We start from the raw sequence: 461,373 nt of genomic DNA, 5'->3' as shown, positions 1-461,373 counted from the left end.
CAGGAGATACAATCGCAGTCGGAGCTCCAACTGAATTTAATGCGATAAGTCAAATAGTGAATGGAGGAACAATTCCATCCGTATTAGGTAGTGATCCATATGGAGCAGTTTACGTGTTCACTCGTTCCGGATCAAATTGGTCCTTCCAATCTTATATTAAGCCGTCAAACATGGATCCGGGAGATTTCTTTGGAGATACGGTTTCCATTTCGGGAGACACAATTGTGGTTGGGAGCCCAGCCGAAGACTCAAATCAAGCAAGTATTACAAATGGAACGACTGCAAGTTCTAATAATAGTTACTCTGACTCCGGAGCCGCATATGTATTTGTACGCTCAGGAACGAATTGGACTCAGCAAGCATATCTAAAATCTCCGAATATAGAAACCTTAGATAGATTTGGAGAATCCGTTTCTGTCTCCGGAGACACAATTGTTATTGGGGCTGTCTTCGAGGATTCGAATCTAAACACAGTTACGAATGGAACTGGGGCAAGTTCGGATAATAGTACTTCAGCAAGTGGTGCGGCTTTTGTTATTCGCAGACAGTAATTGAGTAAAATTGGGATTTAGAAATTCCTAAATTTTTTAGGAATTTCGACCCCGTTTTTTCAGAATAGTTTTTATGGTCGGACTTTTCTTCTGGAAGTTTTCCACCCCCATTTCAACCTAGCTTTGTGAGCCAATCCTCTTCTTTACCACATTGCGACAGTTGCGGAACGGACAGAAAATCCCCTCTTTCCAGAGAGGTGAAAACTTACGGTAATTGGGCCTGGTTTTTGATCCTTTTCGGGATTTCTTCCAAACCTACCACAGTTTCATTTCAATGTTCCCAATGCGGCCAGATTTTCGACAGACTTTCTCCGGAGGAGCTAGAGCACTACGTTTGACGGATTACTTCTAGTAGGCGGTCGGTTTTTCCAAGGAAACGGGATTGACTGTCTTCGAGAGGGAAGGTCTTTTGTGCTAAATAAGGCAGATGTCTGACGAATTCAAAATAAACGTGGATCTTGAACCTAATGTCCCGGTAATCCATATCTCTGGAGAAATTACCTCCGAGGCGGATGACGAAATTTTAGGAAAATACCAATCTATCCCCGAACAACGTAGGACCAGGGTAATTTTGAATTTCCACGGAACGTCTTACATCAATTCGGCAGGACTTGCTACCTTGATCAGTTTGATCACCAAAGCAAGTGAATCTTCTTCCAAAATCGAATTTGCAGGTCTAAACGATCATTTCAGAAAAGTAATGGATATAGTTGGTCTAACGGATTTCGTTTTAATCCACAACACCCTGCAAGAAGCTCTCAGTTAAGGGATCAGTCCCTTCTTCTTAAAATCTTCCACTACTAGTTCCAGATCTTCAGGAGTGTCTACGCTCAATGCTGCGCGACTTGCTATATACACTCCTATAGAATGTCCAGCTTCCATTGCTCTCAATTGCTCTAGTGATTCAGATTCTTCTAAAGCGCTTGGAGGAAGATCAGGATATCCGAGTAAGAAGTCTCTATCGTATCCGTAGATCCCCAGATGTCTATAGGCAGGTACTGTCTTTTTAAATTGGCTCGGGATGGCAGAACGGGAGAAGTATAACGCTCTTCCATTTTTGTCTAAGACCACCTTAACCCTATTCGGATCTTGGATCTCGTTTTCTTCTAATTGAACCGCTGCGGTGCTCATCGCCCAATCCGGTCTTTCCAGTTTAAGCTTTGCTACTCCGTCAATAAGTTCAGATTCTATTCCGGGTTCGTCACCTTGGATATTGATTATAATTCCGGAGTCGGGATATTTGAGTGTAACTTCTCTGATCCTATCCGTTCCCGAAGGATGATCGGCAGAAGTCATTACTGCCTTACCACCATTCTCGGAAACGATTTGCAAGATCCTTTCGTCGTCAGTAGCAACTACAACATCATGTAAAAGAGAAGACTTTAAAGAATTCTTATATGTCCAAGCGATCATAGGAAGATCCCCGATCTTGGCTAATGGTTTACCAGGAAATCGGGAACTTCCATATCTTGCGGGTATGACCCCGAGGATTTTCGGTTTTGTCATTAGTTGACGATAAATTCTGTGAAGTAAACTTCTTGGATCTTTCCGTCGGAGAGAATATGATTGATCTGAGCTTTTATTTCTTCTCTCAGATCCAACTGATCTTCTACATCGATGAGATCGTCCTTGGTTTTTCTTCCTATAATTAGGTTTACCAAGTCTCTCATCTGAGCGATCCTTTCCGCAAGTTCCGCAGTGATCTTAGCATCGTCCCTTGCAACTCCGAAAGACAATTTCATCTTAACAAAGTGAGTCTCACCTTTATCCGCAGTATTGATCCTGAACTCTTCCTGGAACTGGAAGGTCATGAGTGGCGGAGGAGGTTTTACTAAGGCTACGTTTTTCATTTCACGGAAGGTACTAGTCGCAGCCTGTTTCGCAACAAACATGGAAACAAGTACAACTATAATAATTCCGAATACAGCACCGGCAATATAGATCAGCCATTTGATGAGCGGAGACGAGCCGGCGCCGGCATCCGCCGCGGGTAAACCGCCTTCTTCCTCGTCTATTTCGGGATCGCCCATGGGTATTCTCCTTTTACTCTACTATAATCCACTTTCGGTGGAAGTTTCTGAACCTGGAACGCGGCTTTTTGGTAAGCCGAAATTGGATTCGTAGTCGCTTCGTTTGGTGGATTTTTCCGTTAAAATTACGATATCGATTCTTCTATTGAATGCTTTTGCTTCAGGTGTTCCCTGGTTCTCCACAACCAAAGGTCTATAAGATCCGAAACTCACAGCTTGGAACCAACTCGGATCCAACTTTCCTACTCCGACGATATAATCCGTGGAGTTGATCGCTCTTGCTCCTGCAAGATCCCAGTTGTTTAAGTATGTTCTTTCTTCCCTGCTCGGGTTGGCGCCGGGCAACACTGCATCAGCGTCGCAGTGACCTTCTACCCTTACGAATCTTTCGAGTCCCTTAATGAGTCCGCTGGCTTTTTTTAATGTGCCCTTGATCGGTTCCTGTAAAATTGCAGAACCTGGGTTAAAATAATCGGCTCCTACTAAACTGATCACAAGACCTCTTTCGTCTTCAGTGACTCTCACTTTCCCTGCTTCTATCTCAGGTTTGAATAATTCTGTGGCAGTTTTCTTGGACTTAGAAAGAGCCTTTCCAGTAGTCATGGATGGAAGACTTTCTATATTCATCCCCATCTCTTCCAATTTTCCTTTGGAAAGAGTTTGTCCACCGTCAAAAAAACCAGTAGTGGTCTTGAACGCGGATAGAATGATCTGCATCTCTATCGCATTCGTCTTACCTGTACGGTATAACATAATGAAGAAGCAAAGAAGAAGTGTAACCATGTCTCCATAAGTAAGCATGTACTCTGGAATATTCTGGATACATTCTGGACATTTCTGTTTTGCCATATTCTTCTTCCGAAATAAATCTTAATCGTTTTCGTCTTTTAGAACGCCGCGTTCGCCAGGTGGCAGATAACTTGCGAGTTTGTCTTTTACGATACGAGGGTTATCTCCTGATTGTATGGAGAGTGTTCCTTCTATCATGATCTGTCTTACTAATAGTTCGTCTTCGGATTTACGCATGAGTTTTTTCATGATCGGGATCGCAATCATGTTTGCTCCCATGGATCCATACAATGTTGTGATCAAGGCCGCCGCCATCCCTGTTCCGATCGCACTCGCGTCTCCGGATCCAAGGTTCTTTAACATCTGAACGAGTCCGATCAGAGTTCCGATCATCCCGAATGCTGGAGCAAGTGCCCCCCAGTTTTCCCACCAGGCCTTTCCCGCGCCATGTCTGGAGGCAATATTACTCATTTCAGTTTCCATAATATTGCGAACGAGTTCAGGGTCTGTTCCGTCCACGACCAGGGTAATTCCCTTTCTTAAAAATTCTTCAGGAAGTTCGTTCACGTCATCTTCTAACGCGAGTAGACCTTCTCTCCTTGCTTTCTCGGAGAAAGAAACTAATGTTTTAATAAGTCCGATTAGATCGCTTTTTTCTTCTCTAAAAGCTTTACGAGTTACCTTGCCCAATTCCAAAGTATTTTGCCAAGGTACAGCCATCACCGTACAAGCGGTAGCTCCTCCGAATGTGATCAATACGGAAGGTACGTCCACGATATCGATCGGGTTCAATCCGGCGGAAAGAATCCCGAAAGCGAATACTACGACTGCAGAGCCGAAACCTATGATTGTAGCTATATCCATTGTAGTTTAATCTGCCCTCTTAAATTGATCCGGCGCGGAACCCAAAGGAAACACCAGCACTCGTTTTTTGAACTCCAAAATTTTTTCGATCACTTCGGGTATACTTTCCTGGACCACATATTTTCTATCATTAGACAAAGTGATCGTAGTATCCGGATTGGCCTCGATACATTCTATATGAGAGGCGTTTAGAACGAATTCATTTCCTTTTAATCTATGCAAAGTAATCAAACGCCCCTCCTTTTTCCAGAGTTCTTGTTTATAGTCTCGACCGTCTTTTGGATTTGGATGATGAATTTTTCCTCCGTAAAACGGTTTACCGAGGCCTGAAAGTCCTTAGATTTCCATTCTTTTCGGTCGGATTCGGCCAAGGCAGAGTTCAATGCCTCTACAGTTTGCTCTTTGAAGAATAGCCCGGTCTTTCCAGAAACTACCGTTTCTAGAGCCCCACCCTTTGCGTATGCCAGAACAGGTGTACAATACCCCTGGGCCTCAACAGGTGCGATCCCGAAATCTTCCATTCCAGGAAAAATGAATGTCTTTGCCTTGGCCATATACTCTTGCACTTCATTCCTTGGCCTATGAGGCAGGATTTCCACATTGGGTGGAAGGTCCTTTATGAGTTTCTTATATTCTTGGCCGCTCCCTAAAATTTTAAGAGGCCTTCCGTTCTTTCGATATGCCTCTATCGCTAAGTCGATCCGTTTATAAGGAGCAAATGCGGAAACGATTAGGTCGAAGTTTTCCTTCTTCCCCGCCTTTACCTGAAACCCTTTAGGCAAACACGGAGGATAAACAACTTTGGAATCCCTTCTATAAAACTTTTGGATCCTTCTCGCAACAAACTCAGAGTTGCATAAAAATGAATCCACTCTGTTAGAAGAAACGGAGTCCCAGGTGCGAAGATAATTGGAAACAAACTCGAATGCTAAAAACTTCAAACCGCTTCTCGCAGGGAAATAATCATAATAAAGATCCCAAACGTATCTCATGGGAGAATGTACATAGCTAATATGGATCGCATCCGGATCCGGAATCACACCTTTTGCAACACAATGAGAAGAAGATACTATCAGATCATATCCTCTTAGATCCAAGGACTCTATCGCAGTAGGAAATAAAGGAAGATACCAACGGTATTTGGATTTGAAAGGAAGCCTATCAGTGAATGCCGTTACGATCTTTCTATTTTCTATTCTTTCGTTTAACTTTCCTTTTTCATAAAAAAGGGTAAATAGATCTGCATCCGGAAATACTTTTAGGATAGAATCGAGAACGATCTCTCCTCCTCTCATCCCATTCAGCCAATCATGGATCACTGCGACTTTCATAGATACTAGGATCGGCAGGGTAGCCTAGTTTGTCCCCGCCTTTTCGAAGTGGTTACAACCGGAGTTATAGCCTATTCAAATAGAAATCGCTGGAAATCCCACCGATGATGGTGGTCCTACGATATAAATTGATGGAGAAAGGAATAGGAGCACTTCTTTCTAACTTGCGGTATCCTTCTACATACCTTCTGGCATCGTCCCCTAAAATTCTCATATCTGTCAATGTCTCGGCCAGATTATCATAGGTGTCCGGATCGTTTATGAATCTTGGAACGGAACCGTTACTACTTTTGAGTTTGTAAGAGATCTCTTCCATGTTTGCGAACATCAAAGTTATATCTTGTTTATTTTCTCGGATCACACCAGTGGATGCTGCAAAAAAGTCATCATAGTATCTAGCAGAAGGAGCAAAATCAGGACGGAAATCTTCCTCTTCCTTGTACGTTGGCTTGAAGAAGGCCTGTTTGGAATCTTCTTCCGCATTTCCAGGATTAATATCTATAGTCCTTCCGGATAGAACAGTAGCTGTCCTAAAACTAATATCATAGTTTGAATACAATGTGATCGGTTCAGCAAGACGGATAGTAATCTCTACCGCCTTGGTCCTATTCTTATCCAAAAATCTTTTGTCGGGAACTTCTTCTATCCCAACCACATCTACATCTCGAACAATTCCCCTCTCCAATCCTAAAATGCTGACCGGAGTTCCAGGGCGAATACCTTGGGACTTTGGATAATAAATTTTTAAAGTATAAGGATAATCTTCTTCCGAACCGGATCTTTCGATCACTGATTGGTACAAGAGTACGAAAAAAGCACAAAAGAAAACGAAACCTAGATGAATGGGAGAAGGGATCGGAAATTTCATACTTTCTACTATTAGAAACTTCGGCTTTGGATTCGGATCAACTAAATCCTACTAAATCAAAAATAGATGGGCGAAATTTTGGAGAATTTCCCGATAATTCTAAGGGAAAGGAAGAAAAAACCCGCTCCAAACGCCTATGAGACATAATATAATTGACTTTTTGAAAGAATCCGTTCAAAAAAGAACGAGTTGGTGGCTTCTGGCCTTCCTCTTTCTATTGGCGAGCACTCTAGGCTGGGGATTTAGGAGGGGGACCCTTCCCCAGGAGTTGAATAAACTCATACTGACAGGACACGAAACTCTTAGAACGGAAGAAATAGTTCAGATCATGGGTATCCAACCGGGAACCTCTTTCGAAAATTACGACCTCGGCCAAATGGAACACCGACTTACCTCACACCCCAGAATCAAATCCGCTCATTTGGAAAAAAAAACGGACGACCAATTACTGGTGGAGATCACCGAAAGAAAGCCAAGTTATCTCGTGAACTCGGACGGTCATCTTTTCGAGATCGATTCAGATCTAAAAATACTTTCCATGGATGATGTTCGAAGCCAAGGACTCACAGTACTTTCCGGAACATTCCCGAGAGAAAAAGGAGAAGTAGTCGGTGCTGCATTCAAAGACCTTCATACTTCCGTGGAAAATGCATTTCGTTCTTATCCGGCACTGAAGACCCGTATCTCAGAAGTATCCTTGCATGAGGATGGAGAAATTTTTGTCTACTCTGACACTCCTCTTTCGGTCCGCGTACAAGTTGGGACCTTATTCCAAACCGAGCAGGTCAGAAAGTTATACGCTGTATTAGCATATCTTGAAAAAGAAAAAGTCCGCCCTAAACTCGTGGACATACGAGGAGAAGACGCGGTCTACCATTAAGAATATGGAATCTTCTGAAAGAATCATAGTCTCTCTGGATCTCGGATCAGCACTTACAAAAGTGGTGGTAGGACGTCCTATCTCCGAATACGAAACTGAAATTATCGGAACGGGAATGTTTCCTTCTTCCGGAATTAAAAACGGATCCATTATCAATATAGAAGCAACCACTCGTTCCATCATAGAAGCCGTGAGTGAAGCGGAACTCATGTGTGGACAAGAGATCGGTTATGTTGTTGTGAATGTGACTGGCAAATCTGTTCGTGCGGACAATTCCAAGGGAGTGGTTGCAATCACCAATAGAGATAGAGTGGTGACCGAACCGGATATAGTCAGAGTGATAGAAGCTGCACAAGCAGTTCGAGTTCCGGCTGACCAAGAAATTTTACACGTTCTTTCTAAAGAATTCTCAGTGGACGACCAAACTTCTATCAAAGATCCGATCGGAATGACTGGAGTTCGTTTAGAAGCGGAAGTCCATATAGTGACAGCCGGTCTAACAGCACTTCATAATTTAGAAAAATGTATCGAAGCGGCAGGTTTGGCAGAAGAGACAAGAGTTCTTTCAAGTCTTGCTTCTTCCGATGCAGTTTTAACTTCCGGGGAAAAAGATCTTGGCACCGCAGTATTAGATATAGGCGCAGGAATCTGTGATCTGATCGTTTACGTGGACGGAGGGATAGCTTATTCTTCCGTAATCCCATTTGGTGGATATAATGTTACTTCTGATCTTTCCATCGGTTTAAAAACCACAATCGAAACTGCCGAGCTTGTAAAAAAGAGATTCGGTCATTGTTCATTAGAAGAAATTGATCCGACTGAAACAGTAGAGATCCCACCGATCAGCGGAAGACCGGCCAGAACAGTTTTGAGAGAAGAACTAGTTCATGTAATCGAACCTCGTATGCGAGAAATTTTCGAAATGGTGGATGCAGAACTTATTAAGTCCGGGAAAAAATCATTTCTCGCCGGAGGAGTCATCCTCACGGGAGGAGGAAGCCTCTTAGAAGGAATAGAAAGTCTGGCAGAGGACGTGTTTCGCCTAACGGTAACTCGTGCAAGGCCTGCAGGACTTTCCGGTCTTTCGGACAGAGTATCTTCTCCTGAATTTGCTACAGCGGTCGGACTTATCAAATACGCCTCCAGATTAGGGGACATGGAAAGAAAATCCCAGGATAGAAGCGAAACCTGGGGCAAAAAAATTCGGAGATGGATAGAGGAAAACCTCTAAGGGAGTGATCATGTTACGTTTCGAAGAAGAAGAAAAATCAAACCCTGCTATTATTAAAGTTTTAGGAATCGGCGGCGGCGGAATGAACGCAGTCGCAAGAATGGCGAACTCCAGCCTAAGAGGTGTGGAATACGTCATCATGAATACCGATGAACAGGTATTAAAACGTTCCGAGATAGAAGGTAAAATTGCATTAGGTTCCAAGACCACAAGAGGAATGGGCGCAGGAGGAGATCCTGAGTTAGGCGCAAGAGCAGCAGAAGAAGACAAAGAAAAAATCGTATCTGTAATCCAAGGTGCGGACATGGTCTTCGTAACTGCTGGGATGGGAGGCGGAACCGGAACTGGTGCAGCACCTATCGTTGCAAAGATCGCAAAAGAACAAAAATGTTTAGTAGTCGGAGTGGTCACCATTCCTTTTTCATTCGAAGGAAAAAGAAGAATGGAACTCGCCAAAAGAGGAGTGGAACAACTACGCTCTTATGTTGATACTTTAATTTTAGTAAATAATGAATCCATCTTTCAAGTAGTAGAAAGAGATACTCCTATCGACCAAGCATTCAGAGTGATAGATGATATTCTTCTAAATGCAGTTAGAGGAATCAGTGATATCGTAAACAATCCTGGAATCATCAACGTAGATTTTGCGGATGTAAAAGCCATCATGAGAGATACCGGTGACGCAGTCATGGGAGTGGGAGAAGGTTACGGAGAAAACAAAGTCTCCGAAGCTGTGAACTTTGCGATCGATAATGCTCTATTGGATTCTCGCTCTATCGCAGGTGCAACGTCTCTTTTAATCAATGTCACAGGCGGAACCGATCTTACTATTTCCGATTGGAATGAAGTATCTCAGATCATCACTTCCCAAGTGGATCCTAACGCAAATATCATCATAGGCTTAACGGAAGATGCTGATCTGGAAAAAAGAATTCGTATCACTGTGATCGCTACAGGTTTTAATAAAAGGGCGGCAAGTATCGGATCCGTTCCAAAATTACAATCTCAACCTCAAAGAAAAGTGGTAGGACTTCCTGAAATGGAAGAGCCTCGCCCAAGCTTCAAAACAGAACCGGAAAGGATTAGCAATGACCCGGAAGCATATAGAGCTCTCAAATCCAAAAATCCTTCCGGAAATATGAAAGAAGATTATGATATTCCTGCTTTTTTAAGAAGAGGTGAAAAAGGGAGAGGTTAATTTTCTCCCTTTTAATACGCCATCTTTATCGCGATTTAGTCGGCTTATTACAAAAAGAGTTGTTCGTAATCGAAACGTGATTCGCTCATTCGTCTTTCATTTCATAAATTTGTAATATATATTCTCCTTCAAACTTTCCCTTTTTGACAAAACGGATTTTAGATCTGATCTAAATTTTCCCGTTTTGTAATCCCTTAGAAACGATTCCGGTTCACATTAACTTTCCATTAGGCGAGAAGTTAGAATTAGAAAATTCCTTCAGCCGAACAGGAGGTTTTCGAAAATGAAAAATTTAATTCACGAAAAGAAAAAATTTTCAAAGATACACCATTCGATTCTTTTAGTTAGTCTTATCCTTCCTATCTTATTTGCGGAAAATTGTGTCGCAGATAAGGGAGAAGGCAACGCAGCGTTGGCGCTTTTAGGAGCAGGAGCAAATTCCTTTCGGGATGTCTCTTTCGAAGAGGCGGACTTTCCGTCCACAGCCGCTCAAAAGTCCACACATCAAGTTTCCGCAACGATTACGGTTAACGATATAGAGCAGTCAATATCCTATGTCAATCTGATCCGCTCTGGAGAAACAAAGGGAACCGGAACCTTCGGCATTCCCATGGACATGACTGGCACCGCTATACCAAACGGAACCGCAATAGGATATACATTTAGGAATGGAGGAACAGGCCAAAACGGCCCGAGTATGTCTTCCGATTTCAGTTCCTTGATCCAAGTAGACGGTTCCATCTTTATGATCACTCATTTCGAAGATGTGGTCGGAAGTATGTATATCAGTAAACTAAGCCAGGATCTGGTGACCGGAACGTTAAGTGTAGATTCGACCAAACATGTGGATATGTCCGGAGTAAAAGGGATCTATATTCCTTGCGCGGGAAGCGTTTCTCCTTGGAACACTCATTTAGGCTCGGAAGAATACGAACCTAATGCTGCTAAAGCAAATTCTGCGACCAATATGAATTATTATCCTGCCTATCTAGGTGCAGAGGCAGCGAATCCTTATCGTTACGGCTGGATCCCGGAAGTTAAGATTCTAAATTCAAACGGGGATACTTCCGTGGCAAAACATTTCGCAATGGGAAGATTCGCTCACGAATTAGCGAAAGTACTACCTGACGAAAGATCAGTATATCTTGCCGATGATGGAGCTAACGTAGGCTTGTTCTTCTTCGTTGCAGACCATAAAAAGGACCTAACTTCAGGAACTCTTTATGCCGCAAAATGGACACAGAAGTCGGCAACTAACGGAGGTTCTGCGGATATCAGCTGGATCAATTTGGGACATTCTACCGACACCGAGATCGTAACAGCTATTAATTCCGGGATCACATTCTCGAATATGTTCGAAGCAGATGGCGCTTTCGACGGTTCTACTCCGGGTTCTTGCACAGTTGCAAGCGGATACAAATATATCGAAGTGGAAGGCAGCGGAAAAGAATGCCTCAAGTTAAAAACAGGTAATTTCACCACTGGCGCAAGCATAGAAATACTCGCATCCAGATTGGAAACCAGAAGATACGCTGCCTTAAAAGGTGCCAGCATAGAATTCAATAAGGAAGAAGGTATAACGTATAATACCAACGCATCCAAACTTTATGTTGCGATGAGCAGCTTGAAAGCGGGAATGATTGATTCTTCCGGAGATATCCAGTTACCTTCAAATCCTTGCGGCGGAGTTTACTCCCTGGATCTAGGCGGCGGAAGACAGGATACATTGGGGGATCATATCGATAGTTCCTTTGTGGCATTCAATATGGCGGGTGAAGTTATGGGACAGGCCGCGTCTGTCTCCGACTTCGGATATTTAGCTTACGGTGCTGATGTAAGTAATACCTGCAAAGCGAGTTCTATTGCAAACCCGGATAACGTAGCATTCATGGAGAACTCAAATATCCTGATCATAGGGGAAGATACAAATACCGGCGAACATCAGAACGATGCAACTTTCGCATATAATGTTAGCACAAAAACCCTGACCCGCATCTGGACAACTCCTTACGGCTCGGAGACCACTTCTCCTTATTTTTATAAGAACTTGAACGGTTGGAGTTATCTCACAGTTGTCACCCAACACCCTTACGGTGAAAACGACATGACCAATTCCAAAAAATCCTGGTCCGCGCATAATGTGGATGAAGGATCTCCTACTATCCCTGCTTACGGGGATAATTTGTACCCTTCTTACGTCGGTTATATCGGCCCATTTAGATATTAAAGACGTATCCTCTTCGACCGGAGAAACATTTGTTTCTCCGGTCTTTTTTTATCCCAGGAGAATCAAATGCCAAATCATATCATAAAAACATTATTTATCTTTTTATCATTCTTTCTATTTTGTTGCTCAAAAGGTCCGGTTTACCAAGGAGAGAAAGCGAAACCATGTGATATACACGCGAAACCTTCTTCCTTTTGCATTTTGGAAGCATACGGTTCCGTTACTCTTTGTTCCAAATGTCATCCAGGAGACGGGCCTTTCGATATTCTAAGTTATAAGGAAGTTCATGCCAGAGTAGTTCCGGGAAGTCCAGAAAGCAGCGTGCTCTATAGATATTTGACCAAAGGAGGAAAGATGCATGCCTTTGGAACCGATCATTTCGAAAAGGCCGCTTATCGTTGGATACAAGACGGAGCCCTACCTTAATCGATCTTTATTTTTCGGTTGCCTCTTCTTCTATCTGAGGAGGCGCCATCAATTCTTTCAACTCCTTCAGATAATCATCTTCAGGACCACCCAAGCGGATTGCCTCATCATAAAATTGGATCGCTTTTTGGTAATCCCCTTCCGAGAAATAATACGTAGCTAAATTCGCTTTAGCTGCCCAGGATTTTCCTTTCGCTTTTTGATCGGCTTTCTCCCAAGAAATTTTAGCTCTCTGGAAATTCGGATTATCTCCGGTGATCTCTTCATACCCTTCTAAAAGAAGCGCTTCTACTTCAGGATTTTCATCTTCTGTAAATATAGAAATATCTTCAGACTCTACTTTAGGAGAAAGCCTTCTTTGTATTTCGGAGATGGATTCATCTAAAGCAGTAGAAAGAGATGGAAGCATACTAGGACAACTAACGTCACCTACCCCATTGTATATGATAGAAGGTTTGCTGAGAGTAGTCTTCATCATTTCTCCGGAATCTACCCGGATTAAATTTGCTTCTATCGGGATATAAACTTTTCGGACACCTGTGGGTTTTACAATCGGATCATTTACTAGAGAAGCAGCTGCTCTACTTAATTGCCTATCTCTATCTTTTCCTGCAGCAGCGACCCTAAGAACCGCCATCCCAAGAGCAAGATAGTCCATTTTTCTTTCCACGTAACATTGGGACTCAGGTTGTTTGACGGAAACGAATAAAATTGCATCCGCATCTAATACTTCTCCGATCCTCTTTCTGTTCTTATGTATTCCTTCCAAAGTAAGATCTTTTCCTTCCTGAACATCAGGTCTGTCTTTCAGGTCCAAAATTTTAAAATATGAATCTTGAGATAAACTTTCATAAATTTTTCCTGGGACCATCAATACGAAGGAACGATTACTTTCATGGGTCCAAATTTCGGAATTCATTGGCTCTAAAGCAAAAGCGACCGTTCTTACACCGTTTAAGAATTGTTTTAAGTCCCTCCCCTCTTTTGTTGGAGGGTACATAGGATATTCTACAGTTACGGACTGACAGGTTATAAAAACAGCCAACAAACAGAATAGAAAGACTAACGTGAGCCGCATATTGGATCGGACCCTTTCTAAGTAAATTTTAGATCCCGTTTTTAACGGTTTCTTTTGCGGAATTTGCAGGTAGAAGCTCCAACAAAATTAAATGTGGTCTCGCACCGAATCGAATTCTGGGAGCCACATGACCTTCTGCCCCTAAACCCCTACTTACTATAATATCAGTATTTTCATAGGCATTCAATCCCCCGGCCGCGATATGTCGAGGAACCCTGGAAAGAGTTAGGATTGGACCGAAAAACGGAACTTGGACTTGTCCGCCATGAGTATGTCCGGCTAGGATCAAATCCACTTTTTCATTCGGTTGATGAAGAACAGAATCTGGATAATGACTGATGAGAATCGAATAAATATCCTCAGGGATCTCCCTTTTCAGGCTCCAAATCAAAGTTTTATTTCTATAATCAGGTAAACCTAATCCAATCAAGCCGATCTTATTTCCTCCGATCTGGATTACCTTTGATTTACGATCCCAAAGAACTGATCCAGTCTTAGAAGAAAAATCAGTATAACGTAAAATGTGATCCACATCACCAGTAACAAAAAAGAATCCATTCTTATATTTAAATTCTTTCAGATAAGAAGTAACGATCGGATAGAGAGATACATGATTCATCACGTCCCCGGTAAACAAGATCAGATCCGGCTGAAAACGATTCGCTTCATCTCTAACTTTTAAATGTAGGTTCCTAATATCATCTGTTTGCAGATCAGAGATGTGTACAATTTTTATAGGAGAAACAATCTTATCAGACCGGATTTGGATATGTTCGACATCCAGATGATTCGGTTCCCAAACTTCGGAATAGAATTTAATACAAACTAAGAAGAGAGAAATAAATAAGAAAATAATTCTTTTAGAAAACGCAAAATGAAGAAAACCAAGCAGAGGGAAGGCGATCGTCAAAATTGTCCAAGCAACCCTAACTCGGATAAAAGAACTTACATCCAAAAAGAAAGGAATAGTGGACGCAAGGATCAGATAGATCAGGGATAGGATTAGAATTCTTTTATAAAAGGAAAGATCCCATTCTTTTGTGAAGATAAACTTTCTCTTATTTCCCAAGAATACAAAAAGAAATAGAGTAAAAGTAATAATTACTAAAACATCTATTATAAAATTAGATTTAGAATACGCATTCAAATAAAAATTCATGTTTGGATCTTCTTCTTTCCATTCCAAAATTCTGCAGCTATCGCACTAATTAAATACATCACTGTTCCATACATAAGAACAGTAAGTAATGTTTCGCTTTGTTTGAGATGAAGTTCCGCAAGAAGAAGTGCCAATGACAAACTTCTGATCCCAGAAACCATGGATAAGGAGGCTCTAATATCTTGTGTCGAATTAAATAAAAAGATCCCAGGAAGAAGTGAAAGTCCTACCGCTACCGCAGCACCAATCCAAGCAATCCAGCCTAGACTCAACGCATATTCTCCGTATTGAAAGATCAAAAGTAAGATAGATAATACCAAACAAAATGTACTAAATTTCTCTACCCAAGGAGCGATAGGGTCGAAAAATTTAGGGAAGAAGTATTTGCTTAATAAGCCAAGAAGCAAAGGTAAACCTTGTAAAAATGTTCCGATCAAAAAAAGTTTTAGGAAAAGATCGAAGTTAAAGCCAGAACCACCTTGGTAGATAGAAAATATCAAAGGAGTAAGAACTGTATTCGCACCATTCAATAACGCAATCAACATTCCGCCTAATGCAGGATTTCCTTTTGCCCTTAATACAAACAATCCCCCAGACGCTCCTCCCGGAGAAGCAGCACAAAGAAAAATTGCTGCAAACGCAAGTTCAGATACTCCTAAAAGATTTTCTGCAAAAAATACAGATAAAGGAAGTATCCCAAAATTCCAAAAGAATGCGAACACTAGGATTGGAACAAATTTGGACCAGGAACCCAGTTCCTTTTTTTCGATCCTCAATCCCAAACCATACATAGAGGAAAGGGAAAGAAGAATAAGTACGATCCGTATTAACATTTTCTAATTTTAAGAAAGATTTTTCTTAAGGAAACTTCTCTCTTTGATTGTTTGAGAAATAAAACTAGCAATGGCAAAGAAAAATGCAAATCCAAGGAAAAAGTAAGGCGCAATCGAAACTTGCTCTTTCGGGATATTATTCTGCACCAACATTCCATAAAATGCCACTACAAATAATGCAGCAGGCACAGTGAGCACAGAACCTAAATTAATAAATAATTTGTATTGAACAGATCCATTCCCCGTCTTCTTGGCATAACCAAAAGACCATAACCAGTTTCTATGTTTCGCCAATTGAGAAGCGTTTTGGAAAAGAAGTTTATCTCCTTCTTTCTGAACGGCATATCCTGCTTTTTCAAATTGAGCAGACGCTGAGTTAATATCAGATCTCAATTCTCCAGATAAAATAGCAGGGAAGAAGGAGCCAAAATATCTTATAGAAAAAGTTTCCTTTTGTTTCCTATCCCATAGGGCAATAGTAAATACCAGAACGAATATCAGAATAGGAAGTATGTTTAAAATTATAGTGATCATTTTTGTTTTTATGCCGCTGTTAAAATAATCGGTCCATTTTCAGTAACGATTACTGAATGCTCGAACTGAGCAGTAAAAGAACCATCAGGAGTTTTTAGAGTCCATCCATCTGATTGTTCTATGAAGTCTTCTGCTCCAGTTGAAACAAAAGTTTCCACCGCAATGACCTGTCCCGATTTTAAAATTCGTTTATCTCTAGGTTCGTAATAATTACAAATATCGAATGGTTCTTCATGGAGAGATTTTCCTACCCCATGTCCGCATAGGGTACGAATCACTTTATATCCGTTCTTCTTAGCCGTATTCTCAATCGTTCTTCCGATTGAATTCAGTTTTTCTCCAGTCTTTACACCTGAAAGAGCAAGCTTTAATGCTTCGGAAGAAACGTCTAAAAGTCTGCTTAAACCTTTTTCATCCTTTCCAACAATCAGAGTAAAACCGGTATCTGCAAAATATCCATTTAGTTCCAAGGACACATCTAGATTCAGAAGGTCCCCTTCTTTCAAGATACGGTCGCTTGGAATTCCATGAGCGATCTCAGTGTTTAAACTAATACACGTATAACCTGGAAATTTATACATGAGCTGAGGAGCGCTTCTCGCCCCAAACTTAGAAAAATAAGAATACGCAATACGATCCAATTCTTTGGTGCTAATTCCTGGTTTAGCAGCTTCTCTCATCTTGATCAAGGTCTCTGCAGTGATCTTGCCAATCCTTTGTAATGCTTCCAGATCTTCCTTATTACGAACCGTCATAAATATTAATTCTACAGAAAGAAATTAGGTGGCAAACGATAAATGTAGGAATTCCAACAAGAATAGAAAGAATCTCAAAGTTTCTGTTTTACTTCCCGGAAAGTGTAAAGAAGTTCCGAAGCGATTTGATCGCAGGTTTGCAAATATTTCTCCAAAGGATTTTCGGAATCGTCTGCTGATTTAGGATCTTCGAAAGGAAGTGAGATCCTTGCTTCTGCTCCTGGAACGTAGGGACAGGACTCATCCGCTTGAGAACATACTAAAACCGCAATGAATTCAGATGCTGGATTCGAAACATCTTGGAATTTTTTAGAATATGCGATCAAAGGAGGAGTTCCATCTGCCCACCAAATTGAATATTTAGGATTGCGAGGAGGTCCCTGGTTCTCAATACGAAATCCACAATTCTCTAAAGCCTTCTCCGCATTTGGATGTAACTCAGTGATACTTGTTCCGCCTGAAAAAGATTTAACTCCAGGAAAATCAAAATAGTGAGGAATACATGCTGCGAATGCCTGAGCGATCTGGCTCCTTCTCGAATTATGAGTGCATATAAAAACTAAATTCGCTTTTTGTTTGGTCTCGAAAAATTGTAGAATAAAATCCGCTAAAGAGGAAAGAACCGCCTTTCTTTCCTTAGAAATCTTATCGATCAAAGAAAGTTTAGTATCCAAATATGTTTTTAAAGGTTGGAATAAAGGAGACATCCCGGGAATATTAAATTCCTTTTTCCAAGGAGCAAGCTAGATTTTTCAGGTTTTGAAAGGCTTTGACAGATTTCAAATCATCATGGATCTATTGCGAAATCGAAAAGGGACTCACAATGCGGCTAAAAGAGAAAAAAATAGATTTAGAAATGAATGTTCGAAAGGCAAGCGAACTACACAAATATATTAGCCAAAAAATTAAAGAACATAGAACTCTTTATTCCAAGAACACTTATCAAAGAGATTTGCGGATTCTAGATAAAATGGAACATGGGTTTCTATATAAAGACGTTAGTTCTTTAATATGGCTGCGAGATGAATCGAAGGGCATTGCAGATACTTTGGGCTCTCCTATTGAAGAACCGAATTTCTTAAATAAGATTTATGATTTGTTAACCATACTCAACCAGATTTTAGTAGAAATCAGAAAGACAGTTTTAGTCACCGGAGGATCTTCCGGAATAGGAAAAGAACTTTCTATTTTATTATATAAACAAGGGTATCAAGTACTAGTAGTCAGCATTTCCAAAGAAGAATTAAAACTTCTCCATACGGAATGCAAAAAAATAGATCCTTCAGGAAAATTAGAAACCTTAGAAGTAGATCTCACTCAATCCGAAAGTATTCCTAAAATTTTAAAATGGGTCTCCAAACTAAATTTGGACATAGATGTCCTAGTCAATAATGCAGGATTCGGGCTGTGGGGAAAATCCTGGGAACTTTCACCGGAAAAAGTAGATTCGATGCTTCTACTAAATATGAACGCAGTTACCAGACTTTCTAATGAATTTTCAAAAAGAATGATAGAACGTAAGAACGGTTTTATATTAAACGTTGCATCTACTGCTTCTTTGCAGCCTCTTTCTTATATGGCAGCTTATGCAGCCAGTAAAGCTTATGTAGTTAGTTTTTCAGAAGCATTAGCAGCAGAACTTGCTCCTTATGGAGTCAAACTTGGAATTTTATATCCAGGAACTACCAAAACAAATTTTCTTTCAGTCGCGGGAATCCATAAGGAAAGCAAAAAAGGAGGTTTAGGAAATCTTGCCTATTCTATCGCAATGGATCCGAAAGATGTGGCTAAGGTCGCATTCAAAACAATCCAAAACGAAACTAAAAGATCAATTCCTGGAGTTATGAATAAGGCACATTATTATTCTACGAAAATATTTCCTTCTTGGATCGTTAAAAGGATAGCAGATCGGGTCTTTAAAAAGGAATAAATTATACTTTTACGTTTACTCCATAAAATTCCATAGCATTCGAATATAATACTTTTTGCAATAACTCACCTTCGAGTGTATCAGTAACTAAATGGAGATCCTCTTCAGTAAAAGGAGCGGGAGAACGTGTAGAAGGAAGATCCGTCCCGAACATCAGCGCATCCGGATTAATTTCAGCAATATCCACCAAAGCAGATCGTATATCCATATTGGTTCTGCCGAACCCGGTCGCTTTCACTCTTACTCCTTTTTCTACTAATCTCAGAATGGTAGAAAATCCTTCTTTAGACAATCCCAAATGATCAATCGATACTTTAGGCAGGGATAACAGCACTTCTTCTAAAAATTCGTCTATCTCTTTTGCATCTATATATAATTCGATATGCCAACCTGCGAGATCATAAACTCTGGCTCCCATTTCCTTAATCTTAGAAATTTCCTCAGAGCCTCCCCTTCTAACGTTAAATCGAATAGCTCTCACCCCTGCTTTATGAAGGGATAAAATTTCGGAATCCTTGGTATTTGCGGGAAGTTGGGTTACACCTACATAATTTTTTCCTAATACGGAAAGTGTATCCAACAAATATGTCTGATCAAAGGCTTGAAAAGAACCGGAAACAACAGCCCCCCCTTTGATCCTAAGCCAATCCGCCTGCTTATTATAGTCTGAAACCGTAAACGGCTCCGGCAAAAAGCCGTGATTGGGCACCAAAGGAAATCTTGGATCTATGATATGAAAATGAGAGTCGAAGATCCGCATGCTTGTAGTATAACATTTACGGAATATGAGTCAAGAGATTGTAGATAGGAAATTTATTTCCCGAAAAGCTCCAAGAACCTTATTCTGCTTTAAAACGAAGCACTCTGGTCCCTGCAAAAAGATCGTGTAATGCGGTCCTTTTGTGAGAAAAGAGGATATAAAGCACCGAAATCCCATAGTATATTATCGAATCCCAAAAGGTAAAATTATCCAAAGGATTCCATTTATTTAAGATTCTATAAACACCAGCCAAAGGTAAACCTTCCATTTCCGCTTGGTGTTCCATAAATATCCTGGAATCATATACTGCACTCATGATAGTGACTAAAGACAAAGCGAGCTCCGGTAGGGTCCTAATAAAAGACCTGATCCATCCTAAACGCCCTTTACAAGAATCGGTAACAATTATCCCTGCAAACGCCTTTCCAATGGTTCTGCCGTATAATGCATGCATAACGAATCTATATCCGATATAAAGTAAGGAATGTAAAGCAGTGTAGAAGGGAAATAGCTCATAGACCATCTTATTATGATGATAAAAAACCATAACTTGAGGGACCAAAACAGGACATAGGATCAAAAAATCCAAAAATTGAGCATAAACTCTTCTGCTTAAACTTGCGTATGCCAAATGTTTTTCTTCAGTATTAATTTTTTCGAATATACTCTTCATTAGTAAGCAATTATAGGATATTTCTAAAATGAAAAACGAACCATCTGAGTTCTTTGCCGCCCTCGCAGAGATAGAATCCGTCTTTATGAGCTACAACACGGGGGTTCTCGGAAATTTCCGCCCAAAAACCTTTAGGACAAGGCTCCCACCAATCGGGCCTACAATTTCCTTGATCAAAATTTTTAGGCCAGTCACTCGGATAAGAATCGAATCTGAGATCCAAACCGGGATGGTTTTTAAATCCTTCCAGAATTGATTTCCTCAACTCGGAACCTTCTACCTTATATTTTGAAAAAACTACCCAAGATTCTTTAAACCCACAACGTTTGATAAAGTAATCAGATACACCGTTCGGAATGCCGAGGATCCCCAACTTCTCCGCCTGTGCTCTTGTTAGGCCCTTAAATTCAAAACGATCCGTAAAGACTGGATCAACTGAGCTATTTCGGAAAAAAGAAAATAGAGAAATCCCCAAAACGATAAGAATAGCAGCGATGCTATACGTTAGTAAGATCTTGGAAGTTAAATATTTCGCCATTTTTTCGCCGGGATCGGATCGGCCGAATCTTAACGGTAGAATATGGAAACCAAAAGTGAGGAATCAAGGAGAATTTAGAAAAGCGCACATGCACCTTTGCTCCAATCCGGAAATGTATTTCTTCTGATATACACTCTCTTAGTATATCGGAACAAAATCCGGGATCTCTCTTATCCTTTCTACCCAGGAACTCAAGTTTGGAAAACCAGAAAGTGGGAAATGACCTTCTTCCGCCACATGTGTATATGCGAAGAGAGAGATATCAGAAATACTCGGCCTTTGGGAGCCGAAGAATTTATTTGCGGAAAGATGATCATTCATGATCCTGAGAGCATCCAGTCCCTTGGCATGATTACCTTGAATTTTAGGATCATCCTTTTTATTCTGGAATTGAATTAACCAACGATTCACAGCAATATAAGGCTCATGGCTATATTGTTCAAAGAACATCCATTGTAATATCCTTGATTGAATTAAAAGATCATTCGGAAAGAATTCAGTGTCCTTTGCTAAGAAGTATAAGATTGCATTTGATTCAGAAAGGAATTCTCCAGAGTCCAATTCCAAAAGAGGAACTTTCCCAACAGGATTTTTAAGAAGAAATTCCTGAGTTTTAGTTTCACCTTTTCTGGTATCGGTCTCGATCCATTCATAAGGAATTTTCAATAGATGTAATAATAATTTGATTTTATAACAATTCCCAGAAACGGAAGTACCGTAAACTTTCATGTTTGGTTGCCTATCATTTAAGATCTAACGAACTTAAACGTTAAGCGAAGATTCGCAATGAAAAAAATTATTTAGAAGTTTCCAATAATTCCAGGGTACGTTTCAAACTTTCTTTTCCACCCCAAGACTGATGACCAGGGACTAAGACAGAAATTTCTGGAAATGACTTTTCTAATTTATGAATTGTTTTAGGCCATTCTTTAAGATCAGCGTCTTTAGTGTTACCTATCTCATTTGCTTCTGCACTTTTAACCAAACAACCACCGAATAAAATTTTAGATCCTGGAAGCCAAACGACTATATTATCCTTAGAATGGCCTTCACCCAGGAAAAAAGTCTCAATTTTAGTTTTACCGAATACCAAAATGTCCTTATCTTTTAATGACTTTTCAGGTAGAGAATTACCTTCTGCTTTCAAGATAGAGATCGTTCTTTTACCTGCATAAGAAGAAACATTCATCTTTTTTAATATTTTGATCCCACCGGCTCTATCTTCATGAAAATGAGTGATAATAACCGCAATCACAGGTTTTTTCAAATTTGCAGAAATCCAATCCAAAAGCTGAGAAGTTTGTTCCTCTCCCCAAGCAGTATCCACAAGAACTATCCCTTCTTCCGTTTCAATCACGAGTCCATTAGAAGGGAAATACCCTTCTTTTAGAAGTTTATAAGAAGTGTGAACATAGACATTTTTCTCAATCTCAGTAATCTGGAGTTTACCTTCTTCTCCATAAACGGAAACAGAAAATAAAATTAATAAAAAACTAATATATTTCATTATAAATTTTTAGCCAAAACCTGAGTATCGTCCTTCCATTGGCCTTCAAAAATAAGATTCCCATCAGAATCCATTAATTTGCCAAAACCATTCCGCTTATTCAATTTCCATTCACCTTCATAAACAGTTCCGTCGGCGTATTTATAAATCCCGCTGCCTTCCTTATTCCCTCGATCCCAGTCACCATCGTAAGATTCCACATCTCCTAACACAAGTTTACCCTTGCCATGAGCTAAACCATTTTGGAAACTGCCTTCATAACGATAAGATCCGGACAGAACTTTAGTCCCAATGCCGTTCTTACAATCGCCGGAAACACAACTTGGAGAAAAAAAGTAATACGCGAAAAATAAGACAATAGGGATAAAAAGGATAGGATAAAAGTTTTTGTTCATGACTCTCGAAAGCTGATAAGAACTTTAAAATCGCATATTATGGAAAAATAAACTAATAAACCTTACGTTCAATCTTCCGATTTGGAAAATTCTTTAAAATTTCTTTTGCGAACGATCGAGTTCAATCTTTTCAATAATCTTTTCAGATCATCCTCCCCCATCGCTTCCGTAACTGCGGCCTGGGCTTCCTCCCAGATCGGATAAGCGATCCTCAATGCTTCCAAACCTTTTTGGGTTAAGATCACTTTCCTAGCTCTTTTATTTTCGGAAGGAACATCTGCAACGTAACCTAATTCTTCCAAAGGATTCAAGTTACGAATCAAAGTAGTTCTATCTAAAACAAGAAGGTCCGCTAACTCGGCAAGACCAAGACCATCGGTAGCACCAAGAGTATGTAATAGACTGAATCTCTGAGAAGTAAGACCGGCCTTCTCTAATTCTCTATCATAAAATTGAGTAACCGCTCTAGAAGCCCTGCGCAGATTAAAGTTCACGCAACTTAAACCTGCGCTAAGCATATCCGCTTTGCTCGGAAATTTTTCAGACTTCCGAGCCGTACTATTTAGAGACTTCTTGGACATAAGATTAAAAAGACTATTGGCCTTAGGAATATTTTCCCTCCGATACTTGTTTTCGCAACTGTTTTACCCTATCTTCGAAAGAACCTTCTTCCAAACCAGGCTCATCAAAAATAAAACTCCCCAAAAAAGCCATCATCTCTTGGTCATGACGAACAGGACGTCCCTTTTGAAGATCAATAAAGGAAAACTGAGCTCTCAAAACTGCCTTTAAACGATTACCTTCCCTATCTAAAAGTAAATATTCGTTATGGATCGTCGCCGGAGTCAGCTTGATCAAACGAGTTACAATTTTCACCACGTCATTCTGTTTGACCGGTTCTAAATATTGAGTTTCCACTTTACTCACCACCCATGATTTACCAGAACTAGATCCATATTCGTAAAAATCGAAATTAGCAGTTTCCCTTAATTGTTCAGAACGAGCCTCCAAAAAATAATCCATATATCTCGCGTTATTCAAATGGCCAAAAGGATCACAATCCTGGAAACGAATCCTAGCAAAACTATGAGGGGAAAGCACCGGTTTATCAATCGTCAATTCCATAACGAATCTCCTAAGAGAAATAATGTGCATTTACATATATGTAATTACACATGTGTAATTACAGGAATTAGACGTCTCCAAATCTCAGTCAAGGCAAAAAACGGAACTTTTCCTGTTGGAATTCCTACAAGAATCTGTAGTTTTAGGCATTGGCCGCGTCCTTCGGACCGAGCTCTCCCCTCCGGTCAAAAAATCGCATCCGCGATTTTTGTGACCCCGGCTCGATCTCTCGCGGGTTGTAAATGAAAATTCCGTTGTTGGAGCTCCAACAAAAGAGCCGTAAAATTCGTTTGTGAAAAATAAAAATTTATGATAAGGGAGTGTCAGCTCTCCCACGAGCCACTCCCCCCAATCCCAACGCAGGGTGGGGGCCGTTTTTTAAAAAATACGTTCGATCAAACTGAGCGAGTACCTAAAGTAGCCGACTCCTACAGAAGAGTAAAAATCTATCTCTAAAACTCAATCCAACTTAGAAGGAAGAAGATCCAATAAGTCGGACCAACGTTTTTTGTCTTCAGCTCCTATCTTACTTCTTCTATCATATCGAATATTATAAATCCCGAATTCTCCTCTATACAACTTAGCAACCTGAGAAGAAGGAGACTGTTTACCACATCCGGAATTTTCCCAAGAATAAGAAATTTTTCCAGACTTCTCTGACTCCAGGTTCCAAAGAATATTTGGACATTCTTTCTTCTTACCGGACTCCAATAAGGAATAAATTTCGGAAGGAGAAGCAGTTCTCACCTTATAAACATGTATAGTAAGCATTTCATTCCAGAATAATAAAGACTCAGACTTAGGAACATATTGCAATAATGCCTGATCCATTCTGTCTATATCTGAGACAAGCCTCCATTCCCTTCCATCCAAACGAATCGATTCTCCTTCTGCATCTAACGAAAGGTCTCGCCTGAATTGTTTTTTATCAGATTCGTGAATGGAGATCTCCGTTTGTAAATGAGTAACCTGCCCATTATCATTCTTTAATGCGATCTGGATCCATTTACGAGTAGTGCCGATTTTTTGGATCCAATTCTTGTTTTCCGAGACCTCCACCTTAAATTTTAAAAGAATAGGTCCGATTGGAAGCGGTTTCTCCTGTTGAAATAACAAAACATCTGAAGAATTTTCATTTAATTCAAATCCTTCAATACCAACCAAAAATGGATTTTTTACTGTTCCTTTTATGTAGATCTCGATTTTTTTAGATTCAGTTTTATAAAAGATCTTCTCTATTTTGAACCAGTCGTTTTCAATTTTCTTTTTGCGGACCATGTCCGGAAAACAAAATGTAAATAGAAATATGCAAAAAATCGAAATTAGCAGTTTAAAATGAAACTTATGGAAAGAAAAACCCAAATTCAACCAGCGACAAATCTTCTCCGAATGGAAACAAGATGAGCAAATAAAACGGAAGGAACTATAAAGGAAGGCAGCCATACGTATGGAAATTGAAGCACCGCAGTATTCGGTCTTTCAAAAGACAATTTTTGAAAAGGTCCAGGCGCGGATAAGATCCCCAAGATCACAATATTCAATAAAAATAAAAGGCCTATTATATTCCAAAACAAAATCCAATTTTTAGAAGATGTAGGCTTATTCAAAATGAAATAAGCCGCAATCGGAGTAGTCAGACCGATCAAAATGTCGAAATTCCAACCTGCAAACGTCATACTGATCGGTACCCAACCATACATTGCTAACCAGTATAAGACAAGCTCCACCGGTATTCTTGCCAGATGTAAGTATGTTAAACTTTCCGCCGGGATCTGGTCTATCCAAGTCCTACTAGAAGGAAGGATGAAAAGTAAAATCAAGAACAAGATAGGTGGGATCACCATGCATAGAAATCTAGGAGGGAAGGAATCAGTGACTAGATAAAATCCAGTCCTACTTAAGATCCCTTGCAGAGCGAGCCAAGCTGCTAAAGCCAAAAGAATTAAAGAAGAGCCGATCCAATTTTTTCTAGAACCCAAAACGAGTGAGAAAAAATATCCTAAAATAGCAAATACCGTAGAACCGAAAATTATTGGAACAAGTGGAGGAAGATGGGCCGACATACTATCTTAAAAAGAGGCCCAAATCATTGGTATTTTAGAAAATAAGGCAATCATTTTCCTCGAAATTCCGGCCAATTCTTTCTCTTCCTTTTTCACCTAAGCGCCGTATTTTGTTGGAATTCCCACAAGATTCTCTTCTAATACTAGGTTAGAACTAGTTTCCAGGATAAATCATGGCTTCTCAGAATTTCCCGTTTTCGATTTCTCGATTTAAATTATTTCAATTTTTTGCAATCCTACTCATTTCCCTATCTTTAATAGGCCTTCTTGCAGAACCCAAAAAAGGAGTCCAAGAAGACGTTTTCGAATACAAGGTAAAAAAGAATGATACTTTATCCAAGATCGCAAAGGAATTCCTGCAAGACCCAAGGAACTGGAAAGAATTATTAAAATATAATGAAATTCCAAACCCTTCTTTGATTAGAGAAGGTACTACTCTTCTTATCCCAGGCTTTTTAAGAAAGGACACAATCTCTGCAACCGGAGAAATTATAAAACCGAATACAGGTCCTGTGGCAGTTGCCGACTTCCAAAGAGGACAGGTTCAATTTTCTAGGGATTTTACTCCGACAGGACTTCCTGCAAGTTGGTCCAAACTTTCCAAAGATCAATTATTGAACATGGATGATTGGATCCAAACAGGACAAGGCTCTTCTTCTAAAATTCTATTCACTAAAAACGGAACGGTTGTAGAGTTAAAAGAAAAAACCTTAACCAAAATCGTAAAAACGACCCTAGAATCAATTTCAGAATTCAAGCTGAATAAAGATGGAGGAATTCTGGAACTGAAATCAGGATATCTGGAAGCCAAGGTCCCTCCTAAAAAACCGGGAGACGATACTCGTAAATTTACTGTCATAACTCCTACTGCAGTGGTAGGAGTAAGAGGAACAGAATTATACGTAAGTGCGCCTGATCCTGAAAATACTATAGTAGGATGTTATAAAGGAGAATTAGAAGTCTCCGCAGAAGGAAAAACAGTGGCGGTCCCTGCAGGATTCGGAACTACTGTGGTAAAAGGACAAGCTCCTTCTAAACCGGAAAAACTTCCCGAAAAGGTTGAGTTAGAGTGAGAATTCTGGATCGGAATATTATAAAATATAAATTTTCATTTTTATTATCTTGCCTACTTCTTCTTTCAGGAGAGGCATTTTCCGAACAACAAAGGGTAAGCCTTCGTTGGAAACCCAGCCAAGGTGCAGAAAGTTATCTGATTGAACTTTCAGAAGACAGGGACTTTTTAAGAGTACATCATTTTTATAAGACCAAAAACTTCCGCTATGAATTCAATTCGCAAGATTCTAAGTTCTATGTTCGCGTAGTCGGGATCAATGCAGATGGAGGAAGAGGAGTTTCTTCTCCTATAATTTCTCTGGCGGACAAATTTGCTGCTGCACCTAAAGTAAAAGTGGAAAGACCTTCTACAGTTGTTGCTTCTTCGGAAGAGTTGCGGATCTCACTGGGTGATCCTAAAACCAGCGGACCTTCTTCCAATACTCCCGGATCCCCGAATTCACAAAAACAAGTCCCAGTCTCCACATATTATAGAGTGAATGGAGGAGAATGGCAAAGATATGACGGTTCCATTTCTCTTTCCCAAGAAGGTTGGAACGAGGTGGAATTTTATTCCGAAGATATATTAGGAAATAAAGAAACTCCTAAAAAGACAAAATATCTCAAAGATACAACGGCTCCTCAAGTCCGTTTGATAGGAGAAAAGAAGGGGCAATCAGGATTAATAGAGATCAAATCCGGAGCAGAACTTACATTACAAGTTACTGAAGAAGGTTCCGGAATGGAAGAGATCACCATCAATCTTGCAGCAAGAGATGGAAGCGGAGCGGAAGTAAATCTAACTCTTTCCGGAGAAGAAGCAAAACAACCGATCAAAATTTCTTCTTCAGGTATAGACGGACTTTCTATTCTTCGTTGGGAAGCAAATGATAAAGCTGGAAATTATATCCAATCAGAGCTCCCATTATTAATAGATGCAAAACATCCTCTATGCGTATTCGCTCCAACAGAAGGTAAACTTAGAGAAGATGGCATTTACTATCTAAAAGAAAACGGACTCATTGCGATTCGATGTGAAGATCCAGGCACAGGATCAGGGCTTTCTAAATTGGAATACAAGATTGGTAATGGTTCTATCCAATCTTATCAAAACCCGATCGGATTCAATACTGGAATCCATACTGTTACGGTTTATACTTCGGACAGAGTTGGAAACAAAGCAGAGCTCAAAATCAAAGTGAACGCAATCAAACCGGATTGGCAAAAGACCGGATCCGAACTCCAAGAAAAATAGTTTATTAGATTATTATAAGAGACCACACTGCGGGCTATAAAAAGAAGAAGGGACCCGTATCTTCAACGGATCCCCTTTCGCGATTTCTAATTTTCAGTGCTTGGTGAAGCAGAAGAACTTGCAGGTTTAGCTGCTGGAGCAGGTGCGCTCGGTTTATTATCCACTTTTTGGATCTTAGTTTCAGGAGGAGTAGTATCTACGATAAAAGCGATCTTCTTAACTTCGCTTTCATTACCTACCGAATCCACTGACTTAGCTTCGATCGTGTGATTTCCTTGTGCTTCTACAGAAACAGGATCTGCGTATGATTTCCATTCTCCAGAATCCAATTTATAAAAGATCTGTTTAATTCCGGACAATGTATCCGAAGCCTTGATTGTAAATGCGTTCCCACTTTTTACGAAAATTTTATCTTTTACAGTCACAAGTGCAGAACCGAAAAGTTCAACCAAAGGTTTCTCTTGGTCCACAGTCACTGCCAAAACGGAATCAGTCGAAGTATTCCCAGACTTATCAGTTGCAGAAAACTTAATAGTATTCACTCCGGCTTTTTCCAATTGGATCGGTCTGCCATCATAAACTTTAGATTCTGAACCATTGATAGAGATCTTAATGTCCTGCACACCCGCAAGGTTATCCTGAGCAGTAATAGAATAAGTTAAAGTTTTTGTAGCATAGTTCGTATTTTCATGAACTATTAATGCAGCACTCGGAGTGATCTTGGTAGAAGGGGGAGTATTATCAACAAGAACATTAAAATGTTTTTCTGGTTCTTTATTTCCCGCTTTATCCACTGCTCTATATGTGATCTTCGTCAAACCTTCTCTTACCAATGTGATAGAAGAAACATATTTTGTATACTCCCCTGACCCGATTTTATATTCGATATAATCCACAGTGGAACCTTCATCCTTGGAGTTGAACTCGAAGGAAGATTGAGAGTTAATGTATAGATCCGGCTTTTCTCCGGAAGATGATTCTCTTTCTGTTCCGGAAGGTTTAGTAGTTTCTGCCTTAGGTGTGGTAGATTTCGGAGGAGCAGTCGTGCCCGGCGAACTCTGAGCGAAAATAGCGCTGGAGACTAGCATACTTGCTAGAAGGACCCATAAGGGATTGCGATTCATTCTTTTCTCCATTGGAAAATTAGTGTTATCACTGTTTGACGACAAAAAATCCACAGAATCTTTCCATTCTATGTAAGAAATTCGAAAAAATTCCGGCTAAATTTCGTCGACTTTCCGGGAGATAGATTCGGCGATTTCTTTTCTTTTTTGAGAAAAGGAGCCAGACTTCCAAAATTTATATACGGGTAAAAAACTGCCTAAAACAGGCAATAGCATCAATATAGCATAGGTTCGAGAAAACAAACTTGCATCCTCACTTTGAACCACATTCTTAGAATCATACAAAGTCAGATCGGAAAGAATCACTACGCATAAATCTTGATTTTGTAATGTAGAATATACGAAATAAACAGGAATATATGCGATATAAAAGTACAAACACATCAAGAATGGAAATGTAACCAGCCCTTGTCCGACCAAACCTCCGGAAGGGATCCCGGACCATATTAGAAAAAGTGATAATACGGAAACAGCAAAAGCAGCCTGGGTAAATAAAAGAAAAATGCCATCATCACCTTGCGTACAGGTCCCGGATTCTGCAAGAATGATGCATAGTGGAATAAGTAAGAATAGAATGTCTCCGAACCAGAATAGGATTTTCTTGAGTATATTCATTTATTTCGACAAAAATTCCTTTAAAGCGATTGTATTGCTATAAAATAAACTCTTTCGGATCCCTTCTAGGACTATAAAAATGATAATCACTTTTGCCCAGACGAGCTAGCATCTGGATCTTCTCCCCGGGTTTTAAAGAAGATTCAAATTCATTCCTAATAGTATCCATTTCTGGATATTCTTGCAATATCTGACTCATTGGATGAAGAGAAAATCCATTTTTAGTCGCGGCCAAATGTAAACGAAGATAATCTCTTCCCGCTTGGACCCAGTCGATGATTTCATTATGATCCGTTTTCAGAAAAATAAATCCCTTAGAACTTTCTACCATTGAAACAAACATATCCATGCCTGCTTTCTTATTCTCAGGTGAATGCCAACTTTCTGGGCCATGTTTTAAGAAAAAATTTCGAGCAATATAATATTTCAAACCGGAAGTCCCATTTGCTCTCAGGGAAATTCCATCCTTAAATTTTCCTATTTCTTCATCATTATAACGAAACCAAATCCTAGATTCTTCGTACGTTTTATAAGTATCCGTTTCCGTTTGCATCGCGGCGATTAATTGTTTTCTTAATTTTTCCGAGCCTGCTTTAGGAACAAATTTCAATTCTGAATACAGAACAGCAGAGTCTTTTCGTATCTTCTCAAAATTTTCCTGAGTCAGATCTTCTCCTTCATAAACACTTCTTTGAGTTACTCTTTCTGAAATAAATTCGGACAAAGGATTCCGAACCAGATCTTCTTGTTTGTTCAATACAATTTTAGCGATCGGTTTTTTACCTATTTCTGCAATCGTATATTTTCCATCGGGGAAAAGAGAAACTTCGGAAGAATATCCTAACACTTGGGTTCCTATACTTAAGTTTTCCAAAAAGGTCCCTTGCCCAATATGGATCTGTCGATACGTCGGATCAGTATCTTTTAATAAACGTTTCTCATCCACATACAAAAGTGCAGAATGATCATTTATAATTTTGAATTTCCAAGGTTGGACATTATGGGGATTCGGAGCAGTGATACCAATACGGATCGCTTTTAGTATTGGAGAAATATTTTCAGAAAGAAATTCAGGATCGAACGGATCCTTTCTTTCATAATCATATCTTTCCTTGGAGGAAGTTTTACAATATTGTAAAATTTGAGAAGTTGAGAGAATAACGCCAAAACTAATGCCGTATTTCAGAAATGTTTTTCGACTGATGGAAGCCATGGCCGAAAAACGTAAGCGAAATTAAGTCCCAGTCAATCTAATTCGAGTAAATTACTCCCAATAATTTATCATCAATTCTTTAGACCAATCCGGTTGAGAGATCCCGGACATTGGTAGGAATTCCCTCATCACTGGTTTAATATCCACGACCGGAGTTCCATCAATCGCATCCAAATATTTCACTAAAAGTTTTTTGCCATCCCTTCTTAAAAGTTCCACTATTGTAGAACCTATATGGTTCGGACGATTTTTCTTTCTTTGGGCAAAGATCCCAACCTTAGGCCATCTCTTATTTTCTCTAGGATGTTCACTCCCAAATACGGGCTCCGATCCGACAGCCTTATGAAAAATATAGATGATCTCCAGATGAGAGAATGTTTCTATCCCATCCAAAGACTCGGCGGGAATATTATCTTCTAACTCGATCTCAGAAACAATTTCAGCCCAGTAATCATCCTGGATCTCTGATCTTGAGTTCGAGACCTTTGCGATCGGCCGGATCGTAAATTCCATAAAAGCCTCTTTTATCCTAAAAGATACTTTAGGAGACGAATTAAAATACTCTTAGGCGAGAAATTAATAAGCGAAGTCGCTTAAAATATTAGAAGAATGCGGGAGCCGACTATAACGTCGGCCCGCGTTAGGTAGGCTTAGTTTCCGGCTTCCGGTTTTGCGTTTAGATATTCCTTAAATTTATCTAAATCATCTTCAGCAATTACTACTGTAATAGGCTCAGCCCCTGAATACAATCTTATAGTAAATCCATTGGATTTGAGAATTTCATCTTCATCTTCTTTTTTCAATAGAAAAGAGCTATTTAACTTAAGATAGGTGCTACTGCTTGTACGAACTCCGTTATTAGATCCGAATGAGCTATTTGAATTGTTCGCTCCTTGCGTATTTGTAGCGTTTGTCGTAGTTACAGTAGTAACCGACTGAGTAGAAGAGTTTCCAAAAGCCAGAGAAATTGTTTTTTCCCCGATTTTAAGAAAGCCACTTCTTTCTATCCCTGCGTTATTGGTAGCGGCAAAAACGGTAACTCTACCGATAGTCGGAACTAATTTATCCGGACTAATCTCCCTAGTAAAATCCATTTCAACACGGTATTTTGTAAACGGCGTATCAATAAGAGTTCCTAATACGGATTCTTCCGCTTTAAGGGCCAATTTCAAATTAACAGTGTGTGAGTTCTTAAAATTATCTTTTGTAATTCTCACAACTCCAAAAGTACATCCGACCGTCGCAATGAATAACAAAGATATTACAAGTATTTTCCTGAACATTCAATTCTCCAATAATAATAGAATCCACTCGCAAGAAGATTTGCGACATGTCAAGAGTGTATTTTTTGTGGTTATAATAATAAATTGAATTAGAGCGTTATCTCATTTTAGATAACGCTCTAATATCCGGAAATGTATTTAGATTTATATTTTATTCTAAACTAATAATATAGAAAATATCACTCTTGTTCCATTCCAGGTTTCGCTCTTAGAAATTTTTTCAAATTCTCCAGATCATTCTCTTCAAACGAGATCGTAATCGGCAGGGCCCCCGAATAAAACCTAACTGCAAAATATTTGGATACCAATATTTCCGCCTCCTGCTCTTTTGTTAGCAAAAATGCACCGGTGAGTTCTTTATGAGTGCTGCTATGAGTACTCATAGAAGTTTTAGTCTCTGTAGATTGATTTTTTCCAAACGAGCTAGTGGAATTGGAAAGTCCTGTAGGATTATTTTTCGTGGTAGTAGTGGTCGTAACATCGGTATTATAAGTTGTCACAGAACGAGCATCTAAATTTCCCAAAACCAAAGCGGAATCCTTTGTTCCGACCCGAATAAAGCCACTTCTTTCCAGAGGATAACTATTTGCAGTCGCCATGACCGTAAACCGCACTACTGTAGAACTCGTTTTTGTCCCACTGACCTCTCTAGAAAAATCAAAAATGGTATGATATCTTGCCCAAGTATCTTCCTCTTTCGATATTTTCCACATTTTCATAGTGACGATATGTGATTTTTTAAAATCGTCTTTTATGATGATCACTTTTCCATAAGTACTGCACCCAATTATAACTGCGAACAAAAGTGATATTGATAATTTTCTAAACAAACTCGCACCCCTATATCTATATTGATACACATATTAAACATATCCCCTGGTCAAGAGAAACCGGCCAGCTTTCTAGAGCGAAACCAAACCTCGCTATTTCATTGACAGGGGATCGGTACCAAGATCCACTCTAATTGTGGACCGAAATCGTATCGCATTAGCAGTCACCTTTGTAGTCACCATTCTCTCCTTATTCGTAGGACTTATTAATTTAGTATCCAATGTATCTTCTTCCAAACTAACGAAAGTAGATGCCGGTTCCGGATTCGGGACCGATAGATTGGGAGCAGCTCTTATCAAGATAGAAGGAGAGATCCACTCCGGACGTTCCAGCTATGATTCTGCCGGAGCTCAAACCATATTGGAACAACTCAGATCGATAGAAGACGATTCTAATATCGTAGGCATCTTAGTGGAGATCAACTCTCCAGGTGGATCCGTCGGTGCCTCTCAAGAGATCTACAAAGAGTTAATGTATCTCAGAAAAGATAAAAACAAAAAGGTCGTAGTGTCCATGAAGGACATCGCCGCTTCCGGGGGGTATTATATAGCCTCTGCTGCGGATAAAATTTTCGCATTAGGCGGAACCTTGACTGGCTCCATCGGAGTGATCGCTATCGCTCCAAATATTAAAGGTCTTCTAGAAAGATACGGAGTCAAAGTTCGCACTTTTAAAGAAGGAAAGTATAAAGATTCACTTTCTCTTTTCAGGGACAATACTCCAGAAGAAGATGCGATGATCCAAAAGATGCTCTCAGATACGTACGAAGAATTTATCGAAGATGTAGCTAAAGGAAGAAATCAAACGGTAAAATTTGTAGAAGCCCTGGCCGAAGGAAGGATCTACTCCGGACAAGATGCATTCAGAAACAAATTGGTAGATGATATCGGTGGCAGAAGAGAAGCATTAGCAGAACTTTCCAAACTTTGTAACTATGATGGCATTCTTCCATTATTCGAAGAAGAAGCAAATCCTTGGGATAGATTCTTCCAATTGATGCAGACAAAGTCGGGAGGATTTTTCAGCGGAGAAAAAGTATTCCTACAAGAACTCAAACGTTCTCCTGTTTTAGTTTTATACCCGCATTCGATGGCATGGTAATCCTGTGTTGAAAGAATTATTCAACAGATTTATAGATCTTTTAGATGCGGTGCTATTCGAGCCGTTTCGAGTAGAGAATGTAATTTCTTCTTGGGGTATTTATCCGCTTAAATTAGTAGGCGGGTTGGTCCTGATACTTGCGGCATTAAGTGCGGGAGCAGGTTACGTGTTCATCACTCCTCCATTTACTGGCAGAAGTTTCGGACAATTTCTGATAGCAGCATTGACTCACTTATTATTCTTCATGCTTCTACCCTACGCGATCGCATTCATTGTGGACGGACTTGCTCAATCCAATGGAAAAAAGGGAAACGCAAATACTACATTTAGATTCGTGAATCTTGCTCTTTCTCTTTTTATCTCCAACGCAGCTTGGGCAATCCTGCTCGCGCAACTAGGAGTAAAAGGTGGGTTCGGAGTGATTACATTATATTCGATCCATTATGGATTGTTTATGACAGTATTGGTTCGTGGGACTTCTTACATCTATGATCTAAAGTTTAAAGATTCCTTTCGGATCAATATTATCACCTTTATTGTGACCTTCTTCCTACCATTAGCTATGTATTCGGCGATGATCACATCGTTCAATCCTTCTCTTCCATAACATATAATATGAATATTCTAATCACCAACGATGACGGGATCTCTTCCAACGGGATCCTTGCTTTGGAAAAAGTTTTAGGGAAAGAACATAATACCTATCTGATAGCTCCTCTAAAAGAACGTTCCGCAACTTCTATGGCATTGAGCATTCATGATTCTTTGAGGGTAGAAAGAGTAAACGAAAATCATTATATCGTAGATGGGTTCCCTGTAGACTGCGTGAACATAGGGCTACATGGAAATATCTTCCCGAAAATCGATTTGGTGCTCTCCGGGATCAACCGAGGAGTGAATATGGGACATGACGTTCACTATTCAGGAACGGTCGGAGCCGCAAGACACGGAGCCATTCATAACAAAAAAAGTGTCGCAGTCAGTTCAGGAAACTGGGACAAAAACTACGACTATATTAAAGAAGCCGAATTGGTTCGCGAGGTCCTAAATTCATGGATAGACGAATTTATTCCTGGGACCGTATATAATATCAATATTCCGGAAAAATTCGAGAACTCACTTTCTTCTATAGAATTAGCGAAGTTAGGCAGAAGAACCTATGTGGACACTTACGAGGCTAAACCGATTATAGGTGGGATCTCAGACTTCTTCTTAGGGGGTTCTGACCTTGGGCATGTTCCTGAAGAAGGTACTGATTTTGATATATTCTTCCGTGGAAAAATCCCGATCACACCTTTGGGTTTAGATCAAACTTCCTTGCTTGAATTAGAAGAATTTAAAAAAAAGATCCGGGTTAAATCGAAGTAAATGGAAAAGAAAACTTCCAGAAAGATCCCAGCCAAAAGAAGAATTTTCACTGAAATTCTAAAAGAGAATTATACGATCGCACTCACTTTGATCGATCGGGAAATGTCCGAGACGGGAAAAGATCCGGAGCTACTTTATAATTTTGCAATATGTTGTTCCAGGACGGGAAACCACAAAAAATGCGTTTCGGTTATCGAAGAGCTCATGGAGGAATTCCCAAAATTCTCGGAGAGAGATAACGCATTTAGGATGATGATCTACTCTTTAATCCGGACTGGAGATTATAAATCCGCTCTGGCAAAAACGGAAGAGCGTCTCAAACTTTCACTGGATGATATCATTCTTCTTTCCTTAAAAGCGTCCGCATTGGAAAAGTCCGGGGACACGAAAGCGGCAATCGAAACTCACTTGAGAATTTTGCGATTGAGGCCGGAACAAAAAAATAGCCTAAATTCGGTAGCATATCTGCTCTTAGAGGGGAAAGAACCAAATCCGGAAGATCTCAAACTGGCGATGGAAAACATCAAACGTGCTCTGCAGTTGGATCCGGATAATCCAGCATATCTGGATTCTTTCGGAGTTCTGCTTTCCAAATTGGGAAAACCGGAAGAAGCCAGAAAAGCCTTCGAAAAAGCAATTACCAAAGCTCCAACCGAAGATATCATTTTAGAACACTTGAAAAAACTATCTCAAACAAATAGACAAGCGACTTGACACCTCGCCCTTCCGCGAAATCATGGACTTCGATCCGGGATGTAGCGCAGTGGTAGCGCATCTGTTTTGGGTACAGAGGGTCGCAGGTTCAAATCCTGTCATCCCGAATTCCTCTTTCTCAAAGAGACTCGGTAGCTCAGTTGGATAGAGCAACTGCCTTCTAAGCAGTGGGTCGGGGGTTCGAATCCCTCTCGGGTCACCAAATATGGTGGACGTAGCTCAGTTGGTAGAGCTCCAGATTGTGGTTCTGGCTGTCGCGGGTTCAAGCCCCGTCGTTCACCCCAGTTTTCTTCCAATCCGTAAGAATCAAATCAGCTCAATATGAAAGACGGCTTGAAGCTTTTGCACGCAAGTGTTTGCAGCGATCCGTAGAGAGCGTCACAAACGCGCCGCGAGCCAGGATGGCGAAGCGAGTGCAAAAGACGCCGTGGAGCCAAGTCGAGCAGGATGCGAGACTGCGTAACGGCAAGCCCCGTCGTTCACCCCAGTTTTCTTCCCAAATCCCATCTCTCTTCCGTTAGGTTTTTCTTCCAAACTTGATTCTGCTTAGATTCAGAAAGAACAAAGCCGAAACGTTTATATAAATTTCTCGCAGCATCCAAATTGTTCAAGGTCCAAAGAAAAATGGAAACATTCTTTGATTTTGCATAATCTACCGCAAGGGTTAGTAGATTTTTTCCAATTCCTAAATTCCTAAATTTAGGTTCAGTGTAAAACCAACGAATTTGGGAAAGATTCTTTTCGGAATGAATGATCGAGATCGCACCTGCAATATTTCCATTCGATTCTGCTATCCATACCCTATCAAATTCAGTTTTGTTTTTTAGATATTCCAACATCCCTTGTATCAAATACTCTTCGAAAGAATCATTGAACTTATATTCGTCTCGGTATAATACAGCCTGTCTATGGATCATATAACCTAGATCTCCAATCCTTGCTTCCCGATAAATCACGGGAGATAGTTCCTTGGAAAGGACCCTTATTATTAAATTCATAGAAGAGACTAATTCATTTTTATCTGGATCGGAACAATCTTTGAGCAAACCTGAAATTTGTGAATTCGAAGCTGAGATTAATTTGGATAAAACATCTTTTCCTTTTTTGGTAAGCTCCAAATGAAGAATACGCGAATCATTTCGACTTGGAGTTCTTTTTAAAATTCCCTTCTTCTCAAATTGTTGGATTGTCCTACTTAGGTAACCTTTATCTAAATTTAATAAACGGACTAATTGGCCGGCAGTAATATCTTTAGAATGCCTGATCTCGTATAATAATCTCGCTTCCGTCAGAGAATATTCACTATTCAAAAAATGATTATTTAAGAGTCCTAAAGCGTTCGTATAGTACCTATTGAATTCACGAATAGAATCTACATGGTCTTTCATAAAGAAATATTAGTGCCTATAGTTGCCAAAAGCAACTAATAAAACCAAAAAACTTTCGAAAATCCAGAGCGACCCGATTCCTAATTCGCAAAAAACAAAACGATCCCTGCAATCGTAATATCCGCAAAAAAATGCACGAGCACCGGATAATAAATTCCCTTACTCAAAATCCGAATAAGTCCCGTCATCAAACCGTAGATTCCAGCAAGACCCACTCCTACCCAGCCACGCGGAAATCCATTTAGATGTAAAATTCCAAAACTGATCGCTTGAAAAATAAGAGCCCAAAAAAGTGAAAACCTTGCTGTAAGCAATGCCTCGAATAAAATCCCTCTGAATAAAAATTCTTCCGCAATTGCATTTATGATCGCAAAACCGATTCCTGCTGCGATTAGTAAATAGACATCTCCTTTTGGAAAATTATCTTTAATATCACTGATATCAGGATCCAAAAGATAAAACCAAAGAAACAAAGCGATACTAGCGGATAGGACAAATAGAATAGAAAGTCCCAAAACTTGTTTGGAAACTTCTCCCTTTGTTAGCCAACGAAATAACCCGGCCTCTCGAATTTTTGAAAAAGCAAAGAAGTAAAAAACTAGCGAAAAAATCAATGTCCCAGGCCAAAGATTTTTGGCATAAGGAAATATATTAATAAAAGTTAATACGAATAAAGGAATATTAAGATATAATAAGGATTTCCATTTGAATTGAAATCCGATCAACAAAAATAGGAGAAGAAGCACCGGAACAACATATAAGATTCGAACTTCTTCAAAAACTGCAATGCTGAATGTCGTGATGGATAAAAAGATAAATAATCTTTCTCGGCCACCGGCTTTGTATTCAGGTAAATCAATTCTGCCGGTTTCCGAAAAATTCATTCAACACCTCAGCTCTTATTCGAAGAGTTGAATATCTTTAATACAAGAGTCAGGGCCGATATTTTGGAATATTCCTTGCACTGCCCAGATCCAAATCCCATTCGGATAGTCTTTTTGAGGAACAGAGCCCGCGTCCTTCTTTAAATAAACGATAGCAGTTTCAGATCCCGAAAAATCCAAAAGAATAGAACTATATTCAGTATCATCTGGGAGTCTGGATTCCTTATCCACATTGATCGCCTCTCTTTCTAAAACTTTGAGAGAAAGAGGGGGAGTATTTTTAGAACAAGCAATTACTTTCAGACCTTTCCAGTTCGTCGGAACATAAGACCCGGATTTCAATCGATGGGAGAGTCTTAACTCCAGATCAAAATCCACTTTCATGGAAGAAGGTCTTAACTTTCTCCACTCAGTATCCAAATTTCCGTCAGCCAAATAAGGTGCCTGAGAAGAACGATCCACTAAATAAGAATCAGTGAAATCGAAACGTAAAAAAGGAGGCTCGGATTTATAGGATTCCAATTTGGAATTCGTGGTAGAATACAAATAATAATTGGAAAAAACCAGTCCGGCAACGAAAACCGCTGCCCAAGTTTTTGAAACGGCGTTCAATTTAAAAAAATCCACTCATTCAAGTATGTCGATTTCCTAACCCGGAATCAAGAAGGATTTCCTTTCTTCTTGTCGAAAGAAAACCAATTTCGAATTATGATCCGGAAAGAAATTTCTCAAAGGCGGTTCGCGAAATGCTTATTGGAATTACCGGCGGCACGGGACTCATAGGATCCATGTTAGCGATCCGCTTGAAGGCAGAAGGACATAGAGTCCGCATTTTTAGCCGAAGTGGAAAATTGCCGCCTAGACTCCAAAGAATTTCAGAATGGGATGTTAGAATAGGCTCTCTCCCAACCAGAGCTGATCTTGAAGGAGTAGACGTTCTAATAAACCTAGCAGGCGAACCAATCGCTGGAGTTCGCTGGACCCCGGAATACAAACAAAGAATCCGCTCTTCTCGTGTAGACTTTACTAGGGACCTTGTTGCTAGACTCATATCCATGGGAGAGTTCGCACCCAAAACATTCTTTAACTCTTCTGCAATCGGGATCTACGGATCTTATGATGCAGGAACTCCACCCTTCGACGAAGATAGTCCTGCAGCAGACGATGAATTAGGCAGTCTATGTAAAGACTGGGAAGAAGAAGCTTTAGAAGCAGAAAAGGCGGGCATCCGAACTATTCTTCTAAGAACAGGAGTTGTTCTAACCACCGAAGGCGGAGCGCTAGCCACAATGCTTCCTGCATTCAAATTATTTGCAGGCGGACCGATCGGGAGCGGAAACCAAATCCTATCTTGGATCCATATCGAAGACCAACTCTCTGCAATCATGTTCCTGATCAGAAAAGAAGAAGCAAAAGGAGCGTTTAACCTTGTATCTCCTGAACCGCTTTCCAATGAGCAGTTTAGCAAGGCACTTGCAAAAACTTTAGGACGCCCTTCCTTCACAAGAGTTCCTTCCTTTGCACTCTCACTAGCATTAGGCGAAGGTGCCATCGTGGCAACTCATGGACAAAGAGTGGTGCCAAAAAGACTCCAGGAGCTGGGTTATAAATTTAGATACCCGAATCTGGAATCTGCTCTTAGAAATTTATTGGGATAGTCGCGTTGCATGCGGACTATAAGTTTTTAAGATCGAGTGTTAAAATTCAATCGGCATATATGCAGAAAATTGAAGGTTTCGAAACTCGTATGTATAGCCTTGTTGCTTAAATATGGGGCCTCCTAATGCAAGCCTAAACTTAACAAAACCTAATTTACCAGTTTCAATAAAGATCATATAGGAAAAGACACTCGTCGCGTGGACATTTACTTGAGATCTGGCAAGGCTATTTAGAGTTACTAATTCCAAATCAGAGTATTTAGTTCTATCTCCGAAAAAAAGAAGAAAAGGATCTACATTCAATAATCCTTTTGAAGCATAATAGAGACCTAATAATTCTAAGTTATTTCCTTGGCTTAAATTCGCTAATAGATAACTAACTACAGGATCTCCTTCGCGAAAATTAATATTTCCGTTGTAAAATTGCATCATACTCAGTTGATTTAAATAATCTGTTCGATTAGCATACATCCCTTCCGTATATGTGAAAATATCGGAAGATTTAAAAAAGTCCGCGGTTCCGGTCAGCCTAACGTTCGCAGGCCCAAAGCCCAAACCAAAACGCCAAGAATCCTCATTATCTCTACCCACATAGATAACAGGCATCGCCATAGAATAGTTCCCATTCATTCTAGTACCGACATCTCGACTAGTTCGCTTATTTGAAGACTTTTTATCTTCCGAAAACGGATCGGAAGCCGCGTATGGATCCTCTTGAACTACCTGCTTATCTAAATAAAAATCTGAATTGTGGACTAAAAGGTGAACACCAATCCATTCCGAAATTTGAAATTCTTTTGATTTCAAATCGAATAACCAACTAGGTTTGTTAGAGGTTACCTGACTCATTATAGCTTCATTCCCTTTTCCGCTAATATCCACCGTTATCTCTTCTACATTAAACCCGGGATAAATAGAAAAATATTTTGGCATTTTTCTTTTAGCAGAGGAACTTCCAAAAAAGAAATCTTGGATCGGAGTTCCATTTTCATCTTTTGCCCCTGCAATCCAAGTTTGCAGTTGCTCTTGAATTTCTTTAGGCTTTTCTTTAGGCTTTTCATTAGGAGGATCCTGGGAAAAGATAGATCTATTAAAAAATAAAAATGAAATAAGAATTTTTGTATATAGCATATTATAATTTAAGAATTGCCGAATGTATTTGCTCTATACACACAAACTTTTGTCATACAATTTACACAAGGAAATTTAGCCTGATCGGCTTATAAATAATTTCAGTCAGGTCCGAACAAATCCCAAAAAATTCTCCAAACTTCCAAAAACGACTTCCCATTCGATTTAGAATGAGTCTAATCTTTGTATGGAAAACACAATGCCTGGTTCATTCAACGAACTTCTCAAAACACATGATAAACCCATCCTAGTAGATTTCTGGGCCGAATGGTGCGGTCCTTGTAAAATGGTAGCCCCTGAGCTGGAAAAATTTGCGCAAGCTCACCCAGGGCAAGTCACCGTAGTAAAAGTCAATATAGACGAAAAACCTGAATTGGCTCAACAATACGGAGTTCAGTCCATTCCGACTCTGATGTTATTCAAAGGCGGAGAAATCGCTGAAAAGGTGGTGGGAGCAATTCCACAGGCACAAATGGAGAAAGTTTTTGCTCCTAAACTGGCTTAACTTTCTAAACGCAATCCGACAAGCGATTGGGGCGACCCTCTCGCTTCGCTCGGACCGCGCTACTCCGGACTACGCTTACGCTCCGATCCGGCCGAATCATATTCAATATCCTGAATATAATTCTTATAGGCCGTGATCGCTTCGCGTCCTGCGTATCGCTGTCGCGATTACCAATTCACGATCTCGTCTACTTCTTCCTGGTCCAAACGGAAAGATTCATAATCTCCGAAAGTTTTAGGAAGAGTCCTAAATAAGAAAGAACCGAAACCTTTCGCAAAGGAATCAAATTTAGATTTTTTAGAACCGGATGTTCTATCAAAAACTGCCTGCTCCAAAAATTCAGAAAGAACAAGCGCACCGTAAGCCTGATCGGAAAGATCCACTCTATAAGTTTCCTTCCATTCTCTAGGCTTTTCTTCTATACTCTTATTCCAATCTAATAGAAGATTTTCTCCAAATTCTGCAGATACTTTTAGCTCAGGGTATTTTTTAGCAGAGTCAAAATTTTTCTTTAATTCTGAAACGAATGAATCTCTGATCTTTGCACGGTTCATAGCACCTAATGCGTGATCCGTTATGATCAAGTGAGTTCCTTCCCAGGTCTCGTTGATAATACAATCATTATGAAGTCTTGGCAAACAAGTGTAATCACCGATAATTCCGGAACCACCTAAGGCCATAATCGCTCTATGAGTGATCTGAGATGAAAGTGAAGAAGATCTATATTTCATCAAAGGAGTGGAGATTTGCTCCGCTAGAATTCCTTTTTGTGTCCAGTCGATTCCACGGAAAATCGGCATAACCATAGCGGCGTAAAGAATCCTCATTTCTGCAAGTTCTCTGGAATATGCAGGAAAATCCTGGATCTTCTTCCCATACGCTGTTCTGTATCTGGAATATTCTCTAGCTTCCATAAATGCCCGTCTGGACATTCCGGAAGCAGCAAGACCCACATGAACCCTGGAAGTTCGGATCACATAACGAATGAGATTTGCGATCCCATGAGCCGGTCTTCCTAAAGCCTCAGCTTCCAGATCTTCATAAACTATCTCTACGGTGAGTTTTCCTTTTGAGCCTATAATATCTTTTTTTCTTAATATATGATGACCATTCAGTTCCCCATTATCCTTGATCCTTGGGACCAGAAACAAACCTACTGTTTCGGTATCTTCTATCTTAGCTGTGGTAACCCAAAGATCTCCCGGATTGGAGCAGAACCATTTTTCTCCGTTTAAGATCCACTTTCCGTTCTCACCTTTACGAGCGATTGTACGGTTAGCACCTACATTACTCCCGCCTACTCTCTCGGTAACATATTGTCCTGCCATAAAATGAGAGAAGGAACCCTTTCCTGCGACCAGAGGAAGGTATTTCTTTTTCTGTTCTTCCGTTCCGATTCCCTGAAGAACTCTAATCATACCCTCAGTCATTGCCAAAGGACAGGTTACTCCTCCTTCTCCATTTTGGTTGGCAAGATAAGTCAAAGCCTGTCTATGAAGGTCGGTAAAAGGAAACTTCCATTCATCATGAAAATCTAAATTAACAATTCCGTAATCGTAGGAAATTTTTCTGGAAAGTTTTTGTTCGTGGGAATAAGCGATATGGTCTATACGATTTCCTGTACGATCATATTTGACTACTTCTCCGTATTTACCTTCTTTATGTGAAGCCTCGGTGAGTTCGTCTAAGATACCTCCGACCAATTCTCCGTAACCTTGGAGATGATCGACCATCGCTTTTTTATGATCCGGTTTGTAGTCTGAAGAGTATCTTTCTATAACTCTTTGGAGGATCTTGTCCTCTTCGTAAAAGTTTTTACCTCTATTTCCTTTATATCCGGTTAAGTCGTAAGAAGATAAACCCGGGTTCTCGGCTAAACGTAATGGATGATTCATAATATTTCCTTTTAAAGAACGGCGACCTGAATACCACTATCATAAGCGAATACAACTCGACTGCCAGAACTTTTTAGTTCGGAATGTTATGGATCGAACATCGTTTGTTTGGAAGAAAAAGTATAGCAATGGTTTTAGAACTAGAAAAACGGGTTTTTCTTAATATTCTAAAACCAAACCTTCATAAGGTGCAATCTCGAATACCACTGGGATCTCCATCTTCTCAGGTTTTCTATGAGTAGAGATAAGTATCTGAGCGGTACGGTTCGCGTTTGCTACGATCTTTTTGGATTCATTCTCAAAGTTTAAAATGATCAGACATTTTTTCTTTTCGAACTCTCTGGTGTATTGTAGAACTCCAGGAGGAGAATCGTAATCCAGGGCAAGAGTCCCTTTTTTTAGGATCTCATTCCCTTTTCTAAGCCATATTAGCTTTTTATAAAAATTTAATAAACTTTCGATGGATCTGGACTGGGTTTCCACATTTACGGATTCGTATCTGGAAAAAACAGGAAGCCAAGGTTCTCCATTGCTGAATCCGCCATTCACATCTCCGGACCAACACATAGGAAGTCTACAATTGTCACGGCTCGGATACACCGGCCAATATCTAATTCCGACTGGATCTTGGATGCGATTTTTAGGAACCCTTTCATCCATCATCCCAAGCTCTTCTCCGTAATATAAGAACGGAGTTCCTCTTAGGGTCAAAAGCATTAGAGCTGCTATTTTTGCTCTGGCTGTCGTCTCTCTCCCTTTGGAATATCTGGTGATATGCCTGCGGAAATCATGATTACTTAATGTATAATTCGGCCAACCCTTGTCTCGGAGATACTTCTCCCATTCTTTAATCACGTCCCTGAATTTTTCCGCCTTCCAAGGAGTGTAGAAGAAAGCAAAGTTGAATGCTAGATGAAGCTCGTCACCTTTTGCACCGTAATAAGAAGCAGGAAGTGCGCTAGTGCCGGGAGGCTCCATCATCACTTCGCCAACGGACATTCTATCTCCGTACGAATCCAAAAGTTTTCTGAGATCTTTTAAAATATCGTGCATCTCAGGACGGTCACGATCATAAATATGATTTTGCTGATCGAAAGGTCTAGCGATCCATCTCTTGCGAGGATTACTTCTTAACTCTGAATCCTTAACGAATAGATTCACAACGTCTAAGCGGAAACCATCTACTCCTAGATCTAGCCAATTTTTGACCATGGAGAAGATCGCTTTTTTAACTTCTGGATTTCTCCAATTTAAGTCCGGTTGTTCCGCTAAGAAAGAATGATAATAATACTGGTCTGTGGTTTTATCTAAGGTCCAGGCTCTTCCACCGAAAGTTCCCATCCAATTATTCGGAGGTTTTCCATCGACTGGATCTCTCCAAATATACCAATCTCTCTTTGGATTGTCTTTGGAAGATTTAGATTCTAAAAACCAAGGATGTTGATGAGAAGTATGATTTGCAACCAGGTCCATGATGATCCTGATCTTACGTTTATGAGCTTCCTTTAATAAACGTTTGAATGTTTCCAAGTTTCCGAATACGGGATCGATACTTTCGTAATCCGAAATATCGTATCCGAAATCATACATAGGAGATGGATAAATAGGAGAAAGCCAGATAGCATCAATACCTAGAGAGTTCGGAGTCCCGTCGTTCAGATAATCCAGTTTTTGGATGATACCTTCTAGGTCGCCGATCCCGTCCCCATTGGTATCTTTAAAACTTCTAGGATAGATTTGATAAACTACCGCGTTCTTCCACCAATCCGCTTCTACTTTTTTGCTGCGGCGAGGAGGACTAGGCTTTTTGATCGGCCTGACAGATGTCGCGATTTCTTTTTTTCTTTTAGAAGTAACTGTGGAACGACTACCCGAATCCATACTGGGGACCATTTTTAAAAAACGAGTTCCCCTGTCATCCTTTCCACTGGCTGGATTCTCAAGATCTTATCTTCCAGGGACTTTAACAATTCTGCATCTTTGACCTGTTCCCCGTCCTTGGTCTGGAGATAGAATGAGTCATAAGCATAATCCGCAGAAGTAGAGACCCTTAAATGAGAAACTTTTAAACCAAAATCAAATACTTTTCTTAAGATCCTATACACTAAACCGACCATATCAGGCATTCGGACTTCCATAATGGTGGTATCTGTAATATCTTCGTTAGAAAAGCGAACGGAACGATTGATTATACTTTCCGGTATCGTCTTACGTGGATTCCATTCGGTTCTTTCAAAAGCAATACTATCTCTTTGCAATTCTCCGGAAGCCATCAACCTAAGTTTTCCTTCCATCCTGGAGAGTTTTTCAGAAGAAATATTTCCACTACCTTGAGGATCCGTAATTTGAAGAATATGGATCTGGAATTCCTCAAAAGTATAACTTTGCATTCCAACTAAACTTAAGCCCTCGGAAGAAACGGAACAACATAAATCTAATAAGATTTCAGGAATATTACGGCTTACCACTTCTACTGTTACGAAAGCGGGATCTTGCTCCGAATCCAATAGTAAAACCGAATTTATATCCTGGCTGAGAGAAGTAATTGATTTAAAATATTTTAATATTTTCCGATTTGAGACTGTTTTTAAAAAACTTTCAGGGATCACTGAATATGCAAAAGAAGCAATCGTTTTAGAAATTTTAGGATCCTGTCCTTCTTTTTCCGTTAGATACGCTACAAGATCCTTAGCGAGGGAAATTCTTTCTTCTTCTCCATGAGGATCTTCCGAATCGGTTCTTTTATTTTTGAAGAAGTCTATAGAATTTTTATAAAGTACGTTTAAGATCGCCTTTTTCCAATTCGTAAGAACGTTCGTGCCCACTGATTTGGTATCTATGATAGTAAGAATATATAAAAGTTTGAGTCGATCCGGATTAGAAACTGTTCTTGCAAAATTGCGTATTAATAACTTATCGGAAATATCCCTTTTGGAAGAAAGTTCCGACATCAGAATATGTTTCTCTACGAGAAAACGGAATAGATCCGTATCCTCTTCAGATAAACCCAAACGAGACCCGACAGAGACTGCAAGTTCTGCGCCGTATTCCGAATGATCTCCTTCTTTTACTTTTCCAGCATCGTGTAGAAGAATTGCCAAAGCCAAAATTTCTGTCTTTTCACATTCTCCGTAAACTTCCAAGATCTCTCTATCTTCGAACTCGCCTTTATCCAAACGATCCAATTCATGAAGGATTAGAAGAGTATGTTCATCCACAGTGAACTCATGGTGATAACTAAACAAAGGAAAATTTGTACATGCACCGAACTCAGGCAGAAGTTCTCCAAGCACCTGGCATTCATGCATTAATTTTAATATTTTTCCTCTGTCTTTTTTATTCTGAAGAATGCTGATAAAACTACCGTTTACTTCCGCGGAATATCTGAAGTCATCATCCAAAAAATGAGAAGCAAATCTGATTTCGCTCAATAATCCGCCGGAAACTTCGAAGCCTGTTTCTTGGATCATTCTAAAAGTAAGTAAAATATCTTTGTATAATGTATGAGGATCCGCAAAAAGATTTCCTTCGCTTGGAGGAAAAATCGTATTCCCTATCTTTAAGAATCGAATACCTTCATAGTCGAAGTTTTCGGCTTCTCCCTTTTTCTGAGTCGCCAATAAAGAATCCAAATATACACGAACGATAAAAAATATATTCTTCTGATGGCTATAAAGAGTGTTCATAAACTTCTCTATAGTTTGCATATCTTCTTTTTTACCAAAGCCAAGATACTCTGCCACTTCGGGCTGAAGGTTCAGATCCAAACGATCATGTTTTCTTCCGGTAAGGATATGAAGTGCGGTCCTAACTCGGATCAGAAAATCATAAGCTTCTTCCAAAGCTTGGACTTCTCCACTTTGGAAAACAGGAAGGACTGCAAGTCCACCAAGAGAACGGATAGGACTTCTGGATTTTTCGGTCCAATACAGATACTGAATATCTCTCAAACCGCATAGATCCGTTTTTAAATTCGGTTCCGAAAGAAGAATAGGCCTTCCTTCTCTTAGGAATCTTTCCGAAAGTTGATCCTCTTTTGCTTGGTTGTATCTGGTTGCAAACTTAGGAGGAAGTTTTGCTAAAAATTCCTCCTGATATTTTTTGAATAATTCCTTTGAGCCGGTCAAGAATCGACTGTCTAAAACCGCGTGAAAGCTGGACATATCATCCAAATAACGAAATGATTCCTTGATAGTTCTGCAGGTGTGCCCTACTTCTTTCCCGGAATCATAAAGATAAGTATTTATAGAAGAAATGATCTCGGAAAGTTTAGAATCCGGAACCCCATTATGTAAATATAATATATCTACATCCGAATGAGGAGCCATTTCCATACGCCCGTAACCGCCCAAAGCGATTACTGCTACTTCTTCCCCTTTTTTTAAAATGCCGGAAGACTTTTCAAATCTGGTCCTTAAAAAGGAATCTATAATAAATGTGAGCTGGCGAGAAATTAAGCGGCCAGAGACCGTCCTACTCTTTTCCAAAAGCCTTTGAAAACTATAGGAGATATCTAATTCTAAAGGCAAGGTCCGTTCCTACTAGCTGTTAGACTGAGTTTATTTCAATTTATCGCCAGGGTTAGCACCTCTATGAGGCACAAAAAGGCTTAGACTCTCGCCTTCTCCCGAAGCCAAAAGCATAGCTTCTGAAACTCCAAACTTCATCTTTCTCGGTTTCAAGTTCGCAACAGCAACGATCGTCAATCCAAGAAGATCCTGAGGTTGATAAGAAGCCTTGATTCCTGCAAAGACGTTCTTAGTTCCAAGAAGGCCCAAATCCAATTTTACTTGGACCAATTTATCAGCGCCTTCTACGGGACCAGCTTCTATAATTTTACCAACTCGAAGATCTACTTTGCTTAGATCTTCGATAGAAATTTCCAAAACTCCTTCTGTTTTAGGAGCAGCTGGAGTAGTTGCAGGTTGAGCGGATTTAGTTTCCAAAGTGTTTTCTTCTAACATGGTTTGAATCGATTTTTCCTCTACACGTTTGGTGATCATTTCATAAGCGGACACTTTTGTTTTTTCCAGATCGGAAGCAAGATCTGAGAACTCAGGCTTTTTGTTTAAACCTAAAATTTTATACACCTTCTCTCCTGATTTAGGAAGAACAGGATATAAATAAATGGAAAGGATCCTTGCTGCATTCAAAGCAACAGTCACTGTTTTACGAGCAGCTTCTGCATCCGATTTGATTTGGATCCAGGGTGCAAGATCGTTCACATACTTGTTTGCAATATCACCCAAGCGGGAACATTCTTTCATAACTCTTGTATAATTTCGAGTCTCGTACCATTCTCTGATCTTAGATTCGGAATTCCTAAGCTCATCCAGGATCTTCTTCCCTTCCGGATCAAGGCTCCCTAAAGTTCTATCTAATTTATCTAATATAGAAGTAGCAACCCTGGAAACCAGGTTTACGAAATTCCCTACAAAGTCCGAATTTACTTTTGCGGTATAATCATCGAAAGAAAGATCCAGATCGTCCATTCCAGGTCCGAGTTTTCCCGCCAAATAAAAGCGAAGATGTTCCGGGTCCAAATGTTTCAGATAGCCTTCCGCTTTGATGAAGGTTCCTCTGGACTTGGACATCTTCTCCCCATTGACGGTAATAAAACCGTGAACATGGACTTGGGTAGGGGAACGATATCCGCCTCCTTCTAATGTAGCGGGCCAGAATAAAGTATGAAAATATAATATATCTTTACCGATAAAATGGGAAATCTCCGTCTTTTCATCTTTCCAGAAAGAATCGAATTTTTTACGATCCCCTTTGAAATAATTCAAACTGGAAGCCATATATCCGATCGGAGCATCCAGCCAAACATAAAAATATTTTTCGGTCTCACCAGGGATCTTAAAACCGAAATAAGGTCCGTCACGAGAAATATCCCAATCTTGGAGCCCGGCTTCGAACCATTCTTTCAGTTTTTTGCGAACACCATCTGCAACATGGGAACCCTTTTCCACCCAATTGGAAAGATAACTTTCAAAATCTCCCAACTTGAAAAAGATATGTTTTGAATTTCGACTAACGGGTGGATTTCCGCATAAGGAACAATGAGAATCTTTTAGATCTTTGGGAGAATAAGTTGCCCCACAATTCTCACAACTATCCCCATACTGATCTTGGGTCCCACAATTAGGACAAGTCCCTTTAATAAAACGATCCGGAAGGAACATCTTATCTGTATCGCAATAAGCTTGTTCAATTTCTCTTTCTGCGATATGGCCTTTACCCTTTAGAGAAAGATAAATTTCTTCGGAAAGGATTCGATTTTCTTCAGAGTTAGTGGTATAATAATTATCGTATTCTACTAAAAAGCCAGAGAGATCCCGGTAATGTTCCGCTCTAACACGGTCGATCAATTCTTCCGGAGTGATCCCTTCTTTTCTTGCTGCAAGCATGATGGGAGTGCCGTGCGTATCGTCCGCACAGAAAAAATAACACTCATTGCCTAAAGATTTTTGATAACGAACATAAACATCAGTCTGGATTGCTTCCAAAACATGGCCCAAATGAATAGGACCATTCGCATAAGGCAAAGCAGAAGTAACGAGGATCTTTCGTTTTGATTCGGAACTCACATAGTCAGGTTGAGAAAAATTCCCCCAAAATCAACATGGATTTTCATTGCAAAACCGTAGGTTGGGTTAAAATACATCGGAAAAACGGGAACACCCTTAAAGGGAAGGCATTGAAAATGGAAAGGGTTTCATCCTTGGCTAGCAAAGTTCTACCAGGTCATGAGTTTTACGAAAAGTTTCAGAAAAGTCTGGATAGAGAAACCGAGATTTTTCAACTCAAGATGAATTACGCCAAGGTACTAGTCAGTCTTTGGTCTTATTCTTGTCATGCAGATGGAGTCTTTCATAGAAAGGAAGGAAATCTAGTCGGACAAATGGTAAAAGCTATGTTCGATAAGGATTGTATCTTTGATCATCATCAAGATCAAAAGGCTGAGATAATTGAAGAATTGTCTGAAGTGTTTGAATCTCCTCTTCCTATTAAAATGATCACTGACTTTGCAGAAGGGAATCCTGTCCTAGCTGTAAACTTCTACGAAGATGCTGTATGTATCGTAACGACTGACGGCAAATTCACAGATAGAGAGAAAGAATTTTTGGTAGATCTAGCAAGAGAGTTAGAGATTTCTTCTATGGATAAGAAGAACATAGATAATAAATATACGGACGGCGACGAAGACTGAACTTATAGTCGCCTTCCTTCTCATGCCCTTTCCGATCCTATTACTATTATTCGGCTACCTAGGTCTGCAATTCCTGCTCAGTGGGCCTTTTATACAACTTCTAGTAAATATAATATCTTTTAGATTATTCAAGTTTCGCTGGTTAACTCCGGGTATTCTACTACCAGGACTTTGGGTTTGGGCCAGACATTTTACTATATTCTTCCCGGGAGAACTCGGAACAGATATAGTTCATGCAAAAGGAAGTTTTGTACATTTTAGGATCTCATTCTCTAATCTATTTAAAGGAAAATTAATATTCAGAGGAGTCAATGTTCGCTCCTTTCACATGGATTACACAAACAGAGTAGAATCCAGGAAGAAGATAGAATATCTTCCCAAAAGAGGAAGGATCCAATTCAAATTGGAGAAAGTTTCGCATTCCAGCATAGACATAGAAGACAAAACATTAACTCCAGTATTCAATATTCAGATCCGTGATATCAAAATAGAGAATGGAGTTTTGGACGCAGGTTCTCCATTAGAAATTCTTTTTAGAAGCAGAATGGGTTCTTGCAGACTCGGGAGAGAAGGTTTACTCAGAACAGGAACACTCAAAGGTGGAGACAGGGGATATCTCACCTTAAGCGGGATCACTTGGGGAGAACTTGCGGGACTGGAAATTATTCCTTTACCTTTATTCAAAAAACAAGTGCATCTTACATTAGAATTTAGACATATAGATGAAAATCATACAGACTTCGAAGGAACCTTATTACATACAGGTTTGGGAGAAGAAGAGGAATCCGAAACTTATCCTTTCCGTTTCGGAGTAGATTGGAATGATTTTAATCTTCCTTTCGATTTAGCTCTTAGGAAATTGATTATGGAATTATTCCTTCAGACCAAGTTAGAAGGTCTGATGGCGAGAACCTTGCAGACGATCGCGAAAGGTATACGATTGTTTTTAGGGAAGGATTGATATTATTTATCCTTTTTAGATTCGCTATCCGAACCTTTTTTTGGACGAGTATCTATAATTTCATTATCAGGACGCAAGTTGCACGTAGAATTAAATGAATACATCACATAAGAATCAAAATCAAATATCGGACCCGAATAGCTTAGTACTTTTGCGCACTCATTTACATCTCGCTTTCTATAATATCTAGATTCATTAAGGCTGATCACCGTTTCGTTGATAAGAGATGCCATAATCACATCAAGAAGTGTGCGAGAGATCAGTTCGTCACCTGTATATCCGTCCGCTTTATTTGTACTATCAGCCAGAAAGTAATCACCTACTCTGGCCGCACCTATGAGTTTCTTTTTAGCCTCGTCTCCTCTGTAAGTTTCGGTAAGTCCGACAGCGTCCCAAATCAGACAATTTGTTATGAAACCAATTGACAATACTGTCAGTATGGTGCCTAACTTTCCCATTTATTTCTCCCAAAATAGCGTAATTTGCGAGTTAATCAATCTAATACGATTGAACAACCATCTATTTTAAAAATTAGAAAATGAGAATTATTTATGATTAATTTCACGAGCCTGGATCAGGCTCGTAATAAATTTATGGGGAGAAGTATCGAGCCGCTTATCTAACTCTTTGGCCCATCCCCTCTACAATCCCGTTCAGTTTAATCAAACCGGAGATCATATCTTTCATAGCAGAACGAAATGCTTTCTTTTGTTCTTCATCCGCTCTTTGAGAAGCGATATCCGCCTTCATAGATTCTAAAGTATCACTAACCAGAGCAAGAATGCCATACATAGGCTCATCTTTGTTCGTGGAATTAATGATAAACTCTATATTGTTCTTATACATCTTTTTTCCCTTTTCGCCTGTTGAGAAGGTTCGAATCATTCCCAACCTAATTCATAGCATAAAATCTATTCCTTTGAGGATAAGGATTCAAGTCGAATTTGTAATATTCGAAAGATTTATCGAATTTTCTAAAAAGTCCGGAGTCATTTCATCTTTTAGATCCACTCCAGAGATACCTCGTTTGAGAGATTCGGAAAGTAAATAAGCGGTTTTTAAGGATGCCTTCTGGAAATCTAAGCCGTCTGGGCGTATATTAGATATACAGTTTCGGCTCTCGTCTGTTTTGCCTAACTTAGGATCAAAGGTCAGATACATTCCTAAACTATCTGCAGAAGTAAGCCCCGGCCTTTCTCCTATGAGTAACACAACTGCCTTGGCTCCTAAAATTTCTCCTATCTCATCTCCAATTGCAACCCTTCCTAATTTCCCCAATACGACTGGTGCGATCTTATATTTTTGTGCGGATAAAATAGGAACCAACACTTGTAAGAATGGAACCAAATTAGAATCGACCGCCTTTGCAGAAAGCCCATCTATTCCGATCAATACAAGATCATACTTTCCCTTTTTGGATTCTAATCTAGATCGAGAGGGTTCCGAGATCCTACGGCCCAAATCAGGTCTCAACAAGTATTCTTCTCTACTTTTTGCTAAACTTTCTACCCTAACTATCTCAGATCCTAATGGTTGGAAAATTTTTTCGATGCCTATACTTATCGTTTCAAAATCAGGTTCTACTAAGACCGCGTCTCTGGCTCTCGCATGATCCAATCTGAATTTTAATAGTTCTGAAGTTGGGATAGAGCCTCCGGACCTTCCTATTCCAATTCTTGCAGAAGTTAAACTTTTCCAAAATTCCTTAGAGTTCATCCGGCCTTATCCTCTAGAATTTCTTCGAGTAAAACTCTGTTCTGGTTTTCTTTAGGCAAAAATTGTTTTGTGGTTTCGAATAAACCTTTCTCCAATAGCCAACTCTCGAATTCAGGCGCAGGTCTTAGTCCAAAAATTTGACGAAGATATAATGCGTCATGGAAAGAAGTACTTTGGTAAGACAACATCACATCATCAGCACCTGGAACTCCCATAATATAATTACATCCTGCGGCCCCTAGTAAGGTTAGTAATGTATCCATATCATCTTGGTCCGCATCCGCATGATTTGTATAACATACATCCACACCCATAGGAAGACCTAAAAGTTTCCCACAAAAATGATCTTCCAATCCTGCTCTTAATATTTGTTTTCCGTTATAAAGATATTCAGGCCCTATAAAACCGACTACAGTGTTCACGAGCAACGGATCGAATTTTTTTGCTACTGCATAAGCTCTCGCTTCCAGAGTTTGTTGGTCCACACCAAAATGAGCGCCCGCAGACAATCCGCTACCTTGTCCCGTTTCAAAATACATTACATTATTTCCGACGGTCCCTCTGTTTAACTCTAAAGCCATCTGTCTGGATTCTTCTAAAATGCTTAAGTTCACTCCGAAACTTTTATTCAAAGCTTCACTTCCTCCGATAGATTGAAATACCAGATCAAGAGGAGCGCCTTCTTCCATCGCTTTCATAGAAGTAGTTACATGACAAAGAACACAGGACTGGGTCGGAATAGAATATTTTTGGATAATGGAATCCAACATCCTAAGAAGTGCAATTACCGTAGGAACATTATCAGTTGCAGGATTAATACCAATTACTGCATCTCCACTTCCTAGTAAAAGTCCGTCCAAGATACTTGCGGCAATTCCTTTAGGATCATCAGTCGGATGATTTGGCTGTAAACGTGCAGACAATCTCCCAGGAAGACCAATTGTGTTTCTAAACTTGGTCACTACAGGAGATTTTTTAGAAACCAAGATTAGATCCTGATTTGACATTAATTTAGAAACGGCAGCGACCATCTCAGGAGTAATCCCATCCCGGATCTCGGAAATCAGTTCTGAGTCAGTATTTTCGTTTAAAAGAAAGTCACGAAATTCACCTACAGTGAAGGAAGAAATTTTAGAAAATGCGGATCGATTATGGGAATCAAAAATTAGTCGGGTGACCTCGTCTTTTTCACCAGGGATCAATTCTATATTCAAAAATTCTGATAGAGGTAGATCCGCCAAGGCCATTTGAGCAGCCACTCTTTCTTCCTGGGTAGAAGCAGCGATGCCTGCTAATTGGTCCCCAGAACGAAGCGGACTCGCTTTCGCCAATAAAGTTTTTAGATCAGGAAATACGTAGGATTTCCTACCAAGGACGGTTTTATAACCCATATTGATTCCCTATCGATCTCATACCAAATCTGAAAAAAGTGCAAGTTTCATTTTGCAAAAATTGAAGTCCTGGCCCATACCAATCCGCTTCCCAAGATCAAAACAAAAATCCCAAATAAGATTGGATGTTGCCATGCAGATACAGCCAATACGATCGCAGACAAAACAAGAGCAATAGAAGGTAGAAGTTTCCCTCCCGGGACCATAAATGGTCTCTCCCTATCAGGTTGTTTTTTTCGGAGCACAAAAAAACTGATCATGGAGCAAAAGTATAATAGCAGAGCTCCGAATGCAGATAATGTGATAAGCTCTGATGTTTTACCTGTGCATAATGCAGCGATCCCGAACGCAGTATTTGCAATCAATGCGTTGGCAGGAGTTTTGAATTTAGGATGGATTTTACCAAAAAATTTAGGAAGAAAGTTTGCTCTTCCGAATTCGAAACTGGCCCTTCCTCCAGCCAAAATAATTCCATGAAAAGAAGCGATCAGACCGAATAACCCGATCGTAATCAAAAGATGAAAAGCCCAACCGGATTCTCCATATAACTTTCGTAATGCGAGAGGCAAAGGATAATCGGAGGCAGCTGCACCAGTTTCCGGATATACGATCATCTCCCATCCTCCTACTCCAATAGAAGAAAAAAATACTAGTCCACAAAGTAGAACTAATGTAGCTAATGCAGATCCGAATCCGATCAGGATATTTTTTTGCGGATCCTTTGTTTCTTCTGCGACATTTGCCACTCCTTCTATCGCCAGAAAAAACCAAACAGCAAAAGGTAAAGAAGATAAGGCTCCAGTCCAACCGTTAGGCAATGGATTTGAGGAAAACTTCTCCCAAGAAAAACTAGGAAGTGTAAGTCCTGAAAATAAAAGTAATTCAAAAACTGCTAATATAGTAATCCCAAACTCGAATGATGCAGCAAATTTTACCCCGAGTATATTCAAACTTGTAAAAAGTAAATAAGCTACTATCGCAATCCAAATGGGATCAATTCCCGGCAAGAATAAGGAGAAGTAAGCTCCGATTGCCGCGGCGATCGCAGGAGGAGCAAATAAAAATTCTATCAACTGAGCGGTACCAACGATATAGGCCCAGGCATTTCCGAGAGCTTCCCTACCGTAGTCGAATGCTCCCCCCGCTTTCGGGATCATACATGCTAACTCTGTGTAGCTGAAAGAAAAACAAACATATAGCAGAATGATCAGTAAGGTGGCAATTCCCAAACCCAAGGTTCCGCCTACCGGTAGACCTAAGTTCCAACCAAAATACATGCCTGAAATTACGTATCCGACTCCTAAACCCCATAATAGCCAAGGGCCCAGAGTTCGACTGAATTCTTCTTTTGATTCCATCTCTGGACTTAATTAGCAAAAACTGTACCTATTCCAAGTTCGTTTCTTCTTTAGGAAAAAACTCGACGTCTAAACTTATACCAGGGAGCATTCAATATGCCTCAGTTAAGATCTCGTACTTCCACCCACGGACGCAATATGGCCGGAGCCAGAGCACTCTGGAGAGCCACCGGTATGAAAGAAGGTGATTTCGGAAAACCGATCATCGCAATTGCAAACTCATTCACCCAATTCGTTCCAGGACATGTTCATTTAAAAGACCTAGGGCAAATGGTCGCGAGAGAAGTGGAGAAGGCAGGGGCCGTCGCAAAAGAATTTAATACCATCGCAGTAGATGACGGTATCGCCATGGGGCATGGCGGAATGTTATACTCTTTGCCAAGCCGTGATCTAATCGCTGACTCAGTTGAATACATGGTCAACGCACATACTGCAGATGCACTTATCTGCATTTCAAACTGTGATAAGATCACACCTGGTATGCTCATGGCAGCTTTACGTTTGAATATACCAACCGTTTTCGTATCCGGCGGACCTATGGAAGCAGGAAAAGTAAACTGGAATGGGGATATCCGAAAATTGGATTTGGTGGACGCAATGGTAGAAGCAGCCAACCAAAATGTTTCAGACGAACTTGTGGAACAAATAGAACGTTCTGCTTGCCCTACTTGCGGATCTTGTTCCGGGATGTTCACTGCAAATTCAATGAACTGTCTTACGGAAGCATTAGGATTGTCTCTTCCTGGTAATGGTTCCACTTTGGCTACTCATGCAGACAGAAAACAATTATTCTTAACCGCAGGAAGATTGATCGTAGATCTCGCAAAAAGATATTATGAACAAGACGATGAGTCTGTTCTTCCTAGAAACATCGCTACTTATGAAGCGTTTCAAAACGCGATGGCGTTGGACGTAGCGATGGGCGGATCCACAAACACTGTACTTCATATTCTTGCGGCAGCACACGAAGCTGGGATCAATTTCAAAATGCATGATATAGATCTTATCTCAAGAAGAGTTCCTTGTGTTTGTAAAGTTGCTCCTGCCACTCAAAAATATCATATGGAAGATGTTCATAGAGCAGGCGGAGTCATTGGAATTCTTTCCGAATTGGACAGAGCCGGTCTAATTCACAGAGACGTACCTACAGTTCATTCAGAAACATTAGGAAAAGCTTTAGAAGAATGGGATATCGTTCGCCAGAACGCAAATTCCAAAGCTTACGCATTATTCTCTGCGGCACCTGGTGGAGTTCCTACAACGGAAGCATTCTCCCAAGACAAACGTTGGCCTGAGCTAGACTTGGACAGAGCGAATGGATGTATCCGTGACGTAGAACATGCTTATTCCCAAGACGGAGGACTTGCAGTTCTTTACGGAAATATCGCGCCTGAAGGTTGTATTGTAAAAACTGCAGGAGTAGACGAATCCATCTGGAAATTCAAAGGCAGAGCCAGAGTGATGGAAAGCCAAGAGGAAGCTGTTGCCAAAATTTTAGGCAACGAAGTGGTAGAGGGTGACGTAGTTGTGATCCGCTACGAAGGTCCAAAAGGCGGACCTGGAATGCAGGAAATGTTATACCCTACTTCTTATCTGAAATCCAAAGGTTTAGGAAAAGCATGTGCGCTTCTAACGGATGGAAGATTTTCCGGAGGAACTTCGGGATTATCTATAGGACATGTTTCTCCAGAAGCGGCAGCTGGCGGAATCATCGGTCTTGTAGAAGAAGGTGATATCATAGAGATCGATATCCCAGACAGATCCATTCATTTAAGAGTGAGTGACGCGGATCTTTCGGATCGCAGAGATAAAATGTTAGATAAAGGAAAGGAAGCTTGGAAACCTAAGTCCAGAAAAAGGACAGTTTCTGCAGCATTGAGAGCCTATGCGGCATTGACAACTTCTGCACATACCGGAGCTGTCAGGGACGTTAGCCAGGTAGAACATCAATAATTTAATGAGACAAAACTATTCCTCGAGTAAGGGAATTGTAAAAGAATAAAACTCCGATGTTTGATAAAAAGACTGGAAACCGATCTTAAAAGAGAGTATCTTCTACTTATGTCGAAAATTGCCCATACTCTCCCTTCTGTACAAACTCCCTCAGAACTGATGGATTTCCTCAAAAAGGAATCTGATAATCCGAACTTTGATCTTTGGTTGGATCAATTATCCGAAAGAGCGAGAGAAGGAGACAAACTAGTTTGGAGTTTTTTATACCAAGCAATCAGAGAAGCAGATTCAGGCAGATTGTCCTGGGGATTTCATAAAAGAGTTCTTTCTGGGATCTTTCATATGCTTTCTCGGATCGGAGATTCTCAGTCTTATAGATTATTCATCAATTATGTTAAGTCCTTGGACAGGACTATTCCGACAGGCGCTCTGGAACTGATCGGAGATCTAATCCCTACATTCAAAGAAATTGATATAGACGAGATCATTTCGATCTCTTCTCTAAATGACCCATTCAAATCTGCATTTGGGATCTATGCTTTGGCTCAGATAGTTTTAGAAGACAGGATCCCGGAAGAAAAAATAGAACAAGTAAAATCGTTCCTAAGAGATTATCATAATCCGAGCTATTATTTGGACCACCTGGTCGAAAGAACTCTCGAGTTTCTGGAAAGGGATAATTCGGATATTCTTGCTTTCGTAGAACAACTCGCTAGCTAAGTAAGCCAAGTGAAGTTTGTTTGATTTCGTTCCTGCGGTCCGCTCATAAAAAAAGGAAGTCTTTCGACTTCCTTTTTTATTCTTCAGAGTTTGAGAAGAAGTTTAAGCAGAGTATTGGTCCATTAGAGATTTTGCAATTACTCTAAGAGCCATTACTTCTTCTGCACCTTCGAAGATGGAGAACACACGAGCATCTACGAAGTAACGAGAAACTGCATACTCTTCTGCATAACCCATTCCACCGTGAATCTGCATTGCTTCTCTTGTCACCCATTCAGCAACTTTAGAAGCGTAGAACTTGATTAAAGTCGCTTCCATCTGCCCTTGATGGTTGTCCAAAAGTTTCGCTACAGTATTAGTAAACTGGCGAGAAGCCTGAACGATCATCGCCATACGAGCGATCTTATACTTGGTTAAGTTATAATCGAAGATTGGTTTTTGGAAAACTTGTCTCTCTTGAGCGTAACGAAGACCAGCTTCTAAAGCTGCTTGCATCACACCATTTGCACGAGCTGCAGTTTGGATCCTTCCACCGGAAAAACCTTCCATTTGGAAATAGAATCCTTTTCCTCTTGCAGGTTCTCCACCGATTAGATTTTCTTCCGGAACGAAATAGTCTTCGAAAGAAACTTCGAATGAGTGCATACCGCGATAACCGATAGTTCCGATCGCTTTACCGGAAATTCTTCCGCCGCCATCTTGTTTATAATCGAATTCATGACCAGTGAAGCTTGGCTTCTCTGCAAGAACGATAGAAAGTCCTTTATGTTTTAATTCAGGATCGGATTCAGTTCTTACAAGAATTAGAAGAAGGTTTGCATATCCTGCAAAAGTACACCAGGTTTTAACTCCGTTGATGGACCAGCCCCCGTCCACTTTTTTAGCGGTTACGGAAACTCCGGCAACATCCGAACCGTAATTAGGTTCAGTTACCATGATACCACCCATCTTCTCTCCGGAAGCGATCAAAGGAAGCCACTTCTCTTTTTGAGCGTCTGTTCCACCTTTTAATAGTGCTTTGGAAAGAATTTCAGGACGAGTGATTAGAGATCCTGCAATCCCCAAAGATCCTCTAGAAAGTTCTTCGGTAACAACAAGCATGGAAATATTATCCGCTTTATCGTTAGGTTGTAATCCGCCGTAATTTTCAGGAATACAAAGACCGAAACATCCCATGTCTCTTAAACCTTGGATGATCTCCTCAGGTACGATATCGTCGTGACGATGAACATGCTCTGCTTTAGGAGCTACAACTTCTTCTGCGAATTGTTTGAAAGTTTGGCGGAACATTTCGTGATCTTCGCTTAGACCATAAGCACCGAAATGCCCTAATGAAACGATAAGATCAGCGATATGATTGTAGTTCTCGATTGCGCTTGCTTCTTCTAAGAACTTGTTCGTAGATTCATCGAATAATTTAGAGATTAGGTCCTGAGTAGAAATACCATATTCGGAAGTTCTGGAGCTAAACTCTGAGCGGATATGAGAAACAACTTCAGCAGCAAAAACCTGAGCCATTAATTTTTCGAGCTCACCTGTTCCGAGAGAATCGTTCCAAGCGTAATCAATAAAGTTTTCTGCGATTTTTTGTTCGGAAGTTAACCAAGCGATTTGGTATTGTACGAATTGGTTCTGGTCCATTTTGGAAACGGAAACTTTTCCATTGGAGCTACATTTAGCCGCTAAGGCCTTGGTTACTTGTTCGATTATTGCTGAAGACTTGCTTAAAGCCTGTTTTGCCGCCGAAGAGTCCGTCGGAGCTTTCGTTGCCATCATTTGTTCCTACCGATTATTGGGAAATATTACTCAAAATACTATAACCTGGGGCCGTTTCGGCCTGTCATTTAAGTTTTTGAACCAAAGTCTCGGGAAGAAATGAGACAGAATCAAGGAAGAAGGTCCTTTCTTCTATCCAATGGAAGCTTGTAGGAGCCCCTAGATCAACCTTCCATATTGCGGACCAGAGAAGATCTGATCTTTAGCAGATTGTTTCGGATCCTTCTCTTTTGATCATCAGTCAGAAGGATCTCTTTTCTTTCCGCCCTATCCAAAACCAAACTCGCTTTTTCCACGAACTCGATGGCTGCGTCACTTGCGGATTCTCTTTTCTGCTGCTTTTCTTTAAAAAGATCCAAAGCCTTTTGGACCTCTTTTAATTGTTCTGTGACAGAAACGATTTCTTCTACAGGGGAACTCATGATTGTAATCCTCTATTCGTAAAGAACGTCGATATACTTCTTCTTAGCTTCGGCATGTTCTTTAAAACTTTTAGAGAAGTAATGGAATCCATCAGGTTTTAATAAGAAGAATAGATACTCTGTCTTAGTTGGCATCAGTGCAGCTTCCAAAGAAGGTTGTCCAGGATTGGAAATAGGACCAGGCGGGTATCCTTTATTCATATAAGTATTATATGGAGAGACGATTTTCAGATCTTTTTCGAAAATACGAGGATGGGGTTTATCAAAAAGATACTGGATAGTAGCACAGGACTCCAAAGGGATATCCTGCTTCAAACGATTTAAAAATACCCCGGCCATTAAAGGTCTTTCCTCATTTTTTTTGGCTTCTCTTTCCACGACCGAGGCAAGCACGACGAGCTCATGAAGTTTTTTAGGATCTAATTCCTTTGCGCCAGGAACCTTCTCCAATCTAACATAAAATCTTTTGATCATCATTCTTGCGATCTTATCCACAGGAAAATTCACAGGAACACTGTAAGTCTCAGGGAATAGATAACCTTCTGCATTATTTGCAGGTATCTTAAACTCTCTTAATAATTCAGTCCTGGAAGCGGCATTTAAAAAATCAGCCCTTGCCTTAATTAAGTTTTTCTTAACTAATAAATCACCTATCTGGCGGTTATTATAACCTTCTGGGACCGTAAATGTGACAAGTTTTACTTTCCCTTCTGTGATCACTTGCAGGATCTTACGAGCATCCATTCCATCATTGATCTCATACAGACCAGCTTTGATCTTTCCTGCGGATCTGGTCGCCTTAATTAGAAAAAGGAAATATTTGGAAGATTTTAATAATCCGTTCTTGGAAAGATTTTCAGTGACTTCTACCGGAGAATCGCCCGGCTCTACGATAATGTCTACCTTGACCTGGCCAGCACCTACAGCCCCTCCTTTTATATCATCCACAACATAAAAGGCAACAGCCCCGGAAAGGGCAAGTATGCCTAATAGAACAACTGATCTTCTCACGAATGTATTTTTAAAAATCATAACCGCATCTGCCTCGTATTTCTATCGGCGAAAATTCCTTTTTACGGAACCTCTACTTCCCCAAAAAAGGGATCTCTGGAACTAAGTTTTTAATCCCAGCTCTATCCTGCTCTCTGAAAAAACAGGAATAATACCCTTCGTGACAAGCTGCACCTTCCTGTTCCACTTCGTACACAATAAAACTTCCGTCCTTGGGTGCTAAGATCCTTTTCAGTTTTTGGATATGTCCGGAAGTATCTCCTTTTCTCCAAAGGTGATTTCTGGATCTGCTAAAATAAATTCCCATGGATTCTTTTTGGCTCAGTTCTAAACTTTCTAAATTGGAGAATGCCTGCATCAAAACCAGGTCCTTCTCATCTTTAGTGATCACGGGAATCAAACCGTCCGAAAATTTAAGGCCATCAAAATTGGAGATTCCGACCAATTCCTTTTCTGCGAAGTCCGGATGAGAGATCAATATGGTGTCTTCGTCGCAGTCTATAAAAGTTTTCACGTTAGTCGGAAGATCATTGCGGAAGATTTCCCATTCTGCTTGGGTCATCCTTCTCAATTCCGAAATTTTTCCGGGTTGCCCCCCGGCCCAAATAATAGTAAGCATTCTTTTCCTACATAAACCAAGGACAGACCAGAACCGTCAAGAAAGGTGAGACCTTGAAAATCCTCCCAAGGCCTCGACCTAGTAGGATGTTATGCCGCTTCTTTTTCTCTTCTATCTCCAAAGCTGTCGAACCGGACCTCGTCCGCTATTACTTTGACCTTGGAACGGGATTGGCCTTCCTGATTTTTCCAGCGATCCTGTTTTAAATGTCCGATTACTGTTACCTTTTTCCCTTTTTTAAGATATTCAGAACAATTTTCAGCGAGCCTTTCCCAAACCTCTACGTCTACGTATGAAACCTCGGGCTCATCTCCTTCTGTTCTTTTGTAGTTATGGTTTACTGCCACCGTAAAATTTGTGACGGATTTTCCGGCTTGGGTTCTCTTTAATTCTGGATCACCGGTTAAAAAACCGTCCAGAACTGTGAGTGATAAATTTTTCATAAACATTCTCCTCCTGGGGAATCTAGGAGCTACGTGTAATAGAATGTTTACTGTGCTTGTGATTTTTTTGGATTTAGCGGACCTTCTCTCGAAATTTTGATTCCGCGAGATTCGTTTCGGACAGAGAGAATGACGGGCCCAAAAACTTGGGCCCGATCTGTTTATTCTTCCAGTGTGGTAAGGTAAGATTCGCCTTCTAAAATAGAAGAAACACCAAGATAATATTCATCTTCTGCGTTGAATTGTCCGGAAAAAGAATACCAGCCGATAGAAATGCCCAAGAGGAGTGCGGCCGCTACCGCTAATACATTTCTGATCGGAAACTGGACTAACTTTTTAGAACTTTCTTCCTTTGTGTATCTGTCGATCACACAAGAAGCTAAATTTTTAGACCAGTTCGGATCTAATTTTCTTTTTTCGATCTCTTCCTTCATTGGCAGACAATCTTTTAATATTTTCCCCATACTTCTCCTCCTTCTCTTTTTTCGGAGTTCTGCATTCTTCGCAACATTTCCTTTCCTCTAGCAGCTCTGGATTTTACTGTTCCAGCTGGAACTCCCAGAACTTCTGCGATCTCTTTTTCAGAATATCCAGAAAGATAATATTGGATCACACTTCTATACGCTTCCGGTAGATTTCCGATCCAAAGTTTTGCTTTTTCCCAAGTAGGAAGATCTTCTCTATCCTCTGGAAGTTCTTTATCAAAAGCGAAACTTCTGGAATCTTCTTCCGATCTTTTTCCGGCCTTCTCTGCCTTGGTTTCTTCTCTCACTAGATTTTCATTCATACGAATGGATTCGTTCCTAGCAATTGTATATAGCCAAGTGGTCAGCTTAGAATCTCCTCTGAACTGACCTTTTTGTAATGCCTTATAAGCGCGAAGATATGTTTCCTGTGCGACATCGTCTATCGCATATGCAAAGCGTTCATACAAGTAACGGGAGATCGCCGCTAAGACGATCTCCCTGGTTTCCTCTACGAAGCGGGAAAATTCTGCCTCTCCCATTTTACCTCCGAAAGACTTTGGAAATTAATCCTCGTCTTCCTTATCGAATTTACTCTGGAACTTAAGGATTAGATCCGCCAGTTTCCCTCTTTGTTCGGGAGTTAATACTGCGTGGAATTCCACTGCCTTTTTGGTGAAAAATACTCTAAGAGCTGCGATCTTTTTCTCTCTTTCTTCGCCCAACTTGTTCCATTTTTCAGGATTCAATTTGTCTGCACGAAGTTCTTCTACTGCTTCCTTAGGGAAGAAGTGTCCGCCCATCTTTAGCTCTTTACGTTTAGCAAGCACGTCTTCTTTAATTTTATCAAGGGTCGCAGCTTGCGCATCAGTTAGATCCAATTCTGATTTAAGTTTTTTGACGATATAATTGGCTCTTTTCTCATGCGACATCCATTTATGATGGCAACCCTGAGTCAGTAGGGCGGTAGTCCCCAACACCAACAAAATCGCGGTTATTTTCGTAATTTTGCGAAACATTCATTTCTCCTCTTTATGCTCCTGGGACCGGAGCCTAAAAAGTCGGTTCCAAAAAAATTAAGAAGAAAGTATGAGAATATCTTCTTCCTTGATCTCATATTTGGAGGCCAGACGGGTCACGAGAGAAGCCAGGAGCTCCTGGGCTTTTTTGTGATAATAAAATTCTTCTCCCACTTCTATGAAGAACTTACGAACTCCTGGTAATTCTTTCAGGATAAACGCAATTTCTTGCGCGATCTTCTCCGCATTTTTTTGGAAAGGGCAACCGACGAGTTTTACCCCGTTTCCATAGGAAACGTTTTGGGTCCTTTCAATAGAGAATGGATATTTCTTTTTATCCACGAGCATGTCTTCGGGAATTTTTAGTACAGAAACAATCTTTTGTAAAAGTTTTTCAGGATCAAAAGGTTTGAGAATATAACCCACAAGTTGTTTGCTATGAGCCGCAGCCATTACATCTTCTTTTTCGTTACTTGCAGTTAAGAAGACAATCGGGGTATTTTTATTCAGATCCGGGACCTTACTTGCTAAGCGGACTCCGGAAAGCACAGGCATCATATTATCCAATAGGATAAAATCGTATTTCGTTTTTCTTAATTTGAGTTCGGCGGCCATTCCATCCACCACATGGTCCACTTCGAAGTTGAACCTTTCCAAAAAATGAATGAGTAATTCTGCAGAAGTCTCATTATCTTCCGCAAATAATATTTTAAAGAAAGGTTGGACCATAAATCTGAAATATTCCCTTAATTAAAGCCCGAGGCCCTCATAAAGGCCGGTTAAAACTTTTATTCTTCGTAAATCATCCGTTTTTATAATGTTTAAGTCGACGATAAAATTAAGGCGAATTTGGCCCAAAAATAAAAAAACGGGACCCCGAATTCTCGAAGATCCCGTTTCGTTTTAAAGCGGAAAGTATATTAAATTATCTTCCGGCTTCCCAGTATCCTTCCGAGTATTGGTCGGTAAGGTTTGCCCATACTTCTGAAACCCCCTTAGCATTTTTTGCCTCTTGGAGTTTTTTGTTCTCGTATGGAGTCACTGGAGAGGAGAAGTTCCAGCCTCTTGCAGAACATGCACTCTTTCCATTTGCCCAATTTCCAGAAGCATCTGTGATCGCCCAGTTTCCGCTTCCATCCTTACAAGCGTAACGATAGCTATTGGAACATTTGTTGTCATTCCAACGTCCGCTTCCTACGATCTGTAAACAATCTTCTGCTCCACCATAATCATTAGGTTCTGCATTATCCCAAGACCAAAGTCCTTGTTTTGCAAAATCAGGACTGAATTGATCGATCCCGAATACGCTAATACCGCAAGCCAACATCTGAGCAATATTATCGTTTGTGAATACTCCACTTTCTTTCACGCCATCATAAATTCCAAAATAGTTGGTGCTATCGTTGAAAACGCGAGTCATAGTGTTATCGTATACACCTCTGGACCAGTTACAGCTAGGGTAACCTTGGAAATCTTTAGGGCTGATCGTATTACTTCCGAAGAAGATCCTTTTTGAGTATTGGTTCCAAGCTCCGTCGTAGCAACCATTGCTCATCATCAAGATCCTTCTGTTAGAAGAAACCATATCCTTGAGTTTAGGCATGTTTGCAGCGCTCGGAATATCTCCACAAGATCCGCTGTATCTGTATAGATAAGGATCTAAATAACTTCTTACAATCCCTAAGAACTCATCCTGTCTTCCGTCCAGATAGTCCTCAAAATAAAGGACCAGAACTTCGTTCCTGTTTTGAGGAGAAGAAATCCAATTACGGATCTCTTCCAATCCTTTGCTCGCAGGACGATCGAATACGTTACATCCTAGATCATCTGATTTAGCGTGACAAAGCAAGAAATCGTTTTTGAAATTCGTGCTTAGATAATAATGAATATCTAATTCTATAAATCGAGCTCCCAATCTCAACTGGTCTGTAATAGATACCTGTTGGTTCGGGAAAGCGTAAGAAAAGAAAGGTCCTGCATACGCCTTGCTATTATAAGAATTGTGTGTGCCATAAAACAAAGCTTTATGCACCGGTAGGTTTGCCGCGACTTGTACTTGTCTTTGCACAGCGAGTGATTTTGCTTCCGTAGACTTTTCGAATATATCGATCGGACTTTCAGTTACCGCTCCCCTACTTGCAAATAAACTAGTCGAAGACAAGCTTATCAACAAAACGGTAAGCATGATTAATTTTCTCTTCATATTTCCATTCACCTTTTTTACTTCTGTGGAAGCATAATATTTCGAAGGCTTAACTTGTAACAAGCTTCTTCTTATAAGTGGCTTATATTGTTTATTTTTATGAAGAACGGTCGTTATTTAAAATATAATAATGAATTAGTGGGACTACAAACAAACAGAGTTAAGTGAGCAGACACTCATATATTATATTTATTTAATGTATTTTCAAAGGAATCCTGACCCATAACTCGTATTCGCTTGCGCAGTTTCGTTTTTCTTGGAATGGAAAGAATGAAAACAACTTGTTTCATTGGAAAAATGCTCCCAAAATGCGAAATATGCCAGCCAAGAAGAAATCCTCAAAAATAAAATCTTCCCCTAAACGAGGGATCAAATATGAAGATAAATCCCCTGGACAACCGGAACTAGTTCCAATTTTTAATGAGATCAAGAAGCTGATGAAACCTTATGTAAAAGGAACTCTTAAAGAATCGGGAGATTCGAAAGGCCAATACGGGTTGATCAGTGAGATGGAAATCGAAGTAAACGGCAAAAAAAAGCCGGAAGTTTATTTCGCGGGAGCGCTCGTCCAGAAAGGATATGTCGGATTTTATTTTATGCCAGTGTATTCGGAACCCGGATTAAAAAACGTTTTACCACAAGAACTCCTGAAGTGTTTAAAAGGCAAAAGTTGTTTTTATATAAAGAAGAAGGACCCAATCCTTCTCTCTCAAATCAAAGATGCCTTAAAATTAGGATACGAAGATTATAAGAAGAAGGGCTGGGTAAAATAAGAACCTTACTTTCCTAGAAAAATCTTTAAGAAATATTCTCTCAACTCGGGAGAAGGCATAATCTGATAATGAGATAATCCTTTTAGGATCTTTACTCTAGTTTCCGGATTGGACTTCTTACGAAATACTGAATCGCTAAAAAGAGTAAGACTTGGTTTTTCTACGATCCCATCTCCGATCCAAGAAGACCAGTCTCCTTCTTCCTCCGAAACAAAACTGTAGATCTGATACGCATCTATCTCGTCTAGTTCTCCGAAATATTTATCTTTTGCGTATCTTCCTAGATGTGTTCCTTCTTTCCAATCTTCTTCCCTTATAATCCCGTGGGAAAGATCCTTCATTGCCTCACTTCTTTGGTTTCCAATATACCCGACTAACTGCACCGGAAACACTGGCAAAGCTTCGGCTCCGAGTCCCAACCAGAATCCTACTTTTTCAATATAGGAACCTCCGTCCGGAGAACTTATAAATAATACTTTTTTAATATTACTAGAAAGTGAATTTCCTTCCTTTTTGGAAGAATAGAGGGCGCTTCTAAAAACGAGTCCTCCTTGGCTATAGGTAACTACATCGAATCTTTTTTGTTTTAATTCCGGATCTTCCAGGACCTTTCTTACCAACTCCAAAAGTTTGGAGCCGTTCTCGGAGATATGAGCCCCGGGATTGAATCGAAGATAAAAAGGATAATAATTTTCTTTTATTAGAATTTCGGAGAAGGAAGGTTCTCCGTTCTTAATCCAAAGTCCTTCGTCACAAAATAAACCTGGTATACAAAGGATCGGATTTTTTGATCCTGATTTTTTCCAATCTGCCAATACTTCTTCCGGGCTTACATCTTTTCCGTCTAAACGAAAAGATGCTTGGATCTCCGAAGTAGTGATCATTCCTGCGAAAGAATCTCCCACTACGCTGGAAACGGAAATATTCTCGAATACCTTTCTTTGTATCAAAGATTCTGTTTCACTCAATGCCTCTAATGCGGTATGCATTGCTTGTGCAGTAGACTCGAATGCTTTGGATAGGCCTTCTTCCGTTTTACTTCCTGCTTCTCCCAAAGATTTTCCCGCATCCTTCAAAAATTCTCCTAGGCGAGTTCCATTTACCGTAGGTGCTTCCGAAATTTGGGATAAACTTTTTGCACACCATTCGAATGAACCTGTGAGTGCGGACTTAACTCCGGATAGAACTCCGAGAGAAGTATCCCTTGCGAATGAAACTGCGAATTTTCCCAACTTCATGCTGGGTTCTGTTGGTTTATATGGCATATTTTGAATTCTTAATTGGTTAGCGCCGCTTCACTATACGTAAAAACCGCGGGCCGTCAAGGGAGAAAGATAGAAGAAATCAGTTATTCAGAAGCCTGAAAGGCTTCTGAATTTTTAAGATTCGATTAACAAGCGAGTTGAACGAAGCTGATTGCGTCCGACTTACTGAACTCTTCCTCTTCTTCTACAAAGCCTAGGAACAAAGCTTGAGCTCGCATTCTTGCAATATTAGCAGAGGGATAGTCCATCACACAAAGTGTTTGTTTTCCCAAAAAGTCTTTCTCTTCTCCGAGAGAAAGTATGGGTTCGCTTGATTTGCGGACTCCGGTATTCTCACCGAAATCCAAGATCAATCTATAAGCCTTTTCCCCATGATCGAGAAGTAATTCGAAACCGATTACTTTACCGACTCTTAAGTCTAGATCGGTAAAAGGTTTTTCCGAAACTAAGTTTGTATATTCAGTCGATTCCATTATCTAGTATAACCATTCGCAGATAATTATTTGACAAAAAAATTACGAAGAAGATCCAAAAATCGTTGTTAGACTGCGGGCAAATCCAGAAAAAATCTAGTGTATTCGTTGGTGGCACTTTCGAAAGAAAGAAATCCTCCATGTTCTTTCACAATCCCAAGACTGACAGAAAGTCCTAGACCGGTGCCCTTATCTGCTCCTTTAGTAGTAAAGAATGTATTGAAGATGGATTTACCGATTTCCTGAGGGATTCCTGAGCCCAGATCCTCTACACTGATCCTGACCCAGGACTTACCACCGATCTCTTCCGGTTTAGCCGAGATGATCATTCGTTTATTCTCATCATATTCCGGATAACGTTGGTTTAACGCATCTATTCCGTTATTGATCAAATTCAAAAGTACCTGAAGTATCTGTCCCTCTTTACACATTACGGATGGAAGATCTGTATGCACATCTATCTCCAATTGGATACGGCTCATCTTTAATCTTTGTTCTGCAATAGAACGAGTCTTGGATATTAATGCAAAAACGCTCACCGCTTCGAAGGCAGCTTTTTCCTGTCTGGCAAATCTAAGTAGATCTTTTACCATTACGGAAATTCTTTCCCCTTCTTGTTTGATCTTAGATGCGATCTTTTGAGCCTTATCTATATCCATTTCTCCTTTAGAGATCAATTGAGCATAATCTATGATAGCCATGATTGGGTTATTGATCTCATGAGCCATTGCCCCCGCCAAAAATCCCATCGCCTCTACCTTCTGGCTTTGTCTGAGTTGTTCTTCTATTTCAAACTTCTCTTGTTCCGCCCGTCTTAAAGCCTTATGCTCTTCTATTTCTCGAATAGCTCTTCTTAATGCGGGGACAAGTTTTACTAATCTGTCTTTCAGAACGTAATCGGTTGCGCCTCTAGTCAGAGTTTGGATGGCCGCATCTTCTCCGTATGTTCCTGAAACGAATATAAAAGGAGTCGTAGGGCATTGTTCCTTTGCGATGGTTAATGCTGATAATCCATCAAAATTAGGAAGTGAGTAGTCCGAAAAAATAAAATCAGGCTTCTCGTCTTCGATTGCCCTTAGGTATTCGTCCCTATCTTGAGCGTGGACAGGAATATACTCTACCCCTCCCCTTTTTAACTCTCTTTGGATAAGCTCTAGATCGGTAGAAGAATCTTCTAAAAAAAGGAACTTTAGCGTCTTCATATCAATGCACCGATTTATTTAATATACACCAATATTGTCCAATTTCAGATACTGTTACGATTAGCTTTTCAAATTCAACAGGTTTGATTATATAACTGTTTACGCCTAGTTTATAACTTTCTACTATATCTTTCTCTTCTGCCGAAGAGGTTAACATTACTACAGGGATCGTTCTCAATTTTTCGTCGGACTTAATCTCTCTTAGCACCTCGAGGCCGTCCACCTTTGGCATTTTTAGATCCAATAATACGAATAATGGTTTTCCACCTGATTCTCTCCCTTCGTATCTTCCTCTACAAAACAAAAACTCTAGAGCTTCCTCTCCATCTTTGACATGAAAGACTTGATTTACTAAATTATTTTTTCTGAAACCTCTTAAAGTAAGTTCCGCATCGTTCGGATTGTCCTCCGCATAAAGTATATCATAGTTTCCCGATTGATTCATTTTTCTCTATTCCTTGCTCGGTATTGTAAAATAAAATGTGGCACCTTGTCCCATCTTTCCTTCTGCCCAAACTTTTCCACCATGTCTTTGGACGATCCTGTCTACGATCGCAAGCCCAATTCCGGTTCCTGTAAATTCCTCGTTTGAATGTAATCTTTGAAATACTTTAAAAAGTTTATGAGAATATTGATCATCGAAACCAACTCCATTATCTTTTACAAAGAATGTGCGATTCCCTTCTCCGCTTAAAAAACCTATCTCCACGAAAGGATTTTGCGATTTAGAAGAATACTTATATGCATTTGAAATTAGATTCAACCAAACCTGCTTTAACATGGAGGCATCACCTCTTACCGGAGGAAGTTCCGAAATTTCCACTATCGGGCTTCTGGATCCGTATTCCTGATTAATGATCTCTATCGAATCGGAAACCATATGTTTCATATTTATTGAATCCGATTTTGGTTCCAATTTGGACACACGATAGAATGCGAGTAGGTCATCTATCAACTGACCCATAAATTTTGAATTAGTTGCAATCACATTCAAAAGCCTTAAAGCTTCCGGCTCTAATACTGTGGAATAATCCTCCAACATTATCTTCGTAAATCCGTCTATTCCACGGATAGGGGCCCGCAAATCATGGGACACAGAGTAACTAAATGCCTCCAATTCCCGATTAGCATATTCTAATTTTCGAATATTATCCTCTAGATCTTGGTTTAATTGGTTTATCTGAAATTCTTTCAAATTCCTTTCGGTCACATCCAACCATTCAACCACACTACCCAGCCTTTCCCCAGAAGAATCGATCACTGGATCTGCACTCAGATTAAACTGTCTCCCACCAATGGAAACAGAACTTTTATAAGTATTGGTAAATGTAGAAAGTATATGCCTTTGTTTTTCGGGAGTAATATGAAAGGAATCTATACATGATCCAATCAATGCCTCAGGAGTGAAATCAGGGTATTGGTTACGAATATTCTCCTGTGCTGCTTGGAACATACTCACAATCGAACGGTTCGTGTAGACAACATTAAGATCGTTGTCCGCTATCATGATATTGCTGGATGCGCAATCCAAGGCGGATTTGATCATTAAAATCTCTTTATAGAAATTTTCTTTTTCAGAAAGTGTATGTTCCAGGAGATTGTTCTTCTCAAAAAGTATATTTTCCGCCTCTATTCTGCGATCGGATTCCTTCTTTAAGAATCTATAAAGTACGGCTAAGATGAGTATATTAAAAGAGGTCGATACGAATAAGACCCAATCCGCGATATTCTCCTTCAATTTAGAGTCGTAGACCCTTTCAGCGAGAAGTGAAATCTCTTTTTCTTTCAGTCCTTCGATGGAACGGTCGATCTCATTCTCGAGTATTGCGTTTGCAGTTTCTTTTTCTTTGTTATTTAATACAGAGGGACCTATCTCCTGGATCAGTTCATCCCTTTTTGTAAGTAATTTTTCTAACTCAAAAAGACCGGTCTGCTGGATAGAATTATCTCTGGTGATATATTTGAGTTCACCAAGTTTGAAGAATAAATTCTGTTTCTCAGTTTTATAATATTCCAGGTCTTCTTTTTTCCCCGAAGCCAAAAAGAGCAAAAATCGGATCTTAGTTTCTTTTACGGTAGAAGCCAAATTCTCTAATCTGGAAAGTACATTGAAAGTATGAGATTCCCAATCTTTTGATTGGGTTAGATTCCTACTGCTGACCCAAGAAGAAACGCCAATCAATAGGCCTAAAAAACCTATTCCAACAATTCCGAATCTCAGTTTAGAATCATATGAGAGCATGATAAAGAAAACATAGATTAAAAGTTTATAATCTTTTAATTCTATTTCATGTTTTATCCGCGTATTTTAATTTTTTTGACCCGATTTTGCAAGATATTTACATAGTTTGGACAAAATTAATTTCCTAAACCAATTTTAGTCTTTTAGTCTCTTGATTAAGTCACATTAGATAGAAAGATTTATATTTTATCTAAAGCTTGTCTGATCTTTATAACCTGAGAATTTTCCGGCTCTAGTCTCTGAGCTTCTCTCAAAAGTTGTTTTGCTCTTTCATAATTTCTTAAAGCGATTGAGATCCTAGTCAAATTGATCAAATTTCTAACATGATCAGGCTCTCTTAAGAGTAATCTTTCGCCGAAATCTTGGGCTTTTTGGAATTGTTTGGCTCTTCTTGCTACGTACGAAGCAATAAATAGTATTTCTTTATCCACCGGGCGAATATTCAAATATTCTTCTGCAAATTGTGCAGCCTTGGCATAATTCTTTAATCGAACATGATACTTAAGTAATCCTTTTTTTACTTCAGGTAGACGATTGTCTAGTGAGTCCGCTTCTTCTAAGAAAGATAATGCTTCTTTGATATTCTTATCTTGAGATCTTTCTTTGGCTTTGCGAAGAAGTTGTCTGATCTTTTCCTTCTCTTGGGTTCTTTCGATCCCTCCTTCTTCTTTGAAAGAGATTCGGACTAAGGATAGGTCATCTGTTAGGGAACCTACTTTTTTTATAGATTCGTATATATTAGAGAGTTCTCCGTTTCCTTCTTCTATCAACTTTAAGAAAAGTTTTTCATTATCGTTGATAATCCTTGCGCCTTCTTCGTCGTTTCCTAAAAGAATATCGTCTCTTCCGTCCGAGCCCGCAATTATCACATCACCAGGTAATAATTGGAATGTTTTCACTGAAATTTTTCCATCCATTCCAGTGGTTCCCAATTTTCTGAACATAAGATCTTGTTCTATAAAATCCGCTTTTCCATCTCGATAGAGTGCTGTCCAAGGATGCTCTGCATTAATATAATATAATGTTCCAGAATCTTCGTCTATTAGCCCGATCACTGAAGATACGAGCATCGAACCCTCAAAACTTTCGAACACTTTATGCAATTCTATAAATGCGTTTTTAAGCCATCTTTCCGGAGATTGCTCTTTCATAGATCCTACGATCCGGGTTCTCTCTATAATGGATTCGCAAACTGCCCCTAAAACTAAGGCTCCTCCTGCTCCTTGCATAGATTTGCCCATAGCATCCGCATTTAAGAATACTATATAACGTTGGCCTCTGAGTGTGATCTGGTTAGAGATATTCATGTCTCCGCCGATCTCATCGTTAAATCTTCGGAAGCTGAATTTTTTCTTTTGTTCTATTAAAAAGTCTACTTTGACGTTTTCAGATGAAGCCTTGTTTGCTCCTAAAGGTTTGATCAGAAGTGAGGTAAGGAAATAGTCCCCGTCCTGTTGTTGTTTGAGTTCTTTCACCTCGTCCAAGGTTTTTTCTAACTCTTTTGTTCTGTCTTTTACCTTCTCTTCCAGCTCGTCAGCGTATTGCTCTAGTCTTTTTCTGGCGGCTTGGATACTTCTAGCCATTTTATTGAATGACCTGGCGATAAATCCGATCTCATCTTCTACTCTAGGAGTCAGCCTATATTCTAAATTCCCTGAATTTACTTCGGTTAATCCTACAACCACCTCATCCATAGGAACTACGATCGCATTTTGGAAAAAGAACCTAAATCCTATCACGATAACAAAGAATGTCAGGACCATAGAAGCCACTAAGATAAAACTTGGATCATGGTGGAATATTCGATAGTCCTTATATTCGAATCCGACCTCATATATTTTCCCATTCAGATTCGGAGCAAAATAATAGGAAAGATACATTACTGGTTTAGGATCGGAAGGAGAATAAATCCTAGTGCCTCGATAGATCCTTTCTCCCACAAAATGAATCGGGGCCAAAGAATTTAGCACTATCTTTGAGACCTGCTCGGCGGGTTTATCCGAATTTACCGCCTGAATTGCGGATTGTTTCACATAAGCCAGGGTCTCGGACAATCCTACATCAGGAGAAACTAGCAATCCTTCGATAGATTTTTGTTTTTTGCGATCAGGAAGCCTAGAGTATTTATTTCGGATAATATTCAGTTTTCCATATATTCCTCGGAAATATCCCTCCATATCGGAGTCTTCTACTGTTTCATCATTTTTTGATTTTAGAAAAGCGCGAATACCGGCAGCATAAGCTTTAAATTCATTCGGAGAAGTTTCCAAAATTTTTTCCGTTCTTTCTAATCTTTCTTTTGCAGGCAAACTTCCTACATTGGAGATCTTTTGTTTTTCCTTGAAAAAACGGACTTCTAACTCATCTTCTTTTTTAAATCTAGGATCTTTATTTCCTCTTTCCGATCGGAACTCATTCTTCTCTGGATCGTAGGAAACTATATAAGCCAAGCCTTGCGGATCTTTCTGTTCCTGAACTGCAATAGAACTATCTCTTCTTTTCATATCATCGTAAGTTCTCTCATATCCATTCAGGATAGAATAGCCTACCAATTGATAACATACAAAGAATGTAGCTAAAGAGACTCCGATGATCCTATTCAAGATCGTGGTTCTTTCTTTCGTAGCGTTCACATACACGATCATGATCAAGAACATCCCAGTAACCATTCCAAGGTTGAAGGATTGTTGGTATGTTGCTCGTGCGACTGTTCCGTTTCGACTAAGCGCGTTTAAAATTCCGGGAACTACTGTGATCACAGCATAGCTAAGAAGAATATAAATTACGGACCTTCTCTCTTTTCCAGTCTCTATGATCGCCTTCCAGATCCCGATCACGAGATAACATACTTCATAGAATAAGATTACATATATGAAATAACTGTAAAATACATGGACCTCATAATCCCAGTAATGACTTCCAGGAACAAAAGATCTAGGAGCGTCCCAACAAATGAAAACATAATATCCAGTGACTACTAACACTCCTAAGTAAAGAAGCCAGTAGAAGATCAAACCTGGTAGGATCCCTTTCTTTCTAGGCTCCGGGAAATAGATGAAAAATCCCACTAATTGGGTAAAACTCATCAGCGGTCCTGCAACTGCGATGACCCTATGAAAAATTGTGCTCTCCTCAAAGGAAATAAAGCCCCAAAAATATCCTATATTATGGAAAACTGTGGTTAAAGCACAGACTCCCAAATGAAAGGCAGCCATACTTCTCTCTTTAATTGTAAGAAAGAAGAAGCCTGAATATAAGAAGTACAGAACGATTAAGATCGAACCGAAAGAGTAGAAGTTAAAAAATAACGGATCCATTGATTGGTATAGAAAGTAAGTCCCGGAAGCTTAGAGTAACGATCCGACTCGGATCAAGCGTAATTTATTTCCAAAATTTTGTATGACTTCTTAGATTTGTCGGAATTCCAACGGAAATTATTTAAGGTTCTTTATAAGCTTTCCTTCTTTGCATAAAGCACGTTCTAAAAAGGAATCTACTTGACCCAGGAAGCGAAAAACAGAAGCTTACTGGAAATATCGGCCAACCATTTTTCTCCGATTCATGCAAACCTCTTCCAACAACAAACTTCCACTTTATCTACTTTTTCCGATCGTATTCTGCGTAGCATATTTGCTAGCAAACCCAGGCTTCTTTAGCCAACCTTATCAAGAGACTGGAGATTATGCCGCCAATGCTCTTCAAATTTGGAAGGCGGGAAAATTAGAAGAAAGTTTAGGAGCATACTCTCGCTTTTTAGTAAATCATCCCGGACCAATAGTATTCTACTATCTGGCAATTGCAGAAAAAGTATTCTTCTTTGTAAGATCTCCTCATGGAGCACATTCAATCGGGATCGTTCTTTATAATCTTTTTTTCCTTCTGATCGGTTTAAGAATTCTTTATTCAAAGTTAGAAGAGAATAGATCTACAGTCCTATTATTTTCGTCTTTGATTTTAGGATTAACTCCTCTTTTACCAAATGCATTTTCAAATATCTGGGGACCGGGGGTAGTTCTTTTACCAACCTTAGTGTTAATCCTATCCTTAACTGATTTTTCAAACGGTTCTATTAGGAATTTTTTCTGGTTTGTAGTTTGTGCGAATATAATTGTTCAAAACCAAATAGTTGGGATTTCCTTTATAGTTCCGATGTTTGCAATAGGATGTTTTTATTTTTATAAGAACAAAGGACTTTCTCAATACAAAACAAAAGAGTTTGGGTTCAGTCTCCTTCTTGCCGTAACATTCACAATCATTTGTTGGATTCCACCGTTAGTTGAACAATTCGCAAACTCTCCAGGAAACTTAAGTAAAATTATAGGATTAGCCGCTAAGAATTCTACCTTTCATAAATTAGGCCCTACGTTACAATATGTTCTCTCTTATTATGTTTCTCCAATAAGTATTCCAAAACAAATCCCTGCACTTTTAATTGTGGGATTATTATTCGGAATTCCTAGTTTCTGGAAGGATAAATTACAAGAATTTGATAAATCTTTGCTACGGATATTGATCTGGGCATTCTTCATTACATTATTCGGCGCATTCAAGATGAAAGGTGGACAGATCTCCCATATCTATTGGTTCACTTATGTTTTAGCGGGACTTCTTTACTATCTGAATCTAAAGATCATTCTATCCAAACTTGAATTCCCGAACACCAGAAACTTCCAAATTTATTTCATTTCTATAATATTCCTAAGCATTGCCATTTACGGCAAAAATACAGAATTCGAATACGATGATAGGCCTGAAAAATTTATAGCGGCCATCTCTCCTCAAAAAGAAACCAAATATAGAATTCGCTGGAAATCCGATCCTAAAGATTTCGGACAAGGAGATCTTAGTTTAGGAATTCTTCTCAGATTAACAAGAGAAGGATATAACTCCTGCCTAAATGAAGAATGGCATTTTTTAGTTCCAAAATCTTTCCGATGTAGCGACTCGGAACCTGCAATTACAATCACATTGGAAACACCGGAAAAAGAAAGTGAAGAGTTTCAAATTCTAAACAAGAATTCATTTCACTATAAATCCACAGTAGTAAGGATCATTGAATGAAAGAATATTTCCTGGGAATTTTCAGACCTGATGAAAGGGAAATCGCACCTTTTAACGGGGCAAGAACCTTGGGTTTCTTTATGTTGATCTACGGGCATATGTATCGCACTGTTTATCCCTTTATTCCGGATATAGACCCTTACGTAAGAAACTTCCTAAATAATGGATCCGTATGTTTAGATCTATTTTTCCCTTTAAGCGGATTTCTGATCGCAAGTCCGTTATTCGCCGAATTAGAATCCAAGGGTACAATTAACTGGAAGTTTTTCTATTTAAAACGTTCCTTAAGGATATTCCCTCCATTTTATATTTTTCTAATTTTACAATACTTCATATTTATCCCGATTATTCTAAAAAGTACTCCTCCTGAATTTGCTGGCCAAATCCAAGCGGCTAAAAGTAAGATCTGGTTCGACTTTTTATATCTTTCCGACTATTTTAAAGGAACCATGTTTCACGGTTGGTCTCTCTCTTTAGAGGAACAATTCTATATTGCTTTCCCAATCTTTCTTTTAGTTATTTTCAGATATGTTCCTAAACGTTTTAGATTAGGCTTCTTGATCGTCCTTACCGCCATTCCTTTGATCTATCGTGCGATTTTTATGTATACGGTGATCTTAAAGACAACCGGCTCCACATCCGTAGATCTATATAATGCAAATATCTATTATCCATTTCATGGGCATATAGACTCAGTCCTCTACGGGATTATATTCGCATATATATTCAATTTCCATAAATCATGGGTTGAGAAGGCACTTCAATTAGGGCCTTGGGCAAATTATTTGCATGCGGGACTTTGGATCGGACTTCTTACTTACACAGCATTAGTGGATGAATTCGAAATGGGATTTCATCAGATCATTCGTTTCCCAAGTTTTGCATTATTATGGATCGGGATTTTTATTCTCTCAATGAGAAAAGGAGATCCTATTGGAAAGTTCCTTTCTTGGAAAGGATTCTCTCCTTTTGCAAAATTATCATACTGTGCTTACATCATCCATATTGTTGTGATGACACCTCTTTCCAGAAGATTACTTTTTGCTGATAAAAAATTAGAACAGCATGAATTCTTGCTCTATACCATTCCGGTGGGACTTGCAGTTTTCTTCTTCGCATATTTCTATCATCTCATCACTGAAAAACCGTTTACGATCCTGAAAGATAAATTGATCGCAAAATACAAAGTTAAGATGACTTCTCAAGTTTTCAGCGAGCAATTGCAGAAGGTTTCTCAATCCTAAATTAGAACAGTGACTTGAGATATCTCAAGTAATAGGGACATAAACGAAGTTTTTTTGGGGGAAATCCCCCAAAAAAGTCTCATTCTCTTCTTTTTCTAAAATTATTCGGGAAGAAGGGTGCAAAGAAGTTCGTGAAAGGACGTTTTTTGCTTGCTATAAAAAAATCGAATATGCACACAAGGTTCGTTACCCACATGGAAATAACGGTTCAAGGCGACATCCACATCATCAAAATTTCCGGATCCATTCTGCAATCCGACAGCGAGGAACTGGACCGCAACCTGAGCGACCATAATTTCGAACCTTCTCCTAAGATCATAATCGATCTTACAGAGGTGAGTCATATTTGCTCAACTGCGTTGGGGATCCTAGTCTCCTACAAAAAAAAGTTCAACTCAGCAGAAGGTGATATCATCATCGTAGTGAACGACGATGATCTTCTCCAATTATTCGAGATCACAATGTTGGACAAAGTGTTCAAAGTTCTTCCTACCATAGAAGATGCTTTTGACGAGTTCAAATTGGGAAATTGAAATCCCTTTCTATAGCTTCCAACAATTCCCATAAAGTTCGCGAAATTCGAGCCATCCTTTCTCCTTTAGGGTTTACATTATCCACCCCGAAGGAGTTAGAGATCGATTTCGGTCCGGAAGAAACCGGTAAAACTTTTACTGAGAACGCTCTTCTCAAAGCCAGGGAATTATTCTCTATTTCTAAACTTCCTTCCTTAGCGGACGATTCAGGCATTTGTGTAGAAGCCCTAGGCGGAGATCCTGGGGTTTATTCTGCTCGTTTTGGTGGAGAAGGTTTAGACGATGAGGGAAGAGCCAGACTTCTACTGGAAAAAATGAAAGGAGAAAAAAACCGGAACGCGAAGTATGTTTGCGTAATCGCGTTAGTCACTTCGGAAGGAGAGTTTACTTTCGAAGGAGAATGCCCTGGATTGATCTCCGATATTTATGATACCAGTGGAAATGGGTTCGGATACGATCCTATTTTTTATTACCCGCCCTTCTCCGCTCATTTTTCCCAAGTCTCAGATGAGAAAAAGAATTCAGTTTCTCATCGAAAGAAGGCTTTAGATGAGTTAGTAAAATATCTTAAAACATATTCAAAAAACTGAATATATATTCCGAATAGATATTCCGCAAAATTTTAGCAAAAAACGTAACCATTCAGCATAACTGACTACCTGAAACTGAAGAACGAGTTGCCAAACAACCATCGGAGGTTAAAATGAAGGTACCAATCTATAAGAAAGTTCCCGCTAGATTAGAGGATATTTTAGGTCCGAAAGGAAGGGATGAATTTTTAGATTTTGTAAATTTCAATTGGAATTTAGGGAGCAAGATACTTTTGGAAGAATCAAGTAACCAATTCGAGAAAAGACTTACTGAAGAAGTCGGAAAGATTAAAACTGAGCTGTCTGAATTTAAAAATAGTACCGACCAAACTTCTACTAGTCTAAAAGGCGAACTTACGAATCTTAAAACGGAATTTGCGATCTTCCGCTCTGAATTCGAAGGATTTAAAACGGAAGTCAGATCTGAATTTGCAGCGGTCAGATCAGAGATCAAATCCGAGATCGCAGTTTGTAAATTCGAGCTCAGAACGGAAATGACGGAAATGAAATTAGAATTAAAAGAAGAAATGCATTCGGGATTTTTAGGAATTTATAAAGAAATCGCTAAAATCCACCAGTTGATATCCATTCAAACAAAATGGATCTTAGCAACTGGAGTTTCTATAACCGTTTTTATGCCGATACTAATGAAACTTCTGGATAGATATCTTACTCAGCTTCCGTAAGAACAGGTCCACCCGCCAGACGTTTGTAGAATTCTTGTCCTTCTCTTTCTAAGAAGTCTTCATAAGTCCCTTTGAAGTCTCTGATACCTTCTGTGGTAACTTCCAGAACTCGGGTGGCAATCGAACTTATGAACTCTCTATCGTGAGAAACGAATAAGATGGTTCCTTCGAACTTAGTCAATGCATAGTTCAAGGATTCGATGGATTCCAAATCCAAGTGGTTTGTAGGTTCGTCCAAGGCCAGGAGATTGTCCTGAGCCATGATCATCTTTCCTAAAATGATCCTCGATTTTTCTCCTCCGGAAAGTACCTGGGTTGGTTTTTTGGCCATGTCCCCGCTGAAGAGCATTCTTCCTAAAATAGCTCGGATCTCTTCCATTTCGGTGCCAGGAGGTGCATATCTATATAACCATTCTATAATGGAGTCAGCGTCTTCGCCGATCCCTTCTCTATGATCTTGGGGAAAGATAGATGGCTCAACGGAATCTCCGAATGCAACCGCTCCCACATCAGGTTCGATCTGTTTCATTAGAGTTTTTAAGAGAGTAGTTTTTCCGACACCGTTAGTTCCGATGATCGCAATCTTCTCTCCTTTGGTAATATTGATCGTAAAATCTTTAAAAATAGTTCTGTCTTCGTAAGCCTTGGTGATATTGTCCGCAAGGATCACATCCTTACCAAGAACTCTTTTCATCTTAAAAACTATATATGGAAATAATCTGGAAGATGGTCTAATCTCCGTCATATTATCTTTGATCTTCTCGATCATCTTTTGGCGAGAGGTAGCCTGTTTAGATTTTGCAGCGTTAGCGCTGAATCTACTTACGAATTCTTGTAATTCAGCAATTTTTTCTTTTGATCTTTTATTATCAGACTGAGCTCTTTCCCTGGCAGCTTGAGAAGCTTCCATATACTCGTCATAGTTCCCAGGATAAACGGTCATCGTTTGGTAATCTAAGTCACAGATATGAGAAGCAACCGAGTTGATGAAGTGACGGTCGTGGGAGATTACAATAACTACTCCCTTATAATTTAATAGGAAGGATTCCAACCAGTGAATCGTCTTGATATCCAAGTGGTTGGTAGGCTCATCCAAAAGTAAAACATCCGGTTTTTGGAATAGGACTTGAGCAAGCAATACTCTAAGTTTAAAACCACCTGTTAAAAACGAAAGTGTCTGGCCATGAATGTTTGTAGGAATTCCTAAACCTTCTAATAATTCTCCAGCGACACTTTCTGCTTCATAACCACCCATTTCTCCGAAAGCTTCCTCTAATTCAGAAACTCGGATCCCGTCCTCATCGGACATTTCAGGTTTGGAATAAATTTCGTCTCTTTCTTTGGCGATTGTCCAAAGTTCTTTATTCCCCATCATCACAGTATTTAATACTGTTTCGTTTTCGTATTCGTAATGGTCCTGTTTTAAGTAACCGACCTTCACTCCTACGTCAATAGCAACGGAACCGGCAGCAGCCTGTTCCATTCCAGCAAGGATTTTCATAAAGGTGGATTTACCGGAACCGTTGGCTCCGATCAGACCGTATCTGCAGCTTTCCTTAAATTTAACAGTAACGTTTTCAAAAAGAATTTTCTTTCCGAAATTCAGAGATAAACCAGAAACGCTGAGCATACAACCTACCTAAACACCGAAGGAATCTTATTAAAAGAGGGGATAGGACCATAGTTTATAAGGTGCTAGAATTCGCCAAGCGAATCCTAGGCTTGGTCTATTCGCTCAATTTACGTAATTCTTCAATTCCAGGTAAATTAGATAAGTCAGGAACAATTACAATTTCTATCCTTCGATTCGCGGTTCTATTCTCCACGCTTGTATTCGGGACAGAAGGACGAGAAGATCCCATAGAAGCTGCACTGATCCTTTCTTCCGGCATTCCGGATTTCACCATCGTGTGCAATACAGTCAAAGCCCTTGCTGATGCAAGTTCCCAGTTAGAAAATCCCTTAATACCGGTAGGTACATCATCCGTATGACCTTCTACTTGGAATCTCCTTCCATGAAGAGAAGACAAGATCCCTGTGACTTCTTTAATTGCATCCGTTCCTTTGGATGATAAGCTTGAAGAGCCAGGAGGGAATAATATATCAGAAGAAAGTATTACTACCATTCTTCCATCTACGATCCGGATCTTAAGTTTTCCGGAATCGATCATTCCTTTAAAACTTTCTAATAAGCTTCTATAGTCAGCGATCCTTCTTTCTGTTTCTTCCTGGATCCTTTTCATATCTTCTACAGATCTTTGGAGAGAAGACTTATCTTTTTCTAAGTTAGAAAGATCCTTTGCTTTCTGATCGTACATTGCTTGTAAGGCGTCATACTTGGATTGGGAAACGCAGTTAGATAGAATGGAAATCGAAACAATAGCTAAGGTAAGAATACCCAGATTCGTTTTCATGATTCCTCCGAGTTTTGTCTTAGAATAGGGGAGCATAATTAATTTATCGTTTTTTTCTGACTTTTCCCGAGAGATTCTCCTCTATTTTCCGAATTATTTTCGAAAAAACCTGGCGAGAAAGTTCGATCCGAGTTAGTCTGTTAGTAATCATGCGATCCTTTCTATTAGAACTTCCCCGAATGGGATTCTTTCCCTTAATTTTGTTTTTATTCTTAATTGTCCAATCGGGTCTATATTCCCAAACTTCTCCTACGAATCCACCTGCTAACTCGAAAGAGTCCATAGCAGGAGGACCTCCTACATTCAAAAAGTTAGTAGAAGAAGTTAAGGTTTCTCTAAAAGACAGAGGATATATTGTAGATCGAAAATCGCATTTTACTGGGTCAGTATTCAAAGGGAACACAGTATCTTTCAAACTTCAATTCCCTGAAGGTAAAGACAGAAAGATCGTCCGCAAGTTAGGAGTGGGCCTCGCTCATGAAAATCCGGATCAATCCGTTATGGTTCATATCTTCCAATCTGACAGCGAAGATAGAAAGTTATCTCCATTGTTTACAGGATTTGTAGAACCTTCTTTTGTATATGAATGGGAAGCAAGATTTGGAGAAAATCATTTCTTAGTAGAGATCAGATTAGATGAATCAGAGTCTAACGTTGCAAACTTCGAACTATTGTTCGGCAGCCAATTATACACTCCCGCAGCTGCATTCGGACGAGAAGAAAAAGATCAAAACCTGAACCAACCCGGTTCTCCCGGTAAAAAACAACCAGGAGCCGAAGGAAGGCTTCCAGGTACAAGTGAGTTGAACAACTACTTCGAAGTTTTTAAAAAAGAGTTCTGATCCTTTGAACTTGATTACAATCAGGTAAGACGATCATTCAGGCAAGTTTGACTTAAATAACTAATGCCATTAAGTTAATGAATTGCGGAATTCTGGCGTTTGTTATATCTTCGCTAATATAGTGAAATTTCTATCCTAAAGGATAGATCATCCGGCGATTTCGAGATCTTCGATCTTCAAACAAAAAAATAATATCGCCGAATGAATCCTCCTAAAAGAGGTCGGATCGGTGAAAAAGAAGGACGGTAGCCCTGTCTACCCCACAAACGGAGTTTTCAGAAATTCTCGAGAGAGAATTTTAGAAGGCGCTGCGATAGCTTTTGCTCGTAAAGGTTTCCATGGAACTTCTCTGAGAGAAATCAGCAGAGAATGCGGGTTGGAGCAGCCTAGCATTTACCATCACTTCCATTCCAAAGAAAACCTTTTCAGAAAAGCGTTGGTCGCCACTCATTTGATGATATTGAACGATATCCGAAGCAGACTAATCAAAGACAAAGGTTTAAGAGAAGAAGTTGTCTCAGTATTCCGTGCAATTTCAGATATCGCGAGACAATTCCCTGATAGAGCCAAACTTCCATTCAGCTTAGTATATTCTGCTCCTGAAAATCTAGTCCAAGAATACACAAATCATTACGGCGCCCAATATAGAAAGTTATTGGATGCGGCTGTGGATCGTAATCCCCCTACCAAAAATGCGGAACTAAAACTTTCCCTTCTTGTGGATCTGCTACATAGTTTGATCCTTTCTATCTCTTCCGAGCGATTCTTTGAGGAAAGGGTCCGAGGTTTGGAAGAAAGGGTTGATCATATCCTTCTTAACTAAGCCCGAAAGCTAAGTTTAGGACTGTTTTTTTTCTCGTAAGCCTCGGTCGGTTAGGTTTTCTGGTCCCCATGAGCGCACCTGAAATCGTACCAATCGGCCAACTCCCTCCATTAGGAGTGGTCCCTAAAAAAATGCATGCACAGGTCATCCGACCAGAGCGTTTTGGAGATCCAATCAAGTCTATCCAACACGAAGAGATCGACGTTCCTGAAATTAAACCTGACGAAGTGCTGGTTGCAGTTATGGCGGCCGGAATCAATTATAATAACGTATGGGCTGGCCTCGGATTCCCGGTCGATGTGATCGGAGCGAGAAACAAAAAAGGCGAACCTGAAAAATTCCACATCGGTGGTTCAGACGCATCCGGGATCGTATATAAAGTAGGTTCCGAAGTTAAGAACGTGAAAGTAGGAGACGAAGTAGTCCTACATTGCGGTATTTGGGACAAAAACGATCCTTGGGTCAAAGATGGGAAAGATCCTATGTTTGCACCTTCCCAATTGATTTGGGCATATGAAACTAACTGGGGTTCCTTTGCACAATTCTGTAAAGTCCAAGACCACCAATGCCTTCCTAAACCAAAACACCTTTCTTGGGAAGAAGCAGCCGCTTATATGCTCGTTGGAGCAACCGCATACAGAATGCTTCATCACTGGAAACCGAATGATGTAAAACCAGGAGACGTAGTTCTTATCTGGGGAGGCGCAGGCGGTTTAGGAGCCATGGCTATTCAGATTGTTAAAGCAGCTGGTGGAATTCCAATCGCAGTAGTTTCTTCCGATGATAAGATCGAGTTCTGTAAAAACTTAGGCGCTGCCGGAGTGATTAACAGAAATAACTTCAAACATTGGGGTGCTCTCACTTCTGATATTAATAAGCCTGAAGTATTCGTAGAATGGACCAAACAAGCCAGAGAATTCGGAAAGGCTATCTGGGACATCGCAGGAAAAGGAAACAATCCTAAGATCGTATTCGAACATCCAGGTGAAACCACTATCCCTACTTCAGTATTCGTTTGTGAAACTGGAGGAATGGTAGTTATCTGCGCTGGAACAACCGGTTACAACGCAACTGTTGATTTAAGATATCTATGGATGCGTCAAAAACGTCTCCAAGGTTCTCACTTCGCAAACGACGAAAATGCTATCGGTCTAAACCAGCTAGTAATCGATAAAAAAGTGGACCCTGCACTCTCTCACACTTACAAGTTTGAAGAGACTGCGCAAGCTCACCAGCTGATGAAAGAAAACAAACACCCTTCAGGAAACATGAGTATCTTAGTCGGAGCGGACAAGCTCGGATTAGGTAAAAAATAACCTGAAACAAAGGGCTTAGGATTAAAACCTGAGCCCTTCTTATTTAACTCCATTCAAAAATCTTAAAATACAATCATGAAAGCCGTACAACTCTCCTCCTTCGGAAAAGAAAATCTTTCGCTAATCGATTTACCTGATCCAGGTAAACCAGGTCCAGGAGAAGTTTTAGTCCGTTTTAGAGCAGCTTCCTTAAATTTCAGGGACTATCTTGTTGTCCAAGGAAAGTACAATCCGAATTTTCCGGTACCAATGGTTCCTTGCAGCGATGGCGCTGGAGAAATTGTAGATATTGGAGAGAATGTCACGGGTATCAAGATCGGAGATAAGATCAACGCAACCTTTGCACCTTATTGGCTGTCTGGACACGCAAACAAAAAAGAACTCAGAACCACATTAGGTGGTCCTTTAGACGGAACCTTAAGACAATACGCAATCCTTCCTGCTACAGGTGTAATTCCAATGCCTTCTCATCTCAGTTTTGAAGAAGCAGCCACACTTCCTTGCGCAGGACTTACCGCTTGGTCTTCTTTTTTTGTGGAGAACCAACTCAAAAAAGGAGAATCCGTAGTTATACAGGGAACCGGGGGAGTCTCATTATTCGCATTACAATTTGCTAAAGCGGTTGGAGCTACCGTTTATCTTACCTCTTCTTCCGACGAAAAACTGGAAAAAGGAAGATCCTTAGGCGCAGATCATCTAATCAATTATAGAACTATTACCTCTTGGGGAGAAAAGATCAGAGAATTAACAGGCGGAGAAGGAGCAGATCATATCGTAGAAGTGGGTGGAGCAGGAACCTTAGAACAATCCATTAAGGCAGTTAAACTTTTCGGCACAATCCATTTGATCGGGATCTTAGCAGGAGCCATCAAGGACTTGAACCTTCTTCCATTAGTTATGAACCAAATCAAAGTCCAAGGGATAGTGGTAGGCCATAGAGAAGGTTTCCTTGCTATGAATAAGGCGATCGCAGAATGGAAATTGAAACCCGTAGTAGATAAAATCTACGAACTTTCCGAATTCAAAGATGCGTTAGAATACCTCAAAGACGGAAAACATTTCGGAAAAATCGTAGTTAGAATTCCTTAATATCTTCCGCCTTTATAATATAGCTAAGCTACAGACGCAGGCACTCGTTTAGGTTCTTTTTTAGAGTTATAAAGATAATCTTTTTCCTTATAAGCCATAAATCTTCCGAATCCATTTTCTTTTCCGATCTCAGGAAGAACGATCCCATTCTCCACTGCAATTTTTCCGTTAATTAACACTGCACGGATTGCTTCTTCGTTTCTGCGAACTAAACGGACCATTCCACCAAATTCGGGCATTGGGGTTTCCTGGATGGTTTCCACTTTTTCGTTCAAACCGTTCGGATTTAAAATAACTAAATCCGCCTGTGCGCCAACTTTCAATTTTCCTGTGTCCAGACCGAACCAATCCGCAATCTCTCCCGTAACTCTCCATACAGCCTTTTCAGCAGAAAGAAAAGGTTTTCCTTCTAATTCTGCATCTCTTACTAATTTCAAAAAACGTAATGGAAAATTATAATGCGCCATTCCTCTCAAGTGAGCACCTGCATCCGAGAATCCGATCAATATATCAGGGTGACTAACTATATATTTTAAAGGACCCTTTCGATCATTTCCAATTACGGTATACCAACGGATATCGTTCCCATACTCCGCACATAGGTCCAAAAATGTTTCTACCACATGTTGTTTTCTTTCTTTCGCTAGGCTTGAGAAAGACCTACCAACCAGTTTTTGGTCGGGACATTCTACAATTTTGGATTCGTTGAAATCTCTATGGAATACCCTAGGTAAGAACCAATTCGTCCATTGCCTACGAAACCATCTTCTATATCCTTTATCGAGTAGAAGTTTCCTTCTTTCCGCAAGGTCTGCTAAATGTATAGCCGCAGTCCCTGCACCGAATTCCTCGAAGACCACAACGTCTACTCCATCCGCGTAAAGATCAAATATTGCGGGAACAGCCTGTAAACGAACATCTCCTTTCAAAATCGTATTCACAATCCGAGTTAAAAATGCCACCAACTTGTAAATAGAACGATTCGATCTCGGATCCATAAGAGAAATGATCGTGGTCTTCAGTTTCTTTCTAAAAATTCCTAAACTTTCCTTAAAGAATAATAGAACATTATATTTGGTAGAAACATTAGGCACACCCTGAAAGATCCTATCTTCTCTACGAACGATCTTATTTAATCTGCTAATCTCGGACCATTTAGCAAATGTAGAAGGAAGCGGCTTACTTCTAAAACGACTACCATCCATCTTATCCCAAGTAAGAGTATTGATAGAAAGCCCCAAGTATCCACAATCGATCGCTTCTTGCAGAAGTTTTTCCATTTGCATCATTTCTTTCTCAGTCGGTTTGACTCCGTAAGAAAGAGATCTTTCTAATCCCATTGAATAAGCTCTGATTGCAGAATGTCCCAAGAATGTAGAAACATTAGGACCCAACGGAAGAGAATTCAAATGTTCTGCATATTCTTTCATCGAATCCCAATTTTTCTTTTTTTGCAATAAAGGAAGCACCTGTTCTCTCGGAATGGCTTCTACCCTACTGAACATGTCGGCAAGATCTTCTGCTGATCCGATGCATAGGCTGAGAGAACAACTTCCCATTGTGATTGTAGTCACTCCATGCATCACAGATTCTTTTAGTCCTGGAGAAGCTTCTACTTCTGCATCATAATGTGTGTGAAAATCTATAAACCCCGGAGTGACCCAAAGTCCCTTAGCATCATAGATTTTTTTTGCATCTCCTGAAATGGATTTAGAAATCTCGACAATCTTCCCATCCGAGACCGCGACATCCCCGATAAATGATTCGTTTCCTTCTCCATCGAATATTCTTCCATTCTTGATCAGAACATCGTACTTCATATGATTCCTCTTCTCTATTATATCTCTCAGAGCTTCATTACAAAAGTTTATAATAATTGATAGTCAATCTTTTTCAAATTTTTTGAATATAGATGAACAATCGTTTACATAAAAAGAAAATCATATAAAATTAGATCGATCTACCAATACTTTACTCTGGCTATTAGTGCATATGTGAACCTTCGCCCATGCACCCAAGTCTTGAAAATCTGGAAAACCAAGCCGAGGTTGATCTCTTGAATCATTACAGCTTACCGAATCTTCTTCCCTAATCCTTCCCCAAAATCTGTCTAATGAAATTAGAACACGATCAAGTTGGCGGTCATATCAGCCAAATAGTTATGCACAGCTCCGGGCCAGTTACTCAAAATATGATAGGTTGGTCAGAAAAAAATTTCCAAATCAGTCCTTCTTCTCCCGGAAAGACGTTAGTCAACCTTGAAAATTCGGATTTTTCAACTTGTGACCTTTTTCACTCGGCTCATCCCTGAAGGAATATTTATAAAAAACCGACCGTTATAAAAAGAAATAAGTTGCATATCAAACGTTATTTTATCATCACTTTTTTCGAACGTTTTATCTTGACAGCTTTGAGTCTGGAATTAATCTTCAACAGCTCGGTTTTGTACCGAGTGATACAGATAAAAAAGCGAACAAGTTAAAACTAAGCGAATCTCAATCTGAGACCATATAGACAGCAAGAGAATAGTGAAGAGGTAAACTCAAATGCGTAAATTAGGATTAGCGGTATTACTCCTATTTTTGTGTAGCGGCACGTTGTTCGCTTCAGGGGGAGGATCTTCCTCCAAACCATTAGCTGGATCGTATCCAATCATTCTTTCCCACGGACTTTTCGGTTGGGGAACTGATTCATCCGGCATCATCAGCATCGTTAACTACTGGGGCGGAATGGATTCCTATCTGACATCCCAAGGTGCAACAGTATATGCTCCTACTAAAACTGCGGCTCAATCTAATGAGACTCGCGGTGTTCAGCTAAAAGACAAGGTTCTTGTTTACATTGCTGCAAACGGCTTTAGCAAAGTGCATATCCTTGGCCACTCTCAAGGTGGATTGGATAGCCGCTATGCTATCTCCAACCTAGGGCTTTCTTCTAAAGTTTCTACTTTAACCACTTTGAACACTCCTCACAGAGGATCCCCAATTGCGGATATCGTAACTACTGTACTTCCTGATTGGATCAAACCTTTCGTGAGCGGTATCTTAGGAGCTGTAGTTCAATTAGTATATGGTGGCGGAAACCAAGACGCTCTTGCAGCACTTGGTTCTTTAACTACCAGTGGAACAGCGGCTTTCAACACTCGCACTCCAAACGTTTCTTCCGTTAAGTATTTCTCTTACGGATCTTACATCACTATTCCTGACCTAATCCAACACCCTTTAATGGGAATCATCCAACCTGCATGTGTTGCTGGTGGATTGTTCAATGGACAAGGCGGAACTTGTGACGGACTTGTTCCTTATACTTCTTTGAAATGGGGAACTTTCAATGGTGGACCTGATTACGGACTTTTCGTTACAGGTGTGGACCATTTACAAGCGTCCAACACTCTGAATTCCGGAAAACCTTGGTACGATGTAGAAGGTTACTTCTTGAAAATGGCTTCCAACGCGAAATCTAACCAGTAATTTCGAACGTTGAGTCTGAAAAAGCCGGGGTTAATCTCCCGGCTTTTTTATGCCCAAATCTAAGTGTAGAATATCGATTTTCTAGTTGGTATTTTTCTAATATTCTTCATTCTTTCCGCTTATGAGTTTTTCCCCCAAATTTGCGATCATAGGTTCCGGAAGTATTGGAACGTACATCGGAGCATATCTGGTAAAAGCAGGATATCCTGTAGTATTCGTAGGTAGAGAAAGATTAAAACAAGAGATCCAATTATTCGGTTTAGGGATCAGCGACTATAGGGGAAATTCTTTCACGCTCGCTCCAAGCCAAGTTCGTTATGTTACGGATATAAAAGAAGCCAAAGACTCTAACGTATTTTTGATCACAGTCAAAAGTAAAGATACGATAGAAGCGGGAAAATCCATTCGTTCTCTTTTTTCGCCGGAAGAATTATCCAAAATTATAGTGGTTAGTTTTCAGAATGGGGTTCGAAACTCAAAAGAGTTAGCCTCCATATTACATGAGTTAAATGATAGGAATTTACCTGGTATGGTTCCATTCAATGTGGTTGCAAAAGGAAAAGGACAGTTTCACCAAGGGACAAGCGGAGAACTTGTAATTAAATCAAATGAATTTGGGAACAAGATCCATACATCCTTGAGAAAAGCAGGTTTACCTTCTATCATACATAAAAACATGGAAGGCGTGCTCTGGGGAAAACTACTGTTCAATTTGAATAATAGTTTAAACGCACTCGCCGGTGTTCCTCTAAGAGAAGAATTATCTCAAAGAACTTACAGAAAAATTTTAGCCTCCATGATCTTGGAAGGTTTAGAAATACTTAAACTTTCCGGCATCCAGCCTGCAAGCGCCGGCAAAATGATTCCTTGGCTTGCACCTATCATTTTAGGTTTGCCTGATTTTCTATTTTTCAGAGTGGCTTCTTCTATGGTCAAAATTGATCCTGAAGCAAGATCCTCGATGTGGGAAGACCTACATCATGGAAGAACGACTGAAATTTCTTATTTGAATGGAGAGATCGTAAGTTTAGCGGATGAGATCAGTCACAAGGCAGCAATCAATCGTAAAATTGTTTCTTTGATCTCAGAAGCAGAAAGCGGTTCCGGCAAATCTCAATACGATGCGGAAACGCTTTCTAAACTTTTAGGAATCGTTTAGGTTTCTTTGTCACCCGGTCCGGAAGCAGTATCTTCCGGTTTTCCTTTTCCGAAAATGAATCTTCTGATTGCATAGAACAGACCGATCGCAGCAGGAATAAGTAATTTTGCTCCTTTGAGTAGGAATCCGCCAATCACCGCAAATAATCCTGCTTTTTTCAGAAGCCCTCCTGCAATCAGACCTCCGATCCCGTAAGCAGCTAAGTTGTCTATTTTAGAATCGTAATCAGCATAACGATTTCCTTCGGAGAATTCCACACTCTTTAAAATTCTGCCCACATCCCCTTCTACTCTTTTCAAAACAGAAATGTCTCCGAGCACATTGAGTAGAAGATAACCGGTCCTTCCTAAAACTCGAATATTATAATTAAGAGTATTTGTTTCAGTTCCTTCGAATTTATATTCTTTCGCCCAATGCAATTTTTTAGCAGCGGAATCATAATAAGGAGCTGAAGCCCAACCTACTAATTCCAATCCAGAGTATCCGTCTTTTTTTCTTTGCTCACTTTCTTCTTTTGCGGATTCTTGCAGCTCAGATAATAGTTCGTCGTATTTGATCTCTTTGGAATCCTCATCATCTACGTGACCTTCTTCCACATAATCGATCGTAATCGCATAAGATCCAAGATCCAATGGTGTTTCGCTGGCGATGAATAGAATTCCGAGTCCCGGATCACTAGGAGGATTTCCCCAAACATCTTCCAATACAATCTTACTATCTTTTGGATTTAGATATTTATAACCTTTCGGGACTTGGATGTTTGCGATCAGTTTTCCATCCTTATTTGAAAGAGGTACTAGATTAGTTTCATACTTTAAGGATTTAATCCATTTAGTTAAATCCTCATCTGTTTCAAATTTTTGAGCAGAAGCAGGAAGGCTCCATAAGATGGCCATAAAAAAGAAAAAGGCCAAGGATCGACGAATCATATATATTCTCCCGGATCGTATTCGAGTAACAAATACTATGCTGATCCAAAAGAAATTCGGACAACTAATTATGTTTAAATTGGAAAAAATATATCGAAAGGAACGAACGACACACGGCAAAACCTAAGGTGTTTTGGCAGCGAACAATCCCACATCCTTTCTAACATGTTTTAGTTCCCATTCCTGGAGGCTGATACCCTCTTCATTTGCTCTTCTTTCTCTATAAGAATTTAGCAAACGGTAGGTGATCGGATAACCGAGTAGAGCCAAAGGGATTCCGAAAGCAAATCCACCTACGAACATAGGAAGTCCCATCTTATCGAATAAGAAAATTGTCCAATGATATAGTCCACTGATCAAATCCATAGATTCTGATTCTTTGGAAATGGCCAATAACGTGTCGAAACTGATCTGTTGGAAAGGGATCCCAAGTAAAAGTAGAACTTGTTTTCCGATCCAATAGAATAGAGAATAGAAAAACGGAAGCGTAACCGGATTAGTAATCCAAATCATTGCAATTGCAATAGGAAGATAAAAACGAATGCGGAATAATCGAAGTATCAACCAGGTCCCTAATCCTAAATACATTTGAACTCCTACGAGAGGAGTCATGGACCATATCAAGCCAATAGTAGTACCTAAACAAACTTCGTGAATAGGGGCATAAGATTCTTGGAAAGGTAAGATGATTTGTTTATGGATGATACGCCAGATCGTTCTGAGAAAATTCATTAGGTCCTGTTTTATTTAGAACTGGAAAGTTTGGAATATTGTTCCCAAGATTTTGAGTATTTCTCCATTGCTGGAAATAATTCGAAGGCTTTTTTTGCTGACTCGCTTGCTGCCTGAGGATTTTTTTCGAAATCATTTTGTAACTTTGCCAGAAGATAATAGGTTTCCGCTTTGATAATTAGATCTCTATATTCAATTCCTAATCCTTTTTTTAGGGATTGGATAGAAGCTACCTTGTCTCGATTCAATAGATGTACAAAACCAAGTCCGTAATACGCAGAACCTTCCGGTTTTACTTGGATGGATTTATTATACCAATCAATAGCTTCTTCTCTTTCATCTTGAGAAAGAGCTAAATTTCCCAGATCAGTAAGCAACATAGAACTGTATTCTAGGTCTTTGGTGGCTTGTGCAATTACTAAGGCTTGTTTGTATCTTGTTTCTGCCTTTTCATAATTCAGTTTATGTTTTTCGATTTGAGCAAGACCTCTAAGGCAATCGATAGAGTTTTTATTTTCCTTTAAACAAAGTTTATATTCCTTCTCTGCAGAAGAATCTTCTTTGCGTAAATAATGGATCCAGCCTCTCAAATAATGAACCTGGTCCATTTTTCCCGTAATAAGCGCCTTATCCTTAGCTTTCTGAACGGATTCCGTTAAATGACCTGAGTCCAATAAATCTCTGATTTCCAGAATGGACGGCTCATCCTTCTCCCCTGAACAAGCGGAATAAGAAGCCAATACAAGTGTAACGCTAGCTAAAATAGAATAGTTTCTAGAAAAATGAAAACGGTTCATATCTATGATTCGTATCGGTCTTTTTCATGCTCTTCCAAAGGATCGATATGGCAACATGAATTTCCAGATTTTAAGTCGATTTGCCAAAATACTTCTTTTTTCCAAAAAACGCCTAATTGGACGTATAATTTTTCGATTTTTTTCCTCTAATAATCTTTGAAGTTCCCTGAATTTACACTTTGGGAGACTTCTTTCGTATTTTCGGAATCTAAGCAAAAAGTAGAAGGTCATACATTCCAGGGTCGAGTTTGGAAATTATTTATTTTCCAAAAATTCCCTCGAATACTCTTGTTAGTCGGAGAAAGATTGACGAGAAAATATAAACCGATGGAGGATGGTCGCAACCTTCCTGCTCAATGCACACGGCAAAATATTTATTCTTTTTATTAGGACCCATCGGTTTCCTCATTTTCCTTTTGTCTCTCACCCCATGGCATAAGGAAGAAAACTTACGCGCTTATAAAGGTGTAATCGATCTTAGAGGCATCCAAAGTGCAAGTTCCGGCCCGGTAGATCTATCCGGAGAGTGGGAATTTTTCTGGAGCCAAGAGCCAGGAAAAATTTTGGAATCCTTTCACGGGAACATGACTGTTCCAGGCTCTTGGAATAGAGAAACCGAATTACATCCATCTTATGAAAGACTAGGTTATGCGACCTACAGACTCAAAGTCCTTTTGCCAGATGTTTGGGTGGGGAAGGTTCTGACTCTGGGTTTAGGCACTGTTTGGAGTTCCTATAGATTATACTTAGACGGAGAGTTCCAGGGAGAATCCGGAGGTCCATCTACTTCTACTCAATCAAGTGTTGCAAGAGTGCAACCCAGATCTTTTTCTTTTGTTCCGAGTTCCAGTCAGATAGAAGTTTCAATTTTTGTTACGAATAATTTCGCAAGACAAGGCGGGATCAGCTCTCCTATTAAGTTAGGCCCTTCTGAAGTGATGTTGTCCACAAGGACCAGGACAATCTTCACAGATATTTTTGCATTCTCCAGTTTAATTATCATGGGGCTCTATCATATCTCTCTTTATTTATATTTAAGATCCAGCAAGGCTCCTTTGTATTTCGGATTTATGAGTATGGCAATCGGCATTAGAACTCTTGTTACCAACACTAGACTTCTAATGGAATTTTTCCCTTCTATCAACCAGAACGGAATACAGATGATAGAACAGATCTCCATGATGTGCGCGACAGGATTATATCTGCTATTCTTCTATGAAACATTTACCGTTTATGCATCTAAACTATATATAAGAATTTCTTTAGCGATCATATCCCTGTTCATTCTAATGACCTTATTCGGCTCTTTGGAATTTAATAGCAGCAAGGTTGCTTATTTCCATTTATTTATAGGTATCACGATCGGTTACGTTATCTATGTAATCTTCGGAATAGACTTCGATAAAGAAAATAACTCTTCTTATATCTTATATGGTTCGGGGATATTATTCTTAGGAGTAGCGATCGATCTATTTTATACTTATATCCTAAAAGTTTCCTCTCATCAGGTTTCACATATTGCACTCGTACTTTTTGTGTTCTTGCAATCTTTGGTAATCGCTTCAGATCGTTCTTCAAAATACAAAGAAGCGAAACTTCTCACAGAAGATCTACAAACCATGAACTTAGAACTTTTCGAAATGAAAGAAAAGTTGGTTCAAAAAGTAGAAGATAGAACCAGAACCCTAAACGATACTCTTCAGCAGATCAATAGAGAGTTGGAGATCGCCCAGAACGTACAAAGGAAAATTCTTACTCCTCCTGAAAGAGAAATCAAAGGAATCCGTTTTGATTACGTTTACAAACCTTTGGAAAAAGTGGGCGGGGACTTCTTAGATATCTCAGAGATCAATCCCGGACAAGTAAGAGTACTTTTAGCAGACGCGGTAGGCCACGGAGTGCAAGCAAGTCTTATGACCATGGCCTTAAAGACAGAATACGAAGAGCTAAAAAAACTTCCCTGCCCTACTCATGTATTGAAAGAATTGAATGGAAGATTTTTAAGAAAGTTCGATACCTTAGAAAGTATCTTCCCTTGTTTTGTAGCGGATATCTATTTAGAAAAGAAAGAAGTTCTATATGCTTCCGCTGGACATCCGGATCAAGTCTTACTTTCTCCAGGTGGAAATTACGAATTACTTCATAAAACAGGGCCCATATTAGGACTATTCGATGATCTAGAGATCGAATTCTCGACCTATAAGTTCCCTACAGGAAGCCGTTTATTACTTTTCTCTGATGGGCTCATTGAGAACAGAAGAAAGGAGAACAGATGGAGCACCGTTGAAACAATTGCCTCTAGGGCCTCCACACTTTCCAAGGTAAGTCTCCAAAAACTATTAGAAGAATTAGTAGTAATGGAGGAAAAATCAAGGGGAGATGAACAAAGATACGATGATATCACCATCATCGCGATCGAATCCAGAGAAACTCCCGAATATCCTGCCTAAAAGAATTAGGCGTTTTCCTTTTTTAAAAGGGAGAAGGTCCAAACCCCGCATAAAAATTCGAATCCGCTCGGCAATAAGATCATAGGATGGATCCAACCGAGTAACACAAATATAACCAAGACTATAAACTGAAACGTTCTAGAATGGGTGGTCAATTTTAAGAATGGACGTATATTATCTTGTCCCATTCTAAAATAAAAATATCCTAATATGATTAGGGTCAGCCCCACAACTCTCACCCAAACATCGCTTGCACTTAATAAGAATAGACTTAAGAAAAAATTCGGAACGGTAATTAGAAGAAATCCTTCGATTAATAAAAAGATCCCGAAATATTGTACACTTTTACCAGAGTTTATCATGGGCAATAGGCATATCTAAATCCAAAGGAAGAACAATCCATTTTTAAGTTAAAATTTTCCTCAGGCATAAAAAAAGCCTCCGAGTTCGGAGGCTTTTTAAAGTTTCAGATAAACGAAAAGATTAGCAGATAACTACTAATTCTCCGGAAGCTTTCACTTCTCCAGACTCATCAGCAGCTTCTACAGCTACTGTAAGTAGTTTTTCTCCGTTTTCTTCCTTCTTACGTTTGATCTTACCGGAACAAGTTAATTTTTGTCCTGGCTTGGTCATCGCTTTGAAAGTAACTCCGAATTCTTTGATCTGTTTTTGGTCTGCCCAAGAAGTACAAAGTCTTCCGATCTGAGCCATTACGAACATACCATGAGCGATGGTTCCGTCCAATCCAGTCTTACGAGCGAAATCCGGATCGTTATGGATCGGGTTAAAATCACCACTTGCTCCAGCGTAACGCACTAGATGTGCATGTGTAATAGTATCCACTTTTATAGGAGGGAGTTCTTGTCCTACTTCGTACTTGTCGAATTCAATCTTACTCATCTTAATCCTCCTATCACTGTTCCGGTTTACGGATGAAAATAGACATCTCTGCTTCGATCACAGTTTCACCTTTCGCATTACGAATTGTAGTGCGGAAAGTCATGGTATCCATTTTACCAACGGTTACGTTAACACATTCTCCCTGAGAGGAAACTCTACCAGGATAAAGAGTTTTAACATAATTATATTTTTCTTTTAGATGTAGGATCCTGGAAGTATCAACTCCCATGTTCTCCATATCTTTCCAAATTTTAGGGTATCCCCAAAACTGGATCACTGTGGGAAATGTAGGAGGAGCTGGAATGTCCTCGTATCCCGCTTTTTTTGCCGCTTCTAAATCGAAGTATATCGGATTGCTTTCGCCGATCGCTAGACAAAACTCTTTTATCTTTCCTCTTTCTACGTCGAATTCGTAGGAGTCGAGTTTTGTGCCGATCAGGTCTTTTGAAATGCCTTTTTCTGCCATAATCCTTTTCCTTGGGATTGGTTTAAAAACCTTCGAAGGATCGAAGATCGTTTATATGGCCCTATTTTTTAGACACCGATCCCGCAGGTCCATTGAATTTTTAGTAACGAACGTTCTGTTCGTTCAAACAACCGTTCACTGAATGGTGTTCATCCGGATGATAGTCGCTCCGCTCCTGAAGCCCGCGTTGCGGACTATAAAGGTTGTAAGCGGACCCCTCAAGTAAAATTCTGTCCTTGTTCTCATGATTTCTTTTGGTCCCAAACTTTCTAGAATATTGATCCCGATCCTGCTTTGTTATCTTTTACAGGATTGTAGGCAAATTTTTCCAGGATCGTTTTCAAAGGAAGAAGAGACCATAATCCCTGTTTGGGACGGACTTCGTTCTTTAAAAAAGTCTGGAACTATATGCAGAGGAAATTCAGAAGAAGCCATTAAAAAGATCTCTTATCATTATAAAAAAAATCCATCTCGTTATTCTGAACTTCCTCTGAATGAAAAGTGGAGAAACACTCAACTTACTATCTTAAAGGATAAACAAACTCTTCTAAACGAATCACGAGATAGTTTGCTCCTATTCCAAAATGGTGGCTGTGATATTTCCTCAGAGTTTATTATCCCGGGAGCAAAACTTTATGATCTACAGAATGTTGTTTTGGATTTTTCCACAACAGCGCTTTCTTCTTCAGGCGAGAATGTTCCAAGTTCAGGAAAATTGATCGTGAAGTTGGGAGATACTATCGTATTCTCCGAGGATATACAAAGTCAGGGAAGAGAATGGGTCGATCATAAGATCAAGATCCAAGAATCCATTTCCAAAACTTTAGAAGAGAACCCCGCTAATATTTGGAATTTTGAATGGATCCCTAAAAACCAAAACGATCTTTTGTTTGTAGGGCAACCCACATTATACGCTTCAGTGGCTGATCCAAAAATCTGGGGACCTAAAGAAAATGTAATATTGATCGTCGTCGATGCGCTTAGGCCAGATCGTTTGGGATTCGGCGGTTCTCCCGTCCCCACCAGTCCTTATCTGGACAAACTAGCTTCCGATTCTATCGTTTTTGAGAATACTTTCTCGAACGGGAATTGGACCAAACCAAGTATGATTTCCTTTTTTACTTCCAAGGTCGCATCTGAATTAGGTCTTGGAAATGCTTGGTTCTATTCTAGCAATCTTCATAGAAAAATATTTTATTCTAAAAAACCGGAAACACTACCGAATCATCTCAGATCCAAGGGTTATCTAACTGCAAGCCTTATGAATAATGTATTCCTCCTGGATTATACAGGAGTGGGAGTTGATCTAGGATTTCACAAATTATTTCAACCTGGAAAAGACAAAGACGATACTGAGCTGATACTTGCAGAATCCATAAAGTTCTTGAAAGAGAACAAAAACAGAAGATTCTTCCTTCATATAAATATCAATACCCCTCACTATCCTTATCTTCCAGAAAAAAAGTATATGGATATTCTGGCCCAAAAGACTGATCCAAAAATCTGGAATAGCTACGATCCTTATGTAAGAAAATACATGGCGGAGATCTTATATACGGATGAGGTCATAGGCAAAATTTTGGAAGAAGCTAAAAAGACGGGAGCCTTCGATAAATCCTGGATTGCAGTAGTCGCAGACCATGGAGAATTACAATCCATGGAACATTATTATCACCATCATTTCGTGGCAGAAAATTTACATGCTCACGGAGAAACACATTACGACGAAGAAATAAAAGTTCCTTGGATCATCCATCCTCCTATCTCAGAAAAATCGAATATTGAAAAAAGGATTTTCTCCGATCAGGTTTCTTTACTTTCTCTTTTTCCCACTTTAGTAGGAGCGTTAGGTTTACCTTGTGATCCTAGTTCTTGTGATGGAAATGATTATTCCAAAGCTATGTATGGAGAAGAAGGTCCGCAATCTGAGGAATTTGTATATACCGAAGGAAGATTTTCAGAATCCATTCGAACGAAAGAATACAAACTGATCCGAAGATATCCAGGTTATGATTTTGTAAGAAGGACCAAGGAAGGAGAACCTCATAAAATGTCTGAGGAATTTTATTCTTTGGTTTCAGATCCTGGAGAATTACAAAATCTTTCTGCGAGCAATTCAACACTTCTCACTAAAGCGAGACAGGAATTGGATTCTCATAGCCTAAAGAAAAATGTTTTTAAACTTAGATTGCCTGCATGCGAAAAGGAATGCACTCGCAAAATAGAGATTGGTATCCAAGCGGGAATTTATAAAATACAATCTGATTCTCCAATTACTGAAAATAGATTAGAAACAAAATCCGCCGCACTTACTGTAAAACAAGCCCCAGGCAAAGAAAGTACCCTTTCCTTTTATACGGTAGAACCTGTTTTCGGATTTCGTTTATCCATTTTTAAGGATGGAAAACCCGAAGATTATAAATCCGGAAAATGGGGAATTCTATCGGAAGCGAGTTCTAAAATTTATAGAGATTCTCCCGAATCAGTGGCGTCTGCAAAACTTCCTTACGAATTCAAAACTTCTAAAATACCTTATTTTTATAACGATGCTGGACTTTCCGGAAATTCAGAATCTTCGGAGCAGGCTGCGTTAGGAAAAGAAGTCCGAAAAGTTTTGGAGAGCTGGGGTTATATCCACGAATAGAATCCGTTTTACGTCAAAGTTTCCACTTTCGTTTTTACCAAAACTCCTTGCTTTTTCCATATCCTTCGTTATGTTATCCGCTTGCCAATCCAAACAGAAATAGGTGAAAAGAATGAAAGTTAGAAATCTTGTATTTTGTCTTATTCTAATATTCGGTTTTATATCCTGCGGGATTGATCCTGTGGAACGTTGCCAAGACAGAAGAAAAGTGATGAGAGATGCGGTTTGCCAAGCAGTAGGCGCTCATCAGCCTGGAACGGAATCCTATAATAATATACTTCTTTCCTGCTTAATGGAAAATAATCATTACAACGAATGTAAAAGTGAAGATTACTTTTAATTCTAAACTTTTTGCAAAGGGCAAAAACCGATATTATTCCAGAACGATAGTGATATCCACTCTTCGGTTTTTAGCTCTGCCGGATTCTGAGGAATTTTCGGCCACAGGCTGAGACTTTCCATAACCTCTATAAGACATTCTAGTTTCTTCTATTCCATGAGAATCTCTTAATTCTTGGAGAACTGATAATGCTCTATCTTGGGAAAGTTTGAGATTATACTCTTGGCTTCCTTTATCGTCCGTATGTCCGCCGATGCGAATTTCTCTGTCAGGATATTTTTTAAGAACGTCCGCAATCCTTTCCAAGACCTTTTTGGCTTCCGGTTTTAATTCGGATTTATTATAATCAAAAAGAAGGTTATCTAAAGAAAGTACAACACCCTCATTCGATTTCCTGATCTCCACCGGTGCACGATCAGCAACTTCTTCTTCCGGATTTCCTTCCCATTCAGGCCATTCTAGTCCGTTGCCCTTTTTACCAGTAGGCTTCTTCTTTGGATAAGCAGTTCCTTCCGGGAAAGGTCCTAGGATTCTTTTGACCTCTTCCGCAATTTTATCTTTATCGTTTTCCGTAACGGAGTTTTGTTTAGAATACACTCCGTGGATCTCGAAAGACATTTCTTGTGCGATCCCATTCGGAAAAACGAACGTATAAGCAAGTTGAACATACTTATATTTAGGAACACCTTGTTCGGAATCGAAAAATACTTTTCCTTTTGCAAAACCGTAAATTTTGTAAGGAATATTCTGAGCAATCGGATCAGATTCCTTCATTAAATTATAGTTATATTCGATCAGGTCTGCGTTCCCCTTTTTACCTGCGTATTCCCAGTCTCCCTTACCTTGGTAAATGTACTTTGCTTGGACCGGGATCTCTATTCTGGCTGTAGGGAACTGAAAACTTTCGGAAGCAGGTTTGGTCCATTCTTCTCCCACACCCACTTCTTTCGCGGAGAAGCTAGGCAATGATCTTAGATTGGGCATACTGTATTCAGGAGGAACAGTATATTGGCCCATTTCCGAAATATAAAATTTACTCTTAAAAGTTTTGTCTTTATAAAAAGCAGGATCTAATTCAGGAAACTTAATATAGGTATCGAATATCGCCGAAAAATCGCAACCTTCCTTTTTACAGGATGTGGCTTTTAACAAAATTCGATTTTTATCTTCCCTATTAATAACTCTCAGGCCTTGTCTGGCCTTTACTCTATGGTATTCGTTTAATTCCAGATCATCTCCGGATTTCATTTTCCATCTGAATAATACTGGGGTTTCGGAAAATATATAAGAGGGTATTAAGAAGAATAGGATGATGAGCCCTCTGAATGCCATACTAATAGTTTCGAAAAATTTCCCCAAAAACTTAGAAAGGAATCCTAAAAAACAGGCCTCTTTTCAGGATATTTTAGACGAAAACGGCCTAAGTTTCCGCCCTGAAAAGTGATTTAAGTGCTTTTATTCCAAATGTAAGAACTTGACAAGTAGGCGATAAAAATTCATCCAATAGTTCGTGGTTCCTCATTTCCATGAGATCGTATTCTTCGGAGTGTTGTTTTGTATGCTTCTATCTGTGGCATGCCTACTCCGACCGGAAAAATCTGCCGGTTTAAGGATCTTATCTTTATTATCTTTTTGTGTTTCTATCCAGTTCTTATATGTTTATTTTCTTTTGAAGGGTATTTATTTCGAACCTTCGTTTTTAAATCAGTTTCATATTCCATTCGCCTGGTTTCTAGGACCAGGAATGTACAGTTTGTATTCAGTTACTGTTAGAGAAGAGAAGTTCACAGCATTCGAAAGGAGTTTCTATCTTCCCGGAATACTTCTTCTGATTTTATTTCCTGTCCTATATTTAGTTTTGCCTCAAATCTTTGGAAGCAGACCCGTCGATTATTTCGAAAAGGGCTCCACAAGTTGGCCGGACGTTCTTTTGTTAGGTGCCTATTCTGCGAATTTAGTATTTTATTCTTCCATTGTTTGGCAAACAAGAGCTGCTTTCAGATTGGAAAGATTGAAAAAAGATGCAGGCGCAAGGATACTTCTATTCGTTATCATCGGAAGCGGAAGTGTGACTTCTATCCTTGTTATCTCCTATTTAATCAGAGATATTAATTTATTATTCATTTCAGTTTTAAGCACTGTAATCTACGCAGTCGCAGGTTATCTGGCGCAAATTTATGCACCTGAAGTTTTCAGCGAGATGGGTCCTTCTATGAGAGATGCGTATCGTAATTCCAGATTAGAAGGTGTAGATACAACTGATCTGGAAAATCGTTTAGAAAGTTTGATGTCAAAAGAAAAAATCTATCTACAAGAAGACCTTTCTCTTTCCGCACTATCCAATCAGTTAGACATCAAACCATATCAACTTTCTGAATTCCTAAATCAAAGAAAAGGAACTAACTTTGCAAAGTTTGTAAACGGTTTCCGTGTCGCAGAAGCAGTTCGTATATTACAAAAAGAAGAAGGAGCTAATATTCTCTCCGTTGCTTACAGATCCGGCTTTAACTCAAAGGCGACTTTCAATCTTGCATTCAAATCCATACAAGGTGTTTCCCCTAGAGAGTATCTGCGAAAATCTAAAGTTTCTTAATTGAACGAACGTTTTCTTCTAAATTTGTTCAAATAAAAAATTAAGACCTTTTAATTTGTCCAAGATTCGAATCCAAGACGACCCTTACTGATAACTGTCTTATAATCCCTATTCATAAATTAGCTAAAAAGTCCAAGACTGAAAAAGCATATGGAGAATAGTGATGAGAAAAATATACCGAACGTTAGTTATGCGATTTTGCATACTAATGATGATCGTAGGAGGATCTTTTTACTCTTGTAAAAGTGATTCTTCTCAAAATGCGGAAGCTGCAGCCCTCTTAGCTTCCTTAGATCCAAGCTTGGCTCAAGCTTCCGGAAACAAAGGTGTTTCCGAGTTAGAAGATTCAAGCGGTCAGATCCAAAATGCATTCGCACAAGAGAGCGACGGAAGTTTCACTTTCGACAATACCATTAAGGTAACTGCAAACGACGGAGTTGTGTTAGAAGCTAGCCTTTTCACACCTTCTACTCCTTCCCCTACCGGAAAATACCCAACAGTAATTTTCGTTAATAGCTGGGCATTGAACAAATATGAGTATCTGGTTCCTGCTGCGAAACTCGCTAAAAAGGGATATATTGTTCTCTCTTATAGCACAAGAGGTTTTGGAGCTTCCGGAGGACTCATTGATACTGCCGGTCCAAAAGACAGAGCTGACTTAAGTAAAATTATCGATTGGTTACTTGCGAACACTCAAACTGATTCTGCAAATATCGGTATTTCAGGTATCTCTTACGGTGCCGGAATCTCTTTAGCCGGTGTGAGCACTGAACCTAGAATTAAAACCGCAGTTGCAATGAGCGGTTGGGGAAATCTAAAACGTTCTCTTTACGGCAACGATACTCCTAGATTGATCTGGGGATTATTACTCGTTGCTTCCAGCTATATCACAGGAAGACCTGATCCGATCATCGCACAGAATTTCGGAAAACTTATCCAACATACGGATATCGATGCTGTGACCACATGGGCGGCAGATCGTTCACCTGAAACTTTTGTAGGACAATTGAATGCTTCTGCAGGTAAGTCGGTAATGATCTCGAATAACTTCGAGGACTTCTTATTTAACCCGAACGCGGTTTTAGATTATTATGCTAAGATCACTGTTCCTAAAAAACTTTTAATGAACGAAGGGATCCATGCTTCCGCAGAAATCGGTGGCATCCTCGGTTTTTCCGGTACAGTTTGGGATAACGCATATGATTGGTTCGATTATTGGTTGAAAGGTGTCAATAATGGGATCATGGACAAACCTCAGGTTACTTTCCAAAAACGTTTTGCTGGCCCGAGAGTGACTCTCCCTTCTTGGCCTTCTCCAACCGTTTCAGATAAAACTTTTTATTTGAAACCTAGAGGACTGTTCACTAACGGAGAAATTGGTACTAGCCAAAACACTACTGTCACTAATACTGGAATTCTTTCAGGAGCGGACACTGCTGCAAGCACCGGATTTCCATTACTTGCGGATATTCTTGCTGCTCATGCAGAAATCCCTGTAACAACCAATTTAGGTTTAGTAAGCAGAGTGAATGGTATCGTTTACCAATCTTCTAATTTAAGTTCTGCATTGAAGATCAGAGGTAAAATGTTCTGGAATGGAAGGATCTCTTCCAGCCTTGGAAAGGCCAACGTGAACGTTTACTTCTACGATGTAGATAAATATGGCACCGCTACTTTGATCACTCATGGTACCGGAACTATTTTCGATGCGGGATGGTATGAAACAAAAGATATGTCTATCGACCTAAATGCGGTAGCTTATGATGTTCCTGCAGGAAATAAGATTGCGATTGCAATCGATACTTTCGATTCCCAATACTCGGTGCCGACTGTGCTGATTTATGGTCTGGATGTGAAACATTCCAAGAGCCCACAATCCACTTTAGTAATCCAATCGGAGAATTAATTTCGGATTTCCATTCACCCTTTTTTAACGGCGGGCTTGCCCGCCTTTTTTTATGCCTCTCTTTCCTTTCGCCACTGGATATAGTCAGGCAATTCAACTAGTTCTATAAATCCTTCTTCTTCTGGATCATCAGGAAGCATTCCAATCTCATAATATCCTATTTCTTTCGTATAAGTATCTTCGCCAAGAAGAGCTTCTAATAATAGGCCGACTGCTTTTTTAAGATGGGGACTCGATTCTACGTTCGGGAAATCAGGGAAACAGATCCGAACTCCGAAACTTTTAGGAAGACTGGTGTTCTCTAAAGGTAGGAACCAGATCTCTTCCGAATCCAATTCCAAACCTTCGTGAAATACGACTGTGCCTTTTTCTTGGTATTGGTCTACGGAAAATACATCCCAGCCTGAAATTTCGGGGGCAAGGTCTACAAATCTTTCCGCCTCAGCGTACAGGTCCTCGTCTCCTGCTGTGACAACTGTGAATTCGTGAGGACTTTCATCTCCCCCGCCGATCTCGAAAAAAAACTCGGAATTCACTTCCTGGAGTCGATCCATCAGATCGTCCAAAAGCCGATCTCTTTCTTTATCTTCCAGGTCATCTAGTTTAGTGTAATACCGGCTGTTTTGGGAAAACCAGGTCCAAAACTTTTCCGCTTTTTCTTCCATTCATCCGCCTCAGTCACGAATCTGTCGGAATTTCCAACCAAGAGACTCGATAAAAATATCCGAATGTATGGAAAGAATGTTTAAAGGGAAAGAATTATTTTCCGATTTCCGAATCTATCCAACGCAAATACTTTTGGTTCGCCTCTTTGATTTCCCAGGAAACAATACAAGGGACCGTGTAACTATGTAGTTCCGAAATTCTTGCTACGACTTTTTCCGCCTCAGAATCTTTAGTTTTTAACAAAAGAACCGTTTCCTGATTATGCTCCAATCTTCCATGCCATCTATAAATAGATTTCATACCGGGGATCAAATTGGCGCAGGCAACCAGTCTTTCGTTCACTAAAGTTTCCGCGATTTTTAAAGCCTCTGTCTCGTTCTTCGTGGTGACGTAAAAAGTTCGATAGCTCATACCATAGTGATACTCCCAGAATTGAATTGTTTCAAGATGATTCTTCCGAATTCGTAAAACGAAAGTCCTAAAAGTTGAGGTAAAATTCTGGACAAAGTTACCCTCCGAATTAAGAAATTCGCAATGGCTTCCAAAAAATCGCCGAATCTTATCTTTAAAAAATCGTATGACGCGCTGGCATTGAACTCAGCATTTTTCGGCTTCTATGCACATTCAGGTTTTTCCCTAGGGTTAAAAGAGATCGGTTTCAAACCTGCAGCAATCGCAGGTTCTAGTTCAGGTGCGTTAATCGGTTCCTTGGTTTCTGCCGGAATTCCCCCGGAAGAGATCACAAGATTCATTCTTACTTTGCAAAAAAGCGATTTTTGGGACGGAAACTTTTTCAGTCAGTTTTTGAAACCGTTTAGAAAAGGACTTAAAAATTATTCAGGCATTCTTTCCGGAAAAAAGATCAGAACCTTATTAGAACCCTACTTAGGAGGTAAGGACATTTCCGAGATGCCGATCAAGATGGGGATCGCAGTTTCCAATCTTTCCAAAGGTATCAGAGAATTAAAAACCGAAGGAAATATCGTAGATATGATCATGGCATCCATGACCTTTCCCATTCTATTCGAAATTCCAAACCTAAAAGGAGAGGAATTTTTAGACGGTGGGGTTGCCGATGCAGAACCGATCAAAGAATTTATATTGGATCCAAGTATCAAAAGGATCGTTATCCATGATATTGAAAACCGCAAACCTGTTTCGGATAAAATACTAATGAGAGCTTTTGATTCTTGCGTGAGTGTAATCGCAAGTGAGACAAGAGATCTTAAAGAGTTATTAGCTAAGAAGTATGGCAAAAAAATTATCAGAGTAGTGACCAATACTCCTTATCTTCATCCGAACAAAATGGAAAACGGAAGATTGGCTTTAGAATTAGGAAGAAGGTCCGCTCATTTTATGAAATCCCAAATATTGGGAGCCTAAACGCAAAAGCCGCCCGATTTCTCGGACGGCCCGGAGAAATGATCTAGAGAATAATCGAAGTTCGGAAATCAAGGTTTCCGTTCTTATATTATTTCTTTGCGTCTTTTTTAGGATCAGCTTTTGGAGCTTCTTTCTTTGCTTCTTCTTTTTTAGGAGCTTCTTTCTTTTCTTCCGCGCTTAAAGCAAAAGCTGCTACAAGAGACAAAGTGGTGATTGCTAATACTAGTTTTTTCATTTGGAATTCTTCCTTTTCCTTAATTCCACCTTCCGTTTTTGCTTCCGGTGTGCAAAAGACCATACCAGATCCGTATCTGTTTTACAAGCAAAAATTATGTTATAACAGATAAAAAATCCGCAATCACACATGATTGGCCAGAAGGCGCAGAAGGGCCTAATCGGGAAAAAATAGCTGACAATGAGGGGATGATCTTATGAATAAGAAACAGGAGTCTTTGGACTCCTATCGTCGCTTCACTCTTATATCCGGTGTGGCTTAAACCTGCCGGATCCTTTTTTGAAGAGCGACTAATACATAGTTCTTTTTGCTGTATTGAAATAAAGAGGGCCTCCTTTGCGGGAGGCCCTTTGTCGCTGCACTCTTATATCCAGTGCTGACGTCAATAAACCCTTTCGGGATTATTTTTTTGCTTCTTTCTTAGCGTCAGCTTTTGGAGCTTCTTTCTTTGCTTCCTCTTTTTTAGGAGCCTCTTTTTTCTCTTCTGCGCTTAGTGCGAAAGCTGCAACGAGAGAAAGAGTGGTAAGCGCTAATACTAGTTTTTTCATGGATTTTATCCTTTTAGTTTTTTGGACCTGGAAAAACTCCCAGGCCCGAGGTAAAAGATAATCCGAAAAAATTCAGACCGCCCACAATCAAAATTCAAAAGTTTATATAAAATTTCGCTAATTTAGCCTTCTTCTTTTTTTATAAAACCGATTTAAAAGAAGGATTTGAAACCTCCGCTATGGAACTAAATCGGGACCCATTTGGGTCTTAGCGGAAGAGAGTTTGTCGCTCTTTGTTTCTTGATAGGAAATTTATTTCCAAAGATAGGGCCCCAAACCAATGCCCTCTTCTCGGCATTTAAACGATTTCTGGATTTTTCTCGTCTCTTCTAATCCAATCGTACGTTCTTGACTCGGTACCCTTCCGCTTAGAACCTGTTCCCAGGGTTCATACATCGCGTCTCCCGCTGATTACCCTCATTCCAATTAAGGTTATAGTTATAATGGATTTCGCTCTTTCAGACGATCAAAAAGCGCTCAGAGGTCTTGCCAGAGATTTTGCAAAAAATGAGATCCGCCCCAAAGCGGAACATCATGATAAAACGGGAGAATACCCTCTTCAGATCTTGAAAAAGGCCTGGGAAATCGGCTTAATGAATATCCATATTCCGGAAAAATATAACGGAGCCGGAATGCACGAATTAGATGACGTTATCGTCGGCGAAGAATTGTTTTGGGGATGTTCCGCGATGGCGACTGCCATCCTTGCAAACAACCTTGCATTAGCACCGGTGCTTATCGGAGCAAGTGACGAAGTCCTTAAAAAATGGGTTCAACCTATGACTGAGCAATTCCAACTCTGTGCTTACGCAGTAACTGAACCAGGCGCAGGTTCTGACGTTGCGGGTATCCGCACTACTGCTAGAAAAGTTGGAGATGAGTATATCATCAACGGTTCTAAGATGTGGATCACTAACGCAGGTTATGCAGATTGGTTTTTCGTTCTTACTAAAACTGATCCTGCTGCTGGTCATAAAGGTATCACAGGATTTATAGTTAGTTCCAAAACTCCTGGTGTGGTCGTTGGCAAAAAAGAATTGAACATGGGACAAAAATGTTCCGACACCAGAGGGATCACTTTCGAAGAAGTGAAAGTCCACAAAAGCCAAATGATCGGCCAAGAAGGAGATGGATTTAAGATCGCAATGGGAGCATTCGATCATACTCGCCCAGGTGTTGCAATCGGAGCAGTTGGTGTTGCAAGAGCCGCTATGGAACATGCATTAGAATATGCTAAAACTAGAACTGCATTTGGTAAACCTATCGTAGAGAACCAGGCTATTTCTTTTATGATTGCTGAGATGGCGAGAGACATCGAAGCAGGAAGACTTCTTTGCCACCAAGCAGCTTGGTTAATTGATAACGGTTTCAGAAATACTTACCAAGCTTCCATCGCTAAAGCATTCTGTGCTGATGCATGTATGAGAATCACGACTGACGCGGTTCAAGTATTAGGCGGTTACGGTTTTAACTCCGAATATCCAGTTGAAAAACTGATGAGAGACGCTAAAATTTTCCAAATTTACGAAGGTACTTCTCAAATCCAAAGATTGATCATCTCTCGCTACCTAACAGAAGGTAAAGGGATAGAAGGACCGAACCTCTGAAGGAATTTTCCTTAACATACGAAGAATTCCTGGAGAAAACAAAATCCGGGAATCTGATCCCGGTTTTCAAACAAGTCTTCTTGGATTTGGAAACCCCGGTGTCTCTTTTTGCAAAATGGGGAGGCACCGAGGCCAAACATTCTTTTCTCTTAGAATCAGTAGAAGGTGGAGAGAATGTCGGTAGGAATTCCTTCTTAGGAAAAGATCCTTATAGATTGCTCTATGGTAAGAATGGTCTATTCTATGTTTCCAAAAGAAAAGAACCCGAAACAGAAATAATCACTTACGATCCTTTATTCCTATTGGAATATTCCATGGGGGACGACAAATACGTTCCGGATCATAGACTTCCCTCTTTTCAAGGTGGAGCAGTAGGTTTTCTTTCCTTTGGAGCAGTCCGTTATTACGAGAATATCCCGGATACTAAGCCGGAAGATGAACCGGCTCCTGACGCATACTTTGCATTATACGACGAGGTTCTTATAGTCGATCATGTAGATCGCCTCTTAAGGATCGTTGTAAATGCGCGTCTTTCTGAATACGAAGATCCTAAAGCTTGTTACGAAGCTACATTAGAAAGAATTGATGCGATTGAAAAAGAGATCAGAGAAGGAGAACTTCCTGGTTGGGTTAAACACCCTCTTGAGTCTAAAGAGAAATTAGAATACACTCCTAATATCCCTGATGAGGATTATAAAAAAGCAGTCCAGAAAGCGAAGGAATACATTTATGCGGGGGATATCTTCCAAGTAGTTCCTTCTAGAAAGTTGGAATTCCGACCAGGTGTTCCTCCTTTCCAAGTATATCGCGGATTAAGAACAGTAAATCCAAGTCCTTATATGTATTTCCTAAAGTTGGATGATATTTCCTTAGTAGGATCTTCTCCTGAGATTATGGTAAAATGTAAGGACAGAAAAACTTATTTAAGACCGATCGCAGGAACAAGACCAAGAGGAGCTAATCCGGAAGCAGATAGACTTTTGGAAGAAAATCTTTTAGCGGATCCTAAAGAGATCGCAGAACATATCATGTTAGTTGACCTAGGGAGAAATGACTTAGGCAGAGTTTGTGAAGCAGGAAGTGTTCGAGTAGAAGACTTCAAAATTATAGAGAAATACTCCCACGTTATGCATATCGTGAGCCAATGTTCCGGCATTTTGGAAGAAGGAAAATCTGTTTATGATCTTCTCCGCGCTACCCTACCTGCAGGAACGGTTTCTGGCGCACCTAAGATCAGGGCTATGGAAATCATAGACGAATTAGAAAGGACCCGAAGAGGAATTTATTCAGGAGCCTTAGGTTATATCTCCTACCAAGGAGATACTGACATGGCAATCGTGATCCGCACCATATCTTTTTACGGAGAGAAGGCATTCGTGCAAGCTGGTGGCGGAGTTGTTTACGATTCTTCTCCTGAAGGCGAATTAGAAGAAACCAAAAACAAAATGGCCGCATTACTCCGCGCTGTGGACTTCGCAAGGAACGGATTGAAAGGAGAGTGGAATAGATGATCCTTCTCGTAGACAATTACGATTCTTTTACATACAATCTGTATCAGTATTTTTCACAGATTGGCAATAAGGTAGAAGTTTTTCGAAATGATAAAATAGATCTGAGCGAGATCAAAAGTTTAGCTCCGAAAGGGATTATCTTAAGTCCAGGTCCGGGACGTCCTGAAGATTCGGGAGTTTGTATTGATATTTTAAAAGAACTGGCGGGACAACTGCCGATCTTAGGTGTATGTTTAGGTCACCAAGCCATTGGTCTTGTTCATGGCGGAAAGATAGTAAACGCTCCAAATATCATGCACGGTAAAGTAAGTTTGATAGAACATGATGGTAAAGATATTTATAAGTCCTTACCTTCTCCATTTTTAGCTACCAGATATCATTCTCTTGTGATCCAACCTGAAAGTCTTCCGGATGTTTTAGAAGTTTCCTCTAAGACGGAAGATGGGATTATCATGGGAGTGCGTCATAAAACAAAACCTCATTTATATGGAGTTCAATTCCATCCGGAGTCTATTATGACCCAAAACGGATTGGAACTGGTGAGAAACTTTTCTCGAATCGTTTCAGAAGCATAAAACAAATGAAAATATTTTTCCGCTTAATGAGTTATTCAGTACGCTATAAGTACAGATTTTCATTAGGTATTGCGTTCGCTCTGCTGACTGCTATCTTAAACGCAGTCTCCTTAACTTCTATCATTCCTCTTTTCGATACTATGGCAGCGGATCCGAACACTCGCTTCCAATTTGAATTCACAGAAGCGGAACAAGAGATCATTGCTAAGGAAGAATCCAATCTTGAGATCCGTTTAAACCCCGTAGAAAGAGCTAAGAAAGTCCTTATCGACGTTAAAAGATGGTCTAACGGACGCACCAAGTATATGGAACCTAAGGAAGTTGTCTGGGCAGTCTGCCTTTTGATCCTTCCTTTATATGGACTTAAACTAATTACATATCTTGCTTCGGTGTATTGTCTTGCGACCGCGGGTTATTGGGCCGTTCGAGATATACGACAGGAATTATTCGAGAAAAATCAAATGCTCCCTCTTACTTTTTTCTTTAAGGAAAAAACGGGACTTTTGATGAGCAGAATCATCAACGACGTAGAAGTTGTGGCAGCAGTGATCTCTTCTAATTTTAGAGATGCTACCATCAACTTTTTCTATGTGATCACTCACCTTTTAGTATTACTTTATTTGAATACGGAACTTCTTCTTATCGCATGTGGAACAGTTCCTTTGATCATTCTGCCTGTGACCTTATTCACAAAAAAAATCACAAGATCTACTGAAAGATTCCAAGAAAAATTAGCTGATCTAAACGCAAATTTGCAAGAGATGATTTCCGGGATCAAGGTAATCCGTGTTTTTAATACGGAGAAGTATGAAAAGGAAAAATTCCAGAAGATTAACCAGAACGTTTATCGTAGGAATTTTAAAGGACAATATTATCTTCAGATCGCACCAAGCTTAGTAGAGTTAACTTCTTCTTTAGTAGCTCTTGGATTTTTTGCTTTGGGCGCAAGATACATTCTCGCAGGAAATGTCGGGTCTCCATTCACAGTAGGACAGTTCATGGTGTTCCTACTCACTCTTCTTTTCCTTTTACGCCCCTTAACACAGTTATCACAAATGGTGGGAAAAATTTCCCAATCAATAATCGCAGGAAGAAGGATCTTCGAGATCATTGATCTGGAAACGGAAGATCATAGCGAAGATGAAAAAGTAAAAGTAGAAAGAGTTACAGAGTCTATCCAATTCAAAGGGATTAACTTCGCGTATCCGGGAACAAATGCAGAAGTCCTGAAAGATATTAATTTGAACGTGAAGGTGGGAGAGACTATCGCGATCGTTGGTGCCAGCGGTTGTGGGAAGTCCACACTGATGGATTTAATTCCTAGATTCTTTGATCCAAGCGTAGGATCAATCGAATTCGATGGGCAGAATATCAAAGATCTTTCCCTTGCAGATCTTCGTAGAAAAATAGGTATCGTAACCCAAGACATTTTTCTATTTCATGGAAAGGTCGCAGATAATATCGCTTACGGGAAACCGGGAGCTACTCGTAAAGATGTGATTCGAGCTGCAAGACTTGCTCACGCTCATGACTTCATTAAACAAATGGACAATGGATACGATAGTATCTTGGGAGTAAGAGGTTTAAACCTTTCAGGCGGACAAAGACAAAGACTTGTGATCGCACGAGCTCTATTAAGAGATCCTGAAATAATGATCTTAGACGAGGCAACTTCCGCTTTAGATGCCGAGTCAGAAAGATTAGTGAGCGATGCATTCCGCAGATTATTCGCAAACCGTACCACGTTCGTGATCGCACATAGACTTTCCACAATCAAAGATATCCCACGCATACTTGTTATGGACAACGGAAGGATTATAGAAGAAGGAAATCATACTTCTCTAATGGAAATGAACGGTCTTTATAGAAAACTTACGGACAACCAATACGCCGGAGTGGGGATGCTGCCTTGAAACCATTAGTTCTTGTAGTAGATGATAATGATCGTTACGCTAATAATCTAAAAACTTATCTGCAGGAAAACGGATGCGAAGTTCTTCGCGCTATTGACGCTTCCCAAGGCTGGGATCTTTATCTTGCGAATAAACAGAAACTTAAAGCAGTCATTACTGATATCACGATGGAAACCCAAACATCCGGGCTTTGGATGATCCGTAAAATCTATCAAGATGGATTCCCAGGAATTAAAGTAATCGCTACGACCGGATTTGATGTTTCCGGAGTAATGGCCGTAAGTAAATATTTTCTCCCCTGGTTTGCAGGAGTGGAATATATGGTACCAAAAGTCCCCTTAAAAAAAGGAGAAGTTATACTTTTACCTACAAGCGGAGTCTCTTCGGATTTTTTAAGCAAACTGAAGTCCTAAAACCAAAGATTAAATATTCTATTTTTATTATGTTCGGAAACCGAAACGGTTTCCGGTTTTCCGTTCCTCAAGATAAAAGCTTGGCCATCCGATTCCAGGTCCCAAAGTTTTCCTTGTAAAAACACATTAATCCCGTTTTTAAATCCGGATCTGGCAGCCCTTGTTTCTAACGCGTATTTTTTCCAGGCCTGCCCTTCGGTGATCTTCCCGATATCTTTTAGATCCACATCGGAAGGATTTTTTTCTCCATTATATCCTGCCCAAGCCTGGTTCCAAACAGAAGTTTCTCCCCGATTTATGTAAGAAGGAACTGCGACAAAATCCGCGCCGGATTCTTTCAGATTAGAATAAGACTCAGGGTACCAAGAGTCCGCACAAACCAAAACTCCCATTTTACCTGCAGGTGTATCTATAACTGTCCCCGGTTTCAAATTAGAATCTAAAAACGGTTTCTCTTCTTCCGTTAAAAACTTTTTACGAATAGGCTCTCCTAAAACGGCTCCATCTTTTCCGAACACAAAACTCGTATTATATAAAGAAGAAGGACCTAAAACTATTTTTCCATTCCGAGCAGAAGGAGAAGGTAAAACAATAGAGCCCGCCAAGATCGTTACTCGATATTTTTGAGCAAGAGCGGAGAAGGTGCTCTCATAGATCTCTTTCATCTCATCCGCTTTGATCTTAAATATAGCCGCTTGCACCTTATCACTCTCCTTAGAAACAAGAAGATGATATAAAAACGAAAAAGGATTTCGAAGAATAAAGTATATCATTCCGGATTTCAAGTCAGGAGAAGTATATAAAGATGATTTTTCCCCTGAAACAACCAACCAAGTTCCATAATATTCAGGAAAAACGAAAATTGTCTCATCAGTGATCCACCCTGACTGTTTAGCATTTATTAAATAAGATTCAGTTTTATCCAAGAACCTATCGTGACTCGAATAATCACCGGGAGTCATAAAAGGTTCGACCCCAATCAAATTTCCTTTGCCGGAATTCTTTCCATATGTGTAAGAACTGATCTCAAAAACCCTCTCTTTCGGTGAATTTCCTAAAAAAGAATAAGCCCAGATCAAATATATGCAAATCAATAATAGAGCGCCGTAAAACGAATATCTTTTCATACAACCCTTCTCCACCTTCATAAATTACATTATATTTTATTAATATAATGTAAACAAACGTTCATTTATTTTAACATTTCATATACAAAAATAAAAAATCTCAGCCAATGATCAAACACAATTAACGAACGATTGTTAACTAACTTGTTTAACTAACAAATGTTCATCAGCACAATAATTATACATTCATATTATAAAATAGGAAAATAGAAATGTATAGCATTTGTTACATCTTATAGAACAGCGTTCGAACATTACGATTTTGATTTTATTAAGCGTAAAAAATTTTTTTCTTGAAATCAAAACGTAAACTCTTCCATTTCAAATGAAATCTTTATAAATGAAAAAATAAAAATGGAAGGGTCAATAAATGAAAACGAATTATTCAAGCGGAGCTTTGTCTTCTGAACAAGTATCAACTATCTTTAAAAATCTTTCCGCTCAATCTGCAAAAATATTCGTAACCTTCGGCGGGCAAGGTATAGATCCTATACCTGAACTACGTTCTTTCTATGAAGAAGGTCATTCCCATTCAGAGTTTTGGCAAACTGTCTTTTCTTCTATCGAAGAAGAATGTAAGGCAACCCATAAAGACAGACTTATAGAAACATTGCCGTTGGGTTTTCAATTAAAAGATTGGTTGGATCAACCTGAATTAACCCCAGATCATTCTATCTTAAAGAATTGTTCCTATAGTATTCCTCTTATCTTCTTAGCCCAAGCTTCCGCCTTATATAGAGTTCTTCAGGACGAATCTAATTGGGAGACACTATTCAACGAGACTTCAGGTATATTTGGCCATTCCCAGGGTGTATATGCGGGATTCTTATTATCTTCTTCTCCTGATAAACCCGCATTCTTAAAAAACCTATCTCTGATACTTAGAAACCTAATTAGCTTAGGAATTCGAGTCCAAGAAGAATTTCCAATTTTAGAATTGGATGTCTCTGCTAAGAAACTTTTGAAATCGGATGAGATCGCCTCTCCTATGGCGGCTTTAAAATCGGAAAACGATCCTTTATTAACGGAAGAATTAGAAAAATTTAATGCACAGAGAAGTTCCGAAGATACGGTATATTTAGGTTTAAAGAATGGTCCGAAGGCACGAGTTCTTTGCGGATCTCCAGAGTCTTTGTTGGAATTCAGAACTTCTCTTGCGAACGATAGTTTTCCCAATCTGGAATCTTGGACGTTTCTTAAAATTTCCGCTCCATTTCATAGTCCCCTATTAAGAAGAGTACCTGTACTTTTGGAAGAGGATGTCAAAAGAATCGGATTCAATCCTAAACAATCCGATCTAAAAATTCCTCTATACGATACAAGAGACGGAAGAGATCTCAGGACCGAATCCGATCTTGCACTCGCATTATCTAGAATGGCTGTGGCAGAAACTTTAGATTGGGAAATCTGCTTAGGAAGTCTAGAAAAGGAAGAAAGTAAAGTATTACTGATTTCTTTCGGACCGGGAGTAGACGCTGAAAAATTATCTTCTCCCATCTTAAAAGGTAAATCCTATCTCGTTCGAAATCTAAGCAAATCGGAATCTTACAGATCTTTTACCAAAGAGACTAATTTAGAATTTCCTAAATCATGGAAAGAGTTCCGACCAGAAACGGTGGAACTTCCGAATGGAAAAGTTTTCTTAAAAAATAATTATTCCGTTTGGACAGGAAGAGCTCCTATCTTCGGAGGAGGTATGACTCCTTCTACCGTTGAACCTGGAATAGTTATCGCCGCTGCAAAGGAAGGATACTTGGTAGAATGGGCAGGCGGTGGACAAGTCACTGAAGAGCTATTCCGAAAAAGGATGGAAGTCTTTCAAAAAGAATTACCTCCTGGAATAGGTATAATAATAAACCTTTTATACTTAGATGCTTATTTATGGAATCTACAAGTTCCATTAGTTAAAAAGCTCAAAAGTGAAGGTGCTCCCATTGAAGGGGTCACCATTTCGGCAGGTATCCCGGAAACAGAAGAAGCAATTCGAATATTAAAAGATTTTGAAGCTCATGGAATTTGGTTGAATTCATTCAAGCCGGGAACCCAAAAACAGATCAGACAAGTTATCTCCATCGCGAAACAAATACCAGATTCAAAAATCCTTATGCAAATTGAAGGTGGAGCTGCAGGAGGACATCATAGCTGGGAAGATTTAGAGGAACTAGTTCGCTCTACCTATAGCGAGATTAGAGATTCTAAGAATATCATCTTGGCAGTTGGTGGAGGAATTGCAGAACCTCAAGATTCCAAGTCTTGGTTATTCGGAACTTGGGCAGGAAAAAATCCGATGCCGGTAGACGCAGTATTCTTAGGAACCAGACTCATGGCTGCCAAAGAATGTGCTACATCAGAAAAAATTAAACAAGCCTTAGTAGAGATTTCAGGGTCTGAAAATTGGAAAACGACTCAAGAAGGAAAGAACGCAGGTGGAGTGATCTCAGGAAGATCCGGACTCGGTGCAGATATTTATTACGCAGAAAATACTTGGACCAAACTTTCCTCTCTTGCAGAAGAACTTACAAAAGGAAAAGAAACAGAAGAAGCTAAAAAAGCAGTTCTAGCTAAAAAGAAAGAATTAATTACCCTGATCAATTCTACTGCTAAACCTTATTTCGGCGATCTGGAAGAAATGAGTTATACTCAAATTCTCTCTAGATATTTAGAATTAACTTGTCCTGGACAAAGATTAATTTCTCCCGAAGAGAATTGGCCGGATCATCCTTTTATAGATAGAAGTTTCAGAAATAGGTTTATAGAATTAGTACAAAGATTTGAAGCTCGAATCTCAGAACCGTCCGACCAAAATTCTATACTGGAAAAAATAAGTTCGGACTTTGATCAGAATGTTTTTCTTAACGAATGGAAAGGCAGATATAAAAATGCAGAAACCATTCTAATTTTACCGGAAGATATAATCTTCTTCTTTGATGTTTGCAAAAGACCAGGTAAACCTGTAAACTTTATACCGGTCATTGATGAAGACTTAGTAAAATGGATCCGCTCAGATTCTCTTTGGTATTCTCATTGCGTAGATATAGAACCTGATTCTTGCGCTTGGATCCCTGGCCCAAAAGCTATCAAAGGAATTTATAAGGCGAACGAACCGGTCTCTTCTATTTTCCAAAACTTCCTGCAAGTAAGTTTAGAGAATTCTACACCTAAAAAAATTTATTGGGAAGAATTGTTCAATTCGGATACTCAAACAAAGAGTCTCCCGAACTTATTTCCGGAAGAGCAAATTCAAAATAACTCGATCTCTATAATCGAAAACCTCGATATAAATTCAAATGATTGGATCATCCGTTTAGCCGAATTAGGAAAAGGGTTCCTGACTGCTGTATTAAAATCGCCTAAAATTGGACAGACTACATCCGATCTAAAACTATTCTTTGAGCCAAGAATCGGCAGAAAATTTATCTGGGAAACGAGTAGCTCGGAAGAATTATTACTGATCCAAGTATGGGAAGAAAACAAACTAAAAGTAGAATTAAAACTTTCAGAAAAGGATTCCGCTGAGTTAAAACTATTCTTCTACGATCCGAAAGATGGGATCGCTATCCCATTTCAAAGAAAGTTTAGTGCAGGAAAAGTTTCAGGAACATTCATTGAAGAAGATCTTGCCTTTAGAGAAAAATCCGGCCTCGACCTCTATTTGAAAACATGGGGGTTAGATCAAAACATAGATCTGAATTCTTCCAGGCATATTTCACAAGAATTAGAATCCGAGATTATAATTGATAAGGAATCTATTTTAAATTTCAGAAAAGCAATCGGAGAATTAAGAAGGGCAGATTTAAAATCCGATCCAAATCCTCCACTCGGAATGAGCACTGCTTTCGCTTGGAAGGTTCTTCTTTCTCCTTTATTTACGTTAGAAAATAAGAATCTATTTAGACTTTTACACTTCTCTCAAAATTTCCAATGGGAGAAAGAAATAAATGATCTAGTTCCAGGAGATAAATTAAGATCTAAAGCCAGGCTTGCCAAAGTTCATAAATTAGGTTCGGGACAAGAAATCCAAATCTTGGGAGAAATTTCTAAAGAAGGAAAGAAGATCTGTTCTTTCCAAACCGGATTTTTGATCCGAGATGTTTATTCCAAATTCGAAGAATTCGACTCTTTACCTTTAGAAAAAAGTATTCTGATCAAATCTGAAGCAGAATCCAATATTTTGAATTCTATTCCGTGGATTTATAAAAATGAAAACAAAGAAACAAGCTCAGTCGGGTCTAAATTAAAATTCACTTCAAGAAATCGTCTCGTTCTTTCTTTGGGCTCGAACAAGGAACTTCATACAATCGAAGGTAAGATTGAAAAAATTTCAGGCTCTCATTCCGAAGAATGGGGAAAATTCAAATTAGAAGAAAAAACCACTGTAGGAACTCCAACGTCCTTTGATCGATTCTTCTCTAATCTAACGGAAGCGGATTCTGAAACTCCACTTACAAAATCTTATAAAGTTATATCGGAAACTTTTTATGCTCCTTCCAATATGAGCGAATATTCTGCTGCTTCCGGTGATACAAATCCAATCCATACAGATATTGATTTTGCAAAATATGCAGGCTGGAGGGACAGAATTGTTCATGGGCTTTGGACTTCTTCTAGAGTAATTAAACAAATCGTAATGGATGTATGCCAAGGAGACCCATCAAGGTTATCCTCCTTCGAAGAAACATTCGAGGCTCCTGTATATTTGGGAGAAGAGCTACTTCTAGAGGCAGTCCATGTTTCCCAAAAGAAAGGATCCCAAATTTTATCGGTCAGCTTGGAAAATAGAAATGGAGAAAGAAAGTTAAGTGCGAAAGCAATTGTTTCCCCTAAAAAAACAGGTTATGTATTCACTGGCCAAGGTTCTCAATCCCAAGCAATGGGAATGAAACTTAGAGATGAGTTCCCGGAAGCTAAAAATGTTTGGCAAAGAGCGGAAAACACTACAAGAGATGAATTAGGCTTCTCTCTTTTAAAAATCGTACAGGACAATCCTACTTCATTAAAAGTTGGAAAAACAGTTTGGAACCATCCTAAAGGTGTTCTTCATCTCACTCAATTTACACAAGTAGCTTTGGTTACCAAGTCTATGGCTGATTGGGAGATCCTAAAAGAAAGAGGGTTTCTAGATTCAGAAGCTCCATTTGCAGGACATTCTCTCGGAGAATTCTCCGCTTTATCTGCCAGGGGATTCCTGGGATTAGAGAATGTAATTCGTATCGTATATGGAAGAGGACTTACTATGCAAAGCCTTGTTCCAAGGGACAAGGAAGGAAGAAGTCCCTTCGGGATGAGCGTAGTATTAGGAAATCGCCATGTAGGTTTGGATGAAGAAACCATTTTAAAAGTTGTAGCACAGATCAAGGAAGAGACCAATCTTCCTTTAGAAGTCGTTAACCTAAATATTCGAGATAAACAATACTCTGTGACGGGAGATCTGAAGGCTCTTACCGAAATGGAGAATCGTTTTAAAGAAATCGTAAGAGGAAAAAAGACTACAATACGTTTAGAAGGAATAGATGTCCCTTTTCACTCCAGAGTTTTGGTAAACGGAGTCGCAGAGTTCAGAAAAACTCTGGAGGCGAATGTTCCTCAAATATCCGGTTTCGAGGAATTAGATGGAAAATATATACCTAATCTAGTAGCAAAACCGTTCTCCATCAATAAGGAATTTATAAAATACGTTTGGGAAGTTTCAGGAAGCCCGATCTTAGAAAAGATCCTGAAAGAAAACCAGGACCTTTCTAATAAAGAACTCAGAAGAATTCTGCTAATCGAGCTACTTGCTTACCAATTTGCAATGCCCGTACAATGGATCAAAACCCAGGATCAATTTTTCCAAGATCTGAAAGTTCGAAGATTGATCGACCTTGGCGCCAGAGGAGATCTTGCGGGAATGGCAAGGCAAACTCTAAGAGAAGTTTCGGATCCTTCTTCTTTCGAAATTCTGCATATAGAAGAAAATCGAAATGTGGTCTTCTCAGAATTAGAAGATTGTGAAACTGCTGAGTTTTCAAAACTTAAAGAAATTCCAGAACCGATTGTGGCAGAAGTCCCAATTACAAAATTGGATACCAAAACGGTGCCTGTACAAATCCAAGAAACCGTTCAAGAATCACAACAATTCGGCGGAGAAGAGGCATCTGTAAATCTTACGAAGAAGGATGCATTATTCGTATTACTATCTCTGAAAGCAGGGATTCGACCGGAAGAGATTTCGGAAGATGAAAATATAGACACTCTATTTGGAGGAAACTCTTCCAAAAGAAATCAGGTGATGGCGGATCTAGGAGCAGAATTCAAAACGACAAGTTTAGACGGAGCTCATGAAAAATCCTTAAAGGATCTGGTAAAATCCTTAGAAGAACAATCCGCATACACACAACCAGGACCTTATTTACGAACTTCTTTTGAAGAAACTTTGAAGAAATTTTTCCCGCCTGATTTCGGGAGAACGGAAATTTTTAAATATCTAAAAGAAGAAAGAGGTTTGAGTGCTTCCGGGATTTTTGCAGTCAGTATCTTTCTTCCTTTATACGTAAGAGAAGGAGATTCATTACGAAAAGGAGCTTTGAGCTCCATCGCGATAAACTCTCGGATCGGAAATTCAAAAGACGCTACTAAATGGTTGGATAAAGCAGTAGATCTATTTGCTCAATCCAAAGGAATACGGATCGGAAAACTTTCCGCGAACAGTTCGGGATCAGGCACCGGAGCAAAAGTAGATGCTGCTGCTTTAGAAGAACTGGAAAGAAAGTATTTCGGAGCGGAAGGGATTTTTGGAAAGGCAATTAAGAATTTCCAATCTAGACTTTTAGGTGAAGATCCATTTGCAGAATTCCTAATAAAAGACCTGCATGCCCTTCAAGAAGCAAGGCAAAAGATCCAAGCAGAATCCGCTCCTTCTTCTTTATTTGAAGAAAAGAAGATCGTTCGTTTTTCCAACTCGGAACAATGGGCAAAGAAAAAACTACTGCAAAGCCTCACAAAGATCAGGTCTGGGGCTTCAACCGTATTCAGTTCAGAAGAAGAAAAATATTTTGCAAATCATGCCAGTCCTTTGCTTTCTCAAGTCTTAAAATATTGGGATCAAATTCTACAGAAAGACCAGACTCAATTCCCGGAAGAAAAGAAAAGTTTAGAAATTAAAAGAGAATATTTAAGATCACTTTCTTCAAACTGGGATCAAAATAAAAAACCGATCTTTCATGCAGAAAACTCCGTATTACGTCCTAAATTAGAGATCTCCGAAGAAGGTAATCTAAACTTTAAAGAAGTTGAATATTCTACTAAATTAAAGGAATTCTTCCAAGGCAAAATATCAATCGGAACAAGCAAGGACCAAGGAGGAAGCTGGACAAAGAATCAAAAAGAGACAGAGGCTATCCTAAACTCCGTTACAAGTTCTTCTAATGAAGGAATTTCTTTTGCGGGTCTGAAAGTTTTAGTAACAGGCGGAGGACCAAACTCAATCGCATTAGAGACAGTGTTTGTTCTACTTGCAGGTGGAGCGGATATCATCTTAACGACAACTTCATATTCTTCCGAAAAAGTTAAGTTTTATAAGAGAATATTCCAAAAGTACGGAGCAAAAGGTGCGTCACTTTCTTTAGTTCCATTTTCTCAGGGATCTTTCGAAGATATACACCTATTATTGGAATGGTTGGTCCAAAAAGATTGGGAACCGGATGTCTTAATTCCTTTCGGCGCAGTCGGAGAAGAAAATACCGGATCACAGTTAGATGATTCTTCTTTAACATCTTTGAGAGTCATGCTGCTTGGAGTGGAAAAGCTGATAGGCACTCTTGGAAGAACGAAAAACACACCTACGGAAACTTCTCCACTTCATGTAATCTTACCTCTTTCACCGAATCACGGTATCTTTGGAAGAGATGGGATGTATGCGGAAACCAAATTGGGTCTCGAAACCTTGTTTCGTAAAAAGTTTTCGGAAGAAGATGATTGGGGGAAACATACAAGAATCCATGGTTGTGTGATCGGTTGGGTTCGAGGAACGGGCCTTATGGAGGCAAACGATCTTGTTGCCCAAGCATTGGAAGAAAAATCAGGAGTGCTCACATTCTCTCGAAGAGAGATGGGACTTCTTTTAGGAAATTTGATCCATACTTGCGTATTCCATTCTTCCGAACAGATCACTAAGGCAAATTTCACAGGCGGTTTGGATTCTCAGAATGATCTAGGAAAAACTTTAGGAAAAATACGTGCGGATATTCTTTTAGAGTCAAAGATTAAAAAGGAAACTTTCACTCTTAAGAGTAAAATTATATTAGAAAAACAGGAAACTATTACAAGAGAATACTTACCGAAGGAAGTGTATAGATATCCTTCTATCCCTTCTCAAGCGAAACTGAATGAGATAGGACATTTAAAAGAATTAGATCTGTCTCAAACTATTTGCGTCGTCGGTTTTGCGGAACTCGGGCCTGCAGGAAGTTCCATGACACGATGGGAATTAGAAAAGTCAGGAACACTCTCCTTAGAGGCCGCACTCGAACTCTCTTGGATGATGGGTTTTATTAAATACCAAGCTGCGGATAAGGGAAGAAGTTGGACTGATTCCGAAACTGGAGAAGCGGTCGCAGAATGGGAAATCAAATCCAAATACGAAGAAAAGATCTTAGCCCATACTGGGATCAGGATCATAGATAAAGAGTCGGTAGGCTTCGATCCGTCCACGTTATTCTCCTTCGTGGATGTAGTATTGGAAGAGGACTTCTTCATTCCTGTTTCTAACTCAAAAGAAGCTGAAGAATTTAAAAATGCTGAGCCGGAAGCAACTGAGATCTACCATGATTCAGAAAAAGACAAATGGTTCGTGAGAAGGAAAAAAGGAAGCACTATCAAAGCCAGAAAAGCTTCCGACTTCAATAGGAAAGTTGCAGGACAGATCCCTAAAGGTTGGGATCCGGCAAAATACGGATTAACAAAAGATCTAACTACTCAAGTAGATCCTATCACAGTTTATAATCTATACTGCACATGCGAAGCATTCTTACGCTCCGGAATGGAGCCGATGGAATTGTATAGATTCCTACATCCAGGATTGGTAGGTTCTACAGTCGGTTCAGGTATGGGAGGAATGGGCAAACTCAAAAGAATGTTCCATGACTTCTTGCTTGGAAAAGAAAGACAGCATGACGCGTTACAAGAGTCATTGATCAACGTTACCACAGCATGGGCACTCACCTCTTATGTAGGCGGTTACGGTCCTGTCCAAACCCCCGTAGCTGCTTGTGCCACTGCGGGAATTTCTTTGGAGATGGCAGCGAGTTTGATCAAAGAAGGAAAAGCAGGCTTTATGTTAGCAGGTGCCTTCGATGATTTTGCAATGGAAAGTTTGGTCGGATTCGGGGACATGCAAGCGACCGCAAGCAGTGTGGAAATGTTGGAACAAGGAATCGACCCTAAAGGAATGTGCCGCCCCAATGATATCCGAAGAGGAGGATTCGTAGAAGCACAAGGTGGAGGAGTTGTTCTACTTGCAAGGGCAGACTTGGCTCTCGAAGCAGGACTTCCTGTTTATGGGATTTTAGCTTATGCGGGTTCCAAAACAGACGGTATCCAAGCTTCTATTCCCGCACCTGGGCTTGGACTTTTATCTTTAGGGGCTGAATCGGAAAAAGAAAAGTCTCCGCTGAGGAACGCGTTATCCGTTTTCGGACTCACTGCAGACGATATAGGTGTCGCCTACAAACACGATACCTCTACAAAAGCAAACGATAAGAATGAAAACAAACTTTTGTATAATTTATTATCTAAGCTCGGAAGAACTCCAGGAAACCTACTGCCAGTAGTTTCTCAAAAATCACTTACCGGGCATTCCAAAGGTGGAGCTGCGGCATGGCAGACCATCGGAATATTACAAACTTTGGAAGAAGGTATCGTAACCGGAAATCGAAACCTAGAAGAAGTCGATCCTGACATGAATGATTATCAGTTCGTCACTTTTACGGACGAAAGTATTCCATTCGGTAAACATAATATTAAGGCTGGAATGTTGACCACTTTAGGTTTCGGACATGTGGGAGCTCTTTGCCTTTTCGTTCATTCCGATTATTTCTTAGCGGCTCTAACTCTAGAACAAAGAGAAACTTATCTCAAGTTGAGAAGAAAAAGAGAGATCAGGAATCGTAACAGATACCATGAGATCAGAATGGGTATCGGAAAACCTTTATACGAAAGGCATACCAAATCCTACTTCCAGGAAGAAGAAATCGGCATTCTGCTGAACGCAAACTACAGATCCAAACAGGAAGAAAAAAGATGAAATTAGGATCTCAACCTCTTCCTATTTCTGAATCGTTAACCAGTCCTTATGCTTCCGTAGGCGTGGATCTTACTTATATTCCTGAGTTTAAGGAAAGTTTGCAGGATAAGGCTACCTTCTTCTTTAAAATTACTTTTACAGATTGGGAAAGGAAGAAGGGACAGACAAAGCCTGAAAATCAAAGAGCAAGTTTTTTTGCGGGAAGATACGCAGCTAAAGAGGCTCTGATCAAGGCATTGGATGGATATCGTTTATTCCAGAAACCAGATCTAAACGTAAACTATTCTGAAATAGAAATACGTAACGACGATTATGGTCGTCCCTATTTTCGTTTTTACGGAAATTTTGAAACTTATCTAAACAATTTAAAGCCGAATACGATTCGGCTGAGCATCAGCCATACGGGGGATTATGCATTTTCCGAAGTCCTCCTGATATTTTAGGAGAAAGCGAATGATACCTACAAGAAAACCAGAGCCAGATTCATTTACCCAAGGAATATTAAGTATTCCTGAAATAGATTCCGTTATAAGAGAACTAAAAGTCCTAAATCCGGGACGTTCAGAAAAACAAGAAGTTTTACCGGAAAGAAAAGGAATCCTAAAAAAAATACTGATCGCAAACCGAGGAGAGATTGCCAAAAGATTCTTTTTAGCCCTAAGAGAAGAAGGAATCCGCTCTGTTGCAGTAGTAACCGATCCGGATAGAGAACAATCTTGGTACGAATCTGCGGATGAGATCCTATATATAGGAAGTTCCGACAAATATACGAATTCTCAGACAATCATAGCGGCTGCTTTACTCTCCGACGCAAATGCAGTTTATCCTGGATATGGATTTTTGTCAGAAGATTTCAAATTTGTAGAATCTTTAGAGGAAGCTTCTCTAATATATAAAAAGAATATAATATTTATGGGCCCCAAAGCTTCAGTGATGAGGAAAGTAGGGAACAAACTGGATGCTAGAAAATTAGCCTCAGAGAATGGGATCCCACTTTTATTAGGAAGCGGACCGATCATAGGAGGAGAAGAGATCGCAATCCAGGAAGCGGAAAGGATCGGCTACCCGATCATGATCAAGTTAGATAGCGGTGGCGGTGGAAAGGGAATGGTCATCGTTCGAAATTCTAAAGAACTTCTTCCTGCCATAGAAAGTGCTGTTCGGATCGGTCTTCAATCTTATGGGAACGGGACCTTCTTCTTCGAAAAATATGTGGAGAGGCCTGCTCACTTCGAAGTACAAATTTTCAACTCCACTGCAGTCGGGATCCGCAAATGTGCAGTACAAAGAAGAAACCAAAAAGTCGTGGAAGAAAGTGGAGAAACTTTTTTAGACGATAGGACCTTATTACAATTATTATCATCCGCAGAAAAGATCGCTCATATCTCAGGCTACTCAGAAGGATGCGCCGCGGGAACCGTGGAATTCTTATTAGATTGTGAAACGGGCAATTTCGGGTTTTTAGAAATGAATACCAGATTACAGGTAGAATATCCGGTAACGGATCAGTCTCTCGGGATCGACCTAGCTAAATGGCAAATTTTATTTTTCGATGGAAGAGAACAAGAGATACCTTATGACTCAGTGATCAAAAGAAGATTCTCCGATCGAAATCATTCCATTCAATGTAGGATCTATGCAGAAGATCCGTTTCAAAACTACTCACCTTCTCCTGGAAAAATAAAAGATCTGGAACTTCCGACTTTCAACGGAGTACGTTGCGATTTCGGCTTCAGAAAGGGTGATAGAGTTTTAGGTGATTACGATCCAATGATCGGAAAATTGATCACTACGGGAACCACAAGAGAAGAAGCTCTACTGAGAATGGAAAGAGCACTTTCCGATCTATACATCCGCGGTATAACCACAAATATCGAACAGCTGATAAAACTTGTAAGACACGATCTCTTCCGTTCAGGAGAATATGATAATTTAATTTTATCTAATAATGAAGAGCTTACAAAAGTGGAGAAGGAATCGGAAGAAGAAGGTGCAATTATCTGTTCTCTCACCGAATCCGTTTTTATAACAGAAAACGATCTGAAAAGATCCTTTAGAGATAGGGACCTTCCCAAATTACTTCACTCACAAGAATCTGAATATTCTCTCTATGAGTTCGAATTAAGGTCGGAATTGAAAACTTATAAAACACGTTTATTCCGAACTTCTATCTCTAGTTATAGAATTTTACTGAATGGAAAAGATTTCGGGACAATCGGAGTTTCCGCCCGTGGTGAATTAGAAGAAGAATTTTTAGTGGAATTTGCAGGTAGAACGATTCCTGTCCGAGTAGATCGCAGACCTTCCTTTCATCTCGTAAGATTTCCGGATAAACAAGGAAAGCTTAGATACCTAAGATTTTCCATTCTATCCAAAGATAAAAAGAGCAACATATCTAACGAAGGAATATTACGTTCTCCTTTCCAAGGAACATTCGTAAAAATCTGCAATAATCCTCGAACGAATGACGTATGGAAAGAAGGTGAAAGCATCCAAGAAGGAGATCCGATATTGGTCATTTCCGCTATGAAAATGGAAACAGTTCTAACTGCTCCAGTAAACGGAAAACTGGGTTATCTGTTAGAACATGGAGATAGAAACAAATTAGTAAGAGGAATGACTGCGTCCGGAATGGTTTTGGGAAAAGGATTGAGCGAAGGAGAAATTCTAGCAAAAATAGAAACAGAGCAGAAATCCGAAGCCGAAAAAGAATTAGAAAACCATAATATCATCGGAGGATCTATTTGGGAGATCTGGCCATCGATTGAGACGGATGCAGAGCTAGAACTCCCGCTTGCCCAAAAAACTTCAGGCTCCGATCTAAGGGCCTTGTTAAAGTCGTGGATATTAGGAACATTTAGAGAACAAGACGCAATAGAAAAGATAGATTCTATACTTTCCAATTTAGAATTCATTAAAGGTTCTGATTCTGAAAATCGTCTCTGGGGAAACTTTTATATAGAACTTTTAAAATTCCACGTATTAGTACGAAGAATCTTTTCCTCCGATCCTGGGACTAAATTTTCCCATTATGGAGAGATACAAAGAGCACTTTCTGAATGGGATACAGAAGGATATAATCCACCTAAGACCACTAAAAAACTTTTATCAAATGCATTTCATTATTATGGGATAAAACCTTGGAACCCTCTCCGCAGGACCAAATGCCAAAAAGATGCATTTATATTTCTAGTAAAAGCTTATGCGAATCTAAGAGAAGGAAAAGAGCTTATAGCAAAACTTTTGGAAAAACTTTCCATTTATGCTCCGCCAACTCCTTCCATAGATCTTGCTTTAAACGGTGTCTTGTATTTAGAAGAAAGAGAGAAAGAAAGTTCACTCGAAAAAACAGTAAGAAGAATATTAAACTCCAGAGGAAATCGCCCGCAAAAATTCAAAGGGGGAGATGCGACCATTTCCAGAAAACACGTATTCGATTATGTGCGCTTTCTAAAATCACCTTGGTCCTCAGTTTCCGAAGAAAGATCTGAAATTTTAGAAGAAAAATTCAAAAAATCTTTTTCTGAAAATTTACCGTTGATCCCGGAAAACTTTGATGAATCTCTCACTTCCCAGATCCGGAAAAAACTGGAATATTGGCAAACCCAAGGAAGTATAAAGAGACTATTCTCCCCTAGTCAGGGACATTTCCTGTATTTTCTGGAGACCGAAAAAGAAAAACAATACATACTCTTCTCCACCTTAAGTGCAAAACCGGAAAAACAAACTTCAAGGTTTGATCTGGAAACTACTGCAAAAGTAGGAGCATGTATCTTACAAGGTGCTCAAATATTCAAAAAACTCGATATTTTCAGATTAGAAGTACTTGTTTCCGGATTCAAAGTAAAATTCGATCCCGGCTCTAACAGAGAAGATGTATTCAATTATAATAATATAATGGAGTCGGCGGGATCCGTTCTTAGATTCTTCCTGCATGGATTATATAGTCAGTTCACAATGGATTTTCTTCCGGAAGATACGGAAAAGACGGTCACACTTTCCTTCTTCTTTAAAGACGGAAAACTCAGAATGGATATCGCTCATCCCAATGATCCTAGATTTCCATATTGTATCGGAACAGATGCAAAAGATCTAGCCGTCTTTCAAAAAGGAAAATGGCCTTTGGAATGTTGGGTCTCCGAAGTATTTGACACAGAGTCTGCAAAAGAGATCACAATCCCAGGAACAGATGGACTTCTTAGAAAAAATCCTAAAACAGGCAAAGAAGAGATCTATATCCCCGGAGCAAAAATATTCGAAGGAAAGATAGGTGGAAAGCCTGCATTATGTTTTTTTAAAGATTCTAGAGTAGCAGGTGGAGCCACAGGTGATTTAGAAGGAAGAAAATATATAGCAGCAGCATACTACGCTTACCGGAAAGATTTGCCTTTGTATATTTGGAATGATGGAGCAGGAGCCAATATAAAGGAAGGAATGGTTTCTTTGAATAGAGCTGCAGAAGGTTTCTTCATGAATTCACTCATAAGTGCGGGAACCAAAGCTTCCGATTTCAGAGCAGCAATTGAATCACATTCAGATCCAGTCTTAAAAGAAGTATGTTCGGAAACCGAAAAAAAATATGGATCGGGGTTCAGAAAATATAACTCAGAAGATAGGCCAAGTCTTTGTTTTACAGTCGCAGTCGGGACAGGCTCTTCTACCGGGTTAGATGTTTACGGTTCTTCTCAAACATCTTTGCAAGTCCTTCTCAATGAAGATGAGTCCTATCGAGTTCTGACCGGATCTTCCGTAATTGAATCCGTAACTGGCGAGAAGTTTACTAATTATGAAATTGGCGGTGCTAAAATTATGGGTCAGGCTACTGGCACAGTCGATTTTGTTGCCAATGATAAAATTCAGCTCATCTGGATACTCAGAAGGATACAAGATTCTTTATTAGGATGTGAACCTCTCTCAAAAGAGAAAAGCCAAAGAGTTATATCAGAAAATTGGAATGTTTTAGATGAAAACGAGCTTATTCATTACTCCGAGAGTGGATTTTTCTTACCGATCAAAGAAAACTATTCAGGTTCTGGATCTTTAGTTTCAGGATTCATTCGATTGGGACAAACTTCCGTGCTTTCCATGGGACCAAGAACGAATGATGGATTTCATTCTCTTCCATGTATTATCAAAGCAAAAGAATCCGTTCGGATCGCAGCGAAAACAGGCGCAAGTTTACTCTTAGTCTATGGAAGCAAATGGTTTAGAAGTTCTCATTTGGATGATTATGATTCCTTAAGACCGAGAAGGGATTTCCAAAAATCGTTACAAAATTTCGAAGGAGCCTGCTTACATTTTGTTAAAAATCCGGAAGGACTTAGGGTTTCAGAACTCACCTCGAGCGCGGACGTGTGGCTTCTTTTAGAACCGAATGAAAAAAGTAAACCTTCCACTCATAAAGAATTCTCAAATAAAAAAAGATGGGCAACATTCACTTCTAAAAACGAATCGGAAGCTTACGAGATCATTAAAAAATTCTTCCATTTATTAAATCAAAGGAAAATTGAAAATTCTCCAACGAGTAAAAGTGAGATCAAACTTCCGAAAGAAATCACAGTTTCTTACGACATGAAAGAAGAGATCGTTCAGAAAATTTTAGATGAGAATACTTTCTTAGAATTCGGAGAATGGGACCCAGGCTCCAGCTTGATCGCGGGACTTGGAAGGATACAGGGAAGGACAGTTGCAATCATCGCAGACCAACCGAAAGGAGGGGGTTCTCCCGATGCACCGGGCACAGAAAAATTCAGAGTGTTCACAGAGTTTGTAAACAAACACTCAATTCCTTTATTAATGATTTCTGATGCTCCAGGTTTTGTTCCAGGCACCAAACAAGAAAGAGCAAGGATACAACAGATCGGCGGAGAATCTTTGGATGTAAATGTTCTCTCTGAGATTCCCGTAGTCTCTATCATTTTAAGACAAAATTACGGAGGAAGACAGATACATGCATTCAGCGGATTTTTAAGACCGGGAATCGCATATTATTCCTTAGCCGAGGCCACTCTTGCGGTAATGGGAGGAAATTCTGCGTTCGATCTATTCCAAGGAGCAAAAGTTTCCGCTCTCAGAAAGGAAGGAAATATTCAAGAAATTGAATCTATTCAAAAGGAATTTTTCGAATCATTCACCAAAAAATCCAGAGCAGATTCTGACGCAAAAAATACTGGAGTTTTAGATGGAACCTTCGGATCCGTTTCCGTACTAAGAGAAGTCCTAAAAACAGGTTTAGAAGAAGCGGATCTCAAATTTTCTCATTGGAGAAAAAATAAAAACAAATACTCCGAAGGTGAAGTATATCTATGTCCGAAAAATCCGGAAGAAGATTGGAAGGACCTAATCCTGCCTTAGCATGAAAAATCCGTTTGTAGGAAATCCTACAAACGGATTCAATAAAACAGTGCAGGTTCTTATCTTTTTCTGATCGCGATCATAGCGATATCATCGGAAAGATTAGAAAACCCTGTTGCACTTAGATCTTGCTGAGTATGGGATTCCACATCCATAACGATTGTCTTGATCAATTCTTCCGGACGTTTTTCTCCGTTTGCATGCAATAGTTTAGCAAGTCTTTCCCTAGTATACATTTCCGAGCTAGGACTTCTTGCTTCGTCTAAACCATCCGTATATTCGAAGAAAATATCTCCTGAATCCAAAGTTAATACCCTTCTCTCTATCGTAGTTTCGAAGAAAGAATTTTCATCCATGCCGATAGGTAAACCACCTGCAGGAAGTTCTTTAATCTTTCCATCAGAAGCGTCAAAGAACAACGGCTTAACGTGGCCTGCGGAAATATATTCTAGTCTGGAAGTATTCGAGTCAAAGATCGCCAAGAAGAATGTAATAAAAATATGATCCGGAGTATCCTCATACTGATAAGCATTCGCTTCTAGTAAGATCTTTTTCAGATCTCTTTCTCCTTTTCGAAGAATTGCTTGGATTTGGGCCCTAAAAAGAGCCATCACAATTGCAGGACCCACACCGTGATTGGAAACATCACCGATACAGATCGCGATCTTTCCTCCACCTAATTCAATAAAATCGTAATAGTCCCCGCCAACTCCGGTCATCGCCTTATAGAACGCGCCGAACTCCACATAGTCATTCAAGCTAGAAGGAAGTTTTTCAGGGAGAAGACGTTTCTGGATCTCTTCTGCTGCCAGAAGTTCTCCTTTCATCTCCTCTCTCTCTTTTAATCCGTGGACCATATCGTTTAAAGATTCACTTAAGATACCGATCTCATCATAGCCTGCAGGAGGGAATTCCACGTTCAGATTACCGTCTCCGATCGTTTCAGCATTTTTACTGATAACCCTGATCCTACGGACCACAAACCAAGCCAAACCGTACGCCAAAAGAATTGCGATTGTCCCAATGATCCCCGTATATCGGATCATTTCTTCTCGGTTGGACTTCATTTGCCGGATGCCTTCGGTCCTATCTATTAAAATAATATTATATCCTAATAAGTCTTTGCGGAGAAGATCGTAAACCAACCCTTTCCCCTCTTCTTCACCTGGGGCCACAAGAGGAGTAGAATCCAGAGCCCACATCACTTCCTCAGCCTCACTTCTGCTTCGGACCAGTATACCCGAATCCCAGGCGATCCCTCTAGGTGTTTTAGGCAGTTCTGTTTCAGAATTTCCAGAAAGTACCCATTCTCTCAAAAGTCTCCATTTGACCCGAGCTGACTTTCTTTCATTTTCATCCTTATAATATCTCCTGATACCTGCCGGGCCAGTTTTAAAAGGAATAAAAGTAAAATCCTCAAGTGCAGCTTCTCTCAAACCAAAAAATGCATCCTCTGCTTTATGCTCGTAGGAATTCCCCCAATCCCCCTTAGTGGCTTCCAAACGAATTAAAGAATCCTTATATTCCTCTTCCTGGGATTCTAATACCCGGATCTTCTCTTGGATTTCTTCTGGAGAAGTTTTATTCTCTCCCTCTTTAGGAGGAAATTTAAGCATCTTCTCCCATTCTAAAATTTCTTTAGAAGTGGCAGCGATCTTGTCTTTTAGAGATTTATGATCATCATTCCATTTTTTCTCATTCTTCTCAAAAACAGAACCGTAGGGATGAAGTTGCTCTAATTTAGTGTCTCTTTTTTTGAGCATCTGCCTATAAGCAAGAGCCAGATTTTTGAATTCCTTATCGGAAGAAGGTTTAGCCTTTCCGTCTTTGCGGAGCTCCGACATTCTGGTTTTTAATCTCTGGGAAATCTCAGCAATCTCTGCAGAAATTTTGCGATCTTCTTCCAAATATTTTGACCAGTCTTTTGGATTTTCCGCAATCTCTTCGGCCATTGATCTGGATCTTTCTGCAGTGCTCGGATTTCTAAAAACAGGACGATAAACTACTTCGTACTGCCTTCCCCCTACTTCATAACTTTCAGGTTCAGATTTGTTCTGGATAACTTCCAAAACATCCGTATCTCCAAAAAGACCTTTACGACTTTCGGTAAAATCGGCCTGGGAAAGTAATTTTTTTCCCGTCTCCGAACTTTGAGAGAAAAGTAAACCCGTATCTAAGGTCTCTTTCCCAACTCTATCATATGCTAAAATTCTAATTTTATCCGGAAGAAGCCCTAAAGAAGAAATTCTATCCTTAAAAGATCCTCTGAAAAAATTCTGAAGAGCTTTTGTTAATGCAGTCTCCCCTGATGCGGCTTTTTTCTCTCCCTCAGGGATCGCTTTTTCAGCCCCTTTTCGTTCCTTCTCCAATTTGTCCTTATCAGATAGATAAGTTTTTTTATTCTTCGGATCCAGATCAGCTTTAGCTAATTCCGTATCTAAGAACTTGATCTCTTCGGTAATTTCTTCTATTCTGGTCTTAGAAGTTTCTGCTCTGATACGAGCAAGCGCTGTTTTTTCCGCTATAGATCTGATCTTTTCATAAACAGGCGCGTCAATCGGAGCTCCATTCTCTTTTCTTAATTCGTTACGTACCTTAGATTCAAATTCCTGAATCTCTTTTTCAGAAAGGTATCTTGTAAAGTAAGTATCTACAGATTTATAAACATTCCCTCTTTTAACGTTTAGACCGATAGATTGACCGAATGCTTTTAATGCTCCGAAAAGTCCACCTTCCTTCTGAACAACTGTCCTCTTAAACTTACTGAGTTGTTTTTTCTTCTCTTTTACTCTAACCTTAAATTCCTCGATCAGGATCATACTTCTGCTCAGGTTTTCAAGATCCAAAACGACCGAGTTCACGTATTCCAAAGGAGCCTTCAACTCAGACTCAAGCTTCTCTTCTAAAGCTTTTGTTTGTTGGGAGTAATGGATTATTGAAGTAAAACCTAATATTGAGATGACCAATGCGGCCGTGAAAAAGGAAAGTTTTGCCCGAATGCCGGGAAGAACCGCTCTTAGGAATTTGTTTTTAATCATCTTATTATCTCGTATGGATCAGAGTCAGTTTATTACGCGGAGGATTTTTGAGACGTTGGTAACGTACGACCATTATTTTTTTAATGGAACGTAATCCGAAACCTCCATCTGCACCGCTTTCGTATAATTCCTTCCAGGTTTCGCTTTTTTCTTTGGTAGGATCAAAAGGAACGCCTTGGTCCAGAATGGAGAACTTCCAGCTTCCTTTATTCTTTTTCATTCTTAATTCAATTTTAGAAGAGTCAGGCTCCGTAAATCCATGTTCTATTACATTAGTCATAGCTTCATCTAGGCAGAATACGATCCTGCCCTTGACTATATCCGAACAGTCTGTCCCCAAAAATTCGCGGACCTCTCCTCGAATTTTGGAAAGTTCGTCTAAATCGACGGAGTAATATAGGATTTTTTCCGGAGAGAAATCCATATGAGGATTTAAACTCCGCCTAATGCGTCATTTAAAGAAGGAAATACTCTCACCTTTTTGGTGAAGTACATCAGCTCCATCGTATCCTTTACTTCCTTTTTTAAGCTGCAGAAAACGATCTCTCCAGATTTTTCTTTCAGGAATTTCTGGATGGAGTTTAAAACACCAATCCCTGCAGATGCAATGTAAGTAAGAGCTGAACAATCGCAGATGATCGTTTTGATCCCGTTCCCTACTGCAGCTTCCAATTTAATTTTCAGATCCGGAGCAGTTTTAGCATCAATCTCTCCTGCGACCGTTAGGATCAATTTACTTCCGTCCACTTTTTCGTTAAATGTGAGGTTCGCCATTTATACACCCTTCCTTAATTCTTTCATTAAATCCTTCGCTTGGATAATTCCATACAATTTTCTTTCCAAGGAGTCTATTTCATAATAATACTTTGTATTCGGATCTCCTTCGAATATATGTGCATATTTCCGAATACCTTGGATAGCCTTCTTAGCATTCCCTTCTAATATACCTTTTGTTATGGAGAAGTAAAGTTCGATCGCAAGAGAGTCTCTCAAGGTTTCCTTAAAGCCCACTTCACGTTTTCCTAATGCGTCTAGAAGATTCTCCACCTCTTGCTCACTGTAAGTTTCCGAGTCACTATAGTTAATTATATATCTAGAAAGTAACTTTTTGCAACGAACTAGATTATTCACCTTTGCCGCAGAGAGAATTTGTTGATATAAAGTATGAACTTCCGTATCTAAATATACTTTTTGTCTGGTCCCATCAAGCTTCACAGGTTCAAAAGCGGATTTTAACTCCTCTTTAGAGAAGTTTTTAATGGAATCTTCAAAAAGTTTTTCGTTATTACTACTTGTTACTTTTTCGAACTCTTTTAAAGGTTTTTCTAATACTGCTGTAAATTCCAAAGCTTCCGGAGAAGTTGCAATACTTCCGGATTCTTGGATCTTCTCCAAAAAGAAAATACAAGAGTCACCCAAAGCGGAAAGACTTTCTATGATTGCCTGAGAGATCAAACGTTTACATTGATGAGGAAGTGTATGCAAATATGAAGGATTATTGGAATCCTCTTGGATCTTATCTATCATCTTACTTGCGGCAAGAGCAGAGTGGGATTTTTCCTTTTCCCAACCGGCATAGATAAACGGATCGTATAGATATTTTTTAAAATTCTTTTTGCCGGACATGGCAAGAAGTCGAATGATTTTTACAAGTTCCTGTGCGAGATCCGAAGGGATCGATGTTCTTTTTTCGGCCATATTCCCAGGTCAGAATCATTTTATAAGCTCTTAAAAAAGCATAGCAAATTCCGAAATCCGAGAAGTTTCCGGAAGAAGTAATAGGACATAAATAGATTTCGAAATTGTAACGAATTCAACTTAAGTCGACTCGATACTGATTTTTATAACATCCGCGAGACTTCTAAATTCATCCACAATCTTTAGAATATCGAAATCTCGAGGCATCGCGATCGTAAGTTTGATCTGAGCACTTTTAGTTTGGTAATCCTGCATAAAGGATTCCGAAACCAATCTTAACTTATTTCTTAATAATAATTCTTTAAACCCTTTCCGATGGAATTTTTTCTGCTTCAGGTCCAGGATCAAAACCTTATATTCATATTTTCCAAAATACCTTTCTTCCACCATATCGAATAAGACGAGAATGATCAAAGTAGCAACAGTAGTTAGAAATCCCGCATAATATAAACCTGCACCTACAAGCAAACCGATCGCAGATACAATCCAGATAGAAGCAGCGGTATTTAATCCTTTCACGGTCAACCCGAACTTCATGATCGCACCTGCGCATAAAAAACCAACTCCGGAAACTACCTGAGCCGCGATCCTGGAAGGATCTCCTCCCACTACGGAATAAAACTCCGGAATAAAAATAGATAATAACATCAGTACTGTAGAAGCAAGGCCGATCAAAATATGGGTCCTGAAACCGGCCCCATGATTTTTGCCCTCTCTGTTCCAGCCAACAGCGCCAGCAAAAATAATGACCAAACCTACCCGGATACTTACCGTGAAGGTATCGATCGTTTTAGAATCCAAAATGGTTAGAAATTCCTGCATAATCCAAGGAATGATCTAAGGTTTCAGCCGGTAAACTTCTTTTAAAAAATCTGAATCTCTACTTAACAATGCAGACATACGAATCTTATTCCAATCCAAAGGATTTCCCGTTTTATCCAAAGCAATCCCGCCTGCTTCTTCTAACGCAAGAACTCCTGCAGCAAAATCCCAGATCTTAGCTCCGCTTAGGTTCATGAATAGATCAGTCTTACCTTCTAATAATTCTAAAAATCCTGCTCCTGTCGCAGCCAAGGCACGAGTCGCTAAAGTTTTTTTACTAACGTTTGCAATCCAACGATAGTCCTCGTCCTGGAAAGTATTATTGATTTCAAGAGAAAGAACGGAACGATCCAGGCTTCCTCCTTTTTTCAGAAGAATTTTTCTATCATCGATAAAAGTTCCTTCTCCTCTCTGACATGTAAGACATGTATCTAAAGCTGGAAAATAAATACACCCTACCTTAGTAGATCCGTTCTCTATATATGCTAAAATTACACTGAATTCCTTAATCCCTCTGGAAAACAAGGTGGTCCCGTCTAACTCATCACATACGATAAAAGTCCCGGGCAGAGGTTCATGATTATTTTGCTCTTCCATCACCAAAGGAATCCCAGGAAATTCCCTTTTGAGGATTTCTTCTAAAACACGATGGGAATCCATGTCTGCTTGGGTTAAAACCTGCATAGGATCTTTCAGATCGAATGTGGACTCTTTGCCGAATAATTTCAGGATCTCTATACCGGCAGACTTAGACGCAAATTTAAAAACGGATAAAATTTTAGAAAGATCGGTCATTCGAGAAATAGAAAACAAATATTAGTATTTTATTATACAAAACCGGAAGCCAAGATCCAGATCCCGAATCCGTGAGCTATGGTAGAAGATAAAAGTCCCCATTTGGAAGCCAAAAATCCGCAGATTGTGCCTTCCCATAAAGTGAATACAAGCAATGGAAATCCGATAGAAGTTACAGTACTCGCTAAGAATATATGGAAGAATGCAAAACTGATCCCTGAGATAAAAGACGCCCTCACCCAGCCGAATTTTTCTTCTGCGATCCCTCTTATATATCCTCTAAATAAAAATTCTTCATACAAATTTCCTGCCAAGGAAAACCAGAGCATGGGAAGAAGAAGGCTCGTATCTACTTCTCCGCCTGAGATCTTCCCCCCGGAAAGACTCCGATTCAGGATCCAAACAGGCAAAACAATCGCAACTGCGCTTAATAAACCGAATAAAACCCCGAGAACTTGGTTTCCTTTAAACCAAAGAACCAATTTTCGGTTTTCTATATCAAATTTCCATAATGTAAAAACTAAAACTAAGGAAGTGAAGCCCAAAGCAACCAGGACCAAAGATGAATTGGACAATCTGATCCAAAATCCTCCGTCCGATCCTAAAGACCAAAGTCCAGTTCCAGTCATAGCATCTCTGAACAAAACAAACAAAAGAATATAGATCAGAATTCTAAGTTTCGGTTCCGGCTTAATAATAAACCAAAATAATCCTGCAAAAACCAATGCAGGGCTTACTCTTAAAAAATATGGAAGAAGAGGATAAAGCTGAGATAGATCCATTGTCTTTTAACTAAAGACTAAACTTTATTAAGGATTCGGGTTTTCGCCTTGAGGATTATTAGGCGCCGGTTCAGAAGTTTCCATATCATCCAGAATAGAAGGTTGTTTAGGTTTCTTCCTCTTATTCTCCTTCTCTTCTTTAGGCATAGAAATGGTTCTTATTTGGATATATTTTCCAAACACCCAACCTTGGACGGTCTCAGTAAACGCATCCTTGTATTTGGTGTTCACTAAAACCTTATAATAAAAGTCCTCTATTCTCTGGCCTTCGATCGGAATGATATAAGCAACTGAATGTTTGCTGACTACTTTCCCAACTTCTCCTGCTTCTAAGTCACGGATCTTAGGAGCCCCTACATAAGGTTCTCTCAAAAGAGGAGTATTATCGGAAACAATGGTCATATATTTTCCGACTGCTTTTAATTTATATAATCTGGCGCTGATCTCATTTACTATATTTTCGGAATCAGCATTAGCATTCAAAATTCTTAATAATGCAAAGATCGCGAATGAATTCTTTTGTTCCGTTAAAGTATCCAGGATTTGGCTTCTTAGATTCGTCTTATCTTTGAAAGAATCTTCTAAAATTTTCATAGAAGTCCTGGTCTTATGCCTTCCAAGAGCTTCCACTGCTGCCTTTTGAAATTCTTCGTCTTCTGAATTCAGATAATCAATAAATATGCGAAGGTCTTCCGGAACCTGATAATACCCGAGACCCAAAAGAGTTGCCTTTACGATTTCCTTATCATCAGACTTAAGACCCTTTTTTAATAGAACTTCTCTTGCTCCCGGATCTAATGTTTTTCCCATTCCTCGGAAAGAAGCTACTCTAATCTCTCTATCGGAAGACTTGGCACCTACATAAAAATAATCTAATGAACTTCTGGAGCCTATATCTGCGAGCCCTTTGTATGCTGCCTGACGTACCCACTCACCATCACGATCTATCATTTGATGAAGTATCTTAACGCCTACAGGACTTTTCAATCTTCCCAAAGCTAAAGCTGCTGCAGCTCTAACTCTTGGAATTGGATGTGTCAGTCCGTATTGTTTCAATCTAGGGTAATTGTATGTGGCTTCCCCTTCGAAAACCTTCAATAAACCGGCTTTTAGAAGATCATTATACCGTTTGGATTCCGGATCCAAGACCGGCTTTTTAGGCTTTTTCTTATTGGTATCTTGCTCATCAGAAGCGGAAGGATCTTCAGTCTCCGAAGAATTATTCCCTACGTCGGAAGTATTGTTAGTATCTTCTGGAGTTTGAGCAAAAATTGGTGAAAACCAGACTCCAAAGAAGGCAATCAGTAATAAGCCTGGAAATAAAAATCTAAAATTCAATCGGGCAAACATTCTTTTAATCGAAAAGCAAGCTTTGGTCCAAGAAACATTTCCTTGTGCCAGCCTCTATTCTTTTTTTCGACCATCCGTTATCGTGCGTTTACCTTTTTTTGAGGTAGAATCCTTGATTGCAAGTAATGTAACCATAAAAATAATAATTTCTTTCCAGAACAGGATACAGATCTGCCATCTATACCTTTATATCTATAGAATTCGATCTTCTCAGGCTTTTTAGGATCGGAACTGCTTGACTCTCTTTTTGGGAAATGGTACCGTCTAATTCTTAGAGAAGAGGCAAATTTATCAGTAAGCTCAGCGGAAACCTTTCCGGACTCAAGTCCAATCAGATCCAAAGACTCAAAAAACTCTCCGAGCGTAGAATTCGGGAAAACGTGATCATCACGCCCGAAGTTTCCAGAACACTCACAGAACTTTCCTTCGAAATCGGCAGACAAATCGGGATCCTAATTGATAGGAACGGATATGTAACTCACGTGATCGTGGGATCGGATAGCTCCATCGATATCCCTTGGTTGGATCGTATTAGGACATCCGAAGCGAGGTTACGAGGTTTACGACTCGTTCATAGCCATCTCAAAGAAGAAAGTCTAAACCAAGAAGATCTTACAGACTTAGCTTTATTACGTTTAGATTATATAACTGCAATCACTATAGATGATAAGGGCCTTCCTAGATCTTATTATTCAGCACATGTAAACCCTGAAGACGAAGAAGGAGAACCTTGGACAGTTCTTCCCAAAAAAGTCCCGGGACAATTGGAAGAAGGTATACTGGACGATATTCTGGAAATCGAAGGAAGAATGACCAGATATCGTAAAAATCTAAAAGGAGCTCAAAAAGAAAACAGAGCCTTTTTAGTGGGAGTGTATCCGGAAAATAATAGAATACGCCCTCCAGCACAATCCATAGACGAGCTAAAAGAACTCTGCAGAACGGCCGGAGTACACGTAGTAGATTCATTTATCCAAAGAAAAAATCGTTTAGATCCTTCTACAGTATTAGGAAAAGGTAAACTAGAAGAGATCGTATTAAAAGCAATCCAGAAACAAGTGGAACTATTAGTATTCGATCTGGAATTATCTCCTTCTCAGGCAAAAAAGATCTCGGATTATGCAGATCTAAAAGTTTTAGACAGAACCCAATTGATCTTGGATATTTTTGCAAGAAATGCAACAAGCAGGGACGGTAAACTCCAAGTAGAACTTGCGCAATTAAAATATCTGAAAGGTAGACTTTCAGAGTTGGATGATAATATGTCCAGGCTCACAGGGGGAATCGGAGGAAGAGGACCTGGAGAAACAAAACTCGAGATCGGAAAACGTAGGGTAGAAGAAAGGATTTCCAGATTAGAACAAGAACTTAAGTCCTTGAAAAAACGAAGAGAGATCGCAAGAAGAAGACGTAAGAAAAACGAGATCCCTGTCTGCGGTATCGTAGGTTACACAAACGCAGGGAAATCTACCTTACTAAATGCTATGACAAATTCTTCCGTATTATCCGAAGACAAGTTATTCGCAACCTTGGATCCTACTTCCAGAAGGATTCGTTTTCCGGAAGAAAGGGAGATCATTGTATCCGACACGGTAGGATTTATTCATGATCTTCCTCCTGAACTATCCAACGCATTCAAAGCAACATTGGAAGAGTTGGGAGATTCGGATCTGCTCGTCCATGTAGTCGATGTTTCTAATCCTGAATTCAGACAACAGATGGAAGCAGTTGAAACTATATTAGAAGATCTAAATCTATCCGATATCCCAAGGATCTTAGTATTCAACAAAGTAGACGGATTACCGGAAGAAGCACGAAACGAACTTCTGAGAGAAGCGGACCTGGATACGATCTATGTATCCGCTATCCAAGGTTTTGGATTAAATACCTTATTGAATCGGATTGAAGAGAGAATTTACTCACAAGCAGAGGCAAAACTCTCTAGTACTAAACTTTGGGAAGAAGATGAAGAATTAGAAGAGGAAACGGAAAAAACCTACGTTTAACGTAGGTTTTGAAGAAGATAGCTTAAACCAAACCTGCTAATTTCTCTTGGTCCAGAGCCAATCGGATCACAGAATTGATATAAGTTTCCCTGTCCGATCTTCCGGTGATATAATCTTGATACACGGATTGCAAGAGCAAATAAAACATATTCTTTCGGCCCCTAAAAGAATGTTCGGACCGACTTACTCTTCTCATAAGCCTTTTTTAGGCCTTAGACTTTTTTCTTGCTCCTAGATCCAAACGGGGAAACTTGAATAAAGTGGCCATTCTTTCCGAAATACAGATCCGAGAACTAAAGAATTCCCTAGGAAATTCCGGTCTTCCCTATCGGGAGAATCAGGATCTGAGTGTTCATTGCTCCTTTAAGATCGGCGGAACTTCTCCTATAATAGTCGAACCTGAAACCCAGGAACAAATCCTAGAAACTCTTTCCGTATTCAAAAAACTAGACCTACCTTGGAAGATCCTAGGCGGTGGCACAAATATCCTTATCTCAGATCATCCGGATGATTTTGTGATCTTAAAACTCTCTGGAGGATTTAAGGAATACAAGGATATGGGAGAAGGTCTTTTCCAAGTAGGAGCTGCAACTAATACTACTCCAATCTTCCGTCAAATCTCTCAGAAAGGATATACAGGGGCAGAGTTTTTAAGCACGATCCCGGGTTGGACAGGTGGAGCAGTTATCCAAAACGCAGGATGTTATGGAGGAGAACTTTTCGATCTTATCCAAGAAGTGGAATTTTTAAGAAACGGAGAAGTTCTCAAAAGAAAACCTTCCGAAATAGAACACGGATACAGATTTACCGAGTTCTTAAAAAGAAAAGACTCCATTATTCTTTCCATTCTAATCAAATTAAAACCTGGAAACTTAGAAGAGATCGAAAGTTCTCTCAAAGAAAAAAGGGACAAACGAAATTCTTCTCAGCCCCAGAACAAAAAAAGTGCAGGTTCCATGTTCAAAAACCCAAAGGTATTCGACGAACAAGGAAAAGAGATCAAAGCTTGGCAATTTATAGACAGGGTAGGCCTAAGAGGTTTACAAATTGGTGGAGCTCAAATCTCTCCGGAACACTGTAATTTTATAGTGAACACCGGAGGGGCAAAAGCCTCCGATGTATATGGACTTGTAAATACTGTCCAAGAAAAAGTGGAAAAAGAGACAGGTGTGCTATTACAAAGAGAAGTGGAATACTTCGGTTCCATTCCCTAATTCCAGGAAAATCAAATGCCAGTAGTTCGAGATCCGGAAGACAAAAAAGAAAGAATACTCACCTCTGCCTTAAGGTTATTCACCGAAAAAGGTTTTGAAGGAACCCCTATACCTGACCTAGCAAAGGACGCAGGTATAGGCGCCGGAACCATATACAGGTATTATAAAAACAAAGAAGAATTGGTAAACGAACTATATCGTTTCTGGAAAAACAAACTGAGAGAGACTCTCGCGGAAAATTATCCTGAAAAAGCAAAATCAAAGGACTTATTTGTTCATTTGTGGAAAGCACTTGCAACCTTCTATCATCGTTACCCGGAAGCGTTTGAATTTTTAGAGTTACACTACCATTCTCCTTATCTGGACCAAGCTAGTAAAAAAGCAACCTCCCAAACCATGGAGTTTATTTGTACATTCTTAGAACAAGCGAAAGCAAAGGGAGATATCCGATCTGACCTTGGTTCCATGGAACTTGTTTCCTTATGTTATGGAAGTTTTGTAGGAATGGTGAAGATGGCCAAAGGTGGTTATATCCAACTTTCTGCAGAAACGTTACACGCTTCCGGTTTAACACTCTGGAAAGCGTTGGCAAAATAAGCGCCTATCCGTTCTGAAATTTATTTCCCAATAATTAAGAATCATTCCAAACCAGGTTCGTATCGAAAGCGGAAACAATATTCCAAATTATACATTCTTAAAATCCCAATTTATCATTTCTCAAATAACATCTCTTTCTAATATGCTTATATATTAGATTCTAATGATTTACGGAATCTGAATTCAGATTCCGGTATTGACGGATAGCAAGTTTATCCAAGTAGATCTAATCGAATTAACTTTGTTTTTACTGATCGAAGTCAAATGCATTGAATAGATTATAAATTATGTTAATTTAGTCTTTCATCCTTGACAATAATGCTCGTTAGTCGAAACTTTCGGCCTTACTTTATAGAAAGAAACTTAAGAAAAATAAAATTTGAAAATGGTTACCCGAATGGAAAATAATCCCCTGATAGAAACCCTAGATATTTCCACGGATCCAGAGCTCACACCCGATCAGGATCCCATATATGAAACAGAAAAGGAGCCTCCAGAAGAAAGACTACATAAGAAACAGGATGAATCCAAAGAAAGGATCATTCGTTCAGCTCTCAAGTTATTTGCAGAAAGAGGATTTTTCGAAACAAGAATCCCGGAAATTTCCGCTCATGCAAAAGTTGGAGTTGGCACAATGTATCGTCATTTCCGGAACAAGGATCACTTATTCAATGAGGCATTTCGGATCTCAGTCCAAGAATTTTCGGAATTCTTAGATAGATCTATCTCCAAGAACTTATCTCCGAAAGAACAGTTTTTTGATTTTTGGAAAGGACTCGGATTATTCTCCCAAGGCAAATTCGACCAGTTGATCATGATAGAAAGAAATCTATCTTCTTATATACTGGATGAAGAAAGTGCAAAGGATGCTGTAGCCTTAAAGCAAAAAATTTCAGAATATTTTGCTCCTGCTCAGAATGATAAAAACCTAAGATTACTTTATCCTTCTCTTATTCTGGGTTCTTTTACTGGGATCTTGCGCTACCACCGGATCCACGAAAATAACATAGATCCTTCCCTATTGGAGCAATCTGCCGAAATGTTATGGGAAGGGTTTTCAAAAGTCCGGCAATCTCCAATAACTAAAAAGAAAGAAAAGCAGATAAAAAAAGTCTGAAATTCCGGATGGGCTGATTTTTTTTGTCGGAGGTTTATCCCCGATAGGATAAATAAAATAAGTGTTAAAAACTTATTTACTGGGTAGAAATAGAATTAAGGATAAAATCGTCCCTTTATTATTAAATACCCTGTTCAGATAGCAATATGCGGGCTCGCTTTATAGTCTTTTTAGTCGGATTTGGAATGTTATGCAAACCAATCGAAGTGCATAACCCGGCCATCCCATTCTCGGATGCTTGGTGGGAAACTACCTTTGTACGCTGTATTTTGGGAGAATTAGATGTTTGTCTTCCAGGACCAGCGATCAGTGGAAGCCTTACTGAAAAATTCATAAGTAATAATTCTGGGGCAATTAACTCTTCCGACCTTACTTGGAGATCGGACACCGACGGATCCTATGACGTCCGGATAGACGCCAACTCTTGTACGAGCGGATCAAGTTTAACTACAGGAACAGCAACAGCTAATATAGACAATTTAGCCTCGGTAAATGCGAGCCTTCTTCCTTTAGGCGCGAGTTATATCAGAGTTTGTGTCACTGATCCGGTAGAAAATATAACGGGATCCGGAATTTTCAGGATCGTTCGGGATGATACTTATCCTACAGTTAGCACAACTCCGAACGGAGGAGCTTATAATTCTTCTCAAAATGTTTCTATTATTTGTTCGGACACCGGAGGAGCAGGTTGCGATAAGATTTCTTATGTTACTGACAGTTCTACTCCGGATATCGATGGGACAACCGGCACTATAAATGTAGGAACTCAATATTCTACTCCTATTAATGTTCCTGCTAACTCCACTACTTCATTTAAGTATGTTGCAAGAGATAAAGCTGGGAATGTTTCGTCAGTTGATAATGCAGATATAACTGTGGATACAGTAAGCCCCACAATTTCTGCTTCTACACCAAACAATTCCAGTACTGGGATTAATCTTTCGCCCGGGTCTCTTGTTTTGAATTTTGCGGAGCCTATGAACACGGGCCTTACCATGAGCATGACATTAGAAATTTATAATGGAACTTCATGGGTAGCAGCCCCTAACACAAACACATTCTTCGATTGGCAGGACTCTCAAACTCTGGTTATCACAGTTAGCTGGACTTATTTCCCGGCAGATTCTCAAATTCGATGGACCATTCCTTCAAGTTCATTAAAGGACGAAGCAGGGAATACAGTCAGTCATCAATCGAGCTTTACTACTACAAGCGGGGCTACCATATCAGGAGGTCAAACCTATACAGGTCCGACTGCTCATGGAACATATACTTCAGATATAACAACTACGGATAATTCCACAGGTTTAGTTTGGAAAACTTGTTGGGAAGGAAGAACGGGACCTAGCTGCACAGGTACTCAGAATGAGATGACTTGGGCAAATGCGTTAGACGGTTGCGCTTATTTGAATACAGTACATGGGGCCGCAATAGGATACGCAGACAGGGAGAACTGGAGGCTACCTACTGTCCAAGAATTATCCTCATTGATAGAAGGAAGTAGCGCTCCTTATATCAATACGACTGCATTTCCAAATCCGGTTACAAGCGCTACCTGGGCAGCAACCAGAGGAGATACAACTACTCCTTTTGAAAAATATGCCAAAACAGTAGTATTTTTGTATGGAATTGCAAACGAGTTCGATAAAAGTCTAATCTACGCAGTTCATTGCGTAAGCGATTGATTTTACTTAGCTATCAAACTAGGATGATACCCTTCCGGTGTCTCATATCCCATAATATCTAAGATCGTAGCTGCAACATTCGCAAGTCCCGGATTTGGTAGATCTGTTCTTAATTTAATCTTGTTTTCAGGGTCCAAAACGCTGAAAGGAACTGGATTTAAGGTATGAGAAGTTTTAGGAACAGGTTTACCTTCCTTGTCCTTTTCTACATTTCCCTTTTTATCCAATTGATACATTTCATCGGCATTTCCGTGATCTGCACTCACCAGTAGAACTACATTATGTTTTTTGCATGCTTCTGCAAGGCGGCCCATACATCCGTCCAAAAACTCCATAGCTTTAACTGTGGCCTGGTAATTTCCGGTATGACCTACCATATCTCCGTTCGGAAAATTGATTCTATAGAAGTCGGAATGATTTTCTCCCAAAACTTTTTCAAGTTCCGCAGTGATTGCCTGCGCCTTCATTTCTGGAGTTTGGTCGAATGGAATTACATCGGAAGGAATTTCCTTATATTCCTCACTTTTAGAATCGAATTTGCCTGAACGATTCCCATTCCAGAAAAAAGTTACATGTCCGTATTTCTGTGTTTCGGATAATGCGTATTGGCTCACTCCGGATTTGGCCATATACTCACCCAAGGTGCGATCAATCGCAGGAGGAGTTACTAAAAAACGCTCAGGCAATTGCAGATCCCCATCGTATTGCATCATTCCCGCATAACATACTTCAGGGAAATCCCCTCTATCGAATGATCCGAATTTTTTCTGAGTAAATGCTTGGGAGATCTCGATCGCTCTGTCTCCTCTGAAATTTGTGAACACCACCGAGTCTCCGCTTAGAATTTTTCCGACAGGTTTGCCGGACTCCTCTACCACAAAACTAGGAAGATATTGATCGATCACTCCCGGATCTTCTTTTCTAAATGTTTCGATTGCGGTTTTTGCATCGGGGAATGTTCTACCTTCTCCGTGAACGTGAATCTTCCAGCCTCTTTCTACCATGGACCAGTCAGCTTCATAACGATCCATAGTGATTGTCATTCTTCCTCCGCCGGAAGCGATCTTAATATCAGCTCCGTTGGATCTTAGAGTGGTAAGCCATTCCTCGAAAGGATTCAAATATTCTAAAGCGGACTTTTCAGGCACATCCCTTCCGTCTAAAAGAATATGTAATCTGATCCTTGGGACCTTCTCCTTTATTGCCGCCTCTATCAAAGATTTTGTATGATCTATATGTGCGTGAACATTTCCGTCGGAAAACAAACCGATTAAATGAAGTGTGGAATTTTTAGTCTTTGTATTTTCTACAATTTCCTTCCAAGCTTTTCCTTCGAATAACAGTCCTTTGGCGATAGAGTTATTGACTAACTTAGCTCCCTGATCGAAAATACGACCGCAACCCAGAACATTATGACCTACTTCCGAGTTTCCCATATCCTCGTCCGAAGGCATACCAACTGCGGTTCCATGTGCTTTCAATAGTATAGTGGGAGATTCTTTCCAAAGTTTATTTAGAAACGGAAGATTGGCGCCTGCAATTGCGTTCCCGAATTCGGGGCCTTTAGGAGTATAACCTACACCGTCTAAAATTACGAATAATAGCTTTTTGGGAGAGAAGGGAGTCTTTTTCTTCAGTTGCATTCTATTCCAGGAAAGCCCTTGCCTATGCTTCGTCAAGAGGATTCACATAAGGTCTTCGGCATACGTCCTTCGGTTTATGCAGGTTTTATCGAAAAAGAATGAGGATTTAGGTTTTTCGGTGGAACCGTTTAGAATGCATTATATGATGGTTTTGAATATCCTTAGGGATACTTATATCTTTAAGCGGATATATCCCCGCTGCTATATGCTAAATTTTTAATATTTAATTATTTATAGACAAAGATGAACGCAAAAGGTCCCAAACCCTTAGATCCAAACACAGGCAATGTAGCCGTTCCTAGCTTCTTAAAAGTTAAGAAGCTGAACGAAGTAGTGAGTTACTACATGAACGACAAAATAACTCACTCCGTCTACAAAGCGATCCAAGCAGCGACATCTTTCAAGAACGTAAAAAAAAGGCAATTATTCGAACCTCATCATAAAGTTCCCGAAGTCGGAGAATTAGGTCCCAAGGATATCGATCTTCACTTAAAACGTCTGCTGGAAGATGGCACAGTTTCTCAGCTTGCGTATTTGATCAGCGACAGCGCTGAAAAACAACCGGAAGCGCTCCCTTGTTACGCCACTTTTCCGGAAGCAGAATCTTTAGATCTGAGTAGGATCTATTTGGAACTTCTGGATTATTCTGTATCTTCTCTCTTAAATTATCTAGATAGAAAACCGGAAACAAGCAAAACCCTGCTTTGGGAAAATTTGGAATCTGATCTTGAATGGGGGGCCAGAAAAGAAGCTCCTTTTCCCCAGTTATTTTTATATTTAAGACAGGCATTCCATAATGAACATTTCAGGATACCTGCTAACCCCGAATTCACTAAAGATTTCTTATTCGAACTAGAGGATGACCTTCACAAAAAAGGAAGAGTCATAGACGTTCCAGGATACGGGCTATTTGGGATCAAAAATTCCAAGGAAGCAGTCCAAATTATGGATCACGTGGATGATTTCATCCAATCCAAAGGAACAAAACAATTACGCCATGTTCTGATGGACGAATTTCAAAAGATAGCTATGGAAGAAAAATTATATTATTCTAATACTTCCAATCCTGAAACCACAAGATTCAAAACAGAAAGAGCAGAAGCTTTTGCAAGAGCTTTGTCTGGCACCCCAAGTCCAGGAACTCCAGGAATGTTGAGTGTAGTCTTAATTCGTAGCCTTTCCGAACTTGCAGAAAAAGAACTTCATAAACAATCTACGGAAAGAGATCGGAACAGATTCCATGATATCAAAAGGAATCTACTTTCTGAATCGGGTTCTTGGGAAAGGAAAGTGCTCTTGGTTCCGGACAAAGAATTCAAATCTTATCCGGAAGAATTAAAAAGAATGCTGATAGACGATCTAGAAATCGGCTACTCCACTTGGGAAACTAAAACTACTACCATCCACGCGTTCTTCCATAAAAATGCGAATAGTGTCAGACAGATCATTCTAAGCTTGGGAGCAGCCACAAACGTAGAAACTTGGAAAATTCTATGTATCAGACAACTTGTGGAATCAAACGAACCTCAGATTAAATCGATATTTAGAGAACCTGATCTTGTCAAAGCTTACGGAAAAGTATTGAGAAAAGGTTATTTAGATTATTTCCCTTGGTATTATACCCTCCTGGATCTGATCGGAATAGGAAGAATATTCCAGGATATGTTCTTTGCCCAAGCAAAAGAAAAGATCAAAGGCCAACAAAACCAACTCAAGGCCAGAAATCACGAAACTTCTAAAAAAGAAGAGCAAGCAAGAATACAAGAGAAGATCAAAGAAGAGGAAAAGATCCGATCGGCGGAACAGAAGACCAAAATTTCTTCCGTAATGGATGAATTCTATTTTAAACGTTCACTTCCGCCTACTGCATCCGAAGTTCAAGGCAATGTGGGAGAATTTCAAGCGGATCTATATTACCAAATTCTGGATCGTGAAAAATTCGTTTTTATTCCTTGGGAAAAAGGAAAGGAAAAAATGGACCAGATCCTTTGTTATCCTGCAAACGAATCCTTCAGGAACAAGGCCAGAGAATTACATCGTATTCTGTCGGAAAAAATGGAAATCCTACAAAACAAAGTCAGAACCGCTGAGGAAGAAGATAGTAGAAATAGGATCTCAAAAGTAATCAAACATGTGGATGAATGGTTTGCTTCTCATAAATCATCTGCTGACAAAACAGTTTCTCAAAATGGAAAAGCTGAATCTGGCGATCCATATGAATCTTTCCGAAAAGAAATTGATAAATTAAGAAAAGTAGAAAAACCTTAATTTCCTAACAAACTTCTATTCATTCCCAGGACCCAAAAGTCTGGAATTCGGACGAATTTCCCTCGAAAATTTATTTTCCCCTAAAAAAGTGAGCAAAAACTCGCAATTTGGTTTGTGATCTCAAAAAGAAATCACCCGACCCGGAACTATGAATTCGAATCCAAAGATCCTTTTCAGACTCATCCCGATCGTATCGCTATTTTCCTTATTCTCTTTTTGCAATCAGGCAAACCCGATCAATTTGGACGGCAGCAGCAGTGCTGCCGGCGTTCTTTTGAATGTTGTTTTACCGAGTATCATCGGAGCTGAGACAATTCCGGAAGGTCTTCCACAACTTTCTTCTAATGTGATGTATGACGCGGGGAATACCTATATAGATCTTACGTTTTCAGAACAAAACCCTGTAGATGAAAACTTTACGATGCAAATCGAAAATTACACTACAGTATCCTCCCCTAGTTTTGTAGGTTATAATACATTTACTCTTACTGCAAATACAGGAACTCATTCTATCGGTTTTGCCTTAAACGCGGACGATGATAACTGTCTGGACCGTCCAGGAGATAAATTCAGTTTCAGAATTACAAAAAATTCAACGGGAAATACTTTCGTATATAATGTAACTGTAAGGGACGGAGATTATTGTGTTTTCGAATCTTCTGCCAAAAGCCTAGCTCAATTGGGCGGACTAAACGCCATGGACAATCACTGTAAAAGTTTAGCTAGCGGAAAAGGTCTTCCGAGAGACCCAGCTCATTATAAAGCGATGGTTGGTGCCCTTTCCATTGCCCGCGGAGATAGGAATCCCGGAGAATCTCTATCTTCTACATCTTTCTTCCGAGCTAATAAAAGATACGTTCGTAAACAAGGGAATGGAACTTGGGTAAAAGTTTTTTCTATAGGCGGGACCTGGCCCCCAAGCTCCGATTTTGATAATCCTTTAATAGATTCGGGACAATATTGGACAGGAATGCATTCAGCCTGGGGAAGAATGGACAATAATACTTGTCTAAACGGTTCCGAAAGCTGGACAGATTCAAGTGGTTCATCCAGCGGAAATTTAGGTACTTCGAGTGTAGTTACCGGAGATGCAGCCTATATGACACTTTCCAGTTGCGATTCTCCTATGACGCTGCCGTTTATTTGCGTTTATTCTCCCGACTAAACCAAAAAATCGTTCAATTTTTTTCCTGCCTGTCTGTTTTCTTACTTTAGGGGTATTTTCCTCTGAGAGATAGGGCGGGTGCGAATATGAAAGGATCTAAATTAGGACGGACGGCTTTCATTCTATTATGTCTTACTTTGTGGGTTTCCAAGTGTAATAATGCGCAATCCACTGCTCTGGACGGTAGTAAACCCAACCTAGCGGGAGCGATCACTATAGATCCTTCTATATTCTGGAATTTATTCGTTACTCTTCCCCCATATCCGATAGAACCTTTATTGAATGAGGGAGAGACTACCATTACCGTAGATGAAAACGATGCGGCTGATATTATGTTCGCAATCCAGAACCCTCCTACTGATGGAAGCTCTATCGAATTCAGATTTTATAGAAATGATAATATCACCTTTGTAACGGATTATAATCCGGACCAAGGAGGTTATCAGGATTATCTTACCTTGGCCTTCGCTCCGAATCCTCAAAACGCCAATTTCGATTATAAAAACGGATTCCAAATCAATTCTCTAGCAGATGATAACTGTTTGAACAACTATTATGACCTTGTCGCAGTAGATGTATCTTCCGGAATCTCCCAAACGTTTAAAGTTAAAGTAAACGATAGTGATAAATGTATTTTCGTAGCTACTAATAACGGAGCAGGTTACACGGGAGACTTTGCTAAAAAGGCGATTGATAATTCCACTTTTGGAGGTCCGAGAGAAGTTGCAGATAATATTTGTAACTCTAGTGTTCCAAGCAATGCTAACCCGGACGTAGCTTATAAGGCTCTACTTGTAGTAAGTTATAGCCCTAGTGGTAATCTCAGAAATACTTCCACTGATTGGGTCTTCAGTTCTTACCGGAGATATTTCAGCCAAGGCGGAACTAAATTAGCATATAGCTTTAGTACAGGTACTACGATCGGATTTGCAAATGCAGCTCAGTGGACGAACTCTCTCGGAACTTCTGGCAGAATATGGACAGGCTTTAGTTCTATAGATTGGACAGCTGCTTCTCCTACAACAACCCAATGCGGAGGATTAGCTCTTTCGGGAGCACCGTATTCTTCTTGGTATTCTGCTGCAGCAACCGGAAGCCAGGGACTTTTGACTGCAGTAAATGGAAACTCTATTGCGGAAATGACGAATACAGACCCTGCTGTGGTGATCCCAACTCTCTGTTCTCAAAGGCGTAATATTGTCTGTGTTGGCCAATAGCCTTTTTTATTAAACGAATCACACAAAGATGATAAAACCCCTCTGACCGGAGGGGTTTTCTATTTTCGAACGAACATGCGATTTATATCGTATTCCGATATATTTTAGTAAAAAAATTATTAATTCGAGAAAAAAAGCTCAAAGAGCTTAAGACCGATTGTTAACCTTGTTATGGGGAAAACTGTCCGAATTTTCCCTTCTTCGCAACGGAGAATAAAAATGAAAAGATTCCTGAATTCAAACAAGACCATAAATGGATTTACCCTATTAATTCACGGATGTTTTCTAATCTCATTCTTATTGGTCCAAGGTTGTAATAATGCCAAAGCAATCAGCATAGATGCGAGTTCTTCTGCTATAGGCGCCCTACTTTCAGACGGTGATTTTGGTATATTTGGTAATCTAGGGAATGCCGGCGGGACTTCTCCTGCAGCTACTTCTCCGGTAAATATTTCCTTAAGCGGTTACGTAAATGTAACCTCTAACGATCTAAATCTAACTTTATCAGATTCAACTGATAGTACGACTCAAACCTTAGCATTAACTGCAAACGGCTCTTATTCCTTCTCTACTGAACTTACTAGCGGAGATTCTTATTCTATATCATTAGGCTCCTATACACAAGGACAGTCTTGCAGTATTTCCACAAATGCAAGCGGCACAGCTGGCACTACCGGAACTGCTACGATTGTTTGTGAAAGACAATTAGCAATCGCAGCAGGATGGAAAACGAATGCTGGAACTCCAGTTCTAAAATTGTTTGGAGTGAATCATTCTGCTTCTCCTTACGTAGTAACTAAAAATCTTTCTGTTACTGTTGGAGGAGCGCCAAGTTCAGTTGATCCTGAATTGGTTTGGACCGGAAGCAATTATTTACTTATTTGGAAGTCTGCTGATACAACCATTAAAGGACAGTTTTATGATATAAGGCTTACTGCGGTAGGATCAGCGTTTACAATCTATACCTTAACCGGTGTTACTATCGGAAAAGTTTCCGCAATATATAATCCAAGCGGCGAGTTCGCAGTTGTATGGACTGAATCCGCCTCCACTAGAGCAGCAAAATACCAAAGGATCAGCGCATCCACAGGGGCAGCTATAGGAACTGCAACGACTATTGTTTCTTCGACCAGTAATACTTATACTAGTGCAGATGTAATATTGAGTGGTAGCACTTATTATACAGCTTTCCGCCAAAGAACGAGTGGAGGAGCAAATTCATTACTCGCTTATAGTTTCTTAACTGGAGCTGCCACTCTCGTAAAAACATATACTGCTACGAGTGGATCAGATTCGCTAGCTTTAGATTATCCATCTTTACTTACGCAGGGTTCTAATATTTGGCTATTTTATAGCCAAACAAATACGGATGGCTCTGGAAACGTAAATTCAGCTACTTTAAAAAGTTCTAATAACTTCCAAGTTACTCCTGCAACAATGAGAACGGAAACAAATCCGTACGGTTGCGACCCGGTCAATAGTAGTGGGGACCAATATATGATTCCTTCCGTAGCAATTGCAAACAGCACGAATCTATTGGTTTCCTATGATTCATTCTGTGCAGATATGGGAACTTATAATGAAGTGTCTAATCTTCCGGTTACTATCACTTCCGGTGCGATCACTTCCGGGGCTGCAGGAACTCCTACAGACTATTCCGTTTCCGAAATAGGCACAAGCAGCACTATGGGTTCTTCTCTTACATGCAGGACCACAGCTTGTTTTATCAGCGTTGGAGACGAATCCGGCGACGCGATCTATCTATTTGATCCGGACTTTGGCGGTAATATCGGAGGAACTTCTACCATTTATCCTACGGATTCAAATGGTATACAAAACCCCGTAACCGTAATCCAATAAATAGATTAGTAACGGATTTCGTATTTCAGTTCTCCATTCCAACCTAAACCGTTACCTCCAACGGTCGTAGGTTGGTAAGAAGGAGCGAAACTGAATCTAAACCCTGAGCTAGGTCCTTCTGCAAGACCTTGCTCCGCCTTTACTCCTAAATAATAGGAATAGAAGAGCTGCAATCCATAAGCGATCCCAAACAAATATTGGTAATTATTGGATTCTCCGGCAAGGCCTTGGTAATGATTGAAGGCTCCCTTGTTTACCAAGAAGGCTCCAAGCAAACGTTGGGTAGTATTTGCAGGTAAGGAAAGGACAGGGTCGTTTAATGCAAATATGAAATAATTTCTTGCATTCTCCTCGTAAGCGCTTTTTGCAGCAGTGAAATCATTTTGGGCCTTAACAACCAGATAAGCTGCCCCTATAACTGCTACAAATGTCGCGGAAGCCCTATATTTTTTGTCCGCTTTCCAAATTCCCCAACCAGGAACAACTGCCGATCTGAGTGAATAATCCCACCGAGGCTTTTGATACCATCTCTGGACCGCTACTTCTTCCTCGGCTTTTTTAGGTTCCTCTTTCGGTTTAACAGGATCCTTTTTCACTTCCTGTTTAGGGGCATCTTTTAAGTTCAATTCAGCAATCTCAGTTTTCGGAATGGTTAGAACCTTTCCATCCACTTCGATCTGGACTTCCGTACGGGTTTGGTTTACCACTTTCCCTTGGATCACCTTTCCATTTTTTAAGGTTAGGCTAGAACCAAAAAGAGAATGGGCAACGATTAGTAAATAAATTGCAAAAAGCCAACGATAAGGCATGTTATCTTAAATCCCTTTATTTAGGGTTACAGACACTAAAATTGTCTGGCTATAACCGTTTTAAAACTGATTTCTTTCTACAAGAAAAAACCGAATTTACTTGAAAAAAGACCAATAGAAAAAAATTTCTATTCTACCGTGTCTGAAACCTTGTTTTTCGAAAAACTATACAATAAAAATAAGGATCACTTGTTTTCATTTATTCGGCGTTCTGTCCAAGATGAATCGACAGCCTTAGATCTATTACAAGACACCTTTTTGAACTTTTTTAAACATTATTCCGGCAAGGAATTACCGGATGAGCAGGTCTCCAGGATGATCTTATTTAGGATCTCCAGGAATCTAATGATCAATCACGGCAAGTCCTATTATCAAAAGAACGTTGCTCTCGTTGGAGAGGAAACTTCTTCTTTATTCGGCTCCAAAGGTCAAGGTCCTGAAAACCAGGTCCTGGATGAGATGGAAGCCCAGAATCTCGTAAAGATCATAAGCGAATTATTAAGCACCTTACCGGAAGAACAAAAGACCGCAATTGAGCTACGTTATTCCCAAGGCTGCAAATTGGAAGAGATAGCCTCCGTATTGGACTTATCCGTATCCGGGGTTTCCAGACTTCTGGAAAGAGCCGAAAAACAGCTTTTACAAGAGGGAAAGAAGAGAGGCATACAACCTTCTTCTTTTCTGAAATCCTAGGATTTTCGCTAAAATGTATTTAGAACAATCAATTCATTTCGTCAAAAAAGCCATCCCTACTCAAAAAAATGAGCAAGGTACTTTCCTTCAGTTTGTTGATCCAACTGAGCGGGCAGGACAATGTGAACAGGCCCGGGACTAAAGGATACGGTAAAGAGGATGGAAAGAATGAACCCTGAATTCCAAACATTCGCAGAGCTCCTCAAAAAGTCTGTACCGGATTCTAAAGCACCCGACTTCGATCCGAAATGGGTCGGCATGTCTCCTCGCTTCTCTGTGGAGGCAAATATTATGCAATCTCCTACTAAGGACAATGTAGTTCAACTGAGCGGCTCCAAAAATAAAGTATGGTTCTTAGCTGCGGCAGCAATCCTATTCGTAGGAATTGGAGCCGGAACTTATTTCACTATTTTCAAAAAAGAAGCCGCACCTGTAGCCGAAGGCACACTGCTTAAAGCGGCAGTTGTATTCGTTAAAGGTGAAGCAAAGAATGTAAAAGAGACTCCTGTCGCATTACATTTAGGTGATATACTTAGCGAAGGCGATAAAATCGTAACGGGAAAAGGTGGATCGATCGATATCGGCCTAACCGATTCCAGCGTAATTCGTTTAAAAGAAAACTCTGAGTTAGTTCTCAAAAGCCTAAGACAAACGGACTCTTCTCAAATTAGGATTTCCCTAATGTCAGGTAAGATCCTGAACTTAGTTGAGAAGGAAAAGAAAAACGCAAACTATTACGTAGATACTCCTACTGTGGTGGCTGCGGTCCGCGGAACTTCGTTCGAAGTAAATGCTTCTGATAAAGAATCCTCAGTCTTCGTAGTCGAAGGCGCGGTCGAAGTAACTCCTTTGATCCATGACAAATCCGAAAGAGCTTTAATTACTGGCGGATTGATCATCGTTACTAACGAAAAAGTAATCGTGATCGAAGATCAAAAACGCGCTAAAGAAGAAGGTCCTGAATACGGCGACATGCGCAAGAACTTGAGCGGCCTGGACAAAGAAGTTTTAGCATCTACTCAGAACTTAAAAACTGCTAAGACCGAACAAGAGCTGGAAGAACTTTATGATAAGAGTATTGAACAGATTATCATGAAAGACGGCCGCGAGCTTAGAGGTGTGGTGGTTTCTCAGAAAAAAGGAAAGCTGATCGTTCAAACACTGAAAGGATCTTATATCCTGGATGAAAACTCAGTCGAGAAGATCATCTATTAAGAAAAATTAATAGATAATTCCTAAAATAAGGACCCGGGGTTTCAATCCCGGGTTTTTTTATACCTAGTTATATAATTGGAATCCGGACAAAGGAGCTTATACCAACCATTCACCTAATTTTTTATCAAAGGAGAAGGACCCAGCTCCTCTGAACAAAAGAGAAAGCGCCGCTGACACTGCCAGAATATGGTATTCAAAACCTTCTCCGCCTTTGTCCCCAAACCAATTCATAAAGAATCCGTAACCGATATGAGTGAAACCTGCGACCGTTAAGGTAATCGCAAGTCCCAAGGCCCAGAACCTGGTCAGAAACCCGAATACAAAGCAGATCGTTCCGATAAATTCAAAACCGATAACCATAACTCCTAGGATATAAGGAGCACCTAAGGTCTCGGTAAAATAATCCATTGCAGTATAAAACCCGGAACCTTCGAACCAACCCAATGCCTTTTGGGCTCCATGTGGGAAGATACAAATCGTTAGGCCTAATCTTAGGAATACTGGTCCTAAACCTTCTTTCGTTTGAAATAAATTATATAACATGCCGAATCTGCATCCTATAGAACCCAAATCAGGACATATTTCCATTCTAATTTATCTTCACCGCGACCAGAAGCCGACTTACAGGCCAAAATAGGTTGTCGAAAGGGGTATTTCCGTAAATTTTGGCAATACGAACGCATCGGAAGGTACCTATGTCTGAAGAGACAGCCGAAAAGAAGAACAAAAAAATCAACAAGATGAGCGCCGGGGAGCTTGATCAAGCTCTGAAAGACGCAGTCGAGAAGATGAACGGGGAAACGAGCAAGTACGTACAACATCTTAAAGCGAGAAAAGAAGAACTCGCTAAAAAGAAGTAAGCACTACTTTCAAAACCCACAAAACCCTCCGCAGACTCGTGCGGAGGGACCTCAAAATTCCTAAGAACCATGCTACAATTCATCGATATCAAGCACCGGTTCGGTAGCTCCACACTTTTCGAAAACTTCTCCTGGCATATTAAGCCTGGCTCCAAGATCGCTTTAGTAGGACCAAACGGTTCAGGTAAATCCACTTTATTCAAAATGGCCGTGGGAGAACTAAATCCTGAAGAAGGTTTAGTCAGTCGCTCCAAACATACGGAGATTTCTTTATTCCAGCAGATCCCGGACTTCAATTTCGAAGCAAGGGTAATCGATACTGCACTTTCTAAGCATAAACATTATAATGAATATATAAAACGTGCCGAAGACATTCATGCAAGAATGGATCGTACGGATCATGACTCTCCTGAATTCACTACTTTATTAGAAGAACAAAGCCAATTAGAAGAATATGCATTTACCTACGGCGTTCATGAGTTAGAAGCTCAGGCAAAAAAGATCATTGGCGGTTTAGGTTTTTCTAATGATCAAATGGAGAAGAAGGTTAAAGAATTTTCTCCCGGCTACCAACACAGGTTGGGACTTGCGATAGCCATTTTGAATCCAGGAAACCTTCTTCTTTTGGATGAACCTACCAACCACCTGGATCATGCATCTAAAGCTTGGCTTGCGGAGTATTTGGTAGATACAAATCGTTCTTTCGTCCTGGTAACTCACGATCCTGAATTTTTGAACGCAACTACTGATACGATCGCAGAATTAAATCCTTCAGGTGTTTTAGAATTTAAAGGAACCTTAGAAGATTATTTTGAGCATAAAAACGAACTTTTAGATAAATTAAGACTCCAATTCAAAAAAGAAGAAGCCTACTTAAAGAAAAGAACCGAGTGGATAGAACGTTTCCGTTCCAAGGCAACGAAAGCCAAACAGGTCCAAAGTGTTATTAAGAAATTGGAAAAAAGGGATAAGGTAGACGAACCTGAAGATTCATTCTGGAATTCGAAAACTGAATACAGGTTCAATTATACTCCTTGCGGTAATCTTTCCTTTAGAATTGAGAATGCTTCTTTTGCTTACGAAAAAACAGGGAAGAATATTTTTTCAAACGCAGAACTTCATGTTTCCAATGGGGACAAGATCGCTATCATTGGCCCGAACGGTGCAGGTAAATCCACTTTCTTAAGAAACATATTAGGAATTCATAAATTATCCGAAGGCTCTGTTACTTTCGGACCCAAAACAAAGATCGGCTACTTCTCGCAAAACCATCATGAGCACTTGGATCCAGAAAAAAATCTTTTAGAAACTATTCTTTCTGTTTATCCGGATCTTCCGGATGTGGAAGCAAGAAAGCTATTAGGTTACTTTTCCTTTAGCGATGATAGAGTTTTCAAAAAAGTGGGACTTCTCTCCGGAGGAGAACAGAGCAGATTGAGATTAGCCCTATTAGTAAGATTCTCTTCTAATACCTTATTTTTGGACGAACCTACCAACCACTTGGACTTAGTTGTAAGAGATAATTTGAAACGTGCACTCCAAGAATACCCTGGAGCGGTTTTAGTTATCTCTCACGATCCTGATTTTTTAAAGGACCTATGCACCAGAACCGTTTCCGTTTCGAACGGAAAAGTAAAGGATCTGAATACCAGCTTTTCGGATTATCTAAAATTCCCTCCGGAAGAATTAGAAGCAGAAGGCGGTTTTACTGTAAAAGCCCCGACCGAAAACGCGGGTAGCGAGAATAAGACCAGATCCCAAAAGAATGCTGATAAAAATCGGGTAAAAAAATTACAAAAAGAAATAGAACAAATCGAAGCTAAGATTGCTCTATTAGAAAAGAATAAATCCAACTCTGAGGAACTTCTCGCAGATCCTGAGTTTTATAAAAAGCGCAGTTATCAAATGGAACTAGACACTTATAACGAGACCAAAAAAGAGATCTCAAAGTTGACCGAAACCTGGGAAAAACTGCAAATCGAAATGGAAGAACTTTCTTCCGTAGTATAGACGATCCATAAGGAGACTGAATGAATCCGAAAGAATTAAAAAATAGATTAGATGCTAGAAAATCAGGAAGTGATGATTTTTACCTCCTGGATGTGCGTAACCCGAACGAACAGGAGATCAGCACTATTGACGGAACAGATCTTTTGATCCCAGTAGCGGAATTGCCTGCTCGTATCGGAGAATTGGATTCTTGGAAATCTTCCGGGAAAGAAATTATAGTATATTGCCGTTCCGGAGCAAGATCTGCGAATGCCTGCGGAGTTTTAAAATCCACAGGATTTTCGAAAGTATTTAACTTGGAAGGCGGGATCCTTTTGTATTCTGACGAAGTGGATCCTTCTCTAGCTAAATATTAAGAATTTATCATCTACTTGGATAAAAACTTAGAGATAGCCGGAAGAACAACTTCCGGCTTTTCTATATGAGGTAGATGCCCTGCATCCTTCACCAAAACGAATTCTGCATTTAAAAGTTCCTTCACATACTCACCTTTTTCCAACGGAGTAGTATGATCCTTATCTCCCCAAAAAACCAACACTTGTTTTTTAGTTAAGGCCAACTTTTCGAACTCAGGCTTAGGATCGAAAGAAATAATATTTCGGATCGTAGATAAGATCGCTCTTCCAAAACCTTTAAAACTAAGCTGGGTCTCATACTTCTCTACCCAATCGTTTGGGACCTTAGAAGGATCTACAAAATCAGCGGAGATCCCTTTGGGCAAAGAAGGAATATAAACTGCAGAGTTTAAATATTCTCCGATCAAAGGAATAGTGAGAGGAAATGTATTTGTTTTTGAAGTGAAAGGATCTACTAAGACTACTTTTTTAATTCTATCGGGATATTTAGAAACGTAATGAGCGGTGATAGGACCGCCCATGGAAAGTCCCATTATATCGAAAGAGTCATTTATATGCAGAAAATTTAATAGATCAGAGATCTGAGTAACAAACAGATCCAGATTATAAACCGTATCAGGCCTGTCGGAATAACCTCTGCCATACAAATCGAAACGTAAAACTCTATAACCAGCATCGGTGAGTGATTTTTGGACTGGGTCCCAGATAAAATATGGAGTGGAAAATCCGTGAACTAAAACTACAAGATTTCCTTTTTCAGGTCCGGACAATTCAAAGTGAGTCCAACCTAAAGGAAGTTCCGCAAATTGGCCCGAGACTCCGGAACGAATTGATCCATTTAATTCGATTTTTTCTCTAGAGCGTACAAATGGTAAAGCGGTAAGTACGATGAGTATAATTACCGCTAAGCCGAGTAGATATTTCTTTCTCATTCTTTATCTAAAAGAATTTTACGGAAAAATAAAAAGCCTTCGTCAAGAGGATCACCTATCCCTCTTTTTTTCAACATCCCAGTCATATCCAAAACGATGATCCCGTACATCCAGGAATACATTGTTCTTGCGAGAGAAGGATAATCTTCTTCTTTGATCTTAAATTCTCCCGATCTAACGCCCGCTCGGATAGTTTCCAAAAATACGCGGTAACTGGTTGGAAGTTTAGGGAATGCTTTCCTATGCATGTGACCATGAACCGTGTTGAACATTACCTTGTGCAACTCTTGGTTATTTCCTGAAAAATCGTAATAAGCCCTTGCGATCAGAGTCAATTTTTCGTAGGCATTTTTTCCGTTCAGTCTGGAAGCTCTAAGAGTTTCGGTTAACTGAGCTTCTCCCTGGGAAATGATAATTTTGATAATATCTTGTTGGCTTTTGAAGTGAGAATAAGGACTTGCAACGCTGCAATCCAACTTCTCGGCGATCCTTCTCATGGAAAGCCCATCAATTCCCTCTTCGTTCAATATATCCAAAGCCGCCTGGACGATGGATTCTTTATTTAAACTATTTCTAGTGCGCCTTCTAGGACGCGGAGCAGCTACTGCAGTCATAATTTTTGCCTTCAGGACAATCGAAAGCCGAGAACGGCTCGAATATCGTCCCCATTGTCCAGTTATCCCAAAAATAGGCAGGATGTTCAAGAGTTTCCTTTTCAAATTTGGGGATTTTCCTAGTATAGGATACAAAAAAGATAGAAACGGACCCCTAGAATGAAAGCAACCGCCTCTTCCAAGGTTAAACCAAAGACCAAAGCCTCAAAAACCACACAACATTCCCTTAAAAAAGCCACAAACGCTAAGAGCAAGACCCAATCCCCTAAGAGACATTTTCCAGCTCCTTGGTCATTAACAGGAGAAGGATTTCTATTCCCACTGTTTGGTAGGAAGTCCTACAACTCAGAAATGGCATTTTTGGATGAAGAAGATCGTAAATCCTTCAAAGGAGGACTTGGTTCTTTGATGTTAGTGAACTACGAAAGATCAGATGTTGGACCTTATTACGAACTTTTATATATCCCGGGAAATTTCGAACATAAGGATACAAATTATAAGAGAATCACCCGCATTTTTGTATCTAGCCAAACTTCGGTAGATGAAGGAATTCGCAACTGGGCCATCCCAAAAGAAAGAGCAGACTTCACTTGGAAAAAAGAAGGCGGATTAACTAAGATAGAAGTTTCCAGAGACGGAAAAACTTTTTTCAAAATTAGGATCCGTACATTAGGTTTCAATTTTCCAGTAAGCACTTCTATTCTTCCCTATGTTCTTTTACAAAAAGCAGAAGATGGATCCAAACTAAGTACAGCATTTATAGGTACAGGTAAGGGAAAATTCGCAAGAATAGAATCCGTTTGGTCTGATGAAACTATCTTTCCGGACTTTATCAAAGGTGGAGGAATGAAAACTGGAATAGGAGCTTCTCCTTTTCATCTCACCTTCCCTGTTGCGGAAATTGTAGAATAAGCTAAACATTAAAATTTAATAAAATACTTTATATAAAAATCCGCAAGGAGTCCTGCTATGAAGAAATTCCGTTTAGTGATTATTCTTCCTTTCTTGTTTTTATTCTTTTCCGATTCTGTATTTTCCGGAACTGCCAAACCTCAAATTAAAGATTTTAATTTCGAGGCTGGAATGTCTAAAGTAGATATCACAGGACCTCCTACAGGGATCATGTTCTGGGGTTATGCTCAAGAAGGACAAAAAGGAGAAGGTATACATCTCCGGCAATTCGCAAGAGCATTGGTCATCAAAGATCCTAAGACCGGAAAAGTATTAGCGTATGTGACTGCAGAATTAGGCGGGGTTCCGCATGAGGTCCAAAGAGATGTAGTAGCTAGATTAAAAAAGGAAGTAGATCCTAATTTTAATTTAGCCAATGTACTTCTAAATGCTTCTCATACTCATAGCGCTCCTGCAGGCTTTTTCCATTATATTCAAAATTCAATATACACTACTAAGTTTTTTCCGGAATACTATTCGGTAATCACAAACGGTATCTTCCAAGCGATCAAGGAAGCTTATTCCAAAAAAGAAATAGCTCAATTATTGATTGGGAGCGCTATCGTAGAAGGAGCCGGAGTAAACCGTTCGTTAATAGCCTACCAAGCAAATCCAAAAACAGAAAGAGACAGATATAATTCCGATACCGATAAAACAATGATCCAAATTTCTGTGAATACCAGAAGAGGTGTGATCGGGATCGTAAACTGGTTCGGGGTGCATACAACAAGTATGACTTTCGACAATCATTTAGTATCTACGGACAATAAAGGATACGCTTCTTATCTTTCAGAATTCGAAGCAACAAAAAGAGGACAAAAAGATTTTATAGCGATCTTTGCTCAAGCGAACGAAGGAGATGTAACTCCAAACTTAAACCTGAACAATACCGGTCCCGGAAAGGATATGTTTGAAAGCACAAAGATCATTGGAGAAAGACAATATCTTGCGAGTTCTAAGATCTTAAATGACGATAATCTTAGAGTTTTACCTTCCGGTCTAAATTATACTCAGTCTTTTATAGATATGCCAAACTCGATCGTTCGTAAGGAATTTTCAGAAACCGGAAAAGACGAAAGAACATGTTTGTCTGCATATGGATATGCTTTAGCAGCAGGTTCTACGGAAGAAGGTGGTGGGCATTGGCTTTTCCACGAAGGAATGAAAGACGAAGATAGAAAATTCTATATCGACTGGTTAGCTGCAAGATTATTACAAGCTCCAAGCGATGAATTGAGAGTTTGCCAAAAACCTAAAGCCATCCTTTTTCCAATGGGGGAAACAAAACCGGATCCTTCTCTCTCCCAAATTCTACCTTTAGGACTTGCGACAATCGGTGATTTTGCTTTGATCGTTTCACCTAATGAAGTCACTACGATGTCCAGCAGAAGAATGAAAGAAACGGTCAAAAAAGTTTTAGGACCTAAGATCAAAGATATAGCACTTTCAGGGCTGACTAACGATTTTGCAGGATATATCACTACTAAGGAAGAATATTCTACTCAACAATATGAAGGTGGTCATACTCTTCATGGCCCTTTTAGTTTAGATCTTTTTAGGCAAGAATACCATAGACTTGCAAATGATCTTTTACAAAACAAGGTAAGTGACCAAGGAATATTCCCTAAAGATCTAAGTTCTACTGTTGTAGGTACTGATGTTCCTCATAGAGATAAAATCTCTTCTTTCGAGCCTAAAATCAAAAATCCAAATGAGAGTATTGTAAAGATAGGAGAATCTGTTTCTTGCGAAGTAAGTTCCGTAAATCCGAACATTTCTTATCCTAAACAAAAATCCTATTTTGATGTGGAGAAGAAAGAAGGAGACAAATGGATTACTACTTACACGGATTCTAGCTGGCCCACTAAATTCTTTTATAAAAAATCCTTCTTACCTTTGTTCGATGATAAGATCCAATTGGTTTGGGAAACGGATAAGAATGATTCTCCTGGAGTTTATAGGCTGAAACATTCCTCCTTCTATCTTAATAAAGAAGGTAAAGAAGTCCCATTCTCCATTGATTGCCCTGAATTCGAATTAAAATAGTATGACTCGGAAACGATGTAAATTGGAATGGTAGTACACCGTATTGATCAGCAGTTATTGACTGCATAATGTTAATATTTTTAGGACTGGAAAAATGGAAGAAGCAGTTTTGTTGGACGGGATCCGCACCCCTTTCGGAAATTTCGGCGGAACATTAAAAGATGTAAGCGCAGTGGATTTAGGAGTATTAGTTTCTAAATCATTGTTAGAGAGAACAGGAGTGAATCCTTCCGATATAGGTGAGTCTATTTTCGGGAACGTGGTGCCTACTGGTAAAGAAGCTATCTATCTAGCGAGACATATTGGACTCAAAACCGGATTACCAATCACAGTTCCAGCTTTGACCTTAAATAGACTTTGTGGTTCCGGAATGGAAGCAATCATCCAAGCGGCTAAAAAAATCTACTTGGGAGAATCTGAGGCAGTTCTTGCAGGTGGATCCGAATCCATGAGCAATGCGCCTTATGTTGTGCGTAACGCAAGATGGGGAGTTAAATACGGTTCTACTGAATTCGAAGATTCATTAGAGCAAGGATTAACTGACCAATATGTTGGCCTCATCATGGGAGCAACTGCGGAAAATCTTGCAGACCAATACAAGATCAGCAGAGCAGAACAAGACGAATGGGCCGGGATTTCCCAAACCAGAGCGGAAAAAGCTACGGTAGAAGGTAGACTAAAAGAAGAAATCCTTCCTGTAACTGTTGGTGGAAAAAAGCCGGTTACATTAGAAAAAGATGAATTTATCAAAGGTGCAGCTTCTATCGAAAAACTTTCCGGGCTAAGACCTGCTTTTAGAGAAGGTGGAACAGTTACTGCAGGAAACGCATCCGGTTTGAATGATGGAGCTGCTGCAACTATCATTACTTCCGCATCTTACGCTAAGAAAATCGGTAAAAAACCTTTGGCGATCATCAGAGGATACGGACATGCAGGATGTGATCCTGCGAAAATGGGAATCGGGCCTGCATTAGCAATTCCGATCGCTCTTAAAAAAGCAGGCTTAAAACTTTCCGACATGAGCCTTGTAGAAGTAAACGAAGCGTTTGCAGCTCAATACCTAGCAGTTCAAAAAGAATTAGGCTTAAATCCTGAGATTACAAACGTAAACGGTGGAGCAGTTGCAATCGGACATCCGCTCGGAGCGAGTGGCGCAAGAGTAACCATCACATTAGCTTACGAACTTAGAAGAAGAAAGGCAAAATATGGAGTCGCTTCTCTCTGTATCGGTGGCGGCCAAGGGATCGCTCTGATCCTGGAAAACCCGGAAGCATAACAAAAAAGACTAGGTCCCGCTTGGTTTGCAGGACCTAGTCCAGTTCTCACTTCCCTAGTTTACGCTTTTATAATCTTTTTTCCAATTCGAAAGTTTCTGCCAAAAGTTCGTAAGAACGAACCCTGTCCTTAAAATCGTATGTGATCGTAGAAACTACCACTTCATCAATCCCATATTCTTCAGTCAGATCTAAAATCCTTTTTTTAACCGTATCAGGAGTTCCTACAATCATTCTCCCTCGATTATGCAATAATCTGACTCTTTCCATATCTGAATACACATACGGTTTGATTTCTTCGTAAGAAAGTATACCCTCGCTAATTCCTTTTTCAATGTTTAAAAGTTGTCTGTCCATCACAGCTTGTAGTTCTTCAGCCTTCTCTTTTGTATCCGCACATAACACGAATATTCCCACGCTTGCATGAGGGATCGAAAGTGCTTCGGAAGGTTGGAATCTTTCTTTATATGCTTGGATACTCGCGTATCCTCCAGTTGGGTTAATGAACTGAGCAAAAGATAAAGCCATTCCAAAATGAGCTGCAATCAAAGCGCTTTCTCCACTGGAAGTTAAGATCCAAAGTTCAGGACAGGTCTCTGCAACAGGGATCGCTTTTACCTTCTCCTGAATTGAATCGGGCTCAGCGTTATCCGTCAAGAAGTCTCTCAGGTCCATCAATTGTTGGATAAAATCATTTTGAACAAAACTGTTAGAAGGATTCAATATAGCGGCTGTTAGTCGATCGCCGCCAGGAGCCCTACCTAGTCCCAGATCTATTCTTCCTGGAAATAAAGTCTCGAGCATTCTAAAATTTTCAGCTACCTTGAGAGAACTGTGATTCGGAAGCATAATCCCACCAGAACCCATGCGGATCCCTTTTGTTTCGCCGGCAAGATGTGAGATCAAAACTTCAGGAGAAGATCCTGCCAACCCCAAAATATTATGATGTTCTGAAACCCAATATCTGTGATAACCCAGCCTGTCAGTAAGCTTCGCAAGTTCGATCGTCTCCTGGACCGCTTGGCTCGCGGTCCCACCTTTACGAATTGGAGACTGATCTAAAACACTTAATCGGATCATATTAGAATGCAGACTTGACCACGCCGCCATCCACGCGAAGTGCAGCACCATTTGTTGCGGAAGAAAGTGGAGAAGAAAGATAAACAGCAAGATTTGCAACTTCTTCCACAGTAGCGAATCTTTGTAAAAGAGAGGTTGGTCTTGCGTTTTTAAAAAATTCTTTTTCTACAGTTGAAGTGGAAACGTTTTGTTGTTTAGCAAGATCTTCAAGAAATCCTTCTACACCCTCGGATCGAGTTGGTCCGGGCAGAATAGAATTTACGGTTACATTGGTTCCTTTTGTGAGTTCTGCAATTCCCCTGCCTAAGGAGATCTGAGCGCTTTTTGTAACTCCATAATGGATCATTTCATTCGGTATTTGTATCCCTGACTCGCTGGATATAAATAAGATCCTTCCCCAATTCTTTTTGAGCATAGAAGGTAAATAAGCTCTGGAAAGTCTAACTCCGCTAAGAACATTCACCTCGAAAAAACGGATCCAATCTTCATCCGGGATATCCACAAAATCTTTAGGTTCGAAAATCCCGACATTATTCACAAGTATATCTACATTAGAAAATTTTGATACGATTTTGTTTACTTCTTCCTTGCTGGAAAAGTCCGCTTCTACACCGAGAAGATTTGCTTTAGGGACTTTTTTCTGAATGGCGGAGATCGCCTCTTCTACCCTTGCCTTGGTCCTACCGTTTATTATAACCTGAGCTCCTTCTGCTGCGAGGCCGGTGGCGATTGCTAGTCCAATTCCTGCGGTTGATCCTGTTACTAATGCGATTTTATCTTTGAGTTGGGTATCCATGTATTGTTTTCCATTACTTAGACGAAGCTAACCCAAGACTAGGCAAAAACGGTTTTCATCCATGCCTTAGGCTTAGGTCGGCTTCTAATTAAATCTTAGTATCTGCGGTAAGATATTTTACAGCAATTTTCGGGTTGTGCTAAATTCAAAAAACCTTTTATACTTAGGCAATAAATGATCCTCAGCAAAGAAATCCAAACCCCTTTAGGAATACTTCTCGCGGGAGCAGTGGAAGAGGGTATCTGCCTTCTGGAATTCACAGAAAAAGAGAGGTTAGACCTCCAACTTACTCGGCTCAAAAAAGTTTTCGGCGAGGATATCCAACCGGGAGAAAGTAAGTTTTTCCATCGGTTAGAAGAGCAACTTCAGGGATATTTCCAAGGCAAAAGAAAGGAGTTCGATATTCCTCTGGTGGTCTTAGGCACCGATTTTCAGAAAAAAGCCTGGGAGGCCCTACATTCGGTGGTTTATGGAAAAACAAATTCTTATGAGGCTCAGGCAATCCGGATCGGAGATAAAAACGCAGTCCGTGCAGTCGCGAAAGCAAACGGAGAAAATCGGATCGCTATCTTAATCCCATGTCATAGGATCGTTGGCAAAAGTGGAGATCTAACCGGATACGGTGGAGGGCTTTGGAGAAAAAAGTTCCTGCTCGAGTTAGAGCAAAAGTTTTCTGATTCTCCTACCTTACCTTTTTTCCGAGGTGAATAACAGAACCGATGCTTCCGGGGAAAGTGACTCCTTCGAAAGGGGACCAACCACTTTTACTTTTTATATCTTCTTTTTTGAATGTAGTCGGAGTTTGAAAATCCAGAACAGTAAAACTTCCGCAATAACCTTCTTCGATCTTTCCAAATCCTTTTCCATATTCCTTAGGTAAGAACTCTGCCACAAAATCCCCTGGATTCTCCGCGCATATCTCTGAAATTTTTTCTAAAGAGATTCCTGCCGTTCTATGTAACCAAGTCACGAATAAAGAATAAGTATCCAGTTGAGAAATTCCAGATGTACCTTTTAATTTTTCTTCAATAGAATGTGGGGCATGATCAGTGGCTAAGAAGTCGATCCATCCTTCTTTAACCCCTTGGAGCAGAGCCTCTTTATCCTCAGGTCCTCTTAACGGTGGATTCATTTGGAACCAATGACGATTTTCATCCGTAAGCATGGTTCTATCAAAATATAAATGTGTAGGAGTCACTTCACATTTTACTTTGACTCCTCTCTTCCTTGCATCTATGATCTTTTTTAAACCTTCTTCTGTTGAATAATGGCATAACTTTCCAACTAGTTCGTATTTTTCTATCAGATAAAGTGCGAAGTCGGTAGCTAAAGTTTCCGCGATAGCGGGCCTTCTATCCTCATGATAAGTCTCATTCTGACTTTTTTCTAAAATTTCAGGATCTTCACAATGAAAGCTAATATTACAACCTTTATAATGACGGATTGTTTCCTCTAACTGCTCATTGGAATAAAAGAATAACTCCCCGATAGAAGGACCCATGAACGCCTTGTAAGGGACATGAGCCTTTAAAGGTTTTGTATGAGGACCTATACCCGCATATAAAGTGATACGAACAGGAGAATGATCTGCAAGTTCTCTCTTTTTAGAATAAGTAATATCGTCGGTAGGAGGAATAGGATTATTAGGCATATCCGCGATATGGATCACACCTCCATTGATTGCTGCATTTCCAGCGGATAAAAAATCTTCTTTATATTTATGTTTTCCGGACTCGTCTTCTCTCGCATGCACATGAATATCGCCGAAACCTGAAAAGATCGTAAACTTGTCCGGATCGAACGCGAGTTCTTCTGCATTAGAAGATTGTAATGTTTTATTTTTTTGGATGGAGAGTATAAGGCCTGTTTTCGGATCCAATTCCACCGTTCCAATAAAGGATCCTTTGGAGTTTTGGAATTTTCCCGATATTTTTCGAATCTGAGCAGCCATTAGCCCATTATATCTCAGGCGCCTTTTTTTTCTATCGCATTCAAAAGTTTCGTAACAGCGGCAGAAGGTCCCTGCTCCTTACGGATCTGAATTGCGAGGTCCCTGGCCTCATCCAAACGATTTGTATGATAATACATATCCGCAAGATGTAGGTTGTTTTGAGCATGGCCTTCGGAAAATGATCTCAACTCTTCCGACAAACGGATTGCTTCTTGGATATCTCCCGTCTTTTTAGCACAATAAGAGAGTATAAAAAGCATTTCAGGATCTTTCACGATCCCCATCTCTCTCAATTCTTGCGCCGCCATATATGCGGTCTGATAATCCTTTATCTTCAATCCAAGTTTTAAGATCAACTTAGAACGAACCGGATGTGAATCTTGGCTTCCTTGTAGATCAGAAAGGAATTTTTTCAATTCTGAAACTGAACTAGTCTTTTTAATTCGATCTGAAATTTCTTTCCAAGAAGAAACACCACCGCCAGATCTAGGTTCAGTTTCATTCCTACTAAAAGAAGAATATTCGGAACCCTCTTCGGTTCGGATAGACTGGATCATTCTATTAAATTGATCTGCTAAACTTCCTATCTCATCCCAGGCTTCCGGATGTAATTCTCTTTGTAGATCTCCCTCGGTAGCAAGTTCCAATGCGGAGTATAATCTATCCAACGGATGGATCACAAAAAATGAGAAAAACGAATTGATCGCTATGGAAAAAAGAAGAAGACAAACTAAAAATGCAAGCACCGGCTTTTTCAATAATCCAGTTTCGAAAGCCAAGAACTCCTGATAAGGAATCCCTATCTCTTTCATTTGAGTTTTACCAGGAGATTTTTGGATTATGGAATAATAATATTCCCCCATCGCAAGCCCCGGGATCCGTCTGAAATGAGGTTCTCCTTCCGGAACCAACTCTCTCATTTGATCCAATGTAAAACTGCGCAATACCTCTCCTTCTGCAGAAGAGTTTTTAACGGAACCAGAGAGTATTTTTAAGAATAATGCAAACTTCTCCTCTTTACCATCGGGAGAGATCTGTTCCAAAATCCCTTCTCTGATATCCTTAGTAGGGAGATTCCTGATCTTTTTACGGATTTTCTCCAAAGATTTGGAAAAGTTAATTAAATTTTCAGAATATTTCTCGGAACCCTTCAATGATTCGGCGACTTTTGCATAAGAAGGAAATTCTTTATTCAAAGCAGAAGGATTATTCCAAACAAAAGAAAGGATCAGATCCCTTTTAGATTCTGCAAAAAAAGAAGTCTCCAATCCCCCGGATGTTGTTAGAACAAATCCATCATTATCTTGCACGGAAAGCAAATAGGAATCAGGAGACAGATCTTGCGCTTTTAATCTCTCTTTAACTGTTTCATTAAAAGATTCTAATCCAGGTTGTAGAAACAGCCAACTGCTTCCCTGGAATACGAATAATAACAATAATACGATCCCGAGTAAAATGGGAGATCTTAGACTGAAAGCTTCTCCGGAGGCCCTTAAATGGATCAGCCATGCTAAAAATAATGCAGTTAGGAAAATCGGATTCCAGAAAGAAAGCCCAATGGCTCTGTCCAAAGGATAAGCGATCTCTTTTAAATGAAAAAGTATAGTAGTCCCAAGAAGAAGTAAAAAAGGAACCCAAAGAGAAAGGGCCATTAGCTGAATATCAGATCGATGAGCTTGGAATCCTCTCCAAACTCCGAACAATAATATTACAGAAACATAAATAACTCCGAACCAAAAGATCACTCTTTCGTCCGATCTATGAATTACGTCGTAGACTCCTCCACCGAAATCATAAATCGGTTTGGCAAATATTGTTCCTACTATATGTAGGACCAAAATGCTTAAGGCTAGAAAATATCCGGCACCTAATAAGATCCTTCCCGTTTTTTCGGAAGCTTGAGAATTCAGTAGGAAAAAGTATAAGCATAGATGGGCGCAGAGTAAAAACGCAGAAGGAAGCGAAAGCCATCTATGCAAAAAAGAAAGTGGATGAAAGAACGAAGTCCCGAGCAAAAATGAAAGCTCGAGTAGCGCACAATATAAGAATACCCAGCCTAAATGTAAGGTTGTTTCGTATTTTTCCTTTCTAATTAGAAGAAAAAAAGCGCAGAGTCCGGAAAGAAGAAATCCGGTAAGATAACTGACGCTGGAAAAAGTTAAAACAGCCATGATGGATCAAAGCATCATTTCACACAGATAACTGCGAATTTGTTCGTGCTGGGACTTGGAGAAAAATCTCCGCTGCCTAAGTTTACAGTCATATAATCCCCTTTTTCTCCTGCAGCACTTGTAGACCAAAACAATCCGATAGTTTTAATTTTTTTGTCCGCTCTTTTGGAGAATGTCTTAAGCTCTTCCTTGTCCGGAAGTCTCTTTTTTCTAGATGAACAATAACGAACTGCATCTTCCCAAGCAACAGGGGATCCGGCTTCTTCGTCCCAACCATGCTTTCCATAAACAGGGGTTTTATCCAAATATTCCTGAACTATAAAATATCCGAAAAATACGATCAATGCGACTGCGATAAATCCAATCACTTTTACAAGAGTCCCTGAACTTCCTCCGGATTGATGAGGAGCCTTCATTGGAAGTTCCTTCATCGTTTCTGAAATTTTAGTAGCTACAGTATGTTGTTGGTGGCGATTCGAACGACCGTGCTCCGGTCTTTTTTTCTGCTGATGGCCGCGGTTTCCTCCGCCTGGATGTTTGTGGGAAGATTCTTGTTTTTTATTCCCGGAAGTTTTGCGGGGAGGCTTACGACGGTTCGCCATAAAGTAGGTTATCCTTTCAGTCGATGGATTTGGACCTATTTATTATAGAAGGTCCTAAACGAATTTTAAAATCGTCCGTAAAAGAATCTCTACCAAGACTAGCTCATTTAGTAAAGAAAAAACCGCCAGGCCGAAAGGAAAGCCCCCACACATACTTAAAAAAGGTCGAATGTTTCCAGTATAGCCGAAAGGATTGTCCCAGAATGCAGACGATTCGAATCGGATTAATTGGCGCAGGCACTGTCGGCTCAGGAGTTCTTAAAATTCTTTCGGAAGAATCCGCAAGATTCGAAAAAGAATACGGTATCTCCCTAAATGTACATACTATTTGTACCAGAACTCCCTCAAAAATCGCCCCAATTTCTAAATTATTTTCTAAAGTAAAAATAACAGACGATTACAAACAAGTGGTGGGAAACCCCGAAATCGATACGATCATTGAACTTGTAGGAGGTACAACAATCTCCGAAGAGATCGTATTAGGTGCCTTACAATCCAAACAGACAGTAATCACAGCCAATAAGGCACTTCTTTCAGAGAAAGGAGAGATCATTTATAGAACTGCAGAAGAAAACCAAACAGAAATTGGATTCGAAGCTTCAGTTGGAGGTTCTATTCCTATCATCCGAGCCATTCGAAATTGTTTGGCGGGGGATAAGGTTCTCGGACTTTACGGGATCTTAAACGGAACAACTAACTTCATTCTTTCCAAAATGGAAACAGAAGGTTTAGATTATAAAGAAGCACTAAAACTCGCTCAGGAAAAGGGATTTGCAGAAGCAGATCCAAGCTTTGATGTAGAAGGTATAGATACCGCACATAAGATCAGTATTTTAGGATCCTTGGCCTTCGGAGAAAAGATACCGTTACAAAACATAGTGGTAGAAGGTATAACAAAGATTACACGATTAGACATTGCATTCGCTTCTGATCTTGGTTATCGGATCAAGTTACTCGGTCTTGTAAGAAAATTGGATGGTAAGGTCGAGGCCAGGGTCCAACCGGTAATGATCCCCAAACATCATGCATTCGCAAGCGTGATGAATGAGACAAATGCAGTGTATTATAAGACTGCATTTGCCGGTCCGGGTTTAATCGTAGGAAAAGGTGCAGGAGCATTGCCTACCGCTTCCGCAGTGGTTTCGGATCTGATCTATTACAGCTCAAGGCGAGGCAAAAATCTTCCGATGGAAAAGAACAGATTCCCAAAAGCCTCTATATCTGAAGCTAACCAAACAGAAGCTAGATATTATCTGAGATTTAATACCTTGGACCAGCCAGGGGTTTTAGCGGAAATTGCAAAAGATTTGGGAACAAATGGAGTATCTATTTCTTCTGTTCGCCAAAACGAATCTGAAAAGGAACCTGCAGAAGTAGTGGTGGTCACACATCCATGCGTAGAAGCTTCTATTTCTGCGTCTTTAGGAAGGATAGATGCTTCCGAAGTGGTATTAGAACCCTCGGTTGCGATCCGCTTGGAAGACAAATTGTAAAAGTATGAACGAATTTCCCTGCACATTATCCTTACATGAAGGATTCGGGGATTCACATTTGGATTTATTTTTGGATATTGACGGAAATTCTCGTCTAATCACCTTCGGAACAGTAGCTTCTTATTGGGACTTGCTCCAAAGTGGATCGAAAATAACTTTTCAAAGAAAGAATGATCACAGAAGGATCTATCTGGACTTAGAAGGCGAAATCGAAGAGAAGGGACGACTTAGGATACTTTACCGTGGATCCGCCAAAACGGATTCTAAATCGGAAGAAGTCTCCGGATGGACGGAATTGACAGCCACCATCAAAGACGGAACAATGATGTTTTAACGCGGATCGGGATAAAATGGCAAAAACGGAATTCGAAGGCCTTTACATAGAAACTAAAAGAGACTCCGTCGGAGACAAAGAAGTTCTAGTCGTCATCATGAACGGAAAAGTGACGAATTCGAACGCTTTCGAAATTTCCAGAAAGATCAATTTCGTTTTCGACGAAGGGATCTACGAGATCATCTTAGACCTCTCTTCTTTAGAATATATCAATAGTGTCGGAGTTACGACTCTTCTAACCTTGATTAAAACCGTAGATCAGCATAACGGAAAAATAGTGATCGGAGGATTGAATCACTTCTTAGAGAATGTGATCCGATTGATGGAATTACCTAAAAAGGTAGCGATCTATCACACTCTGGACGAGGCCAAAGCGGTCTTTAAATAATACTTTCTTGTTTAGAAAGAATATCTAAATATTCTAAAATACCTTTCGCAATGATCTCCTTGGAAGCGGGACCGATCTCCTTTTTAGAACCTTCTTTTCCAAAAATGATCACGCTTGTATCCAAGTCACCAAAACCTTTGGAGTCCTTGCCTACGTAATTTCCTACGATAAAATCCAGATTTTTCTTCCTAAGCTTACCAAGTGCATTTTGATCCAATAGATCCGTTTCAGCTGAGAAACCGATACGAAGCACATCTTTCAGATTTTTCGCCTGGATCTTTTCCTGAACCGAAACAAGTATGTCCGGATTTTTGATCAGTTCCAGAACTAAGGTGTCGCTACCTTCTTCTTTTTTGATCTTTGATTCGTTTGCATTTTTAGGACGAAAATCTGCAGGAGCTGCGGCCATAATTAAAATAGAAGAAGAATCCACCTCTTTCAGAACCGCGTCTCTCATTTCTAAAGTAGTTTCTACCTTTACAACTCTTGCACCCTTAGGTTCGGAATATTTTGGCTCAGTTAATCCGCGGATATAAACTACATCTTTCACTAAATGAGCCGCTTCTGCTGCTAAACAATATCCCATTTTTCCGGAAGAAGCATTGGAAATAAAACGTACAGGATCGATCCACTCTCTAGTAGGCCCTGAACTTATTATAATTTTTGAATATTTAGCCAAGATCAAACATCTTATTTAGAAGTTTTCAGATACAATTCCAGGATCTTTTTTTGCATTACCGGAACATCAGCCAGTTTGCCATAACCTTCGTCACCGCAGACGACTACTCCTTCCTGAGGATCTAAAATAATCACTCCGTCTTCTTTCAAACGTGCAAGGTTCCTTTGAGTAGCAGGATGAGTGAACATATTCGGATTCATTGCAGGAGCCACTAATACAGGACATTTCGCGGCAAGATAGGTAGAAGTTACAAGATCGTCCGCAATTCCATTCGCCATTTTTGCGATAATATTTGCTGTGGCAGGAACAACAGCGATCACAGCTGCACGATTTCTCGCGTCAATATGAGCCATTCCCTGCTCATATTCATCTACTTGGACTTTTTTACCTGTGAGAGCCTCGAATGTGATCGGACCTATAAACTTGGTCGCGTTCTGGGTCATGATCACAGAAACAGGATAACCTTCTTTGGTAAGATTACGAACCAGTTCACAAGCCCTGAAGGCCGCAATACTTCCGCTGACTGCGATCAGAATATCCTTTTTATCCATAGTGCAGATCCAAAACCGATCTATTAGATTTACAACTTAAATCGCAAAGGAAGAAGGAGCGGAAAGCCTCGTAAAACGGACGGTCATGATCTTGTTTCCATCCATTTTTTCTACGGTCAGTTTACCTTCAGGGATTGCGACTTCAGTTCCTTCCTTAGGCATATCCTCTAACTTTTCTAAGATAAAACCTGCGATGGTACGAATATCGTTTAGCTCTTCTTCTTCGATACCTGTTAGGATTTCTTTTAATTCATCTAACTCAGTCTCTCCATCAATATCGAATGCATCTGGAGAATGCGATGGAACAGCATCCGTTTCATGATCGTCAGTCTCGTCCCGGATTTCGCCAAAAACTTCTTCTACTATGTCTTCCATAGTAAGTAGCCCGGAAACTCCGCCGTACTCGTCGATCACGATCGCCATATGTTGTTTTGCGAGCCGTAATTTCTGAAGTACCTTCTCTATCGACATACCTTCCGGAACCACGATAGGAGGTTGCATGATTGTAGTGACCTTTGCTTTCTTATTTCGTTTAGATTCGGAAAGCCAGGCTAAAAAGGCCTGAACGTGAACGATACCTACTATATTATCAGTAGTTCCTTCATAAACAGGATATCTGGAAAAATGATGTTCTGCAATAACCGAAAGAACACCATCCATTTGACTATCAGCAGGAATTCCCACAATACTCAAACGATGAGTCATCACATCCTTAGCTAAATGTTCAGAGAACTGGAAAGTATTTTGGATAATCTGAAATTCTTCCTGATCAATATTTCCCTGTTTATTCTGTTCCTGAATCAAGATCATCAACTCTTCTGGAGAATGAATGATACGGTGAGAGTCTTCCTTGAATCCGATCATCTTAAGCATAAAAGAGGTGAGGCCATTTAAGAAAAACGTAATAGGGAAAAATAGATAATAAAAGAAGAATATAGGAGCGCTTGTCACCAAAGCCAAGGTCTCCGTCTTCTGGATCGCTACTGTTTTAGGAAGAAGTTCTCCCAAAAGAATATGCAAAAATGTGATTAGCGCAAATGAGATTGCTACTGCAACCCCGTGAACAGTTAAGTCTGAATCAGGATAACCTGCGTAATGAAAAATAGGCTCTATCCAACTGGATAGATAACCTTCTCCCACCCAACCTAAAAGTAAACTTGCGATTGTGATCCCTACCTGGCATACTGAGAGCATATCGTTCAGCATGCTGGCCGCTTTTTTCGTGAGAACGGCCATAGGTCTGCCGTCTCTGATCAATTCTTCCAAACGAGAAGGTCTGATCGAGACCAAAGCAAATTCCGCAGACACAAAAAATCCGTTCGCAAAAATCAGAAGAAGTATTACTAAAAATCCAATCACGTCCATTAACGACAAGGTCTTCCGAATGTCAGATTTAGGCGGATTGCTAGATCGAAAGAATAAAACAAGGTGGGAAAAATATGGCTTTGGTCCGGAAAAATCCGGCTTCTACTATCGGGGTCCATCTATCTGTGATACCATCCCTGAAAAACGGTGCATTGTCGAGTGTTTTGAAGCCAAAAAAATGAAAATTTCCCCTTTTACCGGGCGGGGTTTAAGTAGGTTATTCTGCGTTTCGGACCATTTTGAGAACTCTGGAATTCAGGTTGGGGTCCCCATTTTCATTCGCGAGTCTTTCTAATAAATTTATGTCGGATTCCGACTCTGGATTCCAGTATTTAACAAAATAAAGGCGAGAAGTTCCTACGGATAACCAGAACCTTGCCCAATCCAAGAAGTCCTCGGACTTATCCCCCCAGCCTGAACCGCTGAGTGAATCCTTTGTAAATACGATCCTATCCGGCAAATTCCTAAAATCTAATCTACGTTTTGCCTTTCTGAAAGAAATAGAATCAGACCCACAAGACCATTCGTAATCCCTAAGACCGTTAGGAGATTTAGAAGTCACCTTCATATTCCAAATTAGTAACGCAGACTTACCTTGGAGTAATTTGGATCCATCATAATATTGTAATGGAAATGACTGCCACCCTAAATGGCCTTCCCCTTCTGGAAGATTTTTAGGGAAAAGATTCTCACAAGCGGGACCGAATACTTTTTTAGCGGAATCTGACTCGTCCCTTTTATCAAAACGAAGGAATAATTTAATTTCAGAATCAGGAAATTCCTTTCTTAGATATTCGGCTGCTTCGACTCCGGGAGAATTCAGATAAATTTGGATTTTATCCTTCTTAGAAAAGGACTCCATAGTACTTCTAAAAGCTGACTGAGCAGTATAGCTGGTAGGATTGTCAGTATTCAGTTCTCTTGCTTCCAGCTCGGAAGAATCTCCGTCTTTATGGAATAGAAATACTCTCTTATCCTTCACAAAAACCGCAATCAAAGGATGAGTTAACTTCTTAAAATTAGCATTCTTAAGAGGATCTGATTCTTCTCTAATGCGTGCAGATTCCTTGGTTCTCATTTCGGACCAAGCAGATTTCCAAGGTTCTCTTCCAGGAGGATAAAAACCTTTATATCTAGAAATTCTATTATGGGTTTTAAGGATCGCAAGATCAGGAGGAGAATCCTCTTCCTGAAGTTCAGAATTTTCCTCATAATGGATCATTAATGAAAGAAGATCATTTGTATAACCGTGTCTAGTATAAAAATCGATAGCGGAATTCTCTAAACTTTTACTTCCGAAAGAAGGAGGAAGATAGTTTTTGATCTCGAAAGTTTTATCATCCGTATGTCCGGATGCGGAAATTCTAAGAGCCTGGTCTAAGAAACTTTTTACTCCTCTTAGATTAGAAGATTCTTTATGGGAAAGAAATAAACCGTTCAAGCGGATCCATTCTTCTTTATATGAAGGATCTTCTTTTAGGATCCCACCCGCTTTAGTGAACTCTATGATGGCTTTTCTAAGATTATTCGTTTTTAACTGCAAGAATCCATGGAGTAATGTGGCGGAATATTCTACTCTTCTCCAACCCTTACTTTGGGCGAGAAAGCTCAAATCCATCGCAAGTTTGGAAGCAACTTCCGGTTCATCTTCCGAAAGTATTTGAATAATCCTTAATTTAGTAAACAGGTCATCTTCCGTCAGATTTTTAGGAGTGCTGACAGACTGCAAAGCATCCACTGCTTTGTGAGAATTTTTAGATTTCCAAACTGCAACAGACACTAAATCACGAGCGCTATTGATCGGAATAGGTTCTCCCAAAAATGGATGAAGTATTTTAGTGGACCAATGTAAAAAATCCAAATTCAAATAATATTCCAAAGCTCTTGCCGGATCTCCTTGCAGATAAGCAAGAGCTCCTAACTTCAAATATAATGAATTCTTATAAGCGGGAGCCATCTCCCCCTGTCTTTCTATAATATACTTTAAAACTTTTTCGGCGGAATTAGGATCTCCATCTACCAAGTAGTAATACGCTAATTTTTCGTAAGAATGAGAGAGCATTCTTCCGCCCAGATTTTCCGAGACGATCCCTATTTTAGAAAATTGGATCGCATCTCTTGCAAATCCTAACTCTGAAAGATAATCCGCAATATTAGGAAGGAAATTAGATAAGAAAGGAATATGTTTTAGTTCCTTCTCTTCTGGATCAGTAACTCCAGGAAAAGGAGAAAGTATTCTTTGTAGATTCGTATATTCCCTATCATGGTTCGGATCGGACAGTTTAAAATCCGCCATATAACTTCCGAGACGAAGCATCCTACAAAGTGAATAATATTGTTTTTTAGGGGAACATTTGATCTTATCTGCAGGCTTTTTATGAAGAAGAACATTACGCGTAGATTCAACTAATTCTTTCTGGTATGTGTCTCCCGCAGGCGGATTCCAAACTTTCAGGAAATTTTCCCCATTCGTCTTTTTCGAGAAGTAGATATCTTGGAAATAGAGTAGAAGAACTTCTGCGAAGCCTAGATCTTTTTCTTTTCGAATAGTATTGATCAGGTTGGAGAATTTTCCGGAATCTTTGTTTAGAAGTAAATACTCTCCGGCTAAAAGTGCAAACTCCGATTTTTGAACGGCATTCAGACCTTCTGGAAAAGAATTAAAATCGGTTTCTTTAGTAAGGACGTTTTTGCCATCCATCAAAAGATAAAAATTACCAGGTGAGCCTGTCCAACCGTAATCATTACGGCTTTGAGCGGAGAGGGAAGTACAGAAAGAGCAGAATGAAATTAATAAAAATGGAATATACTTGAAAATTAGGCTAATGACACCTACTTTACGAATATTTAAAATTGCATTTTGCAAGGGAATCGATCGCGATTTAAGAGCGGTTTATAGACCTTCTCTTTTTAAGTCCCGGCCCATTAAATCTCTAACAACCTCCTTCGGATTCTTATGCTCGTAAAGCATTTTATACACCTCGGTGGTGATGGCCATTTCGATACCTAATTTTTGCGATAATTCGAATCCACTTTTGGCAGTTTTTACCCCTTCTGCAACTTCTACCATACCACCCAGAATTGAATCCAAACTTTCTCCTTTTCCCAATCTAAAACCGACCGTCCTGTTTCTGGAAGCATCTCCACAACAAGTTAAGATCAAATCCCCCATCCCGGAAGGCCCTAAAAATGTAAGAGGATCTGCTCCCAATTTGACTCCCAGTCTGGAGATTTCGGTTAGTCCCCTGGTGATCAAAGCGGCTCTAGTATTCTGCCCAAATCCTAATCCGTCGGAAACTCCTGCAGCAATTGCGATCACATTCTTTAAGGAACCGCCAACTTCTACTCCGACCACGTCTGGAGTCCAATAGGTCCTAAAATAAGTAAAACTGAATATTTCCTGTACCTTTCTTGCAGTAGCCTCATTCTTAGATGCGATACTTACTATAGTGGGTACACGTTTGACCAACTCTTTTGCAAAACTAGGCCCAGAAAGATAAGATAATCTGCTATGAAATTTGCCTGGAAGTTCTGCTTCAAAAATTTCGGAAACCAATCTGAGACTTCCGTTCTCTATTCCTTTACTTGCAGAAACGATAGGCGCCTTTTCGGGCAGAAAAGATTTAATTTCTTTTAGAATATCAGTGATCGCGTGAGAAGGAGGAGCAGAAACGATCATGTCCTTATCGCGGACAGCGTCTTCTAAACTTGTACTTCCTTTTAAATTTTTAGGAAGATCTATACCTGGTAGATACTTTTCATTCCGATGGTTCTCGTTAATCTCTTGGATCAGTCCAGAATTCCTTCCCCAAATGGTAACATCATAACCTTTGTCCGCCAGCAACACACCTAAAGAAGACCCAAAACTTCCAGATCCGATAACGCCGATTTGCATGAGATACCCTTTCCCCGACTAACCCTAAGGAGTGATGATCCTGACCAGGAAAGCCTAAACGGCAAGAAAAAAAAGCAGGGAAAAAGGAAGGGCTTTCCATTCTTATTTTAGCGTAAAACAGAAATGAGTTTACCGACCAAATCAGAAGGATTAACTTTGTTCTTCCATGCTCGATTTGCGGAAACTTTCGGGATTCAATCTTTTAGATTTTCTCACGGGAAAAAATTCCTTCGAAGAAAAAGCCTTAAAGAGCAATTACAGGATCGCCGTTTTACTTCATTCTTTGAATAAGGTTCTGCAAAAAAAAGTGGTCGAGGGAACAGAAGATCTGGAGTCTTTAGTGATGGATTCCGGTCGGGGTGTTTTATACCTTTCCGGACATTATTCCATCCAAGGACTTGCCTGGTCCAAAATTTTAAGAACGGATCATATCAGATATAAACTCTCTTTACGACCTGTAAAGGTGGATGGAAACAGAGTTGTGTTTAGGATAGAAGCGTTTAGACTCTATGATCATAATCCAAGATCCATAGATCCGATACGGATTTTTTCCAAAGTTTTCAAATTCCATAGAAAATTAATATTAGAAGAAATAGTAGAGGAAATTCCGGAAATACTATCCCTTACGGATATAGGAAACGAGATCAGAGTAGACCTGAATTATTTTTTAGCGGAAATTCCAGAAGTAGCCGGTGCAGTTTCAGTCCAAAAGGTAATCCCCGAAAAAGGAAACGTATTCTTATTCGTACGCTCTAATACGATTTTAAAACCATTATTGGATTTTTTTGGGCCGGATTATCTAAGAATAGAACCGATTTCGGAGAACGAAGACAGCATGCTGATGCTGTGGAGGGATTAGAAAGATTGGACATTATCGCGGGTTTTTCAAGAATCAGTATAGAAAGGGTCGAACGGCTTTAAGTCGTTTAACATCAAATTAGGATAAGTCTAAATGAGGATCATTTACCTCACCGATATCCACGACGGACTCAGAGGATTGAAAGAAGTCCTTCTAGGAACCGAATGCGACTTGTACCTTTTCTCCGGCGATATTATCTACAAAGCCTTTTTTAATCCAGAACGTATCATCGAATTTGTAACACTCCAAGAAGACATGTATCGTATCATGGACGATGTCAAAGAAGAGATCAATCCTTACGATTATGCGACAAGAGCGGTACGTTTTCCGGAGAAGTACCAGCCAAACGTGGTAGAAAAATCCCACGATTACAGACGATTATTCCACCAAGCCGCAAAAACGATGAAGGAAAAATACGAACTCATCGAGATCATCATCCAAAAATACGCGAAAGCACCTGTCTGGTTATTACCAGGAAATTATGATATAGATCTTCAATACTCCGCGTTATACGAAAGAGACCTGCATAGAAAAACCTTCGATATGGGAGGATTAAAATTCGCGGGTTACGGCGGAGCTCCTGTGATCACTTCAGGGATTCCTGAAAAGTTAGCAGTAAAATTCCACGAGTATAATCGTAACGGAAAAAATTACAGCGAACCTGAAGACTTCTTCAAAGAGGAAAATCCGGATGTTGTTGTGATCCATAATCCTGCGTACGGATTTTTAGATAAGATTCCTAGTTTTGGAAATGTAGGTTCCCAAGGGATCAGAAGATATTTAGACGATTATTCTCCTGCCTTAGTTGTCTCAGGTCATGTTCACGAAGACCAAGGGATCATAAAAAAAGGAAAAACAGTGTTTTTGAATCCTTCTAATTTTGGACCGGTTGATTCAGTCTTCGGATTCCAACCTGGAGGCTTCTTCTCTGAAATAGAAATAGAAAACGATCTTGTAAAAAATGTAAAACTGAATAGACTATCGGATCACTCAATTCGCCATCTTTTAGAAGTCGATTGCTCAGGAGACAAGTTACAGCTTGTCCATGCAAGTAACGACTCTGAAGTTTCGGCGGAAGATTTTATCCGATAGTTATGACTCTTCCCAAACTAAGTTCAAACTCCAATATTATAAAGTTTTTAGGTCTGAAAAAATTTTTCAGATCTCACGAGACGGGTACATCCAGAGAGAGAATAGAAGATTTCAAAAAATTTAATAAACTTATCAACTACGGGGGAGACGAGGTGGCGTTTGATATCTTGGGCTCCTTAAATTTCGGACAGGCCACAACTGATTCTGACACGGACATAGTGATGTATACTAGATGCGAAGAAGGTAGAATGGGAGAATGTGGACTCGAAAATTGTTATAAAATTGCTCTTTTCAAACATATGTTCCTGAACCTGGTTACATTCGAACATAATTCTCAAGCTTATAAACTGGAAATCGTAGATTGTATCAATCTGAACCAATTGGAAAAAGATATAAAAGATAAGCATGCGGATTCTACATTACTCATCCGTTTTTGTTTTTACAGATCCATTTGTAGAGGAGTGAATCGTCGACTTCTTCATAAATATGAAAACATGATCTCTGAAAATCTTCCTCTTTGGGAAAAAATTTCAGAATCGCTGGAAGAATGTTTCGAAGGAATTATCAAATCTTCCCAACACACTTATTCTTTTCATAAATATGCGGGAAGATTGGCAGATAAGGGAATTAAATTGCCCGGCTCCATGGCAGAGAAAATAAAGGATTATCTAAAACAATGATCACCTTTCTTACCTTAGTTGCTTGTTTGGCAGCCGCTGCGATCTTCTTTCATGTTTTATATACGGTAGATACAAAACGTCTGGATAAAAAGGATTCTAAACGACCTAAAGACAATGACTACGGAAATCCAAAAAAGGTTTATGGCGGAAATTGGGATCCGAACGTTCCACGTCCCAGACTTTGTCCTGTATGCGGCCGCTTCTTGGATAAGAATGAATATTTGTACGCTGTTCTTTTTGAACCCGCAATTCCTGGAGCAAAACGACAAGCAAGGATTTATGGTTGCCGCTACTGTTACCTAGGATTGGATGATTCAAGTTCGGCTCCGGAGGAGATGATGCAAAATTCTCCTCAACCGAAACCAGTCCAGGATGAAGAACTCGGTCTCTGATAAAAAAAAATCTGATATTTCCCTAAGCAGCTCCATAGGAGTCGTCAAAGGTGTCGGCCCAAAAAAGCAGGAAGTTTTAGAATCCGTAGGGATTAAAACGATCCAAGATCTTTTAGGATGGTTTCCGCGTAGATATTTAGATCGTAACTTAACGGAAAACATCCTTCTCAAACAAGGAGAATCAGTTACCTTAATTTTAGAAGTAATTGATTCTTATCTTGCTCATGGAAAAAAATCCAGACTCGTAGTTTCTGCAAAAACTAAAAATAATGAACCGATCAGTTTGGTTTTTTTTAGAGGGATCCAATTTTTTCGCAGAGTTTTCCAACCCGGAATTCTAGTAGCTGTAACCGGCAAACTGGAATACTTCAGAGGATTCCAACTCATGCATCCTGATTACGAAGTTCTATCTTACGGCGGGAATTCCGACATTTCTGAAGATGATCTTCCGGAAAGTATTCATACGGGACGTATCATCCCACTTTATCCTACAACGGAAGCGATGAGAGATGAACACCTCAATTCCAGAGAGCTTCGTAAACTAATCCACTCTGCATTAAAACTTTTAGAAGGTAGAATTCAGGAAATTCTACCGGCACAAGTGATTAAGAAAAGAAATCTAATGGACCGCGCTCAGGCTTATAACGAGATCCATTTTCCCACAGAAGACGAACTATTAGGAAGAGCAAGGACCAGATTCAAATACGAAGAATTATATTATTTCAATCTTTTAATAGAATATAAACGTTCCCAAAGAGCAAAAGTTCCTAGAGTTTTATGGCCTCTTCCCGAATCTAAAACCGCAAAGGACCTGATCAAAAATCTACCTTTCGAGTTAACTCCTGATCAAAAGGAAAGCCTCGCAAAAATTTCAGAATGGACTAAGTCGGATACTCCAGCAGCGATCCTATTACAGGGAGATGTTGGTTCCGGAAAAACCTTGGTCGCACTGTTAACTGCACTTAAATACACGGACAATCAGGTTCAGGTCTGCATGGTGGCCCCAACCGAAATTTTAGCCAGACAACATTATCAAACTGTAATGAATTTTTTAGGAAACATGCCTTTCTTAAGAATAGAACTTTTAGTCGGAAAAGAACCTAAAAAAACCAGGGCAGAAAAAATATTCAGGATCAAAACAGGAGAATCACTATTTATCATAGGGACCCATAGTGTTTTCCAGGAAGATGTGATCTTTAAAGACCTGGGACTTGCAATCATAGATGAACAACATAAATTCGGAGTGGAACAAAGAGAAACATTAAGAGCCAAAGGAAAAAATCCGGACATTCTCGCAATGACGGCTACTCCAATTCCTAGAACACTTTGCCTTACTCTTTACGGTGACTTGGAATTAGTGACCTTAAAAAATCGTCCGGCCGGTAGGATCCCGATCAAAACATTATGGTTCACCGAAGGAAAAAGATCCGGAGTATATAAATCCATCCAAAAATACGTCTCCCAAGGAAGGCAATGTTATATAGTTTATCCTTTGGTAGAAGAATCCGAAAAATCGGATCTTAAATCCTGTATAGAAGCATACGAAACATTAAGAAAAGATGTTTTTCCTGAATTCAAAGTAGGGCTTCTCCATGGAAAAATGGAAACTTCCGAAAAAGATAGAGTCATGAAATTGTTCCAACAAAATGAGATCCAAATCTTAGTCAGCACAACCGTGATAGAAGTAGGAGTAGATGTTCCGAATGCCTCTGTGATGGTAATAGAACATTCGGATAGATTCGGGATCTCACAACTTCACCAGCTAAGAGGACGTGTAGGTCGGGGAAAACACGAGAGCTTTTGTATCTTAATTTCAGACTCCAAAATTACGGAAGAAGCAAGATATCGCATCCAGGCCTTGGTTGATTCCGATGACGGTTTCTTCTTATCCGAAGCCGACCTGAAACTGAGAGGCCCTGGAGAACTTTTAGGTGTAAGACAAAGTGGATTGCCAGACTTTAAGATCGCTGACTTAAGAGAAGATAGCCAATGGATCGAGATTTCCAGGGAAGATGCAAATCAATTTGGGAATTTAGGAGATTTGGAAAAATCGGAAATCATTTCCAGATTTTCGGAAGGTGCTTTGTTGTTTTCTAATTAAGAAGGAAGAGTTTCCGGCCGACTTACAATTTTCAGTCGGCCGAAAATCGATGATCTAAAGAACGGATCAGTAGATAAATGGAATGATCGTTGCTCTAGGGTTTAAGTCGCAAGTAAAACCACCTAAATCCACAGTTATCAAGTTGATGATCAACGCTTCGTTAGCACAATCGTCAACATCAGACTTGTTATAGTATTTATCTTCTTCTACTTTTGCTAATTGAGGGGCAAGAATAGAAAGAACTTCGAAACCGCCCACTGCGGATCCAATAACTGCACTTGTCAGAATGATACTTTTTGCTTCCTTTCCATCTACGGTGTCTGGATAAGACAGACCAATTGCATCAAATAAAACGCAATTAAACGTTAGGAACAGGGGCAGAAGAAGAGTGATGATTTTTTTCATCCAGGGTTCTCCCAATTTGTTTTTTACAAAAAATTTCCAATTAGAGCTTAACTTCAACCGAATTTCCAAAGTAAAGCAATACAAATTTCCGGATTTCAAGGCTCGAGTTTGTCATAAAGTCCGGGAAATTTCTGTAGTAGCATTTGTGTCTTAAACAAATCAGGACTACTAGAAAATCCCTTTTCCCCAAGTTGCCTAAGAAGAATATGGAATTATGCCGCTCCTATTCCGATGTTTAGTACTTGTTCTTATTTTTGGTATCTTCTCCTTATCTTCACAAACAACAGAAGAAACCTACCAAGGTGTCTCGGAAATTTCTTACCTAATCGGAGATTTCCCTAAGGAGAAAGCCCTCGTATCCTTTACAAATCCTGGAGACCCGAGACAATTTTTTCTAAGAAAAGAAACCAAAGCTGCATTTATAAAATTAAAAGAAGAATATAAAAAGGACCATCCCCAAGAAAGACAAGAGCCGTTTTTAATTTCGGCGCATAGGTCCTTTGCAGACCAAAAATCAATCTGGGAAGATAAATATTCTGGAAAGAAAAAGATGAGAGAACCTGTAAAAGACAAAACTCCTTCTCAAATTATTTCCTTAATTTTAGAATTTTCAAGCGCTCCCGGCACCTCTAGACATCACTGGGGAACAGACATTGATATCAATGCTCTGGAAAACTCCTATTTTGAAAAAGGTGGAAGAGGGGAAACATTCTATATTTGGATGAGGAAGAATGCGCACAGATTCGGATTCTGTCAGCCTTATTCTCCCAAATCAGAAAGAGCTGGAAAAGGTTATAATGAAGAGAAATGGCATTGGTCTTATGCCCCTCTCTCTAATAAATTCCAAAGAGCTTGGGTGGATGCTTATAAAAAGGGAAAATTAAATTTTAAAGGAAAATTCCAGGGATCCGATTTTTTAGGAGATCTCCCCCTGGAATATGTTACTTCAATCAATCCGGAATGTGCGAGAATAGATTGAGCATAAGGTGCGTGTTGGAGTTCCAACACGCGTAACCTTTGGTTATCTGTGGTTCATTACTCCACGATCGCTACTTCTGAAAAACTTAATGATCTGGAGAACTTCAGGAGGATGTCCCGAATCCTTCTCCAATTGATCCAAAGCAGTTCTATAATTCAATCCTGAATGATAGATTACTTTGTATGCATTCTTGATCGCAGCTCTTGTTTCAGGAGAGAATCCTCCTCTTTTCAAACCGACAGTATTTAAACCAATGATCGTGCAAGGATTTCCATCTGCTGTAGCAAACGGAGGAACGTCCTGTACTACTTTGGAACAACCTGCTACCATTGCATAATCACCCACAAAACAAAATTGGTGAACTGCAACTAAACCGGAAATGAATGCCTTATTACCTACCGTAACATGTCCCGCCAAAACAAGACCGTGTGTTAGAATATTATCATCTCCTAAAATACAGTCGTGACCTACGTGGACACTTCCCATCATATAGTTTCTATTTCCTATAATAGTGGGAGAATCTACCTTAGTTCCTCTGTGAATATTGGAATATTCTTTAAAAGTATTATTATCTCCGATGATAGTTTTGCTAGCAGTGTTTGGATCGAAGCCTAAATCCTGAGGATTTACTCCGATTACTGCTCCATGATGGACTTTGTTAAATTTACCAAATTTAGTTCCTGCGAAAATTCGGGCTCCGGTCTCGATCACGGTCCCTTCGCCGATTACCACATCTTTTTCTATAATTGTATACGCACCGACTTCGACGGACTCGTGTAGTTCCGCTTTCGAATCGACGATGGCTGTTGGGTGAATTTTCATTAAGTTTCGCCTCTTAAATCTTCCATAATACGAAAATCGACGTGGATTTTTTATTCAAGCTATAAATAATTGGGGTCGGTAAACGGTCCGGGGCTTCGTCGAATTTGGGAAGCCGCATACATTTACCAAACGCGGTTCGGGTAGGAGAATTCTATGCTAGTGGATTGGTCTCGTCTGGATTCCCTAAAACAAGGCGACGATGAAGATGATATTATTTGGCTGGAAGAAATGGTACGTTCTTTACGTAAGAACATGAACAGCCGTTTAGAAAATATCAAAAGTTTCACTGACGAAAAGAAAAGTGTAGAACTACAAGCAGAATTGCACCAGACAAAAGGTGTCGCAGCGAATTTTGGGCTCGCAGCAGTTCAGAAGAATGTTACGGAGGCTGAGCTGAAATTGAAGGAAGGAAACTTAGAAGCTTGTTTGGCTCTTTGTCAGGAACTTCCGAGTATTTGGGAGCAAACCAAAAAAGAATTAGCTCCCAAATTTCCGGAATAAGTTCGAACTCTCGAACTTATTTTTTTCCCTTACGTTCCAAAAAATAAGAATCTACCTTATCAGTCAGAGGTTTAATTTTTTCCTCATAAGTTAAAATAGCTTCTACCGTTTTTTCGTATAGAGACATTAAAAGCGCCTGAGCCGCATCACACATTTGCTCTTTACGGAACTCTTCTACATGCAAAGTTTCAGTAATGGATCCATCCGGATTAAACGGAAGAGAAGCCAATAAGTTGGAAACCACGATCTTATCATCACCGGCAACATGGCTTGGATCAAAGATCACAGGAAGAATTGTTTGGTTCTTAGCGTGAGTGATCACGTTTAGGTCCGGAGTGTTACGGCAATATCCTTCTTTAATGAAAAGGGTTTTCACTCCTCTTTCACAAAGAACTATATTCAAATTTCCTTGATTAGCAATATATTCTGCGGCAGAAAACCATTCGATAGCTTCGTTACCGAAACCTCTTTTTAAGATAACTGGTTTACCGGTGCGACCCACAGCTTCTAAAAGTTCAAAGTCTTGAGCGTTTCTTGTTCCGATCTGGATCATGTCCGCATGTTTAGAAACTTCTTCCGCCATGGTATGATCCATAACTTCGGTCACATAAGGAAGTCCGGTTTCTTCTTTTACTCTATCGAGTAATTTGATACCGTCCCAACCCATTCCTCTCCAATCAGTCGGACGAGTTCTAGGTTTGAATGCTCCACCCCTAAAGATGATACGATCTAAGATCCCGAATTTTTCACCGATCTCTACCGCTTGTTTCGCTATAGTAACAGTTTGTTCATAAGTTTGAGGAGAATCCGGGCCAACCAGGAAGATATGTTTTCCAGTCCCGAACTTACGAACGAGTCCATCTTTTCCATGAACTTCTACAATTCGGTTTTCACGATGGACTACTTCTCCGTTTTTACCGGCAGCAGTACGGGCGATATTTTTATAAGGCAATGATACGTTCCAAATTCTAGTCACACCAGGAAGTTCTTTTACGTAACCTTCCTTGTCGGAGATCTTACGGGTATCCCCGATAAAATGAATGGTATCGGATACAACCGCTCCGCGAATGATCTCGGTGGCGTTCCCACATTCGGATGCCAAAGCCTTTATTTTTGCTTCAGTTTCCGGATATCCCTTCTCCAGTTCGACTATGTCCACGTATCTTCCGTCCTATCTTTGTTCGATTTTACAATCGGGATTGATTCTCTCTCCAGCCTTTACTTCACACACGGAACGTCAAGAAATCCGCAGAGAAAAGAAATTAATGAGAATGTTCCGGCCCAGGAAAACTTCCATTTCTCACTTCCTGAATATAGTTTTTGACTGCGCCGGAGACATCGTCGTATCCATTCAGGAAAGTTTTTAAGAACTTAGGCTTAAAGCCCTTATTCAATCCAAGAAAATCGTAAATTACCAGGACCTGTCCGTCGGTCGCCGCACCTGCTCCTATCCCGATTGTAGGAATCGGGACAGCTTCGGAAATTTCTTTAGCAAGAGCAGAAGGGATCAGCTCAAAAACAATGGAGAAGGCTCCGGCATCGGAAATCCCTCTCGCTTCGCTTATCAATCTGGCCTTATCTTCTTCTGCTTTTCCTTGGATTTTATGTCCTCCAAAAACATTCACAGATTGAGGGGTAAGGCCTATATGTCCCATAACTGGTATGCCGATCCTTTCCAATTTATAAATAAGTTCTAAGATCTCGGGACCGCCGCCTTCGAATTTTACTGCGTCACATCCACTTTCTTTCATTACCTTTCCGGCAGAACGGATCCCCTCTTCTAAAGAAACTTGATAACTTAGAAATGGAAGGTCCACAACTACGAATGTGTTCGGGGCACCCCTTCTGACTGCCTTCGCATGATAGATCATCTCATCCAAGGTCACAGGCAAGGTGGTAGGTTGGCCTTGGTAGACTACTCCCAGAGTGTCCCCAACAAGAATACAATCCACACCGGAATCTTCTAAAATCCGAGCGAACATGAAATCATAGCAGGTCAATACCGTGATTTTTTTCTCTACGGGTTTTGGTCCTCTCGGAAATAATTTACTAACATCTCTCATGTCATCCCTCCGAAGGATTCCCAAAAGCTTGGATCAGGGAACCTTCTCCGAGTTCATTTAAAAGTTCTAATATAAAAGGACGTGTGAACAGACTATGATGGGGAAGATGTAGACCCTTCTCATGGATTTTCATATCGTCTATGGATAGAATATCTATGTCGATCACGCGAGGGCCTTTGTCTCTTGTGCGAACTCTTCCCATTTCATTTTCAATACCAAGTAAAAAATCCAAAAGTTCTCTAGGAGAAAGATGAGTAGATATCTGCAAAAGCTGATTTAAAAAGTCAGGTTGGTCCGTAACTTCAAGAGCTTCTGTATTTAAAGCAGTTCCTTTTTTTAGGATCCGTATTTCAGGATGAACACCAATCTTTTGGATCGCATCAGAGAGATACAATTCACGATCTCCTAAATTCGTTCCCAAACATAGAAATGCGATATGATTATTTTTATCCATCAATGAGTTCCGAAAGCGCTATGACTTAGACGATAATCAGGACAATCTAAATGGATTTGTTTTGCCATCTCCATTAGTCTAGAAAAGATCCTACCCTCAGCTTTGTCTTTCCAATCAGCGGGAGAAATATTAGAAGTGAGAATTGTTACTTTTTCTTCTTCATACCTTGTATCTATTAGATCATATAACTGAGAGTTAGCCCAATCGGATTCTTTGTTCGCTCCGAAATCATCCAGAACTAAAACTTCGACATCCGCAAATTGTTTTTTGATAGTTTGCTCCATTCCATGAAGTTCACTTTCTTTTTGATAACTGTCTCGAATGGTGGAAAGAAAGTCACGATTGATCTTTGCGTATTTACATTCCAAACCGTAACGAAGGATGAGTTCGTTTAAGATAGCACAGGCAAGTAACGTTTTTCCTGACCCGGTCCCTCCCCAAAGATACAAACCTTGCTGTATTCTTTCTCTTTCCTTCCATTTTACTACGATATCATTCGCCCAATCATGAGCTGCTAAGAAAGAAAGTTCGGTGGTGTCCATTCGATCCAAAGTTCTATACTTGTATCTCGCAGGGATCCCCGCCTTCTTCACCAAATATTCTACCCGGCCAAGTTCCACTCTAGCGTTATGACAGACACAAGGTAACATTCTATTTTGGCTTTCATCATAGACCATATAGGGAGCCTTACCGCCACAGGGGCAAGACTCTCCCACGCAGGAACAAAGTAATAGAACTCCAGAGCTAGAATTCTTTACATTCTCTTCCAGAAGGAATCCGACTCCCGCACAGAATTTACAACTGGGAGAACCTTCTCGGATCGGGGTTAAATTCTTTAAATTCATGGTCTAGATCCAGACTGGAAAAAAGGAAAGTAATAGAAAGAAAGAAATCTAAGAACCAATCATTTCCTAGGAATTCCTAAAAATCTGCTGACAAGTTCTGCTTTAAGCGAGATCCTGGAGGAGTCTCTGAACGGATTCGGAGAACAAAATTAGCGAAAAATGATAAAATTTTGCTAATGGATATAGTAAAAAGCTTCTCGTTTATGTCCCTTGTATAGGAAAAGTGGGAAATTTTTTCTAATCCAGGTTTATATCTAAAGGTCCTTGACCGATAGATAAACAAAAGAAAAGGACTTTGCTGTCTTTTTTCTAAATCCTATCTTTGAAAGAGAAGGCACAGGTGTGAGCACTATGAAGGTGATGAAGACTATATTCGTTCTTCTGGCCGTGGTCGGACTCAACCTCTCCTTGTTCGCACAGAACCAAGGGGGGCAGGATACGACAGATGCCAAGGCGGCAGCTGATAAGATCGACGAACTGCTGAAAGGTGAGCTCGTTCCGGAAGACGACGACAAGAATCTAACGGAAGAAGCTAAGAAACGCAAAAAAGAAATCCAGGAGCAGGAAGCGATCTGGAAGAACCCTGACTTCAAAGGTTACGACAAGAACTTCCAAGAACTCCATCAGCTTTCTAAGGCTTTCGCGAACAACAAGTTCCGCCTGGCCCTAACTAGCTATCAATCCGGAGTGAATACCGTCCTCAAGATGAGGGAAGCTGTTGAGCAGTACCGTAAAGAGGAAGCGGAGAAGAAACGTCTAGACGAGAAATGGTACTGGCAAAAGGTCGACCGTAAAGCTCGCGAGGATCGTGTCGTTTCCCGCCAAAAGTTGGAAGCAAAACAACAAGCATTGAATTATTTCACCAAGGCAATCAACCATTTGGATGAGATCAAGAACCCGGATTTACGTGAACGTGCCGAGTTCAAGAGACTTCTTTCCGATGTATACAGATCTTGGATTGTTACTGAATACGATCTACAAAACTTACCTCAGTGTATTCCTATATTGGAACTTTACATCGAGGTTAATGAAAATGAGAAAGAATACCCAGCTCACAAGTATCTTGCAAGCTGCTACGCTTTCGAAGAAAACATGATCAAGAAATACGGTGGAGCAAGCGAAGACCAGATGTTCAAATTCCGTCACAAGAAAAACATCCACCTTCTCCGCGCTACCGAGCTGAAATATGGAAAGGATTCCCCGGAATACAAACACATCGTTGCTTTGATCAACAAAGACGAAGTGATTTCGGTTCGCCCATAATCCTCTCTTTTCATTTCAATGTAGGAAAAAACCCTGGTGGACAACCGGGGTTTTTTTATTTCTAAAAGAATTTTAAGAGATTATTGAAAGATCAGTTTTGCTAAGCCTAAATAAATAGGAAGCACAGAAGCGATGATAACCGCAACCATCCATCTTGTTTGAGAAGCGATTGATCGATGAACCTCTGCGATCTCTTTATACACTTCTTTGAATTGTTCCTGGATGCCGGCAAAACCTGCATGCATTTCTGCTCTTAGTTCTGCAATGGCGACCCATAGTTTCCCAGTTTCTTCCTTCAATTCTAAACGCAGTTTTCCAGTCTCTTCCATCAGTCTTCTTTCAAATCTTTCCGAAACGAATTCTTCCATAAACTTTCTTCCTCCTGAATTGGCTTGATTTAAAAGACTAACAAGAGCCTCTGCACCTTCTTCGCCTAAAGTGTTCCTAAGTGCTTTGGGAACTAATAGAATTGGATCTGTCATACTCTATTCATCCTATGAATGATTTTCAAGCGTGTTGCTTTGAAAGAACAGGTCTGAGAGAGGAAAAGTGGTTCACACTTTTTGTAAGAATTGATGGATCTGTAATAGAATATTGATTCCAAAAGAAAGATTGGAATACAAACAGAATGAAAATTCCTTACTGATTCCGGAATTTATTAGTATTTCCCCGTATAGAATTCTAAGATCGGACGATCCTTTCCTCAAAAACCTGTATTCTATATTTCCAATAGAACACCGGAGGAATCCGGAAAATGTTTAGAGGAGAGAAGAAGAATGGTAGCTCAGACATTAGAAAGACCGAGCCTCAACCAGAACTCCCAAGCGAAAAAGGTATATGATGTAGTCATCATAGGAACTGGATTCGCTGGGTTATGTATGGGGATCCGTTTGAAACAAGCGGGAATAGAATCGTTTGTTATTTTAGAAAAAGGAAATGGGATCGGAGGAACCTGGAGAGATAATACTTATCCGGGAGCTGCTTGCGACGTTCAGTCCCATTTATATTCCTTCTCTTTTGCACCTAAATCGGATTGGTCCAGACTTTTCGGACCTCAAGAAGAAATACTAAATTATATGAATCAATGTACGGACCGTTTCGGGATCCGTTCTTTTATTCGTACAAACTCAGAGGTGAGTGGAGCCTCGTTCGATGAAAAAACAGGTTTATGGGAAATCAACACTGTAGGTGGGAAATCCTACAAAACCAAATCTGTGGTGAGCGGCACAGGCGGCTTAAGCAGACCTGTTCTTCCGAATATCAAAGGAATTGATACTTTTAAAGGAGCTAAATTCCACTCTGCCAAATGGGATCATAGTTATAACCTGCAAGGGAAGAAGGTAGCAGTAATCGGAACAGGGGCAAGTGCAATTCAGATCGTCCCTACGATCGCTCCTATCGTAGGAACATTAAAACTTTTTCAAAGAACTCCTGCTTGGATCATACCAAAACCAGATAGTAATATCTCAGGTTCTGTAAAAGGGATCTTTAAATTCATTCCTCCATTAAGATGGTTATTTAGAAAAGCAATCTATTGGTTAAACGAAATCGGAGTATTAGCTTTCGCAATCAATCCCAAGCTAATGAAAATTTTTGAGAAGTTTGCTAGAAGTTTTATCAACAAAAGTATCCATAACGAAGAACTCAGAAAGAAACTGACACCAAATTATACGATCGGATGTAAACGTATCCTTCTTTCCAACGATTATTATCCAGCACTCAATAGAGAGAATGTTGAACTTGTTACTGACGGCATCGAAGAGATTACTTCTTCCGGGGTTAAAACAAAGGACGGAGTAGAACATAAGGTAGATGCGATCATTTTTGCTACAGGTTTCCAAGCCGCAGAAGCAGTTTCCCCTTTTGAGATCAAAGGAAGAGAAGGAAAACTTTTAGCGAACGTTTGGGAAGACGGTGCAGAAGCATATTTGGGAACCACAGTCTCCGGTTTCCCGAATCTGTTTATGATCGTAGGTCCAAACACAGGGTTAGGCCACAGTTCTATGATCCTAATGATAGAATCCCAAGTACAATATGCTCTTCAGGGAATTCGTTACCTGCTTAATAAAAATATAAAATTTCTAGATGTTCGCAAAGATGTTCAGGATCGTTATAACAAAGAGATCCAAAGACGCCTAGGTAAATCTGTTTGGTTGACCGGAGGATGTGTAAGCTGGTATAACACTAGTTCAGGTAGAAATACCACTCTTTGGCCAGGGTTCACTTTTGAATTTAAAGCCAGGACATTCTTCCTTCGTCCAAAGGATTACGAATTTGTTCGTGCAGACGGAAAGGCAAAAAAACCTGGGATCGGTTCCAGGGTTTCTATGATTTTAGATGCAACCTTTGGTTAAGCAAATCGATTAGACTAAAGAGTCCAGTAAACTAAGATTTCCCGATTACCATCTCTCCCGGTAATCGGGGAATCTTCCAATCCTATCCTTGTTCCTTTAATTTCATTTTTCAAAAATTGCAAAAAAGAACGGATCGTTTTCCAACGTATCCAAGGATCTCTCAAAACTCCTCTGTCCAAATTCCTAGATTCCGTTTCGAATTGGGGTTTGAATAGACTGACTATATTCCATCGAATGTTTGGATTTTTACTTTTGAGTTCTGAAAGAACAGGAAGAACAATACGAAGAGAAATAAAACTTAAATCCATGACGAGGAAGATCTCATCCGGAAACTCTTCTTTCGTTTTCTCGGCCCATAAAGAAGACAATAATTTCCAACTAGTGTCCCTGATATGGAATCTATCTCTGACGGTAACTTTTGGATTCATCGCTACCTTAGAAGCCATTTGTCCGTAGCCGACATCAAAAGCGAAAACTAATCCCGCTCCTTCTTCCAAAAGGACTTGGGTGAATCCTCCAGTAGAAGCTCCCCAATCTATACAAAGTTTTTCTTTAACTGAAATATTCCATTTTTCGAATGCAGCCTTGAGTTTATATGCTCCCCTACTTACATATTTCGGGATGATCTCTCTTATCCGGATCTCTACGGATTCGTCAAATAATGTGCCAACCTTATCGGACATTCGATCGTTCACGAGAACTGATCCGGATAAGATAAGACTTCTTGCCTTGGAAATATCCTCGGCAAAACCCTTTTTCAAGAGTAAGTCATCTAGCCTAATTTTTTCTTTTGCCAATGTTAGAAGGTAATGATTGAAAGAATTCTGGAAATTCTGACACTTCTGCTTTGGAAGAAGTGTCCAGATCCGTTCCCAATTCTTCCAACTCGGAAACTAGATCGGAAACCATCTGCTTACAAGTTTCCATTCCATACAAAGAAGGATAAGTAATCTTTCCGGATTTTCCATCTTTGCCTGGAGTTTTTCCGAGATCTTCTTTAGTTCCTTCGATATCCAGAATATCATCCGTGATCTGGAATAATAAACCAAGCTTGGCACCATACTCCGAGATAGTTTTTTCTCTTTCTCGGTAATCTTCTCTCAAACGATTTCCCATCAGAAAGGAAGCCTGGATCAATGCTCCGGTTTTCAATTTATGAGTTTTAGAAAGTAATTCTTCTTTTGTTCCAGTTAAAGAAGAAGGATTTCTCTCAAGCAATAAATCATACATTTGCCCGGAGACCATCCCTGCAGCCCCAGCACCTTTTGCTAAAACTCGAACCAAATCCTTATGCAAGTTTTTATCGGAAGATTCGATTTGGGTCAGCCAATCGAATGCATATGCCTGCAAAGCATCTCCCGCAAGTATAGCTGTTGCTTCTGAAAATTGTTTATGAAGAGAAGGTTTACCTCTTCTGAAATCATCATCGTCCATACTAGGAAGATCATCATGGATCAAACTATATGTATGAACAAATTCTAATGCAGCACCAATCGAGAGAGAATTATTGTCTATTCTGCCAAAAGATGCAAATGTTAGAATAGGCCTTAATCTTTTTCCACCAGCTCTCAGGCTATATTCCATAGCATCCGCAAGTTCAGGAGCAGATTCTTTTTTAAAGAATGGATATACTTCGTTTTCTAAATAATCTTCGAAACGATCCTTGGAGCGTTTTAATAATTGAGAAATTACGTTTGTTTCCGTTCTATTTGTCATTTTCCCGATTCGACAGTAATCACCACTTTGCCGGTAGTATTCCCAGTTTGAAAATGCCGGACTGCTTCCGGAAGATCCACAAAAGGATATACGGAACCGATATGAGGTGGTTCCAAATTTAATTTTAAAAGTGCTTTAAGGTGAACAGTCAGTTCATCGATCTTCTCATACAACCAGATCAGATTAAATCCCATCACTGCTTTGTTCTCAGAAACAATTTCTAATGTATCCACTTTAGGCCTAGTTAAATATCTCCAAGCTAAAGTTAGCCAATTGACCTTATCTCCTTGGCTCATAAAAGAAGCTGAACCATAAACAACCATCCGACCCATAGGCGAAAGGGCATCATAGCTTGCTTTGAAAATTTTACCGCCGATACATTCTAAAACTAAATGTAATTCTCTTCCGCCAAGTGCAGTTTTTAATTCTTCCGGAAAACGAGAAGATCGAATGATCCAGGCATCATAACCTTCTTTTTCTAAAAGAGAAATTTTAGAATGATTTCCTACAGAACCTAAGGTCCAAGCTCCGAATTTTTTAGCGATACGATTAGCATAGATCCCTACTCCACCGGCAGCACTGTGTATCAAAACATTTTGGCCTTTTCTTAGATCTCCTAAAGGAAGAAGAGCATAATAAGCAGTAAGTCCTTGGACTAAAAATCCTGCTCCTTGCTCAAAACTCCATCTTGACGGAAGTGGAAAAATATATCTAGAGTCTATGTTTATATAATCCGCATATGCTCCGAATCGGGTCACTCCCATGACCTTATCGTTCTTTTTGAAATTTTTGACTTTCTTGCCAACAGCAACCACCTTGCCGGAATATTCCAAACCTGGAATAAAAGAACCCTTAGGTGTCGCGCTATACAATCCTTGGATTGCGAAAATATCGGCAAAATTTAGACCGATTGCACGGATCTCTACTGTGACTTCATTGTCACCAGGAGGAGGAAGTTCCTCTTCTCTTCTTTCCAGAGAATCTAAAGAACCCTTGGTATCAACTCGATAAACGGAGCGAATCATGAGGGCATTCTGTTCCCTTAATTCCTATCCTAAAAGGAAAAAACAGATCGAAACGGAGGAAAAATTTCCTCCGTTTCTTGGATAGTTACTTAGAAGGGAAAATTTCTTTTAGGAAGTTTTTCAACTCCAACCAGGAACGTTTATCCGCTTTTTCATTATAAGCGGCCCCTTTAGAGTTATCATTTCCTGCTTCCTTAATTGTAAATGAATGAACTGCGCCACCATAAGAAACAAGCTGCCAATCCACTCCTGCACTTCTCATTTCTTCCTGGAAAGCTGCCACTTCATCCGGTTTTACGAAAGGATCGTCCGCTCCATGAAGAGCTAAAACTTTACCTTTAATATTTTTGGCGTCGTCTGCCTTGGGAGTAGATAATCCTCCATGAAAGCTAATGGTTCCTTTTAAAGGAGCTCCACTTCTTGCTAATTCCAAAGCAGCAGTCCCACCAAAACAATATCCTAGGATCGCGACGCTTTTCTGGTCCACACCTGATTGGGATTTTAATGCGTCTAACGCAGCCAGCCCTCTGGCCCTTAATAATTTACGGTCCCCTTCTCTAAAAGAAGCAGCCAATTTTGAAGCCTCTTCCATGGATTTAGGACGTACACCTTTACCATAAATGTCTGCTGCAAAAGCAACATATCCCAACTCTGCGAGTTGTTCCGCTCTTGCTTTTGTATTTTCTCCCAAACCCATCCAATCATGGACAAGTACGATCCCCGGAGCCTTTTTAGCTCCTTCTGGATAAGCAACAAAACCTTCTAAGACAGTGTCACCTTGTTTGTATTCTACGAATTCGGATTTAACTTTTGCAGATAAAACATTCGTCGCCAAAAGAAACGTTATACTGAACCAAATGATCTTTTTCATTCTTATATCCTCGGGTATTTCCCGTATAAAAAATAAATTTGATATTAGACTGGTTCGAAATTTAAAGCGAAAAACTTAGGATCAAAAATAAACTACCCGCAAATCCAAACCGCCATGGGTGATATGCACAGTTTGTAATTTGGAACTAATACCTTTCAAAAAGGCAGACCAGGTTTCTTCATCAGGACAAAGAATAAATCCGGAAACTTCGCAAGGAAGCTCCCACCAAACTTTTAAAGTTTCTGCGATACGTCTGTATAAACCTAAATCGGAACCTTTTTGGATCCGTAAACCGTACGGTGGATTGAGAGGCATCCAAATCTTTCCAGGTTTGCCTGCAGATTCCCAAACTTCCTTAGGAGATAAAGAGAAGAAGTCTCCTTCTTTACTAATAAACCGGTTTTCCGGATTCAAAGGAAGTTGTTTTATAAATTTCTGATATTCTTCTTTTCTTTCGTTTAGATAAGAGAAAACTTCTGGTTCGGAGTCGTTATACCAAAATGTGAATTTTTTATTTTCCTCTTCCGGTCCGATCTTACGTTTTAAAAATTCCCAGCTCGGAGCCGGAAATTCCTTCATTTCCTGGAACATATAATTCCGATCCAAATGAGGAAATCCAAGTTTAAAAAGTAAAAAAGCAGATTCCCAAACAAATGTTCCTGAACCTGCAAATGGTACGAATACTGCCTCAGGTTCCGGCATATTCTTCTTTAATAAATGTAAAAGAAAAGCGGCTGTATCTTCCCTGACAGGAGCAGATTTAGATAGAGGTTTAAAATTTCCCCTTTGGAAAATAGGAGCACCCGCCAAACTCAAAGAAAGAATTATACTATCTCCAAGAGCAAGTGCGTTCAATTCAGTATTTTTAGAATCAGATTCTCCAGAAGAAGAATATGATTCTTCCCAAAAGGAATACAATTCCTCTCTGGAAATTTCTTTTCTTCCTCTTACTTGTGGATGAAAGTTTATCCCCCAGCCTTCCGGTAAAATTTCATTCTGCTTTAAGGATTCTATCAAACCGGAGAAGTTAAACTTTTCGTCCAAAGGAAACTTGCCTAGATTCAAACGAAAATCTCTGATCCAAGGAATTCTCACTAAAACTTCTAATGCCTGGCGAAAATTCGTTTTTTCTAATACAAACTTCTCCGGAAAAACCTTAAATTCAGGAGTATGATTTCTAGGAAGGAATGGATCGGAAACAATTTGGGAAAGTAGAATTTCCGTTTCTCTGGCAGAACCTGGTGGAACTAAAAATTCCCACCTAAGAGGTTTGCCAGATTTAAACTTGGAAATTTTCCAATCCATAGAGGTATTCTTTTAGAATCGATTCTCCAGGAAAGGAAAAAGTCCCGGAACCTTCTCACTTAGAACTTAAAGCGGAAATTCCTGCTCTTGCAACTTGCCCGTCCTGAGTGGATTGGGCTCCTGAAACCCCGATCGCTCCTATTATTTTTCCATCCAGAAGGATCAACTCTCCACCTTCTAATGGAAAAACTCCTGGAACCGCCAAAAGCCTAAGACCAATTCCTCCTTTTTCAACCGCTTCTTCCAATGCTCGACTCGGCCTTTTGAAATTATTTGCAGTCGAAGCTTTACCCTTAGCGATATCGATGGAGCCTATTTGAGTATTATCCATTCTTTGGAATAATACCAAATTTCCCCCGGTATCAACGACTGCGATTGCCATATTCCATTGGTTTTTCTTTGCCTCAGCTTCCGCGGCAGCAATTACCTTTTTTGCCTGCTCTAAATTAATATTAGGTCCATAACTTAAAGGTTGAGCCTGAGAAGGCAAAACGATCCCAAAGAATAAAAAGCAAAATGCCAAAAACCTGGGGAATAGATTTACAAATATTGAATGTTTTCTTTTCAAAAGAATTCTCCTTAAACGCAAAAACATACACTCTTTGATCTCTCAAAAAGGGATATTGGGATTAGATTTTGGATTTTAGTCTTGGGCCGATCCGGTGAATGCAAGACTGAAGCGAAGGTGGGACAAAAAACAAAACCGTTTTTTGTAAGAAGAAGTTACCGAAAGACTCCGGTAACTTCTTAAAGTGTGAAGCGGAAAAATCTATCTGTCAATTAAAAAGAAGATCTTTTCCGCTTTTATAGATTTAGAATTCAGGAGAAACGAACTTAGCTTGGCCAACACGAGGACGGATCACAAATCTGTATTTGCGTTTCGCGATTTGTTCCGGGTTGTACCAACGAACTTGGTAAACTGCCATTCCCTTTCCGGAGTTAGAAGTTTTTCTCACTTCTATATCTACTCCTTTATCATCTACAGGCTCTCCATCATGAGTTAATTCTTTCCAATCAGAAGTACCTTCTTTGTATTCAATAGAAACCAAGGATTCATGTAGGGAAATCTCAGAGCGACCCACATCCTTATAACGGAAGACCCAATGTTTTTCCAGATTTTCTTCCGCCAAGATCAGCTCCGGAGAATCTACTAATTCTCTTACACCTTCTGATTTCTCAGTTTCAGGAAAACGATCGGAACGATCCAATTCGTAATTCCAAGATGCAGGGAATGCTTCTTTTCCTCCAGCCGCTGGAAGATTTTTGGTAAGGTCGGCAAGATGTGCCTGCAAGAATGGTTGAGTGCCTGGTCCGTAAAGAGTATGACCACCTTCATAATGTTGGCGAGTATATTCTTCCGGAGTAGTTACATAACCAAAATATCCGTTTGCACAACTGATCACTGACGCGTTCTTGATCGGTTGAGAACTGGACTTTAATGCCTCATCTACAAATCTTTTTCCGGATTCTTTAGTAACTTCAAAAGGAACAGGAAGAAGAAGTGTGTCCGCAATTTTTACAGATTGTAAAAGAAGTTTATGAGGAAATTTTGATTTAGGAAGAACGATAGGTTGCAGATATTTGAAACCTACAATCCTCTTATGACCTTGGCATCCGCCTGTCAAAAACCAACGAGGCCAACCTTCTGCAAAGAATGGAAGCCAGTTTAAAACTGGAGTGAGCCCATCTTCTGCTCCGCCGGTTAATGCGGTTCCTACATAAGGACGATCACAAACTTCTGCATCACCGATCTTTTGGTTTTCGTATAGATCTACTTCTCTTGTATTAAAAGAAAGATTAACTTCAGTGCTTAAAGAGTTTTGAAGGGAATCAAAAAGTTTAGCAGCCTCTTCTCCTATAGCTTCTCCAATTCTTCTGGATTCTATAAACCCTTGCATGTCTTCACGATAATCAGGAGAATTATCTCCATGAGTGGAATTGTTCAGTGCATGGATCGGATCCCAGCTTGGTTTAAAATCTTTACGGATCTTCTTCTCTAAAATTCGAGTTGGATAAGCAAATACGTCTGCGTTTGCAACATCGTTAGAATCTGGCACAGTAGTTCCGTGAACCGAGAATGTAGAGAATGCACCAAGAGGTTTGTATCTTCCGTCTTTGTCTTGTGCATCAATACGGATCATCACTAGATCAGGATTGATCGCTTGGTATTGGATCTCAGGTTTTAATTCTTCGAATCCCGAGTTTTTATTAGCTCTGTATGCATCCAAAGACCTATTTCTGGTTAATCCCCAAATAGCAGTTTTTCCAGAAGCGATCTTAGCCGGTTTAGCGGATTTGTATGCTTCTTCTACCCCATTGGTCAAACGATCCAATACGAAATCAGTCCAACCCTTATCAAATCCGGGTTTATTAGAAGCAAACTCGTTGTAAAAATTATTATCGTAGAAGTTAGCAGGAGCAGAGTGAGTATGAGTTCCTGCAAATACGATCCCACCAAAAGAAATATCTGTCTTAGAAGCTAAACGTTCTGCAAGCAAATGATGGATCAAAAGGGATCCTGATAAAAGATCACTTTGGATCAAAACGACTGGTTCATTTGCATCTTTTCTAATATAGAAAATCCTAGCATAAAGACGAGTACGAAAACCTTTTTCGGTCTCAGCCATTTTGGAATAACCTGCTAAAGGTAAACCAGGAGGAGGTGTTAAGTCCACCTTGGAAATTCCTGCAACCAGTCCTCTGGTTTTAGAAACGATTTCCGGTTTTTTATAGGAGATCTTGTATTCAGCAACAGTGCCGCAGGACATCGCCGATAAGATCAAAAGGATCGAGATTAGATACGGTTGAATTTTCTTCACAATTTGTTTCGGTTTCATTCCCCCTCCGGGAATTCTCTGGTTTTTTTAGCCTCTACTTGCTATCAGAAGGAAAGCTTCTTAGCAAGAATTTTCGGATAACAGTTATGATATCAATCCGTCTTACAAACCAATTATATTCTCCAAAAATAGCTCGGATTTTTAAGCCTCTTATTAGTTTGGGACAGAATAAGAAATAAAGATCAGGAAATCTTCTATGTCCCAACCGGGTTTTTTACAAAGACTTAAATTTCATTTTTTCAATTTCTATCCTCCCTACTTCGGTGCAGGGATCAAGGTGAAGGCCTTGAATAAAGAGAGGACATTATTCTCCACCACAATGAAACTTACCCCTTTTAATAAAAATTATGTGGGGACACAATTCGGAGGATCTCTCTACTCCATGTGTGATCCTTTTTATATGTTGATCCTAATGGAACATTTAGGACCCGGATATTTGGTTTGGGACAAGGCGGCAACTATACGATTCATAAAACCAGGAGAAGGTACGGTAAGAGCAGAGTTTTATATCCCTAAGGAAAAAATCCAAGAGATCAAAGATGAAACGGATCGCAAAAGGAAGATGGATGTTACCTTCACTGCTCAGATCTTAGATGTAAAAACCGGAAAGCTCGTGGCAGAAGTAGATAAAGTCATCTATGTCAGAAAAAAATTGAAAGAATGATAGATTAACTCCGCCGCCCAAATTCCGTCAGTGCGAGATTTGTTGGAGTTCCTACCAAGTCCGGGACCGTCCCCTAGAATCATTCCAAAGAAAGCCCTTTAAATCTTTTTTAAGGGGGCCTAAAATTGTTTTTCCCTAGGAACTGCGATGAAATGATGGCCCCAAACGCTTATGTCCCAATGGAAAACCACACCTCTGTATGAGGAGCATAAACTTTTAGGCGCTAAGATGATCCCTTTCGGCGGTTGGGACATGCCTGTTCAATATTCCGGAATCATCGCTGAACATACTGCGACTAGACAAGCTGCCGGTCTGTTCGACGTTTCTCATATGGGAGAAATTTTTGTCGAAGGTCAGGCAGATATTATCCTCGGCTTTCTGGAATCAGTTACCTGCAATTCCGTTTCTTCTTTAGTAAACGGACAAGTGCAGTATAACGCAATCATCAATGAGAATGGCGGACTGGTAGACGATATCACTCTCTACAAGTTTAACGATCAAAAATATATGATCTGCGCAAACGCGTCCAATGTAGATTCCGTTTACGAGTATCTGAAAAAGTACGTACCAAGTTCTGCGAAATTAGAAAACCAAAGCGCTTCCTGGCATCAGATTGCGATCCAAGGTCCAAAGGCTGATTCCATTCTTTCTTCTTATTTTAAATCGGATCTAAGCCATATCGGATATTATAAATTCGTGTTATTTCCTTTCGCAGGCGAAGAGATCATCCTTTCCAGGACTGGTTATACGGGAGAAGACGGATTTGAAATTTATAGTTCTAATCCTACAGGTGTGAAGATCTGGAAGGAACTATTGGAATCCGGCAAAACAGAAGGGCTTCTTCCTGTAGGCTTGGGCGCAAGAGACACACTTAGGATCGAAGCAAAATATCCTCTTTATGGTCATGAGTTGGATGAGAACAGAAGTCCAAACCAATCCGGAATAGGCTGGATCGTAAAAGAAAAGAAAACTCCTTATCCAAAATACGAGCAGATCATCTCCGAAAAAAAAGAAGGCCCGAAAAGAAAGATCGTTGCATTCGAACTGCAAGAAGCCGGTGTCCCAAGAGAGAATATGCCTGTTTTAGATTCGAACGGCAAAAATATCGGTATCACAACTTCAGGTACCTTTTCACCTTCCTTAAAAAAAGGAATAGGACTCGCACTTGTGGATTCAGAAAAGATCCAACATGGAGAATCGATCCAAATTGAGATCAGAGGACAGGCTAAGTCCGCAATTATATTCACCCAATCTTTCATTCCGGGAAGCATTCGGAAAAATTAAACTAAGGATTTTCAAATGGCAGTAACTAACCCACCTCCGGGCTATAAGTTCACAGAAAAACACGAATGGGTAAAAGTAGAAGGCGATACCGCATTGATAGGAATCTCTGACTATGCTCAGGCGGCACTCGGAGATATCGTTTTTGTGGACCTTCCAAAAGTAGGGAAATCCATCAAACAATCAGATACATTCGGAACAATAGAATCCGTAAAAGCAGCAGAAGATTTATACGCTCCTATCAGCGGAGAAGTAGTCGAAGTTAATGGAAACCTTTCCAAAAACCCGGCCACTGTGAATTCAGATCCTTTCGGGTCTTGGATGATCCGAGTCAAAGGGATCAATTCTTCTGAATTGGAGAAATTATTAGATCCCGAATCTTATAGAGAATTCGTGAGCAAACTGGATTAGGAAAATAGAATGAGTACTGCAACTTGGAACGGATCCGGTAAACAAACTGAAATGAAGAATCCACTCGATCCTTTGGATACTTTTTCCAGAAGGCATATAGGTCCTGACGAAGATCAGATCAAAGAAATGTTATCCACACTCGGATTGTCCGGATTGGAAGAGTTGGTAGCAAAAGCAGTTCCGGAAGGAATTCGGTTGGAAAAAGCCTTGGATCTTCCTAAGGCTTCCACCGAAAGAAAGATCTTAAACGATCTGAAAAAGATCGCTTCTAAAAACAAGTTGTACCGCACTTATATCGGTTCAGGTTACCAAGCGAGTGTAATGCCTGGAGTTATCCAAAGAAACATTTTGGAAAATCCGGGTTGGTATACTGCCTATACTCCTTACCAAGCAGAGATTTCCCAAGGAAGATTAGAAGCACTTCTCAATTTCCAAACCATGATCATGGATTTAACAGGTTTGGAAATTTCAAATGCTTCTCTCTTGGACGAGGCGACCGCTGCTGCAGAAGCGGTATTCTTAGCATATGGAATTCGTAAAAACGAAACCTCTAAATTACTTTTTATCTCCGAGTTATGCCATCCTCAAACAATCGATGTGGTTCGTACAAGAGCGCTTCCGCTTGGGATCGAAGTAAAAATTGGAAATCATTTAAACGCAGAACTAAACGAAGATTATTTCGCAGTATTAGTTCAATATCCTGGAACAGAAGGAACCATTTATAATTATGAAAGTTTCTTCCAATTAGCTCATAATATTGGAGCTCTAACAATCTGTGCTGCTGATTTGCTTTCGCTCACAGTTTTAAAAGCTCCTGGAGAATTCGGAGCAGATGTAGCGGTAGGAAGTACCCAAAGATTCGGATTACCTTACGGATTCGGAGGACCTCACGCAGGTTATTTCGCAACTAAAGACGAATTCAAAAGAAATATGCCCGGAAGACTTGTAGGAGTTTCCAAAGACAGCCAAGGAAACCCAGGACTCAGACTTTCTCTACAAACGAGAGAGCAACATATCAGAAGAGATAAGGCTACTTCTAATATCTGTACTGCTCAAGTTCTATTAGCAGTTCTATCATCTATGTATGCCGTGTATCATGGACCTAAAGGTTTAAAAGACATCGCTTTTAGAGTTCATAGACTTACCGAAACATTGGCAAAAAATTTGGAGAAGGCGGGCTTTGCCATCCAAAACAAAACCTTCTTCGATACGATCGTCTTAGATTTAGGATCCAAGGCTCAAACTTATATAGATGCTGCTTCTAAAAAAGAGATCAATTTTAGAAGTTTAGGAAATGGCAGAATTTCAATCGCCTTGGACGAAACTGTAGAAGTTTCCGATTTAGAAGATATTCTTTCTGTATTCGGGATCTCTAAGATTGATCTTTCCTTGGAAGGAATTTCTATCCAAAACGAATTTTTGAGAACTTCCGAATATCTTACACATCCTGTATTCAACTCTCATCACACAGAAACGAAGATGTTGAGATATATTAGAAAATTAGAATCCAGGGATCTTTCTCTCACGACTTCCATGATCCCTTTGGGTTCTTGTACAATGAAACTCAATGCTACTGTAGAGATGTTCCCGGTAACCTGGCCTGAGTTTTCCAATATTCACCCATTCGCACCTGCTTCTCAAACAGAAGGATACAGAACCGTATTCTCCCAATTAGAATCTTGGCTTTCTCAGGTAACTGGGTTCCCAGGAATTTCTCTACAACCAAACGCGGGTTCTCAAGGAGAATATGCAGGACTTCTCGCAATCCGAAACTATCATATTAGTAGAGGAGATAAGGATAGAGATATTTGTTTGATCCCAATTTCTGCTCATGGAACCAACCCAGCTTCCGCTGCGATGGTTGGATTCAAAGTGGTAGTAGTTGCATGTGATGCAGAAGGAAACGTAGACTTAGAAGATCTAAGAGCAAAAGCAAAAGAACATTCTAAAGATCTGGCTGCATTAATGATCACCTATCCTTCTACACATGGAGTGTACGAAGAGCCTATTAAGGAAATCTGTTCCATCATTCACGAGAATGGAGGACAGGTTTATATGGACGGAGCGAATATGAACGCTCAGGTAGGGATCACAAGACCTGCAAATATAGGCGCTGACGTTTGCCATTTAAACTTACACAAAACATTCTGTATTCCTCACGGAGGCGGAGGCCCTGGAGTTGGACCAATCGGAGTTGCAGAACATCTGAAACCGTTCTTACCAGGTCACCCTCTCGTCGATAACGGAACAGGCAATGAACATGGTGCCGTCTCGGCTGCTCCTTGGGGAAGTGCAAGTATCGTTCTGATCTCCTGGGTGTACATTGCACTTTTAGGGACAGAAGGATTGGAACAAGCAACCAAGGCCGCAATCCTAAACGCAAACTATATCGCAAAACGTTTAGAGAACTATTTCCCAGTGCTTTATAAAGGTAAAAACGGATTCGTTGCACACGAATGTATTCTGGATGTAAGACCTTTCAAAAAAACAAGCGGTGTAGAAGTAGAAGATATCGCAAAACGTTTGATGGATTACGGATTTCACGCGCCTACAATGTCTTTCCCGGTTCCTGGAACTTTGATGATAGAACCTACTGAATCGGAGTCCCAAGAAGAATTGGATCGTTTCTGTGAAGCGATGATCTCCATTCACTCAGAGATCCAAGAGATAGAGCAAGGAAAAGCGGATCCTAAAGATAACCCTTTAAAAAATGCACCTCATACTTCTGCAATGGTGATCTCTGACAGCTGGGACCATGCTTATTCCAGAGAAAAGGCAGTTTATCCTTCGCCTTGGACCAAAGAGCATAAGTTCTGGCCTTATGTAGGAAGAATAGATAATGTATATGGAGATAGGAATCTGGTTTGTTCCTGCCTTCCTTTAGAATCTTATCTTTAATTTTTTCTAAATATCAGAAGACAATAAAAAAGACCGGGCAAGCGCTCGGTCTTTTTGTTTTAAGAAGAATGAAGATTAAGGGTTAATCGTCTTTCTTTTTCTTTTTGGATTTTTTAGACTTCTTGGAGTCGTCATCGTCATCCTTGTCTTTTTTAGACTTCTTTGACTTTTTAGATTTTTTGGAATCTCCATCATCATCATCGTCCTTATCCTTCTTGGATTTTTTGGACTTCTTAGAATCGGAGTCATCATCATCTTTATCTTTTTTGGATTCCTTGGATTCCTTATCGTCGTCCTCATCCTTGTCTTTCTTAGCCTTTTTCTTTTTCTTAGGCTCGTCTTTATCGTCGTCTTCGTCCTTATCTTTGGACTTCTTTGCTTTAGACTTTTTTACCGAATCTCCAGAATCGGAAGCCTTTCCTGGTTTGGCCCTGCAATAAGCGTCTACATTGGTTCCGTCTTGTTTGCTATAACCTGAAACCCAAGTACAATCCGAATCGGACTCACATTGGCCTTTGGATAAACCTTGGCATTGGGATTCTGCAGAAAGAGAAGTCCCACTTAAAATAAGCAGACCTGCAAAGAGAATACTAGTTATGAATTTTAAAAGATATATCGGCTTACGATACATTCTATCGACTCCTAAATCGAATGGTTCGACAAGGTTCTATATCAAAAAAGAATTTGCGATCTGAAATATTCCTATATTTCAAAAAAATGATATTAGAATCGTTTTAAAAAGGTGGGTCGGGAGGGGAATTCCTCCCGACCAAACACAGTCAGGAATCAACCGCCATAGTACATCAACTGGAACCCGTATATAGGATATAAAATGCCCATCTAATCTAACATTAACTCCCCGGGTCCATACCTTCAGAGCGGTCCGCATTCTACTATCGAGTCAATGAATCGTCAAGCTTACAAAATAAATAAGATGGAAATTTTGGAAAAAAATTTCATTTGGAAATATCTTTTTTCGAACGGTCGATATTCCATCGGCGACTAAACAGATCATATTCACTATTTGTAATGATCTTTTAGGTAGATCGGCCGTGTTCCAAACTTTATACTGATCGTTCAGAATTCAGGATTAGAAGTTAAAGTTATAGGGAAATGTAAGAAGAAATAAAAAAGGCCGGAGGTTAATCCGGCCTTGTATGATTACAGTAGAAACCCGGCAACGTCCTACTCTCCCACACAGCGAACCATGCAGTACCATTAGCGATGAGAGGCTTAACTTCCGTGTTCGGGATGGGAACGGGTGTGACCCTCTCTCTATAATCACCGAGAATCTATAACCAGTATTCCCGGCGGACCTTGGAAGTCTACTTTTTTTCAAAGAAAAAGAAGAAGTTTTTTAGGAAGAAGAAGGAGCCAAATTTTCTAAATTTCCTCGAGAGAGGTAACGATCCGAGCCTTAATATTCCAAAGAAAGTGATCTTACTTCTTCTCTGGAGTATGCATCCGGTTTTTTTAATATTTGGACCAAAGCCTTGAATTCCCTTGGAAGAAGTTTTCCGGGATGTTTATTAAAATAATATTTAGAAGATCTATAGATCCCGTTCAATCCACGACCCCAATAGACCAAATTCAGATAATATTCTAAAACTCCCTTCTTACCTAATTCTTCGTCAAGAGCTTGCGCAATTCGGATCTCTCTTAACTTGCGAGTTAATGTTTTGTCTCTGGATAAAAATAATGTTCTAGCAAGTTGTTGGTCTAAAGTACTCGCGCCTCTTAATCTTCTGAAAAAAAAGACCGCTTGTATGATAGAAGATTGTATGTCGGCTAGTGAGTATCCTCTATGCCTGTAGAATCTATAGTCTTCTACCTCTACTAAGTATTCTAAACTTCCTGGGGGCAATTCTTCTATCCTTACCCAATCGTTTTCGAGAGGAACTGACTCTAAGTTTTCAGGTAGATAAACTAATTTGTTCTCTCTGAATAAGATCCTTTTTTCAGGAAAGGTTTGGTAATAAATAAGAAGAAGGAATACTAATACTAGAATACTTCTGATCCCAAAGAAAAACCATCTATGTAAGAAATGATTTCCTTCGTTCATTGGACTTCATGTTTGATCTGTTTATCGTATAGCAAAAATACTTCCTGCTCTATCTGTTCGGAAGATACAAGTTTCCAATTTGTTTTATCGAAGTTAAGATATGCGGATTCTCCGCCGGTGATCGAAGGTAAACCGGATTGTCCGATAAAGAATGGAACGATAGTGAGATAGAGTCTATCCACGAGTCCCTTTCTGAAAAAGGAATCATTCAGTCTAGGTCCGCCTTCTAAAAGTATTTTGGAATGTCCTCTTTTTTCCAATTCTTTCAGTATGATCTCCGGATCCAGATCTTCTCCCTTTACTGGAAGTATCTCTGCAAACTCTGATAATTCGGATCTTACCTGGGATTCATTTTTAGAAGTGCAGAATAGCAAAGGTTTTACTTTAGAAAAATGGAATACCTTTCGATCAGAAGGTAATGTCCCGGTTCTAACGAGTAAAATTGCTCGAGGCTCCTTCTCCGATTCAACATATCTGAGATGAGTGACTGGGTCGTCGTTTAGAAGGCTATTTTTCCCAAGGATGAGGGCGTCTGCCTCAGAGCGGATCTGATCCATTCTTCTTTTATCATTTCGAGAAGAGAGGCCATACCATTTTCCGTCGGGGCGGCATACCTTTCCATCCAAGGTCATTGCCATGTTCACGGCTAAAAACGGAGGGTTCATTGCGGTTTGGATGCGAGGGTTTCGGAAAGTAATTTGAGAACTCTTCCTCTGCATGTACCGCAGCCGGTACAACAACTTGTGTCTCTCATCAACTTACCCAAAGTATCATTCCCTCTGCGGATAGAATTTGTAATATCCTCTTCGGATACTTGGTTGCATACGCAAACCTTTCTGGGTCGCATCAGGGCGTTTAGGTCTATTTGACTAAAGTCGGAAGAATTCATTAGGCCTTCTAATTATTGGACGCCGAAAGCAAAACCATCACTCAAGCTAAACATAAGAAGGTCAGGATCAAGAGAATTTTTTTCCGCCAAGATGCGAACTTCAAGAACCAATTGGTTTTTATAACGGATTCCAGAAGGGGATATTTCTCGTTGACAGCCGGACTTTGAAGCTCATCCTCATTCGGAAAATTCCATAAAGGAAACCTACAGAATGCAAGTGACCAAACGCGCTCCCTTAAGGGAAATTTTCGGATGGTGCATGTTCGATTTCGCCAATTCTAGTTATACCACTGTAATTATAACAGTCATCTACTGCAGAGTTTTCGCCGAAGTAATCGTTCCAATCTCCTCCAATCCGGCAAATCCTTACGAGGATGGGAATTTTTTATTTGGACTAGCTTTATTTTTCTCTTATCTATTAGTAGTACTAACAGGACCGTTATTCGGAGCTATCTCCGACTTCTCCGCTAAAAAGAAAACATTCCTTTTCTGGAGTTATCTCAGCTGTGTAATCAGCACCGCGGCTTTTTGGTTAGTTGCTACTCCAGGTTCTTGGGAATTAGGTTTTGGTTTAATTATTCTTTCCAACTTCTTCTTTGCTTCCGGAGAAAACTTTGCCTCTTCTTTTCTACCCCATTTAGGTCCTAAGGAAGAATTAGGAAAAATTTCAGGATACGCTTGGGGAGTCGGATATATGGGAGGACTTCTTTCCGTATTCTTGGTCCAAACTCTTGTTGCACCTTCAATCGACCCGGCAATCTACGGATCTCTTAGATTTGTAGGACCTCTTACAGCATTGTTCTTCTTGCTTGCTGGAATTCCTACATTCTTACTTTTGAAAGAGTACCAACCTGCCATTAAAATACCGACAGGAGAAAGTTACCTCACTATCGGTTTTAAACAATTATCAGAGAGTATCAAATCGATAAGACATTTTAAAGACCTAGTAATCTATCTGATCTCCCTATTCTTCTCAATGGCAGCACTTGCTATCGTAATCGCATTTGCATTCTTATACGGAAATCAAGAGATCAAGATCACATCCGGGCAAGAAGCTACCCTATTCGTAATGCTTCAATTTTTTGCGATGATAGGTGCGATATTTTTCGGGTTCGTTCAAGATAAGATCGGAGCCAAAAAAACTTTCAATATCACTTTGGTATTCTGGATCTTCTGCTTGATTGGAATTTATTTCGTAAGAGAGATCACCGGTTTTGTAAATGGACTAGGAGTGGATATCTCAGTACAATGGGTGTTCGTCATCTTTGGAACTCTTGCAGGTTCTGGAGTTGGGTCGACTCAGTCCGCAAGTAGAGCAATTGTAGGAGTTTTCTCTCCTGAATCCAAATCTGGGGAATTTTTCGGCCTCTGGGGTCTTTCCGGAAAACTGGCGGCAGCTATCGGAGTTTTTGCGATCGGTATATTACAGAAAATTTTCGATCTAAGAAATGCATTCTTAGTGGTTGCCGTATTCTTCTTCATCTCCTTGATCATCAATACGTTTGTGAATGAAAAAAGAGGGATTGAAAAAGCAAAGGATTGGGAAAGAAACGGGGGACATTAGTCCTCCTTCTTCCAAACTTTTCCTTGAAAATCCATTATTCTGGATTATACTTAGATCGTGGCCAGCACTGAGTTCAATACAGAAGATGAGTTCGAGTCCCACCAAAGCCAAAGAAAATTGGCTTTGGCGACGATGGACGAATTGACCCAAACCAAATTGGATCTTTTGGATGCTGGTAAAGAAATTCCTAAATTTCTAAACTACGCCATCTCTTATTTAAACCGTAAATATCTCACGGAAGAAAAGGTGATCAGCGACCTAATTGTACGAAGAGACTCTTCGAGTTAATTTACTCGTCGTCGTCATCCTTTTCTTTTTCAGCCTCTATTCTTATTTCAGAAATTACTGCTTGGGCCTCATCAAAGATGGGGGTAAGGGTAGAAGTATCCGAATCTATTTCACGAACAGTATCTTCCAGATAATATGTACCTTGAGTTGTTAAAAAAAAGAATCTAACCTGATCTAAGTCCGGATTCGGAGTCCAGCGGACCTTCTTCCCTTGTTTCCAAAGATAGGCATATTTGTGGATCAAACGTGCGGAACTTTTTTGGATACTTTCTCTTCCACCACCTCCTATAAAAGAAGCTCCTGAAGTTAAAAATAGGCTCGCGTCTCCGGAAAGAAATGTGGTTAAAGTGACCACCTCTCTTTGCGTAGGCCAGTCCATGATAATACCATATACGACTGTTTTACCTTTGGGATTTTGAATACCTATATCATCGTATTCCGTTTCGAATGCGAGTTCTCTTAATTCTTTATAAGGTGTTTTATCAATCGAGGGAGTACATGCAAATACTGACAATATGCCGATTATATAATAAAAACTAAATTTGGATAGAAGGCCCAAAAACTTCCCTGACATGAGAGTACTCCGCTTTTTTCCCAAAGGAATATCTCTGGAAACCTATCCAGCTAGACATCAAGAAAGACTTCTTTTTGCAAAAAGAAGGAAAGGAATTTAAGAAAAATCGCTAGATTCGAGAAAATCAAATCCTTCTTATTTCTTTTTGGCCTTTTTCTTAGGAGACTTGGATGTAACTTTTTTCTTGGGAGAAGCTTTTTTAGGAACAGTTTTCTTTTTAGCGGGTTTTTTCTTAGCTACTGTCTTTTTCTTACCTTCTTCACTTACTGTAAGGCTTGGGTCCCTTTCCATATTTTTAATAAGAGAAGTATGCCTGAATCTAAGTGCAGACCAATCATCGTCAATGGAGATCAATCTTACGCCTTCGAAACTGATCTTTCCGAGCGGATCCCAACCTGCATCTCTATGAATGGATACGTTATATTTGCGGGATGTCTTCTTGGGATAGGCTAACCATAAAAGTCCATCTTCAATCAAGGTGGTTGGCACCATAGAAGCTATATTGCGGATCTCGACTTCTGTTTGGACGAATGCAAGTATGAGTCTGTATCTTTTTCCGGACCTTAGCGCTCGATCGACCGGAGCCCCTAAACTGGAAAGTGCGGGTTCGAATTCATAAGGAGAAGATAAAACACAAATCTCCCCTTCGCCAGGTTTGAATTGTAATTTACCGAACACGGAATGGATAGCCATCGGTAAATAGAATCCTTTTCGCCAAGAAAAGGCAAGCGAGAAACCGAAAACATTTTTTTGAGCCAATTACATATCTATTGGATATTTTTAAATTACCGACCTTCTCCCTGTTTGCGGGATACATTCTTTTACCTAGGTGGATAACAATCGTTATCCAACGAGTAAGAACTAACGTCATGCGCCAGAGGATAAACGGATAGAAAGTTTAGGCGACAAATGATCCTGCTTGTTTTGCCACAGATTTTCCTTTTTCTGGTTCTAACAGAAACCGCAGTATACTGTGATATATCTCAATTACAAAAAAGGCGAACCGATTGGTCCGCCTTTTCCCTTATTCTAATGTTATAAAATTCTCTTATTGGAATTCCAACATTTTAGAAACCAGTCTCTTTTGATTGAGCTCCAGATCTCTCAGCTTATGGCGAACATTCTTGTCCACCTTACGCAGATATTTTTTATATGTTACAATAATCTGTTTTTGTTTATTATAAGGTAGTGGATTGCTTTCTTCATGTAGTTTGGTCTCCACACTAGGTGCTATGGATTGAACCGGAGTATCCGGCCAGATCAGTTCTGTATCATAGCTAGAATAATATTCTAATTTGATCTCTTTATTATTGTTCGGGGTTCTTTTTCCTTCACTTCCGATCTGAGGCCCTTTAGGATCTATATTGATCACCCTGCGCATCTCTCTTACGAAAATTTCTCCGTTAGAGTTTGTACGTTTGAACTGCATAATGATCTTTTCTAGTTTTTCAGGATTGCTGCCCGGATAGATAAAAATGCGCGCATTATAAAGATAAGTTTTAGGGAAGTCCCAGAAAGATTCTCCGGAACCCATATCCAATTCCAGATAAGGTTTATTATCCCTATCAGTTTTTAAGAACTGCGGTAATTCTTGAGGCTCGTCACCGATATATCTTAATGCTTTTTTGGTAGTATCCATCTGAAGAATCTTATTAATCTGATGGATATTTTGAGAGATAGAAGCGTGCAAATTATCTATCTCGATATCGGAAAACCCAGCCTTGCGAATGGCTTCGATCTGACGTTCTATTTCCCTTTCTTCCATGGTAAGGATTTTAGGTGCCGCATCTATTTGTATGAATACGGCCAAAAGAGAAATTATGAGAAAGATAAGGGTTTTCATTAGATGCCTTCCTTCTAAATATCGAAAAGACTATACCCTATTCTTGATCCTAAAAAGGATTTTTTCAAGGGTTCTTTCCTGATTATGCCTCGAATCTTTCGCCCGAATGCTTATTTCGAAGAGGAACTTCGACTTGGAAAATTATTTCCGAGGGAGTTGGAGGCCAGGAATTCAGTCTTAGAATCCTCTTTTTCAGTTTTAAACTCTTTTCCAGACTCGGCAAAAGTTTTAGCTCATTCCCCTCCCGAAGAAAACTGGATCAAATATTGGAAGGAGAAGGGAATACAGATCCCAAAACCTATTCTTCTCAGAAACATAAAACAATCTCTGCAAAAGGAAAAAGAGATCCAATTGGAAGAATGGGGAAAAGTATCCCGTTGGAATTCCAACAACAACGAATTAGAGATAGATACAATACTTGCAGATTCTGCAAAAAAATTCGGATCTAAATTAAACCAAAACGATTGGAACCAAGAATCTAATCCCGATCTGATTTCTTACTCAATCCGTAATTCAAAAGATTGGGAGATATTCTTACAGAAGGAAAAAGATCGCTTCTCTCCAGATCAAAAATTCGTTTTTAAAACTGAGTTTGGATTTGCCGGTGCTCAGAAATTTAGAGATGTTTCCGGATTAAAAGATCTAGCCTATCTATTCTTAAAAGTAAAAAGAGAACCTTTTCTGATAGAAAATTGGGTAGATAGAACGAAAGATTTTAGCTTATTATTCTCCGCAAAAAAAGGGGAATATAAAATAGAAGAAGGTACCATTCTACTCAACGATCATAAAGGAAAATACTCCGGAACCTGGATGGGAGAATTTTCTGAAATCCAAAACTATCTTTCCGAAATGTCAGAAAGTTTTTCTCAAGTCTCCAAATTCCATCCGAACTATGAAGGGTACGGTTCAGTGGATTCATTCTTTTATAGATCTAAAGAGACCCAGGTTTTACGCAAAATTTCTGAGGTCAATTTCAGATGGACAATGGGCTGCCTATTGTTTGAACTTCGAAATAGATTTCCTAAGAAGGGAAACGACCTTCTTCTTTTCTTACCTAAAGTCCAAAACTCAGATCCTTATTCTAGATTAAAAATTTGGGAGAAGGAAACAGGCTGGGAAATTTTTCCACTTTCCTCATTCTTCTCCCCTTACAGAAGACCAAACCAGAAAAACCTAATTTGGGTCCGTCTTCCTGCCGGGAAAACCCGGGATCCTTGGGAAGAAGCCAAAATCGTTTCGGAAAGCAGTATCCGAGCTCTGGGCCCCTGAAATGTACTTGTGATTCTTTACCTGCCTCCGAGACTGGTTCCAATCCCTTAGGGGAACTCAGCCTGCAGATATTACTCAGGTTTCAGGAAAAGAGATGGAACTGTTTCTCAATTACGCGCTGTATATTATCGTAAGTATCGGATTCTTGATTCCCTTCACTGGATTTGTTGTCGGAGCGGGAGCGATTGTAAATGCTACCGTTGCTGGATTTGCCGTTAACTTGTTGGCTCAAATCGTAGAAGAGGACAGACTCAAGGCTTATCTTGAAAAGAATAAGTCAACTATGATCGGCCAGGCTTTATTAAAAGCAGTCGAAGCAGGTAAAACTAAACTGGCACCTGGTTCAGTTGTTTCTCACACAGAAGAGCATGGACATGACGGACATCATCTGATCTCTGTTCAAACTTACTCTCTTGTGTTTGCTGCACTGATCGTTGGAACAGTAATCACTGTATTAGTAGCACAAGTTGACTTCGGAGCAATGAACACTGTGATCGCTATGCTTGTAGCGACCATCAAAGCTTCCTTAGTATTAGCTTACTTCATGCACCTTAAGTATGATAACGTAATGAACAGAGTGATCTTCGGATCCGGCTTCTTGTTCTTACTTCTTCTTTTCGGATTCTCCGTAGCGGACATCTACACAAGAGCGAAAATTTTCGCAGGCTTCCCCTACTAAGAAGAATAAATACTTCCTTTGTATCTTAAAAGAACCGGCGACCACGCCGGTTTTTTTGTAGCCTGAGGTTTTTCTTCCAGCTTTCGTATCCGAATCGAGCAGAGGAACTATGGCAGGATATTCAGGTACACCCTTGGCCAAAAAGTTAGGATTTAAAGAAGGCCAGAACGCGATCATCATTAATGAGCCTAAAGAATTTAAAGGCTTATTAGAAGAACTTCCTCCTAATATTACATTCAAAAAGAAGTTAGCGGGAAGTTTCGATTATATTCATTTTTTCTGTAAGAGCAAAGATGAACTTTCTAAAAACTTCTCCAAGTTCCCGGACTTTCTCGCGGACAAAGGAATGGTTTGGATCTCTTGGCCTAAGATGAGTTCAGGTGTGAAAACGGACTTAAAAGAAGATATGATTAGAGAAATAGGCTTGAAGACAGGATTGGTAGACGTTAAAGTCTGCGCAATTGATTCAGTTTGGTCCGGTTTACTTTTCAGAAGAAGAAAAAGTTAAATTCAGTATCAAATATTCGGAAACTCGAACATGATCCTATTAGAACGTTACAGTCTAGGTTTTTTATTACCAGGGATCATCTTATGTTTTGCCTGTATCGAAAAAGTCCCAGAAATCAAAAAGACAATCGAGATCCCTGAACTGGGTTTGGTATTAAACTACGAAGGCTGGATCTATGAAGAATATGATCCAAACCGAGATAGTTCAGACTCTAGTCGTTCTAAAAACAAAAGAGAACCCCAAAACGATAAACATGTTAAGGTAATGTTCTATCTTTTTGAGCCGGAGCAAAACAAAGGTTCCGAGATCAGGACCAATATTAATTTCGTATCAGAGCCGATTCCAGTAAAATATTCCAAAGCAACCTTGGAGGATTACGTAGCTTCTATCAGCGGATTGTATTCGAATATATATAAGGAATATGAAATACTTTCCGTTCCTCAAAAATGTAGTTTTGGAAAGGAAAAATGTATCTTTTTCGAATCCAAGTTTGTTCTTCCAAACAGCACGGAAAAACAACAGATCCGAACGCTCCAATGGATCTTTTTCAAAGAAGGTTACGTGTATATTTTCACAGGCACTTTACCTGAGTTGGAGTTTTCGGAGAAGAATAAAAAGATCCTGAATACGATCCAAACTCTTACTGAAAAGATATAATTCTCGATTAGTTACGCCTTAAAGACTTAGGCTTTTTATCCTCAGTAATATCCTCGTAATCCACTAGAAGTTTGTAAATCGCTACTGCGTCCTTCCAGATATGGATCCGTCCTTCTTTATTTAGATTCCGAACATATTCATTTACCTCTGAAAGGCGGGACCTAAAGAAATAGAATAATTTTTTATCCTCTATCGCTATATGGCTTACCAGCCAGTCCTTTAAATCCTGTATCAGAATCGCCAGAGATTCCAGTTCTTCTTTTTCACTTCTTTCTATCATATCGTTGATGAGAATATTAAATCTTTCATGCTGTTTCTGATGATTTTTTTCTCCGATATAATGGAAATGATGCATTATAGATTCTTCCGTATTAAAATGTTCACGGATATATTCTATCGTTTCGTAGATCGCTTCTTTTAACTGAGCGCTTAAGGAATCAGCATCTATTTCTTGTTTTAATCTTTGTTTATATAGTTTATCCGTTTTGACCAATAACTGCAAAAGCCATAGATGTTGGATATCCACGATCGCGATCCCGGTTTTGAGTTTATATCGATACCATAGATCTGAGATCAATTTTAGATTTTCTTCTCCCAGTTTTTTGAATTCTACAGAAACCTCTTGTTTGCCCGAGAACAAGACTATTTGGTATAATTTTTCGATCTCATCCGCATAGATTGATGCATTTAAATGTCTCTGCATCCAATCGGTGAGTTTATCATCCACATGGACCATTGCTGCATCCACATATTGTCTGTCTTCACTCAGTATATGTCTAAACAGCCATTTTTTTAGATTTTTTAGAAGGTCCAGAACGGCATTTTCAAAGTCTCCTTCAAAACTTTTTCGAACACGGTTCCTGAGAGCGGTGATGAACCGCATATGTTGTAATCTATGTTGTCCTAATTTTGTATAACCGATACTTTCCAAAAGTTTTTCTTCCAGAGCAAAATGTTCGGTTGCATAATCTAATGTTTTAGAAAGTGCATTCGTAAATGTAGTTTCTAATTCGGATCTGGTTCCCGACTCCAGTTTATCTTCAAGATCCGCAAGAATTCCGATCAACCAAAGATGTTGTTTATCTATTTCAGGAATTCCTAAAGAAAGATCGAATGTCTTCCAAATGCCTCTGATTTTTTCTATAACCCTTTCGTCATACATGAGATCATCCTTATAGCTGTTTTGCGGAAAACTGTTACAAGGATTCGTGAGTATGCTTCAGAACGAATCAGAAATCGAATGAAAGGAATTGATTTATATCAAATGGAAAGAATGAAGAACTTAAAAAAGTAAATCAAATATTGTATCTTTTGATGATTGATTTTGCTTCTTCTACAAAATTACTTTCTTCTTCTTTTGTAAAAGGTTTGAATACATTTTCTTGGAATCTTTTCGCTAATTGTATGTATTCCAAACAACCTGCGATGCTCATCTCAGGTTTCGCCTTTTTTTCGTAGATGACGATGTCCCCATTCTTAGGGATTACCATTGCTCTTGGAGGGATTTTTTTACCACCTCGGATCATACAACCCGCGAGTATCATAGCGCCGTCTCCGATCACCGCTTCATCTAAAATGATCGCGCCTATTCCGATCAAACAACCCTTACCGATCTTACAACCGTGAAGCATCGTATTATGACCTACTAATGTATAATCATCTATGAATAGACTGCCGGTGGAATCAGTATGAAGTGTGCTATTATCTTGGATATTAACACCTTCACCCAATTTGATTTCATTCAGATCCGCACGAACAACAGCGCCCGGCCAGAGAGAGGATAAAGGTCCCATCTCTAACATTCCGAATGCAGTCGCAGCCGGATGAATAAATGCTGTCTCGTGAATTTTCATAGTTTAACGAAGAGGATAACCGGAAGAATTCGCGACCTGTATCAAACGATCCGTGATCTCTTTGATCCTTTCCTGGGTTAAGTTCTTGTCCTGGCTCAAAAGTTTAAATCTATAAGAAACAGACTTTTTATTTTCAGGAAGATTTCCACCGGTAAATACAACAGTAACTTTCACATCCTGTAACTCAGGGAATTTTTCCAGGACGGCCAAATCGCTGAACTTGGAAGAAGATTCATTCAGATCCATCACCAAAGAAAGATCTATCTCTGTCTGAGGGAAATGAGAAGGAGCGGCAAAATAATTTTTGTTTCGATCTTCTGCCCAAACTTCTAATAAAGAAGCAAATTCAAATCTTCCTAGAATGACTCTCTTTTTGATATCAGCTGTATCCAAAGCAGCAGGATGAGCATATCCTAACTCTCCTACTTTTTTGCCGGAAACAAATAAAGAAAGAGATGCCTTAGGATGGAAATAACTTTTCTCTTCTATCTTCCATTCGACCTCTCTCAAGTTTAAGTGTCTTAATACTTTTTCGACGCCGGTCCTGACTTCGAAAAAATCGGATTCTAAAACGTTTAGATCCTTCTCGTTGGACTTCCTACTGAAAGAAACCCCCCAAACAAACCATTTGGATTCGTTCAAAGGTTCATCCGCTTTTTTATATGTACGTCCAAACTCGAAAATTTTCAATTTTTCGAATCGATCGGAATTGAATCTGATATTTTTCAAAAGAGAAGGATATAAAGAAGTTCTTAAATATGCCTGCTCATCCGGCATTGCATTTAGGATCTTGATAGAATCTTTTACTTCTTCTTCGAAAGAATTATCTTTTGAAGAAGCATAAGAATAATTGAATACTTCGTTGTATCCAAGGATTTGGGAGAAGGCCCTTTTTAGATGTTTTTCCAGTTCTCTGGAAAAATTACGAGCAGGAGGTTTTACATCCGAAGCCAATGGACGAACAGGAATAGATGCGTATCCTAATGTACGACCTATTTCTTCTACTATATCTTCCGGAATCGTGATATCGTAATTATGCCTGTATTTAGGAACAAGGACCTTAACCGTATCTCCTTTCCATTCAGTGGAGAAGGAAAGTTGTTTTAGAATTTTATCGGACGTAGATTGGTCAATTTCCGTTCCTAATTTTTTATTCAAAAAGCCTAAGCTAACCTCGATCTCTACTTTTTTATCTGCAGTATGAATGTACCCGGCAGGAAGGCTTGCTTTCAGATCAGGACATCCGTTCTCTTTCAGAAGATTTAAAGCCCTTTTGATAATAGGAAGAGTAGTTGTTGCTTCTAAACCTTTTTCATATCGAACAGAAGACTCGGAACGAATTCCTGTTTTTCGAATAGACTTACGAACAAACTCTCTTGGAAAAACTGCAGATTCTAAAATTACTTTTTTAGAATTAGAATCTACTGCTGTATCCGCACCGCCCATCACACCAGCGATCGCCACCCCTTTTTTAGAGTTACGAATGATCAGTATCTCAGGGTCAAGTTTAGGAGAAGTTTCGTCCAGAAGAGGGAAACTTTCGTCCTTCTTCGCATAATCTACTTCTAATTCGATTCCACCTTGAGCGGACAATTTATCGGAATCAAAGAAGTGAGTAGGCTGCCCTGCTTCCAATAATAGATAATTGGAAACATCCACGACATTATTGATCACTCTCACTCCACATTTTTTCAAACGGGAACGAACGGTCTTATTAGAAGGTTTGATCTGGATTCCTTCAACGGAAGAAGAATAATAAGAATGGGCGTATTCTGTTTCCTTTACCTTTGGAGAGGTAACATCTTTAGAGAAGTCCCAGCTAGTTTCAAAAGGATTAAATTTGATCGGCAAATTTAATTGAGCTGCAAGCTCTCTAGCAAACCCGAAATGGCTCCATAGATCCGGACGATGTGTGATAGATTTATTATCAATATCTAAAATAGTATCTCTGAACCCAAAATACTCTCTCAAATTCAGACCAGGTTTTGCTTCGGGATCATCCAGGACCATAACTCCAGCATCTTCCTCGGAGAGACCTAGTTCTTTTTCAGAGCATAACATACCGGAGCTTTTTACTCCTCTCAATTCAGACTCTAGGATTTTTTTATCTCCCAGCTCTGCGCCTGGAATTGCCAATGGAACCAAGTCACCTACTTTTAGATTAGGAGCACCTGAAACGATTTGGATCTTATTTTTACCGTCGGAAACTTGAGCGACTTGGAGTTTGTCTGCCTGAGGATGTTTTTCTAAAGATTCGATCTTAACTAAAATGACTTTCTCCAAATGAGAAAAATAATCCTCTACCCCATCTACTTCACATATAGAAGCTGCAATTTTTTTTAGGACATCCTCGAGGGACACATCCTTGATAGGGGTAAAATCGTTAATCCAATCCAGGGATAATTTCACGTAAACTGTCTCCTAAGGCCAAATATCTGGCGGAGTAGTTTAACAAAAGCGGATAGAGGGGGTTAGTGTCCAGCAGTAAAAAGACAGATATAGAAGCTTTAAGGCAGGCCTATGTTTAGATCAGTTTGAGCCGGGAAGATAAGCTTGGAAAAGTTCGAAACGATGGTGTATCTCTTTGCCTACCTTTACCTTTCTCAACTCTACTTCGAAATCCTCTTTTACTTTTTGGATCTCGTTTTTAGTTCGATTCATTGCGGATTTTTTTTCGGGTCTCCCTTCCCATTTGAAAGCGGCCTCTTGCCTCATTAGTTTTTCTTCTAACTGACGAAGAGTGTTTTGGTTGCTGTTTCGGATCTTATATTCTTCTTTTTGGAATAGATCTTTGGTTTGTTCGTATAATTCTTTTTTTCTATCTTCTAATGCAAATTCCAAGGTCTCACAAGCCATCACGAAATATTTTTCAGTATCGTCAGGCAATTCAGTTTCAGAAGATCTGAATCTATTCTCTCTTACTGTTTCCGGAAGATTTTCCAATACCTTGGAACTCCCGCTTCGTCGGTTCACTTCCACAACGAACAATTCTTTCCTATCTAAGGAAAATTTGAATTCTACTATAAATACGAAGTATAAGAAGTTCCCGGAAGTTCTATAAAATCCTATTTTCCAGCCGGATCTATCTTTTAAAAAGGATTGGACCGCTTCTTCAATTAAAGGATGGCCAAATGCCAAAAATTCTAATCCGTCATCGGCGAGAGCAAGTTCAGAATTGAATGTAGCCTTCTTCCCTTTGTAATTGACTCCGTCTAACTCATACACTTGAGGTTTTAGAGTTTTGAGTTTGAAGTTCAGTCGATCAGAATACTTCTTAGCATATCTAACGAAGAAGGTTTCCAAATGTTGGTTAGTAAAAGATCTTTCTTGTAAAGTGGTCTTATAATAATCTTCTAAATTAAAATCCAATAGTTTAGGAGTGACCAAGGAGCCCAGTTTTTCGAAACCTTTTTTGGCGATCTTGATCCTTTGGTCTATTTCCTCTTCTACTTCTTTTAACTTTTTATTACCTGTGACAAATCTCATGAAGCTGGAATGAAAATCCAGTTCGTCTTCGATTGCTCCAAGTAACTCGTCGGAACCTCCGATAGATTCCTCAAAAAGTTTGATCTTATTGGATAGAACTTCTAAAATTCTCTCTGCGACTGTATCTTTAGAAGCGAAGTTAAAAATAAATACATTATCCTTTTGGCCGAATCTATGGATCCTTCCGATCCTTTGTTCGATCTTTAAAGGGCTCCAAGGCAAATCGTAATTAAATAGAACATTTGCAAATTGAAGGTTACGTCCTTCTCCACCTGCTTCTGTGCATATCAATATCTCAGAAGTTTTTCTAAATTCTGAAATCGCTTCTTCTTTCGCGTCCGCACTTAAAGATCCATGAAATAATGTGACCTTGTATTCAGATAAGGTAGATGCTAAGAAGTCCTGGGTACTTCTGAACTGAGTGAATATAATAAATTTAGGATGCCCTTCTTTTTTGAGCTTTGCAATTGTCTCTTTCAGTTTCTGGCTTTTTCGATCTTCTTTGATCTTTTTGCCTAAAAGGATCAGCCTGTTTAAGGATAACAACTCTCTTCTCAAATTTGCAAGATCAGAAGGAGCGGATTCATCCAGATCGGAAACGAAGTCCTCAACTCCTTCTGTCTCGTCCAAGTCCCATTCTTCTAATTTATTGCCGACTGCTTGCAAACGATGGAGACGATTCTCCAACATGAACTTACGTTTGGACAATGCGGAAAGAAGTGCGAATACGGAAGAATCCAATAATTTCTGAAATACGATCATCACAAATCCGATTGCCCTGTTTTGGGTTCTCATTGCGAGATTATACTCTCTGCGAACGTATTCCGTAGTCTCATTGTAGAATTGTCTTTCTACCTCGGATAATTCTATCTTTACTGTTTTGGCGAATCTTTTGGTGAATCCGCCCACTTCTACTTTTCTTCTTCTTAAAAGAACCTTTGAGATCTTCTCCTTTAATCCGCTTTTATTCCCTAGAACATAATCGTTTATAAAAGTATGATATGGCCCAAGCAAATTCGGATCGACCAAGTGGACCAGATAATATAACTCTTCTAATTTTCCCCTAAAAGGTGTTGCGGTAAGAAGAAGTAGACATTCACATTTTTTGGCGATCTTCTCCGCGAATAAATAAGCTCTAGTGACCTTATGATAATCCCTTCTTAAACGATGGGCCTCGTCAAAAACTACAATATCCCATTTTGTTTTTAGGATCTCTTCGGCGTATTTAGGATTTTTAATAAAGTCTACGGAAGTAATTACATGTTTAAAATTCTTCCAGTTCTTCTCTCCGCTAGCTAAGAAGTTCCTTCGTTTAACGATCTCAAAGTCTTCGTTAAATTTATTTTTTAATTCCTGTTTCCATTGGACAAGAAGTGGAGAAGGCGCAACGACCAAAACCTTTTTGTATCCTCTACGAAAGATTAGTTCTTTCATAACTAGAGCTGCTTCTATCGTTTTGCCAAGTCCTACCTCATCTGCCAAAATGAATCTAGGTCGAAGGGAATTCACGACTACGAAAGTGGATTCTATCTGGTGAGGAAGAAGTCTGGTCCTTGAATTGGATAATGCGGAAAGTTTGTCGTAGGCATGAGTGAGTTTTAACTCGAATGCTTGCAGGCTTAGATCGAGTAACTCGGGATCTGCAAAAGATTCGGTAAATGCAGTAGGATAAGCCCCTATAATTTTTAGTCGGTTAGAATTTTCAGAAACGGTTTTTCTGATATCAGAAGATGGAAAGTAAATCTGGAATTTTCCGGAGTCGGAACTTTCTATCCTTCCAATTCCTAATTCGGGTTCGTCCTTGAGATAACAGGAATCCCCTCTGAACCCGCTGGAGGAATCGGATTCGAAATCTAGACTGAGCTGCAAAGTAGAGTCCAAGATCAAACTCCCCTTTTTTCTCCCCAGATATATTTATGGGTCTGCAAAGAAAGACGCAGATCCGTTCTATTATTTTCTTTGATCCAATCTACAAGGATTTCGGGGGCAAGCTCTCCGAATACAGGAGAAGCCAGAAGATTTCCCTTTAATTTAAAACCGTCTACCACTTCCAAAGTTCTATCAAAATCCTTTCTATCTCTAATTACGAATTTGATCTCATCCAAATTATCGTTTCTATCCCGGACAAATTCCAAATTCTCCGAGATCATTTTATTTTCCATTCCTGAGCCAGGGAGTTTGTAATCCAGAGTGAAAACCATATTTTCCAAATTTGAGATCGGCTCCGCACCGTTTGTCTCCACCCTCACCCTCGTATAAAGCCCCGAAATATGCCTGGACTGTTTCAATTTTTCCGCCAATGTTTGGCTGAAAATCCTATTCGAATTTTCTAATGGTTCTCCGCCCGTCAGAAGTATTTGTGTAGGAGAAGAAGAAATCGATCCTATCTCCGAGATCACATCTTCTAATTCCATTTCCTTCCCCGCATTCGGAGAAAGAGCATACGGAGTGTCGCACCAAAGTTTGCGGCTTCCGTCCATTCCGCACCTGAGAGAACATCCCGCGAACCGGACAAAAATTGTAGGCAAACCTGTTGAAATTCCTTCTCCAGAAACGGAGAGATAAATTTCGTGAACGACGGATTTCATACTAAGGAATAGCTCTCCAAGGTACAAGATTTTTACCTGCTTTCTTTACAAGAATCCAGAAAAAACCGTTTATTAGAATACCAGAATGATTTTTGGCCTGATCCAGTCAAGATGGGGCTATCAAAATCCCGAAAAAAGCTTGTTGAAAGACCTATGTACGTGTAATAAATTTGGAAGCCTTTTTGAAACCATTTTAACGTTTCAAAAATACTAGAATGTCTTCATGAAATTTTCCTTTTTAGAAAAAATCAAAGAAAAATCCCAATTCTTGCAATGGAAAGTGCTGATCGGTTTTTTCTCTCTTACCTTACTATTGATCATCGCAAGTTTGATCAGTTTGTATGGGATGATAGAGCTGAAGGACTCCGGTGTAATGATAGAACATACATTTACAGTCATCGAAGAGATAGACCAGTGTAAAAGTATCACTAGAGAGATCGGGATCGCACAGGCTTATACGGAAGACTCAACCTCAGAGAATACTAGAACTTTATTCTCCAATTTAAAGAGTGAAATTAAGATCCTTCAAAATCTCACCAAGGACAATCAAATCCAACAAGTAAGGATCCAGGGAATTTCCAACCTGATCGCAACCGCGGAAAAACAACCCGGCTCTTTCGAATCCAAAAAAGGGATCATATTAATAGAGATAGCGGAACTTCTTAATAATATGCAAGAAGAAGAGCTGAGACTTCTGAATAGTAGAAATGCTACTAATTCTTTGAGAGGAACCAGAGTCGCTTATTCACTGCTTACTTTAGTTGTAGTTTCTTTTCTGGTCGTAGGTTACGGTTCCTTCGCGGTTCAAAAAGATATCAAAGAAAAAAGAAGGATTACTGATAGATTGATCGAAAGTGAGTCCAGGCTTCTTTCCATTTTGGACAATCTACCTTCCGCATTTTGTATGATGGATCTGGAAGGAAGGGCTCTATTCCATAACCAAGTATTCGCAAACCGATTTTTAGGAAGTAAAGATAAAAGACAGGACATGGGCCTGGAAAATCTTTTTGGAAGTGAGAAGGCGGAGTTCATTTCCACTATAATTGCAAAATCCTTAGACAAACAAGGTCCTTTGGATTTCGAACTAGACCTAGTAGTTTCGGATGAAGAAAAAACATTCTATTGTGTGATCGTTCCTTTAGTGGACTTGGAGGGAGAAGTTTACTCGGTCTGCGGATTATTCACCGACATTTCCGTTCGCAAAAACTACGAACACGATCTCAAAAAAGCAAAAGAAGAAGCTGAAAAAGCAAACCGTGCTAAATCGGAATTTTTGGCAATGATGAGCCATGAGATCAGAACTCCTATGAACGGAGTGATCGGGATGACCGAACTATTGATCGATTCCAATCTGAATAAAGAGCAAAAAGAATACGCTGAAATTATCCAAAAAAGTGGGGAAAGCCTACTCAATATCATCAACGATATTTTAGATTATTCTAAAATTGAATCCGGGACCTTGTCTCTGGAAATCAGGGAATTTTCTGTCATTGAAACTATCGAAGAAGTTTTGGATCTATTTAGGTCTCGTGCAGCCCAAAAACAGATCGATCTGGTCTATTATCTGGATCCGAATGTTCCTGATCGGATCCTATGTGATAGTCTTCGTTTAAAACAGATCTTTATCAATCTGATCGGAAACGCATTAAAATTCACCGAACAAGGCGAGATATTCTTATCTGCAGAAGTTTCTAAATTAGAAGGGAGCCTGTATACGATCCTATTTGCGATCAGAGATACCGGGATCGGAATTCCTAATGAAAAACAAAAGGAATTATTCCAACCATTCTACCAAGTAGACACATCTTCCACCAGAAGATATGGGGGAACGGGACTTGGGCTTTCTATCTCTTCTCGTTTGATAGAAATGATGGGTGGGGTCATCTGGGTAGAAAGTGAAATCGGTATTGGCACAACTTTCTCTTTTTATATCCAGGTAGAAGGTAATAATCAAGCCAAGAATAAAGAAAAAGCAGCAAACTCAGAATTAGAAAATAAGAAAGTTCTTATACTAGATGATAATCCTACCAATCTCAGGATACTTGCTTATCAGCTGCAAATTTTGGGACTTATAACCTTCTCCGCGAAATCAAAAGAAGAAGCATTAAACCTGCTTGATCTAGATATCATGCCAGACCTGGGAATCTTAGATTATAATCTTCCTGGAAATACTGGAATAGAGATCGCTCAGGAAATTCGTAAAAGAAATTTTCATTTTCCATTAGTACTTCTATCTTCTTCATTTCTGGATCCTAAGGATAAAGAAGTAGCAGGTGAATTATTCGCAGGTGAATTAAGTAAACCTGTTAAGAAAAAAGATATAGAAATGATCGTAACTGAAATATTAGCAGAGGGCGAGAGCGGAACTAAAGCAAAGGCGAATACAAGATCTTCTTACCTTGCTAGCCAAAAAGAGATTTTAAGTTCTCAATTTCCTTTCAAGATCATGGTAGCCGAGGACAATGAGATCAACCAAACTCTGGCCAAAAGAATTATCCAAAAATTAGGATACGAAGCATTTATCGTCCCGAATGGAAAAGAAGCTTTGATCGCTCTGAGAGAAAAGAAGATCAATTTGATCTTTATGGATGTTCATATGCCTGAGATGGATGGACTGCAGGCAACGCAGGTTATCCGAAATACTTGGCCTGTGGAATCCCAACCTTATATCATTGCAATGACTGCGGCCGCAATGCAAGGAGACAGGGATCTATGTATCCGGGCTGGAATGAATGATTATATTTCCAAGCCTATCGTATTCGAGGAGTTGGTCCATGTGATGAGAAAAGCTGGGAATACTCTCTTTCCTAAGTCCAAGGCCTGAGTTCTTCACCGGTTTCTATCAATTCCAAGCTGTAAAAAACCATCCAAAAATCCGCAATTTCTGCCGATCTTTAAGTTTAGAGGATCTTACTCTTCCATGTCCAGGACCAGAGCAATTATATTTATCTCATTCTGTTTGGTTTTTCTATTTTCGGAAGCCGGGACAAGCCAAGAAGAAAAGGAAGCCACATCTTCATCTTCTGATACAAGGAAAACAGTTCTTTGGACTGGAGAAGTTCTTTCCGTTTATAGAAACAAAGGAAAGGCAAAGATCAAGATAGGTAGGAACTCCTACTTTTCAGAACGTTCTGAAGAAGAGATCAAAGGTATATTGAGCGAAAAACCGAATCTACCTTTATTCAGAAAACCTAAAATGGAAGAAATAGGCGCCTTCCAAGTGGAGAATATAGAAGTAGAATTTGGAAAAGTGGGAAAAATCACCAAACCTGTTTCCATAGAACTCAGGGGAAGTTTCTCCGTAGCAGAAGGTAAACCTGCCAGATTGATCAGCGTAGGACTTTTAATTGGTGCTTACGGAGAAGAAACATTCTACCAAGATCCTTCCAAATTTGATGCCACAGACGTAGTCAGGAATCGTTTAGCTAAAAACATCCTTCATCCAAAAGATGGAAAAGAAATGGTGCTCGTTCATACGGGATATGAATCCAACGGGAAAATTTTATACGAACATATGGGATATTTCCTATATGGACAAGGTTCCGATCCAGGAGACGATAGTTATAATCCTAAGTTCGGGCTTCCTGACAGAAGCAGCCTGGAAGAGATTTCTTCCTTTTACATAGATAAATACGAAGTCACAAACAAAGAATATAATAAATTCTTAAAGGAAACAGGCACTCTTCCTCCTTCTCATTGGGAAAATGGAAATTTTCCTAGAGGAAAAGAATATCATCCTGTCACCAACCTGACTTATAGAGAAGCGGAAGCTTATTCCAAATGGGCCGGCAAAAAGATCCCAACCGAATGGCAATGGGAAAAAGCAGCCAGAGGAACAGGACTCGTTTGGAGATTATTGAAAGACGAGAGTTACGAATTTATCTCCCAACCACAAGACTATCCTTTCGGAAATGAATTCGACTCCGCACTTTGTAATACAAGAGAAAGTGGAAGTAAAGGAACGGTATCCGTATTTGAACTTCCTTCCAAAGGCCAAAGTCCTTATGGCGCAATTGGAATGTGCGGCAATGTTGCAGAATGGACCAGCTCTCCTTATATACCTTATCCTGGACATAGACCAAACACCGGAAGATTCGGAAAACATTTGAAAGTGATCCGAGGTGGTTCTTATTCCGGAACCAAAGAAGAAGCAAAAGTTTATGCAAGAGACTTCGGAGGAATTCCTAATCTATTGAATGATAGAAAAGCAGGCCTCAGATTGATTACAGAAGTGAAAAATTAAAACTAGATCAGGAGATCCTGACTCTTACTAAAATTTTATCCAAAGTTTTAGGAGAGATCCTGCTTAGGATATAACCGAATTTCTCCTTCAACTTAGAAGGGATGATCTCTCGTTTTCTTTTTTCGATTCCTTTTAGGATCTTTTTCGCCACTACCTTGGGATCTAATCCGTTTTTTTGACCTTCATCCATAATCCCGTGCGGAATTCCATCCCCTGCTAACGCCTTAATTGAAATTTCCGTTTTTACAAAACCAGGGCACACACTCATAACATGGATCCCTGTTTTCAGATTTTCCAAACGGATACTATCCATAAACCCTTGCATTGCATGTTTGCTTGCTGCATATCCAGATCTTAATTGAGTAGCATACTTTCCTTGTATAGAGGAGATAGCAATCACATGTCCTTCACTTTGGCGAAGATCTGATTCCAATAAGCGGTATAATAGGACCAGAGGAAAATAATTCGTGTCCATAATTGCTCTGAAAATTTTCAGATCCGTTTCCGCTGCAGTTCCTCTCATAGAAATTCCAGCATTGTGAATAAAGCCGTCCACTCTCTTGAATTTTTTTCGAAATTCTTCAACCGCCTTTTTCAAATCGGATTCAGACATTACGTCCGCTTGCATAACAAAAATTTTATCCGGATTGGAAGCTGAAAATTTCAGATCTTTTAAAGCCTCTTTTCTGCGAGCGATCACTCCCACATAGGCCCCTTCCTTTTCCAACTCAATTGCCAAAGCTCTGCCTATCCCAGAACTTGCCCCTGTGACTAAAAAAACCTTATCTTGAAAAAACGATCCCATCCAAAAATCCGTAAAGTAGGTAGAAGAATAGGTAAGAATGCTAAAAAAGCAAATCAAAACAATGTAAAATCCTTTCAGGTCTTATCTCTTAAGAAAAAAAGGAACCAGGAGAATGTATGGCGCTTTCCCAATTAAAACAAAAGATCAGATACAAAGACTGCGGTTTCCAGCGAAGATACGAGAGTAGATATTATTGGTTTCCGGAAGAAAGTCCTCCTAGCTGCCTGATAGAAGTCAGCCAAAGAGATCCTTATCATGACATGACTTTGTATATGTTAGTGAACTTAGCCACAATGAAAATTATGGACTTAGATGTAGAAGAAGATAGAGTTCCTTACGAAACCTGCCCACATGCGATCAAAACGTATTCTTACCTGATCGGAGAAGATATATCTTATAATAAAATTATGAGAAAATTTCCGGAAGATAAAACTATGGGTTGTCTTCATATAAATGAACTTCTACAAAATGCCGCCCAAAGTTTTTCTTCTGCGTATGCGTTCTTTTTAAAGGAAAGAAATTTCCCGGCAGAATGGGACGAGTATAGAATGTACCAAGGCGATTTAGATCCAAAATCCAGAAGAGAGATCGGAAGGCATTGGTGGATGAAAGACAAGGGTGTTCGAAATTCTTGTTATAGTTTTTCAGACAGACATGAAACTCCTGACTTAAAACAGCAGGTGAAACCTCTTGACAGTATCACTTCATTAATGGTAAAAGAATTCCGCAATGCCAGAGGAGTATGATGATCCGAAGTTTTGCGGCATTTATTTTATTCATTTGGTTCTTTCCGTTATTTGCGGATAACAACCAAAACTGCGATAAAAAAAATATCTGTTCTTCGATCGAAACGGAGAATGATGAAACTTCAGTTTACCTCCAAGCTAAAAACCTAATCCCAGGGACCCATATCACAATCTATACTGCAATCGAAGGTTCCAATATAGAAACAGAACCTCAAAGCCCGATCTCTTTTGTATTAACCGATTCGGATAAGAAGAAGGTACTGACATTCAAAAAGAGAGAGAATACGGAAGCTCCTGTTTCAGTAGCAGTATTGGCCGTTGCCTATTATGGAGACTTATCCGCAAAGCATGACGAAACCTATGTCTACACTCTTCCTTACGAAGGAAAGTCATGGATCTCAATAGGTTATAATAGCGGAGAAGAACATAAAGGCGGAGGAGCCTATTCGCTGGACTTTGTACTTCCAGAAGGAACTTCACTTTTAGCAGCGAGAGATGGGATCGTAGTAGAAACAGAAGATAAATTTACGGAAGGAAGAAGGGATCCTAAACTCATAGATAAAGCAAACCGGATCGTAATAGAACATTCGGACGGAACAGTAGCAATCTATGGACATCTAAAATCCAAAGGTGTACTGGTAAAACCTGGAGACAAGGTTGTCGCAGGACAAAAAATCGGCCTCTCTGGAAATACGGGATTCAGCACTGGACCCCATCTACATTTCGAAGTTTATAAGCCGGAAGAGAACCGAAAGAAAAAAAGTTTTGCTACATTATTCAAAACTGAATCGGAAGAAAAAGAATATTTAAGCGAGGAGAATGCTTATTGGACTCCAGACGGAAAAACTCCTCCAGGATTTCCGATCACAAACTTGGCAGAATTTTGTATCAGCAATTCTATTCCAGATCCGGACAAACCTTCTTCCTGTCCTGATAAACTTCAGGCAAAACGTAAAATTTATCTTTCTATCCCGATCTATAAATCAGGGCCTTATACTTTTAAGGGAGAATTCATTTCTTTAAAAACAAAAAAAGTAAGTTTTACTTTTCAGGAAAAAATCCCTAGTGGGATCAACTTTGAAGCCTGGGAAATTCAGCCTGTTTTAAGCGCCGGAAAGTATAAGATCAAATTTTATCTAGAAGAAAAAGAGATCGGGGAAAGATCATTACAAATCCTTCCTTGACCTAAATCCGATCTCAGATGAAAAGGATCGATCCATGTCTAATTTTATCGTAATCGGACTTTGTTTTCTGTTCGGGATACTCATCCGGACCAAAGGAAAGTTTCCTGCCGATTCTCATAAAGTTATCAATTCATTTATCATTTCAGTTTCCCTTCCTTGTATGGAGTTCGGACCCCTGCGTCATGCTTCTCTGAATGGGAACTTCTTAACATTCGCGGCAATGCCTTGGGTACTTTTTGGATTCGGGTTTTTATTTTTCAGCTTTTTCGGAAAACTACTGAATTGGAAAGAAAGTACGATCGTATGTCTTTGCCTTTCCGCTGGACTCGGAAACACTTCCTTTTTAGGAATTCCACTGATCGAATCCTATTATTCGAAAGAGGGACTTCCTACGGTTCTGATCATAGACCAACTCGGAACATTTCTAACCCTTGCCATTCCAGGAACTTATTTAGGAACAAAGGCAAGGCATTCAATTCAGTCCTCAGAAACCAAGTCCTCACTCTGGAAGACATTATTCACATTCCCTCCATTTATCGCGTTACTGGTTTCTTTGGCTTCTCGTCCTATTTCTATTCCACCGGAACTTGAATCCGCAATCTCAAGGATCGGAGACACCCTCATCCCACTTGCTCTTTTTTCAGTTGGATACCAACTTCCTGGGACCATTCGGATCAATTCCGAAGAACCAAATGCCGAAAATCCCAAAAGGGAATCAGACGATTCTTTTAGGATAAGAATTCCTTTGTTATTCGGCTTAATATTTAAACTAATAATCGGTCCCATCTTGGTTTGGCTTTGTTTCGGAATGTTCTTCCATTATTCAGAGAAGAATATAGGAGAAAATTTTCTTAGAAACTTTAAGATTCTAATTATGGAATCCGCAATGGCTCCCATGATCACGGGAAGTCTTCTCGCTGCAGAATGGGGACTTTCACCTAGATTAGCTGTTTCCCTAGTCGGAATTGGAATACCGCTTTCTTTTCTAACGACCTTGGGATTGTATTACCTCCTGGAGAATCAGGCGTGGACTGGAACGATCTTTTTCGGGCAGTAAAAACAGGTAACAACGGAACACTTCGCGCCTTATTGTCTGAGGCGGCGACAAGAGATGGTTTCGCGGAAGAATTTCCTGAACTCAGAGATTCTTATGGCTGCGGACTTTTGTACTGGGCCATCAAAGAAGGAAATAAAGAAGCCACAAATCTTTTAGTAGAGTACGGTTCCGATCCGAATGAGACAAGCTCCAGAGGGGAAACTGCGCTACTTCTCGCATTAGAATCTGAGAACACAGAACTCACCACAATACTCTTGGATTACGGTGCAGATCCCGAACTCAGAGATATGGATGGGAACACCCCATTAACAAGAGCAATCAGTTCAGGAACATTAGAATTGGTAGAGATCTTATTCGATCTTCCAAATCATCCTCCCGATTTAGAGTCCAGAAATGGGGAAGGTTATTCTCCTCTTCTACTCGCAGTGGATATGGGCCATTTAGAAATCGCTGAATATCTGGTTTCAAAGGGTGCGGATCCTAAAAAGAAAAACTCCGAAGGAAGGACAATTCTTCACCTCACAGCACTACATAATGATTATGAAATATTAGATCTATTCTCAGAGAACAAAGAAGTGCGTTCTTTAATGGAGAATAAGGACCAAGACGGAAATACACCACTTCTTCTTTCCGCTTTGTATGATAGCGTAGAATGTCTGGAAAGATTATTAAATCTGGGCGCAGATCCTTTAGCTAAAAATCTAAGCGGCAAAACAGCTAAGGAAGAAGCCGATAGAATGAAATTCCATCATACACTCAAAGTTATAAACAAGGCCACGCTCACTTTATTATTTAGAGCTTCTTCTGAAGGAAAAACAGAAACAGTGGAAAAAATCCTAAGCAATGGTTACGAAGCAGAAGTCCGTGATATGCTTGGTCGCACTCCATTACTTCTCGCTGTAAAATCCGGAAAAACAGATCTGATCGAATTATTAGTAAAGAATGGAGCTTCTCCTTATTCTACGGATAAGGAAGGAAATTCTCCTTTAGCTCTTGCAGAAGCTTCTGAAAGTCCCGCTCTACAGCAGATATTTAAACAATTCCTGAATCCAGAAGAAGGAAAGTAATTAGATTCTACTTCTTTTGATAATCTTTTCAAAAAGTTCTTCTGGATCTGCGCTGACTTCTAACCATTCTCTTGTTTGAGAATCTAAGAAACCCTCTTCTACCATATGATCTAATTGTTGTAATAGTGGATCGAAAAATCCGTTTACGTTCAATATTCCGATCGGTTTGGAAAGAACTCCAAGTTGGTTCCAAGAAGTAACCTCTACCAATTCTTCTAATGTTCCGATCCCACCCGGCAAAGCAATGAACGCTATGGACTTTTCGTACATGAGAAGTTTTCTTTCATGCATGGTTGGAACTAAGATCAGCTCTGTAATTTCTTTATGAGCGATCTCTTTGCTGGAAAGAAATTCGGGGAGCACACCGATCACAGTACCGCCTTTTTCTAAAACGGAATCAGCAACCGCTCCCATTAATCCGGAGGTAGCTCCTCCATACACCAGCCCAATTCCTTCTGAGGCCATTAGATGACCTAAGAATACTGCGGCTTGGAGATAACGAGGTTCCTTTCCAGGTCTGGAACCGCAGAATACACAAATGGCTGGTTTCATCTGGGTCAGGATCGATTTTGAATTAGGTTTGGCAACCTGATTTGAGAGAAGGACCAGATCTTAAGGAAAGATTTTGGATCTATCCTTGGTTCGGATAAATAATGATCTCTGTATAAGGGAATTCTTGTTTTAGATCGTCTAGTAAAGATTCCAAAATTTTAGGATACTCCAAAGGATGAGTGCCCTTCTTGAATTCCAATCTGAACTCAAGAAATTTCCTTTCTCCCTTGGATCTGGCTTTTAAATCATAGATCTTAGAAACCTGGGAAAACCGATCCGTGAGAATATTTTGGACGACTTCTTTGTATTCATCCGAAAAATCGAAAGGCATACCTCAAAACTTTCGATTTTGGCAAAATACTTCCTCCCTTTTTTCATTCTCCCTATAAAAAAGAATTGGAGTCTTGCGTCCAAGATACTTAGTCTTTCCGTTTACAAAGCTACGCGAAATACTTAGAGGTAGACCTTGCAGACTTTCCTAAAACTTTCCGCATCCTTATTCTTAGGCATTTTTTTATTTGTCTCCGGCCCTGTATATTCTCAGGGCAAATCCCCAGACCCGGATGCCTTGGAAAAAGAAGCAGACGAGCTGGAATACCAGGCCGGTAAGTCCCAGGTCCAAGCAGAAAGAAGAAGGCTCGCATTACTCGCCGCAGAAAAGAGAAAGCAAGCAGTCGATATCCGAAACGAGCTTCATGACCAAGAATTATCCAAACCTTATACAAGACCTACCTTAGATATCCAATTCGCGGCATTACAATCCACTTGGGAATCCGAGGTATTAGCCAGACAAAAGAATATCGGGGTCAATAACTACAATACCATCCTGTCTACAATTGGTGCTTACCAAAATGCACAAACAACCGCAGCAGGCGCAGGCGTAAATCCGAACCTACTAAATGATAGTATCACTGGTTATTCTAGTCCTCAAGGAAATACTAAGACTGCGTTTCCGATCAAACTTTCTTATCTGAATACTGCCAAAACTTTCGGGATAGAGTTCAATTATTTAGATCTAAAAATTAGACCTTCTTATACGACAGTAGACACTGCTTCTATATTGTCTGCACTTGCCCCTGTCCAATATCATTCCGTTCAATACAGAAGATTAGATTATTCTTTAAACTTTGCTTGGTACATGCAAACCGCAACCGGAAGGATCGGTGTAGCAGTAGGAGCAAGAAACTTAGATATCATATCCAGCGAATACGGAGTAATCCCAGGAAATTATGGATTTGGAAAATCGGAAGAAAAAGCGGGAGGATTAGGTCCTCAGATCGGAATACGGATCTTTAAAAATTTCAACGCATTCTTATTGGGTCATTTTAAAGCGGATTATTTTAGGACCTTAGGACATTATAATAGGAACACTCAAGGAGTTCTGAATGGGATCACTGGGCCCTATATTTTAGATACGGCTCCACCGGGTGGACTAAAAGAGAACGTGCTGAGTAGAACAGGATACGAAATCGATTTTGGTCTTTCTCTACTCAGAAGCCGCTGGTTAAAATATACAGTAGGATTCCAATACACGGAATTGATCTCTAAAGTTTCCGGTTATAATTATAATGCGAATGTTTTTCCCGGAGCACCAGGAGATGCTCTATTTCTAAATCAGGTTTCCAAACCTTTGGATCAATTCTCCACAGGCTCAGCCTTACGAAAAGAAGTGCATGATAAATTCTATGGAATTTATTTAAGTTTAACTTTGACTATTTAATAGAAGAGAAGAATGAAAAGCGCCGCCAATAGAGTGCGGCGCTGTTTTAGAGGAAATTAAGCTGCTTGGGTAGAAGCCACAAATCCGTTCTTTTCCAATAGATAATAGGAACCGAACAGAACGGAAACGTAAGTAAAGTCTCCGAGTAGGCTATATTTGAAGAATGGGATCGCAGCAATATAACATTCTACTAATCCTTGTGCGTTCAAAGTATACATTCCGGAAGTTAACCAAACGAAGAAGTTGGTGATCACAAAGAATGAAACAGAACCTGCAAGACCAGCAATCGCCAGAGATCCAAGACCCAAACGATCTTTTATCTTCATTCCTATAATCGCATACACAACGAATAATCCGTAAATCACTGGGATCATATCGTGAAGACCGATCACTAGGTCACTGATCAACATAATTCCCAAAGGAAGAGCGATCGCTAACCAACGATTAGATAAATAAACCCCAGCGAAAATAGAAATCGCCAAAACCGGAGTGAAGTTCGGTAAGTGAGGAAGAAAACGACTGAGAACCGCAAATACAAGTAATGCGAAAGCTACCAAATTTTTAGATAGTGACATGTTCTTTCTGGTATCCTTTTACCCAATTTTAGCATAAGAACTCTAAATTGAAAAGTACTTAGATTTAAACAGGGATTTTCGGATAGGATGTTAGGATAAATCCCCCAGTCAATCTTCATTTCCGGGAAAAAGGCTGGGAATTCGGAATCGAAAATCAAGCCTAGTACTTAATGAAAGCTCCCGACCCGAAAGACTATCCAAACTCGATGGCATTTCTCCAAGACATAACTTCTAAACTTAGAAGTCCGGAAGGTTGTCCTTGGGATAGAGAGCAAACACATTCTACCTTGGTGCCTTATCTAATCGAAGAATCCCAGGAAGTGGTAGAGGCGATTCTCAAAGGGAACGACGAGCATACTAAGGAAGAATTAGGAGATCTATTATTCCAAGTGGTCCTTCATTCTCAAATCGCATCCGAAAGAGGTGTATTCGGTTTAGAAGAAGTGGCCAAAGACGTGGCAGAAAAACTTGTGTTACGACATCCTCATGTATTCGATCCTGAAACAAAAGATATCTCTTCTGCGGACGAGGTGGTTGCAAATTGGGATCTGTTCAAGGAAAAAGAAAAACAACTCAGACAAAAAGTTTCCAGACCTAAATCCATTTTATCCGAAGTCCCGGAAACATTCCCTTCTTTATTAAAAGCAGAAAAATTCCAAAAGAAGGCAGCCAAAGCAGGTTTCGATTGGGAAGACATAAAAGGTGTAGAAGAAAAACTGAATGAGGAATTACAAGAGTTCTTAGACGAGATCAGAGGAATTTCGGATCCTTCTTCCAATCAGATCAGGATAGAAGAAGAATTAGGGGATCTTCTTTTTACGATAGTCAATCTTGCAAGAAAGCTGGGAGTTTCTGCAGAATCATCCCTTACTCGAACTAATATAAAGTTTAAACAAAGAATAGAATATATAGAAGCCCGCCTCGGAGAATCGGACCGTAAGTTCTCTGAAACTCCTTTAGATGAATTGGAAAAACTCTGGAACCAAGCAAAGAATGGGCTTCAAAAACAAACCCAAAATCCATTGGAAGAAAAGCAGGCCCGTGTATCTGAACTGATCCGAGGACTTTCTTCTTTTATCATCTGGAAACAAACCCCTGAAACGGACTGGCCTAAAACTTATGGTTTTTCCTACAAATCAAACGAGTATTCTTTAATATTCTCTGCATTTGGATCTATGACGGTATTACCAAGTGCGGATCCTTGGGGCAGAAAGGCCCAGCCCATCTTTTATCTAAACCTATCCGAAAAGAATCCGGAAACTTGGGAAGATTTGTCTGGAAATTCCTATAAAACTCAGGAAGATATTTACGAGGCAATTGTGGGTTCCATCCGCGATTATACAAAAGCCTTATCTGACAAAGAAGAGTGAATGATCAGTTATGGGATACATCGATATATATCAAAAGTATAAAATAAATTTCCTTAATAAAGACACAGATTTTCCAATCTAGATCGAAAGTTCTATCCGTCTCCATTACCATGAATGCAAACCAGGAAACACCATATCAAGGCGACCTAAGAGAGGGTGCCGGTTTGCCTTCGGAAAAACTGAAAATACTCATCGTAGATACTAGCAAGGTCATACTTGAAATTATCTCTTCCGAATTCTCCTCATCCTTATTCGAGGTCCAAAAAGTGTCTCTTATGGAAGAAGCGACACAGCTTGCCAAAAAGAACAAATTCGATCTAATCACTTTAGGTATTCATTTAGAAGGTGGAACAGGTTTTGATCTTTGTAGAGAGATCAGAAGTAAAACTAAGAAGGAAAAATTCGCATCCTCGGGAGCTAGGGTCATATTCGTTACCTCCGATTTTACGGAAGAGAACAGAATGATCGCTCATAACGCAGGTGCAGACGGTTTTATTGAAAAAACCCAAGAGCTGAGTTCCTTTCAATCCACTATAGACGAGATCATAAAAGATCTAATAAAAGAAAAAAAGGAACCTTCTCAAAAGAATCCTAGTTTAGAAAAAAGGAAAGTGCTCATTATAGATGATTCCGAATTGAATCTAGTGTTGTTCAGAAGATTACTGGAATCAAAAGGTGCGGAAGTACAAACCGCAATTTCCGGAAAGCATGCTCTCCAAATTTTGGAAGAAAGTCCTCACGATTTCCAAGCGATCTTTACAGATATGTACATGCCTGGAATGAACGGGAACGAACTCTGTAATATCGTCCAAAAAAATCCTGCCTTCTCTCAGATACGGTTGGGAATTACTTCTGCTGCAGAGGAATCTTCTTTTACTAGGGACAAGATCCCAACCGGTGTGGAATTATTTTCCAAACCGTATGATATGCTCGAGATCTGCAATTTTTTGAAATAAACGACTAGAGAAATTCTATTCCGACAATCACGTCCGGATGGCATTCTCTTCTGATATCGCCTTCTATTTTAGGCAATTTAGAAAACCAGGTTTTGTTTTCGAATAATAAGTCGATCCAATAGAAGAACAAATTTGCTTCTCCCAATTCGTTTTGGATCTTCAGTTCTCCGAAATCTTTTTTGAGTTCGCCTATTCTTTCGAAGGTCTCTCCGTTTTTGGTTTTATAATGGATCTCCCAAGGTTCTGCTTTATAAGGAACTCCTTGGGAATTCGGCTTTCCTTGCACCAGTTTCCAGGCCTTTAGAAGGATCCTAGATACTTCTTCCAACTTTAAGGTTTTAGAATATTGCACATTCTCTCTTGTATGTTTGAATGAGAATTCTTTAGGCGCAGCTTTCCAAGTCCCAGTGATTGTTCTACCATCACAAAAGAATGCCTTCACATTCGGACCTGAATTTTGGTTATTCGAAGAATTGGAGGAATTAGAAGCATCCCCTCTTGCATCCAAACTTGGTTCGTTTGGAAGAGTTGGATCTTTTGGTAAGCTGAGTTTTTGACCAAAAATCGGTGTGATCAAAAACAAAAAAAGAAGGAGCCGCAAATGGCTCCCTCTTCTGTTTGTGTCTTTAAATTTCACGGGTAAAAATCCCACTCAGACTAAAGACGTTTTTGGATAGCCTCCATGAACTGGAAGGTATCTAATTGTTTCGGGCCTTTTGTGGTAGTAAGTAGGACTAAGTCCTTGGTCATCTCTCCAGCTTGGATAGTATCGATTACCGCCTTCTCCAATTTTTGAGCGAATGCAACCACGTCCGGAGTTCCGTCCAATTCTCCCCTCTTAGCTAAAGCCCCTGTCCATGCAAAGATAGAAGCTACTGAGTTGGTAGAAGTGGTTTCTCCTTTTTGATACTGACGATAATGACGAGTCACAGTTCCGTGAGCCGCTTCATATTCGAATTTTCCGTCTGGAGAAACAAGAACAGAAGTCATTAGCCCTAATGATCCGAATCCGGAAGCCACCATATCGGACATCACGTCTCCATCATAATTCATTAGTGCCCAAAGCATTCCGCCAGGGTTCTTAACGATCTGAGCAACGGCATCGTCGATCAAGTAGTACCAGTATTCTATCCCTGCAGCTTTTAGTTCTGCAGCTCTTTTAGTGGAAACTTCGTCGAAGATCGCACGGAAACGAGCATGGTATTTTTTAGAAATGGTATCTTTAGTAGCGAACCATACATTGATTTTTTCAGAGATCGCATAGTTGAAACAAGCTTCTGCGAAGCTATAAATGGACTTGTCCAAGTTGAACTGTCCCATCACAACACCAGGCCCGTCGAAATCGTTAATGGTAACTCTTTCTTTTTCTTTGCCGTCTTTAGTTGTGAAAACGATCTCTACTTTTCCAGCTTCTGGAATATAAAGTTCAGTGTCTTTGTAAAGGTCACCGAATGCGTGACGACCAACCACAATCGGTTTTTCCCAGGATCTAACTCCGGAAGGAATATTATTTACAATGATCGGTTTACGGAAAACGGTTCCGTCCAAAATGGAACGAATAGTCCCGTTCGGGGACTTCCATTCTTTTTTGAGTTTGTATTCTACAACTCGATCTTGGTTCGGGGTAATGGTAGCGCACTTAACGCCCACTCCGTATTTTAAAATAGCATTCGCAGAATCGACTGTGACTTTGTCGTCAGTTTTGTCGCGATATTCTACGCCTAGATCATAATAATCTAATTCAATATCAAGATAAGGATGAATGAAACGATCCTTAATTTCTTTCCAAATTATACGTGTCATCTCGTCCCCGTCGAGCTCGACGAGAGGAGTTTTCACCTTAATTTTAGCCATTGGAATTCTCCTTAGAATGTCAGATGGATTGCAGGTTTAAACCTTAGGTTTTTCCATCTTCTAAGGACTTAGGACTTCGGGAAAGAAGGATTCTCCTTTATTTTCAAGATTCCGCTTCGGAGATAGTATAGGTTTTGGGTGGAAAAATAATTAATGGCAACCGGAAGCGAAACAATCCCAAGGACTGAAAAATAACGATATTTTAAAGAATCTTTTCCATTCAGACCGGCGATGGACTTTTCTAAACGTAAAAGTATCTTTTTCCAGCGTTCTAAGGTAGGGAGAAGAGACGGATTACATCCCTCGAAATACAGACCTTCTGCGGAGCTCACAATTACATCCTTCAAATTACTCGGAAGCGCCGGAGAACCAAATAGGTCTCTTACTTTGACTAGGTCTTTTTCGACCTCGGACTCTGTTTGTCTTGGAATGGGAAGAATAGAACTGATCCCTAAGGAAACCGGAAGGGAAAGACGGAATAAAAAGTCAGAAGCGACTATGGAATTTAGATATCTTCGAATTGTTTCGCCCAACGCGTCGGTATGATCCAGCTGTGAATCGCTTAGATCCTTTACGGTTTGGATAGTGTACTGGCTGAGCTTGATCTTTTCTGTCCAGAACAGGCCCAGTAATTCCGTTTCCATGTGGGTAAAGAGTACAATTTTTGTCCGGCCTTTTTTGGCAATCTCTATCTTGAGATTCAAATTCTGTTCTTATATACCACTTATAGTCCGTTTCAAAATTAAAATTATTTGAATGAGTATTTAATCCCGGGCTTCAAGAACCTGGCCCCTTGGGGACTGGTTCTTATGGGGAAAGGTTTGGTACCCAAGGAATAAACCCTTATATAAAGATTAGGATCTATTCCTCTTCGCACATCAATTCAACCAGGTAACCATCCGGATCTTGGAAATTCAGAAAAAGTGTCTTAGAAGATTTACGGACTCCGTATTCTAATCTTTGGGAGAATAATCTTTGTTCGATCTCATGGAAACTTTTCGGATCTACTTTAATAGCAAAATCACATCCTGATCCGAAAACCGGAGAAGAAGGATCATTCTTCTCTCCATAGATCGCTATATTCGATTTTCCTATACCGAGAACTTTTGCAGCCTTTTCGGTCTCCTCCTCTTGGGGGAGACCGAAAATTTCACGATAAAAATTCGCACTTACTTCCGGATCACGGGAGGTGATACCGATATGATTTACTTCCATAAACATAATTTTACTCCCTTAATTCACGATCGATTTGATCTAACTTCTGTTGAAGTTTGTGTCTCATCTTCTCTTTCATCCTACGTTTCCAATGTGCTCTTTCTCTATGACCATGGTGATGGCCTTGACCAAACCAATGTCCGCCTTTAAACAAAATATGTGAAAGAACGAACAAACCTAAAGCTTGCCAGTAACTGATTTGCTTGATCCCGAAAATATCAGGAAGCAACCAGTTCCAAAGTTGCCAAACCGCATAAGCCAAACCGAAAAAGAACAACGGCATAAAGAATATGATCAGAAAAAATTTCCCTAATCTATGTCTAAACTCGTCTGAACCGTGCATGGTTTTCCTCCAAAACTCAAAACTCTTCCAGAAAGAAAACCTTTAGGTCCTTCAAACGTTTTGCTAAAAAATCTTTTGCGTAAGATTTTCGTGCCGAGAGAGTTCCTTCTGGAATTCCGGAGGCTTCCGAAATTTCTCTAAAGGATTTTCCTTCGAACACGTTTTCCACAAACGCGGATTTTTGTTCTTCAGGAAGCTCTTCAATAGCGATCGCTAATTCCTGGAGCACAAGACTTCTGTAAAATTCCTTTTCAGGTCCTGCGGCTTTATCCGGGATAGCGTCCTCTAAGAAAAACTCCTGCTCTAAACGAGTATTAGAATACTTTCCCGCCTTTTTAAATCTGTACCAGTCCCCGACTTTATTTCGAAGAACCGCATACACATAAGCGAGAAGATATTCAATAGACCCAGCGGAATCCAGCTCAGTTACAGCGGTTAAAAAAGATTCCTGAAGAAGATCTTCCGCTTCTTCCGGATCCGCAACCCTGGAACGAACCCATGCTAGGATTCTATCTCTTTCCCGTCTGTATATTGTATCCAAGGATCCCAATGTGTTTCTCTTTCCTTAAAGAGGTAGTTGTTGCAGTGGGATTTTCCTTGGATTTTTTTATTAAGAATTGGTTTGAAACGGAAAAAAAATGATCCAAAAAGGAAAAATTCCGGACCAGAACCCATTCGAATTTAAAATGCTCTGCATAAAAACTCCAGAAGTTCGATTCAAAGGTCCCATGTGAGACAGCTAAGTTTATCTCTTAGGTCCCATTTTTTTCCAAAACTCTAAATTTTTTTCAGCCATTTCCTTCGATCAAAACCCGTTTTCCCGGAGGATTTTATGAAGGTTAGAAAAAACAAAGATGTAGAGGAACATTTCGGTTGGATGAAATTAAAAACGGATCAATTGGGTTTTTTAGGAATTATACACTCCGTAAATAGATTCTATGATTCCCTCCAAGGTTCTCAATCTAATGAGCTGCGTTATTTCCGAAGAAAATTAGTAAGAACAGATTTTAGATATTCTAAAATTTTTATGAAGAAGTTCGGAGATTATGAATATCTGATCTATGCTAGAATAGAAACCGACGGAAATTCAGAATCGGACTCTTGGATCCACGTGGACGGGATCAGAATGGAAAGGGACGAAATGAAAGCAAAAGGTGTGAAAGATCACCCTTCTTACGAGATCAGATGCTTAAGTGATATTTTCGAATCTTCCTGTGTGCCGGCATCCAGATTGGAAGAGGACAAAATAGATTCTGATTGCAGCTGATCTCAAAAATTGCTTGCCGGAGATTAAAACCAGGGTTAGGAATTGATCCCCATGTTTTTCTCATCCGAAAATCCTTCGGCGAACGATTGTTTTTTAAAACGATCTAAATCTATTCTTTCCAAATCCATTTTGGTCTTCTCACTAATATTTTGCGCTTTAGGAGAATGGAAATTATCAGCGGACGAAACAAAGATCCAGGCTAGAAAAACAAGCAAACACGAAATGGGGTTTCATCCCTACACCCAAGAAGGTTATTTCCAAGCCTGGAATTATTCTTATACGGATGATCAAACCTGGATCTTTGCTACATTCATAGTGAGCAATTTAGGACCAGGTACTAAAAACTGTGGAGTAAGCCTTGTAGTTTACGACAAACAAAACGGCACCCAATTTTCCACCAGAGAATATTCCAAAGACGAACTAAAAGCTGAAAGCGGAAATCTAGAATTAGAAATTTATGATAGTTCTGTTTATAAAGGAGAAGGCGGTCCCGAGATCAAAATGATCACTGACACCGCTGAACTAGTTATTAGCTATAAAACTGGTTGGTCCAAAGCTGTTTCTCTTTCTGGAGGAAAGATACATCTACCTGAAAAAGATAGTTTTGTACAAGCGGATATGGCATTCTCTTCTGTTCCCGCAAAAGGTTATTTAGTATTAAACGGTAATAGAATGGAGCTAAATGGAAGAGGTGGAATGGAACATCTTCTTACCAACTACGAAGTGTATAAATATAGTAGACGCTGGGAATTATACCGCTCTATCAATAGTGCGGGAGAAAGATTATTTGCAGGCGGTTTTATCGGGAACGAAAACTTTCCAGGAGAAGAGGTCCGGACAGTAAGTGCATTGGATCCTTCTGGAAAAATGTTATTCTCCGCAAAAGTTTTGAAGTCGGAAGTTTTAGAATCAGAAACGGAGCCTTTTTCAGGTTATCATTTACCGATCAAAGAAAAGTTTTATTTAGATGAAAGCGGTTCCTGCAGCTTAACTGTTTCTCGAAAACATACTGTGGGGCAGATCTATGTTCTTTCCAATATATCCGCAGTGCTTAGATTCTTTGTTCGATTATTTTTTACGAAACCTTATCAGCTTTATTATATCACTGATTCTAAATTGGATTGCGCCCAAGTTCCGGAAGGAAATCTCCCGAAAGATAAAAACTTCCGGGGGATTTTTTCCTATTATCTGATCAATCCTTAGGCCGCAAATTCAGGATTTACGCTTCTGATTTTTTACCACGAAGCAATAGATTTCCGTAATATATTGCTGTAAGAACGATCATAATCCAAGGGATCAGGTTTCCATATAGGATATAAAAACCGGGAGGGGAATCGATCACCTGGATCTGTTGCCAACTGGTTTCCGCTTTCATAAGAGAAGTGGATTTACCTTCTATAAAATTCCCTAAATGATCCACATAACCTGAGATCCCGGAATTGGTAGAACGAACCAGCCATCTTCTCCATTCAATTGCTCTTAATCTTCCTAACTCGAAATGTTGGTCACTTTCCGTAGTGGTTCCATACCATTTATCATTTGTAAGATTCGCAATAAATTGGGGATTTCCTGAGTCCTTGAACTTTCTCACAAATTCCGGAACAATCACTTCATAACAGATCAAAGGAAGGAACAGGCCTTCGTCCTTTAACTCTGTATGAGTTGGAGAATAATAATTTCTTACAAATTCTGCATCTATGCCTTCTGTTTTTTCCCAAGTAACAGGTAAAACAGTCTGAGGATTTTCTTTGGGAATATCAGAATAATAATGTAGAAGATCGAAAGATTCTCCCGGATCGAACCTTCCAGTCTGAGGGCTTAGATCATACATAAACTCAAAAGGCATTGTCTCTCCAAACATTACCAAATATTGTTTTTGATAAGCTTGCCTTCTGACACCATTCGGATCGTATACTACGTTATTATTAAAGTACCTAAGATATTCTCTTCCGGAACTTTTAGTTTTATATGCCGCATCTATTTCATTAAAGAATACTGTAGCTTTATATCTATTCGCAAAGGAAACCATTAAGGAATCGAACCTAGGCCAATAAATCCGATCTCCCATTCTGATCTTCAATAGCTCTCGGTTCGCAGAAAAATATGGGATCCCTGCTTCTGGCAGAACGATCAGGTCCGGATTTTTGCCGGCTCTTTGGACGGCATTCTCCACCATCTTGTCCATTCTATCCATCAGATCTTCGATTACTTCTCTAGGAGATCTTCCTCTCTCATCTCGAATACTCATTGGAGCATCCGGTTGGACCACGAGAACTTCGAGAGTTTTGGTTGGAGTTACATTTTTCCATTTCAAATATAAGGTAGAACCGACGATCACAAAAAGAAGAAGTAAGGCGAATGGTAAGGACCAGAATTTTATAAAATGAGATCTTTTATCTTTGGATCTTAAGATCTCTGGAAGATGTAATAGATTTGTTTCAAAAAGTGTATAAGAGATCACGAATACTAAAAAAGAAAGTCCGTAAACTCCTGTGATCTCTACAGTTTGGGCGAGTATGATATTTCCCGCTGCAAGATTTCCCCAATACCAAGGAAACAATTGGTAACCGATCATATCGGCGGCCATTCCACAGACTCCAGCTACCCAAACGCTATGTTTACCTGCTCTTCTGGAAAGAAAGGAATAAGAAACTAAAAAGATCGGGAACTTAGCTCCGAACAGAACTCCTGCTAAAAGCAGAATGATAAATGCCAAAGGCCAAGGAAAATTCCCGAAGACCATTGCCATATGATGGATCCAATGGAATGCAATCGCATAGAAGAATACCCCAAATAGGAAACCGTATCCGACCAATCTCCAATATCTTCCGGAATATTTATGTGTGATCCAAAACAAACCGAAAGGTGCGATCCAAACTAAATGGCTAAGATAAAAAGGAGCGAAGGCTAAAAATGCAAAAGCTCCCAACCAGAGAAAACAGAAGAAGTCGAAAAACAGTGTTTTTTGAAACTCTCTAAAACGATGTAAAAAAGAATCCATGGATACCAACGTTGATCGGAAAAAAATCCTTTTGAGTCAATCTATTTAGGTCTTAGTGAAGTGCTTGCCGTAGGAGAAGGAGGCTTGAGTATACCAATAACACTGGTCGAATCATGAGCTCTCCATATTTTAAAATTATCGGTAAAAATCCTCTTCACGGAACTGTAATGCCCCAAGGGAATAAAAACGAGGCCTTACCTATTTTAGGCGCCGTCTGTTTAGTTCCCGGCGAAGTGATTATCGAAAATATTCCCCAAATCTCGGACGTTCTCATGCTCATGGACGTTCTACGCCATTTAGGAATGGAAGTAGAAGATAAAGGAGAAGGAACGTTTTTATTTCGTAATAATGGAGAACTAAAGTCTGATCTTCCTGCAGAACTATGTTCCAAGATTAGAGGAGCTGTCACACTTGCAGGTCCCATTCTAGCAAAAACGGGAAGAGTATTTTTACCAAGGCCAGGTGGAGACAAGATCGGGCGAAGAAGAATGGACACTCATCTTCTCGCACTCCAAGCACTTGGAGCTCAAATCGAAGTATTTCCGGACGGTTACGAAATCAAAGGTGATAGGCTCAGAGGTACGGACCTTCTCATGGACGAAGCTTCCGTTACTGCTACTGAAAACGCAGTTATGGCTGCAGTATTATCAGAAGGTGTTACGATCTTACGTCATGCGGCAAGCGAACCTCATGTGCAAAGGCTTTGTAAGTTTTTAGTTTCTGCTGGAGCAAAAATTTCAGGGATAGGTTCCAATATCCTCACTATCGAAGGTGTAAGCTCCTTAAAAACCCCGGAAAAACCTCATAGGATCGGATCCGATTATTTAGAGATCGGAAGTTTTATCAGCCTAGCTGCAGTCACTGGTGGAGAAATTTTTATCGGAGATGTGGAACTGGAAGATATCCGGATGATCCGCATGGTATATTCTCGCTTAGGTATAGAAGTTCGCCCTCAAGATGGAGGGATCTTAGTTCCTTCTGACCAAAAAATGGAAATCATTCCGGATTATCATGGAGCCACTCCTAAAATAGACGATTCTCCTTGGCCTGGTTTTCCCGCGGATATGACTTCAGTCGCGTTAGTCACCGCTACACAATGTAAGGGAACAGTTCTCATTCATGAAAAAATGTTCGAATCTAGATTATTCTTCGTGGATAATATTATCTCTATGGGCGCTCAAATTATACTCTGCGATCCGCATAGAGCAATCGTGATCGGACCTAATCGTCTTTATGGACAAAAAGTGGCAAGCCCTGATATCAGAGCTGGAATGGCAATGATCATCGCGGCGCTTTGCGCAGAAGGTACAAGCTCTATCCACAATATCGTACAGATAGACAGAGGATTCCAAGACATAGATACTAGACTTAGATCTCTAGGTGCTCATATTGAGAGGATAGGTGAAGAATGAACCGAAAAGACTTCTTCCGGAAAGGCTTAGCAAAAGCTTTTTCCGTAATGGAAGAAGGCGTTAATGAAATTTCGGAGACCTGGAAAACTGCTGTAGAGGAAGATAAAAAAGCAGAACCGGAAAAAATCCCGCCTAAAAAAACTCAGATCAAGGTTCCAAAACCTAAAACAGTTAAAAGTAAATTTAAAGGTTTTAGAAATTTACAATTTCCTCCTGGAGCTGATGCAAAAGGAAAACGATTCCTTTCCAAATGTACTGCTTGCAGCGATTGTATCTATGCTTGTCCTTATTCAGTTCTGTTTCCAGTTCCTGATGATAAGACCGGCAAACATTTTCCTCATATGGATGTGAACCTGAATGCATGTATGTTATGCAAAGATTATCCATGTATCTCAGCCTGCGAAACAGGGGCACTTTTACCTTATAAAGAAAACCAATCTCCTAAATTCGGAAAAGCGAAAGGTTTCTTCCAACATTGTATCAATTCCAGAACCGGAGAAAAGACCTGCGAGACATGTGCAATCACTTGCCCTATCCCAAACGTAGTCCAATTCAAAGGAAACAAGCCAAACTTTTCCAATGACTGCGTAGGTTGCGGTTTATGTGTTTCCTCTTGTCCCACATTTCCTAAGGCAATCCAAGTACAATGAGCCACCTTTCCAAATTTTCAGGTTTGGTGTTTCTATTTTTATTCTCTACTTCTTTAATCGCAGATCCGATTCCGAATAAGATCAAGATCGGTATTTTATCTAAATATTCTCCAGACTCAGTCCATATCATCGCAAAAAATTCAAGAATACAATATTCAGGAAAGAATAGTTTAGAAAAAGATAAAACAATTCTGATCCGAGCAGAGGAAGACCAAATTAGAATTATAGATGGAGCCAAAAACTCAAGATCGGAACATATCTTATTTTCGAGCGGAGAATACGAACTTGAAATTCCTAAAGATCAGACTCCAAAAAAATATTCGGGAGATCTGGAAATCACTTCTTCCAAAGGAAAATTAAAACTCATACTTACGGTTCCATTAGAAGAATATGTAGGAATTGGAATGGCCTCAGAATTCGGAGACCTATTTTATCCTAAAGAAGAGAAAAATCTAAATCAAAACTGGAAGAAAGAATACGCAATTGTAGCATCTTCAATGATCCGTTCTTATGCGCTCGCAAATCTAGGAAGACATTCCAAAGAGAGTCATGATCTATGCGATCTAACTCATTGCCTTCAGTTTTCAGGAAAATTAAAAAAGGGGAATATAAACTTCCCCCCTTCTAAAAAGATAATTCTGCAAGATAGAAACGGAAAAGTTTTAGAAACATTTTTTCATTCTACTTGTGGAGGAAATTTATCTTCTCCTTCTGTTCTTTGGAAGAATTTTAAAAATCCACAATACTATAGATCCGGTTCCGACACAAACGGCGGCGATATTCAATGCAAAAATTCTCCGTACTTCTCTTGGGAAACTTTCATCTCAAAAGAAGAAATAGAATCGGCTTTGGAAGTAAAACAACTTACGGAATTAGAACCTAAGTATTCTGAATCCAGAGTAATATCTCTAGAATATAAGGATTATTCCGGAAAAAAGAATATCCAAGCATCTGAATTTTTATCTAAAATCGGTAAAAAGCTGGGCTGGAATAAAACTAAGAGCAACGATTTTAAGATCGAAACAAGTGCTCGAGGATTTTATTTTAAAGGAAAAGGATTCGGACATGGAATCGGTCTTTGCCAATATGGGGCAAGAGAAATGGCGTTTAGAGGAACAAAATCGGAAGAGATACTTCGTTTTTACTTTCCAAGCGCAGAATTAAGGAAAATCCAGTGAGATCTGTTCTTACTACATCTGCATTATATTTTCTTTTTATAATATTTTGCTTTGAGACCTTGAATGCTCAAGCTGCAAGAAGAAAAGTAGAAGGATTCGAATTTTACTTTTTAGATGACTGGAACAAACAGAAAAGTCCTGAAAAATTACTCGAAACATTTGCAGAAAAATTCGTAACCGAAATCCGAACTGAATCGGAAAGGTTAGAAAGAAGAATTCCGCAAGATGCTCAAATTTTTGTCTCAGAAAACTCTGATGTATTCAGAAAATATTCAGGCCAACCTGGAACTACTGCAGCGTTCTATTCTCCAGTAAGTAACAAATTCTTTTTTCAAAATCCAGATAGTTTAGCTAAAAGAGGGATTTTAGATACAGTGATCAAACATGAGATCTGTCATTTTTTAGCTCCAGAATCTAAGTCCGAATCCTCTTTTTGGATGCAGGAATCTTATTGTGAGTCCTTATATCCAACAAATCCAAAACCTACATCTGCAGATCTTAAGTTTCCTTGGAGTTGGGAAAAATTCGACGAAGAATGTATGAAGGAGATCCATACAAGAAATGGATCTAAAAAGAAGATCTTATACCAAAAACTTTTTCTATGGGGTTCTTGGATTTTAAAAACGAAGGGAGAAGCAAGATTCAGGGCCTTTTTAGAAGGCCCTAATCCAGAAGTCCAAAATATATATTCACAATTTGTAAAGTCGAGATACTAAAAAACCTTTAGCTTTCCCCAGTCTTCATTCTCTTTTCCTGAACCAAAAGAGATCACTAATCTTTCGAAAACTTTCAGTTTATCCAAGATAGGCTGCACATCTCTATCAATCGTTTTAGAAGTATATTCAGGAGATCCTTCTGCTCCGTATAAATAAAAACTTTTGAGATCATCCAGAATTCCCGGAACACGAACCACTAAATGATGAGGATAATAAGCTAATTCTTTTGCAGGGCCGGAAGAGAATAGATCCGCTTGGTTAGGTCGATTCCCATTTCCGGAAGACACTGTTTCTTCTGCACTTTTTCTATCGGAAGTTAGGTATTTCCAATTTCCTACTTTCAAAGAAGCAGGAGTATAAAAACCACCTTTTCTCAAAGGATAAGATTCTAAGTTTGTATTTTGATAAGAAACCTTAATAGGATTTCCCACTTTGAAGATCGCTCTTAAAAGTTTATCATCCGGAACAGAAGCAGGTAAAGAGATCCCGAATCTTGGATAGACCATTCCGGATTTATATTCTAATCCATTAAAACTGAGAGCGATCCCTTTGTCGGAACCGAAGTATTGTTCGTGGATACCTGCATTTTTACCGAATTCATTTAGGCCTTCTCCAAAGTTTTCCCATTCTCCACTTATAGATTCTAAAGATTTCCAAACTTCAGATGGTTTTAATTCTTCAGAATAAAATACTAAATTCGTTTCTCTAGGTAGTACTTTTGAGAGAGCAGGGCCAGAACTAACAACTTGGTTTTTATCTCCACCGATCTTAAAAACTTTTCCATCCAGATTTCTTCCGGTTTCCCAACCCAAAAGTAAAGCGGCTCCTGAATTCCCGAAGGAAGGTTTAAGAAATGGAGCGATGAAAGAATCTGTTCCGGCATAAAGCAAAACCTTATTTTCTTTTTTAGAAGCTTCTTTTCTCAGAACATCAAAACCGCTTTGATTTCCCAAAGAATCATTATTTGCAGAAGAAGCTAGATCTAAAGATTTTTCTAATAGATCTTCGGAGTCTGTGAGGATGATAAAATCTCCCAATACAATCGCTAAAATTTTCCCAGAACCGAATTCATATTTAAATGCTTCCAAGTTTCCGAATTTTTCAGAACCAGCTGCAAATTGATCAGCGAAATCATCTGCAGAATGTGTGTTTTCAGAACCTGTAGGAGTATAATATCCTTCTTCCGTTTGTGGAGGAGTTTGAGGTTTTTCTTGTTTGGGAGTTTCTTTAACTACGATCTTTTCTCCTTTAAATGCAGTGATTAAACTCACTCCAAGTTTGGAGCTTGCACTTGCCTTACCTACGAGTAAAAAATTGGATTTAGGAAATATTGCAACGGCCACAGGTCCGTCAAATAAAGCGGCGAGTCTGGATGGTTTGGTCATTACTCCTGCTTTTGCTTCTAATAAATAAAGAACGGAGCTGATCTTTCTAAGTTCAGGCAAGGTTAAGATTTTCTGGAAAGTACCATCATCCGAAAGTTCTCTTCCTAAATTCGTTTTTTCCAGATCTTCCACAAACTCTTCAGGGCGATATATTTCCGCAAGCGCACTTGCTTTTTTAGGAATGAGTAGTGCAGGATCCTTGATTGATGAATCGATAGAATATCCCTTAAAAGAAAGATAGAATCCGATCGCCAAAAACACAACCCCAACACCTGCAGGAGCTCCAACTTTAGGATCTTTTAATATATTCTCTTTGAATCCGGTTTTTAGATTTTCCAAAGACTCTTTTGAGAAAAAGGATTTGATCTTAGGAAGTATTTTTGTTTTGAAAATTTGGATGCAAGTTCTCATTTTATTTACCTGATTTTATTGCAGAATCTTTAGTTTTAGAATCGATCTTATCCAGAAGGATCGCAGCCAAAGATTTAGCCTGATTCCCTCCGGAGCCATTGTCCACGAAAACGGTCAGCACATACGATTTTCGATCTTTACGAAAAGATAATACTGTCCATCCGTGTGTTTCATATTTGTGCATAAATTTAGTTCCAGTCCCTGTTTTGCCACCTAAGACCTCTAAATTTCCCTTTTCAGAAGAATATACATCCTTCAAAGTTCCGGTTTTCGGAACCTCTGAAAGAACGGAAGTAATCCATCTCAAATCTTTTCCGGAATAAGGATTTTCTTCCGATCGAACGGGTTCTTGGCTTATTCCCCTATAAGGAGAAAGTCTTGGGCCTTCTTTCCAAATGGAAGAATATAACTGAGAAATTTTTAAAGGGCTTAGAAGAAGCCCACCTTCTCCAATAGAAGCAGCCACTTTTCTAAGTGAACTAATAGAGGTAAAATTTGTATCAGAAGGTTCAAGATAAGAATCCAATCTGGATCTTGTAGATTTTCCTAAACTCCAATCTTCATGCAGTTTAGAATAAAATAGATCAGGATCAAAAGAAGCACTCGTTAAGAAATATACATTGCAAGATTGAACTAGAGCAGATCTGAGATCCATTTCTCCATGACCTTTTGCCAAGGAGCATCTCAAATATTCTTTTCCATTTTCATCCTGAGGCAAATGAAATGTGTTTAGATCCGATTTAGTAGGAGTTAAATTTTCCTTAGGATAAAATCTACCTTTGCATAATACTTTCTTTTCTGGAGAAAATCCAAGTCTGTCTTTGTATTTCAACAAAGTTAAAGCGGAGAAGGTTTTTACCAAAGAACCGGGCGGTAACTTTTTAGAAACTGCAATCTCCGGTCTATATATATATTCCACCTTTCCCGAATCCATTTCCATCAACACCACCGAAGATATTGAATTTTTAGATTCGAATTCTTTTACAGTTTCATCCAGATAGGAATAAGAAAATTTAGGAGCCGCTTCGATCCCAACTGTACAAAGAAGGATCACGGCAAAGAAAATTCCGGCTTTATAATATATTCTGGAATTCATTATCAGTCCGGCTCTATCTCAAAATTTCCCAGATGATATACTTGCTGGGCCCTGGTCATTGTGAATTGGTATTGTTTTCTTTTTTCCCTAGGAGTTCCTTCATATAAAACCACATACACTTTGGCTCTTGTTACCTGCGCATTAAATGGAGCGTAATATTGAGCCTGCACCGCGTAATTTCCAGGCAAAGCCTTGGACATTGTAAAAGTCTGAGGGGCAAAAGTAGCATCGTCATAAACAAGATTGCCTCCAGACTTAGTGGAAGTATGGGCCCAGTAACACTTCTCCCCTGAAGGATCGATTACCCAAAGGTCCGTATAACTCGCAGTGTCCCAGGTTAAAACAACTTTGATATCTCGAGGTGGCACCTTTGCAAAAAAGCTAACCTTGTCATAAGCCTTCCCTGCACGAACCTCCACCAAATTGTCTCCGGGAGAAGCAACAGTACTAAAGGAAAATTTACCTGCATGCAAAGGCACCATCTGTGGTATCCCATTTAGAACCACTGTGACCTTTTCAGGATTGATACCGGTAACAGTTCCGGAAATTTTCTGTATTCTCTCCGTCGTAAAACCACCATGAGGAGAATCTATAGATACAGTTTCCGCATCCAAATACATTATGGAAAGTGAATATATTGATAGAATAGAAGCCAAGAAACGTATTCCAAGACTTTTACTCGACTTTCCAAAAGGAGGATTTGATGCGGAAAAAAACATCTTAGGATTCCGGATCTATCTCAAAGTTCGCAATATGATATACTTGCTGGGAACGGGTCATTACGAACTGAAATTGTTTCCTTCTTTCGTTCGGTTTTCCTTCGTTCAAAACCACGTATACATTCACTCTTGTGACTGGCTTATCATAAGAACCGTAATACTGCACTTGTATGGAATAGTTCCCGGGCAGTGCCTTGGACATTGTAAATGTTTCTGGTCCATACCCATCTACTACGTCTACGTCAAGGTTTCCTCCAGACTTAGTAGAACGATTTGCATAAAAACATTTTTCGCCCGTAGGATCTAAAACCCAAAGATCCACATCAGTTGCCGTGTCCCAAGTAAGAACAACTTTGATATCTCGCGGCGGAACAGCAGCGAAGAATGAAACTCTATCGCTTGCATTACCTGCTTTCACTTCTATCAGATTTGTTCCAGGAGCAACTACAGTGCTTAAGGAAAATTTCCCGGCATGCAAACGGATCATCTGAGGAATTCCATTGATTACGATGGTTGCTTTTTCCAGATTTCCACTAACGGAACCGGAAACCGTTTGGATCCTCTCCGTAGTGAAACCCCCGTGAGGAGAATCTATAGTAACCGTCTGCGCAAATGTAGCAGATCCAAAAAGCAAAAGAGTAACTATGAGTAAATTATTGACCAACGTTGATTTCATCGTCTGAACTCGCTCCTGTTACTTCTGAATAATACATTAAGGAAGCTCTGGCAGGGATTACCTTATACTTCCCTGCAACTTCCGCTCTGATAAAGTATCTGACTTTGAATTCTTTTGTAGGACCTCCTACAAAGAAAACGGCTCGATCATCATAGATCTGCCGACTTAGATATTCCATTTTCAGATCGCCTGCGTAATACTCCGCGTCTCTTTGTAAGAAAGAGAATCCAGGCAGAAGAGAATCTTCTATTTGGTAATAAGAATCCGCATCACCTTCTTTCTGAACTGAAACTTCGACCATTACCAAATCTCCCGGTTGGAAAGTTTTGGATTCCACGGGAGTGATATCATTCGAATCTACTTTTAATTTATAGTAGGTTCGTTTTACTTTGATACCATTCGAGTAAGCTTGTATCTTTTTGCTTCGATCAATATAGTATAAGGAAGCAGTCGCATAAAGTACAGGTCCGTCCTTCTTCAGAACTTCTATTTTGTTCGGTCCAGAACGTATCAACTCGGAAGGGATGGGGATCTTAAATAATTCTCCCTGTTCCGACTTAGGTGGAAGAGTTACAGTTTTTAAACTGGTTCCATTTAACACGATCTCCACATTTGCTGGAGTTTCAGATTCACGAACAGAAGCTAAAAACTCGGACAAAGCCAACACAGCTGCAGATGTGTCCCTTGAATTATTCCAAGCTAATTCGATACGATTGGATAAGAGAGAAGAAGCAAGATTTGCAAGAATTACCTTATCTTCTCCCAATCGAACTCCTGCACTTAAAAGTGCAGAAATTGTTTCGATCCTATCTTCTTCCCAACGAGGATTTTTGCCGTAAGAAGTAAGTTTTAAGAAAGCCTTCTTACCAAATCCACTAGATTCGACACCTTTTTTAAACCAGGAGGAAGCTTCCGTCTTCTTACCTTTATTAGCTAAAGTTAATGCAAGAAGTGCTTGTCCATATTGGTTTAGCTTAGCAGAAGATTTTACCAAGCCGTCCACAATCGAATCTTCTACATTTCCACCTTCGCTTAAGGAGAAGATTATATATACTTTTGCATTCGGAGAAAGATCTCCTTTGCTCAAAACGTCATAAAGATAAGCTCTGGCTCTATTCAATACTGGAGCAGAAACCTTTGCTCCATTTTTCTGACTAATGGCCAATCCTCTATAAACATAGGCGGACATCAGAACATCACTTTCTACCCCACCTTCGAACCAACCGAATCCACCATCTGTTCGTTGGAGTTCCGACACTCTTTTCAATCCGACATCGATCATCTTAGGAAGTTCTTTTCTAAGTCTTTCATTGATGAAACCCGCCTTCTGAGCTGATAAAAGTGGATAGAACCTGCTCATAGTTTGTTCCACACAACCATACGGATAATCTGCAAGATAATCCAAAGATTGTCTTAGTGCAGGCAAAGAAGCGGGACTGAGTCGAACTTCTAAACGAGGATCTCCCAATTCTTTAGGTGCCTCCAAGTTTAGAACTCCTGAATGTTCTCCTTCTTCCATTCCTAAACTATCCGAAATAGTTTTAGGTAATCCCCAAGTTTTGAGGGGAATTTCAGATTTAAGTAAATCTTGGTAACCTGCACCCGCAGCAAGAATACTGATCTTCGCAGATTTGATCTTTGGATCTGCGATAGTCTGCACATCAAAATGAAGAGATTGGTTTTGGCCAGGCTCTAAATTGATCGTAGTTTCTGAGTTACCTAAAATTTTTGCACCTTCTGCTTTTATCGTAACTTTAACTGGTAACTTACTAGAGGATTGATTAGAAATTGTAGCGGAAACTTTTTGGGTCTCTCCCTTGATAATAAACCTAGGCATCCCACCTAATATCATCAGATCTTTTTTAGCAATAAAACTGGTTTGGCCTCTTCCTACTTTTGTATCAGGAGTAATTGCAATCGCAGTCACTCTCCAAGAAGTCAAATTATCCGGAAGATTAAAACTAACTGTTGCAGTTCCATCAGGTCCTGTTTTTACTTTTGCATTCCAATAGCTTGTATCTTTAAAACGATCCCGAGCTTGGTCCTCGTTTTTCATCGCAGAATAAACGGAGTCTCCCTTTTTATCCAAAGCCAGTTTTAATCTTTTATTTTCAGAATAACCGAAAAACTTATAAGCTGATGCCAAAGTAGTCTGTACGTTATTTCTTCTTGGATGATAGAAGAATGTTCCGATATTAGGGGTCTTCTCCTCTTTGATCTGATAAATAGCCTCATCTACAATTGCGAGAGAGACTTCTGCAGATACTCCGCCACCACCCAAGCCTGTAGTTTTCAAACGGATCTCTGCTCTATCGCCTGGACGATATACCTTCCGTCCTGGTTCCAAAGCGACCTTTAGGAATTTCTGCTCCGGAGGAGCGACTACTCTTACTTGGCTTTTATAAACATCATTTCCTGAAAATTGAACCGCGGATAACGTAAAATTCGGACTCATCTCTGCGGTGATCGGGACCGCATACTTCAAAGCGTTTCCTTTCATCTTCACTACTTCTTTTTTGAAGATACGATTTCCTTCTAAGGTCAAGATCATATGTCCGTTGGATACAGGACTTAAGACCAGAATTTCCGCAGTATCTCCCACTGAATAAATATCCTTACCCGGCTTAAGAGTAATATCTTTGAAAGGAATTTCGATAGAATCGGAAACTGAAGAAGCCCAGAAGAATGTTTCCGACTTTGTAGTATTTCCGCTCGGATCCTTTGTTTCCGCGACCAAAACAAATTGTCCTCTTTTAGGAATTGTGAAAGAAGCTGTCCCTACACCCAAAGCGGAAGTCATAACAGACAAGGAAGAAATTTTAGAACGATTTGCTTCTTTTACGAACTGAATATCTCTATTATAAAGAATGAGATCCACATTTCGATTTCCCACCATTTTCTGGCGTTCCACATCGCTTAAAGTTTTATCGTAAGCGATCAAACTTACCGTTAATTTTGCTTCTTTACCAGGTTCGTATACTGAATTGTCTTTAGAGATCCTAACAAAAAATGCACTTCGATTTACGGAGAAGGAAGCGGATCCATCCAAGGTCATATCCTCAGACTGAACGGAAGCGATGATCGTATAAACGGAATCCGCATCCGATTTATCCGGTTTAAAACTGATTGAATATTGACCTTTCGAATCTAATTTTCCTTTTCCATCTAAGACCAATTCTTGTTTATCACTTTGTCCCGATTGTTCCAGATAATCGGAAGAAGCATCAAAGTTGATCGTTCCAACAGGAGAATAATCGAATTTAGGTCTACGGAATACCCTATAGGCAACCTCTTGTCCTGAAACCGGTTGGCCATAATAATATCTTGCCTTTACAAGAGCGTTCACTTCTTCTCTTTGTAAATAATTGGATTTAGGAACTGATACTGAAACGAGGAATGTAGGTTTTTTATAAGCCTCTACGGCAAATTCAGTCTGAAAAGTTTTATCACGAAAATTTAATATAAGAGAATAATTCCCGAGAGTAGTATTCTCAGACTCCGGAACTACAAATTCTCCCGAAAAAGTTCCATTATCTCCCGAGATATTGATTGGAACACTTGGGATAGAAGTTTCTCCATGCTCACTTGCAACAGCAATTACACCAGCACCGGAAATTGTTCTATAATCGTCTTGGGAGAAGTTTCTAACAATTCCCTTAAAGTAAACGGTATCCCCAGGTCTATACACTGGGCGATCCGTATACATATATGCCCTCGGCCCGCCTTCTCCATAAAAAGAACTGGAATAAAATTCAGGATCGGAAACTGAGTATTCCCCATTCTTATGAGCGAGAACCAATCCTTTTACGGGACTTCTTCCCTTATAAAAATAAGTTCCGTCAGAACTTGTTTTTCCGGTCTGAAATGCTTGGCCATTCTCTAAATTAAAAAGAGTAAGATCCACATCGGAAACAGGTTCGCCGCTATCTTTACGGCCTACATATATGAATGTCTCTGCATCAGATTGTTTTACTAAAAAGTTCAGGCCAGATTTGATCAAGATTGTATAAGCTAATTGAGATCCGGAAACTCCTTCCACAAGATAAACACCATTATCTCTGATCGGGACAGGTATCCTACGATACGCCCAAAAAGAAGTAACTGTCGGAATAGAGAATGTAGCGACCAATTCTTGGTCTTTTAAAATAGCAGGGACCGCTAGAGTTTTATATTCATCAGGTTTTTCATAATCAATTCCTAACGTTTTTTTCAGCTCGGATCTTGTTTTGGAATTGAATTCTTTTCTGGCAACTTTTCGGAAATCGTTCCTGAATTTATCAAAGGTTCTTGTAAAAAGTGCGATCGGATTTCCGAATGCTCCGTCATTATTCTCTTGGACCAATCTTTCTTTCACTTTTTTGGTCAAGAATGCTTGCGGGTCCGCGATCTTATATACTCTGAATTCGTAATTTACAGTTCCATTCCCTTCCAGATTTACATAAGCATTTTCACCCGAGCCGAAACTTCTATCCGTTCCGAGATAGAATGCAGCGGAACCGAATAAATTCGGTTTCACATAAAATAATCCTAATACAGAGATCAAAATTGCGAGAAAAGAGAATATTATCTTTTTACGATCCAATACGCGAGTTCTCATTCTGAAATTCCTAGTCTAAAATTCGAAATCTATAAACCCCAAGAAAATTTCGGTTATTCTTTTCCGGGGAAAACAACGCACTTCTTTCCAATTCTTTTGCCCGGATCAATTTGATACCTCGATCCGAACCTGTATGATATAAAAGCTGAGGATTTTTACTTTCTCCCTCTACCAGGATCATAGAATGGAAGTTTGTCCCAACCCCACGATCCGATCTGAAAAAGAGAATATCTCCCGCTAGTCCAGACTCCAACTCTTTAGAAACAAAGTAAGTATGGAACTTTTCCAAACTTTCCGCGTCTGCAAATTCTCCGAATTTGCCCTCGCCAGTTCGAAATAAATTTTTACCAATATAGGGTATATCCGGGTAATTAAATTCCCGGACATCCGGTAAATTTTTATCCAATAAGATCCCTGTCCGAGCTTGCCAGTCCTGAGTATGAGCCTTTAGAGACTCCTTATATGCGAAACGAATCAATCCGCTGCAATCTCTTTCCTTTAGATTCCAGGAGGAATTCTCTTTTAAATATTGTGACAAAGAGATCCTTACAAACCATTCCCGAAATGCCTGACGATCAGATTCGGTTCTAAGCTCCGCAGAATCGGGAAATCCATCTTGGTCGAAATCCCCGTCTCGACTGAATAGGGAAATCTGGATAGTCTTACCTTTCTCAGTCCGGATCGTAATATTTGCGGGAACCTTCCCCGCTTGTACACGTAAGACGTCTTCTCTTTCGTTTTTTTCGCTCGAGAGAAGTTTGAGTAATTCTGGATCTATGTTTTCCCGCAGGAAATGATCTTTTACACCAAAGATCGGGTTCGAAATTTTTAAAACAGCAACTGATTTACCGTCCGCTGGCATTCTCAATTCAGTCGGATCCAAAACAGATTCGAAATAAGAATTACAATGGAGTAATAAGAATATTAGAAGATAAGAAATTCGAAACTTCAAGTAAGGAACCTAAATCGTAGAAGCTCAATAACCCAAGGCCTTTCTGATCTTTTCTGGAATATCCTCGAATTTAGGATATTTATGTTTTTTGCCATCCGGGAAAATAACGTAATAAGTTCCGTTTAGAACTTCCATATAATAATTTCCCTTTTTCTTTTGCCCTATGGAAGATTTATCCATCTCCTTTACCATTGCTTGGTATCTGGAAGGAAGTTCCTGCCAAGAACCATAAACTTGGATCTCTCCTGCATGATTCACAGTGTACATTCCGTTTTCATGCATGATCTTGATCCCATTATAATCGAAAACCTCTAGAACATTTACTTTAGGTTCTTTCTTTTTGGGTTTTTCATTCGGGTCGAAACTTGCAGGTTCTTCCGAAGGAATATTATATTGAACTATTGATTTAGAATCCTGTCTTCTGTTTCTAGTGAGAAGTATATAAAGATAGGAAAGGCCGGACAAAGCCAGCGCAGCAAAAATCAGATAATCAAAATGTCTGGCTATCCATCCCATCACTTCAATCTATACTCGATCGCTTTGCATGCAAACGGAACAGGATCTCCGGCCTGGATCCAAAAACTACATTTTTCGAAAGCAACTGAGGCAACACAGTTATCCACATCCTTCTTCCTTTGTTTTCCCGGAACCAAAGAAGTGATCTGCCTGTTCGACCCGCATTCTACATCTTTTGCAGCGTAAGCTACTATGATCTTAGCCCCTGCCTCTCCGAATGTATAAAAATCATCATCCACATTGGAACAATTCGACAAGCATAGAGTTAAAATTATAAGAAGAAATAGGATCTTACTGTCAGTTCTAAAACTTAAAGAGTTAAATTTCATGCTCCGGCTTCTTAGATAATAATCGTATTTTTTCATCCAAAGGAAGATCTACTTCTCCTAAAGAGGTTTTGTATCTCACAGTTCCTTTCATTCTCAAATTCGGATCTTTTCCAGCGACCAGGTTCGTGACTACTAAAATTCCAAGTAATAGTTTATCCTGGTTCTCTCTCTTTTCAAAGCTTGTTTCTATCTTGAGTTGGACAATGGTTTTGGAAAAAGCAGGGACTTCTGTTTCTTCTTCCGAGATCACCCGAGCCAATTCAGCGTCTTTTCCATCTGTGCCGGACGCTATCACACCAAGATCAAACTTATAAATTTTAACGGGGGAATCGTTCGGATTCTCTATTTCCAATTTAGATATCATCACGATCTTGGGAGAAGGCGGAAAAGGCAGAATTTCTACCTTCTCCGTTTTTGTTTCCAAGATCCTAAACTTACAAGCCTGTAGTTTTTTGACATTCTCCCTTAGATCTCCCAAGCAAGAGTTAAAAAGGAAGAAGGTACCTAAAACTAAGACGAAAGGCAAAAAGGTCCTCTGCCCTTTCAAATATGGGGAAAATATTCCCATCAAAGCTCCCATCCATTGGAAATAAGAACCTTTCCTCTGGTCATGTTATTTGCATATTCTTGGATCGCTTTATCCGCCTCTTTAAGCGGGTATTTAGCAGCGATTTGAGTTTGGAATTCTTTTCCTAAAAGGGAACGAATCTCAGAGGTGATCTTCCAAATCTTAAAAGGACTTTGCTGAGGCATCCAAGAAGAAAGCCAATAACCTTCTATCTTTTTATCCTGAAAGATACCAAGCCCTGCATGATAAGAAATAGGCTCTTCAGATAATGCACCGTAAACCACACATTTACTTCCATAAGGCATAGCTGCTAAAGCTCTTCCTGTGATCTCTCCTGCGACTGCATCCAGCATAATAGTAGCATTCAGCTTATTGGAAAGGACCCTAAGTTCTCTATCAAAATTAGGAGAGCTCGAATCCAATACATGTTCAGCTCCTAAAGATTTTAGAAGATCGACCTGCTCTTTTCTTCTTACAACATGAATACCGGGAATCCCTTTTTTATTAGAAAGTCTTAATAACATTTTTCCTAAGGCAGAAGCAGCAGCAGTTTGAACGTAAGCCTTATGTTTTTCTCGTATGACTTGATCGAGCAGCGCCCAAGCGGTGATTGGGTTTACGAATAAACAAGCGCCTTGTTCCAGGCTTACATCTTTTCCTAAAGTAAAACAAGAATACGCATCAGTGATCATGTATTCTGCATAAGGTCCATCACCTTTGTTTGGAGCAACACATGCAACCGGTTTACCAACTAGAGAATTCGCTCTCCAACCTCCACCGCTTGCAATCACCAAACCGCTTCCTTCAAAACCGGGAACGACAGGAAGTTTTTTCTTAATTCCGTAAAGTCCTCTCATGAACATTAGATCTGATGGATTGATGGAACCAGAATGAACTTTAAGTAGAACCTCTCCCTTCTTTAAGGTCTTAGGTTCTTTTTCTACAATTTTAGCTCTTCCAGGTTCGTTGCTGTATTCTTTCAATTCGTATGCAAGATACGATTTTGGTATTTCGAACTTTTTTGCCATTTGATTACCCTCTCACTCTTCGTCCTTTAACGTCAGATGCCGGATCGTTTCCGGTTTATTTTCTAGTATATGATTTTGTATAAATGCTTCCGCGTCTTCTTGGGTCTTGATAGAAAACCAAAGGCCTTCCGGATAAGAAACTTGCACAGGACCCAACTCACAACGATCCAAACATCCTGATTTTTGGATACGGATCTTACCTTTTAATCCAAGTTCTTGTATTCTCTTCTTCATATAAGCGAGCAATTGAGGAGATCCTTTCGGACCACAAGAAGGCCTTTCTCCTTCCGCTCTGACATTCTCGCAGACAAAAACATGTTTATCAAAATACATTAGGTACTTGCCTTTCCTCCTACTTTCCTATATAGGCAAAAGCTTTGAACCCATTTTTTCGGAGATTAGTTTGAAGCTCTAACGGTTGCCAGAACCTAAAAAAGATTTTTTTATGGTCTAAGAGGCTCGATTCCCGAGTATTTACTCATATTTGGAGAATAGGATGAAACGATCCGTAATACTAATTTTATTATCTTCACTATTATATTCCCTTTCCTTCTGCAAAAAAGAAGAGAAGCCTGTATTAGAGACAGAAAAACCTCTTTTCGAAAAAGTTTTGTCGGAAAACGATAAGATAATTCAATTTCTCTTAACAACAGAGAGTGTTTCTCCTGATGTAAGTGGATTAATTTCTTCCTTAAATTCTTTGGGAGAAGTAAAAGGTGGCTTGGAATCTTCAGCACTAGAAATGAAGAATGTATTAGAAGGGGCAAAATCTTCGGATGTGAGAATATCCTTTGAGGCCTATTCCAAGTTCAGCGAAGTTTTAGCGAGTACTATGAAGGTGCATGGACTACAATCTGGAAGAAACCGTTTCTATTGTCCGATGGTCAAAAAGACATGGGTGTTTTCCGGTATGAAAATCCTGAATCCATACGCTCCGGATATGCGTGATTGTGGTGATCTTATTCCCTGAAAACGAAAGACAACAAGAAAGAACCTGTTTAGCGGGAGTCTCCGAGTCTAAACCCTGTCCCGGAAATTGTAGGGATTTTTACAGGGAATCGAATTGGAATGACTCTGGTGAACAGGCTTGTTTTGCCTTCGAAAAATTAGAAAAGTTTTTAGAAGGAGTCAGCTCTTTTTCAGTTGGCGCCACTGCATTCCAACAAGCTCCCGCAGATATTTTAGAAAATTTTTCCACAAGATCCGAAATAGGTTTCGATCTAGTCAGATACTTTCTTTCCATCTCTTCACCAGACCAAGTCATGTCCACAATTCTGGAGATGGACGATTCTTTGCTTTATAGGATCGTAAAAGAAGACTTTAAAATATTCCAAAAACTCAAAAAAGAGAAGAAGGTATTTGGAACAGAAAGTAATTTTCTGGATTCAAAAGCTGCACAATTCTGGAACGGGCTTCCTCCAGAAAGAATTTCCAAATTTATATTATTCTGTCTTAGGACTAAGAAGGATAATATATTCGCCGCCAGATTTTTAGGGCTCATGCCTATCGAAACTCTACTCATGCTTGGAGAATCCTTAGGATTAAATAAAGAAGAAGAAGCAGAACTCTACAGAGGATTAGAAGATTCCTTATACGAATTCCCGATCCGATTCCCGGGAATCTATCCTCATTTAATTGAATTATTCTCGGAAGATCCAGAGATCAATATCATACTTTCTACAATGGAAGGACTTGTAGAAAGAAAAGAATCCTTGCTAAGAGCAAGGGAAGAAGTTCTCAAAATAATAGAAGAAGCCCATAAAAAGAACTCCCACCAAGAAGTATTAAATTATTTGAATACTTTAGATAAGGACGCTGCCTTAGAAATTTTAGGAATGTTAGAAGAGCAAAATCATATAGGATTTTCGGAGAAAAGCCTATTGTCCGCTTATATCAAAGGAGAAGAATCCGACTTCATTACCTTCGGAAGAAGGCCACAAGTTTTCAGAGTGAAATAAAGATCTAAAAGCTCCGATCAAACGGAAATATTTAGACCCTTTCTTCTACCTCGTATTCTTTGAATAAACTCTTTTGATTTCCCATATCGCTTTGGAATTCCACAGGATAATCTGAGGTAAAACAAGCATTGCAGAAACCGCCACCCCTATGATCATTCACCGCTTTGTGCATAGAATCCACTGAAAGATAAGCAATGGAATCCACTCTCAAATACTTTCGGATTTCTTCGATCGTATGAGTAGCAGCGATCAATTCATTATGGGTTGGAATATCTATTCCGTAATAACAAGGGGAAACAGTAGGAGGAGCGGAAACTCTTAAGTGGATCTCGGTAGCACCAGCGTTTCGGATCATTTTGATGATCTTACGGCTAGTGGTTCCTCTCATGATGGAATCGTCTACGATCACAACACGTTTGCCATCCACTACATTTTTCACTACGTTATACTTGATCTTTGCACCGAAATCTCGAATCTTTTGGTCCGGTTCGATAAAAGTCCTGCCAACATAGTGAGAACGGATCAATCCTTGTTGGAAAGGAATTCCGGAAGCTTCTGAATATCCTAAAGCTGCGATGTTTGCAGAGTCCGGAACAGGGATCACAACATCAGCTTCTACAGGAAGTTCCTGAGCGAGTTGGTTTCCAAGTGCCTTACGAACCTTATAAACTGATTCACCAAAAATATTGGAATCAGGTCTCGCGAAATAAATGTATTCGAAAATACAAAGAGCAGGTTTTGCAGGAGGGAAAGGATAGAAGGAACGGGTTCCAGTTCTATCCACAACGATCATCTCACCTGGTTCCACATCTCTTTCGTAAGTGGTGTCAGTGATATCGAATGCGCAGGTTTCTGATGCGAATACAATGGATCCGTCGTCTCTTCTTCCCATAACCAACGGGCGGAAACCGTTCGGGTCACGAACTGCGATCAATTGGTTTTTAGTAAGTACTACAAGAGAATAAGCTCCTCTCACTTTTTTCAAAGCAGAAGAAAGTGCAGAAAGTAGATCTGTTTCTCCGGAGCGAGCCATAAGGTGGACGATCACCTCTGAATCGATTGTAGTTTGGAAGATAGAACCTTCTTTTTCTAATTGGGAACGAACTTCCCAGGAATTTACCAGGTTTCCATTATGAGCCAGAGCGATCGGCCCCAAATGGGACTCAACTCTGAGAGGTTGAGCGTTCCTTAAAAAGCTCGCACCAGTCGTAGAATAACGATTATGCCCGATAGCCGCGGTTCCGGTTAGTTCCCGGATCTTGCCTTCGGTAAAAATATTGGCTACTAATCCCATCCCGGCGTAGCGGTAGAGATGTTCTCCGTCGGAGGAAACGATCCCGCTCGATTCTTGGCCTCTATGCTGCATGGAGTACAAGCCGAGGTAAGTGAAATTGGCCGCTTCGGGAGAATTAAAAATCCCAAAGATGGCACATTCTTCTTTTGGTTTGTCATCTCGGACTAGGGTCCGTAGACTGGACGTATTGGGAATCGAACTCATGGTCCCCCTTCCGACGCTAGTCTCCCAGGTCGCCTTTTAGATGCAAATACAATCCGATTATATTGTCGTAGACAACGTCCGAAGCTTACAGTTGGCATTGATTACTCTCTCTCAATCCGATTGCCTCTCTATTGATACGGAATCCAGCGGTTATTACACCTACTATTCCAAAGTTTGTCTTATCCAAATATCCTCTAAGGGTAAAAATTATATCTTTGACCCTATTCGTTTGGACGATCTCTCCGGGTTACGTCCTCTATTCGAGAATCCCAGCATTTTAAAAATATTTCATTCCGCTTCGGACGATATCAAAGCTCTTAAAAGAGACTTCGGTTTCAAGTTTATCAACATCGCAGATACGATGTTCAGCTCTCGTTTATTAGACTTAGAACAGAACTCTTTGTTGTATCTTGTGGAGCATTACCACAAGGTCAAACTTTCGAAGAAGGAGCAAAAATCCAACTGGGAAAAGCGTCCTCTAGAAAAAAGTCAGCTCCAATACGCGGCCCTGGACACAGTTTATCTGGAATCCATCTGGACTAAAATGAGCGAGGAACTCGGAAAACGTAAATTGTTAGACGAAGCAGTTTCAGAGTTCGCAAAAATCGCGGAAGAGGAACCAGAACCTTTCGAAGGTTTTTCAATCAATTTGGAAAAATTCCCAAATGTCCTTGAGTTGGGTTCCGACGAAAGAAGGGCACTTCACGATACCTTAGGTTTCCGGGACGAAAAAGCAAAAAAGTTGAACAAGGCTCCATTCAGAGTTTGGAATAACGACAAGGTTTTGGAATTAGTCAAGTCTCGTGGGGAACTGAATAAGCTCGTAGACATCTTAGGCAAAAAAGACGCAGAAAATTTATATCAGGTTTATAAAAACCCAAGCGGACCCCCTATCCAGAAAAACGATCTATTCAAAAGATCTATCGAGGATTTGGCAGGGGAAGAAGCGGACAGATTTAAAAGATTAAGGCAGTGGAGAGAAACAATCATGTCCATTCGCCGGATGGGTCACAACTTGATGCCGTCTAATAAGAATATCGCGGAGATTGCAAAAAGAAATCCTAAGTCTATCGAAGAGTTAAAAGAACTAGGGATCTTTTCCAACTGGAAGGTAGAAAACTACGGACCTTCTATTATAGCTGCAATGCAATCTAAACCTTATGAGACCACCTTGTCAGGTTTAATCCCGATCAAAAAGAAATTTGATTAGATTAGAATTAGATAAGCTAAAAAAGGAACTCCCCTTTCTACCGGAAGGAGAACCGAACTTACCTGAAGATGTAGCACATTCTTCTGTGGTCATGCCTGTGTTCCAAAAGAACGGACAAGACGGTTTCCTTCTTCAAAAAAGAAATCCGAACCTCGCTTCTCATCCTGGACAGATCTCTTTTCCAGGTGGAGTAAAGGATCCAGAAGATAAGGATCTTTTAGTTACAGCTCTAAGAGAATGGGAAGAAGAGATGGGAGCTCCAGATAAAGAATTATCCGTAATCGGAAATTACAGAGGGCAACTCACTCATACAGGATTTCACATCACTCCCTTCTTAGCTAAATATTCAGGAGATTTTAGATTCGAATTCAATCCTGAAGAAGTAGAACGAATTATTATACTGGAGCTAGACAGACTTTGGGAGGCTCCTTTTTACAGTATTAAAGGAAGAAGGAAACCTGACTCACCTTTATTAGAAGTATTTTACTTTGATATAGAGGAAGGACTTTTATGGGGAGCCACTGCAAGGATCATTGTGGACTTCTTAAGAGAACATGCGGGGTTCGATCGTCCTCCCATTTTAAGAACTCCTAACCTAAGTTCAGCGCCATTCTTGGACGTGAAAAAGCCTGAATAGTTTCCGCATAAAACGAAAGATCCAAGGTTTTTGATTTTTCTTTCTTTCTATTTTTTTGTCTCATCTCCCAATTTTTCTTCTAACCCTTACGTCTCTAAAAAATGTAGTCCTACGAGGTTTTCCACTTTAGGGATTCCAAAAGTGGACCGAAATTATATACGACATAATTTAAAACCCTTTTCCGGGAGTTTTAAAGTTCGTATTCGAACTTCGAAAGGCATTTTACATAGGAGCATTCCAATGAGCAAAATTAAGGATCTATTTAATTCAGACATTCGCACTAGTTATCTAAAGGAAAGCTGGAAAGAAGAGGACTGGTATGAGTCTCTCGCCGGCAGACCTGGCATTGAACAAAAAATCCCATACTTTAAAAAGGGAGAAACTTCTTCATTAAAGGTGGCGGTTCTTAGCAGATGACTCCTGAAGAAAAGGAAGCCCTCTTTCGTAGTCTAGAAGAAATCAGGATCGCCATCCAAGCAAGTCAGCCTGGTGGTGAATACAAAGCGATCCTGTATAGTATTCCGATCGTGGGGATCATCTTCGGATGGTTATTATTATTCTTCCTATTCTTTTGGTGGTATCGTCAGAGAATGGCGATCATCAAAGCAGGCCTTTATCAAAAAGAAAAATTTGATCTGCGTCTTTATTCCTTCTTTTTAGGACTGATACTTACCTTTGTTGGTATAGCTCTTTCCGTTACTTTCATTTTAGTATTAGGAAAATCTTTAGCGATGTTAGGAGGATTGATCCCTCTTGGTACCGGCTTAGGTCTTCTTTGTTATTATAAATGGTCTCCTAGGAAATGAATCGGTCCTACTGAAATCCGATCCTTCCATAAAATAGGTTTATTATTACTCCCATGAAACCGGAAGAACCAATCCTATGCGATCCGGAGGATTGGGCCAATATTCAAAAAGTTCTAGCCGGAGATTTTGAATCATTCGAACAACTCGTATTAAAGTATGAGGCAATGGTTTATTCCCAGGCAAAAAAAGCATTCCGTAACGAAGCGGAAGCTGAGGACTTTACTCAGGATGTTTTTTTAAAAGCATTCGAAGGATTGTCCACATTCAGAGGGAAGTCTAAATTCTCCACTTGGGTTTTCTCCATTGCAAGAAATGAGATCATCCGCAGATACCGTAAAGAACACCCAGAAATAGACGCTCCTATAGATACTTTGTCCAGCGAAAAGCTGGGAGATAATTTTTCCTCTCAAGAATCCGAAGTATTAGAAAAAGAAACGACCGAAAAGATCAGATCCCTGGTGGACAAGTTACCCGAACTATATAGGAAACCTATCTCGTTACACTACTTCGAGAATATGTCCTATAAAGATATCTCCGAAAATTTAAACTTGAAAATGAATACTTTAAAGAGTTATATTTTTCGAGGGAAAGAAATCCTACGCGATTGGCTGAAGAAAGACGATGAGCACGGAAAAAGATAAACTTCCCGACGAGTTGCGGGAGCAATTGGATTTTTTTGTAAAACCTCCGGAAGGCAGGGTGAACGATGACGTACCACCTATGCTTAAGAAAAAAGTAATGCTTCATTTGGTGCATCTGAGGCATATCCGGTTGATCTTGATCACAATTCTGATCTTGGCTTTTTCTCCTCTAACCGTTCTTCTGTTTACTGACTGGAATTTTCTCTTCCAAACAGGGATTTTACATGCAATTTTAGCTACTAGCGGCTTTTTGTTCCTGCTTTTTACTGTTCTAATAGGGATTTATCTTGTGCAAAATAAGAGCCCTTATACCAAGGAATGGAAAAACAAGTTAGGATTCGACGAATGAAATATTTCAGTTTTGGGATCGCCTTATCTTTATTACTTACCTTCGGAAACCAAATCTCCGCACAAGAAAAACAGCCTGAGACCAAATTAACTGCAAAAGAATTCTTAGAAATGAAGTTGGACTCTGTTTTCCCGCTCATCCAAAACATGAGCAAACAAGAAGCGGATGTTCTAATCACCCAGATCAGGGAAGAAGCCAGAAAATCCTGGGCCCAATCCGATAATTATTTTTTCTTAGTCGAACATCTAACTACGATCAAAGCAATCGAAGAAGAACAAAGCAGATTAAAAGGTCTACTTTGGGTATATGTTTTGGGTCTGGTCCTATTTTCAGGATTCGTTCTTTATGTCCTCTTCCGCCAGAGAAAGCTGATAAACGAGTTAAACGAAATTATCAAGGATCGGGACTAAAAAAACCTCCGTCTAATTATATAATCCGGAAAGGAACATATTCCTTTTTGTTTACTGGTTGTCATAAGAATAAGCCCAGAAAATTCTTTTTCCGGCGATTGTAATGTTTGTGTAAACCTTTTGTAACGGTTTTCTGACAATCTGATGGGATGGAACCTATCCAAATCCAAGGATCCTCCACCCCGACGACTAACGATAAAAATCCTCCGAGGCGTAGGAGAAAGAGCTTCAGCGAATTTATGAAAAATGCTTCCGGCAGCCCAGGCCAAAAAATCCTCGTAGTTGATGACGAAGAGGATATCGCAGAACTGATCAAATTTCATTTAGAAGAGAATGGCTACCAAGTAGACACCTGCCAAAACGGTTTAGAGGTGCTTCCTAGGATCGAAAAAAATCTGCCTGACTTAGTGGTGTTGGACCTAATGCTACCAGGTATTGGCGGAATGGATCTTTGTAAAAGGATCAAAGAAAAATATTCTCTTCCAATCATTATGGTTACCGCTAAATCCGGAGAGACCGATGCGGTCTTAGGACTGGAACTTGGCGCGGACGATTATGTTAGAAAACCATTCTCCACCAGAGAACTCATCGCGAGAGTTCGCTCCGTATTGAGAAGATCGGGAGAAGGAGAGGATGAGCAAGACCAAGAAGGAAACATCACGGTCGGCAAAATTTTCCTAAACCCCAAGGCTCATAAGGTATTCATAAATAACGAAGAAATCGATCTTACATTGATCGAGTATAAAATTCTCTACCTGTTTATGACGAATACAGGCGTTGCATTTACCAGAGACAAACTTTTAGATAAGGTTTGGGGTAAGGATATTTACGTGACGGATCGCGCTGTAGATGTTAATATTAAAAGACTCCGGGATAAACTAGGAGAAGAGAAGGAGAGGTTGGAAACCATCCGCGGGATTGGTTACAGATTCAATGAGGCGTAGCTTATTTTCTAAACTACTCTTAAGTAACTGGCTTCTACTCGTTTTCCTTATGGCTGTCGCGGGGATAGTTCTCTTTTTAGAGGACTTGATCAACCCCGACCTGAAAATACTTCTATTCTCGGCTTATATCTTATTGGCAATGTTTGGGACTTTTTATATGTCCTTCTCCATTGCCAGAAGTGTAACCCAAACACTTAACCAGATCGAAATGAAAACTGGAGAAATCAACGCAGGAGATTTCGGCTCCGAGTTAAGTCTCCCTGAGATCCAAGAGTTAGCTGACCTTGCCGTCTCCATTAACCTGATGTCCGGACGTTTGAAACACCAATTCGTAGATCTTACCATCGAAAAAGAAAAGTTCGATTCAGTATTACAAAACTTGAAAGAAGGTGTATTCTCCGTTGACCTGGAAGGCTCTATCGTTTTTCAAAACAGAAGTATTCCCGGTTCCTTAATAGAACCTAATTCAGGCTCTAGAAAAGTAGAAGATGCTGTCAAAGATCCAAGACTTCTAGACTTTATCAAAAGAAATCTTTCCGGAAAAAGTGAACCTAAAACGGAGCTCGATCTAAGCCAAAATTTTTACGCAATCAAAATGTATCCGCTTCGAACGAACGGAAATCTATTGATGTTCATCGGAGTGATCCGAAATATCACTGAAGAAAAACAATCTTATCTGATAAGAGAACAGTTTGTTCAAAATGCTTCTCACGAATTAAAAACACCTATCACTTCCATCAAAGGTTATACGGAAACATTACTAGGTCGTTTAAAACTTTTAGAAGATAGCCACGAAAAAAGATTTTTAGACGCGATCTCTCGAAACACGGACAGAATGGTTCGTATCGTAGAAGACATGCTTACGATCACTAGAATTGAGAACCAATCTGCAATCGCTCAACCTGAGGAATTCACGTTAAAGTCCCTGGTAGAAAATCTTTCTTTTACTGTTGATGGAGTTATTTCTCCGAAAGGACAAAAGTTGGTAGTGGATATGCCTTCTCCTCTTACTATCGCTGCGGACTGGGTCCTTTTAGAGCATATGCTTTTAAATTTAATTTCAAATGCTTCTTCATATTCTCCGGATGATAAAATAATCACTTTGAAGATCGCAAAGGTGGAACCTGACTCAGTGAATTTTCAGGTTATAGACCAAGGGATTGGAATCAAGGACGAGGATAAAGAAAGAATTTTCGAAAGATTCTTTAGAGTGGATAAGAACAGATCCAGAAAAGAAGGCGGAACCGGCCTTGGACTTTCTATTGTGAAACATATTGTTAGATTACATCACGGTTCTGTCAAAGTTTTCGATAATCCGGAAGGTGGGACTATCTTCTCCGTAACCCTTCCGTTAGTTTATTCCGAAATTTCAGAAGTTTGAAATCCGAGCATTTGCTCGTAATACGCTTTTCCTAAAACAGCCCTAACACGAATATAGAGATTCTATATATAAATCGACAACGTATCACGTTATCGAGATCGGACCTAAGGGTCGAGGTTAGAACATGGATTATCCTAAGGGTTTTTTTTCATTCGGAACAAATATAGGGATTAAAGACAAAACGAAAGATTTCGGAGTGATCTATTCCGAAAAACCCTGCAAAGCGGCCGCAGTATTTACTAAAAATAATTTTCCAGGCGCTCCTGTCATCGTAGGCAAAGAACATATACGAGACGGAGTTTTGCAAGCTGTAGTCATAAATTCTAAAAATTCAAATGTTGCTACTGGAGAAAAAGGAATATTAAATTCCAGACAGATCTGTTCCGAGATCGCAAAGTCTCTTGGTATCTCTGAAACTTCTGTATTACCTTCTTCTACTGGAGTGATTGGAGTTCCACTTCCTATGCAGGTAATACTTCCTGCGTGTGCTCAGGCAAAATCAAATCTAAAACCCGGTAATCTAGATGAAGTAGCAGAAGCGATCATGACCACGGATACTCGCAAAAAAATTTCCGTGAGAAAGATCAAATCTTCTAACGGAGAAGCTATTATCTTTGGTATGGCAAAGGGTGCAGGAATGATAGAGCCTAATATGGCGACTATGCTTTCTTACATTCTCACTGACGCACAGATAGAAGGAGAAGTTTATCCAATCTTAAAAGATTGTGTGGACTTAAGTTTTAATTGTATCACGATAGATTCGGATACTTCTACCTCAGATACCGTTGCTTTACTTAGCAATGGTCTTGCAGGTTCAGTTGATCCTAACGAATTCAAATCCGCACTTTTAGAAATATGCACAGATCTTGCTAAAGAAGTAGCAAGAGATGGAGAAGGTGCGTCCAAATTAATCGAAGTACGTATCAAAAAATCGAAGGATGAGTCTCAGGCGAGAAAGATCGGTAAATCCATACTAAATTCTCCATTGATCAAAACCGCAATATACGGTGGAGACCCGAATTGGGGAAGATTGGTCATGGCAGTAGGTAAAGTTTTCGATGAACCTATCCCTTTCGACTCCTTGGAAATTTATTTCGGAGGACTACCTGTCAAGGGTGCAGATTCGGAAACGCTCAAAAAATTATCGGAGTATCTAAAAAAGAATTCCGAGATCTTCGTCGATGTGGTATTGAATACCGGAAACAAAGAGATGGTGTTCTGGGGATGCGACCTGACCGAAGGTTACGTGAAGGAAAACGCATACTATACAACATAAGTTTGTCGAATCCGCACCAAATCCCTGAAACGTGAAGACCTATTTTTCTGATCTGCGACTTATCTCTTCAGCTATTACTGTAGCTGTACGATTACTTTCCGTATTCGTTATTCTAGGTTTATATGAACTCAGTATTTACCTTCTTCCTAAAGAAATAGAATTCGTAAGTGAGATTGCTGTACTAACCTGTTTGGTCTTCGGGGTCTTTGGAATATTACCTATCCAAGAAAAAATTTCAGGATTTTTAAAGTCTACATTCGTTTCTGAATATTTAAGCGATGATCCGGGTTCTTCTAGACTAGCTCATAGAAGATTTGATTCAGAAGGATTGATCAAGAACGTATTTCCGGAGTTAGTGCGACTGACCAATAGTAATTTTGGAAAATTAGCGATCTTAAAGAATGATCTAGTTCATTACGAATTATATACCTATGCGCACAAAAAACAAAGAAAAGTAAACACATTCGAAGGGATCAACCCGCGAGCGGCACTTCTCACTTACATCTTAAACAAAAGATCCGGAGCTATGATTGGAGAACCGGACCAAAACAAAATTATCAATGAAGATTTTGTAAGTTTAAGAGCGAACTTCATTCTTCCTTTCGTATTTAGAGAAAAACTTTTTGGATTTTTAGCGGTTTCTAATATTCCAAAAGACAATGTACGACATGAACTCGGATTCTTAGCTGGTAAATGCGCCCTGGCAGTTCACAATCAAATCCTTTCTTCTCAAATTGCAGAAAATAAGAAATATAGAAAAGAATTAGAGAATGCAGGAAAGATCCGCAAGTTTTTAGAATCCCCTGAACCTCCTATGGTAGGAGATATTAAAATAGATCTATTATCCAGAGAGCCTGGAGAACTTCTGGAGTTTTTCCAAAGTCCTTCCGGGGATTTTTATTTTGTATTTTTACGTCTGAGTGTAACCAACGCAGTTTCTGTTTTAGCTCTTTGTTATATATTGGGGACCTTATATTCATCCAGATTAAATGGAGAGTCAAAGAATGTTCTTCAGATCAAATCATTGGTAGAAGATAACTTAAAGGAGATTTCTTGGACAGAAAGATACGATCTCGCAGTAGGAATGGTTGAGAAAGAAACAGGTAAGATCTCTCTAAGATTCGTAGGAAAAAAATTCAAACTATTCGATGCATCTAAACCGGATAGAAACTTAGCATCTATCGGTTGGGAAAATATAGAAACTCCAGGAAAAGATGCACTCTTCTTAACTTGGAATGATCGTAATATTATTTCCTTTCAACATTTGGGGATACAACCGTGAGAAATATCCTAATCGTATTTCTTTCAGTAATCCTATTCAGTTTGATCCTATTTTCAGGATTATTGAACTCTTATTCTAAAGAAGCGAGACTTCCCTTTTATTTTTACCCTAACGGAAAAATCGCGGTCTCCGGCGGATCTCATGCAGATTTAGTTGGGATGAAAATTGACTTAATCGAATATGAGATCGTTCGAAAGTTAGGAGCGGATTACGGATTATCCGGACACTCATTTCATTTTTTTGCAAAAGAAGGAAGTATAGTTAAAAGTCTTTCTTTAGATATGAGATCCTCGTTTGAAGTATTGAAGGACTTCTTACCGGATATATTTTTATCCTTATTATATTTCTTAGTAGCGATTTGGTTTTTCTTTTACACGAGAGACTTATACATTTTCTTATTATTCGGATCTCTCTCTTCTTTATTTTTATTTAACTTCTTTTTATTAGCGTTCCATGATTTCCTCTTTCCCTTCTTCTTCTTCTTATATTTCACAGGATTTTTAATCTTAGATGTTTCTTTTAGATTAAGAGGAAAAGAGATACCATCGAGATGGTTTGCACCTCAGGTAATTTTTTCCTTGGTCGCAGGATTTGTAGGTCTTTCTCAGAAAGGAAATCCGGATCTATTCCAGTTCTTGTCTGTGAACGGAATGTATTTCAATCTATTCTCTGCAGGAATTTGTATCTTGCAGTTGGTATTCCATACATTTAGGAATAAAGGGACTTTCCAGGAAGTTTTTAAGAAACTAAGTATTGTTTTAGCATTCTTCTTAATTACGGTCGTTCCATTCTTAATTGCTGAATTTGGATCCACTAAAAGTTTTTTCATCATCCGTCCTTATCTAATGGCAGCACTGATATTATTTCCAGTTCTGATCGTATTCGGAACTTACACTTATTCATTGGTTCCAGTCCAAATTGCTTTCAGTTCTTCCTTAACTTCTATTTATTCTATCTTGATCTTAACCTTCGGATATTTATTTGGTCTGGAATTTTTCGTAAGATGGAATCCGGGATTTTTAGGAAAACACCAAAGAGAATGGAATTTATTCTATGTAGTAGCCGCCGCCTACTTTTTAGGTTCACTGAACAATAAATTGTATAAGTGGATAGATTATTGGAGTTTTAGAAATAATCCTAAACTTCACACAGCATTGGAAGAATTATCAGTAATGATAGGTGCTCCGATCTCCATGAGAGCAACGATCAATAGTTTGATCCGCAGGCTTGTTGACGCTTTAGAAGTGAAAAAACTCCAGATATTGATCCCTGCGGATAAATTTTCAGGAACAGACCTTAGAAACCTAAACTTCATTCGAATTCCTTACGGCTCCGAGATCTGGACTTATTTCGCAGATCATACCGAAGTTACTATTACTTCTCACCTTGCATATGGATTAGGGATTAGAGAGTCCGTATTTAAATTTTTAAATCAGATGGAAGTCCAACTAGCGTATCCTCTATTCAATTTTGAAAAAGGAAAAGAGGTCATCGCAGTATTTTTGGTCGGAGAAAAGATCAATCGTAAGAATTTTACGCTAGGTGAGCTTAGATTCTTAAAAGAATGTACTAGATTAGCATCTTTACTCATTCGAAATTACTCTCTACTAGTTGATGAAGTAGAGAAGAAAAGGATCGTTAGAGACCTGAATATGGCAGCGGTCTTAGATAAAACTCTTCATTTACCCGAGTTAGAGACCATAAAATCGGTTCAATTAGGCTATTTTACACTTCCTGCTGTTGGAATTTCAGGAGATTATCTAGATATACTCAAACTTTCTCCTAAAAGGCAGTTATTATTTTTAGGAGATGTATCTGGACATGGACTCGGGTCAGGTTATCTAGTTTCTGCAGTAAGAGGAATTATTCGCCGTCAATTGGGCAATTCTTCTTCACTTCCCGATATATTTAGAGCAATTAACTTGTTTTTGATCGAGAGATATAGAGGAAGCGAGTTCATGACTTCGATCGCAGGTATATATAACGCTAGCGATGGAGCATTTTCATTCGTAAATGCAGGTCATACACCACCGATTTGTATTCGAAAAGGTGGAAGAATCGAACTTAGAAACGAAACTCAAAGAGTTTTAGGTGTTCTACCAACGGATTATAGAATCTTAACTATTCATTTGAATCCAGGTGATAAATTAGTTTTGTTTACCGACGGAGTAACTGAAACGTTCGATGATAACGAAGAAATCTTCGGAGAAGAGAATCTTTTACGAATATTATCCTTAAATCACGATAAAGATGCGCAATCACTAGCTGATCTTATCAAAAAAACGCTAGAAGAGTTTAGAAATTACAAAGAACCTAGCGATGATATCTCTTTTGTTTGTCTAGAAGTCTCCGAATAAGTATCACTTAGTGTGAAATCAACTTCTTAAAATTTTTTTCCTAAAATTAATTAAAATACTTTACAATGAAAAGTAAATTGCTTAATTATGTCACTATCCAAGAGCTTTCTTGATCTTTCATATTATATGAAAGGCAATAAAGTTCTAATACATGGAGGACGTCAATGGTTGCAAAAAAGAAAGCAGTCAAGAAAGCAGCTAAGAAAAAAGTAGCTAAGAAAAAAGCTGCTAAGAAGAAAGTTGCGAAAAAGAAATAACTAACTTCAACAACATCTCTTCCGTACTTGATACGGAAGAAATGAAGCTTAAAACCCGCTTCTTTGAGGCGGGTTTTTTCTTTTATAGCCCTTCTTTATTAGTATTTTCCGATTTTCTAACGGATTCTGTTGTAAAAATACAACACTTTAGGTGTGATCAATTAAAGATTTAAAGATTTCATCACATCTTTCATCTCATCTCTGAAATCCGGCAGTGTATTTCCGTAATTTTTAACTAGTTTAGCCTCTCCTTCTTCTGAAATTTCGAATAATCTATACTCTTTTTCAGTTTTAGGTGAGTTCTCTAGCTTAAAAAACTTAACTGCATGCTTGCTATAGCGGTTATATGCAGTGAATTTATGATAATAGAAGCCTTCTCTCTTAGCATTTACTGGATAAGGAAGGTAATATTCAGCTCCTAATACTAAAATATTCGGTGTTACCACCGCCATTCTAGTCCAAGTAGCGAGGTTTAAGGGATAATTCTCTTCTAGATAAGCCTTTTTATGGTTTTTTTCCCAAACACTTAGGATCTTTTTGCGACTTTCATCTGCTTGCTTATATCTTTCTAGACCATTTAAGCAAATTTCCATCAAAGATAGAAGTTGTAATGACTCAGAATTAGATGATTGAAGTTCTTTCTGGACTAGTTTTTTAGCTGAGATGAAGTCCTGAGAGTATATATTCTCCCAAATTTTTTCAATCGCGGCTGCAGAAGTCTTATCTTGAGCGTTTATACTTAAATTTAGAAAGTTTAACGTTAAAAATAAACCTAGAAGAATTAGAAATCGCTTAGAGATAAAGTCCTTCATTCCAAAAACTATCCGATCAGATCGTGGATTGTCTCTCAGGATTATGGATCCACTTAGATTGAGTGGAATCTAATAAAGAAAAGAACTCTTCAGCGCCTTTTTCTTCAATGAAGACCCTTTCTTCCTCTGAAACAGGGATCATAGCCAGAAATTTGATCGGATTTCCTCTTTCAGACTTTAGCTCAGTCAATTCAGGGAATCCTTCTTCTTTTCCTATCTCTCTGATAACAAGAGAGCTAAAACTTAAGTATAAAGCTTCCGGATCTCTTCTACTCATCGCGATAGAATGTCCATGTCCAAACCATTTACCGATGACCCAAGGATAACGAATGATCTCCCCGATTTGATGTGGAACCCAACTTTCGGATCTGTCCTCGTCTGAAACTTTTACCGCACAAACTAATTCTATTCTAGCGTAGTTTTCGTAATCTTTTCTGTATAATTCAACCGAAGGGAGATTTTGCGCGCTCATTCCTACCGTAGAATATACATAAACACCTGGCATATTCTTAGGAGCGAATCTTACGATACCTAGTTGAGGATATTTTCCGCCATCAGCAGACCAATACTTATCATGTTTACCGAATACGTATTCTAGATAAGCAAGTCTGGACTCTTGTATATTCTTCCAAATCCCTTTGGTAGATCTATATTCCCAAAAATTTCTGTCTTGGTTGATACGATCAGGAATTACTCCGAATTCCGTATTACCTAATGGATAAGCGGTAATTGTATCCATTTTTGCAAATTTAGAATATCCATGAAATCCTTTGATCCCTGACCAAGGAGGAAGATATGCGATCAGTTCTTCTTTATAAAATAAAGAGACTCCGTTTCCTTCTTCTGACCAGATGAAATGGATTTCTTTTGGATCGAACTCAGGTTGGCCTTTAGGATCAGTAACTTCTTCTTCCGTTAAGAATGGTGCTAGGCCGGATCTTAGATCTAGATCTGTTCTTGTTTTAGGTGCATCGATTCGATTACATATCCAAACGGATTTGATCGCAAAGTCAGGGCTTTCTTCTGCCTGTAGATAAAGATAAACAGTTCTCCCGTCGTCTTCTAAGTACGCGGTTAAGGATCCGTAAGGATTTGCTTCTTGGTATAAAATATTAGGTTCAGCAGTTTGATTCATTTAATAGGAATGTCCACGATCCTGGAATTAAATTCGTCCAGACGGTGCTGGATCTTCTTCTCCATATCCTTTTCAAAAAAAATATCAGGAAAATAGGCGCTAGCATTTAGAAGTCCTGTTAACTCCACCTCATTCCATTTTTGGTAGGTCCTTAAACTGTCCCAAACCAGTATGGGAATACGCTCCCCTTCTTTTTTACATTTAACGAAGGTATCTATCGCTTTGATAGGTGTGAGTAATTTGTTCTTCATAGAAGTTGAAATCCGCCCAAGGCCATTATCCCTGGTATCCGGAAGGATTCAAGTCGGTTCCAACATTAACAAGGCGAGAAAAACGAAGGCCGGGGCATCCTTTCGCCCGGCGCTTGGACCGTAGGTTAACGGTGAAGGAAGTTACGTAAAGGTTCTACAAAAACCTTCTCTCGGGTCTTTCTTTCCTTATATTGTTCGAAAAGAATCAAGAAAAGGGCTGTTGCTAAAAACATCGTTTCCATAGTCCATTTCGACGGACATAAATACGGAATCCCACCTCGTTTGAGCGAGGTTTTTGGAAAAAAATTTCAGGCCATATCGAAAATCTATCCCTGGAGGCAGGGTAGAATGTGTTCAGGATAACGCTTCTTTTGCAGCGTCCTTAAGTTTTTTAATCAGTCTAGATCTGAGCCTATCTGGAATTTTAGCTGAAATCTCTAAAGTCTGAACGAATATCTCGGCGGCCAAATCCACCATTTCGCTCATCTTAACGTCATTATCTCTGGGGATACGTACGCTTTTTGTCCCGGTAGAAGAGGATTTTGCCCGTTTAACTACCTTCTTTTTAGGTGAGGGTTTCTTTTTCTTTTTTTGGACCATTGTTAGTGAGTGCGTTGGGTCCGTACCTTATCTTCTCCCGATTCGTATTCTACTCGGATTTTATTCTTTTTCCAAAAAAATTCCGAGTACTCTGTAGCTATCTATGTGATCCATAGAGAGGCTTTTACTTCCTGATCGGTCTGAAATAGGTCTTTCTGTGGAGATTAAAACTTCTTCTCCCCTTTGCCATCTGCCTTCCGTTTCGGAGACATAGAAAAATTTGGAATATTTACGTAAGTCCAAACATTCTTCTACCGTTTCCCAATGCGCTAAAAGGGAACGGGCAACCTCAGTATGTTTGGAATCAGGCACTAAGATCCTTTCTTTTCCAAGAAAGGTCCTGATTTCTCCAGTTCGAATGTTCTCCGCAGTAATAAACAAGAATATCGTCCCCTTCACAAAGATCAAATCATGGAAACGGTTCTCGCATTTTCTTTTCAGATATCCGGTTTTATCCGGGGTTAGACAGCCTCAAGTATTAGACTGAAATTTTGACTGCCTTGTTTTCAGAACACTCAGACCCGAAGCCGCTTTCACTTTCCGAGAAAAAATCTGACGGAACGGAATCGGAGCGTATTTCAAATTCGGAAATTTTTTTCCAAAAACAAAGTAAAAGTTTTTCTTCTTAAAACAATTCTAATCAATTTATTTTCAAATTTCTGCGGAGAATATTAGAAAAAATCTATTTAGTTTTGCAAGACGAACGATCGGTTTATAAAAGTACAGCCTTCCATCTTCGGCCTTCTTTTTCGATCTTTACCCGAGTTCTGTCGTATTGCAATTCGTCCCCGGATTTGCGCATCGTCCCATCCTTCTCATGGATGTTCGCAAGAACGAAACGATTTTCTGCCAACTTGATCAAAGCTAAAGAATAAGGAGGCTTCCAGGAAAATCCTGGATTCATATTAACTGTTGTAGCAGACCAAACTACACCTTCTTCACCGATATCCGCCCCAGGTTTATTTAATGTAAGAGGAGAAAGTTCAGGAGGTCTGGACTTTCTATCGCTTGAAGGACGTTCCGATGAGAATAACGCAATTGAATTGATACTGTCGATTCCACCATTCCCTCCCAAAAGAGATAGTTTCGGAGAATGTGCCGGAATTTTTCCACAATCGGCAACCTGCGCATATAGCCCGTATTGGACAGCGATATCCACAAGACCTGTGGCAGCAGAGATGGACATTGCTGCTTGGTAATTTAATATACCGCCCATCTGATTGATAGGGATTTGTTTTCCATTAGAAAGTTTTAATGAAGAGGTCTTAAGAGCATTCACCACTTCCTTTTTGCCCAATTTAAAATATTGAGCTGACTGTTGGATCACCTGGCCAGGGAAACAATCGTAGATCCAAGCATAGTCAACTTCTTCTCTTTGGTAACCAGATTGTGCAAAAAGTCTTTCTGCAGAATTTCTAGAAGGAGAATCAAATCCACCTTTCAAAATGAAATATTCGCTATGAGCCGCGTGAGAAGCTCCCGCAAGATGTAAAGGTTTTAGATCTTTCCGGATCAGGCCTTTTGATTTCCACTCTTCCGCTTTTTTTTCAGAAACTAGGATAGTTGCAAACCCATGATCTGTTACGATTGCGATCATCGGAGTCGGATAAGGATCGGAAATAGGACGAGACATTTGTTTTTCCGTGATCTCTTGTCCATAATAGAAGGCTCTTGGATTCCCAATCGCATTGGATCTGAATTTTTGAGTAATCTCTTTTAGATCATCCAAGCTAATCCCATCTTCGAACATCATTCTTTTCATCATGAGCCCGTACATTGCGATTAGAGTGGCACCATTGTCTAATTCGAATTCAGGATGACATACTGTTTCGTTTACCATCTTTAGATCGGAAACTTGACGAAATGCTGATTTAGGAATATCCGCAGCGGCTACGAGCACGACTGCATCAGGATTATCTACTAAGATGGTCCTTGCTTGTCCGATTGCGCCGGTAACGCTCGCACCTCCCAAGTCTATTACATGGGCTTTCATTCCAGTGTATCCGAGCTCGTTGGCGATACGAACTGTATGTCCATAACCCCCTTTTCCCAATGAGGCTGCTTCTATACTTACGAAGTCAGTAATCTCAGAAGATAATGTTTCATTCTTCATTCCAAGAAAATCCAAAAGTGTACTTATGGATTTTTTATAATGTTGAAAAACCTTTTGAGACCCGCTCCACGATTTGTATTCTTCTTCCGAAAAATCTTTGGTCGTACTGTCAGCGACTCCTAATAGAACGGGAAAACTCATGTATAACTCCTGAAAATTCTAAGCTTGGGCAGAAGGAGGTAGAACTTTACATTCTCCCTTGCCGATTATTTCTTTTTTTTGATTGGTCCACTCTATGTTCATGGAGACAGCTTTCAGTCTTGGGATTTTTTCTTTCACTGTGACTGTACAAGTAATCGTATCTCCAGGATACACTGGTTTGCGGAACTTTGTTAATGTTTCTAATGCGACTGTACCCAACCCGGGAAGTTTCATCCCGAGTACAGGAGCTAATAGAGAAGCTGCAAGTCCACCGTGAGCGATCCTTGTTCCGAACGCTGTGGTCTTTGCATATTCTTCGTCCACATGCAGAGGATTAAAATCCCCGCTGATCCCTGCGAACAGATAGATATCCGTTTCAGTAATCGTTTTTGTGAAACTTCCCTTATCTCCTATTTGTATTTCGTCGTAAGTCTTTCCTCTTTCGTACATTCCGATTTCCTTATTCTTTTTTGTGGATTAAGCTAACTCTAACTGTGCGCCCAAGACCCCGTTTTTCAGGAACTCTACACAATTAGCCACTTCTTTTTCCACAGAAGGAAGTTCGGAAAAAAGTCTCATCAGGTTTTTAGTTTTTTCTGCATCCAGTTCTTTTAAGAAATGTACACTTTTGAAAAACCTACAACCGGCGTAGAAGGTAAGTATTTTTAGATCTCTTTGTCTATCTTCTGATTTGTATTCAGAAGTAGAATTTGCAGTGTCCCAGAATCCTAACTGAACTGTGGTAACGAATACTGCAAGATCAGCAAATCCGAATTCTAGAGCCTGTTTTTTCTTTCTATCAGAATGTTCTCCTGCTGCTTTGAGTAATTCTTTTGCCGCAGTCAGAACTTTTTCTTCAGGAGTATTTGCTAAAATTTTCTCAGCCTTAGCTCTGATCTCTTCTGGTTGAGATTGTTCTAAAACTCCCATCAACTTTTCGAAACCTTTATAGGTAGAAGATATAATACTTTTTTGAACTTCAGTAGTTCCCCCACCGATTGTGCCAAGTCTGACGTCTCTGTATTGACGACTTACATGACATTCTCTCATGTAACCCATCCCGCCGTGGATCTGAACTGCGTCGCTTGCTACCTCTTCTGCAGTTTCTGTAACAAAAACTTTTAATGCAGAACTTTCAAATGGAAGGCTCGCTGTTGGATCTTGGTCCTTCTTATTTGCTACGAAATAGATCAATCTTCTAGAAGCACATAGATAAGCCCAGTTACGTGCGATTTTCTCTTGTACTCCAAAAAAGGATAAGATCGGTTTTCCGAATTGGTGACGCTTCCATGCGTAGTCCAAAGAAAGTTCCAATCCAAATTCCATTCCACCTGGAACAGCAGCGACTAAAACTGTTCTTTCCCATTCTAAAGTTCCTTTTCCGATACGAACGAAACCAGAATTCAGAGGGCCTAAAAGATTTTCATCAGGCACGAACATATCTTGAAAAGAAAGTTCTGCGGTCATGGAAGTATTATGCCCCAACTTCTTAAGAACTTTACTTATATGAAATCCTTTCATATGAGACTCTACAATGAATGCAGAAACTCCCATTGGTCCTCTGGATTTAGTTGTTCTCGCCATCACGATGAATACTTGTCCGTTCGGTCCATTGGTGATGAATAGTTTGCTTCCGTTTAGAATGAAACCTCCATCTACCTTAGTAGCGAATGTATTCATTGCAGCTGCATCTGAACCAGAATCAGGCTCAGTTAATGCAAGGCCTGCTATCCATTCTCCTGATGCAAGTTTAGGAAGGTATTTTTTCTTTTGAGCTTCTGTTCCTTGAAAAAGAATAGGAAGAGTCCCGATAATCATATGGGCTCCCCAAGAAAGTCCAAATCCTCCGTCTAGAGAACCAGCGTTAAACGCTTCTTGAGCAATACAACATTGAAGACAAGTTCCACCTTGACCTCCAAATTCTTCCGGAACAGGAATGCCGAGTAGACCCATATTTCCCATTTCCTTCCAGATATCGTCTCCCCATACGCCGTGTTCGTCCCGATCCTCGACGGAAGGTAATACTCTTTCTTTAGCAAAGTCCTTTACGGTTTCGTAAAATTCCAGATCGGAGGACGTTAAATACGGATTTAAAAACATGTTCTTTCTCCCAATCCGATTCTAATTTTTGGTTAGATCGGAAACTTCTTTTTTAAAACTTTCTAATATTTCGTTTCTTTTTATCTTTAATGTTCTAGTCATTTCCTTGTCCGGATCAAAAGGTCTTGGAATGACATAAAACGCATTTTGAGGGATCAGTTCGAAAGCTTTGAATCCTGTTTTACGGGATATTCTATCCGAAACTTCTTTCTTAAAGATCTCTCTTACCTTAGGATGAGAATTCCAAACATTCGCATCCTCAGGAAGATCAGGGAACTCAGCCTTCAATCTTTCGAAATCCGGAACGATCAGAACCACCAAATGTTTTGCCTCATGACCAGTCACCATGACTTGGTTCACATAAGGAGAGTTTAAAAGCTGATCCTCAATAGGAACTGGCTCCACATTTTCTCCTCCGGCAAGCACTATAGTATCCTTTGCTCTTCCTGCAAACACCAATTCGTTTCTATAATTGAAACGCATGATATCCCCGGTATCAAAGAATCCATTTTTATCAAAAACAACATCATTCAACTCAGGGCGTTTGTAATATCCCATCAGAACTTGTTTGGATTTTACCCAGAGACTTCCTTTTCCTCCTTGAGGAACCAGTTTACCATGTTCGTCTTTTAGAATACATTCATATCCTTGTATTGGAGTTCCTACAGTTCCAGGAGAAGGCTGCTTAGGCTTACGAATAGAAAGTACTGCAGAAGTTTCAGTCATCCCATATCCTTCCAAAACAATTAATCCGATAGAAGATAAAAATTTATCCACTACGGAAGGAAGAGCACTCCCCGCAGAAACGGACACTCTTAACTTTCCACCAAGAGCACTGTGGATCGGCTTAAATACCAAAACTGCAAGCAACTTGAGAGGAGATAATAAGGCAAGAAAGACCAAAGAGGATAATTTGGAGAAGGTCCAAACGATAAAATTCGGCTTTTCTATCCTGAAATCATAACCGAATAGAACTCCTTTTTGAACTGCCCAAAGATTTCCGATCTTCAGACAGAAATTGAATACTCCTCTTTTTAAGCCCGACTCCTTAGATACCTTATTCATAATTCCATTATATAAGGATTCCCAAATCCTTGGAACAGAAGGGAATAGTGTAGGTTGGAATTCCTTCAGATCTTCTTTCAAGTTGCTGATATTGGAAACGAGAAACCCAGCCCCCAATTCAAGAATACAATATTCGATCGCTCTTTCAAACGCATGCCAAGGAGGAAGAAGACTTACACCCGAATCGGCAGAAGTCAATTGAACGAATCCAATCACTTTTTCTACTGCGGAGATCCAGCCGGTTTGAGTGAGCATTACTCCTTTAGGAGCACCTGTGGTTCCGGATGTATAGATCAAAGTAGCAAGTTCGTTTGGAGATTTTTCTTTGAGTCTTTTGCGAACAATATCAGGATCTTTTGCAAGATTCGATTTTCCTTTTTCGATCAAACCTTGGATCGTATCGGTTCCCGATTTCAAGTCACCTATATCATCTTCGATCACAAAAACTTTTTTTAAACTTGGAAGTTTAGAACCGAGATTTACTAATCTTTGTTTGTCTTTTTCTTTTTGGACGATTGCGTATTTACTTTCAGAATGATTAACAATATATAATATATCTTCGTCTACTACATCGGTTCCTCTTGGAACAGAAACAGCACCTGCAGAGATGATTGCAATATCGCCTATGATCCAGTTCTGACTAGAGTCGCAAAGATATAAGATCTTATCGTCCTTTTGAACTCCTTCTTCGATCAATCCTGCAATTAAAGAATCTGTTAAGGACTTCATTTCTGAAAATGTCCTTCCTTTAATTCCATCTTTGGTTCTCCGGGAAAAACTTTCCTTATTCGGAAATTTAGATGCCGTCTTTTCCAGCATATCGTAAAAATATTTTTGATCAGTTTCCAAGAACTCCCCCTGAGAACACTATAAAACTAGGATTTTTTCCCTACGGCGGAAACACTATGTTGAAGGACCTATGCTTCAATCGATTTTTATTTAGATTAAAAAAACTGAAATGTGTTGAACAAATGTTCACATATTATACGGCTGTCATTCAAATTTTTTGATTAACTACGTTCGTTTCAAAACGACTTAAACAATCTTTGCATAAGCAGTCTTCATACATTTCTCTTATATTCTTCAAGGCTTCCCTATCTAAACGAATATCGAAACACCAGCAAGTTCCTTGATCCACTCCACATTCCAAAATGCGAGAACATTGAGGGCATTTCTTTTGTGTCATAGTTCTATAGTAATGAAAGCGGAGAATTTTCAATCCTTTAGCGATAGGAATAGAAAAAGAGAGATAGTAATAAAACTATACGCGACGTATAATTTTATAAATGATATTAGATCTTGATTCCGTTTTGTTTTAGAATTTTTAAAAACTCATCTTCAGAGACTACTTGCACTCCCAACTCTTGTGCCTTGTCCAATTTGGAACCAGCGCCTGGTCCTGCCAAAAGATGAGTAGTTTTAGAAGAAATAGATCCTACTTTTTTCCCGCCATAATAAACAACCAAATCCATTGCCTTATCTCTAGGTTGGAAATTTTCAAAGGAGCCGGACACACACCAACTTTGTCCTGCAAATGGTTGTTTATCCGATTTTTCGATCGGATCAGCCTTCATCTTGAGCCCGGCTTTTTTTAAACGATCAACAAGAGAAAGAATTCTTTTGTCGGTAAAATTCTCTTGGATAGCTTCAATTGTAGAAGGCCCTATTCCTGGAATTTCTAAGACACTTTCTAATTTTTTCGGATTCTTAGCGGCGGAGATGATCGCATCGATCGTATCATATCCGTGCTCTGTCAGAAGTTCTGCAACTTTAGGACCTATCTCTCTCAAACCCAAGGAAGAAAGTACAAATCTAAAATCCTTCTTTTTGGATTCTTCGATCCCATTTAGGATAATGGATACGCTCTTCTCTCCATATCCTTCTTCTTCCATTAACTTTTCTTTATGTTTATTTAGGGAATAAAGATCTGCTATATCTTTGATATACTTTCGGTCGTATAAAAATTCAACCTGCTTCTCACCCAGGCCTTCTATATCCATTTGTTTACGCGAACAATAGAATATAATCCCGTTCTTAACTCGATCAGGACATTCTGGATTCGGGCAAAAATAATCTACAGAGTCTTGTTTCTTTTCTGTTTTAGTGCCGCAACAAGGACAACGAAGTGGAATTTTGAAAACTTCTTTTCCCGGAGTGACAACTTCTTCCACTGCAGGGATGATCTCCCCTCTTTTGGAAATTCTTACGATTGCTCCGATTCCAACTCCCAACTCATCAATATAATCTTGGTTATGTAATGTTGCAAATGTAACTGTAGTTCCGGCCAAACTGATAGGTTCGATCTGAGCTCTTGGAGTGATTTTTCCTGTTCTTCCCACTGCGTAATCGATGCCGACAATTTTACTCTCTTTCATCAAAGCATCGAATTTATAAGCACGAGCCCAACGAGGAGAATGAGATGTATAGCCTAAGGCCTCTCTTTTAGAAAGATCGTTTAGTTTGATCACAAGCCCGTCTGTAGGAAATCCAACTTTCTCTTTCTTTTTCTTAAAGTCTTTGATCGCGGCGGGGATCTCAGAACCTTTCAATAATTTAGTATCAGGGGGAAGAGGGAACTTTAGATCTTCCGCCTTCTTCATTACCTCTTGGTGGGTTTTGAATTTTGCTTTGGATCCCGGAAAAAATGCATCGTACGTAAAAATTCTAAGAGGTCTTTTTGCTACGTCTGAAGAATTTTTCTGTTTTAAAGAACCTGAGGATAAATTTCTAGGATTCGCATATCTTCCTTCAGAAGCCTCATTAAATTCTTCAAAGTCGGAGAAGGTCATATAAACTTCTCCCCTTAAATAAATAGAAACAGTTTCGGATAATCTGAGTGGAATAGAACGGATGGTTCGGATATTTTCGGTAACATCGTCTCCAATCCCGCCTGTGCCTCTGGTTACTCCATTTGCAAGAATTCCATTTTCATAATATAACATAAGAGAAGCGCCGTCGATCTTCCACTCAACCGAGTATAGCTCGTCTGACCCCGTTTTCTGGATCCATTCCATTAGCTCTTCTTCATTATAAGTATTTTCCAAAGAAAGAACCGGAAGTTTATGAGTGAACTTCTCAAAGTCTTTGTCCAGATCGGAGCCAACGCTCAAAGTAGGACTAGCTGGGTCTGCTAATTTTGGGAATGCCTCTTCAAAAGCTTGGAGTCTTTTGAACATCTGATCGAAATCATAATCAGATATTTTAGGAGTGTTCTTAACGTAATATAAATATTGGTGATGGCGGATCTCCTCTTCCAAAGAGCGCATTTCTTTTGCAGCCTGCTTCGTATCTTTTGGGAGATCTACAGAAACTTTTTTAGATACTTCGGTTGGCTCCGCTTTTTTAGAGGAGGTCTTTTTAGCCGGGACTTTTTTAGGCATAGTCGATTATATAAAATTAATATTGGCCGAAACCTACTTTCATATAATCCATAGGATCAGTGCGGTTCGATTCTCCGATCCATACTTCATAATGAAGGTGAGGACCGGTCACGTTTCCTGTGGCTCCCACAGTTGCGATCCTTTGTCCTTTATGAACATATTCGCCTTCTCTAACTTTTAAGGAAGTGCAGTGGCCATACAAACTATAATATCCGTTTGCATGAGCGAGCACTATATGATTTCCATATCCTCTGTTGGAATAAATGGCTCTGTAAACCCTTCCGTCCCCGGTCGCCGTTATATCGGTGCCTGGAACGTTTGCCAAATCCACTCCATCATGGAATTCCATGTATCCGAAAGTAGGAGACCTTCTCATTCCATAATAAGAAGTTAAATTATAAGATAATAATGGTTCTCCGAATGGGAGAGAATTCATGATACCATATCTGGAATCTAAAAAGTTAAATACTGAGTCCACAAGAGCTTTGTTCTTCTCCATGGAAACTCTTACTGAACGATATCCATAAATTTCAGAAAGATAAGATCTTCCGAGCATTAGATCCTTATCTACTGCTTCTTCTACCTTTAATTCAGTAGCAGCTAAGTCCTCAGAGTCTGACTCATCAGGAAGTTTAAGCAACTCATCTGACTCGCCATCAATCAAAGAATGAACTTCTTGTAAATTTTCGTTCAGACTTGCGAAATCATCTCGGATATCTCCTAACTTTTCGCTATATTCGATATACTCATCGAAGTATTTTCCATAAACAGAAGCGAGTGCGTTGATCTGTATTCTGGTATTATTATAACGAACAATTCCTAAAACTGCGATACCTACAATCGCAAACAATAACCCTACTAAGAAGAAGATAGTGAAAATAGAAATTTGGAAGTGGAAAGACTTATCGAACCCATGAGGGATTAAAAGAACCGTCAGCCTTTGGTGGCCTTTTTCTTTTACCTGGTCGATGCGTTTTTTTATCATCTTTTCCATGGTCGAAATCCCTCTGGTAGAAGGATTCCGGCCGGGAAAGATAGGGTCAAGTGGAAACTATGTTTAAGAGAATTCCGTACTTCGGTCTTAATGTGACTAAAGGTTCCATAACAACCGGATGATTTGGATCCGTTTGGAATTTGTAGTTTTTGACCAACATTGCAAGTATTAGCGTCGCTTCCGTTAATGCAAAAATATTACCAATACAGATCCTTGGCCCTCCTCCAAAAGGAAGATATGCATATTTCGGTCTATCTGCTGACCTTTCTTCATCAAAACGATCCGGATCAAACTTGTCAGGATTTTCCCAAAAATCTGGATTTCGATGAATATTAAAAATACAAATGGAGATATTAGTTCCAGTCTCTACATCATAACCGCCAATTTGATCGGGACCCATTGCAGTCCTTTCAATCACCCAAGCAGGGGGATATAATCTCAAAACTTCATCCAATACTTTGCGAGTGTATGTCAATTTTTGAACATCTTCCAAACTAGGAGTTTTATCCCCTAAAACTCTATTCGCTTCTTCTCTTACTTTTTCGCAAATCTCAGGATGTTTAGATAGAAGATAAAATCCCCAAGACAATGCGTTTGCCGTTGTTTCATGTCCTGCAAGAAGAAGTGTGATTGCCTCGTCCCGAACTTGGCTTTCACTCATAGTCTCACCAGTTTCTTCGTCCCGAACTTCCAGAAGCATAGAGATCAAATCGTTAGAAGGATTTTTTTTACGTTCTGCAATCAACTCATCAACTACAGAATGCATATCTTTCAATGCACGTTTGAGTTTTAAATTTTCAGGAGTAGGCCAACTGAACGGAAAAGGAAAAATACGAGTGATCCTTTTAGTAACCAATTCCAAAGCGATCTTTAAAGAATGTTCTATCCTTGCAGCGTAACTTTCTACTTCTGTTCTGAATAAAGTCCTGCCGACTATCGCAAACGTTAGTCGCATCATTTCTTTAGAAATGTCTAAGCTGGAGATCTTCTTCCAATTTTCAGAAGTTTTTTCGGTTTCCTGGGCCATGATCTCCACGAACTCCGAGATCCTTTGTTTATGGAAAGAAGGTTGGATAAGTTTTCTTTGCTTCTTCCAAAATTCTCCTTCGCTATTCAGCAAACCTTTGCCTAAAATTCTACCGAGTTCTTTATAAAAAACTCCCTTATGATAGTTCTGGTTATTCTCTTGAAGAACTCTTTTAATATCTTCAGGCTGCGTAATTAAATGAAAGACAATCGATCTCAAACCAAATCGTGCTGAATTTCCGAATTTGGACTGCATCAATTGGAAAAATCCGATCGGATCTTTTGCCAATTTGGAAACGTAAGGAAGTGCCCGGATCCCGAAAACTCCAGGAGGAAGGTTCGGTTTATTTTTTTTGGTGCGACCTGAAGTCGGTTCATGCAAGGAAAACAAGAGTGTACTCCTAGTCCAAGAGGGACATTTGGATTAGTTTCACCCAACCAATCCTTGCCGCAATTCTATGTAACAACCGCTATATTAGCAAGCTGAGTTTGTATTTATTTTTAAAAACCTATCTGCGCTCGAAAGAAGTTTCGATCAACGCATCCATATCCATTAAGGAAGAAGAAGGTACAGTAGAAGAACTAGTATCCTCCTGATTCAGATCAGGAGTTTGCATACTAGTCTCCGCTTCCTCAAAAGTTCCTTCGATCTGCTCTTCTATCAAGACCTGCCAGTCTCCGGTTTCGGATTCTCCCTCAGGCTGAAAATAAAAAGAAGATAGACCAAGGCCCACAATAATAAGTCCGCTAAATGAGAAGATGAAAAATCGCTTAAAGCTAGCGATCTTACGCCTTCTCATTATCTTTGCAGAGATATTATCACTCCATTCGTAACTTTCTAAACGACGGAAAATCTCTTGGTCTAACTTTTCTTTGTTTCTATCTTCCATTTCCGATTATCTCTAGGTCTCTTGAAAAAAAAGTTTCTTCAGCATTTGTTTGCCTCGGAATGATCGGGATTTCACTGTTCCTTCCGGAATTCCCAACTTCTCCGCAATCTGTTGCTCTTTATATCCTTCGGAAACTAATGCAAGCACTGACTTATATTTCCAAGGAAGATTGGAAATCAGATCCTGTAATTCAATGTCCATTCCAGAATCTGAATATTCTTCTCTCGGATTTAAAATAGAATCTTGAGTAGCTTTTTCCTTCAGCTTCATCGCAAGGTTTGCCTGGCGCATACGCTTCTGGTTCATTCTCAAGGACTCATTCCTTGCAATTGTATACAACCAAGTACTATGGGAAGAATCTCCCCTGAACTTATTGGCTGCTAAACTTTTATAAGCTCGGATATAAGTTTCTTGAACAACATCATCGATGGTATCGTAAAACTCTTCGTATAAATTCTTTTTAATCGCGGAAAGCACGATATGTTTCGTACTGTCTATTAGTCCGGCAAATTCTCTTTGGTCCATTTTAGTTTCCTTATCTCAGGATGCCCGGCACAGGCAAAATTATTCTCTCGGGAACAAACAGATTCAAGGGGAACCCTGGAGCTTCCCTATGCTCCTCGGGTAGGGTAACTATTTCCCTTTCCTTTCCCCTCTTTTTTTGCTCTGAGGATAAAACCCTTTCGATCGCGAGCCGATGCGCGATTTGATTCATCCGGATTTCGGATGTATACTTTGCAATCGCGTTAACGAGAAGTCGAACTTTGATCAAGTCAGGATTTTCATCCATCAATACCAGTTCGAGTTCGACTTGTTTCGGAGATAATCTACGAAGCCATCTTTCATGCTCGTTTTTATATCTCCGGTTCAGCTCAGCGATACGTTCGAGTTGGGTCTCTGTAAGAATATAACGATTTTTAAATGAATCTAGGTCACCGAAAACTACCCCGGCTGCTCTTTCATTACGATAGAAGGAGACGGTGCGAATAGGTCGGGCAGTATGAAAACTAGTTTTGGTATCTTGCGAGAAAAGATACGCCGGCGTGAGGAACACACCGGCCAGAGCAACTCTGACGAATGAATTCAGGAGATTCATGAGTCTTACTCGGTTCATAACCTAGTGTATCCTAAGACCCCAAGGTAGCCGCCATGTTTCCAAATATCGATCTAAATTTTTGGTCCCGGGAAAAAAGAAATCCGGTCTCCTTTAATGAGAACATAATTTGGGGTAAAATTGAAATTTTGGGGAAAATTCCTTTTCCAGAACCGGTTCTTTGGCATATTCTCCCCTTAAAGTATATGGACTTTGGACTAAAAAACCAGGAAATCCAGAAAACTCCCGGAACCTTTTCCCGAGGAAGAGTGAGACTTGCAGTTTTACTCGCCGCCGCCATCTGCATTGGGATCCCGGCTTCCATAGATCTTTCTATCGAATGGGATTACGAAAATAGAAGTATTCATGCAGGAAATTATCGCTCTCTCAAACCTGCAACTGTTGCAATTGTTCCGGGTGCTTCCGTTTATAAAGGAATTCCTTCTCCCGTTCTGCAAGACCGTTTAGATTGCGCGATCGAACTATATAAACAGGAGAAGGTCCGGAAAATTCTTCTCTCAGGTGATAATGGGACCAGCTACTACAATGAAGTGAAGCCGATGTTATTGTACGTTTTAGAAAGAGGAGTCGATGAAAAAGATGTGTTCGTAGATCACGCAGGTTTTAGAACCTTGGATACTTTGGTAAGGGCGAAAGAAATTTTTCAAGTTAAGGACGCAATCTTTGTAAGCCAAAGATTTCACCAACCTAGAGCCGCTTTCATTTCTAAAAAGATAGGATTAGATCTGCAATCTTATGAATCGGATAGGAGGATCTATATTAGCGGACCCACTAGCAGATTCAGAGAATTTTTTGCAAGAACCTTGGCCTGGATCGATATGAACCTGGCAAATACTGCGCCAAAATATTTAGGCAAACCATTTCCTATAGAAGGAAGTGGGGTAAAAACCTGGAAAGGTTCCGTAATTTAAGAAGAATATTCTGTTTTTCGAATATGTTCGAAAATTTCTCGGACTGATTCCTTCACTGAAATTCCAGGAGCCCATCCTAAAGATTTTAATTTAGAATTATTTCCCAGAGATCTTTTCATTTCTGCTGGTCTCAATCTTGCAGGATCTTGTTTAGAAACTAATTTAGAATCCGCAAATTCCAAGATCCATTCTAAGACTTGAGAGATAGAAGTCTCAGCACCTGAACAAATATTATAAACTTCTCCGCTTATCCCTTTATTTGCCAAAAGAATATAAGCTTTTACTACATCGGTTACATGCAAAAAGTCTCGCGTAGGAGTTAAATCCCCTACTAAAATTTCAGAAGAAACGTTTCTGGAGATATTCTCCAACACTTGTTTGCAAAAGTTAGGGACCACAAAATTAGGATTCTGCCCGATACCTATATGATTAAAAGGTCTTGCGATTACGGTTTCTATATTTTGATAAGAACGAGAATACTGGAGACAATAAGTTTCCGCGGCAAGTTTGGAAGAAGCATACGGATTCACCGGACTTGGAAGCAGATTTTCTGAAACTGGAAGTTGTTCTTCTTTTATATTTCCGTATACTTCAGAAGAAGATATATATACTAGTTTAACTTTTTTGCCTGAACGTTTAAAACATTCTAAAATATTCAATGTGCCGGCTACATTGATGAGTAATGTCTCTTCTGGATTTTCAATGGATCTTGGGACGAATGTTTGTCCTGCTAAATGGAATAATACGTCCGGTGAATAGGACTCGAATACTTGCTGGAGTGATTGGATATCCCTGATATCACAAACCTTATAAGGAAAGGGAAACTCAGTATTTTTGGGATTCATTCCCAAGCCCAGAAGTTCGGACCCGGATTTTTGTATAAGTTCTCGGACCAGATAAGATCCTACAAAACCTTCCGCTCCTGTGACCAAGTATTTCATGTTTGTTATGATAAATCGAAGTAAAAATACGATTGTTTTGTCGAATAAGAAAAAAACAATCGAATAAAAGTCCGGGCTCCCATGGAAGAAAGATCTTCAGACATTATAGAAATCAAGGACAGCTCGGTCAATGTCCGCGAGCTCATGGAAGAAATAGAATCCAGGCTTGCCAGAAGACCAGTTTCCAAAGAAGAATTGGAACGTCTTTCTCGCTGGAAGTTTTCTCCTCAATCCCCAGAAGGATATAGGGAGTTTGATGCTGCAGAAACAGCTCATTTATTCGAAAAAGGGATTTCCCCTCCTAAGTTCACCAATCCTAAATTTAAGTACATCCGCGGTCCGATCCGTTGGTTGTTTATCAAACTGATCGAGCTCTATGCTTTTCTAGATAAAAAACTTTCTGAAAACAGGACTCGCGCATTCTACAGCGTTTTGAATGAATTGATTCTCTTAAGGGGAGATCATGAAAAGTTAAAACGTAAATTCGAGAAGTTCTATAATGAGTTTGTAGAGTTGAATTATACTCTTAAAAAAGAGATCAGTCCTGAATTCGTTTGGTCCAACGAGTTTTTATACGAAGAAGAAACTCTAGAAGAAAGTGAAACTCTCATTCTTTCCAGATTGAATCCTGGAGATTCAGTTCTTGCGATCAATCCTGAATGGGGAAAATTCTTAAAACAACTCTTAAAGGCACAGATAGAATTCAAAGCAGTCACTTGGAATAAATCCCAGTATTCTTATATCAAAGAAAATATTACAAATTCAGTGTCCCTTCTATCCTTTGAAGAAGTTCTGCCAGAATCTCCTCTTCCTTCTAAAATTATTTCTAATACCAATCTATGTCTTTTGCCAAATTGGGTTTTAGAAAAACTTTTCAAATCTTTAGCTTCCAAAACTTCAAGTGGGACAGAATTCATTTTTAGATATTCCAATTATTCGAACAGAATGGTCTCTCCTTTTCAACCAATCCTTTTGACTCAGATCAGCGAGTCCGCATTCAGAGAGTTCTTACAAAAATTAGGTTTTAAGAATATAGTGGATACCAAGGCCGGTGACGGTTTTTCGGTGTTTAGTTTCAGAAAATGAATGCCTATCTCCATATTTCCGAATTTAGGGATAAAGACGGGATCGGGAATGATATCAAGGGTTTAAGAGAAGTTCTAAATTCTTCCGGTATTAAAACAGAGATCGTTTGCCAAAATGATCTGAGCGATGGCTCGATCAAAACCTTACAGACAGAAGAACTTCGTAACGAGAGCAATTTATCTTCGAACTCAATGCATATTTTAGAATATGGAGGTTCCGGGTATCCCATAGATTCTTTTCTATCTTTTCCAGGAAGAAAATTTGTTCGTTATCAAAACATAACTCCTCCGAAGTTTTTCAAACCTTTCGTATCTCAGGATATATTCAGAAGTTTCGAACTGGATTATAAAAAATCCATATTAGAATTACATAAACTAAAAAGATCCACAGAACGTTTTCTTCCCAGTTCCAAATATAGCGCCTCCAATTTGGAAGACCTAAACATAGTAAACTCCAGTGTTCTGCCGATTGTTAGAAAGTACGGATGGAAGGGAGAAAAACGAAATCGTAAGAACGGTTATACAATCGGCTATGTGGGAAGATTGGTCCCGAGCAAAAAGATAGAAGATATACTATTCCTCTCTTACTTTTTGAAAAGAATAGAGCCTAAATATAGGATCTTACTGATCGGGAATGTTCCAAGTATTTTCGAAGACTATTTTACTAACTTAAAGCAAATGGCAAGAGAACTTGGGCTCGGAGGAAACGTTCAATTCAGAATGGGAGTCCAAGATTCCGAGCTACCCAGATTTTGGGAAGAAATGGATGCTTACATAAGCATGAGTGAACACGAAGGTTTTGGGATCCCTCTCGTAGAAGCTTTGAGTTATGATATTCCTGTTTTTGCATATGCTTGTACTGCTGTTCCGGAAACACTGAAGGACGCTGGATATCTTTTCCGGAAAAAAGATCTAAGCAGTTTAGAAAAATTAGCAGAGTGGATCCATTTTATATTAGAATCCCAATCTTCCGCACAGCCTGTGGATGGTCCTCATGCTTCTTCCAAAAGAAGAGAAGTATGTATGGATTATGATTCCATGCCATACGGAAGAGTTTTAAAGCAGATATTCACATTTAAAGAAGCGGCCGCCTCATGATCTTCAGAAAAAGAGGAGTTCATCAATTCGCGGCAGGTTTTAATTTAGGGGATGCAATTTCCAACGAAATGAATTCCTTAAAATCCGTTTTTAAAAAGATAGGATATTCTTCCGAAATTTTTGCGGAGAATACCGGCCCAGGAACGGACGCCTTTGTAAAAAAATATAAGGCATATTCTTCCAATAGCAAAGATATCATAGTTTATCACCATTCTATCCATTCGGATGTTTTGGAAACTGTCCTAAAACCAAAGAATTCCAAAATCCTAATATATCATAATGTAACACCAGGTCATTTTTTCGAAAAGTATGATCTGAAACTTACTTACCTACTTCGCAAAGGAAGAGAAGAATTAGAATCCTTAAGAAACAAATTCGATAAGGTATTTGCGGTTTCGGAATACAATAAGTCAGAACTTGTAGATCTGGGTTTTGAAAATGTAGATGTTCTTCCGATCACTTACCAACTTCCACAAGGAAGACAAACTATTAAGGAAAATTTTCCTAAGAATAGGCCCAATATTCCCCGTTTCTTATTTGTAGGAAGAATAGCTCCGAACAAAAAGCAGGATGATCTGATCCGATTTGCATTTCATTATCTGAAAGCTTACGGCCCTGAGTTCCAACTTTTTATGGTAGGATTCAGTTCCAAAGAGTTGTATTTATACAGAGAAGAATTGGAACGTATGCTCGATTTTTATAAATTGAGAAAGAATGTGATCATCACCGATTTTTTATCCGACGAAGAATTGAGGTCTATGTATTTGAACTGCGATCTTTTCTTGTCCATGAGTGAGCACGAAGGATTTTGTGTTCCGTTACTGGAAGCAATGGTGCATAATATTCCCATACTAGCATTCGATGGTGGCGCAGTAGGAGAAACTCTTTCAGGTGCCGGTATCTTATTCAAAGAAAAGAAAATGGATATGATCGTGGAACTTGCCCACAAAATGGTCACAGATCGAAGTTGGAAAGACTTGATCTTAGAGACCCAACAAAGACGACTTTCTTCTTTTTCCCAAATCAACGCAGAAACAGTATTGAGGCCGGTCCTTGCTAGACTCTCGTAGAAGATTAGCCGTAGTTACTCCAATTTTTTCGGATCATATTTCAGGTGGTTCCGAAAAATTAATCTATCAATATACTCTAATATTATCCAAGTTTTACGAGGTGACGGTTCTTGCGAGTCGCTCACTCGATTATATCACTTGGAAAAATCAAATCCCTGTCAAAGACTTAGAGCCTGTACTTCTTGGAAAAGATTTAGAAAAGAAGGTCAGTAGAGAATGGATAGAACCTGAACCAGGAAACCGGATTCGGGTTTTGAGATTCTCCGTAGATAAAGAAAGGAACATATCTAAGTTTAATAGATTTTCAGATAAACTGTTCAGGAATTCTGAGCCAGGAAAAAGTATCAGTTCACAAGAAGAAAAGGAAAGGATATGGGTCGATATGCAAGGCCCTTATTGCCCTGACTTGATTCAATACATAGAGACTAACGAAAGAGATTACGATGTATTCGTTTTCGTTTCTTATCTATACTACCCTATGGTTTATGGGCTTCCTTTAGTCGCAAAAAAGTCTGTTGTAATTCCTACATTACATGACGAGCCTCCTGCAAAATTATCCGTATATTCCAATCTTTTCAAAGACGACTCAGCTTATTGTTTTAATACCCCTGAAGAAAAAGATCTGTTTCATAAATTATACGGATACGAACCAAGCCTTGGAAATGTGATCGGAATGCACTTGGAAATTCCGGAAGAAACAGAGAAGAGAATGCCTGAGAAAAAAGATCCCCAGGACTCATTTCAGTTCTTGTACGTGGGTAGGATAGATGAAGGAAAAGGTGTCTTGGAAATGGCCCAATACTTTTCCGAATGGCAAAAAAGAAGCGGCCGGAACGATAAACTACTTCTGGCAGGAAGAGGAGACTCTAAACTGCTGCAAAGAATATCCAAATTTTCTCATGTATCTCCCTTAGGTTTCGTAAGTGAAGAAGCTAAGGATGAGATCATCCGTTCCTCAGACATCCTGATCAATCCTTCTCCTATGGAAAGTTTTTCCATTATCATCATGGAGGCCTGGATACGGAAAAAAGCCGTCTTAGTTAATGGAAGATCGGACGTTCTAAGAGGACATTGTTTGAGAAGTAACGGTGGTTTATATTATTCGGATCTTGATAGTTTCTGTGCAGTTGCAGAATACTTAGTAAATCACAGCAAAGAAAGAGAAGAAATGGGTTCGAATGGTAAAAGATACGTTCAAGCGAACTTCAATCCTGATATCGTAGAAAAAAAGATCGCTCATATCGTGGAAAGATGTATCAGAAGAAGATACTCTGAATAAAATTTAATCCCCGCCTAAAAACTTCAATCCGATCACTGATAGTATCAAAGTAGAAAGGAAAAAAATCCTCCAAGTATTGATAGAATCCCCGAAAGAAAGGATTCCGATGATCACGGTGCCTGCGGCGCCAATTCCGGTCCAAACTGCATAAGCAGTTCCGAGAGAAATATTCTGAGTTGCCTTGTTCAAAAAGTAAAAACTTAAAACAGCGAACACAAAGAACCCGAGGCCATATCTCCAGTCCTTAAAACCGTCGGATAATTTCATACAAGTAGTAAATCCGACCTCGAATAACCCGGCTAATACCAATAAAACCCAACTCATATATCTAAATACTCCTGCAAGGTCTCTACCATTTTTTCATGCAATACTCCGTTAGACGCAATCAGACTGGTCACATACGGATGAAATGTATTATTCGCATAAGTACTTAACTTTCCGCCTGCTTCCTGAAGGATAGCTGCTGCTGCAGTCATATCCCAAGGTTTCAGATCTTCTTCCCAGAATGCGTCAAACTTACCTTCTGCCACCCAACATATATCTAAACCTGCGGATCCTGTCCTTCTCACACCTCTGGATCTTAAGATAAATTTTTTCAGATTGAACATGAGTTGTTCTATCCTCTCTTCTCTATCATAAGGAAAGCCTGTGCATAATAGTGCTTTTTTGATCTCTTTGGTTTGGGTAACTTTGATAGGAGTTTTATCTTTGAATGCTCCTTCTCCCAACATTGCATGATATACATGTCCTAATGCAGGCATAGGAACGATCCCCATCACTGCAGATTTATTTTCTAGATCTTCTAATCCGATACAACAGCAATAGAGAGGAATACGATGAGAATAATTTACGGTTCCATCTAAAGGATCTATGATCCATTTGAACTGTGAATTTCCTTCGTGGTTACTTCCTTCTTCCCCTAAGATATGATCGTTAGGGAATGCTTTTCTGATCTCAGAGACGATTAGTTCTTCTGAACCCTTGTCTGCGATCGTGACTAAGTCAGATTCTATATTTCCTTTAAAGGAGATTTGCAGATCTTCTCTTTCGTGAGTTTTTTTCAGGAACTCGGAAATGGTAGGAACGAAGTTGAGGAAATGTTGGTATCTTATTTTGATTTCGTTTTGGTAGCTCATTGGAGATGTTTTTCAATTCTCCAGGTTACCCTCAGGATTGGAATCTAAAAAATCCGCTGCCTTCTTCTTATGTTCTTCTTTTACATACATAGAAGCAGCTGCTAAGACAGCAGCGACCACACCTGCATCGTCTATATAACCTGCTCCAAATAGAATGTCCGGGATCGCGTCAAAAGGTGTAAGAAAATAAGCAAGTGCACCTGCAATCGTAAGTTTTGCTTTCAGGGGTGTAGAAGGATCCAACATCGCATAGTATAAAGCGATCGCATCCGCGAGAAAAGGAACCTTTCCTGCGACCTTCTTCACCTTAGGCCAAAAACCTTGTTTGATCTTTTCTATTTTATCTTCTTCCATACGTATTACTTATTATATACGATCCGAATTCCGTTAAAAATTCTCCAAATTACTTTCGAAATTTTCGAATCTTTCGGGAGGATCTAGAACAATCTGCACTTCTTCTCCTGTAAAAGGATCCTTAAATTCCAACCAATAAGAAAGAAGTAAAAGTCCATAGTTCTCAAAAAGTGCAGCATTTCTGGAGTAAAGAAGATCCCCAACCACAGGGCATCTTAAACTCTGAAAATGGACTCTAATCTGATGAGTTCTTCCCGTCTCCAAATCAGCTTCGATTAAAGAGAACTTTCTACCATTTTTGGAAATCGCAGTTTTTAAAATCCTATAATGAGTGACTGAGGCTCTACCTTTAGTGGTCACAGTCATTTTTAATCTTTCAATTGGATGTCTACCGATCGGTCTATCTATCGTACCTTCTCCTTCCGGAAGTGTGCCCTGAACCCAAGCAAGATATTTCTTAGTAATATTCCTTCTTCTAAACAACTCAGAAAGTTTTGCATGTGCTTGGTCATTCTTAGCCACGATCATGATCCCTTCCGTCGGTTTATCCAAACGATGCACGATACCTGGCCTTGATTCTCCTCCGATACTCGAAAGTTCCTTAAACTTGTAGAGAAGTCCGTTAACCAAAGTAGCAGATCTATCCCCAGGGCCACTATGCGACGCAATCCCTGCCGGTTTATGAATGATCAAATACTGCGGAGTTTCTTTTAAAACTTCTATCTCCATTTTTACCGGAGTTAAGTTCAATGGAGGTTTAGGAGGAACTGATATATAGAAGTTTTCACCAGGACTGACCTTGTAAGATGATTTCAGTAGAATTTTTCCGGAACCATCTTTAACCCAACCTGAATCGATCCAATGTTGGATGGAAGCTCTGGAGATCTCATCTCCCAGATAATCCTTTAAAAATCGATCGAGTCTGGATCCCTCAGAGTCGGCGTTAACTTCGGCATGAAGTTCCAGATTCATAATAGTTCTCCTAAGAAATATATAAGCAGGGAAAACGTTTCCCTTTCGCACAGAGGTCTAAAAAAGATTTCCCATTTTGCGAGAATAGGTATATTTTGGATAAATTCATCGAAATAAACCCCTACCCTAATCAAGGAAGGAATACAACATGGTAAAAAAAATTCTCAATATCCTGCTCATCGGTGCAACGGTTTTTTCCTTAGCTCTTTGCTCTTCTGCAGACAACAAAGACCAAGCGGCTCCTGAGCCTGGAGAACAAAATTCCGCAGCTTCTCGTAACGTCAACGTAGACTCTCCTGCAGACGCTTTCAATAATCAAATTAAAGACTTCCGCTATCCAGACGGGATCACTCGTCCAGGATTCAGCTACAAAAAAGCTGATGTTAGCGCAGGAGATTTCAGCGAGTGGGCAAAAGTTAATATTGCTGTTCTTAAAGATGGAATTTCTAAACTTCCTGATTCTTGGGCAATCGAGATCACTGGTCACACTGACCAAGTAGGACCTGAAGAAGCAGAAGGCGATAAAAAAGGAAACGTTTTCTACGGAGAAATTCGTGCAAAAGCTGTTAAACAATCCTTAGTTAAACAAGGAATTCCTGCAAATCGTCTTGTTACTAAGAGTGCTGGTTCTTCTTCTCCAGTTTCCGGATTGGATGCAAAAGACCCTAAAAACCGCAGAGTAACCTTCAAATTTGTTCAACAACAATAATCAGTAGGGTTTCGATCCGAATTAAAAAGGCAGTGTTTTTACACTGCCTTTTTTTATACCCTCAGGTCGTGGAGATCTTTCAGATTGAATCAATCAACACTTGGAGAAATCATTTTTTCAGGGAGTACCCATTGGTCAAATTGTTCGGAAGTCAATAAACCAAGTTCAATCCCCGATTCTTTCAGGCTAGTTCCTTTTTTGTGAGCATTTTTAGCGATCTTCGCTGCATTATCATAACCGATATGCGGATTTAACGCAGTCACAAGCATCAAGCTATTCTTCAAATGTTCTTTAATGTTGTCCTTATTCGGCTCGATCCCTCTTGCACAATGTTCTTCGAAAGAAACTGCAGAGTCCGCCAATAGACGAATAGAATTCAGAACATTATGGATGATCAGCGGTTTGAAAACGTTCAGCTCGAAGTTTCCAGAAGCACCGCCGATATTCACAGCAACATCATTCGCAATCACTTGAGAAGCTACCATAGTCATTTGTTCTGACTGAGTAGGGTTCACTTTTCCAGGCATGATAGAAGATCCTGGTTCATTCTCCGGAATAGATATCTCACCTATCCCACATCTAGGACCTGAAGATAACCATCTCACATCATTCGCGATCTTCATAAAAGAAGCAGCGATTGTTTTTAGTACTCCATGAGTTTCAACCAGAGAATCATGAGCAGCTAAAGCCTCGAATTTGTTCTCTGCAGAAGTAAAAGGAAGCCCTGTTTCCTTAGCAATTTGAGCTGCAGCTTTTACAGCAAATTCAGGATGAGTGTTCAGTCCTGTTCCAACTGCAGTTCCACCTAAAGCCAATCTGTATACGGAAGGAAGAACAGACTTCACTCTTTCAATATTGTACTCTAATTGTTTTACATAACCTGAGAATTCTTGGCCAAGAGTTAAAGGAGTCGCGTCCTGTAAGTGAGTCCTTCCTATCTTGATAATATCTTTAAATTCATCAGATTTCTTCTTTAAAGTATTCTTCAATTGCTCTAATGCAGGCAAAAGTTTGTTCACTAATTGTTCCGCAGCAGCGATATGCATAGCTGTTGGGAAAGTATCGTTAGAAGACTGAGCCTTGTTTACATCGTCATTCGGATGGACCGGCTTTTTAGAACCTTTTACCCCACCTGCAATCTCAATCGCACGATTGGAGATCACTTCGTTGGAGTTCATATTAGTTTGGGTTCCGGAACCTGTTTGCCAAACGCTTAAAGGAAAATGTTCATCCAATTTTCCGGAGATCACTTCGTCTGCAGCCTGAACGATCAGATTTTTTTTCTCATCAGTCAAAAGGCCGAGCTGACCATTTACGATTGCCGCTGATTTTTTAAGAACTCCAAGAGCACGGATCATTTCCCTTGGGAACCGATCGTTCCCGATATGAAAGTGATGAAGAGACCTTTCGGTTTGAGCGCCCCAGTATTTGGAATCGTCTACCTGGATTTCTCCCATGGAGTCGGTTTCGATTCTAGTTTTCATTAATCCTCCGTTCAATAGTAATAAATTGATCGGGTTGGATTTTCCGGGATCGGAACGAATGTCCTAATCAGAACTTGGAGTGATCACTCGTCTCGGAATTTGCGAAGAGTATCCGCTAGGGCTGCAAACTCCGGTTTTTTGGCGGTGACATTCTCCAAATATTCCAAGGTAGAATCCAACCAGGCGGAATCGGATTCCAACTCTTTCCGTATAAATACATGCCGGATAGAATTCATGGAGCGAATCTCGATATATCTCCGCTTCTGGTCATAATACATAAGGTCGGCTACTTTGTCTTTTCCGAATTCCGGAGAAGAGCTTGCATTCACTACTTCATCCAGCCAAATTATTCCGTTATTTTTACGGTCCACATAATCTATCGCTTTTTGGACCTTAGCCGGGATCAAAGTGGATTTCTCTTTAGGACCCATTAATACTCCCAAAGACTTTTTCTTTTTAGGGGCTTCCTTTTCAGGCTCCGCAGAAGGTCCGCTACTTGAAGACTTCTTAGTTTGTTTGGAAGAATGGAATTCATCTGCCGGCTCAATATCCTTTTTTGAAGAAGGGGAGGGAGAGAAATTCACACCGAACAAACCAAGTAACCATTCCAAAAGTTTTACTAAGATAGATTTGGAATCTTGGATCGCTTTCAATCTTTGTTTTTCAGTTTCTTTTTCCCAATCTGCAATTGCTTTAGAAAGGCGGATCTGATCATCTATCACAAGTTCAGAATCCACACCTTCTGTGACATCCTTTAAAAAAGCGTAAATTCCCTTAGGCTGTCCGTTTTTGCGGATCAAAGTATGAATAGAGGTCCTTCTTTCTTTATTCGTTAAAAAAGAAGAAATTACATTTTCTAAAGCGAGGGCCACTATACCGGGGCCTGAACCTGTCACTTTTTCTCTGGTAAGAATATCATTTCGAGTTTTGAATCTTTCCAATACCTGATCCAAAACTTCCGTTTTAATAAGACCTGCTGCTTGGATAGAAGAATCTTTGATCTTTAAAGCACCGGCATCTACAACAAGGGGCTCTTTCGATTCTCTAACACGAATTACTAGATCACTAAAAGCTAAATTAATCAGAGATTCCTTTCTTAAGCTGGAAAGAGAGGACATGGAACTTAATAATATATCAAAAGCTTGTAAGAATATATCTGAGCCTTCCCAAGTTTTTCCGGAAGTGAATGCAGGGTGTTTAGATAATTCCCTTAAATAGTCCGCGCCTTGTTCCGTTCCGGATGCTTTGATCCATCCAGCTTGTTCTCCTGGAAGAAGGGAAATTAAGATCTTTCTAGACAAACCTATAAATAATTCGAAAATGATCTCTAACTCGGTCTCTTCATTTGCGTTTGGTTTTTTACTATCGATAGAAATTTCACCCACAAGTTCTTCTAAAGAAGGTTGGATAACATGAAACTCCAAATGAAGTCTTAATAAAGGAGGACGACTTCCTCTTTTTTCTAATGCAAGTAACGCATCAGGAACCGCTTTGATCTGAGATAAAAATGCTACGATCTCGTTCGGCTTTTTGCTCAATAGAGAAATTAGAGAAGTCAATATATCTTCTCTGATCTTAAAATTCCTTTGTAGAAAAGATTCCACAGAAAGAGTTTTAACATTCCTCATAGAGTAAGGAAGATTTCTGGAATCTTGGAAATCCAAAAGATTTCCTTTCTCATCGGTATTCAGGTATTGTCTGATTACCCAATCCCTTAACTCTCCGGCAGACCTTCTATCCGCTAGATTGATATCTCTTCGGACAATGAATTGTAAAAACGCGGCCGCAGACTGAGCCAAACAAGCGGATTTAATCTTTTGGATCTGATCCGCTCTTCTGGAAGCTGGGCGGATAGCAACATTAGCTAATCCTAATTCTTTTGTTTCTTCCGAGACGAATAGATATTGGTAGAGAACGAATCCATTCTTATCTTCAAAATATTTTAGATCTGCAGGTTTTAAGAATTGTAACTGTTCGAACTTTGCGAGAGCAAAAGGAGAATAATTGAATAAGAAGAAGTTCTCGACCCCCTTCTCAATTAGATCCAAATCCCTCATCGCTTTGGGAGTTGTTTGGAGAAGAAGGTTACGAAGTTCTTCTTCCGGGATCAGATCGACACGATCTACCGGAATAACTCCTTCTTCCGAGAGCGGATTCGAAGCTGGGGGCGTGGAATTACTTTCCATTTCGGGCATAAATCTTCCCTTTTGCTCCGATCTTGATTTGGCTTTTTGTTAGAGCCGAGCTAGTATATTATTTTCGGAAACAAATACATGCTTTCTTGAGCAAGTTCTAAGGGTTTAGACGTTAAATTCTAAAGATTCCCGAAAGTTGATTAAGACCTCATCAAACCTTCTAAGAAGGAAACGTAATTTTCTCGCCCTGGATATGGTCTTCTTGCTGTTCCACTTTGAACTGCTGCTTCTGCAACTGCCGGAGCCACATGGTATAGTACTCGTTGGTCAAAAGGTTTTGGGATCAGATAATCAGGACCGAATACGAATTTCTCTCCACCATAGGCAAGACTGACCGCATCCGGAACTTCCATCCTAGCCAGTTCTGCCAAAGCACGAGCCGCTGCTAATTTCATTTCCAGAGTGATATGTTTAGCTCTTACGTCCAAAGCTCCTCTGAAAATAAATGGGAATCCTAAAACGTTATTCACCTGGTTCGGCATATCACTTCTTCCAGTTCCCATAATAATATCAGGGCGAACCTTCTTAGCTACTGCGTAAGGAATTTCAGGATCTGGATTTGCCAAAGCAAAGATAACCGGATTAGGAGCCATAGATTTTACCATGTCTTCGGTTACCATATCAGCTACGGAAACTCCCACAAAAATATCTGCATCTTGCATAACGTCTGCAAGAGTTCGAGCTTTAGTCTTCTGAACGTATTTTTGTTTGGTAGAATTTAGATCAGTTCTTTCGGTATGGATCACACCTTTTGTATCTACTAAGAAAATATGTTCTTTTCGGATACCGATATGTTGGACGAGTTCTGCGATTGCGATCCCCGCAGCGCCAGCTCCGCAGACCACCATCTTCACATCGCTTGGACGTTTTTTATTGATCTCGAATGCATTCAGGAGTCCTGCTACAGTGATGATCGCTGTCCCATGTTGGTCATCGTGGAAGACCGGGATATTCATCCCTTTAATGAGTTCTTCTTCTATATAAAAACTTTCAGGAGCCTTGATATCTTCTAAGTTGATCCCACCAAAAGTTGGCTCAAGCATTTTGACCGCTTTTATAAAATCATCTGGATCTTTTGCATCGACTTCTATGTCAAAAACGTCTATCCCAGCGAATTTTTTAAAAAGTACCGCTTTACCTTCCATCACAGGTTTTCCTGCGGCAGGTCCGATATCTCCCAGACCTAAAATTGCGGTTCCATTAGTTATAATTCCGACCAGGTTTCCTTTGTTGGTGTATTCATACACCAGATCGGGATTTTCTTTAATTTCCAGACATGGATAAGCAACTCCCGGTGAGTATGCTAAGGATAAGTCGAATGAATCTTTAGTCGGCTTTGTCGGAACAACTTGTATTTTACCCTTTGGATGAAGGGAATGATATTCGAGGGATTTTTCTCTCATAACGATAAAACCAATTTTTCGACGATCGGGCCTAGGTTCTATTCTATTTCTGAAAGAGCTTATTTCCCAACGCAGAATTTACTAAAAATTCTTCCTAAAATTTCTTCGGTGTCCACTCTTCCATTTACTTCTCCGATTTGTTCCAATGCGGAATCTATTTCTTTGATGTAAATCTCAGCTGGAGCGCCTTCTTCCATTAAAGTCAGACAGTTCTCCAGGCTTCGAGTGATAGAAGAAAAATGAAATCTGTTCCTTTCTTCCAAAAGGACATAATCTTCTGAACTTTCTAAACCTTGTAGTTTAAAGGAAATTTCGGAGACCAAAGTATCCAATCCTTGTTTCGATTTGCAGGAAACTTCGACCAAGACTGTTCCGGAATAATTTTTCTTTAAGATATATTGGGGGTCCCAACTCGAATCCCTTATATCTGATTTATTTGCTGCAACTATGGCGCCTTCTAGCTTGGATCTGTTCTCTTCTGCAAACTTGTCCCAATCATTCTTCTGAGAGACATCTATCACAAAAAGTCTTACGTCAGCTTGGGAGAATTCTTTCTCACTTCTTTCAATTCCCATCTTCTCTATCGTATCGCCGGTTTCTCGAACACCTGCGGTGTCTATGAGTCGGATAGGAACTCCTGAGAGTAAAAAATCTTCACTGATATAATCTCGAGTAGTTCCAGGAATTTCGGAGATAATAGAACGATCTCTTCCTAGAATCAGATTCATCAAACTGGACTTGCCTGTATTCGGTTCTCCGTACAAGACAACTCTACTTCTTTCCAAAAGAGTTTCTGTCTCACTGGATCTTTTCAGCAGGCTGGAACAAATATCAGAAATAGAACGAATTCTTTTTTTTCTTTCTTCGAGGGATTCAAATGTAAGATCTTCTGTGGAAAAATCGATCTCAGCTTCGCATTCCGCTTTAAGAGAGATTAATTGGCTTCTGAGATTCGAAGCGAGTCTGGAAATTTCTCCAAACGCATTTTTTTGGGCCAGCTCCAATTCAAATCTGGAACGAGCCCCTATAATTCTTCCGATTGCTTCCGCTTCGTTTAGATCTATTTTACCATTTAAGAACGCTCTTTTAGTGAACTCACCTTGTTTTGCCGGTCTTGCTCCGGAACGAAATAAACATTCCAAAGCTTCTCTGAGTAAGATCGGATTTCCGTGAGTGTGTATCTCGCATAGATCTTCCCCCGTAAAAGAATTCGGCCCCGCGAAATAGATAAAAACTACTTGGTCTAATTTTTTTTCCCCGTCTACAAAACGACAGGTATATGCATTACGAGGTTTGATAGAAGAAAGAGGAAAGGCTCCTTCAAAAAAGGATAAATGCCTATAGGCGATAGGAAGTGCTTCCGGTCCGGATAACCTAAGAATGCCAATGGCACCGGCCCCGGAAGCTGTGGAGATAGCTGCTATCGTATCAGCCACGACTGATCAGTAGTCGTTTACTTCCTCGAGCAAGTCCCCGTTAGGACTTTTTTCGACGACGTCTTTGTACTTGTGTCTGTCTTTCATCGGAATGATACGAACTTTTTTGTAAGTTCCATTTCCTTCCGATCTGGTGAAAACTTTTTCGTTCTCTTGTAGAGCCATGTGAACGATCCTTCTTTCGAAAGGATTCATTGGCTCAAGTAATTTGGACTTACCAGATTTTGCTACAGAAGAAGCTACTGACTTGCTCAATCTGATCAAGGACAGTTCTCTTTTGTCTCTGTAAGATTCAGTATCCAATACGATCTTACGACCGTGACGGATCTTAGAATCTACCATCAAGTTTACCAAAAATTGAAGAGCATCCAAAGTAGCTCCTCTTTTCCCGATAATCAGTCCGGATTCGCGGCTGGTAAGTTCTATATAGATCTTTCCATCCACATCTCCCATTCCGACAACTTCCGCTTCTACTCCCATCTTACGGAGAAGTGTTAGCACTACTCCGTGGATGATCTTTTCAGCCGGAATATCGAAGTTCGTAACAAATGCTCGAACTACTGCCGGTTTTTTTTGTGTTAAACCTAAAAATCCAGACTTACCGGATTCGACAGTTTCGAAACGAATGTCTCCGGGTTCTAGTCTTAAGGTTTCTAACGCGATCTCTTCAGCCTCGGCTTTTGTTTTTCCTTCGGCTTCGAAAATATAGTTTTCCATATCGTATCCTCGATATATGAATTCACACTTTTACAGGGGTTTCGTCTTTCTTACGAATATTGGTTACCCACTGTTGAGCAATGGAAAGGACGTTAGTCACAGTCCAATACAATGTCAGTCCAGATGGCATACTCCAAAGGAAGAACACCATCATTACCGGCATTAAATACATCATCATTTTTTGGTTCGGGTCAGTTTGCACTGAAGTCAGTTTCATAGAGAGGAACTGAGTTCCGACCATCAATAATACCAATAAGTTAATAGAAAGTCCAGCAGCAGCGAGATAAGGGATTGCTGGAGAAGTCCAGATAAAATCAGGCTCGCTCAAATCAGAGATCCAAAGGAATGGAGACTTCCAAAGGTCGATCGTATCTGCAAACGCTACATATAATGCGAAGAAGATCGGAAGCTGGATCAGCATAGGAAGACATCCGCCCAATTGAGAGAGTGGATTCATATTATGCTTTTTGTATAACTCCAACATCTTCTCTTGTTTTTTTGCCGGATCATTCGCATACTTCTCATTTAACTTTTTAAGTTCAGGAGAAAGTGCGCTCATCTTCTTCATTGCCTCTGCCTGTTTCTGGTTCAGAGGATAGAAGACCAACTTGAATACTAACGCAAAGAGTAGAATACCGAAACCATAACTTGGAATGGTATATTTATAGGATTGTTGTAAAAACCAAACGATACCGTTTCGGATCGGGGTGAAAATACCTTGGTTAAATGATTTGTTTAGGTCTGCACTTAAACCTATAAAAGTAGACTTAGGATTTTTGAAAGGATCCAATTTAGGATCTCTGAATAACATCCCGTCCCATTCTCTGATCCCGACATAGTTTGCGAATTCTAGGGTTTCTTCTTTTCCAGGATCTAAAGTGATATTAGAATAAGCTAAGATAGTTCCTGTTTCATTTTTCTTTCTGTTATCTAAAAGAATTCCTTCTGCAGGATGATTCAAAGTGTCAGATGCGGCTAAGAAGTAACGGCTACCGGATCCGATATAATCCACACCTTCTCCGCTGCTCCAAACTTCTTTATAAAATTCGTTTCCGTTTGGATGCCCGAAGATAAAATTACGAATTCCTTCCCAGAATCCCCAAGCGTCCCCACCGTCAGCAAAGTCTTTTTCGCTTCCATCCATTCTGTATACACGGAAGAATTTAGACAGCTCCTGAGTGTTCGCTTCTCTCTCTAATGGAAGAGGTCCCAAACTTCCGAAAGTTCTTAAGTAAGCCGGTTTTTCACGATCTCCAAAATGAAGTTTATCTTTTCCAAGGTTAGTGATGGAGATCTCTGTTTTGAAATAATTTTCGTGAGGGAAGAATCTAAATACTTTTTTAAGAAGAACACCTTTCTCTGTAGCAGTGAAAGTAATACTTTGGTCCTCTTTGTTTTCTTCTGCTTTAAAATTCAGATGATTCCATTCTGAAGTGGCTACATCTTCTTTTCTATGAGAGAAGTTGAAGTCGAAACCCTTTCCTCTGGAAAGTTCGATCGCCTTGATCTTCTCACCTTCTACTTCAATCTCTTGGAAATCAGCTCTGGTGATGTTGATCTCGTTTCCTTCAACATTCTTGTAATTTCGGATGTAGAATTTTTCGATCCTTCCACCTAAACTGGAAAGAACAACTATATGTGCTTCCGTTTTGAATGTAAAAGTTTTTACATCTTTAGGATTCGTAACTGTTGCAACAGGTTTAGGTTCGACCTTAGTTTCCTGTTTTACGTTTTCCTTATTTTCAACAGGTGTTTGTTCTGTCTTCTGTTGTTGTTTCGGTTTTCCAGCTTCCGGGTTGAAGTAATAGGTTACTAAGAACCAAACTCCCATGGATAAAATTAACGCGAGAAAAAGTCTGTTTTGTCTATCTTCCATTCCTAATTCCTTCTAGGGTTGGGTGGTAAAGGGTCTTCGCCAGCGGCGAATAGTGGATTACATTTTAAGATTCGTTTAGTGCTTAGATAAGTCGCCGACAAGAAATCATATTCTTGGAAAGCCTGCATTGCATATTCAGAACAGCTAGGATGGAATCTGCAGGAAGGCGGAAGAATAGGTGAGATCCAACGTTTATATAATCGGATCAGAAAGATGGCGAGTCGGTTCATTTTAATCTACGAGCGAGTAGACCCAAACAAGCCAGAAGTTCGGTATGATCTTTTTCGAATAGGCTCGGTTTCGCAAGTATCGCGATATCGAAGCCCTTTGGAAAAAAGCCTACCGTTTCGGCCACGGCGGCTCTTAATCTTCTCCGTATCCGGTTTCTGCGAACGGCCTTACCGACCGAACGTTCAGGGCAATATAAGAACCTGTTTTGCTCCAGGCCGTTTCCCCGATAAATCACCGTGAGAGGAGGATTGGTTACCCTTTTTCCGGAAGCAAAAAGTTCCCGGATGTCCTTCTTGGATGTAAGTGTCTCTTCTATATGGGTTCGTTAGAATTTTTTACCAGTTCTTTCGTCAGAAACGGTCAACTTGTAACGGCCTTTAGCTCTTCTGCGGGAAAGGACTTTTCTTCCACCGGCGGTCGCCATTCTGGCGCGGAATCCGTGGGTACGGGCACGTTTAATCCGGCTGGGTTGGTATGTTCTTCTCATATGGTTCCCTGTATCTCTACTAAGATTGCGATTTAAGACCCTGAGTAAGTCTTACCGGTTTACATTTTTTCCGGAGAACCGAGGGTCAATCCGTTTCTTTTAACGGACTTTCACTATTAACTATAATGGAATAAATAATGGCAACCCGGCAACGTCCTACTCTCCCACACAGCGAACCATGCAGTACCATTAGCGATGAGAGGCTTAACTTCCGTGTTCGGGATGGGAACGGGTGTGACCCTCTCTCTATAATCACCGAGAATCTGAGGACAGTCTGAAAAATTTGCTTGTACTGTCAAGCAAGATTTATTTCTGGTTCAGAAGGTTTTATTCCAATCTATAAACTGTTCTCCTGGCACTCTCTGGCAATTGGGACAAAAGAAGGAATCGTGACCCAACACATTTGCTCTGCGAATTGTAGTTCCGCAACGGGGACAGGGTTCATTCTTTCGATTTCGAACCTTCACATGTTCACGGACTTTAAAATCCAGAGGTGCCTGCTTTTTACGGATATAATCTATAGAATCGTTCAAGACGGATTTGATACTTTGGTAGAGTTGAATCTTTTCTTCTTCCGAAAGTTTATTACAAGGAGTTTTGGGATGGATCTTAGAATCAAAAAGCACCTCGTCGGCATATGCATTTCCGAGAGCACTGAGTTTGGTTTGATCCATGAGAAAGACCCGGGTTTGCTGCCGATTCTTCTCTATTCTTTTTAAAAATTCTTCCTGGGTAAATTTTTCGGAAAGAAGGTCTACTCCTTGGTCCATAAACTTCGGGATCTGGGAGAAGTATTCAGGCTCAGTGAAATATACCTTTCCCATATGCACATCGTCCGCATAGTTCAGGATTTTATTCTGGAATTTGATCCGAACCGCCAGGTCCTTCTTTTTATATTTTGGATCTAAGGAGAAGCGGCCGGCGAGCATTGGGTGAATGACGATATTCCTATGACCGAATTTAAAATTCAAAAACGGCCCAGTTCTTTCTAAACTTTCAAATGTAGAACCTATAAAAGAAGTTTCTGATTTTCCGCCGCTAAGATTACGAACTACTAACGGATCTAAGATCTCTATCTCTTGGATTATCTCGCCAGGAAGTTCTTTTAAAAGACGTTCTTGAATGACTACCAAGTCCGGAAGTTCGGGCATAATGATTCCCTATTTCTTTTTACGGCTAGGAAGATATTTATAATATTCTACTTCTATAGTATTGATTAAGAAAGTATAATATTTAACGAGTTTTTTATCATACTTTTTCTTTTGAGCTTCGTTCCTTAAAAACTCGGAGATTTGGTCCCTAATCAAAGGAGCCTTTAGATCTGTATGACTTAAAATGATAGTGCTTGGCATTCCGACCGGAACAATCTCATCAGGTATTGCAATGGTGGCAGAGTTTTGAAGAAGTGCATACTCTACTGTGGATGCTACTTTATCATCATCCGATTCGGTTCTAAGATGAGCTACTGATTGGCGAATATTATCTATATTGTCCCAGATCTTTTTACGCATAGATTTGGAATCGTGGATCTTATCTTGGATCTTAGTAAACCGATTCGGGAATACAAAACGTTCTGCACCTTTTGCGATCAGGCTTACTTTCTTTTCTTTAGGGCTTTCTGCCTTTCCAAAATGTTCGTCAGCATCCTCATCATCACTGCTCGGATAATAATCGTTTACTGTGGAAATTCCGGAATAACTTGCAGCAAACCCTCCACCGCCACCGGAAGATCTAGGAACTCCACCTGGACCAATATCGGATTTGTCCCTGTCTCTGAAAAATACTGCAAGTAGTCCACCGATCACAAGTCCAACGGGAAGTCCGACCAAGATCACACCGGCAGCATTAAAATGAACGCTCGCAATCAAGAAGAAGAGCATGGTGCCTACAAATCCCAAAAGCCCCATGGAAAGATTGAACTTCTTAGCGAGGGCTTCGCTTTTCTGGCGATCCTCTACTTCTCTTTCCATTATGGCAGCGTCTTGTTGTAGTTTTACTACGTAATCCGCTTTGAGCATTGAATTGAGTGCAGGATTCTTGGAACTGAGCAAGGAAACATGTATCTCTTTAGCAATGGTGAGTTCTTTTTCTGCCACTGGACTAACTTTTGCATCGGCAGTTAATTTATGCAAAACCGCAGCCATATAGCCGGGATCTACCACATAAACTTCGGTGGTTCCATCTTCTCTTTTGGTTTCTTTCAAACCGAATTTGGTTTTTAAATCTGCAACGATCTCATTCGTATATTTAGAAACAAGTTCCGGATCTGTGATACCCACAGCATCCAAACGTTTTTCAGGTATGAATCTATATAAGGTTAAATTGTTTTGAGAATGATCCTTAACTTGGATATTCAGACGGTTCTTCAGACTTTTGAAGGCGCCTTCTATCTTTCGTTCACTCAATAAAGCTTTTTCTTGGATCAGCTTTCGGATAACTCGGACTGATTGTTGACAGGTCTCCGCTACTCTTTTTCCAAGATCGTCTTTTTCTTTATCAAAAGGAAAATCTTCTACAAGTTGGATGAGTGCTTCTACCTTTTCGCTATTTTGTTTTTTGCCAGGCTCTGCATTCCCATGTAGAGCTTCAAAGTCCTGTATACGAGCTCGGAACAAATTGTATCCTGCTCTTTCTGCAAGTTGTTTAAGATAAGTAAGAGCGAATACTTCCAGAGCATCACTTTGCGCCCTATAATGCGCGATCACTTCCGGTTGGTTTACATAAGTTCCATCCGGGTTGAGTTGTAAATCATCCAAGATCAGATGATAATCCGGAAGGATCTCCACTACTGCGCCTTTATTCTTTGCATAATTAGCAAAGTCGGCTAGGAAATCATTCATAGGGATATAACTATAAGGCTGAAAGCCGCGTCTCAAAAGACTAGCCATCTCTGATTGTAAAGAAGCAAGTTTAGGATATAACCATATCTGGCCGCTTTTGTTTTTGTGAAGAAGCATCGCGCCAGGACGATCTTCTTCTAACGCTCTCGGCTTCTTAGCTCTATTATTTAAAATAAGATCAATTGTTTCTTCTGAAAAAGAAAAACATGCCTTTCTGTAAGGAGTAACGTCAGTCTTAGCTTCTTTTTGAGGAGAAGCCAATGAGATCCGAGCCAAAACCTTGTTCCCATTTCGGACCAAGAATGGATAGACTAGAGCAGATTTATTTCTTCCTCTTTTTTCTAGATCCATCACTTGGCGAAGAGCCATATCTACAGAAGGAGGTTGCTTTGCCTGTTCGCTTAAGTTCCTATATTTGTTCAGAAGTTCCCCTAGTTTATCTAGGGTAAGAAGATAAGATGGGTGAACACTTTTAGAGCCGTGTTTTTCGGTCTTTTTATGCCAGTCTCTAAGTTCATCCAAGATACAACGAGCTGTAGCAGACAGTCCGACAGCTCCGTCGTTTAAGAAAATATAATCCGGTGCCAGGGCCTCCAAGTCTGGGGCCTTGTTTTGATTAGAAGCCAGCTCCTCAAAGGATATTTCCTGCTCCAAGGTTTCCATGTTTTGCACCGTATCGAAACAACAATCCGAGTTAGGAAATTTTCTGTAGTTTCCTTCCAACCAAGATCTCTAAAAGAAAGAGAGAATGAAACAATTTTATTCCACTTAATATTGGCTGAAATTAGATCGGATCAATCCGTATAAGTACTTAGAATTTTGCCTATTTTTCGTATTCCTTCTTGGATTTCCGAATCTTCTCTGGCAAAACTCATACGGATAGAACCCTCACCGTAACTATCTCCGGAATTAGTAACCGGATAGAAATATTTACCTGGTACGATAATGACCCCTTTTTCTTTTAATAGGGGATATATTTCAGAAATTTTTTTGCGAAGTCCTGCAAATTGGATCCAAAGGAAAAAGGCTCCTTCACTTTCATGGATCCTATATTTTAACTTTCCTTTCCATTCTCTTCGGATAGAAGAAATTGCAAGTTCTCTTTTTTTGAGGTAATACGGTTTTACTATGTCTCGAGAAAGTTTAAGCCATTCTCCGGATTTTACAAATTCCAAAGCAATGTATTGGCCTAAATTTCCTCCGGCCAAGTTCAGAACTGCATTCGCTTTATTTAATGCTTTTATAATTTCAGGGTCTCCTAAAACAAAACCTGTCCTAACACCAGGGAGGCCTATTTTAGAAAAACTGAAACTTTGGATCATTCCTTCCGAATGAAAAAGTTTCTCATCCGAAAATACGATACCCGGAAAAGGAAAACCATATGCGTTATCTAATAAGAATGGGATATTTCGACTTCTCGCGAACTTAAGTATCTGTTGTAATTCTTCTTTTTTGGCTACTCTTCCTGTTGGATTTGTAGGACGAGACAGGACAACACACCCAAGATCTTCCTTTATCTTATCAAAGGAAGAAGGGTCCAACTCGTAACGAAATCCGTCCTCTGACGTAGCGACTTCTTTACCCAAAGAATAAGAAAATGAATCCGGATTTATAGGTTGATCCAAATAACCGATATATTCAGGCAAAACAGGTAAGAATATTTTTTTGAATGTTCCGTCTTCGAATCTTCCTGAATAAAAATTTAACAAAAGATAAAATGCATTTTGGGAACCGTTTGTAATTGCAATCTGATCCTTTAAGATAGAGGTTCCTGTTTCTGAACTTAATAAGGAGGCGAGTATTTCTAATGTTTCCTCTTTACCTGTGGGAGTTTCATACTTCCCCAAAATGGAATCCCAGGCTCCTGATTCTGTGAATTTGTTTAGGATCTTTCTCCAAACTTCTTCTACCTCAGGGATTAAGGAAGGGCTTCCACCACCCAACATGGAAACTCCCGGAGAAGGATTGCCTAGGTCCTCCATCAATTGGCCAATCCCAGTTTGGTTACGGAATTTGGCTCCGAATTTGGAAAAAAGGAAATCTTTGCCCATAAGGTTATTCCACTTTTCTTTTTGCAAAACTGCCGAAAAGATAATCTAAGAGAGGAAGGAATTTTTTTATTCTTCTACCCTCTCTGGAGAAACCGATGCAAACGATCGATTCCATCGAAGACAATGATATGTTAGATCCGAATACCTTGGATCTTCAGACCTATTTGGAAAAATATCCTTGGGAGGAAAAATGGACCTCTTTAGGAGAGCCAATTGAGAAACTTTGGAAATTCGACTTGGATGTTTCTCCCCAAGAAGTGTGGCCTTGGCTCATAGACACTTCTTCTTTTAATAAAAGAATAGGTATTCCTGAAATGAAATTTCAGGAAATCAACGGGCGACTTTTCGGTAAGTCCAAAAACGCAGGTATCGTTTCAGAATGGGAAGAAGTTCCTTGGGAATGGGAATATTGCAAACAGCTTAATAATGCCAGGATCTATTCTAAGGGATTTGCGTACTATGTAAGAACAAGATATCTTGTTTATCCATTAGGAGAAAATTCCACCAGGCTATTCGTTTACTTCGGCTGGATCCCTAAAGGTTGGCTCGGAAAAAACCTGTTAAAGATCGTAATGGTTCAACTTGAAAAAGCCTACGCGAAAGGATTAAAAGACGTAGTAGAAGATTTAATCAAAACAAGATCCTATAGTTGGTTAGGGCCAAGCGCATTAAGTGTAATCAAAGAATCCAAATCTGAAAAAAATCCGGTCTTTCCTGCAAGAATGCAACAGATCCGAGTTGGATATATTCGAGAAGGACAACCCAGAGAGTTAGTAGATAAAGTTTTAAATTATATTTTAGATGCAGATGAATCTGATCTATATAGGATCAGGATCAAATCCTTATCAAAAGTTTGGAAAATTCCCGAAAAAGAATTGCTACTAGTATTTTTGCATGGATGCAGATTAGGATTATTCACGATGAGCTGGGATGTGGTTTGTCCGCATTGCAGAGGAGTCAGAACAGAAGCGCAACATTTAGGAGATCTTCCTACAAGAGATACATGCGAAGTTTGTGAGATACAATTCGAAGCAAATCAGCTGAACTCTATCGAGATCACTTTCCATGTACATCCTTCTATCCGAGAAGTGCAAAAGAGAATGTTTTGTGCTGCGGAACCTTCCACCAAAAGTCATATTAGATTCCAAAAATATTTGGATTCTGGAGAAACATATAATTCCAAACTTCTACTTTCTCCCGGAGTTTATAGACTCAGAGTAAACGGCGAAAAAAATTATTCTCTATTAGAGATTAAGGAAGAAATCCCAAACGAGACCTTAGTTTGGAAAACAGACGAGACTCCAGAACAGATAGAGATTGCCGATCATCCAAAATTGATCTTAGAAAACCTTTCCTCTTCCAGAAAAGGTTTTGTGATAGAAGAAAGAAAAGAAGACCAAGATTGTCTCAGGCCCACTGACTTATTCAATTTCCAAGACTTCAGAGATCTATTCTCTCAAGAGGCTCTTTCCACAGATCTGCAATTAGATATTGGAATGCAGACGATCTTATTCACTGATATAGTAGGTTCTACAAAATTCTATTATAATAAAGGAGACTCAGGCGCATTCTCCGAAGTCAGATACCATTTCGTTGAAGTTTATAAAGTAGTGAGAGAATTCCAAGGTGCAGTAGTTAAAACGATAGGAGATGCAGTGATGGCAGCCTTCCCTTCTCCCAGTGCAGCAGTAGAAGCCTCCGTAAAGCTCCAAGAATTTTTCTCAGAAGAGAATACCGAAACCCCTATCCGAATTCGTATTAGTTTGCATACGGGACCTTGTTTGGCAGTGAACCTAAATAGTAATATTGATTATTTCGGGAATACAGTAAACTTTGCAGCAAAATTACAAGCAATCGCAGATGGAGGAGAAGTGGTATTCTCAGAAGTCGTCTTTAGAGAAAAACAACTCCGCCAATTGATGACAGAAAAAGGTTGGAAAGTAAAAAGAGTGAAATTCAACCAAAGCTGGATTAATGAAGAAACCCAAGCTTATAAATTGGTGTTTAATGGTGCAAAAATATGATCTTTAAAATAGTTTCTCTTCTTTTAGCCGCTTATTTCATTTTTGCAGGTGCAGTTCAGTATAACGATCCTGATCCTTTGCATTGGATGCTTCTATATTTTACTTCTTCTTTAGCGTGTGTACTTGCGGCACTCGACAAGGACAAACTTCCTCTATTATTTGCGATCGTCGGTATGGCAGGAATTGAGATCGCAGCTACGGTCGATGGATTTTTTGATTGGTTGAAAACAGGAAACGAAAATCTGATCACTGCAAAGATGACCGACGAAAAACCTTATATAGAATTAGGAAGGGAGTTTTTAGGAGCGTTGATCAGTCTTGTAGTTATTACCTGGCTTTGGTATAGAAAACGTCCTATAAATTCTAAATAACCCGATGTCATCTCTTCCTAAATTTACCAAAAAGAAAAAAGGAAAAGCGCTCATTATAGAAGGTGGAGGAATGAGAGGTTCCTTCGCAGGTGGAGTTCTCTCTTCCATGGCTCCCAAGTATCCTCCTAGCAAATTTGACCTAATCGTTGCAGTCTCTTCCGGTTCTTGTTCTTCTGCATACTATGTTACTGAACCGAATCCTTCTTCTGAAGATATTGAAAGAGCCCTGGATATTTGGAGAAAAGAATTAGCAGGAAATCATCTTATCTCTTTTTGGAATCTTTTCCGAGGCAAAAGGATCCTAGACCAAGATTATCTGATAGATCATATTTTCCAAGAGAAGGTGCCGATCAAAGTAGAAGTACTGAAACAAAAAAAGACTGTACCTTTTTATATTGTGCTTAGTAATTTCAAAACCTTACAGCCGGAATATATAAGAGCCACTTCTCAAAATCTTTTTCCACTTTTAAGGGCAGCAACTTCTTTACCCATCGCAACCAAAGGATACGGCCTTTTAGAAAATTCAAAGTACACTGACGGTGGAGTCTTAGATCCTATCCCTGTCGAAGCAGTATTATCCGCAGGTTATAAAGATATTACAGTCATTCTTACAAAACCAATGGATTTTAGATTAACTCCTACAAGTCCATTATTAGGAAGTTTGGCATTTCCTAAATTTCCGGAAATGGGAAAAGCATTTATAGAACAAAGATATAATCGTTATAATCGAGCCATGGAAATATTGAACGATCCACCTAAAGGGATCCGTTTCGAAATTATAGCTCCCGAAAAAACGCTTCCTGCAGGAAGAATGACAACAAATGCAAACCTATTGATCGAAAACGTTCGGTTAGGAATCGAGCTTGGAAAGAAGGTTTTTCCTAAGTAAAAATTCTCTCGGGCTGTCCAATTTCCAAAACCTCAATTGATATAAGAATAGAAAAAGAGGTTTTATGAAACGTATCTTATTATGGTCCGTCCTGACTATTATCCTACTCATCCCAATATTTATAAGCTTCGGGATTTGGTCGGCAAGCAATCAGTTATTATTTCCTGTTTGGAGAGACAATCGGGACTTCTTCGCATGTAGCCCTGAAACAGAAAAACATTGGGGAAAATCTTGCGGAAATTTAAGGAATTCTAATGAATTCAAATTCGAAGAACTAAAGATACCATCTATAAATGGATTCGATCTTCCAACTTGGAAAATCGGCACACTCGAAAATGGAAAAGGAAAATCGAAAGGTGCAATCTTTTTAGTTCACGGAGGAGGAAGTGATAAAAGAGAAATGACAAAACATATCCGTTTCTTTTTGAAAAGAGGATTGGATGTTTTTAGTTTTGATTTTGGTTGTCATGGAGAAACAAGTTGTTTGATCCCAGGACTTAGTTACGGTTATAGGGAATCTAAAGATGTGCTATCTGTGTATCATTATCTTTCAGAAAGATACGATCGAATCTACGCACTGGGAAGCTCTGTAGGGGCTTCTTCCATTCTAATCTCTTTGCCTGAGATGCCCAAACTTTCCGCGATAATCGTAGAAAATCCAATGTATAATTTTGAAAGATTGATTTTAGAATTTCCCGGTACTGCAAAAGATATTCCGGCTTTATTTTCATATTTTCTAATCAAACTCACTCAGATCAGAGGAAAGTTTGAAACTTCTCCAAGCCCTGCAAGTTCTTTGGTAAATACTAGATCTACGCCAATCTTATTTATTCATAGCAAAGAGGATCAGGTAGTTCCCTTCCAACAAAGTCAGGACTTAGCGAATATTTATCAAGGCCCGAAAGATATCTGGTTTCTGGAAAAAGGAGAACATGGCTCTGCTCGAGAAATAAATCCGAAAGAATATGAGAAAAGAGTCAGCGCCTTTTTGGACGGATTGAAATAATTTAAAAAATGACATTGGAGACGCCGGGGTTCGCCGCGACGCAATCTCGCATCCTACTCGATTGGGCTCTGCGGCGTCCCATCCAAGCCTCGCTACATCCTGTAGCTCGGACGCAACATTTACGCTTCCTATGGGGCGCTATCGTTGCTTCCTTGGCTGGGCTTCGAACCCCTCTGATATTATTTCATTTGGAAAATGACATTGGAGACGCCGGGGTTCGAACCCGGGTCCTATTGCGCCTTAATGGGGCCTCTACATGTTTGTCTTATGTTTTAAATCTCGAAAGGCCTTAGCCCACAAGCAGGCGTGTCCTTCCTATTCGATCCAAATACTCTTTAAATCGTGAACCGAAAACCGATCTAAAAAGTCTCCCGTTTAAGGCAGAAGAAAAACCACCGGGAGAGTAAGCCTTTCTTCCGTAGTAGCGATTAAGCTGCTAGTGCTAATTCGTTGTTAGCGTTTAAAGTTTTGAAGGTTTTTAAGAGGCCCCTCACCCCTACATGCCACCACATCTTAACTACAACAGTCGAAACCTAATTCGTCCCCGTAGATTTAATGATTAGACTAAAAATCCGTTGAGCTAGTCAGGAAATCAAGAAAAAGTAGATCCGTTGGTGCTTCTATTTTGAAAATTTTCATTCTGTCGGTCTCGGTTTTAATCTTCTATTGCGGGACTTCTTCTTCTCCAAAAATCAAAAATCCAAGCCAGGAAGTTTACGGTTCCGTACCTCCAACTGAATTACAAGATGGATTGTATGCGATCCTAGTCGGAAAATCATTTTACCCGAATCGACTCACAAATTCGGATAAACAGGAAGGCGAGTCTGAGATTGCAGTTTTATTATATCTGATAAAATTAGAAAAACGTTATATTCTCATCGATGCAGGAACTTCTTCCATATCGACTCCTGAAATTACCGTCCATAACTGGATCTCTCCGGATAAAATTTTAAGATCTGCTGGGATCAAGTCAGGAATGATCGGAGAGATTATTCTTACTCATTTTCATTCGGATCATTCCGGAGGGATTGGCCTTTTTCCAAATGCAAAAGTTTATATTACACCGGAAGATTGGGATTCGTTTAAAAAAACGAATCGATCCGCTATTGGTAAACTATTAACCAAAGAAAGATCAGGAAAAATCCAATTCATAATATCGAGCTTAGAGGTTTTTCAGAATTTTCGGATCCTGTTAACTAAAGGACATACCCAAGGTTCAGTTGCAGTAGAATGGTTAAAATCCCCGGGCAAAAGATTCCTGATCACAGGAGATGAATGTTATTGGGTAGAATTTTGCAAACAAGGTCAGGGTCTTCCTTTCGAGGGAACCTTCTCTCTTTCCAATAATAAAGAATTTTTAGATTATGTTTCCGTTCTATCTTCTAGCGGGACAAAAATTCTGACCATGCATGACCCCGCCGTTTTATCTTTGGGAGAAGAAGTATTTCCGAGGATTTATAAATTAGATTAAAAAAAATCCCCCGGTTATTAAGCCGAGGGATTTTCTAAAGCACTGATTAGAATCTAAGTTCTTATTTATAAACTTTATCGATTCTCTTTTGGTATTTTTCAGTAATCACGTGCCTTTTCATTTTAAGTAGGTTCGTTAATTCGTCGCCTATCTCAAATGGTTTCTGAGCAAGTACTACATGTTGGATCAACTCGAAAGATTTGAATCCGTGTTTAGTACTATTGTATTCTCTGATCTCTTTTTTAAAGAAATCAATTACCTTAGGATTGTCGATCAGATCCTTGATGTCTTTTGCTTGGATACCGTTTTGAGATAACCAAGGTTGTAGAACTTCTAGATCCGGAACAATAATTGCTCCCAGAACTTTTTGATCCTGACCGAATACCATGGATTGTTTGATATAAGGAGATTCGTCCATACGGTTTTCTATTGGAACCGGCTCTACGTTTTCTCCACCCAAAAGAACCACAGTTTCTTTTGCTCTTCCTGTAAGAGTTAGAGTATGTTTGTAGTTGATGAACCCGATATCTCCGGTGTTTAACCATCCATCTACAATGGTCTTTTTAGTGGTTTCAGGATTTTTGTAATATCCTTTCATCACTTGAGGCCCTTTGATATGAACGATACCTTTTACTCCAAGCTTACCAGCAAGAATTTGTCTTTGATCGTTGATATGAGTTAACACGTTTCCATGATCGTCTCTCAACTGAAGTTCAGTTTTTGGAACAATATATCCTACGGAACCGATGATCGGATGATCGTAATGACGAACTGAGATCACAGGAGCACTTTCAGTCATTCCATAACCTTCTAATACCAGAAGCCCGATATCGTTGAAGAAATTATCTACGTGACGTTGTAAAGCCCCACCTCCGGATAATGTTCCTCTCAAACGTCCACCAGTTGCTTGGCGAATCTTGGAAAGAACGATAGTGTCCAAGGTCTTGAAGTTGAAGATAAGCCCTAAAATCGCGATCGTAAGGAGAACTGGCGATAAGAATGCCAACTCTGGCTTATACATCTTAATATAAGAATATCCCACAGCACTGATCAAAGAAACTGTGAACGGCCCAAACAATATCACCCGAGCAATCGCCTTAACAGCAAGTCCCAAAGATTGGAAGATATTACGGTTTTCGTAATCCACTTCTTTTCCGGTCAGGAAACGAACCCCTGCGTTATAGTTCTTAGAGAACAGATACGCAGTATTAAATAGGAATTTACGAACTGGAGGAGTTTGCTTCGGATCATTGATCTTATTGTAAATCCCAGTATAAATACTTTCCCAAACCCTTGGAGCAGAAGCCATGAAAGAAGGTCTGGCTTTTGCCAGGTCATTTCTTAGGTCAGCAACCTTGGTATAGAAAGTAGAAATCCCAAGAGAGATCGCAGAGTATTCTACCACTCTTTCAAAGATATGCCACACAGGTAGAATCGACAACATACTGTCGTCGTCGCGGATAATTGATTTTTTAAGGATCAAAGGAACAACATGTTCCATTTGGTGAGCCATATTGGAATGCATGAGCATTACACCCTTAGGCATTCCAGTAGTTCCAGAAGTATAGATCAGAGTGAATAGATCATCGGGTTTAATGCCTTCGATCCTTTTTTCAGTCTTGTGTCCGCCCTTAGATCTTAATTCTTTTCCTGTTTCAATCAGATCATAAAGATGCAAAACGCCTTTCGCTTTTGTTTTGCTGTCTTTATCCATAATGATGACGGTTTCAACGTCTTTCAATTTGGCTTTGTTCTTAACAAACTTCTCATACATCTTATCGTTTTCTAAGAAAACTACGGAAGCTTCGGAGTGAGTTAAGATATATTCCATTTCAGAATCGGTTACATCAGTTCCCCGAGGAACGTTTGCACAACCGGAGAGTAAAACTCCCGCATCAACTATGATCCATTCTAATCGGTTATCCGCTAACACTCCGATATGTTCGCGGGCCTTCACGCCTAGATCTATTAAAGCCTCTGATAAACAGAGACCTAGATCTACTAATTGTTTAAAGCTGGTCGATTGATATTCTTTATTTTCATCCTTCGACCAAAACGCCGGTCTGTCCCCATAAGACTCGGCGGCCTTAAGGTACATGTCTGCTAAATTCTTGTACATTGGAGTTATTCCTTTGAAGAAGGGGTGTATTACGCTTATCTCAATAAAGCGCGTTTACGTTAATGTGAGAAGTCGACCCGTCAACTAAATTTTAGAAGAAGTCAAAGCGTAGGTGCAGTGCAAAATCGAAGAAGAGATATGTAAAAAGAGAAAACTCCGCTCGAAAGGACCTCGAACGGAGTGAGAAAGGAAAAATATTATTGTTGTTCTTCCCCAGCGCCTTCTTCTGCAGGAGCAGGAGTAGAGTCAGACTTGGTTCCTTCTTCTTTTCCTTTTTTGGAATCTTTCTTATGCTTCTTGTGGTGTTTTTTCTTACCTTTTTTCTTCTTAGCTTTCTTTTCTTTTTTCTCAGCTTTAGAAGCACCAGCGTCTTCAGTTTTTGCAGGAGCATCGCCGGTAGTCTCTTGAGCGCTTACTCCGGTGAAACCGAAAAGAGCGATTGCAGACACAAGAAGGGTAACAAGAATTTTTTTGAATAGGTTCATTATGATCTTCCTATAGAAACTTTGGTTTGTGTCGTAATTTTATTATTATGCGAGACAAATCAAATGCATTTTACATAAAAATCAGATTTCATCCACAGGAGGGACCCATTTATTCGGGATTGCTACAGCGAGTGACAGACGGTCCAAAAATTTATCTTTCGGGATCTCATAAGCTCCCAGATTCAAAGTGACCGGGTTCATCTGCTGGGTATCAAATAATGTGAAGCCATCCTTCTTCAATGCTTCAAATAGAAAGTAGAGCCCGATCTTCCCGAAATCAGGTAAAAAGGAGAACATGGACTCTCCGGCAAAAAATTTACCGATGGCCACACCATATACCCCTCCGCCTAACCGTCCATTTTCGTCCCAGACCTCTACACTATGAGCATAACCTTCCTTATGAAACTTGGTAAAACCCTGTAAAAAGTTCTCCGTTATCCATGTTTGTTCTTCCGTTCTGAATGCGCAGCAACGCATAACTTGTTCAAATGCACGATTGAATGTAACAGTGAATTTTTTTTGGCGAATTCTTCGGTGAACTCTGGAACTAATATGAAGAACATTTAGGTCAAAGATAGCCCTCGGATCCAAAGAAAACCAAAGTAAAGGTTTATCCGCCCAAGGAAATATTCCTCGAGTATACGCATATAGGAGGCGATCCGGTTTTAGATCTCCGCCAATGCCAACAACCTCTTCTACAGAATGTCTTGGATCTGCGAAAAAATCGGAAAAATCCCGGATAGGAGAATATTGATTTTGTCTGGGGTTTTCCATTTATTCCAAGAGAAGAGGATATGATTCTTCGACCGAGTATATCTGACCGTTCGCTCCGCTGCGACTAGAAAATAGATGGAATTCCGACACTGGAACTATGTCCGTTTGGAAGGAGGAGAATTCATTTAAATATAGATCCAAACGTTTTTCCGGGGTTCTTTTGAATCTGCCTATTGTTATATGAGGCCTGTAATCCCGTTTATCGATAGAGAACCCTTCTCTTTTAAGAGTGGATTCCAGGACTTTTTGAAGTTTTTTTAGTTCTTCTGAAAGACTTACCCCCGCATACAAGATCTCAGGAAATTTATTACCAAAGAAACCAACACCTTTGATCTCTAAAGAAAAACTTTTTTCAGAAACTTGGCTGCAGATCTCCGAAACCTTTTCTATCTCTTCCGGTTTTAACTCCCCCAGAAAGACCAAGGTAGTATGAAAATTTTCAGGAGAAACCCAGCGAATCTCTTCCAACCCGAAACAAATTTTTTCCAGATCCAATTTTACGGAATCGGGAAGAGCTAATCCTAAAAAACTTCTCATTCGAAATCTACTCCGGAAACCCTTCTAACTCCTCTGAGCGAATTTACTAAAACGATCTTAGAAGCAAGACTCAGATCTTGTTTAGAAATTTTCTTTTCCTTTGTTTTTAATTTTCGGCTCCATTGTTTGCGGGCTACCCCAGGCAGAAGTCCCTCATCCAAAGGAGGTGTGACCCACTCTCCATTTAGAAAAAGAAAGATAGAATGAATGGCTCCTTCTGTTATATAACCTTCTTCATTTGTATAGATCGTATCTAAGTAACCTTTAGAAACTGCTGATTCATAACCTTCTGAAAAAATTTCTCTGATATTTGTCTTATGATAAAAGAACCGATTTTTTTTATTGGTAGAAGTTCCGCTCACCAGTATCTTCCCTTCTTTGGGACCTGGATGAAATTCGGAAACTTCCGTCTGGAATTCTCCATTAGCCGAAAGAATAATTTTCACTCTATATTTTTTGTCAGAAGAAACTTTATCTGCAATTTCATTAATTGCGGATTCCCAACTTTCATCGTTCCAAACGAACCCGAATTCTATGGCGGATGTTTTCATTCTTTCTTTATGATCTTCTAAAAAATAGATCTTTTTTCTTTTACAGATCGTAGTTGTGAATATATGAAAATTCTCTTTGGCATTATCCAAAAACTTTGCCTTGGACCAACATTCTTCCCATTCCGCATTCGGATCGGAACCGATCGTAATTCCGGAACCGACTCCCATTCTTCCTTTTTTTTGTCCGGAAGGATCTTGTAAAAACTCAAGAGTACGGATCGCGATCGAAGAAATTTCTTTTCCGGGAGAAAGATAAAATATTCCTCCGGTATAAACTCCTCTCTTTTTTTCCAAACTGCGAATGATCTCCGAAGATCTTTTTTTAGGAGCCCCAGTGATTGAACCTCCGGGAAATAATGCTTCTAAAATATCTGTCCATTTTATATCCGAAGAAAGTTCGGATCTTACCTCACTGGTCATCTGGAAAACTGTCGGATATTCTTCGATAGAGAAAAGTTTAGAAACTCCAACAGATCCTGGTAAAGAGATCCTTCCCAAATCATTGCGGAGAAGATCAGTGATCATTAAATTTTCTGCTCTATCTTTTTCTGAATCGGCAAGTTCTGATTTCAATTTTTGATCTTCCTCGCGATCTTTTCCCCTTGGCCTGGTTCCTTTCATCGGGACAGTTCTGACCTGATTGGATTTTCTTTCCCAAAACAGTTCAGGAGAAAAAGAAAGAATATCTCTTTGTGTCTGGATAGAATCCCCAGTATGTATCCAAGCCTCGTATGGAACTGGTTGTTTTTTTCTGAGTTCAAAAAACAATCTTCCAAGAGAACCTTCTAATTCTATCTCCAGGGGAAATGTAAAATTGACCTGATAAATATCACCTTCATAGAGAAAGTTCCGGATCTTGTGAAAGATCTTTTGGTATTCTTTAAGATCCATCTCGGATCCAATTTTTGCAGAATAACCTCTATCCTTAAATTTGGATTCCCATTCCGAAATTTCGGCAAGGTTTAAGACCTTTGGTTTGGAAAAGATCCCGAACCAGAAAAGAGGATCTTCCGAAACTTCTTCCATATTGTCAGGATTTAAAAATAAATCGCCTGCTTCGTAGGAAATCCAACCAGCCGCATGGAATCCCTGAGAGACCTTGTTTTGAATTTCTAAGAAGAATTTCCTTGCATCACTTCGTCGATTAGTAGTAAGAATCTCATTCGGCTCCGTTAGAACTAGGCGTCCCTCTTCAGAGAAACCTTCCCCTAAATAAATAAAGGGTTTCCTGGAGTTTTGAAATAGATCGGAAATCATTTGGAAAAGGTCTTAAAACCTTCTTCTCAGCTGCTTCCGAATCCTAAAAGCGAAATGAATAAGATTCTAAGATTAATGTTATCTCGATCCCTAAAATTCATCCAAACTACCGCAAAATTTCTTCTGGTAGCTTCCGTTTATTTTCTTTTGGGAAAATTCGGAGAATCCTTCGGGACTTTTTCGGATTACGCCTCTCCTATCTGGCCTGCATCCGGCTGGGGATTGATCACTCCTTTATTATTCGGAAGAGTTTCTTATTTCGGGATTTTTACAGGTTCTTTTTTATACAACTGCCAGATCCGACATGAAGAACTTCCGGGACAAGATCTAAGCATTTATTTTGGGGCAGCAGTGCTCATCGCCTTTGGTAGCACATTACAATCGTTCACAGGAGCTTATTTATATAGAAAGTTTGTCCCTGATTTAGATCTTACGAAGAACACTTCTTTCGTTCTTAGATTTCTTTGGATTGAAACATTAGTTTGTATTATCGCTGCAACGATCGCATGTTCGGGACTTCTACTCTTAGGTATCCTGGATTTAAATTCTCTTTTCCCTACTTGGATCACATGGTGGATGGGGGATTCTTTAGGAGTATTCGTATACTTTCCGTTTTTCTTAAGTTGGTTAGGGCCAGGGGTTGCGCGATTCCAAGTACATTCCTGGAAAGAAAGTGCAGGACTCGTCTCCTTCTTAATTTTATTAGGTGGAGGGATATTTTACTTCTTTAGTATCAACCAAATACCGGCGTACTTCCCACTTTCTTATCTTTTGATCGCTGTTATCTCACTTGTTTCTCTCAGATTCGGGGGAAGGGAATCTTCTTTAGTACTCATTATAGTTTCAATCATATCTATCTTAGGAACTGCACAAGGAGATTCATATAATTTCCCTGCTTCCAAAGAAGTGTCCCTTCTTCTTTTACAAAGTTTTCTTTCTGCGATCTCGGTTGCTTCCCTTCTCGCCTTGTCAGTAATAAGGGAAAGAATAGATGCACAAAACGAGATCTATCACTCTCATAAAAGATTAGAAGATCTGGTTGCAGAAAGGACCCAAGAACTCGATCGATCTTATCGATTTTTAGGGGCAAGCGAAGCAATCTACAAAGGTTTATTCGAAAATGTTCCGATCGCAATTTTAGAATGTGATTACTCTAAAGTAAGAAAAATGTTAAGCGAATTGCCCGAGATGTCTACGAAGGAATTCGCTAAATTCCTGAAAACGAATCCTAAATTCGTTTCAGAATGTTATGAAACAGTAAGCGTAGTGGATGCTAATAAAGAATCCGTTCGATTATTTGAAGCAAGTTCAAAGGAAGAAGTCCTATTTCTCGCCAGAAATTTTTTTAGAAAAGGGAATGATCATTATTTCAAAAAACTTCTGAGCAGAATTCGTTTTGGAGCAAGAGTACTTCATACCGAAGCATCATTATCCACTTGTAACGGAAAACAGTTCGAAGCATCCATTCGCTGGTCCTTGGCGCCAGAGTTTGAAGATACATTCTCTTCTACCATTATTACTGTTACAGAGATCACTGACAAAAAACAAGCAGAGAGACAGTTAAAATCTTCCTTAAAAGAAAAGGAAGTGATGCTGAAGGAAATCCATCACAGAGTAAAAAACAATCTACAGGTGATCTCCAGCTTATTCAATCTTCAATCCGAATACGAAAACGATCCTAAGATCCATGAGGCATTTACAGAAAGCCAAAACAGGATCCAGACCATGGCCCTGATCCATGATGAATTGTACCAATCTAACGATTTGGGAAATGTAGAATTTTCAGGTTACTCCAAAAGGCTTGCGGAGAAGATCAGGTCCGCATATAAAATCGGAGCGGAAACTAGAGTGGATGTGATATCAAGCCCTATCCATTTAGAGATCAGCATTGCAATTCCGCTCGGACTTGCATTAAACGAATTACTCACAAATTCTTTTAAATACGCATTCCCTCATAATTTTTCTCCTACGGATGAAAGGCCGAAAATCCAAGTCAGACTCCAAAAAAAGGAAAATCTAGTAATTTTAGAAGTTTCAGACAATGGGGTCGGTTTGCCTAACGAGTTGAATCCGATCGCAACTCATTCTTTCGGCCTTACCCTAGTCCAAGTCCTAACTAAACAACTAAAGGGAAAATTGGATTTTTCCAGTTCAAAAGATAATGGAGCCAGTTTCCAAATCCGTTTTGAACTTCCGAATTAGGAAAATTCCTTGCGAACTAGTTCTCCAAATCGGAGTAAGGAGAACATGAGAACAAAGCCTCCTAGTCCGATCGCCAACAGGGCAGAAGCAAGAAGAGAACAAATCCTGGAAGCTGCACTAGACGTATTCTCCGAAAAAGGATATCACGAGGCCGGGATCGCAGACATAGCCGGAAAATTAAATATAGGTCATGGAACCTGTTATCGTTATTTTAAAAATAAATTAGATATTTTACATGCATTAGTAGATAGGATCCTTCTCGGATTATTAGAAGTGGTTCGTAAAGAAAGTCCCGAAAAATCAAACTCAATCGAAGAATACAGAAACCAGATCAAGAATATCGGTTGGGAACTATTCCAACTTTTCAGTAAAGATCCAAGACAAGCAAAGATCGTTTTTTTCGAAGCAATGGCATTGGATGAAACTGTAAAAAGAAAAGTGCAGCTTGGAATTGATAAAAGCGCCAGACTCACAGAGTTGTATCTGAAGAATGGTGTAAAAAAAGGATTTTTAAGAAAAGAATTGGATACTCGTATCGCATCCCAAGCAGTAAACGCAATGATGTTTGAAGGTATACGGATCAATCTATCTTCCAAAGTGGATTCTAAATTTGCAAAACGTTGGCTGGAAGAAATGCCCACCCTTATGTTAGAAGGAATGGGCAAACGTTAGTTATTTTTTATAAAGTAAGGAACTGAACTAGGTCTTTTGCAGTAATATCCGGAATTTCTTCCATGGGAATATGACCCGCACCATCATAAGTGATGAACTTTGAATTCTGAAGATCCTTAGTCCAATCCTGTGCGTATTCCAATTTTAGCCAATGATCTTCTTTTCCCCACATGACCAATGTAGGAGTTCTTACAGACTTAATCCCCTCTGAAATTTTAGGGTCGGTGAACTTCTCCCTAGCAGTTCTGAAAAAATAATTATAAGCCTGTCTATTCCCTTCTCTTCTGGAAAGATCCACGTATCTTGTTTTGATCTCAGGCGTGATCTTAGAAGGATCTCCATAGACCTCATCCACACTTTTTTCTACCATAAAACTCGGAAGCATATGTCGCGCAAAAGGACTTACGATCGGGTTACTTCCTAAAGCTATCATAGGAGGCATAGGCTGCGCGTATCCTGCCGCATCTATTAATACTAATTTTTGGACTTTATTAGGATATTTTAATACGTAATTCCAGGAAATATATCCACCCATGGAATTTCCCACCAGATAAAAAGAATCCACTTTCAGATATTCCAGGAATTGGTTTAGTACTTCTACACCTTCTTCCAGATTTAACTTTTCTAAATCTTCAGGAGGGCCTGTAAGTCCATGGCCTGGGAGATCAATGCGGATCACTCTATAACGAGACTTTAATAATTCTGCCCAAGCATCCCAAGTATGCAAAGAAGAGCATACCCCATGTAATAGAATAATTACAGGACCTTGACCCTCGTCCCTATAATGGATATTCAGATCCCCAATCGGAGCAAACTTCGACTCTGAGTTTGCATATTTCGTTTTCAAATCCTCTAAGGAATCGGAGCCGACGCCTAAAAATCTACAATCAAGTAGAATGATGAGAAGTAACATTAAGCTTATTATTGTTCTTTTCATAATTTCCCTGTTTTAATGAAAATTCCCACCCAATCGGAATGACAGATACGTCATTCCAATCCCAAAGTAAAACACGTTTTTCTTTGAAATTTTTAGATTTCCCCTATTGACAAAAACTGAATGACATGTCATTCTTATATTCAATTAAGGTGAGGAGTTTAGAATCCAATGGTTCAAGTGGATGTTTTTTGGGCCTACGGCCTGGGAGCCGGTTATGCAATGGCCGCAGCTCGCCAAATTAAAAAATTGCAGGCAGGAGAAACCACAGCGGGTTCTCTTCCTTCCATCAAAAAAGAAGAGAAGGGTAAGGTCCAATTTTGGAAGAATACCTACTTCATCTCTAATCTTCTTTATTTAGGTTTATTATTCGCTCCGTCAGGTTTATATCTCGTCTGGCAGTTTACTAGCTGGGAAACAATGCATGCTGGAGATAAGACAATGCCTGGTTGGCTTGTGGCATTATTCGGTTTAACGAATATTTCGCAGGGGATCTTAGGCTTCTGGGTAGTTTGGAAATTAATCGAAGCAGGGAAAAATTTCTTAGCTTATCTGCAAGTTCCTGTGGGATATTTTGGAATGTTCTTCATCCTAGTTCACGGATGGGATGGAACAGGTTATAAAAGATTTTTCTCTGAGTCAGTGGAGCAATTCCAAAATAACTGGACTTGGGGAACTGCAATCAACTGGTTAACCTCCGATGTTGCCATCACATTATATGCAATGGGTGTGATCTTAGTTCCTGTTCTGATCGTTTCACTTCTAAAGATCGAAAAAGAAGGTTGGGAATTAGGTGGCACCGGAGAATTTTCAGTTAGAAAATCTCCTTCCGGTTTTGCTTCTACAATTGCGTTCTTAGCAACTGTGTTCGTGGGTGCTTTGGGATTTGCAATTATCTCCAGTATAATTATCCACCAACTGGGTTGGATACTCGGGACAATCGTTTCCACCCTTGTGATCTATACTTTAGGAATTTCTAAATTTGGATTGTTCCAAGTTTTCTATAAAAATGTTTTACAATCGGAAACTGAAACTGGTGGCAAACTACAAAGTGTTCGTTCCGCGGCCTAAGATTCGTCTTCTTTAGAACCGTTCAAATTTTTGGCTCTGGCGGGTTAATCCCCCAGAGCTTTTTTGTATTCAGCAATTAGAAGTTCTGGATTTTCTCGGCCGATAGAAATTCGAATCAGGTTTGGATCCAACCCTACTTCTTTCAAAAATCCCCTGCCTGCTTCTGTAGACACTAACTCATAGTGAGCCAAATACATGTACAACATATTCAGAGTAAATTCGGTCCCGAAACTCGGCCCTTTTAATAATCTTAAGGAATTATAAAATGGTTCCAAAGGAACTCCAGGTTCGATAGTGATCACTCCACAATGCAGATCTTTATCTCTTGCTATTTTGGAAAAGTTCCCGTGATTTTCTTCAGAGCCACTCCAATGAACTGCTTTGATCTTAGGATGATTTGAGAAGAAGTTTGCAAGTTTTGCAGCATTCCTTCCGATCTCTTTGACTCTTTCAATATAACCTTCCAACTCGAAGGACATACGTTCGCAATCTCTGATATAAGGAATTTCCAAAAACTCAGGACAATCGTTCTTCAACTTCTCAAAATATGTAGATGAAGGATTTAAAAATAAAGCGCCCATCATCACGTCTGCATGTCCGGATGCAAACTTTGTCAAACTCTCCACGATCACATCCGCATATGGGGAAAGATCCACAACTGCAGAACCAGCCACGGAAATATCCGCCACCAATGGAATTCCATATTTTTCCAAAAGTTTTTTGAGTTCAGGATAATCGGGAACTTGGATGAGGGGGTTTGTAGGAGATTCAGTAAGGATTGCGGCTACTCTATGGCCTTCTTTAGAAAGGAATTCCTCTAGTTCTTTTAGATCGACTACATCATGGAATATATGAGAGCCTCTAGAATATTTTTCTAATATTCTAATATTATCTACGTATAACCACCCGAGTCTGAGCCAGATATCTTTTCCTTCTTCTGCACGAATTCGATCTAACGCTCTAAAAGCAGCATAAACTGCATTCATTCCGGATGTTGCCAGGTATACTTGCAAATTTTTGTCCGGATATAAGGCGGATAGCGATGCTTCTACCCTTTCGTAAGGTTCTTCTTTTCTGGATTCTTCTTTGTAAATAGAATCGATAAGTCCTTTTTTGAATAAATAATCCTCTGCTTTGCGAGAAGATAATAAACATCCTGTATGTTGGATGAAGGACAATATCTTGGATTCGTTTTCTTTATGAGAAGGTATGGTTAAGGTAATGATGCCTTCGTCTTCTATAATTCTTGCGCCTTCTACTTGGAAGAATGAAACGATATGATCGGCGGCTTTGCGGGAATTTACTATAAACTGAGGACCATCTACTCCCTTGGTCTCTCTATTATAATCTAAAATTTTTTCTATATATGCATGAGCTACAAAGCGAGGATACCCCGCTTTTAATCTGGAAAGAGTTTCGGTTCTTTTTTCTTCGTATCCGATCACGTCAGCGACTTCGGGAAGACTCATGGAAACCGCGTGTATATTTTCGAATGGTATTCTTTCCCCGCAGATCCTTCGATGCGGTTCTTCTATCTCTAGTATCATACTCTGATTACCATCGCAAAATTTTAGGCAGAAACATCAACTTTATTCGGTTGGACGAACAGAAGTCTAAAACGGTTCTAATTTGCCTGTGAATTTGCGAGGCGCTTAACTCTGTCTTCTTCTGTTAAGGCGTTGATCAGGTCGTCCAGATCTCCTTCCATTATAGCAGAAAGATTATGACTAGTAAATCCGATCCTATGATCTGTACATCTTCCTTGTGGAAAATTATAAGTTCGTATTCTTTCGGATCTGTCTCCTGAACCAACCATCTGTTTTTTTAGAGCATCAGCTGCGGCTTTCTTTTCTTCTGCCTGCTTTTCCAATATCCTAGCGCTTAAGATCCTCATCGCTTTCGCTTTGTTTTTATGTTGGGACTTTTCATCCTGACATGCAACTGCGATCCCCGTCGGAATGTGAGTAATACGAACTGCAGAGTCGGTGGTGTTAACGTGCTGTCCACCGGATCCGGAAGAACGATACACATCCACTCTAAGATCGTTTTCATTGATATTGATCTCAGACTCTTCTGCTTCCGGTAAAACTGCAACGGTCACAGCACTTGTATGGATCCTTCCTCCGGATTCTGTTGCAGGAATTCTTTGTACTCTATGAGTTCCCGCTTCGAATTTAAAAAGATCATAGGCCTTATCATTTTCCATCGCGAAGATGATCTCTTTTAATCCGCCTATCCCAGTTGGAGAAGAATCTATAATCTCATGACGGATGCCTTGTTTGTCCGCATACTTAGTGTACATTCTAAATAGGTCTGAAACGAATAGTCCTGCTTCTTCTCCGCCGGTTCCTGCTCGTATCTCGAGTAATATATTTTTGCCGGAATTCGGATCAGGGGGAAGAAGTAGGATTTCCAACTCCTTCTCCAAACTTTCTATCCTTTCTTCTGCTTCTTTGCGCTCCTCTTCGTACATGGAGCGCATATCCCCGTCTTTTTCGGTTTTTAAAAGTTCTTCGGCGTCTTTTTTATTTTGAATTAATTTTTGATACTCGGTAATTTTATCGAATAAGGGCGTGAGTCGGGAACGTTCCTTATAAAGTCGTTTTAAATCATCCGGATTGGACGCGGTTGTAAGTTCGTCCGATATTTTGAGGTATTTTTGTTGTATTTTTTCTAGTCTGTCTAACATAGAAACCGTATCCCATTGCCTTGGTACCTTACTCCTCTACATGGAAAACTACAATTCGATTCTCTCAGCAGTTTCCGATCAGATACTGAATCTTTTATCCGGCCTGCATTCCTATCGTAGCCCCTATGCTAAGACCATAGGATCGCCTGATGAACTCATCCAAGAGTTGACCCAAAAATCTTCTCTCCAATCCGGAGCGGCGAGCGCAGCTCTTGCCCTTCCCCAAGGACGTTTGGGGCTTGTTACATTGGCTCCCGAAATTATTCTAGTCTTAAGGCTCCAAGGTAAATTGGTAAAAGACATCGCCGCTTTATACGGAAAAGAGCATCAGGTTACACCGGAACTTATGGCTTATTGTTTATTCAAGGACAAGACCTCATTTTTCAGGAACGTTCTCAAAGATGCAGGAGCTAGGGTCTTGATTCGACCTATGGCTTGGAAACTTCTGCAAGAAGCAACTTATCAGATCGCGAAAGGTCTCATCAAAGGGAAGAAGTTTGCAAAACCTAAAAACGGATTTTGGCTCCCGATTTTCGGGTCCTTACTTTCTGGAGGGTATTCCTTTTTGGAAACTCGTAATGTAGCATCCAGAGCTCAGAAATTATTTTCTAAAGATATTATTAGCGTCCAATCGGACGAGCCTTGGGCTGAGGAAACTGCCTGAACTCAAAATCTAAGTCCTATCTAATGATCAGAGTCTTATCTTTCTTATTACTGGTTTTTCTTTCCTGGAATTGTAAAAGTAAGCAGGAAAGTTTAATAGAAGAAATCCAAGAGTTACTGGAAGAGCAGAGCTATGAAAAAGCTTCCGGTATGTTAAAGGATTATCTGGTAAAACCTAAATCCGACGACGAAGTTCTTTCTTCCGAAAAACCGGAAACTCCTAGAATAGTCGAACTATCTTATGACAGAAAAAGATTAGTATATCTAGAAGATAGCAAACTAATCTGGAGAGATACCAGCGACGGGTCCAATGGTTCCAAAAGTTTGGACGAGGTCCCCGCTTCTCTTGCAGTTTCCTTAAATGCGAACTTTGCTCTGGCGGAATATCCAATGACAAACGGTTGCCGTTTGTTTGCTATATCATTAAAAAATAATGATCTTTTGTATGAATCAGGTGCACAAATTTCCTGTAGGAACAGAGGGGGGATCTCGGAAGACGGTTCCAAAATTTACTACTTCGTAGACAACCAACTCTATGAAGAGAAAACTGTAGAGCCTCGAACTCCTAAACTGATCGTCTCTAAAGAAAAGATCACTCCACCTTTTTCAGGACTCAAAGCCAGATTCTTTTTATATCCGATCGGAAAAGATTTCTTACTCTTCTCCGGAAATGCAGGCTCTTATTATTTATACTATTTCCAACCCGAAAAAAAATCAGTAGAGAAAATAGACCAAGAAGTCATCAGCCCGTTAATCTATTATGGCACCGGAGACTCCGCATACTATCTGGGTGGTTCCATCGGTAGGCTTCATTTAAGAAGACTGCAGTTAGGAAAAGGCAAACCTTCTAGTAGTAAACTATTTACTATTAGCAGAAAAGAGATCAATCCTTGGAAACTTCCAGGTAAAAATGAATTCGTTTCTAATTATTCGGGCAAAGTCCATCTTTGGGGACCTTCTCGCAAAAGCCAAGTGTTGCCCTTACTTTGTGAAAGGATCTGGCTTGTAGATCAGAACAAAGTTCTTTGCGAAAATGAAAAAGGTGGATTGTATCTAACCAATTTGGATTTTCCGGAAGAAGATTGGAGAATCCTCAAATTGTACGAAGAAGCCAGAGATAAATAATTCTTTAAAAAAAGATATTAATGATCAGGTTTCCCTTTTGGCCTTCTATAGGTTCAGGGGAACCGTAACGTGTCTTTGCAAAACTTTTTGCTGGAAATTCTTGGTTCCAAACTTTTCCGGAAAACTGAACTTGTCCGCTGGATTCAAAAGAAGAATTTTTAATCCATTCTCTGAACTTGCCTTCGTCTTCTTGAGAGCCAAGTCCGATCAATTTACTTACATAAGTTTTTTTAACAATCTCTTCCATTAGTGGGGATTTTAGATCTTCCGTGAATAAGATCCCTAATCTACCGGAAGACAGATTGGCTACCCAGACTTCAGGCAGAATTTCTTTTTCGGAACTTGCAGCTTGTGCCGCTTCCGATTTTTGATTAGAAGTTCTAAGCAAAGAACCTTCTACAAACTTTCCGGAAGAATCGAATATGTATGCTCTTTCTTGCCATTCACCTGGTTTGATGGAAAGTTTTCCTTCTTTCACTTCAGGAGAAGGTAAACAAATTGATCCTGCTAAAATGGAAACCCCATACATTTTTGCCAGGTCTCCAAAAATCCTTTCATATCTTTCCTTAGAATCTTGAGCAATCTCAAAAGATACAGCATCTCCATCCAGTACGCGGGAGAAGTTTTTAATAGAGATCCTTTGGAAAAATAATGCCCAGTTCCAAGCAGAGTCGATATTTTCCGAATCCAAAAGATCCTTTCTGGAATCCATTAGGAAAAAATAATTTCCTATCTCTGGAGGAAATGCAACGATCGTGGAATTTTGTAACCAGCCTTTTTCTTTTGCAAGGGCAAGAGGTTCTTCTAACCAGGCTCTAAATCTGTCTTCTCTGGTAAAATATTCAGGTTTGAATTCCAACTGAACGATAAGTAAATTTCCGGACCTTCTATCCCAACCTAAGGAAACGGTTTTGGTTTCTTTTTTAGAGATCCTTTTTTGGAACTCTTCTTCGCTTAAAGAAACTCCAGAGAGAAGCCATCCGATAAACGCGAAGATCGGAACTAAAACTAAAGATGCGAGTGCATTCCTTACGAACGGGCTCATACCAACCAACCTTTAGGATTTAATTTACCATCAGGTATCAGGGGAACATATTCTTTTTGGTACAATTGCAGAGCATCCAACATATATTCGAAAAATAAAGGTTTAGGGTCGTAAGTGGCAGCGTCCACCCATGAAATATAATCATGCTCATCTGAGAGAGTAATCTCTCCCGATACGAATTCTCCATGATAAGCTACAATCACGCATGGATGATTTCCATCACTGACTCTATGTTTATGGATGAGAATGGGCCGTGGGTGAATTTTGATCTCACAAGCTTCACCCATTTCTTCTTTTAACTCTCTGGACAAACTTTCCAACCAATCTCCGTAAAATTCGTCCTCGTTCATCCTTCCACCAGGAAGGTCCCCGAATCCGGATTTGCGGTCCCTAAGAATGAGAAGTTCTTTTCCTTTTCTCAAAAAAACCTTTTGTGTGATTTGAAAAAAACCGTGTTTGCTCAAAGCTATCCTCGCAAGTCACTAAATACTCGCTCAGGAAGCTTTATGCCTGACAACCACTTTTATATTCTCCGGTTTTCTTGCATCGGTATAGGCTTCCGGGATCGATCCGGAATCGAATTCTTTGCTGATCAAGTTTTGAGAAACTGATTTTAAAAATCCAGGTTCGGATGCAAGAAGCTCTCTAGTTCGAACAAAATCACCACATCTACTTGTACTCAAAATGCCGCCGTTTGTAATCCAATCTAAAAACAAATTGGATTCTCGCTCTGCAGATTTAGGAACGAGAATAAAACCTCTTGGTCGAACCAATGATTTTTCTTCCTTTACATCCGGGCGGATCACTAAGTCCAGTTCCGAAGAAGAATCTACGATCGCAAAATCGAATCGTGGGAGATTCCCTTGGAATTCTTTAGATTCCAAAAACTCGGTTCCTTCTTCAATTGAACCTATAAAGATCCTAATTTTATCTTTCTTTTCCAGATTATCTAATAGTTCCTTTTCCTCTTTGTTTAAAGAAAGAGAAGAAGAAACAAAAATCCAAACGGGAGAACTTGCTTCGATTCCCCAAACCAATTCTAAAAAGTCAGATCCGAGATTTGTAATAGAAATCTCATCCACTACTAACTCAGTCAGATGAGTAATTCCAAGAGATGCCTGACCATTCGTAGTCTTTCTATGAATTTCTTTTTGAGTAAGATGAATACTAGTTTCTAATCCGGAAATGGAACCGGTAGTATCGAATACAAGATCGAAAGTTTGTTTATAATCGGACCATGAAGCTGCTGTTGGAGTTCCTACATTCTTTTCAAATAAAAGACCTTCCTTAACTCCAGTTTCTCCAAGGTTGGAAAAGTATAAAACCTGATCTGCACCCATTCTTAAAGTCAGATCCGCCAAGTTTTGGTGTCGGATGAAAGAAACAATTTCGTAGTTTAGATTATTCCTTTTTCGATATAGATCTAAAGCAGCAATCACTAGAGAACCCAAACGCCTTGGACCTAAAACTGCGATCTTTTTAAGATCTGAACCGGCCCGGCTAAGAGAAACTTCTACACCATGCAATGAAGCGGCAAATGGTTCCAATAGAACTGCTTCCATATCTTCTAGTTGTTTGGTTTCTACCAAGTTTCCCTTTGGTGCGAGAATATAAGGCCCGAATCCTCCAGGCAAACGATCAATTCCCAATACCATTCTAGTTGGGCTATGCGTTGGAATTCCAACTTGGCAAAAAGGATCCGCCTCTTCTCCCCTGGAAACTACTGTATCATTAATTTCTAATACGTATTTTTCGCCAGTGAGATAATCGGATGCAACTACTTCATGACCAATAATCTGAGGAAGCGGAAAAGGCAAAAATCTACGATCTAAATCTGTAGAGCAAATCCCGCAAAGTTCTGTTTTGAGAAGTATATAACCTTTTCCGAGTTCTAAATAAGGAGAGGAATTTCGTAAAATTTGCCAACCGGATTCTTCCGAACCTTTCATTTCATAAACTGAATTGGAGAAAGAATCGTTTGAATTGTATTCGTAAGCAGTAAATCGAACTTCTATCAATTATCTTGCCCCGACAAAAAATCCCAAGATCAAGAGTAAGACAACGAAAACTAGGTTTAAAGCAAATCCGGTATGCAGCTCTCGTTTGATCTTATTATTCAAAAAATATGCAGTGAATACTACTGAGATAAATCCACCTAAATGTGCCCAATGTGCCACTTGGTCCCTGGAAAATAAATTGGTAATATCAGAATATACCATAAGCCAAGCTACCGCGAAAACTGGAAAAGGATAACTTCTCTTTCTGACTCGAATAGAAAAAGGAGAAAGTAAAGCGGCAACCGCAGCTAATCCGGATACAGCTCCGGACGCTCCGATAGCAGGTTGATTTTCTCCCAAGATCATTCCTCTTACAAAAGAATCCAAACCGCCGGAAACAAGCGCGCCCATAAAAAAGAAAAGAAGCCATTTTGCCTGGCCTACTTTGTATTCTACGATCCTTCCTAAAAAAAATAGAAAGATCATATTCCAAAACAAATGAGTGAAGTCAGCATGCAGGAAGACCATTCCGATCCATTTCCAAGGATAGAATTCTCCCGGCCGGCTGATAAAGAACGCATTTATAATTTCTTCCGGAACGAATATAGTAAGAAAAATTTGAGAAATTGTGATCAGGGCTACTATAAAAGCAGTAAGAGGAAATTCGAATAGAAAGGCCTTCATTTAGATCCTCTCTGGATATAATAATTCATATAAGCTTTAAGCATAGTTTTCAGTTCTTGTAAGATCCCATCCGCCAGTGCGCTATCTTGTCTTTCTCTGAGCCAGCGACTTAAAACTGAATCTGATACTTCTACCATGATCCTGGACATGACCATCATTTCCTCTTTTTTCTTCATCCAAGGAATGACCCCGAAAAATAACTCCGCGATAAAATTGGCAATTGCTCTGTTATTCTCTCTATCTATACTCACAAGTTCCGGATCTAAATTTTTATTCGACCACATTGGTATAAACCCAGGTTCGGATTTATAAAGTTGAGCAAATGCATCTATGAGTTTATCTACTAGATTTTCCCATTCTGTTTTGTTTGGAGGAGTGTCCAGAAAATTCAGGATCATTGAATTCACTCTTTCCAAATGTCTTTGACCCACGGCTTTTAGAATGGCATGTTTGTTCGGAAAATATTGGTATAAGGAACCGATAGGTATCCCGGCTCTTTGAGCGATCAGATTTGTAGTCAGAGCTTCTGTTCCAACTTCATCCAAAAGGTCTGCGACTATATCCAGGATATATTGGACCCTCTCTATCGCTCTTTTTTGAGAAGGAGATTTTCTCAGATTTAACTTAGAGTTTTTCTCTTTTTGTTTAGAGGATATTGGTGCTTTCTTTTTTGCAATTTTGGGCAAAGAGTTATTCCCCGGTTCTAAGTCGGTTTCTTACTAAAGAACAGAAAACTTGGATTCTATCAAGAAAACTATTTCACGCCATAATAGCGAAGAATATGCCTGAGGCTAGTCAGGTAAGAAGCTCCGAATAAATTGATATGCACAAGCACCGGATACAATTGCCAAAATTGGATCCGATCCTTCAAATTTCCTGGATCATCTATACCCGCAGTGGCAAGAATATCTTGCATCTCTTCCAGATTTAAAGGACTTCCGAATAATTGTAACATCGCAAGGTCTTGTTCCGGATGAGAATAGGCTACCGATGGATCTATCAAGTACGCAAAACCATTCTTACCTTGTAAAACGTTTCCGGACCAAAGATCTCCATGGACCATCCTAGGTTTTACATGATCCAAACCCCAATCTTCTGAAAACTTATCAAAGATCCCACGGATCGCTAATAGATCTTTGTCTGTCAGAAGTTTTCTGGCCTGTGCAAGTTCAATCTGAGATTTTAATCTTCTTTCCCAATAAAACTCTCTGAAAGAGGAAAACCATCCGTTAGTTTGGTTAAGAGAACCTATAAAATTATCTTTCTTCCAACCCCAGGAACTGAATTCGTTTTTGTATAAATTTTTTAAACTGGCAATCAGATCTTCTCTAAATCCAGCAGAAGAACCTGTTTGTATAAATTCCATTGCAAGAAGAGAAACTTTTCCTAGGTGAACTGTTCCTAGATATTCAGGGACTCGCACACCAAGTCTGCAAAGTTGTTCCAAACCTTCTGCCTCAGTCTCGGCCATTTCTTTTTTAGGTATGATCTTAATGGCAAGCTGAGAACCGTCCGGCAACTTTGCCTTATAGAGCTCGAATAAGCTGGTAGAATGATGGGTGATCTCCGCCTTTTTGGAGGAGGATAAAATACCAAGACGATCTAATCCGTCTCGGATCAAGTCACCCATTCCTGTATTCGTGATTGCCATCATTCGCATCCTACCTATTTCTTCGACCCTGGCTATGTATTTAAAATCGGAGATCAAACCTTCAGGATTGAAGAAAAATCAAGGATCGGTTTCCTTAATATTACAGGACGGATAAATGAAGATCTTTTCAAGGCTCAGCTCCATTTTTGCCTGCGTCATTTGTATTTCCCTATGTCCCTTATCGGCTCAAGAGAACGTATGGAAGTATACTATAAGTCAGGATCTAAGCTCCAAACCTCTATCCTATTGGGAGAAGGTACTTAAGCCCGGGAGCAGCATTTGTTTTACAGGGAATTATATCGGAGCTAATGGAGAAGTTTCCGGGGTCTCGATACCTTTCTTCCTTCAAACAATTGGAAATAAGAATGGGATCCGATGGTTCCCGCTCATTACTTTTAGATCAGAATCTACCGGGAAGAAGGTCTTGGCTTCTCCTCGACTTAGAAAGATTCTTGTTCGAAATTTAGAATTCTATTTGGAGAATCATTCTTTATACTCAGGAGTTCATTTGGATTTTGAAGGTTTAGGCCCGGAATATTCTGCTCATTATAAAGAGCTCTTGTTGGAACTCCAACCAGCCTTGAAGAAGAAAGGTAAACTTCTTACATTGGCTATTTTCCCGGTAGAAGGATTCGATCCGCATCTATCCGGTTTTCACTCTGCAATTCATAAAGAAAATCTCGTGGATGAGATCGTGCTCATGGCTTATGATCTACATTCTGCTAAAACAACTCCGGGGCCGGTGACTAACTTTAATTGGGCAAAACAAAATACCGAAAATCTACTCAAAACATATAAACCGGAACAGATCTGGTTAGGCCTCCCTCTTTATGGTTATTATTGGAAGAAGGATGTAAAACGTCCTAAACTGCTAACCCAGTTCTCTGACAAAAACTTCGTAATCCAATACGGAAAAGAAAAGGATGGGATCTATCTGATCCACACAGACAAAGGAGAAGGTAGTCTGATCCTGGAACTTAAACTTTGGGAAGAATATGCAAAAAATATAAAATTAAAAGGCCTGGCATTTTGGAGGCTTGGGTTTTAGGATTTTATCTAATTCCATAAACGATTTTTACCTTATAACTTTTCCCGTTTTCATCGTTAATATTACTGGTACCTCTATATTCCATGATCCGTTTGGATCCTATATCATAAACTAAATCAATCGGTTTTACGAACATGGAAAGAATAGCACTCGCTATCTTAAGTTTTAGAAACAAGGCAGGTTTACCTTTATAATCCCCTTCTTTCGTTTTTTCTACAGAGAAGAGGAACTTATCTCTTTCTGAGGGAACTAAAAAGTGAAAATTAATTTTTTTGCCGGATATGAGTTCTTCCCAATGATCAATCACGAAATAATCAAAGCCTCCATCTAAGGCGGCTAAGTTCCCAGCCTCTATGACCTTCTCTTGGATTACCTCCTCCAGTTTTTTGCGGGCGAATAATTTAACCGAGCTTGCGCTCTGTAACGCACCTCCTTCTAGATATCCATCCCTATAATCCTCCAATTGAAATTCCGGAAGAGTTCTATTTTTTAGAAAATTGATCTTTTTCTTTGCGAAAATTTTTCCTTCCGGATCCTTATACATGATAACGGAACTAACGTGTTTTCCATTTTCCCAAGTTTCCTCATGAAAATCCTTATAAAGCAAATTGCCGGATTCCAAATCAGTTGCGGTTCCGCTAAATCTGATTTTTCCCAGATCAGTAGAATCGAGAGGAAATACTAAAAACAAAAAGATCAGGACGAAAATCGAGTTATACATATGGGTAAAACCTCTTTAGTCGGAGCAAACTATTCTGTAGAAACGAATTTTCAAAATTTTTGCAAAAATATAAGTCTCAGTTTGTTACTTATAATTGGAAATAGAATTTATCTGCTCTAAATAGACCGGTATAATTCTATTCCCAGGCGGAATAAACAAATGAATCGAAAACTCTTTTTTCTGTTCCTAATTGTAACATTCATCGGATCCTCTAACTTCTGCTCAAAAGTTTCTAAATCAAAGCCAGGTTTAGTAGTCATATTCCTAACTGGAAAAGTAGAAGTGGAAAGAAACGGAAAACTTATCCCTCTTTCTTTAGGAAGTGTCTTACAAAAAGACGATACCATCAAAACAAATAGCGGAACCTTGGACCTGCAAACAAGCCTAGGTCATATAATCCGTTTAAAACCTTATACAAATCTAAGCATTGATTCTCTTCACGGAGATCTCTCGGAAGAAACTTCCCTCGCAGTAAGAACGGGACTTCTACTTGTAAAAACAAATAAGTTAAGTCAGAAAGAGCAGTTCAAGATTGTTACACCTACTGCAATCGCAGGTGTTCGAGGAACTGCGTTCTCCTTCGAAGTAGTTCAGGGAACACTTCCTAAGATCAAAGTTTATGAGGGAATGGTTGCCATGACCTTAAAGGCTCCGGTCAGTCAGGTAATCCCAGCAGATAAAATTGCAGAAAATCCAAACTATCAAAAACTCCAAAAATTATTGGAAGAAAACGAGATCGTGATCTCTGAGGAAGAAGAGGCTGAAGTTAAACCTGAATTCGACCAACTCGCTCAAACAATTTTGAATCAATTGGATGACGCTGCGATCGCACAAAGTATCGAAAGTTTTAGAGATGAATTAGTTCGTACTGTCCAAAAAGGAAAATTTGAAAGAGATCCAAGAGAAAGTGCTGATCTAGAAACCTTAGTAAAGGTAGATGAGGATCTCATATCGGGTAGCTTAAACAACAAATCCTTAACAAAAGAAATAGAGAAGGACCAAGGCGAAAAACTGAATATCGCTCTGGACAAAGTGGAGTCTATAGCCGGTTCCCAAAAACTGGATTCTGAAGAAGAGATCAAAAAATATTACAGTGTTTTAGAATCCATTCATAAACTGGACAAAACAGTTTTGCATGGAGCAGTGGTGACTCAAGTAGGAAACACGATGTTGGTGCATTCTACCAAAGGGATCTTCCGTTTGGATGTCTCCGAAGTAGAATACATCAAATACAAAAACTTCGACGTGGTCACTAAAAAGAAAAAGTAAACTCGTAAGGCCGGTTTGTATTCTGCAAATCGGCCAAGTTCTTATTTTTTCCTTTCCATTCTCCTTCCTCTCCGGAAATTCTCTCAAAAGAACCTATGAGAAAGAAAATACTTCTGCTCGGCTCAGGTGAGCTTGGAAAAGAATTCGTAATCGCTGCCCAAAGATTAGGCCAATATGTAATTACAGTTGATAGTTATGACGGCGCACCTGCAATGCAGGTCGCTCATGAAAAAGAAGTCATTGATATGTTGGATGGAGACGCATTAGATAGAGTCGTTGCCAAACATAAACCGGATCTGATCGTTCCAGAAATTGAGGCAATCCGAACCGAAAGATTTTATGAATACGAAAAACAGGGTTACCAAGTAGTTCCAAGCGCTAAAGCCGCAAACTTTACAATGAACCGTAAAGCGATCAGAGACCTTGCTTCTCAAACCTTAGCCTTAAAAACTGCAAAGTATAAATATGCTTCCACCTTAGAAGGATTGAAAGAAGCAATTTCGACGATTGGAATTCCTTGTGTTGTAAAACCTTTGATGTCTTCTTCCGGCAAAGGGCAATCCGTAATTAAAACCGAGTCAGATATTGAACCAGCATGGATCGCTTCTCAAACTAAAGGAAGAACCGGGGCTTCCGAGATCATAGTCGAAGAATTTATCTCTTTCGAGTCTGAGATTACTTTGTTAACCGTAACTCAAAAATCCGGAAGAACTTTATTCTGCCCTCCTATTGGCCATAGACAGGAAAGAGGAGATTACCAGGAAAGTTGGCAACCTGCAGAGATCAGTGATTCTCAGCTTAAGTCCGCTCAGGAAATGGCGGAGAAGGTCACTAAAGATTTAGGTGGCGCCGGTATCTGGGGTGTAGAATTTTTCTTAACGAAAGATGATGTTTATTTTTCGGAACTTTCTCCGAGACCTCATGATACGGGAATGGTTACTTTAGCAGGGACCCAAAGTTTTAACGAATTCGAGTTGCATGTTAGAACCATCTTAGGTCTTCCAATTCCAGAAATCCTTTTGGTGAGAAAAGGAGCAAGCGCAGTCATTCTTGCTCAAACAGAAGGTCAAGTCCCGAATATCCAAGGTCTAGATAAGGCCTGTGAAATGCCTGAATCCGATCTTAGGATTTTTGGAAAACCGATCACTAAAAAGTACAGAAGGATGGGAGTTGCTCTTACTTATTCAGATAAAGACGAATCAATTTCTATGCTTCGCAAAAGAGCTGTATTGATCGCATCTAAAATTAAAGTAGATTAGAATTAAACCGGGCTCGGCAGGATAGCCCGACTAGGTCGGGTCCGGTACCATATTTCCGTAATATTGCAGAAGTTCAGGCTCTAATGCCTTGATCTGGCCGTTTTCTTTTTTGATAAACTTTCTAGAATTTAAGACCTTAAGCCCTCTATCTAAAATTTCAGAAACATCCTTAGTCAGATAATTTCCTTTTCTAGTCAGGATCATTTCTTCTATCATTTTACTTAGATCGGAAGAACTGATCTCTCCATCCGCTTCCATCAAAAGTTTTGCAACTATATGATTCGGTAGAATTTTATGATGAGCCTGCCAAGATCTGGAAATCTCCATAGAAATAGAAAGAGTAGGATCATCTTCTTGGATATACCTGGAAACAGGAATAGGTTCGCAAAGATCCATATACACTTCTGTCCTTTTGAATAAAAAATCCCTAAAAGAAAGATGAGTGTCTTTTCCTGCAAACTCCACATCTTCCGGAACATTTTCATAAGAAAGAACGATAGGAACTACGATCACTTCACTTCCAGTATGTTTAAATGCATCTACAGAAGTAGAAAGAATTCCGGTTTTAATCGGAATTATCCCGCCGGTTCTGGATCTTGTTCCTTCTGGATATACCAATGTAGGAATTCCAGCTTCTAACATCATTGTAGAATATTGGGTCAAACATTCCAAATAAAGAAGGTTTCGATTTCTTTTTCGATCCACCATGTAAGCACCCAAGGATTTTAAAACCCTGGCAAGCCCTGGCGTTCCCATTACTTTTTTATCGGCCGCATATCTCGGAACAGGAAGGCCTAACCATCTGAGACCGAAAGCTACTTCGATAGAATCCAAATGTGATCTATGAGTCGGAGTATACAAGATATCATATCTGGAAGCTAAGGCTTTGATTTCTTTTATATTGCCTCCGATCTTAGGAAGACCTCCTCCAGGTTTAAAACCCCCTATTGCAAAACGTGCAGGAGCCACTAAATGAATAAGGGATTCCCTAAAAAGAGGGCTGTATTCGTCTGCAATTTCGGAAACATAAAACTCTACCAAACGTTCTAGGTTTCTACTCTTTCCGTTTTCGTAAGCGACTTCTGCTTCTTGCCATAACGCAATTTCTTTAGGAAGAAGCATTAGATCTGTTCCGGCTTCAGTCTCCACTGCTTCCGAATATCTTTTTTCCAAAGATTTGATCTGTAATCCGGATTGTTTTAAGATCCGATCCGACAACCCAGGTTGAGAATGAACATGCCGAAGCACCCTTCTTCTTAACGCCTGTTGGAATTCCTTCCCCGATGCTAAGGACAGACCGAATCTTTTGCGAGCTGTTCTGGAAATATTTCTGATATCGTCGCTAGTAGATTTGGAAACGAATCTGATCATCTCCGTAGGAGAAACTTTTCTGGTAAGAACTTCAAAGAGAGTAGTAAAAAGTGGGAGTTCCACTTTTTTCTCCTCCGCCAGATCCAGAATGGTAGAAAGTGCATATGCTCCTTCTACATGTGTTTCACTCTGGCTCATTTCCTTTTGGATAAATTCTTTTGGATTTAAGAATAGTTCAATTCTTTCGAGTAAATTGGGAGAGTCCTCTCCGGAGATCAGCTTTCGGATAAATCTTTGTCCGTAAGCTCTGTTCCGACTGGATCGGGAAGTCGCAGTGGTAATCAGATCTGCTAACCCGAATTCCATCGCAGGTTTTACCGGAAGTTCTAATGCATTTAGTAGAGTTAATATTTCTGAAAAACCTAAACTGATCAACTCACCTTCAAAATTGGATCCACATTCAGGAATTCCATTTACAAGACCGCAGGCGATCGCGATCGGATTTTTCATCACCCCGAATAATTCTAAGGTTCTGATATCTTCAAAAGTTTTAATATGATTTCTTGGTCCTGAAAAAAGATCTTCCATGACTTCGGAAGCTCTTTCACCGGTGGATGCTATCGAAAAGAAGCTATGTTTTCCTTTTGCCATCTCAGAAAGAAGATTAGGTCCTGCCACGGCAACATATTCCATGTTCAGACTCTCTTTCATTTCTCTGACCTTGATCACATAGTCTGAGAATGTAATAGCGTTTGTCTTTTTGCGAGTAGAAGTGGAAACCAGACCTTTGGTAAAAGAAATGATCGTATGTTCTTCTTGCTCTGAAAGATAAGAAGAGATCCTATCAATCACGTTTTCTTTTTGTCTAGAAGGCACTGCAATAACAATGACCCAAGAACCTTGTGATAAAAAATCGAAATCGTTTGTAACAATTATATTGTCAGCAAGAGGAACGAATTCTTCCAACAACTCCGCGGATCTATCTTTCTGAAGCCGATCCGCCTTCTTCTTATCAAAGTACCAAAGAAAAAGTCTGTCAGCTCTTTCGGCTAAGGATACAGAAAGATGAACTCCCATCGGCCCGCCTCCGAAGACGGCGATGTTTTTATGACGGACTCGAGTTTCTTCCAATTCGCTCATCTATTCATTCCAATTTTAATTTTTCTATCGGGATACTTTTCAATAAGACTAGAGGAAGAAAACCAATAAAATTTCTCCACTTTTACGATTGCGTTTCCTGATGAAACCGAGAGCTTAGCGGAAAGCCGATCTTGGCGACTAAAGTCAGACTATTCTCCAAAATGAAAAAAAGACTCATCATACATTTTTTCTGTATTTTTCTTTTGGGTCTTGTAGTGATCGATTGTTCATCATACTGGTCCCATAGAAAAAAAGATTTAGGAGACGTTTTTACTGCAGGAATAGAAACTCCAGGTTACGGGATCGGAGTTAGAGTAGGACCTCTTGCAACCGGATTTGTCTTTCAAGGTGGGGAATCTGAGCCAGGTAAAAGAGACTTAGGAACTGGATACGGATTAAGAGGTGGAACTTATGGACCTTACAGATCTCAACAATTGATCTTTGGGTTTTTAGGTGGGGAGAAGTTCCACTCCATGCCTCCGACTGAAACTTCTCCCAAAAAAGAAGAAACCAAAACTCCTACATCAAATGCTCCAACAAGTGATAATATTTTATTACTTCCTGAAAATGCTGAATCGGAACAGGATCCTAATCCTACACCGGAACTTTTAGATGAAAGATTGAATTCTAAAAGTTACGAAATCAGATATTTACGTTTTTATAATAATCCGGTCTCTGAAAGAAGAAAGGCTAAAAAAGAAGCATTCTTTCGAAAATACTTGGAAAGTTTAGATCCAGATAAAAGGAACGAAGCGATCCAAACATTTTTAGCCCAAAATCCTAAAAACAAAGACGATTATCCTTCTGCATTTTTATTCGAAGTGGAATTATATATTTCCATTCGATATGGAATAAGATTAGGATTTAATTTTGGGGAATTTTTAGACTTCCTATTGGGATTTGCCGGGATCGATCTAATGGAAGACGATATCTAAGAATAAAAAAGGCCGCTAAAACCCGCGGCCTTTTTTATTCTTAGATATTGATCTAAATTCGAATTAAAGTTTGTATTCGTATTTTTTGATCACACCTTTTTTATCAACGATCACTTTGATATACTTAGTACTATCATCAACTCTGGAAGGTTTCTCTGCCAAAGTTTTGTAAGAATTCTTTTGGTAAGTAGTAGATTCAAGATACCATTCTAAAACGGATCCGTCTTGGGTGTTTTCTTCGAAAGTAGGAGTTCCTAAAACAGCTTCTGCTTTAATTCTTTTATCTCCTTCCTTGATCATATTCGCTTCTACAACACGAATATCCGAATTCGGAACGTAAGCTGGCTCCGATTTTTTTTGTTCGGAAGAACAAGCTCCGAAAATAAGTACCGCAGCAAATGATATTGCGGATAATTGGCGTTTCATTTTTAAACTCCTTAGCGCGAGCGCACTATTTAAAAAAGCGGCTCTATAGTTTTCGATAAAACGGATTTGTCACGCCGAATTTCTTAATTTTTGTTCTAGGATAATAAGAAGGTCGTCCAGATCCCGTTTCAGGCCTTCCACCTTTTCAGCAGTGAGACCTGATTCTTCCAACAATCGTTCCGGAATACAAACCGCTTTTTTTTGCAATTTTTTTCCTTTTGTGGTCAGGCTAACCACAAGAGAACGTTCGTCCAAATCCGATCTATCTCTAGTCAAAAGACCAGAAGATTCCATTTTTTTGAGAAGAGGAGTCAGGGTCCCGGAATCAAGAAATAATTTATCCCCAATTTCTTTTAGAGGGATTCTATCCGTTTCCCAAAGGACCAGAAGAACAAGATATTGAGGGTAAGTAATATCGAACTCTTCCAAAAGCGGCCTGTATAATGCAGTCACCGCCCTGGAAGAAGCGTAAAGTGGGAAACAAATCTGTTTCTCTAACTTTAAGGATTCGTAATTCACTTGGAAAGAAGTTCCTCGATCTGTTTGTCCAGTTTTTCTGGAGGAGTCATCGGAGCGAATCTTTTGATAACGTTTCCTTGTTTATCTATCAAAAACTTGGTAAAATTCCATTTAATGGATTTTCCCAAAAGCCCCGGAGCTTGTTTTTTAAGATATTGGTAAACAGGATGAGTTCCGTCTCCATTTACTTCTATCTTTTTGAAAAGAGGAAAATTCACGCCGAAGTTTACTTGGCAAAAACTTTCGATCTCTGCATCTGTTCCCGGTTCTTGGTGACCGAATTGATCACAAGGAAACCCTAATATTTCCAGGCCTTTTCCTTTGTACTTATCATACATTTCCTGAAGGCCTTTATATTGAGGTGTAAATCCGCATTGGCTAGCGGTATTGACGATCAATAGGACCTTTCCTTTATAATCTTGTAATTTTTTTTCGGATCCGTTGTTTAAAGTAGCGGTTAGTTCGTATAAATTCTGGGCCACAGCTGGGCACCTCCTAGTTACGTAATGAATAGATTGTATACAATTTAATTTTGTTCAATCTTTTTTAGAAAAATTCTAAAAGATATATTGAAAAAACGGAAAAATCCAAGACCAGGGTCTAACTGTAAAAATCGGATTTAAGCAAAAATATGCAAAATAAATCCAAGGATCCTGCTCTTCTTCCAACATGATTTAAGAGGAATCAAAATGAATTTAATTTCTTTATTTCAAGGAAGAGAAGAAGGCCGGACACAAAATGTGGAATCAGTTTCTGCAGATTGGGAAGAAGCGATTTTCGTATGTAGTAAATGTGCGATGAAAATAAACGGAGAAACGAATGGCAGAAAAACCCGTTTGAGATCTGAATTAAAGGACGCTCTTCGGTCGGAAGGGATCCACGGTGTTAAAGTACTGGAAGTTTCGTGCTTAGATGTTTGTGAAAGAAATCGTATCGCGATCGGTACCAGTGTAAATTTTAAAATGGGTAAAAATATTCTTCTATCCCCTCCTGGTATTTCTGGGAAAAAACTTCTCCCTATAATTTTGCCAGATCGATTTAGATCTTAATAGAAAGGGAGAAGATGAACATACGATCCAGTTTGGATGTATTATTCTCATGAGGATATATGGAATCCATAGATCTTCTGTATTGGTAGGTAAATCTTACTAAAATAGCGGGATCCGGATGATAATCCAAGGTAGCAGTCGCACCACTCGTTTGGAAACCGTCCTTAGTATTTGTAACGATGATCATCTGTTCCCGATCTAAGTATCTTTCCAATCGCATACCGATTCTCCAATCAGGTAAAAATCGATACGCGAGCCAAAAGTTTCCCACATAGGTTTGTCTAAATGCCGTACCATCTCGACGAAGATAGATTGGACCTTCGGGAGTATATACCAGATCTTCTCTGCTCGCTCTTTCTTGGTAAGCCACATCAAAAGAAGAAGCTAATGTAAGTCGTTGGAATGGTTTCCATTCTGCTATAAAGTTATTATAATATCTTGTTTCTTTCGGAGTAGTAGTTGGCTGCTCATTTCCTATAAAGGTATTCCAACGAAACATCAGGTTTCCAAGAGGATTCCATTCCAATCGGAAACCTCCGGAGATATCCTTATTATTATCCGTGACTACTTGGTATCCATTATTCAAATGAAGTTGGTAAGAAACTTTATCGCTGATCTTACCGCTTAACCTTGCTCCTGAAACATAATAAGGTACATAGTCCAGAGAGAATGCTCGAGTATAAACAAAATTCTCATGAGAGATCCAAGACTCGTATCCTAAATGCCCGAAATAGATCCCCGCATCCAACCAAGTGGATTTTCCTAATCGAACACCTCCATAAGCTTCTTGCATATTTCGGATAGAAGATTCGTTGGAAGTTTTGCCTGTGGTTCCTTCTCCTGAGTAATTTGCTACGACCGATGTGCCAAATTGGACCGCAAATCTTCCTCTGTATTTATCAGTTTCTACTTTGGCATCTATATATGCTAGGTTGATATTGTATTCGTTGGTTCGGGTTGCTTGGGTTGTATATAATAGTTCTTTAGATGCGGGTCGGTTCAAACTTGCATTATAATAACCGTCGACGAAAAAACCGAATTTGATCGGGATTACCAGATCGTCTTTCTTTTTAGGATTGAGTTCTTCCGCTTTAAGCCCCTCGGCCTCTTCTTCTTTTGTTTCCGAAGAATTGTCAGGATCTGTTTTTTCTTCTTTATTCTGAACAATTTTGTCTTTGGGTTTATCAGAAGCACCTTGGGTCTTAAGTTCTTCAGAATAAATAGGTCCCCAAAACGTGAACATACAAAGTAAAAAAATGAATCTGGACAATCTTAACTTTCGGATCATAAATTTTTGATTTTTTTAGAACTGCTTATTATCTACTCATTTTCGACCGAAAGATATTTCTTAACGCGAATCTAATGAAGAAGCGACTTTTTCCTCATAATAGTCCTAAATAATTATGGCGTTTTCCAGTTTGAGAAGAAGAATCATACTTAGGAAAAGTGGTTTTATTACCTATCCGTAAAATGTCTAATGAAAATTAATTCAAATCACAAGGAAGAGCATTGATGGAAGAGAAAAGTCTACTCGTTACTGCCATTATTCTACTAAGCACAGCCGTTCTATGTGTTCCTGTTTTCAAAAAGTTAGGAATAGGATCTATTATAGGTTATGTCGTGGGGGGAATTCTGATCGGCCCTCATGGAGTCCGACTTGTGACCGGTGGGACCGAGATCATGCATTTTGCAGAATTCGGGGTAGTTCTTCTTCTTTTTTTGATCGGGTTAGAACTCAGACCACAAACTCTTTGGGTGCTTCGAAAACCCGTTTTTGGAATGGGATTTTTCCAGGTAGCAGTTTCCTCACTTTTATTAGGCGGATTAATCGGTTATCTATTCCAATTGGGTCTTATTCCTTCGATCATATTAGGGATTAGTTTATCACTTTCTTCTACAGCGTTTGCTCTTCAATCCTTGGCAGAAAAAAATCAGCTCAATACTTCATACGGAAGATCCGCATTTGCGATCCTTCTCTTTCAGGATTTAGCAGTGATCCCTGTAATGGCAATTCTCCCTTTAGCAGCTTTAGAACCGGGACAAACCGCCCATAGTGGATTAAATTTTTATAAATTAGGAACTGCGGTTGCAGCTATTCTTTTAGTGATCCTAAGCGGACGCTTTTTGATGAGACCTCTTTTCAGAATGATCGCCGCCACTGGAAATCACGAAATTTTCGTAGCTCTCTCTTTGGTGTTAGTGCTTGGAGTTTCTTTTGCAATGGAGAAGGTAGGGCTTTCCATGGCGCTCGGTTCTTTTTTAGGAGGAGTGTTACTTGCTGATTCGGAATACAGACATGAGCTAGAGGCAAACTTAGAACCTTTTAAAGGATTATTATTAGGGCTATTCTTTCTTGCGGTTGGAATGTCCATGAATTTGGAAATCCTGATCAATCATCCATTTTTGATTTTCGGTCTTGCATTCGGACTAATGTCTGTAAAAGGGATTGTTCTTTTTGTTTTAGGAAAGATCGCAAAACTTACTTCTGATTCTTCTTCCAATCTTGCCGTAAGCATTTCCCAGGGCGGAGAATTTGCATTCGTGATCCTGAACGTAGCAGCTCAACTCAGTATTCTTTCTAAAGAAACGACCGACTATTCCATCGTAATCGTTACCGCTTCTATGATACTCACTCCTTTTGTAGGGATTATTAAAGAAAAAGTAATAGATCCTTACGTACACGAAGAAGAAGAAAGACCAGCTGATCCGATTTATGAAAAGAACCGTGTGATCATTGCAGGTTTCGGAAGGGTTGGGCAAATCATTTCCAGGATGTTGTATCTACATAAAATTAGATTCACCGCATTAGAGCATAATGCAGACCAAGTAAATGCCGCCAGAAAATTCGGCCATAAGATATATTACGGAGATGCAAGTAGACTAGATCTATTGACCGCGGCAGGAGCGGCCCAAGCGGAAATACTTGTACTTGCCATCCAAGATGCAGAATTATCCGTAAAGATCGCGAAGATCGCTAAAGAAAATTTTCCAAACTTGAGGATCGTTGCAAGAGCCAGAAATAGATCCCATTATTTCGATCTGATGGAACTGGGCATTGAAACAATACGAAGAGATACTTTTGCTTCTTCCTTAGAACTTGCAGAAGAAACTTTAAAAGATCTGGGATTTTTACCTTCGGAAGTAAAATACTTTATCCAAAAGTTCAGGGATTATGATGAGAAAATGGTCACAGATCAATTCAAACTCAGACATAATGAAAAAGAACTGATTGCTTATTCCAAAAATGCAGTTCGTCAATTGGAAGAAGCTTTCGCTGCGGATATGTTACAAAAAGAAGCTTCTTAAGGACGATCAAAGATCGTCCGCGGGATTAGAAGTTGCAGGCTTTTTAATACCCACTAATAAACTGGAAAACTCGGAAGCTTTCCAGACACCTTTAGCGTTTCTTTTTACGGTCACTGGCCTTGGAGTATCAGCGCCGGAAGAAGGCAGAAATAATTTTTTCTGCCCGGACTCTTCTGTTCCACTGAATCGATTAGAAGTTAGAGTAAAGTTATAGGGAGGGTTAGAAGGTTTATACCCGTTTTGGAAAGAAGAGCCTGGAAGATAAGAACCTATTAAATAAGGATGCTGCTCTAACTGCCTTTTCACTAAATCGATCGTGTTGCGATTGATATTAAAACCTTTGTATCCATTAGGAGAAGTATCCGATATAAGAGAGTTAGCGTCCAAGCAGATAATTAGCGCCTTCTTACCTTCTTCCGCATTTTTGGAATAGATAGAAAGTGCTGCTAAAAGAACGATAACCGCTCCTTGAGGAGTACTAGCGTTAGCATCCCTAAAAGATTCAAAAGAAGAAAAGTCGGCAGGCCAAGTGTTTGCAGCTACAGTATAAGTATCGTTTTGAGCGGACAAAGTCGCAGCAAACAATAAAATCAAAAGAATAGAAACGTATTTCGGAATTCGATCCATAATTCTCCACCAATATAAAGAATGAGGCAGATTTAAACAGGAAGTAAAAACAAGTCCAGAAAAAACTTTCTGACAAAATAGGATTTAGAAATTCTATTGCGGATTCCTTTGGGAAAATCCAAACCTGGTCCATGTCTTCTAATATCATATTATCAGGATTTTTAGCAAGTTTAGTCGCAGGACTCTGCACGGGTCTTGGAGCAGCAGGTGTTTTTGCGATCAGACAACTTTCTACAAAATTAGAAGACGGGCTTTTGAATTTTGCAGCAGGTGCAATGTTGTTTATCATAGTAGGCGAGATCATTCCGGAAACTCATAAGAGAGGATTTCACGACTTCTCCGCTTTAACGCTAATCTTTGGGTTTGTGTTTATGATGTATTTAGATACGATTTTTGGCTGAGATTGAAAACGCTCGAGTCCTTCGAATAAAGAAGAACATGAAAATTTAGTTTTGAGTTAAGGGGAAATTTTTGCGGGCAGAGGGACTCGAACCCTCACTAGAAGCTTGGAAGGCTACGGTGCTAGCCATTACACCATGCCCGCGATAGACAAAAGTCAGTTTTTGGTTGGTGGACGAGATGTCAATCGAAAAGAATGTTTTTTAAGTATGTGGGAATCTGAGCTTCAAAATTGGGAAAATATCCTTCCGGCATTCAAAGCCTATCGGGATGAATTCCGTAATATTTACCATCTTAGAAACATTGGAAGTGTATTGCATTGGGACATGGAAATCGGTATCCCAAGCGACGGTTTAAGTGAAAGAGGCGATCAACTTAGTTTTCTTTCCGGGCTTGCACATAAATCTTTTATCGGTGATTCGTTTCGTAGTTTAGCGGAGAAAGCTAGAGAAGAAAACTATCGCTCTGATGCTCCGGGTAAATCTCTTAGAGAAAGAGAGTTATATTTATTGTTCAAAGATCTGGATCGTTCTTCTTGTTTGCCAATCTCTTGGGTGGAAGAATTTTCCAAAGTCACAAGCCAGGCTCATTCTATTTGGGTAGATGCAAGAAAGAAGAATGATGCTTCTTCTTTTCTTCCTATCTTACAAAAGATAGTAGATCTTGTTTTTCAGAAGGCTGACTATTTCGGTTATTCCACAGAAGTATATGACGCTCTTTTAGATGAATATGAACCGGAAGCAAAAGCAGCCGATTTAGAAAGTTTATTTGCTGATCTTAGAAAATCTTTAGTGCCTTTGATTGCAAAAGCGAAGGATGCAAGTTTTCCTTTTCAGGGCAATTTTCCGATCGATTCTCAGATTCCTTTTAATACAAGTCTTCCTGTTCTTTTAGGTTTGCCTGAGTCTGGATTTCGTTTAGATTCAAGTGCTCATCCATTCTCAACCTCTTTAGGTTCTTTCGATAAAAGGATCACCACACGTTATGAAGAATCGGATCCTCTTTCTTCCGTTTATTCCGTTCTACATGAGACCGGTCATGCATTGTATGAGGCAGGCATTTCTTTGATTGTTGGAGGTCCTTCTCCTTTAAAAGATTCTGTTTCTTTAGGTGTTCACGAATCCCAGAGTCGTCTTTGGGAAAACCAAGTGGGAAGATCGAAAGAATTTTGGGAAGGGATCTATCCTTTATTTCTGGAGAACTTAGGCATTTCAGAATCTTCTCTTCCTTTTTCTAAACTTTATTCTTTTGTGAATAAATCCAAACCCTCTTTGATACGAGTGGAAGCGGACCAGGTCACTTATAATCTACATGTGATCGGAAGGTTTCAGATCGAAAGAGCGATTTTTAAAAAGGAACTCGCATTAAAGGACCTTTCAGGAGCTTGGAAAGAGGTAATGAAGTCCTTGCTAGGTGTGGATGTTCCAGATGATTCTAAAGGATTTTTACAGGATGTTCATTGGAGCGGTGGAGCATTTGGCTATTTCCCTACATACTCTTTGGGAAATATTTATGCGGCCCAACTCTATTCTGCCTTCCTCCAACAAAATCCTAAGTTCAAGGATGAATTGAAAAACAGAGAAACTTCTTCTCTCCTTGATTGGCTTAGAAAACATGTTCACAGTAAGGGTAGAAGTTTGGAAGCAAAGGAACTGATCCAACAAGCAACCGGAGAAGAACCAAATTCCAAATACTTAGTGGAATATCTGGATTCTAAAATCAAAGAACAGGAGTCAGCATGAGCGGAGAAGATAAAGAAGAATTAACTCTAAAGTCCTTCGAAGAATTGTCCTTCTTTGATAATCTTGCATTGTTTTATTTATGCAATGAAACTCCACCTCAAACCTTGGCGCTTGCATTCTTGGTGGGAGATAAAAAAGTTTGCGGCTCCATGTTAGGAGTAATGGATGCAAAACGTAGAGCTTTCGTTCACGAATTGATGTCCAAACAAAATGATGTTCCAGACGAACAGAAACATGCAGCTGCTCAAGGTTTACTCATCATTGCGGACGGATTGATCCAAAGGAATCTGATCCGCAAACAAGGAAAATTTTATTTCGGAACTGAAAGAGGTTAGTATTTTCACTTTAAAGATCTATTATCGGGGCGTATAATAGATCACTGCTACACCGAACAACGCGATCAATGATCCTATAATATCATATCTGTCCGGCTGGAATCCATCCATCTTCCAAGCCCATAGCAAAGACATTACGATAAAAAATCCACCATAGGTTGCATATACTCTTCCAAAGGAAGAAGTTTGTAAAGCGGCGACTACTCCATACAAGGCCAAGATCAATCCGCCAGTAATCAAATAGATTACTGATTTGGATTCCTTATACCAAAGCCAGACAAGGTATCCACCGCCTATCTCGCAAAGTCCTGCAAAGATAAAGATCATTATAGATTTAAAATATTCCATTATGGTTTCCTTTTCTTAGAAGGGAGCTTTTTAATAAAGCCCATACTTTCTATGATCATTTCTTTTTCTTTTTTACCTTTCGGCAATCCCAAGCTTTGCTCCAAAAACTCTCTGATGATATTTATATCTACTTCTTTGTTAGAAGAATATTCCAAATAACGGATCTGTTTTGTATCTCCTAACAAAATTTTATCCGGATCTTTGAGCAAAACTCCCCATTCAAAGATTAAACGTACGTTTTCTGAAAAGGGAAAGATACCACATACATAACCTGAGTTTTTATCTCTGAAGCCTATTGCCTTCCAAACTGGATAACCTCTTTCTTCAAAATCAGGAAATTCTTTTTTGATCTTTTTCCTGAGAGAGTCTATGATTTCTAAAACTTTTTTCGTATGCGGTTTTAGTATTTCTGAAATGATCTCAGAGTTATCTTTAGTTTGTTTGGATTTTTTAGAAACCATAGAATATCTTAGATCAAAGGACGACCAAACATCGCATTTACGAAAACTGCTCCTACCAAGATCGCATACCCTATAGAAACAATTTTAACACTCAAAGTATTCCAACTTTGTTTGATCGCTAAGAAGGCAAACAAAGGAAGAACTTGCAAAGCATGTATCCCGACAAAATGTGCAATACGAATATCTCCGCCATTCTTGCTCCAATTCACAAGAGGTAATCCAGGACCTCCGTCAGGAACACCTACAGCATGAGCAAGCCTTTGGGATATGATAAACCCAATGATAGAAGCAATCGCTAATATCCAAAGAGAAAATCTAATCGAGATTAAGATCCTAGGATCAAATTTTGAACTTAGAAGTTTAAATTTTCGATCCATTAAGATTGGCACTACCATCATGGGAAAAATAAAGAAACCCATAATCCCATAGACTATTGAATCAAAAATAGTAGAATTATTAAAGTGGGATTGCACACCTCTACCCGCTTGCAAAGTAATCAGTATCAATTCTGCCGAGAGAGCGATCACGAAATACTTCTCCATTCTATCTCTAAAAACAGGAAAATCATTGAGCTTGTCTAAAAACCAAGCCATGGTCCAAAGAAAGATCCCGATCGAAACCGCGAACTTGATCGGCTTGATCCAGGTATTGATTCCCATAACAGTTCTTGGATCTAGTTGGGAAAGAAGAAGGTAGACTGGTATTAAAAGTAAAGACACCAACCCAGTATAAAAACTTAAACTTCTATTCTTTCTTAAAGTATAGAAAAAACCCTCCGATCGAGAATGGTTCGGGTATATAACGTTAGATGCTTGCATAGCTTCCTCCTTTTTTCCAACGAACGATTTGAAATAATAAATAGCCGATTGGTCCGAACATTAAAGTAAAGAACAGACAAGGGATGAGTATCCATCTGGAAATTCCTAAAACTTCTGCTTCTTTCGTTTCCCAAATTCCAACAAATAAATCGAATGCAAGATAATGAACCCAACCCGCTAACAAGACCCAAGGATTAGAAAAAAGTTTGGTCACACCTTCCAAGGACCCGAAATCGAATCCTCCTCTTGCATGTAATACAAGTATCAATAAATATAATCCCGAAAGGACCAAGGGCCAAACCCCGTTCCTTACCAATAATTTGGTTACTCGGGCATTTGGCAGACCCGCAAGTAATAACCAGCCTATAATCGCAAAATTGCTGGCTAGTTTGAATGTTAGTTCTGGAGTCATAAAACCTCTTAATTTCCCGATTTGATCTGTGATTTACTTGAAAAATCCACTAGTGATCCGAGAATGTTACTATTGGTAACACTAAATGTTACCAACGTCAACATTTTTTGGGAAATTTTTTATGCCTGCAAAGAAAAAAATGAAAAAGCCGGAAGGTTCTTATCACCATGGGAATCTGGCAGAAACCCTAAAAACACTGGCCTTAAAACGTTTGGAAATAAGTAAAGATTCAGCGTTCACGATTAGAGAGATCGCAAGAGAAGCAGGAGTTAGCCATGCTGCTGCATATAGACATTTCCCTTCTCATAGAGACCTTCTTGCTCAAATTTCGAAAGATGGATTTATAAAAATAACGGAAGAATTTACAAAGGCGGAAAATGCTTCTTCTCCTTCTGATCCATTCGATCGATTAAGAAGGTTAGGAATTGCTTATATTTCATTTTGTTTGGAAAATGTTGGTTACTACAGAGCAATGTGGCATATAGATCTTGGACCCGTGGGTGACTTGGAAGATCTGACGGAAGCTGGTAAGAATTCTTTCTTAAAACTTTGGGAAACAGTCCTGATCTGCGAGTCTCAAAAAGTCAATAAGTTCGAAGCAAGGGAAATGGCAACTGCAGCCTGGTCCTTGGTTCATGGATATTCAGTTCTTCTTAACGAATGCCAACTGAATAATCAACTATTACAAATTAATAAGAACAACGCCTTGCAGGAAGCTGAGAAGATTTTACAAATTTTGGATTCAGGTCTGAAGAATAAATCTTATAAGTAAAACTTCTACTCTAAATAAAAAGTGCCTGTCAGATATAGTTTGCAGTTTCCTCCTATGCGAACTCTTTCTCCTCTATTCTCGCAAATTAGATGTCCACCTCTTGCAGAAGCTTGGTAAGCATTTAGTTTCTTTTTCCCGAATTTTTCCGACCAAAAAGGGATCAATGTACAATGAGAAGAACCGGTTACCGGATCTTCTGGAACTCCTTTGGCTGGAGCAAAAAATCTGGAAACAAAATCATAAGACTTCCCGCTGTCTGCCGGAGCAGTCACAATCGCCGCAAAAAATGGAAGATTTTTCAAGGCTTCATGATTCGGGATTAAATTTTTAATATCTGATTCTTTTTCAAAAACGAATAGAATGTCTCGAGCTTTTAAGATCTCTTTTGCTTTTATATTAAAGCAAGAAGCTACATCATCCGGAGAATATTCGGTCTTTACAGGGGGTCTCGCAGGAAAATCCAAATAGTATTTTCCATTCTCCCGAAACACTTCCAAGATCCCGCTCTTAGTATGGAATTTTAAAGAAGTAACATCCGATTTATTTTCCAACACTTCGTAAATTGCAAAAGCGGTTGCTAAAGTTGCATGACCACAAAGATCCACTTCTACACCAGGAGTAAACCATCTCAGATCATATTCTCCCTTTTCTTTTCTTGAGCGAAAGAATGCAGTCTCAGATAGATTATTCTCCGCTGCTAACTCAATGAGTTTCGAGTCCGGCAGCCATTCTCCTTCCCAGGGAACAACTGCAGCAGGATTTCCCTTGAATAAGGAATCGGTGAAAGCATCTATTTGGAAAATCGTGTATTCTAACTTCATACGTTGATTATCATTACCTAATTTTAGTAAGGAATACAGTTACAGTTTTATTTCTTTTTTCCAATACAGAAAAAGAATAGAAAGAACAATACATTAGATCCTTTGTCTAAAAACAGTTAAACCGATCCAGTTTGACAATTTTGAAATTATACCCTTGGAGAAATAAATGAAAATCGGAGTTTTAGGGACCGGAATGGTTGGAGAAACCATTGGCAGTAAACTAATCGAAAAAGGACACGAGGTAAAAATGGGATCTCGTTCCGCCACAAATGAAAAGGCAGCCCAATGGGTTTCTAGGTCCGGAAACAAAGCTTCTCAAGGAACTTTCAAGGACGCAGCCTCTTTCGGAGACATTCTATTCAATTGTACAAAAGGTGAGGTCAGTGTAGAAGTTTTAAAATCCGCTGGAGAAGAAACCCTTAAAGGAAAAGTTTTAGTAGATCTCGCAAACGCACTCGATTTTTCCAAAGGAAGACCGCCCGGTTTAATTTTCGGCACGAATGATTCCTTAGGAGAAACCATCCAAAAATCTTTTCCAGATCTGAAAGTGGTTAAGACTCTTAACACAATGAATTGTACTATTATGGTAAACGCTTCCGGAGTTCCGGGAGAACATGATGTATTCATTTGTGGAAATGATCCGGATGCAAAGAAAAAAGTTTCGGACCTTTTAGCTAAGGATTTCGGTTGGAAGAATATCATCGACCTAGGAGATATCACTGGAGCTAGAGCAACCGAAATGATACTTCCACTTTGGCTAAGATTGTACGGAACTTTTGGTAATACGGATTTTAATTTCCATATTACCAGATAGAAAACTTATTCTTTATCAGAAAAAGCGGAGTAAGCGATCGATACCCAACCGGTTAAAAATGCTAATCCTCCAAAAGGAGTGATTGCGCCTAAAACTCTGATCCCAGTTAAAGAAAGTGCGTATAATGAACCCGAGAAGATTAAGATCCCAGTGAAGATTAGCCAAAAACCGATCCTTCTAAACTTGGATTCTGAAAGTTTTCCGCTCAATGATAGTACGAGTAAAACTACTGCATGGATAAGATGATATCTTGCTCCAGTTTCATAAATGATAAGTAAATCAGGAGCTAATACTGATTTTAATCCGTGAGCTCCGAATGCTCCGAGAGCCACTGCTAAAAAACCTAAAATAGCGGATAAGAATAATGGAATAGAGTTAGAATTTTTGGATGCCATAACTTTGAAACCTCAGACATTTTCTTCTGAATAATCCGAAGATATAGGCGGTGTACTCCACGTCCAGCCTACTATCGAATAAAGCTTCAATAGAATTCAACTTCATCTGCTCACCTAAGTCTTCGTAAAAACTTTTGTTACCGAAAGTAAAATGGATCGGAATGAATGCATCGTTAGACCCTCGTTTAATGGGAAGAAACAAACGTACACCGAATTGACAACCCTTACTTTCTCCTTGGAATTTTACGATCCTATACTCAGACCAATCCCAACCATCTAAAGAAGCATGAAACATATCCTTATGAGGAAAAGAAGTTGTGGTTCGGATATAACCGTCAAAACCTCCCGTCCTCAACTTAGTGGATGATTCTCCATAATGGATAGAAGGGTCCCTGAAATTTGCACCATTCAGATGAACATCATTGTCAGGTGGAATTCCGATCCCGGTTGGATAAGGTTCCGGATTCCTACGGACTAGGGCCCTACCACTTGCTCCCATCTGGATACAACCAACTAACTCAGCTAAGATCAGAATTAGAAAAAGGATCCGTTTGTAAGGAATGAATTTCATTCTTTTTTCAGAAGTCTTTGAGGAAGTTTCACTCCGATCCCGGTAACACGGGTGCATTTTTCAAAATAGAGAGCGAATATAAAGGATTTATAACTATAGTCCGTTTGAACATCGAATAGAAGGTCCGCTTTATCCTTAATCGCATTTTGGACAGCTGCCTCGTAACTTTCATCTCCCGTATAAACTATCCAAAGCCAGCTAGTTCCGCAAGACACACCTTCTAATTTGCCTACCGGTTCCATTCCTCTTACATCAGAATAACTTTGAGAGTAGTACCAACCTGGAGATTTAATATTCGTATAAAGACAGTTCGTAAGGAACATAATCGCAAAAACGATCGGTATAGAAGCGGGTATTTTCGGAAAAGAGAATTGCATGCGATAAATTTCAACAAGTTGAAACACAAAAGTCAAGGTAAAATACCGAAATCTCCTTGTGTGACTCTTGAACCGGTTAGAATCAAGTACGATGCACACGCAAACTTCCCAATTTTACTTCGATACCGAAAAAGAGTACGGAGCATTTAATTATGAACCTCTTCCCGTGGTGCTGGAGAGAGGGAAAGGTGTATTTCTTTGGGATACTGATGGGAAAAAATATTTCGATTTTTTATCTGCTTACAGCGCAGTTAACCAAGGCCATTGCCATCCTAAAATTATTGAAACATTAAAGGCCCAATCCGAAAAACTAACTCTTACTTCGAGAGCATTCTATAATGATCAACTAGGTCCTATGGAAAAATTTTTATGTGATACATTCGGATTCGATAGAATGGTCCCAATGAACACCGGAGTAGAAGCGGCGGAAACTTCCGTTAAGCTAGCAAGAAGATGGGGTTACCAAGTTAAAAAAATCCCGGCAGACAAAGCTAAGATCGTTTTTGCCTCCGGAAATTTTTGGGGAAGAAGTATAGGTGCAATCTCCGCATCCACTGATCCCACTAGTAGAGGAGATTTTGGACCTTTTGTTCCCGGATTTTCTATTATTCCATTTAACGATACGGATGCCTTAAAAAAAGAATTAGAAGATCCTAATGTTGCAGCCTTTATGGTGGAGCCCATCCAGGGAGAAGCAGGAGTAATCGTCCCAAGAGAAGGTTACCTCAAAGAAGTACGTAAACTTTGCTCAGAGTTTAACGTACTTCTGATCTTGGACGAGGTGCAAACTGGCCTTGGAAGAACTGGAAAACTTTTGGCTGCGGACCATGAGAATGTAAAGCCGGATTTGCTCGTGCTTGGCAAAGCTTTGTCCGGAGGAACTCTTCCTGTTTCCGCAGTATTGGGTTCCGATGAGATCATCCTTACCTTAAAACCGGGGACTCACGGCTCTACATTCGGCGGAAATCCCTTAGCGGCTGCAGTGGCCAAAACCGCAATCCAAGTCTTATTAGAAGAAAATCTTTCAGAGAACTCAGAGTTAAGAGGAACAGAATTCCGCTCTTCTCTGCAAGCTTTGAAATCTGAATACCCTGATAAAGTAAAAGAGATCCGAGGGAAAGGATTGTTAAACGCAGTTGAATTTTTCCCGGATGAGGCAGGACCAAGAGCTAAAAAGATCTGCTATAAACTTTTAGAGTCCGGAATCCTAGCAAAACAAACTCATGATCATACAATCAGATTTGCTCCTCCTCTTTGTATTTCCAAAACTGAATTGGAAGAGGCGACTTCTCTCATTCTTCAGACAATCCGTAAAACCCTTGACTAATCTTTTGAATTCATTTTTCTAAAAGAATGTCAGCTGAAGACAAAAAGTATATCCGAGTTTGGCAAAAACTAAGCGTAAGCGAGGTTTCTGCTCAATTGATGATCATAGATGATCTGTACGGAACTTGCGGAAAATGTAAACATCTGGGACTGAATTATACTAAGGACAAGTCTTGCCCTGAATGCGGGACCAAGTTCAAATATCTGGCAACGAACTTAAAATCTCCAGCAGACATCGCCAAAGTTCTGGCTAGAATAGAAAAAGAGAATTTAGATTTTGTGTTGATCGATAGAGAAGATTACACCTTGTCCAAAGCAAAAGACGCTGTTAAGGATCTATTCAAATCCAACGACTGAAATCTCTCCTTGGAGCATTGCTCCCTCCTTCTCTGGATACGAAAATTCGTATTAAAAAGTGAATGGACTATATTCATTTAATAATTTCTTTTTGTAATATCCTTCCAACAAAACTAATCTAAGGGGAATTCATACCGAAAAGATGGAACATCATTCACTTACTCTATTAGTTGATATCGCCCTTAGTATTATTTTCGCGACCTTCTTCGCAATCATCGCAAAAGCATTCAAACAACCGCTGGTCTTAGGTTATGTAATAGCTGGATTGATCATTGGCCCATTATTCGGACCTTATGTGGGCGGAAAGCTGACCATTGGTTATGTTAAAAGTGAAGAAAGTATAGAACTGATCTCCGAGATCGGTTTGATCCTTTTATTGTTCATCATCGGTTTAGAGATCGATCTAAAAGAATTAGCCAGAATGGGTCGTTCCATGTTCGCTCTGGGAGTTCTACAATTCTTCTTGGGTGTTGCGGCAGCCTGGTTTGCTTTCCGTACATTCTTCCCTCCTACTCCCGGAAATTTTGATCTTCTATACTTTGCGATCGCACTCTCTCTCAGTTCCACAATGATCGTGGTTAAACTTCTGCACGATAAGTTTGAGATCAGTACTGTTGCCGGGCGACTTACTATAGGTGTTTTAGTCTTACAAGATATTTGGGCCATTCTATTTATGGGAATCCAACCGGACTTGCAAGATCCCCAGATCCTGAACGTGCTCGGATCCTTGGTCAAAGGTATCGCTCTTGTTGCGGTAGCTTTCCTAGTCAGTCGTTTTATTCTATCCAGAATTTTCTTGTTCGCAGCTTCCAAACCCGAATTGGTTTTGATCACTTCGATTGCATGGTGTTTCTTCTTATGCGGTGTTGCAGAAAAACTCCAACTTTCTAAAGAGATGGGAGCATTGATCGCGGGAGTGAGTATCGCAGCCTTCCCTTATGGTGCAGATGTGATCAGCAAACTTTCCGGGATCAGAGACTTCTTCATTACATTATTTTTCGTAGCTCTTGGAATGAAAATCCAAGCTCCGAGTGCAAGCGATTTAGGCCTGGCATTCTTAGCCGTCGGATTTGTTTTAGTCAGCAGAGTTGTAATCATTGCTCCTACTGTTTTCTTCTCAGGCAAAGGTTTAAGAGCGGGTATTGTTGCAGGACTAAACCTGGCGCAAATTTCAGAATTCTCTTTGGTAATCTTAGCACTTGGAGTGCAAAAGGAGCATATTGGAAAAGATCTACAGGCGATCGTTCTTACTTCAATGATCATCGCTTCTATCATATCCACTTATGTGATCTTGTTTAATGATAAGATCGCCAGAGGAATTATTTCTTTCTTATCTCTATTTGGAGTAAAGGAAAACAAAGAACCATTAGAGTCCCAAGTAACCGGAGAGACCAAAAGAGATATCGTGGTATTAGGATATTTCAGGATCGCGCAGGGACTAATCGACGGGATAGAAGAAGATAAACCTTCTTGGCTCAAAAGAATGTTGGTAGTGGATTTTAATCCGATCTATAGACAAACCCTGGAATCTAAGGGTATCCGTTGGGCATACGGAGATCTAGCAAATCCGGAGAGCCTTCATCATTTAGGAATAGAAGAAGCGAGATATATCGTCTGCACAGTTTCTGATATGATCTTAAAAGGAACTACCAACCGCAGATTACTTGAATCCTTAAAAAGTATCTGCAGACATCACCAACCAAAAATCATCCTAACTACGGATGATCCTAAAGAAGCGGAAGTTCTCAGAAATAACGGAGCGGCCCACGTAATCGTTCCAGGTAAAATTTCAGGACTTTCTCTATTTACTGAATTATCAGGAATGGTAGATGTTAACGGAAACACCTCAATTGCTAAATCTGCAAAAGCAAAACCTAAAAAAACTACGTCGAATAAGAAGAAGGTCAAAAAGACCAAGTAGTTCCTAGGATGATTGTTCGTTCTCCATGTATCAAGATCTGCAATATGGATTATGAGACCGGTCTCTGCGAAGGTTGTTATCGCACATTAGAAGAGATCGGTAGATGGACCATGTATACGGAAGATGAAAGAAAATCGATCCGACTCAAAATAGAAGAAAGAAAAGTTTCCCTCGGAAAACCTTCTTTCAAAAATTCCTAAATCAGCTCTTCACCAACTGTAAATATTCTTCTACGATCTCGGTTGCAGATTTTTTCCAATCAAACCTTTTAGAATTTTTTAAACCTTTTTTGGTTTTAGAACTTAGAAGTTTGGGAGAATCTAATAATTTAACTAAGTCAGTTTCAAAAGAGTGAGAATCTGTTGGATCAAAGAAGAATGCAGTGTCTTCTAAAATTTCAGGAAGAACACTTGAGTTAGAAGAATATACTGGGCAACCGCAAGACTGAGCTTCGACAGGAGGAAATCCAAATCCCTCGTATAAAGAAGGATAAACAAGTAACCCTGCCCCAGAATATAAAGTCGCCAATTCTTGTTCAGACAAATAAGGAACCAATTTAATTCTATCTTCCCAACCTTTTGCATCTTCAGCTAGATAATCGGGAAGTTTTCCGCCTGAACCAGCGATCACCCAATCAACTTTGATCCTTTGTTCGGACCAAAGTTTTTTGAGAGATTTAAGTACGAATCCTAAATTTTTATGCTCTTTTCCAATCCCAACGCTGAGCAAGTATCCAGGTTTCAATCCGTACTGTTTCAGGAACTTCTTCTTTTCTGAATCGCTTTTAGGAGAAAATGTTTTTGAGTCCAAGCCATTATAGACGGTTCTCATCTGAGATGGAGAAAATGAAAAAACTTCAGTAATATCTTTTGCGGTAAAATCCGAAACTGTAATGATCTTTTTGGCCTTCTTCCTAATGAGTAAAAACACGATCTTCATATAAGATTGTTTCAAAAAAGAAGAATGGAACTGTTTCATTCTGAATGGAATAATATCGTGAATAGTAACAACACAACGATCTAGGAATTTTAAAGGTGCGTTAAAATGTGGGATATCCAATAGATCTAACTCTTTCATCTCAGAAATTCCGAACCATTCTTTGATAGAATAAATCCCAGCATTATATTCTATAATTTCGTAAGAGGATAAAACCTTTGGGGAAAGATTCTTTTTTAGAATATCAGGATTTCCAAGAAGAATTATCTGGATCCCTTTTTTAGAGGCGATATCGCCTAACCAATTCAAAAGCCCTTTGATCCTGGAACCAATCCCTGAATGGGCAATCATCCTTGCATCGAATCCGATTTTGATCCTTCTGGCCATCATTGAAAATTAAACCATCGTATAAGATGAACTAGGAATGGCAAGCCAATCGCTTTTCCCCTTGAAAAGAGAAGTAAATTACCAAGACTTGTCCAGACGAGTCTAACTACATACATTTTCGAAGCGAAGAACGGAGAGACACCTTGGAAAACGAAGTAACGAGTATATTAAAAGCAATCGGAGAAGATCCGAATAGAGAAGGACTTTTAAACACTCCTAAAAGGGTCCGGAAAGCTTATGAATTCCTGACTTCCGGTTATAAAGCAGATATTGATACGATTGTAAACGGAGCGATCTTCGAAGAGGACAGCCAAGGAATGGTCCTTGTCAGAGACATCGAAATGTATTCTCTTTGCGAACATCATCTTCTTCCTTTTTTTGGAAAGGCTCACGTAGGTTATATTCCTAATAAAAAGATTATAGGGATTTCTAAAATTCCACGTATCGTAGACGTATTTGCTAGAAGGTTACAGGTTCAAGAAAGAATGACTGAACAAATAGCATACGCCCTTATGGAAGTTTTGGATCCCTTAGGCGTTGCGGTAGTCATCAAAGCAAAACATCTTTGTATGATGATGAGAGGAGTAGAAAAACAAAACTCCGAACTTTTCACTTCTTGTATGCTCGGAGAATTTAAAACGAATATGGTAACTAGGAGCGAGTTTCTGGATTTAATTCGGACTGGTTCGACTTGATCCCAGCTGCCCTTCTAAGTTCTTCTGCTTTTTGCTCTGCTCGATTTTTATTTTCGAGCATTGCTTTCTCTACTTTTAATCTTTCTCTTTCGAATCCAGCCTCATCTAGATCTCTTGGGATCATGATTGGCTCTCCGTAAGAGATTACAAAAGTTGTAAAAGGTTTTGGGATCCTATGTTTGTCCCAAGACTTCTCCGCAATCCATTGTTTTGTACATTCATAATGAAAAGGTAAGATAGGAACCTGAGAGACTTGGGCAGCTGCAATTACTCCAGGTTGAACGATCCAAGCTGGACCTCTAGGCCCGTCGGGAGTAAATGCTGCAGGAAGATTTTTTCTCAAATGAACGATCATAGCTTTAAGAGCTTTGGATCCACCTTTGGAAGAACTCCCACGAATACTTCCGTTACCGAACCTATGCACCACTCCGGTGATAAAATCTCCATCCTTAGATTCGGAGATCAAAACTGCTAATTTACGATTCTTATTCAAGTATGGTGAGTAAAGAACGTTCGTATGCCAAACGCAGAGAATAAACGGCTTCTTCAAAGGATAAAGAGAGTTAAAATGCTCCTTTCCTAATTCTACCTTTCTTGAGGTGAGCCCGATGATCCTTTGTAAAAAAACTACAATCGTAGGCACCAGCCAAACTAAGAACCTACGCTTAAAACTTTCCCGAGTGTCCAATTTTTCTGACATTGAGGTGAGCCTGCTGAAATACGGTCGGGGGGAGAATTCTTTTTTTACATAACAGGCGCGATTTTAAATAAAAAACTCTCCTAAATGTGGGTTAGAGAATGAGTGGACAGTACGGAAATTAAAAAGTTTCGTATTCGATTGCGAAGGAATAAGCCATGTCGAAAGAAAGAATCGTCCAGCCGTTCGCTAATTTCAAAAAAACAGCGAATATCAACCTCAAAGATTATAAGGCATTATACAAAGAATCTATAGAGAATCCTAAAAAGTTTTGGGCCCGAGAAGCTTCTACTCGCCTTACCTGGTTCAAAAAATGGAATAAGGTTTTAGATCACGATTTTAAGAATGCAAAAGTAAAATGGTTCGAGGGAGGCAAGATCAATGTCTCTTATAATTGCCTCGACCGTTATATAGATACTCCTTTAAAGAATAAAGCCGCGATCATCTGGGAAGGTGATAATCCCCAAGAATCCAAAACTTATACCTACTATGATCTTTATCGTGAAGTGAATAAGTTCGCAAACGTTCTCAAAAATTCAGGCATCCGAAAAGGTGATGTGGTAATGGTTTACCTGCCGATGATCCCTGAACTTGCTATTACAATTCTTGCATGTACTCGTATTGGTGCAATCCACTCCGTTGTATTCGGAGGTTTTTCTCCGGAAGCTCTACAAAGTAGGATAGAAGATTGTAAACCAAGATTGATCGTAACTTCCGATGGAGGTTATAGAGGTGGTAAAAGTCTGGATCTGAAAAAGGCAGTAGATACGGCTTTAGATCAGTCTTCTGAAAAGGTAAATAATGTCATCGTTGTTAGAAGGACCGGACAAGAAACAGAACTGAATTGGAAAGAAGGAAGAGATCGTTGGTGGCATTATCTAATGAATGACCCAAATCTTCCTGCATATTGTAAACCTGAACAAATGGATTCGGAAGATCCTTTGTTCATTCTATATACTTCTGGTTCTACCGGAAAACCGAAAGGAGTTCTTCATACGACTGGAGGATATCTTTTAGGGGTCAATATGACCTTTCATTATGTTTTTGATATCAAACCTACGGATACATATTGGTGTACCGCCGATATAGGTTGGGTAACAGGTCATAGTTATTTAGTGTATGGGCCACTTTCAAACGGTGCCACTTCTATCATGTTTGAGGGAGTTCCTACTTACCCTGATGTGGGAAGATTCTGGGATGTGATCGATAAACACGGAGTCACAGTATTTTATACTGCACCTACTGCAATTCGCTCTTTAATGAGAGAAGGAACAGATCCTATCGAAAAAAGAAACCTAAGCTCCCTCAGATTGATTGGATCCGTAGGAGAACCGATCAATCCGGAAGCATGGGAATGGTATTTTAAACATGTTGGAAAATCCAAATGTCCTATCGTAGACACTTGGTGGCAGACGGAAACCGGAGCGATCATGATCTCTCCTTTGCCTGGCGCAATCGCTCAAAAGCCGGGATCTGCAACTCTTCCGTTTTTCGGGGTACAACCTGTTCTTTTAGATGATGAAGGAAAAGAAATCAACTCCAAGGGAGAAGTTTCAGGAAACCTAGCCATCAAATCTCCTTGGCCTTCCATGATGAGAGGAGTGTTTAAGGACCCGAAAAGATTTTTCGATACCTACTTCTCTATTTATAAAGGTTATTATTTTACAGGAGACGGGGCAAGAAGAGACAAAGACGGATATTATTGGATCACCGGTCGTGTGGATGATGTGATCAATGTATCAGGCCATAGGATCGGCTCCGCAGAAGTAGAAAGCGCACTTGTTGAAAATCTTTCCGTAGCAGAAGCAGCCGTTGTAGGATTTCCACATGATATCAAGGGCCAGGGAATTTATGCTTACGTCACAGTGAAAGAAGGTGTAACTACAAATGATTCTCTTAAAAAAGAGCTGATCGCGACTGTGGAAAAAATGATTGGGAAGATCGCAAGACCTGATGTGATCCATTGGGCACCTGGACTTCCTAAAACCAGATCCGGAAAAATTATGAGAAGGATCTTACGTAAGATCGCCTCAAGTGAGTTCGAAGGTTTGGGAGATATATCTACCTTAGCTGATCCAAGTGTAGTGGAAAAATTAATAGATGATAAGAAGAAGTATCACAGTTGAGTAAAATCGGTCCGCAAAGAATCGTATGTTTAACTGAAGAGACTACCGAACTTCTCTATTTATTAGGAGAAGAAGAACGAATCGTAGGCATCTCAGCATATACGGAAAGACCCCCTCAGGCAAAAGAAGAAAAACCTAGAGTATCCGCTTTTATTAACGGAAACATAAAGAGAATCAAGGAGCTGGATCCGGATCTGGTCATTGGTTTTTCGGATATTCAGGCACAACTTTCTCACGATCTAGTAAAAGAAGGACTGAATGTTCTGATCACCAACCAAAGAAGTTTGGAGGAAATTTTCCAGACCATTATGATGGTGGGATCATTAATCGGAAAATCGGAGCAGACTTCTAAACTTGTGGAATCGTATAAAAAAAGATTAAACGAGATAAGAGAACGTTCTTCTTCTAAACCAAAACTTAAGGTGTTTTTCCAAGAATGGGATCATCCGATTATCACAGGAATCAGATGGGTTTCCGAATTATTGGAGATTGTAGGAGCAGTGGATTCTTTCGGCCATTTGAAAGAAAAATCCTTGGCCAAAGACAGGATCATAAGCCTTCATGAAGTAGCTGATGCAAAACCGGATTTGATCATCGGAAGCTGGTGTGGAAAACCTATGGACTTCGAATGGGTACGCACCAGGGATGAATGGAAAGATATTCCAGCGATCAAAAACGACAAAATTTTCGAAATGGATCCTGCGATCATTTTGCAACCGGGACCTGCCTTATTTGAAGAAGGTATCCTGGAAATGGATCGGATCTTAGAAGAAGTGAGAACCTCTCTTTCTTAAGTTCCGGATACAATATTAGGCGAATTTAATAAATTAAAATCTGCCGGAAGGTGAATGATGAATTCCATGGTAAATTCCGCGATCTCTAAAGAATCGTCTATAGCAAAAATCTGGACGAACGGTGCTATCGTTATCAACCGGATCCGCTTAGGACTAGTGGTTCTTTTTATCCTAACTCTGATCGGAGTTTCTAAAACAAACCATCCTACTCAGGTAATTGCTCATTCTGTAGGAACAGGTTTGATGGCACTGTATTGTATCTTTGAATTTTTCCTAGCGAGAGGTGGAAGGGTTGGGATCAGATTCCAAAAGACATTAGTGATTTTAGATGTGATCATCCTTTCTGCGATCATGGCAGCTGATTGTAGTATAAATGCGATCGTAGCAAGAGATACGATCGCAAATATGATCTTATTCTTCATTTATTTTTATATAATGATCTACTCCTCCTTACTGGGAGAGAAAAAATTCGTACTTCTGGTTGGCCTATTAACTGCTATCGGAGTCGCAATTGCTCTTTACGTAGGCTGGAAAAGTGGACTGGTATTAACTGAGAATGCAAGCAAGTCCAAAGATCCTGATACCTTAATTTTCTCTGTTCAGATCGTAAAGATCGGTTTTATGATCACTGCGAGTGTGATTTTATACCAATTGATGAGACTATTCGAAAACCTGACTACAGAAGGTTCCAGATTATTCGGAGAGTCCCAAGTATTTTTAACTCAAATCAAAGATAACCAAAACATCATTCGCAACTCAGCAGAAAACTTAGAAACCTCTATCAAGGAATTTGCAGGTTATATCGCAAGGACTGGGGAAAAGATGGAATCTCAGGCCGCAGCCTTGGAAGAAGTTAACGCGGTATTAGAAGAACTTTCTGCTTCTTCTATCAATAATACTCAATCAATCGAAACTCAAAACGAAGGTATTTCAGGACTAGCTTCTAACTCTCAAAAGCTGGGCGGGATTATTGGAGATATTACGGAATACAGCGAAACTCTTTCTGTATTTGCAGAAGAGAACAAAGCGGATATGGAGAATGTTACCATTGCCGCTGAAAAAACGAATTCTTATCTCGCTGATATCGCAAATTCATTCAATAGAGTAGACGAGATCAACCAGATCATGGGGGAGATTGCAGATAAAACAAACCTTCTCGCATTAAACGCGTCTATAGAAGCGGCAAGAGCAGGTGTCGCAGGAAGAGGATTTGCAGTAGTAGCAAATGAGGTCAGCAAGCTTGCTGACTTCACTTCTGAAAACGCGAAATCTATTTCTTCTATTGTGAAACAATCCCAAAGTTTTATCAATGAAGCAAAGGTTGCTTCCGCAGAAACCGGAGATCTGACTGAAAAACAAAAAGTCAAATTGATCCAAACTACTGATCGTATTGTCCAAATGAACGAGCTCTATAAAGAGCAAAAGTCCATTCTTAAAAGTTTCTTAAATGAGTTGGATACGATCAAGTCTGCTTCCACTGATATTCTGGAATCTACCAAGGAACAAACTCTCGGCCAGAACGAATTAATGAAAACAATGAGCCAGTTGGAAAAAGACATAAACGAGATCAGTGAAGAATCCACCAAACTGAACACTGAGATCGACAAGATCAATAGTCAGGCCTCAGAGTTAAGAATACTGAGCGGACATTCTTCCGAATAAAAGAACAGCAACGTTAGTCTGATTAGGGAAATTCCGTCTATTTATCTCAGTCGAGGTAAGAATGGAAACTTCCCATCTAAAAACGGAGTCCACGATCCTACAGATCTGGAAGAATGGTGCCATCGTTATCAACAGAATACGATTGGGTCTAGTCTTACTTTTTATCATTTCTTTAGCCGGAGCCTATAAAAGTTTCCAGCCTTTACAGTTTCTGGTCCATGCGGGCGGCACAGCTTTTATGGGTCTTTACTGCATCTTCAATTTTGCAGTGAATCGTAAAAGGAATATGTCCATCGGATTCCACAAACTTTTTGTGTTATTCGATGTGAATGTTCTAAGCGCCACATTGATCTTAGATACTTTTGTGTCTCCTGATGTGGCGGCTGGAACTTTAAAGAACGTCGTATTATTCTTCATTTATTTTTACATAATGATCTACTCCTGTCTTTTAGGAGAAAGGATCTTCGTTTTGATTGTGGGGGCATTCTCCACTGCAGGTGCTATCATTGCTCTTGTATGTGCACTCCAGAACGGAGCAGGCTTCGTAATGGATCCGGAAGCAGCAAAACTTCCTTATAACCTAAGTGCCTCCACAGAGATCATCAAAATTGCATTCATATTTGTTGCGAGTGTGATACTCGCTCAATTAATGAGATTATTCTTAAGGTTAACTGTAGAAGGAAACCGGCTTTACACAGATTCCAAAGACTTACTCGAAAAATTAAGTGAGAACCAAACAATCATTAAGGATTCTGCAATTAGTTTGGAAGATTCTATCGTTAAATTCGCTCAGTTCATCAATCGGACTGGAGAAAAGATGGAGTCTCAAGCTGCTGCTTTGGAAGAAGTAAATGCAGTATTAGAAGAACTTTCCGCTGCTTCTACAAATACTTCCAGATCTATTGAATCGCAGAATGTTAGTTTGAGTGAACTTGCGGATGATTCTAAAAAGTTGGGAGAAATAGTTTCGAATATTACAGGTTATAGCGAAGCACTTTCTACATTCGCAAATGATAATAAAGCGGATATGGAGAATGTTACCATCGCCGCGGAAAAAACAAAATCCTATCTGGCAGACATCGCGGGTTCTTTTGACAAAGTAGATCAGATCAACCAGATCATGGGAGAAATTGCGGATAAAACAAACCTTCTCGCATTGAACGCGTCTATCGAGGCGGCAAGAGCAGGAGAAGCTGGAAGAGGATTTGCAGTAGTGGCAAACGAAGTAAGCAAGCTTGCAGACTTTACCTCAGAAAACGCGAAATCTATCTCTGCAATCGTAAGGCAATCCCAAAGTTTTATACAAGAAGCAAAGAGCGCTTCTGCAGAAACGGGTGATCTGACTGAAAAACAAAAATTTAAGATTCTGGAAACTTCTGATAGGATCGTCCAGATGAATAAACTTTATCTGGAACAAAGAAACATTATCCGAAAGTTCTTAAGTGAATTAGAAAGTATCAAATCCGTTTCGAACGAGATCCATGAATCCGAAAAAGAACAATCCTTGGGTCAAAGGGAGATGATACGGACCATGTCCCAATTAGAAAAAGATATCAATGAGATTAACGAGGATTCAGCCAGCTTAAACTCAGAGATTGATAGGATCAAAACAAAGGCTTCTGAACTAAAAGTATTGAGCGATAATTCCTAAAACCTTTTCATTTCCTTCTTCTTTACAATCGGACCCATATTTCGATATATGGAATTTATTCCGATTGAGAGGAGAAGATATGGGGACTAAAGTAAAAGCTGCAGTTATTGGAGGCACTGGTCTCTATAGTCTGGATGGAATGGAACTGGTCGAAGAAGTCCTTCCGGAAACTCCTTGGGGTAAACCTTCCGACACGATCAAGATCGGAAAGATCCACGACAAATTAATCGCATTTCTCCCTCGACATGGTGTAGGGCATTTTATCATGCCTCACGAAGTTCCTATGAAAGCGAATATCTGCGCTCTTAAAATTTTAGGCGTAGAAGAAATCGTAGCATTCAGCTCTGTCGGAAGTTTAAGAGAAGAGATCAAACCTTTGGACTTCGTTCTTCCAAGTCAGATCATAGACAGAACAAGAGGAAGAGAGTCCACATTCTTCGGAAAAGGTGTGGTCGCCCACGCTCCTTTCGCAGATCCTTTTTCCCAAAATTTAAGCGATCGAATTAATAAAGCTGCAGCAAAAGTAAATCTTCCGATCCATCAAAATAAAACTTTGGTTTGTATGGAAGGTCCTCTATTCTCCACAAGAGCAGAATCCCATATGTATCGTTCTTGGGGCGGTGATATCATCAATATGAGTGTTCTTCCGGAAGCTAAACTTGCAAGAGAAGCTGAGATTGCTTACCAAATGGTCTGTATGTCTACGGACTATGATTGTTGGAGAGAGAACGAAGAAGCAGTCACTGCCGAAATGGTAATGGCGAATTTAGGAAAGAATGCAGAGAATGCTAAAAAACTTTTGAGCGCTTTGATCCCTTCTCTTGGAAACGGAGATGATCTGAGCCTCAAGAATAGCACTAAGTATTCTATCATCACCGCTCCTGAACGCAGAAATCCGGATACTGTTGCAAAACTGAAAGTATTATTCCCAGATTACCTCTGAGAGTTTGATTTTCTTCGGTTTAAGTGAACCGACTCTAAAATATTGACCAATCCCTTTTGGTATTCTGGAAAGAAGGAGAGATTATTATGATTTCCTCCTTCTATTTCCAGAAATTCTATTTTAACCCCTGATTCCAAACCAGTTTTAAATAATATCTTACCTTGCCTGAATGGAACGATCTCATCTTCATTTCCATGTATAATTGTCGTAGACGAATGCAATTTTCCAATTTTGTCCTCAGACTTAAGAGAATAAGCCAAAAACCATTCCGGCACAAATGGATAATATTCCTTTGCTAGATCCGCTAAAGAAGTATAAGGAGTTTCTAATATAATATAACCAGGATTTGTTTTGGTTCCCAAATCCACCACTACTCCGGTTCCGATGGATCTTCCATAAAGAATGATCTCGTTCTCTTTTTTTAATTTATTCGTTTTCAAATATTCGTACCAACGTTCTGCATCCTGGTACATTCCCTTCTCGGTTAGTTTGGCTCTACTTTTACCATAACCCCTGTAATCGGTCATGAGAAGGTCCCAACCTCTCGGAACAAAATCCTCTGCAACACCTCCCCAACTCCTTAAACTTCCAGCGTTTCCATGAAAATACAGAACAGTACCTTTAGAAGGCCCTTGGGCAGGAAAGAATAATGCATATATCTTCTCTCCGTTTTCCAATTCCAAAGAAACTTCCTGAAACGTATAAGAAAATGAGAATTGAAAATCCTCGGGCAGAATTTCCGGGAAGAAGATCAGCTTGTCCTGATTCGAATACAATAACCCCAAAAGCCCCAGAAAAATGATGAATATGACCGAGAGAAGATATAACATAAACTTTTGGATTTTCATTTGGCCTTTATATCCCTGGACCAAAGTTCTATTCCGGAAGAATCAAAAACTCTAAACAATAAGCTCCTTTGTTTTAAAGGACCCGTAATTTCTATTGTTCCAAAATTTCTTTTATCATCTACCATTGTACCTTCGACCCTTAAAGGGTTTTTTTCGGTAATAGGTGCATGTGTAGAAGAAGTTAAAGGTGAAACTGTAAAATCATATACAGGATATTCGAATCCTTCCTGAATATATGATAATTCCGTAAAGTGTCTATCTCCTGTCAAAAATATCAGGTTTTTTATCTTCAATTTGGAGATTTTGGAAAGAAGTTTTTCTCTTTCTTCAGCATATGTAGAATAATTTTCAAAAACGGATAACGGATTTAAGACCTGGCCACCAACTACCACGAACTTAAAAGTTGCCTTAGAGAATGCTAAACCATTCACAAGCCAATCCAACTGCTCTTCTCCGAAAAATGATCTGGATCCTGTTTTATTATCATTTGCAGTCCTGAAGCTACGATCATCCATCAAAAAGAATTGCGCATCTCCCCAAGTGAAAGAACCATATATTCCTTTTTTCGAATAGTTCGGGTTTGCCCAAAACAATTTAAAAATTTCTTCTGCGGTAGCTCCCATCCAAAAGGAAGCATCTCCATCATTGGGTCCCCAATCGTGATCATCCCAAACCGCATAATGATGAACATTTGCGAGTAATGGTTGGAGTTCAGCCAAGGATCTTTGCTCAGTATAACGATAAATGAAACCCGTCCTAGATTCCCAATCAGGCTCCCTTAGATAAATATTATCCCCCATCCAAAGCATGAAGTCTGGTTTTTGAGTAGAGATGGATTTGTAGATAAAATATTCCCCTCCATATGGTTTTGCTTGTGTATCATATTTAGGGTCGTTAACGAATGCACAACTTCCCAAAGCAAATTTGATATCGGGAGGTCCGCTTTGTTTGCCTATCCAAATTGGTTGCGTTCTAAATTTTTGTTCCGACTTAGGTTCTTGGAATTTTCCATTTATATAAATTATATATTCGTATATTTTTCCAGGCTCCAATACGTCAGCGATCAGATGGGCAACATTGCCTTTATGATGTTCAGTATTCACTTCACGAGTTACATGGCTTTGTTCCGGACTTCCGGAAATAAAATATTTCGCATATACTTTAGAAGGATTCTTAGTCTGGACCCATATCTTTACTTCTTTATGAGTCGAGTAACCTAACATAGGCCCCGATTGGATACTAGAAGGCGAAGCTGTGTCGGTTGACTGACTTTTTCCATAAATTGCAAAATCGATGTAAAAGAATCCAAACAGTAAAATCAACAAAGAGGTGGATGATAAAAGCAATCTGCGTCTCATTGTCATGAAATATCTTGAAGCCTTAGGCTTCTTTCAAATCAAAAAAAAGGAAAAGAACGGAAATGACGAGGGGAGAATCTAGAAAACTCAGATGGAGACTTACCTTAGGCCTAGAACTATTAACTTCAGTTCTTGCCGTCCCTTTAGCTGTTCTATTCATTATCGCTGCTGGAGCATATGACTTCAATAAGGCGATCGCGTTGATCGGATCCTCTACAGTCGTATTAACCACCTCTTATTTTTTCCCTACACTCCGATTTTTATATTTAGGAAGGCTTCTATCCAATCTGGAGCCAAATAATTGGGAAAAATTAAACACAAAAGGTAAGGTGGCAGTTAAGAAAAGACTTCTGAACTTCCCCCTTTTAAATACTGGATTTTATATCGTGCAGTGGAGTTACGGAATTCCTGCGGCCTGGAAAATGATGCACCTTTTCTTTATCCCGGAATTTTTTGAGTCTGCTCCATTCTTACTCTTACCTCTGATCATTTATCCCACCTTAGGGATCTCTCATTTCTTTTTAACTGAGTCAGTACTTTCAGAAGTATTGGAATCGGACAGATTGAACGGACTTTCTTTAGAAGAGAAAGATATTCGCAAAGTATCAATCTTCGTAAGAATTATTTCTACAATCGCATCAATTGCCCTACTGCCCGTCGTAATTTTCGGTTATCTATTAGTCGAGGAGACATCCGGTTGGCTAAAGTTGGGAGATGTCACCTTAGCTCTTTCTCTCACTATACTTTTTATGGTGATCACCCTCACTATTTCTTCCTACCTATTAGCTTCTAGCATTCGTAGGAACTCCAAAAATATGATGAACGCATTTACCGAGATGTCCCAAGGTGAATTGGATATCCTACTTCCTATGGTTTCTACAGATGAGTTAGGAAGAAGTAGCAAAATGTTAAATGATTTCGTGAAAAGACTTAGAATCGTCGTTAAAACGGTAATCAAAGAATCAGAAAAACTTTCACAAAGCTCCAAGGTACTGGAAGAAAAAACAAAAGATCTTTCTATAAAAATGCAAGAGAATGCTGCTTCCACAGAACAAATGAGTTCAGGAGTAGAAGAAATTGCAGCATCCATTCAATCTACTTCTTCTAGAGCGGAAAGCCAGTCAAGCACCGTGGAGCAGGCGACTGCTTCTCTTGCCGAACTTGAAGATAGGATTCGTAATGTTCATACTTCCCTTATGGATACCAAAAATGATGCGGAAAGAATGAGATTAGAAACTTCTAATGGAGAATCCGCATTACAATCCACTCGAGACGCAATGGCAGAGATAGAATCCAATACTGCTAAGATGGAAGCGAGCGTGAATGTAATCCATGAGATTACTGATAGGATCGGACTTCTTTCCTTGAATGCAGCCATCGAAGCTGCCCGCGCAGGAGAAGCAGGGAAAGGTTTTGCAGTAGTAGCTCAGGAAATTTCCAAACTGGGAGAACAAACCCAAGAGAATGCAAAAAGAATTCGTACAACATTGGCGGAAGCAGTAAAGGCAACCAACTCAGGAAGAGAAGTTCTAGGAAATACAGAAGTCGCTTTCCGAAGAATAGGTGACACTGCTCAAAATACTTCCGAAAGAATTTTGCAGGTTTCTTCCTTATCCGAATCACAATTGGTGGCAAGCGCTCAGGTAAAAAATGCATTTTCCGAACTGATCCGATCTGCAGAGGAAATTCGAAATCACACTAAAGAACAGTCACAAACTTCTTTAGAATTTTCTAAAACGATCGGAAGTATTTCGGAAGCTACTGAATTTCTGAACGGTATAGTAAACGATATTGATTCTCTTGCTGAGAAACTTGCTCATCAGGCAAGCTCTTTGAAAAAAGAAGTGGAATTCTTTAAAACCTAATTTAGGTCTTAGGAAGAAGTACCTTAAATACTGTCTTTCCTGGCTTGGAGTTGAATTCTATTCTTCCTCCATGTTTTAGAACGATCCTTCTGGAAATGTCCAGACCTAAACCGCTTCCCTCTCCGGGAGCTTTGGTGGTATAAAAAGGATCGAATATTTTAGACTTAATATCGGCAGGGATACCCGGACCATTATCTGAAACCAAAACGGAAACATCAGAGTCGGAATCCAAAATCGAAATTTTGATCTTACCTTTAAACTGCATGGCCTGAAGGGAATTGTAAATTAAGTTTGTCCAGACCTGGATCAAATCATCCGGATAAGCATGGATGATCGGCCTTGCTTGGAAGTCCAATTCTACTTCGACTCCATTTTTAATCTGGTTATGATAGATTGTAAGTACAGTTTCTATATTCTCTGCAAGGTCAGTTTCGATCTTACCTTCCCCGGAATCGATATGAGCAAAACTTTTAAGAGCATAAACTATCTTAGAAGTTCTATCCACAGCTAAACGAATGGATGCAGCATTCTTATATGTTTGTATCTCTTCGATGGCGAAATCGAGGAGCGCAAGATTTGTTTTAGCTTCAAAAATTTCAGGGAATTCTTCGGTAGAATGGTATAAACCTACATCCATCAGCCTGTCTGCAAGATCGTATGAATTCTCAAAACCGAGCTCGCTAAGAGTATTCTTTAATTTTTTGAGAACGTTCCTTCTCTCTTCTCTTGAGACCTGAATTTCTTTATTAGAAATTCCTGCACGAATAAACTCGGATAATCGTTTAATATAACTTGGTTCTGCTTCGGCAAAGAATGGACCCAATTTTTTCAAACGTTCAGGTGAAGAATCTAAATAGGCCCTTAATTCACCGCTCAAAGCAGAAATTGCTCCTAACGGGTTATTGATCTCATGAGCGATACCCGCGACTAACTGTCCAAGCGCCGCCATTTTTTCGGAAAGTATAAGTTGGTCCTGGGTTTTTTTCAAATTATCCAAAGCGGAAGCCAACTCTGAAGTTCGGATACGAACAGCATTTTCTAGTTCTTCTTTAGCTTCTCTTCTTTCAGAATTTAATATTAGCTGTGTGACTTGTTCTGCAACTGTGACTACGAACTGTTGCTCGAAACCTTTCCATCTACGAAGAGCGCCTCTATGCTCTAAACAAATGGCTCCGTAAATCCCACCCCTTAAAAAGATAGGAGCATTCAACAAGGATTGGATTTTAAGAGGAATACTATAAGACTCCGCAAACTCAGATGTTCTTGGATCATTCAGCACATCGTATGCATCTATTAATCTTTCGGTTTTCATAGATGCAAAATATTTAGGATATTCTTTTAAATCCATAGTATCTGGATCTAAATAAGACAGAAACTTTTGGTCCCAGCCTGAAACCAAAGACCAAACAGTTTTTTCCTTATCAGAAAAAAGCCATATAGACGCCCGATCACAATCTAAAGTTTCTGTGCACATTTTGACTATATTATTCAAACCTGCAGAAATATTACCCGAGGCAAAATCAGGGTCAGTCGCCATATTTAATAGAACTCTTGCTTGCTCGGAGAGTTTTAAATTCTCTTCTTCTTTTTCTCTGGCCGCGGCCTTTCCTGCAGTATTATCCTTTGTGATCGCAACGATTACAGGTCTTCCGGCTAAGTTCATAATACGGCCCGAAAAAATTGAATCCACACGAGTTCCATCTTTTCGAATAAAAGGAATATCAAGATCTCTTAATATACCTTCTTCTTTCATCCGACTGATCAGATTTTTTTTGACGGTAGGATCGGGCCAAAGCCCCATATCTATGGAGTCTTTTCCTATCGCTTCTTCCTTTGTGTATCCGAATAATTCATAAAACATTGAGTTCACACTGATATACTTACCTGTTTCCAGGTCGGAAATACAAATAGTGTCCGGATTTAAATCGAATACTTTTTCGAAAAGGTCTTTGCTTTCTTCTAATTGGAGAAGATACTGATCTCTTTCTTGTTCTACTTTTTTCTTATCAGTAACATCGATAAGAAGTGCAAGAAGCATCATCTTATCCCCGATCTTAAATACTCGGTTACCTGAAATTACGTGTCTCTCGGTATTGTCGGATCGGTTGATGGTAGCTTCTATATTTTTGGACCAACCGAATTCCTCTAATTCTTTACGGATCTTTGCCCTATCTAAAGGACCTTTCCATATCCCCAACTCGAAGGAAGTTTTCCCTATGATCTCTTCTCTTGTGTATCCGATCAGTTCGCAATATTCTTGGTTGATCTCCCTGTAAGTTCCGGTTTCCAGATCGGAAAGAGAAACTGCGGCAGGATTCATCTGGAAAATTTTCTCAAAGAGTTCCTTATTATGCCGGACTTCAGCGTTTAATTTCCGGGTTTGTTCTTCTGCTTCCAGACGTTCTCTAATATCCGTTGCAAGAGAAATAACATGAGGTCGCCCATTTAATTTAACGATCCTTCCAGAATACAGAACTGGGATCCCAGTTCCATCTGCAGCTCGAAACACTGTTTCGATATTACTTACCTCACCTTTCTCGTCTAACTGGCTATAAATTTCACTTCTTCTTTCAGGATCGTAATCCCAAACTTTTATATCAGTGGTAAGTTTTCCGATTACTTCCGCTCTTTTAAGTTTTATGACTTCCAGAAATCTTTCGTTCACATCTATGATCTTTCTTGAAACCAAGTCTGTAAGAACTACCGCAGAAGGAATTAGCTGGAATAATCTTTGGAAAAGTTCCTTACTCTTTTCAAGTTCTGAGGCAAGATTTTCCAAGTCTGCTTGTGCTTCTTTGATATGAGTGATATCGTGACCTACAGCTAAGATCTTTTTTTCTCCACCAGCTTCTATCACTCTAGCTGAGAACAGAATAGATCGGACCTTTCCGTCCGCTGTGCCCATCTTCACTTCTAGATTATCTACTGCGCCTTTTTGGATTAGAAGCCCACGGATAATCTCTCTATCACTTAGATCGTAATAAACTCCTAGATCTGCTGGGGACTTACCTATGATCTCTTCGTTTGTTTTTCCAATGAGGCTTAAGAACAGATCGTTTGCATCTAGATAAGTTCCATCAGCTTTAGATAAAGTGATAGCGGTCGGGTTCAACCGAATGATCTGATTGAGTATTTCTTGGTTCTCTTTTAGTTCGTCTAAAAGTTTCTGTTTTTCTACTTCTTCTTTTACTCTATCTGTGATAGGGACTGTGATCGTAAGTAGCTTTAAAGAACCTGCATATTCAATAGGGTGAGCGGAGAAGAGTCCCCAAAACTCTTCCCCTAGTTTATTCGTAAAACGTAATTCTATATCTCGGACAAAGCCTTCTTTTTTGATAGCCTCTACTATATCCGCTCTACTTTTTGCAGAACTCCAAAAGCCGAGTTCTAATGCACTTTTTCCTACGATTTCATCCTCAGAATATTTTACCTGAATACAAAACTGTCTGTTTACTTTTAGATACTTACCTGTTTCGATCTCTGTGATCGCCATAGGTAAGGGATTCATATCGAAAAACTTTTCGAGAGCTCTCCATCCTATTTCCGGATGAGTTATATCTTCTTTAGAAAGTTCACTTTGTTGTTTTGGAGAACGAATATGGATCCAAGTTGTAGTTTCAGTGTCGGTCTCTCCTTGGATCTTAAAACCTTGGCAATAGAATGTCCTGATCTCTTTACTCTTAAGTAAAAAGTAACCCAAGTACCAATTGGTTTTTTCTTCTTTTTTGAGATTTTCAAAAATCCCGTTTCGAATATCAGAAATCAGATTAAAATCGATCTCTTTCAATTCTTTCGAAGAATAACCCAAGATCTGCAATGCAGCAGGATTTGCTTCGATCAGATTTCCGGAAGCAGAAAATACAAGTACACCGTCCCCGATCCTTTCGAAAAACTGCCTGAGGATACCGAGCTGTGAAAGGGAAGATTCCAAACTTTTATCACCGAGGGAATAAACCCTCAAATACTAATGGACTAAATAACGCTAGAAACTACTTTTCTAAAACTTTCATTTTTTTTCCAAAATTCAAGAAAGTTGTGATCCTTAAGGACACGTTACTCGAAAAGGCCTACCTACTATGGAATTTCTCATCGGTTTATTAGCATTCTTTGCCGGCGTATTTTACCTTATCATTCCGTTCGTCTTACTTTCCAAAATCAACGGACTTCTGGAAAGGATCCAAGATCTTGAGAACCTATTAAAGGAAAAGGGACCTTCTACCCTTCCCGAAACTCAAACAGAAAAGAAAAGGCCACCTATCAAAGAAGAAAAACCTATTATGGTAAAGGAAACAATCCCTGAAGCCAAAAGAGAAGTTCCTTCTTCCAAGCCGGTTACGAAAGCTCCAAAACCTGCAGCAGTACCTCCGACTATTATAAAACAAGAACCTCAACTAGTAGCTAAAAAATCTGAGGCTTGGGAAAAATTCGAGAAACAAATCGCGAATAATTGGACCGGGATCTTAGGAACAATCATACTCGTGATGGGTGTTGGATTCTTAGGAATTTATGCCGCCTTGAACATGTCTCCATTCTTTAGATTCCTAATGGTATTAGGGATCGGAATTGGCTTATTCGTTATTTCCATACTTCTAATCAAAAAAGAATTCTGGGAGCAGATTGGATATTGGATCCGAAGTGGCTCAGGTGCAGTCATATTATTCTCTTGTATCGCCGCAGTTTCCGTTCCAGGAATGAAATGGATAGAGTCTGAGTTTTACGCACTCATCTTAGTCATTGTCGGAATTTTAGTGAACCTGGGACTTGCTTGGCAAACTTCTCAACAAAAGTTTGCGAGCCTTCATATCGTATTAAGTTTAATCTCCCTGGCAATACTTCCACTTAGCACTTTGATCTTCTTCTTAGCAGTTGGAGTTTCCGCTTTCAGTGTGATATTATCTTATAGAAGTAAATGGGAATTTCATTTAATACAAACTGCAATCTCCTTTCTAATTTTAAATTTTCTTTATAAAGGACATTTCACAGAACAACTGTATGTTTTGAACTCCCCTCATTCTAGGACCTGGGGAATTTTAGGAACTCTTGTTGTTGGAATTCCATCCATTTTAGCTCATTATAGAAAAGTATATTCTTCCGCGAGTATACAACGACTTCCTTTTATCACTCACCTTATCATTTGGGCCGGGATCGGATTAGGTTTATCAGTTTATTCCACTGGATCTAAATGGAATCCTCCTGTATTGATCTCCGTTTCTATAGGATTATTTTTTTGGGCAAGAACTGCTCGAGAAAAATTAAACATACGCTGGCTTTACCTTACTGACACTTTAGTGTCGTTGGCTCTTGCTTCTATTGGAGTAATATTACTCACTCGATGGGAAGTGGACCTATTCCTGATTAACGTATATGTTTCACTTCTGTTTTCTATCTTCTTTGTCGTGAGTGCTGAAGAAAAAGAAAATCTACTGAAAAATATAGGAGCAGTCCTACTTCATATTTCTTGGATTTGGTATATTCTTCTTCTGATCGTAAAATACTTCGGCGGCGTCCATCTAGGATCCTGGCCAATCGTTATTACTACGATCGTGATGATCATTCTTACATTCTTGGTCCAATTCTATGATGAGATAAGAAATAAGGAAAATTCTACCGCAAGCGATGATGTTTACGGAGTAGGAGGAGATGATAGAATTTCTCCTGCTGGGCTTTTTTCAGGTCTATTAGCATCTGCCATTTGTTTTCAATTATTCGATTGGAAACATTCGGAGTTGTATCTTCCTGCATTCGGAGCCATTTTGTTGGTTATTCGACAAAACAGAAATTGGAACGGTTTAGGAGTAGGAATATTCTTCTTTGTTGCCGCATTACACTTCGAGGTGATTTATAGGATCTATTCTTTAGAAAGATGGGAAGTACTACTTAGAGATCTTCCTACAATTTTATTCTGTTTCTTGATGATCCCTCTTTCTAAAGTGAAATTAAGCCCGGACAAGATCAGGTATTTCTCTTCTCCAGGGGCAGTACTTCTTTCTTTACATATCGTATTCTTAGCATATTGGGCTACCCAGAGTCTTTCTCCATTCTTACCGGGAATACTCTGGCTTCTTCTTTCCTTGGTGTATTTAGAAACCAAAAACTTTTTCTCAGAAAGAGAGAAGGAATGGGAAAACACTTGGAAATCCTCCATCAATTCTGCAGGACCTGTTTGGCAATTTTTCGCACTAACATTCGTGGGATTGTTTTTAGGAGCTCATATTCTAGTTCATTTACAATCGGAACTATATGTAGGAATTTTCAAGATCAGATTCCTGATCCAAGCGTTAGCCATCGGAGTATTTTTATATTGGGCCAAAAGTCCAAATCTTAAAAAAGAAACTCCAAACTATTGGAATTCTCTTTTGCCGTTGTTCTGGGAATTAACCGGAATATTTATCACCGCGATCATCGCATTAGAAATTCCGAATACATGGCTACCGGTTGCCTGGATCGTTTGGGCATTCTTCCTAAATCAGATCAGTTTAAAAACTTCTTGGGAAATTTCCAGGTTTAGATTTTATTCTCTTTGCTTTTATTGGCATTCTTGTATTCATGTGGCGTTCATTTCCAGTTCTGCACTGACTCCTTCTGAATACTGGGCTAACCAAGAATGGTTGGGCGGATTAGTCGGGATCGTATTACAAATTGTTTACTTAGTTAGGATCCAACTCCTTCCTCCATTCCAAGGCGTTGAAGCAGAAGGTTATCCGGGTAAGATCAGAAACCTCTCCGAAAAACTGGATCAAAGATCGGATTACACCATATTCTATCCTTTGTTTGCAGCTGGAGCATTTTTCCTATTCTGGAGTTTTGATTCTTCTTTATTAACTCTATTATGGATGGTAGAAGTGTTCATCGTTTTCTCAATGGGACTCATTTTGAAAAAAGAACATTTCCGTTATGTGTCCTTGGTAGCAATGATCATATGCCTGCTTAGATTGATCTTCTGGGATCTTTCTCAATCTTCCACGATCACTCGTGCTTTAGTATTTTTGGGAGTGGGGGGAATACTAATCCTGATGAACACTCTTTACAGCAAATTTGGCAACAAGGAGAAAACAGATGCTCCGTAATCGATTATTATTCTTCGTTATTCTTTTAGCATCAGGAGCCGCCATCTCATTTTTGGCCATCAAGAGTAAGGCAAATGTAGAAATGCCCGCCACTCTTTCTCCTGCATTTCAGTTATTAGGAAAACCGATCAAAACCTTGGATCGTTCTCTTACTAAGCTTATGCCGATCAGCGATCTGGATGAGAAAAAACTGGGTGATTCAGTCGCATTACGCTACGAATCCTATGCGGATGAAAAAGACCCGGATCTGATCTATTTAAGGAGCCTGGTTTCCAATCTTACTGTAGGGAAAGATAAAAGATTCGAATACAGGATTTTTATAATGGATTCTTCCATTCCGAATGCATATGCAATGCCTGGAGGGGTCTTATTCGTAACCAAGGGACTTCTCTCCATGGTTAACTCGGAAGCGGAATTGGTGGCGGTAATCGGACATGAAATTGGCCACGTAGAGCTTTCTCATTGTATGGATATGGTTAGAGGAGAATTATTAGCGAAGAAGATCGGCGCTTCTACTTTAGGAGAGCTCGCAGATTTAACTGCAGCAATACTTCTAAAGCCTTCTTTTGGCAAAAACCAAGAAGATGAAGCTGACTCCTACGGTTACGATCTATTGCTCAGAGAATATTATGATCCATTTGCAATGGGAAGGACCTTCCTTAAACTGCAGGAAGCAAGCGGTGGAAAGGAAAATGTTTCTTCTCCTATCCAAGAATATTTTATGACACATCCTTATCTTTCTCATCGTTCCGAAAAGTTTACGGAGAAGGCAAAAAGAGAAGAAGAAGGAAAATATTATGTAGGAAAGAAGAACTTAAAAAAACGGGTTAGCCGTTACCAAGACGAACTCGATAAAGAATTCGTAAAGTACTGAGAAATTCTTCTTACAAATTTCAATTTTTATAACTTGGAATAAAATCTAAAAATCCGAACCATTCGGGAATTTTCCCGAATGGAAAAAGGTCCTACCTTCGGAGTTTTTATGAAAAAAATATTATTCGGGTGCATATTATTATTCGCTAGTATAGGTTCCACATTTGCAGAACCGGAAAAAGTCCTGATCGTTAGCGGATTCTCCAAAGTTGCAGTTCCAGCAGAATTAGTAGAGATCCGTATCGGAATTGAAACAGAATCGAAAACGGCAGAAGAGGCTCATGAGAGAACTTCTTCAAAGACCGATACTCTAGTTAAATATCTTAAAAAGCAGTCCTTACTTTCATTACAAACAGAAGTAATCCGTCTGCAAACAATATACGAATATCCTAAATCTGGAGGACGACAGATCAAAGGTTATGTAGCGTCCAATACAGTTTTAATAAGATCTAAAGTAGAATCTGCCGGCAAACTAATTGATGAGTCCATACAAAATGGAGCGAATCAAATCATAGGGATCCGATTGCAGGCAACGGATGCAAATTTAGAAAAGGCTTCTCAAGAAGCTTTGCAATTAGCAGCGAAGGATGCTCGTAAAAAAGCTGATATAATTCTCTCAGCACTCGGTTTAAAATTTAAGGATTTTGTAGAGATAAGAGCCGACTTTCAAGAAATTTCTGAACCACTTCCTGTGATGGATGGTTTTCAAACTATGAGCGCAAAATCTTCGACTCCAATCGAAGCTGGAAATTTATTTCGTGAAGCAAAGATCTTATTGAAGGTTTCTTATTAAAAAAACAGTAAATAAGTGAAAAAAATCTGTCTTTTCAATCGGTTATATGGGTATGGTATTTATGGATTGTTACCTAAGTACCAATAACCCGGTAAATAGTTAACATATATCCAATTCTCTTCACTATTCTCACTACGTGAGCGGCCCTTTCGGGGGCCGCTCCGGTCTTTTGTTTTTTTCCTTGCTCTCTTCCTGAATAATTGGTGTTTTGGGAAAAAAATTATTACTCTGGCACCTCATGAAAAAAAAGATTCTAGCTTTATTGGCAACTTACCTAGTTTGCTTTTCTTTGTTTGGACAAACACCTCCGAACAATCAAAGGCAGCCTAAAAATCAACCTACGAACAACCAACAACAACCTCAGAACCAAGCTCCAATCGGCGACACCGGTTCTTCTTCTTCATCCTCTTCCTCAAGTAATAGCAGTTCATATGGAAACGGTTTATTACATATTCTAGAATTAGATGGAGTCGCAGGAAGTCTGAATCAAGGCGGACCTCAATCTATTAACGGAATATTAAATAGTGTAAGGATTGCTGGAAGCGCATTAGGTGGAACTCCTGAATTCTTCAAAGAAAATAGTAAAACTACTCCGAGCGGAGGATTTCCTAAGATCAGATATTCTCACCAACTATCTGATAATATGTTCATAGGTATCGTGGCTTCTTTGGGAGAAAAATCCACAACGGAAACCACTACTACCAGTACTTCCAATAGATACACCACCGATAAAATTACCACAACCACTAACGAATGGAAGATAAAATACGGTTGGGGACCTCTGAACTTAAACACTTCAAATAACGTAAGTTACGAATTTTCAATCGGTTATGGACAAGCAAAGACTAGTGGAGATTATTCCAACTTCGGGATCAAACTTCCGGGTTTCAGTTCAGGAAGTTCGGATGGAATTTCTGGATATGCGATCGGATTCGGAGATCTTAGATATAATATCACCACTATCTCTTTGGATTACGGTGTGGCTGTTCCTATCTCAACTTGGTTAAACTGGTACTTCCGAGGAGATACAAGCTTCTTCTGGGGAACCTTATCCTTGAGTTCAGCTCAGATAGGTATAGACACTGGATCCACAGCGGGCGCGTATAACGGTTTAGACTTTAACGCATTCAAATCAAAAGACGGATTTTTTGCGGGTGCTTCCGGATTTACAATGACTTTCGAAACAGGCTTCGTAATTAAACCTTTCGAAACATTCGGTATCCGATTCGGTGGATTCTACCAGCTTACCTATTTCAGTGTAGGAGAAGTAAAAGGACCTTCGATCTCTGGAGGCCAAATCGTAGAAGCAGGTGCAGTGCCTAACCTTAGCTCTACTACCGACAACGAACAATTTGGAAACTATGGCGGAACCATAGGATTAGTTAAGAATCTATAATATTCTTCGTGATAGAACCCGGAGGCCGTAAAGGTTTCCGGGTTTTATTGTATTACAGCTCTTTTAGAATTTCCGCCTTCTTCTTTTCGTATTCCTGTTTAGAGATCAATCCCTTATCCAAAAGTTCCTGCAAAGTCCTCAAACGGTCTTCTATCGTTTTAGGGATTTTTTTAATAGGGCCTCCAACATTTTTCTTAGAGGAATTTGCAGTCCAAAAACCGGTTTTTACGAGAATACGGTTTTTAACTTCTTCTCCTTCCGTTGGCAAAATAAGATAATCTAAACCTTCAGGACGGATCTCCGGAAGATAAATAGAGTTATTGGAAGAAGGTTCCGGCTTTACGATAGGAACTAATGTCCAGTCTTGAAAGGAATAAGTAGTCTGAAAATCAAGCACCTGTCCAACTTCAGAAAATTCTAATATGATTCCTGCCGGGCTATTTCTAATATAAAAAATAGTCCTTCTGATCCTGAGACCCGGGCGGATAGGATCTTCTCTTTTAATAATTACTTGGTAAGCCTGTGGAAGTCCGTCCGGAATATCGACTTCTGCTCTATAAAGTAATTCACCCAAACGAGAAGATTCTTCTTCCGTAAATAGTCGGACCGGTTCGGAATTAAAAACTCCCGTATTTGCAATTCCAGTGAATTTAAAAAGTTTTTCCCATCTGGAAATAAACTCTGTCCTATCCAATTGATCCGGCCCGGCACCGGTCAAAACTCCAGAGGCAATAGGTAGCCAAGTTTCTGCTTGTAAGAAGAGCGGAGTCTCAGAGCTTTTTTTAATATAATATAATACGATTGAATCCGAAGAGGAAGCCATTCCCTTTCTTTGGGAAGACAAACAGGAGATCGTAAATAGAAGGGTAAGAAAAAGACTTAGAAGATTAAGATTTTTCTTTTTTGCCCGAATCGGTTTTTTTAAGCATGCTGCCAATTTTTCCCAATTCCTCCGGCTTAATTTTCGCACCGGCGGCCTTCTTGTTCTCAGCCTGGATTTCACGATAAACTTCCGCTCTATGAACGGAAACTTCTTTAGGAGCCTTGACCCCGATCTTTACTTGATCCCCTTTGATATCCACGATAACGATCTCGATATCGTCACCTATAATAATGGATTCATTAGTACGCCTAGCTAGTACGAGCACTTAGGACATCTCCACAGTGGCGCTTTCCAAAATTCTTTCGCGAACAGAATGGATCTCATTACGCGATACAAATTGGCGACCGGTCAAATCAGTCTTATTAATTAAAATAGGGCCCTGTAGATTTGCAGTCATAGAAGCCGGATCGTCGTTCGGAATCGTCACAATGACTAGGGTCAAAGCTTCCGAAACATCCTGCAACCCGATTTGAGAAAGTTCTTCCTGGCTCAAAACAGGTTTATATTCTTTTTTAAATAGAGAAGGTGGAATTACTACAAAAGCAAGGTCCACTTCGTCGATGGACTGCAACCATTTGAATACTGACTCTTCATCTTCTTCAATTAGGGCAAAACTTTTATATCCCCCGAAACCGAGAAGTCCTTCCGGAAATTTTATAAGTTGTCGCTCCGAAACTTTTATTTTTCCGAAAGGTTTGCTTTGGATCTCTAACATCGACCGACCTGTTTTTCAGAGCTTGGCTCTAAGTTTATACTTTTTTCAAATCACTACAAGAAAAATTCCCCGACTTAATTTCAGGGAATTCTACTCTTATCTTAGGAAGTCCATTAAGGTGGTTTTAATCACCTTGGACCCTACGTTAAGCGCATATTGATGGATCGTTTCCAGCCACTTCAAGTTCATGATAGTTTCCGGGAAATCGATTCCTTCATTTTTAGCAAGTAACTCGGTCATATAGGATTTATCGAAGGAAACTCTTTGAGAATGTTCCTCCATACGATTCATCCTCGCGCCTACTATGGATCTATAACGAAGTATATTTTCCAAAGCAAGGTCTAAGTCCTGGATATCACGACCTGAAATTCTCTCTTGGTCTTTCTGGATCAAATCGTTCCTAAATTGGATCAACACATCGAATACGGAAAGCCCGGTAACAGTCGCAGACTTGCTGTAATTATTAGGAGGTTCGGAATTACCTGCATCAATCAAACCGATATCTCTTAATACCGTTCCCCCATCCACTTCCTCTAACCAGATCTGGTGAGGCGCAGTGGAGCTAAGACTGATATTGTCCTGAGCAAGTTTATTGGCCTTAGCCTCAATTGGAGAGTTATTGATCTTGTCTATGATATCATCGATTGTATCACCGGCTGAGACTTGAACTTCTACTCCATCTATCTTGAACTTTTGATCAGAGACCGCTACGTAACCTGAGTTATCCACACGACTTGTAACACTCATGTTCGTTCCCCAGAACACTTTGTTTCCGGGAATAGTAACTGGGATATATTCTCCCTTTTCGATCTCTCTGATCTGTTCTCCGATATCTCCTCTGTATTCTACTCCGATGTATTGGTTTTTTAATTCCAATCCTTGGAGTCCTTTGATCTTGGATTCAATCGGTTCAAAAGGAGGTCTTTCGATCACATGTCCGCCAAAAAGAGGTCTTCCTGTAGCATCTCTTGTGTTTGCAATATCGACTAACGCTCTGAGTAATTCATCTATCTCTTTACCAACCGCGACTTCTAATTCAAAACCTTTATCACCTTGGTAAATACCGTTGGAAGCTTGGACTGCGAGAACTCTCGCTCTTTGGAATAAGTTACCGATCCTGTCCAACTCTCCGTCGATCTGTTGCAATCTTCCAAAGCCATCGTCAATGTTTGCTTGGAAAGTATCTAACTCGTTCATCCTAGATCGGAAGAACATTTGGTTGGTCGCCCTTCCAGGATCATCGGAAGGAGTCCTAATTCTTTGTCCTGTTCCCAATTGGTTTTGGGTTTCATCCAAAGACAACTGGTGACGATTCAAAGTCCTCACCAGACTGTTATTTTGCATCATGTTAGTGATCCGCATCATGGCTTCGCCTCCTTGCTATTCCGGCGGAATTACGCGCCCAAACGATTGATGATTGTATCTAGGATTTCATTCATAGTGTTGATCATCTTCGCAGACGCATTATACGAGTGCTGGAACTGGACCATATTGGCCATTTCCTCATCCAAACTTACACCCATCACCGATTGTCTCATATTCTCGAGCTCGGTCATAAGATCTGATTGGATTCCAAATTCCTGTTTTGATTCTCTTGCTTCTGTTGCAAGTTTAGAGATCAGACTATTATAAAAATCATCTGTAGTTTTGGAATAATCCACCATCACAGGATTATTTCTGAGGGAAGAAGCTACTAAAAGAGCGTTCCTTCCGTCTTTATGGCCTCCAGGAGAATTATAATCTCCTGTTCCACCAACGTCCTTTCCTCTTGCTGCAGCGATATTTGCTACGTTATTCGCAATATGCTCATTTACTTTAAAATGAGAAGAAGGATGAAAATGCGGAGTTAAAGTAATGTCTTCCGGCTTAGATTGAAGTTTAGTAATTTCACCCAAACGTTTATAATCATAAGCCCCAGAAGGTCCGGAAGCCATTAACATTCCGGTCAGACCGACTAATAATTCTCCTGAATCCTCGATATGTCTAAGAATGAAGTTTTTCTTAGGAGTATCCTCTGCAACAGTCGCTTTAAAAGCTAATTGGTTATCGTGATTCATATAAGCCACAACCCCAACTTTAGAAGCGTTGATACGTTTGATAATACCGTTCAAAGTATCATTTGCAGAATAAGGAATTAAAACCTGAGTTTCTTTTTCATCCGGTTTTAAGAATGTCATGGTTCCGCTGATCCCTACAGGACGGTCCGGATCCAGTGTATTCTTACCTGTTACTCTAAAGATCGCAGAGATATCATTCTGGCCATCGCCGTCTGAATCATATTCACCGAAAGTATTCAAAGCTAAAGAACGAATATCGAAGAAGTTCTGATTTGTATTTCCATTCAGGCCAAAACCGTCTTTATGGATCTCGTTGATCACGTCCATAACGTTGACCGCAAGAGCATCCACTTGGTCTATCTTTTCACCCAGGATCTTATCTCTAACTTCGATCAAACCCTGTAATCTTCCTTTTCGGAGAAGGACTGGATCTCCAGTGACCTTCCAATAAAGATCTAATAAACCATCCTTAGAAGGATTTCCTAATATATCGACTTTATTGAGCTTGCCACCTTGGACAAGGATCTGTTGGCCAATAAATACCATCAGCTCGTCCTCATCACTTCTACCAATTGTGATATCGGTTAAACCGGAAAGTTCTTGGAGAAGAGCGTCTCTTTTGTCATAAAGATCATTCGGTCTATCACCCAATGCTTCCGACTTAGCGATTCTTTCGTTTAAGGTGCGGATATTTTCTCCGATCGTATTCAAATGAAGCGCATGAGCTTCGATCTCACGGTTCGATTGATCTCTCAATTGAGAAAGTTTACGATATACATCTTCAATTCTACTTCCGAGGCCCTGTGCTTTTTCCAAAACTACGGAACGATGTGCGTTATCTTCAGGATAATTCGCGAGTTCTTCCCATGAAGACCAGAATTTATCCATTAAAGTCCTAAGAGTAGTACCGTTAGGCTCGTTGAAAATATTCTCTGCTTGGTAGAGGTATTCGTTCTTTGCAGCCCAATAGTCTTTCACACCAGAAGTTTCTATAATTCTATCATCGATAAAATTATCTCTAACACGTTCGATGGAACCGATTTCAACACCTTGACCGATCTGACCAGGAACATGAGCACGATTCAAAGAAGGTTCGTACAGAGGGTCTGTCGCTTGTAAAACAACTCTTTGGCGAGAATAATGTTTATTATCCGCGTTTGAAATATTATGGCCAGTAGTTTGTAAAGCTTGCTGGTGAGCAGCAAGGCCTCTTTTACCTATTTCTAATCCGGAGAATGTGGATCCCATACTTCTTCCCTCCTATCCAATCTTACGCGGAAGCGTTTACTAGCACCGAGGAACGTTTTTTCTTGTTCCTAACTGTGCTTGGATTTTCATCCTCGTAAACTGCGACTTCTCCGCTATTTGCGTTTGTTCGCATCGCGTCAATGGTGGCCTTCAAAAATTCCTGTCTGGTTCGGATCAATTTGTCATTGGCTTTGATCTTATCTTTAAGCCTATGAACCGTATCCTTTAATCTTGTTCCGAGTTGTTTCAACTTGTGCTCGGATTCACGGTCTATTTTATTTAAAAAATCAGTAAGAGTGAGTTCGCCTTCTTTAGGAATTCCTAAATTACCTGATGTATAAACATCATGAATAGCGGACATACGAACTCTTTCCAGTTCGCTTGCATGAACGATCAACTCGTAGGTCTTTTTAGAAATCGTTTCCAAAGATCTTCCGTCCGCTTTTGTGATCGATTCAGTCTTTTCTTTCTCTAACTCCAGGATTTCGGAGTACAGTCGGATTTCTTCCTCAAAAAGAGAAGACACCCGATCCAACCATTCTTCTTTATTTAATATCATTGACCGGTCCCTGTTCTTTCTTTCGGCGAAATCCAGAATTTTATGAGGGGTTTTTTTGGAAATTCAGGGGCTTAGAAGCGGAGAACTAGAACTAAGAAGAATTTTCTAAAGAGAAGAAAGCGATTTGCCGAGACTGGGAAACGCATTGAAGGGACATAATGTTTAAACGATGTTTTAGAAGAATTTAGAAAAAGAATGACCTAGTTCTATGTTAATACAGATTTCTTATTCGAAAAGTCCGAATGAAACTTCCCTATAAACTTTTAGCTCTACTGTTACCACTATTCCTTCTCCCCTTAGTCCTGTACTTTGCTTTTGACAAAGGAATTATATGGTTTGTATATCCATCCGAATCAAAATATCCGATCCGAGGGATTGATGTTTCTAACCACCAAGGAAATATAGATTGGAAGAAGGTCTCAGAAAACAAAATCAGTTTTGCCTATATTAAAGCTACTGAAGGTGGAGATTGGAAAGATAAAGCTTTCTTACGAAATTGGGAACAAGCAAATCAGTTAGGGATCAGAGTCGGAGCCTATCATTTTTTCACCTTATGCCGTTCCGGAAAGGAACAGGCAGCTAATTTTATCTCCTACGTTCCGATAAATCAGAATGCATTACCTCCCGTAGCGGATCTGGAATTTATCGGAAATTGTAAGGAAAGGCCTCCATTGCAAGATGTGAAAAAAGAGATCAGAGACTTTCTTTCCGCATTAGAAAATCATTATAACAAGAAGCCTATACTATATCTTACTTATGAATTTATAGATTTATATTTGAAAGACGACTTTTTAGAATACCCAGTATGGATCAGGGATATATTCGGACAACCTTCTTCTTCATTCGAAAGAAATTGGATCTTATGGCAATATCATAGCAGAGCGAGGTTAGAAGGGATAGAAGGTCCGGTAGATCTGAATGTCTTAAGAGGAGACAGCTTTTTTCTGGAAAAATTATAGATTTGCGACGTTGGCCAAAATAGTAAGTTTCCAATAACATGACAAGCAGAGTATACAAAGTACAAAAGATAATCAGAATGCAACACTGCGATCCTGGCGGAGTCGTATTTACTCCTCAATATTTCAATTTGTTCGTAGAATCAATCGAAGATTGGTTTAGAGAGGGAATTGGATTCGGGTTTTCTCGTATGGTAAGTGAAAGCAAACAAGGCATTCCAGCAATGAAGATCGTGGCGAGATTTTATAAACCATCCATTCTAGGAGAGATGTTAGAATTTAAAGTAAGAGTAAAACGATTAAGACGTCAGAATATTCTAATCAATGTTGAAGCGATTTGCGGAGAAGAAAGGAGATGTTCGGCCGACTTTTTACATGGATTTGCATCTCTTTCTAGTTTAAGTCTGACTGATTGGCCAGAAGAAGTTTATAAAAAATTAGAAGAATACCTTTGATCCAATCGATGCTAGATAACATTCCAAAAATATAAACTTATCGATTTAATAAAATAAACGAACGTTTACTTCTAAAAGAATTTCTTCATTCTTTCTTGCCCAAACATATGGAACGGATAGAATATGCCCCAATCATGCCAATAGAATTTAAAGAGAAAATTGAAGGCCTTACGTTTCCTTCCGGCTTCCCGGAAGTACGTTCCAAGTACATAGATGCAAACGGACAAAAATTTTTCTTATTAGAGTCGGGTCCGAAAGACGGGAAACCATTATTGTTATTACATGGATTCCCTGAATTTTCTTATGCTTGGAAAAACCAAATAGGTTATTTTGCAGAACTTGGATATTTAGTAATCGCTCCTGATCAAAGAGGATATGCAAGAAGTTCCAAACCTAAATCCATTTCAGATTATGGATTGGATATTTTGTCTGAAGACATCATTTCAATTTTAGATACGTATGGAATTTCTAAAACGGATATTATCGCTCATGATTGGGGTGGAGCAGTAGCGTATTGGACACTTTCCAAGTTTCCGGAAAGATTTAGAAAAGCATGTATCTTGAATGTTCCCCATCCAACGATAATGAAAAGAAAAATTATTTCTGATAAGGCTCAAAGGAAGAAGAGTATGTACATTCTTTTTTTTAGAATTCCTTGGCTGCCTGAATTCTTACTTTCCAGATTAAATTTCAGAAAATTAGAAAGGTCCTTAACTAAAACATCTATGAAAGGAGCATTCTCTCCGGAAGAAATCTCTCTTTATAAGGAAGTATGGGCAATTCCAGGATGTATAAAGTCAATGCTCCATTGGTATCGCGCAGCAGTCAAAAATCCTCCTAAATTGATACGGACCAGAAAGATCAAAATCCCTACTCGGATTTTCTGGGGAGAAAAAGACAGGTTTTTAGCGAAAGAAATGGCAGAAGAAACTCTGGAACTATTCTCAGATGCTTCAGTTCGTTTCTTTTCTAAAGGAACTCATTGGATCCATCACGAGATCCCGGAGATATTGAATCCGGAACTGGCGTCCTTTTTGTTGGAAGAATAGATTCTTGCCAAATTTGGAAAAATATTTCTGTACCAATATACGTCTTATCCGATTATGAGAATGTCCGCTAGCCGGACAGTTTTTCCAATGCGTAGATCTTCAAAAAATATCTTTCTTCTCGTTTCTTTATTTCTTCTTTCTAGTTCTTTGAATTTTGCAAAGGACACTAATCAAAAGAAAAAAGAAGAACCTAAAAAAGCTTCAGTCCTTCCAAAACTAAACCAGGTTGCCTTAAATTCTAAATCTGAAAAGAAAAAGGAAGAGAAAAAGCCCAAGACAATTGTCTCAGAACAAAAAACGTCTAAAAGGTTAAAAGGTGAGATAGTAGAAAAACAAGAAGAACTGTTTTCATTCTCGCTTGCAGGAAGAAAGTTTGCACAAGGGGAACTTCTTTTTTTAAAAATAAAACCTCTGCCTAAAATTTTAGATAAGTTAAGTAATTTTACAATCAGTTGGGAAGGACAAGAGATCCCATTTAATTTAAGAGAAGGTTATATTCTTACCTTTCTTCCTATCTCTCCAGAATTTTCAAAACCATATGGGGTTTTAGAATTAACTGAAAAACATCTTTTTACTAAAAACGATTCCAAGAAGTACGAGATCCCTATCCAAAAAACTTACTTTGCAACTTCTAAAGTTTCTCATCTTACGATGGATAAACAATATACGACTGACGAACTTTCGGAAGAAACAAAAGCGTTCATTAAAGAATGTTCTGAAGCGAAAGCAAAGGCATTTCAATCTAAGTCCGATCTTCAGGTTGAAACGGATTTCGAGTATCCCGTTCATCATCCGATATTAAACAGTCCCTTTTACAAACGTAGGATCTACAACAAAGAGAAAGGTCGGCCGCATGGTGGTTCCGATTTTAAAGGTGGCGTCGGGGATCCAATCTATGCGATCAATGACGGCACTGTGATCTTAGCAAGATCTATGTATTATGAAGGCAATTTCACTGTGATTGATCATGGTTTGGAAGTTTATTCTTTATACATGCACCAATCAGAAATTTTAGTAAAGCCTGGGGATAAAGTGAAGAAGGGTAATTTGATCGGAAAAATCGGATCCACCGGTATGTCAACAGGTCCCCATTTACATTTGGGACTTAGGGTTTTAGGAACAATGATAGATCCACTTTCTGTTGTTCAAACAGATCTCATAGAAGCCAGAAAGAAAACCTCCAAAAAATGATCTATCGAATCGGGAGAGAGGATGATATCTCTCCCGATAATAGGTCTTTTCAATTCCAAAGTTTTCCGTCCTCTCCGGTATAGATCGCATCCGGACGGACGATCCTCTCTTGCATTTGCTCAAAACAATGAGCTGTCCAACCGGCCGCTCTTCCCATTGCAAATACTGGAGTAAAAATCTCTGTCGGAAATCCTAATCCATGAAGAAGTAACGCAGTATAAAACTCTACATTGGTTTGTAGAACTCTATCCGGTTTATATTCTTTCAGCAATTCTAAAGCTGTTTTTTCCACGAACATCGCAAGATCATAGAACTCTCTTTTCTCATCGGTGTCGTATAGAATTTTTGCTGCCTTAGCAAGTACATCCGCGCGAGGGTCTCTAACTTTATAGATCCTATGTCCAAAGCCCATTAGTCTTTCATTATGTTTTAATTTTTCTCTTAAGACCTTCTCCGCATTGTCTTTAACTCCTATTTCGAATACGGTATCTAATGCAGGCCCTGGTGCTCCTCCATGTAAGGGTCCCTTTAATGCTCCAAGTCCTCCGGTAACGGCAGAGATCATATCAGACTGAGTAGAGATAATTACCCTTGCCGCGAATGTAGAAGCATTCAATCCATGATCACAAACTGTATTCAGATATGTATTCAATGCACGTACACTTCTTGGATCAGGATCGATACCATTTAGCATATACAAAAAGTTGGCTGCAATATCCAAGTCCTGTCTAGGGAGCACGGGAGTCTGACCTTTCAACAAACGATACGCCCAAGCAACTATCAAAGGAAATGTAGAAAGAACTGCCATCGCATCTTTTCTAGGATCTTCTTTTTCAGAACCTAAAGAAAGCGCAGCAGATCCAATCCTAAGTATATCTATCAAAGAAAGATTTGCATATACTGCTTCCTCTATGATAGTTCGTATCACTTTAGAAAATCTTCTGGAAGATCTAAGTTCTTCAGAGAACAAACTTGTTTCAGTCGGTTTTGGTCTTCTATCATTCCAAAGTGTGAAGATGGTCTCTTCGAAGACTGCCTTACCCGCGAATTCTTCCACAGGATAACCTGCAATGATCAGCCTTCCGCCCTTTCCATCCACTTGGGAAAGTTTGGTTCTCGCCGCGGGGATCCCTTCTAAACCCGGGCTGTATATTTTCTCTTTTTCCTGTTCAGAGATTAACATGATATTTCTCCTTTGTTTCCATTCGAGTTTAGCGGGTTGACAGAGTATAGTCAATGTTGATTATATTGTCAATATATGGCTTTTTCTTCAAAAAAACCGTTCTTGAATGCGGACGAGGCAGCGTCGGCTTTAGGGGTAGAAGTCCAAACCATATACGCATACGTTAGTCGCGGTTTATTACATTCCGAATCCGGAGGTAATAAAGACAGAAGTAAAAGATACAGAAGAGAAGATATAGAACAATTATTACTCAGAAGGGAAGAAAGAAGTCAACCTGGCAAGACTGCAAAAGCCGCTTTATCCTTAGGACAACCTGTTTTAGAATCTTCCATCACTTTGCTTGGAGAAAACTCCCTCTTTTATAGAGGGAAAGACGTTTTAGAACTTTCTGAAAACAGAAGTTTCGAAGATATTGCCTGCTTACTTTGGGAAGCAGAAGATACAAACCCATTTGAATCCGATTGGCCAATATTATCTGAAGAATGTAATAAAATCCTAAAATTATTAGAAGGCCGCCCCATCTTAGATATTTCTAGGATTCTACTTCCTTTTTTAGAATACGAAAATGCAAAAGCATTTCGTAAAGATCCTAAAACTTTCAGAAAAACTTCTTCTTCTATCTTAAGATATCTTACTTTATTTTCTTCCGGCAAAACTAGATCGTCGGGAAAAATTGCCGAAACTCTTTTAAGCAGTTGGAATCCTTCTATAAGAAAAGAAAATACGAACTTCTTATCTAAACTTAAACTTTTAGAAGCAGCATTAATTCTCTCTGCTGATCATGAGCTGAACGTATCTTCTTTTACTGCAAGATGTGTTGCTTCCAGTGAAGCTTCTCTTTATCAAGTTGTGCTCGCGGGACTTGCGGCTTTGTCCGGCCCAAAACATGGATTGCTCACTGAGAAAGCGATCCTTCTTCTTTCCCAAGCAAGCGGAAACAAAAAGAAAGATAAACAACTGTTAGAAGAAAAATTAAGGAACGGTGAAAATATACCTGGTTTCGGTCATCCTCTTTATAAAAAAGGGGATCCCCGTGGAAGAAAACTAATCCATATGGTGGAGAGATTTTTTCAGGAAGATCCGGATGTACAACTATATCTACAATTCTTAAAGCAGATTGAAGAACTCCTAGAAGATTATGCGACCATAGATGCAGGGCTTGCACTTGTTTCTAAATCGCTCAAATTACCTAAAGGCGCCGGTATTGGGATTTTTGCGATCGGTAGAACAGCAGGTTGGTTAGCTCATGCAATGGAGCAATATGATTCCGGAAACTTGATCCGACCTAGAGCAAAGTATATTGGAAACCTTCCCCAAGAATAATCAAATCCTTGACTCTTTCTATCCTTTACATTAGTTATAGGAATACAGAAATAAAGAACTGCGGAGTGCTCCATGTCGGATCCTAATTTTTCCAGAAAAGAATTTATTCAAAAAGTCGCTGCTGTAGGAATTCTAACAAGTTCTACAACTTTGTTAGAGTCTTGTTCCAATACACCTGCGGGCATAAAAGAAAGAGGACTTCAATTTTCTAATTTTTCAGAAGTGAATACTGAGTTAGAAAAAATCCTTCTTTCTAAAACAATTATTCCTTACGGAGAATGGAGTCCGAGCCAGATACTTCTTCACTGCGCTCAAAGTATTTATTATTCTATTAAAGGTTATCCTGAAAACAAATCCGAAGTTTTTCAAAACACATTAGGCAAGATTGCATTCTGGAATTTTTCAAGAAAAGGAAAAATGTCTCACGACTTAAATGCACCTATACCTGGTGCGGATGTTTTACAATCGGGAGTTTCAATTTCGGATAGCGTTCTTGAGTTGAAAAAAGCGATCTCCGCATTCTCGAACTATACTGGAGAATTCGCTCCTCACTTCGCTTACGGAAAATTAACGAAACAAGAATACGAACTCGCTCATGCAATGCATATCGCGAATCATTTAGATTACGTAACTGTTAATTAAGGATCTTACTCTTCTATCTTTACACTGGTCAGGATTTTTTCCACGGATTCTTCGTGTCTTCTTCCCTTGATCAGACTTTCATCAATGATAAAGACTAAGCTGTAAGGTTGTTTGTGTTTCGCCAAGAAGAACATTCCCGTTTTCGCATATCTCGGTCTGAGAACATCGTAGAATGTCCAAAAGGTTCCGAAATACCTGTCTTCGAAAACTTCTCTTTCTAATTCATTCAATTCCTGGATATCTCCTCTTTGCACTTGGAGATCCAAAAACTTTTTGAATTCAGAGAGTAATTCAGATTCGTTATCGAATCTGAATGGAACAAAAAAGATTTTGATCGAAGGATAACGATTCGGATCCGAATCACTGGAAGAAATAATCCCAGCTATTTGTCCAATTCCAGTTTTATCCTCCATACCCAAATTCTGTGGATTATGGAAATAAAACTCTTCGGGAAGATGAATACTAAGTTTCAAATCTTCGTTACTTAAGGTTCTATTCTCTTCGTTGTAATTCCAACGAGACAGATCCTTTTGTTCAAAATCTGGTTTGAACATGGAATAAGCCACGAATATCTCCGCCTTCTGCAAACTTTTAAAACTGATAAGTCCGGAGGCGAGGATAACTAATCCTAATAATCCAATTTTATAATATGTTTTGTTATCTATGAGCCTGGCACTTAAAACTCCGATTGCATATACCAAAAGAAAAAGAATTCCTGATCTATTCTCGAAAAATCCGGTGAGCCAACACGCGAGGACTGAAAAAGCAAAAAAAGCAACTTCGACCCAAGGAACTAGTTTGATGGTCGGCCTTTCGATACCAACCTCTGCAAAGATCGCAGGCAAAACGATCTTAGTTTCTAATTTTCGGAATGCGAATACGATCCCCCAAAAAAGAATACTGGATACGAGATAGCCGATTAAAGCCAAACCGACCATCCAGAATAACGGGAGGTGAGCCTCGTGATAAAATAAAAAATATAACGCAAAAACGGAATATACCAGGAAGAGTTTTTTAGTTAAGGAAAGTTCTTGCAGCTTTTGAGACAGGGCTGTTCTCTTTTCCCATCCTGGAATTTTAGGGAACGAATTAATGAACCAGATCACCCAGTTTTTCTCCAATCTAAAGGCTGACTTTGACAGGCTAAACCAATCCGTGGACGACTTGGTGAAAACCTATAAGGCCATCGTTCATTTTCTGGATTTGATTTCAAATCTCTTTCCTATCGATTTGGTTTTGGTTTTATTACTTTCCCTGCCTTTATTATACGTTATCAATACCTTATCTCCTTCTACCCCAAGAACGAACTATACTATCTCTGTGCTTTTTATCTCAGGGCTTAGATCCTTTTTAAGCCATACGATTTCCGAATCTTGGGAAATTTTTGCAGTCACAAAAACGGCACTCATCCTTCTTCTTCCAGCGTATATTCTGGCGGTGTTTAAGTTCGGATTTTCTTTATTTCGCAAGTACAGGATAAAGAAAAAGGCACTTTCCCCAGGACATTTAGAATCTTCTTTTATAAGTCTGCAAAAGGCTTATCATGATCTGAGCGCGGAAATATATTCCGAGCTTGGGAAAAATGAGGGTAAAAGTTTTGTAGATGGGCAGAAGTTTTTGACTAAGATACAAGATCTGGAGACTTCAATTGCCGGACTAAAAACTTTGATCAATAAACCGGAAGATACTCCTCATTCTTCTGAATAAAGGAATACTCCGGGTAAATTTCTGAATTTGCCGTCATAATCCAGCCCGTATCCGATTACGAATTCTTTCCCTATATTCCAGCCAATGTATTTGATTGGATATCCTACATCTTCTTCCCCACCTTCTTTAAATAATAAAGAAGCTACTTCCAAAGACTTGGGTTTTTTAGAAAGAATATGAGAGATCAGAAATTTCAGAGTGCGGCCTGTATCTACGATATCTTCCACAATTAAAACATCTCTTCCTTCGATATCGGAATCCAAGTCTTTGATCAATTCTACATTTCCAGTAGATTCCGTTCCGAGATATGATCTAGCTTGGATAAAATCCAATTCAACGAGGATAGGTACAGCTTTGGTCAGATCGGAGAAGAAGTAAATTCCACCTCTAAGAACACATACAAAGACTGGATTTTTTCCTTGGTAATCATTCGCGATTTGTAACCCTAATTCTTTTACTCGAGAGAAAATCATTTCTTCACTGAATAAGGCCTGAAAAGGTATATTATTATAATTTAAAGCATCATTCTTCATGGGATCCAGAACCTTTTAAGCCTACAACTTTGTCTTCCCAGATCCGCCCAATCTTGTTGATCCGTTACTAAACTTATAAAAGAAGAAGTGGGAAATTTTTCGAAAAGAGAGTCTGTATTATTTCCTAATAATAAATAATTTGCCAAGTCTTCCATTCCAGGATTATGACCTATCAAAACTACATTATTAATTTTAGAAGCTAGGCCTCTTAAGATCCTAAGTAAGTCAGAATACTCCGCCTCATATATCTCACTTATAATCTTAGTGTCCTTTGTAATATTCTGAAAACCTTGTAATATTTTCCAAGTTTCTGAAGTTCTGATCGATGGCGAAATGAGGGCGACATCCGCAACAAAGGAAACCTTCTCCACATATTTCCCTAAAAATCGGGCGTTTTTACGACCTCTCTTAGATAAAGGACGTTCCTTATCCTTTAAATTGGTATCACTCCAATCGGATTTAGAATGTCTTATAAGATGGATCTCTTTCAAAACTCTCTCCTCCGCGATAAATCTTTAAATCTGGAATTTCATTGACAAGGATCTTTCCTGACGATAAAACTCATGAGCTATGTTAAGGATGTATATTATCGGGATTGTCCTATTAATATCCTTTGCCACAAACCTTTCTTCACAAATTGCAGGAACTCCTGATGAAGAAAAGGCTAAAAAAGAATTACAAAATCAGTGGTCTAAAAAATTCCCAGGAGACAGAATACTTTCCGTACAGGCAGCAGGAAAACCAAAGCTGATCGAGAAAGAAGCTCCGGAAGAGAATGCACCTGCAGATTTAAGATATAAATTTTCCTTCTTCGTTACTACCCGTAAAAAAGAAGGTCAAACAACCAAAACTCCCGTTGGAGTGATCTACCAATTCGTAAGAGAAAAAGGTTGGATCTTCTCCGATATCGGAATGGCAAGGTCCGTTGTTGTAACCGAGCCTGGAAAAGAACCTCCATCTAAAGACGAAGTCTACCAAATAGTAGAAGAAGCGATTTTAGAAGAAAAAGGAAAATCTAAATCGGTCGATTCAATTCGTTTAACAGAGCCTGAATTCGGACAAAATCTAACTCCAACCAAAGAACAATTTTGGTTTAGATACGAAGGAGATTTCGAAGTTTCTGAAAACGGTTCTAAAACGGTTTGTTCCGATATAGTAATTCGTTTGGTGAAGGAACAAAACTCCGCCGTGTGGAAAGCGGAATGGGATGAAAGAGGAAAATGTAAGGACGAATAAGATCTTCAGATCTTATTCTTTCCCACCAATTCAGAGATCGATCTCGCTCCCGTCTTTTTAAGAACTCCATCTAGATATTCTAATATTCTCACAGGTAAGAAAGGTCCGTTATATACATAGCCTGTATATAATTGCACCAGGTCCGCGCCTGCTAAAATTTTTTCTAATGCGGCCTCTCTTGAATTAATGCCGCCAACTCCTATGATAGGGAGATTTCCTTTTAAAATGGAGTAAGCATATCTAACAAATTCAGTGGATCTTTGGCGAAGAGGTTTTCCGGATACTCCGCCTTCTTTTTCTACGTTTGGATATCTGGATAAGACTGATTTATCTATAGTAGTGTTTGTAAGAATAACACCGGATAATTTTGAATCCGGTAGGAGCTCCAATAAACCTTTCAATTCTTCTTTTTCCATGTCAGGAGCGAATTTTACAAAAGTAGGAATCGGAAATTTTCCGCCTAAACCACTTTTAATACCATCCATCAGCTTGGTAAAGTTTTCTTTCTTTTGGAAATTTCTAAGACCTGGAGTATTGGGAGAAGATATATTGATCACTGCATAGTCTGCATAGGGGGTAAGTTTTTTTAGAGAATATACATAATCATCTACCGCATCTTCTTCAGAGACAATTTTTGTTTTACCTACGTTAATACCTCTAATACAGTTCTTTTTCTGTTTTCGTAGCGTTACTTCTGCAACATCTGCGCCCGGATTATTAAATCCCATTCGATTGATTAAGGCTTCATCTTCCACATATCTAAATATTCTCGGCTTCGGATTCCCAGCTTGGCTTTGACCAGTGATTGTTCCGACCTCAATCGAACCAAAACCTAATCGAGAAAGAAATGGATACAATTCTCCAGTTTTATCAAAACCGGCACCTAATCCGACTGGATTCGCGAACTCAATTCCTGCGACCTTTGTTTTCAAACGTTCGCTGGAATAAGTCATGAGCGATTCCAAGACCGGAAACACAAATGGAAGTTTTTTAGAAAGCCCAAGTAGATTTTGCGCTAAGTAGTGAGCAGATTCCGGATGAATGCTTAAGAAGAAAGGTTTTGCGGTCTTTTCATAAACCCATTGTTTCCATTCTGAATTCATCCGGTCTCCTAACAGATAGATATATTAAGACCAGCGAAATATACGAAGCCCAACACCCAAGAAGAAAAATCCGATCCCGACCATAAACACGCAAGGGTAGATTATTTCTGGGAGCCCGGCTCCTTCTATAAATACTGCCCTCAACGAATCAGCCACCAAAGTCAAAGGTAGATGTTTTATAAAAGGAAGTACTATATCAGGAAAGTTTTTATAACTGAAGAAGATCCCGGATAAAACCATCATAGGGAAAGTGAATGCGTTCACGAGTCCGTTCCCTACTTGTGCGCTTTGTGCTCTGGAACCCACAAAGATCCCTATACATGCAAATACGAAATTTCCGGTTAGAAAAATCAGAACTGCTGCAGGAATAGAACCGAAAAATGCATTTTCAAAAACAGAAAATGTAAACGTTAAGAAGATGATCGATTCTACAGTCGTAACGAAAATCCGAGTGAAGAAGAAAGACATTACGAACGCCAACTTGTTCATTGGAGTAGCGGACATTCTTCTCAAAAGTTTTTTCATCCTCATCTCAATTAGATTCCAGCCAACTCCCCAGAGGCAAGAGTTCATCACTCCCATGGCAAGCATTCCAGGAACCAAGTAATCTATATATCTAGTTCCCTTTGAATCCAATCTTCGGATGCTGGAACTGCCTTGTTCTTTTCCCTGCATGCTCAAAAGAGCATTGGAAAGAAGAAGGTAATCTCTCTGTGCATTTGCATTGCTCGGATCAAAAGAAAATTCTAAATTTCCTTTTTCATCTTCTTTTACTAAAAGATTGATCTCTCCTCTTTTGAGAGCTTTGATCGCTTCTTCTTCCGTAACAACCTGAGGAATAATCACACCTAATCCGTCGGAATTGCCACCAGAAGAATTAGAAAATGCTTTTTCTATCTTTGAAGAAAGCCCACTCGCATCATGCGAAGAAGAAATAATTGCAACTCTGGTTTGAGGAACTCCCTTAGTAGTGAATGCAAGCCCTAATACACCGGCAATCGCAATCGGAAATATGAATGCCCAAAAAAGTATCCCGGGTTCTCTATAAAATTCTTTTAATTGAATCGTGACTAAATGATAGATTTGTTTCATTCTTCCAACCCTCTTCCAGTCATGGAAAGGAATAAGTCGTCCAAAGTTTTTTTATGACATTCCAGTTCTTTTAAAACTACACCTGCTTTAGAAAAAGAATCTAGCATAGAAGGAAGATAGTCCGTAATCCTCTCCACATTAATCCTTCCTTCTTTCGTGTCGGAATTCCAACTGAATTTGAATTTTCCTTTTTCAGGAAGATAACCACTTGGATCAGTTCCATTTTCCAAAGAGAAACGTACAATTTCTCCACCACCTAATTTTCCTAAAAGATCAGGTAAGGTTCCTTGGTCCAAAATCCTTCCCTTATCCATCACTATAATTCTTTCACAAAGAACTTCCGCTTCTTCCATATAATGAGTGGTGAGAATCATAGTGGTTCCGTATGCCCTTAGATCTTCCAAAATTTTCCAAATATCTCTTCTGGCTCCAGGATCCAAACCTGTAGTTGGCTCATCCAAAAACAAAATTTCGGGTTTGTTCATAATAGAAACACCCAATGCCAATCTTTGTCTTTGGCCTCCGGATAAACTATTCACGAAGGATTTATTCTTTTCAGTAAGTCTGGTGAGTTCTAAGATTTCATGAAGTCTAGATTCAGGAGCCTTATAAAAACTTCCGAATAATTTCAAAGTTTCCCAAACTGTGGCTCTATCCATAAATCTGGTTTCTTGCAAAGCTAGGCCAATATTACTTCTTAAAAATGTTTCGCTCTCTTTCCAGCTAGTGCCTAAAATTTGGATCTTTCCTGAATCAGGAAATTGAATACCCTCCAATATTTCGATCAGAGTAGTTTTACCGGCTCCGTTCGGCCCAAGCAAACCTACGAACTCTCCCTTTTTAATTTCAAGAGAGAGATCGCTAACGGCGGTTACATCTTTGAATTTTTTAGTTACATTAGATACCGATATGATCGGGTTTTGAATTTTATCCACAGTACAACCTTAATTTTTACGCAACTTTTCCGCTTTTTTCACCCAATCTTTTTTAAGATACTCGAGGATCTGATCCTTCTTCTTTAATGCGTCTGATTTTCCCATCTCGTACGCTTCTCTCACACCTTTTGCATTTGTGTAATCGAAAGAAGTGATAGGCAAAGTTTTAGAAGGAGTTACTAAAAAACAACGATCTAATAAATGAGGATCTTTTCCAACTATGGTAGTTGATTCGTAATGTATCCCAATAATTTTTGCATTAGGAGGAAATGCTTCCAAAAGTAAATTATTAGTAAGTCCTCCATCCAAATAATATTCTTTTCCATGATTCTGAAAAGAAACAATAGGAGGAATAGAAGAAGAATTCATAATAATCTGTTCGATCACACTTGGATCCCTAAAGTCCGCTTCCGTAAAAAGAACCTCTTTCATATTCCAATTTCTTAAAACACGAAACGTTCTTTCCGTATAAAGCCCTTTATTACGATCTCTTTCATCTTCTAAAAACGCCTTTCCTGTTTCTGCAATCAGTCTTGCTAGTCTAAATGTGTTCTTATTAGAATCATCTTTAGGAAACGCCTTGATTGTATGAATAAAAACTTTTGCGCCGGAGCGAATGATCTTTTCGAAGTCCATTCCGAATCGGATTGTTCTACGATACATATCCTCATGAGGAAATGCCTTCTCTCCATTAAATAAACGAGTGAAATAAAAATTGCGAGGGTTCTTACGCACAATTCTTTCAAAGAAGGAAACTGATTCTTCTTCTGTTCCGCAAATTAAAGAAAGAACCATTGCAGCACCCGCGGAAACTCCGGATACTTGTCTGAGTTTTAATCCCCAGGTTTTTAATTCATGGCCGAAACCCAAACCGTAAAATGCCTTACATCCGCCGCCTGCGATCGCAAAACAGATTTCATCTTCTAACCAAATGCCTTGTAGAACTTCGCCGAATTTAGAACCAGGATCTGACTTTTTAGAAGGAAGTTCGTATTCGTCTATGATAGGCATTTATTTTCTCCGGAGTCCTGGCTCCATATGACCATTTTCAGATTTCAGATCGGAATTCTAAAAGTAAAAAATCAAAGATCTAATAGAACCAAAACCTCGAAATGTTTGGTTCTTGGAAAAAAATCAGTAAGAATGATTTCCTTTAGCTTATACCCTGAATTTTTTAAGATCCCAAGATCTCTTGCCAAGGTGCTATGATTACAACTAGAATAAATAACGCGAGAAGCCTTAAATCCATCTAAAAAATCTAATAAGGAAGAAGAAGCTCCAGCCCTCGGTGGATTCAAAATGCACAGCTTTGCATCGAAAAAATCCATTTTTTTCGAAAGAGAAGAATTCAGATCCATTGTATGGAATTCTAAGTGAGAATATCCTATCTTCTTCGCATTTTTCTTAGCAGCATCTACAGAAGAGTCAGACAACTCATAACCGGAAAGACGACTCACTAAATGACCGATCGCCAAGCTGATCAGTCCTGCCCCTGAATAAAATTCTAATACAGGACCACAATCTTTCGGGATCCAAGATCGGATCTTGAGCATCCATTCTTCCAAGAGAAAACGATTCACTTGGGTAAAACCTTCTGCAGGAATTGACCATTCTATTTTTTCAGGAAGATAAGGGCCTATCTTTACTTCTTTTTTATCATATTCTAAAATTTCTCCGGAAGAATAACGAAGTCTCCAATCTCCTTTTCTAGAAAACGTTTTCTTATTTCCTAAATTCTTTCGAACATACTCGTTCATCTCAGAAGGAAGATGTTTACAACCTTCTTTAGGAAATAAAACCAAGGAGTTGGAATTCTCCTTATAGAATCCTGCGTTTGTTTTTCCCTTTTTGAATTCGATTTTGATCTGAGCAGTGTTACGATAAGAGTCGGAAGGACCGCTTAAAATTGCAATTTCAGGAATTTGAGAAGGATCGAATTTAGAAACATATAAAAATGAATCATTCAAAAGGGATTTTTTGATCTGAAGTTCTTCCTCATACGGAATATGGCGATAAGAACAGCCCCCACATTCTGGAAATGCTGAACAATCTGAAGCAATTCTAAGAGGAGAAACATTTTCCACAGACTGGACAGTACCCCAAACCAGTTTAGAATTTTCTTTATCAGTTCTGATCCGAACTGTTTCTCCCGGAACAGCACCTTTTACAAAAACGGTTTTATTTTCCGCATGAGAAATACAAGTACCAAGATTCGCCCACTTCTCCACGACCAATCCTGAAATTTCTCTACGGTTCTTTTCCGTACTCATAGGTAAATCACCTTGACAGGGTCCCCCATCTTGTCAGTAAAGTAATCCTTAACCGGAGAAGTGGCCGAGTGGTTTAAGGCAGCGGTCTTGAAAACCGTCGTGGGTAACTCCCACCGTGGGTTCGAATCCTACCTTCTCCGTTGGAACACTGCTGGAGATGTGCCTGAGTGGCTGAAAGGAGCAGTTTGCTAAACTGTCGTATGGGGTAACCTGTACCCAGGGTTCGAATCCCTGCGTCTCCGAAAGTTCCAAACTCTCACGCTGACCCCGAGAATTAAAAAGATGTCTGACCAGAGATTCAACACCCGGGAATTCCTGGAAGAGACCAAGCGATTATTAGAAGGGGATGAATATCCCAATTTGTTCGCTGCTATTTCTTATATTCCTTTTTTAGGATGGGTCATTCCTTGGTTTTTTAGAAAAAAACAGGAAATTTGCAAGTTTCACGCACTCCAAGCAATTAAGTTAAATCTAGGATTTGTATTTTTATACTTGGTAGTTTGGTTCTTAAGAGAGTTCCCTATTCTAAGCACCATTTTAAAATGGATTCATGCGAATCCTGTAGTAACCGACTTTATCAGCTATGTCGCATGGTTGGCTTTATTAGGTTATGGAATTTTAGGAGCCTTGCAAGCTTATCAAGGCAAACTGTTTGTATTACCATTATTTCCGGAAATAGAGAATGAAGTTCGAAAAATACTCAGCAAAATTAGAGGAACTCAAGGCTAAGGCCTTCGCTTTTCTCTCTCCTTACTGGAACCAAGCCAAAACTTTTATAAACACCGAAAGATTTCGTATCTATGTGGTAACTCTTCCTTTATTCGGAAATTGGCTTATCGGATTTTCTTTCTATTCAAACGAAGCAGAAGTTTACAGACATTCCAAACTTTCCTTTTTGAATGTTCTCTACTTTATAACATTCTTAGTATTGTCTTGGTTCTTCTCCTTTATTCCTTTTGCAGGAGCTTGGTTAGCTAATCTTGCTCATTTAGCAGGAGTGATTATCTATCTTGGCCTATCCGGTTTACTGCTATACAATTACACCAAGGGAAAAAAACTGGTCCCGAAACTTCCCCAAGAGCATTTAGAGCTTTTGGAAAAGAAATTCTTTTAAAATCACCCGCGCCCATAGCTCAGCTGAATAGAGCGTCTGACTACGGATCAGAAGGTCGGAGGTTTGAATCCTTCTGGGCGCACCAACTTCTTCTTTACCCCATAAACTCTGACATTATGTCCCATACAATCTAGAAAATATTCTGAACTTTTGCTCAGAAAACTTGACTTTAATACTGAGTCTCAAAAACGATAGTTATATAAAGAGAGATCGGAACCTGAATGGAAAAGTGCCATTGTGCTCAAATCACGTTTGAAAAAATCGTAGAGACTGCTAAACAACAAGGACAAGACTATCGTGATGTGGTAAAAGCTTGCGGAGCTGCGGATACTTGCACAGCCTGCACTGATTACCTAGTCGCGTATTGCGAGCAGCATCTACAACTTGTCTCGGCCGGATAAATTACTCATCGATCAGGAGTTATTCGATAAACTCCTTCCGCTTGCTTCCTCTTCTGCTAGAGGAAGAACCAATCACAATTTCCATGAATTACTAGAACCGTATCAGAGATTTCTGAACGTTCTTACTAAGGACACTTACGTCCAAGCTCATCGTCACAAAAATCCGCCTAAGCCCGAGACCTTTTTAGTGTTAAAAGGAGAACTAGGCTTCATCTTATTCGAAGAAGATGGTACAGTCAGAGATAAACATATCCTGAGCTCGGACGGACCGATCTATGGGATAGATATTCTTCCAGGAGTGTATCATACATTGGTCTGCCTTACAGAAACCTGTATCTGCTTCGAAGGAAAATCAGGACCGTACGATCCGACCACCGACAAAGAGTTTGCCGCTTGGGCTCCAGCGGAGAACAGCGAAGGCAAAACTCAATATCTGAATTTTCTCAGATCTCTTTTCTAAAATCAGAAACGATATTAATCAAGGTTTCTGATCGAAAATATCCTCGTACAATTCCCGGATCTTTTTCAAATTTCTTCCTGGCGGGGAAGGAAATGGAATGATCCTGCCTAAATTTTTCGCCGTACCGGTTTCTTTTATATCTTCCGATTCTGTATGATTATGTCTGTTTAAAGGGGGGAGATTCTCTCTCTCCATAACTTATACCTTCGGAAATTCGAAGTCCTAAATTCAGTGACATTCGCTAGATTTTTTAAAAACGAAATCAGAAAATCCGGTTTGAAATTTACGAAAACTGTTGCCATAGTATTTTCCCAGGCAAACATGCGAATGGTTTGAAAGGATTTTGCTTTTAAGCGATTCCGATCATATCCTATTCGAACTTCCCCTTAACGGAAAGGAAAAGTATGCCTGAATTCGATCAAATCGATCTGTTCAACTATGCCGCTTATGGCAATGAAGACGATCCTCAATGGGACGATATACGTAATTATATTCGCTCTAATGCCAACGCTTCGAAGGAATATGAGGAGATTAAAAAAAATCTCACTAATGTTCAACCGAAACGAAAACAAAAAGATTTCGGAAGGCCCAGACAAGAGGTAAAGTCCTCTGATGGAGATCCAAACTCTAATAAGCCTGCTGGGCAGGATAAAAAATGGTGGAGCGTTTTCTTAGGAGAATAGTCGTTGAGGTAGGTTGACCGTGGAGAAAGAAGCAAAAACATATCTTCGGATCAAAAATTTCGTGGCCCCCTTCATAGGTTTGGCTGTGGATATTACCGCGTACGGAACCGAAAACATTGTAACTAGCGGTAAAGTAATTCTTACCTGCAATCATAGATCCGATATGGATCCATTTATTCTTTCTTACACTTTTCCTCGATTCATTTCTTGGATCGCTGCAGAATACACTTTTAGAATTCCTATCTTCAGAGATCTTGCAAAGATTGCAGGCGGGATCCCTATGTCTATCGACGGAAATATTTCTATCGGTTCCATTAAGATGATCCAACAGGTTTTCAAAAAAGGTGAGACCCTAGGAATTTTCCCGGAAGGCCATGATTATATGGTCAAAAACGATTTTAAATCCGGAATGGTAGATTTTCATTCAGGATTCGCAGCATTCTCCATTCGCAATAAAGTGGATATTCTTCCTTCTGTAATCATACCTGTCGAAGAATCTTATTCTGATATCCCGATCCCACCTATCGTTCGTAGCTTTATGGGAATGCCTAAAGAAGTCTGTGATATCAAAAAACGTGCGATCTATAAAAAGGTAAAAGTGATCTACGGAGAAAAAGTAGATCATAGAGAATTTCTTTCAGGCACATTAGAGGAGAATATGAAACAACTCTCCGATGTAGTTAGAAACAGAATGATCGCTTTGCAAGAAGGTCAGTACGCGGAAGCTTAAACTTCCACGACTCCACTGAATACTTCTGTAGCAGGTCCTGTCATCAGCACGTGACCCGATTCAAGCAACTGTACTCTTAAAGTTCCGCCTCTTAGATCGATACGAACATCTTTTCCTGTTTTACCATTTAGGTGAGAAGCAGTCATCACTGCACAAGCGCCTGTTCCGCAGGCCAATGTTTCTCCTGCACCTCTTTCCCATGTTCTTTGGTAGAGATGATCTTTTCCTCTTAAGGAAACGAATTCCACATTCACTCTACGAGGAAATAATTCAGTATGATTTTCGATGAGAGGCCCGATCTCTCTGACTGGGAATTTATCCGGATCTTCTACATAAATAATGCAGTGAGGATTTCCCATACTTACAGCGCTGAATTTTAAATTATAAGAAGAATAGCCTGGCAATCCACTTAAGAAAGAAAGAGGCTGTTCTAAAATTGGATTTTCATTCTCCCATTTAACCGGGATTAAAGAAGGAACTAAGATCGGTTTTCCCATATCTACGGAAACCTGTTCCACTTTACCGCTTCCATTTACTTTAAGGTCTAGCTCTAAAATTCCGGCCCCGGTTTCTATCTTAGGTTGTTTTTTGTTCGTAAGCCCGTGATCGAATACGTACTTTCCTACGCAGCGAATTCCGTTCCCGCACATTTCGGAAGAGGAACCATCCGCATTGTACATATCCATTTGGAAATCGCCTTTATTGGATGCACGGATAAAGATCACACCATCACCTCCGATCCCGAAATTACGGTCGGAAAGTTTTTGGATCTGCTCCGGACTCAGACGTAAATCGTCCTTGGTTGCATCCACATATACGTAATCGTTACCGATCCCTTCCATCTTGGTAAAATGTACTTTAGCCAAATGAATCTCCTAATAATACCTGAGAGGTTGTTTCCATGCTTCCAATCGGCGCTTCCTTGGAAAATCCAAAAAGGCTCAAATAAGTTCCGTTTTTTACTGGAATTTAGAGACTGAAACTCAAGAGTAAACTATCAACTCTTCGGACACTTCTCTTTGAACCAGACCTGCTATCTCTGCGGAAGCCAGAAAAACAAAACCTTATTCGTCGAAAACGGAATCCCAATCGTACGTTGTCTGAATTGCAGCCATGCGTTCTCCACTTACGAACAAGACGAACATTACGAAGGATACTGGGATGACGAAACCGGTTATGATTTAGACTGGTGGGATGTGGCTCATAGAGACATCTATAAAGACTTCATAGGCAAATTTCTCTCGGCTCCTAAGGGAAAAATTTTGGACGTTGGTTGCGGACTTGGCTTCTTCGTTAAAACAATCGGGACTATAAGACCAGGTTGGGAAGCAGTAGGTTATGAGATCTCCGAAAAAGCGGTTAAATTCGCGAGAGAGAAGAACGGACTCAAACAAGTATTTCCAGGAATCGTTCAGGACAGTGGACTTCCGAAAGAAAGTTTTGATATCATTACTCTGTGGGATGTGATCGAACATATCCCTAAACCACATAGCCTTATCCAATATCTATTTGGACTGCTGAAACCTGGCGGATTTTTATTCGTTCAAACTCCTAATTTCCCTGTCCAGCTATTCAAGGCAAATTTGAAAGTTGCATTGAAAGGTATGCAAGAAGGTGGACATTACCTAGAAGCAAAAGATCATATTAACGATTATACGGAAAAAACCTTAGGGCTTCTAGCGGAGCAATGTGGATTCTCTTCAGTAGAATTTTCTATCTTAAAACCGATTGCTTCCGTATCCGGAGTTTCCGGTCCTAAAGCAAAATTAGGAGTCTTCCTGAAAAAGGCATTCTATTATGGAACCTTAATGCTTTGGTATCTAACATTCAAACAAGTGAACCTAAATCTGACCTTGTTTGCTTTGCTCAGAAAGAAGTAATAGTTTTACAGAGAGATTAGGCCAACATCTGCAATAATCTTTCTGTAGCTCTTTCAGAATGCATCCATTCCGTCATTTCTAAGGACTCTTGTGCTTCTTTTGCAGATCTTATTTGCATTTGTTTTTCGTAAGAAGCAATCGCAGTTTGTATATCTTTAAAATTTTCATTTGTAAGGCATTCGCTTAATTCCAAAGAATCTAGCATTGCTAAGTTTACACCTTCACCAGATGGAGGCATAGGATGTGCTGCATCACCCAAGATGGTAAGATTAGGTAAAGTACTCCAAGTCTGATCTAAAGGCATACAATATTGAGGGCGAAGTAAAAGAGGCAAATTTACGTTTTCAGCCAACTCAAGCCAAACAGAATCCCATTTAGAGAATTCCTCTTTAAACCATGCGAGAACTTGTGTCTTATCCGAAAAATTTATTCCGCTATTCTGAATCCAGTTTTCTTCCTTCTTACAACTAACATAAAAATCTAAACTTCCATCTCCTTTGGATGATACATGTAAAAATTTTTCACCATCATAAGCGTAAAGTTTTCCGCCCTTCAGTAATTTATGAATCCCAGGCGCTGCTGTTTCAGAATCTGGTACATTTCCTTGTACGATTGTTACACCAGAATAGAAAGGTTTGGTAGAAGTGATAAAAGGTCTGATCTTAGAATTTGCACCATCTGCTCCGATTACAATGTCCGCAGTAGCTGTATTACCATTCTTGAATTCAAGTTTCCAGATATTGCCAATCTGTACCATAGATTTAAACTGACTGTCCCATACAACAGTATCAGGTTGCAGAGAATTTAATAACATATCCCTTAAAGGTCCTCTGTCAATTTCAGGTCTGAATCTTTCATCGTCGAAATCTTCAGTAGATTCTTTATCATGCTCGTCATAGAGTATTTTTGCATGTTCATCTAGAACTCGGCCCTTGTCCGCACCAGGTCTGTAATTCGCTTTAAAAGCATCCATCAAATCAGCAGCTTCCATTACCTTTAAACCTGATTCAAAATGTAAATCTAGGGTTGCGCCTTGCACTCGGACATCTCTATTAATATCCCTTTCATAAACTTTTACGTCTACACCCTTGAGCTGTAAAAGCCGAGCAAGAGTTAAACCGCCTGGACCACCACCAATAATGGCTACTTGTTTGTTTTCTAAATTTCCTTTCATACGTAGGAATATAGACGATAAAAATATTTAAATCAATTAAATATTTTATTAATTTAAATATTTATCTAGATAAAAAATTAATCCTATTTACCTAGTTCTCGGGTCGGGGAATAATGCCATATATGGGCTTAAGAGAACTCAAAAAAGATAGAATGCGTAAATCTATCTCTAACCTAGCAACTCGACTTTTCATCGAAAAAGGTTACCACAATGTTACGATGGCAGAGATTGCTGAAAAAGCCCAAGTATCCGTGCCGACTTTATTTAATTACTTTTCATCCAAGGAAGCGTTAGTATTCGATGAAGACAAAGAACAGGAAAAAGAACTGATCGACGCAGTGATTTCTAGAAAGCCTGGGATGTCCATCCTGGATTCGCTTAGAGAGTTTACTATCGAGCACGCCACACTTGGGCCAGAGGAATTAAAAAATTTTAAAGAGTTTAATCATCTGATCGATTCGACACCGGAATTGAACAATTATGCAAAGTCAATGTGGATGAGACATGAACAAACCTTGGCTTCTACGATCCAAAAAGAAGCAAAGAAAAAAATCAGTAAGATAGAAGCAGAAGCGATCGCGCATTTCTGTTTGGATTCACTTCATAGATCTTTGAAATTCGCAAATCCAAAAGCAAGTATAGATTCTCTATTTTCTTTGTTTAAGAATGGCTGGAACGGATAATTCAATTTAATAAATTTTAAACTAAAATTTTATAGTACGATTCCTTTTTCTAGACTTAATATATAGTTTAAGGCTGAAGATAGATCTGGAGATTCCCAATATTCTTTTCCTTCTAAACTTTTCTTTTCCAACACTGATTTGGTTTTAGCAGAAGAGATTGGACTTTTTAAATAAAAAGCTTCTAACCCGAAAGCAAGCCCTCCACCTATATCGTCTTTCAAAGAATCTCCTATGATATATGATTTTTTAGGATCTGCATCCGTTAAAGCCTTATCAAAGATCAAAGCAGAAGGTTTTTCCGCTCCACTTTCTTCTGAGGTTACTAATTTGTATTGGATGTCTTTTGGAAAAAGGACGGACAATTTCAGCAATTGAGTTCTGAGAGATTCATTTGTGATAACGACCAAATTCTGAACTTCTTGGAGAGCCTTCAGCAGAGATAAGATCTTTTTGAACTCGGTAGCATTCTTTTTTTTCCAATCTTTGATCCCTTGTAGAAAAAACCCGAAATAAGTAGAGTCCAGTTTCAAAACAAAAGCGGGATCCAACTTTCCAAAAATAAGCTCCGACATCTTCTTAAAATAAAGAATACGTAGTCGATTGACTGGGTTATTGGGGAGTTCTTTTTTCACTTCTGCCCGAACTATATCGTACACCTTTTTGAATTCTTTGGAAGAAGAGAAGCCCAAGGTCTTTGCTTTTTTTTCCATTTCACGGATCGTAAACTCATAGATCCCAATAGAATCGAAAACCGTATTATCTAAATCCAAAAGAACTGCCATAACTCTAAAATTCCCGGACCGATCGGAAAGCCAAGGAGAGTTTTGGAAAATGCTCAGGAAATTTCTTTTTCCTTGCTTCTTCTTCCCTCAAAACTAATCTGCAATCCGTTCGTTTATGTCTGAAGATCGTTTTTCCAGAAAAGTATTCCTTTCCGCATTAATATTTTGCGCGGCCCTCTTAGGGATCGGTTCCTATTTCAGATTTCGAAAAAGAAAGATACAAGGAAGTATCTTAGGTCCGGATAAAGAAACTGGTCATAGACTCAGGCAAGTAAGAACAGACTTTTCTCCGACGAGCACAATCAAAACAAAGGTGCTTATCGCAGGAGGAGGGATCTCAGGACTTTCCTCAGGATACTACCTATCCCAATTCGGGATCTCAGATTACTTGATCTTAGATCTGGAGAAGGATATTGGAGGAAATTCCAGATACTCGGAAACAAATTCCTTAAAATATCCTTGGGGTGCGCATTATCTTCCTCAACCAGGGCCCGAGTCAGTATTGGTTCGTAAATTTTTAGAAGAGAATGGACTCGTCCAAGGCAAAGACTCGAGCGGAAATCCAATCTATCCGGAAAAGTATCTATGTTTCGATCCGGAAGAAAGACTTTTTTACCAAGGAAGATGGCAAGCAGGTTTAATTCCGAGAAGAAGTGGAGAACCTGATGCCCAAGAATTATTATTTCGTAAAATTATAAACTCTTGGCAAAACAAGCGAGGAAGAGACGGACAAAAAGCATTTTGCATTCCGATAGATCATTCTTCCAGAGATCCTGAAATCTTAAAATTAGATCGAATCACTTTTTCAGAGTATATAAAATCGTTAGGAATACAATCACCTGAGATCTTATGGTATGCTGACTATTGCACTCGGGATGATTATGGTGGGAATTCCGACAATATCTCTGCTTGGGCGGGACTTCACTATTTCTGTTCTCGTTTGAGAGAAGATGAGGATTCTCCTCCAGTTCTGACCTGGCCGGAAGGAAACGGATTCCTGTTGGAGCTCTTACGAAACCCCTCTAAAGATAAAATCAGGACTTCTACACTCGTAGAAAGAATTCGTAAAAACTCCCGAACCTGGGAAATTAACGCTTATGATGTGAAAGAAAAGAAAGATATTCTCATCCAAGCCGAACAGGTAATTTACTCTTTACCTTCTTTCACCAGAAGATATATTTTAGGAGAGAAGGACCCATTCCTGAATAAATTAGAATATTCTCCATGGTTGGTTGCAAATCTATTCGTGGATGAACTTCCTCAAGGGAAAGGCCATCCGCCTGCTTGGGAGAATGTAATTTATAAAAGTAAATCTCTCGGCTATGTTATATCCACTCACCAAGATTTGAGGGCACTCAGACCCCAATCCGTTCTTACTTATTATCTTGCCTTTGGAGAAAAGGATACTCTTGCTTCAAGAAGATCCATTCTCCCTAAAACCTGGGAAAGTTGGAAAGAAGAGATGCTCTCCGATCTGAAAAGACCCCATCCAAATATAGAAAGTTTGGTTTCACGTATCGATATCATGACTCATGCACACGCAATGATACGCCCTGTTCCGGGTTTTCTTTGGGGAGGAGAAAGAGAAGAACTGGCAAAATCAGGATCAGGAATTCATTTCGCTCATTGTGATCTAAGCGGTATCTCCATTTTCGAAGAAGCTTTGTATAGAGGATTCGAAGCTTCTAAAAAAGTCCAAACCTTAGCCAAGAGAAGTTAATGGAAGAGAAGAAACCCCTTAGTAGCCCATGGATCATTTCTAAAAGATTCGATCTCACTTGGTTTATTGCGCCAGGACTTATTTCCGTAATTATAGTACTTCTCGCGAGTTACTTTGGATTTCCGGAACCTTCTTCCCTGGGATCCTCTAGAACAAGTGGTAACGCTCTGCCTCCTTGGCTTTGGTTACTTCTTATTCCAGGTATAGATGTTTCTCATGTTTATTCTACTTTGTTTAGAGCCTACTTCGATAAAGAAGTTTGGAATCGAAAAAAAGTTCTTCTAAGTTTAGTTCCATTTCTATGTTTTATAATAGCTCTGATCCTTTACTCATTCGGAAAATTATTTTTTTGGGGGGCGATGGCTTATCTTGCAGTATTTCATTTTATCAGACAACAATATGGTTTCCTAAGTTTGTATACGAGGACTGAACCTAAAACTGAAAGCAAGATCCCTTTTTTATTAGATAAGATCTGCTTGTATATGGTGACCGGCTTACCTATTTTATATTGGCATATAGTTCCAGGAGGAAGGCATTTCGAATGGTTTATAGAAGGTGATTTTTATCAATATCCAAATCATTCTATTTCGAATTTCATCCATATACTATTTTGGGTCTCAGTGATAGTATACTCTTTAAGCCAAGTCTACCTTCTTCTTAAAAGAAGAAGGGTTAGTGTCGGAAAACTTCTACTCTTATTAAACACGGCTTCTGTGTGGTATGTAGGTATAATATTATTAAATAATGATTTTGCATTTACTCTAACGAACGTGATCAACCATGGGATTCCCTATATGGCCCTGGTATTCGCATATTCCAATTTCAGAAAGAAACAGCTTTCATCCTTCTTCTATAATAGCTTTCGTAACGGAGCATTGGCCATTCTAAGCTTCTCATTAGTATTATTGGCATTCGCATTTTCTGAAGAATGGCTTTGGGATAGTTTTGTATGGCGGGAACATCCGTATCTATTCGGAAACTCTTCCGTAATAAAAGCAGAACTAGGACTGGGCCTTGAGGGAATCTTAGTGCCTATCTTCTTTCTTCCCCAATTTACTCATTATATCTTGGATGGGTTCCTTTGGAAGGGAGGAAAAAACAACTCAGAGCTGGAAGGCTTTATAGGCCTCCGAAATTTAGGCTCATAAAGTCCATCCGACTTGAAAATCGAGTATCTTACGGTTTTCCGATAGACAAGCCCGGTTTTCATCTCATAATGACGAAAAAGGAAAACAGGATCTACCTCAATGATCATCGTAGAAGGAATCGATTATATTGTAATACCTACCGGGGATATAGAAGCCTCTGTAAAATTCTATTCCGAACTATTTGATTTCGAGACGATCGAGGAAAAAGGAAACGAATTCGCAATCATCGGTTTGGATTCCGTGAACATTAAACTCCTCAATACCAACGGAGTTAAAAGTTCTTTAACCGAAGTTAAATCCCCTGTCCTCAGTTTCGTATTGGATGTGGATGATTTTACCGAAGCGATCGTAGAACTCGAGTCTAAGTCAGTTCAAATCGTAAGAGGACCAGAAACCAGAGACGGGGGAGAGTTCCTTCATTTCTTGGATCCGTCCGGTAATATTTTAGAGATCAATTACAAAGAAGATTAAGACCTAAACAAACGGCCTTAATAAAAAAAAGCCCTCAGTTGAGGGCTTTTTTATTGGGTTTAGACAAATCGGGCCAAAAGAAGTTAGGAGATCTTGTCTACAAATGCTCCCTTAGTTTTATAAATATCGCCCGCATAACTGGGATTCATTGCTTTTTGGTCAAAAACTTCAGCCTGTTTATTTTCATAAGGCTTATTAGGAATTCCTTCCACCTTAGGCATTTTACGTGGATCAGAAGAAGCCTTTTCAGCGAGTCCGAGATATATAGAGGTTATTGTTGACATTCAGTAATCCCTCCATTCCGATCCTAATCTAAATCGATTAATAAACCAAGTATTTTTTTACCCTAAAAATTAGGGAAAAGACACTGTACAGTTCCCCTTTCCTGTAGTAACGAACATCTGGACCGTATAATAGCTGGAGAAGGTCAACGTAGGTTCAAAAACCCAGGTATTTGTATCTGAAAAAGTTCCAACATCCGTCCGGGTACAGGTCTTGGAAAACTTAGAATAGATTAGATAGGTTTCGCAGGCGATCTTAACATTGGTTGGCCCGTCCGGGTTCAAATCGATCCTTAGTGCTTTCGTTCCTGTCTGACCTGAAATTGCAAAAGTTTTAGAATCAGGGTAAGTAACTCCTAATTCTTCACCATACAGATTGTCGAAAGACTTATAACAATCTATGTAGAATTTCCTGCCGTAGCAGTTAGTAGCCGTATCTCCGTTATTCTCATCACAGATAACCGGTCCTTCCTTAGTCACAAATAATGTTCCGCTAGAAGCTCCAGCAGGAACTACAGTGACGATCTCCGTGCTAGTTGCACTCAGAACACTCGCCGAAACCCCATTGAATTTTACAGTTGTTAAGCTTGTACTAGGAGAGAATAAACGGCCCTTAATTGTGACCGTTGTTCCTACTGTTGTTCCAATTGGAGGGGATCCACTAGGAGGATCAATCTCTGTGATCACCGGATTCCCCAAACCTAATTGACTGGCAAGGTCCGAGTCCTTGCTATTAGAACAAGCAAGTCCAAATATAAATAGAGATAAAATAATAGCTAAGATCTGAATCTGAAATCGCATTTTTTCTTTAACCTAGAACCATTCGCACGTAACGCTTTTGCTTGCCGTTTTTAAAAAACCGCAGAATCTACCCAATTATCGGAAAGATTCAGGCTATCCGGGAAAGATTTTTTAGAAGGCAAACATGAGCGAGACTGTTCTTTATTCCATCGAAGATTATACGTGCATAATCAGTTTAAATCGACCCGAAAAACGAAACGCAATTTCTAAAGAATTACTCTATCAACTTATGTCTCATATAGAAAGAGCAAGCAAGGACCCTAAAATCCGCGCTCTAGTACTCAGGGGAGAAGGTTCCGTATTCTGCGCGGGCGCCGACCTGAAAGAAAGAGCGGATATGTCGGAGAAAGAAGTACATAAATTTCTAGACGAAGTAGGCAAATGTTTTCTCGCTTTGGAAAATCTTCCCTTCCCAACAATCGCTGCCTTGGATGGAGATGCGTATGGTGGTGGATTAGAAATGGCTCTCTGCTGCGATTTTATTCTGATGAGCGCAGAAGCAAAAGTTGGTCTTACCGAAACTGGACTTGGTATTATTCCTGGTGCAGGTGGAACTCAAAGGCTTCCACGTAGAGTAGGAAAAACAAAAGCATTAGAACTTATCTTAACCGCTTCCGTAATAGATGCGCAAACCGCATTAGATATACAACTTGCAAATTCGGTATGGCATGATTCAGCATTTATGGCCGGAAAAAAATTGGCGTCCTTACTTTCCGAAAAAGCTCCCATCTCTTTGAAGCTCGCTAAAGAAGCAATTAGAGAAGGAGAAGGAAAAGATATACAAACTGCCTTAAAGATAGAAAGGAAACATTATAATAAAACGTTAAAAACAGAGGATAGGATAGAAGCCTTAAAGGCTTTCCGAGAAAAAAGAAAACCGGAATTTAAAGGAAAATAGAATTCCGAAAAAGGGAGGCGAGAGACAAGGCCGACCCGAAAATAGGCAAAACAAGGAAGCTGGAATACGAATGATTCTAACGGGCAAGGAAATTAAAAAAAGATTAGAGAAGGACATCATTATAGATCCTTACTCCGACAATAGATTAAATCCGAACTCTTATAATCTAAGGCTTCATAACGAATTGGTTCGTTATACAGAGAGCCCGTTAGATATGAAAAAATCCAATCCTTCCGAAAACCTGATCATACCTGATTCAGGACTGCTCTTACAACCAGGAGTTTTATATCTAGGTAGAACCTTAGAATACACTGAAACACATAACCTAGTACCTATGTTAGAAGGTCGTTCCTCCATCGGAAGATTAGGAATGTATGTGCACGTGACCGCGGGGTTCGGAGACGTAGGATTCAAAGGATTCTGGACTCTCGAAATTTCAGTCATCCAACCTTTAGTCATCTATCCGAATGTGGAAATATGCCAGATCTTCTATCACACTGTAGAAGGTGAGATCACGGAATACAAATCAGGCAAATACCAAGGCAATAAAGGTATCCAAACCTCTATGCTTTATAAGGATTTCGAGAGCGGAAAATATTAAACTTCTATCAAGAAGCTTTTCTATCTCTTTCGATCAATCTTACTAATTTCTGAGCGTTCTCGTCTTCCGGGTCCTTCTCCAGAGCTAAACGAGCATATTCTAAAGCTAATTCGAATTGTTCCGTCTGACGATATAAGTCGGAAAGATTGATCAAGTTCATGGGGTTATCCGGTTGGAGTTCCTCCATTCTTTTTGCAGCCAAGATGGCTTCATCCATTCTTCCGATCCTGCGATTCGCCAAAGAAAGATAATACCAGTATTCTACTAAGTCAGGGTCTGATCCCAGATACTTGTTCAGAACTTCTACTGCTTTTCCGTAATTTTTACCTTTAAAGCTTAGAAGTCCAAGTAGTTTGGTTACCTTTGTATTTTGGGGATCTGATTTGTATAAACCTTCAAGCGCACCAAGTGCCTCACTCAAGCGGCCACCCATATAATCTTCTTTGGCTTTTTTATAGATAAATTTCCAATCGAATGGGTCTGAGATCTCATCTTCTTTTCCATTTGTCTCTGCGGAGGCGACAGGAGAATACTCAATTCTAAGAAGGGAAAGGTCGTCAGTTAACTCTCCAACTTTTAGGACTTCTTCTTCGATTCTCTCCAGATCACCTTGTCCTTTTTCCACCATTTGTAAGAATAGCATCTCATCTTCATTGATAGTGCGTACTTCTTTTTCAGGAGTGAGATCTAAGTCGTCCTTACCGTCAGAACCAACGATCAAAATATCACCGGGTTCTAATCTTCCGGAATGGACTTTAAATTCGTATTCAGAATCCAATCCAATCTTTCTAAGAGTAAGTCCTGTTTCCAAGAAACCTGCTCTTCCATCTCTATACATTACGGAGAAAGGGTGCTCTGCATTGAAATACCAAAATTTACCTGTATCGTCTTCTATTACGACAAAGGTTCCTGAGATCACCATAGATCCGTTGAATGATTTGAAAACGGATTGCATCTCTTTATAAATTTCAGTTAAAAATTCGGAAGGAGTAGTATCTAAAACTCGATCATTCGCTGCGGATCTTGCAAGAATAGAGTTAACCACAACCCCCATCACGAGAGAGCCCCCGGCGCCTTGCATGGACTTACCCATCGCATCTCCGTTCATCGCGAAAGTATAACGTTTATAATCGTTCTCTTTTCCAAGACGAAGATTTCCGGTTACACAAAGGTCTCCACCCAAATCCGCATGTTTACCTTTGAACTCAAATTTTTTCTTTTGGCGAAGAATAAAATCAGTACTTACCCTTGGAGATTTGTTCGCATTATAAAAAAGAGGTTTTGCCAATAGAGAAGTTAGGAAGTAATCTCCATCTTGCTGCACCTTAAGACGTTGGAGTTCCTCCATCTTTTCAGAAAGTTCTCTAGTTCTTTCTCTAACCTTAGTTGCCAAATGTTCCGCGTAATCTTGGAGTTCTCCCCTCGCTTTACGTATAGAAGTTACCATACTATTGAATGAGTCGGATAAAAATCCGATCTCATCTTTTAAGTCTACCTTCACTTCAACATCTAAGGCACCTAAGTTTACTTTTTCCACCCCGGAGAGTAATCTATTGAGCGGAGTCACCAAACTTTGGCGGAAGAATAATGGGAATACGAAGAATACTACGACCAAAACCAAACCCAAGATCAGAGTTTGTTTTGCTGCAGTCGGGTGCATAAATTCCCTATACTTGCGGTAAGAATAACCTACTTCGCTGACTACATCCTTATTCACATCGTAATGAATATAAGTTACGAAATGTTGGTGTTCATCTAAACTTTTTCTGTAATGGCGATACAATGCAGGTTGGAATGGACGGAAATATAAAAGTACTTCTGCCTTTAGATGTCCTATCAGTAGGTCCTTTTCGTCAAAGGTGCAAGTTGCGTCCTTCTCCTTCCATTTTTGAAGAAGATGTTCCTTGAACGGAATAACTCCTTTGTTTCCGACACCTTTCAGATAATTTCTACCATCCACGCAGAATTCTTTCGGAAAAATATAATCCAGTTTGTTAGAAGTTACGAAGACTGCTGTATTTAAAGTAATGAGATGATCGAATAATTTTGTTTTTAATTCATTTCCTTCCAGATTCGGATTATCATCCAAAAACTTCAGGATTGCAGCTCTGTATCCGCTGAAATATTCGTGAGTATCTTTAAGAGTTTTTTTAACTGAGCTTCTAAAACCTTCTTCTGCTAAAAGTTTCATATGCTCAAAGATAATCGTATTCTTAAAGTCTATCTCTAATTGAGGAAGTCTCAGATCATATTGATTATCATAACGAGAATAATCCACATTCTTGGATCCGCCTTCCCACTGAACGATATACAACATCTCAGGGATCTGCTTTCCACCCTCGAGAGCTCTAGACATGTTCACGATACTTTTGGTATCATACTCAGCTTCTTTATCTTGATTGGAGATGAAAACCAAGGCTTGCATGATCAACATCAATGTCACAAATGTAATCCCTACAATCTTGACCATGAAAGTGGTTTTTTCTTCACTGAAGTTTAAGAAGATTACCAGGATCAAAAAAATCCCGAGTGTCATTAAAAGAACGATAGAAGTTAAATAAGTGGAACGTTCAATCCATCCGTCTCGGCTGAGAATGTTCGTAAGTGCAGGAACCACACCACCCGCAAGTAGTGCTGCCATAAAACCGCCGATTGCAAATCGAACCCTTCCCTTAGTTTTGGTCATCCTATAGATAGGAAGGATCAAGAATGAGATCAGAACGAATAGCCCGATCAAAACCGCAATTATAGAAGAAGCCTTTTCAGCATTAAAATCCCAATGGTGGGCAGTGAAGTGATACTTTCTAGGAGAGCTAAGAGTAATATAATAAAAATAGGAAATCCCTATTGCTCCAACTGTATACATACCAATCAGAAGATTCCGGTTCATTTTGGGATTTGCATGTCCCGGATAACGTGCCAAGAACTGACCTAAGTGAATGAGGGCTGGAAGAATAAATCCGACGGTCAACCATCTATGATAAGCCGCCATCGGGTTATACAAAAATGCTGCGAAAAAATATCCGGCACAGAAGAAGGAAAAAAACAAAGCGCCTAATGCGAGATGCATCGTACTTGAAGATTTTTCTTTCAAGAAGAGGAAGAATAAGGAAGTACATAGAAACGCTAAAATCGATAGCAAACTTCCGAAAGAATAATAGTTCAGCAGAACATCGTTTTGTAAGATTGAAGAAATTTCCATGCAACCAATAAGGAATCGAATTCGGGACTATAACCCGAGCACCCGGGTTTCAAGAGCTTGGTCCCTTGGACAGGCTCTTATAAATGGATTATATTAAAGCCGGAACCGATCAGATCAAATCAAAAAAGAAATTCGTCTAGAATTCACTGTTTTGTATAACGAATGCAATATAAAAATCAAGCTTAAAGTTTTTCTATGTCTTGGATTTTCATAAAAGAGTTGGGAGTATAAACGCTGTAAGGTCCTGCTTCTACCCAACCTTGTAGGATCTTATTCCAATCTTTTCTCTGAACCTTATTCAAAATCTTGAAAACTAGTTCTGTGTTCAACATTTCAGAAGAAGCAACCTGTTTCAGGAATGATTTATACCCTTCGTACCCCAATTCTTTATGAATGATAAATTGAGTACGCACTGACTTGGAGTAGAACCAAGGCCCCAAAGAAGGATTAGTAAGATGAAAATCCTTAGAAAGAGGAGGATCGTTTTTGGGGATCACTTCTGCAAGACCCCATTCTTCCGTTACTGATTGGAGCTCATCCGCATCCAGTTTCAGATAACCTCTTTTGGACAAAAGATAAGGCAAATATGAAACGATTCCTTCGCTTAACCATGAAGGTTCAGTAAAATAATAATGTCCCAACTCATGTAATAACAATGCAGGATAACCGGGAGGGACTAGGCCCAATTCCATAAATATCCCGAGTTCTTTTCCTAATTCTCCGGATACATTATTGTATCCGCCTACTCTTGCTCCATTTAGAAACACAGTGTCTTTTAAGACCAATCGTATCTTATCTTTTTCAGAAGAGGGTATAGATTTGAATATTGGAGAAGACGCCTGATGAAATGGGATCCCCAAATAAGATTCATAAGCGTCTAATATCTTTTTTGTTTTCTCAAAAGCGTATTTGTCCCATTCTTTCAGTTCAGTTTCATTTCGAACTGCTAATCTAATCTCTCCTCCTTTTAATCTAAAGGAGAAGTTTGATTCGTTTGTTTTAGGGGACTTCTTATTCTGAGAAAAAATAGGAAGAACAGAAATTAAAAATGCGGAAAGTATTCCCATCCGCATCCATAAAGAGAACTTAAGAAAGAAACCGCCTGTCAACGATCTCTCTCTATCAAACGGATCAGTTTATGAGCGTTTTCGTTCCCTGGTTCTTTTTGTAATACTTTACGAGCATATTCTTCTGCTCTATCATACATTTCCATCAAACGATAGATATCAGATAGATTGATCGTATTGGAAATATTATTAGGATCGATTTCCAAAAGTTTCAAACTCGCAGTCAAAGCTTGGTCATACTTGCCCATCTTCTTGTTTGCAATAGAAAGATAGAACCAATACTCATGAAGATCTGGATCTGTTCCAAGATAGTTATTCAAAACTTCTACAGCAGTATTATAATCTTTACCTTTAAAGCTGAGAAGTCCCAAAAGTTTATTCAATCTTTGGTTGGCGCTATCATGCATATAGCCTGTTTTCAGAAGTTCTAATGCCTCGTCCAAACGTCCGGTTTTATACATCTTCTTAGCATCTTCATAAACGGAATCTGTATTTAATGCTTTGTCGATATGATCAGAAGATTCGAAAATTTCTTCGATCTCGTCGCTTTTAGGTTCTCCTTGGAACTCTATCTTGAGAAGAGAAAGGTCATCTGTGAGTTCTCCGGTTTTACGGATCTCGGTTTCAATATCTTCCAGATTTGCTTTTGCAGTTTCTACATGCCGGAGAAACAACATTTCGTCTTCGTTAATAGTACGGATCGTCTCTTCAGGAGTTAGATCCACATCATCTCTACCGTCCGAGCCAAGGATGATAATATCACCTTTTTTAAGTTGGAAACTTCTTACCTTAAATTCGAATTCTGAATCCAGACCTAATTTTCTGAGAGTTAGCCCGTCTTCTATAAAACTTGCCTTTCCATCTCTATACAATACGGAGTAAGGATGCTCAGCGTTAAAATACCAACATACCCCAGTTTCATCTTCTATCAAATAGAGAGAAGCGGAGATCACCATTGAACCGTTGAACGATTTGAATACTGCGTGGATCTCATCGTAAATTTCAGTTAACCACTGCTCGGGAGTTGCATCCAAAATCCTATTGTTTGCCGCTGAACGTGCGAGAATGGAGTTCATAACAACCCCCATTACCAGCGCACCACCCGCACCCTGCATGGATTTACCCATTGCATCACCGTTCATGGAAACTGTATAACGTTTGAATGAATCAGGGCGTCCTAATCTTAAATTTCCAGTTACACAGATATCTCCGCCCAGGTCGGAATGTTTTCCTCTGAACTCGAATTGTTTCTTTTGGCGAATGATAAAATCAGTAGAAACCAATTTGGATTTGTTTGCGTTATAGAAGAGAGGTTTTGCCAATAATGAAGTTAAGAAATAGTCACCATCCTGCTGCACTTTGAGGCGTTGGACTTCTTCCATCTTCTCCTGGACTTCTCTAGTTCTTTCTCGAACTTTTTCTTCCAGGTTTTCTGCATAATCTTGTAGTTCTCTTCTGGCTTGTTTGATAGAAGCCACCATCGCGTTAAATGAGTCAGCTAAGAACCCGATCTCATCTCGGACCTTGACTGGAACCACTACGTCCAGATCTCCCTTGTTTACCTTTTCCACCCCGGAAAGAAGACTATTGAGAGGATCCACTAAACTGTTTTTGAAGAAGAGTGGAAACAATGCTAGAACGATAAAGATTACCGCGAGTAAGATCCCGGTTTGTTTCACAGCAGTCGGGTGCATGAATTCTCTATACAATCTATAAGAGAATCCAACCTCACTCATCTGTTTTTTTTCAGGTTGGAATTTCATAAAGGCAACATAATGCCCTGTTCCATCTTGACTTCTTCTGTAGTGGCGGGTTTCGCTGGGTTTAAAATATCTAAAATATCTTAGAACTTCAGAACGAAGTTGTGCTTGGTCTAAATCCTTTCCATCCCAAAGACAATCTTCTGACCAATGAGAGAAAATTTCTTCTTTAAAGCCGAACTCTGAATCTCCTAAAGCATTTACGAAGTCTCTTCCCTTTTTACAGAAAGATCCTCCTACAATTGCTTCGAGTCTATTCGTAGAAACGAAAGCTCGTTTATTCCATTGCTCTGCACTTTCTAAGATAAGTTTTTTGAGTTCTGCATCAGAGAGATCTTTTTTATCTTCCAATAACTTTTGGATGAAACGTTTATAACCACCGAAATAAGTATGAGTTCGGTCCAAAAGTGAACTTATGGATTTTCTAAATCCTTCTTCTCTTAGATTACGGATCTCTTCGTAAGTAGTGACGTTTTGTAAGTCAGCTTCTATCTCTTTAAGATTTAGTTCTTTATTAGGATCATATTCGGAAGAATTTAAACTTTCCTTGGAATCATCCCAATGGAAGGCGTACTCTATATCTCCGGATTTTACACCATTCTCCAGAGCTCTTTCTATATTCACCATACGCAAACTATCGTATTCTGCGTCTTTTTCTTGGCTGGAGATATAAACTAAAGCCTGCATGATCAAACAAATCGTAAAGAGTGTGATCCCAACGATCTTAACCATGAAGGTAGTACGTTCAGCGCTATTATTAATAAATGCGATTACTAAGAACGAGAACGCAGTTAAGAACAAAATTACGTTCGAAGTCATGTACGTAGAACGTTCCATCACTCCGTCTCGGCTGAGAATATTCGAAATATTCGGATAAATTGCTGCGATCAAAAATCCAATATTGAACATGAGAAGGGCGATCCTTCTCTTGTCCTTGGTGATCACAACTCTCCATGCAGGTACAATTATAAAACCCACGATAGAGAATATTCCAATCACCAATGCAAGATAACGGCTGGCATCAAACGCATTAAAGTCCCAATGATGAGCAGTGAAGTGATAGATCTTCTCTGAAATATAAGTGAAGTATACAAACAAACTTACGGTGATCACTGAAACAGAATGTTCAGCCATCAAAACCCATTTCGCTATACGTTGGTTGCTGTTTCCAGGAAACCTTAGTAAGAATTGGGTGAAGTGAGCAAGAGCAAATAGAATGAATCCGCCAGTCATCCAACGGTGATATGCTGCGATTGGATGATATAAAAATGCTGCTAAGAAGTATCCAGTCTCGAATACACCTAATAGCATAAAGCCAATTCCAAGATGAGTGGTAGCTATTGTCCTATTCTTTAGGGTAAGAAAGAAGATCCCGAGGAATATGGTGGTCAGTGTGACCAATAAACTTCCAAATGAATAATAATTAAAAAGGACCAGGTCCCAAGAAATCGGATTTAACCCCATAAACTCCTGCAAGCAATTCCGGATGCCGGACAATCGAAACTGACTTCAAACCGAATCTTTTATTTTTAGTTTACCGGTTCCGGAATTTAACTTCAGAACAGGTAAAAAATCGGCTAAAGCCTTCACTATCATTTTGAAAAGGGAAAAATCAATAGAAAAATAAGAATGCGACTCCTATTCTGTCGAGTATGTCCGACGACTCGAACCGAAACCTTCCGAATGTTATTAGATTTCTTCCTTTAGAGAAACTCTGGTTTAGAGTTTTGTTAGGTTTGGTATCCGGACTTTTAGCAGGTTTATATCTAAGTCCTGAAAATTCATTGGTTACCCAAGAAATTTCTAAGCCTGTTATTTCTTGGTTAGGGCTTCCCGGGCATTTCTTCCTGATCTTGTTACAGATCATCATGATTCCCTTGGTATTTTGCTCTATCGTTTTGGGAATACATGCAGGCGAGACTTTGGATAATCTGAAAAGTTTCGGATTAAAAGCATTCTTATACTTCGTATTTACCACAATATTAGCCGTATCGATCGGAATGATCTTAGCAAGTACGATCAAACCGGGAAGTTTTGTAGATCCGGCCGGGATCCCAAGAGTGCAGGTCCCGAACAAAGTATCCGAATCCTCTGGCACTGTTTCAGTGGAGAAGGTCCCTGAATTAATACTTTCAGTTCTCCCAAGAAATCCATTCCAAACCTTCGCGAACGGGGATATGTTAGGAGTAGTTTTACTCGCCCTGTTAGTTGGGATCGCGATTCTTTCTATAGAACAACAAAGTGCAGCTTACGTTCTTCCGGTGTTCCAAGCAATATTCAAAACAAGTATGATATTTGTACAATGGGCAATGAAGATCGCACCATTTGCAGTCTTCGGACTTATCGCTCAGATCACTGCTAAGATTGGGCTCAAAGTTTTATTAAGTCTCGGAGTTTATTTTCTCACAGTTATAGGCGGTTTGGTCCTAGTGCTGATCATGTATTCCATCATACTGATTCTTGCCACGAGAAAGAGTCCGATTTGGTTTTTTAAACAAGCAGGAGAAGTACAACTTCTTGCATTCTCCACTTCCAGTTCCGCAGCAGTTCTTCCTTTTTCATTAAAAACAGGAATAGAGAAGATGGGTGTCTCTCGAAAGATCGCAGAGTTCATTCTTCCCTTGGGAGCTACGGTGAATATGGATGGGACTGCACTTTACCAAGCGGTAGCCACTGTATTCTTAGCTCAAGTATACGGAATAGAATTAACAGCGACCAATCTAACATTTGTACTCATAGCAACTGTGGTAGCTTCAATCGGGACTCCAAGCACTCCTGGACTTGGTATCGTGATACTTGCATCTATTTTAGCAGGCGTAGGAGTTCCTACAGAAGGGATCGGAATTATTTTGGGAGTGGATCGTATTTTGGATATGTGCAGAACCACTGTGAATGTCACGGGGGACCTGGTTGCATGTAATGTTTTCCAAAGTATAGAAGATAAAAAACGACTGAGCACCTGAGTCTTCTTTTGGAAAAAAAATTTCTCATTCTTACATTCTATAATATAGTCGCAAACTTAACAGTCCCGCTTACAAGTTTTGCCGACGTTGCAGTGCTCGGCCAATTAGAATCACATACCTATGTAGCGGGAGTCGCTCTATCCAATGTATTATTTGATTATCTATTTTGGGGATTTTCATTCTTAAGAATGAGTACTACAGGTCTTACTGCCCAAGCAGAAGGAAACGAAGACAATAAAGAATCCTTTCAGATACTGTTAAGATCTTTACTGCTAGGTCTTGGGATTGGTGTTTTGATCCTACTTTCTAAAACTTACTTAGAAGAATTTGGATTTTCCGTTTTAGAAGGGGACGAAGAAGTAAAATCCGCAGGTGGGGAATATTTTGAATCCAGGATCATTAGCGCACCTGCGACACTCTGTAATTTTGTACTCACAGGTTGGTTTTTGGGAAGATCCAAAAGTGTTACTGTTTTAGTAGTAACCGTAATTGCAAATCTAGTCAATATAGGACTGAATATTTGGTTTATTCTATTCTTAGATTGGAAAGCTTATGGGGCAGGCATTGCAACTTCCATCAGCCAATATCTAATGTGTGCATTTTTCCTCGTTTTATTAATCAAGGAGAAGGACCATTTCTTCCAAGTTTATCATAAGATACGGATCTTTTCTCTGAAAGGATATATATCTTTGCTCTCTTTGAATTCGGATATAATGATCCGTACATTACTTCTTATCACGACATTCAGTTTATTTAGAAATTACAGCTCCGGTTTGGGATCAGAAACATTAGCTGCGAACGCAATTCTTCACCAACTGATATTGATCGGTGCATTTTGGATAGATGGTGCGGCGATTGCAATGGAAACAGTTGCAGGAAATCTAAAAGGGAATAATAACTTAGAGGGCCTAAGAAAGATCCTAAAAATGGCGATCGTTTCAGGGTTTCTGATCTCTTTACTTTTTTGTATTTTGATCCTTCTTCCTGCCGGGTTCTTGTTCGAATTATTTAGCAAATCCAAACCGGTAGTAGCTCTCGCAAAAGAATATGGTTATTGGATCGCACCGGTTTTGATCTTTGGATCTTTTGCATTCATATTCGATGGTTTCTTCTTAGGAATTTCAGAAGGTAAAATACTTCGAAATTCGATGATTGCAAGCTCCATCATATTCTTCTTCCCTATCGCTTACTTGGGGAAAATACAAAACAGCAATCATATTCTCTGGCTTTCTCTCTCTTCCTATATGTTAGGAAGAGCGATCACACTTGGAATTGTTGCTTATAGAAGATATTTTATAACTCGGCAAAGATCTTTCAGTTAGAAGAAAGATCCGTACCTTTAGGAAGAAGTGTAACTTCTATCTCCGCTGGAAGTGGTTTCCAAATTTCGGAATCCTTTGCTTTGAATAGAATAGGAGAAGGTAAAGCGGCCCATGCTTCACTGCGGAAAAGATCTACCATATCTTCTCCTTTTTGATAAGCACGAGAAGATTCTATCTTTTCCGGTTTTACACTGGCCAGAGGAACCCAACCAAAACTCGGAATATAAATATCCAAGGTATCCTTGAAAGAAGGATTAGAATTTCCCGAAAAAACTAAACTTCTCACAGGTCGGACAGGCAAACCCGAATCTAGTAGAGACTTTTTCAAACTGTCCCAATCGGAACGGAATAACCTCGCATCGAAAATTTTATCTAAGAAAAAATTCCCAGCCTTCTCTTTTACTGAAACCCTATTTTTGGTAAATGCGCTTAAATCAGTAGGAATTTCTTCCTTCTTCTTTAAAAAATCGTCTAGGACGTAATATCTTACGTTAGTTGTTCTTGCTTCAAAATGATATTCTAAGGTCTGGGGTCCTTTCGGATCATCAATGCCCAATTTTTTAGAAAGAGCACGGACTCCCATCACCATATCCCCTTTAAATTTAGGGTCCTTGGTTTTTAGATTTCGGATCCTTTGGTGTTCTGTTGTAGGAGGAGGAAGAAGTCCAAGGACTCCACCGACTAAAGATGCCTCGTCCAAAGAATATTTGATCTTTACATTGATCAGATAAGTAGCTTCACCGGAAGCAAGGAATCTATCAGTTTCTACAAAGGAGATTTTTTTGACCTCTCTAGTAGTTCTATCTACTACGTAGATCCTGCTTCCTAAGATCGCGATCCCTCTAATATCTTTGGAAGGAGAACGAATTGAACCTGTTATCTTTCCACTTGTAGGATCATATCGATACACGTTTCCATCGGAAGAATCGGTGATCCAAAGACTATCTCTTGCAAAGCAAATATCTTTCGGTTCAGATCTATCTGTTAAGAAGCCGCCAAAAAAACTTTGAGTTCCCTTATCATAAACGGAAACCTTTCCCGTATCCGAATCCAAGATATATAAGTAATTTTGGAAGTTCGCAATCCCACCTATTTTGTCTATTGGAACCTGTATCCTTTCTGTCACTCCTCCAGTGTTCGGTTCAACTTTCAGAACGACTCTTTTACTCGCTACGAAAAGTTTGCCTTCTCTTGGATCGAAATTTAAACCTGCGATGAATGGAATTCCAAGATTGAAAGCTTCTTGTCTACCGCTTGGATCTACACGAATAATCGCTCTTCTTTTGCTATCGGCGAACCAGAAATTTGTTCCGTCATAAGAAAGACCGTAAGGACTTTCGGTTAATTGAATGTCTACGTCACCTTCTTCTTGCGAATGGATCGAAATAGAGATGATTAGAAAGAGTAGGATGGAAATTTGAAAGATCAGTTTTCTCATTTTGAAAATACTTCGAGTAGAATATTCCAGAGATCTTCTCCTAAACTGCTCTTTGCTCCGGAAGAGGATACAACAGTGATCGGAGAGATTGGAAAAATAAGCAGGAAGGATAATAACATACCCCAACCAAATATCTTTCTAAATTTACCAATTGGATAAGAAGCATCCGGGACAAAAGGATGTTCCACTCTGATAAAATAATAGATGAGCAATCCCCATAAGATCCACGAATAATTCCAAAGGGAAAGCAAAAGAAATGCAGAAAACAAATAGTAGATCCACTTTCTATAACCTTCTCCCGCTAATGAATAAACAACATGGCCCCCATCTAATTGACCGAAAGGTAATAGATTTAGCGCAGTAATTAAAAGCCCTACCCAACCTGCAAATGCCAAAGGATTGTATTCCACAGTAAAGAGAGAAGAATCAAAAGGTCCTAAAATTTTCTGGGATAAAAGGTAAGTGAGAATACTATCTCCAAAATGAATGTCCATCAGCTCCGGATGAGCTTGTAGCAAAGCGGTTCTTTCTGCTAGAGAAACTAATTGAGAATTATATAATCCGATCACTATGCAAGGAATAGAAAGTACCAGGCTCATTGCGGGTCCCCAAATCCCGATATCGAATAATTGGATTTTATTTCTGATAGGTTCCTTGATACGGATCACTGCACCCATTGTCCCTACTGGTGAAAATGGAACTGGCAAAAAATAAGGAAGAGTTGATTTGATCCCATAATATCTGGCGGCCAAGTAATGCCCCATCTCATGGCAAAAAAGAATTCCAAGAAGTGAGAAAGAATAAGGAGTTCTGATCCGAAATATTTCAGAGATCGTTGCAGAGTTTAGATAAGGAAGCCTGAATATATCATCTTGAAAGGTTAAGGTAAAAAAAGTCAGAACGAAAAGAAGTACGTTCCATCCGTAAGACGATCTGTTCAATTTTTTAGACCGTTTTCCTTTAGATTCCGACTCAAGTCCTCTCTCAAAATGATTCCTCCTTTACATACCGGCACATGGTTTCAGGTTTATTCATAACTAAAGATAACATTATTCTTCTATCGACCGTCAAAGAAGAACCGGGATAAACATTTGTTCGAAAACATCAAAGCAATTAAAAAAAACGATCCGGCAGCCAAGTCCTATTTGGAAGTCATTTTATGTTATCCGGGTTTACATGCGCTTTGGTTCCACTCCCTGGCTCACTTTTTATATAAGATCAAAATCCCATTATTTCCTAGAATCATCAATACTTTCGCACGATTTTTGACTGGGATAGACATTCACCCGGGAGCAAAAATTGAGCCTGGGATTTTTATAGATCATGGCCAAGGTGTTGTTATAGGAGAAACTGCGGAAGTAGCCAAAGGTTGTCTGATCCTACAAGGTGTCACATTGGGTGGAACAGGTAAGGAAAGTGGCAAAAGGCATCCTACCTTAAAAGAGAATGTAGTAGTTGGGGCCGGAGCAAAAATTTTAGGAAATATCGTTATCGAAAATAATGTTCGGATCGGTGCCGGTTCCGTAGTTCTTAGAGATGTCCCTGCAGATTGTACTGTTGTAGGAGTTCCGGGAAAAGTAGTCCGTTCCAAAGTTGATTTTGGAAAAGAAGGAGAAAGAATGCTGGATCACGGAGAACTTCCTGATCCTGTCGCAAGAGTTTTCTCTATTCTAGTCGAAAAGATAGATACTTTGCAAAAAGAAGTGAACGAACTATACGCAAAATCCAACCTTAGAGAGAAAAAATCCGCCACAAAAAACGAAGACGATGAACTAAACGAGTTCATCCACGGCGGTGGGATCTAAATTTAGGAAAGATTTTTTTTGACAAACTGACCTTCTTCCTTATCCTTTGGGCTATATTCGTTAGCCGCTTTTGCGGTAGAGGGTTTATGAAGTCGAAAATAAGAGCGATTTTTCTAATTTGTTTTTCTGCAATTCTACTCTATTCATTTTCAGATTGTGGACTTTTAGTGAGCCATGAGGATCTTTGCGCAGAAGATCTAAAAGATTATGATAATTGTTTTGCAATGTTATTAATAGCCGATCCCGCTTGTGGCCAAGGAACAGGCACATGTCTTCCTGGATACGTTCAACTATCGAAAGCAATTTGTGCTAGCAGAATGAAAGTCAAAGGTTGTAGGGCTCATAGGAATTAAATAAAAAAGCCTCCGAACTGGAGGCTTTTTCTTTCAGAGACCGAATGAGAGTTTTATTTTTTAGGGATAAAACAATCCACTCCGTCTTCTTTCAATTTGGATTTTAGAAGGTCCGCTTTTGCGCGATCCATAAAATCACCCATCTGTAGAACGAACATACCATCTCTTTCGAAAAGATATACTTTCTCACCATATTCTGCAGAAAGATTTTTTCTGTAGTCTTCAGCGAGTCTACTGTTTCTAAAAACCCCTACTTGGACAGTTTGTCCTTTAGGAGCTCCTTTTACTAATGGAGCCGGGGTCACAGCTTTTTTAGGAGTCAATCTTTCCGGTTTGTTTTCCTTTAGAAGAGCTTCTTCGTCTTCCAAACCTTCCATGTCTTCTGACTCTCCAGCCGCTCCACCTTTACTTACTACAGTAAGACCAACTCTTGCAATTCCTACATCTTTGAATTCTAAATTCTCAGCTGCCTTTTCAGAAAGATCTATGATTCTATCTTTTACGAAAGGTCCACGGTCGTTTACTTTTACTAAAACTTCTTTATCGTTTTCCAGATTTTTCACTCGAACCACTGAACCTAATGGAAGGCTTGGGTGAGCTGCAGTCAGTTTTGTTTTGTCGAAAATTTCTCCGCTCGCAGTTGGCTTGCCATGAAATTTAGGACCGTACCAAGAAGAATATCCGACCTCGTCGAATTCTCCATTGGAACCTGATTGTTGTCTGGAAGGGGTTGTGGCTTTTACAGGTTTATTATCCGCAAGAAGATCATCCAATCCTCTGGAAGCGGAAGAGTTCTTAGCCAGAACCAAATCTCTTTTGGACTCTTGGTCCATTGGAACGATTTCTTTTTCAAAAAATATTTCGGAAGGATCTCCGGACGCGCTGATACTTCTTCTTGTTTCTGAAGAAGCGCAAGCTGTGACTGTTATCAACGCGAAGATAGCGGCTATCTGTTTCATTTCGGACCTCTGTCTTTCTATGTTATATTTTCGGAGGTTTTTACATTTTACCTGAAGTTTTTTTCAGGTTGTTTTCTGGGGAAATTTAGTCGATATTCCGGATATGACCGAGGCCGATATCAAACGAAAGTTCAACGAGGCTTTAAAGCTCGAAAAAGACGGGAAAATCTCCCAGGCGGCCAAGGTATATTCTGAAATTTTGGGCATGAACCCCAAGTTCCAAAAAGCCTACTTAAACCTTGGTGCACTTTACTCTCGTACTGGTGACTCTGAGAATGCGATCAAGACCTACCAAAAGGCGCTCGAACTTGGAAAAACCACTGAACTTTATTATAACCTCGGTGTGGAGCTGTATCGACTCGGAAGTTTAGATGCTGCGGTTAAGGCTCTTAAGAGTTCACTTGAGCTGAATAAAAAGTATCTAAACTCTCATCTTCTTCTCGCTTATTGTTATAAACAATTAGATCGTCCGGATAAGTCCGAACTTTATCTGAAGAATGCGATCAAATTAGATCCTAAAAATAAAACAGCTTATGCAGCACTTGCTACCATCTACTTTGATACTGAAAAATGGGAACAAGCTTTTGCGGCTGCTAACATAGCGATCCAGATCAATCCGAATGATCCTAGAATGGAAATCCTGATGACGGAGATCCATGTTAAACTTGGAAATTATAAACAATCGTTCGAAACTCTTAAGAAAGTAACTTCAACCGCTCAAGGATTTGTGCAGTTCAATGACTCTATTAAGCAAGCAAAACAAAAGCCTAAACCTGAAGAGAAAGTATTCTTTGATAATCTAGAAGTTTTAACCCGAAAAAAATTAGATGAATTTAAGAATAAACTCACTCTCTCTAAGGAAAGTCCTCAGGATTTCGAGGCTCCGGAAGCACAGGACGCGCTTGATCTTTCTCTTATGTATTTGTTTCATGGAGATTCAGAGCGGGCCTTAAAGTATCTATTATATGCGCAGAAAAACCTACAGGAAAATCCCACTTCTGAGACCGGTTAATCTTTTTCTTTTACCCTTCCTTTTATTCTTCTCCTGCTTATATCCAGTCAGAAACAACGAACTGATCGAAAACGATCCTATGTTTCTATATCTTCCTTCAACTGATTATACAAGGGAGAAGGTAGATTCAGTAAAAAGTCCATGGGAGGCAAAAACCCATAGGGGAAAAGCGATCCTTGCTCCTGACAAAAATAATCTGGGTATTTTATTCGTAAAATTCTCTCTCATCGATGATGCAGAAGAAGAATTTCTGAGTTCACAAAAACTTCTGTCTAATAATCCTATTCCAGCACTCAATCTATTACGTTTATATTATCTAGTGGATGATATTTCGGAAGCTAAAAAATTCTTGCAAACATTCCTAAAACAATCACCTCCAATTGAACGTAAAAAATTCGAAAACCTTCTAATAGAAACACAAAGAGAAGAAGAACTTGTTATCTTTAGAGATGCACTCTCTACAATTCCCGGCCAAGAAGTATATGCATGGGAAGGATTAGCAGAATATTTTTTCTCCAAACAAGAATGGTCTAAAAGTTATTATTATTTGGAGAGAATCCTACAACAAAGTCCGTTCCATAAAAATGCAAGAGGCCTAATGTTAAAGATGGCCCATATTTTAGAAAAATGGGACGATGTTTTAGTTTTCGGATTGAGCTTGAACGGAACTGGAGAAAGAGTTCCGGAATTAGAATATTATATTGCTCATGCATATTATGAGAAAAGAAGATATGCGGAAGCATTGGATTGGCTTCACAAAGCACCAGAATCCGAAAAAGAATCTTTGGTGTTTTTAGAATTATGGAAACTTTCCCTACTTTCCAAAAATCCTAAGGCTGATGTTTCTCCACTTCTTCCTTATTTTAGAAAACTGAAATCTAAAGGATTACAATTTACCGAAGAAGAATTTTTTCCCACTTTGACTCCGGAAGGAAAAGAAGCAATGGATCGAATTCGTTACGGACTATAGTCGCTTCGCTCCTGAAGCCCGCGTTATGGACTATAGACTCCGTGAGACATCTCCCAAGTTTTCATTGCTAATAAAAAAGATTTAGGAGAATGAGTTCTGATCATAGGAACTCCCTTAGACCAAAGATATGTTTCGGAGATCGCAGTCGGAACAATTCTGTCTTCTACAGGTAAACCGCCCAAAGCATTTCCTAAAAAAGATTTTTTAGTAACCGAAACCATTAGATTCGGAAACTCAGAAAGGATTTCGGTAATTTTAGAAAGAACTGCAAAACTTACCTTATAATCCGGACTTAGAAAAAAGCCCATACCTGGATCCAAGATCAAACGATCCGCCAGTCCTAAAGTTTCAAAAGATTTTGCTCTTTCCCTAAAAAATTCCAAAGCAAGAGGCACTACTGTCTCGGGTTTTAAATCTGAGAATTCAGAAGCCTTGATAGAATGATCCTGGGAAAACATTGCCACATACTTTGTATGCTTATTCTTCGTTTCTTTTAGCAAATCCAAACTTTCCTGATCTACAAAACCTCTGATATTATTGATATAATCTACGCTGGCTTCTAGTGCCTTTCGAATGACATAGGGTCGGAATGTATCTATAGAAATTTTAACCTTCTCCTTTTTAAGCTCGGAGATGATCTCTTTCATTCTATCCCATTCAACCTGTTCGGAAATTGGCTCTGCTTTTATATTGGAAGATTGGGCCCCGATATCGATTACGTCTGCACCTTCTTCTATTAGGGATTTTGCCTTGGCCAATGCCAGGTCCTCGCGCAGATATTTTCCCCCATCTGAAAAAGAGTCACTGGTTATGTTCAAAACCCCGAATAAGATCGGTTTTGGAGGGAAAATTTCTCCCTGGGTTCTGCTTGGAACGTCCGTTTCCATCTTAGTTTCCATCTTGATACTTGGGGTCTTTGTTCCGATACTAATTACAAGATGTTTTTTTACAATCAAGGAAAAGGACTCGTTCTGAAACGAAATCACTTTCTAAGCTCCGTCCTTGCCGGAACTCTTCTGTTTTTTTTATTTTCCTGGGATGGATCCGCCCAACCTGTTCCTACACTTTTGGAAAGAAATTTTGGATCCCCTTTAAACACACAAAACGTAGAATACAATCCGATCATCAGTCCAGACGGAAGATATCTGATCTTTCAATCCAATCGTCCTGGCGGCGAAGGGGAGATGGATATTTGGCTTTCCGAAAACGCAAATTATAAAAAAAGAGATGGGGAAGCAGATTGGAAAAAACCGGTCAACCTGAACCAAGACATTTGGGAGCAGAATAAAAAGGAACTTCCTTCGGGAGAAAGAAAATCCAAACTATTTAATACGGATAAATATGAAGGTGGGATCTCTATTAGATTTGATGAGTCAGGAAACCCTGAGGAAATTTTCCTTACTTCTATCCGAAATGTAAAAGCAGATAGAGAAGGTTTTGACGCATTAGATATTTATTATACAAAACGAGATGAAAAAACAAGGCGTTGGAGCGACTTGATAGGTATCTCCGAAATCAATTCGAATTTTAACGAAAAGATGCCTGCCATTTCTCCGGATGGAAAATATCTGATTTTTTCTTCCGATCGCCCCGGCGGATACGGAGAATATGATCTTTGGGTCAGCTATAGAAATCTTTCGACAGGGGTTTGGTCCAGCCCAATCAATCTAGGCTCGGACATCAATTCCAAAGCCAGTGAAATTCTTCCTTACATTCATCCGGATGGAGAACAATTATACTTCTCCTCCAATAGAGAGAACGATCGCAAAAAATTTTCCCTGTATCGCAGCTTTTTAAATCTTCCAGGAAACTCAGACATAGAAGATGCGGAAGATAAACTTACTATTTCTAAAACAAATCTTCCTCATCCAGTCCCAGAAACCGGAAGTTTGGAAAAACTTCCTCATCCATTCAATTTAGATACTGCGGAAGGGATCGATTCAGAAGGGATTTCTTTTGATCACGAAGGACTTTGGGCTTATATTTCTTCCAATCGAAATGGAGGACAGGGCCAGTACGATATTTATAGATACCAGGTCCCTGAAAATCTGAGAAACTCCTACGATGTATCCTTCCAAGGATTGGTCTTAGACGGCTCAGAAGCCACAATGATAGGGTTAGATGCTACTATCAAAATTTCGGATAGTGTAGGACCTTCTCGCACAATTACCTCCAGAAGAATTGGAGGAGATCTTTCTAAAGGAAACCAAACCAATTTTAAAACAGTTTTAAAAACTGGAAGATTGTATAAGGTAGAAATTTCTTCTCCGGGTTTTTATCCCACTGAGGACAAGTTGGACTTACGTGGAAACGTAGAAAGAAATAAGAAAGTTTATAAAACTTATGTGCTTCTCCCTATCAAAGATGAAGAAAAGGGTAAGATAGTTAACACAGGCGACGGTGATAAAGGAAAGGGACTTAATGTGGTAGTAATAGATGCTACTACTAAAGAGCCAATTGCTGGAGCGACCGCTACAGTTTTTACTCCTAAGAATAGACAGGGAGAAATCTTAAAATACAACAGTTTGTCAAAAAATTTCCATATCGACTTGATCCCTGACACAGATTTCGAGATCTTTGCAAAGGCCGAGAAATATATTTCCGAAAGTGTTAATATCTTGAAGAAAGATATTAAACCCGGTTCCACAATCTCTATAGCATTGAGGAAAGATTCGGAAGTCCCAGTTGTTCTAAGTACTAAACTCTATTTTGAATTCAATAAGACCGAGGTGACTGACGCACATCGCAAACAACTCGATCTGATTGTAGACTATCTCAAGAAGAATCCGTCCGATAAAATAGAGATTGGGGGCCATACAGATAATATAGCTTCCAAAGAATATAATACTCGCTTAAGCGGGAACAGAGCGCGGAAAGTTTTTGACTACGTTCGTAGTAAAGGAATCCAAGCTTCTAGGTTAAAAACCAGAGCTTATTGGTATTCCAGACCTGACGAAGATAACTCTACCGAAGACGGAAGAGCTAAAAACAGGAGGGTCGACTTCCGCAAGCTATAAAGGAGAGCAGATGGAAGTCGAGTACCGATCTTACCTACAATCACCAAGAATATGGGATACTATCAAGGATCCTCAAAAAGTAGGTTATATTCTGAAAGAGTACGTACATAACAACGGACTCTTTCTAAAAGAAAATCCTCTAAAACAAGAATTACAAATCTTACAAACTACTCCCGAAGGAAAAATTTTCCTTAGGATCGATCCTGAATCTATAAATGAAGAAGGTGAGATCACAGTATACAAAACCTTAAGTAAACATATGGAGATCGGCTTTAGAGTAGATTCAGTTAACCATGAAGATGGAGTAGTGATCTGTTCTCCTGAGTATGTAAGGATTGCAAAAGACGGACGCATTCTTCCAAGGATAGAAGGATTACAAGGCAAAGTAGTAGCACATAGATTTCATATGCTAAAGAAAGAACAGGATTCAACCAAAGTCCTGGGAACTTCAGGCCAAATCCTGCTTACGGACTTACATAAGAATATATTATCAGAATATCCTTATTCTAGATTAGTATTTCCGACAGGAAAAGAGCTTAGCTTTGAGCAGGATTTATCCAAACGTACGGGCAAAACCATCTTTGTAAAAGATGCGATCAGCATGGATCCCCTCTCCCAAGAAGAGGCAAGCGGTTTCAATACCTTAGATCTAAAACAAGAATTGGAAGATGAGATGATCCTGGAAGATAGAACCAAAGTTTATCGTTCCGGAAAAATACAATCTTTCGCGATCTATCCTATCTATTACAAAGATCCTTCCGGATCTAAACTCGTTGCTTTAGGCTATGCGGAGACTAAGGATAGAATTCTAGATCCTGCCATTCTGAAAAAATACGCAGAGTTAGAAGACGTGTTTAATGAAAGAATCGAAGACTCCAACACTCTGGATGTTGATATCCGTCAAAACGTGATCAACGCTTCCGAAGGAGGGATTCTTTTAGAAGTAACCGAATCCCAGCTAGTCGAATCTTTTCTCCATAAACCTTTCTTTACTGCGGATATAACTTTCAAGATGCAAGCTCCATTGAGATTTGCATTTAAAATCCGACATATTTCTCAGATAGGGGAAATTTATCTGGTCGGTGCAGAAATAGTTGGCTCCAACGATGCCAAGACGAATATGACTCTATTAAAGAAGAATTTGAGCTTCATTAAGAGCGTCTAAGAGATTTGGAAAAACAGAAAGCCTTTTTACCCACAGCCCCTTACAAGGGGACGAGAGATTTTTATCCCGAAGAAATGAGATTCCGAAATTGGATGTTTTCCGTAATGAGGAAGACTGTCCAATCTTTCGGCTACGAAGAATACGACGGCCCAATCTTAGAATCTTTCGAACTATATCTAGCAAAAAGCGGAGAAGAGATCGTACAAAGACAATTGTATGATTTCACAGACAAAGGAGATCGTCATGTAGCGATCCGACCTGAAATGACTCCAACTCTAGCAAGAATGGTAGCTGGAGAAGTCAGAAATCTTGCCAAACCTATCCGCTGGTTTTCTGTTCCAAACTTATGGAGATACGAACAACCAGGTAAAGGACGTCTCAGAGAACATTGGCAGCTCAACGTAGATTTGTTCGGTGTAAATTCTTATAGAGCAGAAGTAGAGATCATCTTGATCGCTAATGCAATTTTAGAAAATTTTAAAGCCCCGAAAGGAAGTTATCAGATCAAAGTTTCTCATAGAGGAATTTTGGATTCATTTTTAAATCAAACTCTGACTTTAGCTCCTGAAAAAGCTCATGCAGTTTCCAAACTTTTAGATAAAAAATCCAAAATCAGCAAAGAGGCTTTTGAAGAAGAGATCAAACCTCTACTTTCTAATCCAGAAAAACAATTAACTCTCATCTATAAATACTTAGAAACAAATCTACAAACAATCGGAGAATTAGAAGGTATAGATCCTTCTTCCGTTGAATTTATCAGAAACCTTTTTTCGGATCTGGATTCTCTTGGGATCAAGGACCAATTGGAATTCGATCCTTCTATCATTCGTGGTTTTGACTATTATACAGGTTGTATTTTTGAAGTATTCGATACCAATCCGGAAAATAGAAGATCCCTGTACGGTGGAGGAAGATACGATAACCTGATCGGATTATTTTCCAATGAACAACTTTCCGGGATTGGTTTCGGATTGGGTGATGTAACCTTCAAAAACTTTTTAGAAGGACATGGACTCGTCCCTAAAGATCTGAATTCTAAAAACGCAGTTTTAATTCCTTTGATGGATGATAAAGTTTTTCCGGAAGTCCTGAAACTTGCGGAAGAACTTAGGAAAGAAGGAATCGGAGTGGAAACTATGCTCGAGTCTGCAAAACTCGGCAAACAAATCCAGACGGCGGAAAAAAAGGGATATCGTTTCTTGATCTTCTTAGGAGAATCCGAAATCTCCGAAAACAAGGTTCAGTTGAAAGATATCGTCTCGGGAGAGCAATCTTCCGTTTCCAGATCCGATCTAATCTCCATCTTACGGAAATCCTTGCTTGGATAAGAACATATTGGAAAAATTATCCGCTTTCGAAAGAATCGATTACGCAATCGCGATGTTTATTCGCGAAAAAATCCATTCTCCTCTTTTGAACAGAACTCTCTCCAGGATCAATCGTGGAGAGATAATGTTAATTCTTATTCTTCCTTATCTTGCTTACGCTGCATGGCAAGGGAATCTTCCTTATCCTTGGTGGATTGTAATTCCTTATGCTGGGCTTGTTGCTTATGCAAATGATCGTTTTGTTTTAGTATTAAAGAAATTGATCGCTCGTAAGAGACCACTAGTTACAGTCGCTGGTAAAGTAGATCAGAACCCGGATATGAAACATTCATTTCCTTCCGCCCATGCATCTAACTCGATGACGGCAGCATTGATCTTAGTGTTCTTGTTTGGTTTTCCGGAGTGGTTTTTGGTGCTGAGTCTTTTGGCGGGGATCGGAAGATTATTATCTCTTCACCATTTTCCCTCCGATGTGCTCGGAGGGTGGTTGATTGGAACCTGTTTCGGAACCTTAGGCCTTTTTCTTGGCCGCTGGCTTCTTCCCTTCTTTTTTGGAACCACCTAAGGCATCCAAAGTAAGTTTGTGACGGATCTCTCCTTCGTGAGTGATCGTCGTGGAAGCGATAACTTCATCGTTCAAGTCGAAGTTGATCTTCTTCTCTTTAATCAATAGTTTCAGATAATTTAATACGTTCTTAGCGAACATTCTGGAAGCATCTGAAGGAAGAGAACCTGCCAGGTTCTGGTGACCAACTACGGAAACTCCGTTTTTAGTTATGACAACCTTACCATGTTGAGTGTACTCACAGTTTCCTCCGTTTGGAGAAGCAAGGTCCACTACTACGGATCCAGCTTTCATTCTATCCACGATCTTTTTAGTGATGATGATTGGAGCTTTTCTTCCTGGGATTAAAGCTGTAGTGATGATCACGTCTGCTTTCGCTGCAAATTTTTCGATCGCTTCTTGCTGGCGTTTTTTATATTCTTCGGTTTGTTCTACAGCGTAACCACCTGCTGCTGCAGAGTGAGTCGCACCTTCGACCTCGACGAATTTAGCACCAAGAGATTGAACCTGTTCTTTTACTTCAGGACGAGTATCGAATACATCTACTACTGCGCCTAATCTTCTGGAGCTTGCGATTGCTTGTAATCCAGCAACACCAGCTCCGATGATAAGAACAGAAGCAGGAGTGATTGTTCCTGCAGCGGTAGTCAACATCGGGAAGAATCTAGTCAAATGAGTGGAAGCTATAAGAACAGCTTTATATCCAGCAACAGTTGCTTGAGATGAAAGAACGTCCATAGACTGAGCACGAGTAATACGAGCAATCGCATCCAAGCTCAATACCGTAACTTTTCCCGCTGCAAGCTTTTTGATAACCTGAGGATTCACTGCAGGTTGGAACATTCCTAAATAGAAAGCTCCTTTTTTAATTTTTGATAAGCTTGCTCCATCCGCTAAGTGAATACTTACAACTAAGTCGGATTTTTTCAGAACGTCCGCGCGAGATTGAATCGTCGCCCCGGCTTTTTTATAATCTTCGTCGGAGAAATAAGAACCTTCTCCAGCGCCTTTCTCGATGATAACAGAAGCACCGATTTTTTTAAAGGCATCAACTACGTCCGGCGTTACCGCTACTCTAGTCTCTTCCTTAGCTTCTTTTAAAACTCCGATATTCATACAGCCTACTCGAAACTCAATTTTTCGGTTAAATTCCCTTATAGGGGAAAAGTAGGTCCAGATTTTCTTGGCGAACGATTAATCCAAGTGATTTTTGAAATAATCGACCGTTTTCCTGATTCCTTCTAATAAAGGAACCTTAGGTTCATAACCCAGTTTTTGTCTAGCTAAAGTCAGATCCGGCTTTCTGCGGGCAGGATCGTCTTGAGGAAGAGTTTTATAAATGATCTTGGAAGAAGAGCCGGTCTCTTTTAAAACTAACTCCGCTAATTCTTTAACGGTAAACTCTCCATCGTTCCCCAAGTTCACAGGACCATTGAAATCCTGGGTGTTCATCATTTTGATGATACCATCTACAAGATCGTCTACATAACAGAAGGATCTAGTTTGAGAACCATCTCCATAAACTGTGATATCTTTTCCTGCAAGTGCTTGGACCACAAAATTACTTACAACTCTTCCGTCGTCCGGAAGCATACGAGGACCGTAAGTGTTGAAGATACGAATGACTCTTATGTCCACTTTATGATTTCTGTGATAATCGAAACAAAGAGTTTCAGCGACCCTCTTTCCTTCATCATAACAACTTCTTATACCGATCGGATTTACATTTCCCCAATAAGTTTCCTTTTGAGGATGTTCGATCGGGTTTCCATAAACTTCGCTAGTGGAAGCTTGTAAAATCCTAGCTTTTACTCTTTTAGCGAGTCCCAACATATTCGTAGTACCGAGAACGTTGGTCTTAATAGTTTTAATTGCATTGGATTGATAATGGATCGGGCTCGCAGGACAAGCGAAGTTATAAATCTGATCTACTTCGAGTCGGATCGGCTCAGTGATATCATGACGTATTAGTTCGAAGCGTGGGTTGGAGAGAAGTTTTTCAACATTCTTCTTTCTTCCGGTGTGAAAGTTATCAACACAGATAACTTCGTTACCTTCTTGTATCAATCTTTCGCATAAATGAGATCCGATAAATCCGGCTCCGCCGGTCACTAGCACTCTATTAGCCATCAATTCTCTCTATATCCATAAATTCCGGAGGAAGAGGTTTACCGTTCAGATCCAAACCCCTACTTAAAAACCATTCCAATACTTCCGGAGTAACTTCTCCAGGAAACGGATTGTCTAAACCTAGCACCGGCCCTTCATCAAATCCAGGAGCTTCATCCGAAACCGGACGAGGAGCTACTGCTCGCTTCAATGAAAAGAATATGATGGATACGCTAAAAAAGGACCAGAGCAGAGCAATCAAATATCCCAGGAATAAAACCGATTTCGGAACAGTTCCACCCGGAGAAGTTCCGGTCGCCCAATAAGCTAAGATACCTGCATCAGTATTTTGAACATTCTCGGTAAAATCTAAAAGATCGTATAAACTATATAAACTAACGCTAGTCCCTAAAAATACGGTGATCAACCTATCCCAACCGAATGGAAGAAAAGAAGAGACCAAAAGAAAAATTCCCCAAAGTAAGCCTGTTCTTTGAGCAAGCCCTCCGGATGATGTGTATTTTAAAGTGAGTAATAAAACTGCTCCTCCCAAAAGTAATAAGGTGGGACGAACAAGGTTTCCTTTGAACCCTCGATTGATCAAAAAACCTCCGACCAAACAAGAGCCTAGATAACCTGCAGAAACTACGAATATGAAAGGACTTTTACCGGATGTGGGAGATGCAACAGTTTGTCCTGCTTCGTCTCCATTCAGTTCTATCATTTGAACTGAACCACCCGAAATCAAAGTTGCGATCGCATGCCCGGCTTCATGAATAAAAACCACGAAGTCTTTTAGATAAGAAACCCATCCATGATTCCAATAGGAAAGAAGAGTCACTATGATCGCGAGTAAGAGTGCAAGCCTTAGGAAACGATTCTCCATTCTAAAATGAATATCGGCTTTTCAGATGGAATTTTCAGCCGGTTTTTAGAATTCAATCCGTTTTAAAATGGCTCAAAATTCCGCCAAATTTTTGAGAATGTTCCAGAGTATCCTTAACTGAATGTCGTATATTCTCCGAAGTTGCAGCTATGTCTTCTGCGGATTTGGAAATAGCGCTCATTGAGTCTGAAATTTCACCTGCAGAAAGTTTTTGTTGTTCTGAAGTGCCAGACATCATTTTTCCTAAAACCAAAACCTGATCGGAGCTACTACGAATCTCCCCAAGTCTTTTGGATTGTTCTAACAAAAGGCCTTTTACCTTTGAAGATGAATTATGAACTTCTTCTATATAGTTCTGAAGATTTTCAAATACATCTACAGATTGCCCGACCTTGAAAGCACCTTCTTCCACCGAGTTGGATGTACTTTTTACAAGGTGAGTGATATCTTTGATACTTGATTTAGTCTGTTCTGCAAGCTTAGAGATCTCATCTGCAACTACTGAAAATCCTTTTCCAGCTTCTCCAGCTCTTGCAGATTCTATAGATGCATTCAATGCGAGCATATTCGTTCTTTCAGAAATGCTCGTAATAATACCTACGATCTTATTAATCTCATTAGAATAAGAACGTATTTGTTCCATAGACTGGATCGCTTCATTAAAGATTTGTTTTGCTTGATCAGCCTTATTTGCAACATTCCCAGCTTGAGACTCCAAGTTGTGCATAGACTTTGAAGTTTCTCCCAAGGAAACATCAATGGAACCTATACTATCATTCACATTGGATAAACTTCTAGTCTGTTCACTGATAGTTAGCACAATCTCATCGATCGTTTTTGAAAGTTCATGAGAAGCCGCCGCGGTTTCCTGTACAGCATGTGCCTGCTTTTGAGAAACTCTTTCGAAAGAACCTACTGATTGAAATAATTCTTCGTATAACTTTAAGTTTCTCTGATAGTTCTCTTTCATTTGGACCAGAAGTCCCCAGAGACTAATGGTCATACATCTGAAGTTAGAATAAATCCTGTCTGCGTCTTCGACCCCTTCTTTTCTAGGAAAATCAGAAGCAAGATTTCCATTTACTACCTTGCCTACGATCTCTAAGGTTTCAGCCATTTTCTTTTTTAGGCTATAAAGAGCTCTTAAACAAAGTGAAAATCCCAAAACGACCGCCAGAAATGATAAGGTTGCGGCAACCTGGTCCGTTAAAAATAATTTCAAACCCAAATAAGAAGAAGGAACGAATATACATGCAAATGTAAAAGCCACAAGGCCCAGATATCCGAATTTCACTCGGAGCGAATTTATAAAAGAGAGGAACGACCTAACGAGCTGAGACTCTCCGTTCATTCTGGCAAAAAGTTTCTCTGCCTTCTCTATTTGTTGTCTGTTTGTCTTTTTACGAACAGACATATAGCCAGTGATCACTCCGTTTTCAAGAACAGGAGTGACAGTAGCATCCACCCAATAATGATCACCATTCTTTGCACGATTTTTAACGATCGCATTCCAAGGACGGCCGGATTGAACAGTGGCCCAAAGGTCTTTATAAACTGCCGGAGGTATATCAGGATGACGGACAATATTATGAGGTTGGCCCAGCATTTCCTGTTCTGAAAAACCGCTTACATCCGCAAAGTCCTGGGAAACGTAAGTGATCTTTCCTTTTGAGTCTGTTCTGGAAATAATTACTGCCGATTCAGCGAACTGAATTTCTCGGCCCGTAATCGGTAGGTTCTTTCTCATATCTTCAGTAATTTTTTGGGGTCAAGTTTGGTATAGCGAATTTAGGATACTTGCTTCTTGATTTTATTAGATAGGATTATCAAAGAGAAATAATCCGGAAAAAAATCACATAATGAATAATACTTTCGGATTATTTTATAAAACAGTGGATCTTAAAACCGACCGCAACCCTATTTTATAAAAACTAGATATGCTTGGATGCATCCGGCGATACCTCCTAGGAATGCACCTAAACTGATTAAGGTGGCCTCATCTTCTTTAAAGACTGAATGCAGAAGATGTTCGAATTCTTCAGGAGGTAGTATACTTAAATTTTCGAAGACTAATTTTTCTATCTCTAATCTCTCTTCGATATAGTCTTTCATCTTGTCGGCAGTTTCAGGCACTAATTCTAAAATAGAATTCGCAATCTTCTCTTTTAATTCTTCTAACTTCTTAGAGCCTAAAATTAAAGAAGCATAAGGGATTTTTTTCTTTAACTTCTCATCCATTAATTCTTTGGACTTTGAAAGAAGTTCCGTAATGATAAGATCCCCTCCTTTTCCTTTAAAGATCACACCTATCAAACTTTCAGGATCTAAAATTTTAGAAGCAACTACGGATGCGAATTCTCTGGAAACATCTATCTGTCTTTTTAAGAAAAGACCTTGGTATTTGAAAAACAAAAAGTTCTTAGGCTGTAAAGGAGAGAAGATCATAAGGATGGCAAGCCAGTTGGTGATATAACCCACAAAAATCCCCATCAACGGCATAGTCCACCATTGGTTCAAGTATGCGATGAACAAGACTTGGACACAACCGATCAGAAAACCGAAATAGATCCCTGAACGAACAATAAATCTAAACTCAGGACCTCCACATCTTCTAAAAATTTCAGAGAGA

General features: G+C 39.6%; 433 protein-coding genes, 7 tRNA genes, 2 rRNA genes, 1 other RNA gene and 1 pseudogene (2 of these 444 running past the window's edge). 195 read left to right on the top strand and 249 right to left on the bottom strand.

All coding sequences use genetic code 11. The features are described 5' to 3' along the window. The 3 genes and pseudogenes from CH377_RS05505 to CH377_RS05495 form a co-directional block, all read left to right on the top strand. Nucleotides 1–458 (top strand): annotated as a pseudogene (locus CH377_RS05505) (putative Ig domain-containing protein); its annotated part reaches 3,367 nt to the left of the window's first position; the annotation flags it as partial. 218 nt (nt 459–676) lie between these two features. Next, entirely contained in the window at nt 677–889 is a 213-nt protein-coding gene (locus CH377_RS05500) for a hypothetical protein (RefSeq protein ID WP_086447183.1), read from the top strand. An 89-nt stretch (nt 890–978) separates the two neighbouring features. Then, nucleotides 979–1,317, top strand: coding sequence for an STAS domain-containing protein (locus tag CH377_RS05495; RefSeq protein WP_020769614.1), 339 nt, complete (start codon nt 979–981; stop codon nt 1,315–1,317). Here CH377_RS05495 and kdsB read toward each other — a convergent pair. From kdsB to CH377_RS05460, 7 genes are all read right to left on the bottom strand, one after another. Beyond that, nucleotides 1,314–2,057, bottom strand: a complete 744-nt coding sequence (gene kdsB / locus CH377_RS05490; protein WP_100722754.1) for a 3-deoxy-manno-octulosonate cytidylyltransferase — start codon at nt 2,055–2,057, stop codon at nt 1,314–1,316. The genes CH377_RS05495 and kdsB overlap by 4 nt on opposite strands. Continuing rightward, nucleotides 2,057–2,581, bottom strand: coding sequence for a flagellar basal body-associated FliL family protein (locus CH377_RS05485; protein WP_008591739.1), 525 nt, complete (start codon nt 2,579–2,581; stop codon nt 2,057–2,059). The genes kdsB and CH377_RS05485 overlap by 1 nt, the downstream gene beginning before the upstream one ends. Before the next feature lie 21 nt (nt 2,582–2,602). Continuing rightward, on the bottom strand, nt 2,603–3,430 hold the full coding sequence (motB, locus tag CH377_RS05480; protein ID WP_100722753.1) for a flagellar motor protein MotB: 828 nt from the start codon (nt 3,428–3,430) through the stop codon (nt 2,603–2,605). A gap of 21 nt (nt 3,431–3,451) precedes the next feature. Continuing rightward, nucleotides 3,452–4,234, bottom strand: coding sequence for a motility protein A (locus tag CH377_RS05475; RefSeq protein ID WP_100722752.1), 783 nt, complete (start codon nt 4,232–4,234; stop codon nt 3,452–3,454). A gap of 6 nt (nt 4,235–4,240) precedes the next feature. Beyond that, nucleotides 4,241–4,465, bottom strand: coding sequence for a flagellar FlbD family protein (locus tag CH377_RS05470; protein WP_100706477.1), 225 nt, complete (start codon nt 4,463–4,465; stop codon nt 4,241–4,243). Continuing rightward, the gene (locus CH377_RS05465) at nt 4,462–5,565 is read right to left on the bottom strand and encodes a glycosyltransferase (protein ID WP_165780481.1); all 1,104 of its coding nucleotides are present in this window, start codon (nt 5,563–5,565) and stop codon (nt 4,462–4,464) included. Before CH377_RS05465 ends, CH377_RS05470 begins: the two co-directional genes overlap by 4 nt. Nucleotides 5,566–5,629: 64 nt before the next feature. Beyond that, nucleotides 5,630–6,433, bottom strand: a complete 804-nt coding sequence (locus CH377_RS05460; RefSeq protein ID WP_100722750.1) for an MlaD family protein — start codon at nt 6,431–6,433, stop codon at nt 5,630–5,632. 136 nt (nt 6,434–6,569) lie between these two features. On the opposite strand from CH377_RS05460, the gene CH377_RS05455 reads away from it, so the two are divergent. From CH377_RS05455 to CH377_RS05435, 5 genes are all read left to right on the top strand, one after another. After that, a complete protein-coding gene (locus tag CH377_RS05455) occupies nt 6,570–7,313 on the top strand; it encodes a cell division protein FtsQ/DivIB (RefSeq protein WP_100722749.1) in 744 nt (247 codons plus the stop codon). A gap of 4 nt (nt 7,314–7,317) precedes the next feature. Beyond that, on the top strand, nt 7,318–8,544 hold the full coding sequence (gene ftsA, locus CH377_RS05450; protein WP_100722748.1) for a cell division protein FtsA: 1,227 nt from the start codon (nt 7,318–7,320) through the stop codon (nt 8,542–8,544). Nucleotides 8,545–8,554: 10 nt separating this feature from the next. Next, the gene (gene ftsZ / locus CH377_RS05445; protein WP_100722747.1) at nt 8,555–9,742 is read left to right on the top strand and encodes a cell division protein FtsZ; all 1,188 of its coding nucleotides are present in this window, start codon (nt 8,555–8,557) and stop codon (nt 9,740–9,742) included. A gap of 283 nt (nt 9,743–10,025) precedes the next feature. After that, complete coding sequence (locus CH377_RS05440; RefSeq protein ID WP_100722746.1) at nt 10,026–11,969, top strand: PhoX family protein; 1,944 nt, start codon at nt 10,026–10,028, stop codon at nt 11,967–11,969. 66 nt (nt 11,970–12,035) lie between these two features. After that, the gene (locus CH377_RS05435) at nt 12,036–12,395 is read left to right on the top strand and encodes an LIC11213 family lipoprotein (RefSeq protein ID WP_100722745.1); all 360 of its coding nucleotides are present in this window, start codon (nt 12,036–12,038) and stop codon (nt 12,393–12,395) included. Nucleotides 12,396–12,402: 7 nt separating this feature from the next. On the opposite strand, the gene CH377_RS05430 is transcribed toward CH377_RS05435, so the two are convergent. The 6 genes from CH377_RS05430 to CH377_RS05405 all read right to left on the bottom strand — a co-directional run bounded on the left by CH377_RS05430 (nt 12,403) and on the right by CH377_RS05405 (nt 17,461). Continuing rightward, on the bottom strand, nt 12,403–13,473 hold the full coding sequence (locus tag CH377_RS05430; RefSeq protein ID WP_100722744.1) for a lipoprotein LipL41: 1,071 nt from the start codon (nt 13,471–13,473) through the stop codon (nt 12,403–12,405). A 28-nt stretch (nt 13,474–13,501) separates the two neighbouring features. Beyond that, complete coding sequence (locus CH377_RS05425) at nt 13,502–14,632, bottom strand: metallophosphoesterase (protein ID WP_100722743.1); 1,131 nt, start codon at nt 14,630–14,632, stop codon at nt 13,502–13,504. Beyond that, entirely contained in the window at nt 14,629–15,465 is an 837-nt protein-coding gene (locus tag CH377_RS05420) for a bile acid:sodium symporter (protein ID WP_100722742.1), read from the bottom strand. Before CH377_RS05420 ends, CH377_RS05425 begins: the two co-directional genes overlap by 4 nt. 9 nt (nt 15,466–15,474) lie before the next feature. Next, on the bottom strand, nt 15,475–15,999 hold the full coding sequence (locus tag CH377_RS05415) for a hypothetical protein (RefSeq protein WP_100722741.1): 525 nt from the start codon (nt 15,997–15,999) through the stop codon (nt 15,475–15,477). Between the two features lie 8 nt (nt 16,000–16,007). Then, a complete protein-coding gene (map, locus tag CH377_RS05410) occupies nt 16,008–16,754 on the bottom strand; it encodes a type I methionyl aminopeptidase (RefSeq protein ID WP_100722740.1) in 747 nt (248 codons plus the stop codon). 74 nt (nt 16,755–16,828) lie between these two features. After that, nucleotides 16,829–17,461, bottom strand: a complete 633-nt coding sequence (locus CH377_RS05405; RefSeq protein ID WP_100722739.1) for a low molecular weight phosphatase family protein — start codon at nt 17,459–17,461, stop codon at nt 16,829–16,831. 116 nt (nt 17,462–17,577) lie between these two features. On the opposite strand from CH377_RS05405, the gene CH377_RS05400 reads away from it, so the two are divergent. Further along, nucleotides 17,578–18,684, top strand: a complete 1,107-nt coding sequence (locus tag CH377_RS05400) for an SDR family NAD(P)-dependent oxidoreductase (RefSeq protein ID WP_243402062.1) — start codon at nt 17,578–17,580, stop codon at nt 18,682–18,684. 1 nt (nt 18,685) lies between these two features. Here CH377_RS05400 and CH377_RS05395 read toward each other — a convergent pair whose 3' ends face one another. From CH377_RS05395 to CH377_RS05350, 10 genes are all read right to left on the bottom strand, one after another. Next, nucleotides 18,686–19,444, bottom strand: coding sequence for an amidohydrolase family protein (locus CH377_RS05395; RefSeq protein WP_100722738.1), 759 nt, complete (start codon nt 19,442–19,444; stop codon nt 18,686–18,688). A 79-nt stretch (nt 19,445–19,523) separates the two neighbouring features. Continuing rightward, nucleotides 19,524–20,117 carry an RDD family protein gene (locus CH377_RS05390; protein ID WP_100722737.1) on the bottom strand — a complete coding sequence of 198 codons (594 nt, stop codon included), beginning with the start codon at nt 20,115–20,117 and terminating at the stop codon, nt 19,524–19,526. A 10-nt stretch (nt 20,118–20,127) separates the two neighbouring features. After that, a complete protein-coding gene (locus CH377_RS05385) occupies nt 20,128–20,655 on the bottom strand; it encodes a hypothetical protein (protein ID WP_100722736.1) in 528 nt (175 codons plus the stop codon). 138 nt (nt 20,656–20,793) lie between these two features. Continuing rightward, nucleotides 20,794–21,384, bottom strand: a complete 591-nt coding sequence (locus tag CH377_RS05380; RefSeq protein ID WP_100722735.1) for a glutathione S-transferase family protein — start codon at nt 21,382–21,384, stop codon at nt 20,794–20,796. 67 nt (nt 21,385–21,451) lie between these two features. Then, on the bottom strand, nt 21,452–22,162 hold the full coding sequence (gene bla / locus CH377_RS05375) for a subclass B1 metallo-beta-lactamase (RefSeq protein WP_100722734.1): 711 nt from the start codon (nt 22,160–22,162) through the stop codon (nt 21,452–21,454). Continuing rightward, entirely contained in the window at nt 22,162–22,557 is a 396-nt protein-coding gene (locus CH377_RS05370) for an MORN repeat-containing protein (protein ID WP_100722733.1), read from the bottom strand. The genes bla and CH377_RS05370 overlap by 1 nt, the downstream gene beginning before the upstream one ends. A gap of 68 nt (nt 22,558–22,625) precedes the next feature. Then, nucleotides 22,626–23,138, bottom strand: a complete 513-nt coding sequence (locus CH377_RS05365) for a MarR family winged helix-turn-helix transcriptional regulator (RefSeq protein ID WP_100722732.1) — start codon at nt 23,136–23,138, stop codon at nt 22,626–22,628. 22 nt (nt 23,139–23,160) lie between these two features. Next, nucleotides 23,161–23,682, bottom strand: coding sequence for an acyl-CoA thioesterase (locus tag CH377_RS05360; protein ID WP_100722731.1), 522 nt, complete (start codon nt 23,680–23,682; stop codon nt 23,161–23,163). A gap of 459 nt (nt 23,683–24,141) precedes the next feature. Then, nucleotides 24,142–24,960, bottom strand: coding sequence for a hypothetical protein (locus tag CH377_RS05355; RefSeq protein WP_243402061.1), 819 nt, complete (start codon nt 24,958–24,960; stop codon nt 24,142–24,144). 86 nt (nt 24,961–25,046) lie between these two features. Continuing rightward, entirely contained in the window at nt 25,047–25,745 is a 699-nt protein-coding gene (locus tag CH377_RS05350; protein WP_100722730.1) for a hypothetical protein, read from the bottom strand. 173 nt (nt 25,746–25,918) lie between these two features. On the opposite strand from CH377_RS05350, the gene CH377_RS05345 reads away from it, so the two are divergent. Together CH377_RS05345 and CH377_RS05340 are read left to right on the top strand one after the other, a co-directional pair. Beyond that, nucleotides 25,919–26,818 carry a FecR family protein gene (locus CH377_RS05345; RefSeq protein WP_100722729.1) on the top strand — a complete coding sequence of 300 codons (900 nt, stop codon included), beginning with the start codon at nt 25,919–25,921 and terminating at the stop codon, nt 26,816–26,818. Further along, the gene (locus CH377_RS05340; RefSeq protein WP_100722728.1) at nt 26,815–28,053 is read left to right on the top strand and encodes a hypothetical protein; all 1,239 of its coding nucleotides are present in this window, start codon (nt 26,815–26,817) and stop codon (nt 28,051–28,053) included. Before CH377_RS05345 ends, CH377_RS05340 begins: the two co-directional genes overlap by 4 nt. Before the next feature lie 86 nt (nt 28,054–28,139). On the opposite strand, the gene ompL47 is transcribed toward CH377_RS05340, so the two are convergent. The 6 genes from ompL47 to CH377_RS05310 form a co-directional block, all read right to left on the bottom strand. Beyond that, the gene (ompL47, locus tag CH377_RS05335) at nt 28,140–29,177 is read right to left on the bottom strand and encodes a multi-beta-barrel domain surface protein OmpL47 (RefSeq protein WP_100722727.1); all 1,038 of its coding nucleotides are present in this window, start codon (nt 29,175–29,177) and stop codon (nt 28,140–28,142) included. 96 nt (nt 29,178–29,273) lie between these two features. Beyond that, a complete protein-coding gene (locus CH377_RS05330) occupies nt 29,274–29,792 on the bottom strand; it encodes a hypothetical protein (RefSeq protein WP_100722726.1) in 519 nt (172 codons plus the stop codon). Between the two features lie 37 nt (nt 29,793–29,829). Then, on the bottom strand, nt 29,830–31,005 hold the full coding sequence (locus CH377_RS05325) for an Acg family FMN-binding oxidoreductase (protein WP_100722725.1): 1,176 nt from the start codon (nt 31,003–31,005) through the stop codon (nt 29,830–29,832). 51 nt (nt 31,006–31,056) lie between these two features. Then, nucleotides 31,057–31,518, bottom strand: coding sequence for an SAM-dependent methyltransferase (locus CH377_RS05320; RefSeq protein ID WP_100722724.1), 462 nt, complete (start codon nt 31,516–31,518; stop codon nt 31,057–31,059). Nucleotides 31,519–31,655: 137 nt separating this feature from the next. After that, complete coding sequence (locus CH377_RS05315) at nt 31,656–32,288, bottom strand: hypothetical protein (RefSeq protein WP_100722723.1); 633 nt, start codon at nt 32,286–32,288, stop codon at nt 31,656–31,658. Nucleotides 32,289–32,467: 179 nt separating this feature from the next. After that, complete coding sequence (locus CH377_RS05310) at nt 32,468–33,052, bottom strand: hypothetical protein (RefSeq protein ID WP_100722722.1); 585 nt, start codon at nt 33,050–33,052, stop codon at nt 32,468–32,470. 202 nt (nt 33,053–33,254) lie between these two features. Here CH377_RS05310 and sppA point away from each other — a divergent pair, with 202 nt between their 5' ends. The 7 genes from sppA to CH377_RS05275 all read left to right on the top strand — a co-directional run bounded on the left by sppA (nt 33,255) and on the right by CH377_RS05275 (nt 36,586). Continuing rightward, nucleotides 33,255–34,220, top strand: a complete 966-nt coding sequence (gene sppA, locus CH377_RS05305) for a signal peptide peptidase SppA (RefSeq protein WP_100722721.1) — start codon at nt 33,255–33,257, stop codon at nt 34,218–34,220. 4 nt (nt 34,221–34,224) lie between these two features. Then, nucleotides 34,225–34,827: a hypothetical protein gene (locus CH377_RS05300; protein WP_100722720.1), complete on the top strand. Its 603-nt coding sequence runs from the start codon at nt 34,225–34,227 to the stop codon at nt 34,825–34,827. Nucleotides 34,828–34,835: 8 nt separating this feature from the next. After that, a complete protein-coding gene (gene surE / locus CH377_RS05295; RefSeq protein ID WP_100722719.1) occupies nt 34,836–35,588 on the top strand; it encodes a 5'/3'-nucleotidase SurE in 753 nt (250 codons plus the stop codon). Then, entirely contained in the window at nt 35,589–36,302 is a 714-nt protein-coding gene (locus tag CH377_RS05290) for a tetratricopeptide repeat protein (protein ID WP_100722718.1), read from the top strand. Nucleotides 36,303–36,337: 35 nt separating this feature from the next. Further along, nucleotides 36,338–36,409: transfer RNA gene (locus tag CH377_RS05285), tRNA-Pro, on the top strand. 18 nt (nt 36,410–36,427) lie between these two features. Beyond that, nucleotides 36,428–36,504: transfer RNA gene (locus CH377_RS05280), tRNA-Arg, on the top strand. A 6-nt stretch (nt 36,505–36,510) separates the two neighbouring features. After that, nucleotides 36,511–36,586: transfer RNA gene (locus tag CH377_RS05275), tRNA-His, on the top strand. Between the two features lie 195 nt (nt 36,587–36,781). Here the strand turns inward: CH377_RS05275 and CH377_RS05270 are convergent. The 3 genes from CH377_RS05270 to CH377_RS05260 form a co-directional block, all read right to left on the bottom strand. Further along, nucleotides 36,782–37,690: a bifunctional helix-turn-helix transcriptional regulator/GNAT family N-acetyltransferase gene (locus CH377_RS05270; protein WP_100722717.1), complete on the bottom strand. Its 909-nt coding sequence runs from the start codon at nt 37,688–37,690 to the stop codon at nt 36,782–36,784. Between the two features lie 80 nt (nt 37,691–37,770). Beyond that, nucleotides 37,771–38,574 (bottom strand): CPBP family intramembrane glutamic endopeptidase, encoded by an 804-nt coding sequence (locus tag CH377_RS05265; protein ID WP_100722716.1) that lies wholly within the window; start codon nt 38,572–38,574, stop codon nt 37,771–37,773. Nucleotides 38,575–38,589: 15 nt separating this feature from the next. Next, entirely contained in the window at nt 38,590–39,186 is a 597-nt protein-coding gene (locus tag CH377_RS05260) for a hypothetical protein (RefSeq protein ID WP_243402060.1), read from the bottom strand. A 134-nt stretch (nt 39,187–39,320) separates the two neighbouring features. On the opposite strand from CH377_RS05260, the gene CH377_RS05255 reads away from it, so the two are divergent. Beyond that, nucleotides 39,321–40,232, top strand: coding sequence for a TIGR01777 family oxidoreductase (locus CH377_RS05255; protein ID WP_100722714.1), 912 nt, complete (start codon nt 39,321–39,323; stop codon nt 40,230–40,232). Between the two features lie 39 nt (nt 40,233–40,271). Here CH377_RS05255 and CH377_RS05250 read toward each other — a convergent pair whose 3' ends face one another. Continuing rightward, nucleotides 40,272–41,363 carry a hypothetical protein gene (locus tag CH377_RS05250; RefSeq protein WP_100722713.1) on the bottom strand — a complete coding sequence of 364 codons (1,092 nt, stop codon included), beginning with the start codon at nt 41,361–41,363 and terminating at the stop codon, nt 40,272–40,274. 199 nt (nt 41,364–41,562) lie between these two features. On the opposite strand from CH377_RS05250, the gene trxA reads away from it, so the two are divergent. Then, nucleotides 41,563–41,868, top strand: a complete 306-nt coding sequence (gene trxA / locus CH377_RS05245; RefSeq protein ID WP_086447225.1) for a thioredoxin — start codon at nt 41,563–41,565, stop codon at nt 41,866–41,868. 167 nt (nt 41,869–42,035) lie between these two features. Here the strand turns inward: trxA and CH377_RS05240 are convergent, their stop codons facing one another. The 4 genes from CH377_RS05240 to metG all read right to left on the bottom strand — a co-directional run bounded on the left by CH377_RS05240 (nt 42,036) and on the right by metG (nt 50,353). Next, nucleotides 42,036–43,763 (bottom strand): acyl-CoA dehydrogenase family protein, encoded by a 1,728-nt coding sequence (locus CH377_RS05240; RefSeq protein ID WP_100722712.1) that lies wholly within the window; start codon nt 43,761–43,763, stop codon nt 42,036–42,038. A 159-nt stretch (nt 43,764–43,922) separates the two neighbouring features. Beyond that, nucleotides 43,923–45,644, bottom strand: coding sequence for an alpha-glucosidase (locus CH377_RS05235; protein ID WP_100722832.1), 1,722 nt, complete (start codon nt 45,642–45,644; stop codon nt 43,923–43,925). A gap of 14 nt (nt 45,645–45,658) precedes the next feature. After that, nucleotides 45,659–48,292 carry a [protein-PII] uridylyltransferase family protein gene (locus CH377_RS05230; RefSeq protein WP_100722711.1) on the bottom strand — a complete coding sequence of 878 codons (2,634 nt, stop codon included), beginning with the start codon at nt 48,290–48,292 and terminating at the stop codon, nt 45,659–45,661. A 30-nt stretch (nt 48,293–48,322) separates the two neighbouring features. Continuing rightward, the gene (gene metG / locus CH377_RS05225; RefSeq protein ID WP_100722710.1) at nt 48,323–50,353 is read right to left on the bottom strand and encodes a methionine--tRNA ligase; all 2,031 of its coding nucleotides are present in this window, start codon (nt 50,351–50,353) and stop codon (nt 48,323–48,325) included. Nucleotides 50,354–50,469: 116 nt separating this feature from the next. Here metG and CH377_RS05220 point away from each other — a divergent pair, with 116 nt between their 5' ends. Both CH377_RS05220 and CH377_RS05215 read left to right on the top strand, forming a co-directional pair. Next, a complete protein-coding gene (locus CH377_RS05220; protein ID WP_100711248.1) occupies nt 50,470–50,976 on the top strand; it encodes a tellurite resistance TerB family protein in 507 nt (168 codons plus the stop codon). Nucleotides 50,977–50,998: 22 nt separating this feature from the next. Next, nucleotides 50,999–51,937 carry a hypothetical protein gene (locus CH377_RS05215; RefSeq protein ID WP_100722709.1) on the top strand — a complete coding sequence of 313 codons (939 nt, stop codon included), beginning with the start codon at nt 50,999–51,001 and terminating at the stop codon, nt 51,935–51,937. Between the two features lie 2 nt (nt 51,938–51,939). Here the strand turns inward: CH377_RS05215 and CH377_RS05210 are convergent, their stop codons facing one another. The 5 genes from CH377_RS05210 to eat all read right to left on the bottom strand — a co-directional run bounded on the left by CH377_RS05210 (nt 51,940) and on the right by eat (nt 56,402). Next, nucleotides 51,940–52,395 (bottom strand): TIGR04452 family lipoprotein, encoded by a 456-nt coding sequence (locus CH377_RS05210; RefSeq protein WP_100722708.1) that lies wholly within the window; start codon nt 52,393–52,395, stop codon nt 51,940–51,942. Between the two features lie 157 nt (nt 52,396–52,552). After that, nucleotides 52,553–52,783: a hypothetical protein gene (locus tag CH377_RS05205; RefSeq protein WP_100722831.1), complete on the bottom strand. Its 231-nt coding sequence runs from the start codon at nt 52,781–52,783 to the stop codon at nt 52,553–52,555. An 87-nt stretch (nt 52,784–52,870) separates the two neighbouring features. Further along, nucleotides 52,871–53,653, bottom strand: a complete 783-nt coding sequence (eutC, locus tag CH377_RS05200; protein WP_100722707.1) for an ethanolamine ammonia-lyase subunit EutC — start codon at nt 53,651–53,653, stop codon at nt 52,871–52,873. Beyond that, nucleotides 53,650–55,044: an ethanolamine ammonia-lyase subunit EutB gene (locus CH377_RS05195; RefSeq protein ID WP_100722706.1), complete on the bottom strand. Its 1,395-nt coding sequence runs from the start codon at nt 55,042–55,044 to the stop codon at nt 53,650–53,652. Before CH377_RS05195 ends, eutC begins: the two co-directional genes overlap by 4 nt. A gap of 47 nt (nt 55,045–55,091) precedes the next feature. Beyond that, complete coding sequence (eat, locus tag CH377_RS05190; RefSeq protein ID WP_100722705.1) at nt 55,092–56,402, bottom strand: ethanolamine permease; 1,311 nt, start codon at nt 56,400–56,402, stop codon at nt 55,092–55,094. A 96-nt stretch (nt 56,403–56,498) separates the two neighbouring features. Between eat and ilvD the strand changes: the two genes are divergently transcribed. Together ilvD and CH377_RS05180 are read left to right on the top strand one after the other, a co-directional pair. Beyond that, nucleotides 56,499–58,355: a dihydroxy-acid dehydratase gene (ilvD, locus tag CH377_RS05185; RefSeq protein WP_100722704.1), complete on the top strand. Its 1,857-nt coding sequence runs from the start codon at nt 56,499–56,501 to the stop codon at nt 58,353–58,355. 108 nt (nt 58,356–58,463) lie between these two features. Continuing rightward, the gene (locus tag CH377_RS05180) at nt 58,464–59,075 is read left to right on the top strand and encodes a hypothetical protein (RefSeq protein ID WP_165780480.1); all 612 of its coding nucleotides are present in this window, start codon (nt 58,464–58,466) and stop codon (nt 59,073–59,075) included. A gap of 102 nt (nt 59,076–59,177) precedes the next feature. Here the strand turns inward: CH377_RS05180 and CH377_RS05175 are convergent, their stop codons facing one another. The 10 genes from CH377_RS05175 to CH377_RS05130 all read right to left on the bottom strand — a co-directional run bounded on the left by CH377_RS05175 (nt 59,178) and on the right by CH377_RS05130 (nt 67,032). Continuing rightward, nucleotides 59,178–60,848 carry an acyl-CoA dehydrogenase family protein gene (locus tag CH377_RS05175; RefSeq protein ID WP_100722702.1) on the bottom strand — a complete coding sequence of 557 codons (1,671 nt, stop codon included), beginning with the start codon at nt 60,846–60,848 and terminating at the stop codon, nt 59,178–59,180. A gap of 167 nt (nt 60,849–61,015) precedes the next feature. Then, the gene (locus tag CH377_RS05170) at nt 61,016–61,273 is read right to left on the bottom strand and encodes a hypothetical protein (RefSeq protein WP_100722701.1); all 258 of its coding nucleotides are present in this window, start codon (nt 61,271–61,273) and stop codon (nt 61,016–61,018) included. A 12-nt stretch (nt 61,274–61,285) separates the two neighbouring features. Continuing rightward, entirely contained in the window at nt 61,286–62,305 is a 1,020-nt protein-coding gene (mltG, locus tag CH377_RS05165; protein ID WP_100722700.1) for an endolytic transglycosylase MltG, read from the bottom strand. Nucleotides 62,306–62,357: 52 nt separating this feature from the next. Further along, a complete protein-coding gene (locus CH377_RS05160) occupies nt 62,358–62,903 on the bottom strand; it encodes a phosphoribosyl-AMP cyclohydrolase (protein WP_100722699.1) in 546 nt (181 codons plus the stop codon). Between the two features lie 89 nt (nt 62,904–62,992). Then, nucleotides 62,993–63,346, bottom strand: a complete 354-nt coding sequence (locus CH377_RS05155; protein WP_100722698.1) for a single-stranded DNA-binding protein — start codon at nt 63,344–63,346, stop codon at nt 62,993–62,995. Nucleotides 63,347–63,507: 161 nt separating this feature from the next. Then, entirely contained in the window at nt 63,508–63,810 is a 303-nt protein-coding gene (locus tag CH377_RS05150; protein WP_100722697.1) for a hypothetical protein, read from the bottom strand. Then, the gene (locus tag CH377_RS05145) at nt 63,795–64,352 is read right to left on the bottom strand and encodes an RNA polymerase sigma factor (protein ID WP_100722696.1); all 558 of its coding nucleotides are present in this window, start codon (nt 64,350–64,352) and stop codon (nt 63,795–63,797) included. Before CH377_RS05145 ends, CH377_RS05150 begins: the two co-directional genes overlap by 16 nt. 24 nt (nt 64,353–64,376) lie before the next feature. Continuing rightward, complete coding sequence (locus tag CH377_RS05140) at nt 64,377–64,829, bottom strand: Spy/CpxP family protein refolding chaperone (RefSeq protein ID WP_207797624.1); 453 nt, start codon at nt 64,827–64,829, stop codon at nt 64,377–64,379. Between the two features lie 57 nt (nt 64,830–64,886). Then, a complete protein-coding gene (locus tag CH377_RS05135) occupies nt 64,887–65,558 on the bottom strand; it encodes a response regulator (RefSeq protein WP_100722695.1) in 672 nt (223 codons plus the stop codon). Nucleotides 65,559–65,754: 196 nt separating this feature from the next. Next, complete coding sequence (locus tag CH377_RS05130) at nt 65,755–67,032, bottom strand: phosphoinositide-specific phospholipase C-related protein (RefSeq protein ID WP_207797623.1); 1,278 nt, start codon at nt 67,030–67,032, stop codon at nt 65,755–65,757. Nucleotides 67,033–67,349: 317 nt separating this feature from the next. Between CH377_RS05130 and CH377_RS05125 the strand changes: the two genes are divergently transcribed. Beyond that, nucleotides 67,350–67,805, top strand: coding sequence for a DUF1801 domain-containing protein (locus CH377_RS05125; protein WP_207797622.1), 456 nt, complete (start codon nt 67,350–67,352; stop codon nt 67,803–67,805). Nucleotides 67,806–67,810: 5 nt separating this feature from the next. Here CH377_RS05125 and CH377_RS05120 read toward each other — a convergent pair whose 3' ends face one another. The 6 genes from CH377_RS05120 to CH377_RS05095 all read right to left on the bottom strand — a co-directional run bounded on the left by CH377_RS05120 (nt 67,811) and on the right by CH377_RS05095 (nt 76,304). Then, nucleotides 67,811–69,070, bottom strand: coding sequence for an esterase/lipase family protein (locus CH377_RS05120; protein ID WP_207797621.1), 1,260 nt, complete (start codon nt 69,068–69,070; stop codon nt 67,811–67,813). A gap of 125 nt (nt 69,071–69,195) precedes the next feature. Next, nucleotides 69,196–69,543 carry a CsaA family protein gene (locus CH377_RS05115; RefSeq protein ID WP_243402059.1) on the bottom strand — a complete coding sequence of 116 codons (348 nt, stop codon included), beginning with the start codon at nt 69,541–69,543 and terminating at the stop codon, nt 69,196–69,198. A gap of 68 nt (nt 69,544–69,611) precedes the next feature. After that, nucleotides 69,612–70,745 (bottom strand): hybrid histidine kinase/response regulator LvrB, encoded by a 1,134-nt coding sequence (lvrB, locus tag CH377_RS05110; protein WP_100722691.1) that lies wholly within the window; start codon nt 70,743–70,745, stop codon nt 69,612–69,614. Nucleotide 70,746: 1 nt separating this feature from the next. Beyond that, entirely contained in the window at nt 70,747–71,190 is a 444-nt protein-coding gene (locus CH377_RS05105) for a response regulator (protein WP_100722690.1), read from the bottom strand. A gap of 6 nt (nt 71,191–71,196) precedes the next feature. Then, nucleotides 71,197–72,987 (bottom strand): ATP-binding protein, encoded by a 1,791-nt coding sequence (locus tag CH377_RS05100; protein WP_100722689.1) that lies wholly within the window; start codon nt 72,985–72,987, stop codon nt 71,197–71,199. A gap of 179 nt (nt 72,988–73,166) precedes the next feature. After that, nucleotides 73,167–76,304, bottom strand: a complete 3,138-nt coding sequence (locus CH377_RS05095; protein ID WP_100722688.1) for a SpoIIE family protein phosphatase — start codon at nt 76,302–76,304, stop codon at nt 73,167–73,169. Nucleotides 76,305–76,548: 244 nt separating this feature from the next. On the opposite strand from CH377_RS05095, the gene CH377_RS05090 reads away from it, so the two are divergent. The 5 genes from CH377_RS05090 to CH377_RS05070 all read left to right on the top strand — a co-directional run bounded on the left by CH377_RS05090 (nt 76,549) and on the right by CH377_RS05070 (nt 81,101). Then, nucleotides 76,549–78,048, top strand: a complete 1,500-nt coding sequence (locus tag CH377_RS05090; protein ID WP_100722687.1) for a hypothetical protein — start codon at nt 76,549–76,551, stop codon at nt 78,046–78,048. Next, a complete protein-coding gene (locus tag CH377_RS05085) occupies nt 78,045–79,292 on the top strand; it encodes an acyltransferase family protein (protein ID WP_100722686.1) in 1,248 nt (415 codons plus the stop codon). Before CH377_RS05090 ends, CH377_RS05085 begins: the two co-directional genes overlap by 4 nt. Nucleotides 79,293–79,486: 194 nt before the next feature. Beyond that, entirely contained in the window at nt 79,487–79,825 is a 339-nt protein-coding gene (locus CH377_RS05080) for an STAS domain-containing protein (protein WP_010514772.1), read from the top strand. Continuing rightward, entirely contained in the window at nt 79,822–80,415 is a 594-nt protein-coding gene (gene rdgB / locus CH377_RS05075; RefSeq protein WP_100722685.1) for an RdgB/HAM1 family non-canonical purine NTP pyrophosphatase, read from the top strand. The genes CH377_RS05080 and rdgB overlap by 4 nt, the downstream gene beginning before the upstream one ends. Nucleotides 80,416–80,528: 113 nt before the next feature. Beyond that, on the top strand, nt 80,529–81,101 hold the full coding sequence (locus tag CH377_RS05070) for an LA_3696 family protein (protein ID WP_100722684.1): 573 nt from the start codon (nt 80,529–80,531) through the stop codon (nt 81,099–81,101). Here CH377_RS05070 and CH377_RS05065 read toward each other — a convergent pair. Both CH377_RS05065 and CH377_RS05060 read right to left on the bottom strand, forming a co-directional pair. Continuing rightward, nucleotides 81,085–82,731, bottom strand: coding sequence for an ATP-binding cassette domain-containing protein (locus tag CH377_RS05065; protein ID WP_100722683.1), 1,647 nt, complete (start codon nt 82,729–82,731; stop codon nt 81,085–81,087). The two genes, CH377_RS05070 and CH377_RS05065, sit on opposite strands and share 17 nt — an antisense overlap. Nucleotides 82,732–82,828: 97 nt before the next feature. After that, a complete protein-coding gene (locus CH377_RS05060; protein ID WP_165780479.1) occupies nt 82,829–83,515 on the bottom strand; it encodes an OmpA/MotB family protein in 687 nt (228 codons plus the stop codon). 149 nt (nt 83,516–83,664) lie between these two features. On the opposite strand from CH377_RS05060, the gene CH377_RS05055 reads away from it, so the two are divergent. The 4 genes from CH377_RS05055 (at nt 83,665) to CH377_RS05040 (ending at nt 87,585) form a co-directional block, all read left to right on the top strand. After that, nucleotides 83,665–84,357 (top strand): hypothetical protein, encoded by a 693-nt coding sequence (locus CH377_RS05055; RefSeq protein WP_100722681.1) that lies wholly within the window; start codon nt 83,665–83,667, stop codon nt 84,355–84,357. A 229-nt stretch (nt 84,358–84,586) separates the two neighbouring features. Then, entirely contained in the window at nt 84,587–85,180 is a 594-nt protein-coding gene (locus CH377_RS05050) for a TetR/AcrR family transcriptional regulator (protein ID WP_100722680.1), read from the top strand. Between the two features lie 68 nt (nt 85,181–85,248). Further along, the gene (gene ccrA / locus CH377_RS05045) at nt 85,249–86,496 is read left to right on the top strand and encodes a crotonyl-CoA carboxylase/reductase (protein WP_100722679.1); all 1,248 of its coding nucleotides are present in this window, start codon (nt 85,249–85,251) and stop codon (nt 86,494–86,496) included. 75 nt (nt 86,497–86,571) lie between these two features. Further along, the gene (locus CH377_RS05040; RefSeq protein WP_100722678.1) at nt 86,572–87,585 is read left to right on the top strand and encodes a zinc-dependent alcohol dehydrogenase family protein; all 1,014 of its coding nucleotides are present in this window, start codon (nt 86,572–86,574) and stop codon (nt 87,583–87,585) included. Nucleotides 87,586–87,608: 23 nt separating this feature from the next. On the opposite strand, the gene CH377_RS05035 is transcribed toward CH377_RS05040, so the two are convergent. Then, nucleotides 87,609–89,405, bottom strand: coding sequence for an N-acyl-D-amino-acid deacylase family protein (locus CH377_RS05035; RefSeq protein ID WP_100722677.1), 1,797 nt, complete (start codon nt 89,403–89,405; stop codon nt 87,609–87,611). Between the two features lie 726 nt (nt 89,406–90,131). Here CH377_RS05035 and CH377_RS05025 point away from each other — a divergent pair. Both CH377_RS05025 and CH377_RS05020 read left to right on the top strand, forming a co-directional pair. Continuing rightward, the gene (locus CH377_RS05025; RefSeq protein WP_100722675.1) at nt 90,132–91,055 is read left to right on the top strand and encodes a lipase family alpha/beta hydrolase; all 924 of its coding nucleotides are present in this window, start codon (nt 90,132–90,134) and stop codon (nt 91,053–91,055) included. 121 nt (nt 91,056–91,176) lie between these two features. Continuing rightward, nucleotides 91,177–92,214: a 2-dehydropantoate 2-reductase gene (locus CH377_RS05020; protein ID WP_100722674.1), complete on the top strand. Its 1,038-nt coding sequence runs from the start codon at nt 91,177–91,179 to the stop codon at nt 92,212–92,214. On the opposite strand, the gene CH377_RS05015 is transcribed toward CH377_RS05020, so the two are convergent. The 3 genes from CH377_RS05015 to CH377_RS05005 form a co-directional block, all read right to left on the bottom strand. Next, nucleotides 92,211–93,143 (bottom strand): DUF2167 domain-containing protein, encoded by a 933-nt coding sequence (locus tag CH377_RS05015; protein WP_100722673.1) that lies wholly within the window; start codon nt 93,141–93,143, stop codon nt 92,211–92,213. The two genes, CH377_RS05020 and CH377_RS05015, sit on opposite strands and share 4 nt — an antisense overlap. A 123-nt stretch (nt 93,144–93,266) precedes the next feature. Then, entirely contained in the window at nt 93,267–93,875 is a 609-nt protein-coding gene (locus tag CH377_RS05010; RefSeq protein ID WP_100722672.1) for a DUF2062 domain-containing protein, read from the bottom strand. A gap of 11 nt (nt 93,876–93,886) precedes the next feature. Next, on the bottom strand, nt 93,887–94,672 hold the full coding sequence (locus CH377_RS05005; protein ID WP_100722671.1) for a tetratricopeptide repeat protein: 786 nt from the start codon (nt 94,670–94,672) through the stop codon (nt 93,887–93,889). Between the two features lie 356 nt (nt 94,673–95,028). On the opposite strand from CH377_RS05005, the gene CH377_RS04995 reads away from it, so the two are divergent. Further along, nucleotides 95,029–97,122 (top strand): PP2C family protein-serine/threonine phosphatase, encoded by a 2,094-nt coding sequence (locus CH377_RS04995; RefSeq protein ID WP_100722669.1) that lies wholly within the window; start codon nt 95,029–95,031, stop codon nt 97,120–97,122. Between the two features lie 5 nt (nt 97,123–97,127). On the opposite strand, the gene CH377_RS04990 is transcribed toward CH377_RS04995, so the two are convergent. From CH377_RS04990 to CH377_RS04980, 3 genes are all read right to left on the bottom strand, one after another. Then, nucleotides 97,128–97,484 (bottom strand): hypothetical protein, encoded by a 357-nt coding sequence (locus tag CH377_RS04990; protein WP_100722668.1) that lies wholly within the window; start codon nt 97,482–97,484, stop codon nt 97,128–97,130. A gap of 121 nt (nt 97,485–97,605) precedes the next feature. Then, on the bottom strand, nt 97,606–98,022 hold the full coding sequence (locus CH377_RS04985) for a MaoC family dehydratase (RefSeq protein ID WP_100722667.1): 417 nt from the start codon (nt 98,020–98,022) through the stop codon (nt 97,606–97,608). A 13-nt stretch (nt 98,023–98,035) separates the two neighbouring features. After that, nucleotides 98,036–98,488 carry an FAS1-like dehydratase domain-containing protein gene (locus tag CH377_RS04980; protein ID WP_100706551.1) on the bottom strand — a complete coding sequence of 151 codons (453 nt, stop codon included), beginning with the start codon at nt 98,486–98,488 and terminating at the stop codon, nt 98,036–98,038. 244 nt (nt 98,489–98,732) lie between these two features. Between CH377_RS04980 and CH377_RS04975 the strand changes: the two genes are divergently transcribed. Continuing rightward, entirely contained in the window at nt 98,733–101,132 is a 2,400-nt protein-coding gene (locus CH377_RS04975) for a sulfatase family protein (RefSeq protein ID WP_100722666.1), read from the top strand. A 112-nt stretch (nt 101,133–101,244) separates the two neighbouring features. Beyond that, nucleotides 101,245–101,472: a hypothetical protein gene (locus tag CH377_RS04970; protein WP_100722665.1), complete on the top strand. Its 228-nt coding sequence runs from the start codon at nt 101,245–101,247 to the stop codon at nt 101,470–101,472. A gap of 33 nt (nt 101,473–101,505) precedes the next feature. Here CH377_RS04970 and CH377_RS04965 read toward each other — a convergent pair whose 3' ends face one another. Beyond that, nucleotides 101,506–102,804, bottom strand: coding sequence for an OmpA family protein (locus CH377_RS04965; protein ID WP_100722664.1), 1,299 nt, complete (start codon nt 102,802–102,804; stop codon nt 101,506–101,508). Between the two features lie 226 nt (nt 102,805–103,030). Between CH377_RS04965 and CH377_RS04960 the strand changes: the two genes are divergently transcribed. Both CH377_RS04960 and CH377_RS04955 read left to right on the top strand, forming a co-directional pair. Further along, the gene (locus tag CH377_RS04960; RefSeq protein WP_100722663.1) at nt 103,031–104,065 is read left to right on the top strand and encodes a helix-turn-helix domain-containing protein; all 1,035 of its coding nucleotides are present in this window, start codon (nt 103,031–103,033) and stop codon (nt 104,063–104,065) included. Between the two features lie 208 nt (nt 104,066–104,273). Then, on the top strand, nt 104,274–105,971 hold the full coding sequence (locus CH377_RS04955; protein WP_100722662.1) for an alpha/beta fold hydrolase: 1,698 nt from the start codon (nt 104,274–104,276) through the stop codon (nt 105,969–105,971). Between the two features lie 50 nt (nt 105,972–106,021). On the opposite strand, the gene CH377_RS04950 is transcribed toward CH377_RS04955, so the two are convergent. After that, entirely contained in the window at nt 106,022–106,636 is a 615-nt protein-coding gene (locus tag CH377_RS04950) for a hypothetical protein (RefSeq protein WP_100722661.1), read from the bottom strand. A 94-nt stretch (nt 106,637–106,730) separates the two neighbouring features. After that, nucleotides 106,731–107,048 carry a divalent-cation tolerance protein CutA gene (gene cutA, locus CH377_RS04945; RefSeq protein ID WP_100722660.1) on the bottom strand — a complete coding sequence of 106 codons (318 nt, stop codon included), beginning with the start codon at nt 107,046–107,048 and terminating at the stop codon, nt 106,731–106,733. A gap of 123 nt (nt 107,049–107,171) precedes the next feature. Here cutA and CH377_RS04940 point away from each other — a divergent pair, with 123 nt between their 5' ends. Beyond that, the gene (locus tag CH377_RS04940; protein WP_100722659.1) at nt 107,172–108,020 is read left to right on the top strand and encodes a patatin-like phospholipase family protein; all 849 of its coding nucleotides are present in this window, start codon (nt 107,172–107,174) and stop codon (nt 108,018–108,020) included. A gap of 88 nt (nt 108,021–108,108) precedes the next feature. Here CH377_RS04940 and CH377_RS04935 read toward each other — a convergent pair whose 3' ends face one another. Both CH377_RS04935 and CH377_RS19655 read right to left on the bottom strand, forming a co-directional pair. Further along, the gene (locus CH377_RS04935) at nt 108,109–108,318 is read right to left on the bottom strand and encodes a hypothetical protein (RefSeq protein ID WP_100708342.1); all 210 of its coding nucleotides are present in this window, start codon (nt 108,316–108,318) and stop codon (nt 108,109–108,111) included. 338 nt (nt 108,319–108,656) lie between these two features. After that, nucleotides 108,657–108,803, bottom strand: coding sequence for a hypothetical protein (locus CH377_RS19655; RefSeq protein WP_165780212.1), 147 nt, complete (start codon nt 108,801–108,803; stop codon nt 108,657–108,659). A gap of 443 nt (nt 108,804–109,246) precedes the next feature. On the opposite strand from CH377_RS19655, the gene CH377_RS04930 reads away from it, so the two are divergent. From CH377_RS04930 to CH377_RS04910, 5 genes are all read left to right on the top strand, one after another. Beyond that, nucleotides 109,247–110,410, top strand: a complete 1,164-nt coding sequence (locus CH377_RS04930; RefSeq protein WP_100722658.1) for an acyl-CoA dehydrogenase family protein — start codon at nt 109,247–109,249, stop codon at nt 110,408–110,410. 86 nt (nt 110,411–110,496) lie between these two features. Continuing rightward, the gene (gene trpE / locus CH377_RS04925; RefSeq protein WP_207797575.1) at nt 110,497–111,921 is read left to right on the top strand and encodes an anthranilate synthase component I; all 1,425 of its coding nucleotides are present in this window, start codon (nt 110,497–110,499) and stop codon (nt 111,919–111,921) included. Further along, entirely contained in the window at nt 111,918–112,496 is a 579-nt protein-coding gene (locus CH377_RS04920) for an anthranilate synthase component II (RefSeq protein WP_100722656.1), read from the top strand. The genes trpE and CH377_RS04920 overlap by 4 nt, the downstream gene beginning before the upstream one ends. Nucleotides 112,497–112,501: 5 nt before the next feature. After that, nucleotides 112,502–114,409, top strand: a complete 1,908-nt coding sequence (locus CH377_RS04915; protein ID WP_165780450.1) for an ABC transporter ATP-binding protein — start codon at nt 112,502–112,504, stop codon at nt 114,407–114,409. Continuing rightward, nucleotides 114,406–114,822, top strand: coding sequence for a response regulator (locus CH377_RS04910; protein ID WP_100722655.1), 417 nt, complete (start codon nt 114,406–114,408; stop codon nt 114,820–114,822). Before CH377_RS04915 ends, CH377_RS04910 begins: the two co-directional genes overlap by 4 nt. On the opposite strand, the gene CH377_RS04905 is transcribed toward CH377_RS04910, so the two are convergent. Then, nucleotides 114,819–115,949 carry a nitrilase-related carbon-nitrogen hydrolase gene (locus CH377_RS04905; protein WP_100722654.1) on the bottom strand — a complete coding sequence of 377 codons (1,131 nt, stop codon included), beginning with the start codon at nt 115,947–115,949 and terminating at the stop codon, nt 114,819–114,821. The two genes, CH377_RS04910 and CH377_RS04905, sit on opposite strands and share 4 nt — an antisense overlap. A 370-nt stretch (nt 115,950–116,319) precedes the next feature. Here CH377_RS04905 and CH377_RS04900 point away from each other — a divergent pair, with 370 nt between their 5' ends. Genes CH377_RS04900 through CH377_RS04890 form a run of 3 tightly spaced genes read left to right on the top strand, consistent with a single transcriptional unit; the run spans nt 116,320 to nt 132,582 of the window. Continuing rightward, a complete protein-coding gene (locus CH377_RS04900; protein ID WP_100722653.1) occupies nt 116,320–126,228 on the top strand; it encodes a type I polyketide synthase in 9,909 nt (3,302 codons plus the stop codon). Beyond that, nucleotides 126,225–126,671, top strand: coding sequence for a holo-ACP synthase (locus CH377_RS04895; protein ID WP_100722652.1), 447 nt, complete (start codon nt 126,225–126,227; stop codon nt 126,669–126,671). The genes CH377_RS04900 and CH377_RS04895 overlap by 4 nt, the downstream gene beginning before the upstream one ends. Nucleotides 126,672–126,681: 10 nt before the next feature. After that, a complete protein-coding gene (locus CH377_RS04890; RefSeq protein WP_100722651.1) occupies nt 126,682–132,582 on the top strand; it encodes a carboxyl transferase domain-containing protein in 5,901 nt (1,966 codons plus the stop codon). 59 nt (nt 132,583–132,641) lie between these two features. Here the strand turns inward: CH377_RS04890 and CH377_RS04885 are convergent, their stop codons facing one another. The 8 genes from CH377_RS04885 to CH377_RS04850 all read right to left on the bottom strand — a co-directional run bounded on the left by CH377_RS04885 (nt 132,642) and on the right by CH377_RS04850 (nt 141,067). Continuing rightward, a complete protein-coding gene (locus tag CH377_RS04885) occupies nt 132,642–135,620 on the bottom strand; it encodes a PP2C family protein-serine/threonine phosphatase (protein WP_100722650.1) in 2,979 nt (992 codons plus the stop codon). A 4-nt stretch (nt 135,621–135,624) separates the two neighbouring features. Further along, nucleotides 135,625–136,044: an ATP-binding protein gene (locus CH377_RS04880; protein WP_100722649.1), complete on the bottom strand. Its 420-nt coding sequence runs from the start codon at nt 136,042–136,044 to the stop codon at nt 135,625–135,627. 8 nt (nt 136,045–136,052) lie between these two features. After that, the gene (locus CH377_RS04875; protein WP_086447289.1) at nt 136,053–136,394 is read right to left on the bottom strand and encodes an STAS domain-containing protein; all 342 of its coding nucleotides are present in this window, start codon (nt 136,392–136,394) and stop codon (nt 136,053–136,055) included. Next, entirely contained in the window at nt 136,395–137,318 is a 924-nt protein-coding gene (locus tag CH377_RS04870) for a hypothetical protein (protein ID WP_100722648.1), read from the bottom strand. It lies immediately after the preceding gene. A gap of 120 nt (nt 137,319–137,438) precedes the next feature. Continuing rightward, the gene (locus tag CH377_RS04865) at nt 137,439–138,140 is read right to left on the bottom strand and encodes an MgtC/SapB family protein (RefSeq protein WP_100722647.1); all 702 of its coding nucleotides are present in this window, start codon (nt 138,138–138,140) and stop codon (nt 137,439–137,441) included. Between the two features lie 15 nt (nt 138,141–138,155). Further along, on the bottom strand, nt 138,156–138,935 hold the full coding sequence (locus CH377_RS04860; RefSeq protein ID WP_100722827.1) for an inositol monophosphatase family protein: 780 nt from the start codon (nt 138,933–138,935) through the stop codon (nt 138,156–138,158). Nucleotides 138,936–138,967: 32 nt separating this feature from the next. Next, the gene (locus CH377_RS04855; protein WP_100722646.1) at nt 138,968–139,717 is read right to left on the bottom strand and encodes a CPBP family intramembrane glutamic endopeptidase; all 750 of its coding nucleotides are present in this window, start codon (nt 139,715–139,717) and stop codon (nt 138,968–138,970) included. A gap of 27 nt (nt 139,718–139,744) precedes the next feature. Then, nucleotides 139,745–141,067: a HEAT repeat domain-containing protein gene (locus CH377_RS04850; RefSeq protein WP_243401956.1), complete on the bottom strand. Its 1,323-nt coding sequence runs from the start codon at nt 141,065–141,067 to the stop codon at nt 139,745–139,747. 335 nt (nt 141,068–141,402) lie between these two features. Between CH377_RS04850 and hflX the strand changes: the two genes are divergently transcribed. Further along, the gene (gene hflX, locus CH377_RS04840) at nt 141,403–143,073 is read left to right on the top strand and encodes a GTPase HflX (RefSeq protein WP_341476374.1); all 1,671 of its coding nucleotides are present in this window, start codon (nt 141,403–141,405) and stop codon (nt 143,071–143,073) included. A 22-nt stretch (nt 143,074–143,095) separates the two neighbouring features. On the opposite strand, the gene CH377_RS19910 is transcribed toward hflX, so the two are convergent. Then, the gene (locus CH377_RS19910) at nt 143,096–143,221 is read right to left on the bottom strand and encodes a hypothetical protein (RefSeq protein WP_020769644.1); all 126 of its coding nucleotides are present in this window, start codon (nt 143,219–143,221) and stop codon (nt 143,096–143,098) included. A 112-nt stretch (nt 143,222–143,333) separates the two neighbouring features. Here CH377_RS19910 and murB point away from each other — a divergent pair, with 112 nt between their 5' ends. The 4 genes from murB (at nt 143,334) to CH377_RS04820 (ending at nt 147,686) form a co-directional block, all read left to right on the top strand. Next, nucleotides 143,334–144,287, top strand: a complete 954-nt coding sequence (gene murB, locus CH377_RS04835; protein ID WP_100722825.1) for a UDP-N-acetylmuramate dehydrogenase — start codon at nt 143,334–143,336, stop codon at nt 144,285–144,287. A gap of 15 nt (nt 144,288–144,302) precedes the next feature. Further along, complete coding sequence (locus CH377_RS04830; protein ID WP_100722643.1) at nt 144,303–144,884, top strand: TetR/AcrR family transcriptional regulator; 582 nt, start codon at nt 144,303–144,305, stop codon at nt 144,882–144,884. 397 nt (nt 144,885–145,281) lie between these two features. Next, the gene (locus CH377_RS04825; protein ID WP_243401955.1) at nt 145,282–146,001 is read left to right on the top strand and encodes a TetR/AcrR family transcriptional regulator; all 720 of its coding nucleotides are present in this window, start codon (nt 145,282–145,284) and stop codon (nt 145,999–146,001) included. 185 nt (nt 146,002–146,186) lie between these two features. Then, nucleotides 146,187–147,686, top strand: coding sequence for an Lcl domain-containing protein (locus CH377_RS04820; RefSeq protein WP_244283704.1), 1,500 nt, complete (start codon nt 146,187–146,189; stop codon nt 147,684–147,686). Nucleotides 147,687–147,688: 2 nt separating this feature from the next. Here CH377_RS04820 and gpmI read toward each other — a convergent pair whose 3' ends face one another. Further along, entirely contained in the window at nt 147,689–149,329 is a 1,641-nt protein-coding gene (gpmI, locus tag CH377_RS04815; RefSeq protein WP_100722640.1) for a 2,3-bisphosphoglycerate-independent phosphoglycerate mutase, read from the bottom strand. Nucleotides 149,330–149,572: 243 nt separating this feature from the next. Here gpmI and CH377_RS04810 point away from each other — a divergent pair, with 243 nt between their 5' ends. The 4 genes from CH377_RS04810 (at nt 149,573) to CH377_RS04795 (ending at nt 155,839) form a co-directional block, all read left to right on the top strand. Beyond that, a complete protein-coding gene (locus CH377_RS04810) occupies nt 149,573–151,597 on the top strand; it encodes a hypothetical protein (protein WP_100722639.1) in 2,025 nt (674 codons plus the stop codon). Between the two features lie 148 nt (nt 151,598–151,745). Continuing rightward, complete coding sequence (locus CH377_RS04805) at nt 151,746–152,762, top strand: DUF1554 domain-containing protein (protein ID WP_100722638.1); 1,017 nt, start codon at nt 151,746–151,748, stop codon at nt 152,760–152,762. Nucleotides 152,763–152,848: 86 nt separating this feature from the next. Next, nucleotides 152,849–153,979, top strand: a complete 1,131-nt coding sequence (locus tag CH377_RS04800; protein ID WP_100722637.1) for a DUF1554 domain-containing protein — start codon at nt 152,849–152,851, stop codon at nt 153,977–153,979. Nucleotides 153,980–154,198: 219 nt separating this feature from the next. Continuing rightward, entirely contained in the window at nt 154,199–155,839 is a 1,641-nt protein-coding gene (locus CH377_RS04795; protein WP_100722636.1) for a hypothetical protein, read from the top strand. A gap of 5 nt (nt 155,840–155,844) precedes the next feature. Here the strand turns inward: CH377_RS04795 and CH377_RS04790 are convergent, their stop codons facing one another. Beyond that, the gene (locus tag CH377_RS04790) at nt 155,845–156,648 is read right to left on the bottom strand and encodes an LA_0442/LA_0875 N-terminal domain-containing protein (protein WP_100722635.1); all 804 of its coding nucleotides are present in this window, start codon (nt 156,646–156,648) and stop codon (nt 155,845–155,847) included. Nucleotides 156,649–156,786: 138 nt separating this feature from the next. On the opposite strand from CH377_RS04790, the gene CH377_RS04785 reads away from it, so the two are divergent. After that, a complete protein-coding gene (locus CH377_RS04785) occupies nt 156,787–157,341 on the top strand; it encodes an RNA polymerase sigma factor (RefSeq protein ID WP_423789909.1) in 555 nt (184 codons plus the stop codon). A gap of 159 nt (nt 157,342–157,500) precedes the next feature. Beyond that, nucleotides 157,501–158,556, top strand: a complete 1,056-nt coding sequence (locus tag CH377_RS04780; protein WP_100722634.1) for a FecR family protein — start codon at nt 157,501–157,503, stop codon at nt 158,554–158,556. Nucleotides 158,557–158,652: 96 nt separating this feature from the next. On the opposite strand, the gene CH377_RS04775 is transcribed toward CH377_RS04780, so the two are convergent. Next, a complete protein-coding gene (locus CH377_RS04775) occupies nt 158,653–159,099 on the bottom strand; it encodes a DoxX family protein (RefSeq protein ID WP_100722823.1) in 447 nt (148 codons plus the stop codon). Nucleotides 159,100–159,251: 152 nt separating this feature from the next. Here CH377_RS04775 and CH377_RS19650 point away from each other — a divergent pair, with 152 nt between their 5' ends. The 3 genes from CH377_RS19650 (at nt 159,252) to CH377_RS04765 (ending at nt 161,782) form a co-directional block, all read left to right on the top strand. Continuing rightward, nucleotides 159,252–159,416 (top strand): hypothetical protein, encoded by a 165-nt coding sequence (locus CH377_RS19650; protein WP_165780449.1) that lies wholly within the window; start codon nt 159,252–159,254, stop codon nt 159,414–159,416. Between the two features lie 69 nt (nt 159,417–159,485). Beyond that, nucleotides 159,486–161,426, top strand: a complete 1,941-nt coding sequence (gene abc-f / locus CH377_RS04770) for a ribosomal protection-like ABC-F family protein (RefSeq protein ID WP_100722633.1) — start codon at nt 159,486–159,488, stop codon at nt 161,424–161,426. Nucleotides 161,427–161,446: 20 nt separating this feature from the next. Continuing rightward, nucleotides 161,447–161,782 carry a rhodanese-like domain-containing protein gene (locus tag CH377_RS04765; RefSeq protein ID WP_100722632.1) on the top strand — a complete coding sequence of 112 codons (336 nt, stop codon included), beginning with the start codon at nt 161,447–161,449 and terminating at the stop codon, nt 161,780–161,782. A gap of 11 nt (nt 161,783–161,793) precedes the next feature. Here CH377_RS04765 and CH377_RS04760 read toward each other — a convergent pair whose 3' ends face one another. Next, nucleotides 161,794–162,714 (bottom strand): alpha/beta fold hydrolase, encoded by a 921-nt coding sequence (locus CH377_RS04760; RefSeq protein WP_100722631.1) that lies wholly within the window; start codon nt 162,712–162,714, stop codon nt 161,794–161,796. Further along, the gene (locus tag CH377_RS04755) at nt 162,711–163,328 is read right to left on the bottom strand and encodes a TetR/AcrR family transcriptional regulator (RefSeq protein ID WP_086448539.1); all 618 of its coding nucleotides are present in this window, start codon (nt 163,326–163,328) and stop codon (nt 162,711–162,713) included. Before CH377_RS04755 ends, CH377_RS04760 begins: the two co-directional genes overlap by 4 nt. 159 nt (nt 163,329–163,487) lie before the next feature. Between CH377_RS04755 and CH377_RS04750 the strand changes: the two genes are divergently transcribed. The 3 genes from CH377_RS04750 (at nt 163,488) to CH377_RS04740 (ending at nt 167,601) form a co-directional block, all read left to right on the top strand. Beyond that, nucleotides 163,488–164,240: an acetoacetate decarboxylase family protein gene (locus tag CH377_RS04750; RefSeq protein WP_100722630.1), complete on the top strand. Its 753-nt coding sequence runs from the start codon at nt 163,488–163,490 to the stop codon at nt 164,238–164,240. A 57-nt stretch (nt 164,241–164,297) separates the two neighbouring features. Next, the gene (locus CH377_RS04745) at nt 164,298–166,325 is read left to right on the top strand and encodes a neutral/alkaline non-lysosomal ceramidase N-terminal domain-containing protein (protein ID WP_100722629.1); all 2,028 of its coding nucleotides are present in this window, start codon (nt 164,298–164,300) and stop codon (nt 166,323–166,325) included. A gap of 94 nt (nt 166,326–166,419) precedes the next feature. After that, nucleotides 166,420–167,601 (top strand): acetyl-CoA C-acetyltransferase, encoded by a 1,182-nt coding sequence (locus tag CH377_RS04740; RefSeq protein ID WP_100722628.1) that lies wholly within the window; start codon nt 166,420–166,422, stop codon nt 167,599–167,601. Nucleotides 167,602–167,668: 67 nt separating this feature from the next. Here the strand turns inward: CH377_RS04740 and CH377_RS04735 are convergent, their stop codons facing one another. Both CH377_RS04735 and CH377_RS04730 read right to left on the bottom strand, forming a co-directional pair. Continuing rightward, on the bottom strand, nt 167,669–168,679 hold the full coding sequence (locus CH377_RS04735) for an LLM class flavin-dependent oxidoreductase (RefSeq protein ID WP_100722627.1): 1,011 nt from the start codon (nt 168,677–168,679) through the stop codon (nt 167,669–167,671). A 1-nt stretch (nt 168,680) separates the two neighbouring features. Further along, complete coding sequence (locus tag CH377_RS04730) at nt 168,681–169,475, bottom strand: SDR family NAD(P)-dependent oxidoreductase (RefSeq protein WP_100722626.1); 795 nt, start codon at nt 169,473–169,475, stop codon at nt 168,681–168,683. A gap of 174 nt (nt 169,476–169,649) precedes the next feature. On the opposite strand from CH377_RS04730, the gene CH377_RS04725 reads away from it, so the two are divergent. After that, nucleotides 169,650–170,186: a methylated-DNA--[protein]-cysteine S-methyltransferase gene (locus CH377_RS04725; protein WP_100722625.1), complete on the top strand. Its 537-nt coding sequence runs from the start codon at nt 169,650–169,652 to the stop codon at nt 170,184–170,186. On the opposite strand, the gene CH377_RS04720 is transcribed toward CH377_RS04725, so the two are convergent. Genes CH377_RS04720 through CH377_RS04710 form a run of 3 tightly spaced genes read right to left on the bottom strand, consistent with a single transcriptional unit; the run spans nt 170,158 to nt 174,199 of the window. Further along, on the bottom strand, nt 170,158–171,426 hold the full coding sequence (locus CH377_RS04720) for an amidohydrolase family protein (protein WP_100722624.1): 1,269 nt from the start codon (nt 171,424–171,426) through the stop codon (nt 170,158–170,160). The genes CH377_RS04725 and CH377_RS04720 overlap by 29 nt on opposite strands. A gap of 14 nt (nt 171,427–171,440) precedes the next feature. Further along, nucleotides 171,441–173,597: a HAMP domain-containing protein gene (locus CH377_RS04715; RefSeq protein WP_100722623.1), complete on the bottom strand. Its 2,157-nt coding sequence runs from the start codon at nt 173,595–173,597 to the stop codon at nt 171,441–171,443. 14 nt (nt 173,598–173,611) lie between these two features. Continuing rightward, complete coding sequence (locus tag CH377_RS04710; protein WP_100722622.1) at nt 173,612–174,199, bottom strand: LIC_10572 family protein; 588 nt, start codon at nt 174,197–174,199, stop codon at nt 173,612–173,614. Between the two features lie 203 nt (nt 174,200–174,402). Here CH377_RS04710 and CH377_RS04705 point away from each other — a divergent pair, with 203 nt between their 5' ends. The 3 genes from CH377_RS04705 to CH377_RS04695 are packed head-to-tail and all read left to right on the top strand — an operon-like array spanning nt 174,403 to nt 176,414. Continuing rightward, the gene (locus CH377_RS04705) at nt 174,403–175,692 is read left to right on the top strand and encodes a homoserine dehydrogenase (RefSeq protein WP_100722621.1); all 1,290 of its coding nucleotides are present in this window, start codon (nt 174,403–174,405) and stop codon (nt 175,690–175,692) included. Between the two features lie 4 nt (nt 175,693–175,696). Beyond that, nucleotides 175,697–176,026 (top strand): hypothetical protein, encoded by a 330-nt coding sequence (locus CH377_RS04700; protein ID WP_100722620.1) that lies wholly within the window; start codon nt 175,697–175,699, stop codon nt 176,024–176,026. Nucleotides 176,027–176,042: 16 nt separating this feature from the next. After that, the gene (locus tag CH377_RS04695) at nt 176,043–176,414 is read left to right on the top strand and encodes an STAS domain-containing protein (protein WP_100722619.1); all 372 of its coding nucleotides are present in this window, start codon (nt 176,043–176,045) and stop codon (nt 176,412–176,414) included. On the opposite strand, the gene CH377_RS04690 is transcribed toward CH377_RS04695, so the two are convergent. The 5 genes from CH377_RS04690 to CH377_RS04670 all read right to left on the bottom strand — a co-directional run bounded on the left by CH377_RS04690 (nt 176,407) and on the right by CH377_RS04670 (nt 182,904). Next, nucleotides 176,407–177,093, bottom strand: coding sequence for a phosphopantothenoylcysteine decarboxylase domain-containing protein (locus CH377_RS04690; RefSeq protein WP_100722822.1), 687 nt, complete (start codon nt 177,091–177,093; stop codon nt 176,407–176,409). The two genes, CH377_RS04695 and CH377_RS04690, sit on opposite strands and share 8 nt — an antisense overlap. Before the next feature lie 11 nt (nt 177,094–177,104). Beyond that, the gene (locus tag CH377_RS04685; RefSeq protein WP_100708104.1) at nt 177,105–177,644 is read right to left on the bottom strand and encodes a phosphopantothenoylcysteine decarboxylase; all 540 of its coding nucleotides are present in this window, start codon (nt 177,642–177,644) and stop codon (nt 177,105–177,107) included. A 36-nt stretch (nt 177,645–177,680) separates the two neighbouring features. Further along, entirely contained in the window at nt 177,681–179,009 is a 1,329-nt protein-coding gene (locus CH377_RS04680; protein ID WP_100722618.1) for a hemolysin family protein, read from the bottom strand. Nucleotides 179,010–179,226: 217 nt separating this feature from the next. Continuing rightward, nucleotides 179,227–181,875, bottom strand: coding sequence for a tetratricopeptide repeat protein (locus CH377_RS04675; RefSeq protein ID WP_100722617.1), 2,649 nt, complete (start codon nt 181,873–181,875; stop codon nt 179,227–179,229). A 27-nt stretch (nt 181,876–181,902) separates the two neighbouring features. After that, nucleotides 181,903–182,904, bottom strand: coding sequence for an NAD(P)H-dependent glycerol-3-phosphate dehydrogenase (locus tag CH377_RS04670; protein ID WP_100722616.1), 1,002 nt, complete (start codon nt 182,902–182,904; stop codon nt 181,903–181,905). Nucleotides 182,905–183,070: 166 nt separating this feature from the next. Between CH377_RS04670 and CH377_RS04665 the strand changes: the two genes are divergently transcribed. The 5 genes from CH377_RS04665 to recG all read left to right on the top strand — a co-directional run bounded on the left by CH377_RS04665 (nt 183,071) and on the right by recG (nt 188,028). Beyond that, a complete protein-coding gene (locus CH377_RS04665; RefSeq protein ID WP_100722615.1) occupies nt 183,071–183,763 on the top strand; it encodes a hypothetical protein in 693 nt (230 codons plus the stop codon). A gap of 93 nt (nt 183,764–183,856) precedes the next feature. Next, on the top strand, nt 183,857–184,855 hold the full coding sequence (locus CH377_RS04660) for a metallophosphoesterase family protein (protein WP_100722614.1): 999 nt from the start codon (nt 183,857–183,859) through the stop codon (nt 184,853–184,855). 2 nt (nt 184,856–184,857) lie between these two features. Continuing rightward, nucleotides 184,858–185,535: a hypothetical protein gene (locus CH377_RS04655; protein WP_100722613.1), complete on the top strand. Its 678-nt coding sequence runs from the start codon at nt 184,858–184,860 to the stop codon at nt 185,533–185,535. After that, nucleotides 185,532–185,927, top strand: a complete 396-nt coding sequence (locus CH377_RS04650; RefSeq protein WP_100722612.1) for a hypothetical protein — start codon at nt 185,532–185,534, stop codon at nt 185,925–185,927. The genes CH377_RS04655 and CH377_RS04650 overlap by 4 nt, the downstream gene beginning before the upstream one ends. Further along, complete coding sequence (recG, locus tag CH377_RS04645; protein WP_100722611.1) at nt 185,908–188,028, top strand: ATP-dependent DNA helicase RecG; 2,121 nt, start codon at nt 185,908–185,910, stop codon at nt 188,026–188,028. Before CH377_RS04650 ends, recG begins: the two co-directional genes overlap by 20 nt. Nucleotides 188,029–188,094: 66 nt before the next feature. Here the strand turns inward: recG and CH377_RS04640 are convergent, their stop codons facing one another. Beyond that, a complete protein-coding gene (locus CH377_RS04640) occupies nt 188,095–188,433 on the bottom strand; it encodes a TIGR04452 family lipoprotein (protein ID WP_100722821.1) in 339 nt (112 codons plus the stop codon). Nucleotides 188,434–188,647: 214 nt separating this feature from the next. On the opposite strand from CH377_RS04640, the gene CH377_RS04635 reads away from it, so the two are divergent. Beyond that, nucleotides 188,648–189,412: a M15 family metallopeptidase gene (locus CH377_RS04635; protein WP_100722610.1), complete on the top strand. Its 765-nt coding sequence runs from the start codon at nt 188,648–188,650 to the stop codon at nt 189,410–189,412. A 42-nt stretch (nt 189,413–189,454) separates the two neighbouring features. On the opposite strand, the gene lpxA is transcribed toward CH377_RS04635, so the two are convergent. Continuing rightward, nucleotides 189,455–190,234: an acyl-ACP--UDP-N-acetylglucosamine O-acyltransferase gene (gene lpxA, locus CH377_RS04630; RefSeq protein WP_100722609.1), complete on the bottom strand. Its 780-nt coding sequence runs from the start codon at nt 190,232–190,234 to the stop codon at nt 189,455–189,457. A gap of 153 nt (nt 190,235–190,387) precedes the next feature. Between lpxA and CH377_RS04625 the strand changes: the two genes are divergently transcribed. Then, the gene (locus CH377_RS04625) at nt 190,388–190,735 is read left to right on the top strand and encodes an Hpt domain-containing protein (RefSeq protein WP_100722608.1); all 348 of its coding nucleotides are present in this window, start codon (nt 190,388–190,390) and stop codon (nt 190,733–190,735) included. Nucleotides 190,736–190,751: 16 nt separating this feature from the next. On the opposite strand, the gene CH377_RS04620 is transcribed toward CH377_RS04625, so the two are convergent. The 4 genes from CH377_RS04620 to zapE all read right to left on the bottom strand — a co-directional run bounded on the left by CH377_RS04620 (nt 190,752) and on the right by zapE (nt 194,097). Beyond that, nucleotides 190,752–191,894: an N-acetylneuraminate synthase family protein gene (locus CH377_RS04620; RefSeq protein WP_100722607.1), complete on the bottom strand. Its 1,143-nt coding sequence runs from the start codon at nt 191,892–191,894 to the stop codon at nt 190,752–190,754. 103 nt (nt 191,895–191,997) lie between these two features. Then, nucleotides 191,998–192,798: a 3-methyl-2-oxobutanoate hydroxymethyltransferase gene (panB, locus tag CH377_RS04615; protein ID WP_100722606.1), complete on the bottom strand. Its 801-nt coding sequence runs from the start codon at nt 192,796–192,798 to the stop codon at nt 191,998–192,000. Between the two features lies 1 nt (nt 192,799). Beyond that, complete coding sequence (gene folK, locus CH377_RS04610; RefSeq protein ID WP_100722605.1) at nt 192,800–193,252, bottom strand: 2-amino-4-hydroxy-6-hydroxymethyldihydropteridine diphosphokinase; 453 nt, start codon at nt 193,250–193,252, stop codon at nt 192,800–192,802. Continuing rightward, nucleotides 193,252–194,097: an AFG1/ZapE family ATPase gene (gene zapE, locus CH377_RS04605; RefSeq protein ID WP_100722604.1), complete on the bottom strand. Its 846-nt coding sequence runs from the start codon at nt 194,095–194,097 to the stop codon at nt 193,252–193,254. Before zapE ends, folK begins: the two co-directional genes overlap by 1 nt. A gap of 351 nt (nt 194,098–194,448) precedes the next feature. Here zapE and fcpA point away from each other — a divergent pair, with 351 nt between their 5' ends. Beyond that, nucleotides 194,449–195,360, top strand: a complete 912-nt coding sequence (gene fcpA / locus CH377_RS04600; protein ID WP_008589523.1) for a flagellar coiling protein FcpA — start codon at nt 194,449–194,451, stop codon at nt 195,358–195,360. 80 nt (nt 195,361–195,440) lie between these two features. On the opposite strand, the gene CH377_RS04595 is transcribed toward fcpA, so the two are convergent. Continuing rightward, entirely contained in the window at nt 195,441–195,842 is a 402-nt protein-coding gene (locus CH377_RS04595) for an LA_3696 family protein (protein WP_100722603.1), read from the bottom strand. Between the two features lie 294 nt (nt 195,843–196,136). Between CH377_RS04595 and CH377_RS04590 the strand changes: the two genes are divergently transcribed. Beyond that, nucleotides 196,137–197,714, top strand: coding sequence for a flavin-containing monooxygenase (locus CH377_RS04590; RefSeq protein WP_100722602.1), 1,578 nt, complete (start codon nt 196,137–196,139; stop codon nt 197,712–197,714). Between the two features lie 14 nt (nt 197,715–197,728). Here CH377_RS04590 and CH377_RS04585 read toward each other — a convergent pair whose 3' ends face one another. From CH377_RS04585 to CH377_RS04555, 7 genes are all read right to left on the bottom strand, one after another. Beyond that, nucleotides 197,729–198,511: a TlyA family RNA methyltransferase gene (locus tag CH377_RS04585; protein ID WP_100722601.1), complete on the bottom strand. Its 783-nt coding sequence runs from the start codon at nt 198,509–198,511 to the stop codon at nt 197,729–197,731. After that, a complete protein-coding gene (locus CH377_RS04580; protein ID WP_100722600.1) occupies nt 198,492–199,430 on the bottom strand; it encodes a polyprenyl synthetase family protein in 939 nt (312 codons plus the stop codon). Before CH377_RS04580 ends, CH377_RS04585 begins: the two co-directional genes overlap by 20 nt. Beyond that, nucleotides 199,427–200,455 carry a zinc-binding dehydrogenase gene (locus tag CH377_RS04575; protein ID WP_100722599.1) on the bottom strand — a complete coding sequence of 343 codons (1,029 nt, stop codon included), beginning with the start codon at nt 200,453–200,455 and terminating at the stop codon, nt 199,427–199,429. Before CH377_RS04575 ends, CH377_RS04580 begins: the two co-directional genes overlap by 4 nt. A gap of 85 nt (nt 200,456–200,540) precedes the next feature. After that, complete coding sequence (locus tag CH377_RS04570) at nt 200,541–201,326, bottom strand: dienelactone hydrolase family protein (RefSeq protein WP_100722598.1); 786 nt, start codon at nt 201,324–201,326, stop codon at nt 200,541–200,543. Between the two features lie 81 nt (nt 201,327–201,407). After that, nucleotides 201,408–202,631: a hypothetical protein gene (locus CH377_RS04565; RefSeq protein WP_100722597.1), complete on the bottom strand. Its 1,224-nt coding sequence runs from the start codon at nt 202,629–202,631 to the stop codon at nt 201,408–201,410. 55 nt (nt 202,632–202,686) lie between these two features. Then, on the bottom strand, nt 202,687–203,199 hold the full coding sequence (locus tag CH377_RS04560; RefSeq protein ID WP_100722596.1) for a GlcG/HbpS family heme-binding protein: 513 nt from the start codon (nt 203,197–203,199) through the stop codon (nt 202,687–202,689). 244 nt (nt 203,200–203,443) lie between these two features. Next, on the bottom strand, nt 203,444–205,468 hold the full coding sequence (locus CH377_RS04555; protein WP_100722595.1) for a neutral/alkaline non-lysosomal ceramidase N-terminal domain-containing protein: 2,025 nt from the start codon (nt 205,466–205,468) through the stop codon (nt 203,444–203,446). Between the two features lie 196 nt (nt 205,469–205,664). Between CH377_RS04555 and CH377_RS04550 the strand changes: the two genes are divergently transcribed. The 4 genes from CH377_RS04550 to gcvP all read left to right on the top strand — a co-directional run bounded on the left by CH377_RS04550 (nt 205,665) and on the right by gcvP (nt 210,722). Further along, nucleotides 205,665–206,132, top strand: a complete 468-nt coding sequence (locus CH377_RS04550; protein WP_100722594.1) for a YiiD C-terminal domain-containing protein — start codon at nt 205,665–205,667, stop codon at nt 206,130–206,132. A 171-nt stretch (nt 206,133–206,303) separates the two neighbouring features. Then, a complete protein-coding gene (gcvT, locus tag CH377_RS04545; RefSeq protein ID WP_100722593.1) occupies nt 206,304–207,416 on the top strand; it encodes a glycine cleavage system aminomethyltransferase GcvT in 1,113 nt (370 codons plus the stop codon). Between the two features lie 15 nt (nt 207,417–207,431). Next, nucleotides 207,432–207,824: a glycine cleavage system protein GcvH gene (gene gcvH, locus CH377_RS04540; protein ID WP_100722592.1), complete on the top strand. Its 393-nt coding sequence runs from the start codon at nt 207,432–207,434 to the stop codon at nt 207,822–207,824. A 9-nt stretch (nt 207,825–207,833) separates the two neighbouring features. Further along, entirely contained in the window at nt 207,834–210,722 is a 2,889-nt protein-coding gene (gene gcvP, locus CH377_RS04535; RefSeq protein WP_100722591.1) for an aminomethyl-transferring glycine dehydrogenase, read from the top strand. Nucleotides 210,723–210,804: 82 nt separating this feature from the next. On the opposite strand, the gene CH377_RS04530 is transcribed toward gcvP, so the two are convergent. The 5 genes from CH377_RS04530 to CH377_RS04510 form a co-directional block, all read right to left on the bottom strand. Continuing rightward, complete coding sequence (locus CH377_RS04530; RefSeq protein WP_100722590.1) at nt 210,805–211,353, bottom strand: hypothetical protein; 549 nt, start codon at nt 211,351–211,353, stop codon at nt 210,805–210,807. Nucleotides 211,354–211,894: 541 nt separating this feature from the next. Next, nucleotides 211,895–212,011 (bottom strand): 5S ribosomal RNA (rrf, locus tag CH377_RS04525). Between the two features lie 128 nt (nt 212,012–212,139). Further along, nucleotides 212,140–212,784, bottom strand: coding sequence for a biosynthetic peptidoglycan transglycosylase (locus CH377_RS04520; protein WP_100722589.1), 645 nt, complete (start codon nt 212,782–212,784; stop codon nt 212,140–212,142). Next, nucleotides 212,781–213,449, bottom strand: coding sequence for a RibD family protein (locus CH377_RS04515; protein WP_100722588.1), 669 nt, complete (start codon nt 213,447–213,449; stop codon nt 212,781–212,783). Before CH377_RS04515 ends, CH377_RS04520 begins: the two co-directional genes overlap by 4 nt. Next, nucleotides 213,446–213,673 carry a (2Fe-2S)-binding protein gene (locus CH377_RS04510; protein WP_008589782.1) on the bottom strand — a complete coding sequence of 76 codons (228 nt, stop codon included), beginning with the start codon at nt 213,671–213,673 and terminating at the stop codon, nt 213,446–213,448. The genes CH377_RS04515 and CH377_RS04510 overlap by 4 nt, the downstream gene beginning before the upstream one ends. A gap of 211 nt (nt 213,674–213,884) precedes the next feature. On the opposite strand from CH377_RS04510, the gene CH377_RS04505 reads away from it, so the two are divergent. Both CH377_RS04505 and CH377_RS04500 read left to right on the top strand, forming a co-directional pair. After that, nucleotides 213,885–215,237: an MFS transporter gene (locus CH377_RS04505; protein ID WP_100722587.1), complete on the top strand. Its 1,353-nt coding sequence runs from the start codon at nt 213,885–213,887 to the stop codon at nt 215,235–215,237. Nucleotides 215,238–215,294: 57 nt separating this feature from the next. Continuing rightward, nucleotides 215,295–215,525, top strand: a complete 231-nt coding sequence (locus tag CH377_RS04500; RefSeq protein ID WP_100722586.1) for a hypothetical protein — start codon at nt 215,295–215,297, stop codon at nt 215,523–215,525. Nucleotide 215,526: 1 nt separating this feature from the next. On the opposite strand, the gene CH377_RS04495 is transcribed toward CH377_RS04500, so the two are convergent. The 3 genes from CH377_RS04495 to CH377_RS04485 all read right to left on the bottom strand — a co-directional run bounded on the left by CH377_RS04495 (nt 215,527) and on the right by CH377_RS04485 (nt 217,942). After that, entirely contained in the window at nt 215,527–216,099 is a 573-nt protein-coding gene (locus tag CH377_RS04495) for a hypothetical protein (RefSeq protein WP_100722585.1), read from the bottom strand. A 135-nt stretch (nt 216,100–216,234) separates the two neighbouring features. Next, entirely contained in the window at nt 216,235–216,792 is a 558-nt protein-coding gene (locus CH377_RS04490) for a hypothetical protein (RefSeq protein WP_100722820.1), read from the bottom strand. A gap of 355 nt (nt 216,793–217,147) precedes the next feature. Continuing rightward, the gene (locus CH377_RS04485) at nt 217,148–217,942 is read right to left on the bottom strand and encodes an LIC13212 family protein (protein WP_100722584.1); all 795 of its coding nucleotides are present in this window, start codon (nt 217,940–217,942) and stop codon (nt 217,148–217,150) included. A gap of 84 nt (nt 217,943–218,026) precedes the next feature. Here CH377_RS04485 and CH377_RS04480 point away from each other — a divergent pair, with 84 nt between their 5' ends. The 4 genes from CH377_RS04480 to CH377_RS04465 all read left to right on the top strand — a co-directional run bounded on the left by CH377_RS04480 (nt 218,027) and on the right by CH377_RS04465 (nt 221,055). Continuing rightward, nucleotides 218,027–219,211: a hypothetical protein gene (locus tag CH377_RS04480; RefSeq protein ID WP_100722583.1), complete on the top strand. Its 1,185-nt coding sequence runs from the start codon at nt 218,027–218,029 to the stop codon at nt 219,209–219,211. 94 nt (nt 219,212–219,305) lie between these two features. Next, nucleotides 219,306–219,890 carry a cytochrome C oxidase subunit IV family protein gene (locus CH377_RS04475; RefSeq protein WP_100722582.1) on the top strand — a complete coding sequence of 195 codons (585 nt, stop codon included), beginning with the start codon at nt 219,306–219,308 and terminating at the stop codon, nt 219,888–219,890. Nucleotides 219,891–219,999: 109 nt separating this feature from the next. Then, on the top strand, nt 220,000–220,398 hold the full coding sequence (locus CH377_RS04470; protein WP_100722581.1) for a DUF3052 family protein: 399 nt from the start codon (nt 220,000–220,002) through the stop codon (nt 220,396–220,398). Nucleotides 220,399–220,428: 30 nt separating this feature from the next. Then, the gene (locus CH377_RS04465) at nt 220,429–221,055 is read left to right on the top strand and encodes an LIC_13215 family putative lipoprotein (RefSeq protein ID WP_100722580.1); all 627 of its coding nucleotides are present in this window, start codon (nt 220,429–220,431) and stop codon (nt 221,053–221,055) included. Nucleotides 221,056–221,062: 7 nt separating this feature from the next. On the opposite strand, the gene CH377_RS04460 is transcribed toward CH377_RS04465, so the two are convergent. The 5 genes from CH377_RS04460 to CH377_RS04440 all read right to left on the bottom strand — a co-directional run bounded on the left by CH377_RS04460 (nt 221,063) and on the right by CH377_RS04440 (nt 228,982). Further along, nucleotides 221,063–222,217: a bacteriohemerythrin gene (locus CH377_RS04460; RefSeq protein WP_100722579.1), complete on the bottom strand. Its 1,155-nt coding sequence runs from the start codon at nt 222,215–222,217 to the stop codon at nt 221,063–221,065. Nucleotides 222,218–222,350: 133 nt separating this feature from the next. After that, nucleotides 222,351–222,908, bottom strand: a complete 558-nt coding sequence (locus CH377_RS04455) for a gamma carbonic anhydrase family protein (protein ID WP_100722578.1) — start codon at nt 222,906–222,908, stop codon at nt 222,351–222,353. Nucleotides 222,909–222,911: 3 nt separating this feature from the next. After that, nucleotides 222,912–225,317, bottom strand: coding sequence for a phenylalanine--tRNA ligase subunit beta (gene pheT / locus CH377_RS04450; protein ID WP_100722577.1), 2,406 nt, complete (start codon nt 225,315–225,317; stop codon nt 222,912–222,914). 120 nt (nt 225,318–225,437) lie between these two features. Beyond that, nucleotides 225,438–228,275: a DEAD/DEAH box helicase gene (locus CH377_RS04445; RefSeq protein ID WP_100722819.1), complete on the bottom strand. Its 2,838-nt coding sequence runs from the start codon at nt 228,273–228,275 to the stop codon at nt 225,438–225,440. Nucleotides 228,276–228,277: 2 nt separating this feature from the next. Beyond that, nucleotides 228,278–228,982 (bottom strand): 7-carboxy-7-deazaguanine synthase QueE, encoded by a 705-nt coding sequence (locus tag CH377_RS04440; protein WP_100722576.1) that lies wholly within the window; start codon nt 228,980–228,982, stop codon nt 228,278–228,280. 223 nt (nt 228,983–229,205) lie between these two features. On the opposite strand from CH377_RS04440, the gene CH377_RS04435 reads away from it, so the two are divergent. Both CH377_RS04435 and CH377_RS04430 read left to right on the top strand, forming a co-directional pair. Further along, complete coding sequence (locus CH377_RS04435; protein ID WP_100722575.1) at nt 229,206–231,806, top strand: response regulator; 2,601 nt, start codon at nt 229,206–229,208, stop codon at nt 231,804–231,806. Nucleotides 231,807–231,902: 96 nt separating this feature from the next. Then, nucleotides 231,903–233,225 carry a formylglycine-generating enzyme family protein gene (locus CH377_RS04430; RefSeq protein ID WP_100722574.1) on the top strand — a complete coding sequence of 441 codons (1,323 nt, stop codon included), beginning with the start codon at nt 231,903–231,905 and terminating at the stop codon, nt 233,223–233,225. Nucleotides 233,226–233,232: 7 nt separating this feature from the next. Here CH377_RS04430 and CH377_RS04425 read toward each other — a convergent pair whose 3' ends face one another. Further along, nucleotides 233,233–234,030: an SDR family oxidoreductase gene (locus CH377_RS04425; RefSeq protein ID WP_100722573.1), complete on the bottom strand. Its 798-nt coding sequence runs from the start codon at nt 234,028–234,030 to the stop codon at nt 233,233–233,235. A 116-nt stretch (nt 234,031–234,146) separates the two neighbouring features. Between CH377_RS04425 and CH377_RS04420 the strand changes: the two genes are divergently transcribed. Genes CH377_RS04420 through CH377_RS04405 form a run of 4 tightly spaced genes read left to right on the top strand, consistent with a single transcriptional unit; the run spans nt 234,147 to nt 238,084 of the window. Beyond that, nucleotides 234,147–234,776, top strand: coding sequence for a DUF2889 domain-containing protein (locus CH377_RS04420; protein ID WP_100722572.1), 630 nt, complete (start codon nt 234,147–234,149; stop codon nt 234,774–234,776). Then, nucleotides 234,773–235,960 (top strand): M23 family metallopeptidase, encoded by a 1,188-nt coding sequence (locus CH377_RS04415; RefSeq protein ID WP_279305808.1) that lies wholly within the window; start codon nt 234,773–234,775, stop codon nt 235,958–235,960. The genes CH377_RS04420 and CH377_RS04415 overlap by 4 nt, the downstream gene beginning before the upstream one ends. A gap of 34 nt (nt 235,961–235,994) precedes the next feature. Next, nucleotides 235,995–237,017 carry an AEC family transporter gene (locus CH377_RS04410; protein ID WP_100722570.1) on the top strand — a complete coding sequence of 341 codons (1,023 nt, stop codon included), beginning with the start codon at nt 235,995–235,997 and terminating at the stop codon, nt 237,015–237,017. Next, nucleotides 236,987–238,084: an ankyrin repeat domain-containing protein gene (locus CH377_RS04405; protein ID WP_100722569.1), complete on the top strand. Its 1,098-nt coding sequence runs from the start codon at nt 236,987–236,989 to the stop codon at nt 238,082–238,084. The genes CH377_RS04410 and CH377_RS04405 overlap by 31 nt, the downstream gene beginning before the upstream one ends. On the opposite strand, the gene CH377_RS04400 is transcribed toward CH377_RS04405, so the two are convergent. Both CH377_RS04400 and CH377_RS04395 read right to left on the bottom strand, forming a co-directional pair. Beyond that, nucleotides 238,085–238,645, bottom strand: coding sequence for an LOG family protein (locus CH377_RS04400; RefSeq protein ID WP_207797592.1), 561 nt, complete (start codon nt 238,643–238,645; stop codon nt 238,085–238,087). It abuts the gene before it with no gap. A gap of 70 nt (nt 238,646–238,715) precedes the next feature. Beyond that, nucleotides 238,716–238,967 carry a cation transporter dimerization domain-containing protein gene (locus tag CH377_RS04395; protein ID WP_100722567.1) on the bottom strand — a complete coding sequence of 84 codons (252 nt, stop codon included), beginning with the start codon at nt 238,965–238,967 and terminating at the stop codon, nt 238,716–238,718. Between the two features lie 135 nt (nt 238,968–239,102). Here CH377_RS04395 and CH377_RS04390 point away from each other — a divergent pair, with 135 nt between their 5' ends. Then, nucleotides 239,103–240,356: an LA_2444/LA_4059 family outer membrane protein gene (locus CH377_RS04390; RefSeq protein WP_100722566.1), complete on the top strand. Its 1,254-nt coding sequence runs from the start codon at nt 239,103–239,105 to the stop codon at nt 240,354–240,356. Nucleotides 240,357–240,412: 56 nt separating this feature from the next. Here CH377_RS04390 and CH377_RS04385 read toward each other — a convergent pair whose 3' ends face one another. Further along, on the bottom strand, nt 240,413–240,931 hold the full coding sequence (locus tag CH377_RS04385; RefSeq protein WP_100722565.1) for a DUF6580 family putative transport protein: 519 nt from the start codon (nt 240,929–240,931) through the stop codon (nt 240,413–240,415). A gap of 170 nt (nt 240,932–241,101) precedes the next feature. Between CH377_RS04385 and mazG the strand changes: the two genes are divergently transcribed. Together mazG and CH377_RS04375 are read left to right on the top strand one after the other, a co-directional pair. Further along, the gene (mazG, locus tag CH377_RS04380; protein WP_100722564.1) at nt 241,102–242,301 is read left to right on the top strand and encodes a nucleoside triphosphate pyrophosphohydrolase; all 1,200 of its coding nucleotides are present in this window, start codon (nt 241,102–241,104) and stop codon (nt 242,299–242,301) included. 164 nt (nt 242,302–242,465) lie between these two features. Next, nucleotides 242,466–243,257 carry a response regulator gene (locus CH377_RS04375; protein ID WP_100722818.1) on the top strand — a complete coding sequence of 264 codons (792 nt, stop codon included), beginning with the start codon at nt 242,466–242,468 and terminating at the stop codon, nt 243,255–243,257. A 4-nt stretch (nt 243,258–243,261) separates the two neighbouring features. Here the strand turns inward: CH377_RS04375 and CH377_RS04370 are convergent, their stop codons facing one another. The 6 genes from CH377_RS04370 to CH377_RS04345 all read right to left on the bottom strand — a co-directional run bounded on the left by CH377_RS04370 (nt 243,262) and on the right by CH377_RS04345 (nt 247,219). Next, nucleotides 243,262–243,894 carry a hypothetical protein gene (locus CH377_RS04370; RefSeq protein ID WP_100722817.1) on the bottom strand — a complete coding sequence of 211 codons (633 nt, stop codon included), beginning with the start codon at nt 243,892–243,894 and terminating at the stop codon, nt 243,262–243,264. 20 nt (nt 243,895–243,914) lie between these two features. Next, nucleotides 243,915–245,111 (bottom strand): NADP-dependent isocitrate dehydrogenase, encoded by a 1,197-nt coding sequence (locus tag CH377_RS04365; protein ID WP_100722563.1) that lies wholly within the window; start codon nt 245,109–245,111, stop codon nt 243,915–243,917. A 68-nt stretch (nt 245,112–245,179) separates the two neighbouring features. Further along, complete coding sequence (locus CH377_RS04360; protein ID WP_100722562.1) at nt 245,180–245,755, bottom strand: hypothetical protein; 576 nt, start codon at nt 245,753–245,755, stop codon at nt 245,180–245,182. 217 nt (nt 245,756–245,972) lie between these two features. Then, nucleotides 245,973–246,326, bottom strand: a complete 354-nt coding sequence (locus CH377_RS04355) for a VOC family protein (RefSeq protein WP_243401952.1) — start codon at nt 246,324–246,326, stop codon at nt 245,973–245,975. Between the two features lie 10 nt (nt 246,327–246,336). After that, nucleotides 246,337–246,669, bottom strand: a complete 333-nt coding sequence (locus tag CH377_RS04350; RefSeq protein WP_100722560.1) for a hypothetical protein — start codon at nt 246,667–246,669, stop codon at nt 246,337–246,339. A gap of 16 nt (nt 246,670–246,685) precedes the next feature. Next, nucleotides 246,686–247,219, bottom strand: a complete 534-nt coding sequence (locus CH377_RS04345) for an RNA polymerase sigma factor (RefSeq protein WP_100722559.1) — start codon at nt 247,217–247,219, stop codon at nt 246,686–246,688. Between the two features lie 282 nt (nt 247,220–247,501). Between CH377_RS04345 and CH377_RS04340 the strand changes: the two genes are divergently transcribed. Then, complete coding sequence (locus CH377_RS04340; protein ID WP_100722558.1) at nt 247,502–247,936, top strand: LIC_13246 family protein; 435 nt, start codon at nt 247,502–247,504, stop codon at nt 247,934–247,936. 51 nt (nt 247,937–247,987) lie between these two features. Beyond that, nucleotides 247,988–249,139 carry a hypothetical protein gene (locus CH377_RS04335; protein WP_100722557.1) on the top strand — a complete coding sequence of 384 codons (1,152 nt, stop codon included), beginning with the start codon at nt 247,988–247,990 and terminating at the stop codon, nt 249,137–249,139. A gap of 16 nt (nt 249,140–249,155) precedes the next feature. Here CH377_RS04335 and lnt read toward each other — a convergent pair whose 3' ends face one another. Further along, nucleotides 249,156–250,937, bottom strand: a complete 1,782-nt coding sequence (gene lnt, locus CH377_RS04330; protein ID WP_100722556.1) for an apolipoprotein N-acyltransferase — start codon at nt 250,935–250,937, stop codon at nt 249,156–249,158. Nucleotides 250,938–251,050: 113 nt separating this feature from the next. Here lnt and murA point away from each other — a divergent pair, with 113 nt between their 5' ends. From murA to CH377_RS04310, 4 genes are read left to right on the top strand one after another with little or no spacing between them, the layout of a single operon-like run. Next, nucleotides 251,051–252,349, top strand: coding sequence for a UDP-N-acetylglucosamine 1-carboxyvinyltransferase (gene murA / locus CH377_RS04325; protein ID WP_100722555.1), 1,299 nt, complete (start codon nt 251,051–251,053; stop codon nt 252,347–252,349). Beyond that, nucleotides 252,346–252,999, top strand: coding sequence for a 4Fe-4S dicluster domain-containing protein (locus CH377_RS04320; protein ID WP_100722554.1), 654 nt, complete (start codon nt 252,346–252,348; stop codon nt 252,997–252,999). Before murA ends, CH377_RS04320 begins: the two co-directional genes overlap by 4 nt. Then, nucleotides 252,996–254,177, top strand: coding sequence for a SpoIID/LytB domain-containing protein (locus CH377_RS04315; RefSeq protein ID WP_100722553.1), 1,182 nt, complete (start codon nt 252,996–252,998; stop codon nt 254,175–254,177). The genes CH377_RS04320 and CH377_RS04315 overlap by 4 nt, the downstream gene beginning before the upstream one ends. Continuing rightward, nucleotides 254,174–254,893, top strand: a complete 720-nt coding sequence (locus CH377_RS04310) for a hypothetical protein (RefSeq protein ID WP_100722552.1) — start codon at nt 254,174–254,176, stop codon at nt 254,891–254,893. Before CH377_RS04315 ends, CH377_RS04310 begins: the two co-directional genes overlap by 4 nt. On the opposite strand, the gene CH377_RS04305 is transcribed toward CH377_RS04310, so the two are convergent. From CH377_RS04305 to CH377_RS04255, 11 genes are all read right to left on the bottom strand, one after another. After that, complete coding sequence (locus CH377_RS04305) at nt 254,890–256,689, bottom strand: hypothetical protein (protein ID WP_100722551.1); 1,800 nt, start codon at nt 256,687–256,689, stop codon at nt 254,890–254,892. The two genes, CH377_RS04310 and CH377_RS04305, sit on opposite strands and share 4 nt — an antisense overlap. Before the next feature lies 1 nt (nt 256,690). After that, on the bottom strand, nt 256,691–257,785 hold the full coding sequence (locus CH377_RS04300) for a penicillin-binding transpeptidase domain-containing protein (protein WP_100722550.1): 1,095 nt from the start codon (nt 257,783–257,785) through the stop codon (nt 256,691–256,693). 2 nt (nt 257,786–257,787) lie between these two features. Next, a complete protein-coding gene (locus CH377_RS04295) occupies nt 257,788–258,405 on the bottom strand; it encodes a DUF2135 domain-containing protein (RefSeq protein WP_423789911.1) in 618 nt (205 codons plus the stop codon). A 100-nt stretch (nt 258,406–258,505) separates the two neighbouring features. After that, nucleotides 258,506–259,180, bottom strand: coding sequence for a YfaP family protein (locus CH377_RS04290; RefSeq protein WP_100722548.1), 675 nt, complete (start codon nt 259,178–259,180; stop codon nt 258,506–258,508). Further along, complete coding sequence (locus tag CH377_RS04285) at nt 259,158–263,777, bottom strand: alpha-2-macroglobulin family protein (protein WP_100722547.1); 4,620 nt, start codon at nt 263,775–263,777, stop codon at nt 259,158–259,160. The genes CH377_RS04290 and CH377_RS04285 overlap by 23 nt, the downstream gene beginning before the upstream one ends. Before the next feature lie 10 nt (nt 263,778–263,787). After that, the gene (locus CH377_RS04280) at nt 263,788–264,729 is read right to left on the bottom strand and encodes a DUF1175 family protein (RefSeq protein ID WP_100722546.1); all 942 of its coding nucleotides are present in this window, start codon (nt 264,727–264,729) and stop codon (nt 263,788–263,790) included. Nucleotides 264,730–264,753: 24 nt separating this feature from the next. Beyond that, nucleotides 264,754–265,245, bottom strand: coding sequence for a hypothetical protein (locus CH377_RS04275; protein ID WP_100722545.1), 492 nt, complete (start codon nt 265,243–265,245; stop codon nt 264,754–264,756). Then, entirely contained in the window at nt 265,245–265,574 is a 330-nt protein-coding gene (locus CH377_RS04270; RefSeq protein WP_100722544.1) for an LIC13255 family lipoprotein, read from the bottom strand. The genes CH377_RS04275 and CH377_RS04270 overlap by 1 nt, the downstream gene beginning before the upstream one ends. Further along, nucleotides 265,564–266,100, bottom strand: a complete 537-nt coding sequence (locus tag CH377_RS04265; protein ID WP_243401951.1) for an LEA/WHy family protein — start codon at nt 266,098–266,100, stop codon at nt 265,564–265,566. The genes CH377_RS04270 and CH377_RS04265 overlap by 11 nt, the downstream gene beginning before the upstream one ends. Before the next feature lie 41 nt (nt 266,101–266,141). After that, nucleotides 266,142–267,170, bottom strand: a complete 1,029-nt coding sequence (locus CH377_RS04260) for a zinc-binding dehydrogenase (RefSeq protein ID WP_100722543.1) — start codon at nt 267,168–267,170, stop codon at nt 266,142–266,144. Nucleotides 267,171–267,182: 12 nt separating this feature from the next. Continuing rightward, nucleotides 267,183–267,503 carry a (2Fe-2S) ferredoxin domain-containing protein gene (locus tag CH377_RS04255; RefSeq protein WP_100722542.1) on the bottom strand — a complete coding sequence of 107 codons (321 nt, stop codon included), beginning with the start codon at nt 267,501–267,503 and terminating at the stop codon, nt 267,183–267,185. Nucleotides 267,504–267,666: 163 nt separating this feature from the next. Between CH377_RS04255 and CH377_RS04250 the strand changes: the two genes are divergently transcribed. Both CH377_RS04250 and CH377_RS04245 read left to right on the top strand, forming a co-directional pair. Then, nucleotides 267,667–268,140: an LIC13259/LIC11441 family protein gene (locus tag CH377_RS04250; RefSeq protein ID WP_100722541.1), complete on the top strand. Its 474-nt coding sequence runs from the start codon at nt 267,667–267,669 to the stop codon at nt 268,138–268,140. Further along, the gene (locus CH377_RS04245; protein WP_100722815.1) at nt 268,124–269,128 is read left to right on the top strand and encodes a hypothetical protein; all 1,005 of its coding nucleotides are present in this window, start codon (nt 268,124–268,126) and stop codon (nt 269,126–269,128) included. Before CH377_RS04250 ends, CH377_RS04245 begins: the two co-directional genes overlap by 17 nt. Nucleotides 269,129–269,159: 31 nt before the next feature. Here CH377_RS04245 and purF read toward each other — a convergent pair whose 3' ends face one another. Further along, nucleotides 269,160–270,626, bottom strand: a complete 1,467-nt coding sequence (gene purF / locus CH377_RS04240; RefSeq protein ID WP_100722540.1) for an amidophosphoribosyltransferase — start codon at nt 270,624–270,626, stop codon at nt 269,160–269,162. Between the two features lie 40 nt (nt 270,627–270,666). Here purF and CH377_RS04235 point away from each other — a divergent pair, with 40 nt between their 5' ends. The 12 genes from CH377_RS04235 (at nt 270,667) to CH377_RS04175 (ending at nt 281,919) form a co-directional block, all read left to right on the top strand. Continuing rightward, a complete protein-coding gene (locus CH377_RS04235) occupies nt 270,667–271,836 on the top strand; it encodes a ribonuclease D (protein ID WP_100722539.1) in 1,170 nt (389 codons plus the stop codon). After that, on the top strand, nt 271,832–272,473 hold the full coding sequence (locus tag CH377_RS04230; protein ID WP_423789910.1) for an NUDIX hydrolase: 642 nt from the start codon (nt 271,832–271,834) through the stop codon (nt 272,471–272,473). Before CH377_RS04235 ends, CH377_RS04230 begins: the two co-directional genes overlap by 5 nt. A gap of 240 nt (nt 272,474–272,713) precedes the next feature. After that, the gene (locus tag CH377_RS19645; RefSeq protein WP_086448547.1) at nt 272,714–272,890 is read left to right on the top strand and encodes an LIMLP_16695 family PerRB-regulated protein; all 177 of its coding nucleotides are present in this window, start codon (nt 272,714–272,716) and stop codon (nt 272,888–272,890) included. Continuing rightward, nucleotides 272,887–273,279, top strand: a complete 393-nt coding sequence (locus CH377_RS04220) for a hypothetical protein (RefSeq protein WP_100708466.1) — start codon at nt 272,887–272,889, stop codon at nt 273,277–273,279. The genes CH377_RS19645 and CH377_RS04220 overlap by 4 nt, the downstream gene beginning before the upstream one ends. 53 nt (nt 273,280–273,332) lie before the next feature. Further along, on the top strand, nt 273,333–273,920 hold the full coding sequence (locus tag CH377_RS04215) for an RNA polymerase sigma factor (RefSeq protein WP_100722536.1): 588 nt from the start codon (nt 273,333–273,335) through the stop codon (nt 273,918–273,920). Continuing rightward, nucleotides 273,901–274,269, top strand: a complete 369-nt coding sequence (locus CH377_RS04210) for a hypothetical protein (RefSeq protein WP_100722535.1) — start codon at nt 273,901–273,903, stop codon at nt 274,267–274,269. Before CH377_RS04215 ends, CH377_RS04210 begins: the two co-directional genes overlap by 20 nt. Then, nucleotides 274,266–274,679, top strand: coding sequence for a hypothetical protein (locus tag CH377_RS04205; protein WP_100722534.1), 414 nt, complete (start codon nt 274,266–274,268; stop codon nt 274,677–274,679). The genes CH377_RS04210 and CH377_RS04205 overlap by 4 nt, the downstream gene beginning before the upstream one ends. A gap of 239 nt (nt 274,680–274,918) precedes the next feature. After that, complete coding sequence (locus CH377_RS04195; RefSeq protein WP_008590830.1) at nt 274,919–275,623, top strand: response regulator; 705 nt, start codon at nt 274,919–274,921, stop codon at nt 275,621–275,623. Next, nucleotides 275,613–277,004 carry a HAMP domain-containing sensor histidine kinase gene (locus CH377_RS04190; protein ID WP_100722532.1) on the top strand — a complete coding sequence of 464 codons (1,392 nt, stop codon included), beginning with the start codon at nt 275,613–275,615 and terminating at the stop codon, nt 277,002–277,004. Before CH377_RS04195 ends, CH377_RS04190 begins: the two co-directional genes overlap by 11 nt. A gap of 124 nt (nt 277,005–277,128) precedes the next feature. Further along, nucleotides 277,129–278,280: a bifunctional glutamate N-acetyltransferase/amino-acid acetyltransferase ArgJ gene (gene argJ / locus CH377_RS04185; RefSeq protein ID WP_100722531.1), complete on the top strand. Its 1,152-nt coding sequence runs from the start codon at nt 277,129–277,131 to the stop codon at nt 278,278–278,280. A 31-nt stretch (nt 278,281–278,311) separates the two neighbouring features. Then, complete coding sequence (locus CH377_RS04180; RefSeq protein ID WP_100722530.1) at nt 278,312–279,562, top strand: hypothetical protein; 1,251 nt, start codon at nt 278,312–278,314, stop codon at nt 279,560–279,562. Beyond that, a complete protein-coding gene (locus CH377_RS04175; protein WP_100722529.1) occupies nt 279,559–281,919 on the top strand; it encodes a PP2C family protein-serine/threonine phosphatase in 2,361 nt (786 codons plus the stop codon). Before CH377_RS04180 ends, CH377_RS04175 begins: the two co-directional genes overlap by 4 nt. A gap of 418 nt (nt 281,920–282,337) precedes the next feature. Here the strand turns inward: CH377_RS04175 and CH377_RS04170 are convergent, their stop codons facing one another. From CH377_RS04170 to CH377_RS04095, 16 genes are all read right to left on the bottom strand, one after another. After that, the gene (locus CH377_RS04170; RefSeq protein WP_100722528.1) at nt 282,338–282,988 is read right to left on the bottom strand and encodes a hypothetical protein; all 651 of its coding nucleotides are present in this window, start codon (nt 282,986–282,988) and stop codon (nt 282,338–282,340) included. Between the two features lie 16 nt (nt 282,989–283,004). Next, nucleotides 283,005–284,123, bottom strand: a complete 1,119-nt coding sequence (locus CH377_RS04165) for a suppressor of fused domain protein (RefSeq protein ID WP_100722527.1) — start codon at nt 284,121–284,123, stop codon at nt 283,005–283,007. After that, nucleotides 284,120–284,374, bottom strand: a complete 255-nt coding sequence (locus CH377_RS04160) for a hypothetical protein (protein ID WP_100722526.1) — start codon at nt 284,372–284,374, stop codon at nt 284,120–284,122. Before CH377_RS04160 ends, CH377_RS04165 begins: the two co-directional genes overlap by 4 nt. Nucleotides 284,375–284,728: 354 nt before the next feature. Then, complete coding sequence (locus tag CH377_RS19960; protein WP_279305807.1) at nt 284,729–284,860, bottom strand: hypothetical protein; 132 nt, start codon at nt 284,858–284,860, stop codon at nt 284,729–284,731. 174 nt (nt 284,861–285,034) lie between these two features. Then, nucleotides 285,035–285,355, bottom strand: a complete 321-nt coding sequence (locus CH377_RS04150) for a hypothetical protein (RefSeq protein WP_100722525.1) — start codon at nt 285,353–285,355, stop codon at nt 285,035–285,037. Between the two features lie 331 nt (nt 285,356–285,686). Next, nucleotides 285,687–287,228 (bottom strand): thiolase C-terminal domain-containing protein, encoded by a 1,542-nt coding sequence (locus tag CH377_RS04145; RefSeq protein WP_100722524.1) that lies wholly within the window; start codon nt 287,226–287,228, stop codon nt 285,687–285,689. 18 nt (nt 287,229–287,246) lie between these two features. Continuing rightward, nucleotides 287,247–287,678 carry a MaoC family dehydratase gene (locus tag CH377_RS04140; protein WP_100708008.1) on the bottom strand — a complete coding sequence of 144 codons (432 nt, stop codon included), beginning with the start codon at nt 287,676–287,678 and terminating at the stop codon, nt 287,247–287,249. A gap of 27 nt (nt 287,679–287,705) precedes the next feature. Next, the gene (locus CH377_RS04135) at nt 287,706–289,328 is read right to left on the bottom strand and encodes an acyl-CoA dehydrogenase family protein (protein ID WP_100722523.1); all 1,623 of its coding nucleotides are present in this window, start codon (nt 289,326–289,328) and stop codon (nt 287,706–287,708) included. Nucleotides 289,329–289,349: 21 nt separating this feature from the next. Then, entirely contained in the window at nt 289,350–291,242 is a 1,893-nt protein-coding gene (locus tag CH377_RS04130; protein WP_100722522.1) for an AMP-dependent synthetase/ligase, read from the bottom strand. A 148-nt stretch (nt 291,243–291,390) separates the two neighbouring features. After that, nucleotides 291,391–291,579 carry a cysteine-rich CWC family protein gene (locus CH377_RS19955; RefSeq protein WP_100722521.1) on the bottom strand — a complete coding sequence of 63 codons (189 nt, stop codon included), beginning with the start codon at nt 291,577–291,579 and terminating at the stop codon, nt 291,391–291,393. A 106-nt stretch (nt 291,580–291,685) separates the two neighbouring features. Continuing rightward, a complete protein-coding gene (gene ligA, locus CH377_RS04120) occupies nt 291,686–293,659 on the bottom strand; it encodes an NAD-dependent DNA ligase LigA (protein WP_207797591.1) in 1,974 nt (657 codons plus the stop codon). Between the two features lie 130 nt (nt 293,660–293,789). Further along, nucleotides 293,790–294,767 carry a M23 family metallopeptidase gene (locus tag CH377_RS04115; RefSeq protein WP_100722519.1) on the bottom strand — a complete coding sequence of 326 codons (978 nt, stop codon included), beginning with the start codon at nt 294,765–294,767 and terminating at the stop codon, nt 293,790–293,792. 46 nt (nt 294,768–294,813) lie between these two features. Further along, entirely contained in the window at nt 294,814–296,184 is a 1,371-nt protein-coding gene (locus CH377_RS04110; RefSeq protein WP_100722518.1) for a cytochrome P450, read from the bottom strand. 118 nt (nt 296,185–296,302) lie between these two features. Then, nucleotides 296,303–296,683 carry a hypothetical protein gene (locus tag CH377_RS04105; RefSeq protein ID WP_100722517.1) on the bottom strand — a complete coding sequence of 127 codons (381 nt, stop codon included), beginning with the start codon at nt 296,681–296,683 and terminating at the stop codon, nt 296,303–296,305. Nucleotides 296,684–296,695: 12 nt separating this feature from the next. After that, complete coding sequence (locus CH377_RS04100; protein WP_100722516.1) at nt 296,696–297,208, bottom strand: RNA polymerase sigma factor; 513 nt, start codon at nt 297,206–297,208, stop codon at nt 296,696–296,698. A gap of 10 nt (nt 297,209–297,218) precedes the next feature. Next, nucleotides 297,219–297,779, bottom strand: coding sequence for a hypothetical protein (locus tag CH377_RS04095; RefSeq protein WP_207797590.1), 561 nt, complete (start codon nt 297,777–297,779; stop codon nt 297,219–297,221). Between the two features lie 203 nt (nt 297,780–297,982). Between CH377_RS04095 and CH377_RS04090 the strand changes: the two genes are divergently transcribed. Next, complete coding sequence (locus tag CH377_RS04090) at nt 297,983–298,708, top strand: SanA/YdcF family protein (RefSeq protein ID WP_100722814.1); 726 nt, start codon at nt 297,983–297,985, stop codon at nt 298,706–298,708. Here CH377_RS04090 and CH377_RS04085 read toward each other — a convergent pair. Beyond that, on the bottom strand, nt 298,705–299,649 hold the full coding sequence (locus tag CH377_RS04085) for a GDP-mannose 4,6-dehydratase (protein WP_100722514.1): 945 nt from the start codon (nt 299,647–299,649) through the stop codon (nt 298,705–298,707). The genes CH377_RS04090 and CH377_RS04085 overlap by 4 nt on opposite strands. Nucleotides 299,650–299,730: 81 nt before the next feature. Here CH377_RS04085 and CH377_RS04080 point away from each other — a divergent pair, with 81 nt between their 5' ends. The 4 genes from CH377_RS04080 to CH377_RS04065 are packed head-to-tail and all read left to right on the top strand — an operon-like array spanning nt 299,731 to nt 304,181. Next, nucleotides 299,731–300,735, top strand: coding sequence for an LIC_10202 family protein (locus CH377_RS04080; protein ID WP_100708491.1), 1,005 nt, complete (start codon nt 299,731–299,733; stop codon nt 300,733–300,735). Beyond that, nucleotides 300,732–301,832 (top strand): glycosyltransferase, encoded by a 1,101-nt coding sequence (locus CH377_RS04075; RefSeq protein WP_100722513.1) that lies wholly within the window; start codon nt 300,732–300,734, stop codon nt 301,830–301,832. The genes CH377_RS04080 and CH377_RS04075 overlap by 4 nt, the downstream gene beginning before the upstream one ends. After that, nucleotides 301,829–302,902 carry a glycosyltransferase family 4 protein gene (locus CH377_RS04070; protein ID WP_100722512.1) on the top strand — a complete coding sequence of 358 codons (1,074 nt, stop codon included), beginning with the start codon at nt 301,829–301,831 and terminating at the stop codon, nt 302,900–302,902. Before CH377_RS04075 ends, CH377_RS04070 begins: the two co-directional genes overlap by 4 nt. Further along, the gene (locus tag CH377_RS04065) at nt 302,886–304,181 is read left to right on the top strand and encodes a glycosyltransferase family 4 protein (RefSeq protein ID WP_100722511.1); all 1,296 of its coding nucleotides are present in this window, start codon (nt 302,886–302,888) and stop codon (nt 304,179–304,181) included. Before CH377_RS04070 ends, CH377_RS04065 begins: the two co-directional genes overlap by 17 nt. A gap of 3 nt (nt 304,182–304,184) precedes the next feature. Here CH377_RS04065 and CH377_RS04060 read toward each other — a convergent pair whose 3' ends face one another. The 4 genes from CH377_RS04060 to CH377_RS04045 are packed head-to-tail and all read right to left on the bottom strand — an operon-like array spanning nt 304,185 to nt 306,643. After that, nucleotides 304,185–304,505, bottom strand: coding sequence for a DMT family transporter (locus CH377_RS04060; RefSeq protein ID WP_100722510.1), 321 nt, complete (start codon nt 304,503–304,505; stop codon nt 304,185–304,187). Further along, the gene (locus CH377_RS04055; protein WP_100722509.1) at nt 304,502–305,317 is read right to left on the bottom strand and encodes an inositol monophosphatase family protein; all 816 of its coding nucleotides are present in this window, start codon (nt 305,315–305,317) and stop codon (nt 304,502–304,504) included. Before CH377_RS04055 ends, CH377_RS04060 begins: the two co-directional genes overlap by 4 nt. Nucleotides 305,318–305,329: 12 nt before the next feature. Next, nucleotides 305,330–305,671, bottom strand: coding sequence for a YkvA family protein (locus CH377_RS04050; protein WP_100722508.1), 342 nt, complete (start codon nt 305,669–305,671; stop codon nt 305,330–305,332). Between the two features lie 33 nt (nt 305,672–305,704). Continuing rightward, nucleotides 305,705–306,643: an RluA family pseudouridine synthase gene (locus CH377_RS04045; protein WP_100722507.1), complete on the bottom strand. Its 939-nt coding sequence runs from the start codon at nt 306,641–306,643 to the stop codon at nt 305,705–305,707. Between the two features lie 148 nt (nt 306,644–306,791). Between CH377_RS04045 and loa22 the strand changes: the two genes are divergently transcribed. After that, nucleotides 306,792–307,352: an OmpA family outer membrane lipoprotein Loa22 gene (gene loa22, locus CH377_RS04040; RefSeq protein WP_100708500.1), complete on the top strand. Its 561-nt coding sequence runs from the start codon at nt 306,792–306,794 to the stop codon at nt 307,350–307,352. Nucleotides 307,353–307,441: 89 nt separating this feature from the next. Here loa22 and fumC read toward each other — a convergent pair whose 3' ends face one another. From fumC to CH377_RS03975, 13 genes are all read right to left on the bottom strand, one after another. Then, the gene (fumC, locus tag CH377_RS04035) at nt 307,442–308,836 is read right to left on the bottom strand and encodes a class II fumarate hydratase (protein WP_100722506.1); all 1,395 of its coding nucleotides are present in this window, start codon (nt 308,834–308,836) and stop codon (nt 307,442–307,444) included. An 83-nt stretch (nt 308,837–308,919) separates the two neighbouring features. Continuing rightward, nucleotides 308,920–311,031 (bottom strand): hypothetical protein, encoded by a 2,112-nt coding sequence (locus tag CH377_RS04030; RefSeq protein WP_100722505.1) that lies wholly within the window; start codon nt 311,029–311,031, stop codon nt 308,920–308,922. 140 nt (nt 311,032–311,171) lie between these two features. Then, a complete protein-coding gene (locus CH377_RS04025) occupies nt 311,172–312,434 on the bottom strand; it encodes a malic enzyme-like NAD(P)-binding protein (RefSeq protein WP_100722504.1) in 1,263 nt (420 codons plus the stop codon). 59 nt (nt 312,435–312,493) lie between these two features. Continuing rightward, nucleotides 312,494–313,870 carry a tRNA uridine-5-carboxymethylaminomethyl(34) synthesis GTPase MnmE gene (gene mnmE / locus CH377_RS04020; RefSeq protein ID WP_100722503.1) on the bottom strand — a complete coding sequence of 459 codons (1,377 nt, stop codon included), beginning with the start codon at nt 313,868–313,870 and terminating at the stop codon, nt 312,494–312,496. Nucleotides 313,871–313,876: 6 nt separating this feature from the next. Beyond that, on the bottom strand, nt 313,877–314,587 hold the full coding sequence (gene jag, locus CH377_RS04015) for an RNA-binding cell elongation regulator Jag/EloR (RefSeq protein WP_100722502.1): 711 nt from the start codon (nt 314,585–314,587) through the stop codon (nt 313,877–313,879). A 22-nt stretch (nt 314,588–314,609) separates the two neighbouring features. Beyond that, nucleotides 314,610–316,463 carry a membrane protein insertase YidC gene (gene yidC / locus CH377_RS04010; protein ID WP_100722501.1) on the bottom strand — a complete coding sequence of 618 codons (1,854 nt, stop codon included), beginning with the start codon at nt 316,461–316,463 and terminating at the stop codon, nt 314,610–314,612. A gap of 2 nt (nt 316,464–316,465) precedes the next feature. Further along, a complete protein-coding gene (gene yidD, locus CH377_RS04005; protein ID WP_100722500.1) occupies nt 316,466–316,693 on the bottom strand; it encodes a membrane protein insertion efficiency factor YidD in 228 nt (75 codons plus the stop codon). Further along, on the bottom strand, nt 316,690–317,010 hold the full coding sequence (rnpA, locus tag CH377_RS04000; protein WP_100722499.1) for a ribonuclease P protein component: 321 nt from the start codon (nt 317,008–317,010) through the stop codon (nt 316,690–316,692). The genes yidD and rnpA overlap by 4 nt, the downstream gene beginning before the upstream one ends. A 9-nt stretch (nt 317,011–317,019) precedes the next feature. After that, on the bottom strand, nt 317,020–317,181 hold the full coding sequence (gene rpmH, locus CH377_RS03995; protein ID WP_020769764.1) for a 50S ribosomal protein L34: 162 nt from the start codon (nt 317,179–317,181) through the stop codon (nt 317,020–317,022). Nucleotides 317,182–317,324: 143 nt separating this feature from the next. Then, nucleotides 317,325–317,441: ribosomal RNA gene (gene rrf / locus CH377_RS03990) — 5S ribosomal RNA — on the bottom strand. Nucleotides 317,442–317,498: 57 nt separating this feature from the next. Continuing rightward, the gene (locus CH377_RS03985) at nt 317,499–318,332 is read right to left on the bottom strand and encodes a DNA-formamidopyrimidine glycosylase family protein (RefSeq protein WP_100722498.1); all 834 of its coding nucleotides are present in this window, start codon (nt 318,330–318,332) and stop codon (nt 317,499–317,501) included. Between the two features lie 9 nt (nt 318,333–318,341). Further along, nucleotides 318,342–320,684 (bottom strand): hypothetical protein, encoded by a 2,343-nt coding sequence (locus tag CH377_RS03980; RefSeq protein ID WP_100722813.1) that lies wholly within the window; start codon nt 320,682–320,684, stop codon nt 318,342–318,344. A gap of 131 nt (nt 320,685–320,815) precedes the next feature. After that, entirely contained in the window at nt 320,816–322,072 is a 1,257-nt protein-coding gene (locus CH377_RS03975) for a pyridoxal phosphate-dependent aminotransferase (RefSeq protein ID WP_100722497.1), read from the bottom strand. A gap of 95 nt (nt 322,073–322,167) precedes the next feature. Here CH377_RS03975 and CH377_RS03970 point away from each other — a divergent pair, with 95 nt between their 5' ends. From CH377_RS03970 to CH377_RS03955, 4 genes are all read left to right on the top strand, one after another. Then, complete coding sequence (locus CH377_RS03970) at nt 322,168–324,096, top strand: adenylate/guanylate cyclase domain-containing protein (protein WP_100722496.1); 1,929 nt, start codon at nt 322,168–322,170, stop codon at nt 324,094–324,096. Further along, nucleotides 324,093–324,467: a transmembrane 220 family protein gene (locus tag CH377_RS03965; RefSeq protein ID WP_100722495.1), complete on the top strand. Its 375-nt coding sequence runs from the start codon at nt 324,093–324,095 to the stop codon at nt 324,465–324,467. Before CH377_RS03970 ends, CH377_RS03965 begins: the two co-directional genes overlap by 4 nt. Nucleotides 324,468–324,471: 4 nt before the next feature. Then, nucleotides 324,472–325,356, top strand: coding sequence for a patatin-like phospholipase family protein (locus CH377_RS03960; protein ID WP_100722494.1), 885 nt, complete (start codon nt 324,472–324,474; stop codon nt 325,354–325,356). Between the two features lie 64 nt (nt 325,357–325,420). After that, nucleotides 325,421–326,362 carry an alpha/beta hydrolase gene (locus CH377_RS03955; protein WP_100722493.1) on the top strand — a complete coding sequence of 314 codons (942 nt, stop codon included), beginning with the start codon at nt 325,421–325,423 and terminating at the stop codon, nt 326,360–326,362. Between the two features lie 199 nt (nt 326,363–326,561). On the opposite strand, the gene ssrA is transcribed toward CH377_RS03955, so the two are convergent. Further along, nucleotides 326,562–326,908, bottom strand: a transfer-messenger RNA (tmRNA) gene (gene ssrA / locus CH377_RS03950). A gap of 79 nt (nt 326,909–326,987) precedes the next feature. On the opposite strand from ssrA, the gene CH377_RS03945 reads away from it, so the two are divergent. After that, a complete protein-coding gene (locus tag CH377_RS03945) occupies nt 326,988–327,833 on the top strand; it encodes an MBL fold metallo-hydrolase (protein ID WP_100722492.1) in 846 nt (281 codons plus the stop codon). A gap of 61 nt (nt 327,834–327,894) precedes the next feature. Here CH377_RS03945 and CH377_RS03940 read toward each other — a convergent pair whose 3' ends face one another. From CH377_RS03940 to pabB, 5 genes are all read right to left on the bottom strand, one after another. Further along, entirely contained in the window at nt 327,895–329,952 is a 2,058-nt protein-coding gene (locus CH377_RS03940) for an AMP-dependent synthetase/ligase (protein WP_100722491.1), read from the bottom strand. Between the two features lie 197 nt (nt 329,953–330,149). Next, nucleotides 330,150–330,437, bottom strand: a complete 288-nt coding sequence (locus CH377_RS03935; RefSeq protein WP_100722490.1) for a hypothetical protein — start codon at nt 330,435–330,437, stop codon at nt 330,150–330,152. 81 nt (nt 330,438–330,518) lie between these two features. After that, on the bottom strand, nt 330,519–331,178 hold the full coding sequence (gene aat / locus CH377_RS03930) for a leucyl/phenylalanyl-tRNA--protein transferase (protein WP_165780457.1): 660 nt from the start codon (nt 331,176–331,178) through the stop codon (nt 330,519–330,521). A 33-nt stretch (nt 331,179–331,211) separates the two neighbouring features. After that, a complete protein-coding gene (thpR, locus tag CH377_RS03925; protein ID WP_100722488.1) occupies nt 331,212–331,748 on the bottom strand; it encodes an RNA 2',3'-cyclic phosphodiesterase in 537 nt (178 codons plus the stop codon). Beyond that, a complete protein-coding gene (gene pabB, locus CH377_RS03920; RefSeq protein WP_100722487.1) occupies nt 331,745–333,556 on the bottom strand; it encodes an aminodeoxychorismate synthase component I in 1,812 nt (603 codons plus the stop codon). Before pabB ends, thpR begins: the two co-directional genes overlap by 4 nt. Nucleotides 333,557–333,631: 75 nt before the next feature. On the opposite strand from pabB, the gene CH377_RS03915 reads away from it, so the two are divergent. Beyond that, nucleotides 333,632–335,758: a histidine kinase dimerization/phosphoacceptor domain -containing protein gene (locus tag CH377_RS03915; protein ID WP_243401950.1), complete on the top strand. Its 2,127-nt coding sequence runs from the start codon at nt 333,632–333,634 to the stop codon at nt 335,756–335,758. 45 nt (nt 335,759–335,803) lie between these two features. Next, nucleotides 335,804–336,430: a TetR/AcrR family transcriptional regulator gene (locus CH377_RS03910; protein ID WP_100722485.1), complete on the top strand. Its 627-nt coding sequence runs from the start codon at nt 335,804–335,806 to the stop codon at nt 336,428–336,430. 7 nt (nt 336,431–336,437) lie between these two features. On the opposite strand, the gene CH377_RS03905 is transcribed toward CH377_RS03910, so the two are convergent. Further along, the gene (locus tag CH377_RS03905; protein ID WP_243401949.1) at nt 336,438–337,367 is read right to left on the bottom strand and encodes an alpha/beta fold hydrolase; all 930 of its coding nucleotides are present in this window, start codon (nt 337,365–337,367) and stop codon (nt 336,438–336,440) included. A 168-nt stretch (nt 337,368–337,535) separates the two neighbouring features. On the opposite strand from CH377_RS03905, the gene CH377_RS03900 reads away from it, so the two are divergent. Continuing rightward, nucleotides 337,536–338,435, top strand: a complete 900-nt coding sequence (locus CH377_RS03900) for a hypothetical protein (protein WP_100722483.1) — start codon at nt 337,536–337,538, stop codon at nt 338,433–338,435. A 44-nt stretch (nt 338,436–338,479) separates the two neighbouring features. On the opposite strand, the gene CH377_RS03895 is transcribed toward CH377_RS03900, so the two are convergent. Beyond that, nucleotides 338,480–339,982 (bottom strand): aminotransferase class I/II-fold pyridoxal phosphate-dependent enzyme, encoded by a 1,503-nt coding sequence (locus tag CH377_RS03895; protein ID WP_100722482.1) that lies wholly within the window; start codon nt 339,980–339,982, stop codon nt 338,480–338,482. A gap of 77 nt (nt 339,983–340,059) precedes the next feature. Further along, nucleotides 340,060–341,124: a peptide chain release factor 1 gene (gene prfA, locus CH377_RS03890; RefSeq protein WP_100704773.1), complete on the bottom strand. Its 1,065-nt coding sequence runs from the start codon at nt 341,122–341,124 to the stop codon at nt 340,060–340,062. 40 nt (nt 341,125–341,164) lie between these two features. On the opposite strand from prfA, the gene CH377_RS03885 reads away from it, so the two are divergent. Together CH377_RS03885 and CH377_RS03880 are read left to right on the top strand one after the other, a co-directional pair. Continuing rightward, a complete protein-coding gene (locus tag CH377_RS03885; protein ID WP_100722481.1) occupies nt 341,165–341,788 on the top strand; it encodes a hypothetical protein in 624 nt (207 codons plus the stop codon). Between the two features lie 23 nt (nt 341,789–341,811). Then, complete coding sequence (locus CH377_RS03880) at nt 341,812–342,912, top strand: hypothetical protein (protein WP_100722480.1); 1,101 nt, start codon at nt 341,812–341,814, stop codon at nt 342,910–342,912. Nucleotides 342,913–342,916: 4 nt separating this feature from the next. On the opposite strand, the gene CH377_RS03875 is transcribed toward CH377_RS03880, so the two are convergent. From CH377_RS03875 to CH377_RS03850, 6 genes are all read right to left on the bottom strand, one after another. Continuing rightward, nucleotides 342,917–343,957, bottom strand: a complete 1,041-nt coding sequence (locus CH377_RS03875) for a hypothetical protein (protein WP_100722479.1) — start codon at nt 343,955–343,957, stop codon at nt 342,917–342,919. After that, complete coding sequence (locus tag CH377_RS03870) at nt 343,954–344,421, bottom strand: NUDIX hydrolase (RefSeq protein WP_100722478.1); 468 nt, start codon at nt 344,419–344,421, stop codon at nt 343,954–343,956. The genes CH377_RS03875 and CH377_RS03870 overlap by 4 nt, the downstream gene beginning before the upstream one ends. 30 nt (nt 344,422–344,451) lie before the next feature. Further along, nucleotides 344,452–345,975 (bottom strand): alcohol dehydrogenase catalytic domain-containing protein, encoded by a 1,524-nt coding sequence (locus CH377_RS03865; RefSeq protein WP_100722477.1) that lies wholly within the window; start codon nt 345,973–345,975, stop codon nt 344,452–344,454. Beyond that, complete coding sequence (locus CH377_RS03860; protein WP_100722476.1) at nt 345,976–346,638, bottom strand: rhomboid family intramembrane serine protease; 663 nt, start codon at nt 346,636–346,638, stop codon at nt 345,976–345,978. Continuing rightward, entirely contained in the window at nt 346,635–347,324 is a 690-nt protein-coding gene (locus CH377_RS03855; protein ID WP_100722475.1) for a TetR/AcrR family transcriptional regulator, read from the bottom strand. The genes CH377_RS03860 and CH377_RS03855 overlap by 4 nt, the downstream gene beginning before the upstream one ends. 68 nt (nt 347,325–347,392) lie before the next feature. After that, nucleotides 347,393–348,289, bottom strand: a complete 897-nt coding sequence (locus tag CH377_RS03850; protein ID WP_100722474.1) for a fructosamine kinase family protein — start codon at nt 348,287–348,289, stop codon at nt 347,393–347,395. 115 nt (nt 348,290–348,404) lie between these two features. On the opposite strand from CH377_RS03850, the gene CH377_RS03845 reads away from it, so the two are divergent. Next, entirely contained in the window at nt 348,405–349,337 is a 933-nt protein-coding gene (locus tag CH377_RS03845; protein ID WP_100722473.1) for a glycosyl hydrolase family 18 protein, read from the top strand. 4 nt (nt 349,338–349,341) lie between these two features. Here CH377_RS03845 and CH377_RS03840 read toward each other — a convergent pair whose 3' ends face one another. Next, nucleotides 349,342–350,058 (bottom strand): hypothetical protein, encoded by a 717-nt coding sequence (locus tag CH377_RS03840; protein WP_100722472.1) that lies wholly within the window; start codon nt 350,056–350,058, stop codon nt 349,342–349,344. Nucleotides 350,059–350,217: 159 nt separating this feature from the next. Between CH377_RS03840 and CH377_RS03835 the strand changes: the two genes are divergently transcribed. Together CH377_RS03835 and purT are read left to right on the top strand one after the other, a co-directional pair. Further along, complete coding sequence (locus tag CH377_RS03835) at nt 350,218–351,327, top strand: FecR family protein (RefSeq protein ID WP_100722471.1); 1,110 nt, start codon at nt 350,218–350,220, stop codon at nt 351,325–351,327. Nucleotides 351,328–351,422: 95 nt separating this feature from the next. After that, nucleotides 351,423–352,586, top strand: a complete 1,164-nt coding sequence (purT, locus tag CH377_RS03830; protein WP_100722470.1) for a formate-dependent phosphoribosylglycinamide formyltransferase — start codon at nt 351,423–351,425, stop codon at nt 352,584–352,586. A gap of 30 nt (nt 352,587–352,616) precedes the next feature. On the opposite strand, the gene CH377_RS03825 is transcribed toward purT, so the two are convergent. Next, entirely contained in the window at nt 352,617–355,037 is a 2,421-nt protein-coding gene (locus CH377_RS03825; RefSeq protein WP_100722469.1) for a 1-acyl-sn-glycerol-3-phosphate acyltransferase, read from the bottom strand. 161 nt (nt 355,038–355,198) lie between these two features. Between CH377_RS03825 and CH377_RS03820 the strand changes: the two genes are divergently transcribed. After that, nucleotides 355,199–355,972: an LIC13411 family adhesin gene (locus CH377_RS03820; RefSeq protein WP_207797589.1), complete on the top strand. Its 774-nt coding sequence runs from the start codon at nt 355,199–355,201 to the stop codon at nt 355,970–355,972. 63 nt (nt 355,973–356,035) lie between these two features. On the opposite strand, the gene CH377_RS03815 is transcribed toward CH377_RS03820, so the two are convergent. The 3 genes from CH377_RS03815 to CH377_RS03805 all read right to left on the bottom strand — a co-directional run bounded on the left by CH377_RS03815 (nt 356,036) and on the right by CH377_RS03805 (nt 357,399). Further along, nucleotides 356,036–356,398 (bottom strand): LIC13410 family lipoprotein, encoded by a 363-nt coding sequence (locus tag CH377_RS03815; RefSeq protein ID WP_100722467.1) that lies wholly within the window; start codon nt 356,396–356,398, stop codon nt 356,036–356,038. A gap of 69 nt (nt 356,399–356,467) precedes the next feature. Next, a complete protein-coding gene (locus tag CH377_RS03810; RefSeq protein ID WP_100722466.1) occupies nt 356,468–356,917 on the bottom strand; it encodes a MarR family winged helix-turn-helix transcriptional regulator in 450 nt (149 codons plus the stop codon). Continuing rightward, entirely contained in the window at nt 356,914–357,399 is a 486-nt protein-coding gene (locus tag CH377_RS03805; protein WP_100722465.1) for a glutathione peroxidase, read from the bottom strand. The genes CH377_RS03810 and CH377_RS03805 overlap by 4 nt, the downstream gene beginning before the upstream one ends. Before the next feature lie 207 nt (nt 357,400–357,606). Between CH377_RS03805 and CH377_RS03800 the strand changes: the two genes are divergently transcribed. Further along, a complete protein-coding gene (locus CH377_RS03800; protein ID WP_100722464.1) occupies nt 357,607–357,966 on the top strand; it encodes a hypothetical protein in 360 nt (119 codons plus the stop codon). Here the strand turns inward: CH377_RS03800 and CH377_RS03795 are convergent. Continuing rightward, nucleotides 357,956–359,254, bottom strand: a complete 1,299-nt coding sequence (locus CH377_RS03795) for a porin (protein WP_100722463.1) — start codon at nt 359,252–359,254, stop codon at nt 357,956–357,958. The genes CH377_RS03800 and CH377_RS03795 overlap by 11 nt on opposite strands. Before the next feature lie 224 nt (nt 359,255–359,478). Here CH377_RS03795 and CH377_RS03790 point away from each other — a divergent pair, with 224 nt between their 5' ends. Beyond that, nucleotides 359,479–361,272: a monovalent cation:proton antiporter-2 (CPA2) family protein gene (locus CH377_RS03790; RefSeq protein ID WP_100722462.1), complete on the top strand. Its 1,794-nt coding sequence runs from the start codon at nt 359,479–359,481 to the stop codon at nt 361,270–361,272. Nucleotides 361,273–361,278: 6 nt separating this feature from the next. Here CH377_RS03790 and CH377_RS03785 read toward each other — a convergent pair whose 3' ends face one another. Then, a complete protein-coding gene (locus tag CH377_RS03785) occupies nt 361,279–361,899 on the bottom strand; it encodes a DUF6935 domain-containing protein (protein ID WP_100722461.1) in 621 nt (206 codons plus the stop codon). A gap of 131 nt (nt 361,900–362,030) precedes the next feature. Between CH377_RS03785 and CH377_RS19840 the strand changes: the two genes are divergently transcribed. Further along, on the top strand, nt 362,031–362,300 hold the full coding sequence (locus tag CH377_RS19840) for a ZIP family metal transporter (RefSeq protein WP_243401948.1): 270 nt from the start codon (nt 362,031–362,033) through the stop codon (nt 362,298–362,300). Nucleotides 362,301–362,371: 71 nt separating this feature from the next. On the opposite strand, the gene CH377_RS03775 is transcribed toward CH377_RS19840, so the two are convergent. Then, nucleotides 362,372–362,443 (bottom strand) — tRNA-Gly (locus CH377_RS03775). A 64-nt stretch (nt 362,444–362,507) separates the two neighbouring features. On the opposite strand from CH377_RS03775, the gene CH377_RS03770 reads away from it, so the two are divergent. Together CH377_RS03770 and CH377_RS19640 are read left to right on the top strand one after the other, a co-directional pair. Then, the gene (locus tag CH377_RS03770) at nt 362,508–364,040 is read left to right on the top strand and encodes a carboxypeptidase M32 (RefSeq protein ID WP_165780456.1); all 1,533 of its coding nucleotides are present in this window, start codon (nt 362,508–362,510) and stop codon (nt 364,038–364,040) included. Then, nucleotides 364,037–364,375, top strand: coding sequence for a hypothetical protein (locus tag CH377_RS19640; protein ID WP_165780447.1), 339 nt, complete (start codon nt 364,037–364,039; stop codon nt 364,373–364,375). The genes CH377_RS03770 and CH377_RS19640 overlap by 4 nt, the downstream gene beginning before the upstream one ends. Before the next feature lie 21 nt (nt 364,376–364,396). On the opposite strand, the gene CH377_RS03765 is transcribed toward CH377_RS19640, so the two are convergent. The 4 genes from CH377_RS03765 to CH377_RS03750 are packed head-to-tail and all read right to left on the bottom strand — an operon-like array spanning nt 364,397 to nt 366,414. Further along, nucleotides 364,397–364,723 carry a YnfA family protein gene (locus tag CH377_RS03765; protein WP_100722460.1) on the bottom strand — a complete coding sequence of 109 codons (327 nt, stop codon included), beginning with the start codon at nt 364,721–364,723 and terminating at the stop codon, nt 364,397–364,399. Next, nucleotides 364,723–365,184 carry a DUF1801 domain-containing protein gene (locus CH377_RS03760; protein WP_100722459.1) on the bottom strand — a complete coding sequence of 154 codons (462 nt, stop codon included), beginning with the start codon at nt 365,182–365,184 and terminating at the stop codon, nt 364,723–364,725. Before CH377_RS03760 ends, CH377_RS03765 begins: the two co-directional genes overlap by 1 nt. An 8-nt stretch (nt 365,185–365,192) precedes the next feature. Continuing rightward, a complete protein-coding gene (locus CH377_RS03755) occupies nt 365,193–366,002 on the bottom strand; it encodes a hypothetical protein (RefSeq protein ID WP_100722458.1) in 810 nt (269 codons plus the stop codon). Beyond that, the gene (locus CH377_RS03750) at nt 365,989–366,414 is read right to left on the bottom strand and encodes an ABA4-like family protein (protein WP_100722457.1); all 426 of its coding nucleotides are present in this window, start codon (nt 366,412–366,414) and stop codon (nt 365,989–365,991) included. The genes CH377_RS03755 and CH377_RS03750 overlap by 14 nt, the downstream gene beginning before the upstream one ends. 121 nt (nt 366,415–366,535) lie before the next feature. On the opposite strand from CH377_RS03750, the gene CH377_RS03745 reads away from it, so the two are divergent. After that, a complete protein-coding gene (locus tag CH377_RS03745; RefSeq protein ID WP_100722456.1) occupies nt 366,536–367,186 on the top strand; it encodes a TetR/AcrR family transcriptional regulator in 651 nt (216 codons plus the stop codon). A gap of 5 nt (nt 367,187–367,191) precedes the next feature. Here CH377_RS03745 and CH377_RS03740 read toward each other — a convergent pair whose 3' ends face one another. Next, the gene (locus tag CH377_RS03740; RefSeq protein ID WP_100722455.1) at nt 367,192–368,007 is read right to left on the bottom strand and encodes a PhzF family phenazine biosynthesis protein; all 816 of its coding nucleotides are present in this window, start codon (nt 368,005–368,007) and stop codon (nt 367,192–367,194) included. Between the two features lie 166 nt (nt 368,008–368,173). On the opposite strand from CH377_RS03740, the gene CH377_RS03735 reads away from it, so the two are divergent. Then, complete coding sequence (locus tag CH377_RS03735; protein ID WP_100722454.1) at nt 368,174–368,821, top strand: NADPH-dependent F420 reductase; 648 nt, start codon at nt 368,174–368,176, stop codon at nt 368,819–368,821. Between the two features lie 5 nt (nt 368,822–368,826). On the opposite strand, the gene CH377_RS03730 is transcribed toward CH377_RS03735, so the two are convergent. From CH377_RS03730 to CH377_RS03720, 3 genes are read right to left on the bottom strand one after another with little or no spacing between them, the layout of a single operon-like run. Beyond that, nucleotides 368,827–369,216 (bottom strand): DUF423 domain-containing protein, encoded by a 390-nt coding sequence (locus CH377_RS03730; protein WP_100722453.1) that lies wholly within the window; start codon nt 369,214–369,216, stop codon nt 368,827–368,829. Continuing rightward, the gene (locus CH377_RS03725; protein WP_100722452.1) at nt 369,197–369,787 is read right to left on the bottom strand and encodes a hypothetical protein; all 591 of its coding nucleotides are present in this window, start codon (nt 369,785–369,787) and stop codon (nt 369,197–369,199) included. Before CH377_RS03725 ends, CH377_RS03730 begins: the two co-directional genes overlap by 20 nt. Beyond that, complete coding sequence (locus tag CH377_RS03720; protein WP_165780455.1) at nt 369,784–370,110, bottom strand: TRL-like family protein; 327 nt, start codon at nt 370,108–370,110, stop codon at nt 369,784–369,786. Before CH377_RS03720 ends, CH377_RS03725 begins: the two co-directional genes overlap by 4 nt. A 145-nt stretch (nt 370,111–370,255) precedes the next feature. Here CH377_RS03720 and rocD point away from each other — a divergent pair, with 145 nt between their 5' ends. The 4 genes from rocD to CH377_RS03700 all read left to right on the top strand — a co-directional run bounded on the left by rocD (nt 370,256) and on the right by CH377_RS03700 (nt 373,968). Then, the gene (gene rocD, locus CH377_RS03715) at nt 370,256–371,491 is read left to right on the top strand and encodes an ornithine--oxo-acid transaminase (protein WP_100722451.1); all 1,236 of its coding nucleotides are present in this window, start codon (nt 370,256–370,258) and stop codon (nt 371,489–371,491) included. 26 nt (nt 371,492–371,517) lie between these two features. Further along, entirely contained in the window at nt 371,518–371,847 is a 330-nt protein-coding gene (locus CH377_RS03710) for a hypothetical protein (protein WP_100722450.1), read from the top strand. A 142-nt stretch (nt 371,848–371,989) separates the two neighbouring features. Further along, a complete protein-coding gene (locus CH377_RS03705) occupies nt 371,990–373,768 on the top strand; it encodes a cation:proton antiporter (RefSeq protein WP_100722449.1) in 1,779 nt (592 codons plus the stop codon). 8 nt (nt 373,769–373,776) lie between these two features. Then, complete coding sequence (locus CH377_RS03700) at nt 373,777–373,968, top strand: DUF1289 domain-containing protein (protein ID WP_100722448.1); 192 nt, start codon at nt 373,777–373,779, stop codon at nt 373,966–373,968. A gap of 1 nt (nt 373,969) precedes the next feature. On the opposite strand, the gene CH377_RS03695 is transcribed toward CH377_RS03700, so the two are convergent. Further along, nucleotides 373,970–375,094: a glycosyltransferase family 4 protein gene (locus CH377_RS03695; RefSeq protein WP_100722447.1), complete on the bottom strand. Its 1,125-nt coding sequence runs from the start codon at nt 375,092–375,094 to the stop codon at nt 373,970–373,972. A gap of 140 nt (nt 375,095–375,234) precedes the next feature. Between CH377_RS03695 and folE the strand changes: the two genes are divergently transcribed. Next, complete coding sequence (gene folE / locus CH377_RS03690; RefSeq protein WP_008591026.1) at nt 375,235–375,786, top strand: GTP cyclohydrolase I FolE; 552 nt, start codon at nt 375,235–375,237, stop codon at nt 375,784–375,786. Here folE and CH377_RS03685 read toward each other — a convergent pair. Continuing rightward, entirely contained in the window at nt 375,743–376,486 is a 744-nt protein-coding gene (locus CH377_RS03685) for a lysophospholipid acyltransferase family protein (RefSeq protein WP_100722446.1), read from the bottom strand. The two genes, folE and CH377_RS03685, sit on opposite strands and share 44 nt — an antisense overlap. A 155-nt stretch (nt 376,487–376,641) precedes the next feature. Between CH377_RS03685 and acs the strand changes: the two genes are divergently transcribed. The 5 genes from acs (at nt 376,642) to mtnP (ending at nt 383,659) form a co-directional block, all read left to right on the top strand. Further along, nucleotides 376,642–378,609: an acetate--CoA ligase gene (gene acs / locus CH377_RS03680; RefSeq protein ID WP_100722445.1), complete on the top strand. Its 1,968-nt coding sequence runs from the start codon at nt 376,642–376,644 to the stop codon at nt 378,607–378,609. Beyond that, nucleotides 378,606–379,403, top strand: coding sequence for a cobalamin-binding protein (locus CH377_RS03675; protein ID WP_100722444.1), 798 nt, complete (start codon nt 378,606–378,608; stop codon nt 379,401–379,403). Before acs ends, CH377_RS03675 begins: the two co-directional genes overlap by 4 nt. 66 nt (nt 379,404–379,469) lie before the next feature. Next, the gene (locus CH377_RS03670; protein WP_207797587.1) at nt 379,470–381,065 is read left to right on the top strand and encodes a methyl-accepting chemotaxis protein; all 1,596 of its coding nucleotides are present in this window, start codon (nt 379,470–379,472) and stop codon (nt 381,063–381,065) included. Between the two features lie 61 nt (nt 381,066–381,126). Continuing rightward, a complete protein-coding gene (locus CH377_RS03665) occupies nt 381,127–382,716 on the top strand; it encodes a methyl-accepting chemotaxis protein (RefSeq protein ID WP_100722442.1) in 1,590 nt (529 codons plus the stop codon). Nucleotides 382,717–382,795: 79 nt separating this feature from the next. Continuing rightward, the gene (gene mtnP / locus CH377_RS03660; RefSeq protein WP_100722441.1) at nt 382,796–383,659 is read left to right on the top strand and encodes an S-methyl-5'-thioadenosine phosphorylase; all 864 of its coding nucleotides are present in this window, start codon (nt 382,796–382,798) and stop codon (nt 383,657–383,659) included. Here the strand turns inward: mtnP and CH377_RS03655 are convergent. Then, nucleotides 383,650–384,507, bottom strand: coding sequence for an alpha/beta hydrolase (locus tag CH377_RS03655; protein ID WP_100722440.1), 858 nt, complete (start codon nt 384,505–384,507; stop codon nt 383,650–383,652). The two genes, mtnP and CH377_RS03655, sit on opposite strands and share 10 nt — an antisense overlap. Beyond that, nucleotides 384,504–385,865 (bottom strand): alkaline phosphatase D family protein, encoded by a 1,362-nt coding sequence (locus tag CH377_RS03650; protein ID WP_423789907.1) that lies wholly within the window; start codon nt 385,863–385,865, stop codon nt 384,504–384,506. The genes CH377_RS03655 and CH377_RS03650 overlap by 4 nt, the downstream gene beginning before the upstream one ends. A 62-nt stretch (nt 385,866–385,927) precedes the next feature. On the opposite strand from CH377_RS03650, the gene CH377_RS03645 reads away from it, so the two are divergent. Next, nucleotides 385,928–387,730, top strand: a complete 1,803-nt coding sequence (locus tag CH377_RS03645; RefSeq protein ID WP_100722439.1) for a methyl-accepting chemotaxis protein — start codon at nt 385,928–385,930, stop codon at nt 387,728–387,730. Nucleotide 387,731: 1 nt separating this feature from the next. On the opposite strand, the gene CH377_RS03640 is transcribed toward CH377_RS03645, so the two are convergent. Then, a complete protein-coding gene (locus tag CH377_RS03640) occupies nt 387,732–391,661 on the bottom strand; it encodes a PAS domain S-box protein (protein WP_100722810.1) in 3,930 nt (1,309 codons plus the stop codon). Nucleotides 391,662–391,806: 145 nt separating this feature from the next. On the opposite strand from CH377_RS03640, the gene CH377_RS03635 reads away from it, so the two are divergent. The 4 genes from CH377_RS03635 to CH377_RS03620 all read left to right on the top strand — a co-directional run bounded on the left by CH377_RS03635 (nt 391,807) and on the right by CH377_RS03620 (nt 397,859). Continuing rightward, nucleotides 391,807–394,797 (top strand): DUF2339 domain-containing protein, encoded by a 2,991-nt coding sequence (locus CH377_RS03635; RefSeq protein ID WP_100722438.1) that lies wholly within the window; start codon nt 391,807–391,809, stop codon nt 394,795–394,797. Next, nucleotides 394,787–395,671 (top strand): M48 family metallopeptidase, encoded by an 885-nt coding sequence (locus CH377_RS03630; protein ID WP_100722437.1) that lies wholly within the window; start codon nt 394,787–394,789, stop codon nt 395,669–395,671. Before CH377_RS03635 ends, CH377_RS03630 begins: the two co-directional genes overlap by 11 nt. A gap of 108 nt (nt 395,672–395,779) precedes the next feature. Further along, the gene (locus CH377_RS03625) at nt 395,780–396,463 is read left to right on the top strand and encodes an SIMPL domain-containing protein (RefSeq protein WP_100722809.1); all 684 of its coding nucleotides are present in this window, start codon (nt 395,780–395,782) and stop codon (nt 396,461–396,463) included. A 238-nt stretch (nt 396,464–396,701) separates the two neighbouring features. Beyond that, entirely contained in the window at nt 396,702–397,859 is a 1,158-nt protein-coding gene (locus CH377_RS03620; protein WP_100722436.1) for a hypothetical protein, read from the top strand. 52 nt (nt 397,860–397,911) lie between these two features. On the opposite strand, the gene CH377_RS03615 is transcribed toward CH377_RS03620, so the two are convergent. From CH377_RS03615 to CH377_RS03590, 6 genes are all read right to left on the bottom strand, one after another. Then, nucleotides 397,912–398,829 (bottom strand): SHOCT domain-containing protein, encoded by a 918-nt coding sequence (locus tag CH377_RS03615; protein ID WP_423789906.1) that lies wholly within the window; start codon nt 398,827–398,829, stop codon nt 397,912–397,914. Continuing rightward, nucleotides 398,747–399,007, bottom strand: a complete 261-nt coding sequence (csrA, locus tag CH377_RS03610; protein WP_020769544.1) for a carbon storage regulator CsrA — start codon at nt 399,005–399,007, stop codon at nt 398,747–398,749. The genes CH377_RS03615 and csrA overlap by 83 nt, the downstream gene beginning before the upstream one ends. Further along, on the bottom strand, nt 399,008–399,457 hold the full coding sequence (gene fliW / locus CH377_RS03605; protein WP_100722434.1) for a flagellar assembly protein FliW: 450 nt from the start codon (nt 399,455–399,457) through the stop codon (nt 399,008–399,010). A gap of 96 nt (nt 399,458–399,553) precedes the next feature. After that, nucleotides 399,554–400,819, bottom strand: a complete 1,266-nt coding sequence (locus CH377_RS03600; protein ID WP_100722433.1) for a flagellar hook-associated protein 3 — start codon at nt 400,817–400,819, stop codon at nt 399,554–399,556. A gap of 32 nt (nt 400,820–400,851) precedes the next feature. Beyond that, a complete protein-coding gene (gene flgK, locus CH377_RS03595) occupies nt 400,852–402,762 on the bottom strand; it encodes a flagellar hook-associated protein FlgK (RefSeq protein ID WP_100722432.1) in 1,911 nt (636 codons plus the stop codon). Nucleotides 402,763–402,784: 22 nt separating this feature from the next. After that, nucleotides 402,785–403,321, bottom strand: a complete 537-nt coding sequence (locus CH377_RS03590) for a flagellar protein FlgN (protein ID WP_162494895.1) — start codon at nt 403,319–403,321, stop codon at nt 402,785–402,787. A 242-nt stretch (nt 403,322–403,563) separates the two neighbouring features. Between CH377_RS03590 and CH377_RS03585 the strand changes: the two genes are divergently transcribed. The 4 genes from CH377_RS03585 (at nt 403,564) to CH377_RS03570 (ending at nt 406,972) form a co-directional block, all read left to right on the top strand. Next, nucleotides 403,564–404,280 (top strand): glycoside hydrolase family 25 protein, encoded by a 717-nt coding sequence (locus CH377_RS03585; protein ID WP_100722431.1) that lies wholly within the window; start codon nt 403,564–403,566, stop codon nt 404,278–404,280. A 77-nt stretch (nt 404,281–404,357) separates the two neighbouring features. Then, complete coding sequence (locus tag CH377_RS03580; RefSeq protein ID WP_243401946.1) at nt 404,358–404,732, top strand: acyl-CoA thioesterase; 375 nt, start codon at nt 404,358–404,360, stop codon at nt 404,730–404,732. Nucleotides 404,733–404,866: 134 nt separating this feature from the next. Next, a complete protein-coding gene (locus CH377_RS03575) occupies nt 404,867–405,781 on the top strand; it encodes an alpha/beta fold hydrolase (protein WP_100722429.1) in 915 nt (304 codons plus the stop codon). Between the two features lie 87 nt (nt 405,782–405,868). Continuing rightward, the gene (locus CH377_RS03570; RefSeq protein ID WP_100722428.1) at nt 405,869–406,972 is read left to right on the top strand and encodes a M23 family metallopeptidase; all 1,104 of its coding nucleotides are present in this window, start codon (nt 405,869–405,871) and stop codon (nt 406,970–406,972) included. 49 nt (nt 406,973–407,021) lie between these two features. Here the strand turns inward: CH377_RS03570 and CH377_RS03565 are convergent, their stop codons facing one another. Continuing rightward, nucleotides 407,022–408,155 carry a citrate synthase/methylcitrate synthase gene (locus tag CH377_RS03565; RefSeq protein ID WP_100722427.1) on the bottom strand — a complete coding sequence of 378 codons (1,134 nt, stop codon included), beginning with the start codon at nt 408,153–408,155 and terminating at the stop codon, nt 407,022–407,024. 75 nt (nt 408,156–408,230) lie between these two features. Between CH377_RS03565 and CH377_RS03560 the strand changes: the two genes are divergently transcribed. After that, nucleotides 408,231–409,478 carry a citrate synthase family protein gene (locus CH377_RS03560; RefSeq protein ID WP_100722426.1) on the top strand — a complete coding sequence of 416 codons (1,248 nt, stop codon included), beginning with the start codon at nt 408,231–408,233 and terminating at the stop codon, nt 409,476–409,478. Nucleotides 409,479–409,550: 72 nt separating this feature from the next. Beyond that, the gene (locus tag CH377_RS03555) at nt 409,551–410,120 is read left to right on the top strand and encodes a DUF1569 domain-containing protein (protein ID WP_100722425.1); all 570 of its coding nucleotides are present in this window, start codon (nt 409,551–409,553) and stop codon (nt 410,118–410,120) included. Nucleotides 410,121–410,125: 5 nt separating this feature from the next. Here CH377_RS03555 and CH377_RS03550 read toward each other — a convergent pair whose 3' ends face one another. Further along, complete coding sequence (locus CH377_RS03550; RefSeq protein ID WP_100722424.1) at nt 410,126–411,226, bottom strand: hypothetical protein; 1,101 nt, start codon at nt 411,224–411,226, stop codon at nt 410,126–410,128. Between CH377_RS03550 and CH377_RS03545 the strand changes: the two genes are divergently transcribed. Beyond that, on the top strand, nt 411,213–411,827 hold the full coding sequence (locus CH377_RS03545; protein ID WP_100722423.1) for a hypothetical protein: 615 nt from the start codon (nt 411,213–411,215) through the stop codon (nt 411,825–411,827). The two genes, CH377_RS03550 and CH377_RS03545, sit on opposite strands and share 14 nt — an antisense overlap. Here CH377_RS03545 and hpt read toward each other — a convergent pair. Both hpt and CH377_RS03535 read right to left on the bottom strand, forming a co-directional pair. After that, nucleotides 411,812–412,360 carry a hypoxanthine phosphoribosyltransferase gene (gene hpt / locus CH377_RS03540; RefSeq protein ID WP_100722422.1) on the bottom strand — a complete coding sequence of 183 codons (549 nt, stop codon included), beginning with the start codon at nt 412,358–412,360 and terminating at the stop codon, nt 411,812–411,814. The two genes, CH377_RS03545 and hpt, sit on opposite strands and share 16 nt — an antisense overlap. Then, the gene (locus CH377_RS03535) at nt 412,357–412,851 is read right to left on the bottom strand and encodes a SixA phosphatase family protein (protein ID WP_100722421.1); all 495 of its coding nucleotides are present in this window, start codon (nt 412,849–412,851) and stop codon (nt 412,357–412,359) included. Before CH377_RS03535 ends, hpt begins: the two co-directional genes overlap by 4 nt. Nucleotides 412,852–412,939: 88 nt before the next feature. Between CH377_RS03535 and CH377_RS03530 the strand changes: the two genes are divergently transcribed. Continuing rightward, nucleotides 412,940–413,596, top strand: coding sequence for a hypothetical protein (locus CH377_RS03530; RefSeq protein WP_100722808.1), 657 nt, complete (start codon nt 412,940–412,942; stop codon nt 413,594–413,596). 5 nt (nt 413,597–413,601) lie between these two features. Here CH377_RS03530 and CH377_RS03525 read toward each other — a convergent pair whose 3' ends face one another. From CH377_RS03525 to CH377_RS03505, 5 genes are all read right to left on the bottom strand, one after another. Then, complete coding sequence (locus tag CH377_RS03525; RefSeq protein ID WP_100722420.1) at nt 413,602–414,699, bottom strand: quinone-dependent dihydroorotate dehydrogenase; 1,098 nt, start codon at nt 414,697–414,699, stop codon at nt 413,602–413,604. A 24-nt stretch (nt 414,700–414,723) separates the two neighbouring features. Next, nucleotides 414,724–415,791, bottom strand: coding sequence for an ABC transporter permease (locus CH377_RS03520; RefSeq protein ID WP_100722419.1), 1,068 nt, complete (start codon nt 415,789–415,791; stop codon nt 414,724–414,726). After that, nucleotides 415,788–416,726 (bottom strand): ABC transporter ATP-binding protein, encoded by a 939-nt coding sequence (locus tag CH377_RS03515; protein ID WP_100722418.1) that lies wholly within the window; start codon nt 416,724–416,726, stop codon nt 415,788–415,790. Before CH377_RS03515 ends, CH377_RS03520 begins: the two co-directional genes overlap by 4 nt. 9 nt (nt 416,727–416,735) lie before the next feature. After that, nucleotides 416,736–417,737 (bottom strand): patatin-like phospholipase family protein, encoded by a 1,002-nt coding sequence (locus CH377_RS03510; RefSeq protein ID WP_100722417.1) that lies wholly within the window; start codon nt 417,735–417,737, stop codon nt 416,736–416,738. A gap of 71 nt (nt 417,738–417,808) precedes the next feature. Further along, nucleotides 417,809–418,996, bottom strand: coding sequence for a class I SAM-dependent RNA methyltransferase (locus CH377_RS03505; RefSeq protein WP_100722416.1), 1,188 nt, complete (start codon nt 418,994–418,996; stop codon nt 417,809–417,811). 54 nt (nt 418,997–419,050) lie between these two features. On the opposite strand from CH377_RS03505, the gene CH377_RS03500 reads away from it, so the two are divergent. The 9 genes from CH377_RS03500 (at nt 419,051) to CH377_RS03460 (ending at nt 422,384) form a co-directional block, all read left to right on the top strand. Beyond that, nucleotides 419,051–419,136: transfer RNA gene (locus tag CH377_RS03500), tRNA-Ser, on the top strand. A gap of 13 nt (nt 419,137–419,149) precedes the next feature. Next, nucleotides 419,150–419,238 (top strand) — tRNA-Ser (locus CH377_RS03495). A 40-nt stretch (nt 419,239–419,278) separates the two neighbouring features. Continuing rightward, nucleotides 419,279–419,725, top strand: coding sequence for a magnetosome magnetite crystal formation protein family (locus CH377_RS03490; protein WP_100708592.1), 447 nt, complete (start codon nt 419,279–419,281; stop codon nt 419,723–419,725). Further along, complete coding sequence (locus CH377_RS03485) at nt 419,679–420,110, top strand: hypothetical protein (RefSeq protein ID WP_100722415.1); 432 nt, start codon at nt 419,679–419,681, stop codon at nt 420,108–420,110. Before CH377_RS03490 ends, CH377_RS03485 begins: the two co-directional genes overlap by 47 nt. 8 nt (nt 420,111–420,118) lie before the next feature. Further along, nucleotides 420,119–420,195: transfer RNA gene (locus CH377_RS03480), tRNA-Arg, on the top strand. Nucleotides 420,196–420,331: 136 nt separating this feature from the next. After that, on the top strand, nt 420,332–420,511 hold the full coding sequence (locus CH377_RS03475; RefSeq protein WP_100722414.1) for a hypothetical protein: 180 nt from the start codon (nt 420,332–420,334) through the stop codon (nt 420,509–420,511). Beyond that, nucleotides 420,495–420,971 carry a WbuC family cupin fold metalloprotein gene (locus tag CH377_RS03470; RefSeq protein ID WP_100722413.1) on the top strand — a complete coding sequence of 159 codons (477 nt, stop codon included), beginning with the start codon at nt 420,495–420,497 and terminating at the stop codon, nt 420,969–420,971. The genes CH377_RS03475 and CH377_RS03470 overlap by 17 nt, the downstream gene beginning before the upstream one ends. A gap of 404 nt (nt 420,972–421,375) precedes the next feature. Then, nucleotides 421,376–421,654 (top strand): hypothetical protein, encoded by a 279-nt coding sequence (locus CH377_RS03465; RefSeq protein WP_100722412.1) that lies wholly within the window; start codon nt 421,376–421,378, stop codon nt 421,652–421,654. A gap of 19 nt (nt 421,655–421,673) precedes the next feature. Continuing rightward, nucleotides 421,674–422,384 carry a lysophospholipid acyltransferase family protein gene (locus CH377_RS03460; RefSeq protein WP_100722807.1) on the top strand — a complete coding sequence of 237 codons (711 nt, stop codon included), beginning with the start codon at nt 421,674–421,676 and terminating at the stop codon, nt 422,382–422,384. Here CH377_RS03460 and dapF read toward each other — a convergent pair. Then, nucleotides 422,381–423,250 carry a diaminopimelate epimerase gene (gene dapF / locus CH377_RS03455; RefSeq protein ID WP_100722411.1) on the bottom strand — a complete coding sequence of 290 codons (870 nt, stop codon included), beginning with the start codon at nt 423,248–423,250 and terminating at the stop codon, nt 422,381–422,383. The genes CH377_RS03460 and dapF overlap by 4 nt on opposite strands. Before the next feature lie 153 nt (nt 423,251–423,403). On the opposite strand from dapF, the gene CH377_RS03450 reads away from it, so the two are divergent. After that, the gene (locus CH377_RS03450; RefSeq protein ID WP_100722410.1) at nt 423,404–424,264 is read left to right on the top strand and encodes a class I SAM-dependent methyltransferase; all 861 of its coding nucleotides are present in this window, start codon (nt 423,404–423,406) and stop codon (nt 424,262–424,264) included. Nucleotides 424,265–424,280: 16 nt separating this feature from the next. Here CH377_RS03450 and CH377_RS03445 read toward each other — a convergent pair whose 3' ends face one another. Next, nucleotides 424,281–425,438 carry an FAD-dependent oxidoreductase gene (locus CH377_RS03445; RefSeq protein ID WP_100722409.1) on the bottom strand — a complete coding sequence of 386 codons (1,158 nt, stop codon included), beginning with the start codon at nt 425,436–425,438 and terminating at the stop codon, nt 424,281–424,283. 122 nt (nt 425,439–425,560) lie between these two features. Here CH377_RS03445 and CH377_RS03440 point away from each other — a divergent pair, with 122 nt between their 5' ends. Continuing rightward, nucleotides 425,561–426,121 (top strand): TetR/AcrR family transcriptional regulator, encoded by a 561-nt coding sequence (locus CH377_RS03440; protein ID WP_100722408.1) that lies wholly within the window; start codon nt 425,561–425,563, stop codon nt 426,119–426,121. 29 nt (nt 426,122–426,150) lie between these two features. Here CH377_RS03440 and CH377_RS03435 read toward each other — a convergent pair whose 3' ends face one another. Next, nucleotides 426,151–426,903, bottom strand: coding sequence for an HAD family hydrolase (locus CH377_RS03435; RefSeq protein WP_100722407.1), 753 nt, complete (start codon nt 426,901–426,903; stop codon nt 426,151–426,153). A gap of 115 nt (nt 426,904–427,018) precedes the next feature. Here CH377_RS03435 and CH377_RS03430 point away from each other — a divergent pair, with 115 nt between their 5' ends. The 3 genes from CH377_RS03430 (at nt 427,019) to CH377_RS03420 (ending at nt 430,242) form a co-directional block, all read left to right on the top strand. Beyond that, entirely contained in the window at nt 427,019–428,623 is a 1,605-nt protein-coding gene (locus tag CH377_RS03430) for an NAD(P)-binding protein (protein ID WP_100722406.1), read from the top strand. Beyond that, nucleotides 428,623–429,771 carry a hypothetical protein gene (locus CH377_RS03425; protein WP_100722405.1) on the top strand — a complete coding sequence of 383 codons (1,149 nt, stop codon included), beginning with the start codon at nt 428,623–428,625 and terminating at the stop codon, nt 429,769–429,771. Before CH377_RS03430 ends, CH377_RS03425 begins: the two co-directional genes overlap by 1 nt. A 99-nt stretch (nt 429,772–429,870) precedes the next feature. After that, a complete protein-coding gene (locus tag CH377_RS03420) occupies nt 429,871–430,242 on the top strand; it encodes a VOC family protein (protein ID WP_100708606.1) in 372 nt (123 codons plus the stop codon). 83 nt (nt 430,243–430,325) lie between these two features. On the opposite strand, the gene CH377_RS03415 is transcribed toward CH377_RS03420, so the two are convergent. Both CH377_RS03415 and CH377_RS03410 read right to left on the bottom strand, forming a co-directional pair. Further along, the gene (locus tag CH377_RS03415) at nt 430,326–430,526 is read right to left on the bottom strand and encodes a hypothetical protein (RefSeq protein ID WP_100708607.1); all 201 of its coding nucleotides are present in this window, start codon (nt 430,524–430,526) and stop codon (nt 430,326–430,328) included. A gap of 69 nt (nt 430,527–430,595) precedes the next feature. Continuing rightward, nucleotides 430,596–431,324: an LIC10067 family putative lipoprotein gene (locus CH377_RS03410; protein ID WP_100722404.1), complete on the bottom strand. Its 729-nt coding sequence runs from the start codon at nt 431,322–431,324 to the stop codon at nt 430,596–430,598. Between the two features lie 124 nt (nt 431,325–431,448). On the opposite strand from CH377_RS03410, the gene CH377_RS03405 reads away from it, so the two are divergent. Together CH377_RS03405 and dcd are read left to right on the top strand one after the other, a co-directional pair. Continuing rightward, the gene (locus tag CH377_RS03405; RefSeq protein ID WP_100722403.1) at nt 431,449–432,222 is read left to right on the top strand and encodes an enoyl-CoA hydratase/isomerase family protein; all 774 of its coding nucleotides are present in this window, start codon (nt 431,449–431,451) and stop codon (nt 432,220–432,222) included. Between the two features lie 70 nt (nt 432,223–432,292). Further along, entirely contained in the window at nt 432,293–432,823 is a 531-nt protein-coding gene (gene dcd / locus CH377_RS03400; RefSeq protein WP_100722402.1) for a dCTP deaminase, read from the top strand. Between the two features lie 7 nt (nt 432,824–432,830). Here the strand turns inward: dcd and CH377_RS03395 are convergent, their stop codons facing one another. From CH377_RS03395 to CH377_RS03385, 3 genes are all read right to left on the bottom strand, one after another. Then, on the bottom strand, nt 432,831–436,025 hold the full coding sequence (locus CH377_RS03395) for a SpoIIE family protein phosphatase (protein ID WP_100722401.1): 3,195 nt from the start codon (nt 436,023–436,025) through the stop codon (nt 432,831–432,833). A 182-nt stretch (nt 436,026–436,207) separates the two neighbouring features. After that, nucleotides 436,208–437,092: a M1 aminopeptidase family protein gene (locus tag CH377_RS03390; protein ID WP_243401945.1), complete on the bottom strand. Its 885-nt coding sequence runs from the start codon at nt 437,090–437,092 to the stop codon at nt 436,208–436,210. Nucleotides 437,093–437,130: 38 nt separating this feature from the next. Then, nucleotides 437,131–440,316 carry a SpoIIE family protein phosphatase gene (locus CH377_RS03385; RefSeq protein WP_100722400.1) on the bottom strand — a complete coding sequence of 1,062 codons (3,186 nt, stop codon included), beginning with the start codon at nt 440,314–440,316 and terminating at the stop codon, nt 437,131–437,133. Between the two features lie 188 nt (nt 440,317–440,504). Between CH377_RS03385 and CH377_RS03380 the strand changes: the two genes are divergently transcribed. Together CH377_RS03380 and CH377_RS03375 are read left to right on the top strand one after the other, a co-directional pair. Next, the gene (locus CH377_RS03380; RefSeq protein WP_100722399.1) at nt 440,505–441,815 is read left to right on the top strand and encodes a dicarboxylate/amino acid:cation symporter; all 1,311 of its coding nucleotides are present in this window, start codon (nt 440,505–440,507) and stop codon (nt 441,813–441,815) included. Further along, nucleotides 441,812–443,137, top strand: coding sequence for an MATE family efflux transporter (locus CH377_RS03375; RefSeq protein ID WP_100722398.1), 1,326 nt, complete (start codon nt 441,812–441,814; stop codon nt 443,135–443,137). The genes CH377_RS03380 and CH377_RS03375 overlap by 4 nt, the downstream gene beginning before the upstream one ends. On the opposite strand, the gene CH377_RS03370 is transcribed toward CH377_RS03375, so the two are convergent. Further along, nucleotides 443,130–444,575 carry a Vgb family protein gene (locus CH377_RS03370; protein WP_100722397.1) on the bottom strand — a complete coding sequence of 482 codons (1,446 nt, stop codon included), beginning with the start codon at nt 444,573–444,575 and terminating at the stop codon, nt 443,130–443,132. The two genes, CH377_RS03375 and CH377_RS03370, sit on opposite strands and share 8 nt — an antisense overlap. Then, entirely contained in the window at nt 444,572–445,516 is a 945-nt protein-coding gene (locus CH377_RS03365) for a site-2 protease family protein (RefSeq protein WP_100722396.1), read from the bottom strand. Before CH377_RS03365 ends, CH377_RS03370 begins: the two co-directional genes overlap by 4 nt. A gap of 150 nt (nt 445,517–445,666) precedes the next feature. Between CH377_RS03365 and cysE the strand changes: the two genes are divergently transcribed. Continuing rightward, on the top strand, nt 445,667–446,380 hold the full coding sequence (gene cysE / locus CH377_RS03360; RefSeq protein ID WP_100722395.1) for a serine O-acetyltransferase: 714 nt from the start codon (nt 445,667–445,669) through the stop codon (nt 446,378–446,380). Between the two features lie 86 nt (nt 446,381–446,466). After that, a complete protein-coding gene (locus tag CH377_RS03355; protein ID WP_100722394.1) occupies nt 446,467–446,733 on the top strand; it encodes a hypothetical protein in 267 nt (88 codons plus the stop codon). Between the two features lie 53 nt (nt 446,734–446,786). Here the strand turns inward: CH377_RS03355 and mpl36 are convergent, their stop codons facing one another. Then, on the bottom strand, nt 446,787–447,692 hold the full coding sequence (gene mpl36 / locus CH377_RS03350) for an RlpA family plasminogen-binding lipoprotein MPL36 (RefSeq protein ID WP_100722393.1): 906 nt from the start codon (nt 447,690–447,692) through the stop codon (nt 446,787–446,789). 103 nt (nt 447,693–447,795) lie between these two features. On the opposite strand from mpl36, the gene CH377_RS03345 reads away from it, so the two are divergent. Beyond that, the gene (locus tag CH377_RS03345; RefSeq protein WP_100722392.1) at nt 447,796–448,704 is read left to right on the top strand and encodes a tetratricopeptide repeat protein; all 909 of its coding nucleotides are present in this window, start codon (nt 447,796–447,798) and stop codon (nt 448,702–448,704) included. A gap of 79 nt (nt 448,705–448,783) precedes the next feature. After that, on the top strand, nt 448,784–449,674 hold the full coding sequence (locus tag CH377_RS03340; RefSeq protein ID WP_243401944.1) for a tetratricopeptide repeat protein: 891 nt from the start codon (nt 448,784–448,786) through the stop codon (nt 449,672–449,674). A 23-nt stretch (nt 449,675–449,697) separates the two neighbouring features. Here CH377_RS03340 and folP read toward each other — a convergent pair whose 3' ends face one another. After that, nucleotides 449,698–450,561: a dihydropteroate synthase gene (gene folP, locus CH377_RS03335; RefSeq protein ID WP_423789904.1), complete on the bottom strand. Its 864-nt coding sequence runs from the start codon at nt 450,559–450,561 to the stop codon at nt 449,698–449,700. A gap of 51 nt (nt 450,562–450,612) precedes the next feature. Here folP and CH377_RS03330 point away from each other — a divergent pair, with 51 nt between their 5' ends. From CH377_RS03330 to CH377_RS03315, 4 genes are read left to right on the top strand one after another with little or no spacing between them, the layout of a single operon-like run. Further along, nucleotides 450,613–452,691: an OmpA family protein gene (locus tag CH377_RS03330; protein ID WP_100722389.1), complete on the top strand. Its 2,079-nt coding sequence runs from the start codon at nt 450,613–450,615 to the stop codon at nt 452,689–452,691. A gap of 10 nt (nt 452,692–452,701) precedes the next feature. Further along, nucleotides 452,702–453,856, top strand: coding sequence for a DUF1577 domain-containing protein (locus tag CH377_RS03325; RefSeq protein WP_100722388.1), 1,155 nt, complete (start codon nt 452,702–452,704; stop codon nt 453,854–453,856). A gap of 5 nt (nt 453,857–453,861) precedes the next feature. Next, nucleotides 453,862–455,184, top strand: a complete 1,323-nt coding sequence (gene hisS / locus CH377_RS03320; protein ID WP_100722387.1) for a histidine--tRNA ligase — start codon at nt 453,862–453,864, stop codon at nt 455,182–455,184. 52 nt (nt 455,185–455,236) lie between these two features. Then, nucleotides 455,237–455,749 carry a phosphatase PAP2 family protein gene (locus tag CH377_RS03315; protein WP_165780454.1) on the top strand — a complete coding sequence of 171 codons (513 nt, stop codon included), beginning with the start codon at nt 455,237–455,239 and terminating at the stop codon, nt 455,747–455,749. Here CH377_RS03315 and CH377_RS03310 read toward each other — a convergent pair. From CH377_RS03310 to CH377_RS03290, 5 genes are all read right to left on the bottom strand, one after another. Then, on the bottom strand, nt 455,696–456,865 hold the full coding sequence (locus tag CH377_RS03310; protein WP_100722385.1) for a Re/Si-specific NAD(P)(+) transhydrogenase subunit alpha: 1,170 nt from the start codon (nt 456,863–456,865) through the stop codon (nt 455,696–455,698). The two genes, CH377_RS03315 and CH377_RS03310, sit on opposite strands and share 54 nt — an antisense overlap. A 78-nt stretch (nt 456,866–456,943) precedes the next feature. Then, nucleotides 456,944–457,879 carry a UDP-glucuronic acid decarboxylase family protein gene (locus CH377_RS03305; protein ID WP_036089439.1) on the bottom strand — a complete coding sequence of 312 codons (936 nt, stop codon included), beginning with the start codon at nt 457,877–457,879 and terminating at the stop codon, nt 456,944–456,946. Further along, nucleotides 457,872–458,744 carry a M50 family metallopeptidase gene (locus CH377_RS03300; RefSeq protein ID WP_100722384.1) on the bottom strand — a complete coding sequence of 291 codons (873 nt, stop codon included), beginning with the start codon at nt 458,742–458,744 and terminating at the stop codon, nt 457,872–457,874. The genes CH377_RS03305 and CH377_RS03300 overlap by 8 nt, the downstream gene beginning before the upstream one ends. A gap of 52 nt (nt 458,745–458,796) precedes the next feature. Further along, a complete protein-coding gene (locus CH377_RS03295; protein ID WP_100722383.1) occupies nt 458,797–460,491 on the bottom strand; it encodes a methyl-accepting chemotaxis protein in 1,695 nt (564 codons plus the stop codon). A 170-nt stretch (nt 460,492–460,661) separates the two neighbouring features. After that, on the bottom strand, nt 460,662–461,373 hold the 3' portion of the coding sequence (locus CH377_RS03290; RefSeq protein WP_207797573.1) for a DUF445 domain-containing protein. Its footprint extends 482 nt past the window's final position; only the last 712 of its 1,194 coding nucleotides appear in the window; the start codon falls outside the window, past its right edge; it ends in the stop codon at nt 460,662–460,664.

Source organism: Leptospira haakeii, from assembly GCF_002812045.1.
GTDB classification, from domain to species: domain Bacteria; phylum Spirochaetota; class Leptospiria; order Leptospirales; family Leptospiraceae; genus Leptospira_B; species Leptospira_B haakeii.
This window is presented reverse-complemented; position numbering and strand designations above follow the sequence as displayed.

Bases quoted from the DNA above. Each gene is read 5' to 3' on its own strand.
- CH377_RS05495 (WP_020769614.1), top strand. From the start codon at position 979: ATGTCTGACGAATTCAAAATAAACGTGGATCTTGAACCTAATGTCCCG.
- kdsB (WP_100722754.1), bottom strand. From the start codon at position 2,057: ATGACAAAACCGAAAATCCTCGGGGTCATACCCGCAAGATATGGAAGT.
- CH377_RS05485 (WP_008591739.1), bottom strand. From the start codon at position 2,581: ATGGGCGATCCCGAAATAGACGAGGAAGAAGGCGGTTTACCCGCGGCG.
- motB (WP_100722753.1), bottom strand. From the start codon at position 3,430: ATGGCAAAACAGAAATGTCCAGAATGTATCCAGAATATTCCAGAGTAC.
- CH377_RS05475 (WP_100722752.1), bottom strand. From the start codon at position 4,234: ATGGATATAGCTACAATCATAGGTTTCGGCTCTGCAGTCGTAGTATTC.
- CH377_RS05465 (WP_165780481.1), bottom strand. From the start codon at position 5,565: ATGAAAGTCGCAGTGATCCATGATTGGCTGAATGGGATGAGAGGAGGA.
- CH377_RS05460 (WP_100722750.1), bottom strand. From the start codon at position 6,433: ATGAAATTTCCGATCCCTTCTCCCATTCATCTAGGTTTCGTTTTCTTT.
- CH377_RS05455 (WP_100722749.1), top strand. From the start codon at position 6,570: ATGAGACATAATATAATTGACTTTTTGAAAGAATCCGTTCAAAAAAGA.
- ftsA (WP_100722748.1), top strand. From the start codon at position 7,318: ATGGAATCTTCTGAAAGAATCATAGTCTCTCTGGATCTCGGATCAGCA.
- ftsZ (WP_100722747.1), top strand. From the start codon at position 8,555: ATGTTACGTTTCGAAGAAGAAGAAAAATCAAACCCTGCTATTATTAAA.
- CH377_RS05440 (WP_100722746.1), top strand. From the start codon at position 10,026: ATGAAAAATTTAATTCACGAAAAGAAAAAATTTTCAAAGATACACCAT.
- CH377_RS05435 (WP_100722745.1), top strand. From the start codon at position 12,036: ATGCCAAATCATATCATAAAAACATTATTTATCTTTTTATCATTCTTT.
- CH377_RS05430 (WP_100722744.1), bottom strand. From the start codon at position 13,473: ATGCGGCTCACGTTAGTCTTTCTATTCTGTTTGTTGGCTGTTTTTATA.
- CH377_RS05425 (WP_100722743.1), bottom strand. From the start codon at position 14,632: ATGAATTTTTATTTGAATGCGTATTCTAAATCTAATTTTATAATAGAT.
- CH377_RS05420 (WP_100722742.1), bottom strand. From the start codon at position 15,465: ATGTTAATACGGATCGTACTTATTCTTCTTTCCCTTTCCTCTATGTAT.
- CH377_RS05415 (WP_100722741.1), bottom strand. From the start codon at position 15,999: ATGATCACTATAATTTTAAACATACTTCCTATTCTGATATTCGTTCTG.
- map (WP_100722740.1), bottom strand. From the start codon at position 16,754: ATGACGGTTCGTAATAAGGAAGATCTGGAAGCATTACAAAGGATTGGC.
- CH377_RS05405 (WP_100722739.1), bottom strand. From the start codon at position 17,461: ATGTCTCCTTTATTCCAACCTTTAAAAACATATTTGGATACTAAACTT.
- CH377_RS05400 (WP_243402062.1), top strand. From the start codon at position 17,578: ATGCGGCTAAAAGAGAAAAAAATAGATTTAGAAATGAATGTTCGAAAG.
- CH377_RS05395 (WP_100722738.1), bottom strand. From the start codon at position 19,444: ATGCGGATCTTCGACTCTCATTTTCATATCATAGATCCAAGATTTCCT.
- CH377_RS05390 (WP_100722737.1), bottom strand. From the start codon at position 20,117: ATGAAGAGTATATTCGAAAAAATTAATACTGAAGAAAAACATTTGGCA.
- CH377_RS05385 (WP_100722736.1), bottom strand. From the start codon at position 20,655: ATGGCGAAATATTTAACTTCCAAGATCTTACTAACGTATAGCATCGCT.
- CH377_RS05380 (WP_100722735.1), bottom strand. From the start codon at position 21,384: ATGAAAGTTTACGGTACTTCCGTTTCTGGGAATTGTTATAAAATCAAA.
- bla (WP_100722734.1), bottom strand. From the start codon at position 22,162: ATGAAATATATTAGTTTTTTATTAATTTTATTTTCTGTTTCCGTTTAT.
- CH377_RS05370 (WP_100722733.1), bottom strand. From the start codon at position 22,557: ATGAACAAAAACTTTTATCCTATCCTTTTTATCCCTATTGTCTTATTT.
- CH377_RS05365 (WP_100722732.1), bottom strand. From the start codon at position 23,138: ATGTCCAAGAAGTCTCTAAATAGTACGGCTCGGAAGTCTGAAAAATTT.
- CH377_RS05360 (WP_100722731.1), bottom strand. From the start codon at position 23,682: ATGGAATTGACGATTGATAAACCGGTGCTTTCCCCTCATAGTTTTGCT.
- CH377_RS05355 (WP_243402061.1), bottom strand. From the start codon at position 24,960: ATGGTCCGCAAAAAGAAAATTGAAAACGACTGGTTCAAAATAGAGAAG.
- CH377_RS05350 (WP_100722730.1), bottom strand. From the start codon at position 25,745: ATGTCGGCCCATCTTCCTCCACTTGTTCCAATAATTTTCGGTTCTACG.
- CH377_RS05345 (WP_100722729.1), top strand. From the start codon at position 25,919: ATGGCTTCTCAGAATTTCCCGTTTTCGATTTCTCGATTTAAATTATTT.
- ompL47 (WP_100722727.1), bottom strand. From the start codon at position 29,177: ATGAATCGCAATCCCTTATGGGTCCTTCTAGCAAGTATGCTAGTCTCC.
- CH377_RS05330 (WP_100722726.1), bottom strand. From the start codon at position 29,792: ATGAATATACTCAAGAAAATCCTATTCTGGTTCGGAGACATTCTATTC.
- CH377_RS05325 (WP_100722725.1), bottom strand. From the start codon at position 31,005: ATGGCTTCCATCAGTCGAAAAACATTTCTGAAATACGGCATTAGTTTT.
- CH377_RS05320 (WP_100722724.1), bottom strand. From the start codon at position 31,518: ATGGAATTTACGATCCGGCCGATCGCAAAGGTCTCGAACTCAAGATCA.
- CH377_RS05315 (WP_100722723.1), bottom strand. From the start codon at position 32,288: ATGTTCAGGAAAATACTTGTAATATCTTTGTTATTCATTGCGACGGTC.
- surE (WP_100722719.1), top strand. From the start codon at position 34,836: ATGAATATTCTAATCACCAACGATGACGGGATCTCTTCCAACGGGATC.
- CH377_RS05290 (WP_100722718.1), top strand. From the start codon at position 35,589: ATGGAAAAGAAAACTTCCAGAAAGATCCCAGCCAAAAGAAGAATTTTC.
- CH377_RS05270 (WP_100722717.1), bottom strand. From the start codon at position 37,690: ATGAAAGACCATGTAGATTCTATTCGTGAATTCAATAGGTACTATACG.
- CH377_RS05265 (WP_100722716.1), bottom strand. From the start codon at position 38,574: ATGAATTTTTCGGAAACCGGCAGAATTGATTTACCTGAATACAAAGCC.
- CH377_RS05255 (WP_100722714.1), top strand. From the start codon at position 39,321: ATGCTTATTGGAATTACCGGCGGCACGGGACTCATAGGATCCATGTTA.
- CH377_RS05250 (WP_100722713.1), bottom strand. From the start codon at position 41,363: ATGCTATATACAAAAATTCTTATTTCATTTTTATTTTTTAATAGATCT.
- trxA (WP_086447225.1), top strand. From the start codon at position 41,563: ATGCCTGGTTCATTCAACGAACTTCTCAAAACACATGATAAACCCATC.
- CH377_RS05240 (WP_100722712.1), bottom strand. From the start codon at position 43,763: ATGAATCATCCATTACGTTTAGCCGAGAACCCGGGTTTATCTTCTTAC.
- CH377_RS05235 (WP_100722832.1), bottom strand. From the start codon at position 45,644: ATGGATTCGGGTAGTCGTTCCACAGTTACTTCTAAAAGAAAAAAAGAA.
- CH377_RS05220 (WP_100711248.1), top strand. From the start codon at position 50,470: ATGGAAAGGGTTTCATCCTTGGCTAGCAAAGTTCTACCAGGTCATGAG.
- CH377_RS05215 (WP_100722709.1), top strand. From the start codon at position 50,999: ATGCCCTTTCCGATCCTATTACTATTATTCGGCTACCTAGGTCTGCAA.
- CH377_RS05210 (WP_100722708.1), bottom strand. From the start codon at position 52,395: ATGGGAAAGTTAGGCACCATACTGACAGTATTGTCAATTGGTTTCATA.
- CH377_RS05205 (WP_100722831.1), bottom strand. From the start codon at position 52,783: ATGTATAAGAACAATATAGAGTTTATCATTAATTCCACGAACAAAGAT.
- eutC (WP_100722707.1), bottom strand. From the start codon at position 53,653: ATGAACTCTAAGGAATTTTGGAAAAGTTTAACTTCTGCAAGAATTGGA.
- CH377_RS05195 (WP_100722706.1), bottom strand. From the start codon at position 55,044: ATGGGTTATAAAACCGTCCTTGGTAGGAAATCCTACGTATTTCCTGAT.
- eat (WP_100722705.1), bottom strand. From the start codon at position 56,402: ATGGAATCAAAAGAAGAATTCAGTCGAACTCTGGGCCCTTGGCTATTA.
- ilvD (WP_100722704.1), top strand. From the start codon at position 56,499: ATGCCTCAGTTAAGATCTCGTACTTCCACCCACGGACGCAATATGGCC.
- CH377_RS05180 (WP_165780480.1), top strand. From the start codon at position 58,464: ATGTCGAAAATTGCCCATACTCTCCCTTCTGTACAAACTCCCTCAGAA.
- CH377_RS05175 (WP_100722702.1), bottom strand. From the start codon at position 60,848: ATGGCAACGAAAGCTCCGACGGACTCTTCGGCGGCAAAACAGGCTTTA.
- CH377_RS05170 (WP_100722701.1), bottom strand. From the start codon at position 61,273: ATGAGTTCCCCTGTAGAAGAAATCGTTTCTGTCACAGAACAATTAAAA.
- mltG (WP_100722700.1), bottom strand. From the start codon at position 62,305: ATGATTTTTAAAAATACATTCGTGAGAAGATCAGTTGTTCTATTAGGC.
- CH377_RS05160 (WP_100722699.1), bottom strand. From the start codon at position 62,903: ATGCTTACTATTATTTGGGCCGGGGGGCAACCCGGAAAAATTTCGGAA.
- CH377_RS05155 (WP_100722698.1), bottom strand. From the start codon at position 63,346: ATGAAAAATTTATCACTCACAGTTCTGGACGGTTTTTTAACCGGTGAT.
- CH377_RS05150 (WP_100722697.1), bottom strand. From the start codon at position 63,810: ATGGGGAAAATATTAAAAGATTGTCTGCCAATGAAGGAAGAGATCGAA.
- CH377_RS05145 (WP_100722696.1), bottom strand. From the start codon at position 64,352: ATGGGAGAGGCAGAATTTTCCCGCTTCGTAGAGGAAACCAGGGAGATC.
- CH377_RS05140 (WP_207797624.1), bottom strand. From the start codon at position 64,829: ATGTTTCGCAAAATTACGAAAATAACCGCGATTTTGTTGGTGTTGGGG.
- CH377_RS05135 (WP_100722695.1), bottom strand. From the start codon at position 65,558: ATGGTCCAACCTTTCTTTAAAATATTATTTGCGGAAGATAATGAGACT.
- CH377_RS05130 (WP_207797623.1), bottom strand. From the start codon at position 67,032: ATGAAGAGAAAATTAATCATGCTTACCGTTTTGTTGATAAGCTTGTCT.
- CH377_RS05125 (WP_207797622.1), top strand. From the start codon at position 67,350: ATGCCAGCCAAGAAGAAATCCTCAAAAATAAAATCTTCCCCTAAACGA.
- CH377_RS05120 (WP_207797621.1), bottom strand. From the start codon at position 69,070: ATGCCATATAAACCAACAGAACCCAGCATGAAGTTGGGAAAATTCGCA.
- CH377_RS05115 (WP_243402059.1), bottom strand. From the start codon at position 69,543: ATGGAATCGACTGAATATACAAACTTAGTTTCGGAAAAACCTTTTACC.
- lvrB (WP_100722691.1), bottom strand. From the start codon at position 70,745: ATGAAGACGCTAAAGTTCCTTTTTTTAGAAGATTCTTCTACCGATCTA.
- CH377_RS05105 (WP_100722690.1), bottom strand. From the start codon at position 71,190: ATGAATCAATCGGGAAACTATGATATACTTTATGCGGAGGACAATCCG.
- CH377_RS05100 (WP_100722689.1), bottom strand. From the start codon at position 72,987: ATGCTCTCATATGATTCTAAACTGAGATTCGGAATTGTTGGAATAGGT.
- CH377_RS05095 (WP_100722688.1), bottom strand. From the start codon at position 76,304: ATGGATCCGTTATTTTTTAACTTCTACTCTTTCGGTTCGATCTTAATC.
- CH377_RS05090 (WP_100722687.1), top strand. From the start codon at position 76,549: ATGCAAACCTCTTCCAACAACAAACTTCCACTTTATCTACTTTTTCCG.
- CH377_RS05085 (WP_100722686.1), top strand. From the start codon at position 78,045: ATGAAAGAATATTTCCTGGGAATTTTCAGACCTGATGAAAGGGAAATC.
- CH377_RS05080 (WP_010514772.1), top strand. From the start codon at position 79,487: ATGGAAATAACGGTTCAAGGCGACATCCACATCATCAAAATTTCCGGA.
- CH377_RS05070 (WP_100722684.1), top strand. From the start codon at position 80,529: ATGAAGGTACCAATCTATAAGAAAGTTCCCGCTAGATTAGAGGATATT.
- CH377_RS05065 (WP_100722683.1), bottom strand. From the start codon at position 82,731: ATGCTCAGCGTTTCTGGTTTATCTCTGAATTTCGGAAAGAAAATTCTT.
- CH377_RS05060 (WP_165780479.1), bottom strand. From the start codon at position 83,515: ATGAAAACGAATCTGGGTATTCTTACCTTAGCTATTGTTTCGATTTCC.
- CH377_RS05055 (WP_100722681.1), top strand. From the start codon at position 83,665: ATGCGATCCTTTCTATTAGAACTTCCCCGAATGGGATTCTTTCCCTTA.
- ccrA (WP_100722679.1), top strand. From the start codon at position 85,249: ATGAGCGCACCTGAAATCGTACCAATCGGCCAACTCCCTCCATTAGGA.
- CH377_RS05040 (WP_100722678.1), top strand. From the start codon at position 86,572: ATGAAAGCCGTACAACTCTCCTCCTTCGGAAAAGAAAATCTTTCGCTA.
- CH377_RS05035 (WP_100722677.1), bottom strand. From the start codon at position 89,405: ATGAAGTACGATGTTCTGATCAAGAATGGAAGAATATTCGATGGAGAA.
- CH377_RS05025 (WP_100722675.1), top strand. From the start codon at position 90,132: ATGCGTAAATTAGGATTAGCGGTATTACTCCTATTTTTGTGTAGCGGC.
- CH377_RS05020 (WP_100722674.1), top strand. From the start codon at position 91,177: ATGAGTTTTTCCCCCAAATTTGCGATCATAGGTTCCGGAAGTATTGGA.
- CH377_RS05015 (WP_100722673.1), bottom strand. From the start codon at position 93,143: ATGATTCGTCGATCCTTGGCCTTTTTCTTTTTTATGGCCATCTTATGG.
- CH377_RS05010 (WP_100722672.1), bottom strand. From the start codon at position 93,875: ATGAATTTTCTCAGAACGATCTGGCGTATCATCCATAAACAAATCATC.
- CH377_RS05005 (WP_100722671.1), bottom strand. From the start codon at position 94,672: ATGAACCGTTTTCATTTTTCTAGAAACTATTCTATTTTAGCTAGCGTT.
- CH377_RS04995 (WP_100722669.1), top strand. From the start codon at position 95,029: ATGCACACGGCAAAATATTTATTCTTTTTATTAGGACCCATCGGTTTC.
- CH377_RS04990 (WP_100722668.1), bottom strand. From the start codon at position 97,484: ATGATAAACTCTGGTAAAAGTGTACAATATTTCGGGATCTTTTTATTA.
- CH377_RS04985 (WP_100722667.1), bottom strand. From the start codon at position 98,022: ATGAGTAAGATTGAATTCGACAAGTACGAAGTAGGACAAGAACTCCCT.
- CH377_RS04980 (WP_100706551.1), bottom strand. From the start codon at position 98,488: ATGGCAGAAAAAGGCATTTCAAAAGACCTGATCGGCACAAAACTCGAC.
- CH377_RS04975 (WP_100722666.1), top strand. From the start codon at position 98,733: ATGATTTCTTTTGGTCCCAAACTTTCTAGAATATTGATCCCGATCCTG.
- CH377_RS04970 (WP_100722665.1), top strand. From the start codon at position 101,245: ATGAAAGTTAGAAATCTTGTATTTTGTCTTATTCTAATATTCGGTTTT.
- CH377_RS04965 (WP_100722664.1), bottom strand. From the start codon at position 102,804: ATGGCATTCAGAGGGCTCATCATCCTATTCTTCTTAATACCCTCTTAT.
- CH377_RS04960 (WP_100722663.1), top strand. From the start codon at position 103,031: ATGCTTCTATCTGTGGCATGCCTACTCCGACCGGAAAAATCTGCCGGT.
- CH377_RS04955 (WP_100722662.1), top strand. From the start codon at position 104,274: ATGATGATCGTAGGAGGATCTTTTTACTCTTGTAAAAGTGATTCTTCT.
- CH377_RS04950 (WP_100722661.1), bottom strand. From the start codon at position 106,636: ATGGAAGAAAAAGCGGAAAAGTTTTGGACCTGGTTTTCCCAAAACAGC.
- cutA (WP_100722660.1), bottom strand. From the start codon at position 107,048: ATGAGCTATCGAACTTTTTACGTCACCACGAAGAACGAGACAGAGGCT.
- CH377_RS04940 (WP_100722659.1), top strand. From the start codon at position 107,172: ATGGCTTCCAAAAAATCGCCGAATCTTATCTTTAAAAAATCGTATGAC.
- CH377_RS04935 (WP_100708342.1), bottom strand. From the start codon at position 108,318: ATGGTCTTTTGCACACCGGAAGCAAAAACGGAAGGTGGAATTAAGGAA.
- CH377_RS19655 (WP_165780212.1), bottom strand. From the start codon at position 108,803: ATGAAAAAACTAGTATTAGCGCTTACCACTCTTTCTCTCGTTGCAGCT.
- CH377_RS04930 (WP_100722658.1), top strand. From the start codon at position 109,247: ATGGATTTCGCTCTTTCAGACGATCAAAAAGCGCTCAGAGGTCTTGCC.
- CH377_RS04920 (WP_100722656.1), top strand. From the start codon at position 111,918: ATGATCCTTCTCGTAGACAATTACGATTCTTTTACATACAATCTGTAT.
- CH377_RS04915 (WP_165780450.1), top strand. From the start codon at position 112,502: ATGAAAATATTTTTCCGCTTAATGAGTTATTCAGTACGCTATAAGTAC.
- CH377_RS04905 (WP_100722654.1), bottom strand. From the start codon at position 115,949: ATGAAAAGATATTCGTTTTACGGCGCTCTATTATTGATTTGCATATAT.
- CH377_RS04900 (WP_100722653.1), top strand. From the start codon at position 116,320: ATGAAAACGAATTATTCAAGCGGAGCTTTGTCTTCTGAACAAGTATCA.
- CH377_RS04895 (WP_100722652.1), top strand. From the start codon at position 126,225: ATGAAATTAGGATCTCAACCTCTTCCTATTTCTGAATCGTTAACCAGT.
- CH377_RS04890 (WP_100722651.1), top strand. From the start codon at position 126,682: ATGATACCTACAAGAAAACCAGAGCCAGATTCATTTACCCAAGGAATA.
- CH377_RS04885 (WP_100722650.1), bottom strand. From the start codon at position 135,620: ATGATTAAAAACAAATTCCTAAGAGCGGTTCTTCCCGGCATTCGGGCA.
- CH377_RS04880 (WP_100722649.1), bottom strand. From the start codon at position 136,044: ATGGATTTCTCTCCGGAAAAAATCCTATATTACTCCGTCGATTTAGAC.
- CH377_RS04875 (WP_086447289.1), bottom strand. From the start codon at position 136,394: ATGGCGAACCTCACATTTAACGAAAAAGTGGACGGAAGTAAATTGATC.
- CH377_RS04870 (WP_100722648.1), bottom strand. From the start codon at position 137,318: ATGGCCGAAAAAAGAACATCGATCCCTTCGGATCTCGCACAGGAACTT.
- CH377_RS04865 (WP_100722647.1), bottom strand. From the start codon at position 138,140: ATGCAGGAATTTCTAACCATTTTGGATTCTAAAACGATCGATACCTTC.
- CH377_RS04860 (WP_100722827.1), bottom strand. From the start codon at position 138,935: ATGACCGATCTTTCTAAAATTTTATCCGTTTTTAAATTTGCGTCTAAG.
- CH377_RS04855 (WP_100722646.1), bottom strand. From the start codon at position 139,717: ATGGATCTATCTCAGCTTTATCCTCTTCTTCCATATTTTTTAAGAGTA.
- CH377_RS04850 (WP_243401956.1), bottom strand. From the start codon at position 141,067: ATGTTTGCCCGATTGAATTTTAGATTTTTATTTCCAGGCTTATTACTG.
- CH377_RS19910 (WP_020769644.1), bottom strand. From the start codon at position 143,221: ATGTTTTATTTGCTCTTGCAATCCGTGTATCAAGATTATATCACCGGA.
- CH377_RS04830 (WP_100722643.1), top strand. From the start codon at position 144,303: ATGCCAGTAGTTCGAGATCCGGAAGACAAAAAAGAAAGAATACTCACC.
- CH377_RS04825 (WP_243401955.1), top strand. From the start codon at position 145,282: ATGGAAAATAATCCCCTGATAGAAACCCTAGATATTTCCACGGATCCA.
- CH377_RS04820 (WP_244283704.1), top strand. From the start codon at position 146,187: ATGTTATGCAAACCAATCGAAGTGCATAACCCGGCCATCCCATTCTCG.
- gpmI (WP_100722640.1), bottom strand. From the start codon at position 149,329: ATGCAACTGAAGAAAAAGACTCCCTTCTCTCCCAAAAAGCTATTATTC.
- CH377_RS04810 (WP_100722639.1), top strand. From the start codon at position 149,573: ATGAACGCAAAAGGTCCCAAACCCTTAGATCCAAACACAGGCAATGTA.
- CH377_RS04805 (WP_100722638.1), top strand. From the start codon at position 151,746: ATGAATTCGAATCCAAAGATCCTTTTCAGACTCATCCCGATCGTATCG.
- CH377_RS04800 (WP_100722637.1), top strand. From the start codon at position 152,849: ATGAAAGGATCTAAATTAGGACGGACGGCTTTCATTCTATTATGTCTT.
- CH377_RS04795 (WP_100722636.1), top strand. From the start codon at position 154,199: ATGAAAAGATTCCTGAATTCAAACAAGACCATAAATGGATTTACCCTA.
- CH377_RS04790 (WP_100722635.1), bottom strand. From the start codon at position 156,648: ATGCCTTATCGTTGGCTTTTTGCAATTTATTTACTAATCGTTGCCCAT.
- CH377_RS04780 (WP_100722634.1), top strand. From the start codon at position 157,501: ATGGAAAGAATGAACCCTGAATTCCAAACATTCGCAGAGCTCCTCAAA.
- CH377_RS04775 (WP_100722823.1), bottom strand. From the start codon at position 159,099: ATGTTATATAATTTATTTCAAACGAAAGAAGGTTTAGGACCAGTATTC.
- CH377_RS19650 (WP_165780449.1), top strand. From the start codon at position 159,252: ATGTCTGAAGAGACAGCCGAAAAGAAGAACAAAAAAATCAACAAGATG.
- abc-f (WP_100722633.1), top strand. From the start codon at position 159,486: ATGCTACAATTCATCGATATCAAGCACCGGTTCGGTAGCTCCACACTT.
- CH377_RS04765 (WP_100722632.1), top strand. From the start codon at position 161,447: ATGAATCCGAAAGAATTAAAAAATAGATTAGATGCTAGAAAATCAGGA.
- CH377_RS04760 (WP_100722631.1), bottom strand. From the start codon at position 162,714: ATGAGAAAGAAATATCTACTCGGCTTAGCGGTAATTATACTCATCGTA.
- CH377_RS04755 (WP_086448539.1), bottom strand. From the start codon at position 163,328: ATGACTGCAGTAGCTGCTCCGCGTCCTAGAAGGCGCACTAGAAATAGT.
- CH377_RS04750 (WP_100722630.1), top strand. From the start codon at position 163,488: ATGAAAGCAACCGCCTCTTCCAAGGTTAAACCAAAGACCAAAGCCTCA.
- CH377_RS04745 (WP_100722629.1), top strand. From the start codon at position 164,298: ATGAAGAAATTCCGTTTAGTGATTATTCTTCCTTTCTTGTTTTTATTC.
- CH377_RS04740 (WP_100722628.1), top strand. From the start codon at position 166,420: ATGGAAGAAGCAGTTTTGTTGGACGGGATCCGCACCCCTTTCGGAAAT.
- CH377_RS04735 (WP_100722627.1), bottom strand. From the start codon at position 168,679: ATGATCCGATTAAGTGTTTTAGATCAGTCTCCAATTCGTAAAGGTGGG.
- CH377_RS04730 (WP_100722626.1), bottom strand. From the start codon at position 169,475: ATGGATACCCAACTCAAAGATAAAATCGCATTAGTAACAGGATCAACC.
- CH377_RS04725 (WP_100722625.1), top strand. From the start codon at position 169,650: ATGATCCTCAGCAAAGAAATCCAAACCCCTTTAGGAATACTTCTCGCG.
- CH377_RS04720 (WP_100722624.1), bottom strand. From the start codon at position 171,426: ATGGCTGCTCAGATTCGAAAAATATCGGGAAAATTCCAAAACTCCAAA.
- CH377_RS04715 (WP_100722623.1), bottom strand. From the start codon at position 173,597: ATGGCTGTTTTAACTTTTTCCAGCGTCAGTTATCTTACCGGATTTCTT.
- CH377_RS04710 (WP_100722622.1), bottom strand. From the start codon at position 174,199: ATGGCGAACCGTCGTAAGCCTCCCCGCAAAACTTCCGGGAATAAAAAA.
- CH377_RS04705 (WP_100722621.1), top strand. From the start codon at position 174,403: ATGCAGACGATTCGAATCGGATTAATTGGCGCAGGCACTGTCGGCTCA.
- CH377_RS04700 (WP_100722620.1), top strand. From the start codon at position 175,697: ATGAACGAATTTCCCTGCACATTATCCTTACATGAAGGATTCGGGGAT.
- CH377_RS04695 (WP_100722619.1), top strand. From the start codon at position 176,043: ATGGCAAAAACGGAATTCGAAGGCCTTTACATAGAAACTAAAAGAGAC.
- CH377_RS04685 (WP_100708104.1), bottom strand. From the start codon at position 177,644: ATGGATAAAAAGGATATTCTGATCGCAGTCAGCGGAAGTATTGCGGCC.
- CH377_RS04680 (WP_100722618.1), bottom strand. From the start codon at position 179,009: ATGGACGTGATTGGATTTTTAGTAATACTTCTTCTGATTTTTGCGAAC.
- CH377_RS04670 (WP_100722616.1), bottom strand. From the start codon at position 182,904: ATGCAAATCGGCGTTATCGGATCTGGAAGTTTTGGGTCTTCTTTAGGT.
- CH377_RS04665 (WP_100722615.1), top strand. From the start codon at position 183,071: ATGCTCGATTTGCGGAAACTTTCGGGATTCAATCTTTTAGATTTTCTC.
- CH377_RS04660 (WP_100722614.1), top strand. From the start codon at position 183,857: ATGAGGATCATTTACCTCACCGATATCCACGACGGACTCAGAGGATTG.
- CH377_RS04655 (WP_100722613.1), top strand. From the start codon at position 184,858: ATGACTCTTCCCAAACTAAGTTCAAACTCCAATATTATAAAGTTTTTA.
- CH377_RS04650 (WP_100722612.1), top strand. From the start codon at position 185,532: ATGATCACCTTTCTTACCTTAGTTGCTTGTTTGGCAGCCGCTGCGATC.
- recG (WP_100722611.1), top strand. From the start codon at position 185,908: ATGAAGAACTCGGTCTCTGATAAAAAAAAATCTGATATTTCCCTAAGC.
- CH377_RS04640 (WP_100722821.1), bottom strand. From the start codon at position 188,433: ATGAAAAAAATCATCACTCTTCTTCTGCCCCTGTTCCTAACGTTTAAT.
- CH377_RS04635 (WP_100722610.1), top strand. From the start codon at position 188,648: ATGCCGCTCCTATTCCGATGTTTAGTACTTGTTCTTATTTTTGGTATC.
- lpxA (WP_100722609.1), bottom strand. From the start codon at position 190,234: ATGAAAATTCACCCAACAGCCATCGTCGATTCGAAAGCGGAACTACAC.
- CH377_RS04625 (WP_100722608.1), top strand. From the start codon at position 190,388: ATGCTAGTGGATTGGTCTCGTCTGGATTCCCTAAAACAAGGCGACGAT.
- panB (WP_100722606.1), bottom strand. From the start codon at position 192,798: ATGAGAGATGTTAGTAAATTATTTCCGAGAGGACCAAAACCCGTAGAG.
- folK (WP_100722605.1), bottom strand. From the start codon at position 193,252: ATGGATAAAAATAATCATATCGCATTTCTATGTTTGGGAACGAATTTA.
- zapE (WP_100722604.1), bottom strand. From the start codon at position 194,097: ATGAATTTAAAGAATTTAACCCCGATCCGAGAAGGTTCTCCCAGTTGT.
- fcpA (WP_008589523.1), top strand. From the start codon at position 194,449: ATGAAGGTGATGAAGACTATATTCGTTCTTCTGGCCGTGGTCGGACTC.
- CH377_RS04595 (WP_100722603.1), bottom strand. From the start codon at position 195,842: ATGACAGATCCAATTCTATTAGTTCCCAAAGCACTTAGGAACACTTTA.
- CH377_RS04590 (WP_100722602.1), top strand. From the start codon at position 196,137: ATGGTAGCTCAGACATTAGAAAGACCGAGCCTCAACCAGAACTCCCAA.
- CH377_RS04580 (WP_100722600.1), bottom strand. From the start codon at position 199,430: ATGACAAATAGAACGGAAACAAACGTAATTTCTCAATTATTAAAACGC.
- CH377_RS04575 (WP_100722599.1), bottom strand. From the start codon at position 200,455: ATGATTCGCTCCGTTTATCGAGTTGATACCAAGGGTTCTTTAGATTCT.
- CH377_RS04570 (WP_100722598.1), bottom strand. From the start codon at position 201,326: ATGAAAAAGATCATTTGGTTCAGTATAACGTTTCTTTTGGCGACGAAT.
- CH377_RS04565 (WP_100722597.1), bottom strand. From the start codon at position 202,631: ATGGATTGGAAAATTTCCAAGTTTAAATCTGGCAAACCTCTTAGGTGG.
- CH377_RS04555 (WP_100722595.1), bottom strand. From the start codon at position 205,468: ATGAAACCGAAACAAATTGTGAAGAAAATTCAACCGTATCTAATCTCG.
- CH377_RS04550 (WP_100722594.1), top strand. From the start codon at position 205,665: ATGTCCCAACCGGGTTTTTTACAAAGACTTAAATTTCATTTTTTCAAT.
- gcvT (WP_100722593.1), top strand. From the start codon at position 206,304: ATGTCCCAATGGAAAACCACACCTCTGTATGAGGAGCATAAACTTTTA.
- gcvH (WP_100722592.1), top strand. From the start codon at position 207,432: ATGGCAGTAACTAACCCACCTCCGGGCTATAAGTTCACAGAAAAACAC.
- gcvP (WP_100722591.1), top strand. From the start codon at position 207,834: ATGAGTACTGCAACTTGGAACGGATCCGGTAAACAAACTGAAATGAAG.
- CH377_RS04530 (WP_100722590.1), bottom strand. From the start codon at position 211,353: ATGTATCGTAAGCCGATATATCTTTTAAAATTCATAACTAGTATTCTC.
- CH377_RS04520 (WP_100722589.1), bottom strand. From the start codon at position 212,784: ATGAACGAAGGAAATCATTTCTTACATAGATGGTTTTTCTTTGGGATC.
- CH377_RS04515 (WP_100722588.1), bottom strand. From the start codon at position 213,449: ATGAACCCTCCGTTTTTAGCCGTGAACATGGCAATGACCTTGGATGGA.
- CH377_RS04510 (WP_008589782.1), bottom strand. From the start codon at position 213,673: ATGAATTCTTCCGACTTTAGTCAAATAGACCTAAACGCCCTGATGCGA.
- CH377_RS04505 (WP_100722587.1), top strand. From the start codon at position 213,885: ATGCAAGTGACCAAACGCGCTCCCTTAAGGGAAATTTTCGGATGGTGC.
- CH377_RS04495 (WP_100722585.1), bottom strand. From the start codon at position 216,099: ATGTCAGGGAAGTTTTTGGGCCTTCTATCCAAATTTAGTTTTTATTAT.
- CH377_RS04490 (WP_100722820.1), bottom strand. From the start codon at position 216,792: ATGGCTATCCATTCCGTGTTCGGTAAATTACAATTCAAACCTGGCGAA.
- CH377_RS04485 (WP_100722584.1), bottom strand. From the start codon at position 217,942: ATGAAAACCCTTATCTTTCTCATAATTTCTCTTTTGGCCGTATTCATA.
- CH377_RS04480 (WP_100722583.1), top strand. From the start codon at position 218,027: ATGCCTCGAATCTTTCGCCCGAATGCTTATTTCGAAGAGGAACTTCGA.
- CH377_RS04475 (WP_100722582.1), top strand. From the start codon at position 219,306: ATGGAACTGTTTCTCAATTACGCGCTGTATATTATCGTAAGTATCGGA.
- CH377_RS04470 (WP_100722581.1), top strand. From the start codon at position 220,000: ATGGCAGGATATTCAGGTACACCCTTGGCCAAAAAGTTAGGATTTAAA.
- CH377_RS04465 (WP_100722580.1), top strand. From the start codon at position 220,429: ATGATCCTATTAGAACGTTACAGTCTAGGTTTTTTATTACCAGGGATC.
- CH377_RS04460 (WP_100722579.1), bottom strand. From the start codon at position 222,217: ATGTATGACGAAAGGGTTATAGAAAAAATCAGAGGCATTTGGAAGACA.
- CH377_RS04455 (WP_100722578.1), bottom strand. From the start codon at position 222,908: ATGAAAATTCACGAGACAGCATTTATTCATCCGGCTGCGACTGCATTC.
- CH377_RS04440 (WP_100722576.1), bottom strand. From the start codon at position 228,982: ATGAAATCCGTCGTTCACGAAATTTATCTCTCCGTTTCTGGAGAAGGA.
- CH377_RS04435 (WP_100722575.1), top strand. From the start codon at position 229,206: ATGAAATTTTCCTTTTTAGAAAAAATCAAAGAAAAATCCCAATTCTTG.
- CH377_RS04430 (WP_100722574.1), top strand. From the start codon at position 231,903: ATGTCCAGGACCAGAGCAATTATATTTATCTCATTCTGTTTGGTTTTT.
- CH377_RS04425 (WP_100722573.1), bottom strand. From the start codon at position 234,030: ATGGGATCGTTTTTTCAAGATAAGGTTTTTTTAGTCACAGGGGCAAGT.
- CH377_RS04420 (WP_100722572.1), top strand. From the start codon at position 234,147: ATGGCGCTTTCCCAATTAAAACAAAAGATCAGATACAAAGACTGCGGT.
- CH377_RS04415 (WP_279305808.1), top strand. From the start codon at position 234,773: ATGATGATCCGAAGTTTTGCGGCATTTATTTTATTCATTTGGTTCTTT.
- CH377_RS04410 (WP_100722570.1), top strand. From the start codon at position 235,995: ATGTCTAATTTTATCGTAATCGGACTTTGTTTTCTGTTCGGGATACTC.
- CH377_RS04395 (WP_100722567.1), bottom strand. From the start codon at position 238,967: ATGCCTTTCGATTTTTCGGATGAATACAAAGAAGTCGTCCAAAATATT.
- CH377_RS04385 (WP_100722565.1), bottom strand. From the start codon at position 240,931: ATGTCACTATCTAAAAATTTGGTAGCTTTCGCATTACTTGTATTTGCG.
- mazG (WP_100722564.1), top strand. From the start codon at position 241,102: ATGAAAGCTCCCGACCCGAAAGACTATCCAAACTCGATGGCATTTCTC.
- CH377_RS04365 (WP_100722563.1), bottom strand. From the start codon at position 245,111: ATGGCTAAAATTAAGGTGAAAACTCCTCTCGTCGAGCTCGACGGGGAC.
- CH377_RS04360 (WP_100722562.1), bottom strand. From the start codon at position 245,755: ATGGAAACGGAATTACTGGGCCTGTTCTGGACAGAAAAGATCAAGCTC.
- CH377_RS04355 (WP_243401952.1), bottom strand. From the start codon at position 246,326: ATGGAAGTAAATCATATCGGTATCACCTCCCGTGATCCGGAAGTAAGT.
- CH377_RS04350 (WP_100722560.1), bottom strand. From the start codon at position 246,669: ATGCACGGTTCAGACGAGTTTAGACATAGATTAGGGAAATTTTTTCTG.
- CH377_RS04340 (WP_100722558.1), top strand. From the start codon at position 247,502: ATGAAGGTTAGAAAAAACAAAGATGTAGAGGAACATTTCGGTTGGATG.
- CH377_RS04335 (WP_100722557.1), top strand. From the start codon at position 247,988: ATGTTTTTCTCATCCGAAAATCCTTCGGCGAACGATTGTTTTTTAAAA.
- lnt (WP_100722556.1), bottom strand. From the start codon at position 250,937: ATGGATTCTTTTTTACATCGTTTTAGAGAGTTTCAAAAAACACTGTTT.
- murA (WP_100722555.1), top strand. From the start codon at position 251,051: ATGAGCTCTCCATATTTTAAAATTATCGGTAAAAATCCTCTTCACGGA.
- CH377_RS04320 (WP_100722554.1), top strand. From the start codon at position 252,346: ATGAACCGAAAAGACTTCTTCCGGAAAGGCTTAGCAAAAGCTTTTTCC.
- CH377_RS04315 (WP_100722553.1), top strand. From the start codon at position 252,996: ATGAGCCACCTTTCCAAATTTTCAGGTTTGGTGTTTCTATTTTTATTC.
- CH377_RS04305 (WP_100722551.1), bottom strand. From the start codon at position 256,689: ATGAGAACTTGCATCCAAATTTTCAAAACAAAAATACTTCCTAAGATC.
- CH377_RS04300 (WP_100722550.1), bottom strand. From the start codon at position 257,785: ATGAATTCCAGAATATATTATAAAGCCGGAATTTTCTTTGCCGTGATC.
- CH377_RS04295 (WP_423789911.1), bottom strand. From the start codon at position 258,405: ATGTATTTGGATGCGGAAACTGTATCTATAGATTCTCCTCATGGTGGT.
- CH377_RS04290 (WP_100722548.1), bottom strand. From the start codon at position 259,180: ATGAAATCAACGTTGGTCAATAATTTACTCATAGTTACTCTTTTGCTT.
- CH377_RS04285 (WP_100722547.1), bottom strand. From the start codon at position 263,777: ATGAGAACTCGCGTATTGGATCGTAAAAAGATAATATTCTCTTTTCTC.
- CH377_RS04275 (WP_100722545.1), bottom strand. From the start codon at position 265,245: ATGGGATGGATAGCCAGACATTTTGATTATCTGATTTTTGCTGCGCTG.
- CH377_RS04270 (WP_100722544.1), bottom strand. From the start codon at position 265,574: ATGAAATTTAACTCTTTAAGTTTTAGAACTGACAGTAAGATCCTATTT.
- CH377_RS04260 (WP_100722543.1), bottom strand. From the start codon at position 267,170: ATGGCAAAAAAGTTCGAAATACCAAAATCGTATCTTGCATACGAATTG.
- CH377_RS04255 (WP_100722542.1), bottom strand. From the start codon at position 267,503: ATGTATTTTGATAAACATGTTTTTGTCTGCGAGAATGTCAGAGCGGAA.
- CH377_RS04250 (WP_100722541.1), top strand. From the start codon at position 267,667: ATGAAACGATCCGTAATACTAATTTTATTATCTTCACTATTATATTCC.
- purF (WP_100722540.1), bottom strand. From the start codon at position 270,626: ATGAGTTCGATTCCCAATACGTCCAGTCTACGGACCCTAGTCCGAGAT.
- CH377_RS04235 (WP_100722539.1), top strand. From the start codon at position 270,667: ATGCAAATACAATCCGATTATATTGTCGTAGACAACGTCCGAAGCTTA.
- CH377_RS19645 (WP_086448547.1), top strand. From the start codon at position 272,714: ATGAGCAAAATTAAGGATCTATTTAATTCAGACATTCGCACTAGTTAT.
- CH377_RS04220 (WP_100708466.1), top strand. From the start codon at position 272,887: ATGACTCCTGAAGAAAAGGAAGCCCTCTTTCGTAGTCTAGAAGAAATC.
- CH377_RS04215 (WP_100722536.1), top strand. From the start codon at position 273,333: ATGAAACCGGAAGAACCAATCCTATGCGATCCGGAGGATTGGGCCAAT.
- CH377_RS04210 (WP_100722535.1), top strand. From the start codon at position 273,901: ATGAGCACGGAAAAAGATAAACTTCCCGACGAGTTGCGGGAGCAATTG.
- CH377_RS04205 (WP_100722534.1), top strand. From the start codon at position 274,266: ATGAAATATTTCAGTTTTGGGATCGCCTTATCTTTATTACTTACCTTC.
- CH377_RS04195 (WP_008590830.1), top strand. From the start codon at position 274,919: ATGAAAAATGCTTCCGGCAGCCCAGGCCAAAAAATCCTCGTAGTTGAT.
- CH377_RS04190 (WP_100722532.1), top strand. From the start codon at position 275,613: ATGAGGCGTAGCTTATTTTCTAAACTACTCTTAAGTAACTGGCTTCTA.
- argJ (WP_100722531.1), top strand. From the start codon at position 277,129: ATGGATTATCCTAAGGGTTTTTTTTCATTCGGAACAAATATAGGGATT.
- CH377_RS04170 (WP_100722528.1), bottom strand. From the start codon at position 282,988: ATGAAGGACTTTATCTCTAAGCGATTTCTAATTCTTCTAGGTTTATTT.
- CH377_RS04165 (WP_100722527.1), bottom strand. From the start codon at position 284,123: ATGAATCAAACTGCTGAACCTAATATTTTATACCAAGAAGCAAATCCT.
- CH377_RS04160 (WP_100722526.1), bottom strand. From the start codon at position 284,374: ATGAAGAACAAATTACTCACACCTATCAAAGCGATAGATACCTTCGTT.
- CH377_RS19960 (WP_279305807.1), bottom strand. From the start codon at position 284,860: ATGAGCGAAATGGTGGATTTGGCCGCCGAGATATTCGTTCAGACTTTA.
- CH377_RS04145 (WP_100722524.1), bottom strand. From the start codon at position 287,228: ATGAGTTTTCCCGTTCTATTAGGAGTCGCTGACAGTACGACCAAAGAT.
- CH377_RS04140 (WP_100708008.1), bottom strand. From the start codon at position 287,678: ATGTACGAAAGAGGAAAGACTTACGACGAAATACAAATAGGAGATAAG.
- CH377_RS04135 (WP_100722523.1), bottom strand. From the start codon at position 289,328: ATGTTTTTAAATCCGTATTTAACGTCCTCCGATCTGGAATTTTACGAA.
- CH377_RS19955 (WP_100722521.1), bottom strand. From the start codon at position 291,579: ATGACACAAAAGAAATGCCCTCAATGTTCTCGCATTTTGGAATGTGGA.
- ligA (WP_207797591.1), bottom strand. From the start codon at position 293,659: ATGCGCTCTTTGGAAGAGGAGATCCGCCATCACCAATATTTATATTAC.
- CH377_RS04115 (WP_100722519.1), bottom strand. From the start codon at position 294,767: ATGGAAAAGATGATAAAAAAACGCATCGACCAGGTAAAAGAAAAAGGC.
- CH377_RS04105 (WP_100722517.1), bottom strand. From the start codon at position 296,683: ATGGAAGATAGAAACAAAGAAAAGTTAGACCAAGAGATTTTCCGTCGT.
- CH377_RS04100 (WP_100722516.1), bottom strand. From the start codon at position 297,208: ATGGACCAAAGAGAATTTGCCGGACTAATAGACAGTACGAAACATATC.
- CH377_RS04095 (WP_207797590.1), bottom strand. From the start codon at position 297,779: ATGAATCTCCTGAATTCATTCGTCAGAGTTGCTCTGGCCGGTGTGTTC.
- CH377_RS04090 (WP_100722814.1), top strand. From the start codon at position 297,983: ATGGACTTTGGACTAAAAAACCAGGAAATCCAGAAAACTCCCGGAACC.
- CH377_RS04085 (WP_100722514.1), bottom strand. From the start codon at position 299,649: ATGAAATACTTGGTCACAGGAGCGGAAGGTTTTGTAGGATCTTATCTG.
- CH377_RS04080 (WP_100708491.1), top strand. From the start codon at position 299,731: ATGGAAGAAAGATCTTCAGACATTATAGAAATCAAGGACAGCTCGGTC.
- CH377_RS04075 (WP_100722513.1), top strand. From the start codon at position 300,732: ATGAATGCCTATCTCCATATTTCCGAATTTAGGGATAAAGACGGGATC.
- CH377_RS04070 (WP_100722512.1), top strand. From the start codon at position 301,829: ATGATCTTCAGAAAAAGAGGAGTTCATCAATTCGCGGCAGGTTTTAAT.
- CH377_RS04060 (WP_100722510.1), bottom strand. From the start codon at position 304,505: ATGAGTTGGGTTTTATTGGTATTAGCCGGGTTATTCGAGGTCGGATTT.
- CH377_RS04055 (WP_100722509.1), bottom strand. From the start codon at position 305,317: ATGAGCTACCAAAACGAAATCAAAATAAGATACCAACATTTCCTCAAC.
- CH377_RS04050 (WP_100722508.1), bottom strand. From the start codon at position 305,671: ATGGAAGAAGATAAAATAGAAAAGATCAAACAAGGTTTTTGGCCTAAG.
- CH377_RS04045 (WP_100722507.1), bottom strand. From the start codon at position 306,643: ATGAATCTGGAACTTCATGCCGAAGTTAACGCCGACTCTGAGGGATCC.
- loa22 (WP_100708500.1), top strand. From the start codon at position 306,792: ATGGTAAAAAAAATTCTCAATATCCTGCTCATCGGTGCAACGGTTTTT.
- fumC (WP_100722506.1), bottom strand. From the start codon at position 308,836: ATGAAAACTAGAATCGAAACCGACTCCATGGGAGAAATCCAGGTAGAC.
- CH377_RS04030 (WP_100722505.1), bottom strand. From the start codon at position 311,031: ATGCCCGAAATGGAAAGTAATTCCACGCCCCCAGCTTCGAATCCGCTC.
- CH377_RS04025 (WP_100722504.1), bottom strand. From the start codon at position 312,434: ATGAGAGAAAAATCCCTCGAATATCATTCCCTTCATCCAAAGGGTAAA.
- jag (WP_100722502.1), bottom strand. From the start codon at position 314,587: ATGGAAAACTATATTTTCGAAGCCGAAGGAAAAACAAAAGCCGAGGCT.
- yidC (WP_100722501.1), bottom strand. From the start codon at position 316,463: ATGGAAGATAGACAAAACAGACTTTTTCTCGCGTTAATTTTATCCATG.
- yidD (WP_100722500.1), bottom strand. From the start codon at position 316,693: ATGAACCGACTCGCCATCTTTCTGATCCGATTATATAAACGTTGGATC.
- rpmH (WP_020769764.1), bottom strand. From the start codon at position 317,181: ATGAGAAGAACATACCAACCCAGCCGGATTAAACGTGCCCGTACCCAC.
- CH377_RS03985 (WP_100722498.1), bottom strand. From the start codon at position 318,332: ATGCCCGAACTTCCGGACTTGGTAGTCATTCAAGAACGTCTTTTAAAA.
- CH377_RS03980 (WP_100722813.1), bottom strand. From the start codon at position 320,684: ATGGAAACCTTGGAGCAGGAAATATCCTTTGAGGAGCTGGCTTCTAAT.
- CH377_RS03975 (WP_100722497.1), bottom strand. From the start codon at position 322,072: ATGGGCAAAGATTTCCTTTTTTCCAAATTCGGAGCCAAATTCCGTAAC.
- CH377_RS03970 (WP_100722496.1), top strand. From the start codon at position 322,168: ATGCAAACGATCGATTCCATCGAAGACAATGATATGTTAGATCCGAAT.
- CH377_RS03965 (WP_100722495.1), top strand. From the start codon at position 324,093: ATGATCTTTAAAATAGTTTCTCTTCTTTTAGCCGCTTATTTCATTTTT.
- CH377_RS03960 (WP_100722494.1), top strand. From the start codon at position 324,472: ATGTCATCTCTTCCTAAATTTACCAAAAAGAAAAAAGGAAAAGCGCTC.
- CH377_RS03955 (WP_100722493.1), top strand. From the start codon at position 325,421: ATGAAACGTATCTTATTATGGTCCGTCCTGACTATTATCCTACTCATC.
- CH377_RS03940 (WP_100722491.1), bottom strand. From the start codon at position 329,952: ATGTACAAGAATTTAGCAGACATGTACCTTAAGGCCGCCGAGTCTTAT.
- CH377_RS03935 (WP_100722490.1), bottom strand. From the start codon at position 330,437: ATGAACCTATTCAAAAAAATTCTTGTTACCCTTCTTGTGTCTGCAATC.
- thpR (WP_100722488.1), bottom strand. From the start codon at position 331,748: ATGAGAAGTTTTTTAGGATTAGCTCTTCCCGATTCCGTAAAATTGGAT.
- pabB (WP_100722487.1), bottom strand. From the start codon at position 333,556: ATGATTTCCGATCTATTTCAAAACTCCAGGAAACCCTTTATTTATTTA.
- CH377_RS03915 (WP_243401950.1), top strand. From the start codon at position 333,632: ATGTTATCTCGATCCCTAAAATTCATCCAAACTACCGCAAAATTTCTT.
- CH377_RS03910 (WP_100722485.1), top strand. From the start codon at position 335,804: ATGAGAACAAAGCCTCCTAGTCCGATCGCCAACAGGGCAGAAGCAAGA.
- CH377_RS03905 (WP_243401949.1), bottom strand. From the start codon at position 337,367: ATGAAAAGAACAATAATAAGCTTAATGTTACTTCTCATCATTCTACTT.
- CH377_RS03900 (WP_100722483.1), top strand. From the start codon at position 337,536: ATGGTTCAAGTGGATGTTTTTTGGGCCTACGGCCTGGGAGCCGGTTAT.
- CH377_RS03895 (WP_100722482.1), bottom strand. From the start codon at position 339,982: ATGATACTAGAGATAGAAGAACCGCATCGAAGGATCTGCGGGGAAAGA.
- prfA (WP_100704773.1), bottom strand. From the start codon at position 341,124: ATGTTAGACAGACTAGAAAAAATACAACAAAAATACCTCAAAATATCG.
- CH377_RS03885 (WP_100722481.1), top strand. From the start codon at position 341,165: ATGGAAAACTACAATTCGATTCTCTCAGCAGTTTCCGATCAGATACTG.
- CH377_RS03880 (WP_100722480.1), top strand. From the start codon at position 341,812: ATGATCAGAGTCTTATCTTTCTTATTACTGGTTTTTCTTTCCTGGAAT.
- CH377_RS03875 (WP_100722479.1), bottom strand. From the start codon at position 343,957: ATGAGCCCGTTCGTAAGGAATGCACTCGCATCTTTAGTTTTAGTTCCG.
- CH377_RS03860 (WP_100722476.1), bottom strand. From the start codon at position 346,638: ATGAAGGCCTTTCTATTCGAATTTCCTCTTACTGCTTTTATAGTAGCC.
- CH377_RS03850 (WP_100722474.1), bottom strand. From the start codon at position 348,289: ATGGCAATCACGAATACAGGAATGGGTGACTTGATCCGAGACGGATTA.
- CH377_RS03845 (WP_100722473.1), top strand. From the start codon at position 348,405: ATGAAGATCTTTTCAAGGCTCAGCTCCATTTTTGCCTGCGTCATTTGT.
- CH377_RS03840 (WP_100722472.1), bottom strand. From the start codon at position 350,058: ATGTATAACTCGATTTTCGTCCTGATCTTTTTGTTTTTAGTATTTCCT.
- CH377_RS03835 (WP_100722471.1), top strand. From the start codon at position 350,218: ATGAATCGAAAACTCTTTTTTCTGTTCCTAATTGTAACATTCATCGGA.
- purT (WP_100722470.1), top strand. From the start codon at position 351,423: ATGAGAAAGAAAATACTTCTGCTCGGCTCAGGTGAGCTTGGAAAAGAA.
- CH377_RS03825 (WP_100722469.1), bottom strand. From the start codon at position 355,037: ATGAGCGAATTGGAAGAAACTCGAGTCCGTCATAAAAACATCGCCGTC.
- CH377_RS03820 (WP_207797589.1), top strand. From the start codon at position 355,199: ATGAAAAAAAGACTCATCATACATTTTTTCTGTATTTTTCTTTTGGGT.
- CH377_RS03815 (WP_100722467.1), bottom strand. From the start codon at position 356,398: ATGAAACGCCAATTATCCGCAATATCATTTGCTGCGGTACTTATTTTC.
- CH377_RS03800 (WP_100722464.1), top strand. From the start codon at position 357,607: ATGAATTTAATTTCTTTATTTCAAGGAAGAGAAGAAGGCCGGACACAA.
- CH377_RS03795 (WP_100722463.1), bottom strand. From the start codon at position 359,254: ATGATCCGAAAGTTAAGATTGTCCAGATTCATTTTTTTACTTTGTATG.
- CH377_RS03790 (WP_100722462.1), top strand. From the start codon at position 359,479: ATGGAAGAGAAAAGTCTACTCGTTACTGCCATTATTCTACTAAGCACA.
- CH377_RS03785 (WP_100722461.1), bottom strand. From the start codon at position 361,899: ATGGATCGAATTCCGAAATACGTTTCTATTCTTTTGATTTTATTGTTT.
- CH377_RS19840 (WP_243401948.1), top strand. From the start codon at position 362,031: ATGTCTTCTAATATCATATTATCAGGATTTTTAGCAAGTTTAGTCGCA.
- CH377_RS03770 (WP_165780456.1), top strand. From the start codon at position 362,508: ATGTGGGAATCTGAGCTTCAAAATTGGGAAAATATCCTTCCGGCATTC.
- CH377_RS19640 (WP_165780447.1), top strand. From the start codon at position 364,037: ATGAGCGGAGAAGATAAAGAAGAATTAACTCTAAAGTCCTTCGAAGAA.
- CH377_RS03765 (WP_100722460.1), bottom strand. From the start codon at position 364,723: ATGGAATATTTTAAATCTATAATGATCTTTATCTTTGCAGGACTTTGC.
- CH377_RS03760 (WP_100722459.1), bottom strand. From the start codon at position 365,184: ATGGTTTCTAAAAAATCCAAACAAACTAAAGATAACTCTGAGATCATT.
- CH377_RS03755 (WP_100722458.1), bottom strand. From the start codon at position 366,002: ATGCAAGCATCTAACGTTATATACCCGAACCATTCTCGATCGGAGGGT.
- CH377_RS03750 (WP_100722457.1), bottom strand. From the start codon at position 366,414: ATGACTCCAGAACTAACATTCAAACTAGCCAGCAATTTTGCGATTATA.
- CH377_RS03745 (WP_100722456.1), top strand. From the start codon at position 366,536: ATGCCTGCAAAGAAAAAAATGAAAAAGCCGGAAGGTTCTTATCACCAT.
- CH377_RS03740 (WP_100722455.1), bottom strand. From the start codon at position 368,007: ATGAAGTTAGAATACACGATTTTCCAAATAGATGCTTTCACCGATTCC.
- CH377_RS03735 (WP_100722454.1), top strand. From the start codon at position 368,174: ATGAAAATCGGAGTTTTAGGGACCGGAATGGTTGGAGAAACCATTGGC.
- CH377_RS03730 (WP_100722453.1), bottom strand. From the start codon at position 369,216: ATGGCATCCAAAAATTCTAACTCTATTCCATTATTCTTATCCGCTATT.
- CH377_RS03725 (WP_100722452.1), bottom strand. From the start codon at position 369,787: ATGAAATTCATTCCTTACAAACGGATCCTTTTTCTAATTCTGATCTTA.
- CH377_RS03720 (WP_165780455.1), bottom strand. From the start codon at position 370,110: ATGTTCCTTACGAACTGTCTTTATACGAATATTAAATCTCCAGGTTGG.
- rocD (WP_100722451.1), top strand. From the start codon at position 370,256: ATGCACACGCAAACTTCCCAATTTTACTTCGATACCGAAAAAGAGTAC.
- CH377_RS03710 (WP_100722450.1), top strand. From the start codon at position 371,518: ATGTCAGCTGAAGACAAAAAGTATATCCGAGTTTGGCAAAAACTAAGC.
- CH377_RS03705 (WP_100722449.1), top strand. From the start codon at position 371,990: ATGGAACATCATTCACTTACTCTATTAGTTGATATCGCCCTTAGTATT.
- CH377_RS03700 (WP_100722448.1), top strand. From the start codon at position 373,777: ATGATTGTTCGTTCTCCATGTATCAAGATCTGCAATATGGATTATGAG.
- CH377_RS03695 (WP_100722447.1), bottom strand. From the start codon at position 375,094: ATGATGGCCAGAAGGATCAAAATCGGATTCGATGCAAGGATGATTGCC.
- CH377_RS03685 (WP_100722446.1), bottom strand. From the start codon at position 376,486: ATGTCAGAAAAATTGGACACTCGGGAAAGTTTTAAGCGTAGGTTCTTA.
- acs (WP_100722445.1), top strand. From the start codon at position 376,642: ATGTCGAAAGAAAGAATCGTCCAGCCGTTCGCTAATTTCAAAAAAACA.
- CH377_RS03670 (WP_207797587.1), top strand. From the start codon at position 379,470: ATGGTAAATTCCGCGATCTCTAAAGAATCGTCTATAGCAAAAATCTGG.
- CH377_RS03665 (WP_100722442.1), top strand. From the start codon at position 381,127: ATGGAAACTTCCCATCTAAAAACGGAGTCCACGATCCTACAGATCTGG.
- mtnP (WP_100722441.1), top strand. From the start codon at position 382,796: ATGGGGACTAAAGTAAAAGCTGCAGTTATTGGAGGCACTGGTCTCTAT.
- CH377_RS03655 (WP_100722440.1), bottom strand. From the start codon at position 384,507: ATGAAAATCCAAAAGTTTATGTTATATCTTCTCTCGGTCATATTCATC.
- CH377_RS03650 (WP_423789907.1), bottom strand. From the start codon at position 385,865: ATGAGACGCAGATTGCTTTTATCATCCACCTCTTTGTTGATTTTACTG.
- CH377_RS03645 (WP_100722439.1), top strand. From the start codon at position 385,928: ATGACGAGGGGAGAATCTAGAAAACTCAGATGGAGACTTACCTTAGGC.
- CH377_RS03635 (WP_100722438.1), top strand. From the start codon at position 391,807: ATGGAATTTCTCATCGGTTTATTAGCATTCTTTGCCGGCGTATTTTAC.
- CH377_RS03630 (WP_100722437.1), top strand. From the start codon at position 394,787: ATGCTCCGTAATCGATTATTATTCTTCGTTATTCTTTTAGCATCAGGA.
- CH377_RS03625 (WP_100722809.1), top strand. From the start codon at position 395,780: ATGAAAAAAATATTATTCGGGTGCATATTATTATTCGCTAGTATAGGT.
- CH377_RS03620 (WP_100722436.1), top strand. From the start codon at position 396,702: ATGAAAAAAAAGATTCTAGCTTTATTGGCAACTTACCTAGTTTGCTTT.
- fliW (WP_100722434.1), bottom strand. From the start codon at position 399,457: ATGTTAGAGATCCAAAGCAAACCTTTCGGAAAAATAAAAGTTTCGGAG.
- CH377_RS03600 (WP_100722433.1), bottom strand. From the start codon at position 400,819: ATGCGGATCACTAACATGATGCAAAATAACAGTCTGGTGAGGACTTTG.
- flgK (WP_100722432.1), bottom strand. From the start codon at position 402,762: ATGGGATCCACATTCTCCGGATTAGAAATAGGTAAAAGAGGCCTTGCT.
- CH377_RS03590 (WP_162494895.1), bottom strand. From the start codon at position 403,321: ATGATATTAAATAAAGAAGAATGGTTGGATCGGGTGTCTTCTCTTTTT.
- CH377_RS03585 (WP_100722431.1), top strand. From the start codon at position 403,564: ATGAAACTTCCCTATAAACTTTTAGCTCTACTGTTACCACTATTCCTT.
- CH377_RS03580 (WP_243401946.1), top strand. From the start codon at position 404,358: ATGCAACACTGCGATCCTGGCGGAGTCGTATTTACTCCTCAATATTTC.
- CH377_RS03575 (WP_100722429.1), top strand. From the start codon at position 404,867: ATGCCAATAGAATTTAAAGAGAAAATTGAAGGCCTTACGTTTCCTTCC.
- CH377_RS03570 (WP_100722428.1), top strand. From the start codon at position 405,869: ATGCGTAGATCTTCAAAAAATATCTTTCTTCTCGTTTCTTTATTTCTT.
- CH377_RS03565 (WP_100722427.1), bottom strand. From the start codon at position 408,155: ATGTTAATCTCTGAACAGGAAAAAGAGAAAATATACAGCCCGGGTTTA.
- CH377_RS03560 (WP_100722426.1), top strand. From the start codon at position 408,231: ATGGCTTTTTCTTCAAAAAAACCGTTCTTGAATGCGGACGAGGCAGCG.
- CH377_RS03555 (WP_100722425.1), top strand. From the start codon at position 409,551: ATGTCGGATCCTAATTTTTCCAGAAAAGAATTTATTCAAAAAGTCGCT.
- CH377_RS03545 (WP_100722423.1), top strand. From the start codon at position 411,213: ATGAACCAGATCACCCAGTTTTTCTCCAATCTAAAGGCTGACTTTGAC.
- hpt (WP_100722422.1), bottom strand. From the start codon at position 412,360: ATGAAGAATGATGCTTTAAATTATAATAATATACCTTTTCAGGCCTTA.
- CH377_RS03530 (WP_100722808.1), top strand. From the start codon at position 412,940: ATGTATATTATCGGGATTGTCCTATTAATATCCTTTGCCACAAACCTT.
- CH377_RS03525 (WP_100722420.1), bottom strand. From the start codon at position 414,699: ATGAATTCAGAATGGAAACAATGGGTTTATGAAAAGACCGCAAAACCT.
- CH377_RS03520 (WP_100722419.1), bottom strand. From the start codon at position 415,791: ATGAAACAAATCTATCATTTAGTCACGATTCAATTAAAAGAATTTTAT.
- CH377_RS03510 (WP_100722417.1), bottom strand. From the start codon at position 417,737: ATGCCTATCATAGACGAATACGAACTTCCTTCTAAAAAGTCAGATCCT.
- CH377_RS03505 (WP_100722416.1), bottom strand. From the start codon at position 418,996: ATGAGTACGGAAAAGAACCGTAGAGAAATTTCAGGATTGGTCGTGGAG.
- CH377_RS03490 (WP_100708592.1), top strand. From the start codon at position 419,279: ATGTCTGACCAGAGATTCAACACCCGGGAATTCCTGGAAGAGACCAAG.
- CH377_RS03485 (WP_100722415.1), top strand. From the start codon at position 419,679: ATGAAGTTCGAAAAATACTCAGCAAAATTAGAGGAACTCAAGGCTAAG.
- CH377_RS03475 (WP_100722414.1), top strand. From the start codon at position 420,332: ATGGAAAAGTGCCATTGTGCTCAAATCACGTTTGAAAAAATCGTAGAG.
- CH377_RS03465 (WP_100722412.1), top strand. From the start codon at position 421,376: ATGCCTGAATTCGATCAAATCGATCTGTTCAACTATGCCGCTTATGGC.
- CH377_RS03445 (WP_100722409.1), bottom strand. From the start codon at position 425,438: ATGAAAGGAAATTTAGAAAACAAACAAGTAGCCATTATTGGTGGTGGT.
- CH377_RS03440 (WP_100722408.1), top strand. From the start codon at position 425,561: ATGGGCTTAAGAGAACTCAAAAAAGATAGAATGCGTAAATCTATCTCT.
- CH377_RS03435 (WP_100722407.1), bottom strand. From the start codon at position 426,903: ATGGCAGTTCTTTTGGATTTAGATAATACGGTTTTCGATTCTATTGGG.
- CH377_RS03430 (WP_100722406.1), top strand. From the start codon at position 427,019: ATGTCTGAAGATCGTTTTTCCAGAAAAGTATTCCTTTCCGCATTAATA.
- CH377_RS03425 (WP_100722405.1), top strand. From the start codon at position 428,623: ATGGAAGAGAAGAAACCCCTTAGTAGCCCATGGATCATTTCTAAAAGA.
- CH377_RS03420 (WP_100708606.1), top strand. From the start codon at position 429,871: ATGATCATCGTAGAAGGAATCGATTATATTGTAATACCTACCGGGGAT.
- CH377_RS03415 (WP_100708607.1), bottom strand. From the start codon at position 430,526: ATGTCAACAATAACCTCTATATATCTCGGACTCGCTGAAAAGGCTTCT.
- CH377_RS03410 (WP_100722404.1), bottom strand. From the start codon at position 431,324: ATGCGATTTCAGATTCAGATCTTAGCTATTATTTTATCTCTATTTATA.
- CH377_RS03405 (WP_100722403.1), top strand. From the start codon at position 431,449: ATGAGCGAGACTGTTCTTTATTCCATCGAAGATTATACGTGCATAATC.
- dcd (WP_100722402.1), top strand. From the start codon at position 432,293: ATGATTCTAACGGGCAAGGAAATTAAAAAAAGATTAGAGAAGGACATC.
- CH377_RS03395 (WP_100722401.1), bottom strand. From the start codon at position 436,025: ATGGAAATTTCTTCAATCTTACAAAACGATGTTCTGCTGAACTATTAT.
- CH377_RS03390 (WP_243401945.1), bottom strand. From the start codon at position 437,092: ATGGGAATACTTTCCGCATTTTTAATTTCTGTTCTTCCTATTTTTTCT.
- CH377_RS03385 (WP_100722400.1), bottom strand. From the start codon at position 440,316: ATGGGGTTAAATCCGATTTCTTGGGACCTGGTCCTTTTTAATTATTAT.
- CH377_RS03380 (WP_100722399.1), top strand. From the start codon at position 440,505: ATGTCCGACGACTCGAACCGAAACCTTCCGAATGTTATTAGATTTCTT.
- CH377_RS03370 (WP_100722397.1), bottom strand. From the start codon at position 444,575: ATGAGAAAACTGATCTTTCAAATTTCCATCCTACTCTTTCTAATCATC.
- CH377_RS03355 (WP_100722394.1), top strand. From the start codon at position 446,467: ATGAAGTCGAAAATAAGAGCGATTTTTCTAATTTGTTTTTCTGCAATT.
- mpl36 (WP_100722393.1), bottom strand. From the start codon at position 447,692: ATGAAACAGATAGCCGCTATCTTCGCGTTGATAACAGTCACAGCTTGC.
- CH377_RS03345 (WP_100722392.1), top strand. From the start codon at position 447,796: ATGACCGAGGCCGATATCAAACGAAAGTTCAACGAGGCTTTAAAGCTC.
- CH377_RS03340 (WP_243401944.1), top strand. From the start codon at position 448,784: ATGTTTCTATATCTTCCTTCAACTGATTATACAAGGGAGAAGGTAGAT.
- folP (WP_423789904.1), bottom strand. From the start codon at position 450,561: ATGGAAACGGACGTTCCAAGCAGAACCCAGGGAGAAATTTTCCCTCCA.
- CH377_RS03330 (WP_100722389.1), top strand. From the start codon at position 450,613: ATGTTTTTTTACAATCAAGGAAAAGGACTCGTTCTGAAACGAAATCAC.
- CH377_RS03325 (WP_100722388.1), top strand. From the start codon at position 452,702: ATGGAAGTCGAGTACCGATCTTACCTACAATCACCAAGAATATGGGAT.
- CH377_RS03315 (WP_165780454.1), top strand. From the start codon at position 455,237: ATGTTTATTCGCGAAAAAATCCATTCTCCTCTTTTGAACAGAACTCTC.
- CH377_RS03310 (WP_100722385.1), bottom strand. From the start codon at position 456,865: ATGAATATCGGAGTTTTAAAAGAAGCTAAGGAAGAGACTAGAGTAGCG.
- CH377_RS03305 (WP_036089439.1), bottom strand. From the start codon at position 457,879: ATGGCTAATAGAGTGCTAGTGACCGGCGGAGCCGGATTTATCGGATCT.
- CH377_RS03300 (WP_100722384.1), bottom strand. From the start codon at position 458,744: ATGGAGAATCGTTTCCTAAGGCTTGCACTCTTACTCGCGATCATAGTG.
- CH377_RS03295 (WP_100722383.1), bottom strand. From the start codon at position 460,491: ATGAGAAAGAACCTACCGATTACGGGCCGAGAAATTCAGTTCGCTGAA.